This is a genomic window from Pseudomonas sp. GW822-FHT06B12, assembly GCF_058799675.1.
In genome coordinates this window covers 191901-583937 of the sequence record NZ_JBXALR010000002.1, presented here as the reverse complement: position 1 = coordinate 583937, position 392037 = coordinate 191901, and the positions used below count along the sequence as shown (strand labels likewise).

General features: G+C 59.5%; 335 protein-coding genes, 4 tRNA genes, 11 pseudogenes and 1 riboswitch. Of the genes and pseudogenes, 179 read left to right on the top strand and 171 right to left on the bottom strand.

Annotated elements, in window-relative coordinates:
• The first annotated feature begins 235 nt into the window (after nucleotides 1-235).
• The 8 genes from AC1RKH_RS07375 to AC1RKH_RS07340 all read left to right on the top strand — a co-directional run bounded on the left by AC1RKH_RS07375 (nucleotide 236) and on the right by AC1RKH_RS07340 (nucleotide 10059).
• The gene (locus AC1RKH_RS07375) at nucleotides 236-1018 is read left to right on the top strand and encodes a MetQ/NlpA family ABC transporter substrate-binding protein (protein ID WP_493061881.1); all 783 of its coding nucleotides are present in this window, start codon (nucleotides 236-238) and stop codon (nucleotides 1016-1018) included.
• A 531-nt stretch (nucleotides 1019-1549) separates the two neighbouring features.
• On the top strand, nucleotides 1550-2215 hold the full coding sequence (locus AC1RKH_RS07370; protein WP_493061882.1) for an amino acid ABC transporter permease: 666 nt from the start codon (nucleotides 1550-1552) through the stop codon (nucleotides 2213-2215).
• Nucleotides 2196-2855: an amino acid ABC transporter permease gene (locus AC1RKH_RS07365; RefSeq protein WP_493061883.1), complete on the top strand. Its 660-nt coding sequence runs from the start codon at nucleotides 2196-2198 to the stop codon at nucleotides 2853-2855. Before AC1RKH_RS07370 ends, AC1RKH_RS07365 begins: the two co-directional genes overlap by 20 nt.
• A complete protein-coding gene (locus AC1RKH_RS07360; RefSeq protein ID WP_493061884.1) occupies nucleotides 2852-3634 on the top strand; it encodes an amino acid ABC transporter ATP-binding protein in 783 nt (260 codons plus the stop codon). The genes AC1RKH_RS07365 and AC1RKH_RS07360 overlap by 4 nt, the downstream gene beginning before the upstream one ends.
• The gene (locus AC1RKH_RS07355; RefSeq protein ID WP_493061885.1) at nucleotides 3631-4515 is read left to right on the top strand and encodes a transporter substrate-binding domain-containing protein; all 885 of its coding nucleotides are present in this window, start codon (nucleotides 3631-3633) and stop codon (nucleotides 4513-4515) included. The genes AC1RKH_RS07360 and AC1RKH_RS07355 overlap by 4 nt, the downstream gene beginning before the upstream one ends.
• Before the next feature lie 317 nt (nucleotides 4516-4832).
• On the top strand, nucleotides 4833-5942 hold the full coding sequence (locus AC1RKH_RS07350) for an efflux RND transporter periplasmic adaptor subunit (protein ID WP_493061886.1): 1110 nt from the start codon (nucleotides 4833-4835) through the stop codon (nucleotides 5940-5942).
• Nucleotides 5939-7009 carry an efflux RND transporter periplasmic adaptor subunit gene (locus tag AC1RKH_RS07345; RefSeq protein WP_493061887.1) on the top strand — a complete coding sequence of 357 codons (1071 nt, stop codon included), beginning with the start codon at nucleotides 5939-5941 and terminating at the stop codon, nucleotides 7007-7009. The genes AC1RKH_RS07350 and AC1RKH_RS07345 overlap by 4 nt, the downstream gene beginning before the upstream one ends.
• A complete protein-coding gene (locus AC1RKH_RS07340) occupies nucleotides 7006-10059 on the top strand; it encodes an efflux RND transporter permease subunit (protein ID WP_493061888.1) in 3054 nt (1017 codons plus the stop codon). The genes AC1RKH_RS07345 and AC1RKH_RS07340 overlap by 4 nt, the downstream gene beginning before the upstream one ends.
• A 107-nt stretch (nucleotides 10060-10166) precedes the next feature.
• Here the strand turns inward: AC1RKH_RS07340 and AC1RKH_RS07335 are convergent, their stop codons facing one another.
• The 12 genes from AC1RKH_RS07335 to AC1RKH_RS07280 all read right to left on the bottom strand — a co-directional run bounded on the left by AC1RKH_RS07335 (nucleotide 10167) and on the right by AC1RKH_RS07280 (nucleotide 22639).
• Nucleotides 10167-10796: a class I SAM-dependent methyltransferase gene (locus AC1RKH_RS07335; RefSeq protein ID WP_493061889.1), complete on the bottom strand. Its 630-nt coding sequence runs from the start codon at nucleotides 10794-10796 to the stop codon at nucleotides 10167-10169.
• A gap of 213 nt (nucleotides 10797-11009) precedes the next feature.
• Complete coding sequence (locus AC1RKH_RS07330; RefSeq protein ID WP_493061890.1) at nucleotides 11010-11654, bottom strand: methionine ABC transporter permease; 645 nt, start codon at nucleotides 11652-11654, stop codon at nucleotides 11010-11012.
• Nucleotides 11644-12768 (bottom strand): methionine ABC transporter ATP-binding protein, encoded by a 1125-nt coding sequence (locus AC1RKH_RS07325; protein ID WP_493061891.1) that lies wholly within the window; start codon nucleotides 12766-12768, stop codon nucleotides 11644-11646. The genes AC1RKH_RS07330 and AC1RKH_RS07325 overlap by 11 nt, the downstream gene beginning before the upstream one ends.
• A gap of 2 nt (nucleotides 12769-12770) precedes the next feature.
• Entirely contained in the window at nucleotides 12771-13580 is an 810-nt protein-coding gene (locus tag AC1RKH_RS07320; protein ID WP_493061892.1) for a MetQ/NlpA family ABC transporter substrate-binding protein, read from the bottom strand.
• A gap of 129 nt (nucleotides 13581-13709) precedes the next feature.
• Nucleotides 13710-15077: an LLM class flavin-dependent oxidoreductase gene (locus AC1RKH_RS07315; protein ID WP_493061893.1), complete on the bottom strand. Its 1368-nt coding sequence runs from the start codon at nucleotides 15075-15077 to the stop codon at nucleotides 13710-13712.
• The gene (locus AC1RKH_RS07310; protein ID WP_493061894.1) at nucleotides 15077-16270 is read right to left on the bottom strand and encodes an SfnB family sulfur acquisition oxidoreductase; all 1194 of its coding nucleotides are present in this window, start codon (nucleotides 16268-16270) and stop codon (nucleotides 15077-15079) included. Before AC1RKH_RS07310 ends, AC1RKH_RS07315 begins: the two co-directional genes overlap by 1 nt.
• Nucleotides 16271-16309: 39 nt before the next feature.
• The gene (locus AC1RKH_RS07305) at nucleotides 16310-17551 is read right to left on the bottom strand and encodes an SfnB family sulfur acquisition oxidoreductase (RefSeq protein ID WP_493061895.1); all 1242 of its coding nucleotides are present in this window, start codon (nucleotides 17549-17551) and stop codon (nucleotides 16310-16312) included.
• Between the two features lie 293 nt (nucleotides 17552-17844).
• Nucleotides 17845-18609, bottom strand: coding sequence for a hypothetical protein (locus AC1RKH_RS07300; protein WP_493061896.1), 765 nt, complete (start codon nucleotides 18607-18609; stop codon nucleotides 17845-17847).
• A 509-nt stretch (nucleotides 18610-19118) separates the two neighbouring features.
• Nucleotides 19119-19865: an L-cystine ABC transporter ATP-binding protein TcyN gene (gene tcyN / locus AC1RKH_RS07295; RefSeq protein ID WP_493061897.1), complete on the bottom strand. Its 747-nt coding sequence runs from the start codon at nucleotides 19863-19865 to the stop codon at nucleotides 19119-19121.
• Between the two features lie 4 nt (nucleotides 19866-19869).
• Nucleotides 19870-20535, bottom strand: coding sequence for a cystine ABC transporter permease (gene tcyL / locus AC1RKH_RS07290; protein ID WP_493061898.1), 666 nt, complete (start codon nucleotides 20533-20535; stop codon nucleotides 19870-19872).
• The gene (tcyJ, locus tag AC1RKH_RS07285) at nucleotides 20535-21329 is read right to left on the bottom strand and encodes a cystine ABC transporter substrate-binding protein (RefSeq protein ID WP_493061899.1); all 795 of its coding nucleotides are present in this window, start codon (nucleotides 21327-21329) and stop codon (nucleotides 20535-20537) included. Before tcyJ ends, tcyL begins: the two co-directional genes overlap by 1 nt.
• Before the next feature lie 317 nt (nucleotides 21330-21646).
• Complete coding sequence (locus AC1RKH_RS07280; protein WP_493061900.1) at nucleotides 21647-22639, bottom strand: D-cysteine desulfhydrase; 993 nt, start codon at nucleotides 22637-22639, stop codon at nucleotides 21647-21649.
• Nucleotides 22640-22833: 194 nt separating this feature from the next.
• Here AC1RKH_RS07280 and epsC point away from each other — a divergent pair, with 194 nt between their 5' ends.
• The gene (gene epsC / locus AC1RKH_RS07275) at nucleotides 22834-23760 is read left to right on the top strand and encodes a serine O-acetyltransferase EpsC (RefSeq protein ID WP_493061901.1); all 927 of its coding nucleotides are present in this window, start codon (nucleotides 22834-22836) and stop codon (nucleotides 23758-23760) included.
• 425 nt (nucleotides 23761-24185) lie between these two features.
• Nucleotides 24186-26147: a choline transporter BetT gene (gene betT / locus AC1RKH_RS07270; protein ID WP_493062243.1), complete on the top strand. Its 1962-nt coding sequence runs from the start codon at nucleotides 24186-24188 to the stop codon at nucleotides 26145-26147.
• A 16-nt stretch (nucleotides 26148-26163) separates the two neighbouring features.
• On the opposite strand, the gene AC1RKH_RS07265 is transcribed toward betT, so the two are convergent.
• Both AC1RKH_RS07265 and AC1RKH_RS07260 read right to left on the bottom strand, forming a co-directional pair.
• Nucleotides 26164-26421, bottom strand: coding sequence for a hypothetical protein (locus AC1RKH_RS07265; protein WP_493061902.1), 258 nt, complete (start codon nucleotides 26419-26421; stop codon nucleotides 26164-26166).
• Nucleotides 26422-26596: 175 nt separating this feature from the next.
• Nucleotides 26597-26899 (bottom strand): annotated as a pseudogene (locus AC1RKH_RS07260) (SDR family oxidoreductase); the annotation flags it as partial.
• Between the two features lie 133 nt (nucleotides 26900-27032).
• Here AC1RKH_RS07260 and AC1RKH_RS07255 point away from each other — a divergent pair.
• The 3 genes from AC1RKH_RS07255 (at nucleotide 27033) to mgrA (ending at nucleotide 28872) form a co-directional block, all read left to right on the top strand.
• Nucleotides 27033-27215 (top strand): type II toxin-antitoxin system HicA family toxin, encoded by a 183-nt coding sequence (locus tag AC1RKH_RS07255; protein ID WP_071555753.1) that lies wholly within the window; start codon nucleotides 27033-27035, stop codon nucleotides 27213-27215.
• A gap of 92 nt (nucleotides 27216-27307) precedes the next feature.
• The gene (locus AC1RKH_RS07250) at nucleotides 27308-27709 is read left to right on the top strand and encodes a type II toxin-antitoxin system HicB family antitoxin (protein ID WP_123427394.1); all 402 of its coding nucleotides are present in this window, start codon (nucleotides 27308-27310) and stop codon (nucleotides 27707-27709) included.
• A 125-nt stretch (nucleotides 27710-27834) separates the two neighbouring features.
• Nucleotides 27835-28872, top strand: coding sequence for an L-glyceraldehyde 3-phosphate reductase (gene mgrA / locus AC1RKH_RS07245; RefSeq protein WP_493061903.1), 1038 nt, complete (start codon nucleotides 27835-27837; stop codon nucleotides 28870-28872).
• A gap of 163 nt (nucleotides 28873-29035) precedes the next feature.
• Here the strand turns inward: mgrA and tauD are convergent, their stop codons facing one another.
• The 7 genes from tauD to AC1RKH_RS07210 all read right to left on the bottom strand — a co-directional run bounded on the left by tauD (nucleotide 29036) and on the right by AC1RKH_RS07210 (nucleotide 37342).
• Entirely contained in the window at nucleotides 29036-29878 is an 843-nt protein-coding gene (gene tauD, locus AC1RKH_RS07240; RefSeq protein WP_493061904.1) for a taurine dioxygenase, read from the bottom strand.
• A 38-nt stretch (nucleotides 29879-29916) separates the two neighbouring features.
• Complete coding sequence (gene tauC, locus AC1RKH_RS07235; protein WP_493061905.1) at nucleotides 29917-30756, bottom strand: taurine ABC transporter permease TauC; 840 nt, start codon at nucleotides 30754-30756, stop codon at nucleotides 29917-29919.
• Nucleotides 30756-31535 (bottom strand): taurine ABC transporter ATP-binding subunit, encoded by a 780-nt coding sequence (tauB, locus tag AC1RKH_RS07230; protein ID WP_493061906.1) that lies wholly within the window; start codon nucleotides 31533-31535, stop codon nucleotides 30756-30758. Before tauB ends, tauC begins: the two co-directional genes overlap by 1 nt.
• A gap of 16 nt (nucleotides 31536-31551) precedes the next feature.
• Nucleotides 31552-32529, bottom strand: coding sequence for a taurine ABC transporter substrate-binding protein (gene tauA / locus AC1RKH_RS07225; RefSeq protein ID WP_493062244.1), 978 nt, complete (start codon nucleotides 32527-32529; stop codon nucleotides 31552-31554).
• Nucleotides 32530-32776: 247 nt separating this feature from the next.
• Nucleotides 32777-34360: a glutamate--cysteine ligase gene (gene gshA / locus AC1RKH_RS07220; protein ID WP_493061907.1), complete on the bottom strand. Its 1584-nt coding sequence runs from the start codon at nucleotides 34358-34360 to the stop codon at nucleotides 32777-32779.
• Nucleotides 34361-34634: 274 nt separating this feature from the next.
• Nucleotides 34635-35018 (bottom strand): PaaI family thioesterase, encoded by a 384-nt coding sequence (locus tag AC1RKH_RS07215; RefSeq protein WP_493061908.1) that lies wholly within the window; start codon nucleotides 35016-35018, stop codon nucleotides 34635-34637.
• Entirely contained in the window at nucleotides 35018-37342 is a 2325-nt protein-coding gene (locus tag AC1RKH_RS07210) for a Tex family protein (RefSeq protein ID WP_493061909.1), read from the bottom strand. The genes AC1RKH_RS07215 and AC1RKH_RS07210 overlap by 1 nt, the downstream gene beginning before the upstream one ends.
• A 359-nt stretch (nucleotides 37343-37701) precedes the next feature.
• Here AC1RKH_RS07210 and ompR point away from each other — a divergent pair, with 359 nt between their 5' ends.
• Together ompR and AC1RKH_RS07200 are read left to right on the top strand one after the other, a co-directional pair.
• Nucleotides 37702-38442: an osmolarity response regulator transcription factor OmpR gene (gene ompR / locus AC1RKH_RS07205; protein WP_123427210.1), complete on the top strand. Its 741-nt coding sequence runs from the start codon at nucleotides 37702-37704 to the stop codon at nucleotides 38440-38442.
• 108 nt (nucleotides 38443-38550) lie between these two features.
• Entirely contained in the window at nucleotides 38551-39864 is a 1314-nt protein-coding gene (locus AC1RKH_RS07200) for an ATP-binding protein (RefSeq protein ID WP_123427209.1), read from the top strand.
• Nucleotides 39865-40020: 156 nt separating this feature from the next.
• On the opposite strand, the gene rimK is transcribed toward AC1RKH_RS07200, so the two are convergent.
• Complete coding sequence (gene rimK, locus AC1RKH_RS07195; protein ID WP_123427207.1) at nucleotides 40021-40926, bottom strand: 30S ribosomal protein S6--L-glutamate ligase; 906 nt, start codon at nucleotides 40924-40926, stop codon at nucleotides 40021-40023.
• On the bottom strand, nucleotides 40923-41405 hold the full coding sequence (rimB, locus tag AC1RKH_RS07190; protein ID WP_123427205.1) for a retropepsin-like aspartic endopeptidase RimB: 483 nt from the start codon (nucleotides 41403-41405) through the stop codon (nucleotides 40923-40925). The genes rimK and rimB overlap by 4 nt, the downstream gene beginning before the upstream one ends.
• Before the next feature lie 219 nt (nucleotides 41406-41624).
• On the opposite strand from rimB, the gene AC1RKH_RS07185 reads away from it, so the two are divergent.
• The 3 genes from AC1RKH_RS07185 to AC1RKH_RS07175 all read left to right on the top strand — a co-directional run bounded on the left by AC1RKH_RS07185 (nucleotide 41625) and on the right by AC1RKH_RS07175 (nucleotide 44839).
• Nucleotides 41625-42032, top strand: coding sequence for an RNA-binding S4 domain-containing protein (locus AC1RKH_RS07185; protein WP_054595099.1), 408 nt, complete (start codon nucleotides 41625-41627; stop codon nucleotides 42030-42032).
• Nucleotides 42033-42215: 183 nt separating this feature from the next.
• A complete protein-coding gene (gene hslO / locus AC1RKH_RS07180; protein WP_123427203.1) occupies nucleotides 42216-43118 on the top strand; it encodes an Hsp33 family molecular chaperone HslO in 903 nt (300 codons plus the stop codon).
• Between the two features lie 179 nt (nucleotides 43119-43297).
• Nucleotides 43298-44839, top strand: coding sequence for a phosphoenolpyruvate carboxykinase (locus AC1RKH_RS07175; RefSeq protein WP_493061910.1), 1542 nt, complete (start codon nucleotides 43298-43300; stop codon nucleotides 44837-44839).
• A gap of 90 nt (nucleotides 44840-44929) precedes the next feature.
• On the opposite strand, the gene AC1RKH_RS07170 is transcribed toward AC1RKH_RS07175, so the two are convergent.
• The 6 genes and pseudogenes from AC1RKH_RS07170 to AC1RKH_RS07145 all read right to left on the bottom strand — a co-directional run bounded on the left by AC1RKH_RS07170 (nucleotide 44930) and on the right by AC1RKH_RS07145 (nucleotide 48518).
• A complete protein-coding gene (locus AC1RKH_RS07170; protein ID WP_493061911.1) occupies nucleotides 44930-46201 on the bottom strand; it encodes a type II toxin-antitoxin system HipA family toxin in 1272 nt (423 codons plus the stop codon).
• Entirely contained in the window at nucleotides 46198-46695 is a 498-nt protein-coding gene (locus AC1RKH_RS07165; protein ID WP_493061912.1) for a helix-turn-helix domain-containing protein, read from the bottom strand. Before AC1RKH_RS07165 ends, AC1RKH_RS07170 begins: the two co-directional genes overlap by 4 nt.
• A 202-nt stretch (nucleotides 46696-46897) precedes the next feature.
• Nucleotides 46898-47263: a DUF1493 family protein gene (locus AC1RKH_RS07160; RefSeq protein WP_493061913.1), complete on the bottom strand. Its 366-nt coding sequence runs from the start codon at nucleotides 47261-47263 to the stop codon at nucleotides 46898-46900.
• Between the two features lie 89 nt (nucleotides 47264-47352).
• Nucleotides 47353-47475 (bottom strand): annotated as a pseudogene (locus tag AC1RKH_RS07155) (transcriptional regulator); the annotation flags it as partial.
• A gap of 89 nt (nucleotides 47476-47564) precedes the next feature.
• On the bottom strand, nucleotides 47565-47861 hold the full coding sequence (locus AC1RKH_RS07150) for a hypothetical protein (protein WP_054595104.1): 297 nt from the start codon (nucleotides 47859-47861) through the stop codon (nucleotides 47565-47567).
• A gap of 375 nt (nucleotides 47862-48236) precedes the next feature.
• On the bottom strand, nucleotides 48237-48518 hold the full coding sequence (locus AC1RKH_RS07145; RefSeq protein WP_489111209.1) for a hypothetical protein: 282 nt from the start codon (nucleotides 48516-48518) through the stop codon (nucleotides 48237-48239).
• A 309-nt stretch (nucleotides 48519-48827) separates the two neighbouring features.
• Here AC1RKH_RS07145 and AC1RKH_RS07140 point away from each other — a divergent pair, with 309 nt between their 5' ends.
• From AC1RKH_RS07140 to AC1RKH_RS07125, 4 genes are all read left to right on the top strand, one after another.
• A complete protein-coding gene (locus tag AC1RKH_RS07140; protein ID WP_493061914.1) occupies nucleotides 48828-50003 on the top strand; it encodes a tetratricopeptide repeat protein in 1176 nt (391 codons plus the stop codon).
• A gap of 67 nt (nucleotides 50004-50070) precedes the next feature.
• On the top strand, nucleotides 50071-51201 hold the full coding sequence (locus tag AC1RKH_RS07135) for a polysaccharide deacetylase family protein (RefSeq protein WP_493061915.1): 1131 nt from the start codon (nucleotides 50071-50073) through the stop codon (nucleotides 51199-51201).
• Between the two features lie 171 nt (nucleotides 51202-51372).
• The gene (locus AC1RKH_RS07130) at nucleotides 51373-53307 is read left to right on the top strand and encodes a RecQ family ATP-dependent DNA helicase (protein ID WP_493061916.1); all 1935 of its coding nucleotides are present in this window, start codon (nucleotides 51373-51375) and stop codon (nucleotides 53305-53307) included.
• A 92-nt stretch (nucleotides 53308-53399) separates the two neighbouring features.
• Entirely contained in the window at nucleotides 53400-53831 is a 432-nt protein-coding gene (locus tag AC1RKH_RS07125) for an acyl-CoA thioesterase (protein WP_123424063.1), read from the top strand.
• Between the two features lie 64 nt (nucleotides 53832-53895).
• Here the strand turns inward: AC1RKH_RS07125 and AC1RKH_RS07120 are convergent, their stop codons facing one another.
• The 5 genes from AC1RKH_RS07120 to yrfG all read right to left on the bottom strand — a co-directional run bounded on the left by AC1RKH_RS07120 (nucleotide 53896) and on the right by yrfG (nucleotide 59763).
• Nucleotides 53896-54384 (bottom strand): glycine zipper domain-containing protein, encoded by a 489-nt coding sequence (locus AC1RKH_RS07120; protein WP_123424062.1) that lies wholly within the window; start codon nucleotides 54382-54384, stop codon nucleotides 53896-53898.
• A gap of 347 nt (nucleotides 54385-54731) precedes the next feature.
• Nucleotides 54732-57080, bottom strand: a complete 2349-nt coding sequence (locus AC1RKH_RS07115) for an FdhF/YdeP family oxidoreductase (protein ID WP_493061917.1) — start codon at nucleotides 57078-57080, stop codon at nucleotides 54732-54734.
• Nucleotides 57077-57916 (bottom strand): formate dehydrogenase accessory sulfurtransferase FdhD, encoded by an 840-nt coding sequence (gene fdhD / locus AC1RKH_RS07110; RefSeq protein WP_493061918.1) that lies wholly within the window; start codon nucleotides 57914-57916, stop codon nucleotides 57077-57079. Before fdhD ends, AC1RKH_RS07115 begins: the two co-directional genes overlap by 4 nt.
• Before the next feature lie 94 nt (nucleotides 57917-58010).
• A complete protein-coding gene (locus tag AC1RKH_RS07105) occupies nucleotides 58011-58898 on the bottom strand; it encodes a LysR family transcriptional regulator (protein ID WP_493061919.1) in 888 nt (295 codons plus the stop codon).
• Between the two features lie 202 nt (nucleotides 58899-59100).
• A complete protein-coding gene (gene yrfG / locus AC1RKH_RS07100) occupies nucleotides 59101-59763 on the bottom strand; it encodes a GMP/IMP nucleotidase (protein WP_123424080.1) in 663 nt (220 codons plus the stop codon).
• 88 nt (nucleotides 59764-59851) lie between these two features.
• Here yrfG and nudE point away from each other — a divergent pair, with 88 nt between their 5' ends.
• Both nudE and cysQ read left to right on the top strand, forming a co-directional pair.
• Nucleotides 59852-60418, top strand: coding sequence for an ADP compounds hydrolase NudE (nudE, locus tag AC1RKH_RS07095; protein ID WP_493061920.1), 567 nt, complete (start codon nucleotides 59852-59854; stop codon nucleotides 60416-60418).
• Entirely contained in the window at nucleotides 60415-61251 is an 837-nt protein-coding gene (gene cysQ / locus AC1RKH_RS07090) for a 3'(2'),5'-bisphosphate nucleotidase CysQ (protein ID WP_493061921.1), read from the top strand. The genes nudE and cysQ overlap by 4 nt, the downstream gene beginning before the upstream one ends.
• Before the next feature lie 46 nt (nucleotides 61252-61297).
• On the opposite strand, the gene AC1RKH_RS07085 is transcribed toward cysQ, so the two are convergent.
• From AC1RKH_RS07085 to rfbC, 4 genes are read right to left on the bottom strand one after another with little or no spacing between them, the layout of a single operon-like run.
• The gene (locus tag AC1RKH_RS07085; RefSeq protein ID WP_493061922.1) at nucleotides 61298-61753 is read right to left on the bottom strand and encodes a thioesterase domain-containing protein; all 456 of its coding nucleotides are present in this window, start codon (nucleotides 61751-61753) and stop codon (nucleotides 61298-61300) included.
• A gap of 50 nt (nucleotides 61754-61803) precedes the next feature.
• Entirely contained in the window at nucleotides 61804-63207 is a 1404-nt protein-coding gene (locus AC1RKH_RS07080) for a sigma-54-dependent transcriptional regulator (RefSeq protein WP_493061923.1), read from the bottom strand.
• Nucleotides 63204-65012, bottom strand: coding sequence for a sensor histidine kinase (locus AC1RKH_RS07075; RefSeq protein WP_493061924.1), 1809 nt, complete (start codon nucleotides 65010-65012; stop codon nucleotides 63204-63206). The genes AC1RKH_RS07080 and AC1RKH_RS07075 overlap by 4 nt, the downstream gene beginning before the upstream one ends.
• Before the next feature lie 58 nt (nucleotides 65013-65070).
• Nucleotides 65071-65616, bottom strand: coding sequence for a dTDP-4-dehydrorhamnose 3,5-epimerase (gene rfbC / locus AC1RKH_RS07070; protein ID WP_493061925.1), 546 nt, complete (start codon nucleotides 65614-65616; stop codon nucleotides 65071-65073).
• Nucleotides 65617-65767: 151 nt separating this feature from the next.
• Between rfbC and AC1RKH_RS07065 the strand changes: the two genes are divergently transcribed.
• The 11 genes from AC1RKH_RS07065 to AC1RKH_RS07015 all read left to right on the top strand — a co-directional run bounded on the left by AC1RKH_RS07065 (nucleotide 65768) and on the right by AC1RKH_RS07015 (nucleotide 76733).
• Nucleotides 65768-68680, top strand: a complete 2913-nt coding sequence (locus AC1RKH_RS07065) for an aminotransferase (RefSeq protein ID WP_493061926.1) — start codon at nucleotides 65768-65770, stop codon at nucleotides 68678-68680.
• 327 nt (nucleotides 68681-69007) lie between these two features.
• The gene (aguB, locus tag AC1RKH_RS07060; RefSeq protein WP_493061927.1) at nucleotides 69008-69886 is read left to right on the top strand and encodes an N-carbamoylputrescine amidase; all 879 of its coding nucleotides are present in this window, start codon (nucleotides 69008-69010) and stop codon (nucleotides 69884-69886) included.
• Between the two features lie 5 nt (nucleotides 69887-69891).
• Nucleotides 69892-70998, top strand: coding sequence for an agmatine deiminase (aguA, locus tag AC1RKH_RS07055; protein WP_493061928.1), 1107 nt, complete (start codon nucleotides 69892-69894; stop codon nucleotides 70996-70998).
• A gap of 246 nt (nucleotides 70999-71244) precedes the next feature.
• The gene (locus AC1RKH_RS07050; RefSeq protein WP_123424046.1) at nucleotides 71245-71445 is read left to right on the top strand and encodes a hypothetical protein; all 201 of its coding nucleotides are present in this window, start codon (nucleotides 71245-71247) and stop codon (nucleotides 71443-71445) included.
• A gap of 211 nt (nucleotides 71446-71656) precedes the next feature.
• Entirely contained in the window at nucleotides 71657-72352 is a 696-nt protein-coding gene (locus AC1RKH_RS07045; protein WP_493061929.1) for a DsbA family protein, read from the top strand.
• Nucleotides 72353-72377: 25 nt separating this feature from the next.
• Nucleotides 72378-72773 (top strand): nuclear transport factor 2 family protein, encoded by a 396-nt coding sequence (locus AC1RKH_RS07040; protein ID WP_493061930.1) that lies wholly within the window; start codon nucleotides 72378-72380, stop codon nucleotides 72771-72773.
• A 236-nt stretch (nucleotides 72774-73009) separates the two neighbouring features.
• The gene (locus tag AC1RKH_RS07035; protein WP_493061931.1) at nucleotides 73010-74296 is read left to right on the top strand and encodes an OprD family porin; all 1287 of its coding nucleotides are present in this window, start codon (nucleotides 73010-73012) and stop codon (nucleotides 74294-74296) included.
• 230 nt (nucleotides 74297-74526) lie between these two features.
• Nucleotides 74527-75273, top strand: coding sequence for a 2OG-Fe dioxygenase family protein (locus AC1RKH_RS07030; RefSeq protein WP_493061932.1), 747 nt, complete (start codon nucleotides 74527-74529; stop codon nucleotides 75271-75273).
• 13 nt (nucleotides 75274-75286) lie between these two features.
• Nucleotides 75287-75724 carry a GNAT family N-acetyltransferase gene (locus tag AC1RKH_RS07025; RefSeq protein ID WP_493061933.1) on the top strand — a complete coding sequence of 146 codons (438 nt, stop codon included), beginning with the start codon at nucleotides 75287-75289 and terminating at the stop codon, nucleotides 75722-75724.
• The gene (locus AC1RKH_RS07020) at nucleotides 75721-76437 is read left to right on the top strand and encodes an AzlC family ABC transporter permease (protein ID WP_493061934.1); all 717 of its coding nucleotides are present in this window, start codon (nucleotides 75721-75723) and stop codon (nucleotides 76435-76437) included. Before AC1RKH_RS07025 ends, AC1RKH_RS07020 begins: the two co-directional genes overlap by 4 nt.
• Nucleotides 76416-76733 (top strand): AzlD domain-containing protein, encoded by a 318-nt coding sequence (locus tag AC1RKH_RS07015; protein WP_010464672.1) that lies wholly within the window; start codon nucleotides 76416-76418, stop codon nucleotides 76731-76733. The genes AC1RKH_RS07020 and AC1RKH_RS07015 overlap by 22 nt, the downstream gene beginning before the upstream one ends.
• On the opposite strand, the gene AC1RKH_RS07010 is transcribed toward AC1RKH_RS07015, so the two are convergent.
• Entirely contained in the window at nucleotides 76650-77576 is a 927-nt protein-coding gene (locus AC1RKH_RS07010) for a LysR family transcriptional regulator (RefSeq protein ID WP_493061935.1), read from the bottom strand. The two genes, AC1RKH_RS07015 and AC1RKH_RS07010, sit on opposite strands and share 84 nt — an antisense overlap.
• A 323-nt stretch (nucleotides 77577-77899) precedes the next feature.
• On the opposite strand from AC1RKH_RS07010, the gene AC1RKH_RS07005 reads away from it, so the two are divergent.
• Together AC1RKH_RS07005 and AC1RKH_RS07000 are read left to right on the top strand one after the other, a co-directional pair.
• On the top strand, nucleotides 77900-78310 hold the full coding sequence (locus AC1RKH_RS07005) for an MbcA/ParS/Xre antitoxin family protein (protein ID WP_493061936.1): 411 nt from the start codon (nucleotides 77900-77902) through the stop codon (nucleotides 78308-78310).
• Nucleotides 78310-78987: an RES family NAD+ phosphorylase gene (locus AC1RKH_RS07000; protein WP_493061937.1), complete on the top strand. Its 678-nt coding sequence runs from the start codon at nucleotides 78310-78312 to the stop codon at nucleotides 78985-78987. The genes AC1RKH_RS07005 and AC1RKH_RS07000 overlap by 1 nt, the downstream gene beginning before the upstream one ends.
• A 71-nt stretch (nucleotides 78988-79058) precedes the next feature.
• Here AC1RKH_RS07000 and AC1RKH_RS06995 read toward each other — a convergent pair whose 3' ends face one another.
• The gene (locus tag AC1RKH_RS06995; RefSeq protein WP_123424042.1) at nucleotides 79059-79340 is read right to left on the bottom strand and encodes a DUF3077 domain-containing protein; all 282 of its coding nucleotides are present in this window, start codon (nucleotides 79338-79340) and stop codon (nucleotides 79059-79061) included.
• A 586-nt stretch (nucleotides 79341-79926) separates the two neighbouring features.
• Nucleotides 79927-80916, bottom strand: coding sequence for an Abi family protein (locus AC1RKH_RS06990; RefSeq protein WP_493061938.1), 990 nt, complete (start codon nucleotides 80914-80916; stop codon nucleotides 79927-79929).
• Between the two features lie 311 nt (nucleotides 80917-81227).
• Here AC1RKH_RS06990 and AC1RKH_RS06985 point away from each other — a divergent pair, with 311 nt between their 5' ends.
• The 5 genes from AC1RKH_RS06985 to AC1RKH_RS06965 all read left to right on the top strand — a co-directional run bounded on the left by AC1RKH_RS06985 (nucleotide 81228) and on the right by AC1RKH_RS06965 (nucleotide 83782).
• Nucleotides 81228-81443 carry a tautomerase family protein gene (locus AC1RKH_RS06985; protein ID WP_123424039.1) on the top strand — a complete coding sequence of 72 codons (216 nt, stop codon included), beginning with the start codon at nucleotides 81228-81230 and terminating at the stop codon, nucleotides 81441-81443.
• The gene (locus AC1RKH_RS06980; protein ID WP_493061939.1) at nucleotides 81440-82096 is read left to right on the top strand and encodes a DsbA family oxidoreductase; all 657 of its coding nucleotides are present in this window, start codon (nucleotides 81440-81442) and stop codon (nucleotides 82094-82096) included. Before AC1RKH_RS06985 ends, AC1RKH_RS06980 begins: the two co-directional genes overlap by 4 nt.
• A 41-nt stretch (nucleotides 82097-82137) precedes the next feature.
• Nucleotides 82138-82848: an SDR family NAD(P)-dependent oxidoreductase gene (locus AC1RKH_RS06975; protein ID WP_493061940.1), complete on the top strand. Its 711-nt coding sequence runs from the start codon at nucleotides 82138-82140 to the stop codon at nucleotides 82846-82848.
• A 246-nt stretch (nucleotides 82849-83094) separates the two neighbouring features.
• The gene (locus AC1RKH_RS06970) at nucleotides 83095-83493 is read left to right on the top strand and encodes a carboxymuconolactone decarboxylase family protein (protein WP_123424036.1); all 399 of its coding nucleotides are present in this window, start codon (nucleotides 83095-83097) and stop codon (nucleotides 83491-83493) included.
• Nucleotides 83494-83536: 43 nt separating this feature from the next.
• Complete coding sequence (locus AC1RKH_RS06965) at nucleotides 83537-83782, top strand: hypothetical protein (RefSeq protein ID WP_493061941.1); 246 nt, start codon at nucleotides 83537-83539, stop codon at nucleotides 83780-83782.
• Nucleotides 83783-83948: 166 nt separating this feature from the next.
• Here the strand turns inward: AC1RKH_RS06965 and AC1RKH_RS06960 are convergent.
• From AC1RKH_RS06960 to AC1RKH_RS06930, 7 genes are all read right to left on the bottom strand, one after another.
• A tRNA-Thr gene (locus AC1RKH_RS06960) sits at nucleotides 83949-84024 on the bottom strand.
• A 258-nt stretch (nucleotides 84025-84282) separates the two neighbouring features.
• Nucleotides 84283-85524 (bottom strand): nucleoside deaminase, encoded by a 1242-nt coding sequence (locus AC1RKH_RS06955; protein ID WP_493061942.1) that lies wholly within the window; start codon nucleotides 85522-85524, stop codon nucleotides 84283-84285.
• A 311-nt stretch (nucleotides 85525-85835) separates the two neighbouring features.
• Nucleotides 85836-87065, bottom strand: coding sequence for a methyltransferase (locus AC1RKH_RS06950; RefSeq protein ID WP_493061943.1), 1230 nt, complete (start codon nucleotides 87063-87065; stop codon nucleotides 85836-85838).
• Nucleotides 87046-87735, bottom strand: coding sequence for an ABC transporter permease (locus AC1RKH_RS06945; protein WP_493061944.1), 690 nt, complete (start codon nucleotides 87733-87735; stop codon nucleotides 87046-87048). Before AC1RKH_RS06945 ends, AC1RKH_RS06950 begins: the two co-directional genes overlap by 20 nt.
• Nucleotides 87732-88427 (bottom strand): ABC transporter permease, encoded by a 696-nt coding sequence (locus tag AC1RKH_RS06940; RefSeq protein ID WP_493061945.1) that lies wholly within the window; start codon nucleotides 88425-88427, stop codon nucleotides 87732-87734. The genes AC1RKH_RS06945 and AC1RKH_RS06940 overlap by 4 nt, the downstream gene beginning before the upstream one ends.
• Nucleotides 88428-88504: 77 nt before the next feature.
• On the bottom strand, nucleotides 88505-89260 hold the full coding sequence (locus AC1RKH_RS06935) for an ABC transporter substrate-binding protein (protein WP_493061946.1): 756 nt from the start codon (nucleotides 89258-89260) through the stop codon (nucleotides 88505-88507).
• Between the two features lie 13 nt (nucleotides 89261-89273).
• On the bottom strand, nucleotides 89274-90047 hold the full coding sequence (locus tag AC1RKH_RS06930; RefSeq protein WP_123424028.1) for an ABC transporter ATP-binding protein: 774 nt from the start codon (nucleotides 90045-90047) through the stop codon (nucleotides 89274-89276).
• A gap of 556 nt (nucleotides 90048-90603) precedes the next feature.
• Here AC1RKH_RS06930 and gabP point away from each other — a divergent pair.
• Nucleotides 90604-91995 (top strand): GABA permease, encoded by a 1392-nt coding sequence (gene gabP, locus AC1RKH_RS06925; protein WP_123424027.1) that lies wholly within the window; start codon nucleotides 90604-90606, stop codon nucleotides 91993-91995.
• Between the two features lie 70 nt (nucleotides 91996-92065).
• On the opposite strand, the gene vapC is transcribed toward gabP, so the two are convergent.
• The 5 genes from vapC to AC1RKH_RS06900 all read right to left on the bottom strand — a co-directional run bounded on the left by vapC (nucleotide 92066) and on the right by AC1RKH_RS06900 (nucleotide 94775).
• Nucleotides 92066-92473, bottom strand: a complete 408-nt coding sequence (gene vapC, locus AC1RKH_RS06920; protein WP_493061947.1) for a type II toxin-antitoxin system tRNA(fMet)-specific endonuclease VapC — start codon at nucleotides 92471-92473, stop codon at nucleotides 92066-92068.
• Nucleotides 92473-92703 carry a type II toxin-antitoxin system VapB family antitoxin gene (gene vapB / locus AC1RKH_RS06915; RefSeq protein ID WP_054595147.1) on the bottom strand — a complete coding sequence of 77 codons (231 nt, stop codon included), beginning with the start codon at nucleotides 92701-92703 and terminating at the stop codon, nucleotides 92473-92475. The genes vapC and vapB overlap by 1 nt, the downstream gene beginning before the upstream one ends.
• Nucleotides 92704-92896: 193 nt before the next feature.
• Complete coding sequence (locus AC1RKH_RS06910) at nucleotides 92897-93349, bottom strand: hypothetical protein (protein ID WP_493061948.1); 453 nt, start codon at nucleotides 93347-93349, stop codon at nucleotides 92897-92899.
• 6 nt (nucleotides 93350-93355) lie between these two features.
• On the bottom strand, nucleotides 93356-93772 hold the full coding sequence (locus AC1RKH_RS06905; RefSeq protein ID WP_123424024.1) for a hypothetical protein: 417 nt from the start codon (nucleotides 93770-93772) through the stop codon (nucleotides 93356-93358).
• Nucleotides 93773-93809: 37 nt separating this feature from the next.
• Nucleotides 93810-94775, bottom strand: coding sequence for an alpha/beta hydrolase family protein (locus AC1RKH_RS06900; protein WP_493061949.1), 966 nt, complete (start codon nucleotides 94773-94775; stop codon nucleotides 93810-93812).
• 251 nt (nucleotides 94776-95026) lie between these two features.
• Between AC1RKH_RS06900 and AC1RKH_RS06895 the strand changes: the two genes are divergently transcribed.
• Nucleotides 95027-95482, top strand: a complete 456-nt coding sequence (locus tag AC1RKH_RS06895) for a carboxypeptidase regulatory-like domain-containing protein (RefSeq protein WP_493061950.1) — start codon at nucleotides 95027-95029, stop codon at nucleotides 95480-95482.
• 80 nt (nucleotides 95483-95562) lie between these two features.
• Here AC1RKH_RS06895 and AC1RKH_RS06890 read toward each other — a convergent pair.
• The 5 genes from AC1RKH_RS06890 to AC1RKH_RS06870 all read right to left on the bottom strand — a co-directional run bounded on the left by AC1RKH_RS06890 (nucleotide 95563) and on the right by AC1RKH_RS06870 (nucleotide 99787).
• A tRNA-Phe gene (locus tag AC1RKH_RS06890) sits at nucleotides 95563-95638 on the bottom strand.
• Between the two features lie 103 nt (nucleotides 95639-95741).
• Complete coding sequence (locus tag AC1RKH_RS06885) at nucleotides 95742-96014, bottom strand: oxidative damage protection protein (RefSeq protein WP_019691289.1); 273 nt, start codon at nucleotides 96012-96014, stop codon at nucleotides 95742-95744.
• Entirely contained in the window at nucleotides 96011-97078 is a 1068-nt protein-coding gene (gene mutY / locus AC1RKH_RS06880; RefSeq protein WP_493061951.1) for an A/G-specific adenine glycosylase, read from the bottom strand. The genes AC1RKH_RS06885 and mutY overlap by 4 nt, the downstream gene beginning before the upstream one ends.
• Nucleotides 97075-99306 (bottom strand): AsmA family protein, encoded by a 2232-nt coding sequence (locus tag AC1RKH_RS06875; RefSeq protein WP_493061952.1) that lies wholly within the window; start codon nucleotides 99304-99306, stop codon nucleotides 97075-97077. The genes mutY and AC1RKH_RS06875 overlap by 4 nt, the downstream gene beginning before the upstream one ends.
• Nucleotides 99307-99388: 82 nt before the next feature.
• Nucleotides 99389-99787 carry an acetyl-CoA sensor PanZ family protein gene (locus AC1RKH_RS06870; protein WP_493061953.1) on the bottom strand — a complete coding sequence of 133 codons (399 nt, stop codon included), beginning with the start codon at nucleotides 99785-99787 and terminating at the stop codon, nucleotides 99389-99391.
• 274 nt (nucleotides 99788-100061) lie between these two features.
• Between AC1RKH_RS06870 and AC1RKH_RS06865 the strand changes: the two genes are divergently transcribed.
• From AC1RKH_RS06865 to AC1RKH_RS06835, 7 genes are all read left to right on the top strand, one after another.
• Nucleotides 100062-101723, top strand: coding sequence for an OFA family MFS transporter (locus AC1RKH_RS06865; RefSeq protein WP_493061954.1), 1662 nt, complete (start codon nucleotides 100062-100064; stop codon nucleotides 101721-101723).
• Nucleotides 101724-102037: 314 nt separating this feature from the next.
• Nucleotides 102038-102631 (top strand): imidazoleglycerol-phosphate dehydratase HisB, encoded by a 594-nt coding sequence (gene hisB, locus AC1RKH_RS06860; protein WP_019691294.1) that lies wholly within the window; start codon nucleotides 102038-102040, stop codon nucleotides 102629-102631.
• Nucleotides 102631-103269, top strand: a complete 639-nt coding sequence (gene hisH, locus AC1RKH_RS06855) for an imidazole glycerol phosphate synthase subunit HisH (protein ID WP_493061955.1) — start codon at nucleotides 102631-102633, stop codon at nucleotides 103267-103269. Before hisB ends, hisH begins: the two co-directional genes overlap by 1 nt.
• Nucleotides 103269-103523, top strand: a complete 255-nt coding sequence (locus tag AC1RKH_RS06850) for a DUF2164 domain-containing protein (RefSeq protein ID WP_493061956.1) — start codon at nucleotides 103269-103271, stop codon at nucleotides 103521-103523. The genes hisH and AC1RKH_RS06850 overlap by 1 nt, the downstream gene beginning before the upstream one ends.
• A 41-nt stretch (nucleotides 103524-103564) precedes the next feature.
• Entirely contained in the window at nucleotides 103565-104302 is a 738-nt protein-coding gene (hisA, locus tag AC1RKH_RS06845; RefSeq protein ID WP_054595157.1) for a 1-(5-phosphoribosyl)-5-[(5-phosphoribosylamino)methylideneamino]imidazole-4-carboxamide isomerase, read from the top strand.
• 9 nt (nucleotides 104303-104311) lie between these two features.
• Nucleotides 104312-105082, top strand: a complete 771-nt coding sequence (hisF, locus tag AC1RKH_RS06840) for an imidazole glycerol phosphate synthase subunit HisF (RefSeq protein ID WP_493061957.1) — start codon at nucleotides 104312-104314, stop codon at nucleotides 105080-105082.
• Nucleotides 105083-105148: 66 nt separating this feature from the next.
• Entirely contained in the window at nucleotides 105149-105904 is a 756-nt protein-coding gene (locus AC1RKH_RS06835; protein ID WP_493061958.1) for a substrate-binding periplasmic protein, read from the top strand.
• Here AC1RKH_RS06835 and AC1RKH_RS06830 read toward each other — a convergent pair.
• The 5 genes from AC1RKH_RS06830 to gpmI all read right to left on the bottom strand — a co-directional run bounded on the left by AC1RKH_RS06830 (nucleotide 105885) and on the right by gpmI (nucleotide 112489).
• Complete coding sequence (locus AC1RKH_RS06830) at nucleotides 105885-107138, bottom strand: trypsin-like serine peptidase (protein ID WP_493061959.1); 1254 nt, start codon at nucleotides 107136-107138, stop codon at nucleotides 105885-105887. The genes AC1RKH_RS06835 and AC1RKH_RS06830 overlap by 20 nt on opposite strands.
• Nucleotides 107139-107257: 119 nt before the next feature.
• Entirely contained in the window at nucleotides 107258-108058 is an 801-nt protein-coding gene (locus AC1RKH_RS06825) for a divergent polysaccharide deacetylase family protein (protein WP_493061960.1), read from the bottom strand.
• A gap of 1 nt (nucleotide 108059) precedes the next feature.
• A complete protein-coding gene (locus AC1RKH_RS06820) occupies nucleotides 108060-109367 on the bottom strand; it encodes a S41 family peptidase (RefSeq protein WP_123424008.1) in 1308 nt (435 codons plus the stop codon).
• A gap of 34 nt (nucleotides 109368-109401) precedes the next feature.
• Nucleotides 109402-110694, bottom strand: a complete 1293-nt coding sequence (locus tag AC1RKH_RS06815) for a murein hydrolase activator EnvC family protein (protein ID WP_493061961.1) — start codon at nucleotides 110692-110694, stop codon at nucleotides 109402-109404.
• 265 nt (nucleotides 110695-110959) lie between these two features.
• Nucleotides 110960-112489, bottom strand: coding sequence for a 2,3-bisphosphoglycerate-independent phosphoglycerate mutase (gene gpmI / locus AC1RKH_RS06810; RefSeq protein WP_493061962.1), 1530 nt, complete (start codon nucleotides 112487-112489; stop codon nucleotides 110960-110962).
• Between the two features lie 151 nt (nucleotides 112490-112640).
• Between gpmI and AC1RKH_RS06805 the strand changes: the two genes are divergently transcribed.
• The 3 genes from AC1RKH_RS06805 to secB are packed head-to-tail and all read left to right on the top strand — an operon-like array spanning nucleotide 112641 to nucleotide 113849.
• Nucleotides 112641-113054 carry a rhodanese-like domain-containing protein gene (locus tag AC1RKH_RS06805; RefSeq protein WP_123424005.1) on the top strand — a complete coding sequence of 138 codons (414 nt, stop codon included), beginning with the start codon at nucleotides 112641-112643 and terminating at the stop codon, nucleotides 113052-113054.
• A gap of 1 nt (nucleotide 113055) precedes the next feature.
• Nucleotides 113056-113310, top strand: a complete 255-nt coding sequence (gene grxC / locus AC1RKH_RS06800) for a glutaredoxin 3 (protein WP_493061963.1) — start codon at nucleotides 113056-113058, stop codon at nucleotides 113308-113310.
• A gap of 56 nt (nucleotides 113311-113366) precedes the next feature.
• Nucleotides 113367-113849 (top strand): protein-export chaperone SecB, encoded by a 483-nt coding sequence (secB, locus tag AC1RKH_RS06795; RefSeq protein WP_123424003.1) that lies wholly within the window; start codon nucleotides 113367-113369, stop codon nucleotides 113847-113849.
• A gap of 91 nt (nucleotides 113850-113940) precedes the next feature.
• Here the strand turns inward: secB and AC1RKH_RS06790 are convergent, their stop codons facing one another.
• Nucleotides 113941-114396 carry a tRNA (cytidine(34)-2'-O)-methyltransferase gene (locus AC1RKH_RS06790; protein WP_019691309.1) on the bottom strand — a complete coding sequence of 152 codons (456 nt, stop codon included), beginning with the start codon at nucleotides 114394-114396 and terminating at the stop codon, nucleotides 113941-113943.
• Between AC1RKH_RS06790 and AC1RKH_RS06785 the strand changes: the two genes are divergently transcribed.
• Entirely contained in the window at nucleotides 114395-114835 is a 441-nt protein-coding gene (locus AC1RKH_RS06785; RefSeq protein WP_493061964.1) for a hypothetical protein, read from the top strand. The two genes, AC1RKH_RS06790 and AC1RKH_RS06785, sit on opposite strands and share 2 nt — an antisense overlap.
• 546 nt (nucleotides 114836-115381) lie before the next feature.
• Here the strand turns inward: AC1RKH_RS06785 and ntrC are convergent.
• The 6 genes from ntrC to glnA all read right to left on the bottom strand — a co-directional run bounded on the left by ntrC (nucleotide 115382) and on the right by glnA (nucleotide 121548).
• Nucleotides 115382-116818, bottom strand: coding sequence for a nitrogen regulation protein NR(I) (gene ntrC, locus AC1RKH_RS06780; protein ID WP_493061965.1), 1437 nt, complete (start codon nucleotides 116816-116818; stop codon nucleotides 115382-115384).
• Nucleotides 116815-117900: a nitrogen regulation protein NR(II) gene (glnL, locus tag AC1RKH_RS06775; protein WP_123424000.1), complete on the bottom strand. Its 1086-nt coding sequence runs from the start codon at nucleotides 117898-117900 to the stop codon at nucleotides 116815-116817. The genes ntrC and glnL overlap by 4 nt, the downstream gene beginning before the upstream one ends.
• Nucleotides 117901-118130: 230 nt before the next feature.
• Nucleotides 118131-118745, bottom strand: a complete 615-nt coding sequence (locus tag AC1RKH_RS06770) for a DUF4124 domain-containing protein (RefSeq protein ID WP_493061966.1) — start codon at nucleotides 118743-118745, stop codon at nucleotides 118131-118133.
• Between the two features lie 8 nt (nucleotides 118746-118753).
• A complete protein-coding gene (locus tag AC1RKH_RS06765; protein ID WP_493061967.1) occupies nucleotides 118754-119260 on the bottom strand; it encodes a DUF4124 domain-containing protein in 507 nt (168 codons plus the stop codon).
• Between the two features lie 180 nt (nucleotides 119261-119440).
• Nucleotides 119441-120007: a chorismate mutase gene (locus AC1RKH_RS06760; RefSeq protein ID WP_493061968.1), complete on the bottom strand. Its 567-nt coding sequence runs from the start codon at nucleotides 120005-120007 to the stop codon at nucleotides 119441-119443.
• 134 nt (nucleotides 120008-120141) lie between these two features.
• Complete coding sequence (gene glnA / locus AC1RKH_RS06755) at nucleotides 120142-121548, bottom strand: glutamate--ammonia ligase (RefSeq protein WP_019691316.1); 1407 nt, start codon at nucleotides 121546-121548, stop codon at nucleotides 120142-120144.
• Between the two features lie 330 nt (nucleotides 121549-121878).
• Here glnA and thiI point away from each other — a divergent pair, with 330 nt between their 5' ends.
• Both thiI and typA read left to right on the top strand, forming a co-directional pair.
• On the top strand, nucleotides 121879-123333 hold the full coding sequence (gene thiI, locus AC1RKH_RS06750) for a tRNA uracil 4-sulfurtransferase ThiI (RefSeq protein ID WP_493061969.1): 1455 nt from the start codon (nucleotides 121879-121881) through the stop codon (nucleotides 123331-123333).
• A 139-nt stretch (nucleotides 123334-123472) separates the two neighbouring features.
• A complete protein-coding gene (typA, locus tag AC1RKH_RS06745) occupies nucleotides 123473-125293 on the top strand; it encodes a translational GTPase TypA (protein WP_123423994.1) in 1821 nt (606 codons plus the stop codon).
• A gap of 171 nt (nucleotides 125294-125464) precedes the next feature.
• Here the strand turns inward: typA and AC1RKH_RS06740 are convergent, their stop codons facing one another.
• The gene (locus AC1RKH_RS06740; protein WP_123423993.1) at nucleotides 125465-125902 is read right to left on the bottom strand and encodes a YkgJ family cysteine cluster protein; all 438 of its coding nucleotides are present in this window, start codon (nucleotides 125900-125902) and stop codon (nucleotides 125465-125467) included.
• Between the two features lie 252 nt (nucleotides 125903-126154).
• Here AC1RKH_RS06740 and AC1RKH_RS06735 point away from each other — a divergent pair, with 252 nt between their 5' ends.
• The 5 genes from AC1RKH_RS06735 (at nucleotide 126155) to AC1RKH_RS06715 (ending at nucleotide 135762) form a co-directional block, all read left to right on the top strand.
• Nucleotides 126155-128605: a glycogen/starch/alpha-glucan phosphorylase gene (locus tag AC1RKH_RS06735; RefSeq protein WP_493061970.1), complete on the top strand. Its 2451-nt coding sequence runs from the start codon at nucleotides 126155-126157 to the stop codon at nucleotides 128603-128605.
• Nucleotides 128606-128902: 297 nt separating this feature from the next.
• Nucleotides 128903-132496: a DUF2339 domain-containing protein gene (locus AC1RKH_RS06730; RefSeq protein WP_493061971.1), complete on the top strand. Its 3594-nt coding sequence runs from the start codon at nucleotides 128903-128905 to the stop codon at nucleotides 132494-132496.
• Nucleotides 132493-133857 (top strand): DUF3999 domain-containing protein, encoded by a 1365-nt coding sequence (locus AC1RKH_RS06725; RefSeq protein ID WP_493061972.1) that lies wholly within the window; start codon nucleotides 132493-132495, stop codon nucleotides 133855-133857. The genes AC1RKH_RS06730 and AC1RKH_RS06725 overlap by 4 nt, the downstream gene beginning before the upstream one ends.
• A 288-nt stretch (nucleotides 133858-134145) precedes the next feature.
• Nucleotides 134146-135156, top strand: coding sequence for a class 1 fructose-bisphosphatase (locus tag AC1RKH_RS06720; RefSeq protein ID WP_493061973.1), 1011 nt, complete (start codon nucleotides 134146-134148; stop codon nucleotides 135154-135156).
• A 3-nt stretch (nucleotides 135157-135159) separates the two neighbouring features.
• Nucleotides 135160-135762, top strand: a complete 603-nt coding sequence (locus AC1RKH_RS06715) for a DUF924 family protein (protein ID WP_493061974.1) — start codon at nucleotides 135160-135162, stop codon at nucleotides 135760-135762.
• A gap of 14 nt (nucleotides 135763-135776) precedes the next feature.
• On the opposite strand, the gene AC1RKH_RS06710 is transcribed toward AC1RKH_RS06715, so the two are convergent.
• The 5 genes and pseudogenes from AC1RKH_RS06710 to AC1RKH_RS06690 all read right to left on the bottom strand — a co-directional run bounded on the left by AC1RKH_RS06710 (nucleotide 135777) and on the right by AC1RKH_RS06690 (nucleotide 138621).
• Complete coding sequence (locus tag AC1RKH_RS06710) at nucleotides 135777-136109, bottom strand: type II toxin-antitoxin system RelE/ParE family toxin (RefSeq protein ID WP_123423987.1); 333 nt, start codon at nucleotides 136107-136109, stop codon at nucleotides 135777-135779.
• Nucleotides 136106-136378, bottom strand: a complete 273-nt coding sequence (locus tag AC1RKH_RS06705; protein WP_123423986.1) for a type II toxin-antitoxin system Phd/YefM family antitoxin — start codon at nucleotides 136376-136378, stop codon at nucleotides 136106-136108. Before AC1RKH_RS06705 ends, AC1RKH_RS06710 begins: the two co-directional genes overlap by 4 nt.
• A gap of 98 nt (nucleotides 136379-136476) precedes the next feature.
• Entirely contained in the window at nucleotides 136477-137241 is a 765-nt protein-coding gene (locus AC1RKH_RS06700; RefSeq protein ID WP_404942513.1) for a methyl-accepting chemotaxis protein, read from the bottom strand.
• 93 nt (nucleotides 137242-137334) lie between these two features.
• Nucleotides 137335-138357 (bottom strand): annotated as a pseudogene (locus tag AC1RKH_RS06695) (HAMP domain-containing protein); the annotation flags it as partial.
• A gap of 84 nt (nucleotides 138358-138441) precedes the next feature.
• A complete protein-coding gene (locus AC1RKH_RS06690; RefSeq protein WP_493061975.1) occupies nucleotides 138442-138621 on the bottom strand; it encodes a hypothetical protein in 180 nt (59 codons plus the stop codon).
• A 28-nt stretch (nucleotides 138622-138649) separates the two neighbouring features.
• Here AC1RKH_RS06690 and AC1RKH_RS06685 point away from each other — a divergent pair, with 28 nt between their 5' ends.
• Both AC1RKH_RS06685 and AC1RKH_RS06680 read left to right on the top strand, forming a co-directional pair.
• On the top strand, nucleotides 138650-138904 hold the full coding sequence (locus AC1RKH_RS06685) for a hypothetical protein (RefSeq protein WP_007933963.1): 255 nt from the start codon (nucleotides 138650-138652) through the stop codon (nucleotides 138902-138904).
• A 31-nt stretch (nucleotides 138905-138935) separates the two neighbouring features.
• Nucleotides 138936-139505 carry a lipocalin family protein gene (locus tag AC1RKH_RS06680; protein WP_493061976.1) on the top strand — a complete coding sequence of 190 codons (570 nt, stop codon included), beginning with the start codon at nucleotides 138936-138938 and terminating at the stop codon, nucleotides 139503-139505.
• A gap of 120 nt (nucleotides 139506-139625) precedes the next feature.
• Here the strand turns inward: AC1RKH_RS06680 and AC1RKH_RS06675 are convergent, their stop codons facing one another.
• The gene (locus AC1RKH_RS06675) at nucleotides 139626-140990 is read right to left on the bottom strand and encodes a formimidoylglutamate deiminase (protein WP_493061977.1); all 1365 of its coding nucleotides are present in this window, start codon (nucleotides 140988-140990) and stop codon (nucleotides 139626-139628) included.
• Nucleotides 140991-141177: 187 nt separating this feature from the next.
• Between AC1RKH_RS06675 and hutC the strand changes: the two genes are divergently transcribed.
• From hutC to AC1RKH_RS06580, 19 genes are all read left to right on the top strand, one after another.
• Entirely contained in the window at nucleotides 141178-141846 is a 669-nt protein-coding gene (hutC, locus tag AC1RKH_RS06670; protein WP_236721995.1) for a histidine utilization transcriptional repressor HutC, read from the top strand.
• 23 nt (nucleotides 141847-141869) lie between these two features.
• Nucleotides 141870-142442: a HutD/Ves family protein gene (locus tag AC1RKH_RS06665; RefSeq protein ID WP_493061978.1), complete on the top strand. Its 573-nt coding sequence runs from the start codon at nucleotides 141870-141872 to the stop codon at nucleotides 142440-142442.
• A gap of 480 nt (nucleotides 142443-142922) precedes the next feature.
• Nucleotides 142923-144611, top strand: a complete 1689-nt coding sequence (gene hutU, locus AC1RKH_RS06660) for a urocanate hydratase (protein ID WP_493061979.1) — start codon at nucleotides 142923-142925, stop codon at nucleotides 144609-144611.
• A 163-nt stretch (nucleotides 144612-144774) separates the two neighbouring features.
• Nucleotides 144775-146241 (top strand): purine-cytosine permease family protein, encoded by a 1467-nt coding sequence (locus AC1RKH_RS06655; RefSeq protein ID WP_123423980.1) that lies wholly within the window; start codon nucleotides 144775-144777, stop codon nucleotides 146239-146241.
• 169 nt (nucleotides 146242-146410) lie between these two features.
• On the top strand, nucleotides 146411-147262 hold the full coding sequence (locus tag AC1RKH_RS06650) for an ABC transporter permease (RefSeq protein WP_493061980.1): 852 nt from the start codon (nucleotides 146411-146413) through the stop codon (nucleotides 147260-147262).
• Entirely contained in the window at nucleotides 147259-148083 is an 825-nt protein-coding gene (locus tag AC1RKH_RS06645) for a quaternary amine ABC transporter ATP-binding protein (protein ID WP_493061981.1), read from the top strand. The genes AC1RKH_RS06650 and AC1RKH_RS06645 overlap by 4 nt, the downstream gene beginning before the upstream one ends.
• A gap of 204 nt (nucleotides 148084-148287) precedes the next feature.
• On the top strand, nucleotides 148288-149826 hold the full coding sequence (gene hutH, locus AC1RKH_RS06640) for a histidine ammonia-lyase (RefSeq protein WP_123423977.1): 1539 nt from the start codon (nucleotides 148288-148290) through the stop codon (nucleotides 149824-149826).
• A gap of 108 nt (nucleotides 149827-149934) precedes the next feature.
• Nucleotides 149935-151341, top strand: a complete 1407-nt coding sequence (locus AC1RKH_RS06635) for an amino acid permease (RefSeq protein WP_493061982.1) — start codon at nucleotides 149935-149937, stop codon at nucleotides 151339-151341.
• Between the two features lie 16 nt (nucleotides 151342-151357).
• Nucleotides 151358-152563 carry an imidazolonepropionase gene (gene hutI / locus AC1RKH_RS06630; protein ID WP_493061983.1) on the top strand — a complete coding sequence of 402 codons (1206 nt, stop codon included), beginning with the start codon at nucleotides 151358-151360 and terminating at the stop codon, nucleotides 152561-152563.
• A 10-nt stretch (nucleotides 152564-152573) separates the two neighbouring features.
• A complete protein-coding gene (gene hutG, locus AC1RKH_RS06625; RefSeq protein ID WP_493061984.1) occupies nucleotides 152574-153377 on the top strand; it encodes an N-formylglutamate deformylase in 804 nt (267 codons plus the stop codon).
• A gap of 251 nt (nucleotides 153378-153628) precedes the next feature.
• Nucleotides 153629-154576 carry a choline ABC transporter substrate-binding protein gene (locus AC1RKH_RS06620; RefSeq protein ID WP_493061985.1) on the top strand — a complete coding sequence of 316 codons (948 nt, stop codon included), beginning with the start codon at nucleotides 153629-153631 and terminating at the stop codon, nucleotides 154574-154576.
• Nucleotides 154577-154591: 15 nt separating this feature from the next.
• On the top strand, nucleotides 154592-155527 hold the full coding sequence (locus tag AC1RKH_RS06615) for an alpha/beta hydrolase (protein ID WP_493061986.1): 936 nt from the start codon (nucleotides 154592-154594) through the stop codon (nucleotides 155525-155527).
• A 104-nt stretch (nucleotides 155528-155631) separates the two neighbouring features.
• On the top strand, nucleotides 155632-156603 hold the full coding sequence (gene pip, locus AC1RKH_RS06610; RefSeq protein WP_123423972.1) for a prolyl aminopeptidase: 972 nt from the start codon (nucleotides 155632-155634) through the stop codon (nucleotides 156601-156603).
• Complete coding sequence (gene dtd / locus AC1RKH_RS06605; protein ID WP_493061987.1) at nucleotides 156600-157037, top strand: D-aminoacyl-tRNA deacylase; 438 nt, start codon at nucleotides 156600-156602, stop codon at nucleotides 157035-157037. The genes pip and dtd overlap by 4 nt, the downstream gene beginning before the upstream one ends.
• Before the next feature lie 277 nt (nucleotides 157038-157314).
• Nucleotides 157315-159075 carry a glucan biosynthesis protein G gene (locus AC1RKH_RS06600; RefSeq protein ID WP_493061988.1) on the top strand — a complete coding sequence of 587 codons (1761 nt, stop codon included), beginning with the start codon at nucleotides 157315-157317 and terminating at the stop codon, nucleotides 159073-159075.
• On the top strand, nucleotides 159068-161638 hold the full coding sequence (mdoH, locus tag AC1RKH_RS06595; protein ID WP_493061989.1) for a glucans biosynthesis glucosyltransferase MdoH: 2571 nt from the start codon (nucleotides 159068-159070) through the stop codon (nucleotides 161636-161638). Before AC1RKH_RS06600 ends, mdoH begins: the two co-directional genes overlap by 8 nt.
• A gap of 331 nt (nucleotides 161639-161969) precedes the next feature.
• Nucleotides 161970-162767 carry a transporter substrate-binding domain-containing protein gene (locus AC1RKH_RS06590; RefSeq protein WP_493061990.1) on the top strand — a complete coding sequence of 266 codons (798 nt, stop codon included), beginning with the start codon at nucleotides 161970-161972 and terminating at the stop codon, nucleotides 162765-162767.
• A 162-nt stretch (nucleotides 162768-162929) separates the two neighbouring features.
• Nucleotides 162930-163889, top strand: a complete 960-nt coding sequence (locus AC1RKH_RS06585) for an amino acid ABC transporter permease (RefSeq protein WP_493061991.1) — start codon at nucleotides 162930-162932, stop codon at nucleotides 163887-163889.
• The gene (locus AC1RKH_RS06580) at nucleotides 163882-164616 is read left to right on the top strand and encodes an amino acid ABC transporter ATP-binding protein (protein ID WP_493061992.1); all 735 of its coding nucleotides are present in this window, start codon (nucleotides 163882-163884) and stop codon (nucleotides 164614-164616) included. Before AC1RKH_RS06585 ends, AC1RKH_RS06580 begins: the two co-directional genes overlap by 8 nt.
• A gap of 158 nt (nucleotides 164617-164774) precedes the next feature.
• On the opposite strand, the gene AC1RKH_RS06575 is transcribed toward AC1RKH_RS06580, so the two are convergent.
• The 11 genes and pseudogenes from AC1RKH_RS06575 to ubiE all read right to left on the bottom strand — a co-directional run bounded on the left by AC1RKH_RS06575 (nucleotide 164775) and on the right by ubiE (nucleotide 172917).
• Nucleotides 164775-165488: a methyl-accepting chemotaxis protein gene (locus AC1RKH_RS06575; protein ID WP_493184042.1), complete on the bottom strand. Its 714-nt coding sequence runs from the start codon at nucleotides 165486-165488 to the stop codon at nucleotides 164775-164777.
• A gap of 144 nt (nucleotides 165489-165632) precedes the next feature.
• A pseudogene (locus AC1RKH_RS06570) lies at nucleotides 165633-166574 on the bottom strand (methyl-accepting chemotaxis protein); the annotation flags it as partial.
• 281 nt (nucleotides 166575-166855) lie between these two features.
• The gene (locus AC1RKH_RS06565; RefSeq protein ID WP_493061993.1) at nucleotides 166856-167563 is read right to left on the bottom strand and encodes a 16S rRNA (uracil(1498)-N(3))-methyltransferase; all 708 of its coding nucleotides are present in this window, start codon (nucleotides 167561-167563) and stop codon (nucleotides 166856-166858) included.
• Nucleotides 167560-168354 carry a twin-arginine translocase subunit TatC gene (gene tatC / locus AC1RKH_RS06560; protein WP_493061994.1) on the bottom strand — a complete coding sequence of 265 codons (795 nt, stop codon included), beginning with the start codon at nucleotides 168352-168354 and terminating at the stop codon, nucleotides 167560-167562. Before tatC ends, AC1RKH_RS06565 begins: the two co-directional genes overlap by 4 nt.
• Entirely contained in the window at nucleotides 168351-168800 is a 450-nt protein-coding gene (tatB, locus tag AC1RKH_RS06555) for a Sec-independent protein translocase protein TatB (RefSeq protein ID WP_493061995.1), read from the bottom strand. Before tatB ends, tatC begins: the two co-directional genes overlap by 4 nt.
• A 10-nt stretch (nucleotides 168801-168810) precedes the next feature.
• A complete protein-coding gene (locus AC1RKH_RS06550) occupies nucleotides 168811-169092 on the bottom strand; it encodes a twin-arginine translocase TatA/TatE family subunit (protein WP_123423961.1) in 282 nt (93 codons plus the stop codon).
• 25 nt (nucleotides 169093-169117) lie between these two features.
• Nucleotides 169118-169450, bottom strand: coding sequence for a phosphoribosyl-ATP diphosphatase (locus AC1RKH_RS06545; RefSeq protein ID WP_123423960.1), 333 nt, complete (start codon nucleotides 169448-169450; stop codon nucleotides 169118-169120).
• Nucleotides 169443-169841: a phosphoribosyl-AMP cyclohydrolase gene (gene hisI, locus AC1RKH_RS06540; protein ID WP_054595207.1), complete on the bottom strand. Its 399-nt coding sequence runs from the start codon at nucleotides 169839-169841 to the stop codon at nucleotides 169443-169445. Before hisI ends, AC1RKH_RS06545 begins: the two co-directional genes overlap by 8 nt.
• Nucleotides 169842-169922: 81 nt before the next feature.
• Entirely contained in the window at nucleotides 169923-171527 is a 1605-nt protein-coding gene (gene ubiB / locus AC1RKH_RS06535; protein WP_493061996.1) for a ubiquinone biosynthesis regulatory protein kinase UbiB, read from the bottom strand.
• The gene (locus AC1RKH_RS06530; protein WP_493061997.1) at nucleotides 171524-172147 is read right to left on the bottom strand and encodes a ubiquinone biosynthesis accessory factor UbiJ; all 624 of its coding nucleotides are present in this window, start codon (nucleotides 172145-172147) and stop codon (nucleotides 171524-171526) included. Before AC1RKH_RS06530 ends, ubiB begins: the two co-directional genes overlap by 4 nt.
• Nucleotides 172147-172917, bottom strand: a complete 771-nt coding sequence (ubiE, locus tag AC1RKH_RS06525) for a bifunctional demethylmenaquinone methyltransferase/2-methoxy-6-polyprenyl-1,4-benzoquinol methylase UbiE (RefSeq protein WP_007989286.1) — start codon at nucleotides 172915-172917, stop codon at nucleotides 172147-172149. The genes AC1RKH_RS06530 and ubiE overlap by 1 nt, the downstream gene beginning before the upstream one ends.
• Before the next feature lie 155 nt (nucleotides 172918-173072).
• Here ubiE and AC1RKH_RS06520 point away from each other — a divergent pair, with 155 nt between their 5' ends.
• The 3 genes from AC1RKH_RS06520 (at nucleotide 173073) to AC1RKH_RS06510 (ending at nucleotide 174787) form a co-directional block, all read left to right on the top strand.
• Nucleotides 173073-173348, top strand: coding sequence for a polyhydroxyalkanoic acid system family protein (locus AC1RKH_RS06520; RefSeq protein WP_493061998.1), 276 nt, complete (start codon nucleotides 173073-173075; stop codon nucleotides 173346-173348).
• A 232-nt stretch (nucleotides 173349-173580) separates the two neighbouring features.
• The gene (locus AC1RKH_RS06515) at nucleotides 173581-174003 is read left to right on the top strand and encodes a phasin family protein (protein WP_123423956.1); all 423 of its coding nucleotides are present in this window, start codon (nucleotides 173581-173583) and stop codon (nucleotides 174001-174003) included.
• 10 nt (nucleotides 174004-174013) lie between these two features.
• On the top strand, nucleotides 174014-174787 hold the full coding sequence (locus tag AC1RKH_RS06510) for a phasin family protein (RefSeq protein ID WP_493061999.1): 774 nt from the start codon (nucleotides 174014-174016) through the stop codon (nucleotides 174785-174787).
• A gap of 207 nt (nucleotides 174788-174994) precedes the next feature.
• On the opposite strand, the gene AC1RKH_RS06505 is transcribed toward AC1RKH_RS06510, so the two are convergent.
• From AC1RKH_RS06505 to AC1RKH_RS06460, 10 genes are all read right to left on the bottom strand, one after another.
• On the bottom strand, nucleotides 174995-175615 hold the full coding sequence (locus AC1RKH_RS06505; protein WP_493062000.1) for a TetR/AcrR family transcriptional regulator: 621 nt from the start codon (nucleotides 175613-175615) through the stop codon (nucleotides 174995-174997).
• Between the two features lie 62 nt (nucleotides 175616-175677).
• On the bottom strand, nucleotides 175678-177360 hold the full coding sequence (phaC, locus tag AC1RKH_RS06500; protein ID WP_493062001.1) for a class II poly(R)-hydroxyalkanoic acid synthase: 1683 nt from the start codon (nucleotides 177358-177360) through the stop codon (nucleotides 175678-175680).
• Between the two features lie 114 nt (nucleotides 177361-177474).
• A complete protein-coding gene (gene phaZ, locus AC1RKH_RS06495; RefSeq protein WP_493062002.1) occupies nucleotides 177475-178332 on the bottom strand; it encodes a poly(3-hydroxyalkanoate) depolymerase in 858 nt (285 codons plus the stop codon).
• Nucleotides 178333-178491: 159 nt separating this feature from the next.
• On the bottom strand, nucleotides 178492-180171 hold the full coding sequence (phaC, locus tag AC1RKH_RS06490; RefSeq protein ID WP_493062003.1) for a class II poly(R)-hydroxyalkanoic acid synthase: 1680 nt from the start codon (nucleotides 180169-180171) through the stop codon (nucleotides 178492-178494).
• A 256-nt stretch (nucleotides 180172-180427) separates the two neighbouring features.
• Nucleotides 180428-180808 carry a gamma-butyrobetaine hydroxylase family protein gene (locus AC1RKH_RS06485; RefSeq protein WP_493062004.1) on the bottom strand — a complete coding sequence of 127 codons (381 nt, stop codon included), beginning with the start codon at nucleotides 180806-180808 and terminating at the stop codon, nucleotides 180428-180430.
• Between the two features lie 146 nt (nucleotides 180809-180954).
• A complete protein-coding gene (gene hslU / locus AC1RKH_RS06480) occupies nucleotides 180955-182295 on the bottom strand; it encodes an ATP-dependent protease ATPase subunit HslU (protein ID WP_493062005.1) in 1341 nt (446 codons plus the stop codon).
• A gap of 57 nt (nucleotides 182296-182352) precedes the next feature.
• Nucleotides 182353-182883, bottom strand: coding sequence for an ATP-dependent protease subunit HslV (gene hslV, locus AC1RKH_RS06475; protein ID WP_123423947.1), 531 nt, complete (start codon nucleotides 182881-182883; stop codon nucleotides 182353-182355).
• A gap of 232 nt (nucleotides 182884-183115) precedes the next feature.
• Nucleotides 183116-183835 (bottom strand): SPOR domain-containing protein, encoded by a 720-nt coding sequence (locus tag AC1RKH_RS06470; protein WP_493062006.1) that lies wholly within the window; start codon nucleotides 183833-183835, stop codon nucleotides 183116-183118.
• A gap of 1 nt (nucleotide 183836) precedes the next feature.
• Complete coding sequence (gene argS, locus AC1RKH_RS06465) at nucleotides 183837-185573, bottom strand: arginine--tRNA ligase (protein ID WP_493062007.1); 1737 nt, start codon at nucleotides 185571-185573, stop codon at nucleotides 183837-183839.
• 238 nt (nucleotides 185574-185811) lie between these two features.
• Nucleotides 185812-188031 (bottom strand): primosomal protein N', encoded by a 2220-nt coding sequence (locus tag AC1RKH_RS06460; RefSeq protein ID WP_493062008.1) that lies wholly within the window; start codon nucleotides 188029-188031, stop codon nucleotides 185812-185814.
• A gap of 288 nt (nucleotides 188032-188319) precedes the next feature.
• Between AC1RKH_RS06460 and rpmE the strand changes: the two genes are divergently transcribed.
• From rpmE to AC1RKH_RS06445, 3 genes are all read left to right on the top strand, one after another.
• Nucleotides 188320-188535 carry a 50S ribosomal protein L31 gene (rpmE, locus tag AC1RKH_RS06455; protein ID WP_054595223.1) on the top strand — a complete coding sequence of 72 codons (216 nt, stop codon included), beginning with the start codon at nucleotides 188320-188322 and terminating at the stop codon, nucleotides 188533-188535.
• A gap of 74 nt (nucleotides 188536-188609) precedes the next feature.
• Complete coding sequence (locus AC1RKH_RS06450; RefSeq protein ID WP_493062009.1) at nucleotides 188610-189359, top strand: thermonuclease family protein; 750 nt, start codon at nucleotides 188610-188612, stop codon at nucleotides 189357-189359.
• A 182-nt stretch (nucleotides 189360-189541) separates the two neighbouring features.
• Nucleotides 189542-190810, top strand: coding sequence for a malic enzyme-like NAD(P)-binding protein (locus tag AC1RKH_RS06445; protein ID WP_493062010.1), 1269 nt, complete (start codon nucleotides 189542-189544; stop codon nucleotides 190808-190810).
• A 659-nt stretch (nucleotides 190811-191469) separates the two neighbouring features.
• On the opposite strand, the gene AC1RKH_RS06440 is transcribed toward AC1RKH_RS06445, so the two are convergent.
• Nucleotides 191470-193908, bottom strand: a complete 2439-nt coding sequence (locus tag AC1RKH_RS06440) for a penicillin-binding protein 1A (protein ID WP_493062246.1) — start codon at nucleotides 193906-193908, stop codon at nucleotides 191470-191472.
• Between the two features lie 216 nt (nucleotides 193909-194124).
• On the opposite strand from AC1RKH_RS06440, the gene AC1RKH_RS06435 reads away from it, so the two are divergent.
• The 12 genes from AC1RKH_RS06435 (at nucleotide 194125) to AC1RKH_RS06380 (ending at nucleotide 210866) form a co-directional block, all read left to right on the top strand.
• Nucleotides 194125-195189, top strand: coding sequence for a pilus assembly protein PilM (locus tag AC1RKH_RS06435; protein ID WP_493062011.1), 1065 nt, complete (start codon nucleotides 194125-194127; stop codon nucleotides 195187-195189).
• On the top strand, nucleotides 195189-195755 hold the full coding sequence (locus tag AC1RKH_RS06430; RefSeq protein ID WP_123423937.1) for a PilN domain-containing protein: 567 nt from the start codon (nucleotides 195189-195191) through the stop codon (nucleotides 195753-195755). The genes AC1RKH_RS06435 and AC1RKH_RS06430 overlap by 1 nt, the downstream gene beginning before the upstream one ends.
• Nucleotides 195752-196375 (top strand): type 4a pilus biogenesis protein PilO, encoded by a 624-nt coding sequence (gene pilO, locus AC1RKH_RS06425; protein ID WP_493062012.1) that lies wholly within the window; start codon nucleotides 195752-195754, stop codon nucleotides 196373-196375. The genes AC1RKH_RS06430 and pilO overlap by 4 nt, the downstream gene beginning before the upstream one ends.
• The gene (locus tag AC1RKH_RS06420; protein WP_493062013.1) at nucleotides 196372-196899 is read left to right on the top strand and encodes a pilus assembly protein PilP; all 528 of its coding nucleotides are present in this window, start codon (nucleotides 196372-196374) and stop codon (nucleotides 196897-196899) included. The genes pilO and AC1RKH_RS06420 overlap by 4 nt, the downstream gene beginning before the upstream one ends.
• Nucleotides 196900-196912: 13 nt before the next feature.
• On the top strand, nucleotides 196913-198997 hold the full coding sequence (locus AC1RKH_RS06415) for a type IV pilus secretin PilQ (protein ID WP_493062014.1): 2085 nt from the start codon (nucleotides 196913-196915) through the stop codon (nucleotides 198995-198997).
• A gap of 4 nt (nucleotides 198998-199001) precedes the next feature.
• On the top strand, nucleotides 199002-199520 hold the full coding sequence (aroK, locus tag AC1RKH_RS06410) for a shikimate kinase AroK (RefSeq protein WP_054595232.1): 519 nt from the start codon (nucleotides 199002-199004) through the stop codon (nucleotides 199518-199520).
• 147 nt (nucleotides 199521-199667) lie between these two features.
• Entirely contained in the window at nucleotides 199668-200768 is a 1101-nt protein-coding gene (gene aroB / locus AC1RKH_RS06405) for a 3-dehydroquinate synthase (RefSeq protein WP_123423933.1), read from the top strand.
• Between the two features lie 10 nt (nucleotides 200769-200778).
• Nucleotides 200779-202389, top strand: coding sequence for an AAA family ATPase (locus tag AC1RKH_RS06400; protein WP_493062015.1), 1611 nt, complete (start codon nucleotides 200779-200781; stop codon nucleotides 202387-202389).
• A 348-nt stretch (nucleotides 202390-202737) separates the two neighbouring features.
• The gene (gene gltB, locus AC1RKH_RS06395; protein WP_493062016.1) at nucleotides 202738-207183 is read left to right on the top strand and encodes a glutamate synthase large subunit; all 4446 of its coding nucleotides are present in this window, start codon (nucleotides 202738-202740) and stop codon (nucleotides 207181-207183) included.
• Between the two features lie 33 nt (nucleotides 207184-207216).
• The gene (locus AC1RKH_RS06390; protein WP_123423930.1) at nucleotides 207217-208635 is read left to right on the top strand and encodes an FAD-dependent oxidoreductase; all 1419 of its coding nucleotides are present in this window, start codon (nucleotides 207217-207219) and stop codon (nucleotides 208633-208635) included.
• Nucleotides 208636-208915: 280 nt separating this feature from the next.
• The gene (gene hemE / locus AC1RKH_RS06385; RefSeq protein ID WP_123423929.1) at nucleotides 208916-209983 is read left to right on the top strand and encodes a uroporphyrinogen decarboxylase; all 1068 of its coding nucleotides are present in this window, start codon (nucleotides 208916-208918) and stop codon (nucleotides 209981-209983) included.
• A gap of 364 nt (nucleotides 209984-210347) precedes the next feature.
• Nucleotides 210348-210866: a cytochrome b gene (locus tag AC1RKH_RS06380; RefSeq protein WP_493062017.1), complete on the top strand. Its 519-nt coding sequence runs from the start codon at nucleotides 210348-210350 to the stop codon at nucleotides 210864-210866.
• 11 nt (nucleotides 210867-210877) lie between these two features.
• Here the strand turns inward: AC1RKH_RS06380 and AC1RKH_RS06375 are convergent, their stop codons facing one another.
• The gene (locus tag AC1RKH_RS06375; protein ID WP_493184040.1) at nucleotides 210878-212155 is read right to left on the bottom strand and encodes an MFS transporter; all 1278 of its coding nucleotides are present in this window, start codon (nucleotides 212153-212155) and stop codon (nucleotides 210878-210880) included.
• A 118-nt stretch (nucleotides 212156-212273) separates the two neighbouring features.
• On the opposite strand from AC1RKH_RS06375, the gene AC1RKH_RS06370 reads away from it, so the two are divergent.
• Nucleotides 212274-213167: a LysR family transcriptional regulator gene (locus AC1RKH_RS06370; protein WP_493062018.1), complete on the top strand. Its 894-nt coding sequence runs from the start codon at nucleotides 212274-212276 to the stop codon at nucleotides 213165-213167.
• A gap of 139 nt (nucleotides 213168-213306) precedes the next feature.
• On the opposite strand, the gene AC1RKH_RS06365 is transcribed toward AC1RKH_RS06370, so the two are convergent.
• The 3 genes from AC1RKH_RS06365 to AC1RKH_RS06355 form a co-directional block, all read right to left on the bottom strand.
• Nucleotides 213307-213582: a type II toxin-antitoxin system RelE/ParE family toxin gene (locus AC1RKH_RS06365; RefSeq protein ID WP_493062019.1), complete on the bottom strand. Its 276-nt coding sequence runs from the start codon at nucleotides 213580-213582 to the stop codon at nucleotides 213307-213309.
• On the bottom strand, nucleotides 213582-213854 hold the full coding sequence (locus tag AC1RKH_RS06360) for a CopG family ribbon-helix-helix protein (RefSeq protein WP_493062020.1): 273 nt from the start codon (nucleotides 213852-213854) through the stop codon (nucleotides 213582-213584). The genes AC1RKH_RS06365 and AC1RKH_RS06360 overlap by 1 nt, the downstream gene beginning before the upstream one ends.
• 341 nt (nucleotides 213855-214195) lie before the next feature.
• A complete protein-coding gene (locus AC1RKH_RS06355; RefSeq protein WP_123423912.1) occupies nucleotides 214196-214450 on the bottom strand; it encodes a hypothetical protein in 255 nt (84 codons plus the stop codon).
• A gap of 132 nt (nucleotides 214451-214582) precedes the next feature.
• On the opposite strand from AC1RKH_RS06355, the pseudogene AC1RKH_RS06350 reads away from it, so the two are divergent.
• Nucleotides 214583-215011, top strand: a pseudogene (locus AC1RKH_RS06350) (VUT family protein); the annotation flags it as partial.
• Nucleotides 215012-215059: 48 nt separating this feature from the next.
• Here AC1RKH_RS06350 and queC read toward each other — a convergent pair.
• The 23 genes and pseudogenes from queC to AC1RKH_RS06235 form a co-directional block, all read right to left on the bottom strand.
• Complete coding sequence (gene queC, locus AC1RKH_RS06345) at nucleotides 215060-215758, bottom strand: 7-cyano-7-deazaguanine synthase QueC (protein WP_493062021.1); 699 nt, start codon at nucleotides 215756-215758, stop codon at nucleotides 215060-215062.
• Between the two features lie 375 nt (nucleotides 215759-216133).
• Nucleotides 216134-216385 carry a bacteriocin immunity protein gene (locus AC1RKH_RS06340; protein WP_493062022.1) on the bottom strand — a complete coding sequence of 84 codons (252 nt, stop codon included), beginning with the start codon at nucleotides 216383-216385 and terminating at the stop codon, nucleotides 216134-216136.
• 14 nt (nucleotides 216386-216399) lie between these two features.
• A pseudogene (locus AC1RKH_RS06335) lies at nucleotides 216400-217344 on the bottom strand (S-type pyocin domain-containing protein); the annotation flags it as partial.
• A gap of 249 nt (nucleotides 217345-217593) precedes the next feature.
• Nucleotides 217594-218820: a beta-ketoacyl-ACP synthase gene (locus AC1RKH_RS06330; RefSeq protein ID WP_493062023.1), complete on the bottom strand. Its 1227-nt coding sequence runs from the start codon at nucleotides 218818-218820 to the stop codon at nucleotides 217594-217596.
• Nucleotides 218820-219548 (bottom strand): 3-oxoacyl-ACP reductase FabG, encoded by a 729-nt coding sequence (fabG, locus tag AC1RKH_RS06325; protein WP_493062024.1) that lies wholly within the window; start codon nucleotides 219546-219548, stop codon nucleotides 218820-218822. The genes AC1RKH_RS06330 and fabG overlap by 1 nt, the downstream gene beginning before the upstream one ends.
• On the bottom strand, nucleotides 219545-220021 hold the full coding sequence (locus AC1RKH_RS06320) for a hotdog family protein (protein WP_493062025.1): 477 nt from the start codon (nucleotides 220019-220021) through the stop codon (nucleotides 219545-219547). The genes fabG and AC1RKH_RS06320 overlap by 4 nt, the downstream gene beginning before the upstream one ends.
• A complete protein-coding gene (locus AC1RKH_RS06315; RefSeq protein WP_493062026.1) occupies nucleotides 220018-221214 on the bottom strand; it encodes a beta-ketoacyl-[acyl-carrier-protein] synthase family protein in 1197 nt (398 codons plus the stop codon). The genes AC1RKH_RS06320 and AC1RKH_RS06315 overlap by 4 nt, the downstream gene beginning before the upstream one ends.
• A complete protein-coding gene (locus AC1RKH_RS06310; protein ID WP_493062027.1) occupies nucleotides 221211-221696 on the bottom strand; it encodes a hypothetical protein in 486 nt (161 codons plus the stop codon). Before AC1RKH_RS06310 ends, AC1RKH_RS06315 begins: the two co-directional genes overlap by 4 nt.
• Nucleotides 221693-222436, bottom strand: a complete 744-nt coding sequence (locus AC1RKH_RS06305; RefSeq protein ID WP_493062028.1) for a class I SAM-dependent methyltransferase — start codon at nucleotides 222434-222436, stop codon at nucleotides 221693-221695. The genes AC1RKH_RS06310 and AC1RKH_RS06305 overlap by 4 nt, the downstream gene beginning before the upstream one ends.
• Nucleotides 222433-223680: an NAD(P)/FAD-dependent oxidoreductase gene (locus AC1RKH_RS06300; RefSeq protein WP_493062029.1), complete on the bottom strand. Its 1248-nt coding sequence runs from the start codon at nucleotides 223678-223680 to the stop codon at nucleotides 222433-222435. Before AC1RKH_RS06300 ends, AC1RKH_RS06305 begins: the two co-directional genes overlap by 4 nt.
• Nucleotides 223667-224827 (bottom strand): cation:proton antiporter, encoded by a 1161-nt coding sequence (locus tag AC1RKH_RS06295; RefSeq protein WP_493062030.1) that lies wholly within the window; start codon nucleotides 224825-224827, stop codon nucleotides 223667-223669. Before AC1RKH_RS06295 ends, AC1RKH_RS06300 begins: the two co-directional genes overlap by 14 nt.
• Complete coding sequence (locus AC1RKH_RS06290; protein ID WP_493062031.1) at nucleotides 224824-227163, bottom strand: MMPL family transporter; 2340 nt, start codon at nucleotides 227161-227163, stop codon at nucleotides 224824-224826. Before AC1RKH_RS06290 ends, AC1RKH_RS06295 begins: the two co-directional genes overlap by 4 nt.
• On the bottom strand, nucleotides 227147-227725 hold the full coding sequence (locus AC1RKH_RS06285) for an outer membrane lipoprotein carrier protein LolA (protein WP_493062248.1): 579 nt from the start codon (nucleotides 227723-227725) through the stop codon (nucleotides 227147-227149). The genes AC1RKH_RS06290 and AC1RKH_RS06285 overlap by 17 nt, the downstream gene beginning before the upstream one ends.
• Nucleotides 227726-227913: 188 nt before the next feature.
• The gene (locus AC1RKH_RS06280) at nucleotides 227914-228339 is read right to left on the bottom strand and encodes an acyl-CoA thioesterase (RefSeq protein ID WP_493062032.1); all 426 of its coding nucleotides are present in this window, start codon (nucleotides 228337-228339) and stop codon (nucleotides 227914-227916) included.
• Nucleotides 228332-229876 (bottom strand): HAL/PAL/TAL family ammonia-lyase, encoded by a 1545-nt coding sequence (locus AC1RKH_RS06275; protein ID WP_493062033.1) that lies wholly within the window; start codon nucleotides 229874-229876, stop codon nucleotides 228332-228334. The genes AC1RKH_RS06280 and AC1RKH_RS06275 overlap by 8 nt, the downstream gene beginning before the upstream one ends.
• Nucleotides 229857-230804 (bottom strand): lysophospholipid acyltransferase family protein, encoded by a 948-nt coding sequence (locus tag AC1RKH_RS06270; protein ID WP_493062034.1) that lies wholly within the window; start codon nucleotides 230802-230804, stop codon nucleotides 229857-229859. The genes AC1RKH_RS06275 and AC1RKH_RS06270 overlap by 20 nt, the downstream gene beginning before the upstream one ends.
• Nucleotides 230801-231535, bottom strand: a complete 735-nt coding sequence (locus AC1RKH_RS06265) for a glycosyltransferase family 2 protein (RefSeq protein WP_493062035.1) — start codon at nucleotides 231533-231535, stop codon at nucleotides 230801-230803. Before AC1RKH_RS06265 ends, AC1RKH_RS06270 begins: the two co-directional genes overlap by 4 nt.
• Before the next feature lie 149 nt (nucleotides 231536-231684).
• A complete protein-coding gene (locus tag AC1RKH_RS06260; protein WP_493062036.1) occupies nucleotides 231685-233364 on the bottom strand; it encodes an ApeI family dehydratase in 1680 nt (559 codons plus the stop codon).
• On the bottom strand, nucleotides 233361-233906 hold the full coding sequence (locus tag AC1RKH_RS06255; protein WP_493062037.1) for a COG4648 family protein: 546 nt from the start codon (nucleotides 233904-233906) through the stop codon (nucleotides 233361-233363). The genes AC1RKH_RS06260 and AC1RKH_RS06255 overlap by 4 nt, the downstream gene beginning before the upstream one ends.
• Nucleotides 233903-234157: an acyl carrier protein gene (locus tag AC1RKH_RS06250; protein ID WP_123423883.1), complete on the bottom strand. Its 255-nt coding sequence runs from the start codon at nucleotides 234155-234157 to the stop codon at nucleotides 233903-233905. The genes AC1RKH_RS06255 and AC1RKH_RS06250 overlap by 4 nt, the downstream gene beginning before the upstream one ends.
• A gap of 9 nt (nucleotides 234158-234166) precedes the next feature.
• Nucleotides 234167-234427 carry a phosphopantetheine-binding protein gene (locus tag AC1RKH_RS06245; protein ID WP_123423882.1) on the bottom strand — a complete coding sequence of 87 codons (261 nt, stop codon included), beginning with the start codon at nucleotides 234425-234427 and terminating at the stop codon, nucleotides 234167-234169.
• The gene (locus AC1RKH_RS06240; RefSeq protein ID WP_493062038.1) at nucleotides 234408-235217 is read right to left on the bottom strand and encodes a lysophospholipid acyltransferase family protein; all 810 of its coding nucleotides are present in this window, start codon (nucleotides 235215-235217) and stop codon (nucleotides 234408-234410) included. The genes AC1RKH_RS06245 and AC1RKH_RS06240 overlap by 20 nt, the downstream gene beginning before the upstream one ends.
• On the bottom strand, nucleotides 235193-235912 hold the full coding sequence (locus tag AC1RKH_RS06235; RefSeq protein WP_493062039.1) for a beta-ketoacyl synthase chain length factor: 720 nt from the start codon (nucleotides 235910-235912) through the stop codon (nucleotides 235193-235195). The genes AC1RKH_RS06240 and AC1RKH_RS06235 overlap by 25 nt, the downstream gene beginning before the upstream one ends.
• A 360-nt stretch (nucleotides 235913-236272) precedes the next feature.
• Between AC1RKH_RS06235 and AC1RKH_RS06230 the strand changes: the two genes are divergently transcribed.
• A complete protein-coding gene (locus AC1RKH_RS06230; RefSeq protein WP_123423879.1) occupies nucleotides 236273-237043 on the top strand; it encodes a ParA family protein in 771 nt (256 codons plus the stop codon).
• A 143-nt stretch (nucleotides 237044-237186) separates the two neighbouring features.
• On the opposite strand, the gene trxC is transcribed toward AC1RKH_RS06230, so the two are convergent.
• The 16 genes and pseudogenes from trxC to AC1RKH_RS06150 form a co-directional block, all read right to left on the bottom strand.
• Nucleotides 237187-237621 (bottom strand): thioredoxin TrxC, encoded by a 435-nt coding sequence (gene trxC / locus AC1RKH_RS06225; protein WP_493062040.1) that lies wholly within the window; start codon nucleotides 237619-237621, stop codon nucleotides 237187-237189.
• Between the two features lie 112 nt (nucleotides 237622-237733).
• Nucleotides 237734-238006 (bottom strand): hypothetical protein, encoded by a 273-nt coding sequence (locus tag AC1RKH_RS06220; RefSeq protein ID WP_493062041.1) that lies wholly within the window; start codon nucleotides 238004-238006, stop codon nucleotides 237734-237736.
• A gap of 35 nt (nucleotides 238007-238041) precedes the next feature.
• Complete coding sequence (locus AC1RKH_RS06215; protein ID WP_493062042.1) at nucleotides 238042-238368, bottom strand: DUF6124 family protein; 327 nt, start codon at nucleotides 238366-238368, stop codon at nucleotides 238042-238044.
• 571 nt (nucleotides 238369-238939) lie between these two features.
• Nucleotides 238940-239914 (bottom strand): tetratricopeptide repeat protein, encoded by a 975-nt coding sequence (locus AC1RKH_RS06210; protein WP_493062043.1) that lies wholly within the window; start codon nucleotides 239912-239914, stop codon nucleotides 238940-238942.
• Nucleotides 239915-240011: 97 nt separating this feature from the next.
• The gene (locus tag AC1RKH_RS06205) at nucleotides 240012-240416 is read right to left on the bottom strand and encodes an Imm50 family immunity protein (RefSeq protein ID WP_493062044.1); all 405 of its coding nucleotides are present in this window, start codon (nucleotides 240414-240416) and stop codon (nucleotides 240012-240014) included.
• A gap of 2 nt (nucleotides 240417-240418) precedes the next feature.
• The gene (locus AC1RKH_RS06200; RefSeq protein WP_493062045.1) at nucleotides 240419-245089 is read right to left on the bottom strand and encodes an RHS repeat-associated core domain-containing protein; all 4671 of its coding nucleotides are present in this window, start codon (nucleotides 245087-245089) and stop codon (nucleotides 240419-240421) included.
• Nucleotides 245089-245826 carry a DUF4123 domain-containing protein gene (locus AC1RKH_RS06195; protein ID WP_493062046.1) on the bottom strand — a complete coding sequence of 246 codons (738 nt, stop codon included), beginning with the start codon at nucleotides 245824-245826 and terminating at the stop codon, nucleotides 245089-245091. The genes AC1RKH_RS06200 and AC1RKH_RS06195 overlap by 1 nt, the downstream gene beginning before the upstream one ends.
• Nucleotides 245816-247858 carry a type VI secretion system Vgr family protein gene (locus tag AC1RKH_RS06190; protein ID WP_493062249.1) on the bottom strand — a complete coding sequence of 681 codons (2043 nt, stop codon included), beginning with the start codon at nucleotides 247856-247858 and terminating at the stop codon, nucleotides 245816-245818. Before AC1RKH_RS06190 ends, AC1RKH_RS06195 begins: the two co-directional genes overlap by 11 nt.
• 133 nt (nucleotides 247859-247991) lie before the next feature.
• Nucleotides 247992-248510, bottom strand: a complete 519-nt coding sequence (locus AC1RKH_RS06185) for an Hcp family type VI secretion system effector (protein WP_123423869.1) — start codon at nucleotides 248508-248510, stop codon at nucleotides 247992-247994.
• Nucleotides 248511-248965: 455 nt separating this feature from the next.
• Nucleotides 248966-249484 (bottom strand): Hcp family type VI secretion system effector, encoded by a 519-nt coding sequence (locus tag AC1RKH_RS06180; protein WP_493062047.1) that lies wholly within the window; start codon nucleotides 249482-249484, stop codon nucleotides 248966-248968.
• A 124-nt stretch (nucleotides 249485-249608) separates the two neighbouring features.
• Nucleotides 249609-249824 carry a hypothetical protein gene (locus AC1RKH_RS06175; protein WP_493062048.1) on the bottom strand — a complete coding sequence of 72 codons (216 nt, stop codon included), beginning with the start codon at nucleotides 249822-249824 and terminating at the stop codon, nucleotides 249609-249611.
• Nucleotides 249825-249834: 10 nt separating this feature from the next.
• The gene (gene selO / locus AC1RKH_RS06170) at nucleotides 249835-251298 is read right to left on the bottom strand and encodes a protein adenylyltransferase SelO (RefSeq protein ID WP_493062049.1); all 1464 of its coding nucleotides are present in this window, start codon (nucleotides 251296-251298) and stop codon (nucleotides 249835-249837) included.
• Between the two features lie 58 nt (nucleotides 251299-251356).
• On the bottom strand, nucleotides 251357-254704 hold the full coding sequence (gene mscK / locus AC1RKH_RS06165; RefSeq protein ID WP_493062050.1) for a mechanosensitive channel MscK: 3348 nt from the start codon (nucleotides 254702-254704) through the stop codon (nucleotides 251357-251359).
• A 34-nt stretch (nucleotides 254705-254738) separates the two neighbouring features.
• Nucleotides 254739-256481, bottom strand: coding sequence for a potassium/proton antiporter (locus AC1RKH_RS06160; RefSeq protein WP_493062051.1), 1743 nt, complete (start codon nucleotides 256479-256481; stop codon nucleotides 254739-254741).
• Nucleotides 256482-256712: 231 nt separating this feature from the next.
• Nucleotides 256713-257312, bottom strand: a pseudogene (locus tag AC1RKH_RS06155) (methyl-accepting chemotaxis protein); the annotation flags it as partial.
• A 303-nt stretch (nucleotides 257313-257615) separates the two neighbouring features.
• Nucleotides 257616-258272, bottom strand: a pseudogene (locus tag AC1RKH_RS06150) (MCP four helix bundle domain-containing protein); the annotation flags it as partial.
• A gap of 340 nt (nucleotides 258273-258612) precedes the next feature.
• Between AC1RKH_RS06150 and AC1RKH_RS06145 the strand changes: the two are divergent.
• From AC1RKH_RS06145 to AC1RKH_RS06130, 4 genes and pseudogenes are all read left to right on the top strand, one after another.
• Nucleotides 258613-258843, top strand: coding sequence for a hypothetical protein (locus AC1RKH_RS06145; RefSeq protein ID WP_123423862.1), 231 nt, complete (start codon nucleotides 258613-258615; stop codon nucleotides 258841-258843).
• A complete protein-coding gene (locus AC1RKH_RS06140) occupies nucleotides 258840-259142 on the top strand; it encodes a cell division protein ZapA (RefSeq protein WP_477769382.1) in 303 nt (100 codons plus the stop codon). Before AC1RKH_RS06145 ends, AC1RKH_RS06140 begins: the two co-directional genes overlap by 4 nt.
• Before the next feature lie 99 nt (nucleotides 259143-259241).
• Nucleotides 259242-260312, top strand: a pseudogene (locus tag AC1RKH_RS06135) (HAMP domain-containing protein); the annotation flags it as partial.
• Between the two features lie 21 nt (nucleotides 260313-260333).
• Complete coding sequence (locus AC1RKH_RS06130; RefSeq protein ID WP_493184041.1) at nucleotides 260334-261179, top strand: methyl-accepting chemotaxis protein; 846 nt, start codon at nucleotides 260334-260336, stop codon at nucleotides 261177-261179.
• A 72-nt stretch (nucleotides 261180-261251) separates the two neighbouring features.
• Here the strand turns inward: AC1RKH_RS06130 and AC1RKH_RS06125 are convergent, their stop codons facing one another.
• The 3 genes from AC1RKH_RS06125 to putA form a co-directional block, all read right to left on the bottom strand.
• The gene (locus AC1RKH_RS06125; protein ID WP_493062052.1) at nucleotides 261252-261986 is read right to left on the bottom strand and encodes a hypothetical protein; all 735 of its coding nucleotides are present in this window, start codon (nucleotides 261984-261986) and stop codon (nucleotides 261252-261254) included.
• Between the two features lie 487 nt (nucleotides 261987-262473).
• On the bottom strand, nucleotides 262474-264276 hold the full coding sequence (locus tag AC1RKH_RS06120) for an acyl-CoA dehydrogenase (RefSeq protein ID WP_493062053.1): 1803 nt from the start codon (nucleotides 264274-264276) through the stop codon (nucleotides 262474-262476).
• Nucleotides 264277-264532: 256 nt separating this feature from the next.
• Nucleotides 264533-268486 (bottom strand): trifunctional transcriptional regulator/proline dehydrogenase/L-glutamate gamma-semialdehyde dehydrogenase, encoded by a 3954-nt coding sequence (gene putA / locus AC1RKH_RS06115; RefSeq protein ID WP_493062054.1) that lies wholly within the window; start codon nucleotides 268484-268486, stop codon nucleotides 264533-264535.
• A gap of 461 nt (nucleotides 268487-268947) precedes the next feature.
• On the opposite strand from putA, the gene putP reads away from it, so the two are divergent.
• The 8 genes from putP (at nucleotide 268948) to AC1RKH_RS06075 (ending at nucleotide 281216) form a co-directional block, all read left to right on the top strand.
• Nucleotides 268948-270432: a sodium/proline symporter PutP gene (gene putP / locus AC1RKH_RS06110; RefSeq protein WP_493062055.1), complete on the top strand. Its 1485-nt coding sequence runs from the start codon at nucleotides 268948-268950 to the stop codon at nucleotides 270430-270432.
• A gap of 325 nt (nucleotides 270433-270757) precedes the next feature.
• Entirely contained in the window at nucleotides 270758-272767 is a 2010-nt protein-coding gene (locus AC1RKH_RS06105; RefSeq protein WP_493062056.1) for a type VI secretion system Vgr family protein, read from the top strand.
• Nucleotides 272757-273494, top strand: a complete 738-nt coding sequence (locus AC1RKH_RS06100; RefSeq protein WP_493062057.1) for a DUF4123 domain-containing protein — start codon at nucleotides 272757-272759, stop codon at nucleotides 273492-273494. The genes AC1RKH_RS06105 and AC1RKH_RS06100 overlap by 11 nt, the downstream gene beginning before the upstream one ends.
• Nucleotides 273494-278161 carry an RHS repeat-associated core domain-containing protein gene (locus tag AC1RKH_RS06095; protein WP_493062058.1) on the top strand — a complete coding sequence of 1556 codons (4668 nt, stop codon included), beginning with the start codon at nucleotides 273494-273496 and terminating at the stop codon, nucleotides 278159-278161. Before AC1RKH_RS06100 ends, AC1RKH_RS06095 begins: the two co-directional genes overlap by 1 nt.
• Nucleotides 278151-278465 carry a contact-dependent growth inhibition system immunity protein gene (locus AC1RKH_RS06090; protein ID WP_493062059.1) on the top strand — a complete coding sequence of 105 codons (315 nt, stop codon included), beginning with the start codon at nucleotides 278151-278153 and terminating at the stop codon, nucleotides 278463-278465. Before AC1RKH_RS06095 ends, AC1RKH_RS06090 begins: the two co-directional genes overlap by 11 nt.
• 72 nt (nucleotides 278466-278537) lie before the next feature.
• Entirely contained in the window at nucleotides 278538-278951 is a 414-nt protein-coding gene (locus AC1RKH_RS06085; RefSeq protein ID WP_493062060.1) for a hypothetical protein, read from the top strand.
• A 799-nt stretch (nucleotides 278952-279750) separates the two neighbouring features.
• Nucleotides 279751-280167: a hypothetical protein gene (locus AC1RKH_RS06080; RefSeq protein ID WP_493062061.1), complete on the top strand. Its 417-nt coding sequence runs from the start codon at nucleotides 279751-279753 to the stop codon at nucleotides 280165-280167.
• 212 nt (nucleotides 280168-280379) lie between these two features.
• A complete protein-coding gene (locus AC1RKH_RS06075) occupies nucleotides 280380-281216 on the top strand; it encodes a 23S rRNA (adenine(2030)-N(6))-methyltransferase RlmJ (RefSeq protein WP_123423850.1) in 837 nt (278 codons plus the stop codon).
• Between the two features lie 106 nt (nucleotides 281217-281322).
• Here AC1RKH_RS06075 and msrA read toward each other — a convergent pair whose 3' ends face one another.
• From msrA to aceE, 5 genes are all read right to left on the bottom strand, one after another.
• Nucleotides 281323-281970 (bottom strand): peptide-methionine (S)-S-oxide reductase MsrA, encoded by a 648-nt coding sequence (gene msrA / locus AC1RKH_RS06070; protein WP_493062062.1) that lies wholly within the window; start codon nucleotides 281968-281970, stop codon nucleotides 281323-281325.
• A gap of 70 nt (nucleotides 281971-282040) precedes the next feature.
• A complete protein-coding gene (locus tag AC1RKH_RS06065; protein WP_493062063.1) occupies nucleotides 282041-284734 on the bottom strand; it encodes a sensor domain-containing phosphodiesterase in 2694 nt (897 codons plus the stop codon).
• 398 nt (nucleotides 284735-285132) lie between these two features.
• Nucleotides 285133-286536 (bottom strand): alkaline phosphatase D family protein, encoded by a 1404-nt coding sequence (locus AC1RKH_RS06060; RefSeq protein ID WP_493062064.1) that lies wholly within the window; start codon nucleotides 286534-286536, stop codon nucleotides 285133-285135.
• 335 nt (nucleotides 286537-286871) lie between these two features.
• Entirely contained in the window at nucleotides 286872-288515 is a 1644-nt protein-coding gene (aceF, locus tag AC1RKH_RS06055) for a dihydrolipoyllysine-residue acetyltransferase (protein WP_493062065.1), read from the bottom strand.
• A gap of 11 nt (nucleotides 288516-288526) precedes the next feature.
• A complete protein-coding gene (aceE, locus tag AC1RKH_RS06050) occupies nucleotides 288527-291172 on the bottom strand; it encodes a pyruvate dehydrogenase (acetyl-transferring), homodimeric type (RefSeq protein ID WP_493062066.1) in 2646 nt (881 codons plus the stop codon).
• 382 nt (nucleotides 291173-291554) lie between these two features.
• On the opposite strand from aceE, the gene glnE reads away from it, so the two are divergent.
• From glnE to AC1RKH_RS06020, 6 genes are all read left to right on the top strand, one after another.
• Nucleotides 291555-294494: a bifunctional [glutamate--ammonia ligase]-adenylyl-L-tyrosine phosphorylase/[glutamate--ammonia-ligase] adenylyltransferase gene (glnE, locus tag AC1RKH_RS06045; protein WP_493062067.1), complete on the top strand. Its 2940-nt coding sequence runs from the start codon at nucleotides 291555-291557 to the stop codon at nucleotides 294492-294494.
• A gap of 297 nt (nucleotides 294495-294791) precedes the next feature.
• Nucleotides 294792-295826: a lipopolysaccharide heptosyltransferase II gene (gene waaF, locus AC1RKH_RS06040; protein ID WP_493062068.1), complete on the top strand. Its 1035-nt coding sequence runs from the start codon at nucleotides 294792-294794 to the stop codon at nucleotides 295824-295826.
• A gap of 1 nt (nucleotide 295827) precedes the next feature.
• Nucleotides 295828-296901: a lipopolysaccharide heptosyltransferase I gene (gene waaC / locus AC1RKH_RS06035; protein ID WP_493062069.1), complete on the top strand. Its 1074-nt coding sequence runs from the start codon at nucleotides 295828-295830 to the stop codon at nucleotides 296899-296901.
• Nucleotides 296901-298022: a glycosyltransferase family 4 protein gene (locus AC1RKH_RS06030; protein ID WP_493062070.1), complete on the top strand. Its 1122-nt coding sequence runs from the start codon at nucleotides 296901-296903 to the stop codon at nucleotides 298020-298022. The genes waaC and AC1RKH_RS06030 overlap by 1 nt, the downstream gene beginning before the upstream one ends.
• Complete coding sequence (gene rfaP / locus AC1RKH_RS06025) at nucleotides 298022-298828, top strand: lipopolysaccharide core heptose(I) kinase RfaP (protein ID WP_493062071.1); 807 nt, start codon at nucleotides 298022-298024, stop codon at nucleotides 298826-298828. The genes AC1RKH_RS06030 and rfaP overlap by 1 nt, the downstream gene beginning before the upstream one ends.
• Nucleotide 298829: 1 nt before the next feature.
• On the top strand, nucleotides 298830-300269 hold the full coding sequence (locus AC1RKH_RS06020; RefSeq protein WP_493062072.1) for a lipopolysaccharide kinase InaA family protein: 1440 nt from the start codon (nucleotides 298830-298832) through the stop codon (nucleotides 300267-300269).
• 774 nt (nucleotides 300270-301043) lie between these two features.
• On the opposite strand, the gene AC1RKH_RS06015 is transcribed toward AC1RKH_RS06020, so the two are convergent.
• Complete coding sequence (locus AC1RKH_RS06015; RefSeq protein ID WP_493062073.1) at nucleotides 301044-301415, bottom strand: DUF6124 family protein; 372 nt, start codon at nucleotides 301413-301415, stop codon at nucleotides 301044-301046.
• 511 nt (nucleotides 301416-301926) lie between these two features.
• On the opposite strand from AC1RKH_RS06015, the gene AC1RKH_RS06010 reads away from it, so the two are divergent.
• The 9 genes from AC1RKH_RS06010 to AC1RKH_RS05970 all read left to right on the top strand — a co-directional run bounded on the left by AC1RKH_RS06010 (nucleotide 301927) and on the right by AC1RKH_RS05970 (nucleotide 311833).
• Nucleotides 301927-302262: a YceK/YidQ family lipoprotein gene (locus tag AC1RKH_RS06010; RefSeq protein ID WP_493062250.1), complete on the top strand. Its 336-nt coding sequence runs from the start codon at nucleotides 301927-301929 to the stop codon at nucleotides 302260-302262.
• A 175-nt stretch (nucleotides 302263-302437) separates the two neighbouring features.
• The gene (locus AC1RKH_RS06005; RefSeq protein ID WP_123423835.1) at nucleotides 302438-304195 is read left to right on the top strand and encodes a carbamoyltransferase family protein; all 1758 of its coding nucleotides are present in this window, start codon (nucleotides 302438-302440) and stop codon (nucleotides 304193-304195) included.
• Entirely contained in the window at nucleotides 304179-305309 is a 1131-nt protein-coding gene (locus AC1RKH_RS06000; RefSeq protein WP_493062251.1) for a glycosyltransferase, read from the top strand. The genes AC1RKH_RS06005 and AC1RKH_RS06000 overlap by 17 nt, the downstream gene beginning before the upstream one ends.
• Complete coding sequence (locus AC1RKH_RS05995; RefSeq protein WP_493062074.1) at nucleotides 305309-306205, top strand: GNAT family N-acetyltransferase; 897 nt, start codon at nucleotides 305309-305311, stop codon at nucleotides 306203-306205. The genes AC1RKH_RS06000 and AC1RKH_RS05995 overlap by 1 nt, the downstream gene beginning before the upstream one ends.
• A complete protein-coding gene (locus tag AC1RKH_RS05990; RefSeq protein WP_493062075.1) occupies nucleotides 306202-307626 on the top strand; it encodes a PIG-L deacetylase family protein in 1425 nt (474 codons plus the stop codon). Before AC1RKH_RS05995 ends, AC1RKH_RS05990 begins: the two co-directional genes overlap by 4 nt.
• 73 nt (nucleotides 307627-307699) lie before the next feature.
• Complete coding sequence (locus tag AC1RKH_RS05985) at nucleotides 307700-308854, top strand: glycosyltransferase (protein ID WP_493062076.1); 1155 nt, start codon at nucleotides 307700-307702, stop codon at nucleotides 308852-308854.
• On the top strand, nucleotides 308851-309735 hold the full coding sequence (locus tag AC1RKH_RS05980) for a glycosyltransferase (protein WP_493062077.1): 885 nt from the start codon (nucleotides 308851-308853) through the stop codon (nucleotides 309733-309735). The genes AC1RKH_RS05985 and AC1RKH_RS05980 overlap by 4 nt, the downstream gene beginning before the upstream one ends.
• 59 nt (nucleotides 309736-309794) lie before the next feature.
• Entirely contained in the window at nucleotides 309795-311051 is a 1257-nt protein-coding gene (locus AC1RKH_RS05975) for a capsule biosynthesis protein (RefSeq protein ID WP_493062078.1), read from the top strand.
• A gap of 56 nt (nucleotides 311052-311107) precedes the next feature.
• Nucleotides 311108-311833, top strand: a complete 726-nt coding sequence (locus AC1RKH_RS05970; protein WP_493062079.1) for a glycosyltransferase family 25 protein — start codon at nucleotides 311108-311110, stop codon at nucleotides 311831-311833.
• A gap of 36 nt (nucleotides 311834-311869) precedes the next feature.
• On the opposite strand, the gene AC1RKH_RS05965 is transcribed toward AC1RKH_RS05970, so the two are convergent.
• Nucleotides 311870-313723, bottom strand: coding sequence for an O-antigen ligase family protein (locus AC1RKH_RS05965; protein ID WP_493062080.1), 1854 nt, complete (start codon nucleotides 313721-313723; stop codon nucleotides 311870-311872).
• A 157-nt stretch (nucleotides 313724-313880) separates the two neighbouring features.
• On the opposite strand from AC1RKH_RS05965, the gene msbA reads away from it, so the two are divergent.
• The 4 genes from msbA to hldE all read left to right on the top strand — a co-directional run bounded on the left by msbA (nucleotide 313881) and on the right by hldE (nucleotide 318704).
• Nucleotides 313881-315686: a lipid A export permease/ATP-binding protein MsbA gene (msbA, locus tag AC1RKH_RS05960; RefSeq protein WP_493062081.1), complete on the top strand. Its 1806-nt coding sequence runs from the start codon at nucleotides 313881-313883 to the stop codon at nucleotides 315684-315686.
• 184 nt (nucleotides 315687-315870) lie between these two features.
• Nucleotides 315871-316575, top strand: coding sequence for a sulfotransferase family 2 domain-containing protein (locus tag AC1RKH_RS05955; protein WP_493062082.1), 705 nt, complete (start codon nucleotides 315871-315873; stop codon nucleotides 316573-316575).
• Nucleotides 316568-317179: an adenylyl-sulfate kinase gene (cysC, locus tag AC1RKH_RS05950; protein WP_493062083.1), complete on the top strand. Its 612-nt coding sequence runs from the start codon at nucleotides 316568-316570 to the stop codon at nucleotides 317177-317179. The genes AC1RKH_RS05955 and cysC overlap by 8 nt, the downstream gene beginning before the upstream one ends.
• A 103-nt stretch (nucleotides 317180-317282) precedes the next feature.
• Entirely contained in the window at nucleotides 317283-318704 is a 1422-nt protein-coding gene (gene hldE / locus AC1RKH_RS05945) for a bifunctional D-glycero-beta-D-manno-heptose-7-phosphate kinase/D-glycero-beta-D-manno-heptose 1-phosphate adenylyltransferase HldE (RefSeq protein WP_493062084.1), read from the top strand.
• A 95-nt stretch (nucleotides 318705-318799) separates the two neighbouring features.
• On the opposite strand, the gene AC1RKH_RS05940 is transcribed toward hldE, so the two are convergent.
• The 4 genes from AC1RKH_RS05940 to AC1RKH_RS05925 form a co-directional block, all read right to left on the bottom strand.
• The gene (locus AC1RKH_RS05940) at nucleotides 318800-319765 is read right to left on the bottom strand and encodes a metal ABC transporter ATPase (RefSeq protein WP_493062085.1); all 966 of its coding nucleotides are present in this window, start codon (nucleotides 319763-319765) and stop codon (nucleotides 318800-318802) included.
• Between the two features lie 43 nt (nucleotides 319766-319808).
• On the bottom strand, nucleotides 319809-320621 hold the full coding sequence (locus tag AC1RKH_RS05935; RefSeq protein ID WP_493062086.1) for an aldo/keto reductase: 813 nt from the start codon (nucleotides 320619-320621) through the stop codon (nucleotides 319809-319811).
• Nucleotides 320618-321793: an NAD(P)/FAD-dependent oxidoreductase gene (locus AC1RKH_RS05930; RefSeq protein ID WP_493062087.1), complete on the bottom strand. Its 1176-nt coding sequence runs from the start codon at nucleotides 321791-321793 to the stop codon at nucleotides 320618-320620. The genes AC1RKH_RS05935 and AC1RKH_RS05930 overlap by 4 nt, the downstream gene beginning before the upstream one ends.
• Nucleotides 321794-321920: 127 nt before the next feature.
• Nucleotides 321921-322253, bottom strand: coding sequence for a DMT family transporter (locus AC1RKH_RS05925; RefSeq protein WP_123423818.1), 333 nt, complete (start codon nucleotides 322251-322253; stop codon nucleotides 321921-321923).
• A gap of 103 nt (nucleotides 322254-322356) precedes the next feature.
• Between AC1RKH_RS05925 and AC1RKH_RS05920 the strand changes: the two genes are divergently transcribed.
• Together AC1RKH_RS05920 and waaA are read left to right on the top strand one after the other, a co-directional pair.
• A complete protein-coding gene (locus AC1RKH_RS05920) occupies nucleotides 322357-323247 on the top strand; it encodes a LysR family transcriptional regulator (RefSeq protein ID WP_493062088.1) in 891 nt (296 codons plus the stop codon).
• Between the two features lie 23 nt (nucleotides 323248-323270).
• On the top strand, nucleotides 323271-324548 hold the full coding sequence (waaA, locus tag AC1RKH_RS05915) for a lipid IV(A) 3-deoxy-D-manno-octulosonic acid transferase (RefSeq protein WP_493062089.1): 1278 nt from the start codon (nucleotides 323271-323273) through the stop codon (nucleotides 324546-324548).
• 90 nt (nucleotides 324549-324638) lie between these two features.
• On the opposite strand, the gene AC1RKH_RS05910 is transcribed toward waaA, so the two are convergent.
• Entirely contained in the window at nucleotides 324639-326078 is a 1440-nt protein-coding gene (locus AC1RKH_RS05910; protein WP_493062090.1) for a TolC family outer membrane protein, read from the bottom strand.
• 195 nt (nucleotides 326079-326273) lie between these two features.
• Nucleotides 326274-326379: riboswitch (TPP riboswitch) on the top strand.
• 172 nt (nucleotides 326380-326551) lie between these two features.
• On the opposite strand from AC1RKH_RS05910, the gene thiC reads away from it, so the two are divergent.
• Both thiC and cytX read left to right on the top strand, forming a co-directional pair.
• Complete coding sequence (thiC, locus tag AC1RKH_RS05905) at nucleotides 326552-328441, top strand: phosphomethylpyrimidine synthase ThiC (RefSeq protein WP_493062091.1); 1890 nt, start codon at nucleotides 326552-326554, stop codon at nucleotides 328439-328441.
• Between the two features lie 188 nt (nucleotides 328442-328629).
• Nucleotides 328630-329922, top strand: coding sequence for a putative hydroxymethylpyrimidine transporter CytX (gene cytX / locus AC1RKH_RS05900; protein ID WP_493062092.1), 1293 nt, complete (start codon nucleotides 328630-328632; stop codon nucleotides 329920-329922).
• Here cytX and AC1RKH_RS05895 read toward each other — a convergent pair.
• On the bottom strand, nucleotides 329891-330637 hold the full coding sequence (locus AC1RKH_RS05895) for an RsiV family protein (protein ID WP_493062093.1): 747 nt from the start codon (nucleotides 330635-330637) through the stop codon (nucleotides 329891-329893). The genes cytX and AC1RKH_RS05895 overlap by 32 nt on opposite strands.
• Nucleotides 330638-330861: 224 nt before the next feature.
• Between AC1RKH_RS05895 and AC1RKH_RS05890 the strand changes: the two genes are divergently transcribed.
• The 8 genes from AC1RKH_RS05890 (at nucleotide 330862) to AC1RKH_RS05855 (ending at nucleotide 339837) form a co-directional block, all read left to right on the top strand.
• A complete protein-coding gene (locus AC1RKH_RS05890; RefSeq protein ID WP_493062094.1) occupies nucleotides 330862-331479 on the top strand; it encodes an NUDIX domain-containing protein in 618 nt (205 codons plus the stop codon).
• Nucleotides 331470-331922: a DUF1249 domain-containing protein gene (locus tag AC1RKH_RS05885; RefSeq protein ID WP_123423809.1), complete on the top strand. Its 453-nt coding sequence runs from the start codon at nucleotides 331470-331472 to the stop codon at nucleotides 331920-331922. The genes AC1RKH_RS05890 and AC1RKH_RS05885 overlap by 10 nt, the downstream gene beginning before the upstream one ends.
• Nucleotides 331923-332032: 110 nt before the next feature.
• The gene (cpdA, locus tag AC1RKH_RS05880) at nucleotides 332033-332848 is read left to right on the top strand and encodes a 3',5'-cyclic-AMP phosphodiesterase (RefSeq protein ID WP_493062095.1); all 816 of its coding nucleotides are present in this window, start codon (nucleotides 332033-332035) and stop codon (nucleotides 332846-332848) included.
• Between the two features lie 222 nt (nucleotides 332849-333070).
• Complete coding sequence (locus tag AC1RKH_RS05875; RefSeq protein WP_493062096.1) at nucleotides 333071-333679, top strand: YqiA/YcfP family alpha/beta fold hydrolase; 609 nt, start codon at nucleotides 333071-333073, stop codon at nucleotides 333677-333679.
• Between the two features lie 42 nt (nucleotides 333680-333721).
• Nucleotides 333722-335626, top strand: a complete 1905-nt coding sequence (gene parE / locus AC1RKH_RS05870; protein WP_123423806.1) for a DNA topoisomerase IV subunit B — start codon at nucleotides 333722-333724, stop codon at nucleotides 335624-335626.
• Complete coding sequence (locus AC1RKH_RS05865; protein WP_493062097.1) at nucleotides 335626-336609, top strand: esterase-like activity of phytase family protein; 984 nt, start codon at nucleotides 335626-335628, stop codon at nucleotides 336607-336609. The genes parE and AC1RKH_RS05865 overlap by 1 nt, the downstream gene beginning before the upstream one ends.
• 78 nt (nucleotides 336610-336687) lie before the next feature.
• Nucleotides 336688-338952 (top strand): DNA topoisomerase IV subunit A, encoded by a 2265-nt coding sequence (gene parC / locus AC1RKH_RS05860; RefSeq protein ID WP_493062098.1) that lies wholly within the window; start codon nucleotides 336688-336690, stop codon nucleotides 338950-338952.
• A gap of 177 nt (nucleotides 338953-339129) precedes the next feature.
• A complete protein-coding gene (locus AC1RKH_RS05855; RefSeq protein WP_493062099.1) occupies nucleotides 339130-339837 on the top strand; it encodes a PqiC family protein in 708 nt (235 codons plus the stop codon).
• Between the two features lie 233 nt (nucleotides 339838-340070).
• On the opposite strand, the gene AC1RKH_RS05850 is transcribed toward AC1RKH_RS05855, so the two are convergent.
• Nucleotides 340071-341609, bottom strand: coding sequence for an AhpA/YtjB family protein (locus AC1RKH_RS05850; RefSeq protein ID WP_493062100.1), 1539 nt, complete (start codon nucleotides 341607-341609; stop codon nucleotides 340071-340073).
• Nucleotides 341610-341742: 133 nt separating this feature from the next.
• Here AC1RKH_RS05850 and serB point away from each other — a divergent pair, with 133 nt between their 5' ends.
• A complete protein-coding gene (gene serB, locus AC1RKH_RS05845) occupies nucleotides 341743-342957 on the top strand; it encodes a phosphoserine phosphatase SerB (RefSeq protein ID WP_019691491.1) in 1215 nt (404 codons plus the stop codon).
• A gap of 76 nt (nucleotides 342958-343033) precedes the next feature.
• Here serB and asd read toward each other — a convergent pair whose 3' ends face one another.
• Genes asd through AC1RKH_RS05830 form a run of 3 tightly spaced genes read right to left on the bottom strand, consistent with a single transcriptional unit; the run spans nucleotide 343034 to nucleotide 346310 of the window.
• On the bottom strand, nucleotides 343034-343894 hold the full coding sequence (asd, locus tag AC1RKH_RS05840; protein ID WP_493062101.1) for an archaetidylserine decarboxylase: 861 nt from the start codon (nucleotides 343892-343894) through the stop codon (nucleotides 343034-343036).
• Nucleotides 343895-343903: 9 nt separating this feature from the next.
• Nucleotides 343904-344728 (bottom strand): rhodanese-like domain-containing protein, encoded by an 825-nt coding sequence (locus AC1RKH_RS05835; RefSeq protein WP_123423800.1) that lies wholly within the window; start codon nucleotides 344726-344728, stop codon nucleotides 343904-343906.
• Nucleotides 344729-344771: 43 nt separating this feature from the next.
• A complete protein-coding gene (locus tag AC1RKH_RS05830; RefSeq protein WP_493062102.1) occupies nucleotides 344772-346310 on the bottom strand; it encodes an HDOD domain-containing protein in 1539 nt (512 codons plus the stop codon).
• A gap of 165 nt (nucleotides 346311-346475) precedes the next feature.
• On the opposite strand from AC1RKH_RS05830, the gene motA reads away from it, so the two are divergent.
• Together motA and motB are read left to right on the top strand one after the other, a co-directional pair.
• Entirely contained in the window at nucleotides 346476-347327 is an 852-nt protein-coding gene (gene motA / locus AC1RKH_RS05825; RefSeq protein WP_103316315.1) for a flagellar motor stator protein MotA, read from the top strand.
• Between the two features lie 3 nt (nucleotides 347328-347330).
• Nucleotides 347331-348371 (top strand): flagellar motor protein MotB, encoded by a 1041-nt coding sequence (gene motB / locus AC1RKH_RS05820; protein ID WP_123423797.1) that lies wholly within the window; start codon nucleotides 347331-347333, stop codon nucleotides 348369-348371.
• A gap of 61 nt (nucleotides 348372-348432) precedes the next feature.
• On the opposite strand, the gene AC1RKH_RS05815 is transcribed toward motB, so the two are convergent.
• The 4 genes from AC1RKH_RS05815 to rsgA all read right to left on the bottom strand — a co-directional run bounded on the left by AC1RKH_RS05815 (nucleotide 348433) and on the right by rsgA (nucleotide 351565).
• On the bottom strand, nucleotides 348433-348918 hold the full coding sequence (locus tag AC1RKH_RS05815; protein ID WP_493062103.1) for a toll/interleukin-1 receptor domain-containing protein: 486 nt from the start codon (nucleotides 348916-348918) through the stop codon (nucleotides 348433-348435).
• Nucleotides 348918-349877, bottom strand: a complete 960-nt coding sequence (locus AC1RKH_RS05810; protein ID WP_493062104.1) for a caspase family protein — start codon at nucleotides 349875-349877, stop codon at nucleotides 348918-348920. The genes AC1RKH_RS05815 and AC1RKH_RS05810 overlap by 1 nt, the downstream gene beginning before the upstream one ends.
• Before the next feature lie 3 nt (nucleotides 349878-349880).
• Nucleotides 349881-350288: a TIR domain-containing protein gene (locus AC1RKH_RS05805; RefSeq protein WP_493062105.1), complete on the bottom strand. Its 408-nt coding sequence runs from the start codon at nucleotides 350286-350288 to the stop codon at nucleotides 349881-349883.
• Nucleotides 350289-350533: 245 nt separating this feature from the next.
• The gene (rsgA, locus tag AC1RKH_RS05800; RefSeq protein ID WP_019691497.1) at nucleotides 350534-351565 is read right to left on the bottom strand and encodes a small ribosomal subunit biogenesis GTPase RsgA; all 1032 of its coding nucleotides are present in this window, start codon (nucleotides 351563-351565) and stop codon (nucleotides 350534-350536) included.
• A 107-nt stretch (nucleotides 351566-351672) separates the two neighbouring features.
• Between rsgA and orn the strand changes: the two genes are divergently transcribed.
• Complete coding sequence (gene orn / locus AC1RKH_RS05795) at nucleotides 351673-352215, top strand: oligoribonuclease (protein WP_123423793.1); 543 nt, start codon at nucleotides 351673-351675, stop codon at nucleotides 352213-352215.
• Nucleotides 352216-352413: 198 nt separating this feature from the next.
• Nucleotides 352414-353025: a trimeric intracellular cation channel family protein gene (locus tag AC1RKH_RS05790; RefSeq protein WP_123423792.1), complete on the top strand. Its 612-nt coding sequence runs from the start codon at nucleotides 352414-352416 to the stop codon at nucleotides 353023-353025.
• Between the two features lie 112 nt (nucleotides 353026-353137).
• Here AC1RKH_RS05790 and queG read toward each other — a convergent pair whose 3' ends face one another.
• Nucleotides 353138-354202 carry a tRNA epoxyqueuosine(34) reductase QueG gene (queG, locus tag AC1RKH_RS05785; protein ID WP_493062106.1) on the bottom strand — a complete coding sequence of 355 codons (1065 nt, stop codon included), beginning with the start codon at nucleotides 354200-354202 and terminating at the stop codon, nucleotides 353138-353140.
• A 63-nt stretch (nucleotides 354203-354265) separates the two neighbouring features.
• Between queG and AC1RKH_RS05780 the strand changes: the two genes are divergently transcribed.
• From AC1RKH_RS05780 to AC1RKH_RS05725, 12 genes are all read left to right on the top strand, one after another.
• Nucleotides 354266-355765, top strand: a complete 1500-nt coding sequence (locus tag AC1RKH_RS05780) for an NAD(P)H-hydrate dehydratase (protein ID WP_493062107.1) — start codon at nucleotides 354266-354268, stop codon at nucleotides 355763-355765.
• Complete coding sequence (tsaE, locus tag AC1RKH_RS05775; RefSeq protein WP_493062108.1) at nucleotides 355753-356223, top strand: tRNA (adenosine(37)-N6)-threonylcarbamoyltransferase complex ATPase subunit type 1 TsaE; 471 nt, start codon at nucleotides 355753-355755, stop codon at nucleotides 356221-356223. Before AC1RKH_RS05780 ends, tsaE begins: the two co-directional genes overlap by 13 nt.
• On the top strand, nucleotides 356224-357660 hold the full coding sequence (locus AC1RKH_RS05770) for an N-acetylmuramoyl-L-alanine amidase (RefSeq protein ID WP_493062109.1): 1437 nt from the start codon (nucleotides 356224-356226) through the stop codon (nucleotides 357658-357660).
• Nucleotides 357661-357668: 8 nt separating this feature from the next.
• Nucleotides 357669-359567 (top strand): DNA mismatch repair endonuclease MutL, encoded by a 1899-nt coding sequence (mutL, locus tag AC1RKH_RS05765; RefSeq protein ID WP_493062252.1) that lies wholly within the window; start codon nucleotides 357669-357671, stop codon nucleotides 359565-359567.
• Entirely contained in the window at nucleotides 359567-360538 is a 972-nt protein-coding gene (miaA, locus tag AC1RKH_RS05760) for a tRNA (adenosine(37)-N6)-dimethylallyltransferase MiaA (RefSeq protein ID WP_493062110.1), read from the top strand. The genes mutL and miaA overlap by 1 nt, the downstream gene beginning before the upstream one ends.
• Nucleotides 360539-360634: 96 nt before the next feature.
• Nucleotides 360635-360895: an RNA chaperone Hfq gene (gene hfq / locus AC1RKH_RS05755; protein WP_123423785.1), complete on the top strand. Its 261-nt coding sequence runs from the start codon at nucleotides 360635-360637 to the stop codon at nucleotides 360893-360895.
• A gap of 12 nt (nucleotides 360896-360907) precedes the next feature.
• Entirely contained in the window at nucleotides 360908-362209 is a 1302-nt protein-coding gene (gene hflX, locus AC1RKH_RS05750; protein WP_071552124.1) for a ribosome rescue GTPase HflX, read from the top strand.
• A gap of 96 nt (nucleotides 362210-362305) precedes the next feature.
• Nucleotides 362306-363469 carry an FtsH protease activity modulator HflK gene (hflK, locus tag AC1RKH_RS05745; protein ID WP_493062111.1) on the top strand — a complete coding sequence of 388 codons (1164 nt, stop codon included), beginning with the start codon at nucleotides 362306-362308 and terminating at the stop codon, nucleotides 363467-363469.
• Nucleotides 363469-364338, top strand: a complete 870-nt coding sequence (gene hflC / locus AC1RKH_RS05740; RefSeq protein WP_401120868.1) for a protease modulator HflC — start codon at nucleotides 363469-363471, stop codon at nucleotides 364336-364338. Before hflK ends, hflC begins: the two co-directional genes overlap by 1 nt.
• A 317-nt stretch (nucleotides 364339-364655) precedes the next feature.
• Nucleotides 364656-365843, top strand: coding sequence for an ATP phosphoribosyltransferase regulatory subunit (locus AC1RKH_RS05735; protein ID WP_493062112.1), 1188 nt, complete (start codon nucleotides 364656-364658; stop codon nucleotides 365841-365843).
• Nucleotides 365844-365897: 54 nt separating this feature from the next.
• Nucleotides 365898-367190 carry an adenylosuccinate synthase gene (locus AC1RKH_RS05730; RefSeq protein ID WP_123423781.1) on the top strand — a complete coding sequence of 431 codons (1293 nt, stop codon included), beginning with the start codon at nucleotides 365898-365900 and terminating at the stop codon, nucleotides 367188-367190.
• Between the two features lie 138 nt (nucleotides 367191-367328).
• On the top strand, nucleotides 367329-369263 hold the full coding sequence (locus tag AC1RKH_RS05725) for a methyl-accepting chemotaxis protein (protein WP_493062113.1): 1935 nt from the start codon (nucleotides 367329-367331) through the stop codon (nucleotides 369261-369263).
• A gap of 185 nt (nucleotides 369264-369448) precedes the next feature.
• Here AC1RKH_RS05725 and AC1RKH_RS05720 read toward each other — a convergent pair.
• Together AC1RKH_RS05720 and AC1RKH_RS05715 are read right to left on the bottom strand one after the other, a co-directional pair.
• Nucleotides 369449-369535 (bottom strand) — tRNA-Leu (locus AC1RKH_RS05720).
• A gap of 165 nt (nucleotides 369536-369700) precedes the next feature.
• Nucleotides 369701-369791, bottom strand: a tRNA-Leu gene (locus tag AC1RKH_RS05715).
• A 225-nt stretch (nucleotides 369792-370016) separates the two neighbouring features.
• Between AC1RKH_RS05715 and rnr the strand changes: the two genes are divergently transcribed.
• The 11 genes from rnr to AC1RKH_RS05660 all read left to right on the top strand — a co-directional run bounded on the left by rnr (nucleotide 370017) and on the right by AC1RKH_RS05660 (nucleotide 387030).
• Complete coding sequence (rnr, locus tag AC1RKH_RS05710; RefSeq protein ID WP_493062114.1) at nucleotides 370017-372647, top strand: ribonuclease R; 2631 nt, start codon at nucleotides 370017-370019, stop codon at nucleotides 372645-372647.
• Nucleotides 372644-373411 carry a 23S rRNA (guanosine(2251)-2'-O)-methyltransferase RlmB gene (gene rlmB / locus AC1RKH_RS05705; RefSeq protein WP_347903638.1) on the top strand — a complete coding sequence of 256 codons (768 nt, stop codon included), beginning with the start codon at nucleotides 372644-372646 and terminating at the stop codon, nucleotides 373409-373411. Before rnr ends, rlmB begins: the two co-directional genes overlap by 4 nt.
• Nucleotides 373412-373639: 228 nt before the next feature.
• A complete protein-coding gene (gene rpsF / locus AC1RKH_RS05700) occupies nucleotides 373640-374062 on the top strand; it encodes a 30S ribosomal protein S6 (RefSeq protein WP_007939579.1) in 423 nt (140 codons plus the stop codon).
• A gap of 28 nt (nucleotides 374063-374090) precedes the next feature.
• Nucleotides 374091-374321, top strand: a complete 231-nt coding sequence (gene rpsR, locus AC1RKH_RS05695; protein ID WP_002551829.1) for a 30S ribosomal protein S18 — start codon at nucleotides 374091-374093, stop codon at nucleotides 374319-374321.
• 36 nt (nucleotides 374322-374357) lie between these two features.
• Nucleotides 374358-375251, top strand: a complete 894-nt coding sequence (locus tag AC1RKH_RS05690; RefSeq protein WP_493062115.1) for a hypothetical protein — start codon at nucleotides 374358-374360, stop codon at nucleotides 375249-375251.
• A 19-nt stretch (nucleotides 375252-375270) separates the two neighbouring features.
• A complete protein-coding gene (gene rplI, locus AC1RKH_RS05685) occupies nucleotides 375271-375717 on the top strand; it encodes a 50S ribosomal protein L9 (RefSeq protein ID WP_003197251.1) in 447 nt (148 codons plus the stop codon).
• A 137-nt stretch (nucleotides 375718-375854) separates the two neighbouring features.
• Entirely contained in the window at nucleotides 375855-377249 is a 1395-nt protein-coding gene (dnaB, locus tag AC1RKH_RS05680) for a replicative DNA helicase (RefSeq protein ID WP_109627711.1), read from the top strand.
• 191 nt (nucleotides 377250-377440) lie between these two features.
• Entirely contained in the window at nucleotides 377441-379744 is a 2304-nt protein-coding gene (locus AC1RKH_RS05675; protein ID WP_493062116.1) for a YgiQ family radical SAM protein, read from the top strand.
• Between the two features lie 400 nt (nucleotides 379745-380144).
• A complete protein-coding gene (locus AC1RKH_RS05670) occupies nucleotides 380145-383435 on the top strand; it encodes a transglutaminase family protein (RefSeq protein ID WP_493062117.1) in 3291 nt (1096 codons plus the stop codon).
• Between the two features lie 218 nt (nucleotides 383436-383653).
• A complete protein-coding gene (locus AC1RKH_RS05665; RefSeq protein ID WP_493062118.1) occupies nucleotides 383654-386140 on the top strand; it encodes a circularly permuted type 2 ATP-grasp protein in 2487 nt (828 codons plus the stop codon).
• Nucleotides 386140-387030 carry a transglutaminase family protein gene (locus AC1RKH_RS05660; RefSeq protein WP_493062119.1) on the top strand — a complete coding sequence of 297 codons (891 nt, stop codon included), beginning with the start codon at nucleotides 386140-386142 and terminating at the stop codon, nucleotides 387028-387030. Before AC1RKH_RS05665 ends, AC1RKH_RS05660 begins: the two co-directional genes overlap by 1 nt.
• A gap of 205 nt (nucleotides 387031-387235) precedes the next feature.
• On the opposite strand, the gene AC1RKH_RS05655 is transcribed toward AC1RKH_RS05660, so the two are convergent.
• Nucleotides 387236-387427 (bottom strand): hypothetical protein, encoded by a 192-nt coding sequence (locus tag AC1RKH_RS05655; RefSeq protein WP_019691520.1) that lies wholly within the window; start codon nucleotides 387425-387427, stop codon nucleotides 387236-387238.
• Between the two features lie 225 nt (nucleotides 387428-387652).
• A complete protein-coding gene (locus tag AC1RKH_RS05650) occupies nucleotides 387653-388240 on the bottom strand; it encodes a cytokinin riboside 5'-monophosphate phosphoribohydrolase (protein WP_493062120.1) in 588 nt (195 codons plus the stop codon).
• 342 nt (nucleotides 388241-388582) lie between these two features.
• On the opposite strand from AC1RKH_RS05650, the gene azu reads away from it, so the two are divergent.
• The 4 genes and pseudogenes from azu to AC1RKH_RS05630 form a co-directional block, all read left to right on the top strand.
• A complete protein-coding gene (azu, locus tag AC1RKH_RS05645) occupies nucleotides 388583-389029 on the top strand; it encodes an azurin (protein ID WP_262112799.1) in 447 nt (148 codons plus the stop codon).
• Nucleotides 389030-389278: 249 nt separating this feature from the next.
• Nucleotides 389279-390211: a hypothetical protein gene (locus AC1RKH_RS05640; RefSeq protein WP_493062121.1), complete on the top strand. Its 933-nt coding sequence runs from the start codon at nucleotides 389279-389281 to the stop codon at nucleotides 390209-390211.
• A pseudogene (locus AC1RKH_RS05635) lies at nucleotides 390205-390312 on the top strand (azurin); the annotation flags it as partial. The gene AC1RKH_RS05640 and the pseudogene AC1RKH_RS05635, both read left to right, overlap by 7 nt.
• Before the next feature lie 536 nt (nucleotides 390313-390848).
• Nucleotides 390849-392037 (top strand): annotated as a pseudogene (locus AC1RKH_RS05630) (hypothetical protein); the annotation flags it as partial.

The following is a 392037-nucleotide window of genomic DNA, read 5'->3' as shown; positions in this document are numbered from 1 at the left end:
AGAGGATTTTGATACGGCCAAGCTTTTCAGCGAAAAGCACTTCGCGAAAGCTTGACCGGAAACAGAGTATCTACGGGCGTGGTTTTGCTGTATGAACAAAATGGAATATGAAAGTGAATAAAAGATATTGTTCGGGAATAAAAAATCTCGGTATTGTCCGCTCCACACCAGCGATAGCACTTCACTGGCACTTCATTTTTTAGCCGTTGTCGACAACGACAAATAAGGACACTGCATGAAAAAGGTTCTGTTGTTCACCGCATTGGCGGCTGCCCTGACTGCGGGCATGGCCCAGGCTGGCGAAAAACTGGTGGTTGCCGCAACGCCGGTGCCGCACGCCGAGATCCTCGAACTGATCAAACCGACTCTCGCCAAAGAAGGCGTGGATCTGGAAATCAAGGTCTTCACCGACTACGTACAACCGAACGTGCAGGTCGATCAGAAGCGTCTGGACGCCAACTACTTCCAGACCCTGCCGTACCTGAAAAGCTTCAACGAAGGCAAAGGTACTCACCTGGTAACCGTGATCGGCGTACACGTCGAACCGTTCGGCGGCTACTCGAAGAAAGTCAAAACCCTGGCTGAGCTGAAAGACGGCGCAACCATCGCTATCCCGAACGAAGGCAGCAACAGCGGCCGTGCGCTGATCCTGTTGCAGAAGGCCGGCCTGATCGAGTTGAAAGACCCGAAAAATGCCCTGGCTACCCCAAAAGACATCGCCAAGAACCCGCACAACTTCAAGTTCAAGGAACTGGAATCGGCCATGCTGCCGCGTGTGCTGGATCAGGTCGACCTGGACATGATCAACACCAACTACGCACTGGAAGCGGGTCTGAACCCGGCTAAAGACGCGCTGGTGATCGAAGGTGCGGATTCGCCATACGTGAACTTCCTGGTCGCGCGTCCAGACAACAAGGACAGCGTGGCGATCCAGAAACTGGCCAAGGCCCTGACCAGCCCTGAAGTCAAAGCGTTCATCGAGAAGAAGTACAGCGGCGCGGTACTGCCAGCGTTCTGATTGAGCGGTAAAACCCTTCAAGGTTTCAACGCCGACGGCTTTCGATAGCGTCGGCGTTTTTTATTGCTCGCGAAAGTCAAAAGATCGCAGCCTGCGGCAGCTCCTACATTATTAGATCGGCGTAGGAGCTGCCGCAGGCTGCGATCTTTTTGCTCAGGCCACTCTTGCCTTCAACGCCCGGCGCAATGCCGTCAATAACTTCACGATGTCCTGCGGATCCAGCCGCTGGGGTGTTTTCACGTCTGCCATTTTTATCGTCCTTGTGATGGTTCGGCCGGGGAGTGTGGCCGCACGCTGCTCGTCCTTGGAGGGACAATCTGAAAAAAAGATCCTTCCTACAGCGAAAAGGAAAATAGCTGTCTCCCGCTGACAGCGCCAACCCTTCAGATAGTTTTTTGCGTGATATCAATATGCTTTATCGGTATTTAAATGTTTCTTTTTATACCTTTAAAGTCAGTGCCTGCCGGGCTGTTATCCACAGCTCAATGGACTGCGCCACCGTCGCTTACCCTGCGGCGTTCAGGATCTTCAATGACGTTCGATTACGCTTTCATCCTCAACACCTTGCCGGCGTTTCTCCGCGCCGTGGGCGTGACGCTGCAGGTCGGCCTGATCGCCATCGGCACTTCGTTGCTGGTAGCTCTGATCAACGCGACCCTTCTGGTGTTCCGCACGCCGTACTTGCAGCGCCTCGTGGCGTTGTACGTGGAACTGGCGCGCAACACTCCGCTGCTGATTCAACTGTTCTTCGTCTACTTCGCGTTGCCGGCACTGGGGGTGAAGGTTTCCGGCTTTGCGGCGGCGATCATCACCATGACGTTTCTTGGCGGTGCCTACCTCACCGAGGTGTTGCGGGCCGGCGTTGAAGCGGTGCCTGCGGCGCAACTGGAATCGGGCCGCTCCATCGGTCTGTCCCACTGGCAATTGCTGCGTTACGTGATCCTGCCGCAAGCGGGGATCCTCAGCCTGCCTTCGCTGTTCGCCAACTTCATTTTCCTGCTCAAGGAGACCACCGTGGTGTCGGCGGTGGCGGTGCCAGAGATTCTCTACACCACCAAGAGCTACATCGCGCTGTATTACAAAACCTACGAAATGCTCGCTGTATTGACGCTGATTTGCGTGCTGCTGTTCTTGCCGTTGTCGCTGCTGCTCAGCCGTCTGGAAAGGAGGCTCCAGCATGGCCAGTTCGGGTCTTGAGTTGCTTTGGGTGTCCTTGCCTCAGTTGGCCAAAGGCGCCGGACAAACCTTGTCGATTTCCTTTTTGAGTATCGTCATCAGCACGGTGGGCGGGGTGCTCTACGGCGTGCTGTGCAGCCTGAACTCGAAGTGGCTGAACGCGTTGCTGCGGGTCTATCTGGAGCTGTTCCGGGCAATCCCGGTACTGGTCTGGCTGTATTTGCTGTTCTTCGGCCTGCCAATTGTTTTCGGCGTGAGCCTGCCGAGTTTCTGGTGCGCGGTGCTGGTGCTGTCGTTGTGGGGCGCCAGTGAAGTCGGCGAAGTGGTGCGCGGCGCTTTACATTCCTTACCGCGAGGCCAGCGTGAAGCGGGGCTGTCGATCGGGCTGTCCGGCCCGCAGCTCTTCGGTTACGTGCTGCTGCCCCAAGCACTGAAACGCATGACGCCGCCGACCATCAACGTCTACACGCGAATCATCAAGACCAGCTCGCTGGCGGTGTTGATCGGCGTGGTCGACGTGATCAAGGTCGGCCAGCAGATCATCGAACGTACCTACGAATCGGTGTTGATCTACGGCGCACTGTTCCTGTTTTTCTTCTTTATCTGCTACCCGCTCTCGGCCGCTTCCCGCGTGCTGGAACGGCGCTGGACGCAAGCATGAGCGCATTGATCGAGTTCAAGGGTTTCAACAAGTTTTTCGGTGAGCATCAGGTTCTCAACGGGATCGACTTGAGCGTCGAAGCCGGCGAAGTGATCGTCATCCTCGGCCCCAGCGGCTGCGGTAAAAGCACCTTGCTGCGTTGCCTCAACGGCCTGGAAGTCGCCCACAGCGGCGAGCTGCGTTTCGCTGGGCGCGAGTTGCTAAGCAAGGCCACCGACTGGCGCGAAGTACGCCAGCAGATCGGCATGGTGTTCCAGAGTTATCACCTGTTCCCGCACATGAGCGTGCTCGACAACCTCCTGCTCGGCCCGCTCAAGGTGCAAAAACGCCCAGCGCGTGAAGCTCGCGAGCAGGCCTTGGCGTTGCTGGAGCGGGTCGGTCTTGCGGACAAGCGCGACGCCTTCCCGCGTCAGCTTTCCGGTGGTCAGCAGCAACGCATCGCCATCATCCGTTCATTGTGCATGAACCCGCAGGTGATGCTGTTCGATGAAGTCACCGCAGCCCTTGATCCGGAGATGGTCAAGGAAGTGCTGGAAGTGATTCAGGGCCTGGCCCGCGATGGCATGACCCTGTTGATTGTCACCCACGAGATGGCTTTCGCTCACGCTGTGGCCGACCGCATTGTGTTCATGGATGCCGGACGCATCCTCGAACAAAACCCTCCCGAGATTTTCTTTACGAACCCGCAAACCGCACGAGCGCAGCAGTTCCTGGAGAAGTTCTCCTACGTCGAAGCACTGCCCAAAAAGACTCTTGGAAAGGAATTGGAACTGTCATGAAAACTGCCAAGTCTTCACTGCTGCTACTCCCGTTGTTCGGCCTCGCATTGCTGGCCGGTTGCAACAAATCCGAAGAGGCTACCAAGCCTGCGACCTCTACCGCCAGCGCCAGGCCTGCGGCCAGTTACCTGGAAAAAATCAAAGCCCGGGACAAACTGATCGTCGGCGTGTTCACCGACAAACCGCCGTTCGGTTTCGTCGATGAAACCGGTCGTTATGTGGGTTTTGATACCGATATCGGCCGTCAATTCGCCAAGGATCTGTTGGGCGACGAGAATAAGGTCGAGTTCGTCGCGGTCGAGCCGGCGAGCCGGATTCCGTTCCTGCAGAGCGATAAGGTCGACCTGATCCTCGCCAACATGACCGTCACCCCGGAGCGCAAGGAAGCGGTGGAATTCACCAACCCGAACCTCAAGGTTGCGGTGCAGGCGCTGGTGCCGCAGGCCAGCGTGGTCAAAAGCCTTGATGACCTGGCAACCCGCACCACTATCGTCACCACCGGCACCACCGCCGACATCTGGCTGACCAGGAACCACCCGGACTGGAAGTTGCTCAAGTTCGAGAAAAACTCCGAGTCCCTGCAAGCCCTGGCCAGTGGTCGCGGCGATGCTTATGCACAAGACAATCTGGTGTTGTTCAGCTGGGCAAAACAGAACCCGGGTTATCGTGTGTTGGCTGAAACCCTGGGTGCCGAGGCGCCAATTGCGCCGGCGGTGAAGAAAGGCAACATTGAGCTGCGTGACTGGGTCAACGCCGAGCTGGCAAAGCTGGGTGAAGACAAGTACCTGCTCAAGCTCTACGACCAGTACGTGCGTAAAGAACTGAGCGATGACACCAACCCTGAGAGCGTGATTGTCGAAGGGGGGAAGTGGCAGGGGTAATCCCCGACCTTTGCAGTGACCTTACGGTCGCCATCGTCGGAACGCCGCCCGGAGCAAGCTCGCTCCCACAGGGATCTTCAGTGAACACAAAATAAGTGCTCACCAACGATCCCCCGTGGGAGCGAGCTTGCTCGCGATTGGTTTTGTCAGTCGCCAATCAATCCGGCCAGTTCCACGCAGCTGTATCCACCCCCTCGCTATACCCCCTCAATTTTTCAGTCTCCGGGTGCAGCGACTCAACCCTGATCTAAGCTCTCAGTCGTATCGTCACGTGTCCGCCCGCATCACGCCCGCCCGTATAACGCAAAGGAGCTTGCATGGCCGGTCCCGGATTCAAGTTTGTCGTTGGCCTGAGTTTCTTTGCCCTGCTGGCCGCGTGCGGCGATAAGAAGCCGGTCGAGAAGGAACGCCCGCGGGTGTTCGTGCAAGAGGTCAAACCCACGGATTTCGCCGCCTCGGTGACCCTGACCGGGGATGTTCAGGCGCGGGTTCAGACCGAGTTGTCGTTTCGCGTTGCGGGCAAGATCATCCAGCGCATGGTGGATGTTGGCGATCGTGTTTCCGCCAGGCAGGTGTTAGCCAGACTCGACCCGAAAGACCTGCAGACCAGCGTTGACTCAGCGCAGGCCCAGGTGGTCGCCGAGCAGGCGCGGGTCAAACAGGCCGCCGCTGCCTTTGTGCGTCAGCAAAAACTCCTGCCCAAGGGCTACACCAGTCAAAGCGAATACGATTCTGCGCAGGCTGCGTTGCGCAGCAGCCAGAGCGCGTTGACCGCAGCGCAGGCGCAGTTGGCCAATGCCCGCGAGCAACTGAGTTACACCGCGCTGATTGCCGACGCCCCCGGCGTGATCACCGCGCGTCAGGCTGAAGTCGGTCAGGTGGTGCAGGCCACGGTGCCGATTTTCAGCCTGGCTCGGGATGGCGAGCGTGACGCGGTGTTCAATGTCTACGAATCGCTGTTGAGCGCGCCGCCATCGAATCGGTCGGTGGTGGTCAGCCTGCTCGACAACCCGAAGATCAACACTACTGGCACGGTGCGCGAAATCACCCCGGCGGTATCGGCGCAAACCGGTACGGTGCAGGTCAAGGTCACCCTCAGCGCATTGCCGGAAGGCATGCAGCTGGGCTCGGTGGTCAGTGCCACGGCCAAGGTGCCGGGCAAGCCTGCGGTCGAGTTGCCTTGGGCAGCGCTGACCAAGAACCTCAACGAGCCGGCCGTGTGGTTGGTGGACGCTGACGGCAAGGCTCAGTTGAAAACAGTCAAGGTTGGCCGCTACCTGACTGGCAAAGTGATCATCAGCGAAGGCCTGAATGGCGGCGAGAAAGTCGTCACTGCCGGCGGCCAGTTGTTGCACCCCGACGTGTTGGTGGAGATCGTCACACCGCCCGCCGAAGGTCCGACTAAAACGCCGGGAGCACAGCCATGAAGCGCGTGTTGCTGCTGTTGTCGGCGGGGCTGTTGCTGGCCGCCTGCTCGAAAAAGGAAGAACCCCCGGAGCCTGTGCGTCCGGTGCTGTCCATCGAAGTGCAATCCTTTGACCAGCAGGACCTCGGGCGTTTTGCCGGGAGCATTCAGGCGCGCTTCGAAAGCAACATCGGTTTCCGTGTGCCGGGACGTATCGCCAGCCGTAATGTCGACGTTGGCAGTGAGGTCAAGAAGGGCGCGTTGCTGGCAACCCTCGACCCGACCGATCAGCAGAACCAGTTACGTGTCGCCGAGGGCGATCAGGCGAAGGTCGAGGCGCAGTTGATCAATGCCCGGGCCAGTGCACGCCGTCAGCAGGAACTGTTCAACAAGGGAGTGGGCGCCCAGGCGCAGCTGGACATTGCCCAGACCGAACTGAAAACCACCCAGGCTTCACTGGATCAGGCCAGGGCGTCGGTCAGTCAGGCCAGGGACCAGCTCAATTACACCGAACTGCGTACTGATCACGCCGCCATCGTGACGGCCTGGAACGCCGAGGCCGGACAGGTGGTGACGGCGGGGCAGCAAGTGGTGACGCTGGCGCGGCCGGACATCAAGGAAGCAGTGATCGATCTGCCGGCGGGCCTCGCCGAGCAACTGCCTGCCGATGTGGTGTTTGAAGTCGCAGCGCAACTTGATCCGAGTATCCACAGCACGGCGATCATCCGCGAGATCGAGCCGCAGGCGCAAAGCGCGACCCGTACTCGCCGCGCGCGACTGACCCTGGCCGAGACCCCGCGGGGCTTTCGTCTCGGCACGGCGATCAGCGTGACCTTGAGCTCGGCCATTGAGCCGCGTATCGAATTGCCGCTGACGGCCTTGCAGGAAGTCGACGGTAAAACCCGTATCTGGGTGGTCGACAAACAGACCCTGACCGTTTCCCCGCGAGACGTCACCCTGCTCAGTCGTGGCGTTGACAGCGTGATCGTCGGGCACGGGGTCAAAAGCGGTGAGCGAGTGGTCAGCGCCGGTGTGAACAGCCTCAAGCCGGGGCAGAAAGTCAAAGTCGACGAGGACAGCCCGCGATGAAAGGGAGCTTCAACTTATCCGAGTGGGCCATCAAGCATCAGTCCTTCGTCTGGTATTTGATGTTCGTCGCCTTGCTGATGGGCGTTTTCTCGTACCTCAATCTGGGGCGCGAAGAAGACCCGTCCTTCACCATCAAAACCATGGTGATCCAGACCCGTTGGCCCGGTGCGACCCAGGAGGAAACCCTCAAGCAGGTCACTGACCGTATCGAGAAAAAACTCGAAGAGCTCGACTCGCTCGACTACGTGAAGAGCTACACCCGGCCCGGCGAATCCACGGTCTACGTCAACTTGCGTGACACCACCAGTGCCAAGGACGTCCCGGAAATCTGGTACCAGGTGCGCAAGAAGATCAACGACATTCGCGGCACCTTCCCCCAGGGCATACAGGGTCCGTCGTTCAACGACGAGTTCGGTGATGTATTCGGCTCGGTGTACGCCTTTACCTCCGACGGCCTGTCGATGCGCGAATTGCGCGATTACGTCGAGCAGGCTCGCGCCGAGATCCGCGACATACCGGGACTGGGCAAGATCGAGATGGTCGGCCAGCAGAATGAAGTGCTCTACCTGAATTTCTCCACCCGCAAACTGGCGGCGCTCGGCATCGACCAGCGTCAAGTGGTGCAGAGTCTGCAAACCCAGAACGCGGTGACCCCGGCCGGGGTGATCGAGGCCGGTCCAGAGCGAATCTCCGTGCGCACGTCCGGGCAGTTCGCCTCGGAAAAAGACCTGGCGGCGGTCAATCTGCGGCTCAATGATCGCTTCTACCGTTTGGCCGATATCGCTGAAATCACCCGTGGCTACGTCGACCCGGCATCACCGCTGTTCCGCTTCAACGGGCAGCCGGCCATCGGCCTGGCGATTGCCATGCAGAAGGGCGGCAACATTCAGGCCTTTGGTAAGGCTCTGCACCAGCGCATAGACGAACTGACAGCCGAGCTGCCGGTGGGCGTCGGTGTACACAACGTGTCGGACCAGGCTTCCGTGGTGGAAGAGGCGGTCGGTGGCTTTACCAGTGCGTTGTTCGAGGCGGTCATCATCGTGCTGGCGGTCAGCTTCATCAGCCTTGGCGTGCGTGCCGGGCTGGTGGTGGCTTGTTCGATTCCGCTGGTGCTGGCGATGGTCTTCGTGTTCATGGAATACAGTGGCATCACCATGCAACGGATTTCCCTCGGTGCGCTGATTATCTCCCTCGGGCTGTTGGTGGACGACGCGATGATCACCGTCGAGATGATGGTCACGCGTCTGGAAATGGGCGAAACCAAGGAACAGGCCGCGACCTTCGCCTACACCTCGACCGCGTTCCCGATGCTGACCGGGACCCTGGTAACCGTCGCCGGCTTCGTGCCGATTGGTCTGAACGCCAGCTCTGCCGGTGAGTACACCTTCAGCTTGTTTGCGGTCCTTGCCGTGGCCATGCTCGTGTCGTGGATCGTCGCGGTGCTGTTCGCCCCAGTGATCGGCGTGCACATCCTCAGCGCCAGCATAAAACCCCATTCCGAGGAGCCTGGGCGTATCGGCAAGGCCTTCAACAGTGGCTTGTTGTGGAGCATGCGCAATCGCTGGTGGGCTATCAGTATTACGGTGCTGTGCTTCCTGCTGGCGGTGTTTTCCATGCGTTTCGTGCAGAACCAGTTCTTCCCGTCGTCGGATCGCCCGGAAATCCTCGTCGATCTCAACCTGCCGCAAAACGCCTCGATGGATGAAACCCGCAGGGCCGTCGACCGTTTCGAAGCGACCCTCAAGGGCGATCCGGACATCGTGCGCTGGAGCAGCTACATCGGCCAGGGCGCGATTCGTTTCTACCTGCCCCTCGATCAGCAATTGCAGAACCCGTACTACGCGCAACTGGTGATCGTCAGCAAGGATTTCAAAACCCGACAGGTGCTGAGCGAGCGCTTGCGCGAACGGCTGCGCAAGGACTTCGTCGGCATTGGCAGCTTCGTGCAAGCCCTGGAAATGGGGCCGCCCGTAGGCCGGCCGATCCAGTACCGGGTCAGCGGCAAAGACATCGATCAGGTGCGCAAGCACGCCATCGACCTGGCCAGCGAACTGGACAAGAGTCCGCACATCGGCGAGATCATTTTCGACTGGAACGAACCAGGCAAAGTCCTGCGCATTGACATCGCCCAGGACAAGGCGCGGCAACTCGGGTTGTCGTCCGCAGACGTGGCGAACCTGATGAACAGCATCGTCAGCGGCTCGGCGGTGACTCAGGTCGACGATGACATCTATTTGATCAACGTGGTTGGACGCGCCGTGGACGCCGAGCGCGGTACGCCGGAAACCCTGCAAAACCTGCAAATCGTCACGCCCGGCGGAACGTCGATCCCTCTACTGGCCTTTGCCACCGTGCGTTATGAACTGGAGCAGCCGCTGGTCTGGCGTCGCGACCGCCAACCGACCGTCACCATCAAGGCGGCGGTGCGCGACGAGATTCAACCGACCGACCTGGTGATGCTGCTCAAACCTGCGATCGAGAAGTTCACTGCCGGGTTGCCGGTGGGCTATAAGGTCGCCACCGGCGGTACGGTCGAAGCAAGCGGCAAGGCCCAAGGGCCGATCGCCAAAGTCGTGCCGCTGATGCTGTTTCTGATGGCGACCTTCCTGATGATCCAGTTGCACAGCGTGCAGAAGCTGTTTCTGGTGGCGAGTGTCGCGCCGCTGGGTTTGATCGGTGTGGCGCTGGCGCTGATTCCGACGGGGACGCCGATGGGCTTTGTAGCGATTCTCGGGATCCTGGCGCTGATCGGCATCATCATCCGCAACTCGGTGATTCTGGTGACTCAGATTGATGAGTTCGAGAGCAACGGATATTCACCGTGGGACGCCGTAGTGCAAGCCACCGAGCACCGGCGCCGACCGATCCTGCTCACCGCCGCATCGGCCTGCCTGGGCATGATCCCGATTGCCCGGGAAGTGTTCTGGGGGCCGATGGCCTACGCGATGATTGGCGGGATCATCGTCGCCACCTTGCTGACGTTGCTGTTCCTGCCGGCGCTGTATGTGGCCTGGTACAAGATCAAGGAACCGAAAAAAACCGCACAGTAACGGCGAGCGCTTCGCGCTCATCGCGAGCAAGCTCGCTCCCACACTGGATCTGTTAACGACGAAGAACCCTGTGGGAGCGAGCTTGCTCGCGAAGGCGTCCGAATTGACTACGCCGCTTTACGCCAGACACTCGCCAACCAAGGCTGCTGATCACGTGGCAGCCCGGCCGGCCGGTAGTAATGCTCCAACTCGACAAACCCCGCCTCTGTCAGCAGTTTCTGCCACGCCGCCAGATCGTGATACGCGCCAAAGCGCTCACCATTCCAGCCTTCACGGTTATCCCCGCGCGGATTCGAACTGAACAACACACCGCCCGGTTTCAACGTCCCGTGCAACTGCTTCAGCACCCGAGGCAGTTCCTGAACAGGAACGTGAAACAGCACTGCATTGGCGAAAATCCCATCGAAGCGTTCGGCCGGCAGATCGAGTTTCAGAAAATCCTGCTGCCAGACCTCGCAACCGCTGTCCTCGCGGGCCATCTGGGCGAACCGTTCCGAACCATCGAGGCCGATGGCGATGTGGCCCATGCGAGTGAAGGTTTGCAGATCGCGGCCCGGGCCACAGCCGAAGTCGAGCACGGTGAACGGCGCGGTACCCTGAATGTGTCGCAACAGCGCGTCGATGTTCTGGCTGACATCGTGATCGCGTGTGCCTTCACGGAAACTCTCGGCCACCTGGTCGTAGTGCCCCAGTGTGGTCGCGGTGATCTGTTTGAGGTCGTCGGGGGTGTGTTTCATGGCGGCTGCGCTGGTAAAGGGTGAGTTCGCCGAATATACGCCATGACGAGGGCGGCGGCTTCGCCGCCAATCGCGAGCAAGCTCGCTCCCACACTGGATAGTGTCGATCCCTACAATTTTGTATTCACCGAGGATCAAATGTGGGAGCGAGCTTGCTCCGGGCGGCGTTCCGACGATAGCAATTTTATTGGCGCCGCATCACTTCAGGCAGACTCAGCGCTTATTCAAAACACCCGCCAATCGATCCCCACCCAACTGAATCACCGCCACCAGAATCACCAGCAACACAATCACCGTCAGCATGATCTGGCTATCAAACCGCTGATAGCCGTAGCGGTACGCGATATCGCCCAAGCCACCGGCACCAATCGCCCCGGCCATGGCCGACGAGTTGATCATCGTCACCAACGTGATGGTGAAACCACCGACGATTCCCGGCAGCGCCTCGGGCAACAACACGTGCCAGACGATGTGCCAGCGTCGGCAACCCATGGCCTGGGCGGCTTCGATCAGGCCGTGGTCGACCTCGCGCAGGCTGACCTCGGCGATACGGGCAAAGAATGGTGTGGCGGCGATGGTCAGCGGCACCACTGCAGCCCAGACGCCATAGGTGGTGCCGACGATCAAGCGGGTGAACGGGATCAGCGCGACCATCAGAATCAGAAACGGAATCGAGCGGAACAGGTTGACGAAGGCCCCCAGCGCACGGTTCAGCGCCGGTGCTTGGTAGATACCGCCCTTGGAACTGGTGACCAGAATCACCGCCAGCGGAATACCCGCCAACAGCGCGATCAGCGATGACACGCCGACCATCAGTAAGGTGTCGATAACGCCCTGCAGCAATCGATCAAACCACATAACCGAGCACCTCCACGTGTTGCGCCCAGTGACTGGCGCGCTGGCGCATTTCTTCGGCACCCAAGGACGAGCCGGTCACTGCCAACAACAATTGCCCGAGGGCGTGACCCTGAATCCGTTCGACGCCGCCTTGCAGCAAGCGCACTCGCCCGCCGAGCATACTGAACAGCGCCGCCAGGTCCGGTTCATCATGGCTGCTGCCGGTGAACTGCAAGCGCAGCACTACCGCGGATTCCGCCGAGTGTGGTTGGGCCTGCAAACGGCTTTGCAGTTCTTCCGGCAAGCCATGTTGCAGAGGCGCCAGCAGGGTTTTGCTGACCTCGTGCTGCGGATTGCCAAACACTTCCCAGACCGGCCCTTGCTCAACAACTCGTCCATGTTCGAGTACCACCACCCGATCACAGATATCGCGGATCACCGCCATTTCGTGGGTGATCAGAATGATCGTCAGCCCCAGACGCTGATTGATCTCGCGCAGCAGGCCGAGGATCGACTGCGTGGTCTCCGGGTCGAGGGCCGAGGTGGCTTCGTCGCAGAGCAGAATAGCCGGGTCGTGCACCAGCGCCCGGGCGATGCCGACGCGCTGTTTTTGCCCACCCGAGAGCTGCGCCGGGTAGGCCTTGTGTTTGCCTTGCAGGCCGACCAGTTCCAGCAGTTCACGGACCTTTTTTTCACGCTCGGCTTTCGGCACGCCAGCGACCTTGAGCGGCAGTTCGACGTTCTGCCACACGGTTTTGGCCGACATCAGGTTGAAGTGCTGAAAGATCATGCCGATCCGCCGACGCAGGGCCACCAGACGGTCCTCATCGAACTCGCCGATGTCTACCTGATCAATCAGCACTCGCCCCGTGCTCGGTTGTTCGAGGCGGTTGATGGTGCGGATCAGCGATGATTTGCCGGCACCGCTGCGGCCGATGATGCCGAACACTTCACCGCGCTGGATCGCCAGGTCAATGCCCTGCAGCGCATCGACAGGGCCTTGTTGGCCGTTGTAGGTTTTGCCGAGGCCGATAAACCGTACGTGGGCGCGATTGAGCTCTGGATGCAGTTCAGTCTGTTGAGCGCTGCGAGACGGCGCAATTTCCAGTCGAAGTTGGGCGTTGGCGGCATTCATGGTCAGCCTTCCCAGCCAGCTTGATAGAGCTTGCCGTGGGCTTTATCCAAAGCGGCGCGAACCACCGGCGAATGCTGGTAGATGTCGACGAATTTGATCAGGCGCGGGTCAGTTTTGCTTTTCGGCTGGATCACGAACTGAATCACGTATTCCTTGTGATCGAGGCCGTCGAACAGCAGCGCCGAGCCGGCATCGAAGGTCTTGGCCAGACGAATGTAGGCCGGGTAGCCCTGCACCAGGTCGGCGTCCTCATAAGCGCGCACCAGTTGCACGGCTTCGACCTGAAGGATTTTCAGTTTTTTCGGATTGGCGACGATGTCGTCTTCGGTGGCCTTGTAGCCCACACCCGGTTTGAGGCTGATCAACCCGGCCTTGGCCAGCAGTTGCAGCCCACGACCGCTGTTGATTGGATCGTTGGCGATAGCGACGCTGGCACCGATGGGAAGCTCGTCGAAGCTTTTGTATTTCTTCGAGTACAGGCCGACGTTGTTGATGATGCCCGGTGCGAACGGCACCAGATCAAAACCGGCGGCGGCCTTGGCGTTTTCGAGGAACGGGATGTGCTGGAAATAGTTCACGTCGATGTCGCCCGAGGCCAGGCTGACGTTCGGCGCGATCCAGTCGCTGAACTCCACCAGTTCGACCTTCAGGCCTTGTTTACCGGCTTCTTCGACCGCCGCTTCCAATGGAATGGCGAAGGCGGCGGTGGTGCCGATTTTCAAGGGCGCGTCGGTGGCGAAAGTCATGGAACTGAAGAGGCCGAAGGCCAGGGCCAGTGCTTTGACTGGGTGATTGAAGCGTTTTTTGGTCATGGTGGTTATTCCAGTCAGTGCGTGAAAGGTGCGTTGCTTAGGCGGGCCTCATCGCGAGCAAGCTCGCTCCCACAGTGGATCTCTGGTGTTCACAAAACCCATGTGGGAGCGAGCCTGCTCGCGATGCTTTTAGCGTCGGAACGCCGAGCCGGTGTGTTGCTCGGGCAGATGCGCCTCACCGTGAAACAGCTTTTCGCGCAAGGTGCCCTCGTCATAAGCAGTCTTGTACGAGCCGCGTCGTTGCAACTCGGGAATCACCAAGTCGATGAAATCGACATAGCTTTCCGGGGTGACGATGCGGGTCAGGTTGAAGCCGTCCAGGCCGGCTTCAGCGATCCAGGATTCCAGTTCATCGGCGACCTGTTCAGGCGAGCCGACCACGGTGATGTAGCGGCCGCCCAAGGCGTGTTGCTCAAGCAACTTGCGTCGGGTCCAGTCGTTGTTTTGCAGGTTCTTGGTGGCGGACTGGATGGCGTTGCTTTTCACGTACTGGATCGGCTCGTCGAGTTCGTACTCGGAAAAGTCGATCCCGGTCGACGCGGAAAAATGCGCCACCCCGGCCTCGGCACTGGCATAGCTCAGGTACTCGGCGTGCTTGGCCCAGGCCAGCGCCTCGGTTGCACCGACGATCACGTTCAGCCCCATGAACACCTTGATGTCCTCGGGGTTACGCCCGGCAGCGGCGGCGCTGGCGCGGACCTTGTCCACCTGGACCTTGGTCGAGACCTTGTTCTGGCCGCTGATGAACACGCACTCGGCGTGTTGCCCGGCGAACACCAGGCCGCGATCTGAACTGCCGGCCTGAAACAGCACCGGCGTGCGCTGTGGTGAAGGCTCGCAGAGGTGATAACCCTCGACCTGATAGAACTCGCCGTGGTGTTCGACCTTGTGGACTTTCGCAGGTGTCGCGTAGATCCGCTGCTCGCGGTCGTTGATCACCGCGTCGTTTTCCCAACTGCCTTCCCAGAGTTTGTACAGCACCTGGAGGTACTCATCGGCCTGGTCGTAACGTCGGTCGTGCTCGACTTGTTCGCGCAGGCCCATGGCCTTGGCGGCGCTGTCGAGGTAACCGGTGACGATGTTCCAGCCGACCCGGCCACGGCTCAGGTGATCGAGGGTCGACATGCGACGGGCGAACAGGTAGGGCGGCTCATACGTCAGGTTGGCGGTCAGGCCGAAGCCGAGGTTTCTGGTCACGGCCGCCATGGCCGATACCAGCAGCAACGGGTCGTTGACCGGCAACTGGATCGACTCCTTGAGCGTTACATCGACCGAGTGTTGGTACACGTCGTAAACCCCGACGATGTCGGCGATGAACAGCCCGTCGAACAGCCCGCGCTCCAGCAACTGCGCGAGCTCGGTCCAGTACTCGACCGTCTTGTACTGGGTCGAGTTGTCCCGTGGATGAGTCCACAGGCCGTGGTTGATGTGCCCGATGCAGTTCATGTTGAAGGCATTGAGCAGGATCTTTTTTTTCTTTGTCGGAGGCGAGGGCATCAAATAGTCCCCCGCAACGGCGGGTTTTCATTGTTGAGGTAGTAGTTGCCAATCGCGTGGTACTTCCAGCGCACCGGATCGTGCAGGGTGTGTACGCGGGCGTTGCGCCAGTGCCGGTCCAGGCCGTGCTCGGCCAGGGTGGCCTGGCTGCCGGAGAGTTCGAACAGTGTGCTGCCGGCCGCCAGGGATATTTCGGTGCTGATGGCGCGCACTTCGGCCACGGCAATCGAGGCCGCCGCGATGGTTTCGGCATTGGTGTCGGCCTGGGCGCGGTCGAGAAATTCTCCTGCGCGTTCCAGCAGTGCTTCCGTCGCGTGCAGGCGAATGCTCAGGTGGCCGAAGCTTTTGATTGTCAGCGGGTCTTCGGTGGCTTTGTCGTTACCGGAATCGATCCACGGACGGGTTTTGCTCCGCACAAAATGCAGCGCGTCTTCGTAGGCGGCGCGAGCGATGCCGGTGTCGATGGCCGCATGGAGAATCTGTGCCAGAGGGCCGACCGGTGTCGGACGTTCGAAGGCGCTTTGAAAGGGGATCACGTCATCAGCCGAAACGTAGACATCTTCAAACACTACCGAACCGCTGCCGGTGGTGCGCTGGCCAAAGCCGCTCCAGTCGTCGATAACCGTAAGGCCCTGGCTGTCGCGCGGGACGAAGGCCAGTTGCTGGACGCCGTGTTCATCGACCACCGTAGTCGGAATCCGTTGCGCGTAGATCGCCCCGGTGGAGTAGAACTTGCGGCCGTTGATGCGAAAACCGTCGCCATCTCTCGTCAGGCTGGTGACCCGGTCGTGAGCGGTTTTGGTCCCGAGTTCCGCCAGCGCATTGCCGAAGCGCTGACCGGCGAGGACTTCGGCGTACAGGCGCTTTTGCTGCTCGGGCGTACCGTTCACCCGCAGCACTTCGAGGGCATAAAAGTGGTTCTGCGGAATTTGCCCCAGCGAACCGTCGGCCTGGGCGATCAGCGCGATGACCTTGGCCAGGGTGACGTTGGAAACCCCCGCACCGCCGAATTCCCTGGGCACGCTGATGCCCCACAAGCCTGAGCGTGAAAAGACTTCCAGTTCGGGGTAGGGCAGGCGTCGTTCACGGTCGCGCAGGGCGCTGTCGCGTTTGAAGTCTTCGGCCAGATCGCTGGCGACGACGAGGGCTTGTTCATCGCTGGTGATGACCGCGACGGGGTGAGAAAGAGTCATGTGTTTCTCCAGAGATCTGGTCAAAAGTGTTCTGGTCGTTCAGATCCAGGAATGCCGTGCAGGCAAGGTGCCGTTCAGGTGATAAGTGCCCACGGCGTGGTACTTCCAGCGCACCGGATCGTGAAGGGTGTGCACGCGTGCGTTGCGCCAGTGGCGATCGAGGTTGAACTCGGCGAGGGTGGCGCGGCTGCCGGCCAGCTCGAAGAGTTTTTCGCTGGCCAGCAGCGAGATCTCGGTGGTCAGCACCTTGGCTTCGGCGACTGCAATCGAAGCGCGGGCGGCGGATTCGGCGGTGACCGGCGCGGCGCTGACTTGATCGAGCACTTTCCCGGCTTTGCGCAGCAGCGCTTCGGCGGCGTGCAGTTCGATTTTCAGTTTACCGATATCGGCAATCACGTAGAGGTCATCGCTGGCGCGTTCGACCTTGGCATCGATCCACGGCCGAGCCCGTTCGCGAACGAAGCTGATGGCGTCGTCGATGGCGCCGCGTGCAATACCGGCGTCGATGGCGGCTTGAATCAGCTGTGACACGGCGCCCTGGATGTTCGGGCTGTCGTTGATCCGCCAGTTGTCCACCACCAGATCAGCATCGACCCGTACGTTGTTCAGCAGCACGGTGCCGCTGGCCGTGGTGCGCTGGCCGAAACCCGACCAGTCGTCGACGATGCGCAGCCCAGGGGTGCCGCGACGGACGAAGGCGATGACTTGTTTGCCGTCGTCATTGAGTGCCTTGACCGCGACCCAGTGAGCGAACAGTGCGCCCGTGGAGTAGAACTTCTGGCCGCTGATGACGTAACCATCACCGTCGGCGGTGATTCGGGCTTTGAGTTCCAGGGTGTTTTTGGTGCCGCGTTCAGGCCCCGCATTGCCGATTCGCCAGCCGTCTAGCACGCTCTGAAACAGCTGCTTTTTCTGCCGCTCGTTGGCGGTGTGCTGGAGCAGATTGAGAATCCCGAAGTGGTTCTGCGGGATTTGTCCCAGTGCCGGGTCTGCCGCGGAAATGATCGCGAAGACTTCGGCGAGGGTGACGAATGAAACGTCGGGGCCGCCGAACGCCTTGCCAATGGCAATACTGCCCAGGCCACTGCGAGTGAATTGTTCGATTTCCGCCCAGGGCAACTTGCGCTGTTGATCGCGTCGCGCAGCTTGCAGGCGGGCGACCTGAGCGAGTTCGTGTGCTGCTTCGAGGGCTTGCGCGTCGTCGCGCAAAACCTGCGCGGGCAACAACAGCGGGGGAATGTCCAGATCACTCTGAACGTTTGCATCTGCCAGATTAGACATCAGCGCCGCTCCCTGGCTGCACGCAATGCCCTGGCGATTTGCACCGGGGTGATTTTGTTCCTGACCATACCTACCTCACATCTCATGGATAAGCCGCATCGTGCGGCGAAATCAAAATCAAGAATGTCCGGTGGTCCGGTGCATATACCCTAAGCGCGTATAAAAAATTAATAAACTAACTTTTAGGAATATGCATAGAAGGGTGTCGAGATCGTCAAGATCGCAGGCTTCGCCAGCTCCTACAGGTCAACGTCGATTGGCGTTGGAGCTGGCGAAGCCTGCGATCTCTTGTCTTAACGACGACGTTCTTCGGCAGTGCAAAGCACTTCCTTCGACAGCACTTTCAGGTAGGGATTGGTGCAACCGACTTTCAAGGTGCGCGCCGGCGCCCAGCGGGAGTTGTTACCTACGCGATCAAGAATGCAGTAGGTGACTTCCAGTCGATGGTCTTCACCTGCCTCAAGAATCACCGCCGGCGGCACCCAGACGTTGATCGATTGGCCGACTTCGCTCGGTTTGATCTTGGGCAGGTCCATGCGCACATCGCCCCAGCGCAGGGTGATTTCATCGTCAGCTGCCATGTTCAGGTAGGGCTCGATGGTCAACGGCACACCGCGTTTGATCTGGTTCGGGTTGACCCCGTGCCGACGGATCATCTCGGGAATACCCAAGGGCTCCAGGCTCTGGTTTTCATCCGCGCACAGGGTGTGGGGCTGACCGCCCGGGCAGTCGAGTTTGACCTGAACCCGTTTCGCCGCGGACAGCGCCGGGCCCTGCCCGACTTGCATGAGCCGGTAGTGGATGCGCGAGCTGCCATTGCGGATAAAACTCTCCGGCACCCGCAGGCTGAGTGGCTGCCCGACATCCGTGGTGTTGAGCACCCTGGAGGCCACATAGCAGTTGTCCCAGAACAGTTCGATCAGATCACCTTCGTCCATGCCGACGTAGGGCGGTATCTCGATCAACAGGTGAGCAGCGGAAGTGATGTTGATGGCAGATCTGACCGATTGCGCAAGGCCAGGCGCCGCCAATTCAACTTTGTTCGACAGACAGGTCATGAGTGTTCTCCTTGAAACATCGCAGCGAAATCCATTTCGGAAGTGTCGAAGGCGTAGTGTAGTAGCAGTTCAGGTTGTTCAATGTTTGGTGATGAATTTTTAAATAGGTTCAGGTGCTGTGAAGTACCGGTAGGTGCCTAGATAAGTGAGGGGGCGATAGGGTGTCAATAGACGCAAGTTGAGAACTTGGGAATACCAGGTTATTCAGATATTTCCTACTCGCAATAATAGATTGGTGGACATGCTGTCCCGCTTTTTCTTAGATGTTGTCGATTTGTGAACCCGTGTTTCCGGTGCTTCAAGGCTTTGGGTCGAACTGAGTGTGCTTGAAGCTACGCGATAGGAGCTTGTTGCAGGAGGTATCTATATATCGCTTTTAACAGAAAGGATTAAGTAACTATAAAAGTCGGATAGAGGCGGGGGAATGTCGGTTAAGTAGTGCGGTAAGTGTCACTTCCGTCCGTGGAAGTTGACAGCGGTTAATGCGCTTCTGGTGGGGCGTAGAACCTTCAGGAGTTGAGAAACTTACTGAGGAATTGCCGGGTTCGTTCTTCTTTTGGATGGGCGAACAACTCTTTCGCTTCACCCTGTTCGACAATGACGCCCTTGTCGAAAAACACTACCCGGTTCGCCACATCACGGGCGAAGCCCATTTCGTGGGTGACGATGACCATGGTGCGCTTTTCTTCGGCCAGACCGCGAATGGTCGCCAACACTTCGCCAACCAGTTCCGGATCGAGGGCCGAGGTTGGCTCATCGAAGAGAATCACTTCCGGCTCCATGGCCAGCGCCCGGGCGATCGCCACACGCTGTTGCTGCCCACCGGAAAGCCTGCGCGGGTAAGCGTCTTCCTTGCCCGCCAGACCGACTTTGGCCAGCAGTTTTCGACCCAGCGCCAGTGCTTGATCCCTTGGGATTTTCTTCACCACCAAAGGGCCTTCGATGACGTTTTCGAGTGCCGTGCGATGGGGGAACAGGTTGAAGTTCTGAAACACGAAACCGACGTGCTGGCGCAAACGGCGCACCAGGCTCTGCTGCTGGTTCAACGGGCGGCTGCCATCGATTTCGATGTCGCCGACCTTGATCCGGCCGCTGGTGGGTTCTTCGAGAAAGTTCAGGCAACGCAGGAAGGTGGTCTTGCCCGAGCCGCTGGGGCCGATGATTGCCACCACCTCGCCTTCTTCAACTTTGAGATCGATGCCATTGAGCACCACTTGACCCTTGAACTGCTTTGTCAGTTTTTCCACGACAATCATGGGGTCAGGACTCCTGGTCGTGCCGATTGACCCGCTCTTCCAACTGGTTTTGCAGGTGCGAAAGCACCGTTGCAAGCACCCAGTAGATCAGTGCGGCGGCAAGATACATGGTGAAAATTTCGAAGGTACGGGCGGTGATCAGCTGTGCCTGACGGAACAGTTCCGGCACCTGAATGGTCGCCGCCAGCGCGGTGTCCTTGACCAGCGAAATGAAGCTGTTGCCCAGTGGCGGCAGCGCCGTGCGCGCAGCTTGCGGCAGGATGGCCCGGCGCAGGGTCTGCGCACGGGTCATGCCGATACTGGCAGCGGCTTCCCACTGGCCGCGCTCAATGGAGCTGATCGCGGCACGGAGGATTTCACAGGCGTAGGCGGCCATGTTCAGCGAGAAGCCGATCAAGGCTGCCGGCAGCGGATCAAGTTCGATGCCCAATTGCGGCAAGCCGTAATAGATCACGAACAGTTGCACCAACAACGGCGTGCCGCGAAAGAACGACACGTAGACGCGGGCAATCCAGCTCACCAGCTTGAAGCGCGAAAGGCGCATCAGCGCCAGGCCGAAACCCATCACCAGGCCGAAGAACATCCCGCCCAGGCTGAGGATCACTGTGTAGTACGCGCCCTTGAGCAGAAAGGGCGCGGAATCCAGTGCGAGTTGGAAAGCTTCTTCCATTATTGAGTGACGTCAGCGCTGAAGTATTTTTCCGAAAGCTTTTTCAGCGTACCGTCGGCACGCAGCTTGTCGATGGCCTTGTTCACTGCAGCCAGCAGTTCAGGCTCGCCTTTGCGCAGGGCAATGCCGGCTTCCTGACGGGAGAACGCTTCGCCGGCGGCGGCAGTATCCTTGGCCTTTTTGGCGTATTCCAGCGCGGCGAGGCGGTCGATCAGAATGGCGTCGATACGGCCGACACGCAGGTCCTGGAACTTGGTCGGATCATCGTCATAGGTCTTGATGATGGCTTTTGGAACGTTGTCCTTGACCCATTGCTCGTAATTGGTGCCCAGGCCTACGCCGACTTTCTTGCCGGCCAGGTCGGCGGCGGTCTTGATAGTGTCTTTGTTCTTGGTCAGGGTCAGTGCCTGAATCCCGGAAACGGTATACGGCTCTGAGAAATCGTACTTTTTCTTGCGCTCTTCCGAGATGGTCACCTGGTTGATCACTGCGTCCAGACGCTTGGATTCCAGCGCCGCGAGAATGCCGTCCCATTTGGTCGGTTGCAGTTTGACCTTCACGCCCAGCTCTTTGGCCAGGGCTTCGGAGAACTCCACTTCGAAGCCGGTCAGTTTGCCGTCGGCATCGACGAAACTGAACGGTGGATAAGTGCCTTCCAGACCGACGTTGATCACGCCGGCCTCCTTGATTTTTTGCAGCTGCTCACCGGCCACCGCTTGCCCCAACAGGCCAGCACCGAGTACCAGGCCCAGCGAGCCCACCAGCAGATTTCGACGGAATGCGGAAAAATTCATGACAAGCCCCTGTGTTTTTTTATGAAGACGTTTTTTGGAGAAGCAGGCAAAACCGGGAATTGAACGGCTGCAACATCGTGCCCTAAAAGCAGCGTATGCGTCTCGCGGCAATTGCGCCTGCGGCGGGACTATATGACGAGGCTTTTAGATGTGAAAATAATATAAATTCAGCTTATTATTCTTTATTGGAATATAAATGCTTCATGTAATTTGATCGTTCCCACGCTCCCGCGTGGGAATGCCTCTTGGGACGCTCCGCGTCCAGTGACGCGGAGCGTCACGGGCTGCATTCCCACGCAGAGCGTGGGAACGATCTGTCAGAGTGAGTCTTTATAGGCAAACAACGCCGGTGCACCGCCGGTGTGCAGGAAGATGATCGGGCCGTCGTTGAAGCGCTGTCGGCCGATACCATCGAGCAAACCGGCCATGGCCTTGCCAGTGTAGACCGGGTCGAGCAACAGCCCTTCCTGGCTGGCCAGCAACTTGACTGCCGCCAGGGTGCCGGCATTTGGCTCACCGTAACGCGGGGCGAAATACTCGTCCCACAATTCAACCTTGAAACTCGCGGCCAGCGAGACGCCCAGCAGTTCCGCGGTGCGCTCCGCCAGACCCTGGACCTTCGGTCGTTGGTCTTCGTCGCTGCGCGAAACGGTGACACCGATCACCGGCAAGTTCGGCAGTACTTCGCTCAGCGCCAACGCCAGACCGCTGTGAGTCCCGGCGCTGCCCGAAGCCAACACCACCGCGGCGAACTCCAGTCCGCTGTCTTCGATCTGCCCGGCCAGCTCCAGCCCCGCACGTACATAACCCAACGCGCCCAAGGCATTGGAGCCGCCAATCGGTACCAGATAAGGTTTTTTGCCGTTACTGCGCAGACGCTCGGCCAGTGCCTGCAACTGTAGGTCGGCGTTATCGAGGTTCTCTACCAGCTCGACCTTGGCATCGAACAAGTCCAGCAGCAGGCGATTGCCGTTGCCCAGGTAATTGCTGTCATCAGTGCCGATCGGGTTCTCCAGCAGGGCAATGCAACCCAGGCCCAGTTTGGCGGCCAGGGCTGCTGTCTGGCGCACGTGGTTGGACTGGATTGCACCTGCGGTGATCAGCGTGTCGGCGCCTTGCGCAAGCGCGTCGGCGGCGAGGTATTCGAGTTTGCGCAGCTTGTTGCCGCCCATGGCCAACGGTGTCAGGTCGTCACGTTTGACGTAGACATCGCGCTCTAGCCAGGCTGACAAGCGTTCGAGCTTTTCCAAAGGGGTGGCGTTGGCCAGAAGGTCCAGACGACTGAAGCGAGCAAGCTGTTGTTTGATCATGGGGCCGCACGGGTCGAAGAATGTCACTGGACTATAGGCAGGCCGATTTACTCGGGCAACCATCAACATCGCTTATGTCAAAAAGTGCTTATAACAGCACAATTAGTTCTTAATTCCGCTTTGGGCGCATACCGTAAAGTGAACGCCGTTCAGGCGGCCAGAACGTCCGGCCGCAGCACGTGAGGAGTGTTACCGTGAGCCAGCGTTCCAGCCATTGGCAATTACAGACCATCGTCAGCCAACTGCGCACCGCCCGCGACCAGTGGCGTGCACAGAACGGTCGTATCAGCGGCGAGCAGGGCGGGCGCGAGCTGCCGTCGCGCGCGGCGATGGCCGATATTCTCGAAGCGCTCTGTGGTGCGTTGTTCCCGATGCGCCTGGGCCCGGTGGATCTGCGCGAGGAGAGTGAAGACTTCTACGTCGGGCATACGCTGGATGTGGCGCTGAATGCGTTGCTGACTCAGGCGCGTCTGGAACTGCGCTATGTCGCGCGGCAGAGCGCCCAGGTCGATACCGAGGTCGAGGCGCGGGCGATCAGCCTGATCCAGGATTTCGCCCTGGCCTTGCCGGGCCTGCGCAGCCTGCTGGATTCCGATGTGCTGGCGGCGTATCACGGCGATCCGGCAGCCCGTAGCGTCGATGAAGTGCTGCTGTGCTATCCGGGAATTCTGGCGGTGATTCACCATCGTCTGGCCCACCATTTGTACCGCGCCGGGCTGCCATTGTTGGCACGGATCAGTGCGGAAATCGCCCACTCGGCGACCGGTATCGACATTCACCCGGGCGCGCAGATCGGCCGTAGCTTCTTCATCGACCACGGGACAGGCGTGGTCATCGGCGAGACCGCGATCATCGGCGAGCGGGTGCGCATCTACCAGGCCGTGACCCTCGGCGCCAAACGCTTCCCGGCCGATGAAGACGGCCAGTTGCAGAAGGGCCATCCGCGCCATCCGATCGTTGAAGACGATGTGGTGATTTATGCCGGCGCGACCATTCTGGGACGGATCACCATCGGCAAGGGTTCGACCATCGGTGGCAACGTCTGGCTGACCCGCAGCGTGCCGGCCGGCTGCAACCTGACCCAGGCCAATCTGCAGCATGATGACGGAACGCAGAAGTAAGCCCGAGCCTTTCACTGCCTGACCGGCCGTCATCGCGAGCAAGCTCGCTCCCACAGTGGTTCATGTCGTTCACAACGTTGTGGGCTGACAAAGATTCAATGTGGGAGCGAGCTTGCTCGCGATTGATTTCAAGCCGGATCGAGATAATGGCATTCAGCCAATTTCCCACTGAACGAATTCCCCATACCCCGCGTCATACCTACCCCTGAGCCAACGTACGAAACGTTCCACCGAGCCTTGCGATTAGTCCTCACAGCCCATCCATGTTTAACTTGAACGTTCATTCAAGTTAAACCGGTGGTTCGCTGCCCGCTCACAACAGGAGGCTAGCCTTTGCTGAGTCCGTTTTTTACAGCCACGTTTTACCCCCCCGAGGTGCACGCTTCATGAGTGCATCATTCACCCCACCAAGCGGCCAGATCCGCATGAATCCGCCGGTGTTCTATTTCGCGGCGACCTTCATTTTACTGTTCGGCCTGGTGGTCATCGCCTTCCCGCAACAGTCCGGCGCCTGGCTGCTGGCGGCGCAAAACTGGGCGGCCAATACGGTCGGCTGGTACTACATGTTGGCGATGACCCTGTATCTGGTCTTCGTGGTGGTCACCGCCTTGTCTGGCTACGGCAAGATCAAGCTCGGTGCCGACCACGATGAGCCCGAATTCAGTTATCTGTCCTGGGCCGGCATGCTGTTCGCCGCGGGGATCAGCATCACGCTGTTTTTCTTCTGTGTGTCCGAACCCCTGACTCACCTGTTGCAACCGCCTCAGGGCGAGGCCGGCACAGCCGATGCGGCACGTCAGGCGATGCAGATATTGTTTCTGCATTGGGGCCTGCATGGTTGGGGTGTGTTCGCTTTTGTCGGCATGGCGCTGGCCTACTTCGCCTACCGGCATAACCTGCCGCTGGCCCTGCGCTCGGCGCTTTATCCGCTGATCGGCAAACGCATCAACGGCCCGATCGGTTACGCGGTGGATGGCTTCGGTATCATCGCCACGGTGTTCGGTCTGGGCGCCGACATGGGCTTCGGCGTGTTGCACCTCAACGCGGGCCTCGACTACTTGTTCGGCATCGCCCATACCCAGTGGATTCAGGTCGGCCTGATCACGCTGATGATGGGCGCGGCGATCATCGTTGCCGTCGCCGGCGTCGATAAAGGCGTGCGGGTGATGTCCGACATCAACATGCTGCTGGCCTGTGCACTGTTGCTGTTTGTGCTGTTCGCCGGCCCTACCCAGCACCTGCTCAATACCCTGATCCAGAACCTTGGCGATTACCTCGGCGCCTTGCCGATGAAGAGTTTCGACCTTTACGCCTACGACAAACCCAGCGACTGGCTGGGCGGTTGGACAGTGTTCTATTGGGCGTGGTGGATCGCATGGTCGCCGTTCGTGGGCCTGTTCATCGCGCGGATTTCCCGTGGCCGGACCATCCGCGAATTCGTCTTCGGCGTGCTGTTGATTCCGCTCGGTTTCACCCTGGCGTGGATGTCGATCTTCGGTAACAGCGCCATCGACCAGGTACTCAACCACGGCATGAGTGCCCTTGGCCTGTCGGCCATCGACAACCCGTCGATGACCCTCTACCTGCTGCTGGAAACCTACCCCTGGAGCAAGACGGTGATCGCCGTCACGGTGTTCATCAGCTTCGTGTTCTTCGTCACCTCGGCTGACTCCGGCACCGTGGTGCTTTCGACGCTGTCGGCCAAGGGCGGCAGCGCCGATGAAGACGGGCCGAAATGGCTGCGGGTGTTCTGGGGCGCGATGACGGCACTGGTGACCAGTGCGCTGTTGTTCGCCGGCAGCATTGATTCATTGAAGTCAGCGGTGGTGCTGACGTCGTTGCCGTTCTCGCTGATTTTGTTGCTGATGATGTGGGGTCTGCACAAGGCGTTCTACCTCGAGTCGCAGAAGCAGATCGCTCAGTTGCATTCGTTGGCGCCGGTCTCGGCATCACGACGTGGCAAGGGTGGCTGGCGTCAGCGCTTGAGCCAGGCCGTGCACTTTCCGTCGCGCGACGAGGTCTACCGTTTCCTCGACACGACGGTGCGTCCGGCGATTGAAGAAGTGACGGCGGTGTTCGCTGAAAAGGGCTTGAACGTGGTCACCCAACCGGACCCGGCCAACGACAGCGTCAGTCTGGAAATCGGTCACGGCGATCAGCATCCGTTCATTTATCAGGCGCAAATGCGCGGTTACTTCACACCGTCTTTCGCCCGTGGCGGGATGGGCTCCAAAGAGCTCAACAACCGTCGCTACTACCGGGCTGAAGTGCACCTGAGCGAAGGCAGTCAGGACTACGATCTGGTGGGCTACACCAAGGAGCAAATCATCAACGACATCCTCGATCAGTACGAGCGGCACATGCAGTTCCTGCATCTGGTGCGCTGACCGAGGCCGGTGGCGCTCAAGCGTTGTTCAGGGCCATGAACAGCACTAGAGCGGCCACCGGCACACCGAAGACCATGAAGCCCACCATCAATTCGGAGGTCAGCGGTTGCCCGGCGGTGATCATGCCGACGGCGCCGTTGATCACCGTCAGCGCCAGCCACAGGACTACAAAGCTGTAGGTCAGGGTCTGACGACTGAAGCCGAGCTTCTCACCGATGAACAGCATCAGCGCCAACAGGACCAGGCCGAAGGTGATGATGATTGTGGTGTGCATGGTGCGCTCCGCCCTTGAAATGTCTGTTGCCCGATCAGTCGCCATCGCGAGCAGGCTCGCTCCCACAGGGTTTTGTGTTGAACACAGATCCTGTGGGAGCGAGCTTGCTCGCGATGGGTTCACCCCAGTGTCAGTCCGAGCAAGTATTCATCAACTTTCTTCCTGTAGAGCATAGTCAAACCAACCCGCCATTCACTCGCAAAATCTGCCCGTTGACCCAACCCGAATCCGGGCCCGCCAGGAAGGAAATGACCTTGGCGATGTCTTCTGGCTGACCGAGGCGTTCCAGCGGCGGCATCTTGGCGAAGGTCTGGATCTGCTCTTCGCTTTTGCCATGCAGGAACAGTTCAGTGGCGACCGGCCCCGGGGCCACCGCGTTGACCGTGATGTTGCGGCCGCGCAGTTCCTTGGCGAACACCTGGGTAAGGGATTCCACCGCCGCTTTGCTGGCGATGTACACCGCGTAACCGGGCAGATTAGCCGCTGGTCTGGCAATAAAAGCCGTTTCGTTCTGATGGACTAATATTTATCAGAGTGTGTATGGTGTGTATTGAAATCACCTTTTGCCGCGTACAGTGCGTCGCGGATGCTGTCGAAAAAGGGTGAAGGTGATGCGTAGTCGGGAAATGATCAGGATGATCGAAGAGGACGGCTGGTATTTGGTGGCGGTCAAAGGTAGCCACCATCAATACAAACATTCGCGCAAATCAGGGAGGGTAACCATCAAGCATCCTGACGCGGATCTCCCCAAAGGAACAATCAACAGTATTTTGAAACAGGCGGGCCTGAAGTGAGCCCGAGAAACAGCTATCAGATCCCCGATGAGGGCAGATTGAACAGGTTCCGGTCGCACGTTCTACCGGATTTACAGGAAGGGCCCATCCCCATGAAATTCCCAGTCGTTCTGCATAAGGATGCCGATTCAGAGTACGGAGTAATTATCCCCGACGTTGCGGGTTGTTTCTCTGCAGGTGGAACGGTGGCGCAGGCGCTCGAAAACGTTAAAGAGGCGCTGTCGTTACATTACGAGGGACTGGTCGCCGATGGCGATCCGCTGCCGCAGGTGCGCGAGATCGACGAGCACCTCGAGAACCCTGATTACGCGGGTGGTGTTTGGGCAGTGGTCGAGTTTGACGTGACGCCGTATTTCGGCAAGTCGGTGCGCTTCAATGCGACACTGCCAGAGCAGTTACTGGAGCGCATTGATCAGACAGTCAGACGCGATCAACGGTACAACTCAAGATCCGGCTTTCTGGCAGCAGCGGCCCTGCGCGAACTGTCGGCCTAAGGGCCAAAATCAAAAATGATGTGAAACGTTTCAGCATTTAGTCGAACACCCCGTTTTGGATGCGTTGCCTGAGCGTATGCTGGGCAACGCTGACGACTTCGTCGTTCAAAACAAGAGAGGGTTCGATGACTTACACCGCTGCTGCTGATCGTTACGACTCCATTCCTTACCGCCGCGTCGGTCGCAGTGGGCTGGTGCTGCCGGCACTGTCGCTGGGCCTGTGGCACAACTTCGGCGACAGCACGCCGATCGATACCCAGCGTGCGCTGTTGCGTACCGCCTTCGACCTGGGCATCAACCACTTCGACCTGGCCAACAACTACGGCCCGCCGTACGGCAGTGCCGAGGTCAACTTCGGTCGTTTGCTGCGCGAAGATTTCAAGCCGTACCGCGATGAGCTGATCATCTCCAGCAAGGCCGGTTGGGACATGTGGCCGGGCCCTTACGGTCAGGGCGGCGGCTCACGCAAATACGTGCTGGCCAGCCTCGATCAGAGCTTGCAGCGCCTTGGCGTCGACTACGTGGATATCTTCTATTCCCACCGCTTCGACCCGGACACTCCACTGGAAGAAACCGCTGGTGCGCTGGCCACCGCCGTGCAGCAGGGCAAGGCGCTGTACATCGGTATCTCGTCCTATTCCGGGGCGAAAACCCGTGAAATCGCCGCATTGTTGAAAGAGTGGAAAGTTCCGCTGCTGATACACCAACCGGCTTACAACCTGCTCAATCGCTGGGTGGAAAAGGACCTGCTGGACACCACCGACGAACTCGGTGCTGGCGTGATTGCCTTCACTCCGTTGGCTCAAGGGCTGCTGACCGACAAGTACCTTAACGGCGTGCCGGCTGATGCGCGGGTCAATCGCCCAGGCGGTGGTTCATTGCAGGCATCGCACCTGTCCGAGGCCAACATTGCTCAGGTGCGTGCGCTCAACGAAATCGCCAAACGTCGTGGTCAGAGTCTGGCGCAATTAGCGCTGGCCTGGACTCTGCGCGACCCTCGGGTGACCTCTGCACTGATCGGCGCCAGCCGCCCGGAGCAGATTATCGAGAACGTCGGGGCATTGAAGAATTTGAGCTTCAGCGCTGAGGAACTGGCGGAGATTGACCGGTTTGCCCAGGAAGGCGGGATCAACCTGTGGGAGAAGCCTTCGACGGCGGAGTAAATGTCCGGCGCCGGATATTCTGGCGCCTGTCAGATTGCTTTCGCGAGCAAGCTCGCTCCCACAGGGTTTTCAGTTGGCGACAGATTTGTGGTCAACCAAAATCCAATGTGGGAGCGAGCTTGCTCGCGATGGGGCCATAAAAAGCAGTAAAGAAGTCAGTGGCTCACCGGAAAAACGGCGCATCCCCCAGCACCGTCGCCCGGTGCATCACGCGGCGCGCTGGCCGGTAATCATCCACGGCAAAATGCTGAGTCACGCGGTTGTCCCAGAACGCCACGTCGTTCTCCTGCCAACGCCAGCGAATGGTAAATTCCGGCCGGGTAGCATGGGCGAACAGCAGCTTCAGAATCGCTTCGCTTTCGGTTTCCGAGAGCTCGTTGATACGAGTAGTGAAGCCCTCGTTGACGAACAACGACCTGCGCCCACTCACCGGGTGCGTGCGGATCACCGGATGCGACAGCGGAGGGTTCTTCTTGCGGGCTGCTTCCCATTGGGCCAACGCTTCAGGCGTGGTACCAAAGCGCTCCAGAGGGAAGGATTTGACGAAGTCGTGAGTCGCAGTCAGGCCTTGCAACAGATTTTGCAGCGGTACTGAGAGAGCTTCGTACGCCGCAATGCCGCTGGCCCATAACGTGTCGCCACCAAACTCCGGCAGCAGCTTGGCGCTGAGTACCGCGCCGAGGGCCGGGGTCGGCAGGAAGGTCACGTCGGTGTGCCACACGGCGTTGTCGCGCACGTCGGTTTCGGCTGTGTCGAGGACCAGCACTTGTGGCTGTTCCGGCACGTTCGGGTAGATCGGGTGAATGTGTAATTCACCGAAATTCGCCGCAAAACGTGCTTGCTGCTGCGGATTGATCGGCTGCTCGCGGAAGAACAGCACCTGATGCTTGAGCAACGCCTGCTCGATAGCATCGCGCTGTTTGACGTTCAGCGGCTGGGAGATATCGACGCCGCTGATCTGCGCGCCGAGGGCGGTGCTGAGTGGGGTGATGGTCAGGCTGCTCATGGCTTTCTCTTCAATCCGGGGTGTCGACTAATGAATAATTAGTGAGTCTGGCCATGCCACGGCACCAGTTTGCGTTGCAGGGCGCGCAGGCCCATTTCCATGGCGAAGGCAATCAGCGCGATCAGCAGAATCCCCAGCACCACCACATCGGTGACCAGAAATTGCGCGGCTGACTGCACCATGAAGCCCAAGCCACTGGTGGCGGCGATCAACTCGGCAGCCACCAGCGTCGACCAGCCCACGCCAAGACCGATGCGCACGCCGGTCAGAATGTCCGGCAAGGCACTCGGCAAAATCACATGACGAATCAGCTGGACCCGAGTCGCGCCCAACGACTGCGCGGCGCGCAACTTGGCTGGGTCGACAGTGCGTACGCCAGTCGCGGTGGCGATGGCGATCGGGGCGAAGATCGCCAGATAGATCAACAACACCTTGGACAGCTCACCGATGCCGCACCAGATCACGATCAACGGCAGATAGGCCAACGGTGGAATCGGCCGGTAGAACTCGATCAGTGGATCGAGAACACCGCGCGCGATGCGGTTATGGCCGATGGCGATACCGACCGGCACGGCGGTCAAAACGGCGAAGCCCAGACCCAAGCCGATACGGCTGAGGCTCGCGCCCAGATGCTGCCAGAGGGTTGAGTCCATGTAGCCCGTGCTCGCCAGCAACCAACCTTTTTGCAGGACGGCGGACGGCGGCGGAAGGAACAAGGGCTCGATCAGGCCACTGGCGGTCACCGCCCACCAGAAACCAAGCAGCGCAAACAGCGTCAACAGGCTGATCCAGCGTGTGCTGAGGCTGCGACGGACTGGAATTACTGATGAAGGGCCGGACACTTTGACCGTGGCTGCCGGGATTTCATAGCTGCTCATCAGGCACGCTCCTGCCGTTGGGAGAACACACGGGCAAGGACGTGTTCGCGGGTTTCGATAAAGCGCGGGTCGGACTTGATCGCTCGCGCCGATTCACCGGCCGCGTAACGCTGACCGAAATCCAGGCTCAGACGCTCGACGATTTGCCCAGGGTTGGGTGCCAACAGAATCAGGTCCGTGGCGAGGAACACTGCCTCTTCAATGTCATGGGTGATCAGGAACACCGGTTTGGCGGTGCGTCGCCAGACTTGCAGCAACAGTTCTTGCATCTGTTCGCGGGTGAAGGCGTCGAGGGCGCCGAAGGGCTCGTCCATCAGCAACACGCGCGGGTCAGCGGCGAGCGCGCGGGCCAGGCCGACACGCTGCTTCTGGCCGCCCGAGAGCTGCCAGATACGGCGTGCATCGAAGCCTGCAAGGTCGACCAGCGCGAGCATTTCCCGGGCGCGGATTTCGCGTTTATCACGCGGCACACCGGCCAGTTCCAGGCCGAAGCCGACGTTGGCTAACACGTCCTGCCAGGGCAGCAAGGCGTCGTCCTGGAACACCACGCCACGCTCGGCGCTCGGGCCTTTGACCGGCACGCCGTCGAGGGTGATACGCCCGGCGCTGGGTTCGACGAAACCGGCAATCAGGTTCAACAGCGAGGTCTTGCCACTGCCGGACGGGCCGAGGGCGACCAGCAATTGCTGAGGCCCAAGGCTTAAGGAAATATCCGCCAGCACCGGTTCCGGGCTGCCTGGGTACTGTGCGCTGATGCGCTCCAGCTGAAGCAAGGCCATCGCGCTCAACTCCTGATCAGTTAGTGATGTACTTGGCGCTGACGTATGGGGCGTAGTCCGGCAGCACGGCTTCGACCTTGCCTTGTTCCTTGAGGAACGTCGCGGTGTCGGTGATGGCCTTGGTGGTCGGTGCACCGAGGCTGATCACCTGATCAGCCGCCAGTGGATAGACGTTGCCTTGCAGCAGTAACGGAATGTCGCTGGCCTTGGCGCCGGAGAGTTTCACCAGTTTGTCGACATTGCCCTTATCGGCCAGCCAGGCTTGTGGGTCCTTGCGGTAGTGGGCGTAGGCGTCGAGGGTGACTTTGGCGAAGGCACTGACGATTTCCGGGTGCTTCTCAGCGAAATCCTTGCGCACGATCCAGGCATCGAAGGTTGGCGCGCCGAACTTGGCCAGTTCGCCGGACGTGATCAGTACCTTGCCGTTTTCCTTGGCGACACCGAGTGCCGGGTCCCACACGTAGGTCGCGTCGATGTCACCGCGTTTCCACGCGGCAATAATCGCCGGCGGCGCGAGGTTGAGGATCTGTACTTTCGACGGGTCGATGTTCCAGTGCTTGAGCGCGGCCAGCAGGCTGTAGTGTCCGGTGGACACGAAGGGCACGGCGATTTTCTTGCCGATCAGGTCCTGCGGGGTTTTGATCCCGGAACCGTCGCGGGCCACCAGTGCTTCGGCGGCGCCGATCTGAGTGGCAATGAGGAAGGTTTCGACTGGAACCTTGCGGGTGATCGCAGCCGTCAGCGGGCTGGAACCGAGGTAGCCGATCTGCACGTCGCCCGAGGCGATAGCGGCGATGATGTCGGCACCATTGTCGAATTTGCGCCAGTCGATTTTGGCGTGGGTGGCGGTTTCGTAACTGCCATCGGCCTGGGCGACTTTCGCCGGGTCGACGGTGGTCTGGTAGGCAACAGTGAGGTCAGCCGCCTGAGCGAAAAAGCTCGCTGCGGCCAGGGACGCGGCCGCCAGGAGGCGAAGGGGGAAGTGCAGTTTCATCATGAAAGTCCTCATCAGGCGGCCGAGGCTTCGGCGTGTGATGAGACTAAATGATCTAAGAATTCTAAAATAAATAACTTTTTCGAATGAGCTTATGAGCGGAAAACGTTAACAGCGACCGCTGCGCGGTCATCGCGAGCAGGCTCGCTCCCACAGGGTTCAGTGGTGTTCACACAATTGTGGACACACCGAAAATCCACTGTGGGAGCGAGCCTGCTCGCGATAAGGTCCGAAGGACCTTCCGGGGTCAGTTACTGATCGCCAGAATACTCGCCTGATACGACCCGACAAACACGTCGAAATCGCCGACTTCGTTCTGCTCCAGCTCGGTTTGCTGAGCCAGCGACGAGCGCGCCAACTCTTCGAAGCGCGCCTGCTCTTCGGCCGCCAGCGGTTCGCTGCGGAAGAATTCGGCGTGAGCCTGGCTCTGGCGCAGGGAGAACCGGGCGAAGCTTTCCTTGTGTTCGGTCATCGCCGCCAGCACTTGGGCGGAAGGGGTCAGGGACGGGTCCTTGATCTTCGCCAGTTGCGCGTCGAGGGCTGTACTGTGGGCGTCACCACCGTGGCTTTGATCGAGCAGCGCGGCCAGCGGGGCGATTTTTTCCAGCAGCTCCAAGGCCCACTCTTTCATGTCTACCGGCTGGCCGTCCCGTTGCAGTTGCAGGCCCGGACGGCGACCTTCCTTGACCACGCTGAGGAAGTTCGAGGTGGCGTTGCCGCAGGTGGTGGCGGTCAGCAGCGGGCTTTCGTTCAGCGCGCAATACAGCAGGAACGCGTCGAGGAAGCGCGCTTCCTGCAGGTCGATGCCCATCGGCATAAACGGGTTGATGTCCAGCAGGCGCACTTCGACGTACTGAATGCCACGAGCCACCAGCGCCTGGATCGGCCGCTCGCCGGTGTAGGTCACGCGTTTCGGGCGGATGTTGGAGTAGTACTCGTTTTCGATCTGCAGGATGTTGGTGTTGAGCTGAACCCACTCACCGTCCTGGTGCGTGCCGATTTCGACGTACGGCGGGTACGGCGTGGCCACCGCTTTGCGCAGGCTGTCGGTGTAGCTGTTCAAGTCGTTGTAGCACGGCGTCAGCCCGGCTTGCGCGTTGCTCTGATAACCCAGATCGCTCATGCGCAGGCTGGTGGCGTACGGCAGGTACAGTGTTTCGGCGTCAAATTGTTCCAACTGATGGGAACGACCGCGCAGGAAGCCGGCGTCCAGCGCTGGCGAAGAACCGAACAGGTACATCAGCAGCCAGCTGTAGCGGCGGAAGTTGCGAATCAGCGCGATATAGGCCGCCGACTGATAGTCGCGGTCGGTGCCGACAAAGCCTTCAGCTTCTTTGAGCAGCGGCCAGAGTTTTTCCGGCAGGGAAAAGTTGTAGTGAATCCCGGCGATGCACTGCATGGTCTTGCCGTACCGCAGGGCCAGGCCCTTGCGGTAGACGTACTTGAGCTGACCGATGTTGGAGGTGCCGTAATAGGCGATCGGGATATCTTCCTCGGCCGGCAACGGGCACGGCATCGATGGACTCCACAGGTACTCGTTGCCGAGCTTGCTGTAGGCAAAACGATGAATCTTGTCCAGGCTGCTCAGCGTGTCCGCAGGATTGGCCAAGGCAGGCGTGATGAACTCCAGCAGCGACTCGGAATAGTCGGTGGTGATCTGTTCGTTGGTCAGCGCGGAACCCAGGCTTTCAGGGTGCGGCGTTTGCGCCAGGCGACCTTCGCCCGTCACGCGCAGGCATTCACGTTCGATGCCGTGAAGACACTGTTCGAGCAGAGAGAGGTTAGCGCGCTCGCCGAGCAGAGCCAGGCGGCGGTTGAGAAGTTCGCTCAAGTTGGATTCCTTCACGCGTCAGTCGCCCCAATATGGGGGTGGGCAGGACGGTCTACAAGGGTGAAGTTGAAACTGGCGTTTTCGCCTGGTTTTTTCGAGCCGCACAGGCCTAATGCCGGTCAGTCAAGAACTGCACAATCCCTGTGGGAGCGAGCCTGCTCGCGATGAGGGACGGTCAGTCAACATCTAGGTCGTCTGACACACCGCCATCGCGAGCAGGCTCGCTCCCACAGTTTTCGCAGCGCCGAAATTAACTCAAATTGATGACAGGGAGCTACAGGACAGCGAACGTGCCTTGTGCTTTTGCGACCAATTTGTCGCCTTGCATCACATCCGCTTCAACCACCAGCGTGCGCCGGCCCGGGTGAATGACCCGCGCCGTGCACATCACCTCGCCTTCAGCCACGGCGCGGATGTAGTTGATCTTGCACTCGATGGTCGCGCTCTGCTGGTCAAAACCATGGGAGCTGGAACAGGCCAGCCCCATGGCAATGTCCACCAGACTGAACAACGCCCCGCCGTGCAGCTTGCCACCGCGATTGCGCAGCTCAGGCTCAAGGGCCAGGGCGACTTGCGCCGCCCCGACCTCAAGGCTGTGCAAACGGCAACCCAGCAGCTTGAAAAAAGCGCTTTCGGTCAACCCCGCAGGGACCTCCATCAGCGCTTCTTCAACTGCTTGGCATTGGCGAACAGCGACGCCATGGCGTTGTTGCTCGGAGCCGCTGCCGTGGTTTCTTTGCGCGGTGCGGTGCTCGAAGACTGACGCGGCGCCGAACCTGGACGCGCGCCACGAGCGCCGTCGATCTTCTCGCCCGGGGTGTCGCTCATGCGCATCGACAGGCCAACGCGTTTACGCGGGATGTCGACTTCCATGACCTTGACCTTGACCACGTCGCCGGCCTTCACCGCTTCACGCGGATCCTTGATGAACTTCTCGGAAAGCGCGGAGATATGCACCAAACCGTCCTGATGCACGCCGATATCGACGAAAGCGCCGAAGTTGGTCACGTTGGTCACCACACCCTCGAGGATCATCCCCAGTTGCAAGTCCTTGAGGTCTTCGACGCCTTCCTGGAACTCGGCGGTCTTGAACTCCGGACGCGGGTCGCGGCCCGGCTTCTCCAGTTCCTGGAGGATGTCGGTGACCGTTGGCAGACCGAAGGTTTCATCGGTGTACTTCTTCGGATCGAGACGCTTGAGGAAAGCGGCGTCGCCGATCAGCGAGCGGATGTCGCGGTCGGTTTCAGCGGCGATGCGTTGCACCAGCGGATAGGCTTCCGGGTGAACCGCGGAGGAGTCCAGCGGGTTGTCGCCGTTCATCACACGCAGGAAGCCGGCGGCTTGTTCGAAGGTCTTTTCGCCGAGACGGGCGACTTTTTTCAACGCAGCGCGGGTTTTGAAGGCGCCGTTTTCATCGCGATGGGTCACGATGTTCTGCGCCAGGGTCGCGTTGAGGCCGGAGATGCGGGCCAGCAGTGCGACGGAGGCGGTGTTCACGTCGACGCCGACGGCGTTCACGCAGTCCTCGACCACCGCGTCCAGGCCACGCGCCAGCTTCAGTTGCGACACGTCGTGCTGGTACTGGCCGACACCGATGGATTTCGGATCGATTTTCACCAGCTCGGCCAGCGGATCCTGCAAGCGACGGGCAATCGACACTGCGCCACGGATCGACACGTCGAGGTCCGGGAATTCCTTGGAGGCCAGTTCCGAGGCCGAGTACACCGAAGCGCCGGCTTCGGAGACCATGACCTTGGTCATTTTCATCGCCGGGTATTTTTTGATCAGGTCAGCGGCGAGTTTGTCGGTTTCACGGCTGGCGGTGCCATTGCCGATAGCGATCAGGTCCACCGAGTGCTTGGCGCACAGGGCGGCGAGCACGGCGATGGTCTGGTCCCACTTGTTGTGCGGCACGTGCGGGTAAACCGTGGCGTGGTCCAGCAGCTTGCCGGTGGAGTCGACCACCGCGACCTTGCAACCGGTGCGCAGGCCCGGGTCCAGGCCCAGCGTGGCGCGTGGGCCGGCTGGAGCTGCCAGCAGCAAGTCGTGCAGGTTGTGCGCGAAGACGTTGATCGCTTCTGTCTCGGCGCCGTCACGCAGCTCACCGAGCAGGTCGGTTTCCAGGTGCGTGTAGAGCTTGACCTTCCAGGTCCAGCGCACCACTTCACCGAGCCATTTATCGGCCGGGCGGTTCTGGTTGGCGATACCGAATTGCTGACCGATCATGCCTTCGCACGGGTGCATGGTGCCCGGCAGTTCGTCACCGACCTTCAGTGCGGAGCTGAGGATGCCTTCGTTGCGGCCACGGAAAATTGCCAGGGCGCGGTGCGACGGCATGCTTTTCAGCGGTTCGTCGTGTTCGAAGTAATCGCGGAACTTGGCGCCTTCCTCTTCCTTGCCAGCGATCACGCGGGCACTGAGCGTGGCTTCCTGCTTCAGGTAGCCGCGCAGCTTGTCGAGCAGGTTGGCGTCTTCGGCGAAGCGTTCCATGAGGATGTATTTGGCGCCTTCGAGGGCCGCTTTCACGTCCGCCACGCCTTTTTCGGCGTCGACGAAGCGTGCGGCTTCGGTGTCTGGCGTCAGGCTCGGGTCGTTGAACAGGCCGTCGGCCAGTTCGCCGAGGCCGGCTTCCAGGGCGATCTGGCCCTTGGTGCGGCGCTTCTGCTTGTACGGCAGGTACAAGTCTTCGAGGCGGGTCTTGGTGTCGGCGAGCTTGATGTCGCGTTCCAATTGCGGGGTCAGCTTGCCTTGCTCTTCGATGCTGGCGAGGATGCTGATGCGCCGTTCGTCGAGTTCTCGCAGGTAGCGCAGACGCTCTTCCAGGTGCCGCAACTGGATGTCATCGAGGCTGCCGGTCACTTCTTTCCGGTAGCGGGCGATGAAGGGCACCGTGGAGCCTTCATCGAGTAGCGCGACGGCCGCTTCGACCTGTTGTGGGCGTACACCGAGTTCCTCGGCGATGCGGCTGTTGATGCTGTCCATAAAACCACCTGACAAATTGTGAAAGCAGGCTCGCGGGCGCAGGGAATAAGGCCCGGCGAGTCTGGTTGAGCGGCCTGGCCAGCGCCGCTACCTGGATCAAAAGGCATCCCATTGACCCGTGGAATCGAAAAATTACTGCCGGGCGTAAAAATAAAAAGCCGCCACTGACAGTAACGATCAGACGTTGCCCGACACAAAAGGCCGCGCATTATAACCGCCGTTCTGCCCGATGGGGGCATCGCAGGCTGTAGGCATAAAGGCCGTATCGCTGGCGGCACAGGAAAAATCTGCTAACAATGCACACGGTGCGTATAACGGCAGCTACGCCATAATGCGCACCGAGATCAAAGGAGCATCCAATGAGCAGCACTGCACAAACTGCTGAAGGCGAAAAAATTCTTATCGTTGACGACGATCCAGGGCTCAGCAGCCTGCTGGAACGTTTTTTCGTCAGCAAGGGCTACCGTGCCCGCGCCGTACCGAACACCGAACAGATGGATCGTCTGCTGGCGCGTGAAGTGTTCAACCTGGTCGTCCTCGACCTGATGTTGCCCGGCGAAGACGGCCTGACCGCCTGCCGCCGTCTGCGCGGCGCGAACAATCAGATTCCGATCATCATGCTCACCGCCAAGGGCGACGAGTTGAGCCGGATCAAAGGCCTGGAACTGGGCGCCGACGATTACCTGGCCAAGCCGTTCAACCCGGACGAGCTGATGGCGCGGGTCAAAGCGGTCCTGCGTCGTCAAGCGGCGCCGGTGCCGGGCGCGCCGGGCAGCGAAGACGAAAGCGTGACCTTCGGTGATTACGAATTGTCTTTGGCGACCCGTGAACTCAAGCGCGGCGACGAAGTACACATGCTCACCACCGGTGAGTTCGCGGTCCTCAAGGCGTTGGTGATGAACGCGCGTCAACCGCTGACTCGCGACAAGCTGATGAACCTGGCCCGTGGCCGCGAATGGGATGCCCTGGAGCGTTCCATCGACGTCCAGATTTCCCGCCTGCGCCGGATGATCGAGCCTGATCCGTCGAAACCACGCTACATTCAAACGGTCTGGGGCGTAGGTTACGTGTTCGTTCCGGACGGCACCGCGACCAAGTGATCGGTGATTTGTAGGAGCGGGTCAGCCGGTTAATGCGTCACCCGGTTGATTCGCGATCCGCAATTCTGCGAGCCTCGCTCGCTCCTGCAAAGTGTGTAGCGGTTGTCTATGAAAACCCCCGTGTGGTTCCCCCAGAGTTTTTTCGCTCGCACCCTCTGGCTGGTGCTGATCGTCGTGCTGTTTTCCAAGGCGCTGACCCTGGTTTATCTGTTGATGAACGAGGACGTGCTGGTAGATCGCCAATACAGCCACGGCGTCGCGCTGACCTTGCGTGCCTACTGGGCCGCGGACGAAGAAAACCGAGCGAAGATTGCCGATGCCGCGACACTGATCCGTGTGGTGGGCGCCGGTGTTCCCGAGGGCGAGCAGCATTGGCCCTACAGTGAAATCTACCAACGACAGATGCAGGCCGAGTTGGGCGCCGACACTGAAGTGCGATTACGCATGCATTCACCGCCGGCGCTCTGGGTCCGGGCACCAAGCCTGGGCGATGGCTGGCTGAAAGTACCGCTGTATCCGCATCCGTTGCGTGGCCAGAAGATCTGGAACGTACTCGGCTGGTTCCTCGCCATCGGTTTGTTATCCACCGCGTCGGCGTGGATTTTCGTCAGCCAGCTCAATCAGCCACTCAAGCGTCTGGTCGATGCCGCCCGGCAACTGGGTCAGGGGCGCAGCGTGCGTCTGCCGATCAGCGATACCCCGAGTGAAATGACCGAGGTCTACCGAGCGTTCAACCAGATGGCGGAAGACGTCGAACAAGCCGGTCGCGAGCGTGAATTGATGCTCGCGGGGGTATCGCATGACCTGCGCACACCGCTGACCCGCTTGCGTCTGTCGCTGGAGCTGATGGGCAACCACAGCGACCTGAGCGACGACATGGTGCGCGACATCGAAGACATGGACGCGATTCTCGACCAGTTCCTGGCGTTCATTCGCGATGGTCGGGACGAGTCGGTCGAAGAGGTCGACCTGAGTGATCTGGTGCGTGAAGTGGCGGCGCCTTACAACCAGAACGAGGAGCGGGTGCGCTTGCGTCTGGAGCCGATTCAGCCGTTCCCGTTGCGTCGGGTATCGATGAAACGCCTCTTGAACAACCTGATTGGCAACGCCTTGCATCACGCCGGTAGCGGCGTTGAGGTGGCGGCGTATGTCTCGGGAGATGTCAGCGCGCCGTATGTGGTGCTGAGCGTCATGGACCGTGGCGCCGGGATCGATCCGTCAGAACTGGAAGCGATCTTCAACCCCTTCACCCGTGGCGATCGCGCGCGGGGCGGCAAGGGCACCGGGTTGGGGCTGGCTATCGTCAAGCGGATTGCTTCGATGCATGGCGGCAATGTTGAACTGCGCAACCGCTCCGGTGGCGGGTTGGAAGCGCGGGTGCGATTGCCGCTTGGGTTGATGTTGCCGAGGGATGCTGTTTAAGAAGCCAGCATTGTTGTTGGGACTTAGGGCCTCTTCGCGAGCAAGCTCGCTCCCACAGGGATCTCGGTCGTACACAATAGTGTGTTCGCTGAAGATCAAAATGTGGGAGCGAGCTTGCTCGCGATGGCGGCGTCCCTGCCAACGAACAGCTTGAGGTCAACCCTTACCCTTGGTCCGCGTCATATTCGGCCCGCCGTTCTTCTCAAGGTGCTCAATGATGATCCCCGCCACGTCTTTGCTGGTGGTGGTTTCGATCCCTTCCAGGCCCGGCGACGAGTTCACTTCCATCACCAGCGGCCCGTGGTTGGAACGCAAGATATCCACGCCCGCGACGCTCAGCCCCATGACCTTGGCCGCACGCAGAGCAGTCATGCGTTCTTCCGGGGTGATCTTGATCAGGCTGGCGCTGCCGCCACGGTGCAGGTTGGAGCGGAACTCGCCGGGCTTGGCCTGACGCTTCATCGCGGCGATCACTTTGTCGCCCACTACGAAGCAGCGAATGTCCGCGCCACCGGCTTCCTTGATGTACTCCTGAACCATGATGTTCTGCTTGAGGCCCATGAACGCCTCGATCACCGACTCCGCCGCCGTGGCCGTTTCACACATCACCACGCCGATGCCCTGAGTGCCTTCCAGCACCTTGATCACCAGTGGCGCGCCGTTGACCATATCGATCAAGTCGGGAATGTCGTCCGGTGAGTGAGCAAAACCGGTGACCGGCAAACCGATACCGCGACGCGAAAGCAATTGCAGCGAACGCAGTTTGTCGCGCGAGCGGGCAATGGCCACCGACTCGTTGAGCGGGAACACGCCCATCATTTCGAACTGGCGCAATACCGCGCAACCATAAAACGTCACCGATGCACCGATCCGTGGGATCACTGCGTCGAAGCCTTCCAGCGGCTTGCCGCGGTAGTGGATCTGCGGCTTATGACTGGCAATGTTCATATAGGCGCGCAGAGTGTCGACTACCACCATCTCATGGCCGCGTTCGGTGCCGGCCTCAACCAAACGACGAGTGGAATACAGACGCGGGTTCCGCGACAGCACAGCGATCTTCATGCAACACCTGTGGAAGAGGTAGTGGACACCGGGAACACCGGCTTGTCTTGAACGTATTTAATGCCCGGATTGACCACCAGCTGGCCGTCGATCAGGGCTTTGGAACCGAGTAACAGGCGATAACGCATGGACTTGCGGCAGGCGAGGGTGAACTCCACTCGCCAAACCCGATCGCCGAGCGCCAGGGTGGTACTGATCACGTAACGCACCTGCGCCTGGCCGTTGGAGCTTTTAATGGTTTTCATCGTCACCAGCGGCGCTTCACAGCGGCGATGACGCAGCTGCACCACCGTGCCCAGGTGCGCGTTGAAACGCACCCACGTTTCCCCGTCGCGCTCGAACGGCTCGATTTCGGTGGCATGCAGGGTGGAGGTGCTGGCACCGGTGTCGATCTTCGCCCGCAGGCCCGCGACTCCCAAACCAGGAAGCGCCACCCACTCGCGAAGACCCACAACGGTCAAATGGTCAAATGTCTTCAAATGTGCTCAACCGGTGAGGAACCGTTCGCACCGCAAAGCGGCCGAATTTGCGGTATTCACGCAGAATAATAGGTAAAAGGCGACAGATATCTACGGCCCGGATTGCGTGCCCCTGAGCTCAGCTCAAAAGCGTCGCGCATTGTATGCTGAACCGGTGAAAATCATGGCACGACAGAAACGGTAGTACAGTTCAGAAATATTTCAGAATGAGGAAAACCCATGGCACAAAAAAACGAAGAGGACGACAAAGTCCGTCTCGATAAGTGGTTGTGGGCAGCGCGTTTTTACAAAACCCGCGCGTTGGCCAAGGCAGCCATTGAGAGCGGCAAGGTGCATTGCCGGGGTGAGCGCTGCAAACCGGGCAAAGAACCGAGGATTGGCGACGAGTTTCAGATCCGCGCCGGTTTCGATGAGCGTACCGTGGTGGTCCAGGCATTATCGATCGTCCGTCGTGGTGCCCCCGAGGCCCAGACGTTGTACGTTGAGACCGAAGCCAGCATCGCCAAACGCGAAAACGCCGCAGCCCAGCGCAAGGCCGGTGCCTTGGGCGTCAGTACCGACGGCAAGCCGAGCAAGAAGCAGCGCCGGGATCTGTTCAAGTTTCATGGAGGGAATGCTGGCGAGTAAGTTGGCGTTCTGACTGGACTACATTACACAGCGTCAATACGCCGCGGTTCGACCTTGCTTGGAACAAACCCGGATTGTTCATAAAATGCCTGTCATGGCCAACATTAACGCACCGAAACGGTGCGCAAGGCGCGATTTTCAGCCCTTGTCATCCTTTAGTTTTCACTTCAGATACCCAGACCTATGACTGATCTACCGGATACCGACTACACCCAACGCTTCATCTTCGATGACAGCGACACCCGCGGCGAACTGGTGGCGTTGGAGCGTAGCTATGCCGAAGTCCTCGCCAAACACCCCTATCCGGAGCCGGTCGCACAACTGCTCGGCGAGTTGATGGCGGCTGCGGCGCTGCTGGTCGGCACCTTGAAGTTCGATGGCTTGCTGATCCTGCAGGCGCGTTCCGAAGGTCCGGTGTCGTTGCTGATGATCGAATGCTCCAGCGAGCGTGAAATCCGTGGTCTGGCCCGTTATGACGCAGACCTGATCGCTGCCGATGCGACCCTGGCCGACATGATGCCCAACGGCGTACTGGCGCTCACCGTCGACCCGACCCAAGGCCAGCGTTACCAAGGCATCGTCGACCTTGATGGCGGGACCCTGTCGGAATGCTTCACCAACTATTTCGTCATGTCCCAGCAAGTCGGCACACGCTTCTGGCTGCACGCCGATGGCCGTCGCGCCCGTGGTCTGCTGCTGCAACAACTGCCGGCCGATCGCCTGAAAGATGAAGAAGAACGCGCCGCCAGCTGGCAGCACATCACCGCGCTGGGCAGCACCCTGACCGCCGATGAATTGCTGAGCCTGGACAACGAAACTATCTTGCATCGTCTCTACCACGAAGAGCAGGTGCGCCTGTTTGACGTGCAGAAACTACGCTTCCGTTGCAGCTGCTCGCGTGAGCGTTCGGGCAATGCCCTGGTCAGCCTGGGTCTGGAGGATGCCCAGGCACTGGTGATCGAGCACGGTGGCCGCATCGAGATCGACTGCCAGTTCTGTAACCAGCGCTACCTGTTCGATGCGGCCGATATCACCCAATTGTTCGCTGGAGCGGGTGTGGATACACCGTCAGATACTCGTCACTAAAACGCTTCAGCGCAGGTAAATTCACTGGTAAACGCCGGAATAACGCCGTCCTGACGGGAGGACCCTACTCTTTTCAGGCTTTTCTGGCATAATCCGGCCCACTTTTTTAGCGGTAGTAGTGCGCGACTTTCTACTACAAAACGTTTGGAGCACTCGGCCACTGGCCGACGGGGAACCTCATGACGCAAGCCAATAATGCTGTGTACACCGATCTGAGTGTTGACGATCTGGTTAAAGAAGCCCTGAGTCGCGGTGAGGGCGAGCTTGCCGATACCGGCGCGCTGGTCGTTCGCACCGGTCACCGTACCGGTCGCTCGCCAGTCGACCGTTTCATCGTTGAAGAGCCAACCACTCAGGCAGCCATCGCCTGGGGCCCGATCAACCGCAAGTTCCCGGCCGACAAGTTCGATGCCCTGTGGGCTCGTGTTGAGGCGTTCAACAACGCGCAAGAGCATTTCGTTTCCCACGTGCACGTAGGTTCGGCTGAAGAGCATTACCTGGCCGTAAAAATGACCACCCAGACTGCCTGGCAGAACCTGTTCGGTCGTTGCCTGTTCATCAACCCGGCCCAGTACAACCCGGCCGGTCGTGAAGAGTGGCAAGTTCTCAACGTCGCCAACTTCGAGTGCGTGCCAGAGCGTGACGGCACCAACTCCGACGGCTGCGTGATCATCAACTTCGCCCAGAAGAAAGTGCTGCTCGCCGGCATGCGTTACGCCGGTGAAATGAAGAAAGCCATGTTCTCGGTGCAGAACTTCCTGCTGCCGGCCGTCGACGTGCTGCCAATGCACTGCGCCGCCAACATCGGCGAAGAGGGCGACGTGACCCTGTTCTTCGGTCTGTCCGGCACCGGCAAGACCACCCTGTCTGCCGACGAAAGCCGTTACCTGATCGGTGACGACGAGCACGGCTGGGGCGAGGGCGTGGTGTTCAACATCGAAGGCGGTTGCTATGCCAAGTGCATCGACCTGTCCGAGAAGAACGAGCCGGTCATCTGGAAAGCCATCAAGCACGGCGCAGTCCTGGAAAACGTTGTTATCGACGACGCCAAACACGCCGACTACACCGATGTCAGCCTGACCCAGAACAGCCGCGCCGCCTACCCGCTGGAGCACGTTGCCAAGCGTTCCGAGAAGAACCTGGGCGGCGAGCCAAACGCAGTGATCTTCCTGACGTGCGACCTGACCGGCGTGCTGCCGCCAGTGTCGATCCTCAATGAAGAACAAGCGGCCTACCACTTCCTGTCCGGCTACACCGCACTGGTGGGCTCGACCGAAATGGGTTCGGGCAGCGGCATCAAGTCGACCTTCTCCACCTGCTTCGGCGCACCGTTCTTCCCGCGTCCGGCTGGCGAATACGCAGAGCTGCTGATCAAGCGCATCCGCGGCTTCGGCTCCAAGGTCTATCTGGTCAACACCGGCTGGACCGGCGGCGGCTACGGCGTCGGCAAACGCTTCAACATCCCGACCACTCGCGGCGTGATCGCAGCGATCCAGAGCGGCGCGTTGATCGGTGCAGCCACCGAACACCTCGACACCATCAACCTCGACGTGCCACTGGCTGTGCCAGGCGTTGAAACCGGCCTGTTGAACCCACGTAACACCTGGGCTGACAAGGCTGCTTACGATGAGGCTGCCAAGGCGTTGGCTGGGTTGTTCGTTGAGAACTTCAAGAAGTTTGAAGTGAGCGACGCGATCAAGGCTGCTGGGCCGAAGTTGTAATGATTCGGTAGTGGTTTGAGGTAAGAGAAAGCCGCCCTTAGGGGCGGCTTTTTTGTGAGCGCTGTCCGAACGAAGCCCATGCCAGGGACCTTAATTGACGGAAAGCCGAAACGCGGGAGCCATGTTGTCTTGTTCACGCTTGGATAGCCCTATAGCGTTAGCCACTGTCGGCCATTGGCTGACCACTTCTTGGAAGTTCTCAATAATTTCGTCTGCGTCTTTGCGGCTGACACGGAAGTACTCTGCGACCTCGCGAGCGAGTTCAAGATCCAAGGCGTTGTCGGAGTCGGTGATGTTGAGTTTCAATCCGTCAGCGTGTGCTACAGGGTTCATATCGTAGGCGTCAGACAGGCGCCATCCCCGGCCGGTATCAAGGATAAAACCATGGTTGCGCAGGTGGTCATCGGTATTGGATACTAGGATGTTGAACACGATGCGGGACCACAGCTCGCGAAGATCTGCCTTGGTTTCTGAACCGTGGTTAATGAGCACCTCAGCCAATTCCAGATAGCTGGCACCTACCGATGCGTCGTCGCCGTCAACTCGGTCGGTCATGGTCATGGCTGAGGCGAAGTGCAGCCGCCCACCATTTTCGGTTCGGTCGAAGCGCTTGACCATGAAGCAGTGATGATCGCTTGCGAAGCGGCGTGCACTTCCGTTCGCGACCCGCAATCCACAACGACTCGCCAAGGCATTCACCACCATTTCCCAACCGCCGACGTCGTACTCATCGCGGGTACTTGGGAACTTGGCAATCCACAAATGACCCTGCTCGTCAGCAACGCTGGCCTTGGGTCTGGCACCTCCCAGTGAACCACCTGGCGCAATCAGCATTCTCAGCCACTCGCGCCCATCTGGCGACGTGTTATCCGGGTCGTTTTCCAAGGCACGACTTGCTTCCTCCAGGGCGCGCAACTCGACGAAGGGTGGGGCGGCCAACCCATCGCGATCATCCAGGAAATTGCCTTCGTCGTTGAGCTTGTAGCGGATTGCCCCGACCCGATAAAGGTCATGAACGCCTAAAAGGAAGTCCGACTCGTACAGCTTGCTGCTTTTGGGAACCAACCCGTCACGGATGTCTCGTTCCAGTCGCCGTTTCATCAGCAATTGACCCCAGCGATCCGGGCTTGAGTCGGCAAAAACGCCAAAGCGTGATTGATGCTGGCCGGGGAATTGTCGGCCCTCGTAGAGCCCGATACGAGGATCGAGCGATGTGAAGTTCAACTCAGGATCGGCCAATGCAGCAGCGTCGTACTCAAACTCGAATACGTTGTTGGAGCGGACCTTGTTGGCGTGGAGGAATCCAAGACGCCTAGGGCCGTTCAAGGATTCCCAATCTGCATACACGGCGATCAGTGTCATTTTTCACCTGTCGTAGGCTTAGGCTTTTTCTTCTGGGTCAACAAACTGGATAAAGAGTGGGTGTTGATTGGGAAATCATGGGCAAGATTCAGTTTTGAGGCGGGGTCTTCAATCACTTCCGCCATCTTGTCGCTAACAAGAGACGATGTTTTTGTTGGCCTCACGCTGCGAGCTCGTTGGCGTTTGTTGGCGGCGAGGTTGGCTCCCGGTATTAATTGCGCGTCTTGCAGTTGGCGCCCCACCTCATCCACGGCTGCGAGCTTGTTCAAGTCTTTCTCCAGACCGAGCACCTGCATAACTGACAAATAGGCGCCCATCGTCACACCTGATCCGCCTGACTCCAGAGAGCGCAATGTGGTCAGTGACATGCCAGCCCTCTCGGCCACTTGCTTGGCAGTCAGTTTTCGGCGTAGTCGAGCAAGTTTCAGGCGCTCACCAAACTCGGAGAGCAGCTTGTTTGTGGAGGGCAGGAGCGGCGCCGTTTTCTTAGCCATGTGCCATTATTCCTTCATTTTCAGGCTTTAACTGCCAGAATAATAGCACTTAAGTGAAGCGCCGCCGCTTGACCAAAAATCACACAATCAGCCTGCACCTTACCGTGGTCCCACTTCTTTGCAGTTGGGCTGGGATATGACGGGCCATTGGAACTGCCATTATTCCAGCTGAAATAGCTCTAAACAGCCAGAATAATGCCACTTATGTGTTCGACTGAATGCCTTCCAATTCCTGTGTATTCCAGCGTTGGGTCTTGATGGCCCGGTAGAGCATGCCGATGGTCAGTGGCACTTTGTCGCCACGCCCCTTGGCCCTGCGTTTGAGAAACACGTCGAAGCCTTCGGGCTGAAAGTAGCGATAGGCGTCGTAGTCGACGAAGTCGATGGCGAACTGTTCTTCCAGGGCTTCCATCAGATGCCGTGCGTCCGAGCCGTCGCAGCCGAGGTCGAAATTGATCGAGGTGATGAGGCTGATGGTTTTACGTTCGGGCAGGCCGAGTTCTTCGTGCAGCAACTGCATGAGTAACTGCATGGCGTGGTCGTCGGGGAAGTTGGGGGCGAGGTTCATGGTTAACAGTCCGGTTGAGGCATGCAGGAATGTTATGGGGCGCAGGGTTTGGGTGGAAGGCCCTTGCTACGCGGTTGATCGTTCCCACGTTTACGAACTTCTTTGACTTGCAATGCGTCAATATGGAATTCGCGGGAAGGTAGGCGTTCACCCCGTACGATCTCGTCCATCTGTTGCACGCTTTCCATCAGCTCATCAAAAAACATGCTCATGGTTATCTCCAGTGTTCGATGACGGCTGTCAACGCTTTGCGTTCGATCGTTCTCACGCAGAACGTGGGAACGATCTGTTCACTCGGACTTCAGGCCGGCGCTTTCCAGTTCAACATGCGTTGCTGGGCAACCTGGAGTAGGTCGCGGCCGTCTTGAGTCAGCAGGTATAGGGCATGGGTGATGTGGGGAATGTCTTTGACGTCGCCGTGTTTGAAGCATTGGCAGTGCAAGGTTTCGAGCAGGTCGCTGGAGGCGCGGATGCGTTGCAGAGCGGCTTCGAGGATGTCTTGCGGGTCGGCCTCTGTGTCGATGATCAGGGGCGAGGTGTCAGTGAGGTTGGTTTGAAGTGGGCGGTAGCGATCTACAAACGGATTTAATGTGGTCATTGAGGAGCGCCTCTATTTAAGGGAAATGTGTGCCTCTCTTCCGGGTGACCAAGCCCGAGCCGCTGATTTGGCAGCGATAGTCACGACTATAGGTGTGGTGTGCAGGCTGGCGATAGGCGACAAGGAGCACGAGATTGTAGGACGGGGACGAAGATTGGTAAGGCCGTGTCTATCGGTCTGTCCGCCGGCGTAGGACGTCTCGTTTTTTAGCCATCAAACGCTTCCGAAGATTTTCGATGTGTGCGGGATCGCCAAGATCGCAGCCTGCGGCAGCTCCTACGGATTTGCGTATGGCTTCGATGGGGTGGCGTAGGAGCTGCCGAAGGCTGCGATCTTTTGGGGTTGCCACTGCATTACCCTTTATTGGCTACGTTTTCACCTCGTCATCCGCTGCCGAGCCACCTCAAGCAATTCACTCCCATCCTGAGTCAGCAGATAAAGCGCATTGACGATATTCGGAATGTCTTTCACATCCGCTTGCTTGAAGCACAGGCAATAAAGCGTTTCGAGCAGGTCGCTGGAGGCGCGGATGCGTTGTCGGGCGGCGTCCAGGATAGCGTGGGGGTTGGCCTCGGTGTCGATGACCAGAACCGGGGTTTCGCTGTAGCTGGTTTTGAGTGGGCGATAGCGGTTGTTAGACGGATCGTGCGGGTTCATTGAACGTGTCCTGTAGGAAGTTGCGACGTCGCTCCTGCAGGCCGACACACGGGGTTTAGCCGCGCCGCAAACTATAGAACCCGACCCGGAAGTCTCGCAAGACAGCCTGAATGGACAGGTTGTGTAGGGGGTTTACTTGTTCGCAAGGCTTAGGACTACGTGCTACCCGAGGTTCTTTTCAGCGATTCCCCTAGAGGTCGAATTTCCTACGCGATTGTCAGGCGAAACGCGGCAAATTTCTGTATGGTGCGCGCCAGAATCCGTAGGACGTTTCTAGACGTCTGTTTAAACACTTAAAGGGAATTAGGTATGCGATTGCTTCGTATGGCTTCGATTTTGTCGCTGTGGGCCGCTTTTGGCTCGGCGCAGGCTGAACAACTGCCGATTGAGGTGTTGAGTGCGGTGGTCAAGGATCAGAAGATCGCCGACGCTGAAGTGCTGTTGCAACGCAACGGCGCGCAGAATGTGGTGGGGCGCACCAATGCGCAGGGTCAGGTCAGCCTGACCGCCGATTTTGCCGATGACGCCAGCAACCTGCTGATCATCAAGAAACCGGGTTACTCCAACCTGGTGGTCAAGTGCCCATGCAAGGGCATGACCTACGCCATCAGCCCGGTGATGACCAACCTCGACGGCCTGCGTGTGGTGCTGACCTGGGGCGCGACCCCGTCCGACCTCGACTCGCACATGATCTTCCCCGGCAACAACATCTACTTCGGCAGCCAGCATGGCGACGATGCCAACCTGGATGTAGATGACACCGACAGCTACGGCCCGGAAACCATCACCCTGGAGAAGAAGCACTACGGCGAGAGCTACGTCTACGCGGTGCATGACTTCAGCAATAGCAGCAACCCGAATTCGCATGCACTCTCCAATAGCCAGGCCAAAGTGTTCGTGTACATGGGCCAGTCGCTGGTGCGCACTTATTACGTGCCGCAAAACCGCAGTGGCAACCTGTGGACCGTGTTCCGCATGACCGGCAATGGCGACTTCCAGGACATCAACAGCTTCACGGGCTCCCAGGTCGATGCCAAGAACGTTTTGAACGAAGTCTCGCCGTTGCTCGATGACAGCGTGGCCGTTACCGCCGTGGCGGTCAGTGCTTCGGCGCAGACGGATGCGAAAAACCTGAACCAGAAAGGCGAAGCGGCCTACCACGCCGGCGATCTGCCGCAGGCGATCGACTTCTATCGTCAGGCTATCGACTTGAACAACGGCTTTGGTCAGGCCTACAGCAACTTGGGTCTGGCGTATCAGAAGGCCGGCAACACCGCCGAGTCGATCTGGGCCAACCGCAAGGCTATCGCACTGGCCAGCGGCAATTCGGCTGCCACTGTTCGCGCCAGTTCCTACTACAACATCGCCCGTATCTATGAAGCGGCGAATCAGTTCCCCGACGCATTGCGTCATTACCAGTTGGCCAAGCAGGAAAAAGCCAACCCGGTGTATGACAAGGCGATCGAGCGCGTGCAAAACCGCTGATCGGTTTGCGTTGAGTTGACCCCACACCGCGCCGCTATCGGCGCGGTGTGCATTTAAGGAGCTGGGTATGCGGTTGCGGGCGTTTACTTTTTTACTGCTCGGTTGCCTGTGGGCAAACACTGCACACGCGGTGGGTGCGGCGGTGTTCGCGACTATTGATCGCGTCGGTTGGCCAGGTTCGCTGGCCACTGAGGCGGGTTTCGATACGGCCTCACGTGCCGAGATGCTGATGTTCGGCAAGGCGTTGCTGGCCAGCGAAGCACTGGACGAAAACGCCCTCAAACAGCGTTTGGGTGTGAAGCAAGTCGAGTTCAAATCCGTGGAGCAGGTGCGCCAGCGTTTCTGGGACCGGCTGTTGAGCAACTACCGCAGTGCCAGTCAGAACTGTGAGGCCGCATTGTTTTGTCCACAGGTTCGTGGCCTCGACGACTTGCGTCAGCAGGCGGCCAGCTTCACTGGTGAGGTCGGTCCGGCCTATGCCACATGGGCCTCGGTCAGTCGGGTGTTTCACGAACAGTATTTGAACGAGCAACTGCGCCTGGCCGCGTTGTTCCCGACGATCAGCAGCGAGATCGAGCGCTTTGACAGCGCCGAACTGAACGGTGATGAGCTGGCCGACCGACAGTTTTTGCTGACGTTCGACGATGGCCCGAGTGGCATCGACAAGCACACCGATACCGTGGCCAATGTGTTGCGGGCCAACGATCTGCACGGCGTGTTCTTTGTGCTCGGCGAACCCTTTCAGGCGCGTTTGCGTAAATCTTCGCCAGACAAAATGCGCGAGTTGTACCGAGGCCAGTGCGTCGCCCTGCATGGTTGGGAGCACAAATCCCACAGCGCCTGGAGCGAGTGGCAGTCGTCGATCAACCGTTCGGTGACGCTGGTACGCGGTACTGTTCCGGACGATTATCAGTCGTTGTTTCGCCCGCCTTATGGCCAGCGTCGCAGCGACAGCGCCGGGTTCTTCAAGGCTCAGGGCCTGAAAGTGATGCTCTGGGGCATCGACTCCCAGGACTGGAGCAAACAGATCAACGCAGACGCCGCGACCCAGCGCGTGCAGACCCTGATGCTGCTGTGGCGCCGCGGGATCATCCTGTTCCATGACATCCACGACAAGGCACCGAAAGCGGTCCCCGCGCTGATTGCGGCGAACCAGCGCAACGGTGTGAAGTGGGTCGACTGTCGGGCGCAGCAGTAGGCCGGACTCTTTCGTTTACGATCGTTCCACGCCCGGGGCGGAACGATCGGTGCTCTTGCGACACTCCCTCCCTGTATCATCCCGTATCTCTTTTGCGCCCGACCTTTTCTCGACTCGCTGCTTTAGCCGACTAGGCTTTCGGCATGGCAGCAGTCAACGGAGTGACAGCTTATGCACAACACCCTCGAACAGGTCTTTGGTTATCCACAGTTTCGGCCCGGCCAGGAGGCGGCGGTCAGTGCGGTGTTGGCCGGGCGCTCGGCGGCGGCGATTTTTCCGACCGGCTCCGGCAAGTCCTTGTGCTATCAGTTGCCGGCCTTGTTGCTGCCGCACCTGACACTGGTGGTGTCGCCGTTGCTGGCGCTGATGCAGGACCAATTGGCGTTCTTGCAGCGCCATGGCATTGCGGCGGCGAGTATCGATTCGGCGCAGAGCCGTGACGACGCCAACGAGGTGATGGCGCGGGCCAGGTCCGGCGAGTTGAAGATCCTGATGATTTCCGTGGAGCGTTTGAAGAACGAGCGTTTTCGCAACTTTCTGCAGCAAGTGCCGATCTCGTTGCTGGTGGTGGACGAGGCGCACTGTATCTCCGAATGGGGCCACAATTTTCGCCCCGACTACCTGAAGCTGCCGGACTATCAGCGCCAGTTCAATATCCCGCAAACCTTGCTGCTGACCGCTACTGCCACACCCAAGGTGATCGCCGACATGCAGGCGAAATTCGCCATCGCGGCGGACGATGTGGTGACCACCGGTTTCTATCGCCCCAACCTGAATTTGCTGGTTGAACCGGTGTGTGGTCAGGACAAGCGCCGCCGTCTGGTGGAGTGGATGGGCCAGCGTGCCGGACAGCCGAGCATCGTCTACGTGACCTTGCAGAAAACCGCTGAGCAGATTGCCCAGCACCTGAGTCAAAACGGTCTTCAGGCCGAGGCCTATCACGCCGGTTTACCCCATGAACAACGGGAAGCGATTCAGCGGCGGTTCATGGGCGGGCAGTCCAATTGCATCGTCGCCACCATCGCGTTCGGCATGGGCATCGACAAGAGCGATATCCGCAACGTGGTGCATTTCGACTTACCGAAATCCATCGAAAACTACAGCCAGGAAATCGGTCGCGCCGGACGCGACGGGCAACCTTCTGACTGCCTGGTGTTGGCCAACCGCGACAGCCGCAACGTGTTGGAAAACTTCGTTTACGGTGATACGCCGGAACTGGACGGCATCCGTTGTGTGCTCGACGAACTGCAAGCGGCCGCGCCGGATGGGCAATGGGAGTTTTTGCTGGGGCCGCTGGCCGACCAGAGCAATATTCGCCAACTACCACTCAAGACCTTGCTGGTGCAGCTTGAACTCAAAGGCTTGATCGCACCGCGTTACGCCTATTTCGCCGAATACCGTTTCAAGTTCCTGCTGGAGCCTGAAGCCTTGTTGGCGCGTTTCGAGGGCGAGCGACGGGAATTCGTCGAGGCGATCATCCAGACCTCCAGCCGTGCGCGAACCTGGGCCACGGTGAATTTCGATGCGCTGTACCAACAGCATCAGGCCGAGCGCAACCGGGTGGTCAAGGCGCTGGATTACTTCCAGGAGAAGGGCTGGATCGAGCTTGAAAGCAAGCAGATGACCGAGGTCTACAGCCTGCTGATGACGGACTTCGATGCCCAGGTGTTGAGCAGCCAATTGCATGGTTACTTCACACAACATGAACGCACGGAGATCGCTCGTATCCACGCGATGCTCGATCTGTTCGCCACCGAGCACTGCCTGGGTTACCGGTTGGCGCAGTACTTCGGCGACGAAAACGCGCCACAGCAGTGCGGGCATTGTTCGGTGTGCCATGGGCAGGTTGCCCGTCTGCCGGAGCCGCCTGAGTTGCCAGCGCTTGTGGATAAAAATTTCGAGGCGCTGTGTGGCGACTTTATCCACAGGCACGAAGCGTACAACGGCCATGTGCCGGGTGCGGAACGGTTGACACGGTTCTTGTGCGGTATCAGCGTGCCGCTGTTTACCAAGCTCAAGGCGCGGGCGATTCCAGGGTTTGCGGCGCTGGAGGATTATCCGTATGCCGAGGTGCGCGAGTGGGCCGGGGCGAATCTGACTGACTGAAAGGTCACTCGTGTGGGAGCGGGCTTGCTCGCGAAGAACGATAACGCGGTTTTCGCCTTAGACTGGCTGTTCAATTCAAGGAACCGACACTGATGTCCAATCCGATGCCCCAACGCTCCGACTACCGCCACTTCCAGCCGATCATCACCCGCTGGCACGACAACGATGTCTATGGCCATGTGAACAACGTGACCTACTACAGCTTCTTCGACACGGCGGTGAATACTTACCTGATCGAAGTCGGTGGCCTGGATATTCACGACGGTGAAGTGGTGGGGTTTGTGGTCAGTTCGGCGTGCGATTACTTCGCCTCAATCGCTTTTCCCGAGCGCATTGAAATCGGATTGCGGGTGGGCAAGTTGGGCAATAGCTCAGTGCAGTACGAACTGGCAGTGTTCAAGGCCGAGGAAGAGGACGCCTGCGCGGCAGGACGCTTTGTGCATGTGTTTGTGGATCGGGCCTCGAATCAACCCGTGGCGATTCCTGGCGGGTTGCGCGGGGCGTTGGAGCGGTTGGTGGTGTGAAACGAAAAATCGCAGCCCGAGGGCTGCGATTTTTTGGTATCTCTTTCGTGATGCCAATCAGCGATTAGTCGCGATCACGATAGTAGTGGTGATGCTTGCGATGGCCGTAAGCATGACCACGACCGCGGTGGTCATCATCATCGCGGTAGTAACGGCGGCCACCACGGTCACGACCGCCACGGTCTTCGTCATAGCTGCTGTTGCCCATATGGTTACCCAGCGCACCGCCCACGCCACCGCCGGCGGCTGCGCCGATCAGGCTGCCCGTAGTGCCGCCCATGCTGCGGCCGACTACGTTACCGCCGGCTGCGCCGAGCGCACCACCGATGGCGGCTTCGCCACGGCTGTGTCTGTTGGCACCTACTGCACTACCACCGGCGCCGCCCAAGGCTGCGCCAATGGTCGAACCGGTGCTGCCGCCCAGCGATTGACCAACCACCGAGCCAAGTACCCCGCCCAATGCGCCGCCAACACCTGCCTCGGCGGTGCCACCGGCAGATGCGGCGCCACTGATCAGGCCAAGGGACAACAAGAGAATCGAGGAGAACTTCATGAGAGGAGCCTCAAAGGGATGACGGCGCGATCCTGAGGCTGTGTCGTGATGGTTACAATCGAAATCCGACGAGTAACACGACTTGTGCACAATTTGCTAAGTTATTGTTTTATAGGCGGAACTTAATCGATTTTCGCTGGTCTTTAGCTACTTCGGACAGGCCGCTTTTATGCAAAAGCGGCCTTTTTTGTGGGCGTTTGAAAAGTGCGGAACAGTGTTTGCCTGCGGACGCCATCGCGAGCAAGCTCGCTCCCACACTTGATCTTCAGTGGGCACAGACTTTGTGCTTGGCCGAAAACCACTGTGGGAGCGAGCTTGCTCGCGATGAGGCCGGACCAGACGCCGCGTTACGCCGACCTGGCCATGATCAACCCGGTCTCGCTCGCTGCTTCCAAACGGATCGCAACGAATTTCGAGGTCGGCGTGTGGCTGCCGTCACCGATGCTTTCCAGTGGCACCAGCGGGTTCACTTCCGGATAGTAAGCGGCGGCTTGTCCGGCGGGAATATCGAACGCCAGCAAGGTGAAGCCTTTGACGCGGCGCTCACGGCCGTCATCCCAGATCGACACGATGTCGGCTTTTTGCCCCGGTTTGAAGCCCAGGCGAATGATGTCGGCTTCGTTGACGAACAGCACGTCACGCTGGCCCTTGACCCCACGATAACGGTCGTCGAGACCATAAATGGTGGTGTTGTACTGATCGTGAGAGCGCATTGACTGCATGATCAGGTCCGGCAACTGCCCAGTGGCGCGGGTGCGTTCGTGTACCAGATCGGCCGGAAGGATATTCGGACGGAAATTGGCACGACCGGTCGAAGTGTTCCAGCGGCGAGCACCCGCGCTGTTGCCCAGGTAGAAGCCGCCGGGGTTCTCGATCTTCTGGTTGAAGTCCTTGAAGCCTGGAATGGTGTCGGCGATCAGCTCGCGAATACGACGGTAGTCGGCCACCAGCCAGTTCCAGTCGACGGGCCTGGAGCCCAGGGTCGCCGCGGCGATACCGGCGATGATCGATGGCTCCGAGCGCATCTGTTTCGACAGCGGCTGGAGTTGGCCGTTGGAGGCGTGAACCATGCTGAACGAGTCCTCCACGGTCACCGCTTGCGCCCCTTCGGTTTGCAGATCGATGTCGGTGCGGCCCAGGCACGGCAGGATCAGCGCTTCTTTACCGTGCGCCAAATGGCTACGGTTGAGTTTGGTGCTGATTTGTACGGTGAGGTCGCAATTGCTCAGGGCCTGGAAGGTCCGTGGGCTGTCGGGTGTGGCTTGGGCGAAGTTACCGCCCAGACCGATGAAGACTTTCGAGCGGCGGTCGAGCATCGCGTGGATGGCCTCGACCACGTTGTGACCATTCGCTCGTGGCACCTTGAACTGGAAGCGGCGTTCCAATGCATCGAGGAAGAACGCCGGTGGGCGTTCGTTGATGCCCATGGTCCGGTCGCCTTGCACGTTGCTGTGCCCGCGCACCGGGCACAGGCCCGCGCCCGGCCGGCCGATGTTGCCGCGCAGCAGCATCAGGTTGGCGATTTCCTGGATGGTTGCCACCGAGTGCCGGTGCTGGGTAATGCCCATGGCCCAGCACATGATCACGTTCTTGCCTTTGGCGTACATGCGCGCGGCTTGCTCGATCTCTTCCAGGGTCAGCCCGGACTGCTCGACGATCTGCTCCCACGAGGTGTCGTCGATTTCGCCCAGGTAGTCGAGCACGCTGGCGGTGTGTTCGTTGAGGAAGTCGTGGTCGAACACCGATGGCGCGTCGGTTTGCTGCGCCTCACGCTCCCATTGCAGCAGGAACTTGGCCATACCGCGCAGCAGCGCCATGTCGCCGCCCAACGCTGGACGGAAGTACGCGGTGTTGGTCGGTTTGTCACCGTTGGTGAGCATTTCGATCGGGTGCTGCGGGTGCTGGAAGCGTTCCAGGCCACGCTCTTTGAGCGGGTTGATGCACACCACCTGAGCGCCGCGTTTCACCGCTTCGCGCAGCGGCTCGAGCATCCGTGGATGGTTGGTGCCGGGGTTCTGGCCCCAGACGAAAATTGCGTCGGCGTGTTCGAAGTCGTCGAAGGTCACGGTGCCTTTGCCGACACCGACACTTTGTGCAAGTGCAACACCGCTGGCCTCGTGGCACATGTTCGAGCAGTCAGGGAAGTTATTGGTGCCGAACGCGCGGACGAACAATTGATAGAGATACGCCGCTTCGTTGCTGGCGCGGCCCGAGGTGTAGAACTCGGCCTGATCCGGGCTCGACAAGCCCTGCAGGTGTTTGCCGATCAACGCGAAGGCCGCCTCCCAGCTGATGGGGGTGTAACGGTCGGTTTCGGCGTCGTAGCTCATCGGCTCGGTCAGCCGGCCTTGATATTCGAGCCAGTAGTCGCTTTGTTCCAGTAACGAGCTGACGCTGTGTTTGGCGAAAAACGCGGCATCGACCCGGCGCTTGGTGGCTTCCCAGTTGACCGCCTTGGCGCCGTTCTCGCAGAACATCACCATGCCCTTTTCCGGAGAATCGCCCCAAGCGCAACCGGGGCAGTCGAAGCCGCCGTTCTGGTTGGTCTTGAGCATTATGCGGAGATTTTTCAGCGCGTTATCGCTGGTCAACCAGGCTTGGGCGACGCTGATCAGCGCGCCCCAGCCACCGGCTGGGCCTTTGTAGGGCTTGTAGCGGGGGACGGGTTTCTGGTCGGCTTGACGATGTTGACTCACGCTTGGTTCTCCGTCGCAGGGCTGTAGACCCGCGGCGCACTTTTCTGCGGCAGGTGGATAAGATTGAGGTTGTGCCGGCGCGCCCATTGCAGGGCCAGGCCGGTGGGCGACGACAGGCTGACCAGGGTCTGGATGCCGGCGCGCAAAACTTTCTGGATCAGCTCAAGGCTGCAGCGGCTGGTGACAATCGCCAGGCCGCCCTCAGTGGGGATGTGCTGGCGGATCAGTGCACCGATCAGCTTGTCGAGGGCGTTGTGTCGGCCGATGTCTTCACGGCCCAGCAGCAACTCACCTTGGTTGTTCATGAACACAGCGGCATGCACCGCGCCGCAATGCTGACCCAACGGCTGAAATTCACTGATGCGCTGGCGCAGGCCTTCAAGCCATTGCGCGGGAGGCAATGGCGCGCCGGGTAATACGTTGAGTTGCGGCAAGGCTTGCTCGACCGCTTCGACGCCACACAGCCCGCAACCGCTAGTACCGGCCAGTTGCCGACGTTGCTGCTTGAGGTTCCAGAACGCGCGGCTGGAAATGCTGACCTGCGCGTACTGCGCCGAACCGGACCCGCTGAGTTGCAGGTCATAGAGGTCGGACACGTCGTTGATGATCCCGCTGCCCAGGCTGAAGCCGACGATGAAGTCTTCCAGGTCGCTCGGGGTGACCAGCATCACCGCCTGGCTGATGCCGTTGTAGGCGATCGCCAATGCCACTTCCTCAGCGAGCGCGGTGCTGGCTGATTCGCTGTGGTCGAGGTTGCAATACTGATAGTTCTGACTGGCGGCGGGCGTGGGCATTTCGAGGGCGGGCGCCCCGCAGACCGGACGCTTGGCTTTCATGGGGCAATACCGGCGGTTTATCCAGCCTTAAGCCTAGGCGCGTCAATGTGTCACGTCTAATCGCTAATACTGATCTACCGATAGATAGCGTCGATCAAGAGTTCGTCGGTGATTTCTGATAGTGCGCGAAACACGCCTCAGCCAGTGCCGAGCGCGGTGCACTGCGGCGCATGATCAGCCCCAGCCGGCTGAGGGTTTGCGCGTTTTCGATGGGTTGCAGACGCAAATGTTCGGTCAGCGTTTCGAGTCCGCCTTCCAATGGCATCACCGCGCAACACAGGCCACCGTGCACAGCTTGCAACAATTGATGGACCGCGTCGGTCTGTAACAACGGTTGCGGGCTGAGGCCACGACTGTGGAAGTTGTGGTCGATCGACTGGCGAAAGTGCATGCCACTGGTGAGCATGCCCAAGGGCAGCTCGATCAGTGCTTCCCAGCTCAAGGGTTTTTCGCCGAAGCTGAAGAAGCGCTGGTCGTAGAGCAAGCCCATGCGGGTTTCGCTGAAGGCCAGCGAGTCGAAGCGCTCGCTGTCGAGGCGATCAAGATAGGACACGCCGAGGTCCAGGCGATTGTTCGCCAAGTGTTCGAGGATTTGCTCGGAGCTCAAGGCCGAGAGTTCGAATCGCAGGTTCGGGTGTTCGCTGTGCAGCTGTTGCATCAGCGGCAGGGGATCAAAACTCGACAGCGGCACCACGCCCAGACGCAAGGTGCCGACCAGATTGCCGCGACAGGCTGCGGCCTCGGCCTGCAAGCCGTCACAGGCGGCCAGCACAGTGCGTGCCCACGCCAGCACCCGCTCGCCCGGCGCGGTGAAACCTTCGAAGCGCTGGCCGCGATTGACCAACGGCAGATCGAGTTCTTCTTCAAGGCTGCGCAAGCGCATCGACAGGGTTGGCTGAGTGATGTGGCAACGCGCAGCGGCCTGGCCGAAGTGCCGGGTTTCGTCGAGGGCGATGAGGAATTTCAGCTGTTTGATGTCCATCGTCGCTCCAGTGCGCAGGCCAGGGGGGGCGCGATTCTAGCGCTTGTGCCGAACCTGAGTCATGGGTCGGTTGAGACCGCTATCGCGAGCAATCGAGCGTCGACCGGCTGCTCCCACATTTGATCTGCAGTGAACACAGAGTTTGTGCACGAAGAAGATCCAGTGTGGGAGCGAGCTTGCTCGCGATGCTAGCGACTTGGTCTCAGAGCCCCTCGATCAACTCCCGATAATCCCCCACTGCCATAAACTCGGCCGTGTCTTTCGGTTCTTTGCGGCTGTCCGGTTGGCTCACGGCCAACAGATGCGCCACGCCAAAGTCTCGTGCGCTGCGCAGGATCGGCAAGGTGTCGTCGATAAACAGGCTGCGGCGTGGGTCGAAGTCGATGTCTGTGCGCAAGGCATCCCAGAATTGCGGGTTTTCCTTGGCGAAACCGTAATCGTGGGAGCTGATCAATCGTTCGAAATAGGGCGCAAGCTCGACTCTTTCCAGCTTCAGTGACAACGAGTCGCGGTGAGCATTGGTGATCAGGATCACGCGTTTACCGGCCTGTTTGATCGCCGCCAGAAAGGTATCGGCATCCGGGCGCAGAGCAATCAGATGGGCGGTTTCGAGTTTCAACTCGCGCACCGGCAGCTTCAGCTCGGCGCTCCAGAAGTCCAGGCAATACCACTGCAACTGACCGGCGTTACGCTCGAACAATGGCTGCAATTCCAGCTCGGCCATGGCCCGGCTGACACCGTGCAGCTCGGCATAGCGCTGAGGCAGATGCTCCATCCAGAAATGGTTATCGTAATGCAGGTCCAGTAGCGTGCCGTCCATATCCAGCAGAACGGTATCGATGTCGCGCCAGGGCAGTGATGGCATGGAAAATTTCTCGAACAGTAGAAAGATATCCGACACAAACAATCGGGAAAGCCGCGTTATAGTACCGCGTTCATGCCAAGGAGCCGCCATGCGCCAGAAACCCGAAGTATTAGCCCGCGAGATCATCGCCACCAGTCGCTTGTTCTGCGTTGAAGAGGTGCAACTGCGCTTCTCCAATGGCGTCGAGCGCACCTATGAGCGATTGGTCGGCAAGGGCGCCGGGTATGGCGCGGTGATGATCGTGGCGATGCTCGATTCCGAGCATGCGGTGCTGGTCGAAGAGTACTGCGGAGGAACCGATGCCTATGAAATGTCGCTGCCCAAGGGCTTGATCGAACCTGGCGAGGATGTGTTGGCGGCGGCCGAGCGTGAGCTCAAGGAAGAGGCCGGTTTTGGCGCACGGCAACTGGAGCATCTGACCGAGCTGTCGCTGTCGCCCGGTTACATGAGCCAGAAGATTCAGGTGGTGTTGGCGACTGACTTGTATGAAGAACGCCTTGAAGGTGACGAGCCGGAGCCGATGCGCGTGGATCGGGTCAATCTGCGAGAGCTGGCGGCACTGGCGCAGAACCCGCAATTCACCGAAGGCCGCGCCTTGGCGGCGTTGTACCTGGCCCGTGATCTACTGACTCAGCGTGGAGTGTTTCAACCGTGAGTGATTTTCCCCAGGTTCATCCTTTGCTGGCTCCCGTGGTCGAGCTGGCGCTGAAGGCCGGTGAGGTCATCCTGCCGTTCTGGCGCACCGGCACGGCAGTGACTGCCAAGGCTGACGATTCTCCGGTCACCGCCGCCGATCTGGCCGCTCATCATCTGATTCTGGCAGGGCTGACGGCGCTTGATCCGAGCATCCCGGTGCTCTCGGAAGAAGACGCTGACATTCCGCAAACCGTACGTGCCGGTTGGCAACGCTGGTGGCTGGTCGATCCGCTGGATGGCACCAAGGAGTTCATCTCCGGCAGTGAAGAATTCACCGTCAACATCGCGCTGATCGAACAGGGACGCGTGGTGTTCGGCGTAGTGTCGATGCCGACCAACGGCCGCTGCTACTTCGGTGGCGCCGGGCTCGGGGCCTGGCGTGCCGACAAGGATGCAGCACCGCTGCCGATTCAGGTCCGTGATGTGCCGCCTGCTGGTGAAGCGTTCACGGTGGTCGCAAGCCGTCGACATTCAAGCCCTGAACAGGAGCGTTTGCTCGCGGGTTTGAGCGATAGCCTGGGTGAGTTGGAGCTGGCCAATATCGGCAGTTCGCTGAAGTTTTGTCTGCTGGCGGAAGGGGCGGCGGATTGTTATCCACGCTTGGCGCCGACGTCTCAGTGGGATACTGCTGCGGCGCAAGGCGTGCTCGAAGGTGCGGGTGGCGAGGTGCTGGAGTTGAGTGGTGAGCCGTTCAGCTATCCGGCGCGAGAGTCTTTATTGAATTCGTTCTTCCTCGCACTTCCGGTAAAGGCTGCCTGGCGCGAGAAACTTCTGGAACTGGCGCGCGGTTAAGATCAAAAGATCGCAGCCTGCGGCAGCTCCTACGGGGAGTCGGCGTTTACCGGTGCAAAACGTATTGCCCGGTAAACGTCACCGCAGACTCATCGCTGTCGGCATTCACGACCCGTGTATGCAACGTCAGCCGTGCCCGGCCATAGCGCTGGTACATGGTCAAAAACTTCTTCCAGACCGCCGCACTCGGCGCAGCGCAGATTGCGATGCCGTCGCTGGTGACCGGCAGCGGATAGCTGATCTGACCTTCCTGAATCACGATGTGCCCGTCCTCGACGCCTTCTTCACGCAGGCGCAAATGCAGCCAGCCCCAACCCGCCAACACCGCACCGCAATACAGGCTGCCACCGAACATGGTGCTTTTGTGATTGAAATTGGCTGCCAGCGGTAGCTGCAAGCGCAGCTGTTGCGACTGCCAGTCGAGCACCTTGAGGCCCATGTCCCGCGTGAGGGGAATGTCGCGGTGGAGGACGGATTCCAGGTGACGACTGTCGCGATTCATGCACGGGCCTCGGGATTTTGAACGCTTATGTGAAGGTTAGTCGGCGCGACTCAATCGAGCTCGTCGGCGTTGCTGTTGGCGCCAGCACCATCGGCAAAATTCAAGCCGTGTTTGCGCAGTTTGTCATGCAGGGTTTTGCGTGGAATACCCAGCGCTTCGGCGACGCTGCGCAACGAGCTGTGAGAGCGCGCCAGTTCGGTGGCGATCAGGTTCTTTTCGAAACTCTCCACCTGCTCGCTCAGATTACCGCTGAGCACTGCGGTGAGCGGTGCAGCGCTGCCATCCGGAACGCTGTTGTCCAGCGCGAGTTCCAGGCCCAGGGCGAAACGTTCGGCGGCGTTTTGCAGTTCGCGGACGTTGCCTGGCCAGGTATGCCGCAGCAGTAGAGCCCGTTGTCCGGGTTGCAGTTCGTGGGGTGGCAGACCGTGGCGTTCACTGGCTTCGTTGGCGAAGTGCTGGAACAGCATCAGCGCGTCTTCACCGCGTTCACGTAGCGGCGGAATGCGCAGCGGCGCGACGTTCAAGCGGTAGTACAAGTCGGCACGAAAACGCCCCTGATCCGCCGATTGGCGCAGGTCTTCCTTGGTTGCGGCGATGATCCGGATGTCCAGCGGGATCAGCTGATTGCCGCCCAAACGCTCGACCACCCGCTCTTGCAGCAAACGCAGCAATTTCACCTGCACGTCCAGGCTCATGCTTTCGATTTCATCGAGGAACAGCGTGCCGCCGTTGGCGAATTCGAATTTGCCGATCCGGCGCTTTTGCGCGCCGGTGAAGGCACCGGGTTCGTGGCCGAACAATTCGCTCTCGACCACCGACTCGGCCAGCGCCCCGGCGTTGATCGCGACAAACGGGCCATTGCGGCGGTTCGACAGGTCGTGCAGGGCGCGGGCCACCACTTCCTTGCCGGCACCGGTTTCACCGAGGATCAACACATCGGCCTTGGTCGGCGCCAAGGCACCGATCTGTTCGCGCAGGCGCAGCATCGGTGCCGATTGCCCGACCAGTCGCGTGCTGAGCTGATTGCGATCGCTCAGGGCCAGCCGCAGGCTGCGGTTATCCAGCACCAATTGGCGCAAGGCCAGGGCGCGGCGCACGCTGTCGAGCAACGCATCGCTGGCGAATGGTTTTTCGAGGAAGTCATAAGCGCCGGCACGCATCGCCTGCACGGCTAAAGGCACGTCGCCGTGACCGGTGATCAGCAATACCGGCAACTCCGGGTCCTGGGCGTGCAATTCGCTCAACAGTTCGAGACCGTCCATGCCCGGCATGCGGATGTCGCTGACCACCACACCGGACCAGTCGCGCTCCAGGCGCGAGGCGAGGCCCTTGGCTTCGGCCAATGGCAGGATTTTCAGGCCGGCGAGGTCCAGCGTCTGGCTCAGGGCCTGACGTAGATGCGGATCGTCATCGATCAGCACGACCTGGATGCGGTTGTCGATCAGGTTGCTCATTCACTGCGGTCCTCGGACGGTTGCAGACTTACACCGGGTGCGCCCGCGCGCAGCCGCAGGGTGATCAGGGCGCCGCCTTCCTTGTGGTTGGCGAACGACAGTTCACCACCGAAGGCGCGCATCAGGGTGTCGCAGATGGCCAGCCCCAATCCAAGGCCCTGAGTGCGGGTCTTGGTGGTGTAAAAAGGTTCGCCGGCGCGGCCGAGGGCCTCCATGCAGAACCCCGGACCGTTATCGCGAATGTACAGGTTGACGCCGTCGGTGGTGGATTCGGCACTCAACCAGAGTCTACGTGGCGGGCCTTTTTCGGTCAGGGCGTCGAGGGCGTTGGCCAGCAGGTTGCCGAGCACCTGGCGCAGTCGGGTTTCGCCGGCCTCGACCCACAGCGTGGCGGCCGGCAGATCACGGATCAGCTCGACTTCCATTGCCCGCCTGCGCTTGGCCAGCAACGCCAGTGCATCGTCCAGTGCCGGTTGCAGCGCGACACTTTCCGGCGCGTGGCGGTCGCGACGGGCGAAGGCGCGCAGGTGGGCGATGATCGAGGCCATGCGCCCGGTCAGTTCGCTGATCAGTTTCAGGTTGCCGCGGGCATCGTCGGTGCGCTGATGGTCGAGCAGCACTTCGGCGTTTTCCGCGTAGCTGCGAATGGCCGCCAGCGGTTGATTCAGCTCGTGGCTGATGCTTGCCGACATGGTGCCCAACGCCGAGAGTTTGCCGGCCTGGACCAGATCATCCTGGGCGCGCACCAGTTCCTGTTGCGCCTGTTCGCGTTCCAGCACTTCCTGCTTGAGGCGACGGTTGAGACCTTCGAGATCGCTGGTCCTTTCGGCGACGCGCGCTTCCAGTTCGCGGCGGGTCTTGGCTTCGAAGGCGATGCGCTGCAAGTAGTGACGACGGCGTTGCATCAGCAGTCCCAGCAGCAACATCAACACCAGCAACGTGGCCCCGCCGATAGCCACCACTGTGCGCACCGGTCGGTCGATCAGGGTTCTGGGCGCAAGGATGCTGACGCTCCAGCCGGTTTCTGCGATTTGCTGAGTCTGGATCAGCCAAGCGTCCGGGTTGAGGTTCAGTGGTTGCGGATCACGAGTCGGGTAGGGCTGGATGGCGGTGATCGCCGTGCGCTCCTCATCACTCAGCGGACGGGTCGCCCTGAAGCGCCAATCCGCGCGTGAGGTGATGATGACCACCCCGTTGTGGTCGGTCAGAAGCAGTTGTTCAGGGGTTTTGCCCCAGAGGCTTTCGGTGTGGTCGAGGTCGACCTTGACCACCAGCACACCGATGATCTGCTCGCCATCGCGCACGGCTCCTGCAAAGAAGTAACCACGTTTGGCCGACGTGGTGCCCAGGCCGAAAAAGCGCCCGAGACGACCTTGCATGGCTTCGCTGAAATACGGCCGGAAGGCAAAGTTACGTCCGACAAAACTGTCGTGTTTGTCCCAGTTGGAAGCCGCCAGGGTCTTGCCGCTGGTGTCCATCAGGTACATGACTTCGGCGCCAGTCTGGGTGCGGATGTCCTTGAGCAGGCGGTTGGCGTTGTCGGTGGTCAGCGGTTGATGCGGCGCGGCGAGAACGGCACGCAGGGCCGGCAGATCACCGAGGATCTGCGGCAGTACCTCGTAACGGTGCAGGGTCCCCAGCAGGTTGGCGACGTAGAGGTCCAGCGTCTGGCGATTTTGCCCGGCCAGTTCGCTGCGGTAATAGCGCTCGGCCAAGTGCTGCAGTGGCCACAGCAACGGCGCCAGGCACAGGGCGAGCAGGCCCAGGCTGCGCCAGCGAGGTCTGCGAGGGAGTGTTGGGGTCATAAGCATCGGGCGCCTGAAGGTACAGGCGCATTATGCCTAGCCTTGTTCGGCAAGACACTCAGGCGAAGACGTCGGCGTCCTTGAGCAGTTTGCCTGCCTGGTCCTTGGCCGACAGCTGCGGCGCTTCGCCGAGTTGCCAGTCGATACCCAATGCCGGGTCATCCCAGCGAATGCAACGCTCGGCCGATGGGGTGTAGTAGTCGGTGGTTTTATAGAGGAACTCGGCGTAGTCACTCAGCACTACAAAGCCGTGGGCAAAACCTTCCGGCACCCAGATTTGACGGTTGTTCTCAGCCGAAAGGCGTACGGCGACCGACTTTCCAAAGTGAGGCGAACTGCGACGGATGTCCACTGCCACGTCGAGCACTTCACCGGCGATGACACGCACCAGTTTTCCCTGGGTATTTTCCAGTTGGTAGTGCAAACCACGCAGCACACCTTTTTGCGAGCGGGAATGGTTGTCCTGAACGAATATTGGATTCAGACCAGTCGCGGCCTCGAAAGCCTTGGCGTTGAAGCTTTCGTAAAAGAAACCACGCTCGTCACCAAATACCTTCGGTTCGATGATCAGAACACCGGGCAGATCGGTGGTGACTACATTCATGGGGGTTTCTCCAGCAATCGTGAATTTGTGGTGATGGACGACATTCTTGCTCAAAGCAGCGGCCGGCGCGAGAAGTGCCGCGTATGGGGGTTGCGTATCGCAGTCAGCAGTGGCGATATAGACGCCTTATAAAAATTCCAGGGGTCGTTGTATGTTGCTCGCCACGTTGATTCACCGCGCCAGTCTGGCTAGCCCGCAAGTCTCCGCGCAGCAAGCGCTGGAGCTGTTGCGCGAGCACTATGGCCTGAGCGGGACGCTGCAGTCGTTGGGCAGCCAGCAGGATCTCAACTACCGGCTCGACAGCGACCAGGGCCGTTTCGTTTTCAAAATCTGCCGTGGTGACTACGCAGCGCTGGAGTTGCAGGCCCAGCACGCAGCGCTCAAGCATTTGGGCACACAGCCTGGGCTGCAGGTGCCCCGGGTGATCCCGGCGAAAAACGGTGAAGACCTGCTGACCCTGGAACTTGCCGGTCAATCACTGCATGTGCGCTTGCTCGACTACATCGAAGGTCAATCGCTGACCCACCTCAAACACCTTGGCCATGAACTGGTCGCCGGCCTCGGCCAGCTCTGCGGCGAAATGGACCTGGCGCTGGCCGGATTCGAGCATCCGGGGCTTGAGCGCACCTTGCAGTGGGACGCCCGGCACGCCAGTGCGTTGATCAACCACCTGTTGCCAGTGATCAGCGACGAGCGGCAGCGAGCGTTGATCGCCGAGGCCGCGCAACAGGCCGAACGGCGTTTGCAGCCACTGGTGGCGAAGTTGCCAGTGCAAGCCATCCACATGGACATCACCGATGACAACGTGGTCTGGCAGCGGGATCAGCAGCGTCACTGGCAGTTGCAGGGCGTTATCGATTTCGGCGATCTGATTCGTACCTGGCGCATTACCGATCTGTCGGTGACCTGCGCCGCGCTGCTGCACCATGCCGATGGCGATCCGCTGTGCATTCTGCCGGCGGTGCAGGCTTACCACGCGGTCAATCCGCTGAAGCACGAAGAGTTGCAGGCGCTGTGGCCGATGATCGTCGCGCGTGCGGCGGTGCTGGTGCTCAGTGGTGAGCAACAGGTCAGCATCGATTCGCAGAATCAGTACAGCCGCGACAATCTGAACCACGAGTGGGAGATTTTCCGCGTCGCAACCTCGGTGCCGTTTGAGCTGATGGAGGCGGCCATTCTGGTGGCGGTCGGCCAGTCACTGCCGGCGATTGTGAGCCAGGGTTTTGCGCCATTGCTGCCGAGCCTGGTGGGCCGCGAGTTTGCCTTGATCGACCTCGGTGTCCTGAGTCCGCATTTCGAAGCGGGCAACTGGGAGCAGGACGGTATCGACCAACGTCTGTTGGTCGAAGCGGCGGCAGCTCATGGTTTGGCAGCCAGTCGTTACGGGCAATACCGTTTATCGCGGACGCGTCCGGACAGCCCCTTCGAGCCGGACACTTGTCCGCTGCACGTCGACTTGCGGGTGCCACAGGGCACTACGGTCGAGGCACCGTTTGCCGGCGTCGTGCACCTGGCCGCTGACGGCCGCTTGCAACTGGACAGCGCACAGTTGAGTGTGCGCCTGTGGGGTGTCCATCCCTCGCTACACACAGGTGCGGCCGTGCTCAAAGGGCAGGTGCTGGGTGAAGTCAGTGGAGCGTTGCGGGTCCAACTCAGCCGTGGTGCGGAACTGAATCCTCCACTGTTTTGCATACCATCGCGCGCATCTGCCTGGCAGGCGTTGTGCCCATCGCCGGCAGCGTTGTTGGGGCTGGCTTGCGATGCTGAAGCTGAACTCGATTCGCACACCTTGCTGGCACGCCGCGATGCGAGTTTTGCCCGCTCGCAAAAACACTATTACGTCGATCCTCCGCGCATCGAGCGTGGCTGGCGCAATCACCTGATCGACATGCAGGGGCGTTCCTACCTGGACATGCTCAACAACGTTGCGGTGCTCGGTCACGGTCATCCACGCATGGCGGCCGAGGCCAGCCGTCAGTGGTCGTTGCTCAACACCAACTCGCGTTTCCACTATGCGGCAATCGCCGAGTTCTCCGAGCGCTTGCTGGCGCTGGCGCCGGACTCGATGGATCGGGTGTTTCTGGTCAATAGCGGCACCGAGGCCAATGACCTGGCGATTCGCCTGGCGTGGGCCTACAGCGGCGGTCGCGACATGCTTAGCGTGCTTGAGGCGTATCACGGTTGGTCGGTGGCGGCCGACGCGGTGTCGACTTCAATTGCAGATAACCCCAAGGCCCTCAGCAGTCGTCCGGACTGGGTGCATCCGGTGACCGCGCCGAACACTTATCGTGGCGAGTTCCGTGGCCTCGACAGCGCACCGGATTATGTGCGCAGCGTCGAACACAACCTGGCGAAGATTGCCGAGCAGAAGCGGCAATTGGCGGGTTTCATCTGCGAGCCGGTGTACGGCAACGCGGGTGGGATCTCACTGCCTCCGGGTTACCTGAAACAGGTGTATGCGCTGGTTCGCGCCCAGGGTGGCGTGTGCATCGCCGACGAAGTGCAGGTGGGTTATGGCCGCATGGGCAAGTTCTTCTGGGGCTTCGAAGAGCAAGGCGTGGTGCCGGACATCATCACCATGGCCAAGGGTATGGGCAACGGCCAGCCATTGGGTGCGGTCATTACCCGTCGTGAAATCGCCGAAGCACTGGAGGCCGAAGGTTATTTCTTCTCGTCGGCTGGCGGCAGCCCGGTTAGTTGCCGCATCGGCATGGCGGTGCTGGATGTGATGAAGGAAGAGAAACTTTGGGAAAACGCCCAGGTCGTTGGCGGGTATTTCAAGGAACGGCTTGAGGCGTTGATCGACCGCTATCCATTGGTGGGCGCGGTGCATGGCTCCGGCTTTTATCTGGGCGTTGAGCTGATTCGCAACCGCGAGACCCTGGAACCGGCCACGGAAGAAACCACCGCACTGTGCGACCGCCTGCGCGAGTTGGGGATTTTCATGCAGCCGACCGGCGATTACCTGAACATCCTCAAGATCAAACCGCCGATGGTGACCTCGCGACAAAGCGTGGATTTCTTTGTCGATACCCTGTCGAGGGTGCTGGACGAAGGGCTCTAAACACATCCCCCCTTGTGGGAGCGAGCTTGCTCGCGATGAGGCTGGTACATCCAACATTAATGTTGACCGTCAGACCGTCAGACCGTCAGACCGTCAGACCGCCATCGCGAGCAAGCTCGCTCCCACAGGGATTGCGTTTAAATTCGATTGATATCGGCTTTAACTGAAGTATTTTCGATTGGTGGATGTTTTATAGCTTTAAAAGCCGATTTTTATCGGTTATAAAGTCGCCTAACGCCACGGCGTGGATCACCGCGCCTGTCCGTTCCCATTTCTGTCATCGGTCGATGCCACATCGACCCTCTGAACCCGCCCGGGAGATGATTCATGAGCCGTATCGTTACTGTCGCCGCTACCCAGATGGCCTGTTCCTGGGACCTTGAAGCCAACATCGAGACCGCAGAGAAGCTGGTCCGTGAGGCTGCAGCCAAAGGCGCACAGATCATCCTGATTCAGGAATTGTTCGAGACCCCGTACTTCTGCCAGAAACCGAACCCGGACTACCTGCAACTGGCCACCACGGCCTCCGAAAACGTGGCCATCAAGCACTTCCAGAAAGTCGCCAAAGAACTGCAAGTCGTGCTGCCGATCAGCTTCTTCGAACTGGCAGGTCGCGCACGTTTCAACAGCATCGCAATCATCGATGCCGATGGCAGCAACCTCGGGATTTATCGTAAAAGCCATATCCCGGACGGTCCTGGCTACCACGAGAAGTACTACTTCAACCCGGGCGATACCGGCTTCAAAGTCTGGAATACCCGTTACGCGAAAATCGGCGTGGGCATCTGCTGGGATCAGTGGTTCCCGGAGTGCGCCCGCAGCATGGCGTTGCAAGGAGCGGAAATCCTGTTCTACCCAACCGCCATCGGCAGCGAACCGCACGACAAGACCATTTCGTCCCGCGATCACTGGCAGCGCGTTCAGCAAGGCCATGCCGGCGCCAACCTGATGCCGCTGATCGCCAGCAACCGCATTGGCAATGAAGAACAAGACGGCTACGACATCACCTTCTACGGCTCCTCGTTCATCGCCAACCCGTTCGGCGAGAAAGTCCAGGAGCTCAACGAAACTGAAGAAGGCGTACTGGTTCAGAGCTTCGACCTTGACGAACTGGAGCACATCCGCAGCGCCTGGGGTTCGTTCCGTGATCGTCGCCCGAACCTGTACGGCGCAATCAAAACCCTCGACGGTTCCCTGGAGTCCTGATCACTATGACTACTTTGCACAGCACGCCTCGCGCTGACGGTTTTTACATGCCCGCCGAGTGGGCGACCCAGACCCAGACCTGGATGGTCTGGCCGGAGCGCCCGGACAACTGGCGCCTGGGTGGCAAGCCAGCGCAGGCCGCTCACGTTGCGGTGGCCAAAGCCATCGCGCGTTTTGAACCGGTGACTGTTGCCGTCTCGGCGGCCCAGTACGAAAACGCCCGAGCGCGTCTGGACGTACCGAATATTCGCCTTGTCGAGATGTCCAGCGACGACGCCTGGGTCCGTGATACCGGCCCGACATTTGTCATCAACAACAGCGGCGAAGTCCGTGGTATCGACTGGGATTTCAACGCCTGGGGCGGCTTCGATGGCGGTCTGTATTCACCATGGAATCGTGATTCGCAAGTGGCCGGAAAGATCCTTGAGATCGAGCGCAGCCCGCGTTACCGCACCGAGGGCTTCGTGCTCGAAGGCGGTTCGATTCATGTCGATGGCGAAGGTACGCTGATCACTACCGAAGAGTGCCTGTTGAACCGCAATCGCAATCCGCACATGAACCGTGCCGACATCGAAGCGGTGCTCAGCGCACAGCTGGCTGTGGATAAAATCATCTGGCTGCCGGACGGTCTGTTCAACGACGAGACCGACGGTCATGTGGATAACTTCTGCTGCTACGTGCGTCCCGGTGAAGTGCTGTTGGCCTGGACCGACGACCCGCAGGATCCGAACTACCCGCGTTGCCAGGCCGCGATGAAGGTGCTGCAAAGCAGCAAGGACGCCAAAGGCCGCCCATTTACGGTGCACAAAATGCCGATTCCGGGGCCGCTTTACGCGACCGAGGAAGAGTGCGCAGGTGTCGACCCGGTGGACGGTACCCAGGAACGTAACCCTTCGGTGCGCCTGGCCGGTTCCTACGTGAACTTCCTGATCGTCAACGGCGGCATCATTGCGCCGAGTTTTGACGATCCGCTGGACGCGCAAGCCAAGGAAATCCTCCAGAACCTGTTCCCGCAGCACGAAGTGGTGATGGTGTCGGGGCGTGAACTGTTACTGGGTGGCGGTAATATCCATTGCCTTACCCAACAACAGCCAGCACCGCACAAAGGTTGAGTGAAGTTGTAACAACCGGCGGCACTGGATTGATGGGGGCTATGCCCGGTTTATTCGAGTGACCCCTATCTAGCCCGCAGCTCTTATGGACTGCGGGTTTTTTTACGTCCACATGCCGGCCTGGCGGGCACTTTGGCATAGCTCTTGTATCTGTTTGAGAGCAATTCTCGGGAATGTAGAACCGCGTTGTTCTGTCATAAACCTTGGATAAGTTAGCCGCTCACAAACCAGGAGAGAGCGCCGGAAATGAATATGGTCAGCGAGCGGACATCGCATCCCTTGGCAATGAATGGCGAATCGCTTCAGGTGCTGGCGCAATGGTTGAAATCCAACGGAACGCGACAGGTCAGAGAACCTGACCCGCGCAGGATGATGATCGAGCGTTATCCCGCTGGTTTGTTCAGTGAGGCAGAGCTTGAAGCCTTGTGGGCTGTGATTGAAGGATAGAAAGCAAAGGATTGGTAAAGCGCTGCCCGGATGGCAGCGCTTTTTTTTGCCTTAAGAAACTGTAAGTCCCGGTTTCGCCCCGCCTGCAGTGGCCCAAACACCCATTCGACCGATCTGCGAAACAGACTAAAAGCCAATCCGGCGTTTTTCGTTCATCGACAGAGGAATAGTCTGCCGACATCGAATTCCTACGACTTTGCTGGAGCTTTCCATGTCTACCACAACCCTTCATTACATCTACGATCCACTGTGCGGCTGGTGCTACGGTGCCAAGCCTTTGGTGCAAGCGGCACAGGCCGTTTTGCCGGTGATCGCCCATGGCGGCGGCATGATGACCGGTGCTAACCGGCAGACGGTTTCGCCTCAACTGCGCGATTACGTGATGCCTCACGACCGACGCATCGCCGAATACACCGGGCAGCCGTTTGGTGAGGCGTATTTCGAAGGCTTGCTGCGTGATCACACTGCGGTGTTCGATTCGGCACCACCGATTGCTGCCGTGCTGGCTGCTGAGCAACTCGCCGGACGTGGGTTGGAACTGCTGGGGCGTTTGCAGAGCGCGCACTACGTGGAAGGTCGGCGGATTGCCGATGAAGCGGTGTTGCTGGAACTCGCCGTGTCGATTGGCCTGGAAGCAGAGTCCTTCAAGCGCGAGTTCAAGGACGCACTGGCGAACGAAACCCAAGACCACATCAAGCAAAGCCGCGCGTTGTTGGCGCAGGTTGGTGGCCAGGGTTTTCCGACACTGGCGCTGGAACAGGACGGTCAATTTACCTTGGTCGACATCGGCCCATGGCTCGGTAAGCCTGAAGCTTTTGCCGCCTGGTTGAGCCAATCGGTCGTCACTCAGCCGAGCGAATCCACTTCCCCGGTTCAGGCTTGTGGCCTGGACGGTTGTGCTCACTGATTTCATACCTTACGCGGAGCAACCCATGGATAACCTGAGCTTGATCAAAAGCACTTACGAAGGTGCCAACTCCCAGGAAAACGCACGCAACACTGCTGCGGCGTTGGCTGCCGATGCACAATGGACCGAAGCCGCGGGGTTTCCCTACGCTGGAACCTACGTTGGTTTCGACGCCATCGTCGAGAATGTCTTCAAGCGTCTGGGCACTGAATGGGAAAGTTTTCAGTTCAAGGTCGAGAGCTATGTCGCGCAGGATGACAAGGTATTTGCCTACGGAAATTACAGCGGAATCTACAAAGCCACGGGCCGCCCGATGAACGCTCGAGTCGCGCATTTGTGGACTCTGGCGAATGGCAAAGTCACCCATTTCGAGCAGTTTGTAGACAGCCACACCGTGCAGTTAGCGATCGCTGACCAGTAAGTTCTTAGACGATTTTCGCCTAATCACAGACGATTCACGAAATTGACACATGCTGAGGGGCGCGGCTAGGATTCGCCCCCACGCCTGTGGCCAACCGCCACGACTCCAAAAAATAATAAGGGCCTGCCTCGCTTTTGCGTGGGCGGGCCTTTTGTTTTGGAATGAAAAAAGAGCGCCATAGCAGCCATTTCAGCCACCGGTCACAGCGCGTATCAACCCGTAATAAGGAAAATAACATGTTGAACATGCGGATCGGTCTGATCGCACTGGGGATTTTTAGCGCTACTCAAGCCATGGCAAATGACCAAGCTGAGTCCAAAGGTTTTGTTGAAGGCAGCAGCCTGAAAGTGCTGTTGCGCAACGCCTACATCAATCGCGATTACAAGGACGGTAACCCAGACAAGGCCGAGTGGGGCCAGGCTGCCATCGGCACCTTCTCCTCGGGTTTCACTCAAGGCACCGTGGGTGTCGGCGTCGATGCCTTCGGTCTGTACGCCCTGCGTCTCGATGGCGGCAAGGGCCGTAGCGGCGCGGGAGGTATCGACTTCTTCAAACAAGGCGACAGTGGCGAAGCCGCCGATGACCTGGCCAAGGCTGGCGCGGCGGTAAAATTCCGTCTGTCCAACACCGTGCTGACCTACGGTGACCAGATGCCGGCACTGCCGGTACTGAACTACGACAACGCCCGTCTGCTACCTGAAAGCTATACCGGCACCTTGATCACCTCCAAGGAGATCAAAGGCCTGGAGCTGAATGCCGGCCGTTTCACCGCCGAATCGCGCAAGAGCGCTGAAGGCCGTGACAGCGGTGGTCTGAAGTCGATCAACGTGTTGGGCGGTAGCTACCAGTTCACCGAACAGTTCAAAGGTGCGTTCTACGCGTCCAACGTTGAAGACGTTCTGAAGAAACAGTACGTGAACCTGAACTACGTGTTCCCGCTGGCCACCGATCAGTCCCTGACCCTGGACTTCAACGGTTACCAGACCAAGCTGGACAAGTCTTACGCTCTGGAACATGACACCGAAGGCCAGGACAACAAAATCTGGAGCCTGGCAGCGACCTACGTCACTGGCCCGCACTCGTTCACCCTTGCGCACCAGCGCAGCACCGGTGACAGCAACCTCGGCTACCCGTACGGCGGCTATCAGAAAGAACAGGGTCGTGTCGGTGACGGTGGCAACACCATCTACCTCGCCAACTCCTACTGGTCCGACTTCAACGCCGAAGACGAGCGCAGCTGGCAGCTGGGCTACGGCCTCGACTTCGGCGCTTTCGGCGTTCCAGGCCTGACCTACAACGTGGCTTACGTGCGTGGCGACAACATCACCACCGCCACCAGCACCGGTGGCACCGAGCGCGAAATTTTCAACCAGTTCAAGTACGTGGTCCAAAGTGGCCCGGCCAAAGACCTGAGCGTGAAAGTTCGCAGTTCGGTCCTGCGCGTGTCGCAGAAATCCAGCGACTACAACGTCAGCGGCAACGAAGTCCGTGTGTTTGTGGATTACCCGATCAATATCTTCTGATGATCGGCTGAGTGGATAAAACTCAATAGAAAACCCCGACTGGCTCGGGGTTTTTTATTGCTTCATTTTGGTAAAAGCGTTCTAAAGTTGTCTTTTTTTGCATCAAAAAGTCGACTCAAGGACTCTTTTCGCAGCATTTCAAACAACGCTTGATATGCCTGAAATTCTTTCTCATGGACGGAAATTCTGCACCTAATAGATTAGGCCGCTCACTGCAGCGGAGACTAGTAATGATCGTTTTAAACAGAGAAGTTGGCGAATCGCTAAGGCGCGACAAATTTGTCAACGTCCAGGGTGGTGACTTCAATCTCTACGGTCATTTCGCCGACTTCGTCAGACTGACCAAAAGTTGGGAAAACATGGAGCCGGACAGCTACTACGGCCAGGCCGATTCCGGTATGCGCTTCCGTCGTTACAGCGACTTCGAATACAACCCGGTGACCCGCGACCTCAAGCAGCTGGAACACCGCGCCTATGTGCAATCCAAGGCTAACAACAGCTACGTGGGCGGGCTGGAACGACACTTCCAGGACTTCTCCAATGAAGTGATCAATTCGCCGGTGATGCGCAGCCTCATCGACATTGACTTTGAAGTGTACAAAAACGTTCTGCCACCGGAGTTGCACGATGAAATCTGGCAATGCCAGATCCATCAGATCCGCATCGAGATCAAGCCGGGCAAACAACTGGAAATCACCCCTGAAGGCATCCATTGCGACGGTTATCCGTTCAGCGGTGTGCACTTCTGGGGACGCAACAATGTTGACGGTGCCGAGAGCCGTCTCTACAGCGCCCAAGAAGAGCAGTTGGCGTCGACGACTTACCAGGAAATCCTCGACACCACCTTCTTCCTCGACCGCGACATGCGTCACTACGTGACCCCTGCCCGCAATACCCATTCTCACGACATGGCGTACCGGCAGATCCTGGCGATTTCCTTCTCGCGGCCCGGGACCGCTTTCGACATTGTTCGCTGAACAGCTCGCCCCCATGGACAGCCCCTCGGCATCGGTGATGCTGTGGCGCGCCAATGCCAAAGATGCGCTGCGCCTTGAGCGTTTCTTCCGGCAGTTCGATGAAGTGTCGTTCTGCGAATGGCAGGACGCCCAATGCCTGCGCAGTGTGTTGGTGCAGAAGACCACCACTGCGTACCTGGCGCTCGACGTCAATGGCGAAGTGGTCGGCGCGGTGCTGGGTGGCATGCTCGGCAGCCGTGGCACCATCAACCACTTGGCGGTGAGCCCGGAGTATCGCGCACAAGGCGTGGGCCAGCGCCTGGTGGAAGCGGCATCGGCGGATATGAAACGGGTCGGTGTACTGCGGATGTTCCTGTTTGTCGACGATGCTAACCTTGCCGGCAAACGCTTTTGGACTGCCCAGGGTTTTTGCGAGCCGCGTGGCGAAACGACATTTGAGAGGGATCTATGAATGAGACGTCCAGCAGCCAGCCGCTGATGGTCGAGCCGCAGCCTTCGCGCACCTTTGCCGAAGCCAGCCCGGTGGTGGCCGGCTACTTCACGGTGTCGTTCGTGTTTGGTTTGATGACCGTCAATGCCGGGTTGCCCGTGTGGTTGCCGGTTGCGATGTGCCTGTTTGTCTACGCCGGCGCTTCGCAGTTCGCCGCGTTGGCGCTGATCTCCAGCGGCGCTTCGCTGACCACGATCATCCTCACCACGTTCCTGATCAATGCGCGGCATATGCTGATGTCGGTCTACATGGCCAAGGCGTTGCGGGTGTTAGGGCTCAGTCGTTTTGAACGGTGGTGCTATGCCGGCGGGCTGACGGATGAATCGTTCGCCTTCCACAGTGTGAAACTGGGCAGCGGCGCGTCGGTCAATGTGCGTTACCTGATCGGCTTCAACCTGTTTTGTCACACCTCGTGGGTGCTCGGCGGTTTGCTCGGGGCGATCTGCGCGCAGTACGCAGCGCACCTGATCAAGTATCAACTCGACTATGCCCTGACCGCGATGATGCTCTACGTGCTGGTGTCGCTGTGCAACACCCGCAACAAACTGATCGCAGCACTGGCCGCGGTCGCCTGCATGGGCGCCCTGAGCCTGGTCGGCAGCTCGCCTTTCAACGTATTTATCGCCACATTCGTCGGCTGCGGGGTGGGTGTATGCCTGACCAAACGTTCCTGATTCTGGTCGTCGTGCTGATGATGGCTGTGACCTTCCTGCCACGCGCGTTGCCGCTGCAAGTGAACACCGACCATTGGCCGCCCTTTGTCGCCCGGGCGCTGGAATACCTGCCAGTGGCGATCGTCGCTGCGATCAGCCTCACGCCCTTGTTGATCAAGGACCAGCATGTGCAGCTCGATCGCCCGGAATTTTACGCAGCGATTCCGACGTTGTTATGTGCGTATTTCAGCAAAAACCTCTTTCTCAGTGTGGCGGTTGGAACGGCTGCGTACATTGCGCTCGGCTCGTTCATGTAGGCCCAGGTCGACTACATCGCTTAATGCCTGGCCCGACAACTCCGGGTTATTGACCGCCAGCCGCACTTCGAGGAAATCCTCAAAGCCAGGGAAAATGGTCAAGCCGTTACGCTGGGCCGCCTCGCGGGACACCATGCCGAGGCCGTCCATCTGTGTGATCAGCGACAGGGTCAGGGTTTCGCTGCAGGAATAAATCATCCGCTGACCGGATTCATAGTTGCCGAGTCCCGCGTCGAGAAAGCGCAAGAAACTGTGGGAATACGGACAATCGTCCGCCGGACGAACCTGAAACTTATCGCCCAGCAACACCAGCGGATCGTTCTCCTGACCGCAGTGAGCGCCCACCACCTGAACGTGCACATCTGGCAGCACAATGCTCGGCAATCCGGGCTTTTGCGGGCCGATCAACACGGCGAGGTCGAAGTCTTCATTCTTGAGTTTGCTGAGGTTTTCCATCGACTCGGCGTAGCTGAATTCCAGCTGGTGGTCAGGAAACACCTCAATCAGACGTCCGATCATTCTCCGATTGAAGTCCTCCGACAGCGTGGTATTCAACGCAACCTTAAGTGTGCGTTGTCCAGGCACCTTCAGCGCGGCGACTTTTTCTTCCATCTGCCGTGTGGCGACCAACACCTTGTCCATGTAGGGCGTGAGCTCCGTGCCCTGCGAGGTCAGGGTCAAACCCTTGTTGGAGCGTCGAAACAGGCGAAAACCAAACTGCTCTTCGACCTTGTTCAACTGCGCGGCCAACGCCTGCACTGTCAAACAGGAGTGCTCCGCCGCCGACGACAACGAGCCGGTCTGCACGATGCGCATCAGGTTGCGTAAGGTTCTGCTATCCATGGGGTAATGCCCTCTAAAGTGGGCTGGCAATTGTTGTGTACCTTGCGGCCTATCCGGCGCCAGATGCTGGCTATATTCCTGCACCTGAGCATAGTTGTCGCGGGTTTAGTAGCGAATTGATTCCACAGCCGATGGCTGGAGGCTTACACAGGATCGGGGTTTTTGCGGTGGTGGGGGATTGGGGCAAAAAAAGCGAGGGTTGCGCGGTTTTTCAGTTTGGGCAATTTAGATGGCGAATATTCGTTTACGGATTAAATTCACCTGTTTATTCGTATTTGTACTAGTCTGAATTCAAGACATCGCATACCCAGGAGGCCAACCTCATGCCTACCTCATCCCCAGCCCAAACCCCACAGCAACAACTCGATTCCCCCGAAGCCGGCCGAGTCGCGCTCAAGTTTTTCTTCAACCTCATGGAACGCTGGGGCTGCACCGCCGAACAGCAACGCACGCTACTGGGCAAAGTCGGCAACACAACCTTCTACAAGTACAAACACCTACCGCCCAACGTGCGATTGCCCCACGACACCCTGGAGCGCATCTCGTACCTGATGGGTATCCACAAAGCGCTGAGCATCATCTTCAGCAACAGTCGCGAGCGTGCCTATAAATGGGTCAGCAGCCCCAACACCGCCGCGCCGTTCAACGGTCAGTCGGCCCTTGCCTATATGTTGGCCGGTCGGGTTGTGGATATCGCTGACGTGCGGCGCTATCTCGACGGAGTGCGTGGTTGATGGCGCCGGAACTGACCGATCCGCAGTGGCCGCGGGCCTACCGGATCGTCAACAGCAGCTTCCCGCCGATCTCGTTGTTTGAAGACGTGCTCGACCCCGAAGACCTGCCCATCGCCTACGCGCTGGAAGCCCTGACCAATGATCGGCTGATGGAAGAGGCCGGTGTGCTCTCCCGAGTGCGCCCCGAAGACCGAGTCTCCGGGCCCGGATCGACGCCGGTCATGGCCGCATTTACCCATATCGGCAAAACCAGCCGCTTCACCGACGGCACCTTCGGCGTCTACTACGCCGCCAGCAGCCAAGCGGCGGCCATCGCCGAGACGAGTTATCACCAGGAACGCTTCCTGGCCGCGACGAACGAGCCGGACCTCGAGTTGACCATGCGCACCTACGTCAACCAGGTCGTGAAGCCGATGCACGACATCCGCCACAACTACGCCCACCTCCACGACCCGGACCCCACTGCCTACGGCTCCGCACAAGCGTTCGCCCGAGAACTGCGCGAAACCTTGTCCTGGGGACTGCTCTACAACAGCGTCCGCCTGACCGGCCACGAATGCATCGCCGCCTTCCGCCCACCGGCGGTCTCCATCCCGCTGCAAGGCAAGCACATCCGATATGTCTGGAGCGCCAGCAGCCGCAAGATCTCGTTTGTGTTTGAAGTCAGCGAAGTCTGAGATGCACGTATGAAAAACCCCGAATGATTCGGGGCTTTTTCTTGCATGCGGCTCAGGTTCAGGTCACGACGTTACTGGCTGCGGTTGTTACCTGGCGCGCCAAGCACCTTCACCACGTCATCGATCACCGCCTTACTCATCTCCTGCAAATAGTGCGACGCCCACGCATAGCGGTCCTTACCGCGCTCCATCGCCGCGTCTTCGGCCAACAGTTTGGAAAGGTGGAGCAAGTCGGAAACGTGGGACAGGGCTTCGAGGATCGGGACGCCACTGCTGACGCGAAATAGAGCTTGGTCGGAATGGATGGAGAAGGGCGTGAGGCCGATGGTTTTCAGGTCTTGGGGGTTAGTCATTGGGCACCTCCGAGATGTGAGAGGTCGCTGGTGACGATAAGTGCTTGAAAAGCGTTCGAGAGATTAGCGCGGTGATTACAGATGCAGTTTTTGGACGGATTTATGGTGTGCATTGTCTAGCTCCTTGACTGTCGGGAGCCGCAACCGTCCTTCCTACGGGATTGGGTGGCGGCCGTACGCGGGGTAGGAATACCGGGAATCAAGGCACCCGGCACACCCGAAGGTGTCCCGCGCACAGCCACCATTGCACGATATCGCGGACACAAAAAAAGCGCCTGCAATAGCTGATGGGGCGCTGTTGCGCCTTGATTAACTCGGGTTCCTACGCCCGTTCGCTGATTTGGCAGCGACGACTGAAGGTTAGCGTGCGAGTGGAGGGTCCGCAAGCGTGGCGAAGTGCTGGCCGTAGCTGGGGAGTTTTAGTGATTTTTATGAATGGGCAATAATTATTGGCCATCCATAATTTTCATAATTTCGAAAGGGCCGGTCGACAGCCTTGTCAGAGCGGGTGGAGGGGTATCCGGTATGGACCGTGAACTGGATCAGAGAGTGGGTCCGCATCTGCGCGGCACAATTGCCTGATTTGTTACTCCAGGCGCCATTGCTGTTGGCGTTTCCAATTACTTTGAAAACCCATGAGTCTCAAGTTTGCCGGCTCCTGCTGATCCATTATTTCGGCAAGACGAGGCTTCCACTGGCTGTCGGGGCTGATCAAGTCGGTTAGATAGGCCAGTATCGTCAAAACGATATATAGCCGTTGCTTGGGTTGAGGCTGGTTGGCAGGCGCATTGGGGATGACCCATTCTTTGGGCAGGGAGGGCCGAATCGAGAGCTCTCGGTTCCATAACCGTGAGTGGTGGGCGCAACAGTTTCGAATGAAAGTCAGGGTGTGCAACCAGGAGGCCAATACATCGAAGTGCAGATCAAATCTGGCGGCGATAGCTTTCTTATCGGCACTTCTGCCTATTGCACTGAAGAGGGTAGAGACCGTCCCAAGGCTGAGTTCTTCCAGAACCGCCCAAGCGGGCGGTAGCTCAGGATGAGCATAAGTCGCCCCGTAGTATCGGAAATAGTTATCACGCTTGCGGTTTTCGATCCGCTGCTGTTGGAGCCCATCAATCTGTCGACCTTTTGTGATGCGATCAATCTCACGTCCGAGTTTGTTGCGTTCCTTATTCAGTTGCTCCCGCAGGGGGCGTAATAGCTCGAAATGCGAGTATGACGAGGAGAAGACTGATGCGTCGGCTATCCAGTCAGGCCCATATTTGGGGCACATGTGATTGCTGATAGTTGCTCGTATGGCGACTTCGATACGCTCAATGGCATCCATGGTTATGCGTCGCAATAGACCATCGAAGCGGTAGATGTTGACGACGGCTTTCAGGGTGCTGCCGGGCTTGAAGGTGTGTTCAGGGCTTGGTTCTTGGAAGGGACGCATATAGGGACTCAGGCGAAACAGCGTGACCACTTCTAGGAAAAGCATGGCCCGGTCGTCGTTGGCGACGTGCAGGCCTCGTTGCTTTAGCAGTTCCAATTGCTGTTCTACGCTGAGGGCCGGCTTGTCAAAGGGCCTCATGTAGTTTTCTCCAGGCAAAAAAAACCCGCACGATTTGAGCTTGCTGACTGGGTCAACCTAGGCTTGGCGGGTGTGTTGGGGTGCATTATAGGTTGGCGGGGAAGGCCGTCAACGTTGTGCTGATGTGGAATTGTAACGGTTGGGTGTAGTGGTCAATTAATCCCAGGGATACATCAAAGTCTTGCCTATATTAATTACATTGCGTCACTAATGAAGTTCTCGTACCCATCTTTATCCCTCCCAAGTAACGCCATACATTCATATCCACCACCTACCCATCATCCCGAAGGGCAGGTCACTGGAGAGTTGTCATGCCTTTCGTCAGCGTACGCATCACCCGCGATGGCGTTACCTCAGAGCAGAAAGCTCAGGTGATCGCCGAAATCACTGAAACCCTGGAACGGGTCCTCAACAAACGCCCGGACCTGACCCACATCGTGATCGAAGAAGTCGACACCGATAACTGGGGCTATGCCGGGATCACCACCACCCAATACCGAAAACAACTGGCGCAGGGGCAGTCATGACTCAGTCCGTCACCATTGATTTCGTCTCTGATGTGGTGTGCCCGTGGTGCGCTTTGGGCGCGACGGCACTGGAGCAGGCCATCGAGAATCTGGCCGGTGAAGTTTCGGTCGAGCTGACTTTCAAGCCCTTCGAGTTGAACCCGGACATGCCGGTCGAAGGCGAGAACGCGGTCCAGCACATGATGCGTAAATACGGACGCAGCGCCGAGGAAGTTGCCGCTGGTAAAGAGATGCTGATGGCCCGTGGTCAGGCCATCGGGTTCCGGTTCGATCTGGAAAAACGCAGCCACTTCTACAACACCTTCGATGCTCATCGTCTGTTGTTCTGGGCATTACAGGGGGGGCGGCAGATCGAACTGAAGAAAGGCTTGCTGCGTGCTTTTTTCAGTGAAGGCCAGAACCCGAGCGATCGCGAAACGCTGGTACGTCTGGCCGCTGAAGCGGGGTTGGATACCGCGCGTGCGCGTGAGGTGTTGGCGTCTGGAGCGTTTGCCAAGGAGGTCCGTGAGCTCGAAGCGTTTTACCGCGAGCACGGTATCAATTCGGTACCGGCCATGATCCTCAACGGCCGTCACCTGGTGTCCGGTTCGCAATCGGTCGAGTACTACGAAGACATGCTGAGGCAAATGGCGCGGGCACCCGCCGAAGCCTGATTGATCACGTTTCAAGCCCCACTATTTTGTAGAGGTTCATCATGAGCAATTCGAAAAAAGTCATCGTTATTACTGGCGCATCCCAAGGTCTTGGCGCGGGTATGGTCAAGGCTTTCCGTGATCTCGATTACCGGGTGGTTGCCACCTCGCGTTCGATCAAACTGTCCACCGACCCGGACATCCTCACTGTGGCGGGTGACATCGGCGACCCGGCGATCGCCGAGCGCGTGATTCGTGAAGCGATCGCACGTTTTGGCCGTATCGACACCTTGGTCAACAACGCCGGGATCTTCGTCGCCAAGCCGTTCACCCACTACACCCACGAAGACTACGCCGCTGTGCTGTCGGTGAACCTGAATGGTTTCTTCTACATCACCCAACTCGCCATCGCCGAGATGGAAAAACAAGGCAGCGGCCACGTCGTCAGCATCACCACCAGCCTGACGGACCACGCCATCGACGGCGTGCCTTCGGTACTGGCGTCGTTGACCAAAGGGGGCCTCAACGCGGCGACCAAATCCCTGGCCATCGAATACGCCAAGCGTGGCATCCGTGTGAACGCGGTCAGCCCCGGCATCATCAAAACGCCGATGCACGGCGAAGAAACCCATGAAGCGCTGGGCAATTTGCACCCGGTCGGGCACATGGGGGAGATCAGCGACATCGCCCAGGCCGTTGTGTATCTGGACTCCGCCGGATTCGTCACCGGCGAGATCCTGCACGTCGATGGCGGTCAGAGCGCCGGTCACTAAGACCTGCTTTTCCACACATGGGAAACAACCAAGCCCTCGCATTTTTGCGAGGGCTAAGTTTGATAACTCCAGGTACTGAGTGGTTCGTCATTACGCCAAAAAAGTCTAAATCCATCCTGTTGTTTCTACGATATTTAAGAATTCATTGCTGGCGTCGTCCTGCTGCCGGCTCTGGTATGGCCACGAGCGAACTAAACTAGTTGTACCTCTGAAGCAGATGTCTCCAGAGAGGTAAGGAGGTGCCAAATGGCCATTCGTGATACCTATCGGGAAATTGAACAGACCCTGGGTCAGGTACCGGAGTGGATTAAGCAGATGCCGGAAGGTGGAGCGAGCGGATTCTGGGCCGTAGCCCGGGACTTCTGGCTGGCGGATACCAAGATTCCTAATAAGTACAAGGAGTTGATAGGTCTGGCAGTGTCTGGGGCGACCCGTTGTAAGTATTGCGCCCTGTTCCATACCGAAGCCGCGCGCTTGTTTGGCGCGAGCGACGAGGAAATTTCCGAAGCCAGCTTTATGGGGTCGCTGACCATGATGGGCAGCACCTTTATTAACGCCCAGCAGATCGACTACGAGCAGTTCCGGCAGGAAACGCTGAGTATCATCCGGTATGTCAAAGATCACTCGCAACCCAAAGCCGCTTAAGCCGTTGCGGGAACCAGCCCTTCGCCAGCTGACGAAGGATAAATTGATTGCAATCACCGGCGATGGTCCCAGGACCACCGCTCGGTGGCAAGCGGCTGTACTGCGAGCCATCAGCGAACTCATGCAATACAGCGATACCGCCCGCGAAGAAAACCAGGACCTGCGTATTCCCTTCGCCAAAGCACTCCACGACCTCTATGGGGGACAGAAGTCCGACGCCGAGTTGACGGAAATGGTGCTGCTGATGCTGGAAGTGGAAACCGCCCCCTTTCTCGGCAAAGGGCCCTAGGCGGCAGCGGCATCGGGGAGCAATGATTTCTGAGAAGTGCGACCGGATCTGCGTTGAAGATCAAAAGATCGCAGCCTTCAGCGGCTCCTACAGGGGGGTAGCAGTTGGATTTCTGGATGCCAGAAACAACAAAGCCCTCGCATTGCTGCGAGGGCTTTGTTTTGTATGGTGCCGGCACCAGGAGTCGAACCCGGGACCTACTGATTACAAGTCAGTTGCTCTACCAACTGAGCTATACCGGCGTGTTGGGCGACGATTATAGCGATTGGCAGGGTTCTGTAAACCCCTGATTACTGACTATTTTTCAGTATGCCTTTGGCAAGGTTCTCGCCCTTGTGTGTGCTTGAGCGTTCCAGGGCTGGTCTTGATCAGTCCACGGTTGTCGCGCGGTGTAAAACGTGTCGCCCGCAGGGAGGCTTTTGTTGACGAATGACAGGGTTCCAATCGGGCAGGCCCGCCGATGGTTCGGCGGGCCTGGTCTTACGGATGGCGTCAGTCGGTTACACGCCGCTTTTGACGGCGTTGATCAAGGCCTGGCTCAGGACTTGGGCGGGCGCTACCTGCACGCTTTGGGTATAGAACGGCGGCAGGTTCTGGGCCAGTTGCGACAGCGCTTGGGCCGTGGTGTTTCCTGGCAACAACACGTATTGCAGGTTCGACGGGTAGCTTTGCGGCACCGGGCCTTCCATGGTCGAACCGTACGCGCCGAAGGTCATCACCGCTTGGGGTGTGAGTGGGTCCGGTGCGTAGAGGAACACGAAGGTGCCGTATTTCGGGTGCGTCAGGTACTGCTCGGCCTGGGCACGTACCGCCGGGTCCGGGTCGTTCATCAGGGTCCAGCGCATGACTGCATAGCTGCGGGTGGTTTCCATGAATGCGGTGCGAATCGGCGACTGGTTTTCCACGCCACCCAGGCACACCAGCAGGTTGCCGAAGGGATCAAGCAAGGCCACAGAATTGAACACATTGGCTTGCTGGGCGGTTTTCAGCAGAGGCGGCGCCAGTTCCGCACCAGGGTCACGCGGGTTGCTCGAGGTGACCGTCAAGGCGAATGGACTCAATTTGGTCAACGCTTGGCGTACCGGACTGTTCGCCGGCAGCGTGGCCGGGTTTTTCAGCTTGGAAGGCTCAAGACCGCTGTTGTTACTTGCTTTGCGCACAGTGTCGACGCTGGCGGAGAAGATCGAGCTGGTGAGGTAGTACGCCGCCGAGTCGATGGTCTGGCCGCCAAACACCGGGCTCATTGAGCCTTGATAGGCACGGCTGACAGGAGCGGCGACCGCGTAATAGGCCCAGGTTTTTTGTGCTTGCTGACGAATCTGCGGTGGCAACGACGGGAAGGTGAACTGGCTGTTGTAGTTGACCCCCGCGTAGTCATCGATCGCGCTTACGGCGACGTTGAATCCGGCCGTGAGCAGAGCGCCGGCGCACATGGCGCACGGGTCCAGTGTGGTCACGATGGTCAATTTGTCGGGCGGTGGAAGCTTCAGCGATGCGGCTTTTTCGTAGTACCAGTCCACCAATTGCCGCTCGCCATGGGCGGTCGGGTCGTGGGGTAGGAAGTAGGTGGTGCCTTTCCCCGGAAAAGGCATTAACACGTTGTTGTGAAGTGCTGCGATAACTTCGCCGGTGGCGTTGTTGATGATGGCCCCGCCGACGGCGAAAGTTTTTTGAATGGCCGCGAGAATGGCCTGGTTGGCGACGGTATCGTCTGCTTCCTGTGCACTGTTCAATGTGGTCATTGTGTACCAGCTCCTTGCTGTCCTGAGTGCCAGAGATTTCTGACGCCTGGCAACCATAGTTCAAGCTACGGAGGTTGGTTATGACCATTCGGCTTAATGCTTATGCACAACGGGAGGTGGCTTCGCTGCGTTTACGGCTTATTTTGTGGAGCAGTTCTCAATAAATCGCAACTGGCTGTTTTTTCGCTCGTTTTTTAATGTGAACAAAAAATGACCAGCCGCTTTTATGGCCTAAAAGCCATGGATCCAAAGGCTTTCGGCAAGTTTCATCAACAGACTTATCCACAGGCTGTTGATCGAAATGGAGGGCGTTATCGACGCTCGGCGAGCAGCATCAAATTGCGCGGTGTCAGTGGGGTTTCGCAGAATAATCCCAAGCGAACCGAATAACCCTGTTCTTCGAGAAACAGCGCCTGATCGAGTACCAGCCACAGTTCCAGCGGGCGCCGGAACAGGCCGCGCAGCAGCTCCAGATTGCGCACCTGCGCCAGGCGTTCCCAACCAGCGGCTTCCAGCGCCGTCCAATCCTGCGCCGGGACTGTGGATAAGTCTTTCAGCGTGGCCAGGTCGCGGCAGTAATCGGCGAAGGGTTTATCCAGCCAGGCGCTGGGCAGCGATGGCGTTGGCAGGTAATCGTCACAGCCACACAGTTGCCGTTGCAGCAGGTCGAAGGCCAGGCGGCGGGCCATGGATGTATCGCGCTGACGTCGGACGCGGGCACCGGCGGTGACGGTTTCGCTCAGCGGCAGGGCCAGATCGTCGAGGGAAAGTTGTAGGTTGGAGCCTTTAGCCGCGCCGGACAGCGGTTGGTACTGGCGGGCGCTGATGCGGTTATAACAGCAGGGTGCAACGGCCAATTGTTTGCAGCCGGCCGCGCTGGCCAGTTGCATCAGCCGTACATGCAAATCGCCGCAGGCGTGCAGGGCGACCGGGGTGTGTTCGGCGCTCAGGTGAGCAGCCGCATCGCTTGCCATCACATCCTGCTGGAAGTGATTGACCATGAGGTGATGGTGCTGGCTCAGCGCCTGACCGCTGGCGATCAGCGCCGGGTCGTACTCCAGGCATGTTAGTTGTTGGCCGGCTTGCAGCAGGCGTCGTCCCAAATGACCTTTGCCCGAGCACCAGTCCAGCCAGTGCCGGGGTTTTGCGGCAAATTGCAGGCAACCGGCGAAGGCTTCGATCTGCTGCCATTTGCGGCCCGGCACGTCGACGTTCAGCCGTCGGGTCGAAGGCTCCGTCATATGAGCCGGAAGCTCGCCTACAGCGCCGAGGGTGATGGCCTGCGCTGCCAGTCCTGGAAAAGGCGTGGGTGCCAGAAGCTGTTCAGGATGATTGTGGCTGTTTTCCGCGTCTTCCAGTGAACGCTGGCGTAGCCAATCCGCCAGTTCTGGATAGTCTGCTTCCCACGGCAGTTGCCGATGGGTAAACGGCCGCGGTCGCCAGAGCGCCTGATGTTCGGTCAGGAACCCGTCCAGCGCCTTGAAGCGGGCGAGCAGTTGCTCGCCCGTCAGCACTGGCGGATCAACGTCCCTGGCAGGCATCGACGCGCAACCAGCGCTCCAGCAGCTTGAATCCACGCACCAGGATGTAGGCCATCAACAGGTAGAACATACCCGCCGCGAAGAAGATCTCCACGGGCAGGTAGGTTCGGGCAATGATGGTGCGGGCCATGCCGGTCAGCTCCAGCAAGGTCACGGTGCTGGCCAGGGCGCTGGCCTTGAGCATCAGGATCACTTCGTTGCTGTAGGCCGGCAGGCCGATGCGCGCGGCACGCGGCAGGATGATGTAGAACAGCGCCGTGGGGCGCGACATGCCCAACGCCCGTGCGGCTTCGATCTCGCCTTTTGGGATGGCCTGGATCGCTCCACGCAGGATCTCGGCGATGTAGGCGGCGGTGTGCAGGGTCATGGTGGCGGTGGCGCACCAGAACGGATCGCGCAGGTACGGCCACATCGCGCTTTCACGTACGGCATCGAACTGCGCCAGACCGTAGTAGACCAGGAACAGCTGCACCAGCAACGGCGTGCCACGGAAGAAGAAAATGTACGCGTAAGGCAGTGCGCGCACGTACCACAGACGCGACGAGCGGGCGATGCCCAGCGGAATCGCCAGCAGTAAACCGAGGACGACGGCGATCGCCACCAACTCAAGGGTCAGGGTCGCGCCCTGAGCCAGTTTCGGCAGCCATTTGATGATGACTTCCCAGTTCATTGCGTGCTCCTCGCGAAGCCGCGAGCGGCGCGTTTTTCCAGCAGGTGCATGCCGGTCATGGCCAGAATCGTCAGGCCCAGGTACATGAAGGCGGCGACCATGTAGAAGGTGAACGGCTGCTTGCTCATGGTCACGCCGTTTTGCGCGTGACGCATGATTTCTTCCAGGCCGATTACCGACACCAGTGCGGTGTCCTTCATCAGGATCATGAACAGGTTGCCCAGCCCTGGCAGGGCGATGCGCCACATCTGCGGCATGATCAGCTTGGTGAAGATCCTGAATTTCGACATGCCCAAGGCTACGCCGGCTTCACGGTGGCCTTTGGGAATCGCCAGGATCGCGCCACGGAAAACTTCCGTGGCATAGGCGCCGAAGCATAAGCCCAAGGCGATCACACCAGCGGCGAAGGCATTGAGCGCGAGGTCGGGATTGCCGAAAAACTCGCCCAAGGCACGCATCAGGTTGACCGTGCCGAAGTAGATCAACAGCACCCAGAGCAATTCCGGGATACCACGAACCAGTGTCGAGTAAGTGCCGCCAAGCCATTGCAGCTGCTTGTACGGGGAAGTCTTGGCCAAGGCGCCGAGCAGACCGAGCACCAGCCCCAGGCACAGTGCCGTGAGCGCCAGTTTGACGGTCATCAGCGCGCCAGCGGCGAGCGCCGGGCCGAATCCGTAGAGATCGATAATCATGAATTTCTATTCAAGTTGCCGCAGACATTGCTGACGACCGGCACCGCTTCAGGCAGCACCGGTCAGGCCAGTCAGAATCAATAGATGCTGAATGGGAAGTACTTGTCGTTGATCTTTTTGTAGGTGCCGTCAGAGACGATTTCTTTCAGCGCGGCATTCAGCTTGTTACGCAGTTCGTCCTGACCCTTGCGTACGGCAATGCCGATTTTGTCGCTGGATACAACCGGTTCGCCTTTGAACTCGTAGTTTTTGCCAGCGTCGCTTTTCAGCCAGTCGTAGTTGGCGTACTTGTCAGCGAGGATCGCATCGACACGACCGGAGGTCAGGTCCAGGTAGGCATTTTCCTGAGTGTCATAGAGTTTGATGGTGACGTCGTCGCCATAGTTATCCTCAAGCCAGGTGCCGGCCAGAGTGGCGCGCTGGGTGCCGATGATCTTGCCTTTGAGCGAGGCCTTGTCGGTTTTCAGGTCGACGTTTTTCGGCGCGATGAACTGCAGCTTGTTCGAGTAGTACGGGTCGGTGAAATCAACGGCTTGCTTGCGCTCCTCGGTGATCGATAGCGAGGAGACCAGGAAGTCGAATTTCTTGGCGTTCAGTGCCGGGATGATGCCGTCCCAATCAGAGGTGACGACTTCGCACTCGACCCGCATCTTGGCGCACAGGGCGTCGCCGATATCTTTGTCGAAGCCGACAACCTGGCCACTGGCATCTTTGTTGTTGAACGGTGGGTAAGCCGCTTCGATGCCCATTTTGAGTTTTTCGGCAGCCATCGCGTTGGCCGAAAACACCAGTGTGGCGGCCGCAGCCAGGAGGAGTTTTTTGTAAGTCTGCATGTAGGTGGCTCCGTTAGCGGTTGCTGGACATGAATTGTTTGCAGCGCGCCGAAAGCGGGTTTTCGAACACCTGCTGGGGCGATCCTTGCTCTTCCACCAGGCCTTGGTGAAGGAACACCACTTCGCTGGACACCTGACGGGCAAAGCCCATTTCGTGGGTGACCAGCAGCATGGTGCGGCCTTCTTCGGCCAAGGCGCGGATCACGTTTAGTACTTCCTGAACCATTTCCGGGTCAAGCGCGGAAGTTGGCTCATCAAACAGAATGACTTTGGGTTGCATCGCCAAAGTGCGGGCGATTGCAGCGCGTTGTTGCTGACCACCGGAGAGCTCGGCAGGGTAGGCGTGACGTTTGTCGGCGATGCCGACCTTGGCCAGCAAGGCTTCCGCCACTTCGATGGCATCGCGCTTGCTTTGCCCGAGCACGCGGCGAGGGGCTTCGATGATGTTGTCGAGCACGCTCATGTGCGGCCACAGGTTAAAGTTTTGAAATACAAAACCGATTTCGCTGCGCAGGCGATTGATCTGCTTGCCGTCGGCGGCGACCAGTTCGCCGTTTTTCGCAGGCTTGAGTTTGAGCTCTTCACCGGCCACCAGGATCTGGCCCTGATTCGGGTTTTCCAACAGATTGATGCAACGAAGAAAAGTCGACTTGCCGGAACCGGAGGAGCCCAGGATCGAGATCACATCGCCGTCGCGGGCGGTCAGCGAGATGCCTTTGAGCACCTCCAACTGGCCGTAGCGTTTGTGCAAGTTGCGGATTTCAAGCGCGGGCGTGGCCTCAGCCATGTGCGGTCCTCATTGTGTTCTGTTGTGCTTGTGCTGTTGGTCGGCGTTCCTGGCGAGGCGCCACGCTAGCATAGCGTTCGAATGGCGACCAACAGCCCCACGGGGCTTGGACGGGCAGTGTGTGACTGGTTGTTGCATCAGCGCAGCAGACTGGCGCGCCATCAACCACCAATCCCCCGTTTCAAGCCATGTCTGCGCGGGTGTCGCGTAAAAAAAGGCGCGATGGTGCCAGCTTTGGCCGGGTGTTGGAAGCGTTAACCGGACAAACGTTCCGGATCTGCACTTTTATTGTGCGTGATCGGTTTTTTATGTGTGTATCTGGTGCGCTAATTCGTTCATGGAAGTGTGTGCCAGGGTAACGTTCTGGCGAAGTGCCATTAATTTCAATGAGTTGCGATGACTGTCCGGTCAAGGCGAGATCGCCGGGGTAGAGGGATTTGAAACATTTTGGCGCAATTATTGCGTGCAGAATCCAGAACGCCCCGTTGGCTTCTTTTTACGAGAAGGACGCCAAGCGGGATGGAGGCAATCGCTTTTCCTTACAAAGGTAGTTTCAATGAGCAGTACCCAAAGCTCTAATGGCCTCGAACAGGGGCTCAAACCGCGCCATGTGACCATGTTGTCGATTGCCGGTGTTATCGGCGCCGGCCTGTTCGTTGGCTCGGGTCACGCTATCGCCGCCGCAGGCCCGGCCGTGCTGTTGGCCTACGCTGCCGCCGGTATGCTGGTAGTGCTGGTCATGCGCATGCTTGGCGAAATGGCCGTTGCTTCTCCGGACACAGGCTCCTTCTCGACCTACGCCGATCGCGCTATCGGTCACTGGGCCGGTTTCACCATCGGCTGGCTTTACTGGTGGTTCTGGGTTCTGGTAATCCCGCTGGAGGCCAACGCCGCCGCGACTATTCTGCATGCCTGGTTCCCTAACGTGGCCATCTGGGCATTTACCCTGATCATCACTTTGCTGCTGACAGTGACCAACCTGTTCAGCGTGAAGAACTACGGTGAGTTCGAATTCTGGTTCGCTCTGATCAAGGTCCTGGCGATCATCGGTTTCATTGTCCTCGGTGTCATGGCGATCTTCGGCTACCTGCCAAGCAGCCAGGTCAGCGGCGTTTCGCACCTGTTCGACACCCAGGGCTTCCTGCCAAATGGCATGGGCGCCGTACTGGGCGCCATCCTGACCACCATGTTTTCCTTCATGGGCACTGAGATCGTGACCATCGCGGCCGCGGAGTCGAAGAACCCGGGCCAGCAAATCTCCAAGGCCACCAACTCGGTGATCTGGCGGATTGGCTTGTTCTACCTCGTGTCGATCTTCATCGTTGTGGCCCTGGTGCCATGGAACGACCCGGTTCTGGCCAGCGTCGGTTCCTATCAGACCGTGCTCGAGCGCATGGGCATCCCGAATGCCAAGCTGATCGTCGACATCGTGGTGCTGGTTGCGGTGACCAGCTGCCTGAACTCGGCGTTGTACACCGCATCCCGCATGATGTTCTCCCTGGGCAAGCGCGGCGATGCACCGGCCGTTTCCCAGCGCACCAACAGCGCTGGCACGCCGTACTGGGCAGTAATCCTGTCCACCGCCGCAGCTTTCCTGGCAGTGTTCGCCAACTACGTGGCCCCGGCTGCGGTGTTCGATTTCCTGCTGGCCAGCTCCGGCGCTATTGCGCTGTTGGTGTACCTGGTGATCGCGATTTCGCAACTGCGCATGCGCAAACAGCGCATGGCACGCGGCGAAAAAATCGCCTTCAGCATGTGGCTGTTCCCGGGCCTGACCTACGCGGTGATCGTATTCATCGTGGCGGCCCTGACCATCATGCTGTTTCAGGATGCCCATCGTGTGGAAATCCTTGCCACGGGGCTGTTGAGCCTTTTGGTGGTGGCTGCCGGTTTGTTTGTGGCTCGCCGTCGCAAACTGGAACAACGTGGCGCGGTGGTGCTGAGCTGATTCGCCCCGCGTAATGCAAAACGGCCGCTGTCAGGGATGACAGCGGCCGTTTTTGTTTCTGCTGCCGAGTTCAATCGAGGTGTACCCAATCCTCTACGCGTAACCCGGGAACACGCTCGAATTCCCGAAGATTATTTGTCACCACAATGAACCCTTGTGAGCGCGCGTGACCCGCAATCATGTGGTCGTAAGGGCCTATCGGTGTGCCGGCTTTTGCAAGTTCCGAGCGAATCATTCCGGTGTGGGCAGCCGCTTCGTAATCGAAGGGCAAGACCTCAAGACGAGCTGCAAAACCTTCGATGACGGCCAGGTTCTTTTCCGGTGCCGCAGACTTTTCAGCACCGTAAATCAATTCCATCAATGTGACTGCGCTGATACACAGCTGGCCGTAATGGCGATTGAAAGCGTCGCGCACGACCTGTGGTTTGTTCTTGATGGTAAAAATGCAAATGTTGGTATCGAGCATGTATTTGATCATCAGAACGACTCGCGCTCCTGATCTGCCGGTTGCTCACGGTCGGCCATAAAATCGGCAGTGACGTTATCGCCATCAAACCAGCTATCCCAGGCTTCATCTGCCGGAGTGATGATACGAGCGCGACCAATGGCTACAACATTGACGCGTTTCACGTCTTCAGGCATTGCCACTGCTTTGGGCAAGCGGACGGCCTGGCTGCGATTGCTCATGAAAAGGGTGGTCTGTTCCATTGGGGTGTCCTCCGCTTTTGCTGCGCTTAGAGCCCAAAGAATAGGTTGTGGTAGGGATATGTCAATGGGATATACGCTGAGACTGATGAAGGGTAGCGCCAGCGCTTCGACAGGGTGATGACCTTTAAAAAGAAACGGCCGCTGTCAGGGATGACAAGCGGCCGTTTTTGTTTCTGCAGACTTTAGGGATGTGTTACTCGGCTTTCGCCTCAGGCTCTTCCAGCGACTCGCGATAACTGTCCAGCGCAATCCCGAAGTCGGTGATGAACTGCGGCTCGGTGAGCCAGAGTTGCGCGGTCTCACGGTCTACGCCGTCGGTCCACATGCGGTAGTCAATCAGCATGTCGGCGGCCAGGTGAGTGGCGGCCATGGCTTCGTTCTCGGCGTTTTCCATGTCCAGCAGCTCTGGATGATCGTTGATGATCTCGCTGAGGTTGGACAGCAGGGTCAGCAGCATGTCGTTGCGGCTGATGGCCTGCGCATCACGCATTTTGCTGAACATCGCCAGGGTGTATTCCGGGATCGGCTCGCCGATTTCGCCCAGTTCATCGTCCAGTGCGGCGGGTTTTCTGCCGTGAATATTGATTTGCCTGGCTTTGAGCTTGGCGCGTTTGGCGCGTTTCTGTTGCTTGTTTAGGGATGCCATGGGAACTCAGTTCGGTTTCTGTTGGGTTTGGGCTGCGATGGCGTCGGACGCCGCCACGTAGTCAGCCTGGAAGGCTGACGATTCGATCCACGCCAGGGCGCCGGCTTCGTCCGCCTCGGTGGACCATTGGCGATACTCGATCAGCGCGGCGAGGATGAAGTCCATCGCGCCTTCTTCGCCTTCCTGTTCGTACACCAGCTCCAGCAGCGGGTCTTCCAGGAAGGCCGTGCACATCGCTTGCTGACTGGTTTTTTCGGCGTCGATCATTTTTTTGAACAGTTCGGTCAGGTCCACCGATTCGAAGTCGATGCGATCGTCGTTCGGGTCCAGCTCGACCGGCGCGGCGGCCCGTTGAGTGCGGTTCTGCTTGGCTTTCGCTTTAGCGCGGGTAGCGCGTTTGTGCTGTTTGTTCGCGGATGCCATGGGCGTCGTTCCGTATTTCGTTGAGAGGGCAGGCCACTCAGCTGCGTGGCACTCGCCGCCCGGGGGTGTCGGGTGTCAGCTCGCCGTTTTGCAGCCATGACAATGCAATGGGCCATAGTGTGGCTTGGTATGGGCTGCGAAAAAAGGCGAAATGTCCGACTTCTTCTTCACCGATGTCTTGCGGGGTGATTCGTAGGTGGGTGTTTGTACTGCCGGTGAAGTAGCCGAGCAGGCGTTCGATGGCTGCAATTGTGCCGTAGGGATCATCGCTGAGGCTGATAGCCAGGGTTTGTGCGGTGACGCTGGCAAAGGGCAGACGGCCGTTTCTGGCGTGGATGGCGCGACCGCTGGGACGTTTCTCATAGCGGGCGGTGGGCGTGCTCCAGTCGCGAACCACACCGGCGGGCGTGTCTTCCAGCCAGCCGAGGCGTTTGCCGGGGAAGTAGCCGCACACCAGCGTCATCAACGGCATCAGCAGGTGCCACTTGCCGAACATCCGCCAGCGATGGGCAGGCGCATAGTCGCGCCAGTAGGCGAACTGCGCGCCGACGGTCACCAGGCGCCGGATCACGTGCCCTGAAGCGCCCAACCCCGCCGCACAGCCGCCGAAGCTGTGGCCGACCACGTCGATGGGTTGGCCGGGAAACTCCCGCTGAGCGCGTTTGAGTATGGCTTCGAAATCCAGCGCGCCCCAGTCGGACCATGAAGCCTGAAGCCCTTTGAGCGATGTCGGCCGAGACTCGCCAATACCGCGGTAGTCATAGGTGATGACGTCGAAACCATTGGCGAACAGGTAATCGGCGAAGCGCGAGTAGTGTCGGCAGCGGACTGAGGTGGCGGCGTTGATGATGACTACCGGTCGCATCGCGTCCGCGAGGGCGTGTCGCCAGGTGAAGCCGCCAAGGATAAAGCCGTCGGCGGCAGGTTCCTTGAAGGGCACGCTTTGCGTTTGTGTGGCTGGCGATTCTGGCCTGAATGTGGAGGGTACGCTTTGTAGATTCATGGGGCTGAGCCCTGGCGATGGCGAGCCCAAGAATGAACTTCAACGCTGGCGTTGTGCAACGGTTTGGAGCCCGTAGTCGCGCGTGACGCGAAGCAGTGCGTCACGTACCGGAGGATCTGATTCGGGTGTACTGAGTGCTTGGTCCGTTTCGTACTGAACTCAAGTCCGAATCGATCTAAAACCCTACTCCTCGGTCAGCAATCAAAAATGGTGTAACGGATAGGGTTCTGTGGAACCCGGGAGTCGTCATCATGAGGTACGTCCATTCATTCATACTGCCCCTCGCCGCTGTCGGCTTACTGGTGTTTCCAGCCATGTCGCGGGCCGCCAGCGCTGAGCCGATCGACAGTTCAGCCGTACAAGTCCAGGAGCAACAGCAAAACGGGATCAACTACCTGTCTGGCGGTATCGGCGAGGATGAGTCAAAGGCCATTCAGCAAACCAAGGGCTACAACCTGCACATGACCTTCTCCACCGGGACGGAGAATAAATATGTTCCCGACGTAGATGTGGTCATTCAGAAAGCCCAGGGGCAAACCGTGCTGACCCTGACCCAGGCGGGTCCTCTGGTTTACGTTCAGCTACCCGCTGGCAAGTACACCGTAGTCGCGACGCGTAATGGTGAAGTGCTGCGTGATACCGCTGAAGTCGGCAAAGGTGCCGCACGCAATCTGGTCTTCCACTGGAAGGGCAATAGTAATAGTTAGGGATGACGGCTTTTGCGCGGCGTCATCAAATCGCAGGCATAAAAAAACCCTGAATCTTGCGATTCAGGGTTTTCGGTATTTGGTGCCCAGAGACGGAATCGAACCGCCGACACGGGGATTTTCAATCCCCTGCTCTACCGACTGAGCTATCTGGGCAACGGGGCGCATTAAACGGGTTTTTCAGGGGGTCGTCAAGCAAGTTTTCAAAAAATATTTAATTATTACCGTCGCTTACGATCCAACCCCCATTTTCACGGGATTATTCAGCAGGCGGAACGTAGCCTTCGGCCTTGGCGTATTCCTCGCCGGAGAAGTACTTGTCCATCTCGCCCTGAAGATATTTACGGTCTTCGGCGTTCATCATGTTCAGGCGTTTTTCGTTGATCAGCAGGGTCTGGTGTTTTTGCCAGTCGGCCCAGGCCTTGGCCGAGACGTGGTCAAAAATGTCCTGACCTTTGGCGCCCGGGAATGGAGCGCGCTCCAGGCCTGGTAATTGTTCTTTGTACTTGCGGCACATGATGGTGCGGGTCATGACGACTCTCCTGCGTTCAATACGTCGGCCGCGCGCTTCAGCAGTTTTTTCACCGGGGCGGCAAGGCCCAGGCGCGGCGGGGTGGCGAGGTTATACCAGAGCCAGTCGGCCTCGGCCACGTGATGGCCGGCCTCCTGGACCTGAACCAGCCAGGGTTCGATAGCCAGTTGGAAATGGCTGAAGGTGTGCACCAGGCTCGGCAGCTCAATGTGCTTGCCCAGTTCCAGCGAGTGTTGCAGTGCCAGATGTTCCAGGTCGCCAAGGTCATCGAGTTCCGGCAGGCTCCACAAACCGCCCCACAAGCCCGTGGAAGGCCGGCGGTAAAGCAGAATGGCGCCGTCGCGGTTGGCGAGCAGCGGCATCAACGTACGCTTCTGTGGCACGGTTTTGCGCGGTTTGGGGATCGGGTAGCGCGTCTCCAGACCGAGCATGTGCGCTTCGCAGCCCTTTTCCAGCGGACACAGCAGGCAACTCGGCTTGCTGCGGGTGCAGAGCGTAGCGCCCAGGTCCATCATCGCCTGGGTGTAGGCGTTGACCCGATCGTAAGGCGTGAAGCGCTCAGCGTTGGCCCACAGCTGTTTGGCAACCTTCGGTTCGCCGGGGTAGCCCTCTTGCGCTGTGAAACGTGCCAGTACCCGTTTGACGTTGCCATCGAGGATCGGTGCGCGCAGGCCCATGCTGAGGCTGGCAATGGCGCCCGCGGTGGACAGGCCGATGCCTGGCAAGTCGGTGAGCTTTTCCACATCCCGAGGAAACACTCCGCCGTACTCGGCGACGACAATCTTCGCGGTCTTTTGCAGATTGCGCGCGCGGGTGTAGTAACCCAGCCCGGTCCACAGGTGCAGCACTTCATCTTCCGGCGCCGCAGCCAGGGCTTCGACCGTTGGCAACGAGGCCATGAACCGGTCGAAGTAGTTCAGCACGGTGCTGACCTGGGTCTGCTGCAACATGATTTCCGAGACCCACACCCGATACGGGGTGATGCCCTGTTGCCAAGGCAGGTCGTGGCGGCCGTGGCGGTCGTACCAATCCAGCACCGCGGTTGAAAATTGCTCGGCTTTCATCGTTTGAACAGCCCCTTGAGGGCGTTTTTCAGTTCTGGACTGACTTTGTCGCCGAGCTTTTCTTCGAGTTTGTCACCAAGCTTGTCGCCTGCCAGTTTGCTCGCCATCTGACCGAGCCGCTCGTTGTCCAGGCGGCAAGCCTTGGCACCGAGTTCCAGCGGCCCACGGCAGCGCAATGGCCACTCGATACCGGCATAGCGCTCGTTGACCTGGCAGGCCGGGTCCGGCATATCGCTCTTGTCACCTTCGACGATGATGCCAACGCGGTAATCCATGCCCAGCACGCGCAGGTCGACGTCGCCGTTACCGTTGACCATCATGCCCGGGATGCGCACTTTCAGGTCCGGATTGCTGGCCACACCATTACGGAACGTCAGGTTGCCCTTGAACTCCTGGAAGGGTGTGTCCTTGCCGCGCGGTTCGCTGCTGAGGGTTTTGTGGTTCAGCGTGGCGATGCCTTTGCACAGTTGTTGCTCAAGGTTGGCGTTGAGCAGCACGCCATTATTGATCGCGAAACTGGTTGTGCCGTTGAGGCTGTCGATCAGCGTTTTCTGGCTGTTGCCGCTGGCGGTCAGGTTGCTGTTGAGCGTGACCAGACCTTTGACCGGCGGGGTTTTTCCCTGGCTTTCGAGAATCTTTTCCACCGGGACTTTGCTGATCTGCGTTTGCAGGCTCAGCAGCGGTACGGGCTGACGAACATCGAGCGTGCCCTTGGCGTCGAAGTTGCCGTTGTAGAGATCGCCATGCAGGTTTTCCAGGGTCAGCAGGCCGCCCTGACCGGTGGCTTTCAGCGCGGCGTTCTGGATCGGCAGTTTGTCGAGGGTCAGTTGGCCGAAGGCCAGGTCGGCGCCCAGATCCAGTTTGCTCAAGCGCTCTGCCGGAATCAGTTTGTCGCTGCTCCAGGCGCCTTTGGTGGGGGCGTTCGGCAACGGTGTGCTACCGACGCCGGCCAGTGCGTCGGCCTCGGTGCTTTTGACTTCCGACTGGCGGGCCACCGCGGCGCTGTTGGCTTCGGCGGATGTGGGCGGCAGGTAGCGATCAGCGTCGAAGGTGTCGCCCTTGAGCTGTACGCGCAGCGATTGCCTGGCGAAATCCTCGACGGCGATATGCCCGCTGAAGCTGCTGTCGTCGACTTTCAGGTTGATATCGTCCAGCGCCACGCTGGTCGGGGTGCCTGTCAGACGGCTGACCAGTTCGACTTTGCTCAGGCTGCCCTCGGCCATGGCCGGGAGTTTCTGGCCGATGCTCTCGACAAACTTCGCCAGGTCGAATTGGGCAATCGACACACCGCCGCTGATCTGCGGGGTTTTATCCAGGTTGTTGACCTTCAGTTCGCCTAGGGCGCGCAGCTGGTTGGCGGAGATCTTGATGCCGGTCCATTCGGCGACATTCGCCGCTTTATCCAGCAGCAGTTGGCCTTGAGCGGCAAAGGTGACGATTTTGCCTTGCAGCGGTTCACCGGATATTTCGCCGGAAAGCTTCATGTCTTCGAATGTGTAGCGCTGCAGGGCGCGTTCGAAACGCAGCTCGCCGTTGAGCTCGGTGCGCACTCGCACGTCCGGCTGGTTGCTGGCCAGGAACGCAGTCAGCTTGACCTGAATGTTGGTCGCGTCGTGTACCGGGCCGGTACTCAGCTGGATGCTTTCGGCGCTGTACTGCTTGCCGGTCCGCTCATCGTTGTATTCAACCCGAGCGTTGTTCACGGTCAGGCTGTCGATGTCGAGACGAATCGGTTGGGCCGGTTTTTCCGGGGTGGCGGGTGTTTCGGCGGTCGGTTCGCTGGCGCGGCTGGTCGCCGGCGCATCAGCCTTGGCGGCGACGGGCGGGACCTTGCCGATGTCTTCCCAATTACCGTGGCCATCCTTGTCGCGGTTCAGGCGCAGGTTCAGGCCTTCGACGCGGACATCGCTCATCTGCACTTCACGGCGCAGCAACGGCAGCACCCGCACGGACAGGCCAAGCATTTGCAGGTCGGCAAACGGCTGGGTTGGATTGGCCAGGGTTGCAACGCTGGCTTCGTGCAGTTCAAGGCCGAGCCAGGGGAACAGGCTCCAACCGATATCGCCGTTGAGCGTCAGCTCAATGTGGGCCTTGTCGCGGGCAATTTGGCGAATCTCGTCTTTGTAGTCGTTGGGATCGAAGAGGTGGGTAAGGGCAAAGCCCAGCGCCACAATGATCAGCAACAGCCCGAGAAGTACCAGACCCAGGATTTTGCCGAACGCTTTCATGGGCGAGTCCTTGTAGTTAGTCGAATTCAAATTTAGCCCGGGAGTATAGCCTCCCGAAACTGACGACTGGTCAGTGATCGCTCTAGAGCAGCTCCAGTGGCAGTTTGAGCTTGGCGGCCAGCGCCTGGGCTTCGAGGTGCCCGGCCGGGGCCAGCAGGTGCAACTGTGCTCCTGCGAGTTCAGCCATTTTTTGCGCTTCGCTGACCAGTCGCTCAGCGACGCCACGGCGGCGGGTGATTTTTCGCACGCACAAATGGGACAACTGCCAGATGTCCTGCTGCCGGTGCAGGCGTGCCGCGCCAAGCAGTCGATCATTGAAGCGTCCGGCGATCAGCGAGCCGTCGCGCAGGCCGTTTTCAATCAGTTGCAGCTCATCGCTGAATGGAGCAAGCAGCCAATGCGGGGCGTCGTGGTAGATCTTCTGCAGATCCTGCTGATCCTGATAGCTGGGTTCGTTCAGCGACTCGACAACGATGGGCATAAGGTTTCCTGTGAAAGGGTTGTCCGGGCATTACCCGCCAACGGGTGAAACGGTTTTTTAGTGCGTGATCGGAACAGATGTCACATAAAAGGTGATATCAGTTTGGTTTTTATGTCACGTGCAAATGGTAATCTTTGCCCGTTCGTCGGTCCTTCTGCGACCTGTTGTCGCGTCCGAACGGAGCTCTACTCAATAAAACGGTCATGCCTGCGTGCAACAAGGCCGAGGGTAACGAGTGTCTGGCGAACCATACTAATAATTGGGGGAAACACAAATGAGCACGAGTACCGAGGCGGGCATTGTTCCCGCCCAGTCAGCGTTCCTGTCCAAGGAGCGGATCATCGCCAAGCCCGGTTTCAACCGCTGGCTGGTTCCACCGGCCGCGTTGGCCATCCACCTCTGCATCGGCATGGCCTACGGCTTTTCGGTGTTTTGGTTGCCGCTGTCCAAAGCCCTGGGTGTGACCGCGCCGGTGGCTTGCGGGGCGGACATGAGCTTCATCGCACAGATTTTCTCGTCCCAGTGTGACTGGCCGATCTCCATGCTCGGCTGGATTTACACCCTGTTCTTTATCTTCCTCGGCTGCTCGGCAGCGATCTGGGGCGGCTGGCTGGAACACGCAGGTCCTCGCAAGGCCGGTGTCGTCTCGGCGCTGTGCTGGTGCGGCGGTTTGCTGATTTCCGCGTTGGGGATTTATACCCACCAGATCTGGCTGATGTGGATTGGTTCCGGTGTCATCGGGGGGATTGGCCTGGGGCTGGGTTATATCTCGCCGGTATCGACCCTGATCAAGTGGTTCCCGGACAAGCGCGGTATGGCGACCGGCATGGCGATCATGGGCTTCGGCGGTGGTGCGATGGTCGGTGCTCCGCTGGCCGCTGCATTGATGGGCCATTTCGCTTCGCCGACCGGCGTGGGCGTGTGGCAGAGCTTCCTGGTGATGGCGGCGATCTACTTCGTGTTCATGATCGGTGGTGCGCTGTCGTACCGCGTTCCGCCGACTGGCTGGAAGCCTGAAGGCTGGACCGCTCCGGCGAAAAAAGCTGCGAACGCGATGATCACCCACCGTCACGTGCACGTTAACGTCGCGTGGAAAACCCCGCAATTCCGTCTGGTGTGGCTGGTGCTGTGCCTGAACGTATCGGCGGGTATCGGCATCCTCGGCATGGCGTCGCCGCTGTTGCAGGAAGTGTTCGCCGGTAAATTGCTCGGCAATGACCTGACCTTCGGTCAACTGGACGCTTCGCAATTGGCGTCGATTGCGGCAATCGCTGCCGGTTTCACCGGTTTGCTGAGCCTGTTCAACATCGGTGGGCGGTTCTTCTGGGCGTCGTTCTCCGACTACCTGGGGCGTAAAAACACCTACTTCGTGTTCTTCGCCCTGGGTTTTGCCCTGTACGCGTTGATCCCGAACCTCGGCCATCTGGGCAACATCGCGCTGTTCGTGGCGGCGTTCTGCATCATCCTGTCGATGTACGGTGGTGGTTTTGCAACGGTGCCGGCGTATCTGGCGGACCTGTTCGGCACGCAAATGGTCGGCGCGATCCACGGTCGTCTGCTGACGGCTTGGGCGGCTGCGGGTGTGCTCGGTCCGGTGTTGGTGAACTACTTGCGTGAGTATCAGTTGAGCATCGGCGTCGAGCGCGCTGCTGCGTATGACATCACGCTGTACATCCTCGCCGGCCTGCTGGTGCTGGGTTTCCTCTGCAACCTGCTGGTGCGTCCGGTGGCAGACAAATACTTCATGACCGACGCTGAACTGGCCGCCGAACAGGCGCTGGGTCACGACAAAGGCGCGAACAGCACCACCGTGCTGGAGTGGAAAGCTTCCTCGGGTAGCGTGCCATTGGCCGTTGCTGCATGGCTGGTGGTGGGTATTCCGCTGGCGTGGGGCGTTTGGGTGACGCTGCAGAAGACAGCCGTCCTCTTCCACTAACGCCAAACCCTGTGGGAGCGGGCTTGCTCGCGATGAGGCCATCACAGTCGATGCATGTGTTGACTGTCAGGCCGCTATCGCGAGCAAGCTCGCTCCCACATTTGATCCTCATGGACACAGTTTTTTGTGTTCGGCGCAGATTCTGTTTCGATCACAAGCCATATATTCACAACGAATGTTGGCTTGTACTGACATGTATACCCCCGGCGGCATTGGGTCCAGCCCGTCAGGGATATCACTTCGCGTGTTTCTGTTTGGCGTCCGCGCCCCTATAATGGCTGCCTTTTTCGCCCAATGATTTTGCGGAGCTGGTGATGGCCGAACGTAAGGCGTCTGTCGAGCGCGACACTCTGGAAACCCAGATCAAAGCCTCGATCAACCTGGATGGCACCGGAAAGGCCCGATTCAATATCGGTGTTCCCTTCCTTGAGCACATGCTGGACCAGATCGCCCGTCACGGGCTGATCGACCTGGATATCGAGTGCAAGGGTGACCTGCATATCGACGACCACCACACGGTGGAAGACGTCGGTATTACGCTGGGTCAAGCCTTCACCAAAGCTATCGGCGACAAAAAAGGCATCCGTCGTTACGGCCACGCCTATGTGCCGCTCGATGAAGCGCTGTCGCGCGTGGTGATCGACTTCTCCGGCCGCCCAGGCCTGCAGATGCACGTGCCGTATACCCGCGCGACCGTCGGCGGCTTCGATGTCGACCTGTTCCAGGAGTTCTTCCAGGGCTTCGTCAACCACGCCAACGTCAGCTTGCACATCGACAATCTGCGTGGGCACAACACCCACCACCAGATCGAAACGGTGTTCAAGGCTTTCGGTCGCGCCTTGCGCATGGCTGTCGAGCTGGATGAGCGCATGGCCGGGCAAATGCCTTCGACCAAGGGCGTTCTGTAATGCAGACGGTCGCGGTTATCGATTACGGCATGGGCAACCTGCACTCGGTGGCCAAGGCCCTCGAGCACGTCGGTGCCGGCAAGGTGCTGATCACCAGCGATGCCGATGTGATTCGCGAAGCCGACCGGGTGGTTTTTCCCGGTGTGGGCGCGATTCGCGATTGCATGGCGGAGATCCGTCGCCTCGGTTTCGACTCGCTGGTGCGTGAAGTCAGCCAGGACCGTCCGTTCCTCGGCATCTGCGTGGGCATGCAAGCCTTGCTCGATCGCAGTGAAGAGAACGACGGCGTCGACTGCATCGGCCTGTTCCCAGGTCAGGTGAAGTTCTTCGGCAAAGGTCTGGTTGAGGACGGCGAACACCTGAAAGTCCCGCACATGGGCTGGAACGAAGTGAAGCAAACAGTGGATCACCCGCTGTGGCACAACATTCCGGACCTGGCGCGTTTCTACTTCGTGCACAGCTACTACATTGCCGCCGGTAACCCGCGGCAGGTGGTGGGCAGCGGTCACTACGGCGTCGACTTCGCCGCAGCGCTGGCCGAAGGCTCGCGTTTCGCCGTGCAGTTCCACCCGGAGAAGAGCCATACCCATGGCCTGCAATTGCTGCAGAACTTCGCTGCGTGGGACGGTCGCTGGTAATGGCCAAGAAGAAGCCGCCAATCTTGACGCTCACACCCGAGCAAGATAACGAGGCCAACAGCAAGATCAAGCGCTTCATGGAAGACCGCTTCGAACTCGACCTCGGCTCGTTCGAGGCGGCTGAAATTCTTGAGCTGTTTACCCGCGAAATTGCTCCGCACTATTACAACAGGGCGATTTTCGATGTGCAGACACACCTCAAAGAGAGGTTCGAAAGCATCGAAAGCGACTTGTGGGCGCTCGAGAAAAACTGATTTCCGAGCCAAGCTAACATTCGAATTTGAAGGTTTGCCAGATGCTGATTATTCCCGCTATCGATCTTAAAGACGGTGCCTGCGTTCGTCTGCGCCAGGGCCGCATGGAAGATTCCACAGTGTTCTCCGATGACCCGGTGAGCATGGCTGCCAAGTGGGTGGAGGGCGGTTGCCGTCGTCTGCATCTGGTCGACCTGAACGGCGCCTTCGAAGGCCAGCCAGTCAACGGCGAAGTGGTCACTGCGATCGCCAAGCGTTACCCGAACCTGCCGATTCAGATCGGTGGCGGTATCCGTTCTCTGGAAACCATTGAACACTACGTGAAAGCGGGCGTGAGCTACGTGATCATCGGCACCAAAGCGGTCAAGGATCCGGCGTTCGTAGCCGAGGCTTGCCGCGCCTTCCCGGGCAAAGTGATCGTCGGTCTGGACGCCAAAGACGGTTTTGTCGCCACCGACGGCTGGGCGGAAATCAGCACTGTGCAGGTCATCGATCTGGCCAAGCAGTTTGAGGCCGACGGCGTATCTGCGATCGTTTATACCGACATCGCCAAAGACGGCATGATGCAGGGCTGCAACGTGTCGTACACCGCAGCATTGGCCGCCGCTACGCGGATTCCGGTGATTGCGTCCGGCGGTATTCACAACCTCGGTGACATCAAGTCGCTGCTCGACGCCAAGGCGCCAGGCATCATCGGCGCGATCACAGGCCGGGCGATTTACGAAGGCACCCTCGACGTCGCTGAAGCGCAAGCTTTCTGCGATTCGTACAAAGGCTGAGGACTCACCATGGCGCTGGCCAAACGCATCATTCCTTGCCTGGACGTGGATAACGGCCGGGTCGTCAAGGGCGTGAAGTTCGAGAACATCCGTGACGCCGGCGACCCGGTGGAAATCGCCCGTCTTTACGACGAGCAAGGTGCCGACGAGATTACCTTTCTCGACATCACCGCCAGTGTCGATGGCCGCGATACCACGCTGCATACCGTCGAGCGCATGGCCAGCCAGGTGTTCATCCCGCTGACCGTCGGTGGTGGCGTGCGTACCGTGCAAGATATCCGCAACCTGCTCAATGCCGGTGCGGACAAGGTCTCGATCAACACCGCGGCGGTGTTCAACCCTGAGTTTGTCGGCGAAGCGGCGCAGCATTTCGGCTCGCAATGCATCGTCGTCGCCATCGACGCCAAGAAGGTTTCACTGTCGGGCGAAACCCCGCGCTGGGAGATCTTCACCCACGGCGGTCGCAAACCTACCGGGCTGGATGCGGTGGAGTGGGCGAAGAAGATGGAAGGTCTGGGGGCCGGCGAAATCCTGCTGACCAGCATGGACCAGGACGGCATGAAAAACGGCTTCGACCTGGGTGTCACCCGGGCCATTAGCGATGCATTGGGGATTCCGGTGATCGCCTCTGGTGGCGTTGGCAATTTGCAGCATCTGGCTGACGGTATCCTCGAAGGTCACGCCAGCGCAGTGCTGGCGGCGAGTATTTTCCACTTCGGCGAATACACCGTGCCGGAAGCCAAGGCCTATATGGCGCAACGCGGTATCTGCGTTCGCTAAAGGCCAGTGGACAGCATGGCGGGCTCAGGGCAAGCTTGGGCACGCCATGGATTCCGGTAAACCTTCATGTTCAAACGTCTTCTTCTGGTACTCGCCAGCGCCTCGTTATTACTGGCTGGCGCTGCGCGTGCTGCAGAAAAAACCGACACCGATCTGGTGTTGCTGACGGAAAACTTCCCGCCGTACAACATGGCGAAAAACGGCAAGAATTTCGCTCAGGAAGACAATATCAATGGCATCGCCGTGGACATCGTCCGCGAGATGTTCAAGCGTGCCCAAATCACCTACAGCCTGACGCTACGTTTCCCTTGGGAGCGAATCTACAAGCTCGCCCTGGAAAAACCCGGTTACGGCGTGTTCGTCATGGCGCGCCTGCCGGACCGCGAAAAGCTCTTCAAATGGGTCGGCCCCATCGGCCCGGATGACTGGATCATGCTGGCCAAGGCTGACAGCAAGATCACCCTGGAGTCGTTGCAGCAGGCGCGCAAATACAGGATCGGCGCCTACAAAGGTGATGCGATTGCCGAGACACTGGCCAAACAGGGGCTCAAGCCCATCGTGGTGCTGCGCGATCAGGACAACGCGAAGAAACTGGTCAATGGCCAGATCGACCTTTGGGCGACGGGTGATCCTGCCGGCCGTTACCTGGCCCGTCAGGACGGCGTGACCGGCCTCAAGACCGTACTGCGTTTCAACAGTGCCCAACTTTATCTGGCGCTGAACAAAGACGTGTCCGACGAAATCGTCGTCAAGCTTCAGGCCGCGCTGGATCAGTTGCGCAAGGAAGGCGTGGTGGACGACATCATGGCGCGGTATCTGTGATGGCGTTCAGTGCATTTCGAGCGGTTGGTCTGCGATCAATAAGGTAAACCGCCCACGTGAATGCATTTCGTAAAAATGCTCTGGTAATGGACTGTTCTGCGCTGTTGACGCCAATGATACACAGCACGTGGACGCCGGTTTGAGGCCCTATGGTCCGGTTGATATAAGGCGAGGCGGAGTCAAAGGTCGCACTGTAATGATCCGGTACATGGCAATCTTTTGCGTTGCGTGTGGTTTTGTATCGATAGAACGGTGCGCTGATTGAAAACCTGTAATTCCAGGTTGGCAAAATACTTTCCTGAACAGTGCTCCGCTCCACGTAGACGTGGCTTCGTATGTTCCAGGGCTCTTCGATAGCGATGTCCACAGGCTGCAACAAACAGTTTGTCGAGTTGCCGTCGAACACACCATTGATAAAACAGTGGTGCAGAAAGTTGGCAGAGTAACTGTAGTTGTAGGTGCTTGCCTCACAGGAGCCACTGTAACTGCACTCCGACCGGTCTGCTCCATCGGCAGCCAATGCGTACTTGCTGACGATGCTGGTGATATCACTGTTGCTACGATCCAGCATCGGACTTCCGGAGCTGCCGCCGCGGATTGCGTCGCATCGATTTCTGAGTGCCTGGGGAAACACACCCGGATGCCCGATAAAGCTACCGGCCGATTGTTCCGAGCAAGCGCTCATGCGCAGGCCTTGTTCGGTGAACCCTGGTGGGGCCCCAATGTTCAGCACGTCGCGACTCTCGTCGCTCTGCTGGGCGGTAAGTTTGAGTGGTTTGACACCTGCCTTGATGAGGCTTGCGAGTGAGCGCTCAACCTTGATTATTGCGAGATCGGTGCCGACAGTGCTGCTCCAAAGGGCGGTGCGTACCGGGTAGGTGATCTGCCGCTCAGGCTCGTCATAAAAGTAGTTGAAGGTGATGTTCGCGACGATGGGCACGTTGGTGCGTGCGGTACCGTATTCGTAGAGCACGCAATGACCGCTGGTGATCAGATACGCAGGCCCTACGGCTTTGCCTTGGCTGTTTCGGGTGTCGAGCAGGGAGGCGTTGCATGAAGCGCCGGAACTGAAGGTCAGGCGTCCGATACCGCTCCAGAGTGAGTAGCGCTTATCGCTGTTTTGCAGGGCTTTTGAGGGTGATCCGTTGACGGCGCCTTCTCCCAGGTCCCGCGCTTGCAGGCAGGTACTGGCGATCAGCAGGCAGTAAAGGGCTAGCGGGTTTATGTAATTCATGGCCATTCCTTGGTGATGAAATTCAAAGCGAGCCCTATCCTGGCACGCGCTTGAGTACCTGGAGGCATAGATAGTTATGGTGTTGCAGAAAGCTGAAGGTCGAGGCTCAGCGGCTCGTTTCAGCGGCTCTTCTCTGGGGAGGGGCGGTAGTTTCCATCGGTGCCATGCGCCGCAGTCGCTCGATTGCCACGCAAGCCGATCATAGACTTGATATCGATCCACTCAATTCCCTGAGCCTTGAGCTTGGGCAGCTCGCGCTCCAGCACCGCCAGGGTTTGCGGGTAAGGGTGGCCGATCATTACTGCCGAGCCTTGTTTGCGTGCCAGGCTGATGGCGGTCTGTAGCTGAGTTAAGATCGCGGCTTCGGTGCGCTCATCATCGAGAAACACATCCCGCGAGACGCTGGCCAAACCAATCTTCTGCGCCTCGGCGGCGGCGACTGTCTGAGCGCTGGTACGGCTGTCGACAAAGAACTTGTGCCGGCGCTGCAGCTCGGCCATCAGCCAGGCCATGGCCGGTTGCTGGGCGGTCATGCGGCTGCCCATGTGGTTGTTGATGCCACTGGTATAGGGCACGGCGTTGAACGCCGCATTCAGGCGTTTTTCCAGCTCTTCAATGGGAAGCTCGGGGTGCCAGGCGAACGGGCCGGTGGCCGGGTCCATGGGCATGTGCAGCATGACAATCTTGCCGGCGCGGTGAGCTTCGCGGGCAAATTCGGCAGCGTGGGGAGTGTCGGGCATGATCGCCGTGGTCACCGGCCCGGGCAGCGCCAGCACGCGGCGGTCGCGTGGCAGGTTTTGCCCGAGGTCATCGATGATCAGGCTCAGGTAAGCCTTGTGTGGCGCCGCCGTCTCGGCAGGCGCCGCGTGGGCAGCGCCCGCCAGACAGCACAGCAGACTGAGGATGACCCGCAAACGCATCTCAGTGGCCGCGGGTGATGCTCAGGCCTTTGAGCAGGCTCAGGGCCTGGGCCAGCTGGTAATCGTCGTCCTGTGGCATCGGTTTGGCTTTGCTGCCGGACTTGGTTGGCTTGTCGGCGCCACCGTTGCCATTGCCCAGGTGACCTTGCAGGTCGGCTTCCTTGAAGTATTCGCCGTCCTGCTCGTTGGTGATCTTGGCCTTGCGCACTTCAATGTCCGGAACGATGCCCTGGGCCTGGATCGAGCGCCCGTTCGGCGTGAAGTACAGCGCGGTGGTGATCTTCAGCGCACGGTCGTTGTTCAGTGGCAGCACGGTTTGCACCGAGCCTTTACCGAAACTGGTGGTGCCCATGACGACTGCACGTTTTTGATCCTGCAGGGCGCCGGCGACAATTTCCGAAGCCGAGGCGCTACCGCCGTTGATCAGCACGACCATTGGCACCGCTTCGCTCTGGTCCTTGCCAGTGGCAGAGAAGCGCAGTTCGGAGTTGGCGATGCGGCCCTTGGTGTACACGATCAGGCCTTTGGTGATGAAGTGGTCGACCACTTCCACCGCTGCTTGCAGCACGCCGCCAGGGTTGTTACGCAGATCGAGCACGATGCCGCTGAGCTTCTTGCCGTTGTCCTTGCGCAACTTGGCCAGGGCCTTGGAGACCTCTTCGCCGGTCTTGACCTGGAACTGGGTGATGCGGATGTAAGCGTAGCCTGAATCCAGTAACTGGCTCTTCACGCTCTTGACCTGGATGGTCGCGCGGGCCAGCGTCACGTCGAACGGTGCACCGCCGTCGCGCACCAGGGTCAGGGTGATCTTCTCGCCGATCTTGCCGCGCATCTTGTCCACGGCTTCGGTCATGCTCTGGCCGCGGGTTGGCTGGCCGTTGATCTTGACGATGAAATCGCCCGCCTGGATGCCGGCCTTGGAGGCAGGCGTGTCATCGATCGGCGAAACGACTTTGATGAAGCCGTCTTCGGCGCCGACTTCGATGCCCAGACCGCCGAATTCGCCGCTGGTGCTTTCCTGCAATTCGGCAAAGTCTTCCGGCCCCAGGTAGGCGGAGTGCGGGTCAAGGTTGCTGAGCATGCCCTTGATGGCATTTTCCAGCAGGGTCTTGTCGTCTACCGGTTCGACATAGGCAGCCTTGATCCGGTCCATGACCTCGGCAAAGGTGCGCAGCTCTTCCAGCGGCAATGGCGCCTTGGTGGTCGCGGCCGGGGCCAACGGGGCCGTTTCAGCGGCAAACGCCAGCGGCGCGCCGATCACCAGGGCGATCGTCAGGGCCAGCGAATTGAGGCGGGACAAATGCAGCATGTCGAACGAACTCCTAATGTAGGTGACTCAACGCCTATCCTTGCGCGCGGCACCATTGTGCGGGGTCACTCGGGTGACCCTGCTGACGAATAGCGAAATACAGCGCAGGTGTGTCCTGACCACCACTGTTACCGACAGTGGAGATGGACTCACCGGCCTTGACCACGTCACCGGCTGCTTTAAGCAGTGTCTGGTTGTGGCCGTACAAACTCAAAAAACCATTGCCGTGGTCGAGAATCACCAACAAGCCGGCGCCGCGCAACCAGTCGGCGAACACCACGCGACCGCCGTGTACAGCATGCACCTGGCTGCCAGCGGAGGCACTGATCATCACGCCGTCCCACTTGGTTCGGGCATCGTCACCACGGGTTTCACCAAAGCGCGCAAGCAATCGACCATCAACCGGCCAGGGAAGTTTTCCGCGGGCTGAAGCAAAAGGTCCGCCGAAGGACTCGCCTGCGCTTGAAACCAGTGCGCCGGGTGTCGACTTGGCGGGTTTGCGTGGGGCATCAGTGGCTTCAGCCTGGGCCTGAGCCTCACGTAAACGCTTTTTTTCGGCTTCCTGCTGGGCGATCAGCGCTTTTTGTCGCGCTTCTTCCGCCTCACGGGCCTGGCGGGCCAGGGTTTCTTCGATGGTTTTGAGTACTTTAGACAGGTCGGCCTGATCCTGCTCGCGGGCTTGCAGCTTCTGGTCGCGGACTTTCACGTCGTCGTTGAGCTTGGCCAGGACCTGCGAACGCTCCTTGCGGACTTTGTCGAGTTCGTCGCGCTGACTGTCGAGGCTGCTTTTCTGTACCAGCAATTGGGCTTGTTGCAGGGCAATGTCCTGCTCGACGTTGGCCAGTTGGCGTAGGGTCTCGTTGAAATTCTTCAGCTGCTCCAGGCGTGCCTGACTCAGGTAGTCGTAATAGGTGAGGGTGCGGGCGAATTTTTCCGGGTTCTGCTGGTTGAGTAGCAGCTTCAGGTACTCCTGACGGCCGTTCTGATAGGCCGCGCGGGCCTGAATGGCGATCAGTCGTTGCTGTTCAATGCGCGCGCTCTGGAGTTTTTTTTTCTCACCATCGAGTCGCTGTATCTCGGATTCGCTTTTCTTCAGCTCTTTTTGCAGGGCCTCGACCTGCTTCTCGAGCTTGCCCATCTCGGTCTCGGTGCCTTTGAGCTCCTTTTGCACGCCGGACTTTTCTTCCTGCAACTTGCCCAGCAGCTTTTTCAGCTCGGCAATATCCTGACGCGTGGCGTCCAACTGTTGTTGGGTTTGCGCGCGCTCGTCGGCAAACGCCGGGTGGAGCAGGCAGGTCAGGGCAAGGGCAATCAGGGCGCGGAGCATAGAGGCGGGCGACACCAGGGGAAAAAAGACAGCCTAGTATGCCCGCCAAGCGTTGCAAAAAAAACGTCCATTTCTGGCTGCTTGATAACTGGAGTAGAGGGCGAGGATTTGAAGGCAGGTTTTGTTTCTTGAAAACACTACAAACCACTGTGGGAGCGAGCTTGCTCGCGATGGCGTCTAAACATTCAACATTGATGTTGGGTGTCAGATTGCTATCGCGAGCAGGCCCGCTCCCACAGGGTTTAGTGGTGTTTGAGGGATGTAATCAGACCAGGATCGACGTACCCGTCATCTCGGCTGGCTTCGCAAGCCCCAGCAACTTGAGCATGGTCGGCGCCACGTCTGCCAGTACGCCGCCTTCGCGGACCTTGAGGTCGCGTTTGCCGAAGTAGATGAACGGTACCGGTTCAGTGGTGTGGGCGGTGTGCGCTTGGCCGGTGGATTCGTCGGACATTTGCTCGACGTTGCCGTGGTCGGCGGTGATCAGTGCTTCGCCACCGACTTTTTCCAGGGCGTCGACAATACGGCCGACGCACAGGTCCAGGCACTCAACGGCCTTCACTGCTGCCTCGAATATGCCGCTGTGGCCGACCATGTCGCCGTTGGCGTAGTTGACCACGATCACGTCGTAGCGCTGGTTTTCGATAGCGTCGACGATCTTGTCGGTGACTTCCGGTGCGCTCATTTCTGGCTGCAAGTCATAGGTCGCGACTTTCGGCGACGGGATCAGGATGCGCTCTTCGCCCGGGAACGGTTCTTCGCGACCACCCGAGAAGAAGAAGGTCACGTGGGCGTATTTTTCGGTTTCGGCGATGCGCAGCTGGGTTTTGCCGTTTTTCGCCAAATAGTCGCCCAGCACGTTTTCCAGGCTGCCCGGCGCAAAGGCCGACGGCGCAGGAATGCTGCCCGCGTATTGGGTCAGCATGACAAAACCGGCCAGTTTCGGCTGGCGAGCGCGCTCGAAGTCCTTGAAATCGTCTTCGACGAATACCCGGGTCAGCTCGCGGGCGCGGTCTGCGCGAAAGTTCATGAACACTACAGCGTCGCCGTCTTCGACCTTGACTGGCTCGCCAATGGTGGTGGCTTTGACGAATTCGTCGCTCTCGCCACGCTCGTAAGCCGCTTGCAGGCCTTGCTGGGCGGTGGCGGCGTTGAATTCGCCGTTACCGTCGACGATCAGGTTGTAGGCCTGGGACACGCGATCCCAGCGGTTGTCGCGGTCCATGGCGAAGTAGCGGCCAATGATGCTGGCGATCCGGCCTTTGCCCAGCGTCTTGAACGCTTCATCCAACAGCTCGATCGACGACTGTGCGCTTTTTGGCGGCGTGTCGCGGCCGTCGAGGAAGGCGTGCAGGTAGATCTTCTCGGCGCCGCGCTTGAAGGCCAGTTCGGCCATGGCGATCAGGTGATCCTGGTGGCTGTGCACGCCGCCTTCGGACAGCAGGCCCATGAAGTGCACGGCTTTACCGGCAGCAACGGCTTTATCCACCGCGGCGCAGATGGTCGGGTTCTCGAAGAACTCGCCATCGCGGATCGCTTTGGTCACGCGGGTGAAGTCTTGATACACCACGCGGCCTGCGCCGAGGTTCATGTGGCCGACTTCCGAGTTGCCCATTTGCCCGTCCGGCAGGCCGACGTCCATGCCCGAGCCCGAGATCAGGCCGTTCGGTACGGTGGCGTACAAACGGTCGAGGACCGGCTTTTTGGCCGCGAACACGGCGTTGGATTCCTGGCTTTCACTGTGACCGAAGCCGTCGAGAATAATCAGGACCAAAGGTTTAGGCGTGGTAGTCATGGATTCCACTCTGGCTTAAGTTAAAAGAGGCGATGGAAAAGGGAGTGGCAGTTTAAAGCGAAGTTCCGACCGCGTCACCGCCGGACGGGGTTTGGCCCACCATAGTGGCTGTGTATACTGGCCGACATTTTAACGCCCTGGAACCTCCTTGATGGTTGCTCACCTGATTGAATTTGCCACTAACCACTATCTGCTCGTCGGTATCTTCGTCGTACTGCTGGCGTTGTTGATCGCCCGCGAGATGAGCCGCGGCGGCCGCAGCCTCAGCACTGCCGAGCTGACCGCGCTGGTCAACAAGGACGAGGGCGTTGTGGTCGATATCCGTACCACCAAGGATTTCGCCGCCGGTCACATCGTTGGCGCGCTGAACATTCCACAGGACAAACTGACCGCTCGCGTTGGCGAACTGGAAAAGCACAAGGCCAAGACCATCATTCTGGTCGACGCTCTGGGCCAGCACTCCGGCACCCACGCTCGCGAGCTGTTGAAGTCCGGTTTTACTGCAGCCAAGCTGTCCGGCGGGATCTCCAGCTGGAAAGCCGACAATTTGCCGCTGGTGAAGTGATATGAAAAACGTCGTCGTCTACTCCAGCGATTACTGCCCCTACTGCTCGCGAGCCAAGTACCTGCTCGAGAACAAGGGCGTAGCCTTCGAAGAGATCAAGGTCGATGGCAAGCCGCAGGTGCGTGCCGAAATGGCCAGCAAGGCCGGGCGTACGTCCGTGCCGCAGATCTGGATCGGCAGCACCCACGTCGGTGGTTGTGATGATTTGTTTGCCCTGGACCGCGCCGGCAAGCTCGACGCGCTGCTCACGGCCTGACTAAACCCTTAAGATCGGCAAACCCTACAAGACCCCAAGATCAGAAAGGATCTGAGATGACTGACGAACAGAACACTGCTGCGAACGAAGAAGAAACTGCACCGCAATTCTCCTTGCAGCGCATTTACGTGCGTGACCTGTCCTTCGAAGCCCCGAAAAGCCCGGCGATCTTCCGCCAGCAGTGGGAGCCGAGCGTTGGTCTGGATCTGAACACCCGTCAGAAAGCGCTGGAAGCTGACTTCCACGAAGTCGTACTGACCCTGTCGGTTACCGTGAAGAACGGCGACGAAGTGGCGTTCATCGCTGAAGTTCAGCAGGCCGGTATCTTCCTGATCAAGAACCTCGACGAAGCCTCGATGAGCCACACCCTCGGTGCTTTCTGCCCGAACATCCTGTTCCCGTATGCTCGCGAAGCCCTGGACAGCCTGGTGACCCGTGGTTCGTTCCCGGCGCTGATGCTGGCACCGGTGAACTTCGACGCCCTGTACGCGCAAGAACTGCAACGCATGCAGCAAGACGGCGTACAGACCGTTCAGTAAGCGTTCGATGCAGCAACGAAAAAAGCGCCTTCAACGGCGCTTTTTTCATGGGGCTGGAAACCTACCCCCGTTGGATATCGGTATCGCTGTGTTATTTGAAGCCGAGCTGGCGCCAGCCTTCGTACACGGCCACCGCCACGGTGTTGGACAGGTTCAGGCTGCGGCAGCCTTCGCGCATCGGCAGGCGCAGCCGTTGTTCGGCAGGCAGTGCGTCCAGCACCTCGGCGGGCAGGCCACGGCTTTCCGGACCGAACAGGAAGGCATCACCCTCAGCGAAGCTGGCGTCGTGGAACGGCCGCGAGCCCTTGGTGGTGAAGGCGAACAGCCGCGGATGGCCAAGGCTTTCCAGACAGCTGGCAAGGTCTGCATGGCGCTGCAGGGTGGCATACTCGTGGTAGTCGAGGCCGGCCCGGCGCAGGCGCTTGTCGTCCATCTCGAAACCCAGCGGCTCGATCAAATGCAGGTGGCAGCCACTGTTGGCGCACAGCCTGATAACGTTGCCGGTATTCGGCGGAATTTCTGGTTGAAAAAGGATGACGTGAAACATGCACGGCTCCGAAGGTAAAGATGGGCGGCATTCTACGCCTGAAGTGGACCCGCGACCGAAGCTATTCCCTCGGGTGATGGCCTCATTGGCGATCGTCGGTGTCATGGTCGGGATGATGATCGGTCGTCTGACCGCGCCCGACCCCACCGAGTTACAACAGGTAGAGGTCGAACCGGATGGTTTGGTGGTGTGGTTCAACAACGAACCGAAGACCCACGGCGAATTCATCGACGGCAGCGTCGCATTGCTGTTCGAGGCTGAAGGCAAGGCGCAGAACGGCCAGTTGAAGCTCAACGACAAGGACGTGAACTGGCGGGTGCGTTTGAGTGATAAGGGCTTGTTGCTGACGCTGGTGGCGGCCCGTCCCCTGAAGGGTGAATGGGCCGGTAGCGAGGTCAATGACCGCTGGCGGTTGGAGATCCATCTCCAGGAGCAATAAAAGAGGGAATCCCCGGCCTGCCTGTACCAAGGTTCCCAAAACGGGAGGGGGTTGCGCGTTGCGTCGCAAGCCCCGGTGTAAAGAGGGAATCCCCGGCCTGCCTGTACCAGGGTCCCCAAAACGGGAAGGGGTTCGTCGCGGTCTGCGTGATGAACCCCGGATGTAAAGAGGGGAATCCCCGGCCTGCCTGTACCAAGGTCCCCGAAACTGGGTAGTGATTGGACTATTGCAGGGGGCGTGCCAGGTTTTAATCAGTTGAAACAAAAAGCCCGCGTACAGCGCTGAAAGCCCCGTGATTCGGGGCTTTGGCTTTTTTGTGATATGGGTTTTCGTGTTGCTGGAGGCGGGATTTTGTTTCCCGTGGGATGCGCGATTGCGGTTCACGGTGCATTGAGGCGGTGCACGCAGCCCCCAAAAGCATCGCGAGCAGGCTCGCTCCCACAAGGGTTCAATGGTGTTCACACGATAGTGAAACACTGAAAATCCACTGTGGGAGCGAGCTTGCTCGCGATTGGATCTGGAGATCAGCGAAGAGCTAAAGGCTGGTTAACCCTCATCCCCTTCATCATCATCCCCGCCATCGACCTTCATCCCCAACTCCTTGATCTTGCGGGTCAAGGTGTTGCGGCCCCAGCCCAGCAGCACGGCAGCGTCGCGGCGGCGGCCGGCGGTGTGTTTGAGGGCGGTTTCGATCATGATCCGCTCGAAGCTCGGCACCGCGCTGTCGAGCAGGCTCGACTGACCGCGTGCGAGCGCCTGATCGGCCCACTGACGCAGCGCTTGCTCCCAGTTGGTCACCGGTGCCGAGTCTTGTGGCAGGCTCAGCAGTTCGGGTGGCAGGTCGCTGATGTGCACTTCGCGACCCGAAGCCATCACCGTGATCCAGCGGCAGGTGTTTTCCAGCTGACGCACGTTGCCTGGCCACGGCAGGTTTTTCAGGTATTCCTCGGTTTCGTTTTTCAGCAGCTTCGGCTCCACCGCCAGTTCTTGCGCGGCGCGGGCGAGGAAGTGCTTGGCCAGGGTCGGAATGTCTTCGCGACGGTCCGACAAGCGCGGAATGTGGATGCGGATCACGTTCAGACGATGGAACAGGTCTTCACGGAATTTCCCGGCGTGCACCAGGGTTTCCAGGTTCTGGTGAGTCGCGGCGATGATGCGCACGTCAACCTTGACCGGCACATGACCGCCAACGCGATAGAACTCGCCATCGGCCAATACCCGCAGCAAGCGAGTCTGAGTGTCGGCTGGCATGTCGCCGATTTCATCGAGAAACAGTGTGCCGCCATCCGCCTGTTCAAACCGCCCGCGCCGCAGGTTGGCCGCGCCGGTGAACGCGCCTTTTTCGTGGCCGAACAGCTCGGACTCCATCAGGTCCTTGGGGATCGCCGCCATGTTCAACGCGATGAACGGCGAGGCCGCCCGCGGGCTGTGACGGTGCAGGGCGTGGGCCACCAGTTCTTTACCGGTACCCGATTCACCGTTGATCAGCACGGTGATGTTGGAGTGGCTCAAGCGCCCGATGGCGCGAAACACTTCCTGCATCGCCGGAGCTTCACCGATGATTTCCGGGGTGCGGGTCAGGGTGGGTACAACCTCCAGACCTTGCTGTTCCTGGGCGTGCTGGTTGGCGCGCTTGACCAGCGACACCGCTTCATCGACGTCGAACGGCTTGGGCAGGTACTCGAAAGCGCCGCCCTGATAGGACGCGACAGCGCTGTCCAGGTCGGAGTGCGCGGTCATGATGATCACGGGTAGCCGAGGGTGTTGCTCGCGAATCCGTGCCAGCAGGTCCAGACCGCTGGCGCCGGGCATGCGGATGTCGGAGATGATCACGTCCGGCTGCTGGCGCGCCAGGCGGCTCATCACGCCATCGGCGCTGTCGAAGCTTTGCGTGGTCATGCCTTCCTGTTGCAAGGCTTTTTCCAGGACCCAACGGATAGAACGGTCGTCATCGACGATCCACACGGTTTCACTACGGCTCATGTCGATGTGGCTCCTTGTTCCAGTGGCAGAAAGATCGAGAATGTGGTGTGGCCTGGATGGCTGTCACATTCGATCAGGCCCTGGTGCTGGCTGATGATGTTCTGGGTAATGGCCAGGCCGAGCCCGGTACCGTCCGGGCGGCCGCTGACCATGGGAAAGAAGATGGTTTCTTGCAGGTCCGCAGGAATCCCCGGGCCGTTGTCGATGATTTCGAGTTTGGTCACCAGACGATGACGCACGTGGCCGATGGTGAACTGGCGCATGGCGCGCGAACGCAAGGTAATGCGGCCCAGGCGCAACTCGTTCTGGCTGCTGATGGCCTGCATCGCGTTGCGCACGATGTTCAGGACGGCCTGAATCATTTGTTCGCGGTCGATCAATACATCGGGAATGCTCGGGTCGTAGTCGCGCACCAAAGTGATGCAGCCCTGGCTTTCGGCTTCCACCAGATGACAGACGCGCTCCAGCACTTCGTGGACGTTGCACAGGGCAAGCGACGGAAGCTTGTTTGAGCCGAGCATGCGATCGACCAGGTTACGCAGGCGATCGGCTTCCTCGATGATGACGTTGGTGTAGTCCTTGAGGCTTTCTTCCGGCAGCTCGCGGGCCAGCAACTGAGCGGCGCCGCGAATCCCGCCAAGCGGGTTCTTGATCTCGTGAGCGAGGCCGCGCACCAGCATCTTGCTGGTTTCCTGTTTGGAGAGCTGCGCTTCTTCTTTGGTGATGCGCAACAAGCGGTCGCGTGGGTGCACTTCGAGCAGCAGCAGCGTGTCGCCATTGCTGAGGATCGGCGTCACTGCGTAGTCGACGGTCAGGGTTTGACCGGTCAGGGCGGTGAGCATCGCTTCGCGCTTGGTAAACGGGTGCGCTTGTTCGACCGCCTGGCGCAAGGAGTTCAGGGCTTCGGTCGATTCGGTGAACAGCTCGCTGATGAATTGCCCATGGCTGCGCTGGCCGCTGATGGCCAGGAGCATTTCAGCCGCGGGATTCATGTACTCAAGGCGCAGTTCGGCGTCGAGCAGAATGGTGGCGGTGGTCAGGTTGTCGAGTAACAAGCGGTGCAGTGCGTCGCTGATGGTCATTAGGACCTCTTTTGGAGCAGGCGCGCGCGAGAAGAAGGCGCTGATGCAAGGAAAATGCAAAAACCAAACCAAGGCTCCGAAAAGAAGCGTTCAGGCCCTGAAACAGGCGTTTGACGCTCGTTTGCGCGGCGTTCTGCCAGCGTTTGCGGGTACTTTCGAACCAAAATGGGTTGGAATATGGGTACGGTGCAGTTCATTGCACCAATATAGTGCGCAAACCTGAACGACGTTTAGAAGAAAGAAAAAATGCCGACTTTTTCTTCTTCAGGCTTGTCTGCGAGTGGGCATTCCGGGCGCTGACCGTAATCGGTGGGGGTGCAGGGTTTGACCTGACGCTTCTGCGCCAGAGAGATGCGCAGCATGTGGAATGGCTGATTCGCCGTGCGTTCGACGATCCGCCCGTGTTCGTCGAGGATTTCCACTGCGAGGTGATGCGTACCGCGATCAATGTTGCTCAGTGCGAACACCGGGCTGGGGCCAGGATCGGCGGTCGGTTGGCCGTCCAGTAACAGCCGATAGCGATGACCGTGTTGCAGGGTGGGTTCGTTGGTGACACTGACGATCACCTCGCCCGCGCTGCTGCGCACCGAAGCGTCCGGCTCCGGTACGAGTACGCGAAGCATGTCGTAGTGAAACAGTGGTTTTTCCTCGGGTTTCTTTGTAGCCGCTGGCAATGTGGCGCCGGTGGGATTGGCGGACATGCGATTACCCGGTGCCAGTGTTACTCGCTTGGCGTTGCCGGGGCGCGGCTGATCGGTGAATACCCGATTGCCTTGGGCGTCGACGTAGGTATAGACCTCGGCCAGCGCCGGCAGGGCGATCAGCCACAGGCAGGTGGCGATCATCCAGCACCTCACGGGGTGTGTACCCGCTGCACGGTGAAGGTGATGGTCGGGCTCTGCTGCACGAGGCTTTCTCCGGCGAGCACCTGCACCGCGAGGTGGTGTTCGCCGCGATCGATGTTCACCAGTTGCAGGCGCGGAACGTTGCTCGGCTGGCCATACGGTTGACCGTCCAGCAGCAATCGAAACAGATGCGGCCCTTGCAGGCGTGGCTGAATCTGTACGCCAACGGTGAAGGTGCCGTTGTTGGCGCGCAGGGCTTCATCGCTGGGCAGGCCGGTCAGCTCCAGCACTGAATAGACAGCGTTTTTGTCAGCGCGTTGGGGCGGTTGTTCGGGGGCTATCGGTGGTTGGCGTTCGACACTGTTGAGTGGCGGCAACTCGACGGCCTGGCTCTTCACGCCATCGGGCGGCTGATTGCTGTAGGCGGTATTGCCGCTGGCGTCGGTGTACCGGTAGATCTGCGCGGTGGCGGGCAGGGCGATCAGCAGCAAGATGAATAGAAAACCACGACCCATAAAAAACGACCAATAAACGAAAACGTTGGGTTGCAGCATAGGTCAGGGTTACGTGTTGGCCCAATTCACTAACACCCTGACACGAAAGAGCGATCAATCTTGCGTAGGAGTTGCCGCAGGCTGCGATCTTTTGATCTTCAGAGGCGATAAAACCGCAAAGATCGCAGGCTTCGCCAGCTCCTACGGATGGGCGCTGCACAACTCTGCGGTGGCGCGTATCAGCGCAAGCTCACGCAGCGGCACTTGTTGGCCCACGGTTTTATTGGCCTTGGCCAGCCATAACGGGCAGTGTGGGTCTTTACGATACGGGGTGAAATCGGCCAATTGTTGCAGCAGGCGTTTTTGTAACAGGTCAAGTTGCGGGCGGATCAGGCCATCGAGGTCAGGGCGAGGGTCGTTGGGGGCTTTGCCTTGTGCGTGCCAGTCGGACAAGTGTGCGTACTGCACCAGTTTGTTGGCTTCGATCTGCGCCGAGAAGAACTGCTCGACGGTTTCATTGCTCAATTTGTAGTAGGGCGCCTCGGCGATGGCTCCGGCAATGACGTCGCGTTCCCGCTGGCGATCCTCGACAGGCTTGCCACTGTCCCACTTGCTCAGTGCGACCTTGTCGGCAAGCGCCAGGCGCTCCTGGATGGTGCTGAGCAGCGGGGCGAGAGCAGCGGGTGCCGGGGCAGGGGGCGGGGTGGCAGCGCAGGCGATGTTGGCAAACAGGGCGGTGAGCAGTGCAAGGCACAAAGGTAGGCGCATGGGGTGTCTCGTCTTCATTCCGTGGAGGAGCATGATGCCTATAACAGTAGGCCCGATGACAAGTGTTCGCCCACAAAAAAGGCCTCCCGCAGGAGACCTTTTCACGTTACGCCGCTTACGCGAGCGCTACTGGATCAGCAGCTGTAGTACAGCTCGTATTCCAGTGGGTGTACGAAGGTACGTACTTTGATTTCTTCTTCGCTTTTCAGGGCGATGTAAGCGTCGATGAAGTCGTCGCTGAAAACGCCGCCTTTGGTCAGGAACGCACGACCTTTGTCCAGCTCTTCCAGGGCTTCTTTCAGGCTGCCGCAAACTTGTGGGATCTCTTTCGCCTCTTCAGGCGGCAGGTCGTACAGGTTTTTGTCAGCAGCGTCGCCAGGGTGGATCTTGTTCTGGATGCCGTCCAGGCCAGCCATCAACAGTGCAGCGAAGCCCAGGTATGGGTTGGCTGCCGGATCCGGGAAGCGTGCTTCGATACGGCGAGCGCGAGGGCTCGATACATAAGGAATACGGATCGAAGCGGAACGGTTGCGAGCCGAGTAGGCCAGCATTACCGGCGCTTCGAAACCTGGGACCAGACGCTTGTAGGAGTTGGTCGACGGGTTGGTGAAGCCGTTCAGGGCCTTACCGTGCTTGATGATGCCGCCGATGAAGTACAGGGCGGTGTCGGACAGGCCGGCATAACCTTCGCCAGCGAAGGTGTTCTTGCCATCTTTGGCGATGGACAGGTGAACGTGCATACCCGAACCGTTGTCGCCGTACAGTGGCTTAGGCATGAAGGTCGCGGTGCGGCCGTAAGCGTCAGCCACGTTGTGTACGCAGTACTTCAGGGTCTGAACTTCGTCAGCCTTGGCGACCAGGGTGTTGAACTTGACGCCGATTTCGTTCTGGCCAGCAGTCGCCACTTCGTGGTGGTGAACTTCGATGACCAGGCCCATTTCTTCCATGGCGTTGCACATGGAGGTACGGATTTCGTGGTCGTGGTCGAACGGAGGTACCGGGAAGTAGCCGCCTTTGACGCCTGGACGGTGGCCTTTGTTGCCGCCTTCCACGTCCTGGTCGGACATCCACGAACCTTGTTCGGAGTAGATTTTGAACATCGAACCGGAGATGTCGGACTTGAACTTCACTTCGTCGAAGATGAAGAACTCAGGCTCTGGACCGACGAAAACGGTGTCGCCGATACCCGTGGACTTCAGGTATTCCTCGGCGCGCTTGGCGATGGCACGTGGGTCACGGTCATAGCCTTGCATGGTCGAAGGCTCGATCACGTCGCAAACCAGGATCAGGGTCGGCTCTTCGGTGAACGGGTCGAGGACGGCAGTGGTGTCGTCCGGCATCAGGATCATGTCGGAGGCTTCGATGCCCTTCCAGCCAGCGATGGAGGAGCCGTCGAACATTTTGCCTTCTTCGAAGAAGGCTTCATCCAGCGCATCACGGGCCGGCATGGTCACGTGGTGCTGAGTGCCTTTGGTATCAGTGAAGCGCAGATCAATCCATTTGACGTCATGATCTTTGATGAGTTGAACCGACTTCGACATAGTGTCCTCCGGGTGGCTTCGGGCGGGTAGTGGAGTGCCCTTAGAATGTGGGTGATGCCGGCGCGAATACTCTGCCATGGCAACCTGCCTCACAAGGGAGCAAATTGCATGCCAGTGCCCCGACTTGGGTTTTTTGCCCCAATATCACGCTTATAAAGGTGCAAAGTACTTTAAAGCGGAAAATCTCGCCCTTTAATGTAGCGCTCAATTTCATAAATGACCTGTTTTGGTGCACTGAAAACCTTCTGCACATTAACTGGTTAAACCTTGAGCAATTTCCGCTATAATCCGCGCCCCCCTTTTTCGGCTGGCCCCTCGCGCGCTGTTTTCATGAAACTAATCGTAAAAGTCTTCCCCGAGATCACCATCAAGAGCCGCCCGGTACGGATGCGTTTCATCCGTCAATTGGCCAAAAACATCCGTACCGTGCTCCGCGATCTGGACCCGGCCGTGGTGGTGAACGGCGTGTGGGACAACCTCGAGCTGGAAACGCACGTCAGTGACCCCAAAGCCTTGAAGGACATGACCGAGCGCCTGAGCTGCATGCCGGGCATCGCGCATTTCCTGCAGGTCGATGAGTACCCGTTGGGCGACTTCGACGACATCGTCGCCAAGTGCAGGCAGCACTTCGGTGAGTCGCTGGCCGGGAAGATTTTTTCGGTGCGCTGCAAGCGTGCCGGCAAGCACGAATTCAGCTCGATGGACGTCGAGAAATACGTCGGCAGCCAGCTGCGTCGTCAGTGCGGCGCCGCCGGGATTTCGCTTAAAGAGCCAGAAATCGAAGTTCGCATCGAAATTCGCGACAAACGGTTGTTTGTGATCCACAGCCAGCACAACAGCATCGGCGGTTACCCGCTGGGCGCACTGGAACAGACCCTGGTGCTGATGTCCGGCGGTTTCGATTCCACCGTCGCGGCTTACCAGATCATGCGCCGCGGGCTGATGAGCCATTTCTGCTTCTTCAACCTCGGCGGGCGTGCCCACGAATTGGGCGTGATGGAAGTCGCGCACTTCATCTGGAAGAAGTACGGCAGCTCCCAGCGCGTGTTATTTGTCAGTGTGCCGTTTGAGGAAGTGCTGGGAGAAATTCTCGGCAAAGTCGATAACAGTCATATGGGCGTAGTATTGAAGCGTATGATGTTGCGCGCTGCGTCCCGAATCGCTGATCGACTGGACATCGAGGCGCTGGTCACCGGCGAAGCGATTTCCCAGGTTTCCAGCCAGACGCTGCCGAACCTGTCCGTGATCGACTGCGTGACCGACAAGCTGGTATTGCGCCCGCTGATCGCCAGTCACAAGCAGGACATCATCGACCTGGCCAACGAAATCGGCACCGCCGACTTCGCCAAGCACATGCCAGAGTACTGCGGGGTCATTTCGGTGAACCCCAAGACCCACGCCAAGCGTCCGCGCGTGGAGCATGAAGAGAAAGAATTCGATATGGCAGTACTTGAGCGTGCGCTCGAGAACGCCAAACTGGTGCCGATCGATCGCGTAATCGATGAATTGGGCCAGGACTTGCAGATTGAAGAAGTCAGCGAAGCGCTGGCCGGTCAGATCGTCATCGACATCCGTCACCCGGATGCCGTTGAAGACGACCCGCTGACACTGGCTGGCGTCGAGGTACAAGCGATGCCGTTTTATGCTCTGAACGCTCGTTTCAAGGAACTGGACCCTACTCGCCAGTACCTGCTGTATTGCGACAAAGGCGTGATGAGTCGCCTGCATGCCCACCATTTGCTCAGTGAGGGGCATGCCAATGTGCGCGTTTATCGACCGAGCTAAGAGCCCGGGGCTGTTTGCCTGTGGCCTGCGTCACCGGCCCCCCGACGCCGCCGTCAAGCTGTAACGGCAAGGCCTGACTCTACTGTAAATCGCTGCCAAGACTTGTCAGCACACCGAATCCTCTGATCGAGATACACAAGTGATCGAAAATCTACGCAACATCGCCATCATTGCTCACGTTGACCATGGTAAGACCACCCTGGTAGACAAGCTCTTGCGTCAATCCGGCACCCTGGAGCGCAACGAGCTCAACGACGAGCGCGTGATGGACTCCAACGACCAGGAGAAAGAGCGCGGTATTACCATTCTGGCGAAAAACACCGCCATCAACTGGAACGGCTACCACATCAACATCGTGGACACCCCGGGCCACGCCGACTTCGGCGGCGAAGTTGAACGCGTAATGTCGATGGTTGACTCCGTTCTGCTGCTGGTTGACGCTCAAGACGGCCCTATGCCGCAAACCCGTTTCGTGACCAAGAAGGCTTTCGAAGCCGGCCTGCGTCCAATCGTGGTAATCAACAAGGTTGACCGTCCAGGCGCGCGTCCGGACTGGGTTCTGGACCAGATCTTCGACCTGTTCGACAACCTCGGTGCTACCGAAGAACAGCTGGACTTCAAAGTCGTCTACGCCTCGGCCCTGAACGGTATTGCCGGTCTGGACCACACCGAAATGGCTGACGACATGACCCCGCTGTACCAGTCGATCGTCGACAACGTACCAGCGCCGAAAGTCGACCGTGACGGTCCGTTCCAGATGCAGATCTCCGCTCTGGACTACAACAGCTTCCTGGGTGTTATCGGTGTTGGCCGTATCGCTCGTGGTCGCATCAAGCCGAACACTCCGGTTGTGGCTATCGACGCTGACGGCAAGAAGCGTAACGGTCGTATCCTGAAGCTGATGGGTCACCACGGTCTGCACCGCATCGACGTTGAAGAAGCAGCTGCCGGCGACATCGTCTGCATCAGCGGCTTCGACCAGCTGTTCATCTCCGACACTCTGTGCGACCCACTGAACGTCGAAGCGATGAAGCCGCTGACCGTTGACGAACCAACCGTTTCCATGACCTTCCAGGTAAACGACTCGCCTTTCTGCGGTAAAGAAGGCAAGTTCGTGACCAGCCGTAACATCAAGGAACGTCTGGACAAAGAGCTGCTGTACAACGTTGCACTGCGCGTTGAAGAAGGCGACTCGGCTGACAAGTTCAAGGTTTCCGGCCGTGGTGAGCTGCACCTCTCGGTACTGATCGAAACCATGCGTCGCGAAGGCTTCGAAATGGGTGTTGGTCGTCCGGAAGTGATCATCCGCATGGTTGACGGCGTCAAGCACGAACCGTACGAAAACGTGACCATCGACCTGCCGGAAGAATCGCAAGGTTCGATCATGGAACAGATCGGTATCCGTAAAGGCGACCTGACCAACATGGTTCCGGATGGCAAGGGCCGTGTGCGCCTTGAGTACAACATCCCGGCTCGTGGCTTGATCGGTTTCCGTAACGAGTTCCTGACCCTGACCTCCGGTGCAGGCATCCTGACCTCGATCTTCGACCGTTACGACGTGATGAAGTCCGGCGACATGTCCGGCCGTCAGAACGGCGTGCTGGTTTCGGTGGCTACCGGTAAGGCTTTGACTTACTCGCTGGAAACCCTGCAAGCTCGCGGCAAACTGTTCCTGGGTCACGGTGAAGACGTGTACGAAGGTCAAATCGTCGGCATCAACAGCCGCGACAACGACCTGGGCGTCAACCCAACCAAAGGCAAGAAGCTCGACAACATGCGTGCTTCGGGTAAAGACGAAACCATCGCACTGGTTCCGCCTATCCGTTTCACCCTGGAGCAGGCTCTGGAGTTCGTACAAGAAGACGAACTGTGTGAAGTCACTCCTAAGTCCATCCGTCTTCGCAAGAAGATCCTGGGCGAAAGCGAGCGTACCCGCGCTGCCAAGAAGTCCGGTAACTAAGTCATTTAGTTAGCTGACAAAAAAACGCCCCCGACCGCAAGGTCGGGGGCGTTTTTGTTTGTCTGGGTTTTGGTGTTGCCTGGGCTGACGCCATCGCGAGCAAGCTCGCTCCCACACCTGTGGGAGCGAGCTTGCTCGCGATAGGGCCCTGTCAGGCAGCGAGATTCTTGATTAAAACTTGTCGAGGGTCCGCGGATTGCTCTCGCGCACGACTTCTTTTGGCTTGTACGCGCAATACCCAGGCCGTGGGCCGATTTTCGGGTGATTGCGGCAAGTATCCGGGCGCTTTTCATAAATAGTGCACAAACGGCTCTTACGATCCAGATACAGGCAATCGTTGTTGCTCATGCGCTGGAGCGTGAAAATCTCGGACTTCTGATTGTAGCGCTCGACGATCCCTTCCTTTTGCAGGCGCTTGGCGATGTTCTTCGGTGGTTCGCCAAGTTCGAATTCGTCGACGATGCCGATGCGGATCAGATCCTTGATCTTGACCTCGACCGGCAGCGTGCAGCAGCTGGACACGCACGAGCCGCACATCGGGGCAGAGTACTTGGCCCAGGTATCGAGACGGTCGATCTCCGCGGCGGCGATCAGGTTCGGCTTCATCATGTGGAATTACCAGCGTGCATCAGGGCGCGCGATCATACCGGGACTGGTGATTTTTTGAACGACCATTTGCCGGTTTTTTATGGCTATGCTGAATTTTCCGAACGATCGGCATGGCATCTGCATCTTTTCAACGTGTACCGGCAAGGACAGAGGCTTGATTCAGGCGATTGCAAAAATCGCCGAACCAGTGCATTTGTCTCGTGTCAGACCGACTAGGCTCAGTCAATTCCATGCTCGCCCGAGGTCCTATCGATGACTCAAGAACCGCTTGTTCGCGAAGCTGAGGTGGCCGCGTTTCGCGACGCCGTATTAGCCAAACTTACCTATGCAGTGGGCAAGGACCCGGATCACGCCTTTGACCATGATTGGTTTGAAGCGATTGCCCTGGCGGCACGTGATCACATGGTCGAACACTGGATGGACCACACCCGGCAGATCTACCGCAAGGGCCAGAAGCGCGTTTACTACCTCTCGCTGGAATTTCTCATCGGTCGCCTGCTCTACGACAGCCTGAGCAACCTCGGCCTGCTCGATGTGGCCCGCGAAGCGCTGACCGAGTTGGGTGTAGACCTCGAACGCATCCGCTTGCTGGAGCCGGACGCCGCGCTTGGCAACGGTGGCCTCGGTCGCCTGGCGGCGTGCTTCATGGAAAGCATGTCGACGCTCGGCATCGCCGGCCATGGCTACGGTATTCGTTATGAACACGGTTTGTTCCGCCAGGCGGTTGTCGATGGCTGGCAGCAGGAGCAGACCGAAAACTGGCTGGATTTCGGCAACCCCTGGGAGTTCGAGCGCCCGGAAGTAATCTACCCGATTGGCTTCGGCGGTAGCGTCGAGACCGTGGTCGATGCCAGCGGCAAGTCCAAACAGGTCTGGTCGCCTTCGGAAACCGTGCGGGGGGTGGCCTATGACACGCCGGTGGTCGGCTGGCGCGGCGCTAGCGTCAACACCTTGCGCCTGTGGCGTGCGCGGGCGATGGAAGATTTGCACCTGGAGCGTTTCAACGCCGGTGACCATTTGGGCGCGGTGGCCGAAGTGGCCCGCGCTGAAAGTATCTCCCGCGTGCTCTATCCGGCCGACAGCACCGAGGCCGGTCAGGAACTGCGGCTGCGCCAGGAATATTTCTTCGTTGCCGCATCCTTGCAGGATTTGTTGCGCCGGCACCGCAATATGCACACCTCGGTGCTGACCCTGGGCGATCACGCGGCGATCCAGCTCAACGACACTCACCCCTCGATCGCCGTGGCCGAGTTGATGCGTCAATTGGTCGATGTGTACGACGTGGCGTGGGACGCTGCGTGGCAGATCACCGTCGATACGCTTTCCTACACCAACCACACGCTGTTGCCGGAGGCGCTGGAAACCTGGCCGGTGGGGCTGATGGAGCGGATGTTGCCACGGCACATGCAGATCATTTATTTGATCAATGCTCAGCACATCGATTCGTTGCGGGCCAAGGGTATCCACGACTTCGACGTGCTGCGCGCGGTGTCGCTGATCGAGGAAGACAACGGTCGCCGGGTGCGCATGGGGAATCTGGCGTTTCTGGGTTCTCACAGTGTTAACGGCGTGTCCGGCCTGCACACTCAGCTGATGCGCAGCACGGTGTTTTCCGAGCTGCACAAGCTGTACCCGGAGCGGATCAACAACAAGACCAACGGCATTACGTTCCGCCGCTGGCTCTACCAGGCCAACCCGGAACTGACCTCGATGATGGTCGATGCGCTGGGCCCGGATCTGTTGGATAACCCGGAGCAACGACTGATCGGCCTGGAGCCGTTTGCCGAGAAAGCGGCATTCCGCAACAAGTTCGCCGAGCAGCGCCTGCACAGTAAAAAGGCCCTGGCTTATCTGATTCATGAACGCTTGGGGATCGCGGTCAACCCGGCAGCGATGTTCGACGTGCAGGTCAAACGGATTCACGAATACAAACGCCAGTTGCTCAACCTGATGCACACCGTGGCGCTGTATCAGGCGATCCGTGCCGAGCCGGAAATCGATTGGGTACCGCGCGTGAAGATCTTCGCCGGCAAGGCGGCGGCCAGTTATCACCAGGCCAAGCTAATCATCAAGCTGACCAACGACATCGCCCGAGTGGTCAACAACGACCCGACGGTGCGCGGTTTGCTGAAAGTGGTGTTCTTGCCCAACTACAACGTCAGCCTGGCAGAGAGCATCATTCCGGCGGCCGACCTGTCGGAGCAGATATCCACCGCCGGCTTTGAGGCGTCGGGCACCAGCAACATGAAATTCGGCCTCAACGGCGCGCTGACCATCGGCACCCTGGACGGTGCCAACGTGGAAATGAGTGAGCGCATTGGCGTCGAGCACATGTTCATCTTCGGTCTGACCGCGCAGCAGGTTGAGGCGCGTAAGCAGAATCACGAGTTCTATGCCGCGCCGGACATCGCCGCCTCCCGTCGACTGGGGGACGTGCTGCAAGCGATCCGCGGCGGTGTGTTCTCACCGGATGAGCCGTCGCGTTACACCGGGTTGATCGACTCGTTGATCGAATATGACCGCTTCCTGGTCTGCGCCGACTTCGATTCCTACTGGAATGCCCAGGTGCGGGTTGAAGAGCACTGGCACGACTCGAAGGAGTGGTGGCGCTCGGCGGTGCTCAACAGCGCGCGCATGGGCTGGTTCTCGTCCGACCGGACCATTCGCGAGTACGCCACGGATATCTGGAAAGCGCTGGAGTAACTTTTAGCAATAATTGCGAGCAAGGCCCAACGGTTGTTGGGCTGGATCGATATACTAAGCAGCAGTTTTACCGGGCCACAGTGTCAAAGGGCTCAGTCAAAGTGAACGCACCGGCAATCCAATGTGGGAGCGAGCTTGCTCGCGATGGGGACATTCCATTCACCATTGATGTTGAATGTAAGTCCGCTATCGCGAGCAAGCTCGCTCCCACAGGGTTTGTGCTGTTTCACACTAGACTGAGCCAGACGCTGTTGTGCCCGGATTCGCCCGGCAATGGGCCGCTTAGGGATATTGACCATGCAATGGATTTTCATGCTGATAGGGCTGGTGCTGGGCTGGGTGCTCGATGAGTCTCTCAGCGATGCGCTGATTGGCGCATTGATCGGCCTGGGTGCGGGGCAGGCGATTGTGCTGCGGCGCCTGAATTCACAAGCGGACGAGCAGCGTCTTCAGCTGGAACGCTCGCAGGTTGCCCTCGATGCAGTCGAACAGCGGCTGGCGTTGCTGGAAACTCATGGCATCAATGCCGCCCCGGCCGCCGAACCGCCCACGGCCAGTGAGCCAACGCCCTCTCCTGAATTCGTTTTTGACCAAGCCCCTGAAACGGGTCCGGTACCATTGCCGGCCGCGCAAGAGTTGGTCTGGGAGTTACCGCCCGAATTCGAGCCGGTGCAGGCAAACATCACGCCCGAGCCCGCCGATCTCTGGACCCCGCAACCCAGCGAACCGCAACAACCTGCAGAACCCCGGGGCCCGAATCTGTTCGAGCGCGGCATTGCCGCCGCGCGCAATTGGCTGTTTGGCGGCAACACCGTGCTGCGGGTCGGTGTGGTGCTGCTGTTCTTCGGTCTGGCGTTCCTGCTGCGTTACGCCACCGAAGGCATGGTGGTGCCGATTGAATTGCGTTACGCCGGGGTCGCCGCGGCAGCATTGGCATTGCTTGGGCTCGGTTGGTGGTTGCGGCTGCGTAACACCAACTATGCGTTGATCCTGCAGGGCACTGGCATCGCCGTGTTGTACCTGACGGTGTTCGCCGCCATGCGCCTGCACCCGTTGCTCGACCCGACGGCGGCGTTGGGCTTGCTGGTAGCGGTGACGGTGTTCTCGGCGATTCTGGCGGTCACCCAGGACTCGCTGGCCCTGGCCTGCGCTGCGGCGCTGGGCGGGTTTGCCGCGCCGATCCTGACCTCCACCGGCGCCGGCAACCATGTCGCGCTGTTCAGCTATTTCGCCTTGCTCAACGCCGGCATCCTCGCCATCGCCTGGTTCAAGGCCTGGCGGCCGCTGAACCTGATCGGCTTTGCCGGCACTTTCGGCATCGGTTTCGCCTGGGGCCTGCGCTCCTACACGCCGGAACTGCTGTGGAGTACCGAGCCGTTTCTGATTGTGTTTTTCCTGATGTACCTGGCGATTGGTTTGTTGTTCGCCCGGCGCAAATTGCTCGAAATGAGTGACGCGCCGGAGGATGACAGCCGTGAGGCGTTGCTGCGCTGGTCGGCGCGCAAGGGTGACTACGTCGACGGCACGATGCTGTTCGGACCGCCGCTGGTGGGCTTCGGCTTGCAGTTCGCGCTGATTCATCATTTTGAGTTCGCCGCCGCGTTCAGCGCGCTGGCGTTGGGCATCGTTTATATGGGGCTGGCGCGTATTCTCAGCGGCGGTCGAGCCCTGCTGCTGGCGGAAACCTGCCTGGCGCTGGGGGTGATTTTCGCCAGCCTGGCGATTCCGTTGGGCCTGGATGCGCGCTGGACTGCCGCCGCCTGGGCGGTGGAGGGCGCGGGGATCTTCTGGCTCGGCCTGCGTCAGCATCGGCCGTTGGCGCGGGCCTTTGCCTTGCTGCTGCAACTGGGTTCGGCGCTGGCGTTCCTCAGCAAACTGAGCCTGGGCGACAGCAGCCTGCTGGCTGGCTCGCCGCTCGGTGCGCTGATGCTCGGCGTGGCGTTACTGTTCAGTTTCTATCACTTGCGCAACGCTTCTCCTGAGCAAACCTCGGTCTGGGAACGCAAGGGCTTGCCCGTGTTGGCCTGCGCCGGGCTGACCTTTCTCTATCTGCTGGCGCCGTTGTTCTTCTTCACCCACGGCACTGCAATCAGCTGGGCCTTGGCCGGTTTGGTGACATTGTTCGTGGGCTTGCGCCTGCAATCGCGGACCTTCCTGTTTACTGCGTTCGCGGTGCAACTGCTCGGTGGGGTGTTGTTCCTGCTGCGGCTGCAAGGCGCCAGCGGTGAGGCGACGGCGGTGTTCAGCGCTGGCTGGAGTGGTTTGCTCACTGCGTCCTTGATAGGTCTGGCATTGATCGGCGGGATGCTGTTCGCCGCCCGCGACGACATGGTGCGCAGTGACGTGCGGTTGCTGCGTGGGTTGTCGGTGGTATTGCTGGCCGGGTTGGTGCTGATCAATCTCGCGGTGCTGTTCGTCTTGCCGTGGCAAACGGCGAGCGCGGTATGGGCCGCCAGCGGTCTGTTGATCATCTGGCTGAGCCTGTACTTGCAGCAGCGGGTGAGTTTTGTCTTCGGCTTGTTGTTGCAGGTGATCGGCGGCGCGGCATTCCTGATCGCCGGTCCCGAACTGCTCGGGCCGCTCGGCAGCGAAGGATTGCGGCCATTGGGCCACAGCGGTTTCTGGACGCCAATGGTGCTCGGGCTGGCGGCGATGGTCGGCGCCTGGCGTTTGCAGCTCGGCAATCATGCGAGCGCGTTCGATGCCTTGAGCTTGCGGCGTTTGTCCGAGTTGTTGCTGGTGTGGGGCGCGGCCTGGTGGGCACTGGCGTTGATCAGCGAAGTGCTGCGGTTTGCGCCGCTGAACCTGCAAGCCACGTTGCTGCTGGGTATTGCGGCGCTGAGTGTCGCGTTGTGGACGTTGCTGTCCCGGCGATTGCAATGGCCGGCCCTGGGCGTGCTCTGCACCTTGTTGATTCCGGCAGCGGCGCTGGTGTTGGTCGCGGCCTGGCATTCGCGTTATCACCCGGCGGCGAATCTCGGCTGGCTGGCGTGGGCGGCGGTGTTTGTGGTGCATTTCATCTCGCTGCGACGCTTGGCGCCGATGCTCCCCGCGCGAGCGTTGAGCGCTGCTCACGTGCTGGGTTGCTGGCTGTTGATCGGCGTGTTGGCGCTGGAGTTGCGTTACGGCTTGCTGGTGTTGTCCGAGCAGTACAACGCCTGGCGCTGGCTGGGTTGGGCTATTCTGCCGAGTCTGTACCTGGTGCTGATGGCTGCGCCCCGCGCCTGGCCGTGGCCGATCTCGGCGTATGCCCGCGAGTATCGCGTGTACGCCGCGCTGCCGCTGGCGTTGTTGATGCTCGGCTGGTTCTGGCTGGCGAACATCGCCAGCGACGGCACCGCCGAACCGTTGCCTTACTTGCCGCTGATCAACCCGTTGGAAATCGGCCTGCTGTTTGCCTTGTTCGGCGTTTATGTCTGGTCGCGCAGTGCGGTCAGCCAACTGGCGATTCGCACGGATTACGCCGAGCACGCCACGCAAGTGGTGGCCGGGATTTCGCTGTTCGCCTTCTTCACCGCGCTGGTGATGCGCAGCGCTCACCATTGGGGCGGCGTGCCGTATGAGCTGGACGCCTTGCTGGAGTCGATGCTGGTGCAGGCCGGTCTGTCGATCGTCTGGACCTTGATCGCCCTGAGCCTGATGATCGGCGGCCATTTGCGTCATCGTCGGGAAGTCTGGCTGGTCGGTGCGGCGCTGATCGCGCTGGTGGTCGCCAAACTGGTCTTTGTCGAATTGAGTAACCGTGGCGGGCTGGCGCGGATCGTGTCGTTTATCGGCGTGGGCGTGTTGCTGCTGGTGGTCGGTTATTTCGCACCGCTACCGCCCAAACGTGGCGAAGCAACGCCTGAGCCTGAAAAGCCGGCCAATGAATCTGAAGGAGTGTCATCTTGAATCTGAAGTTGTCGCTGGCCGCTGTTGGACTCTGCGTGGCGCTGTCGGCCCATGCTCAGGAAACACCGGCGGACTTCACCACGCAGGTGCCCCTGAGCCTGAGTGGCGAGGGGCCGTGGTATCGCCTCGAATTGCCGCTGGCGGTGCAGTTGAATGCGCGCCAGACCGATCTCAGCGACGTGCGGGTGTTCAACGCTGCCGGCGAGGTGCAGGCCTATTCGCTGGCGCGGGAGCAGGCGCAGAGCCGCGAAAATCTTCTGGTGAGTGACGTCAAGTGGTTTCCGCTTTACGACTCGAGCTCTGCCCGCGACGCGGTGCCGAGTGTGCGCGTGCAGTTGAACGCCAATGGCACGCTGGTGGAAGTCCAGCCGTCGAGTCAGCCCGAAGCCGGCGAAGAAGTGCTGCGCGGCTGGTTGCTGGACGCCAGCGCGATCAAGGCGCCGTTGCAGCAGTTGATCCTCGACTGGAACAGCGAGCACGATGGCTTCCAACGTTTCAGTATCGAGGCCAGCGACGACTTGCAGCATTGGCAGCCGTGGGGCGAAGGCCAGGTGGCGCGACTGTCGTTTGCCGATCAGCGGGTCGAGCAGCACGAGGTGAGCTTGCCTGGGCAGAGCGCGCGTTATTTGCGTTTACTGTGGAAAACTCCGCAGACGGCGCCGGCGCTGACCTCGGCGCAACTGCGAAGCGCCAGTTCCAGCTACCTGCCGCAACCGTTGGTCTGGTCCGAGCCGTTGGCCGGCAGCAGCACCAGGGCCGGCGAATACACCTGGCAGTTGCCGATGGGCTTGAGCGTCGAGCGGTTGCAGGTTGACTTGAACCAGACCAATAGCCTGGCGCCGGTGACCCTGTCGGGTCGGCGCGAAAGCAGTCTGCCGTGGCAGACCTTGAGCAGCGGTTTGCTGTACCGGCTGACGCAGAATGGTCAGGACGTACTGCAGGACGAATTACAGGTACCGGCTCAAGTGGTGCAACAGTTGAAACTGACCGTCGACGAGCGCGGCGGTGGTTTGGGCGCACAAGCCCCGACAGTGCGCTATGCCGTGCGCTCGACACGGCTGGTGTTCCTCGCGCGCGGAGCGGGGCCGTACACATTGGCGCTGGGCAGCGCGACGGTTAAAGCGGCGAGCTTGCCGCTGTCGACGCTGATTCCCGATTACAGTCCCAAGCGGCTGGCGGCCTTGGGGCAGGCCAAGGTTGATGGCGGGGCGGTGGTGACTTCGCCGCTGACGGCGGTGACACCGATTGCGACCGGCACGAACTGGAAGAAGATCGGTTTGTGGGCGGTGCTCTTGCTCGGAGTGGCGGGATTGGCGGGTATGGCGTTCAGTTTGCTGCGCAAGCCACCTGCTGAAAATTGAGCGTGGGTGCTTTGCACCCAATCGCGAGCAGGCTCGCTCCCACAGTTGATCGCGTTCAGACAGGTGACACCGATCCCTGTGGGAGCGAGCTTGCTCGCGATGGCGGCCTGTTTGCCGCCAAAAACTCTTAATCTGCCACTGTCCCTCACGCCACAGCCCTCCCGATTCCGACTACGCTAAACCCCGCGCATGAACTCTATTGAGTGAATCTCGTCTGATAAGAGGAATTGCGCACCGACTCGCGTTAAACTGCGCGGGTTTTTAGCCCCCATTCATCCGGAGCCTTCCATGTCCCGCGTTACCCTGAGTCGCTATTTGATTGAGCAGACCCGTAGCAACAACACGCCTGCCGATCTGCGCTTTCTGATCGAAGTCGTGGCGCGTGCCTGCAAGGAAATCAGCCACGCTGTCTCCAAAGGCGCCCTGGGTGGTGTTCTGGGCAGCATGGGCACTGAAAACGTGCAAGGCGAAGTCCAGAAGAAACTCGACGTGCTCTCCAACGAGATCCTGCTCGAAGCCAACGAATGGGGCGGTCACCTGGCCGGCATGGCGTCCGAAGAAATGGACAATGCCTACCAGATCCCGGGCAAATACCCGAAAGGCGCCTACCTGCTGGTATTCGACCCACTGGACGGTTCGTCGAACATCGATATCAACGCGCCGGTCGGTACTATCTTCTCGGTGCTGCGTTGCCCGAACGAATACCTGAGCCAGAACGAACCCTTGAACGAAAAGGCTTTCCTGCAGCCAGGCACCGAACAGGTAGCTGCCGGTTATGCCATCTACGGCCCGCAAACCATGCTGGTGCTGACTCTGGGTGATGGCGTGAAAGGCTTTACCCTGGACCGTGAAATGGGCAGCTTCGTGCTGACCCATGAAGACATCAAGATTCCGGAGTCCACTCAGGAATTCGCGATCAACATGTCCAACCAGCGTCACTGGGAAGCGCCGGTACAACGCTACGTCGGCGAATTGCTGGCTGGCGAAGAAGGCCCGCTGAAGAAGAACTACAACATGCGCTGGGTCGCCGCGATGGTGGCCGACGTGCACCGCATCCTGACCCGCGGTGGCCTGTTCATGTACCCACGTGACAGCCGCGAGCCCTCCAAGCCGGGCAAATTGCGTTTGATGTACGAAGCCAACCCGATGTCGTTCCTGGTTGAACAGGCCGGCGGCGCGTCCACCGACGGTCACCAGCGTATTCTCGACATCAAGCCGGAAGGCCTGCACCAGCGTGTTGCGGTGTTCCTGGGCTCGAAAGAAGAAGTTGAACGCGTCACGGCTTACCACAAGGAATAAACCATGACTGCGCCCTGGCAGCCGTTGCTCGAATGGTGGTTCGGTTTAGCCGAAGCGCCTGATGATGTAGCGGCTGACAAGGGCAAGTTGTGGTTCGGTAAGCGTGACAGCCAGGACCTCGAAGCGCGCACGCGTTTCGGGGATCTGGTGGAACAGGCACTGGCCGGCGGATTGACCGAGTGGACGCAACGTCCCGAAGGTTGGCTGGCCCTGGTGCTGTTGCTCGACCAGTTACCGCGAATGATCTTTCGCGAAACCCCCAAATCCTTCGCAGGCGACTTGAGAGCTCAGGCTCTGGTGGCGCAAGGCATTGCCGCGGATTTCGATCGGCAACTGCTGCCCATCCAGCGGGTATTCATCTACCTGGTGTTCGAGCATTGCGAAAATCTGGCGGTGCAGAGCGAAGCCGTCTCACGTTTTACCGACTTGCTGGATCAGCAGCCGGAGGGGGATCGGGCGGTGTTTGCCGATAACCTTGATTACGCTGAACGGCATCAGAAGATCATCGCTCGGTTTGGACGGTTTCCCCATCGCAACGAGATTCTTGGGCGGGAGAGTACGCCTGAAGAGTTGGCGTTTTTGAGCGGGCCGGGGGCGCGGTTTTAACTACTGTGCCGAGCTCACGAATTCATTTGAAGAAGTCGTTTCATCAACAGGGTTGGCAGGTTTTTTCGCGTGTCGGCAATGATGTGGATGTAAACAGTCTTGTCCCGTACTTCATAAATGACCCGGTTCTTCCCTGACAGGATCTGTCGATACTGGCTGATGTTGAGCCTTTCGATTTCTTCTGGGATTGAGCCTGCATAAGGCTGTGTCGCCAAATGGCGAATGGCGGCCCTCAGAGCGGTATAGGTGACTTGCCACGTTTGGGAAGAGAAGTGTTTGGTGAGGTAGCTACGGAGTTCTTTGAGGTCTGTTTCTGCGGACTGAAGAATGACGACATCGAAGCTCATTGATGATCAGCCCTGTCCAGCTCCGCGAAAACGTCCTCCGCATTTCGAAATTTACCTTCTTCGATTTCACGGTTGCCCATTGCCAGTAGCTTCAGCAGGGCCATTGTGTCTTCTTGCTCTTCGAAGCTTTTCACATCCATGACAACCAGTTTTGCTTCACCATTTTGGGTGATGACCAAGGGTTCACGGCTCTCGGTGATGGTCTTGACGATTTCGGCGGTGTGGCTTTTCAGGTAGCTGATGGGTTTTATTTGAGAGGAAAGCTTCATGAAATCGATCTCCTTCTGGTAGATAGGACTGAGTTTAGTCTTAATTCAGTCCTTCGTCAGTTTCACCTGACAGGCGCACGTAATGTGCGCCACTTGGATTAAATTCTGAAACTACCCACCAACTGCTTCAACCGCGCCGCCTGCTGCTCAAGATCGGCGCACGCGCGCAAGGTCGATTGCAGGTTCTCCACGCCTTCCTGGTTCAGTGTGTTGATCTCGGTGATGTCGACGTTGATCGATTCGACCACGGCCGTCTGTTCTTCGGTAGCGGTGGCTACCGACTGGTTCATGCCGTCGATTTCGCCGATGCGCTGGGTCACGCTACCCAAGCGCTCACCGGCCTGGTTGGCGATGCCGACGCTGGTTTCGCTCTGGCGCTGACTGTCGGTCATGATGGCGACGGCTTCACGGGCGCCGACTTGCAGCTCTTCAATCATCTTCTGCACTTGCTGCGCCGAATCCTGGGTGCGGTGGGCGAGGTTGCGCACTTCGTCGGCCACCACCGCGAAACCACGTCCGGCCTCGCCGGCACGCGCCGCTTCGATGGCGGCGTTGAGGGCCAGCAGGTTGGTTTGCTGCGAGATGCTGGTGATCACTTCGAGAATCTGCCCGATGTTCACCGTGTTGCTGTTCAGCGTTTCGATGTTGCCGCACGAGTCACTGATTTTTGCCGACAGCTGCTGCATCGCTGCGATGGTTTTATCCACCACTTGCTGGCCGTCTTCGGCCAGGCTGCGGGCGTCGCTGGAGTGTTGTGAGGCGAGGGCCGCGTTCTGGGCGATTTCCTGGGCGGCGGCGCCGAGTTGGTTGATCGCCGCCGCCACGCTGCTGGTGCGCGAGGCTTGCTGATCGGAATTGAACATCGACGAGTTGGAGGCGCTGACGACACGCAGGGCGACTTCGTTGACTTGGCCAGTGGCCGACGAGACTTCGCGGATCGAGGTGTGAATACGCTCGACGAAACGGTTGAACGAGGTACCCAGCGCCCCGAACTCGTCCTGGCCATGAATGGTCAGGCGTCTGGTCAGGTCGCCTTCACCTTCGGCGATGTCATGCATGGCGCGGCCCATGGTCAGCAACGGCTGCATCAAGACGCGGATCAGCATGCCGAGCAGCGTGATGATGATCACCACGGCAATTACCATGGCGATGATCGCCGAGGTGCGGAATTCGCTGAGCATCGAGAATGCGGTGTCCTGGTCAAGCACCAGTGCCACGTACCAGTCAGCCGACGGTACGCCGTTAACGTGGGTGAACGAGATGAACTGGGCCTTGCCGTCCACCTCGACTTCCTTCATGCCGGGGCTGACCTTTGGCGCGCCAGCGGGATAGGCCTCGGCGAGGTTTTTAAGCACCAGTTTGCTGTCCGGGTGAATCAGGATCTTGCCGTCGCTGCTGACGATGAACGCGTGGCCGTGGCCGCCGAAGTTCAGCGAGTTGATGATCGCACTGACGCTGCTCAGGTCGATGTCTGCGCCGGCCACGCCAATCATCTGGTTCTGATGCTGCACGGGCGTGGCAACAGTGATCACCAGCTTGCCCGAGGACGCAGCGATGTAGGGTTCGGTGACGATGGTCTGCTGTGCGCTGTTGGCGGCTTTGTACCAGCCACGGGCGCGTGGGTCATAGTCCGCCGCGCGATTGCCGGCCGGTACCGAGAACATTACGCCGTCGGCACCGCCGAAGTAGCTCAACTGAAAGTTGCTGGTGTAGGCCGGCAGGCCGACGGCGCGTTTCAGGCTGTCCAGCGCCGGGCCGTCGACGGCCACTTGCTGGGCCAGCGATTGCAGCAACTGAATGCGGCTTTCCAGCCAGGTCTGGATGTTGCTGGTGGTCAGGCTGCCGAGTTCCTGCATCGAGGACTCGGTGCTGCTGCGCAGGGTTTGGCGCTGACGGTAGTCGTTGAACAGAATAAAACAGGCGAACGCTACGGCAACCACAAGGGCAGCAGCGAGCAGGATCTTGTGGCTGAACTTCATGTTTCTGGTCATTAAAGGCGCTACCGCGGGAGGACTGATCAACAGGAGCGTCAAATTGCCGCAGGAGAGGGCTTGGCGCTGCTTCTATGTCGACAGGGCAGCGCCAAAGATTAGGCGGGTTTTACAAAAACCGACGAAATGTCGGGCAATGGGAAAAAATGCCTGATTTTGGGGCGAAATGCCGATTTTACCATTCAAGAAATACCCGCTGCCGGTGGGAACCAGACGGGGGTTTTCTCTTCTAAGCTTCTGGTTGGCAGCCATGCCTTCCCCTCTTTCCAGGAGTTACACCATGTCGCTGCGATCTATCGCCTTGCTGTCGTTTTGCGTGCTGTTGGCCGCGTGCAGCAAGATCAACCAGGAAAACTATTCGAAACTGTCGACGGGCATGCCCAAGGCCGAGGTCGAAACCTTGCTGGGAAAACCTGCTGATTGTTCAGGCGCGTTGGGCATGTCCAGCTGCACCTGGGGCGACAAGAACAGCTTTATCAGCGTGCAGTATGCCGGTGACAAAGTGCTGATGTTTTCCGGGCAAGGCCTGAAGTAAACCGGGGCCGAACGCCCACGGGAGAAAAATAATGATGCGGTTAGTAATAGTTCTTTTGGCCGGTCTGTTGTTGGCCGGCTGCGCCACTTCTGGCGATGATTCGCTGGCGCCGAAAACGGTCCATAGCGTCAACCTCAAGCGTTACCAGGGTAAATGGTACGAGTTGGCGCGCATGCCCATGTACTTCCAGCGTAACTGCGCGCAATCCGAAGCCCATTACACCCTCAAGACCGATGGTGACATGGACGTGTTGAACCGTTGCCTGACTCCCGAGTGGAAATGGGAAGAGGCCAAGGGCACGGCAACGCCGCAGATTCCCGGCAAGAACGACAAGCTGTGGGTGAACTTCGATAACTGGTTTACCCGGTTGTTGCCAGGCATGAGCAAGGGTAATTACTGGGTGCTGTATGTCAGCGATGACTACCAGACCGCGATTGTCGGTAGCCCCAATCGGCGCAACCTGTGGCTGCTGTCACGCAAGCCGGAAGTCAACGCGGATACCCGCGAGGAACTGCTGAGCAGGGCGCGTCAGCAGGGTTACGACACCACACGTCTGATCTGGCGGGTGTCGGACACCAAAATGGCCCAGACCTCGAAGTAAGCACGAGCGAATACCAAATGTGGGAGCGAGCTTGCTCGCGATAGCGGTCTGTCAGTCAACATCATTGTTGAACCTGATGGCCCTATCGCGAGCAAGCTCGCTCCCACAGGTTTTTTGGTGTTATCCGAGTAAGTCGCGCAAGACTTGGGTGAACGCACGGTTACTTTCTTCTTCGCCCGCGTGATGCCCATCGCGCACTACCCACTTGCCGTTCACCAGCACGTCGCGCACCTGGCGGTCACCACCGGCAAACAGCCAACGGTTCAGAATCCCGTCGCCACTGGCGGTTGCCAGGTAAGGGTCGTTGCCGTCGAGCACCAGCCAGTCGGCGCGTTTGCCGACTTCCAGTGCGCCAATTGGCTGGCCCAGCGCTTGTGTGCCACCGTCGAGCGCGGCGTCGTACAGGGTGCGCCCGACCATCGGTTGATCGGCGCCATACAAGCGGTTACGTCGCTGATCGCGCAGGCGCTGGCCGTATTCCAGCCAACGCAATTCTTCCACCACGCTCAGCGACACATGGCTGTCGGAGCCAATGCCCATGCGTCCGCCTTGAGCGAGGAAGTCCACAGCCGGGAAAATTCCGTCACCCAGGTTGGCCTCGGTGGTCAGGCACAGGCCAGCGATGGCGCGACTCTTGGCCATCAAACTGACTTCTTCCGGGTTGGCGTGGGTTGCGTGGACCAGGCACCAGCGCTGATCGACGTCGGTATTTTCATACAGCCATTGCAACGGACGGCGACCGCTCCAGCTCAGGCAGTCGTCGACTTCCTTTTGCTGTTCGGCGATGTGGATGTGCACCGGGCATTGCTTGTCGCTGGCCGCCAGCACTTCGCTGATTTGCTGCGGCGTGACCGCACGCAACGAGTGGAAGCACAGGCCCAGTTGTTGCGCCGGTTGCTGCGCCAGCAGTGGCTGCAAGCGTGCTTGTAGTTTCAGGTAGTTTTCAGTGCTGTTGATAAAACGCCGCTGACCTTCATTCGGCGCCAGACCACCGAAGCCTGCGTGGCTGTAGAGCACGGGCAGCAAAGTCAGGCCGATGCCGGAGGCGCTGGCCGCCTGGCTGATCTGCAACGACAGCTCGGCCGGGTCCGCATACGGATGGCCGTTGTTGTCGTGGTGCACGTAATGGAATTCGGCGACCGAGGTGTAACCGGCCTTGAGCATTTCGATGTACAGCTGGCGGGCGATGATCCCGAGTTGTTCCGGACTGATTTTTCCGACGAGGCGATACATCAGATCGCGCCAGGTCCAGAAACTATCGTTCGGATTACCCGCTACTTCGGCCAAGCCAGCCATCGCCCGCTGGAAAGCGTGGGAGTGCAGATTCGGCATGCCCGGCAGCAACGGACCGCTCAACCGTTCGGCGCCTTCAGCGCTGGCATCGGCCTGGATGTGGGTCAGCAGGCCATCGGCGCTGACCTCAAGACGTACATTGTTGGCCCATCCACTAGGCAGTAGCGCGCGTTCGGCAAAGAAGGCGGACATGGTTCAGTACCCCATCGTGTGTTATTTGTATATACATATACAGACGTTTGCCTGCTCGGTAAACTCCGGCAAGCTAGTGACTTTCATCAACGAACAAGGATTTCCTGTGCCGACTCCGCCTGTAGTCTCTCCGCTGAGTGCCAATCTGGGCGACAGTCCGGCGCCCTTGTACGCTCGCGTCAAACAGATGATCACCCAGCAAATCGACAGTGGTAACTGGCCGCCGCACTACCGCGTGCCGTCGGAAAGCGAACTGGTCAGCCAGTTGGGTTTCAGCCGCATGACCATCAACCGCGCTCTGCGCGAGATGACGACTGACGGTCTGTTGGTGCGCATGCAGGGCGTCGGCACCTTTGTCGCCGAACCCAAAAGCCAGTCCGCATTGTTCGAAGTGCATAACATTGCCGACGAAATCGCCTCCCGAGGTCATCGCCACACCTGCAAGGTGATCACCCTGGAAGAAGAGGCCGCCGGTTCCGAACGTGCTTTGGCGCTGGACATGCGTGAAGGCCAGAAGGTTTTTCATTCGCTGATCGTGCATTTCGAGAACGATATTCCCGTGCAAATCGAGGACCGTTTCGTCAATGCGCTGGTCGCGCCGGAATACCTCAAGCAGGATTTCACCCTGCAAACGCCTTACGCCTATCTGAATCAGGTTGCACCATTGACCGAAGGCGAGCACGTGGTCGAAGCGATTCTTGCCGAGCCTTCCGAATGCAAATTGCTGCAGATCGAAAAAGGCGAGCCGTGCCTGCTGATCCGCCGTCGGACCTGGTCCGGGCGCCAGCCGGTGACGGCCGCTCGTCTGATTCATCCAGGTTCCCGCCATCGTCTGGAAGGGCGGTTTCACAAATAAAGAGCCATCAACAAGAGGCGAAAATGGGTCAGTTGAGCGTTTTACGTGCGGCGAATTATCCGCGCATGCCGTGGAAAAACGGCGGCGGCAGCACCGAAGAAATCACCCGCGATGCAGGGACAGGCCTGGATGGCTTTGGCTGGCGCCTGTCGATTGCCGATATCGGTGAGTCGGGCGGCTTCTCCACCTTTGCCGGCTACGAGCGGGTCATCACCGTGCTGCAGGGCGAAGGCATGACCTTGACGGTCGACGGACGGAGTACGCGGCCACTGTTACCGCTGGACCCGTTTGCGTTCAGCGGCGAAAGCCAGGTTTCCTGCACGCTGCTTGGCGGTGCGATTCGCGACTTCAACCTGATTTATGCGCCGAATCGTTACCATGCGCGGTTGCAGTGGCTGAAGGGCGAGCAACGGTTTTTCAGTTCAACCGGAACGTTGCTGGTTTTCAGCGCGGCTGACGCACTTGAGGTTCGGATTGATGGGAGCCCAGCCCATGCTCTGGGTCGACATGATTGCCTGCAACTGAGCGGTAACACCGGGCTGCTGGACGTTTCTGTCAGCGGCCAGTGCTGCGTGATTGAACTGACAGCGCTCTGATCCCGTCTCCTTAAAAAGATCGCAGCCTGCCAGCTCCTACATTGATCGTGTTCACCGTAACAATTGCGGATGGACGCCAATTCTGTAGGAGCTGCCGGAGGCTGCGATCTTTTGCTTTCCGTCCCCCCGAAATTCGTTTCCCTGTGCGCACCAATTTGTTACCGAACGCCCCAGCGTGGCGCAAAACCGCGCTCAGGTAACAACTGTCACTCCTCGAAAAAATCCTTCCCCAAAAAATATCGACACCCGGAAACCCCTTGTCCCAAGGGCTTTTCAGCCAGATTCAGCACTTTGTTGAACCGCCATCCAGAAAGTTGGCCGCTTGATTGCATATGCTTGTATGTACAAGTAAAGACGTATGCGTATGAGTCACGAAGACTCGACCATCGTCCACTGATTCGCCGGTGTGCACATTTCGCCCATTGGCTTGCTCGCCCACTGTCTGGGCTGGTTTGGATTGATTGCTGAGGAGTTTTTTTCGTGACTGACAATACCCAGAAACCAACGAAATACCGTGACGTAGAAATCCGTGCTGCCCGCGGCAACAAGCTGACCGCCAAGAGCTGGCTGACCGAAGCGCCGCTGCGCATGTTGATGAACAACCTCGACCCGGAAGTTGCCGAGAACCCTAAAGAACTGGTGGTTTACGGCGGTATCGGTCGCGCGGCACGTAACTGGGAATGCTACGACAAGATCGTCGAGAGCCTGACCAACCTGAATGACGACGAAACCCTGCTGGTGCAATCCGGTAAGCCGGTCGGCGTATTCAAGACTCACAGCAACGCCCCGCGCGTGCTGATCGCCAACTCCAACCTGGTGCCACACTGGGCGAGCTGGGAACACTTCAACGAACTCGACGCCAAAGGCCTGGCCATGTACGGCCAGATGACTGCCGGCAGCTGGATCTACATCGGCAGCCAGGGCATCGTTCAGGGTACCTACGAAACTTTCGTTGAAGCCGGTCGCCAACACTACAACGACAACCTCACCGGTCGTTGGGTCCTGACCGCAGGTCTGGGCGGCATGGGCGGCGCTCAACCACTGGCCGCTACCCTGGCTGGCGCGTGCTCGCTGAACATCGAATGCCAACAAGTGAGCATCGATTTCCGTCTGAAAAGCCGTTACGTCGACGAGCAGGCCAAAGACCTCGACGACGCGCTGGCGCGCATCGCCAAATACACCAAAGAAGGCAAAGCGATTTCCATCGCTCTGCTGGGTAACGCGGCAGAAATCCTGCCGGAATTGGTCCGTCGCGGTGTGCGTCCGGACATGGTCACCGACCAGACCAGCGCCCACGATCCGCTGAACGGTTACCTGCCAGCCGGTTGGACCTGGGAAGAGTACCGCGCTCGCGCCAAGACCGAGCCGGCTGCTGTGATCAAAGCCGCCAAGCAATCGATGGCCGTGCACGTCAAAGCGATGCTCGACTTCCAGAAAATGGGCATTCCGACCTTCGACTACGGCAACAACATCCGTCAGATGGCGCAAGAAGAAGGCGTCGAGAACGCATTCGACTTCCCAGGCTTCGTACCAGCCTACATCCGTCCGCTGTTCTGCCGTGGTATCGGTCCATTCCGTTGGGCTGCACTGTCGGGCAACGCTGAAGATATCTACAAAACCGACGCCAAGGTCAAAGAACTGATCCCGGACGACGCCCACCTGCACAACTGGCTGGACATGGCGCGCGAGCGCATCAGCTTCCAGGGTCTGCCGGCACGTATCTGCTGGGTGGGTCTGGGTCTGCGCGCCAAGCTCGGTCTGGCGTTCAACGAAATGGTCCGCAGCGGCGAGCTGTCGGCACCGATCGTGATCGGCCGCGACCACCTGGACTCCGGTTCGGTGTCGAGCCCTAACCGCGAAACCGAATCCATGCAGGATGGCTCCGACGCCGTGTCCGACTGGCCACTGCTCAATGCCTTGCTCAACACCGCGAGCGGCGCGACCTGGGTTTCCCTGCACCACGGTGGCGGCGTCGGCATGGGCTTCTCCCAGCACTCGGGCATGGTAATTGTCTGCGACGGTACTGACGAAGCGGCCGAGCGTATCGCTCGCGTGCTGCACAACGACCCGGCTACCGGCGTTATGCGTCACGCCGATGCCGGTTATCAGATCGCTATCGACTGTGCCAAGGAGCAGGGCCTGAACCTGCCGATGATCACCGGTAAATAACGCAGTACTTGTGGGAGCGAGCTTGCTCGCGATGAGGCCAGCACATTCAACACCTGTGTTGGCTGACACATCGCTATCGCGAGCAAGCTCGCTCCCACAAAAGCAGGGCCCCTATACAGCGGTTTCACAGTGATTTCCCTGAACAATCCACAGAGGTTGAACCATGGCTAACGATGATCGTGCACGCAGTAAACCGTTGATCGAGAAACGTTCGATCGACTACATCCCGGAAGCGGAAAGACACGGTCGTCTATTGAGTCAGTTCACCCTGTGGTTGGGTGCCAACCTGCAAATCACCGCGATTGTGACGGGTGCATTGGCGGTGGTACTGGGCGGGGATGTGTTCTGGTCGTTGATCGGTTTGCTGATCGGCCAATTGCTCGGCGGTGGCGTCATGGCGCTGCACGCAGCCCAGGGCCCGCAACTTGGCTTGCCACAAATGATCTCCAGCCGCGTGCAGTTTGGCGTGTATGGGGCGGTGATTCCGCTGGTGCTGGTATGCCTGATGTACATCGGCTTCTCGGCCAGCGGCTCCTTGCTGGCGGGGCAGGCGGTAGCACAGTTGCTGCACGTCGAAGACTGGGTCGGTATCACGCTGTTCGCAGGCTCGATCATGGTCTTCACCATCTTCGGCTACCGGGTGATCCACGGCATTGGCCGGGTCGCCAGTGTGCTGGGCGTGGTGGCGTTCATCTACCTGTTCTACAAACTGCTGGCCGGTAACGACATCGGCGCGCTGCTGGGTAACAAGCACTTCTCGGTGGCGAGTTTCCTGTTGGCGGTGTCGCTGTCGGCGTCCTGGCAGATCGCGTTCGGCCCTTATGTGGCGGACTACTCGCGTTACCTGCCGCGCAGCACCTCTGCGTCGAAAACCTTCTGGGCCGTTGGCCTGGGTTCGGTGATCGGTGCACAGGCGTCGATGGTTTTCGGCGTGTTCGCCGCAGCCCTGGCCGGTTCGCAGTTCGCTCACCACGAGGTGTCGTTCATCGTCAGCCTGGGCGGTACCGGGATTGTCGCGGCACTGCTGTACTTCGCCGTGGCTTTCGGCAAAGTCACCGTGACCACGTTGAACGCCTACGGCAGCTTCATGTCGATCGCGACGATCATCAGTGGCTTCCGTGGCAGCCGCCACATTGGAAGCGGTGTACGCCTGTTGTACATCTTCATCATGGTGTCGCTCGCCGCTGCTCTGGCATTGCTCGGCAAGGACTCGTTCCTCAAGGAATTCTCCGCGTTCATCCTGTTCCTGCTGGCGTTCTTCACGCCGTGGAGCGCGATCAACCTGGTGGACTTCTACTGCATCACCAAAGAACGCTATGACATTCCGGCACTGTCCAACCCAGAGGGTCGCTACGGTCGCTGGAACATCATGGGCATCAGCATTTACGTGTTCGGCGTGTTGATTCAAATGCCGTTCATTTCCACCCACTTCTACACCGGCCCTCTGGTCGCGAGCCTCGGTGATACCGATATCTCGTGGATCATCGGTCTGGTGGTCCCGGCAGCGATGTACTACTTCGCCGCCAAGAAGTGGCACAGCAAAGTACCCGAGCGCCTGATCCTGCCGGTAGAGCAGGGCGACGCTTCAGAAGCGAAAACAAGTGGGGCTGGCCGCGTTGCAGCAATCTGATTGGACGGAACTGGCGAAGATCTTCATGAAGGAACATCCTGAGATCTGGCAGGTGTGGGTCACCACCGACACTGCCAGGAAAATCAACGCGGAACTGTAGGTCGAACCTCCCGGCTAACCGAGAGGCTGGCCGGGACGTTCGCTACATCCACTTGATTGAGAGTCTCTTATGTTTCCCGAAAGCTTCACCTTTTCCATCGCCGACTGGGTCAACACTTGGGTTGATTCGCTGGTCGTCAACTACGGAGATGTGTTCCGCCACATCTCCGACACCTTGCTGTGGGCCATCGTCAACCTCGAAGGCCTGCTGCGTGCGGCGCCGTGGTGGTTGATGCTGGCGATCGTTGCCGGTATCGCCTGGCATGCCACTCGTAAGCTGGTGACCACGGTGGTGATCGTTGGTTTGTTGTTCCTGGTGGGCGCTGTCGGCCTCTGGGACAAGCTAATGCAAACGTTGGCGCTGATGCTGGTGGCGACGGTTATTTCGGTGCTGATCGGCATTCCGCTGGGCATCCTGGCGGCGCGCAGCAATCGTCTGCGTTCGGTGCTGATGCCGCTGCTCGACATCATGCAAACCATGCCCAGCTTCGTGTACCTGATCCCGGTGCTGATGCTGTTCGGTCTGGGCAAGGTCCCGGCGATTTTCGCCACGGTGATCTACGCCGTACCGCCGCTGATTCGCCTGACCGATCTGGGCATTCGCCAGGTCGATCGTGAAGTGATGGAAGCGATCAATGCCTTCGGTGCCAACCGCTGGCAGCAACTGTTTGGCGTGCAACTGCCGCTGGCCCTGCCGAGCATCATGGCCGGGATTAACCAGACGACCATGATGGCCCTGTCGATGGTGGTGATCGCCTCGATGATCGGTGCCCGTGGTCTGGGTGAGGACGTGCTGGTGGGGATTCAGACCCTCAATGTCGGACGTGGTCTTGAAGCCGGTCTGGCGATCGTGATTCTGGCGGTGGTCATCGACCGCATTACCCAGGCCTACGGTCGTCCACGGCATGAGGTGAGCCAATGAACAACGCCGCCAAGATCGAAGTCAAAAACGTTTTCAAGATTTTCGGTGACCGTTCGGCCGAAGCGCTGAACATGATCCGACAGAACATGAGCAAGGATCAGGTATTGGCCGAGACTGGCTGCGTGATCGGTGTGAACGATCTATCGTTGAGCATCGCTACCGGCGAAATCTTCGTGATCATGGGCTTGTCGGGTTCCGGCAAGTCGACACTGGTGCGTCACATCAACCGCCTGATCGACCCGACCAGTGGCGCGATCCTGGTGGACGGCGTGGACATCCTGCAATACGACATGGAAGCCCTGCGCGAATTTCGTCGGCACAAGATCAGCATGGTGTTCCAGAGCTTCGGTCTATTGCCGCACAAAAGCGTGCTGGATAACGTTGCCTACGGCCTGAAAGTGCGCGGTGAAACCAGGCAAGTGTGCACCGAGCGCGCGCAGCACTGGATCAACACCGTGGGCCTTCAAGGCTACGAAAACAAATACCCGCATCAGCTGTCCGGCGGTATGCGTCAGCGTGTGGGCCTGGCCCGCGCTCTGGCAGCGGACACTGACATTATCCTGATGGATGAAGCGTTCAGCGCCCTCGACCCATTGATCCGTGCCGAGATGCAGGACCAGTTGCTCGAACTGCAAAAGACTTTGCACAAGACCATCGTGTTCATCACCCATGACCTCGATGAAGCCGTGCGCATCGGCAACCGCATTGCGATCCTCAAGGATGGGCGGTTGATCCAGGTCGGCACGCCGAAGGAGATCCTGCATTCGCCGGCCGATGAATACGTCGACCGATTTGTCCAGCGTCGCGCGGCGACGGTTTAAGAGAGCTGCCATGTCCCAAACCGAATTTATTTTGAAAGACCCGCTATTGCTGCAAACCGCGTTACCGAAGCTGTACTGATTTCTACAAAAGCCAGCGTGCCAAGGCGCCTCCCTCCAAAAAGCGGGAAGCGACGGACAACGGAATCATCCGGAGCGTCTGGTCAGTGCGTGTAAATAAATAGACAACAAACTCTCAAAAGGAGAATGAATGTGACTGCTCTGAATCTTATCCCTGGCCAACTGAGCCTTGCCCAACTGCGTGCTGTTTATCAGCAACCCGTCAAAGTCAGCCTCGACGACAGTGCGTCGGCCCAGATCGAAGCCAGCGTCGCCTGCGTGGAACAGATCCTTGCGGAAAACCGTACCGCGTACGGCATCAACACCGGTTTCGGCCTGCTGGCTTCGACCCGCATTGCCAGCGAAGACCTGGAAAACCTCCAGCGCTCGCTGGTGTTGTCTCACGCTGCCGGCGTGGGCGAGCCGATCAGCGACGCCCTGGTGCGTCTGATCATGGTGCTCAAGGTCAACAGCCTGAGCCGTGGTTTCTCCGGCATTCGCCGGGTGGTGATCGACGCGCTGATCGCCCTGATCAACGCTGAGGTGTACCCACATATTCCGTTGAAAGGTTCGGTCGGTGCTTCCGGCGACCTGGCGCCGCTGGCCCACATGTCGCTGGTGCTGCTGGGCGAAGGCAAGGCGCGCTACAAAGGCGAATGGATGGAAGCCACTGAAGCGCTGAAAGTCGCCGGTCTGACTCCGCTGACCCTGGCTGCGAAAGAAGGTCTGGCGCTGCTCAACGGTACTCAGGTGTCCACCGCTTACGCACTGCGTGGCCTGTTCGAAGGCGAAGATCTGTTCGCCGGTGCTCTGGCCCTTGGCGGTCTGACCGTTGAAGCCGTGCTGGGCTCGCGCTCGCCATTCGACGCTCGCATTCATGCTGCTCGTGGTCAAAAAGGCCAGATCGATGCCGCAGCCGCTTACCGCGACCTGTTGGGTGAGCGCAGCCAGGTTTCCGATTCGCACCAGAACTGCGAAAAGGTTCAAGACCCGTACTCGCTGCGCTGCCAGCCACAAGTCATGGGCGCCTGCCTGACTCAGTTCCGTCAGGCCGCTGAAGTGCTGGCGATCGAAGCCAACGCCGTGTCGGATAACCCATTGGTATTCGCGGCTGAAGGTGACGTGATCTCTGGCGGTAACTTCCACGCTGAACCGGTCGCCATGGCTGCCGACAACATGGCCTTGGCCATCGCTGAAATCGGCTCGCTGAGCGAACGCCGCATCTCGCTGATGATGGATAAGCACATGTCGCAACTGCCGCCATTCCTGGTGGCCAACGGTGGTGTGAACTCCGGCTTCATGATCGCCCAGGTGACCGCGGCTGCTCTGGCCAGCGAAAACAAGGCACTGTCGCACCCGCACTCGGTGGACAGCCTGCCGACTTCCGCCAACCAGGAAGACCACGTTTCCATGGCGCCTGCCGCTGGCAAGCGTCTGTGGGAAATGGCCGAAAACACTCGCGGCGTTCTGGCTGTCGAGTGGCTGGCTGCCTGCCAGGGTCTGGACCTGCGTGATGGTCTGAAGACTTCGTCGAAACTGGAAAAAGCTCGCAGCACCCTGCGCGCCAAAGTACCGTTCTACGAGAAGGACCGTTTCTTTGCTCCGGACATCAACGCCGCGAGCGAGCTGCTGGCTTCGCGCTGCTTGAATGAACTGGTGATGGCGAAGTTGCTGCCTAGCCTGTAACGGCCCCATCGCGAGCAGGCTCGCTCCCACAGGTTCAGCGTGATCCTTGTAGGCGCGGGCTTGCTCGCGATTCGATTTTGCGTCGATAAGAACAACTAAGGACGAGAAATGCAAAAGCCAGCAAACGGCTTGAAACGCGGGCTATCTGCCCGACATATTCGCTTCATGGCACTGGGGTCGGCGATCGGCACCGGGCTGTTTTACGGTTCTGCCTCGGCCATCCAGATGGCCGGTCCTGCGGTGCTGCTTGCGTACCTGATTGGTGGCGCAGCGGTGTTCATGGTCATGCGCGCCCTCGGCGAGATGGCTGTGCACAACCCGGTCGCAGGTTCTTTCGGTCAATACGCCAGCACTTACCTGGGACCGATGGCAGGTTTCATCCTCGGATGGACGTACGCATTCGAAATGGTCATCGTCGGCATGGCCGACGTCACTGCGTTCGGTATTTACATGGGCTTCTGGTTCCCGGAAGTCTCTCGCTGGATTTGGGTATTGGGCGTCGTTTCCATCGTCGGCGGCTTGAACCTGTGCAACGTCAAAGTCTTCGGTGAAATGGAGTTCTGGCTGTCGCTGCTCAAGGTCGCCGCCATCGTTGCGATGATCCTCGGGGGCTTCGGCATCATGCTGTTCGGTATCAGCACGGCCCCTGGCCAAGTGACCGACATCAGCAACCTCTGGACCCAAGGCGGCTTCATGCCTAATGGCATGGGCGGTCTGATCGCTTCGTTCGCGGTGGTGATGTTTGCGTTTGGCGGTATTGAAATCATCGGCGTCACCGCCGGTGAGGCCAAAGACCCGCAGCACGTGCTGCCTCGTGCAATCAACGCCGTACCGTTGCGGATTCTGCTGTTCTACGTGCTGACGATGCTGGTGCTGATGTCGATCTTTCCTTGGCAGCAGATCGGTAGCCAGGGCAGCCCGTTCGTGCAGATCTTCGATAAGCTGGGGATCAGCTCGGCGGCCACCATCCTTAATATTGTGGTGATTACGGCGGCGATTTCGGCGATCAACAGTGACATCTTCGGCGCTGGCCGCATGATGTTCGGTCTGGCCCAGCAAGGGCACGCACCGAAGGGCTTCGCCCACCTGTCGCGCAATGGCGTGCCATGGATGACCGTGGTGGTGATGAGCGTCGCGCTGCTGCTGGGCGTGTTGTTGAACTACCTGATTCCGGAAAACGTGTTCCTGCTGATCGCGTCCATTGCGACCTTCGCAACGGTCTGGGTCTGGCTGATGATCCTGTTCACTCAGGTGGCGATGCGTCGCTCCATGACGCCTGAGCAAGTCGCGCAACTGAAATTCCCGGTACCGTTCTGGCCTTATGCGCCGATGGCGGCGATTGCGTTCATGCTGTTTGTCTTTGGCGTGCTGGGCTACTTCCCGGATACCCAAGCGGCGCTGATCGTCGGCGTGGTCTGGATCGCGTTGCTGGTGCTGGCCTACCTGATGTGGGTCAAGCCGGCGGCAGGGCAGGCGGCTTTGGTCGCGCGTGATCCTTCTTTTTCTCATCGATAACTAACGGAGGCCTCGGATGAAAACTCTCTGGCAACACTGTCACGTTGCAAGCATGGCGCAGGGCACTTACTCGATCATCGAGGATGCCGCCATCGTGACGTCAGGAGCGCACATTGAGTGGATCGGCCCACGTAGCGAGCTGCCGTCCGGCGAATACCCCGAGGTCCATGACCTCGCGGGGGCCTGGGTCACGCCGGGCCTGATCGACTGCCACACCCACACGGTGTTCGGTGGCAACCGCAGCGGCGAGTTCGAGCAGCGTCTGCAAGGCGTGAGCTATGCAGAAATCGCGGCGGCCGGTGGCGGCATCGCCAGCACCGTGCGTGCCACGCGTGCGGCGACCGAGGACGAGCTGTTCGCCAGTGCGAAGAAACGCCTGAAAAGCCTGATGCGTGATGGTGTGACCAGCATCGAGATGAAATCCGGTTATGGCCTCGACCTGGCCAGCGAGCGGAAAATCCTGCGGGTGATCCGCCGCCTCGGCGCCGAACTGCCGGTCAGCGTGCGCAGCACCTGCCTGGCCGCTCACGCCTTGCCGCCAGAATACGCCGACCGTGCCGACGACTACATCGACCACATCTGTGCCGAAATGCTGCCGGCGCTGGCTGCCGAAGGTCTGGTGGATGCGGTGGATGCGTTCTGCGAATACCTGGCATTTTCGCCAGCGCAGGTCGAGCGGGTGTTCGTCGCCGCGCAGAAACTCGGTTTGCCGGTGAAGTTGCATGCCGAGCAGCTGTCGTCCCTGCACGGCTCCAGTCTGGCGGCGCGTTATCACGCGCTGTCGGCTGACCATCTGGAGTTCATGACCGAAGACGATGCCATCGCCATGGCCGCCTCCGGCACTGTTGCCGTGCTGCTGCCGGGAGCGTTCTACTTCCTGCGTGAAACCCAATTGCCGCCGATGGATGCCTTGCGCAAGCACGGGGTGAAAATAGCTATCGCCAGCGACCTCAACCCCGGCACCTCGCCGGCGCTGTCGGTTCGGTTGATGTTGAACATGGCCTGCACCTGTTTCCGCATGACCCCGGAAGAGGCCCTGGCCGGCGCGACCATTCACGCCGCCACGGCATTGGGCATGGGGCACACTCACGGCTCGCTCGAAGTCGGAAAAGTCGCCGACTTCGTGGCCTGGCAGATCGATCGCCCAGCCGACCTGTCGTACTGGTTGGGTGGTGATCTGGAAAAACGCGTCGTGCGTCACGGCGTTGAAGTCGAGTTATAGGAGAACAGTTGTGGATAAGGTTCTGAGCTTCAAACAAGGCCGGGTGCCGCTGCTGATCAGCATGCCTCACGCTGGCGTGCGTCTGACGCCGGCGGTTGAAGCCGGTTTGATCCCTGAGGCGCAAAGCCTGCCGGACACTGACTGGCACATTCCCACGCTCTACGAATTTGCCGCTGAGCTGGGTGCCAGCACCCTGGCTGCCGAGTATTCGCGGTTCGTCATCGACCTCAACCGGCCGTCCGACGACAAGCCGTTGTATGTCGGTGCGACGACCGGCCTGTACCCGGCGACATTGTTCGACGGCGTGCCGTTGTTCCGCGAAGGGCTGGAGCCGTCGGTCGAGGAGCGTGCGACCTATCTGGAGAAAGTCTGGACGCCGTACCACAGCACCTTGCAGCAAGAACTGGCGCGGCTGAAGGCCGAGTTCGGTTATGCACTGCTGTTCGATGCGCACTCGATTCGTTCGGTAATCCCGCACCTGTTCGATGGCAAGCTGCCGGACTTCAACCTTGGCACCTTCAACGGCGCCAGTTGCGATCCACAGTTGGCCAGCCAGCTGGAAGCCATCTGCGCCCGGCACCCGGACTACAGCCACGTGCTCAACGGGCGCTTCAAGGGCGGCCACATCACCCGTCATTACGGCAACCCGGCCGAAAATATCCACGCGGTGCAGCTGGAACTGGGGCAGTGCACCTACATGGAAGAGGTCGAGCCGTTCCGCTATCGGCCTGATCTGGCGGCACCGACGCAAGTGGTGCTCAAAGAGCTGCTGCAAGGGTTGTTGGCGTGGGCGCAGAAGCACTACTGCGCATAATTCTGTGGGAGCGAGCTTGCTCGCGATGAGGCCATCGCATTCAACATTGCTGTTGCCTGTCAGTCCGCCATCGCGAGCAAGCTCGCTCCCACAGGTTTGCGGTCGTCTCGATACCTGCTATGAACAGTCGCCACCGTGCAAGACACGGTCGCCTCAGGGCGCTTTTGTCGTTCAGACGCTGAGTAACGTTGTGGGCACGGTGCATGAAGACACCGGGCCCACAATAACCAGCTGCCGAGCGAGCCCTCCCGATGAAACGACTGTTCAACCGCTGTCTGTTAATCCTTACCGGCACCGCACTTCTGAGCGCCAACACCTTTGCCAGCGAACCGGCGTCCTGCCAGTCCGTGCGCATGGGCGTGGTCAACTGGACCGATGTGATCGCCACCAGTGGCATGGCCGATGTCTTGCTCAATGGGCTTGGCTACGAAAGCAAGCAAACCAGCGCCGTGCAGCAAATCATTTTCGCCGGTATCCGCGACAAACGCCTGGATATCTTCCTCGGCTACTGGAAGCCGGCGATGGACAAGAACATCGCGCCGTTCATCGCCGCCAATCAACTCAAAGTCATGGACAAACCCAGCCTGTCTGACGCCCAGGCGACCCTCGCGGTGCCTGACTATGTTGCGGCGGCGGGTCTGAAAACCTTCGGCGATATCGCCAAATTCAAAGACCAGTTGGGCGCCAAAATCTACGGCATCGAACCGGGCAGCGGCGCCAACACCACCATCAAAACCATGATCGAGACCAATCACTTTGGCCTCAAGGACTTCAAACTGATCGAATCCGGCGAGGCCGGCATGCTTGCCGCCGTGCAGCGTGCGGTCAATCGCAAGGAGTTCGTGGTGTTCGTCGGCTGGACCCCGCATCCGATGAACATCAACATGAAGATCAACTACCTGACCGGCAGCGAAGATGTCTACGGCCCGAACGAAGGTGCAGCGACTGTCTCGACCGTGACCGCGCCGGATTACGCCCAGCGTTGCCCCAACGTGAACCGTTTGCTGGAAAACCTGACGTTCACCGCCGCCCAGGAAAGCCAGTTGATGGTGCCGATCATGGAGCGCAAGACCGCTCAGGATGTCGCCCGGCAGTGGCTGCGTGATCACCCTGAGGATCTTCAGCGTTGGTTGGCAGGTGTCAGCAGTTTCGATGGCAAGGACGGTGTGAAGGCGGTACAGGCCAGCCTGAAACTCTGAGTGGCCGAGAACCTTATGCCTGACTATCCGATCTCTGCGCAGCTCTCGGCATTTGTCGAGAGGACCCTCAGCTTCAACAGCACCGACAGCAGCCTGGAGGGGCTGCGTCATGCTTACAGTCAAATGTGCCGGGCGTTCACCAAGGCTCGCCCGCAAGGGCTGGAGGTCGCCGACTTCGCGCTGGAAGGTGTTTCGGTACGCGCCTACCAGCCAGCGGTTTCAGCGCCGGATTCGGGCTGGCCGTGCATTTTGTATCTGCACGGCGGTGGCTGGGTGGTAGGGGATCTGGATTCGCACGACTTCATCTGCGCCGAACTGGCGATGGTTCTGGGCGTGTTGGTGATTGCTGTTGATTACCGACTGGCGCCGGAGCATCCATTCCCGGCGGCGTTCGATGATTGCCTGAGTGTATGGCGAGCCCTTTGCGTAGGGGCGAGCCCGTTTGTGCTGGATGCGACGCGGATGCTGGTGGCCGGTGACAGCGCCGGCGGCAATCTGGCCGCCGCGTTGTGTCTGGCGTTGCGCGACCGGGGCGAGCGCTTGCCCTGCGCGCAAGTCTTGATCTATCCAGGACTGGGCGGTGACGCCAGGCTCCCATCGCGCAGCGAATGTGCCGACGCGCCGCTGCTCAGCAGCAGCGACCTGGACTGCTATCACGCGTTGTACTTGCGCGGCACACGGCAACCGTCGGCCTACGCCATGCCATTGCTCGCCGATGATTTCAGCGGTTTGCCACCGACGATGATCGCCGTCGCGCAGTTCGACCCGCTGCGCGACGACGGTGTCACTTATGCCCGGCGACTTGAAGCCGCAGGGGGCGAGGTCAGTCTGTATTCAGGCAAAGGGCTGGTTCACGGCTGTTTGCGGGGGCGCGGCCAGGTTGCGGAAGTGGATCTGCTGTATGAAAACCTGCTGGCGTATTTGCATCGGTTTCTTGTAAGCGAAGTCTGATTTTTCGCGGGCATGCTCATTGACGTAATTCGGGTTTATGATGCCGGACGGCAGAATAATAGAAGTCCCCCCAGGGATGACCTCGACCCCTTACGGAGCGCGCAATGCAGACTTTGTACCCACAGATCAAACCTCACGCCCGGCACGATCTGGCTGTCGATGAAACACACACGCTATACGTCGACGAAAGCGGTTCGCCGGAAGGTTTGCCGGTGGTGTTCATTCACGGCGGCCCGGGGGCTGGTTGTGATGCACAGAGTCGGTGCTACTTCGATCCGAACCTGTACCGCATTGTTACCTTCGATCAGCGCGGTTGCGGTCGTTCTACCCCGCATGCCAGCCTGGAAAACAACACCACCTGGGATCTGGTCGCCGACCTTGAGCGAATTCGCCAGCACTTGGGCATCGAAAAATGGGTGCTGTTCGGCGGCTCCTGGGGTTCGACCCTGGCGTTGGCCTACGCGCAAACCCACCCTGAGCGTGTGCACGGTCTGATTCTGCGCGGGATTTTTCTCTGCCGTCCGCAGGAAATCGAATGGTTCTACCAGGCTGGCGCCAGCCGTCTGTTCCCGGATTACTGGCAGGACTACATCGCGCCGATCCCTGCGGATGAGCGCGACGACCTGCTCAATGCTTTCCACAAGCGCCTGACCGGCAACGACCAGATTGCCCAGATGCACGCGGCCAAGGCCTGGTCGACCTGGGAAGGCCGCACGGCCACCCTGCGTCCGAACCCGATGGTGGTCGAGCGCTTCTCCGAGCCGCAGCGCGCGTTGTCGATCGCCCGGATCGAATGCCACTACTTCACCAACAACGCTTTCCTTGAGCCGAACCAGTTGATTCGCGACATGGGCAAGATCGCCCATTTGCCGGGCGTCATCGTCCACGGCCGTTACGACGTGATCTGCCCGCTGGATAACGCCTGGGAACTGCATCAAGCCTGGCCGAACAGCGAACTGCAGGTGATCCGCGATGCCGGGCATGCGGCCTCCGAACCGGGCATCACCGATGCATTGGTGCGTGCGGCCAGCCGGATGGCCCGACGTTTGCTTGATTTGCCGCCTGAAGAAGCATGAAGGGCCTGTTACAGCGCGTGCGAGGCGCGCGCGTCGAAGTGGCGGGAGAAATTGTTGGCGCGGTAGACCAGGGTTTGCTGGTATTGGTGGCGGTTGAACCGGAAGACACTCGGGCCAGCGCCGACAAACTTTTGCATAAGCTGCTTAACTATCGGGTATTCAGTGATGCCGAGGGCAAGATGAATCTGTCCTTGGCCGATGTCGGCGGTGGTTTGCTGTTGGTCTCGCAGTTCACCCTGGCCGCCGATACCAAAAATGGTTTGCGTCCGAGCTTTTCTACCGCTGCCCCACCGGCACTGGGAGAAGAGCTTTTTGACTATATATTAGCCAAGGCGCAGCAGTTACATGGCAAAGTGGCATCAGGTAAATTTGGCGCGGACATGCAGGTGCATCTGGTCAATGATGGCCCGGTAACCTTCCTGTTACAGACCTGAAAGCCCCTGAAACATCTTTTCAGGCGTGTTTCGGTCAAAAACAGAGGTTTTTCGCGATAAATACTTTGTTACCCCTGATGCGTTGTAACGCGGCCTACTAGATAATCCCGCGCTACGGGGATCAGCGTTCGTTGGCCCATTTTTGACTTAGGTAGAGACTTGTCCGGAACCGTTTGGGGAATCATTTAGGCCCATCGGAGTCGGAACAATGCTCGCCAACCTGGCACATAGATAGCTAGCCGTTGGTTTTTTGATCTGTTTTCGGCGAGGGTTGCTCGTGATTGTTAGTCCCTGTAATGCACCAAAATTGTCTGCCAAACGGTTACGAAACGCACTGGTGACGGGCTCTGCCTTGCTTTGCCTGCTCAGCGCTGGCCAGCTTTGGGCATTCAATCTGGATGATGTGTCGGCTAAGGCAAAAGAAAAGGCCGGGCAAAAATACGAAGCCCCGCGCAGCAATCTGCCGAACGAATTCCGTGACATGAAATTCGCGGACTATCAGAAAATTCGTTTCCTGACCGAAAAAGCCGAATGGGCCGATCAGAAAACCCCGTTCAAGCTGTCGTTCTATCACCAGGGCATGCACTTCGACACGCCGGTGAAGATCAACGAAATCACTGCCAACAGCGTTGAAGAGATCAAGTACGACCCGAGTCGTTTCGATTTCGGCGACGTGAAGTTCGATCCTAAAGCCACCGAACAGCTGGGTTATGCGGGCTTTCGTGTGCTGTACCCGATCAACAAGGCCGACAAGCAAGACGAAATCATGACCATGCTCGGCGCGAGCTACTTCCGCGTCGTCGGTAAAGGCCACACCTATGGCCTGTCCGCGCGTGGCCTGGCGATCGACACTGCGCTGCCGTCCGGTGAAGAGTTTCCGCGTTTCACCGAGTTCTGGATTGCGCAACCCAAGCCGACCGACAAGCACCTGGTGATCTACGCCCTGCTGGACTCGCCGCGTGCCACCGGTGCCTATCGCCTGACCCTGCGTCCGGGCAGCGACACCATTGTCGACGTCAAGGCGCAGGTGTTCCTGCGCGACAAGGTCAGCAAACTGGGTATCGCTCCGCTGACCAGCATGTTCCTGTTCGGCGCCAACCAGCCGTCGAAAGTCCTCAACTACCGTCGTGAACTGCACGACTCCAGTGGTCTGTCGATCCATGCCGGCAACGGCGAGTGGATCTGGCGCCCGCTGAACAATCCGAAACATCTGGCCGTGAGCAATTTCTCGGTCGAGAACCCGCGTGGTTTCGGCCTGCTGCAACGTGGTCGTGATTTCAGCCACTACGAAGACCTCGATGACCGCTACGACAAGCGCCCAAGCGCCTGGATCGAGCCAAAAGGCGACTGGGGCAAAGGCACGGTCGACCTCGTAGAGATCCCGACTGCCGACGAAACCAACGACAACATCGTTGCGTTCTGGAGCCCGGAAAAACTGCCTGAGCCAGGTCAGCCGCTGGACTTCGCCTACCGTCTGCACTGGACCATCGACGAAGCAGCCCTGCATTCGCCGGACAGCGCCTGGGTTCAACAGACCCTGCGTTCCACCGGCGACGTGAAGCAGTCCAACCTGATCCGTCAGCCGGACGGTAGCGTTGCTTACCTGGTGGACTTCACTGGCCCGTCCCTCAAGGCCTTGCCAGAAGATGCGCCGGTTCGCAGCCAGGTGAGTGTGGGTGACAACGCCGAAGTGGTTGAAAACAGCGTGCGCTACAACCCTGAAACCCAGGGCTGGCGCCTGACGCTGCGCATGAAGATCAAGGATCCGGGCAAGTCCACCGAGATGCGTGCTGCGCTGGTCAAGGACATCGTAGTCCCTGAGCCGGTCAAGGTTCTGGTGGTGAACGCCAATTCTTCCGTTGCCAAGGCCGATAAAATCGCCGCCAGGCAGCAAGAGAAGCTCGACAAGAAAGACAAAGACGCCAAGCAGCCAGCCGCTGCCGAAGCAGCCCCTGCCATACCTCCTGCCTCGGATGCAGCCAAGACTGAACAAGTGCTGACCGAGACCTGGAGCTACCAGTTGCCAGCCGATGAGTAATTCCCAAGTACAGCCAGAGACTCTCAGCGAGTATCTGGCGCACCTGCCGATGACCGATGAGCAGCGCGCTACACTGGCGGGCTGCACATCCTTCAGCGAGCTGCATGAACGCCTGTCGTCGCAGGCTTTCGACGCGCCGAGCGAGGCTGCGCAAGCCTCGGTCGGCCGTCGGCTGACCCTCAACTCCGCCGAGGAGCTTGAAGAGGCCGAGATGCTGGCGCTCGACGCCAGCGGTCGTGTGTGCCTGAAGGCGACCCCACCGATTCGTCGGACCAAGGTCGTGCCCGAGCCATGGCGTACCAATATCCTGGTACGTGGCTGGCGTCGGCTGACCGGCCGCACCAATCCTCCGGCACCGCCGAAGGATGAGCGCGTGCTGCCGGCGGCTCGCTGGCGCACCGTCGGCTCGATCCGCCGCTACATTCTGCTGGTGTTGATGCTGGGCCAGACCATCGTCGCGGGCTGGTACATGAAAGGCATCATGCCGTACCAGGGTTGGTCGTTCGTCGATCTCAACGAAGTTTTACACCAGCCGCTGATCCAGACGGCGACGCAAGTGCTGCCGTATGCCTTGCAAACCAGCATCCTGATTCTGTTCGGGATTTTGTTCTGCTGGGTCTCGGCCGGTTTCTGGACTGCGCTGATGGGCTTCCTCGAGTTGCTCACCGGGCACGACAAGTACCGCATTTCCGGCGCGAGCGCCGGCAATGAGCCGATTGCCAAAGACGCGCGTACCGCATTGGTGATGCCGATCTGCAACGAAGACGTGCCGCGGGTGTTCGCCGGTTTGCGCGCGACCTTCGAGTCGGTCGCCGCCACCGGTGATCTGGACCGTTTCGACTTCTTCGTCCTCAGTGACAGTAACGACAGCGATATCTGCGTGGCCGAGCAGCAGGCCTGGCTGGACGTCTGCCGCGAAGCCAAGGGTTTTGGCAAGATCTTCTATCGCCGTCGCCGCCGTCGCGTAAAACGCAAAAGCGGTAACCTCGACGACTTCTGCCGTCGTTGGGGCGGTGATTACAAGTACATGGTCGTGCTCGACGCCGACAGCGTGATGAGTGGCGAATGCCTGACCAGTCTGGTGCGCTTGATGGAAGCCACGCCGGACGCCGGGATCATTCAGACCGCGCCACGTGCCTCGGGCATGGACACGCTGTATGCGCGCATGCAGCAGTTCGCCACCCGGGTATACGGCCCGCTGTTTACCGCCGGCCTGCACTTCTGGCAGTTGGGCGAATCCCACTACTGGGGCCACAACGCGATCATCCGCATGAAGCCGTTCATCGAGCACTGCGCCCTGGCGCCGTTGCCCGGTAAAGGTGCATTTGCAGGGGCGATCCTTTCCCACGACTTCGTTGAAGCCGCGCTGATGCGCCGTGCCGGCTGGGGCGTGTGGATTGCTTACGATCTGCCTGGCAGCTATGAAGAATTGCCGCCGAACCTGCTCGACGAACTCAAGCGTGACCGTCGCTGGTGCCACGGCAACCTGATGAACTTCCGGCTGTTCCTGGTCAAGGGCATGCACCCGGTACACCGTGCGGTGTTCCTGACCGGCGTGATGTCTTACCTGTCGGCACCCTTGTGGTTCTTCTTCCTGGTGCTGTCGACTGCGCTACTGGCGGTCAATACGCTGATGGAGCCGCAGTACTTCATGGAGCCGCGACAGCTTTATCCGCTGTGGCCACAATGGCATCCGGACAAGGCCGTTGCGTTGTTCTCGACGACCATCGTGCTGTTGTTCCTGCCGAAGTTGCTGAGCATCATCCTGATCTGGGCCAAGGGCGCGAAAGAGTTCGGTGGCAAGTTCAAGGTGACCCTGTCGATGCTGCTGGAGATGTTGTTCTCGATGCTGCTCGCGCCGGTGCGAATGATCTTCCACACCCGTTTCGTACTCGCCGCGTTCCTCGGCTGGGCTGCGACCTGGAACTCACCACAACGTGACGACGACTCCACGCCGTGGAGCGAAGCGGTGCGCCGCCATGGTCCGCAAACCTTGCTGGGCTTCTTCTGGGCTTTGCTGGTGATCTGGCTGAACCCGAGCTTCCTCTGGTGGCTGGTACCGATCGTCGGATCGCTGATGCTGTCGATCCCGGTGTCGGTGATCTCCAGCCGTGTGAAGCTGGGCCTCAAATCCCGTGACGAAAGCCTGTTCCTGATTCCCGAGGAATACGCGCCGCCACAGGCCTTGCTGGCGACCGATCAATACACCCACGAAAACCGTTGGCATGCGCTGAACGACGGCTTCATCCGTGCGGTGGTCGATCCGCAGCAGAATGCCCTGGCTTGTGCGCTGGCAACTTCGCGTCACGGTCAGGCCGAGCCGATCGAGTGGCTGCGTATCGAGCGGGTTCGCCACGCACTGAAAGCCGGCCCTGCCGGGTTGAACAACCATGAGCGCCTGCAGTTGCTGAGCGATCCTGTGGCACTGGGTCGCCTGCATGAGCAGGTTTGGAGCGAAAGCCACGCGCAGTGGCTGGATGCCTGGCGAGCGTCGGTGAAAGCCGATCCTCACGCACCGTTGTTGCCGCTCAAACCGCTGAGCGCACAGGCACAACCGGCCTGATGAAAAAGCCCCGCTTCTGAAAAGATGCGGGGCTTTTTCTTGGCGCATTGATCGTTCCAACGCTCTGCGTGGGAATGCATCCTGTGACGCTCTGCGTCACGCTTACGAAGGGACGCGGAGCGTCCCGGGCGGCATTCCCACGCTGGAGCATGGGAACGATCATCGGTAAAACAACAAATCCCCTACCACCCCCTTGTGCAAACGGACGAGTGCGTTAGCATCGCTCCCCTCTTTGGTGCGCCCGGACAACTTTCTGTCCGTAACTGTCGGTTTTCAAAAGGAAATCGGCTTTTTGCGCGCCTCACAACACTATGGGTTAGGGGAGTTGATGATGAAGAAGTATCTCTCGATGCTGCTGCTCGGCGTCACGGCACTGGTTGCCGTCAACGCGGCGCACGCCGGCGCCATCGACGACGCAGTCAAGCGCGGGACGCTAAAAGTCGGCATGGATCCGACCTACATGCCGTTCGAAATGACCAACAAGCGCGGCGAGATCATCGGTTTCGAAGTCGACATCCTCAAAGCCATGGCCAAGGCCATGGGGGTCAAGCTGGAGATGGTGTCCACCGGTTACGACGGGATCATCCCGGCGCTGATGACCGACAAGTTCGACATGATCGGCAGCGGCATGACCCTGACCCAGGAGCGCAATCTGCGTCTGAACTTCAGCGAACCGTTCATCGTGGTCGGCCAGACATTGCTGATCCGCAAAGACCTGGAAGGCACCATCACCTCCTATAAAGACCTGAACACCGCCGACTACCGCATCACCTCCAAGCTCGGTACCACCGGCGAAATGGTCGCGAAGAAGCTGATCTCCAAAGCCAAATACCACGGCTACGACAACGAGCAGGAAGCCGTGCTCGACGTGGTCAACGGCAAGGCTGACGCCTTCATCTACGACGCGCCTTACAACGTCGTGGCGGTGAACAAGGTCGGCAACGGCAAACTGGTGTTCCTCGACAAGCCGTTCACCTACGAGCCGCTGGCCTTCGGTCTGAAGAAGGGTGACTACGACAGCATCAACTTCATCAACAACTTCCTGCACCAGATCCACGAAGACGGCACCTACGATCGCATCCATGACAAGTGGTTCAAAGACACTGCTTGGCTCAAGGACATGGAATAAGGCTCGGTTGGATAGACCGCGTCGCCTCAATCGCGAGCAAGCTCGCTCCCACAGGATCTGCGCCGGACACAGATGTTGTGTTCACACCGATCCACTGTGGGAGCGAGCTTGCTCGCGATGACGGCCTCCCTGGCGACACAAACTTCGGAATTTTCAGACTCAATGAAACAGAAAAAAGCCCAATGGCCCTGGCACGTGTTGACCGTGCTGGTGCTGATCGGCATGGCTGGCGCGTTGTATTACGCCACCTCGCTGATGTCTTACGAATGGCGCTGGAACCGCGTGCCGCAGTACTTTGCCTATCACGCCGAAGAAACCCAGCGAGCCGCTGACATTTCCACCGTCAGCGAGCTGGTGCGCACAGGCGATAAGGCCGAAGTGACCCTGCGCAACGACGCCGGAGTCGAGCAGTACCTGAGCGTCGATGACAACAGCCTGCAAGTTACCCATGGCGACGATGTGGCGGAAGGCGATGTGGTCGGCGTAACCCGGCATTGGGCAGCAGGACCGCTGTTGTGGGGCCTGTGGACAACGTTGTGGCTGTCGCTGGTGTCGGGTGTGCTCGGGCTGCTGATTGGGCTGGCAACCGGCCTGTGCCGGCTGTCGAACAACCCGACCCTGCGCGACCTGTCGACCGTCTACATCGAACTGGTGCGTGGTACGCCACTGCTGGTGCAGATCTTCATTTTCTACTTCTTCATCGGCACGGTGCTCAACCTGTCCCGCGAATTTGCCGGGATCGCCGCACTGTCGCTGTTCACCGGTGCCTATGTGGCCGAGATCATTCGTTCTGGCGTGCAGTCGATTGCCCGTGGGCAGAACGAAGCCGCGCGCTCGCTGGGTTTGAGTGCCGGACAGTCGATGCGCCACGTGGTGTTGCCGCAAGCGTTCAAACGCGTGCTGCCGCCGTTGGCCGGGCAATTCATCAGTCTGGTCAAGGACACTTCGCTGGTGTCGGTGATCGCCATCACCGAGCTGCTCAAAAGCGGCCGTGAAGTCATCACCACCTCGTTCTCGCCGTTCGAAATCCTGTTCTGCGTGGCGGGTCTGTACCTGTTGATCAACCTGCCGCTGTCGAAAATCGCCAGCCGGCTTGAGCGGAGGCTCGCGCAAAGTGATTGAAGTCCGCGATCTGGTAAAAGTCTTCGACACCCGCGGCCAAGTGGTCCGTGCGGTGGACAACGTCACGACCCAAGTGGCCAAGGGCGAAGTGCTGGTGGTGATCGGCCCGTCGGGTTCCGGCAAATCGACCTTTCTGCGTTGCCTGAATGGGCTGGAAGCGTTCGACTCGGGCTCGGTAAGCATCGACGGTTTGCAACTGGCCGACCCGAAAACCGATGTGAATGCTTATCGCCGTGAAGTAGGGATGGTGTTCCAGCACTTCAATCTGTTCCCGCACATGACCGTGCTGGAGAACCTCTGCCTGGCGCAGAAAGTCGTGCGCAAGCGCGGCAAGCAGGAGCGTGAGGCCAAGGCCCTGGCGTTACTGGAAAAGGTTGGCATCGCGCAGAAGGCCAACGAGTTCCCTTCACGTCTCTCCGGTGGTCAACAGCAGCGAGTGGCGATTGCCCGGGCGCTGGCCATGGAACCGAAGGTCATGTTGTTCGATGAGCCGACTTCGGCGCTGGACCCGGAAATGGTCGGCGAAGTACTGGACGTGATGAAGACCCTGGCCGTGGAAGGCATGACCATGGTCTGCGTCACCCACGAAATGGGCTTTGCGCGGGAGGTGGCGGATCGGGTGTTGTTCTTCGATCACGGCAAACTGCTGGAAGACGCGGCGCCGGCCGAGTTCTTCGATGCCCCGAAGGACCCGCGAGCACAGGCGTTTTTGCGGCAGGTTCTGTAACTTCAGTGCCCGTCAGACCGCTATCGCGAGCAAGCTCGCTCCCACATTGTTCCTGTGTGAAGCACAAATAGTGCACACACCGAAAATCCACTGTGGGAGCGAGCTTGCTCGCGATGGCATCGCCTCGGTCCCGAGCGGACCGAGGCCTGTTTATCCCCTCAAACCTTGAACTTGCCCACCAGCATCTGCAGATGGGTGCCCAGCCGCGCCAGCTCGACGCTGGAGGCTGCGGTTTCCTCACTGGCGGCCGAGGTCTGGTCGGAGACGTCGCGCACGTTCAGCACGCTGCGGTTGATCTCTTCGGCTACGGCGCTTTGCTGTTCGGCGGCTGCGGCGATCTGCTGGTTCATTGCCTGAATCGCCGAGACGGTGCGGGTGATGTTTGACAGCGAGCCGCCGGCACGACGGGTCAGTTCGACGCTGCTTTCGCTCAGGCTGCGGCTGTTGTCCAGGGTGGTGGCAACCTGCTGAGTACCGCTTTGCAGGCCGACAATCAGTTCTTCGATCTCTTCGGTGGACTTCTGGGTGCGTTGCGCCAGGCTGCGCACTTCGTCGGCAACCACGGCGAAACCACGTCCGGCTTCACCGGCCCGTGCCGCCTCGATAGCGGCGTTGAGAGCCAGCAGGTTGGTTTGTTGGGCCACGGACTTGATCACATCCAGCACGCTGCCGATCTTGTCGCTCTCGCGCTTGAGATGGCCCATGGCGTCAGTGGAATTGCCCACTTCGGTCGCCAGACGTTCGATTTGAGCGATGGCTTCGCCGACCACCTTGTCGCCTTCGCGGGCCTGTTGGTCGGCGGCGACGGCGGCTTCCGAGGCTTCTTCGGCGTTGCGTGCAACTTCCTGAACCGTGGCGGCCATTTCATTCATGGCAGTGGCCACTTGATCGGTTTCAACCTTCTGGCTGTTGACCCCGGCGCTGGTCTGCTCGGTCACGGCGGAGAGCTCTTCGGCGGCGCTGGCGATCTGTGTCACGCCTTCGCTGATACCGCCGATCAGCTCGCGCAGGCCGACGGTCATGTTCTGCATGGCGCGTTGCAGCTGGCCGAGTTCGTCGCGACGCTGGGAAATGAGGTTGTGAGTCAGGTCGCCGGCGGCTATGCGCTCGGCGACTTTCAGGGTCTGGCTCAGCGGGATGACGATCTGTCGGGTGATGGCCCAGGCAGCAAGCAGGCCGAACGCCAGGGCCAGCGCGGTCACCAGCAGCAGGGTGTTTTTGGCGTGGGCGGCTTCGGTGTCACGCGTGGCAGTTTGCGTGGCGGTGAGTTTCTTGCTCAGGTCGAACAGCAGGTCGCCTTGCTGGGCCATGTCTTTGAGGGCGGTGGCGCTGGCCACTTGGGAGTCGCGATATTGGCTGACGGCCGCGCGGTAAGCAATCAGTGAGTCGGTGGCTTGTTGCAGGTTGGCGGTGTGTTGTTCCGGCAATTTTTCCGGCAGGGTCTTGAGGTACTTCAGGGCGTTGTCGATGGCATCCAGCGCCGGTTGTTCAGCCTCGACCTTGCCGCTGTAGGTGTAGCCGCGCACCTGGAAGCGTGCTTGCTGGATCAACTTGCTCAGCTCGATGACGCTGTTGAACTGGGCAATGTTGTCGCCTTGCAGCAGGGCTTTTTCGACTTCTGCCACGCGGGCTACGGCGTTGTCGGCAGTGGCGCCGAGTTTCGCGCGGGCGGCTTCGCGGTTGGCGGTGGCCTGGGTCATGTCGGCAAAGGCGTGTTTGTACTCGTTGACGGCTTCAATCTGCTGCTTGAGCATCGCCACATTAGCCGGTTGCACGATCATCTTGAGGGCGTTTTTCAGGCCCTCGTCAAGCTTGCCCAACAGGTCGCTGACCGCCGCCGGGCCTTGCTCGCCGCGGCGCATTTCGTAATCCAGGCGCGCAATGCGCAGGTCTTTGGTCAACTCATTGAGGCTGGAAATATAACCGAGCTTGTCACCGCGACTGATGATGCTGCTCATGCCCGTCCAGCCGTTCACGGTGGTCAGCAGGGTCAGGAGCAATACCAGGCCGAAGCCGATGCCAAGCTTGCGATTGACGCTCACATTTCCAAGGTGTTCGGCTAACCATCGGTACATGCTGCGGACTCCCTATGACCACTTTGATTGGATTTATAGAGAGAATATCGGCCGGTATGCGATTTTCTGTAGGAGCTGCCGAAGGCTGCGATCTTTTGATCTTGATCTGCGGATCATTTGAAAAGATCGCAGCCTACGCGCGCGTGGGGGCGGCGGGGGAGGTCTTAGAACAGGCGCGAAAGCAGGGCCGTGACGGCGGTTTCGACCCGCAGGATGCGGTCGCCGAGCTGTACCGGTTGCAGGCCGGCCTTGGTCAGCAGGTCGATTTCGTAGGGGATCCAGCCGCCTTCCGGGCCGATGGCCAGGGTCACCGGTTCGTCCAGCCCACGGGGGCAGGGCGGATAGTTGCCGGGGTGGCCGATCAGCCCGAGGGTGCCGTCGGCGATGGCTGGCAGGCGGTCTTCGACGAAGGGCTTGAAGCGTTTCTCGATGACGATCTCTGGCAGTACGCTGTCGCGGGCCTGTTCCAGACCGAGGATCAGTTGCTCGCGAATCGCCTCGGGCTCCAGGAACGGTGTCTGCCAGAAGCTCTTCTCGACCCGATAACTGTTCACCAGCACGATTCGCGGCACGCCCATGGCGGCCACTGTCTGGAACACTCTGCGCAGCATCTTCGGGCGCGGCAGGGCCAGCACCAGAGTCAGTGGCAGCTTGGCCGGTGGTGGCTGGTCGAGGGTGACGCGCAGTTCGGCTTCGGTGGCTTCCAGGCGCAGCACTTCGGCTGAGCCCATCAATCCGCCAATCCGCCCGACCCGCATGCTGTCGCCGACTTCACAGCGGTGGACTTCCTGCATATGGGTCAAGCGCCGATCGCGCAGGATCACCCGGTCAGCCGCAATGAAGTCAGCCTCTTCGAGGAGCAGCAGGTTCACGGTTGAGTCGCTGGCGGCTGGTCGTTGTGATCGTCTGCCGGTTGCTCATCCGCCGGTTTTTCGCGTTTGCTGACCAGGCTGCCAAACAGGATGCCGATCTCGAACAACAGCCACATCGGCACGGCCAGCAGGGTCTGCGAGAAGATGTCCGGCGGGGTCAGAATCATACCGACCACGAAGCAGCCGATGACCACGTATGGACGGATTTTCTTCAGGTATTTGACGTCGACCACGCCGATCCATACCAGCAGCACCACGGCCACCGGGATTTCGAACGCCACGCCGAAGGCGAAGAACAGCGTCATGACGAAATCCAGGTAACTGGTGATGTCGGTCATCATTTCCACGCCCGCCGGAGTGGCCGAGGCGAAGAACTTGAAGATCAGCGGGAACACCAGAAAGTAGGCGAACGCCATGCCGGTATAGAACAGCAGAATGCTGGAGACCAGCAGCGGCACCGCGATGCGCTTCTCATGCTTGTAAAGGCCCGGCGCGATGAAGCCCCAGATCTGATGCAGGATCACCGGGATCGCCAGGAACAGCGAGACCATCATGGTCAGCTTCAACGGCGTCAGGAACGGCGAGGACACGTCGGTGGCGATCATCGTCGCGCCGGCCGGCAAGTACTGGCGCAGCGGTATCGAGACGAAGGTGTAGATCTGCTGGGTGAAAGCAAACAGCCCGGCGAAGATCAGGAAGATCGCCGCGACGCAGCGCAGCAGGCGAGTGCGCAACTCGGTGAGGTGCGAAACCAGCGGCATATGCTGGTCGTTCTCTGGAATATCGCTCATGGGGCTCGCGGCGGCAGTGTTGGATCGTGGGGGGCTGGCGCAGTGGTTGCCGCCGCAGGAGTAACAGGTGCTGCCGGTGGGGCGGCAACGACCGCTGGAGGCGGTTCAACCGGTGTTACAACAGGCGCAGTTTCAGCAACAGGTGCAGGCGCGGGAATCGTCTGCTCAGCCACCGTTTCGACCGGCGTCGGCTGTTGCTGGGTTGGCGAGAGGATTTTGCGCGCCTCTTGCTCCAGCGACAGAATGTGCTCGTTGTGCAGTTGTCGACGAATCTCGTCGGCACCGATTTCACGTTCAACTTCCGTTTTGATCGCATTGAAGCTGCGCTTCAGGCGTCCGATCCACAGACCGGCAGTGCGCGCAGCACCCGGCAGACGCTCGGGGCCCAGCACCAGCAGGGCAACGAGGCCGACGAGCAGCAGTTCAGAGAAGCTGATACCGAACATTAGTCTGTGCTCACGAGTCTTTGCGGGTCGGCTCTTCGACTTTATGGGCCTGCACGTCGATGGTGTGCGGCTCGTTCAGTGTCGTGGCCTGTGGCTGCACCGGCGACGCTGGCTGCGCGGCGGTCGGCGGAACTGTCGGCTCGGCAGGCTTTTCTTCGTCGTTCATGGCTTTGCGAAAGCCCTTGATCGTTTCGCCGACGTCAGTGCCGAGGTTTTTCAGTTTCTTGGTGCCGAAAACCAGTACCACAACAATCAGGATGACGATCCAGTGTTTCCAGTCAAAAATGCCCATGTTGCTGTTCCTCTCTAATAGTTATTCAAGCGGTCGGGCGCGAGGCTTTCTCGACGTGTCCGGACAGGCCGAAGCGGCGGTCCAGTTCATCGAGCACTGCCTGCGGATGCTGCCCCAGTTGGGCGAGCATGACCATACTATGGAACCACAAGTCAGCGGTTTCGTAGATTACATCACTGCAATCTCCGCTGATGGCGGCGTCTTTGGCGGCAATGATGGTCTCGACCGACTCTTCGCCGACCTTTTCCAGAATCTTGTTCAAGCCCTTGTGGTAAAGGCTGGCGACATAGGAGCTGTCGGCGGCAGCGCCTTTACGCTCTTCCAGCACTTGGGCCAGACGGGTCAGGGTGTCAGTCATGTTTGTGGTCCGAATAAATGGCGTGCGGGTCTTTCAAGACCGGGTCGACGGTTTTCCAGTCGCCGTTCTCATAGACGCGGTAGAAGCAGCTTTGACGGCCGGTATGACAGGCGATGTCGCCGATTTGCTCGACCATCAGAATGATGACGTCGGCGTCACAGTCCAGGCGCATCTCATGCAGGGTTTGCACGTGCCCGGACTCTTCGCCCTTGCGCCACAGTTTGCCGCGCGAACGTGACCAGTAAATGGCGCGGTTCTCGGCGGCGGTCAGTTCCAGCGCTTCGCGGTTCATCCAGGCCATCATCAGCACGCGCCCGGTTTTGTGATCCTGGGCGATCGCCGGCACCAGGCCGTCGCTGTCCCATTTGATCTCGTCCAGCCAATCTTTCATCTTCGACTCCGACAGTGGGCTCGACACTTCAGTAGTGGAGCCCTGGCGTTGAAACAGTGTGCCAGTCTGCGGGGGCTCTGGCTATCGGCGAACGATCAGATACAAGCCTACGGCCACCATGATTGCGCCGGGCCAATGGCCGAGTCCGTCCAGGGGACCGCCGGCCAGCAGGATCGCGCCGCCCGCCAGATGTGCGGTGCCGAGCAGGCGCAGGAACCAGTCGTCCGAGCGACGGTGCCAGGCCGGTGGCGGGTTTATGACGTGGGGCTGTGACATGCGCTCGAGCAGGTCGCGGGTCATGTTGGCCAGGTGCGGCAGTTGTTCGACCTGATTGTGCAGGTTGCCCAGCAAGGTTTTCGGGCTGACGCGGTCGCGCATCCAGCGTTCGAGGAACGGTTGCGCGGTGTTCCACAGGTCGAGGTCCGGGTACAGCTGACGACCCAGGCCTTCGATGTTGAGCAGGGTTTTTTGCAGCAGCACCAGCTGCGGCTGCACTTCCATGTTGAAGCGTCGGGCGGTCTGGAACAGGCGCATCAGCACTTGACCGAAGGAAATATCTTTTAACGGTTTTTCGAAGATCGGCTCGCACACCGTACGGATTGCCGCTTCGAATTCGTTGAGCTTGGTCTCCGCTGGCACCCAGCCCGAATCGATGTGCAACTGGGCCACGCGACGGTAGTCACGCTTGAAAAACGCGAACAGGTTGCGCGCCAGATAGTCCTGGTCCTCAGGTGTCAGGCTGCCGACGATCCCGCAGTCGATCGCAATGTATTGCGGGCTCCACGGCTGCACGGTGCTGACGAAGATGTTGCCGGGGTGCATGTCGGCGTGGAAGAAACTGTCGCGGAACACCTGGGTGAAGAAGATCTCCACGCCACGTTCAGCGAGCATTTTCATGTCGGTGCGCTGGTCGGCGAGGGTCGCCAGGTCCGTGACCTGAATCCCGTAGATACGCTCCATCACCAACACTTTTGGCCGGCACCAGTCCCAGTAGACTTGTGGCACGTACAGCAGCGGCGAGCCGTCGAAGTTGCGTCTCAGCTGGCTGGCGTTAGCCGCTTCGCGTAGCAGGTCGAGTTCGTCGAAGATGGTCTTTTCGTAGTCGCTGACCACGTCCACCGGGTGCAGCAGGCGCGCATCGGCAGAAAGTTTTTCCGCCGCGCGGGCGAGGATGAACAGCCAGGCCAGGTCTTGCGCGATGACCGGCTTGAGGCCCGGGCGGATGACCTTGACCACCACTTCTTCGCCGCTTTTGAGCTGCGCCGCATGGACCTGCGCCACTGAAGCCGAGGCCAGCGGCTCGATGTCGAATCGGCTGAACACATCGCTGATCTTCTTGCCCAGCTGTTCTTCGATCAGCTTGACCGCTACTTGCGAGTCAAACGGCGGCACACGGTCCTGCAACAGCATCAGCTCATCGGCGATGTCTTCGGGCAGCAAGTCGCGGCGGGTGGAAAGAATCTGCCCGAACTTGATGAAAATCGGCCCCAGGTCCTGCAAGGCCAGCCGCAAACGCGCGCCCCGGCTCAGGTCCAGGGTTTTGCGTGGGAACCAGCGCCACGGCAGCGCATAACGCAGTGCCAGCAGGAACCACGGCAGTGGCAGGGCGAACAGCAGGTCATCGAGGCGGTAGCGGATCACGACGCGCTGGATGCGCAACAAACGGCGGACGGCAAGCAGCTTCATGCGTTATCGCTTGAATCAAGGGATCGGGAAAGACGCTCGAAGCGCGCCTCAAGACGTTCCAGATCGAGTTTGATCTGGTCCAGTTCATTAAACCGCGCTTCGGCTTCGTGCTGGCCGACGAGGGCGCGCGATTCTTCGGCGAGGTATTCGGCAAGATTCTGGTTCAGGCTGGCGAAACCTTGTTGATACCAGCGTGCGCGGCTACGCAAGTGACCGCCAAGCAATTGCGTGGCGACCGGGCCGAGCCAGCGCGAGAGTTCGTATTCCCAGTCCAGCTCCAGGTCCTGGAGGACTGACGCCAGCGCCAGCAGCACGCCGCTGTCGCCGTCGAGTTCAACTTCAGGGCCATGCAGGACCGACGGTTTGTCCTTGCTTACGGCAAGCGCAAGCAGGCTCGATGCCGGCGCACGCAAGGTGCAATCGGCATCCGCGGCCCAGTGCGCCGCCAGCATCAGGCCTTCATCGCTGGGCAGAATGAACATCTGCAATGCCGGACTGCGGCAATCGACGGCAATCACCTTGCCGTTCAAATGCGCCAGGCGCGGCAGCGCCGTGCTGTCGAGTCGCAGTACCCGGTTGAGGCCGAGTTCGACACTGGCGAGCAGGCCTGCGAGCAACATCAGGGCTTGATGCCACGGTGCAGGGCGACGATGCCTGCGGTCATGTTGTGGTAGGTCACGCGGTCGAAACCGGCTTCAACCATCATCGACTTCAGGGTTTCCTGGTTCGGGTGCATGCGGATCGATTCGGCCAGGTAGCGATAGCTTTCCGAGTCATTGGTGATCAACTTGCCCATCAACGGCATGAAGGCGAACGAGTAGGCATCGTAGGCCTTGGACATCAGCGCGTTGGTCGGCTTGGAGAACTCCAGCACCAGCAAACGACCGCCCGGCTTGAGCACCCGCAGCATGGAGCGCAGGGCGTCTTCCTTGTGGGTGACGTTGCGCAGGCCGAACGCGATGGTCACGCAGTCGAAGTGGTTGTCCGGGAACGGCAGCTTTTCAGCGTCGGCCTGAACGAACTCGACATTGCCTGCCACGCCCAGATCCAGCAGGCGGTCACGACCGACCTTGAGCATGGATTCGTTGATGTCGGCGAGCACCACCTGGCCGGTCGGGCCTACCAGGTGCGAGAACTTTCTGGTCAGGTCGCCAGTGCCGCCGGCGATGTCCAGCACTCGGTTACCGGTGCGAACGCCGGACAGTTCGATCGCGAAACGTTTCCACAGGCGGTGCATGCCGCCCGACAGGAGGTCGTTCATCAGGTCGTATTTGGCGGCTACCGAGTGGAAAACCTCAGCGACTTTTTCCGCTTTCTGGCTTTCCGGAACGTTTTTGAAGCCGAAGTGAGTGGTGGGTTCGGCATCGCTGCCTTTGCGCTGATCAGTCATATCGCTGTCACCAAAAGAGAATGCGCGACATTCTAATCCCGCAGGCATGCTTTGTCTTGGCAAGGCTGAAGGTAAGATAGGCAACCGCCCGGACGTTTTGACGCAGCAGGGGTCAGAATGTTGGAGGCAAGTCCCGATAAAACAGGAGTCATTCAGTGGCCCATATCAGTGTTGAACGTACCCATGGCCTGGGTAAGGAAGCAGCCCGTGAGAAGGCTGACAAACTGGCAGAAAAACTGGCCGCGCAATATGGTCTGGTACCTCAATGGTCGGGCGACACCCTGAATCTCAAGCGTTCCGGGGTCAAAGGTGCGGTGTATGTGGGCGACACCTCGATCAAGATTGATGTCGAACTCGGTCTGTTGATGTCGGCAATGAGTGGCACCATCAAGTCGGAAATCGAAAGAGCCCTCGATAAGGCATTGGTCTGATTTGCGCTTTTCATGTGGGAGCGAGCTTGCTCGCGATGGCGGAGTGTCAGTCAGCATCAATGTCGAATGATGAACAGCTATCGCGAGCAAGCTCGCTCCCACAGTAGTACTGCGTCATCCGCGTTTTTTGTGTCAGTTGTTAGGGTGCCGTTTCTAATTTTTCTCACTACTTTGTGCCTGAGCCCGACGCTTGACGGGCAGTTCCTCAAACCTTCTGCGCGTGAGGTGCACCATGGCCAAAGTTACTTTGAAGAAAAAAACTGACGTTCAGCCGACTGCGGTGAGCGAAGTGAAATCCTATGCCCGCAAGATCTGGCTGGCAGGCCTGGGTGCCTACACCAAGGTCGGTCAGGAAGGCAGCGAGTACTTTCAGGAGTTGATCAAGGCTGGTCAAACTGTTGAAAAGAAAGGCAAAAAGGTAGTTGTCGAGAAGCTTGAAGCGGCCAATGCCGAGATTGATGAAGCCAAGAGCGAAGTCAGTACTTTCAAAGACAAAGTCGAGGCTCAACTCGACAAGGTCGAGAAAGCTTTCGACACGCGTGTCGCAAGTGCCTTGAATCGTATCGGCATTCCGTCTAAACATGACGTTGAGACACTCTCTGCTAAGCTCGATGAGCTGACGGCATTGCTCGAACGCGTCGCGCGTAAATCTTAAGGAGAACGGGATGGCTGGTAAAAAGAACACCGAGAAAGAAGGCAGCTCGTGGATTGGGAAAGTCGAAGACTACTCCCGCAAAATCTGGCTTGCTGGTTTAGGCGTGTACTCGAAGATCGACACTGACGGCAGCAAACTCTTCGAGTCATTGGTTAAGGATGGCGAGAAAGCCGAGAAGCTCACCAAGAGCGCTGTCGGCAAAACAGTCGATGCTGCCAAAGACTCCGCTCAATCGGCCAGGTCGCGTATCAGCGGTGTCAAAGATCGCGCGCTGGGCAAGTGGGACGAACTGGAAGGGGCTTTCGACAAGCGCCTGAACAGCGCCATTTCGCGTCTTGGCGTGCCAAGCCGCAATGAAGTCAAAGCGCTGCACAGCAAGGTCGATACCCTGACCAAGCAAATCGAAAAACTCACCGGTGCCAAGGTTGCGCCTGTTGCGGCTAAAACCGCAGCAGCCAAACCTGCTGCTAAAACTGCCGCCAAACCACTGGTCAAAGCTGCCGCTAAACCGGCTGCCAAACCAGCGGCTAAAGCGCCAGCCAAGCCAGCAGCGAAAACCGCGGCAGCCAAACCGGCTGCTGCAAAAGCCGCCGCCAAGCCTGCTGCCGCGAAGAAGCCGGCAGTCAAGAAGCCTGCAGTTGCGAAAGCCGCCGCACCGAAACCCGCAGTGGCCGCCGCCAAACCGGCAGCACCGGTCAGCCCGGCGAACTCCGCCGCGGCGCCAACCCCTGCCGTGACCCCGACTGTAACGCCAGCACCATCGGCGCCATCCAGTCAGTCCTGATTAACCCAGGACACGCAAAAACGCCCGGCCTGCGAAGGTCGGGCGTTTTTGTTTGTACTGAATGCATTCTCGAAAACACCAAAGAACCAATGTGGGAGCGAGCCTGCTCGCGATGGGGTCATCACATTCAACACTGATGTTGACTGTTGGATCGCTATCGCGAGCAGGCTCGCTCCCACACTGGATTTTCGTCGTATGGAGGCTGTGCTAGTCGTGCTCTTCCAGATACTGCAACGCCAACTGCTCGGTCGCGAGTTTCGCCGGTGGCAGCAGGTGCGGCGCCACCAGCATCATGATCTGGTAGACCACCACTCGCACTTCGCCTTCGCGATCGAGAATCCGCTGATAGTCCAGGGAAAACAGCAAGGTCATGGTGATCTGTTCCACCAGTTGCCCGAGTGCCTGGGTATCGCTGACCAGCTGCCCCTGAGCCTTCAACTGGGCCAGTAACGAGGCCAGTGTGCGCTTGAGGGAATTGAGCAGATTACGGATGCCCTTGGCCAGTTTCGGCAAGCGTCCGGCCAGGTTCGACAGGTCCTGGAACAGGAAGCGGTAGTGCGCCAGGCGTTCGACGATCAGGTGCAGGAACAGCCAGTAATCTTCCGGTGCCAGTCGCACGTCCGACGGTGGGTCGAGCAGCGGCGTCAATTCGCTTTGAAAACGCTCGAACAGTCCGAGAATCAGCGGCTCCTTACCGTGAAAATGGTAGTAGAGGTTGCCGGGGCTGATCCCCAACTCATTGGCAACTTCCATGGTGGAAACATTCGGCTCGCCCTTTTGATTGAACAGCAGCAAGGCGCATTCAAGAATCCGGTCGCGGGTTTTCATCCAGTCTTCTTAGTGATTCGTCAGGCCACGGCCGACACTTGCGGCCGTGGCACGGGGAGAGTTCAGCGTACGCGCACGTAAGTGCCTGGCGCCGCCTCCATCGGTGGATAGTTCTGGTTGCCGAGGGCCATCAGGGTTTCGCGCTGAGTGCCGGAACGTTCCTGAATCCAGCCCAGCCATTGGGTCCACCAACTACCGTCGACATGTTTGGCGTCGTAGTACCAGGCCCGTGGATCGCTGCTCAGTTTCGGGTTGTCGACATAGTTGGCCTTGGGGTTGCTCGGTGGATTGAGAATGCTCTGCACGTGACCACTGTTGGACAGCACGAAGCGTCGTTCACCCCCCAGCAGCAGTGTCGAGCGGTACACCGCGTCCCAAGGCGTGATGTGATCGTTGATCCCGGCGACGCTAAAGCTGTCGACGTTGACCTTCTGCAAGTCGATCGGCGTGCCGCAGACCTCCAGTCCGCCAGGATGGGTCAACGGGTTGTGCTTGAAGAAATCCAGCAGGTCGCCGTGAAAGGCTGCAGGCAGGCGAGTGTTGTCGTTGTTCCAGTAGAGAATGTCGAACGCTGGCGGCTCTTTGCCCAACAGGTAGTTGTTGACCCAGTAGTTCCAGATCAGGTCGTTGGGGCGCATCCAGGCAAAGACCTTGGCCATGTCGCGGCCTTCGAGCACGCCTTTTTGATAGGAGCGACGCTTGGCCGCCTCCAGGGTCTGCTCGTCGGCGAACAGGGTCGCCGGGCTTTCCAGTTGACTGTCGAGCAGGCTGACCAGATAGGTCGCGCTGGCGACCCGCCGCAGTTGTCGTTTGGCTTGCAGATGTCCTTGCAAGGCGGCGATGGTCAGGCCCCCGGCGCAGGCGCCCATCAGGTTGACCTCGCGGCTGCCGGTGATCGCCCGGCAGACATTCAGCGCCTCTTCCACCGCTTCGACATAACTCGACAGGCCCCATTCGCGATGGCGCACATCCGGGTTGCGCCAGCTGACCATGAATACTTGCAGGCCGTGCTTCAGCGCAAACTGGACGAAGCTGTTGTGCGGGCTCAAGTCGAAAATGTAGTACTTGTTGATCTGCGGCGGCACCACGAGCAGCGGTTTGGCGTACTGCTTTTCGCTCATCGGCTTGTACTGGATCAACTCCAGCAATTCGTTGCGAAACACCACCGCGCCGGTGGTGGTGGCAACCGTTTTGCCGACCTCGAAAGCATGCTTGGTGACCTGGCTGGGCAGGCCGTTGTTGTGCATCAGGTCGTCGAACAGATGGCTGAGACCACGCACCAGACTCTGGCCGCCAGAGTTGAACAGCTCCTTGACCGCCAGCGGGTTGAGCAAGGTATTGGAAGGCGAGACTGCATCGTTGAGCAGGGTAAAGACAAATTGCGCGCGTGCACGGTCATCCGCGGACATGCCGCTTTCATCGATCCATTTTTTGACCTGTTTCTGCCAGCTCAAGTAGGCCTGAAGACCGCGCCGGTAAAACGGATTGAGGGTCCAGCTCGGGTCGGCGAAGCGGCTGTCCGAAGGGTTGGGCTGGTGCAGGGTTTCGCCCAGTAGCACCCGGCCCAGTTGCCCGCCCAATGCCAGCGCGTGTTTGGCACTCTGTACCGGGTGGCGCAAGCCATGGGCGGCGACGCTGCGCAGAGTCGAGAGCAGGTCCTGGCCGCGCAGACCGGTGATCGCACTCTGAGCATTGATGAATGCGGCGGGTGGGGGAAAGGCGCCCGGCGCTTTTTTGTCTCGCATGAGTCAACACTCCTTCGTCAAGCCATCAACAAGTACATCAATTCCGAATAGACACCATAGTCGCTCCGGACCTCCCTTGCGGCTCTCGACACTCCTGTCGACGTACGTAGTACTTTATGTGCCGCCGAACGACGCCGGGTGCGGATGCATCACTGCCCGTTGGCGTTCTTCCTGGAGAAATTTCATGATGATCGGTGCGACGGCCTCGGCCCGGGTGATCAGGAATAAATGACCGTCGTCGATTATGTGTAGCTGGGCATTGGGAATACGCCAGGCGAGTATGCGCATATTGATCAGCGGAATGAGCGGGTCATCATCGCCGGCCAGTACCAGGGTCGGCTGATTGATTTTGTGCAGCCAGTGAATACTGGTCCAGCCCAGGCCCGCGAACAACTGCCAGTAGTAGCCGAGCTTGCCCGCCGAACGCACTTTGCTCGCGTGCTCCGCCGCCAGGTTGGGATCCCGGCGGAACGAACCACCGTAGATCAGCGGCGCAATGCGAATCACGTGGGATGGCTGAATGTAGCGTCTTGGGCTTGCCATCATCCACAGCACTTTCGGTTTGCCCGGCACCATCACCATGCCCGCCGCCGTCGCTGCCAAAACGAGCTTCTTGCAGCGCTCGGGGTAGTCGAAGGCGAACTGCTGGGCGAGCGCCCCGCCCCAGGAAACACCCACCACGTTGACTTGCCCGTAATCGAGGTAGTCGAGCATCCGTGCGGTCAGCTTGGCCAGGCCGGGAAAGCGATAAGGATGGTTAGGCGTTGATGAGCCACCGACACCGGGGACGTCGAAGGCGATCACTTCCAGATCCGGGTCCAGCGCCTGGACGAACGGAAACACCAGCTCCAGGTTGGCGCCGATGCCATTGAAAATCAGCAAGGGCGTCAAGTGAGGCTTGCCGGGGCGTACCGCGGTGCGGATGGTTTGACCATCCAGGTCGACGGTACGAAATATGAACGGTTGCGGCATGCTTCAGGCCCTGTGGGTTGGGTCGTTGTCGCTAATGCTTGCTCGTCCCCTGTGGGAGCGAGCTTGCTCGCGATAGCGGTGTGTCAGTCAGCAAATTGGCCGAAGGTGACGCCGTCATCGCGAGCAAGCTCGCTCCCACATGAGGTCGCGGTGTGTCAGTTAGCGTTCATGCACGTATGTTCCCGGCGATGCCTCACCTGCCGCATAGGTCTTGTTGCCGAGTACGGTCGGGGCTTTTTTCAGTTTGCCCGAACGCTCGGCCTGCCAGGCCTGCCAGTGCAGCCACCAGGAGTCAGTGTGCTTGGTTGAGTTCTCTAGCCAGTCGTTGGCATGGGTCGGCATGTCGGTGCTGGTCATGTAACGGGATTTCGGGTTGCCCGGCGGGTTCAGAATGCTCTGGATATGGCCGCTGCTGGACAGCACGAATTCGACCTTGCCGCCGAACAGTTGTGCCGACTTGTAGCACGACTTCCACGGTGTGATGTGGTCGTTGGTACCCGCCAGGGAGTAGACGTCGGCCGTGACCTGCTTGAGGTCGATGGGCGTGCCGCACACTTCCAGTGCATCGGGCCGGATCAGTGGATTGTTTTTGAACAATTCGATCAGGTCGCCGTGGAACGCCGCAGGCAACCGGGTGGTGTCGTTGTTCCAGAACAGAATGTCGAAGACTGGCGGCTCGTTGCCTAACAGGTAGTTGTTGACCCAGTAGTTCCAGATCAGGTCGTTGGGGCGCATCCAGGCGAAGACCTTGGCCATGTCCCGACCTTCGAGCACACCGGCCTGATAGGAATGGCGCTTGGCGGCTTCGAGGGTTTGTTCGTCGACGAACAGCGCGACCTGGGAATCAAGGGTGGTGTCGAGCACGCTGACCAGCAGGGTCAGGGCGTTGACCTTCTTCTCGCCGATCGCTGCGTAGTGACCCAACAGTGCGGTGCAGGTGATGCCGCCGGAGCAGGCGCCGAGCATGTTCACGTCTTTGCTGCCGGTGATCGCGGTGACCACGTCGACCGCTTCCTTGAGCGCTTCGATGTAGGTCGACAGGCCCCATTCACGTTGAGCCTTGGTCGGGTTGCGCCAGCTGACGATGAAAGTCTGCACGTTGTTGCGCAGGCAGAAGCGCGCCAGGCTTTTGTCCGGGCTCAGGTCGAAAACGTAGAACTTGTTGATCTGTGGTGGCACCACCAGCAGTGGGCGTTCGAGTACTTGTTCAGTGATTGGCCGGTACTGGATCAGCTCCAGTACATCGTTGCGGAAAACCACCGCGCCTTCGGTGGTGCCCAGGCTCTTGCCTACCTCGAAGGCGCCCATGTTGACCTGGCTTGGCATGCCGCCGTTGTGCACCAGATCCTTGGCCAGGTGAGAGAGGCCGTCGAGCAGGCTTTTACCGCCGGTTTCGAAGAAGCGTTTGACGGCAGCAGGGTTGGCCGCGCTGTTGGTCGGGGCCATGGCTTCGGTCATCAGGGTGATCACGAAGTGCGCGCGGGCGATGTCCTGCTCGGACAGTTTGCTGTCGCCGATCCAGTCGTGGAGTTCCTTGCGCCACGCCAGGTAAGTTTGCAGATAACGTTTGTAGAGCGGGTTCTGACTCCACGCCGGATCGTTGAAGCGACGGTCATCGCTTTCCGGTTGCAACTCGGATCTACCGAGCATCACGTTCTTGAGCTCAATGCCAAAGTGCGCGACATGCTTGACGCTATGGATGGGTTGTTTGATGGCCTGGGTCAGCACCATGCGGGCAGAGGTAAGCAGATCCTTTCGACGCAAGCCGATGACCGGATTTAGCCCCAGGGTATTTTCCGAGGCTTGATATTTCAGGTCATCGTTATTCTTGTTACTCATCTACGACGCTCCATTGTCCTGAGACGAGTACCTGAGGCCTGCTGTGCAGTCACACAGCAAATGCCAGGTACGCGCTCGGGTGACCGTTAATTGCGTATCGCTGCTTTTTAATTCAGAGAGCACTGCACGGAACTTGCCAGCTCCATTGGTTACCCGAGTTTAATTTTTTTCGCAAGCGGGCCGATCCTCGGCGTCGCGGCCCAGCATTCAATCAGATGAAATTAGAAAATGCCCTCTAAAGAGCGAAAGCCCTGATCTAGAGCATCAGCTTGACGACAGACTCGTTTGGGTCGCGGGTTTTTCCGGCGGCTTTGAGCTCGGCAAGATAGTCGTCCCAGAGTGCGTCATATCGTCGCGCCAGCTCGTATAGATATTCCCAGGTGAACAGGCCGCTGTCGTGGCCGTCATCGAAGGTCAATTTCAGTGCGTACTGACCGGCCGGTTCGACCTTGTTCAGGCCTACGCCGATCTTGCCAAATTGCAGGATAGGTTTGCCGTGGCCCTGGACCTCGGCGGAAGGAGAGTGCACGCGCAAAAATTCTGCGCTCAGGTGATAGACCTCATCGGGCGCGTATTTCAGCTCCAGGGTTTTCGAGGCTTTGTGCAGTTTGATATCGGTGGGGAGTTTGGTCGTCATGGGGCCGGTAGTCCGTCTTTATGGAGGCCCTTGTGGGAGCGAGCTTGCTCGCGATGGCGGTGTGACATTCAACATCAATGTTGAACGTTATGGCCTCATCGCGAGCAAGCTCGCTCCCACAGGTCCCGTACCACAGTAGAAATGACCTACAGGATATAACGGGATAGGTCTTCGTTCTGCGCCAATTCACCGAGGTGGCTGTTGACGTAGTCAGCGTCGATGCGGATCGGCTCTTCACTGTGGGTGCTGGCCAGATCAGAGGCACTGAACGACACCTCTTCGAGCAGACGCTCGAGCAGGGTGTGCAGGCGACGGGCACCGATGTTCTCGGTCTTCTCGTTCACCTGCCAGGCGATCTCTGCCACGCGCTTGATACCGTCCGGCAGGAACTCGATGGTCACGCCTTCGGTTTTCAGCAGCTCACGGTATTGCTCGGTCAACGACGCGTGCGGCTCGCTGAGGATGCGCTCGAAGTCTTCCGGGGTCAGGGCCTTGAGTTCGACGCGGATCGGCAGACGACCTTGCAGCTCGGGCACCAGATCACTCGGCTTGCTCAGGTGGAACGCACCGGAGGCGATGAACAGGATGTGGTCGGTTTTGACCATGCCCAGTTTAGTGTTGACCGTGCAGCCTTCGATCAGCGGCAGCAAGTCGCGCTGTACGCCTTCGCGGGATACGTCGATACCGCCGGAATTGCCACGCTTGGCGACCTTGTCGATCTCGTCGATGAACACAATGCCGTGTTGCTCGACCGCTTCCAGGGCCTTGGCCTTGAGCTCTTCGTCATTGACCAGGCGGCTGGCTTCTTCGTCGCGCACCAGCCGCAGCGCTTCCTTGACCTTGAGCTTGCGACTCTTGCGCTTGCCCTTGCCCATGTTGGCGAACAGGCTCTGCAACTGGTTGGTCATTTCTTCCATGCCCGGTGGCGCGGAGATATCGACGCCGGACACTTCGGCCACTTCGATTTCGATCTCCTTGTCATCCAGCTGACCTTCGCGCAGACGCTTGCGGAACAGTTGGCGGGTGTTGGAATCCTGGGCCGGCGCGGCGTCTTCGTTGCTGAAGCCCATGCGTGCCGGCGGCAGCAGTGCGTCGAGAATGCGCTCTTCGGCGGCGTCTTCGGCGCGATGGCGAACCTTGACCATTTCCTGTTCGCGCAGCAGCTTGATCGCTGCATCGGCGAGGTCGCGAATGATCGATTCGACGTCACGGCCAACATAGCCGACTTCGGTGAATTTGGTCGCTTCGACCTTGATGAACGGCGCGTTGGCGAGTTTGGCCAGGCGACGGGCGATTTCGGTTTTGCCGACACCGGTCGGGCCGATCATCAGGATGTTCTTGGGCGTTACTTCAACGCGCAGCTCTTCAGGCAACTGCATCCGGCGCCAGCGGTTACGCAGGGCGATGGCGACGGCGCGCTTGGCATCGTCCTGGCCGATGATATGGCGACTGAGTTCATGGACGATTTCGCGGGGAGTCATTGGCATGGTAATGGGTGGTCCTCAAGCAAGAATGAATGCCGTGGCGTAATGGCCGAAACAGGCTTATTCGCTGAGGTCCTGCTCCTCAATGGTGATGTTGTGGTTGGTGAAGACACAAATGTCGCCGGCGATGCCCAAGGCGGTTTCGACGATTTCGCGGGCCGACAGATCGGTTTTCTTCAGCAGGGCGCTGGCTGCGGCCTGAGCGTAACCACCGCCGGAACCCATGGCGATCAGGCCTTCTTCGGGTTCGACCACATCGCCGTTGCCGGTGATGATCAGGGAAGCGTCTTTGTTGGCGACCGCAAGCATCGCTTCAAGGCGACTGAGGGAGCGGTCGGTGCGCCATTCTTTGGCGAGTTCGACAGCGGCGCGAACCAGGTGGCCCTGGTGCTTCTCAAGCTGGCCTTCGAAACGTTCGAAGAGGGTAAAGGCGTCAGCGGTGGCGCCAGCAAAACCGGCGATGACCTGACCGTGGTACAGGCGGCGAACTTTCTTCGCGTTGCCTTTCATCACGGTATTGCCGAGAGAAACCTGGCCGTCGCCGCCCATGACGACTTTGCCGTGGCGGCGAACTGAAACGATGGTGGTCAAGGGAAGAGTCTCCACGCAGCGGGGCGAAAATGCCTTATGCAAACTCATATGGGGGTGGTGGAGCGTTTTTCAACTGCAGGGGACAAGCGGCGTAGGAGCTGCCGAAGGCTGCGATCTGTTGATCTTGCTGTTGGCCCGTTGCCCAGACGCACCCTGTGACTCTGAAAAGATCGCAGCCTGCGGCAGCTCCTACAGGGATTTGTGTCTCCTGCGGAGCTGCGGTGGCAGCTGATCAGCGGCTTTGGCGTTGTTGTAACAACAGGTTGCTGAAACCGCTGCCGGCCAGTTGTTTCTGTGCGGTGGTCAGCTGTTCGCGGTTGCTGAACGGGCCGACCAGTACGCGGAACCAGGTTTCGTCCTTCACCGTGCCGGACTCTACCGAAACTGCCTGGCCGAGCAGAATGATCTGCGCGCGGACCTTGTCGGCATCAGCTTGCTTGCGGAACGAGCCCGCTTGCAGGAAGAACTTGGTCACAGGCGCGGCTTTCGCCACCGGTGGTGCTGGCGGCGGAGTGACGCCGCTCAGGGCTGCCTGGGCGCGTGCGGTGTCGATCTTCGCCGCTTCTGCCGGCGTTACCGGCGCAACAGGCGCAACAGGCGCAACAGGTGCGGTCTGCGGCGTCGGCAGGGTTTTCTCCGGCACCGCATCCGGCGGCACGATGACCTCCGATTCCGGCAGCAACGTGTAGAAGTCGTATTTCGGCTTCACTGGTTGCGTCGGGCTCGGCGGGGTCTTGTTGGCCTCGGCGATCTTGGTGGCTTTCTGTTGCTCCACTTTCTCGCGTTTGACGCTTTCGCTGCTTTTACCCGGCTCCAGCTTCATCAGGAATACGATGAATGCACCCACGGTCAGGCCGATGGCCATCCACAGCCATCCCGGAATCGGCTTTTTTGCAGGAGCTTGGTAACGGCTGGCGCCACGCTTTGGTGCTGGTTTTTTCTTGGCAGCCAACTTACATACGCTCCAGAGTTTCCAGGCCCAAGAGTTCCAGGCCTTGCTTGAGAGTGCGACCGGTCAATGCGGCGAGGCGCAAGCGGCTCTGCATCTGTGCCGGTGTTTCGGCGCTGAGGATCGGGCAGTTCTCGTAGAAGCTGGAGAACAGACCGGCAACGTCGTACAGGTAGGTGCAAAGAATGTGCGGCGTGCCCTTGTCGCAGACGTTATTCAGCACTTCACCAAACTGCGCCAGCTTGGCGGCCAGTTCGTGTTCGTGAGCAGCCTCGAGAACGATCTGCCCTTCGACTTCGCTGAAGTCCTTGCCGAGTTTGCGGAATACGCCAGCCACACGGGTGTAGGCGTACAGCAGGTACGGCGCGGTGTTGCCTTCGAAGTTCAGCATCAGGTCGAAGTTGAAGCTGTAGTCGCTGGTGCGGTGCTTGGACAGGTCGGCGTATTTCACCGCGCCAATGCCCACCACCTTGGCGATGTTGCGCAGGTCGGCTTCAGCCAATTCAGGGTTCTTTTCCTTCACCAGCGTGTAGGCACGTTCCTTGGCTTCGTTCAGCAGGTCGATCAGCTTCACGGTGCCGCCGTCACGGGTCTTGAACGGACGGCCATCGGCGCCGTTCATGGTGCCGAAGCCCATGTGCTCCATTTCCATCGGATGGGTCACGAAGCCGGCCAGGCGCGCCACTTCGAACACTTGCTGGAAGTGCAGGGCCTGACGCTGGTCGACGAAGTACAGCGCGCGATCGGCTTTCAGCACGCCGCTGCGATAACGCACGGCCGCCAGGTCAGTGGTGGCGTAGAGGTAGCCGCCGTCGGCCTTGACGATGATCACCGGCAGCGGGTCGCCGTCAGCGTTCTTGAACTCGTCGAGGAACACGCACTGGGCGCCGTTGCTCTCGACCAGCATGCCTTTGGCCTTGAGGTCGTTGACCACGTTGATCAGGTCGTCGTTGTAGGCACTTTCGCCCATCACGTCGGCCATGGTCAGTTTGACGTTCAGCTGTTCGTAGATTTTCTGGCAGTGGGACAGCGAGATGTCCTTGAACTTGGTCCACAGCGCCAGGCATTCGGCGTCGCCGGCTTGCAACTTGACCACAAGGCCACGGGCACGGTCGGCGAACTCTGCGGATTCGTCGAAACGCTGCTTGGCGGCGCGGTAGAAATTTTCGAGGTCCGACAGCTCGTCGCTGGTAATCGGGTTTTCCTGCAGGTACGCCATCAGCATGCCGAACTGGGTGCCCCAGTCGCCCACGTGGTTCTGGCGGATCACCGTGTCGCCGAGGAACTCCAGCACGCGCGCCACGCCGTCGCCGATGATGGTCGAACGCAAATGACCGACGTGCATCTCTTTGGCCAGGTTCGGCGCCGACAAGTCGACCACGGTGCGCTGCACGGAACCTGCCTTGCGCACGCCGACTTGAGCGTCGGCCAGAGCGGCGTCCAGACGCGAGGCCAGGGCCTGGGTGTTCTGGAAGAAGTTGAGGAAGCCCGGGCCGGCGATTTCGGTTTTGCTGACGTTTTCGTCAACCGGCAGCGCGGCGATGATTTTTTCCGCCAGATCGCGCGGTTTCATGCCGGCAGGTTTAGCCAGCATCATGGCGATGTTGCTGGCGAAGTCGCCGTGAGTCTTGTCACGGGAGTTCTCCACCTGAATCGCCGGCGTCAGGCCTTCAGGCAACACACCGTCGGTAACGAGTTGGGTGAGGGCTTGCTGGATCAACTGGCGAATGGTGTCTTTCATGGTCTTCTCTTTCAACCGCAGAGCGGCGGCGCATCAATGCGCAGGTGGAAAAACTGGGCATTATCCGTTGCGAAGTCGGGCTTGCCAACCATAGCAGGCAGGTTATGGATATGTGGTGACTATTCGGCCGTCATCGCGAGCAGGCTCGCTCCCACAGTGGATCTTGGGTGGTCTTACATTTTGTGCTCACCACAAACCCCCTGTGGGAGCGAGCCTGCTCGCGATGGCGATCTCGCTATCAATACAAATCGACCGGATCGACATCCAAAGACCAGCGCACCGCCCGCCCGCCCGGCATCTGCTCTAGCACCAGCAACCAGGCGCTCAGCAATCGATGCAGCGGTGCCCGTGCCGTGGCTTGCAACAATAATTGCGCACGATAACGCCCGGCCCGACGCTCCATCGGTGCCGGTACCGGGCCGAGCAGTTCGATGCCGCTCAGGTTTTGCTCAGCCAGCAATCGTTCCGCCTCGCTGCACGCTTCATCAAGGAAGCTTTCGGCTTGCCCCGGTTTGTGGGCTTCAGCCCGCAGCAGCGCCAGGTGCGCGAACGGCGGCAGCCCGGCGGACCGGCGCTCGCTCAAGGCCTGCTCGGCAAAGGCGAAATAACCTTGCTCGGTCAGCTGTACCAACAGTGGGTGGTCAGCCAGGTGGGTCTGGATGATCACTTTGCCCGGCTCTTCGGCGCGACCGGCACGCCCCGCCACCTGCACGATCAACTGCGCCATGCGTTCGCTGGCGCGGAAGTCGCCGGAGAACAGTCCGCCGTCGGCATCGAGAATCGACACCAGCGTTACCCGTGGGAAGTGATGCCCTTTGGCGAGCATCTGCGTGCCCACCAGAATGCACGGCTGACCTTTCTGGATAGTCGCGAACAGCTGATTCATCGCGTCCTTGCGCGAAGTGCTGTCGCGGTCGACCCGCAACACCGGGTAGTCCGGGAACAGAATCCCCAGACGCTCCTCGGCGCGCTCGGTGCCAGCACCCACGGGGCGCAAATCGACCTTGCCGCATTTCGGGCAATGCCGAGGGACACGCTCGACATAACCGCAATGGTGGCAGCGCAGTTCGCCGGAGCGTTGGTGCACGGTCATGCGCGCATCGCAGCGCTGGCATTCGGACATCCAGCCGCAGTCGTGACAAAGCAGGGTGGGTGCAAAGCCACGACGGTTGAGGAACACCAATACTTGCTGGCCGGCGGCGAGTGTCTGACCGATGGCCTGTTGCATCGGTCCGGAAATGCCACTGTCCAGCGGGCGACTTTTGACGTCCAGTCGCAGGAAGCGGGGTTGTTTCGCCCCGCCGGCGCGCTCGTTCAGACGTAAGAGCCCATAACGGCCGGTGTAGGCGTTGTGCAGGCTTTCCAGTGACGGAGTCGCCGAGCCGAGGACAATCGGGATGTTTTCCTGCCGCGCTCGCACCAATGCCAGGTCGCGGGCGTGATAGCGCAAACCTTCTTGCTGTTTATAAGAGCCGTCGTGCTCTTCATCAATGATGATCAGCCCGGGGTTCTTCATTGGTGTGAACAGCGCCGAGCGGGTACCGATAATAATGTCGGCCTCGCCGTCCCGGGCAGCGAGCCAGGATTCCAGCCGCTCGCGGTCGTTGACGGCCGAATGCACCAGGGCAATACGCGCATTGAAGCGCTGCTCGAAGCGCGCCAGGGTCTGCGGCCCGAGGTTGATTTCGGGGATCAGCACCAGTGCTTGTTTGCCGGCCTCAAGGGTTTCACGGATCAGTTGTAAATAGACTTCGGTCTTGCCGCTGCCGGTGACACCGGCCAGCAGGAACGCATGGAAACTGTCGAAACCTGCGCGGATCGCTTCATACGCGGCGCGCTGTTCCGGGTTCAGCGGCAACTCCGGTTGCGCCAGCCAGTGTTCGTGACGCTCGCCGGGCGCGTGTTTGCGGATCTCCACCTGCACCAGTTCTTTGGCCAGCAGCAGGTCGAGGCTGTCTTTGCTCAACATCAACTTGCTCAGCAGTTGATGGGCAACGCCATGAGGATGCTGGGCCAGCGTCGCCAGCGCCTCGCGTTGACGCGGAGCGCGGGCGATACGCGGATCATCCAGTTTCGCGCCCGGGGTGATCGACCAGAAACGTTCCTGGCGCGCCTCGGCCATTTCACCCTGACGCAACAATACCGGCAACGCCCAGCTCAAGGTGTCGCCGAGGCTGTGCTGGTAATACTGGGATGTCCACAGGCACAGCTTGAACAGCGCCGCCGGTAATGGTGGAGTGGCGTCGAGCAGGGCCAGTGCCGGTTTGAGTTTGTCGGCCGGGACTTCGCTGTGGCTGGTGACTTCCACCAGTATCCCGATCATCTCGCGGCGGCCGAACGGCACCCGCAACCGCATGCCCGGATGCAAATGCGCGCGCAGGACTCCCGCCGGGGCACGGTAGTCGAACAGGCGGCGCAGGGGCGAAGGCAGGGCGAGGCGCAAAATGGCGTCGGGCACGCGGGGGGATCTCGATAAACAGGCAATAAGTGAAGGGCCGGGCGCGACTTGTGGGAGCGGGCTTGCTCGCGAAAGCGGTGTAACAGTCAGCTGAGGCATTGAATGTTACGCCCTCTTCGCGAGCAAGCCCGCTCCCACAGGGATTGCGCTTGAGGCCGGGAGCCTAGCAGACGACTGGATTGAGGGACAGCTTGCGTGATTGCAAAGGTCTGGTAGAATCCGCGGCCTAATTACGTGCGGTATTCAACAATAGTGTTGAGTGGCGGCACGCTACCCGAGGAAGACACCATGAAAGCCGATATCCATCCAACATACGAAATCACCGCAGTTACCTGCAGCTGTGGCAACAAGTTCGAAACTCGTTCGAACCTGGCCAAGCCTCTGGCGATCGACGTATGCAACGAGTGCCACCCGTTCTACACCGGTAAGCAGAAGACTCTGGATACTGGCGGCCGTGTACAGAAGTTCGCCGATCGTTTCGGTGCTTTCGGCAAAAAAGCCTAAGGCTGATCATTTTGGAGAGTCGTTTCGGCTTCTCCAGACTGATAAAAAAGGCGTCCCTCGCGGGCGCCTTTTTTATGTCTGCGATTTGGCTTTCCGGTGCTCAGGCTTTCTGCCTGGCGCCCAATGGCCTGGAAGCCGTCCACGTGCAGCGCGTGGTGGATGGCGACACGGTGCGCCTGAACGACGGCCGCAGCGTGCGCATGATCGGTTTGAATACCCCGGAACTGGGCAAAAAAGGTCGCTCCGACGAGCCTTTCGCCGTGGCTGCGCGTAAGCGTCTGGAAGCCTTGGTGGCGGCGAGCGACGGACGGTTGGGTTTGCTGGCGGGTCAAGAGGGCAAGGATCGCTATGGGCGGACCCTGGGTCATCTTTTCAGCGCCAGCGGTGCGAATCTCGAAGCGCAGATGCTTGCCGAGGGCCTCGGCTACCTGGTGGCGGTGGTGCCGAACGTCGATTTTGTCAGTTGCCAGCAGGCCGCCGAACGCAGTGCTCGGCAGGCCGGACTGGGGCTTTGGCGGCAGTCGCCTGTACTGAAAACGGAGCAGATCAATACGTCGGGTTTTGCTCTGCTCAGTGGTCGTGTGAGCAAGGTTCAGCGCAATCGTGGCGGTATTTGGATCGAGTTGCAGGGTTCGGTTGTATTGCACGTTGCACCCAATCTGCTCGGCCAATTTGATCCGGTGGCACTGGAGCGGCTCAACGGTAAGCGGATCGAGGCGCGTGGCTGGGTGCTCGATCGCTCAAAGCGCGGTGGTTTGGAAACCGGTCAGGCGCGCTGGCTGTTGCCGTTGACCCATCCGGCCATGCTGCAAGCCGTGCCGTAAAAAGAAATTGTAGACATTTCTAAAGTTGATTGTGAACAGTTGAGCCCTTGTGTTCTGTGGCTCTTGGCCCAAAGTCGTAGGGTAGGGCCCTTGACAGGGGTGACTGGTCAGTCTTGTGGGGACTTTACGACACGAGTATCCTCGGCGGTCCGTCTGTCCAACAGTAAAAGCGGAATGCCCACATGTCTGATTTGAAAACTGCCGCTCTCGAATATCACGCCCATCCTCGTCCAGGGAAGCTGAGTGTCGAGCTCACCAAGGCCACCGCTACCGCTCGCGACCTGTCGCTGGCCTACAGCCCCGGCGTAGCCGAACCAGTACGCGAAATCGCCCGCGATCCTGAACTGGCCTACAAATACACCGGCAAAGGCAACCTGGTTGCAGTCATTTCCGATGGCACCGCGATTCTCGGCCTGGGTAACCTCGGCCCATTGGCTTCCAAGCCGGTAATGGAAGGTAAAGGCGTGCTGTTCAAGCGCTTTGCCGGTATCGACGTGTTCGACATCGAAGTCGACTCCGAAAGCCCGCAAGCCTTCATCGACACCGTCAAGCGTATCTCCATCACCTTCGGTGGCATCAACCTGGAAGACATCAAGGCGCCTGAGTGCTTTGAGATCGAACGTGCTCTGATCGAGCAGTGCGACATTCCGGTGTTCCACGATGACCAGCATGGCACCGCGATCGTTACCGCTGCCGGCATGATCAATGCCCTGGAAATCGCTGGTAAAACCCTGCCGGAAGCGAAGATCGTTTGCCTCGGCGCTGGTGCTGCCGCTATCTCCTGCATGAAGTTGCTGGTGAGCATGGGCGCCAAGATCGAAAATATCTTCATGGTTGACCGTACCGGTGTGATCCACTCCGAGCGTGACGACCTGAACCAGTACAAGGCGGTCTTCGCTCACGCGACCGACAAGCGCACTCTGACTGACGCTCTGAAGGGCGCGGACGTGTTCGTTGGTCTGTCCGGCCCGAACCTGCTGAGCGCTGAAAACCTGCTGCTGATGGCGGCCAACCCGATCGTGTTCGCGTGCTCGAACCCTGATCCGGAAATCGCTCCGGAACTGGCTCACGCGACCCGTAACGACGTGATCATGGCTACCGGCCGTTCGGACTATCCGAACCAGGTGAACAACGTTTTGGGCTTCCCGTTCATCTTCCGTGGTGCTCTGGACGTTCGCGCCAAGCGCATCAACGAAGAGATGAAAGTGGCTGCGGCCAACGCCCTGCGTGAACTGGCCAAGCTGCCAGTGCCTCAGGAAGTGTGCGACGCCTATGGCGGTATCAAGCTGGAATTCGGTCGTGAGTACATCATTCCGAAGCCAATGGATGCGCGTCTGATCACTGTGATCTCGGATGCTGTGGCCAAGGCTGCGATCGAGACGGGTGTTGCGACTCTGCCGTATCCGAAGAACTACCCGCTGAAAAGCGTGGATGACGTGTTCAACGGCTAAGCCTTTGTAGCGTCCCCAAAAGGCCCCGGCTTTCGCGAGTCGGGGTTTTTTTATGCCTGTCTTTTGCCGATGCACACCGCTCAAAACTGTGGGAGCGAGCTTGCTCGCGAAGACGGCCTGACAGCAGCCCAATCTCCGGCAGATGTACCTCAATCAAAACTGTGGGAGCGAGCTTGCTCGCGATGGCGGCCTGATAGCCGACCAATCTCTTGCAGGTGTATATATCCATTCCTGCGGTAACGGCTACTGGCGGTTTCGCCCTTACGGCGCCTCACTTTTCCAGACGCCGAAAAGTAAGCAAAAGGCTTCGCCCCAAGCGTCCGGCACCTCGCCTAGGCTCGGCGTACCCTCGCTCCGGCGTCCATCAGGGGGCGCCGCATTGCGGCGGAGTCAGCTTCGCTGACGGCGCTGCGCGCCACCCCCCTGATGAACACCTCCACTCGGCCTCCCGAAGGGGCGGGCAGATCAAAAGCAAAGCACGGCGGCCTGACAGCCGGCCTGAGTGGTAAAGGCGCGCCGCTGGTGATGATCTTCGTAGGAGCTGCCGCAGGCTGCGATCTTTTGATCTTCGCGGCCTGAGTGGTTGGGGGTACGAACTCCAGACGCTAAAAAGCCCCGCCTTCAAACGAAGAGCGGGGCTTTTTGGTGGGGCTGTGTGATCAGAACAGGTCGATCGGTGCCGCTTCATCCGCTGGCAGTGGGCTGCCCGGGGCATTGCCGTTGCCCAGCTCGTTGACCGATGGTGGCGTGTCTTCGGCCTTGAACAGTTCGAAGTAGGCGCCTGGCGTGCTTGGGGTGGCTGCACGGCCGCTGACCGGATCAACCCGCAGGCTGAGGATGCCTTCCGGCTCGGCCTGGGTGTGCGGTGGCCTGCCCTTGAGTGCGGCGCTCATGTAGTTCATCCAGATAGGCAGTGCGACGGTGCCACCGAACTCGCGTTTGCCAAGGCTTTCCGGTTGGTCGAAACCGGTCCAGACCGTGGTCACGTAATCGGCGTTGTAGCCCGAGAACCACGCGTCCTTGGATTCGTTGGTGGTCCCGGTCTTGCCCGCGATGTCGCTGCGGCCCATGGCCAGGGCGCGACGCCCGGTACCGAGCTTGATCACGTCTTCAAGCATGCTGTTGAGGATGAAGGTGGTGCGCCCGTCGATGATCCGTTCCGCGACGGCCGGTGCTTGTACGGTGGTTTGCGCCACCGGGGCTTCGCCTGGCGTCGGGTTGACCGTAAACGTGTTACTCACTGGCGCTGCGATCCCGCTGCTGGCGATATCGCCCTTCGGCACGCTTGGCGGATTGGCGACGAACAGCGTGTCGCCGTTACGGCTTTCGATCTTGTCGATGATGTACGGGGTGATCTTGTAGCCGCCGTTGGCAAACGTGCTCCAGCCGGTGGCGATTTCCATCGGCGTCAGCGTCGCGGTGCCCAGGGCCAGCGACAGGTTGCGCGGCAGGTCCTGCTTGTTGAAACCGAACTTGCTGATGTAGTCGATGGTGCGATCGACACCCATCGCCTGGAGCAGGCGGATCGACACCAGGTTGCGCGACTTGTAGAGCGCTTCACGCATGCGGATCGGGCCGAGGAAGGTGTTGGTGTCGTTCTTCGGGCGCCAGACCTTGTCCAGATACTCGTCGACGAACACGATTGGCGCGTCGTTCACCAGGCTTGCCGGGGTGTAGCCGTTGTCCAGTGCAGCGCTGTAGACGAATGGCTTGAAGCTCGAACCCGGTTGGCGCTTGGCCTGCATCGCGCGGTTGTAGTTGCTCTGCTCGAAAGCGAAGCCGCCGACCAGTGCGCGGATGGCGCCATTCTGTGGATCAAGAGAAACCAGCGCGCTCTGGGCGACCGGGATCTGGCTGAACTTCAGGGCATTGTCCGGCTGGCGCTGTACGCGGATCAGATCGCCGACCTGCGCAACGTCCGATGGCTGCTTCGGTGCCGGGCCCATGCTGTTGGTATTCAGGAAAGGGCGCGCCCATTTCATGCTGTCCCAGCTGACATGTTCTTCGCCGCTGCGGGTCAGGACCTGCACGCCGTTTTTCTCGACCAGGGTGACAATGGCCGGTTCCAGGCCGCTGATGGTGCGCTGCTTGGTCAGCTCTGTGGCCCAGGCGGCGGGCGTCTTGCCCGGCAGGCGGGATTCAGGGCCGCGGTAGCCGTGACGCTGGTCGTAGGTGATCAAGCCTTCATGAACGGCGGTGTTGGCCATTTCCTGAAGATTGCTCGGTACGGTAGTGGTAACGCGGAAACCTTCGGTGTAGGCATCGGCGCCATAACGGCCGACCATTTCGGCGCGGGCCATTTCAGCGATGTACGGCGCGTTCACTTCCGGCGTCGGCACGTGATAGCTGGCGTTCAGCGGCTCGTTGATCGCGGTCTGATACGCCGCCTCGTCGATTTTCCCGAGCTTGTACATGCGGCCCAGAATCCAGTCGCGACGTTCCTTGCTGCGCGCAGGGTTGGCCAGCGGGTTGAAGCGCGAAGGGGCTTTCGGCAGGCCGGCGATCATCGCCATCTGCGCCAGGCTGACGTCACGAATCGATTTGCCGTAATACACCTGCGCCGCTGCCTCGATGCCGTAGGCGCGGTTGCCCAGATAGATCTTGTTCACGTAGAGCTCAAGGATCTCGTCCTTGGTCAGCTGACGCTCGATTTGCAGGGCCAGGAGGATTTCTGTGGTCTTGCGCGAAAAGCTGCGTTCGCTGGTGAGGAAGAAGTTCTTCGCCACCTGCATGGTGATGGTGCTGCCGCCGGATTGAATGTGTCCGCTTTTGACCAATTGGGTCGCGGCACGCATCAGGCTGCTGGGATCGACGCCATAGTGATTGGCGAAGTTGTCGTCCTCAGCACTTAGTAACGCATTGATGAAATTGGGGGGAATGTCGGCGAAACGGATTGGCGTGCGGCGCATTTCGCCAAATTCTGCGATCAACTTGCCGTCGCTGCTGTAGACCCGCAAAGGAATCTGCAACTGAATGCTTCTCAGCGCCTCCACGGACGGCAATCCCGGACTAAGGTAAAGAAACGCGCCGCTCAGACCGAGGAGCAGTCCGCAGAAAACGGCGACGATGGACCACCCGAAAAATTTCAGCAGACGAATCAAGGCTTTTGGACATCCAGGGTAAAGAATGAATTAGGCGTCAGGGCATTCAAGGTAAGCAAGGGGCGACCCGCGCTTGAGAAAGCGGAAAAAACGCTCGGCATTATAAGCATTTTTCCACCGAAAGCGCATTTGGCGCCTCTGTCAAGGCGCAGCTATTGAACGCAATGAATCATAAAGAGTCCGTAACTCACGGATAGTCATAGGGAATTGCTAGTGCTGGGACTCTTCAATAAAAAAAGCCGCACGCTTTTGGGGATCGATATCAGCTCCACCTCGGTGAAGCTTCTCGAGCTCAGTCGCTCAGGTACTCGATACCGGGTCGAAGCCTACGCGGTAGAGCCGCTGCCGACCAACGCGGTGGTCGAGAAAAATATCGCCGAACTCGACGGTGTGGGGCAGGCGTTGTCCCGGGTGTTGCTCAAGGCCAAAACCAGCGTCAAGAGTGTTGCGGTAGCGGTTGCCGGATCGGCGGTCATCACCAAGACCATCGAAATGGACGCCGGGCTTTCAGCCGATGACATGGAAAATCAGCTGAAAATCGAAGCAGACCAATACATTCCCTATCCCCTCGAAGAAGTCGCCATCGATTTTGAAGTGCTGGGCGCTTCCCGTCGTAATCCCGAGCGGGTCGATGTATTGCTGGCGGCGTGTCGCAAGGAAAACGTCGAGGTCCGCGAAGCCGCACTGGCCCTTGCCGGCCTGACGGCGCGGGTGGTCGATGTCGAGGCTTACGCACTGGAGCGTTCATTCGGCTTGTTGTCGGCACAGCTGGCTGGCGTACACGAGCGCTCGACGGTGGCCGTGGTCGACATCGGCGCCACCATGACCACGTTAAGCGTGTTGTCCAACGGCCGGATCATCTACACCCGTGAACAGTTGTTCGGCGGTCGTCAGTTGACGGAGGAAATCCAGCGTCGCTACGGCATGACCGTCGAACAGGCCGGGCTGGCGAAAAAGCAGGGTGGATTGCCCGATGACTACGTCAGCGAAGTCCTGCAACCGTTCCGCGAGGCGCTGGTGCAACAGGTTTCGCGATCGTTGCAGTTCTTTTTCGCCTCGGGTCAGTACCACGCGGTCGACCAGATCCTGCTGGCCGGTGGTACTGCCTCGATCGCCGGGCTGGAGCAACTGATCGAGCTGCGTCTTGGCACGCCGACGCAGGTGGCCAATCCGTTTGCGGATATGACGCTGAGCAGCAAGGTCAACGCTAGCGCCCTGGCCAGTGACGCGCCGGCGTTGATGATTGCCTGCGGCCTGGCGCTAAGGAGTTTCGACTGATGGCGCGGATCAATCTGCTTCCTTGGCGCGAAGAGCTACGCGAGGAACGTCGCAAGCGTTTCCTGTTGGTGTTGGCCGGCGTGTTGGTAGCGGCAGTCGGCGTGATTCTGCTGGGTGACCAATACATCAGCAGTGCCATCGATCGACAAGTTGCACGCAACGATTACGTCGCTAAACAAATTGCTGTACTCGATGACCGGATCAAGCAGATCAGCGATCTGAAAGCCCGACGGCAGCAGCTCGTGGAGCGGATGCGGATCATCCAGGACTTGCAAGGCAATCGGTCGGTCAACGCACGGATCTTTGATCAGCTGGCGCGAACGCTGCCGGACGGGGTGTATTTCACCGACGTCAAACTGGTCGATAAAACGCTGTCTATCAGCGGGGCGGCAGAGTCGAACAATCGCGTCTCGGAGTTGTTGCGCAACCTTGGTGCCTCCGACCGGTTCGATTCGCCGAGCCTGACCGAGGTGAAGGCGACCACCGCCGGTGCGCTGGATCAGGCCAACGTGTTCCAGTTGACCGTTCGTCAGGCCCCACCGGCCGCAGCGGAGGGCGCGAAATGAGTCCATCCCGATGGTTCGAAAGTTTGCGCAGTATCGATATCAACGACCTGGACCTGAACAACATAGGTTCCTGGCCTGCGGCGGTCAAAGGCCTGGTCGGCGGGCTGGTGGTGGTTCTGGTGCTGACGCTGGGTTACAGCTTTTACCTCAAGGATCTTGAGGATCAACTCGAACAGGCCCGTGCCGGGGAAATCACTCTCAAGGAACAGTTCGCGAGCAAGGCGCACCTGGCGGCCAATCTGGAGCGCTACACCGAGCAGATGAAGGCAATGGAAACTTCCTTTGGCGTGCTGTTGCGGCAATTGCCCAGTGATACCGAAGTGCCCGGTCTGCTGGAAGACATCACCCGCACCGGATTGGGCAGCGGGCTGGAGTTCGAAGAGATCAAGCTGCTGTCGGAAGTCACCCAGCAGTTCTACATCGAACTGCCGATTCAGATCACTGTCACCGGTGCCTACCATGACCTGGCGACCTTCGTCAGTGGCGTCGCCAGCCTCCCGCGGATCGTCACCCTGCACGACTTCAACATCGAGCCGGTCGTTCCAGGCAGTGGCGCGAAACTGCGCATGAATATCCTGGCAAAAACCTACCGTTACAACGACAAGGGGTTGCTGAAATGAATGCGGCCCGATGGTTTTCGCTGGTTGTGTTGTTGGGGAGTCTCCTCGGTTGTGGCCACGGTAACGACGTCAGCGATCTGGACGCCTACATGAACGAGGTGCGCTTGCGCCCGCCTGGCAAGATTGAACCTGTGCCGACGCTCAGGTCATACGCAACCTTCACCTACAACGCTGCGTCATTGCGTAGCCCCTTTTCACCACAGATCAGGCTCGACCTGGCAGGTCGAAAACCGGGCTCGCGCAACGTCAAACCCGATCCGAACCGGATCAAGCAATACCTCGAAGGTTTCAACATCGAGCAGTTTGAAATGGTCGGCACAATCTCCAATGCCTCGGGCGCTTTCGCGTTGTTGCGCGGTGCCGGTGGGGTGCACCGGCTGAAGGTCGGTGACTACCTGGGCCGCAACGATGGCCGGATTGTGGCCATCAGTGACTCGCAAGTCGATGTGGTTGAAATCGTTCCCGATGGCGAGGGTGCCTGGCTGGAACGACCGCGGACTATTCCTTTGAAAGAGCACTCATAGTGGAACTTGAATCATGAACAGGATCCTTTCAGCCCTCGGTATTTCACTATGGATGGCGCTGCTTTCACCGATGGTACAGGCGGTCAATCTCAAAGCGCTGGATGTCGCCGCGCTGCCGGGTGATCGCATCGAGTTGAAGCTGACTTTCGATGGCCCACCGCCCGCGCCCCATGGCTACACCACCGATCAACCGGCACGAATCGCCCTCGATTTACCGGGTGTGAGCAGTCAACTGGCAAGCAAGACGCGTGACCTGGGGGGTGGCAACGCCCGCAGTGCGACGGTGGTCGAGGCCAAGGATCGGACGCGTTTGATTATCAACCTGACGCAGTTGACGCCTTACAGCTCACGAGTCGAAGGCAACACGTTGTACGTGGTGGTGGGGCAGGCCGCCGCCGGCGCTCGGAAATCCCGGCCCGCCGCATCGCGAGTGGCCAGCGCCATACCGCTGCCCGCCAAGACTTACGCCCCCGTAAGCAAGGCTATTCGCGGGGTGGACTTTCAGCGCGGTGAGCAGGGTGAAGGCAATGTGGTCATTGATTTGTCGGACCCAGGCATCAGCCCTGATATTCAGGAGCATGACGGAAAAATCATCCTCAGCTTCGCCAAAACCCAGCTGCCTGAACGCTTGCGGGTGCGTCTGGACGTCAAGGATTTCGCCACGCCGGTGCAGTTCGTCAATGCTAGTGCGTCCTCCGATAAGGCCAGCATCAGCATCGAACCCAGCGGCGCATTTGACTACTCGACTTACCAGACCGATAACAAGCTGACTGTCAGCGTCCGCCCGATGACCGTCGATGATCTGCAGAAGCGCAACGCAGAGCGCTTTGCCTACAGCGGCGAAAAGCTGTCGTTGAATTTTCAGGACATCGACGTGCGTTCGGTACTGCAACTGATCGCCGATTTCACCAACCTCAATCTGGTGGCCAGCGACACGGTGCAGGGCGGCATCACCTTGCGCCTGCAAAACGTGCCATGGGATCAGGCGCTGGACCTGGTGCTCAAGACCAAAGGGTTGGACAAGCGCAAGATCGGCAACGTCCTGTTGGTAGCACCGGCAGATGAGATCGCTGCTCGTGAGCGCCAGGAACTGGAGTCACGTAAACAGATTGCCGAACTGGCGCCACTGCGCCGTGAGCTGTTGCAGGTCAACTACGCCAAGGCGGCGGATATCGCCAAGCTGTTCCAGTCGGTGACCAGCGCCGAGGCGAAAATCGATGAGCGCGGTTCGATCACTGTCGACGAGCGAACCAACAACATCATTGCCTACCAGACCCAGGATCGCCTGGATGAGCTGCGGCGGATCGTCGCTCAGCTGGATATTCCGGTGCGTCAGGTGATGATCGAGGCGCGGATCGTCGAAGCCAACGTCGACTACGACAAAAGCCTCGGCGTGCGCTGGGGCGGTTCGGTCCGCAATAAGGGTAACTGGAATGCCTCCGGGGTCAGCAACGGGGCCAACGCCTCATCGACCATTGGTACGCCGGGCAGCACCAGCACCAACTCGCCGTTCGTCGACATGGGCACGGCGGGAAATACATCGGGGATCGGCATCGCCTTCATCACCGATAACGTGTTGCTGGACCTTGAGCTGACCGCCATGGAGAAGACCGGAAACGGGGAAATCGTCTCTCAACCCAAGGTGGTCACCTCCGACAAGGAAACCGCGAAGATCCTCAAAGGCACGGAAATTCCCTATCAGGAAGCCAGCTCCAGCGGCGCGACATCGGTGGCGTTCAAGGAGGCCTCGCTGTCTCTGGAAGTGACACCACAGATCACCCCGGACAATCGCATCATCATGGAGGTCAAGGTCACCAAGGATGAGCCGGACTACCTGAACAAAGTGCAGGATGTACCGCCGATCAAGAAGAACGAGGTCAACGCCAAGGTACTGGTCAACGACGGCGAAACCATCGTCATCGGCGGGGTTTTCTCAAATACTCAAAGCAAGGTTGTAGATAAGGTGCCATTTCTCGGTGATGTGCCGTATCTTGGCCGCCTTTTCCGGCGTGACGTGGTGTCGGAGAAAAAATCCGAGCTGCTGGTATTTCTCACTCCGCGTATCATGAATAACCAGGCGATTGCTGTGAGTCATTGATTCTGTGCGAAATTTGATTCTTGTTGGGCCGATGGGTGCTGGAAAAAGCACCATCGGTCGCTTGTTGGCCAAAGAGCTGCGCCTGCCGTTCAAGGATTCCGATAAGGAAATTGAATTGCGCACGGGCGCCAATATCCCGTGGATCTTCGATAAAGAAGGCGAACCCGGCTTTCGTGATCGCGAGCAGGCGATGATCGCCGAACTGTGCGCGCTCGATGGCGTGGTGCTGGCGACGGGCGGTGGCGCAGTGATGCGCGAAGCCAATCGTCGGGCGCTGCACGCTGGTGGGCGAGTGGTGTATCTGCATGCGTCCGTCGAACAGCAGGTCGGGCGCACCGCGCGTGATCGCAATCGTCCGCTGCTGCGCACCGCCGACCCGGCAAAAACCCTCAGGGATTTGCTGGCGTTGCGCGATCCGCTGTATCGGGAAATCGCCGACCTGGTGGTGGAAACCGATGAGCGGCCGCCGCGGATGGTAGTGCTGGACATCCTGGAACGCTTGCAGCAGCTACCTCCCCGTTAATGCGCAGAGCGAAATGCGCTATCCTCGGCTCCGGTCATGACGGCTCGAAGGTGTGGCGCATGACGAACGGGCAGCGTCACACACGCAGATGTTGCCAGTCGATAATGTAAGGCAGGACGCCTGATTCCAACTTCACTGTGGGGACACATGCAGACACTTAAGGTCGATTTAGGCGAGCGTAGCTACCCGATCCATATTGGCGAAGGGTTGCTGGATCAGCCCGAACTGCTGGCGCCGCATATCGCCGGGCGGCAAGTCGCGATCATCTCCAACGAGACCGTTGCGCCGCTGTATCTAGAGCGTCTGACCCGCAGCCTTGCTCAGTTTTCGGTTATTTCCGTGGTTTTGCCCGACGGCGAAGCCTTCAAGAACTGGGAAACCCTGCAAACCATCTTTGACGGCCTGCTCACTGCACGCCATGACCGCCGCACCACCGTGATCGCCTTGGGCGGCGGCGTGATTGGCGACATGGCCGGTTTTGCCGCCGCCTGTTACCAGCGGGGTGTCGATTTCATCCAGGTCCCGACCACCTTGCTGTCGCAAGTCGACTCCTCGGTTGGCGGCAAGACCGGCATCAACCACCCCCTGGGCAAAAACATGATCGGCGCTTTCTATCAGCCGAACGTCGTGTTGATCGATACTGCCACGCTCAATACCCTGCCGGCCCGCGAGCTCTCTGCCGGCCTGGCGGAAGTCATCAAGTACGGGCTGATCTGCGACGAGCCGTTCCTCACCTGGCTCGAAGACAACGTCGATCGCCTGCGGGCACTGGATCAAACGGCCCTGACTTACGCTATCGAACGCTCCTGCGCGGCCAAGGCTGCTGTGGTCGGTGCTGACGAGCGGGAGTCTGGTGTACGCGCCACGTTGAACCTGGGCCATACCTTCGGCCACGCCATCGAAACCCACATGGGCTATGGTGTCTGGCTACATGGTGAAGCGGTGGCTGCCGGCACCGTAATGGCCCTGGAAATGTCTTCGCGTCTGGGCTGGATCAGTGCCCAGGAGCGTGATCGTGGCATTCGCCTGTTCCAGCGTGCCGGGTTGCCGGTCATTCCGCCTTCAGTGATGACTGAAGCCGATTTTCTCGAACACATGGCAATTGACAAGAAAGTAATCGACGGTCGTTTGCGACTGGTGTTGTTGCGCCGCATGGGCGAAGCCGTAGTGACCGACGATTATCCGAAAGAGGTTTTACAGGCCACGCTGGGAGCGGATTACCGCGCCCTGGCTCAGCTTAAAGGTTAATAAGATCCCGATGACTAGTTTGCATGCCGACGAGGCGTTCCTCGGCCACTACCAGTTGAGTCACGACCCTTTCGCTCCACGGGTGCCTGGCTTCAAATTCTTCCCTGCCCAGCGCAAACCCGTGCTGGGGCAACTGCATCACCTGGCCCGTTACAGCCAGTTGTTGCTGGTGGTCACCGGCCCACAAGGCAGCGGCAAGACCCTGTTGCGTCAGGCGCTGGTAGCCAGTACCAACAAGCAGTCGGTACAGAGCGTGGTGGTTTCCGCTCGTGGTGCCGGCGATGCGGCGGGTGTGTTGCGTCAGGTGGCTCAGGCGCTGAACGTCGCCCAGGCTGAAGTCGGTGCGATCCTCAAGCAGGTGGTACAGCTCGCGCTGACTGGCCAGGAAGTCTACTTGCTGGTCGACGACGCCGAACAACTTGACGAGTCCGCCCTCGAAGCGCTGCTGGCGCTGGCGGCTGGCGCGCCGGAAGGTCGTCCGCATGTATTCCTGTTTGGTGAGTCGTCGCTGATCGCCGAACTTGAGCAGCTGAGCACCGAGGAAGAGCGCTTCCACGTCATCGAGCTGCAACCTTACGCCGAAGAAGAAACCCGCGAATACCTGGCACAGCGACTCGAAGGCGCCGGTCAGGGAATCGAACTTTTCTCCGCGAATCAGATCTCTGAGATACACGAAAGCTCCGATGGATGGCCTGGCAACATCAATCAGGTCGCCCGCGATGCGATGATCGAAGCCATGATTGCTAGCCGCTCAGCGGTCAAGCGTCCAAGTATGGGGTTCAACATGCCGAAGAAACACGTATTGGCGATATCCGCCGTAGTCGTGGTCGCGGTGGCCGCTGCCTGGTTGATGCCAGGTCGCAGCAAGGCACCAACCACCGGTGCGCCCGCCAATGAGCAGGCGCAACTGCCACTGGGTACACCGAAACCGAACAGCGGCGGCGCTCCGGCGGTCGAGTTCGCCGGCAATACCCAGCCGATGCCATTGCCGCTGGTCGGGCAGTCGCAGCCAGTGATGCGTGGTCCATTGGCAGAAGCTGCGGGCGGTATCACTGAGGGCGACGACGGCGTGCCGGTCGAAGGCTCCAGTGCCACACCGCCTACCGTGACCACCACCGCGCCTCCAGCAGGTATTCCGGCTGGTCCGACGCCAGCGCCTGCGGCCAAGCCAACTCCTGCGGCCAAGCCAGCACCTGCGCCGACTCAGGTCGCTACCGCCAAGCCTGCACCTGCACCTGCGGCCAAACCGGCTCCAGTGGCCAAACCAGCCCCGATCGCCAAGCCTGTCGAGAAACCGGTCGAGAAGCCGGCGAACGTCGCCAAAACCGCGACCGGTGGCACTTGGTACGCAGGTCAGGCACCGGGTAACTACGTGGTGCAAATCCTCGGCACCAGCTCTGAAACCACGGCGCAAAATTTCGTCAAGGAACAGGGCGGCGAGTACCGCTATTTCAAGAAAGTCCTTAACGGCAAGCCGCTTTACGTCATCACCTACGGTAACTTCGCCAACCGCGATGCAGCCGTTACCGCCATCAAGGCCTTGCCAGCGAAGGTTCAGGCTGGTAAACCTTGGCCTCGCTCTGTCGCCAGCGTCCAACAGGAACTGGCAACAGCTCGCTGAAGATTCGGCGGCCTTACCCAGGCCGCCTCTCCCGGCACCTCAAAATTTCTGCAAGCGCATGCTGCCTCCAGGCCGCGTGCCTTGTGGTGTCTGCGTCACAGTAGTCTTTGAGTCGTTGCGGTCAGCATTAAAAATGTTTTGACTAGCACAGCATATCGCTTTAAACCTTTCACAAATGCGACATAGATTTGCGACATTTCGTCGTCAAATTTGTGAGCCTCTGTGTCGGTGTGTACAATGACCTCCCTTTTGCCCCCGCAAAGCTGGCGTACGTTCGGCGTGGAAGGTAACTGGCTGAATTGAAAAGAAATTTGTCTCGATAAGAGGCAGCCTGGTGAGAAAGTGTCTATGAAAGCAGGTCTGTACCAACCAGATGAGTTCAAGGATAACTGCGGTTTCGGCCTGATAGCCCATATGCAGGGCGAACCCAGTCATACCCTGTTGCAAACGGCCATTGAGGCCCTGACCTGCATGACCCACCGCGGTGGGATCAACGCTGACGGCAAAACCGGCGACGGTTGCGGTCTGCTGATGCAAAAGCCCGACGTGTTCCTGCGCGCCATCGCCCAGGAAACGTTTGGTATTGAATTGCCCAAGCAATACGCCGTGGGCATGGTGTTCTTCAACCAGGACCCGGTAAAAGCCGAAGCGGCTCGCGAGAACATGAATCGCGAGATCCTGGCTGCCGGCCTGCAACTGGTTGGTTGGCGCAAAGTGCCGATCGATACCAGCGTTCTCGGCCGTCTGGCACTCGAGCGCCTGCCGCAGATCGAACAAGTGTTCATCGGTGGAGCTGGCCTGAGTGATCAGGACATGGCCGTCAAGCTGTTCACTTCCCGTCGTCGCTCGTCCGTGGCCAACGCCGCCGACCTCGACCACTACGTCTGCAGCTTTTCCCACAAGACCATCATTTACAAAGGCCTGATGATGCCGGCGGACCTGACCGCCTTCTATCCAGACCTCAGCGACCAGCGCCTGCAAACCGCGATCTGCGTGTTCCACCAGCGCTTCTCCACCAACACCCTGCCGAAATGGCCGCTGGCTCAACCGTTCCGCTTCCTGGCGCACAACGGCGAGATCAACACCATCACCGGCAACCGCAACTGGGCCGTGGCCCGTCGCACCAAGTTCAGCAACGATTTGATGGACCTGGAAGAACTCGGTCCGCTGGTCAACCGTGTGGGTTCCGACTCCTCGAGCATGGACAACATGCTCGAGCTGATGGTCACCGGCGGCATCGACCTGTTCCGTGGCGTGCGAATGATCATTCCGCCTGCGTGGCAGAACGTCGAAACCATGGACCCGGATCTGCGTGCGTTCTACGAGTACAACTCGATGCACATGGAACCGTGGGACGGTCCGGCCGGCGTGGTAATGACCGACGGTCGTTACGCGGTGTGCCTGCTCGACCGTAACGGTCTGCGCCCGGCGCGTTGGGTCACCACCAAAAACGGCTTCATCACCCTGGCCTCGGAAATCGGTGTCTGGAACTACCAGCCTGAAGACGTGATCGCCAAGGGCCGTGTCGGGCCTGGCCAGATCTTCGCCGTGGACACCGAAACCGGACAGATCCTCGACACCGATGCCATCGACAACCGCTTGAAGTCCCGTCATCCGTACAAGCAATGGCTGCGCAAGAATGCCCTGCGCATCCAGGCGACCATGGAAGACAACGACCACGGTTCGGCGTTCTACGACGTCGACCAGCTCAAGCAATACATGAAGATGTATCAGGTCACTTTCGAAGAACGTGATCAGGTGCTGCGTCCGCTTGGCGAACAAGGCTACGAAGCCGTTGGCTCCATGGGCGACGACACACCAATGGCCGTGTTGTCCCAGCGTGTGCGCACGCCGTACGACTACTTCCGTCAGCAGTTCGCGCAGGTCACCAACCCGCCGATCGACCCGCTGCGTGAAGCCATCGTCATGTCGCTGGAAGTCTGCCTCGGAGCCGAGCGCAATATCTTCCAGGAGTCGCCGGAACACGCCTCGCGCGTGATCCTCAGCTCGCCGGTCGTTTCCCCGGCCAAATGGCGCTCGTTGATGAACCTCGATCGCCCGGGCTTCGAACGCCAGGTCATCGACCTCAACTACGACGAGGCGCTGGGTCTTGAAGCCGCGGTGCGCAACATCGCCGATCAGGCCGAAGAAGCCGTGCGTTCCGGGCGTACCCAGATCGTGCTGAGCGACCGTCACATTGCTCCGGGCAAACTGCCGGTTCACGCTTCCCTGGCCACTGGCGCGGTGCACCACCGTCTGACCGAAAAAGGCCTGCGTTGCGACAGCAACATCCTGGTCGAGACCGCTACCGCGCGCGACCCGCACCACTTCGCAGTGTTGATCGGTTTCGGCGCCTCGGCGGTCTATCCGTTCCTGGCTTACGAAGTGCTGGGCGACCTGATCCGTACCGGTGAAGTGTTGGGCGACCTCTACGAGGTGTTCAAGAACTACCGCAAAGGCATCACCAAAGGCCTGCTCAAGATCCTCTCGAAGATGGGCATCTCGACCGTCACGTCCTACCGTGGTGCGCAGTTGTTCGAAGCCATCGGCCTGTCTCAGGAAGTCTGCGATCTGAGCTTCCGTGGCGTGCCGAGCCGCATCAAGGGTGCGCGTTTCGTCGACATCGAAGCCGAGCAGAAAGCCTTGGCTGCTGAAGCCTGGAGCCCGCGCAAGCCAATCCAGCAGGGCGGTTTGCTGAAGTTCGTCCACGGTGGCGAATATCACGCGTACAACCCGGACGTGGTCAGCACCCTGCAAGCCGCTGTGCAGCAGGGCGACTACAGCAAGTTCAAGGAATACACGGCGCTGGTGGACAACCGTCCGGTGTCGATGATTCGCGACCTGTTCAAGGTCAAAACCCTTGAGACGCCGCTGGACATCAGCGAGATCGAACCGCTGGAATCGGTGCTCAAACGCTTCGACTCCGCTGGCATCTCCCTTGGTGCCCTGTCGCCGGAAGCTCACGAAGCCCTGGCCGAAGCCATGAACCGCCTCGGTGCGCGTTCCAACTCCGGCGAAGGCGGCGAAGATCCGGCACGTTACGGCACCATCAAGAGCTCAAAAATCAAGCAAGTGGCGACTGGCCGTTTCGGTGTAACCCCGGAATACCTGGTCAACGCTGAAGTGCTGCAGATCAAGGTCGCGCAGGGCGCCAAGCCCGGCGAAGGTGGTCAGCTGCCAGGCGGCAAGGTCAACGGTCTGATCGCCAAACTGCGTTATGCAGTGCCGGGTGTGACGCTGATTTCGCCACCGCCGCACCACGATATCTATTCGATCGAAGACTTGTCGCAGCTGATTTTCGACCTGAAACAAGTCAACCCGAAGGCTCTGGTCTCGGTGAAGCTGGTTGCAGAAGCGGGCGTTGGCACCATCGCCGCTGGCGTGGCCAAGGCTTATGCCGACCTGATCACCATTTCCGGCTATGACGGCGGCACTGGTGCATCGCCGCTGACCTCGATCAAGTATGCGGGCGCCCCGTGGGAACTCGGCCTGGCCGAAACTCACCAGACCCTGCGCGGCAACGACCTGCGCGGCAAAGTCCGGGTGCAGACCGACGGCGGCCTGAAAACCGGCCTCGACGTGATCAAAGCCGCAATCCTCGGCGCTGAAAGCTTCGGCTTCGGCACCGCGCCAATGATCGCCTTGGGCTGCAAATACCTGCGCATCTGCCACCTGAACAACTGCGCTACCGGCGTGGCGACTCAGAACGAAAAACTGCGCAAGGACCACTACATCGGTACGGTCGACATGGTGGTGAACTTCTTCACCTACGTCGCTGAAGAAACCCGTGAGTGGCTGGCGAAGCTGGGCGTGCGCTCCCTCGAAGAGCTGATCGGTCGTACCGATCTGCTGGAAATCCTCGAAGGTCAGACCGCCAAGCAAAACCACCTGGACCTGACCCCGCTGCTGGGCAGCGATCACATCCCGGCGGACAAGCCACAGTTCTGCCAGGTTGAGCGCAACCCGCCGTTCGATAAAGGCCTGTTGGCCGAGAAGATGGTCGAGATGGCCACTTCGGCGATCAACGACCTGAGCGGCGCCGATTTCGCTCTGGACATCTGCAACTGCGACCGTTCGATCGGCGCGCGGATCTCTGGCGAAATCGCGCGCAAGCACGGCAACCAGGGCATGGCCAATGCGCCGATCACCTTCCGCTTCAAAGGGACGGCCGGTCAGAGCTTTGGTGTGTGGAACGCCGGCGGTCTGAACATGTACCTCGAAGGCGATGCCAACGACTACGTCGGCAAAGGCATGACCGGCGGGAAACTGGTCATCGTTCCGCCAAAAGGCAGCGTCTACAAAACTCAGGACAGCGCCATTATCGGCAACACCTGCCTATACGGCGCCACGGGCGGCAAGCTGTTCGCCGCCGGTACTGCGGGCGAACGTTTCGCCGTGCGTAACTCCGGTGCTCACACCGTGGTTGAAGGCACTGGCGATCACTGCTGCGAGTACATGACTGGCGGTTTCGTCTGCGTACTGGGCAAGACCGGTTACAACTTCGGCTCAGGCATGACCGGCGGTTTCGCCTACGTGCTCGACCAGGACAACACCTTCGTTGACCGGGTCAACCACGAACTGGTGGAAATCCAGCGGATCAGCGGTGAGGCAATGGAAGCCTATCGCAGCCACTTGCAACGCGTGCTGAACGAATACGTCGAGGAAACCGACAGCGAGTGGGGTCGTAACCTCGCTGAGAACCTCGATGACTACTTGCGTCGGTTCTGGTTGGTCAAGCCTAAGGCTGCCAACTTGAAATCGTTGCTTTCCAGCACCCGTGCCAACCCGCAGTGATATGCGCCTGAAGAGTTTGATGAGGTTTTAACAATGGCTGAACGTCTGAATAATGACTTCCAGTTCATCGAGGTCGGGCGCAAGGATCCGAAGAAGAAACTGTTGCGTCAACGCAAGAAAGAGTTCGTGGAAATCTACGAGCCCTTCAAACCCCAGCAGTCGGCCGACCAGGCCCACCGCTGCCTGGGTTGCGGTAACCCGTACTGCGAATGGAAGTGCCCGGTGCACAACTTCATTCCCAACTGGCTGAAACTGGTGGCCGAGGGCAACATCCTCGCCGCCGCCGAGCTGTCGCACCAGACCAACACCCTGCCGGAAGTCTGCGGCCGCGTGTGCCCGCAGGATCGTCTGTGCGAGGGTGCGTGCACCCTTAACGACGGCTTCGGCGCGGTGACTATCGGTTCGGTCGAGAAGTACATCACCGACACTGCGTTCGCCATGGGCTGGCGCCCGGACATGTCCAAGGTCAAGCCGACCGGTAAACGTGTCGCGGTGATCGGCGCAGGCCCTGCTGGCCTGGGTTGTGCCGACGTGCTGGTACGCGGTGGCGTGACCCCGGTGGTGTTCGACAAGAACCCGGAAATCGGTGGTCTGCTGACCTTCGGCATCCCCGAGTTCAAGCTGGAAAAGACCGTGCTGAGCAATCGCCGCGAAGTCTTCACCGGCATGGGCATCGAGTTCCGCCTGAACACCGAAATCGGCAAGGACGTGACCATCGAGCAACTGCTCGAAGAATACGATGCCGTGTTCATGGGCATGGGCACCTACACCTACATGAAGGGCGGCTTTGCCGGTGAGGACCTGCCGGGCGTCTACGACGCGCTGGACTTCCTGATTGCCAACGTCAACCGCAACCTGGGCTTTGAAAAGTCGCCGGAAGATTTCGTCGACATGAAAGGCAAGAAGGTCGTGGTACTGGGTGGCGGCGACACGGCGATGGACTGCAACCGCACCTCGATCCGCCAGGGCGCCAAGTCGGTGACCTGTGCCTATCGTCGTGACGAAGCGAACATGCCGGGCTCGCGCAAAGAGGTGAAGAACGCCAAGGAAGAAGGCGTGAAATTCCTCTACAACCGCCAGCCAATCGCGATCGTCGGTGAAGACAAGGTCGAAGGTGTGAAGGTGGTCGAGACCCGTCTCGGCGAGCCGGACGCCCGTGGCCGTCGCAGCCCCGAGCCGATCCCGGGCTCCGAAGAGATCATCCCGGCCGACGCCGTGGTCATCGCCTTCGGTTTCCGTCCGAGCCCGGCGTCGTGGTTCGAGCAGTTCAGCATCCAGACCGACAGCCAGGGCCGCGTCGTGGCCCCGGAACAAGGTACGTACAAGCACCAGACCAGCAACCCGAAAATCTTCGCCGGTGGCGACATGGTGCGTGGTTCTGACCTGGTGGTGACGGCGATCTTCGAAGGCCGTAACGCCGCCGAAGGGATCCTGGATTACCTGGGCGTCTGACCATAATCCGGATCTGAGTTGAGGGCACATTGGCCCTTGATCTGAAATGGGATCAAATGTGGGAGCGAGCTTGCTCGCGATGGCGGCAGATCAGTCGACAGAGATGTTGAATGTGAGACCCTCATCGCGAGCAAGCCCGCTCCCACAGTTGTTTCGCGGTGTTGCAGAAGGCCGCATTCCAGCGCGACAAATTGACCCGATAGACAAAAGGTGCGGCGCTTGCCGTGCCTTTTGCGTCGCGCTCTGAGAAAATGCCCGCACTTTTTTTCCGGATGCCGACATGACTGCCCTGAAGAACGACCGTTTCCTTCGCGCCCTGCTCAAGCAACCCGTAGACGTCACGCCCGTGTGGATGATGCGTCAGGCCGGTCGCTACCTGCCTGAATACCGCGCCAGCCGTGCCAAGGCCGGTGATTTCATGAGCCTGTGCATGAATCCGGAGTTCGCTTGCGAAGTCACGATGCAGCCGCTCGACCGTTATCCACAACTGGATGCGGCGATCCTTTTCTCCGACATCCTGACCATTCCCGATGCCATGGGCCAAGGCCTGTATTTCGAAACCGGCGAAGGTCCGCGCTTCAAAAAAGTCGTCAGCACCCTGGCCGACGTCGAGGCCCTGCCGATTCCTGACCCACACAAAGACCTTGGCTACGTGATGGACGCGGTCAGCACCATCCGCCGCGAGCTGAACGGCCGCGTGCCGCTGATCGGCTTCTCCGGCAGCCCATGGACCCTGGCCACCTACATGGTCGAAGGCGGTTCGTCGAAAGACTTCCGCAAGACCAAGGCCATGCTCTACGACAACCCGCAGGCCATGCACCTGCTGCTGGATAAACTCGCGCAGTCGGTCACTTCTTACCTCAACGGCCAGATCATGGCCGGCGCGCAAGCGGTGCAGATCTTCGACACCTGGGGCGGCAACCTCTCGGCAGCGGCCTACCAGGAGTTCTCCCTGGCCTACATGCGCAAAATCGTCAGCGGCCTGATCCGTGAGCACGAAGGCCGCAAAGTGCCGGTCATCCTCTTCACCAAAAACGGCGGCCTGTGGCTGGAAAGTATCGCCGACGCCGGTGCAGATGCCTTGGGTCTGGACTGGACCTGCGACATCGGCGAAGCCCGCCAGCGTGTTGGAAGCAAAGTCGCCTTGCAAGGCAACATGGACCCTACCGTGCTGTACGCCAAGCCAGAAGCCATTCGCGCCGAAGTCGGCCGGATCCTCGCCAGCTACGGCAAAGGCAGCGGCCACGTGTTCAACCTCGGCCACGGCATCACCCCGGAAGTCGACCCAGAACACGCTGGCGCCTTCTTGCGCGCGGTGCATGAGTTGTCGGCGCAATACCACCAGTAATCCTTTTCTGGATAGCTGCAAAAGCCCGTCTGACCTTTGCGTCAGACGGGCTTTTTTATTTTTCTCGTTCTTACAGCGTGCGTCAGAAGTTATTCCATTCTTTACAAGTTAGTAGTGTTTGTAATGTCTGACTAATTATTCTGTTGGGATTTCCCTCCTCAGTGGGGGATTCTTCCTGCATAGAGTTTTTGTTCGTGTCTGTAGAGTGTCTTCTCGGCTACTTGGTTATTAAGTGCTGAGGCGGACTTTTTATTTATGAATAATTTGGAACTGACAATATGATCAACAACATTACGAAGTCATCAATACGTGACCGGAACTTTCGTGTCATGGCCCCTGATCCTCATAGGGTAGTTAAACTAAGATGAGGAATCCATTATATTCGGCTTGGCAGAAGTTTTTACATTGGCTATCTGCGGCCATCATTGTTTGGGCGTTGGGCAGCGGTTTCTATGTTTCTTTGTTTGAAGTTTCATTGACGGTCAAGGAATGGGTGGCGTTTTTCAATGTATCGCTGACGACAGTGTTTTTACCATTTTTTGCTTTGCGGGTTTATCTCCACTGGCGCCATAGCCGTCATGAAAATACAAAACACTATTCGCCCGTTGAACTGTTTGTATTGTTTATGCATCGACTGATTTATTGGGTGACCAGTGTTGTCATGGTGACGGGCTTCCTGATGATGGACAGAGCAATCAATGTGTTTGATGTTGTATCAATCCCTCAGCCATTGACGAACGCTTATTTGATTGCGTTGTTTTTTAAAATACACATAGGCGCCTGTTTACTGCTCGCACTTCTGGTTGCATTGCATGTCGCGGCGGTTATCAAGCACGAAGCCTCGGGGCGTCGAGTACTGAAACTCATGTCCTTTCGACGCTGAGTCCCGACGCTTCAAACCGATTGATTGTTGGGCAGCAATGGCAACCGGGCCAGTTTCAACGCCACCAACAGTGCGATCACCAGCAACCCGCCGATGAACAGGCCGATCCCGTTCCAGCCACCCAAGTGCCAGAACACCCCGCCCACTGTGCCGGCGATACTCGACCCGGCGTAGTAGCTGAACAGGTACAGCGACGAGGCCTGGCCCTTGGCCTTGGTGGCGCGGCGGCCGATCCAGCTGCTGGCCACCGAGTGCGCGCCGAAGAAACCAAAGGTGAAGATCAGCATGCCGATGATCACCAGCGGCAACGGTGTGAGCAGGGTCAGCGCAAGCCCCGCAAGCATCAGCACGATGGTCGCCCACAGCACTTTGCGGCGGCCGAGTTTGTCGGCCAATGCACCGATCTTCGCCGAACTGTAGATCCCCGACAGGTAAACCACCGAGAGCAAGCCTACGAAGGCCTGATCCATGTGATACGGTTCGGCCAGCAGGCGATAGCCGATGTAATTGAACAGCGTGACGAACGCGCCCATCAGCACGAACGCTTCAAGGAACAACCACGGCAGGCCGGCGTCGCGAAAGTGCATGGTGAAGCCGTCGAGCAAGCTGCGCGGATGCATCGAGCGGGAGCGGAAGTTGCGCGATTCGGGGAGGATTTTCCAGAACACCGTCGCGGCAATCAGCGCCAGACCACCGATCACCAGCATGGCCGTGTGCCAATTGACGAAGTCGATCAACACGCCGACGATCAGCCGGCCGCACATCCCGCCAATCGCGTTACCACCGATGTACAGCCCCATCGCCAGGCCGATGTGCTGTGGATGAATCTCTTCGCTCAGGTAAGTCATGGCCACCGCCGCCAGCCCGCTGAGGGATAGCCCGACCAGTGCACGCATCACCAGCACCCCCTGCCAGCTCGGCATCATCGCACTGGCAAGGGTGCACAGTGCCGCCGCGAACAGTGCCGCGACCATCACCGGTTTACGGCCGATGCGGTCGGAGATCGGGCCGGTGATCAGCAGGCCGATGGCGAGCATCCCGGTGGCCACCGACAGGATCAGGCTACTCTGCGCCGCGTTGATCGAAAACTCACGGGAGAACAGCGGCATCATCGGCTGCACGCAGTAGAGCAGGGCGAAGGTCGCGAAACCGCCGGAGAACAGCGCCAGCACCGTGCGCATGAACATCGGCGTGCCTTTTTCGATGTACACGTCGTTCAGTTGGGCGACCACATCGCCCAGCGCAGTCGGCGGAAATTCATGGGCGAGCGGGGCGACAGCAGTTTTCACGGGGACCTCGGGAGAGCACGGCCAGGAAGGCAATGGAAAAATCATATAGCTGGCTAATGTTTCTATCCAATATATTGTTCGACCTGTTTGATAGGTTTAACGACCTAATGGAGTTTTCATGGAATTGCGCCATTTGCGCTACTTCATCGCCGTCGCCGAAGAACTGCACTTCGGCCGCGCCGCACAAGTGCTGGGCATCTCTCAGCCACCGTTGAGCCAGCAGATTCAGGTGCTGGAACAGGAAGTCGGCGCACGTTTATTCGAGCGTACCAATCGTCGGGTCGAGCTCAGTGAGGCCGGTCGGCTGTTCCTCGAAGAGGCTCGGCTAGTGCTGGCCCAAGTCGACAAAGCCGCCGACGTCGCCCGCCGAGCCCAACTTGGCGAACTGGGGGAACTGAAGATCGGCTTCACCTCATCGGCACCGTTCAACTCGACGATTCCGCAGGCGATCTTCTCGTTCCGTCAGCGCTTCCCGGCCGTGCATTTGAACCTGCGGGAGATGAGCAGCACCCAGGTCGCCGAGGCGCTGGTGGATGAGTCGATTCAGGTCGGGATCATGCGACCCTTGCCGCTGCCGGATTCGCTCGAGGTGGTCGAGTTGACGCGTGAGCCCTTGGTGGCCGTGCTCAGCTCCAAGGATCCGCTGGTGGTTGGCAGCGAGGACGGGCTGTTTCTATCGGCGTTGGCCCACGAGCCTTTCGTGTTCTTCCCACGCAGCTACGGCAGTGGTCTATACGCGCAACTGCTGAGTCTGGCGCGTGACGCGGGCTTCAGCCCGCACTTCACCCAGGAAGCCGGCGAGGCCATGACCATCATTGGTCTGGTAGCGGCAGGGCTTGGAGTGTCGGTGTTGCCGGCGTCCTATCAGCGGATGCGCATCGACGGCGTGGTCTATCGCCCCTTGCTTGATCCGCTGGCGATGTCGGCGGTGTGGCTGGTGCAGCGCAAGGATCAGAAATCACCGATGGCCAAGGCGTTTGTCGAGTTGCTGACGCGTAAGACGGCACCTTGATGCCGCCTCGCGACTTTCGCCGTAGACTTGGACGGGGAAGTCCCTTTCATTCGCTAAGGTTTTTCGACCTGTCGCAGACCTGCCAGGTTGATGTGTTCCTGGTCCAGCCCAGCCGTCAATCGCGACGGCTATCACCATGCTACCTGTCCTCGCGGGTGTGCCACAGGCGCAGCAGGTAGACAGTGGAGTCCACTATCTCGTAACGCATCTCGTAATGGCCGATCTGAATTCGGCGCACATCCCGTGGCTCGAACTCTTCCAGACGTTCGCCAATGCGCGGGTTGGTCAGCAGAGTGATCGGTGCGGCCGTGAGTTGCTGCACTGTTCGTGCGGCGGCAGGCTGATTCACCGATGCCAGAAACTCGTACAGTCGGGTAATGTCGGAAAGTGCCTTGCTTGTCCACTTCAACTCCATCAGCGCGGCACTGGCAATGGAGTGTCGGTGCTGAGGCTATCAGCCCAGGCCTGGACAGCCTGGTGGTCAATCACGCGGCCAGCGTCAACATCAGCCAAGGCTTCGCGGGTCAGGCGACTACGCTCTTCTTCCTGGTCGATCCAAGCGGACAGAGCCTGTTTGACGATCCAGTTCCTGGAGCGTTCCAGGCGTTCAGCCATCAAGTCGACCTTTTCGGCCAGTTGCACAGGGACATGAGCCGTGACGGATCGGGTTTTCGCGGCGGTTGCCATGATGGGGTTACTCCTGATCGTTACATCTTCTTGAATTTGATGTCGCCGGAGCCTGCCGCCGACAGTTTGGCGGACGTAGCTACCAGCTGTTTTGCGTAGCTCTGCGTCAATTCGATTTACAGTTAATCATAGTGAATAAACATACACCATCAAGCATACCGTCAGGTTGAGCTATACACAGCCCAGAGGAAGCCATCGCAGGGAAATGGAGCGTTCATGGGTGTCGCCCTCAGGGGTCGGAGCTTCGAGCAGCAACGCTACCGGGCCAGCGGATTGAACCTGGTGACCGCCGCTTTGTCGTATAAAAAAACAGGCGATCTCATTGAGATCGCCTGTTTTTTTTACGCCGAAATCTGCGCCTGTAATCGTCGCCCGACGACATCCAGCAAATCGCAGCCATCGCGCAATGACGTCACCAACACCCGCGCCAATTCACTATGAATGCCCTCGCTGAACGCAAAATACTCCAGCAGTTGGGTTGCGGTGCGGATGCGGTAGGCCGCGGTGTCGTGCAACACGTCCAGTGGTGCTTCGGTGTCGATCAGCAATGATGGGATGGTGCAGTCGATGCCGGTGATAGGCATATATCGATCCATGAAAACCTCCACTCGGTAAAAGAGCGCGACCACTCAGTGAGCGCTATTGGACGGAACCTCAGGTAGCCCCTCGGGCGGGTCCAGGTTATCCAGCGCCCGGTTTACCAACAGTTCGCCATTATTTGTTTTTAAAGTAATGCGCTTATTGTTGTTTTGCTTGGTACCTCGACCTACCTTCCAGGATTGCCTGGCTGGAAACTTGATATGCCCTATAGCGAGGTTATTAATCATGTTTCGTCTGTATTAGTAGCAACTTCTGTTTCGTTTCTTTTTTCTGAATATGTCAATTCGTATCCGCTGTGTAAAATAAAAGAGCTCACAAGCTCCAGATTTTTATTTCTGCGAATATTTTTTAGTGCTTGCTTTGCAGTGGTGATAGATAGCTTTATTTTTTGCTGTATTGCGTTTTATGGCGCTATGCAAAGTGGCGATATACTTAATATGGTTTATCTCCAAATAGCTATAAAAATGTGTTTCGCTGTTTTTAACGTTTTGCCTGCCTGCGGAGCGAGGTCATTATTTAAAAAATATATAACTGGAGCCCAGGCCGCATCAAGATAGGGGGCAGATTGGCTGTTAACAACTCATTCCCCCCCAGCAGCAGACTAGCTATTTTAATTTTAGCTTGTCTTTTAGGCTGTTCATGATCTCTGTTTTGCTCTCCAGAAACTCATTCAGTCCTTTTGCACGAAGATTACAGGCATCACAGTTGGTGCACCCACTTCCCTGTAGTCCGTTGTAGCAAGTCAGTGTGTGGTAGCGAATGAAATCCAGCTTGTTGTGGTAATCGGCCAAAGCCCAGGTCTCCGCCTTGCTCAAGCACATGAGCGGCGTTTCAATACGCAACTTATAGTCCATACCCAATTCGATGGCGTAATTCAATACTTTAGCAAACTCATCGCCGCAATCAGGGTAACCGGAGCTCTCTGTTTCACAAATGCCTGTGATGACAGTGTCAGCACCCACTTGATAGGCATAAATAGAGGCCAGGGTTAAAAACAGAATATTCCTCCCGGGTACGAACGTGTTTGGCACACCTTCTCCGGAACTATTTGCACTTGGGACTGGAATGTTGTCGCGGGTCAAACTGCTGATGGCCAGCTCATTCAATAACGAAGTATCCAGTACTTTATGCACCGTCACGCCAAGCTTTTGAGAGAGGTGTTGCGCCACTTCAATTTCCGCACGATGGCGCTGGCCATAATCAAACGTAATGCAGTGGATTTCATCGTAGAGCGGCAATGCATGGATCAAGCAGGTTGTGGAGTCCTGCCCGCCGCTGAAAACGATAACGGCCTTTTTAGTCATGGTTCGTTCTTCCTTTGGATGCCCCCGACGTGTCACGGGGGCATTGACCCTAGCGCGAAGCTCAAACTCTGGCTGTGGGACGATTCCGAAATGACGTGCTCCGTTTTCCGTTTGTGTCATTTCTTTGCTGGGGGTACATGAAAAGATCGCAGCCTGCGGCAGCTCCTACAGGGGTCGCGTCGTACACACGATCTTTTGATCTTGATGTGGCGCTTACGACCAGCGCCGAAAGATCAGCGACGTGTTTGACGCCACCGAAAGCGCAGTTGCTGTTCATCACGTACTGGCAGCTCATCTGGCGGAACTCGCCGCGCAGATAAATCCGGCGGGTTGTCGTGATTGATTGCGCCGTCAGGGAGGTTGCAGCTCTTGGGATCACTCGTCTTTGAATCCTGGCAGCCCCTGAGCAGCACGCCATTTCTTCACTGTCTGTGTTATTCCTTCAGCTGATTCATCAGCACCGTCTTCGGGGTAGAAGATTAGGTCTGACCCAGCTGGATGTTCACTCATTTTTTCAAAATGGAACACGAGCGCATCTACTTCCTTCTCCGTTCCATCGTGGCTGATGATGCTCTGAAGCAAAGCCACGAATTCGCTTTCCGTGTAGTCACTGAATTCGTTTTTCATGGTTTTTGCCGATCTTCCTTCCGGGCGCTAAGCACGATGTAAATCGGCGCAAGCCCTGCATCCGCAGGAAACCAGATGATTGCATCCTGATACTCAGGCGGATGCTGCGGGTTCACCAATACTTTGTTGGCCTGCTCAGTCGGCGGATACACCCACACAGTCGGCAATTTCGGGGCGCCTTCGAGCGGGGGAATGCCGAGTACATCATCAGGATTCGCCGCTGGGGTCCAGGTCAGGCCAATCCCGTTGCCGATATCGGCAACAAACTTCTCGCCTTCTTGAGTGGCCTTGATGACCGGGACAAATTCCCAGTCTTTTTTCCCGCCCGTGTAGAAGCCGTAAGCGCTGACGGAACCGTCCGGCAATGTCTTCACGTTGATGCGGACACGGGTTCGGCCCGTATCCAGCATTGCGTACTGCTCTTTTTTGTAGAAGGCGCTGTCGGGCGAAAGGCTGGTGTTCGGCATCAGTAGTGCAACGGTGCCAGCCGCTGCAGCAGCTGCCACAACCGTTGAGCCTGACAGCAGAACGAGTGCAAGAGAACCGCCGAGACGTTGGGCAATGGCGCCGCCCGTTGCCGAACCACCGACCAGTTTCAGGGGTATCCCTTCGGCGGTGATGGCTGCCCCGGTGCCAAGCACCGCCCACAAGCCGTAGCTAGCCAGTTTCTCGAGGGGGACAAACCCGGAGGGGTTGTTGTGATTGATGACGCCGTCTGGGAGGTTGCAGCTTTTGGCGAATACGCAGCCCTTGAGTTGCGAATCGGGCCTTGTTTCGAGCGCACCCTGCTGTTTTTTTAAATGCGTCTCCGAGCGGGTGTTGGCGCCCAGCTCGTTTTTTTCGTTTTTGGCGAATGCCGCTGCACCGGCCTCCTGGAAGGCCTGGGGCTCTTCCTTGGTGGGGAGTCGCCTTGGGGCGGGCAGAAAGTCCGGGGTTTCCGGGAAACCGAGCTTTTTCATTAGCGCTTCTTGTTCGTCCTTGGGCAATCCCGGCCTCAGGCTGGGGCAGCATTGACCCTACCGAGAAGCTCAAGCTGTGGCTGTGGGACGATTCCGAAATGCGGTGCTCCGTTTTCCGTTTGTGTCATTTTTTTGCAGGGGGAAATGAAAAGATCGCAGCCTTCGGCAGCTCCTACGGGGGATCGCGTTGTACACACGATCGTTGTAGGAGCTGCCGCAGGCTGCGATCTTTTGATCTTGATGGGGTGCTTACGACCAGCGCCGAAAGATCAGCGAAGTATTAACCCCACCAAAAGCGAAGTTGTTATTCATCACGTACTGGCAGCTCATCTGGCGGAACTCGCCGCGCAGGTAGTCCAGTTCGCCGCAGCGTGGGTCGACGTTGTCGAGGTTGAAGGTGTGGGCGTACTCGTCTCTGTTCATCATTTCGATGCTAAACCAGGACTCCAGTGCTCCGCAGGCACCCAGGGTGTGACCGAGAAAGCTCTTCTGCGAGCTGATCGGCATGCGGCTGCCGAACAGGCTGTGGGTGGCCAGGGTTTCGGCGATGTCGCCTTGCTCGGTGGCGGTGCCATGACCGTTCACATAGCCGATGGCCGAGGGCTCCAGACCTGCGTCTTCCAGCGCCAGCTCCATGGCCCGACGCATGGTGGTCTGCTCTGGACGGGTGGCGTGCTGGCCGTCGGCGTTACTGCCAAAACCAACGATTTCAGCGTGAATGTGCGCACCACGGGCCAGAGCGTGTTCGAGTTCTTCGAGCACCAGCATGCCGCCGCCTTCACCGATCACCAAACCATCGCGATCACTGTCGTAAGGCCGTGGGCTGGTGTGCGGGGCGTCGTTTTTCAGGCTGGTGGCGTAGAGCGCGTCGAACACCATGGCTTCGGTCGGGCACAGCTCTTCGGCGCCGCCGGCGAGCATCAACGGCAGGCGGCCGAACTTGATCGCCTCGTAGGCATAACCGACGCCCTGGCTGCCACTGGTGCAGGCGCTGGAAGTCGGGATCAGGCGCCCGGTGAGGCCAAAGAAAATACTGATATTGGCCGCTGTGGTGTGCGGCATCATTCGCACGTAGGAGTTGGCGTTCAGGCCTTCAGCCACTGAATTGAGCAGCATCTTGCCGAAGGCTTTGATTTCGTCGGTGCTGCCGGTGGACGAGCCGCAGGACACGCCCATGCGGCCGTCCTTGATCGACTCGTTACCGAGCAGTCCGGCATCAGCCAGCGCCCGTTCTGCCGCGCCAACCGCCAGCCGGGAAACCCGGCCCATGCTGCGCAACTGCTTGCGGGTCCAGTGGCTCGGGACGACGAAGTCATCGATGGGGCCGGCCAGGCGCGTGTTCAGCTCGGTGAAGCGATCCCACTCATCCATGCGCCGGATGCCACTGCGGTTGGCCTTGAAGTTAGCGCAGATGGTCTCCCAGTCGCTGCCCAGCGAGGTGATGCCGGCCATGCCGGTGACGACGACGCGCTTCATCAACACAGGCCTCCGTTGACGGCCAGAACCTGTCGAGTGATGTAGCCTGCTTCGGCGGACATCAGGAAATTCACGGCGCTGGCCACTTCTTCAGGGGTGCCCATGCGTTGTGCGGGGATCATTTTCAGCAGTTCTTCCACGGGTACGTTTTCGTCGAGCATCGCGGTGTCGATCAGACCCGGAGCAACGCAGTTGACGGTGATTTTGCGTTTGCCCAGTTCGATCGCCAGGGCCTTGGCGGCGCCGATCAACCCGGCCTTGGAGGCGCTGTAGTTGACCTGTCCACGGTTGCCGATCAACCCGGAAACCGAAGTGATGCACACGATCCGTCCGGCGGCGCGCCGACGAATCATCGGCATCATGACCGGGTGCAACACGTTATAGAAACCGTCGAGGTTGGTGCGCATCACCACGTCCCAGTCGTCCTCGCTCAGGGCCGGAAAAGCACCGTCGCGCGTCAGACCGGCGTTGAGCACCACACCGTAATAGGCGCCGTGGGTTTCCACGTCGGCTTCGAGATGTACCTTGCAGCTGGCGCGATCCGATACGTCGAATTGCAGGATACGCGCACGGCGTCCCAAGGCTTCGACTTCGGCCTGCACAGCCTCGGCGTCGCTGCGGCCGCTGCGGCAATGCAGCACCAGATCGAAGCCGGCCTGGGCCAGACGCAGGGCGATGGCGCGGCCGATACCGCGGCTGGAACCGGTGACCAGTACGGATTCAGTCATGACTGGGCTCCATTAGCTTTTGAAGAAGGGGATTCGTGTAGATATTGAGCTGCCTTAGGCGGGCAGAACACATTCAGCCGGGCCATGGCATGAATGCCGGGGGCTGTCAGGTGACACTCGAAGACACCCATGCCGTTGTCGTCTTCGAGCGAACGCAGGGCGTGAATCGTCAGCTCGCAGCCGACTGGAAAGTGTTCCACATTGCATTCGAAATTACGCGTACCGAGCAGGAAGCCCAGCTCAACTGCATTGCCTTGCGTGCGTGCGCGACAGCCGGCATACGCGGCCACGCTTTGCGCCATCAGTTCGATACCGACCCAGGCCGGCAAACTGCCGTCGGGCCGGTTGAACAGGCCACCGGGCTTGACGGTGAGGCGGGTGTGAATCTGTTCTTCGTCGAACGACAGCACTTGATCGATAAGGATCATGTCGCCCGCGTGGGGCAGCAGTTCGGCGAGAGGCCAATCAATCATTCGGCGTCTCCGATAATCAGGCTGACGTTGTTGCCACCAAAGGCAAAGGAGTTGCTCATCAGGCAGCGTGCAGCGCTTTGTTCCAGGCGATTTGCGGTGGTCACAAAATTCAGCGCTGGCAGTTGCGGGTCGGGCTGGCCGTCCCAGACGTGGGGCGGCAGCGCGTGTCGGGTATTTTCGTTGCTCAGGCTCAACCAGCAGAACGCCGCTTCCAGTGCCCCGGCCGCGCCGAGGGTGTGGCCGGTCATGGGTTTGGTCGACGAGCAGGGCACGCCCGCCGGGAACAGCGTGTTGACTGCCAGGCTTTCCATGGCGTCGTTGTGTTGGGTGGCGGTGCCGTGCAGGTTCAGGTAGTTGATCCGCTCAGGCGCCAAGCCGGCGCTGCTCAGGGCTTTGTTCATCGCTTGCAGGGCGCCGCGGCCGCTGGGTTCCGGGGCGGAAATATGGTGCGCATCGGAGCTGGCGCCGCTGCCCAGCAGGGCAATCGGTTGGCTGGCGCCGAGGTTTTTGCTCATCAAGAAAAGTACCGCCGCTTCGCCTATGTTGATCCCGTTGCGATTGACCGAAAACGGATTGCAGCGCTGTTCGGATACTGCATCCAGCGCTGAGAAACCGTTGAGGGTCAGTTTGCACAAACTGTCGACGCCGCCGCACAGCACGACATCACACATGTCCAGATCGAGCAATCGCCGGGCACTCAGCAAGGCGCGGGCGCTGGAGGTGCAGGCCGTGGAAATCACATAGGCCGGACCGCTCAGCTGCAGCCAGTCGGCAAGGAAGTTCGCCGGCGCGCTGAGTTCCTGTTGCTGATAGTCGTAGTCAGGCGGGAACTGATTCTCGCGGATGTAATGAGCAATCCCGCGACTGCCTTCGTCGATCCCCGAGGTGCTGGTGCCCAGGACGATGCCGATGCGTCCACGGCCACAGGTTTGAATCGCTTGATCGATGTCTTCGCGAATTTGCAGCGCGGCTTCCAGCAATAGTTGATTGTTGCGGGTGCGGTGCTGGCTCAGCTCGGCCGGGATCGTGGCCAACTCACCGTGTACCGCCGCGACTGGCAGTGAACGCTCAGGCACCCAGTGGGCCTCGACGCGTATCCCCGAACAGTCGCCGGCAAACAGCTTGCGGGCGACTTCGTGTTTGTTGCGCCCCAGGCTGCAGATCAGCCCGAGGGCGTTCAGGTAGGCCGTCATGGTGCAGTCTCGGCGGTTAGCGGGGTGACGTGATAGTTCAGCTGTTCGGGCAGTGTCAGGACGAAGTCCGACGGGGTTCGATACAGCACCTGCCAGTGCGGCGCCAGCGAGCGTAAAGCGGCGTGACGTCGGGCGGCGGGATAATTATCGAGCAATTGCGCCTCTGGTGTCAGGGCGAACAATAACGCCGCAAATAACTGACGCGCTTCCGGATTGGGCGGTAGCAAGCCGTCGGCCTGCCATTGGTTGTCGACCAGACGCTGGCGAGCCACGGGAATGCCCAGTGGGTCCATCAGCGACCAGCGAATGCCGGCACCTTCGCGCTGGATCACCAGCAACCAGTCCTGGCGCTGATCGACCCGTTGCCGTTCGACATGCAATTGCAGCGGCAAGGCCAGCGTCGGGTTGCGCTCGGGCAGCGGCGGCTGGCTGGCGCAAGCGCTCAGCAGCAGGGCACAGCACACGAGCAGGAGGCGAATCATCGGCACTGACCTTCGAGCGGTTTACGGGCAACCACGTTGACCAGGGTTTCTTCCCGTTGGCCAACCGGTTTCGGGCGGCGCAGTCCAAAGCGTTCGAGCAGACCGAAATCCTTCGCGCGACTCCACCATAGATAAGGGTAGGACACGTTTTGCGGGCTGAATTCAAAACCCTGCTGACGAATCATCTGCAAATATCCGTCGGCACTCTTTTGCACGTGCATCGGGTGGCGGAACAACCAGCGAATCACCCACGTGTCGATGTAGGCCTCGGTGGATTCGGCAAACATCAGATAGCCGCCTGGCTTAAGCACCCGATAGAACTCGGCGAGGGCTTGCTCCTGCTCCACCAGGTGGTGGAAGGTCTGATGGCAGAACAGCAGGTCGACGCTCGCGTCCGGTACCTTGAGGGTCGCGCAGTCGCTGCCGATCAGTTCGACGTTGATGTTCTGGCGCTGAGCCTCTTCGCCGCTGAGCGTCAGGCTGTGCGGGTCGGCGTCCAGACCGATCAGGCGTTGCGGGGCAAACACCTGATGCAAGTACTGGAACGACTTGCCCTGACCGCAGCCGGCGTCCAGCAGCACGGGATGGCTGGGCAGCCCTTCACTGAACAGCGTGCGCAGGTCGTTGATTGCCACCCGCAGTACGTGGTGCTGCCAGGTGAAGCTGCGCAGAAACCAGAAACCGAAGCGGGTTTCTTCGACGTAACTGTCGCTGAGGTATTGTTGTTCGGTGCCGCTCACGTTGCATCACTCGCGCAAATATCCGACAGCATGCGCAACCGGCGCTTGGGCTCGCTGACGAACGGATTGCGTTCGTCCCAGGCGTAACCGGCGAGGATCGCGCTGATCATCCGACGGATTTCCGGTGCGCCACCCTGGTGGTAGATCACATCCTGGAAGGTCCCGGCGTACCAGCCTTCGACGTAGCAGCGGAAAGTGTCGACGCCACGCTTCAGCGGCTCGGCAAACTCGCGCTGCCAGTCCACGCTTTCGCCTTGCAGCTGTCGATGCAGAACGCCGGCGGCCATGCTCGCCGAACGCATGGCGATGGTCACGCCGGAGGAAAATACCGGGTCGAGGAATTCTGCGGCGTTGCCGAGTAAGGCGAAGCCTGGGCCGTGCAAGGTTTTGACGTTGGCCGAGTAGCCGCCGATGGTCCGCGCCGGTGTGTCCCAATGGGCGTTTTTCAGCACCTTGGCCAAGCTCGGGGTTTCGGCGATGAAACCGCGCAGGCAGGCGTCAAGATCGTCGCCGCGGCCTTCGAAGTGTTCGGCCGCGGCAACCACGCCCACCGAGCAGCGACCCTGGCTGAACGGGATGGTCCAGAACCAGATGTCGCGGTGGGTCGGGTGGGTGGTGATGAGGATCTTTTCACGGTCGAAGTGCGGGCCGTCGATGTGGTCTTCGATGTGGGTGAACACTGCCTGGCGCAGCGGAAAGTTCGACGGTGCTTCAAGGTCGAGCAGGCGCGGCAAGACGCGGCCGTAGCCGCTGGCATCGAGCACGAAGTCGGCTTCGAGACGGTATTCGCTGCCGTCTTCGCGGCGAGCGCCGAGCTGGGGTTTGGCCAATTCGAAGTTGGCACTGGTGATCGTCTCGCCGTAACGGATCTCCACGCCTTGCAGCGCCGCCTGATCGGCCAGCAGTTTGTCGAAGTCAGCGCGCTGAACCTGAAAGGTGGTCGGCTTGCCGTTGCTGAAGGTATCGCCGAAATCGAAGGTGCTGTAACGCTCGCCCCAGGCAAATGCCGCGCCGTTTTTCAGCTGAAAACCGGCGGCTTGCACCGCTTCGAGCATGCCGGCTTCTTCGACGAAATCCAGGCAGTGCGAGAGCAGGCTTTCGCCGATGGAAAACCGTGGAAAATGCTGGCGCTCGATGATCAGCACATCATGGCCGTTACGCTTGAGCAAGGCGGCAGCGATGGCACCCGATGGGCCGGCACCGATAACGATGACCTGGCGACGTTCCGTATCAACTGTTGGCACTGGAGCTCCTGGCCGGGGCGGCGACCTGTGAGGGAATTCGGCGCATACCGGCGAGTGCCGGCAGCAGCGTTGCGATCAAACCCATCAGCATCAGCGCAAAATACAGCGCCGGGCTGATCAGCTGTTGTTGCAGCAGCAGGTTGAGAAAGACGATCTCGCTTAAGCCGCGAATGTTCAGCAGCAGGCTTTCGCGCCAGCGGCTGGCGCCGGCAAACGACGCGCCGGCCCAACCGAGGCCCAGCCAGTTACCCAGCAGTTTGCTGACGATGGGGAACACCAGCAGCGCACCGAGTTGTGCCCAGCTGAGGCTGTCCATGGCGCTGTGCACGTTGATCTGCACAATGCCGAAGGTCAGGATCAGCGGAATCGCGATGCCGTTCTGCAGGCGGCTCATCCAGGCTGCCGATAACGGTAGCACCAGCGGTAGCTTGAAAGCAGCCATGCACAACAGATAACCGATGCCGAAAATCAGCGCATTGAGTTTGAAGTGTTCCGCCACCACCAGCAGCGCGAAGAAGCCCAGGCTGTGCAGCAGCGGCTGACGCAACCCGAACGCACGCAGCAGCAACGGCAGGCAGGCGCCGGTCAGCGGCAGCAACAGGCTGCTCAGGTGCAGGCTGCCTTGGGCGAAGGCGAACAGGCTCCAGCAGGTCAAGTCGATGAGGATCGCGGTCTGCACCAGTCGGCGGGTAGCGGCCGGTGGATAGTTGATGTGCCGCAGGTACAGATACAGCACCGGAATCGCCGTGATCGCGAACAACAGGCCGACCGCCAGCGAACTCAACCATGGCTGATCCGGCAGCAACCAAATGGCCGTCGCCAGACCGCAGATGAACGGAATGCTGAAACTCGGCAGAGCGATTTTCAGGCTCTGGCGATCCAGTTTCAGGTCGATCACGTCGCTGAGGATATGCCCCAGCAGCAGTGCGAAACTCAGGCTGTAGAGGTTTTTCAGCCAGCCCGGCGAGACAAGCTCGGCGCCGCTCAACTGCCAGTACGGCTCAATCCAGAAATACATCAGCAGCGGCAGGCCGAAGGTCGCCAGCAGTAACTGGCTGACAATCGGGATCAAACCGAAATGACGCCCGACGCGAGTCGCCACCGCGAACAGCGCCAGGGCCAGCAGCCAGAACAGCGCGATCATCATGCTGCCGGCTCCGCAATTGGCGCGGCGTGCGCCGAAGGTTTGGCCCACGGCGCGAGGATGAAACTGAAGGCCAGCCCGAGGCTCACCGAAAGACCGAAGTTGCTCACCGCTGGTGTGCTGGAAATCGCCAGCAGACCAAACGACAGCCACGTGGTCGCTGCCGCCAGCAGCGTGCCGAGCAGGCTCACGGCGGCACCGCCGATCTGCTCGCGCATGAGGATCGCGTAATCGACACTGATTGCCGTCACCAGCAGCAGCCCGAACACGCTGAACAGTGTCAGCGGTTGCCCCAGCCAACCGAGGCTGGCGAGGCTGCACAATGCCGCCAGTAATGGCAGCGCGACGAGCCGCAGGGCGCCGCCAAAACCGAAGGGCAGAATCAGCAGCAGCACAATCAACGCGCAGGACATCAGTTTCAATTCAGCGGCGCTGATCTGGGTGGCGGCGAAGACTTTATTCAGGTCGTCCAGACGATCCACCAACTGCACACCCGGCAAGTCCAGCGCCTGTACCCGCAGCAACGCGGCATCGTTCAAGCCTTGCAGGCTGACCATCGCCGCCACGCCGTCATCCGAGGCGCCCAGCCATAGCGGGCGCCATGGCTCGGCCAAGGGGCCGACCAGCGCTGCGTCGATGTCTTCGACCGGCAATGCCTGCAACTGCGCCAATTCGGCTTGCAGTGCGGTGACCGGGATACCGAGATCAAGCAACGGTTGCCAGAATGCCGGGAGTTTATTCAGGGCGTCGCGGACCTGTTGCTGCTCGGAAGGCAGGCTGACCAGTTGACTCAGCGCCAGGTAGCCTTTGAGTTTGTCCAGGTTGACCAACTGATCCAGCCGTTCGCTGAGGGCTTTCTGGCGTTCGAACAGTTGCTGCTGATTGGCCGCGCGCACCAGGAAAAACTGGCTGGTGGGTTGATAGCCAGTGATCCGCGCAATGGTCTGCGCTTCGTCCATCAACTGCGGCGGTGCACTGACCCACTGACGGATGTCGTTTTTGCTGGTCAGGTGCCACAGGCCGCCGGCACAAAAGGCCAGGACCAACACCAGCAGGACCGAACTGCGTACGCGCTTGAGCAGCGCTTCACGCACGCTCACTAAAAACTCGGCAACCCGCAAGGGCCACTGAGCTGGCCGTAGATCCGTACCCTTGAGCAGCGCCGGCAACAAGCAAACCGCCGACAGGTACGCGCCGAGCAAACCGGCGGCAGAGAACACGGCAATCTGGGTCAGCGCCGGGAACGGAGTCCAGGCCAGTGCCAGATAACCGATGCAACTGGTGGCCAGGCTCAGGGTCAATCCCGGTAAGGTCAGGCGCAGAGCGGGCCAGCTGTGCCAGGGTTTCAGGCTCCAGCTCTTGGACAGGTAATGCAGCGGGTAATCGACTGCGACGCCGATCAGGCTTGACCCCAGCACCAGGGTCATCACGTGCATATGGCCAAACAGCGCGACGCAGGCCACCGAGCCAAACAGCATGCCGACCAGAACGGGAACGAAGGCCAGCAACACCCGAAGCCTGCGGAACGCCAACAACAGCAGCAACAGGATGCCGGCGGTTGCACCACCGCCGACCCAGGTGATCTCGCGGCTCGCTTGCTGTTGACCGTTGGCGGCATACAGCAGGCCGCTGGCGGCGAGTAATTGCACATCGGCCTGCGCCGCTTCTTCGCGGCTGTGCTTGAGCAGCTCGGCGACTTTCAGTGGCAGGCGCATGTCGAATGCGTTGCCGCTGGTGCGGGCTCGCAGCAATACCCAGCTTTTGCCGTCGGCATCGGCGACCAATGCGCCGCTGCCAATGTCCAGTTGCACTGAGCCATGCTGCGGCTGGCTGTTTTGAATACGTCCGGTCAGACCCAGCCAGTCATCCTGGCTCGGCACCAGGCTGAAACCGGTAAAGGGATCGAACAGCGCTTGTACGCGTTGCTGGATGAAGGCTTGCGGCTGCTCGATCAGCTGTTGCCGATCGGCTGCCGAGAGCATCGCCAGCCGACCTTGCAGCAGTTGCGTGCGCAGCGCCGGCAGGTCGGCTTGCAGGTTCCATTGGACCTTTTCGAAGACGCCGCTGGCCAGCCACTGTTCGCCGAGTTTTTGCGTCATGGCGATGGCTTGCTGGCGATCGGCGTGGCCGACCAGCACCAGCATTTCGCGGTTCAGCGGCTCCTGCATGCGCTGTTCGGCCTTGAGCTCCAGCGCATCCGGCGCGGTGCCCGGCACCAGATCCATCAGGTTGGCCGACAGCGGTGCGCCGTCGTGCCACTGCCAGCCGGCGAGTGCGAGCACCGCCACCAGCAGGGTCAAGAATAGCCGTGGGAGCATCCGTTCACTCGGCAAAGTCATGTTGCTCCGCATCGCTCAGTGGGTTGGCGCTGGTGGTGTCCTGCATGCGCAAAACGGTGCTGTCGCCCTGGGTTTCCAGTAACTCGATGCGCTGCACCAGTTCGCCGCCGTCGATGTTGATCTGATTGAACACTTGCTTGAGCAGCATCGAACGCGGGGTCAGCGTGAGCTTCCAGTGCTGCGCTTCACCGCTCAGCGAAAGCTCGAAATCCCGTTGCAGGCCGCTGCTGTCACCTTGCAGTACCGCGAGGAAGATGCGGTTCTGCTCGGCACCGGCGCTTTTGCCCGGCAGCATTTGCCAGCCGCTGCTGTCACGCCGTGCAATGCCCTTGGCGCTGATCCGATAATCCTGTTGTAGCGGCGTCTTGAGCAACCACAGCAAACCGTGATCCCTGGCCAGCACGAACGTGCCCTTGCTGGTCAGCGGTTGCGGCAGGGCACGCAGGTGTTTTTCCTGAATGAAGTTGCCGTGGATCACGCTAGGCTTGGCCAGTTGATCGCTCAGTTGTTGCAGGTCGAAGGCGTTTGCCAGCGATGAAAAGCCGAGCAGCGCTACCAGCATCACCACAACTTTGTAGCAACTACGTGTGGCGAGGGAGCTTGCTCCCGCTGGAGTGCGCAGCGCTCCCCAACCCAGGCGACGGCATTCCACCGGGGGGATCGAGTCGTCAGATTTACGGGTGCTGCGCGCCCGAGCGGGAGCAAGCTCCCTCGCCACAGTGCCGCCATCAAGTCGATTGCTGCTGGAGGTCATGGCAACATCCTCTCGACCGCATCGACGAACACCTTCGGCGACGCCAGCTGCATCTCGCGGTTGGCGACGTGTACGGCGACTTGCACCGAGCTTGCGCGGGTCAGGCGTTCACCGGTGGCGAGATCGCTGATCAGGTAGCTGATCTTCAGGCGGTTTTCCCATTCCACCAGGCTGGCGCGGACGTTGAGTGTCTGGCCGAAAACCGCGCCGCGCACGTAACGCAGTTGCAAGTCGATCACCGGCCACGCGTAGCCGGACTCCAGCATGGCGGTGTAGTTGTGGCCGAGCATGTCGAGCAAGGCACAGCGGGCGACTTCCAGGTACTTCACGTAATGGCCGTGCCAGACCACGTTCATGGAGTCGACGTCAAAGAACGGCACGAGGATTTGCGTATCGGCGTGAAGCACTCCCTTGCTACGCATGCAGCCTCCAGTGTTGTTCGGCAATGCGTTGCAGACACAGACGCAGTTCACCTTCCAGGGCGCGGTCCTCGATGACCGGCGCGAAATCCTTGGCTAGCTCTTCGTGCATCGCTGCCAGCGCTGGCGGCAATGGTCGGGCGTCTTCTGCCTGGTTGCGCAACCAGACCCCTTGATTGGCCGCCAGCAGGGTCGCGGCGGCAACTTGTTCGGTCAGCTCCAGCACGCGGATCGCATCGCGGGCGGCGATGGTGCCCATGCTGACTTTGTCCTGGTTGTGGCATTCGGTGGAGCGCGAGAACACGCTGGCCGGCATGGTGTTTTTCAGCGCTTCGGCGGTCCAGGCGCTGGTGCCGATCTGCACCGCCTTGAAGCCGTGGTTGAGCATCGCGCGCTCGGCGCTGGCGCCCGACAGGTTGCTTGGCAAACCATGGTTGTAGCGTTCGTCCACCAGCAGCGCGAGCTGACGGTCGAGCAGGTCGGCAACGTTGGCCACGAGGTTTTTCAGGCTGTCCATGGCGAAGGCGATATGCCCGCCGTAGAAATGCCCGCCGTGCAGCACGCGCTCGGCTTCGGCGTCGATGATCGGGTTGTCGTTGGCGCTGTTGAGTTCGATCTCGATGAACGAACGCAGCCAGTTCAGGCTGTCGGCCAACACGCCGAGCACATGCGGTGCGCAACGCAGCGAATAGCGGTCTTGCAGGCGATGCAGCGGTGCGGTCGGCGCGTCGATCGCCAGATCCTTGCGCAACCACGCGGCCACCTGCATCTGGCCCGGATGCGGCTTGGTGGCGAACAGGCGCTCGTCGAAGTGCTCAGGGTTGCCTTGCAGGGCGACCACGTTCAGCGCGGTGATGCGCGTGGCCAGTTGCAGCAGGTAGTCGGCCCGGGCGAAGGCCAGGCAGGCGAGACCGGTCATTACCGCGGTGCCGTTCATCAGCGCCAGGGCTTCCTTGGGCCGCAGCACCAGTGGCTCCCAGCCGAGTTCGCGGTGCACATCGGCGGCCTGCCGGCGTTCGCCCTTGAACAGCACTTCGCGTTCGCCGGACAAGGTCGCGGCCACGTAGGACAGCGGCGTCAGATCACCGCTGGCGCCCACCGAACCCTCTTCCGGGATTAGCGGCAGAATGTCGTGTTCGAGGAACGCGTGCAGGCGTTCCAGCAGTTCCACGCGAACCCCGGACACGCCGTGGCACAGCGACTGCAAACGCGCTGCGAGGACCGCGCGGGTGGCCTGGGCGTCGAGCAGTTTGCCCAAGCCGCAACCGTGAAAGGTATACAGATGACGCGGCAGCGCTTCGACGTGATGCAACGGCACCGCGACCACGCAGGAATCGCCGTAACCGGTGGTCACGCCGTAGATCACGCCTTCCTTGTCCAGCAACGAATCGAGAAACCGCGCGCCCTTGGCGATGCGCTCACGGTATTCGCTGTCGTTTTGCAGTTGCACGGGCGCCTGACGGTTGGCCAGGGCCAGCACGTCTTCGATGCGCAAAGGGAGTTCGCCGAAGGTTACCGGCTCAAGCAGATGCGTCGTCATCGGTCTTCCAGAATGGGTAAAAGTTGAACCATTGTTGGGGCGCCTCAAGGCAGCACTGGCCGAGGCGTTCGGCGTAGCGCGTGGCCCAGTGGTGAATCACTTGCTCGCGGTCGCTGCGCTTCCACACTACCGCGTCGGTGAAGGGCTCGATGATCAGCCGATAGTCGCCGGTTTGTTTCTTCAGGCACAGCAGAAAATTGACCGGACACTTCAACAATCCGGCCAGCAGCCACGGACCTTGGGGAAACGCGGCCGGATGACCGAGGAAGTCCACCGTCACGCTACGCCCGCCATGCAGCGGTACGCGGTCGCCGGCAATCGCCAGCCACTCGCCACGCTCCAGACGCTGGCTCAGTTGCAGCATGATCACCGGGTCCAGTTCGCTGACCTGGATCAGCCGTAGATTGGTCGCGCCGGCTTCACCCAACAGTCGATTGAAACGCTCGGCGTGCTTGGTGTGCACCAGCACGTTCATGGTGACCCTTTCACCGAGTTCGGCGAGGGCCCGGCAGACTTCGAGGTTGCCCAGGTGGGCGCCGACCAGCATCTGCCCGCGTTCGCCGCGCAACTGATTGCGCAACAGTGCCGGGTCGATGATTTCGATCTGTTCGATGCTCAGCTTGCCGTTCCACACGTCGAGCTTGTCGAGCATGGAATCGGCGAAGGCCATGAACTGGCCGAATACTCGCCAATGGGTCGGGCGCAGTTCGTTGCGACCGCTCCAGTCGGCGAGGCGCTGCTGGTAGTGCCAGGCGCTGTGGCGGGCGCTGCGACCAAACAGGAAAAAGTATAAAACGATGCCGTACAGCAGCGGGCTCAACAGCCGACGCCCCAGCACTTTTGCGCAGAACGCGGTGAATTTCATCAGCCAAAAGCTGCCGCGTTCCTTGTGATCGGCCCAGTGTTCGTTGTCTGCGTGGATGCTCATGCTCGCCACCGTCGCCAGAGGATTGCTGGCGCCCGTAGCAACATGCCGAAGAACTGGCGGGTGTGCATGCTCGTAATCAGCGCATTGTCGCGCAGCAGACGAAAATGCGAGACGCCATCCAGGGGGTAGTGAACCTTTGTGTGCACCCAGTGCATCGGCTGATTGCGCCAGGCCAGGCGCACAATGATGTCGGTGTCGAAGTCCATGCGTTGGCCGATCTTCACCGAGTTGATGAGCGCCAGCGTCGGCGGCAATGGATAGAGGCGAAAACCGCACATGGAATCACGGATCTGCAACGAAAGAGTGTTGATCCAGACCATGACGTGAGTCAGGTAGCGGGCGTACAAACGGCCCTTCGGCACGCTGGCGTCGTAGAGCGGATAGCCGCAGATCAATGCGCCGGGATGGGCGCGCGACTGCTCGATAAAGGTCTCGACATCACTCAGATCATGCTGACCATCGGCGTCCACCTGCAAGGCGTGGCTGAAGCCCAGGCGCGAGGCTTCGCGAAACCCGGTCATGACCGCACCGCCCTTGCCCTGATTGACGGCGAGCTTGATCAGGAAAACCTGATCGCGCTGGGCCAGTTGCTCAAGCACCGCCGCACAGGCCGGGCTGCTGGCGTCATCCACCAGAATGCACGGCAGGTGGCAGGCGAGCAGCGCGTCGACCACGTTGGTGACGGCGGTTTCGTGGTTGTAGACCGGAATCACGGCGCAGGGGTTATGCATGTTGGCGTACACCTGAAGGACCTGGGTGCCTGCATCGCGAGCAAGCTCGCTCCCACATTGAATCGTAGTCAGCCCCCCATTTTATAGCCGGCACAACTCTAGTGTGGGAGCGAGCTTGCTCGCGATCGAGTGCAAAGCACTCGCCAAGATTAAACATGCGCAGTCTCCAGCAATATCCGCCCACTGGAACACGTGGCCGTCTCATTGCGGTAGGTGAAATACAACTTGCTACGTTGCGGGTCGAAGCGCAAGTGCAGTTGGACTTCATCGCCGGGGCGTACCAGTTGCTGAAATTTCAGCACTTCCATACCGGCGAATTTTGTCGGCAGATGCATCAGTCGCTGGCCCAGATCCAGTGCCCACTCGACTTGAACTACCCCCGGTAATACGGGGGTTTGCGGGAAGTGGCCGCTGAAGTAAGCGAGGTCCGGCGGCACCGCCAGTTGCAGGTTCCACTCACCGTCCACTTCGACCTGTTCCAGCAGCTGTGGCGCCTTTGGGCGGGGCGCCAGCAGCAAGGCTTCAACCTCGGCTTGCGGCAGTTTGCCTTGGGCGTTCAGCGGCAGTTGCCGCAGCAACCGCCAGCGGCGCGGCAGGGCCAGGGTTTCACAATGTTGGCTCAAGTGCTGGCGCAGTTCCTGGGTCAGCGTGCGCCGCCCCTGGTTGCGTAGCGCATGCAGACCTTGTTCGCTCAGCACCAGCAAGGCGCCCAGCGACGCACGGTTTTCCTGAACCACGCCCAGGCGCGCTTCGGCGACCCAGTCGTGGGTCATCAGCGCCTGTTCCAGCATGGGCAACGAGATGCGTTTTTCTTCCAGCTTGACGATCCGGTCCAGTCGTCCGAGCAGCTCGAAACGGCCGTCGGCGGCGATTCGCGCGGCGTCGGCGGTGTGTTCAATGTGGTCGGCCGGCAAGTACGGTGAGGCGATGAGCAGGGCGCCGTCGCTGTCCTGGCTCAGCACCACATCGGCGAAGGGTTGCCAGAGATCGTGGCCCTGACGCCAGGCAATGCCGCCGGTTTCCGAGCTGCCGAGAATCTCCGTCGGCCATTGTTGCAGGCGTTCGTGCAAGCTTTGCGCAGCCTCGGCCGGCAAGGCGCCGCCGGAGGAAAACACCCGGCGGACCGCGCTCAAGGCCGGCCAGTCGAGGTTATCGCCCATGCGCTTGAGCAACGCCGGGCTGGCGACCCAGGCGAAGGTCGGATGTTCGCGGCTGGCGCGCTGCAAGTCTTCCGGGAAAGCCAACTGCCTGCGTACGAACGGACGACCGGCACACAGCGGCCACAGCACCCGGAACAGCAATCCGTAGATGTGCTGGGTGCCGACGCTGCCGATGATGCAAGCGTTGGCCAGGTCCGCGCCCCATAACTGCTCCAGCGCCTGAACTTCATTCGCCAGTTGCCGCAGGGTTTTCTCGATGCGCTTGGGTTCGCCGCTGGAGCCGGAGGTGCACAGGCTCAGGTGACAGTGATCGAGGTCCAGTTCGGCTGCGGCCAGCGGCGCCTGTTGGAAGTCTGCCAGGTGCGCGTCGTCAGCCAGATCGGTCAGCCACAGGTCGACTGCCGTCGACCAGCGCAGGCGAGTCTGGGGTTGCAGGTCGGCGGGCAGCAGTACGCTGACCCCGGCACGCCAGGCGCCGAGCAGGGCAATGGCCAGTTCAGCGGCGTCTTCCAGGTGCACGGCGATGCGCGTTACACCTTGCGCTTGCAGACCGGCGGCGAGGCGCAGGGCCTGCTCACGCAGGTCGGCGTGATTGAGCGCCGGACCGGCCGTGACGGCGCGCTCAGGTAGTGCCTTGAGCAACAGTTGCTCAAGTTTTATCCAATTCATGGGTGGCCTCGTACCCGTTGTCGTATGAGCCATTCAATGGCAAACAGCAAACCCATTAACCCGTAGGAGATCAGGCCGGTGTACAACATCCACCAACTCAGCGGCGCCCAGAGGGTCAGGGCGGCCGCGAGCAAACCGTTACAGAGGAAAAACACACTCCAGGCGATCGTCACCTGGCGGGTATAAACAATTGCCTTGTCCGGCAGATGCGGTTCGCGCAAACGCGCCAGCCGCTCGATCATCGGTTGCCCGAACTTGAGGCTCAGGCCAAACAGCGCCAGCATGAAACCGCTCATCAACACCGGGTACCAGCGCAGCAACAATGGGCTATCGAACAACGCCAGCAGCAGGCAAAAAGCAATGGCAACCACCGCCATCCAGACGCTGCCCGGACGCCGCTCGCCCAGCAGTGCACGGGCCAGCCACAATCCGCCCAGCAGCAGACCAAACTGCCATGGGGCGAAATGTTCCATGCCGAAATACACCGCAAAGGGGTACAGCAGGCCCGCGAGCAGCAGGCCGAGGCCGATCACTCGGCTCATGCGGCCGGTTGAACCAGACGGTAGACCGCCTCGACCACGTCGCCGACAGTACGCACCGATTTGAATTCCTCGGCGGCGATTTTCTTGCCGGTCTGGCGTTTGATGTGATCGATCAGATCGACCGCGTCGATGCTGTCGATTTCCAGGTCCTGATACAGGTTGGAGTCCAGGTTCACGCGTTCGGGTTCCAGCTCAAAGAGTTCGACCAAGGCATCGCGCAGGGTGTTGAAGATGTCGTCACGAGTTTGCATGGTCCGGTCTCAAGCTGCCTGTTTTGCAGTGACGAACGCCGCAAGGCTCGTCACGTTGGTGAAGTGACCGCGGGTGTCATTGGCTTCGGCATCAATCTTGATACCGTACTTTTTCTGAATCGCCAGGCCGAGCTCCAGAGCGTCGACCGAGTCCAGACCCAGGCCTTCGCCGAACAAAGTCTGCTCGTCGCCGATGTCTTGCACACCGATGTCTTCGAGGCCCAGGGCTTCGATGATCAGCAGTTTTATTTCACGCTTCAGATCGCTCATCTTCGGCGAGCTCCTTAATAAAGTAATGGTGAAAATAATCGTTGAGTTTGCGCGAGGCCTGAGGGGGTGAGCCGAGCGCTGCGAAGGCTTGTGGATCTATATCGGCCCCTACACGGAAACTGAAGTGCACACGACGTTTTGGGATCCGATACCAAGGCTCGGCCTTGGTCAGGGTTGTCGGGCTGACCTTGATGATCACCGGGGTGACGATTCTCGCACCGCGAAGGGCGATTGCCGCAGCGCCCCGATGAAAGGCCGGCGGTTGGCCGGGTTGGGTGCGGGTGCCTTCGGGAAAGATGATCAGGGTCTGGTCGCTTTTCAGTGCATCGGCGGCTGCATCGAGCATGTCCATGCTGCCGTCGTTGCTGATGTACCCGGTGCGGCGTAGCGGACCGCGAGTGAAGGGGTTCTCCCAGAGGCTCTTCTTGACCACGCAGTTGGCGTGGGGCACCAGACCGATCAGGAACACGACATCGATCAACGAGGGATGATTGGCGATGATCATCTGCCCCGGGCGACCGAGTTTGTCCGCGCCCTGGATGTCGTAGGTCAGCACACCCGAGCGGGCCATGAACCGGACAAAAAACCAGAATATCCGGCTGACGATATGTCGCACACGTTGCCGATGGGTCTGGGCATCGCCCGGCAGGCAACTCAATAGCGGTAAAACTACCAATCGCAGGCACAGCGCGCCCAACCCGAAGAGGGTAAAGCTCACGGCGGTAGCCAGCAGACGCCAGTAGTAAGCGTCGCGGTTTTTAGCGGTTACAGGTTGCGTTGCCAGGTCCATACACGATTTTTCCAGGCATGTTGGCAGGTGGTCTGCTGGCCGAGCAGCATGCGCAACAGATTCAGCGCATGGGGCCAATGGGGTTTGGACAACGCATCCGAGGTGCTGTTCAAGGACAGCTGCCACTGATTTCCGGGTGTGATCAACAGGCCGACCGCGTACGGAAACGGCACATCGTCGATCCAGGCTGAGTAGGCTTGCGGCGGTTGCTCTTCGGTGATCACCAGCAATACCGCAGGCGCGCCTTCCTCAAGCAGCGCCGCAGCCTCCAGCATGCCGTGTTCAAAGCCATCGCCGGCTGCGGCGAGAGCGGTCATTTCGCTGGTTTCGCCACGCATGATCGACCACAGTCCGATGACAGCGTTGTGCACCGACAGGCTGAACTGGGTCGGCGACAGCGGCTGATCGGCTGCCAGATCGTTGAGAATCTCGAAGGTACGCGGGGTTTCGCCGTGACGAGAAATAAAGACCAACGGTAGCTGTTCGCGACCCTCGGCCAATGGCCAGCCGACACTAAAGGCCATCCGCGCCAGACGGCTGAGTCGCCGGCGCTGCATGGCCGGCAGAAACGATACGTCGGGGGCGGCATCGCTGCTCTCAAGCACGACCGGTTGTCGGCTCCAGGCTTGCCAATCGTCCACGCTCTCGAGCCCAGGGGCCCAAGCGCGCCATTGGGCGATATTGAATTTGATCACTGAAAATTCATCCCGCCCCTGCGGGCTTCCTTGACGCGGTGAGTCGATTGACTGGCGACTGACCCGGCATGACGCTACGGCCGAGCGGCGCGCATTATCCCGGTGCAGCAGGCTTGTAGCAAATACTGGCTCCATTTTGTTCGGCGCGCCATGTCGTTTATCGACTAAAAAAGCTGTCGTTTGGCCATTATTCAGTTTTTTGCAGACGTGTCTGCCAGATGATTCATCGATAGAGGAGCGAAGCAGGTTGGTTTTTTGCCGAGATTGCAGCTGACTGTGTAGTCCGATTGCCAACGAGGTAGCTAAGCAGCGGTGTCGGCTACTACACTCGGTCATTCTTTGATACACGGAGGTTTTGACATGCGGCGCGTGGTGTTCAATCAGAAAGGTGGCGTGGGCAAATCCAGTATTGCCTGCAATCTGGCGGCGGTCAGCGCCAGCGAGGGCTATCGCACGCTGCTGGTGGATCTCGATGCCCAGGCCAACTCCACTCAGTATCTGACGGGGCTGACGGGCAACGACATCCCGATGGGCATCGCCGACTTCTTCAAGCAGACCCTGTCGTCCGGGCCGTTCTCGAAGAAAAATCAGGTCGACATCTACGAAACCCCGTTCGACAACCTGCACGTGGTTACCGCCACCGCAGAGCTTGCCGACCTGCAGCCCAAGCTTGAGGCCAAACACAAGATCAACAAGCTGCGCAAACTGCTCGACGAACTGGCCGAAGACTACGACCGGATCTACCTCGACACCCCGCCAGCATTGAACTTCTACGCGGTTTCAGCGTTGATTGCCGCCGATCGCGTGCTGATTCCCTTCGACTGCGACAGCTTCTCCCGTCAGGCGTTGTACGGTCTGCTGGCAGAAATCGAAGAGTTGAAGGAAGACCACAACGAAGACCTGCAAGTCGAAGGCATCGTGGTCAACCAGTTCCAGGCCCGCGCGAGCCTGCCGCAGCAGATGCTCGACGAACTGATCGCCGAAGGCCTGCCGGTGCTACCGGTGTACCTGGGCAGCTCGGTGCGCATGCGCGAATCCCACCAGGCCAACATGCCGCTGATCCACCTCGACCCCCGGCACAAACTGACCCAGCAATTTGTAGAACTGCACAACCTGCTGGAAAACACCTGACTCCTACAGACAACACAACACCCATGTGGGAGCGAGCCTGCTCGCGATGAGGCCATCACATTCAACAATGATGTTGGCTATCAGGCCGCTATCGCGAGCAGGCTCGCTCCCACATTAGGTTCAGGGTGGTTTTGAGATCGTCGTCAGATCCCCTGACTACGCAACCAACTCATCAACTGCGGCAACGGAAACGCCCCGCTCTGACGCGCCACTTCCCGGCCGTTCTTGAACAGAATCAAACTCGGAATCGAGCGAATCCCCAACTGTGCCGACAACTGCTGATTCGCCTCGCTGTCCAGCTTGGCCAACCGACACTTGCCCGCCAACTGCCCCGCCGCCTGCTCGAACACCGGCGCAAACGACTTGCACGGCCCACACCAGTCCGCCCACACATCCACCAGCAACGGCAGATCACCCTTGATCTGACTGGCGTAATCGGCTTGCTTCAATTCAAAGGGTTTGTTCAGCAGGACTTCGGATTTGCAGCGACCGCACTTGGGGTTATCGCCCAGACGTTCGGCGGGGATGCGGTTGAGGCCGTTGCAGTGGGGGCAGGGGATGAGCAGGGGTTCAGACATGAAGGGGCTCCGGAAATTGGGCAATGAAACCAATCTGGAGCCGAGGCCTTGGATTATCAAGGTGTAAGGGCGAGAGCAAAAAAATGGGCGGCCCCAAGGTCGCCCATATTCATTACGCCAAAACCTGCGCCCGCAAGCGTCGCCCGATGACGTCCAGCAAGTCGCAGCCGTCGCGCAGCGAAATGACCAGCGCCTGCGCAACCTCGTGCAGAACGCTGGCGTCACCCTGGATGTCGTCGCGCAGGGCGAAGGTTTCCAGCAGTTGGGTGGCGCTGCGGATGCGGAAGGCCGCTGTTTCGTGCAGCACGTCGAGCGGGGCTTCGGTGTCGATCAGCAGGGAAGGGACGTTGCAGTCCAGGCCGGTGATGGGCATGTATCGAGACATGGGGAACACTCCATTCGATAAAACAGCGCGGCCCATCAATGGACGGCGGACGGATTGAGCCGGCTGCCCGCCGAGTCGGGCCGGTCGAGGTTCTCCAGTGCTCTGTTCACCAGCAGCTCGCCCAGTACGATCATCTGCTGAATACCCAGCGCCACACTGCGGTGCGCGCCTTCGAGTTCAAAGGCCAGGTCGGTGGTCATCGCGTTGAGCGAGGCCAGGGTTTCGCTGGCGTGGACCAGCAGGGTTTCAGTGTCGATGTTGGGGGTAACGGTGAAGATGGGGCTGGGACGTTGGGTCGGGTTTGGGGTGTCGAGGGGATCGGTGGCGGTGAGGCTGAGTGGTTTGAGGGTGATCTTTTTCATGGTGAAGCTCCCTGAGCTATGGAGCCGCATAGCGGCATTTACATGCCTTGATACTGTTCAGTCTGTCAAAACTGGTCGCTGATTATGTGGCGACTTGTGAAGACTATCTGCGTGGTCGATTTGGGACAAGTTCACCTAAGGCGCTACAGCGTGCGGGAAATGTCCTAGGACTTGGACTAGGACGGTTTATGCAATGGTGACAACCATATCTCGCATTGATCAACTTTTTCATCGTCAGTCATTGCATGAGAGCTCTTCTTGTCGATTTCTTCGAATTTGTTTGGCGCCATTTCACGATAAAATATTAACCAGCTGTCTCTTCCTTCGTGTTCGATCATGTAGGTGTTTTCATTTCTTTTGACAGTAATCGACCAAGAGGAGAAAAAATTTGGGTGGTCGGTGAATAATATTACGGTAAAGCCACAGCGTGTGGATGCCTCATACAGCTCGCTTTGTTTCATTTGTGCGAAACTCTAGTCTTTAGGGGAGACCATGTTTTGGCCATTAAGGGACAGTCCACGTTTGTGGTTGAGTATCACGCTTAAGGTAACGTCCTCTGTCCCTTTCTGATTCAAAGCTTCTGAAGCTCCTCTTCAGCCTGGGGGGCTCCTCGATCAATGGCCTTGATCATCCAGTATTTCGCCTTGGCTTTGCTCTTTGGTAGACCGCCTCGTCCTGTCGCGTACATTTTCCCCAGTGCAAGCTGTGCTTTACCTAATTGAGCTTCGGCGGCTTGTTGGTAGAGCTGGGCGGCCTTGTGTTCGTTGCGAGTGGTGCCAATTCCATGCTCCAGCATCCGTCCCATTCTGTATTGGGAAAACTCATTGCCTTGCGCTGCTGATTTGCTGTACCAGGCAAAAGCCTCCTTGTCATCACGGCTGACACCTCGTCCCTCGGCGATCATATCGGCGAGGTTGAGCTGCCCATAGGAATCGCCAGCTTCCGCAGCCTTTCGGTACCACTGAACAGCTACAGCATTATCTTCGGGTACCTCTTTACCTTCTTCGTAGATACCACCTAACAGCATGTATGCCGACACATCGCCCTGCGCCGCTGCCTGGTTGTAATACTGCAACGCCTTGTTCATGTCCTTGAGATTATGTATCGATCGACCGCCCCGATGGTAAATCTGGGCCAGGCTGAACTGGGCTGCAGCGTTCCCTTGTTCAATGGCTTTCAGGTACCAGTAAACGCCCTCATCTTCGCCCTCAACCGTCCGATTACCTACCAGTTCGTTTCCTAGCTCGGCTTGCGCTTCGGCATTGCCTTGCTCGGCGGCTTTGCGGAACCATTCTTCAGGCATGCCCGGAGACCAGCTTTCAACCACACCGCAAAGGTTCTGGTTGATAGCGCGACCGAACTCCAGTTGAGCCTCTACCACGCCATTGACGGCTTGTTCATGCAACCGTTCGGAGTTGGGCGTGCACGCCCCTGTTTTCATCGCCGCATACATCTCGCGGGGCTCTAGAGCCCAGGCGTTGCAGGTGACAAAAAAAGCAGCAACCATCGCACCGACGGATTTGCACAGTGGTGTATTGAGATTCAAACAATGACTTCCTTGTGTTTTGAATTTGGTTGTTTACTGCGCAAAAAAATAGAAAGGTGGTGTGGGGAATGTTTTATTATGAACTCTATGGAGGTGCTTATACGAGTTTGTGATCTAAAGTGTTTATATATGCTGAAGGTCCGCATAGTAGTGGGAATTTGGTTGTGAACTCGATCAGCGAATCATTATTTGACGCGTGAATTTTGAAGAGGTTTTCTTTTTGTGTGATTTTTATATTTAGTTTTTCCTTTGTTGGTACGTTCTTTATTATTAGTTCGCTAATGTCACCACAGTTTAGGCCAATGCGACACGTGTTGAAGCCGGATTTTTTCCATTTTTCTGGAGGTGTGTCCGGATATTCTGGAATGTCAAACTCCAGTATTATAGTTGGTCTGCTGTTGTCGATGTTTATTGTGAATAGCTCAATGCTTCCAATGGCTACAGGGGCCGTGAAAATCTTGTTAAAGAATGTGCTTCCATCGAGCTCGTTCCAAGAATTCATTTTTATTCCTTGAAATAGAAGTGGTCTTTTGCACCGGGAACTTTACCAGTTCTAGTGTTTTCAATCGGCCTTAAATTCAAATGCGCGGTCTGGTCGCCTACGTTTCCGGGCTCATGATATTGGTGGCCGGCGGTGTGGTCTTGAATGATCACTTTTGAACCATCAGCGCGCGTGTATTGGTACTCTTTGGTGAGTATCGGTTTCCCCTCACTGTTCAAAATACTTTCACCAGCTTTGTCTGTCATTCTTACATACTTATATTGGCTCGTTTTCCCTGTTGTGGGGTCGTACACAGGGTCTGGGTGTTGCGTTCTTGGAATCCCGGCTGCGGATTTCGCCTGCTTGAAAGCGCCATTTCGAGAAACCTCGGGAGGTGTCGGCTCGCCCGGTTTACCGCATAGAGGATTATTTTCACTTCCAGGGCAATTGCTATTCAACCCCAACGGATCCACCCACCCCGTAGGGTTAGGCACGTACTGGTAGTTGTTCAACCCCCCAGCCAGCTTGATCGGATCCGGCGTCAAAAACCGTCCGGTGCCCGGATTGTAGTAGCGATGCCGGTTGTAGTGTAAGCCCGTCTCAGCATCGAAATACTGACCCTGAAAGCGCAGCGGGTTGTCAATTTCGGCGACGTCCAGCGTGGCCAGGTTGCCATAGGCGCGGTACTTGGCGGACCACATGATCTCGCCGCTGTAGTCGGTGAGTTCCTGCGGGGTGCCGAGGTGGTCGAGTTGGTAGTAGAACGGTTCGGCCTTAAGCGGGCCTTCGCCGTCGAGCATGGCCAAGGGGCGGAAGGTGCCGGGTTCGTAGATGTAGCTGCGGTAGCGGTTGTTGGCGCTTTCGGCGATCAGCCGTTCGCCTTGCCAGAGGAACTCGGTGGTGTGGCCATCGACGGTCTTGGCGATACGGCGGCCGAAGGCGTCGTACTTGTAGGTGGCGTTGCTGCCACCGGGCAGGCTGACGCCGATCAGGCGGTGCTGGCAGTCGTAGCGGTACACGGTGACGAGTTTCTGCCCGGTGCCGCGGCGTTCGCGGGTCAGGTTGCCGTAGGCGTCGTAGTCGTAATGGCGGTCGCCCTGCATCAGCAGGCGGTTGCCTTTGACGTTGGCCAGGTTGGCGGCGGGCTGGTCGCCTTGGCCCAGCAGGTTACCGGCCGGGTCGTGGGCGAAGGTTTCCGGGGTACTGCCGCGTACGTTGATCAGCCGGTCGAGCGGGTCGTAGTGGTAGCTGCGATTGCCCTTGCGGCTGTCATCGATGCCCGCGAGATTGCCGTTGGCGTCGTAGGCGTAGCGGCGCTGGAACAGGTTGCGTTCCTGCTGGCTGACGCTGTGCGCCTGCAACCGGCCTTGTTCGTCGTACTGGTATTGGCTGAGCAGCAGGCCTTGCTGGCGCTGCTGTTCGCGGCCGGCGCTGAACTGGTGGGTGGTCAGGCGCGCGCCGTTGAGGTCGATGCTGCTCAGGCGGCCGCCGGTTTGGTGGCGATAGTCGAGCTTGCTGCCGTCGGGCAGGCGGCAATGGCTCAACTGGCCGAGCGTGTCGTACTCATAACGCAGGGTGCCCCAGCCCTGATGCTCGGTGATCAGGCGGTCTTGCAGGTCGTACTCGTAGGCGAGCGGCCAGTGACCGTCGTCGACGTTCACCAACCGACCGAGGGCGTCGTAGCTGTAGTGAATGGCTTCACCATCGGCCAGGGTTTTTACCAGCAAGCGGCCGGCTGCATCGCGTTGATATTCGGTGACCAGTTCGCTGCCGTCGTCGCCGAATTCGGTTTTCTTCAGCAGTTGGCCATTCAGGTCATATTCGTAAGCGGTACGCCGCCCGTCGAAGCCGGTTTCCTGCTGGATCAGGCCGTTGGCGTAGTAATCGAGGTGGTAGTGCTCGCCACGTTCGTTTTCGATCTCGCTGAGTAGTAGCCGCGAGTTGTCATAGCGATAACGCAGCTGGCTGCCGTCCGGGTTGATACGGCGGCTGACCAGATGCAAACCGTCGGCGTATTCGTAGCGGGTGACGCGACCCAGTTCATCGCGTTCGGCGGTAACGCGGCCATAAGGGTTGTAGCTGAAGGCACGGGTGGCGCCGCCGGGCAGGGTGATTTGCGCGAGGCGGTTGGCGTTGTCCCATTGGTAGTGGGTGATGGCGCCGCTTTCTTCCTGACGGGTGATCTGCCGCCCGAGGGCGTCGTAGCGGTATTTGCGTTGGCCGCCGTCCGGCAGGCGTTCTTCCAGTAGTTGGCCGAGGTTGTTCCAGCCCAGTTGATGGCGGCTACCGTCCGGGTGGCGGATCTCCAGTAGACGGCCTTGGCGGTCGTAGCTGTAGGACGTTGCGTTGCCATCTGGATCGATCTGTTGGGTAATGTCGCCCTGGTTGTTGCGCTGGTATTTCCAGGTCGCCTTGCCACGATGGACTTCACTGACGAAACCGTCACTGTACTCGTAGGAGGTCGGCTCATCCTCTGGCGGAACAACGGCAGTCATGCGACCGGCTTCGTTGTAGTGGTACTCGGTCACCGCCCCCAGCGGGTCTTTTTCGGCGATCAAGCGACCCTTGTCGTCATAGGCCTTGAGGTGTTCGGCACCATCCGGGTCGACTTTGCTGACCAACCGCGCCTGATCGTCGTGGGTGTAGATCTCTTCGCTGCCGTCCGCGTTGGTAACGGTGACGCTGCCCTTGTCATCCCAGACGTAGTGCGCATCCATCTGCGAGAAGCTCGCCCAGTGATGGATGCAGCGCGCCGACTTGCCTTCTTTTTCCCATTCCCAGAAGAAGCTCGCGCCACCGGCCAGTTGCCGTTCAAGGATCACGTTCTGATCGTTGTAGGCATAGCGCTCGGCTTCACCGGCAGCGTTCTTCGCCTCGATCAGGCGCCACTGTGCGTCGTAGCTATAAGTGATCAGTGTCTGGATCGTGCTCCAGGCATCTTCCAGGTTGTCGGCTGGGCTGAACTGCTGATAGTCGACGGCGATGATGTGTTTGCGGTCGTAACGCAGGAGCAAGGCACGACCGGCGCCGTTGTCGACCCGTTTGATGCGCCCGTGAATGTCACGAGTGATGTGCAGACGGTTGCCGTAATCGTCGCTGATGGCGATCAGCGTCGCGCCTTTGCTGTTGTAGCGGAAGTGGTAGAACCGGGCGCGTTCGCCGGCCTGAGTGAGGATCAGCTCGGACGGATCGTCACCGAGGAAAATCGCCGCTTCCGACAGGCTGTTGGTGATCGCCGGGCGTTGCACGCTTGGCAGCGGGAACGTCGTGACACGGTTTTCGTGGTCGGTCCAGACCACGTCGTCGCCTTCGATGTCGACGCGTTGCGCCAGTGCGTGGCTCCATCCGTAGCCGAGGCCGCAATCGATTTCAGCGGCGCTGGTGCGGTAGAGGCGAGTCCACTCGAAGGGCAGCAGGCCGTTGAGTTGGCCATCGGTCAGGGTCAGCAGTTCTTCACCGGTGACCATGGAGACCGGGCAGCCGTTGGTGCAGGTCTTCTTGGCGCACGTCGCGCTTTTTTCGTCGGGGTTTTTTGACTGTTTGGACGCGTCGTGGTGGGGCTTTTCAGCTTTCTCCAGTTTCGAGTTGCGCTTGCCATCGAAGCGCAACTGCGCCAAACCTTTCTTCATCTGAGCCGTCACACCACGCGCTGCAACAGCGGTGTATTTCTCGACGTACTCCATGAAGCCTTTGATGATCTTGAACACGGACTCGACAAAACCGGTCACGGCCTTGATAACGATTTCGCCGTAATTTTTCAGCCGCGCTGCGAGGTAAATGACGCCGGTACCTTCCGCTGCAATGGTCAGCACTATCGAAATCACGATGTCGATCGCGATCCCGACGACGGCTGCTGTCGCCACTTTCGCGGCTTTGCCAGCCATCTGTGTCGGTGGTAAGCCGGCCAACCAGATGAGGGCGCTGCGCACCATCAGGAACAGGGCGGCCTCGTCACTGGCAAGCAGCATGGCCTTTTTCATGACGTCGGGTGCTTGCAGGGCCAGGTCTTTCAGTTTCTGGGCGCCAGCCCCGAGGTCTTTAGCGAACTTTCCTGGATCTTGCAGGATATCGAGCACCATGCTGATCCCGTCCCACACCCCCTTGATCGCTTCCCAACCGCCTTCCAGGATGCCGTTGCCGACGGCCATGGCGGCAGACGAAGCGGACTGGGTCGCCCATTGAGGTTTGAACCCTGCCCATTCCTTGCGCAGGAAACCTTCCAGCTGACCGGTCAGGCCGTCATAGGATTTGAACAAGGTATCGATCTGAGCCGGTGTCACTTCATTGTGAACCCGGATCTTGTAGAACTTGCCCGGCACACCACCGGTCCAGCTGGCTTTGCCCTTGGCGTCCAGTTTGACTTTGCTGACCGCACCACCTTCCACCGCAACGATTTCGACTTCGATGTCGCCGATCGGGATGTCATAGACCGATTCGAATTTGCTTTCGATCAGCAGCGGCCCCTTGAGCGGGCACTGGGCCACGCTCGAGAAGTCACCGTCGGTCATGGTGACCGATTTGCTGGTGTTTCCGACCTTGAGCACCCGCTCCATGCCCAGCAGCGAGGGCATATCGGTCGCCCGACTGACCTTGTCGGCCGCTTTGGCGTACCAGGTTTGGGTTTGCTCGCGGTACAGCGTCAGGCTGTCCTTGAAGGTACTCAGTTGGTTGTCGACGTAGGCAACGCGATCCATCAGCCTTGCTCCAGAATCAGGTGGTTTAGCAGTGTTTCATTAAGGGGGTTCGGAGCATCGGGGCGGCGCACGAAATGGGCGACTTTGAGCCTCAGGTTGCTCTCGGGATAAGCGGCGTAGATGTCTGGGCGTTCCTCGCTCAGCCATTGCATCAGGTTGTCGATCAGGGTCGATGGGTCTTTGGCCGCGAGCCGATCAAGCAACCCCTGCGGCACTTCCCACCACGGCCACACCTTGGCCGGTGGCACGCCGCGGGCGCCGACTTCCAGGGGTTGACCATTGATCAGGTAGCGCTCGAACACCGGCAGAATTTCACCGGCCCCGGCGCCGAGACCGTCGAGGATCGGGTAGATATGTCGGCCGTCCCAGAAGCGGAAAAAAACCTCGCTGCCGTCCGGCATGCGCACCTGGGTCAGGCTGCGCAAGTGTTCGAACACCACGTCCGGCGCACTGCTGGAAACCGCCAGCCAACCCCAGTCTTCGGCGTCGGTTTCGGCAACCCATTCGAGGAATGCCGAGCCGGGTTTCAGCTCGGCGAGGTACGGCATCACCGGCTGCCAGTCGGCATAAGGTGTGCCGCCCCAGATCGGGATCAGTTCGGTGGTCGCTTCTTGCTGGTAAAAGGCGTTGAGTGGCGCCGCATCGCTGGCGTTGCTGATGATCAGGTACAGGCGCTCGCCGGCTTGCAGTGGGCGGCTGGCGAGCCAGCTCCGGGGTGTCAGGCGATCAGATTGCACAGGCACCTGCCTTGCACTTTTCGCACTCTTCACAGAACGGCGCGTTGCGCTTGAGGGTGTTGATCTGCGCCGGGGTCAGTACGGCGCCGGCCTGGTCGGCATCGGCTTGTTTGAGTACGCCGGGCATCAACGGCGCCGCTGCGGTTCCGCTGCCGGGGCTGCCGCCGCTGTTCATGTTGATCGCCGGGCCACTGAGGGTCACGCCGCCGGCGTCGATCTTGATGAAGCTGCCGCCGCCCTTGAGGGTCAGTTCGCTGCCGGCTTCAAGCACCACTTTCAGGCCGCTGCTGAGGTGGATTTCCTGACCGGCTTCGATGAACTGGCCGGTGCCGATCTTGATGTGCTGGTTCACGCCGACGGTCAGGTGGTCGTTGGCGCGGGTTTCGACTTTGCGGTCGGCGTAGACGGTGTGGTGTTCTTCGGCCTTGAACTCGCTGTAGCTGTTGGCCTCGACGGTGTCGTGGCGTTCGTTGCCGACGCGGATCTTCTGGTCGTGTTCGATGTTTTCATCCCAGTCACGCTGGGCGTGCAGGAATATCTGCTCCTGGCCTTTCTTGTCTTCGATGCGCAGCTCGTTGTAGCCACCGCCACCGGGCGAGCTGAGGGTTTTGAAGGTGCTGCGGGTCTTGTTCGCCGGCAGGTCGTACGGAACGACGTTTTCCTTGTGGTACAGGCAGCCGCTGATCAGCGGCTGGTCGGGGTCGCCTTCGAGGAAGGTCACCAGCACTTCCATGCCGATGCGCGGGATGGCGATACCGCCGTAGTGGGCGCCGGCCCAGGCGGACGAGACGCGCAGCCAGCAGCTGGTCTTGTCGTCGGCCTGGCCTTCGCGGTCCCAGTGAAATTGCACCTTCACCCGACCGTACTGGTCGCAGTGGATCTCTTCACCTTTGGGGCCGGTGACCACCGCGCTCTGGCTGCCGAGAATGCGCGGTTTCGGGTGCACCAGCGGCGGACGGTTGGGCACGTCCCAGGGCGTGGCCTGAAAGCGGTTGCGGTAGCCCTGGTGGAAGTCATCCTTGAGGTCGGTGGTGTCGCTGGTCACCGACTCTTCGAGCACCTGCGGCTGCTTGCCTTCGTGAAGGATTTCAGTGAGCAGCCAGAGATCGTTCCACTTGGCTTTGGGGTGTTGGCTCAGGGCCAGGAAATGCCCGCTGACCAGCAGCGGCTGATCGCTTTTGCCTTCTGCCAATTGGTAGTCGCTGCGATGCCGTTCAAGGTTTCGCTTGGCCAGGTGCTTGCCGCGTTCGCGGTCGATGAAGCGCCCTGGGTAGTCGTAGTCTTCAAGGTCAGGTTTGGTGTCGCCGCGGGACTCGCTTTCGAGGGTGATGCGCGGTTTTTCGAAGTCGTAGTCACGGCGCGTGGTGCGGCTGGTGCGGGTTTCCAGGCGCAGGTCGAAGCGTTTGATCACCGGGTCGTTGGCGACCATGCCGGAGTCTTGCTGGTAGGCCACGGGCGCGAGTTTCGGGAACACCGTCTGGTCATCGCCGAACACCAGCTTGTGGGCGGTGGCGCTGTGCTGAAAGTGGTAATGAATACCTTCTTCCTCGCACAGGCGCTGGATGAAATGCAGGTCCGACTCATCGTACTGAACGCAGTACACGCGCTCGGGATAAATCGCCCCGACTTTGAATTCGTAGGCGTTGCTCTGGATGCCGTGCTCTTCGAGGACCTGGCCGATGATTTTCGGCACGCTGAGGTTCTGGAAGATGCGTTGGTTGATGCGGTGCGCCAGGTAAGACAACTGCGGGCGCAGGGTCACCGAGTAGCGGGTCAGGCGTTTACCGGCATCGCCTTGGGCCACGCGATAGATCTGCCCGTGAATGCCCGTGCCGTTTTGCGCGAGCTGCAAAAACGCCGGTTTGTGCAACAGGCTTTCGAGGTCCAGAGACGGGTTTTCGCTGACCAGTTCGACGTCGAACTGAAATGGCTGACTGATGGCTTCTCGACCGGTGAGGGCAAGTACCTGGAGATCGTTCGCCAGACCTTCTACGGTCAGGGCGAAGTGAGTCTGGTTGGCCGGCGCGAACATCCGTTGTTCCTCGTGCAGTGCTGCGGCATCCATCGATAGCCGTTTGGGCGATCAACGAAGGCAAGAATTCTTGGGTGGCGCAAACAACATCGACCAGCAGAGCTGGCCGATGTTTTGAAACGGTCGGCCAGACTTAGCCAGCGACCGGGGAACGCCAGTCATCGGAACCCGAAGTACCGGATACTTCGTGGGTCCAGGTGATTTTGCGGTAGGTGAACTCTACGTCTTCCAGGTGAGTGAAGTGCGAGTTCGACGGGTCTTGGCAGTTGTGCATGTAGTCTTTGATGTCGACGATGATCGCGTCTTCAAGCTTGGTGGTGAAGTAGTGTTCCTGGGTGCCGGCAGCCGAAGTGCGGTACCACTGGATGGTGATTTCGGTCAGGCGCTCGCCGGAAGTCAGCGCAGCCAGCAGCAGTGGCGAGGACTTGTCGAACACCTTGGTGATTTTTACTGGCTTGTGAACGCGCTGGCCGGTTGGTTGGCCGGACTGCGGGTCACGCGGGATGATCACTTCGTGGCTGAAACCCTGAACCATGACCTGGTCTTCGTGACCTTCCTGGTAGGTGTTGCCAACCGAATCAGCGGTGAATGCACCGGCGGTGATCAGGCCTTGTTTGGTGCCAGTGATGGACATATACGCTGGTGTAGCCATGGATGCTCTCCTTGCTAAATAAATGAGGGTGCCCGGGAGGCGAGATCGCCCGGTGGGTACTCCTACATATCAAGCTTCGTGCCATGTAGTACATTTCGTATATAAATCAATGATGTATGCGATATCAGTGTCGGGCTTGTCCGGTTTGCCTGTAGGAAAAGTCGCTAATGTGCGCAAGAAGTTGCACAGTACTGCGCAACTTCTTGCGCACTTGGCTGCAGGCCTTGTGTGGCGTGGCCTGGAGCAGGAATGGTCGATGTTTTTCAGAAGGTGAGTGCGCAAGAAGTTGCGCACTTGGTTTTTTTGCTTTGTTCGTGGGGCACATTGAAGCGAATCGAGCGAGGCGGTGCGATGATTTGTAGTTCTTATGACGTGTCGCCTTGCGAGTGCCCCTGACGCGAAAGTTTTGCACCGGTCAGTAGGGCTGGCCGATGCAAGCACTTGAGCAATCTGACTTAGCTGTGGATTGGGGCGCGCCAATCGTCAGAACCGGAAGTGCCCGATACTTCGTGGGTCCAAATGATTTTGCGGTAGGTGAAGTACACGTCTTCCAGATGAGTAAAGTGCGACATGTTCGGATCCTGGCAGTTTGGCATACGTGACTGGACCTCAACGATCAGTGCATCGACCAACTCAATGCTGAAATAGTGCTCCTGAGTGCCTGCATTGGATGTGCGATACCACGCCAAGTGGCAGTTCTCCAGCCTTTCACCGGAGGTCAGTGCGCTAAAGATCAACGGCGAAGACTTGTCGAAAACTTTGGTGATCATCAGGGGCTGATGTACGCGCTGGCCAGTCGGTTGGCCAGATTGTGGGTCTCTGGGAATGGTGACCTGATGCTGAAAAGCCTGAACCAGAATCTGATCTTCGTGACCTTCCTGGTAGATGTTGCCGACAGAGTCCTGGGTAAATGTGCCAGCTGTAATCAGACCTTGTTTTTCGCCAGTGATGCATAGATACGCGGGTGTTGGCATGTGTGTTTTCCTAGCCTGATAAACCAAAGGTGCCCGAGGGATGAAATTGCCCAGGGAGTACAGAGTGGTGATCAAGCTTCATGCCATTTAAATTTAATCTATAAAAATCAACAAGTTATGTTTTTTATCTGGCGAATATCGGTGTTTCGTCAAGAAAATTGCGCAACTTCTTGCGCACCACAGCGCAAGAAGTTGCGCAGTGCCTTGAAAGCCATACAGGCGATGCTGCAAGCTTGATTAAAACCAAGTTATCCACAGGCGCGTTGCGCAAGTTGTTGCGCATCATGGCCATGTGACTGTTTGCAGTGCGTGGCTTCAGAGTGGCCGTGGAAACCTTCATCTGACCGTCCTCACGACGAGCAACTGATCTCCAGGTGCTTACCCCACTCAGGCGGGCGCTCGGCGTAGCTGTCCATGCCTGGCTGTTCTTCGAACGGTTTGCTCAGTACCGTGTGCAGGCGGCGAACCTCTGCGTAGTCGCCACTTTCTGCCGCGTCGATGGCTTTCTGTGCCAGGTAGTTGCGCAGGATGTAGAGCGGGTTGACCGCGTGCATGCGGGTGCGGCGCTGTGCTTGATCGCTGTTGCCGTCGCGGGCGACGCGCGCGCAGTAGAGCTCGGCCCAGGCATCGAAACCCTTGATGTCGACGAAGTCGTCGCGCAAGCGGGCGACGGCAAGCTCCGCGGCTTGATCGCCCAGACGGCGGAAAAACAGGTTGTAGTCGACGCCACTGTTTTGCATCAGTTGCAGCAGTTTTTCGACCAGTTTCTGGTCGTCTTCTTCGCCAGTGGTCAAGCCGAGGCGACGGCGCATCAAGTCCAGGTAGTGAGCCTGATACAGCGGGAAGTACAAGCCGAGGGTTTCGCGTAGAGCGTCGACGCTGATGAACGTTGTCAGGGCCTGGGCCAGCGCGCTGAGGTTCCATTGGCCGATCGGCACCTGATTGCTGAACGAGTAGCGACCCTGATCATCGGAATGGTTGCAGATGAAATTCGCGTCAAAGTCGTCCAGGAAGGCAAACGGGCCGAAGTCGAAAGTGACGCCCAGGATCGACATGTTGTCGGTGTTCATCACCCCGTGGCAGAAACCATAAGCCTGCCATTTGGCGATCAGCTCGGCGTTGCGCTCGACGACTTCGCGGAACATCGCCAGGTAGGGTTCCGGTTGTTCCAGGCACTCGGGGAAGTGCATCGCCAATACGTGCTCGCCGAGTGCTTTCTGCTGTTCGGGCCGTTTGGTGTAGTAGAAGTACTCGAAGTGCCCAAAGCGCACATGGCTCTGCGCCAGGCGCAGGACCATTGCCGCCCGTTCCTGTTTCTCACGCCAGACCGGGGTGTTCGAACCGATCACGCACAGTGCGCGGGTGGTCGGGATGCCCAGGGCGTGCAACGCTTCAGACGCCAGGAACTCGCGAATCGACGAACGCAGCACCGCGCGACCATCGCCCATGCGCGAGTACGGCGTTTGCCCGGCACCCTTGAGGTGCAAGTCCCAGTGTTCGCCGGCCTCGTTGTAGACCTCGCCCAGCAGCAGCCCGCGACCGTCGCCCAATTGCGGGTTATAGGAGCCGAACTGGTGCCCGGAATAGACCATCGCCCGCGGCTCGGCTTCTGCCCATAGCTTGTGACCGCCGAACAGTTCGGCGAACACCGGCGTCTCGGCAACGCCCGGGTCCAGGTCCAGCAGGGCCATGGCCGCAGGGCTGGCAACCACCAGTCGTGGTTCGCCGATGGGCTCAGGCAGTACGTGGGTTGAGAGCGCATCGCCCAGGCGGGCGAAGCGGTTGTCGAAGGTCAGTTCGTCGAGGGCTTTCAACGGCCATCTCCAGCAAAATGTCCGAGCATTCTGCTGGGGAATGGCACGTGGCGTCCAGTCAGTCGAGATGCACCGACGGTGGCTCGGGTGGGGTCTTGCCTTTATCGGGAGACGTGGCGGGTTTGGCCGCATCGCTGGTCAGCAACAGCTGTTCCTGGCCTGTCAGGTTTTTCAGGTGGATATCCACCTGACGGAAAGCGATGTTGATGTTGTGCTTCTTGAACTCGCTGTTGATGAACCGGTTGATTTCATCGAGTGCCGGGTTACGGTCGCCGAGGTCTCGGACATGAATACGCAGCTCGTGATCGAGGGTGCTTTCACCGAAGTTCAGGAAAAATACCGAGGGCGTAGGGTCCTTCAGCACGCGCGGGTTTTCCATGGCGGCTCTGAGCAGCAGGGTTCGCACCAGCTCCAGGTCCGAATCGTAGCCGACGCCCAGCTTGAGGGTTACCCGGGTCACGGTGTCGGTCAGCGACCAGTTGATCAGTTGCCCGGTGATGAACGTCTTGTTCGGGACAATGATGTCCTTGCGGTCGAAGTCGGTGATGGTGGTAGCGCGGATGCGGATTTTGCTCACCGTGCCCGACAGGTTGCCGATGGTGATGGTGTCACCGATTCGTACCGGACGTTCGAACAGGATCATGATCCCGGAGATGAAGTTGGCGAAGATCTCCTGCATGCCGAAACCCAGACCCACCGAGAGTGCTGCGACCAGCCATTGCAGTTTGTCCCAGCTCACGCCGAGGGTCGACAGGGTGGAGACAAAACCCACACCGGCAATCGCATAGGTCAGCAGGGTGGTTGTGGCGTAGGCGCTGCCCTGGGCCAGATCGAGCTTGGACAGCACCAGCACCTCGAGCAACCCCGGCAGGTTCCGCGCCAGGGCCACGGTAATACCGATGATGATCAGCGCACCGAGCATGTCGCCGATGCTGATCGGCACCATGCTCATGTTGGCACCGACGCCGCTGGTGTATTCGTACAACGTGATGTTGTCCAGGTACGAGAACACCGTGATCAGGTCTTTCCAGACCCAATACAGCGCAGCGATGAAACCACCGAGCAGGGCCAGACGAATCAGGCGCAGGGACTGTTCGTTGACCTTCTCGATGTCCAGTGTCGGTTCTTCGACAACCGCTTCACCGTCGCCGGCTTCCTTGGCGGCCTGGCGTTTGGTCAGGGCGCGCTGGTAGGCCAGACGCCGTGCCGCGACGGCCAGCCCGCGGACAAAGGTGGCTTCGATGATCAGCCAGAACATCAGCAGGTACAGGGTGTTGATCAACCTGTCGCTGAGTTTCAGTGCGGTGTAGAAATAGCCAAAGCACACGGCGATAAACAAGGCGATCGGTAGCACAGTGAATAGAATGCCGACCGCTTTGCGAAACAGTGAGGCGCTGTTATGTGTCGGGCTGTTGATCAGCAGGCGGCTGAGCAACCAGGCCATCAAGGCATAGCAGGTCAGCACCACGGCAATACCGATTACGTCGTCCGCCAGGGTCGCCGGTTGCAATTCGGCAACCGCCACGACCGCCACCAGCGCCAGCACCACCAGGCCAAGACGGCGGATCCAGCCGCGCAGGAATTCCACCTGAGGTTTGTCCCAGCGAAAGTGCAGTTCCGCCACGCCACCCGGCGCAAGGATCCGGTACGCGGTGTAGAACACCAGCCAGGCCTGGGCAATTTGCAGCAGCGCGGCGCCGAGGTTGGCGTTTTGCCCGCGGGCGTCGATCTGCAAGGCGAAACCGCACAGGGCCAGGGCCAGTGACACCGGCATTGCCAGCAACACGTTGATCAGGATCGCCTGCGGTGTGTGCCATTGACTGTCACGTTTGAAGTGACCGATGTCCTGGTGCACCTTGTTCAGTCGCGCATAGAGGTATTTGCGTCGCCAGACCAGGAAGCCGATCAGCAGCACCAACGGCAGAAACAACAGCGGCCGCTGGGTCAGGCCGTCGCCAAGCTCGCTCAGGCTCGAAGCCCATGGCAAAGTGATGACCTGTTTCTCCAGGCGGTCCGGCACACCGCGCATCCATTCGAAATCCAGCGGCTTGTTGCTGGGAATCCAGAACATCTGTTCGTCGAGGGTCGCTCGCAGGCTCTGGGCGGTGGTGAGCAATTGCTTCTGATTCAATTGCAGGGTGATGGATTCGTTGAGCAGCGCACTCAGTTCGCGGCTCAGGCGCTCCAGCAGGTCGGCGCGAGTGACGGCCAGATCGAGCAGGGTTTTGCGCAGTTGCGGGGTGACCTGATCGGCTGGCTGGCTCGCCAGCAAGTTATCCACATAAGCGCCGGGAGTACTGATCAGTTCGCGCTGTTGATTGACCTCGAACTGGTACAGGCGAATGTCGGCGATGTCGTTGGCCAGGTTCCGATCAAGCGTGAGCCGTGGCAAGGCCTGCTTTTGTTTATAGAGAATCTTGGACAGCAACAGACTGCCCTTGAGTACGCTGATCTGCTCGTCCAGCGCGGCGTCGCTTTGGGTCACGCTGTCGAGTTGCTGCTTGGTTTGCAGGTTCTGCTGGGTCAGTTCGTTGAGGCGGTCGGTGCTTTTGAGCAGGTAGTCGGAGAGCTTCAGGTTGGCAGCGCTTTCCGTGGCCAGCAGATTGCTGCCGCCGGCTTTTTGCGCTTCGATCGATTGCTGAGTCACCGTCTGTTGAGACTGGGCCAGGCGCTTCTGGTTGATCAGGGTTTGCAGGTCCTGGATCTCCCGCTCCATCCGTGCGGTTTTTTCCAGCAGCAAGTCGTGTTGGCTGTTGCCCAGGTCCTGCAGTTGACTGTTGCCAGCCAGTTCCTGACGACGCAGCGGGATCAGCGCATTCAACGCTGCCAGCTCGGCGTTGAGTGTGTCGCGTTGTTCGTTCGTAAGGGCTTTGCCGTTGTCTCTGCCCAGCTTGAGGATGCCGTTGATTTGCAGGATGCGCGTCTGGCTGGCGCTGATCTCGCCCTGGGCGCGCTCGGGGCGGGTCTGGGCGGTGATGATCAGGCTGTTGGCATCGGCCAGGGCTTTTTGCAGATCGCTTTGCTGGGTGCTGCGATCAGTGAGCATCTGCTCGAGTTGTGGTACCGACAGGTTGGCGTAACGTTGCTCGACCGGTACGGCTTTGCTGGCCTTGAGGCGTTCCAGCTCGCGCTGGTTTTCGATGTTCTGCTTGGGCGCAGTGCTCAATTGCTGCTTGAGGTCGTTCAGGCGCTTTTCGTAATCGTCTCTGTTGGACAGTTGAGTCAGCGTCTGTTGAAGCACCAGTTGCAGGGCTTTTTGATCGGCCTCGGGCAGTTTGCGCTCGGCAATCTTGTCCAGGCTCTTCTGCACGGTCTCGGCGGACGGCGGTTCGGCCGCTTGCAGGGAGCCGACGGAGAGACTGAGCCCGAGCAGGGCAATAGCAAAAAATGAGCGCAGAGTTGGCATAGAGACCGATCGAAAACGTAACGAAAAAAGGAGTTTAGAGGAACAACCCGGGGCCCGGGCGACTTCCTTCGGGAAATCTGACGCCCACTTTGGCGATCTTGTTCCCGTCCATGACCGCGACCGTCCAGATGGTGTTGTTCCATTCCACCTGGTCACCGACTACCGGAGCACCACCGACTTTCTGGGTAATGAAGCGACCGAGCGGCATGTCTGGATCGACCCCTTCGAGTTGCAGCCCATACAGCGCTGAAACCGCACCCAGCTGGGCGTCGCCTTCCAGAACGAAGTCACCGAAGAAACGCAAATCGAGGCCGCGTTGCGGCGCCTGACTGAAGAGTTTTCCGAGCGCCGGCAGGTTGTGTTCATGGCCGATAACGCAGAGCAAGTCGCCGACTTCAAGCACCGTACTACCCGACGGATGGAGCAGTTGCTGACGGCGAAACAGTGCCGCGATACGTGTGCCTTCGGGCATTTTCAGCTCGCGAAGGGCGGCGCCGATGCACCATTTCTCTGCGCCAAGACGGTACACGAACAGTTCCCACTCACTGGTGACGTGCACTTCAAGGGCGGCCCGAGAGATCGGCGCGGGTTCTGGTGGAACCGTCACCTTCAGCAGTTTGGCAACCCACGGCAGGCTGGTGCCTTGCACCAGCAGCGATACCAGCACGATGAAGAACGCGAGGTTGAAGTACAGCTGGGCGTTTGGCAGGCCGGCCATCAACGGGAACACCGCCAGAATGATCGGGACCGCGCCGCGCAGGCCAACCCAGGAGATAAAGGCCTTCTCGCGCCCATGGAAAGCCTTGAACGGCAGCAGGCCGACCATCACCGACAGCGGCCGTGCAAACAGAATCATCCACAGCGCCAGACCGAGAGCGGGCAGGGCAATGGGTAGCAAGTCGTGGGGTGTCACCAGCAGCCCCAGCACCAGGAACATACCGATCTGCGCCAGCCAGGCCATGCCGTCGAGCATGTGCAGAATGCCGTGGCGGCTGCGCACCGGACGGTTGCCGATCACCAGGCCACACAGGTACACCGCGAGAAAACCGCTGCCGTGCAAGGCGTTGGTCAGGGCGAACACCACCAGACCGCCAGCGATCACCAGAATCGGGTACAGGCCGGTGGCCAGGTGGATTCGATTGACCATTTGCAGCATCAGCCAGCCACCGCCCAGACCGACGATGGCGCCGATGCCGAACTCACGAAACAGGTGAGTGAGCAGGCTCCAGTGCAGGCCGGTCTGGCCGCTGGCGAGCATGTCGATCAAGGTGACGGTGAGAAACACCGCCATCGGGTCGTTGCTGCCGGATTCGATTTCCAGGCTGGCGGTCACCCGTTCGTTGAGACCTTTGCCACCCAGCAGCGAGAACACCGCTGCGGCGTCGGTGGAGCCGACGATGGCGCCAATCAGCAGACCCTGGATCAGGTTCAGGTTGAACAGCCAGGCCGCGGCCAGGCCGGTCAGCCCGGTGGTGATCAGTACCCCGACGGTGGCCAGCGACAGCGCCGGCCATAACGCCACGCGGAAACTCGCGACCCGGGTGCGTAATCCGCCGTCGAGCAGGATCACGGCCAGCGCGAGGTTGCCGACCAGATAGGCGGTTGGGTAGTTATCGAAGATGATGCCGCCGCCGTCGACGCCGGCAGCCATGCCCACGGCCAGGATGATCACCAGAATCGGGATCCCGAGGCGGGACGAAAGTGAGCTCACCAGAATGCTCGCACCTACCAGCAACGCGCCGATCAAGAACAGGCTGTTGATGGTCGTCGCATTCAATGGCAGTACTCCGGGAAGCTGAAAGACAGGCGCAGACTGACCATGCAGTCTGCGTGCCAGCGATTCTAACCTGTTGAAATGTGATGCTGTCAAAAAGCTTTTGACGGGGGAACTGATCGTTCCCACGCTCCCGCGTGGGAATGCCTCAGTGGACGCTCCGCGTCCGCTCTTGATGTGACGCGGAGCGTCACGGGCTGCGTTCCCACGCAGAGCGTGGGAACGATCGTCGGATCAGAGGCTAAACCGCCCAACCATATTGTTCAGGTCCAGCGCCAAACGCGACAGTTCGTTGCTCGCAGCGCTGGTCTGGTTGGCGCCGGTGGCGGATTGCACCGACAGGTCGCGGATGTTCACCAGGTTACGGTCGACTTCACGGGCTACTTGGGCCTGTTCTTCGGCAGCGCTGGCGATCACCAGGTTGCGCTCGTTGATTTCGACAATGGCGCTGTTGATGGTGTCCAGCGACATGCCGGCGCCACGAGCGATGTTCAGGGTCGACTCTGCGCGCTCGGTGCTGTTGCGCATCGAGTCAACAGCGTGTTCGGTGCCGCTCTGGATGCTGCCGATCATGCGTTCGATTTCGCTGGTCGATTGCTGCGTGCGATGCGCCAGGGCGCGAACTTCGTCGGCCACCACGGCAAAACCGCGACCGGCTTCACCGGCACGCGCTGCTTCGATGGCGGCGTTCAGGGCCAACAGGTTGGTCTGGTCAGCCAGGCCGCGAATCACGTCCAGCACCTTGCCGATGTCTCGTGACTCGTTGGCCAGATCGCCGATCAGGGTGGCAGTGCTCTGCACATCAGCGCTCATGCGTTCGATGGCGCTGACGGTTTCCTGCACCAGATCACGGCCGTCACCGGCAGAGGTGGTGGCGTTTTTCGAGGCTTCGGACGTGCTGACCGCGTTGCGTGCGACTTCTTCCACGGCACTGGTCATTTCGTTGACGGCCGTTGCGGCTTGCTCGATTTCGTTGTTCTGCTGAGTCAGGCCTCGGGCGCTTTCGTCGGTGACGCTGTTCAGCTCTTCGGCGGCGGAAGCCAACTGAGTCGCCGAACCCGAGATCCGTTGCAGGGTATCGCGCAGTTTCTCCTGCATCTTCGACATGGCCAGCAACAGGCGACCGGCTTCGTCGGTGCCGTCGACGGTGATCGGCCGGGTCAGGTTGCCCTCGGCGATTTCTTCGGCGGCGCTCAGTGCCTTGGCGATGGGCTGAGTGATGCTGTTAGTCAGCAGCCAGGCAAACAACAGGGTCAAACCCGTAGCGATCACCAGCAAGGTCACCACCAGGTTGAAGGCAGAGGAATATTGGTCGACGGCTTTCTGGTTGAAGTCGGCGGCTTGATCGTTGTTGATCTGCATCAGCCGGTTGAGCACGGTATTGACCGCCTCGGAGTTGGTCAGCAGTTCGGTGTTGAGCAATGTGCGCAATTCATCGACCTGGTTATTGCGCGACAGGCTCTTCATGCGATCTTCAAGCTGGCGGTACTGACCCAGCAGTTGCACGTACTCATCGTAGGCCGCACGTTCCTGCGGGCTGCTGATGACTTTTTCGTAATCGGACTGGGCTGTGCGAATCTGCTGGCTGCGTTGATCGAACAGCGCGAGAGTCTTTTGCTGTACGTCCGGCTCGCGGTTGGTCAGCAAGCGGTAAGACAACACCCGCTGGCGCAAGGCGAGCTGGGTGAATTCGTCCAGGGCCTTGATGCTCGGCACGCTGTTCTGAACGATGTCTTCACCGGCAGCGCGAATCTTGCTCATCTGGTTCAAGGCGAACACACCCAGAATCAACATCAGTGCGCCAATCAGGGTGAAACCTGCGAACGCCCTGGGGGCGATATTCATATTGCGAAGGGACATGGAGTTCACCGTAAAGCGCGCATTGGCACGAGTCTGAGACGAGGTATGTATGACTTATCGGTCATACGACTAAAGTCTTGAGCCGCTGCGCGCTTTTGCCGCAGATCGGTCGTACTGACGAGCTGTCAGGAACCAGAGCGGACAAACGCAGTCTTTAAAACTCGCAAGTAAGGTTGCCGCCAGGAAAATCAAGGCTTTACGCCTGAATAACCCTGGCGCCAGTGGTGACTTTTCTTTATCGTACGCGCCCTTTGAAAATGCTCGGAAAATCAAAATGTTGGAAGCATCCCTAAGCCAATTGGAACAGCTGGTCAGCGACCTGGTGCAACACAACCAGGAACTGCTCGGCACGAACGCAACACTGAGTGCAGAACTGGCCCAGGCCAAGGATGAAAACGAAAGCCTGCAGCTGAGCCTGATGGAGCAGGAAGAGAAGCAGGGCGCCACTGTCGCGCGCATTCAAGCGCTGGTTGAGCGTGTGAGCGCAGGTCCTGTGAACGCATGAGACACGGTGCCGACGGGATAAAAGTCGTCTCGATTCTCGGGGAAGACTATTCGATCAAGGCGCCGGCCGGGGAAGAGCAGACCCTGCTGGACGCCGCATTGATGTTGAAAGCGGTGCTGGCTGAGACCAAAAAGAAATACCCGACCCTGATCGGGGACAAACTGTTGGTGCTGACGGCAATGAACCTGTGTTCGCAGCAGCTTGCAATGCAAAAACGTCACCAGCAGGAACTCGACCGTTACCAAGAGCAAGTCAGCGCCACGGTTGAAGTGATTTCGAAGACGATCAATCAGGCCTGATCAGCTTGCGCACAACCAAAGAGTAGATTGTCGATTGAGTTGTATACAATCGGCACGGCTGTTGCAGTAGATTTGCCTCTTACTCTTTGGGGGTGCTTCATGCAGTTCTGGCGACGCAGTATTCAATGGCAGTTGATCCTGAGTATGGGCACCGCCCTGCTGGTCAGTATTCTGATCGTGGTCGGCATTTATACCCTGGTGGTCAACCGCCTCGCCCAGAGCTATCTGGTCGAGCAAGCACTGCCTTCGAGCATCGAAGCGATGCGCAACGACATCGAACGGATTCTGGTCCAGCCGCTTACCGCGGCCAAGGATATCGCCAGCAACAGGATGGTGCGCCAGTGGTTGGCCGAGGGTGAAAACACTGCTCGGGCCAACGACTTCGTCAGCTATCTGGAAGGCATTCGCGCCGAGCACAAAGCCTTTACCGCGCTGATCGCAGGCACGGAGTCGGGCCACTACTACACCGAAAAAGGTCTTGATCGGACCCTCAGCCGATCCAATCCGAGCGATGCCTGGTTCTACGCCTTCCTCGACAGCAACCAGCCGCGCACCCTCAATATCGACAAAGACACAGCGACCGGTGAGTTGGCCTTGTTCATCGACCTCAAGGTCTCGCAGGGCGGCAAGGTCGTGGGTGTTGCCGGGTTGGGCCTGAGTATGAAAGAACTGTCGGAGCTGATTCACAACTTCAGCTTTGGCGAGCGCGGGAAGGTCTATCTGGTGCGTTCCGACGGTTTGATCCAGGTGCATCCCGAGGCCGGATTCAGCAACAAACGTCAGTTGGCCGAGCAGATCGGTGGCCCGGCGGCGCAAGCGGTGATGGGCCATCAAGGCCCGACCAGCAGCGGTTTTGTACGTGATGGCGAAGACTATCTGGCCCTGAGTCTGCCATTGCGCGACCTGGGCTGGACTCTGGTGGCGGAAGTGCCGCAATCGCAGATCTACGCCGAGGCCCGACACGCAATGTGGCTGACCAGCGCCATAGGTTTGGGCGTTGCACTGGTGTGCCTGTTATTGGTGGTGTTGCTGGCTCGTGGACTGGTCCGGCCGATCCGTCAGGTAACAGCGGCACTGGTAGCGATTGGTAGCGGTGGTGGCGATTTGACCCACAGGTTAGATTCCAGCCGCGCCGATGAGCTGGGCGACCTGGCCCGGGGTTTCAATCGTTTCCTTGAAAATCAACGCAACATGATCGGCGAAGTTCTAGCCACCAGCGAGCGTTTGCGCACCGCCGTCGGGCAAGTCGCGCGGGTGGTGGAAAACACCGCCGAGCGTTCCGGACGACAGCAGGAAATGACCGACATGGTCGCCACTGCCGTGCACGAAATGGGCCTCACCGTACAGGAAATCGCGCAGAACGCCGGCAACGCGGCGGTCGCCTCGCAAACAGCCCGCGATGAAGCGTTGCAGGCGCGTGAAGTGGTCGGCGGCTCGATCCGGCATATCGAAAGCATGTCCGATGAAATCGGTATCGCTGCCAGCGCCGTCGGCGAGTTGGCGACTCAGGTCGCGTCCATCGATCAGGTGCTGGCGGTGATTCGCGGGATCTCCGAACAGACCAACTTGCTGGCGCTGAACGCGGCGATTGAAGCAGCGCGGGCCGGAGACATGGGCCGGGGCTTTGCAGTGGTGGCGGATGAAGTGCGGACATTGGCACGGCGTACGCAATCGTCCACCGATGAAATCCAGCAGATGATCGGCAGCCTCAAGCAGGGCGCAGAGAATGCTGTGTCGTCGATGCACTCAGGGCAAGCGGCGACCGGCACAGGCGTTGAGTCGAGCCAACGCACCGGAGCATCGTTGACCGCGATTACCGGGCAGGTCGAACGCATCAGCGACATGAACCATCAAGTGGCGACGGCCACCGAAGAGCAGTCGGCGGTGACCGAAGAGATCAACCGGAATGTGCAGGGGATTTCTGATCTGGCTCGGGCGACGGCGGGTGAGGTGAGGGCGTGTCGTGAGGATTGCCAGACGTTGCAGCAATTGGCCGATGACCTGGCGCGGCAGATGGGTGGGTTTCGGTTGAGCTGAGTCTGTTCGGTGCGGGCCAAGGCACGACACACTAACAGTGTGCGTTGGGTCCACAGATCATCAGTCTGCCGCTTAGGTCGTGACCAAAATCTCTCTTCCATAAAAGTTGATGCCGCCGATGGTCTCCATATAAAAGACTCGTTTCTCCCGGACGCTCCATGTCCCTTGGCTATCGATATAGGTATCGCCGATGGCCAAGGTTCTGAACATGTCGTCGCGGTTGAACGATCGGTTACCGGTCTGGATATCGGCCTGGCTGCGGACGGTGACGCGATACAGGTTGACGCTTTCCAGGCGGTATTCCTTATCGAGCGGACGGTGGGTGTTGCCGTCTTTTTTGATGGTGTCACCCACCGTTACTGACAGAATGAATTCGTCTTGTGTGAGGTTCACGTTGGGATCAATGTCCGCCTGTGCGTTTGGCGTACCGTAAACGACGGCTCGCCACAGGTTGGGACTGATGAGTAGAAAGTCTTTGGAGGTGATGCGGTACGTCGTTTCATACCGATCATCGACCGAAGCGATTCCAAACATGCCGGCAGCTGTTGTTTCAGCTGAGTCCTCAGCGAGTGCGGTTAATGATTCAGTCGTATTCGCTGAACTTTTGACAATGCTGATCACTGACCTTTCGTTATCAAGCCTGTGGTGATTCTTGCTGCTGACGACGTAGTCGAGCCCGTCGGTATCGGTCCACAACGTCCCGTTTCTTTTTTGTGATGCCGAGACGGATGCCAGGACACAATAAGTCTGGGGGACAAGTCCAGGTAACTTGATGATTCGGTCTGCATTAACAGTTGAGTTGTTCATGACATTCACTCATTCAAGGATATGACGCGGACAAATCAGGTCCGTGGTGGCCGAGCAACGGTTGCGTCGGAACCATCAGCCTATCGAAGCGATCCTGAATGCACATCTGTCAGAAGTAACAGGTATGTACGAGTGCGGCGAGGGGGGGCCGAGAATATTGCTGACGAAGCGGCAAGCTTTTCTCTGCTCGGTGCAATCATCCACCGATGAAATCCAGCAGATGATCGGTAGCCTCAAGCAGGGCGCGGAGAATGCCGTGTCATCCATGCACTTGGGACAGGCGGCGACTGGTACGGGTGTCCGGACGATTTGGCACGGCAGATGGGTGGGTTCAAGCTGAAGTGAGCGTTGACGATGCGTAAGCCATCGCGAGCAAGCTCGCTCCCACACGGGTTCTGTTGTGAGCACAATATTTGTGAACACTAGAAATCAACTGTGGGAGCGAGCTTGCTCGCGATTGGTTTTCAGCAGCGACGCAAGGCTTTGGTCAGAACCACTCATCCCGCATGCTCAGGCATGTATCGTCCCGCGCCTCAAGAATCGCCAGTTCGTGATGGCAGCCCGGCACTTCCCAGGTCAGGAAATACCGCGCGGCTTGCAGCTTGCCTTTATAGAAGCTCACATCCTGCGCATTGCCCTTGGCCAACCCTTCCTCTGCACGGATCGCCTGTTCCAGCCAGCGCCAGCCGATCACCGTGTGACCGAATGCCTTGAGGTACAGCGCCGAGTTGGCAAGGCTGCTGTTGACCTTACCTTGGCCCAGATCCGTCAGCAGGCCGATGGTTACGGTTTGCAGGCGCGCCACCAGTTTTTCCAGCGGCTCACGTAGTGGCGTTAACGATTCGTAGGCATGGGCGCGTTCGGCGGTGTCGGCGATCAGTCGAATCAACTGTTTGAGCCCGGCGCCGCCGTTCTGCGCCAGTTTGCGCCCCAGCAGGTCCAGCGACTGGATACCGTGAGTACCTTCATGAATCGGGTTCAGGCGGTTGTCGCGGTAATACTGTTCCACTGGGTATTCGCGGGTATAGCCGTGGCCGCCGAGGATCTGGATCGCCAGTTCGTTGGCCTTCAGGCAGAACTCCGACGGCCAGGATTTGACGATCGGCGTCAGCAAATCGAGCAGCTCGTGGGCCTGTTTGCGCTCGGCTTCGGTCGCCAGCGTGGTGGTGTCATCGAACAGTCGTGCGGCGTACAGAGCGAGGTCGAACGCGCCTTCGACGTAAGCCTTCTGGGTCAGCAGCATGCGTTTGACGTCGGCGTGCTGGATGATCGAAACGGGTGCAGTGTTCGGGTCCTTGCTGTCCGGCAGGCGACCTTGCGGACGCTCGCGGGCGTACTCCAGCGAGTACAGGTAACCGGCGTAACCGAGCATCACCGCGCCCATGCCGACGCCGATCCGCGCTTCGTTCATCATCTGGAACATGCAGCTCAGGCCGTGGTGTGGTTTGCCCACCAGGTAGCCGACACACTCGCCGTTGTCGCCGAAGTTCAGCGCGGTAGAAGTGGTGCCGCGCCAGCCCATCTTGTGGAACAGCCCGGCCAGCAGCACGTCGTTGCGCTTGCCCAGGCTGCCGTCATCATTGACCAGGAATTTAGGCACGATAAACAGCGAAATGCCTTTCACGCCCGCAGGTGCATCCGGCAGTTTGGCCAGCACCATGTGCACGATGTTTTCCGACAGCGGATGGTCGCCGCCGGAGATGAAGATCTTGTTGCCCTTGAGTCGATACGTGCCGTCTGCGACCGGTTTGGCACGGGTGCGGATGTCCGATAGCGAGGAGCCGGCGTGGGGCTCGGTCAGGGCCATGGTGCCGAAGAAGCGGCCGTCGATCATCGGTTGCAGGAAGCGTCGTTTCTGCTCATCGGTGCCGAAGCTTTCGATCAGGTTGGCCGCACCCATGGTCAGGAACGGGTAGGACGTCGTCGCGGCGTTGGCTGACTGAAAGTGCGCAAAACAGGCTTGCGACAGCAGGGTCGGCAATTGCATGCCGCCGGCTTCGAAACTGCGTGCGGCGTTGAGAAAGCCCGCTTCCAGGAACGCGTCCACCGCAGGTTTCACTTCCGGAATCAGGATCGCCTTGCCGTCTTCGTAGCGCGGTTCGTTCTCGTCGCCCTTGCGGTTATGCGGGGCAAAGAACTTCTCGGCAATGCTGCGTGCAGTACCAATGGCGGCGTCGAACGTCTCGCGATTGTGCTCGGCGAAACGCTCGCGCTGGGTCAGGCCCTCGGCATCAAGGACTTCATACAGCTCGAAAGCCAGATTGCGGGAACTGAGCAGCGTCTCGGACATGGCGGCCTACCTTTATTGGAATGGACCGAGTCTAGGCGCGGGAATAGAAGCTGAACAGGATGATTGATGAGCGTGATGGTGGGGCAGAGCAGCGGCTTAGCAGGCGCCACAAAGCAAATGTGGGAGCGAGCCTGCTCGCGATGGCGGCTGCACATCCAAAGAATATGTGACTGACAGACCGCTATCGCGAGCAGGCTCGCTCCCACAGGGGGCAGTGAACCGGGCAGCTATTGCAGGCGCCCGGTCGTATTGCGGTTTAACCGATAGTCATCAGACTGGCATTACCACCCGCCGCCGCAGTGTTAACGCTCAACGCGCGTTCAATCACCAGACGTTCCAGCGCAATGCCGGTTTCGCCTTGCGACAGACCGTGAACCCCGACGATGGCGCCGGCACGCTTGGCCACTTGCTGGCAGACCGCACGCAACTGGTCGGAATGGCCGTGATGCAGAACCGCATCAAACAGCACTTCGTCCTTGTTCCAGTCGGCCACCAGTTTGATCCGTGCTTGCACTTCTTTCGGCAGACGAGCCAACAGCGCTTTGCTCAGTTCACCTTCCGGCAACACTGCCGAACCTCCCACGGCCAGTACCGCCGCCAGTTGGTTCAGCAGATCGCTTTCGACTTCCGCCAGGCACAGCACGTGTTCACGCGGCAGGATGGCGTAGCTGTTGCGCTCGCCCGTCGGGCCGTTCAGCGTACGGGTGATCCCGCTTTGCGATTGCGCCGCGAATTGCGCGCACAGTGCGCTCAGCTCGGCCAGCTTGTGGTTGTCGGCCCAGGTTTGCAGGGCGGTCAACGGTTTGCTCATGGCGTCACGCAGACGAACATCCGGCGCGCTCAGGGCATCGCCGCGAGCGAAAGATTGTTCGATTGCATCGGTAGGACGAGTCGACAGCAAGCGGTACAAGTACAACGGACCACCGGCTTTCGGGCCAGTCCCCGACAGGCCTTCGCCACCGAACGGCTGCACACCGACCACAGCACCGACGATGTTGCGGTTGACGTAGACGTTACCGGCGTTGACGTTGTCGATCACCTTGGCGATGGTCTCGTCGATGCGCGTGTGCACACCCAGCGTCAGACCGTAGCCGGAAGCGTTGATCTGCCCGATCAGTTGATCGATGTCTTTGCGCTTGTAGCGCACCACGTGCAGCACCGGGCCGAAGATCTCCCGTTGCAGTTCGTCGAAGCTTTCCAGCTCGATCAGGGTCGGCATCACGAAGGTGCCGCGCTTGCATTCTTCCATGTCCGCGATGGCAACCTGGTAGACGTTGCGACCTTTTTCACGCATGCCCTGAATGTGCTTCTCGATGCCAGCCTTGGCTTCGGCGTCGATCACCGGGCCGATGTCCACGGACAGGCGCTCAGGGTTGCCGAGGCGGCATTCAGCCATGGCACCTTTGAGCATTTCGATCACCCGGTCGGCGGAATCTTCCTGCAAGCACAGTACGCGCAGGGCCGAGCAGCGTTGGCCGGCGCTGTCGAAGGCCGAGGACACCACGTCAATGACCACTTGTTCGGTCAGCGCCGAGGAGTCGACGATCATCGCGTTCTGGCCGCCGGTTTCGGCAATCAGCGGGATCGGCCGGCCCTGGCTATCCAGACGCCCGGCGACGTTGCGTTGCAGCAATCGCGCGACTTCGGTGGAGCCAGTGAACATCACGCCTTTGACCCGATCATCGCCAACCAGACGGGCACCGACCGTTTCGCCACGGCCCGGCAGCAGTTGCAGTACGCCTTCCGGAATCCCGGCTTCGAGCAGTATGCGTACGGCTTGAGCAGCCACCAGCGGTGTTTGCTCGGCCGGTTTGGCCAATACCGGGTTACCGGCGGCCAGTGCGGCGGCGACTTGACCGCTGAAGATCGCCAGCGGGAAGTTCCACGGGCTGATGCACACCACCGGACCCAATGGACGGTGGGCGTCGTTGGTGAAATCGTTGCGTGCCTGCACCGCGTAGTAACGCAGGAAGTCCACGGCTTCACGCACTTCGGCGATGGCGTTGGCGAAGGTCTTGCCGGCTTCGCGAGCCAGCAGGCCCATCAGCGGCTGGATTTCGCCTTCCATCAAATCGGCGGCACGTTCGAGGATCGCGGCGCGTTCGGCGGGCGGGGTGGCCTGCCAGATCGGAGCGGCGTTGAGTGCGCACTGGATGGCGTTGTCGACATCGGCGACAGTGGCTTCTTGCACATGGCCGACCACGTCCCGCAGGTCCGCCGGGTTGAGCACCGGCGCCGGAGCTTCAGTACTGGACGCGCAACCGAGCATCGGAGCGGCTTTCCATTGGTTGTGAGCAGTGGCCAACAGTGCACAGGACAGCGATGCCAGACGATGTTCGTTGGCCAGGTCGATGCCACTGGAGTTGGCGCGCTCGCTACCGTACAGGTCACGCGGCAGCGGGATCCGCGGGTGCGGCAGACCGAAGCCGCCTTCCAGCGTCGCCATCTGCTCGATGCTGCTCACCGGATCGGCTACCAGTTCCTGGATTGAAATCGACTGGTCAGCAATGCGGTTAACGAATGAAGTGTTCGCACCGTTTTCCAGCAGTCGACGCACCAGGTACGCCAGCAGGGTTTCGTGAGTGCCAACCGGTGCGTACACGCGGCACGGACGGTTCAGCTTGCCTTCGGATACCTTGCCTACAACCTGTTCGTACAGCGGTTCGCCCATGCCGTGCAGGCACTGGAACTCGTACTGGCCGGGGTAATAGTTCTGACCAGCAATGTGATAAATCGCCGACAGGGTGTGGGCGTTATGCGTGGCGAACTGTGGGTAGATGACTTCCGGTACCGAGAGCAGTTTGCGCGCGCAGGCAATGTAGGAAACGTCGGTGTACACCTTGCGGGTGTAGACCGGGTAGCCTTCCAGGCCTTCGACCTGGGCGCGCTTGATTTCGCTGTCCCAGTAAGCGCCTTTCACCAGGCGGATCATCAGGCGATGACGGCTGCGGCGAGCCAGGTCGATCACGTAGTCGATCACGTATGGGCAACGCTTCTGGTACGCCTGGATCACGAAACCGATACCGTTCCAGCCAGTCAGTTGCGGCTCGAAGCACAGGCGCTCGAGCAGATCCAGCGACAGCTCGAGGCGGTCGGCTTCTTCGGCGTCGATGTTCAGGCCGATGTCGTATTGCTTGGCCAGCAGGGTCAGCGACAGCAGGCGCGGGTACAGCTCGTCCATCACGCGCTCGTACTGGGCACGGCTGTAACGCGGGTGCAGGGCCGAGAGTTTGATCGAGATGCCCGGACCTTCATAAATGCCACGACCGTGGGAGGCCTTGCCGATCGAATGGATGGCTTGTTCGTAGGACGCGAGGTATTTCTGGGCGTCATGTTCGGTGAGTGCGGCTTCGCCGAGCATGTCGTAGGAATAGCGGAAACCCTTGGCTTCAAACTTGCTGGCGTTGGCCAGGGCTTCAGCGATGGTTTCGCCGGTGACGAACTGCTCGCCCATCAAGCGCATGGCCATGTCGACGCCCTTGCGGATCATCGGCTCGCCGCTCTTGCCAATGATGCGGCTCAGGGATGAGGTCAGGCCTGTTTCGTTGTGGGTGGCGACCAGTTTTCCGGTCAGCAACAGACCCCAGGTAGCGGCGTTGACGAACAGCGACGGGCTGTTGCCCAAGTGCGGTTGCCAGTTACCGGTGCTGATCTTGTCGCGGATCAGCGCATCGCGAGTGCCCTTGTCCGGAATGCGCAGCAGCGCTTCGGCCAGGCACATCAGCGCCACGCCTTCCTGGGACGACAGGGAAAACTCCTGCAACAGGCCCTGAACAATCCCTGCGCGGCCGCCAGAGCTTTTCTGATTGCGCAGCTTCTCGGCAATCGACGCCGCCAGCTTGTTGGTGGCCTCGGCCATCGGGGCTGGCAGGCGAGCCTGCTCCAGCAGCATCGGTACGACTTCCGGCTCCGGACGGCGGTAGGCGGCAGTGATCGAGGCGCGTAGCACTGATTGCGGGAGGATGCTTTCAGCGAATTCGAGGAAGCACTGATGGGCGTGATCGACGTGGGCGTCAGCGCCGTCATCGGCTTCGGAACGGGTCAAGCCGCTCAGCTCGGTCAGGGTTGCACCACCCTCGAGTTTTTCCAGGTAATTGAAAATCGCCTGTTTGATCAGCCAATGCGGCGTGCGATCAATCGAGGTCGCGGCGGCTTTGAGGCGCTCGCGGGTCGGGTCATCGAGTTTGACCCCAAGGGTGGTGGTAGCCATATTTTTATCCTCATGTTTGCCACGACTGCGTGGCATCAGCTGGCGGCAAGATTAGCCGTGCGCCGAAAGAGGTGCAACCGGGTGCAACCCTTTTTTTGTCGGAATAATCGGCAGCTTGTCAGGAAATAAATTCTGGTTCGCGGCCTCTGCTCTTGCTTGGTGCTTTTTGCAGTAGTTAACAAGGGTTCTTGCTCCGAAAAGGAGCAAAAACCGGGTTTTAAAAGAAAATTCGTATCAGGTGCAACTTATTCCCAAAAACTGGTTGCACCTTATTTGCTTTGTTGAATAGCATTCGTGCACCAAGGTGCAACCGTCCACGCAGACGGTTCATCGGCTGATGGCTTTCCTGGGGAAACATCAGTCATAAATGCGCGGATTACCCGATCGTCTCTCAAACGCAAGCGTTTGGCGGCGATTCGACAGACCGCCGCTACATAAAAACAAAGCCAGGGCGTAACTCAATGAGTGCAAGCAATCCAACCTTGATCACGTTCGTGATCTACATCGCAGCCATGGTGCTGATCGGCTTCATGGCCTATCGCTCCACCAATAACCTTTCCGACTACATTCTGGGTGGCCGTAGCCTGGGCAGCGTCGTGACCGCGCTTTCCGCTGGCGCTTCCGATATGAGCGGCTGGTTGTTGATGGGCCTGCCGGGCGCCATCTACATGTCTGGCCTGTCGGAAAGCTGGATCGCCATCGGCCTGATTGTCGGTGCGTACCTGAACTGGCTGTTCGTGGCCGGTCGTCTGCGCGTGCAGACCGAACACAACGGTGACGCGCTGACGCTGCCGGATTACTTCTCCAGCCGTTTTGAAGACAAGAGCGGCTTGCTGCGGATTATCTCTGCGGTTGTGATTCTGGTGTTCTTCACCATTTATTGCGCTTCCGGCATCGTGGCCGGTGCCCGTCTGTTTGAAAGCACTTTCGGCATGTCCTACGAGACTGCGCTGTGGGCCGGTGCTGCGGCGACTATTGCCTACACCTTCGTCGGTGGTTTCCTGGCCGTCAGCTGGACTGACACCGTACAAGCCACGCTGATGATCTTCGCCCTGTTGCTGACGCCGATCATCGTGCTGTTGGCCACCGGCGGTATCGACACCACGTTCCTGGCCATCGAAGCACAGGATCCAGGCAACTTCGACATGCTGAAAAACACCAGCTTCATCGGCATCATTTCGCTGATGGGCTGGGGCCTTGGTTACTTTGGTCAGCCGCACATCCTGGCGCGCTTCATGGCGGCGGATTCGGTCAAGTCGATTGCCAACGCCCGTCGCATCTCCATGACCTGGATGATCCTCTGCCTGGGCGGCACCGTGGCGGTGGGCTTCTTCGGCATCGCTTACTTCTCGGCGAACCCGGCCGTGGCGATGCCGGTGAGTGAAAACCACGAGCGTGTGTTCATTGAACTGGCCAAGATCCTCTTCAATCCATGGATCGCAGGCGTGTTGCTGTCGGCCATTCTGGCTGCGGTGATGAGCACTCTGAGCTGCCAGTTGCTGGTGTGCTCGAGCGCTCTGACCGAAGACTTCTACAAATCCTTCCTGCGTAAAAACGCTTCCCAGGTTGAACTGGTCTGGGTCGGTCGCGCGATGGTCCTGGCCGTTGCATTGATTGCCATCGCCATGGCCGCCAATCCGGAAAACCGCGTACTGGGTCTGGTCAGCTACGCCTGGGCCGGCTTCGGTGCTGCGTTCGGTCCGGTGGTCCTGATCTCGGTACTGTGGAAAGGCATGACCCGTAACGGCGCACTGGCCGGTATCGTGGTCGGCGCACTCACCGTGATCGTCTGGAAGCATTTCAACCTGCTGGGTCTGTACGAAATCATCCCGGGCTTCATCTTCGCCAGCCTCGCCATTGTGCTGATCAGCAAAATGGGTAAGCCGTCGGCCGGTATGCTGCAGCGTTTCGCCGCGGCGGAAAAAGATTTCCACCTGAACAAGTGATGTGAAGCGCTGAAGCGCTGATCCTTCGCTGATTAAAAAAACGGCCCGCAGCCTTATGGATGCGGGCCGTTTTTTTTGGCACAGATTCAGGTCACAACACGATCCCCGTAGCAGCTGGCTGCGCCAGCTGCTACGGGGATCGTGTTGTGGCTCAAGAAGGCGTCAACGCAGCCCGTCCGACAGGAATGTCTGTAGTCGTTCATCCCATTATTTGAAGGAAAACTCTCTAAAAAATCAGGGTAAATCTGATTTTTCTGACCCTTGATCAACCCCCCTTGTCGCTCATGCAGAATCGCCCGCCTTCATTCTGCTTCAGAGGCATCGGATGCTCACGTCTGCCAATCAACCGCGTTTCACGTTGACCCTCGACGGCGTCCAGAATGAGCTCAAAGTGCTTGAGTTCACGGGCAAGGAAGCCATCAGCCAACCTTATCGTTTCGACCTGGAACTGGTCAGTGAATGCCCGGAGCTCGACCTCGAAAGCCTCCTGCATCGTCAGGCCTTTCTCGGTTTCGATGCACAAGGTTCCGGTATTCATGGTCAGGTGTATCGCGTCGCCCAAGGTGACTCCGGCAAGCGACTGACCCGCTACCAGGTCAGTCTGGTACCGCGGCTGGCCTATCTCGATCAACGTATCAACCAGCGAATCTTCCAGCGTAAAAGCGTTCCCGACATCATCTCTCTGGTGCTCGAGGAGCATGGCATTCTGCGTGATGCGTTCGACTTTCGGCTCGATAGCGAATACACCGACCGCGAGTATTGCGTGCAATACGCCGAAAGTGATCTGGCGTTCATTCAGCGTCTCTGCGCCGAGATCGGCATTCACTTCCACTTCCAGCACAATCCGAACGGTCACCTGTTGGTGTTCGGTGACGATCAGACGTTTTTCCCCAAGCTGGCGCTGCCAACTCTTTACTTGCCAGGCAGTGGAATGGTCACCGACCAGCCTGCGATCAAGCGCTTCAACGTCCGCCTGGAAACCCGCACTACCGCAGTCACCCGTCGCGATTATGACTTCCACAAGCCCGGTCTGTTGCTGCATAGCTCTATCGACAGCGAGCAGCGTCCGGTGCTGGAGGATTACCACTACCCCGGTCATTTCACTGATCGCGAACACGGCAAGCACCTGGCGCAACGGGCGCTGGAACGTCATGGCGCGGATTTTCGTCAGGCTGAAGGTCGCAGTGATCAATCGGCGTTGCTCACTGGCCATTTTCTGAAGATCGCCGAACACCCGCGCACGGAGTGGAATGACCTGTGGCTACTGACTGAAATCGAGCACCACGGCCGGCAGCCGCAAGTGCTGGAAGAGTCTGCTGACAGCGGTGAGTTTCAGGGCTATCGCAATACCTTTCTGGCGACGCCGTGGGACGTACCGTTTCGTCCGCCATTGGCCGAAAACAAGCCGCGAGTACCGGGCTATCAGAACGCGATCGTCACTGGACCGAAAGACAGTGAAATCCATTGCGACGAGTTCGGGCGGGTCAAGGTGCAATTTGCCTGGGACCGAGAGGGGCAGCTCAACGAGCACTCCAGTTGTTGGCTGCGAGTGGCCAGTGGTTGGGCGCATGACCGCTATGGCAGTGTGCTGATTCCTCGGGTGGGAATGGAAGTGCTGGTAGGGTTTGTCGATGCCGACCCGGACAAACCCTTGGTCATGGCCTGTCTGCCGAATAGGGCTAATTCGGTGCCACTCGACCTGCCGGCGGACAAAACCCGCAGCATTTTTCGCAGCCAGAGCAGTCCCGGTGGCGGCGGCTACAACGAGCTGCGCATCGAGGATCGCAAGGGCGCCGAAGAAATCTATCTGCGTGCCCAACGCAATTGGACCCAGCACGTTCTGAACGATCAACGCGTGCAAGTGGACAACCAGCGCAGCGTGGTAGTGACCGGCGCCTCCCGCCATGAACTGAAGGCTGACGAACAGCGCATCACCCACGGTCAGCGCCAAACCGAGGTGAAGCTGGACGATCACCTGGTGGTGGTCGGTGACCGGCACATTCGGGTGACCAGTCAGGCGCTCAATGCCAGTCAGCAATTCCATGTCAGCGCCGGCCAGCAAGTGGTCATCGACGGCGGTGCCAGCGCGACCATTCAGGCGGGTGGGCAGTGGATCAACATCAGCGCTGCCGGGATCTTCAGCAGCGTGCCGATTCAGCTTGGTGGTGCGCCGATACCGGCCATGGCTGCTGCGCCGGCCTTGCCCGATACACCGTTGAAACTCGTAGCAGCCACGGCAGCGCTGTTGAGTGCCGCACAGATTCTGAGCCTGAAAAGCGACGCGCCGTTCTGTGAAGAATGCGAGCGCTGCAAGGAGGGTGTCTGTGCAGCCTGATGCCTTGTCACCTCGTGCCTGGCTGGAGCGCCATCCGCTGAAACCTTCCGAGCAGTTGTTCGCGGTGTTCTGCAATGCCAGCTCCGCTGAACCCCTTAAAGCCTGGCAGCGCTCGATCACTGCGCAAGCACCGAGCCCAATCTGGGCCGACACCGCTTACGCCGAGTGGGGGGCGGTGATGCCCTATGTCGGAATCGTCGCTGCTGGCAGTGAGTTTCTGGAGTGGGTCGCTACCACTGAATCTCGCGACTGGGGATGGCTAGCGGCTTCTTCTGCCCCGCAAGAGGTGCTCGTCGACCATCTGCGCAGCCTCACGCAAGCTCTGTTACCTAATGGCAATACGGTGTTTTTCCGTTTCTGGGACGGACGTTATTTGTTGCCGATTGTTCAGTCTGCACAGGTTGATGTCGCTCAACTGATGCCGCTGATCGGGCGCTGCCTTATCAATGGTCAGGCCCTGGAAATCGGTGGCCGCGCGCTGGAAACATCGAGGGTTTTTCCATGGTGGGAGATTCCCGGCGCGCTATTGGAACAACTCGCGGCCCAGTCTGCCGCCACTCGAATCAACAACCTGCTGAAGTGGCTGAGCGAGGATCGCCCTGATCTGTACGAGGCATTTTCAGAAAGCGTTTTGCGGCACAAAGTCGCGATCTTTCTTGAAGCGCCCGACCTGCCTCAAGCACCGAAAACCGCCTTGGTGGATTACCTGATGGCAGAGCTGAACTGATGGAGCAGATCGTACGTATCGAGCAGGAGCTCGACAGCTTCAAAGACACCCTCAGCCTCTACCGCCAACAACTCGACCATTGGTTCCTCCGGGCCGCCGACAAGGTCAGCCACGCTGCCGACTTGCCGTCGCTGATGGGCATGGATCGGCGGATCAAACTGGGGAACACCAGCACGACGGTCGGTACCGGCGATGACGATTTCATCTCCAGCGTGGCGCAGTGTCCGGCCAGCGGCATTCTGGAAATCGAGAGCAAGTTCGAATCGGTCTATGACATTCCGCTGGGGAATATTCAGGTCGATGTGATTGCCTTGGCGGGCGGTAAAAAGACGCCGGTCACGCTTGATGAAAACGGCAAAGGGAAGTTTAAGGGCGTCGCCGGGAAGTTCTATCGCGTTCATGTCCACAGTGAAGTGACCCCGACGCAAGTCGATGAGCTTTTCGACTCTTACGACGGCTTGACCAAGGAACTGGAAGGCTGGCTGCGCAGCGAGTGGAAAGGGTTCAAACCGCAGTGGTCGCAGCAGTCGGCGTCTGCGTCGCTGCTGGCGGTAGGCAACGGTTTGCTCGCCGGCAGTTGGGCGGCTATCGAAGGGGTGTGGGACAGCATTGGCCTGATTGGCGAGATCCTCAAAGACCCGACGAAGTTTTCCGAAAGGCTCGGCAGCAGCGCCGATGCTCTGGCTGATCTGGCGCAAAAATCGCCGGCAATGATGGCGAAAGCCCAACTGCTGGCCAGTGACGAAGCGGCGCTGTGTTTGCTGTTGCGTACCGCGAGTCTGTGGCTGGAGGCGCTGCCGCCGAGTCAGATCGCCGGGTCTACGGCGCAGACGGTTTCGAAGCTGGTGGTCGAGCTGGTGATCGATCTGCTGATCGGCATCGTGCTGAGCTTTTTCGGGGTGGGCATCGCCTATCTCTCGGTGCGGCTGCTGCGGTATGGCAAACACATCGTCGATGCCGGCCTGCGCTTCGTTGCGGCGATCTTCAAGATCATCGACAGCTTCATGGGCTACGTCGATCGCTACAAAAAAGTCGCCGCACGGGGTGTCGCGGCGGGTCTGAAAAAAGGTCGGATGCAGCTGCGTTGGAATGGTCGCAAGAACACCACGCTGAGAAAAGACGAGCCTCACGTCGACGCTCCGACTCAGGCGAAAAATCCCAATGGCGACAGCGCCGATTCGGCAGATAAAACCGCTACCAACAAATGCCCGGTGTCGATGGTTACCGGCGAAGAACTGCTGACCCTTATTGATGGTTCGCTGGACGGGATTCTGCCGTTCGACTTCACCCGGCTCTATCGCACCAGCGCGGCGGAGATTGATTGCGGCCTCGGTTTCGGTTGGAGTCATAGTCTCGCCCATCGGCTGGAAATCGACGGCGACAACGTCATCTGGATCGACCACGAAAACCGTCGCAGCACTTTCCCATTACCGAACGTCGAGCGCCCGGCGATCCACAACAGCCTCTCGCGGGCGGCGATTTATCTGGGCGATGAACCCGAGGAGCTGATCCTCGCCCAGGCCGGCGAAGATGCGCGTTTCTATCACTTTCGCGGCGGTCGCCTCACGGCCATCAGTGACGGTTACGACAACCGCCTGCGCATCAGCCGCGACCGCTTCGACCGGATCAAGCGGCTGGACAACGGCGCGGGTCGCGCCTTGCTGTTGCGTTATGACCGCAGTCATCTGATCGCCGTCGACTATCAGCGTTTTGTTCCGGCCCAGAGCCTCGACGAGGCGTGGCGCACCGAGCAGACGCTGGTGAGTTATCGCTACGATGAACGCGATCAACTGATCGAAGCGACCAACGCCGCCGCCGAGAGCGAGCGCTACGACTACGACGATCAGCACGTGATTTTGCAGCGGCAACTGGCCGGTGGGGCGAGCTTCTTCTGGGAGTGGGAAAGGTCCGGCAAGGCTGCCAGATGCATTCGGCACTGGGCGTCGTTTTCGCAGATGGACGCGCGGTATGTCTGGGATGACCAGGGCAGTGTCACCGTCCTGAATATCGATGGCAGCGAAGAGGTTTACGCCCATGACGATCGGGCGCGGCTGGTGCGCAAGGTCGAGCTGGATGGAGGCGAACATCTCAAGGCTTACGATGATAACGGTCGGCTGATTGCCGAGCAGGATCCACTTGGGGCTGTCACTGAATACCGCTACGACGAGGTCGGACGGCTTGTCGCGCTGATTCCGCCGGAAGACGAACCGACGGCCTACGAGTACCGCAACGGTTTCCTGCATGCGCGGTATCGCGGCAAGGCCGTGTGGAAATATCAGCGCAATGCTCAGGGTGACATCACCGAAGCGACCGATCCCGACGGGCATGTCACTCATTACCACTACGACGCTCAGGGGCGGCTGCTGTCGATCCGTTTTCCGGACACCAGTCGGCATGTGTTCGTCTGGAACGGCTTGGGACAACTGATCGAGGAAACGCTGCCCGACGGTGGTCAGCGTCGGTTTACCTACGATGTTTTGGGTCGGCAGATTACTCGTCGGGACGAACACGCTGCCGTCACCCACTACCAATGGGATGCCGTCGGACGACTGATTCAGACAACGCTTCCCACCGGTGCCAGTCGCGCCTTCAGCTACAACGCTTACGGAAAAATCACCGCCGAACGCGATGAACTGGGCCGCGTCACGCGCTACGAATACGCCGATGACCTGCACCTGGTCAGCCGCCGGATCAATGCCGACGGCACGCAACTGCGTTATCGCTACGACAATCCGCAGCTGTTGCTGACAGAAATCGAGAACGAGTCCGGCGAACAGTATCAGCTGGACTACACACCCAGCGGGCTGATCCGACAGGAAACCGGTTTCGATGGCCGCCGCACCGCCTACGTCTACGACCTCAACGGCCATCTGCTGGAGAAAACCGAATTCGGTGACGACGGCTCAACGTTGATCACCGCTTACCAGCGCGATGCGGCAGGGCGGTTGCTGGTCAAGACCCTGCCCGATGGCGTCAACGTCGAGTATTGCTACGACAGCCTCGGCCGACTGGTCAGCGTCGATGACGGCCACGACCACCCGCTGGAGTTCGAGTATGACCAGCAGGACCGGCTGATCACCGAACACCAGGGCTGGGGCACCTTGCGCTATGGCTACGACGCCTGCGGCCAGCTCAATCGCCTGCGCCTGCCCGACAACAGCACACTCGACTATCACCACGCCAAGGGCGGCGCGCTGACCGCCATCGACCTCAACGGCGCACGACTCACCACCCACCAGTTCGAATTCGGTCGTGAGCGACAGCGCCAGCAAGGCTTGCTGCTCAGCGAATACGCCTACGACGATCAGGGGCGTCTGCAAGCTCACGCCGTCAGCCAACAGCAAAAAAACCTGTACCGCCGCGACTATGCCTACAGCGCCAATGGCAATCTCGAGCACATCACCGACACCCGGCGCGGCCAACGCAGCTACCAATACGACCCGCTGAACCGCCTGACCCGCGTCCGCCACACCCGCGACAACCCCCCGGAAACCTTCGCCCACGACCCGGCGGGCAACCTGATCATGCAGGACCGCCCCGGCCCGACGAAAATCCAGGGCAACCGCCTGCTACTGCAAGGCGACCGCCATTACGACTACGACGCCTTCGGCAACCTGATCCGCGAACGTCGTGGCACCGCGCAGAAGCTCGTCACCGAATACCGCTACGACTGCCAGCACCGGTTGATCGGTATCACGCTGCCGGATGGCAGAACCGCCAGCTACCGCTATGACGCCTTTGGCCGTCGCATCGCCAAAACCATTGATGGCCACACCATCGAGTTCTTCTGGCAAGGCGACAACCTCGTCGCCGAAAGCAGCAAAGAACACTACCGCAGCTACCTCTACGAACCCGGCAGCTTCCGCCCATTGGCAATGCTCGACGGCAAAGGCCCCCGCAAGGCCTGCCCGTTCTACTACCAACTCGACCACCTCGGTACACCGCAGGAACTGACGGATTACGGTGGCGAGATCGTCTGGTCCGCCACCTACAAGGCCTATGGAAAACTCGCGAGCCTGAAGCACTTCGGTGAAGAACAACTTGAGCAGCCGTTGCGCTTTCAGGGACAGTACTTCGATGCTGAAAGCGGCCTGCACTACAACCGGCATCGCTACTACAATCCAGACATCGGCCGCTACCTGACGCCCGACCCGATCAAGTTGGCGGGCGGGTTAAACGGGTACCAGTACACCCCGAATCCGACGGGGTGGGTTGATCCGCTGGGGTTGGCTTGTAAACCGTGCCCTGGCGATATAGATGCTGATGGGCCGTTCAGCGAAATTGTTCCTGGTGGTGGTTTGGCTGCACATGAGGCTCAAGGGGGGCATCTTATTGCGAAGCATATTGGTCGGACCGAAGCGCAGTTGCGAGACAGGCTCAAGGCAGAGCCCAATATACCAATCGCATCGACGTTTCCAAATCGGACTGCTGCAGAGTCAGCAGCTTCAAGTGCTATGGCTAAAAATAAGAAAATAATTGATGACTTTCTGAACGGCAAGGCGAAAAAACTTGTTATTACGCAACAAATGCCAGTACCTATAGGAGTTGGAGTTGTTCGTCATAGTGGAAAACTCGAGCCTTTATCTATCATCAAATTGATACTTCAGAGAGCGCCAGGCTCGCCGACGGGGTACAACATATTAACGGGGTATGCAAGTGATCGATGATTCGTTTTTGCAGCTTTATCAGTTCTTGGGAGCCTATTTTAATGAGGATTGGATGTGTGAGTATGAGGCGGCTGATGATGTTGTAAGGTCTTTTCTATCCGACTCTACAGTGGAGGCCATTTCAGGAGTTAAAAATGAAATTGCTACTCTGTTAGAAATGCATATGGGTGAGCCTGAGTTGAGAGAGTTTCTGCTGAGAAAGATGAGCTGCTATTACTGCTACTGGCATGAGTGGGAGTCGGGGGAAATATGGTTGAATCATATTGTTAGTATTTTTGACGACCGAGCGATCCTTGATATATAGTTCTGTCGCCTATCTTGGGTACAGCAAAAAAGGAATTCCATTTGCGTTGTATCCAATTAAGTAGGAGGAGAGATGATAGATCCTGGTTCCGGTCAGCCTTATATTCCAACACCGTCATATTTTTTAGGAGGTTTTGATACATATGACAGAGAGGAAACTTTGGGTGAAGCGCTGGAGGCTTTTGATCCAAATGATCAGATAGATCGAAAGAGTCTGGTGCTTGCATATTGTTTGACTGAACTATGCGAGATTCCATATAGGCAGAAATATTTGCTTGTAAAGTGTCTAGAGAGCGCTTTGTTTGACAGAGATTATGACTTCCAAGCTTTGTTAGAAAACGACCCTGAGGAGTGTTCATCGTTACCTTCGGGGTGGGACAAAATGGAGAATCCTCGTGTTTTTTTTGAGGACATATACAGACTGGCAAGCGAGGAGTGGAAAGATGATCTGCATAAAGCCAGCTTCGAAGATCAGTCCACCTGGTAAATGAACAACCCTGAGACGGAGGCGAAATTTCTGGGCAAAGTCGTCGGAAGTTCCCTTCAAAACCTAACAGTTTCCGTGAACTGGTGCGAAATGAAATTTGATCCCGAGACTGGTGTGCCGTTTACGCTATATCCAATAAAGTAGAAAAAAATTCTTATTGATCCTGGAACTGGGAAACCTTACATCCCAACACCATCGTATTTTCTAGGGTGTTTTGATATCTATGATCGCGAAGAAACATTTGATGAGGAGTTGGAAAAATTCGACCATAATAATCCTGCGGACAGGGAGGAGTTGATACTCAAATATTCTTTGCCTAGAACGCGAACGTATCGACAAAGGTTCCTACTTTATAAATGTTTGGAGGAGGCTCTGCAGAACGGAGGTTATGATTTTGAGTCCTTGCTGGCACACGACCCTGAATCGTATTCGTCATTTCCTGATGGATGGGATGAAATGGAGAATACTCGTGCTTTTTTTGAGGACATCTATCGACTGGCAAGCGAAGAGTGGAAAGACGACCTCCATAAGGCCAGCCTCGAAGATCAGTCAACCTGGTAGCCGGCGGCGATAGATTTACGACCGCTTCGCGCTCGACCACAACAGCCTTGCTCCTACAGACTCGCATCAATGATCGTTCCCACGCTCTGCGAGGGGACGCGGAGCGTCCCTTGAGGCATTCCCACGCAGAGCGTGGGAACGATCATCAATTGAATGAGGATTTGAATTGGTTTGAAGTGAAATTTGATAAGGATAATGTGACACAGCCCTATACAGGTTTTCCAACGGAGAGAAAGTGATGTTGCGGGATCCATTCGTAAATGAAAAATTCGAACCTGGTCTGATGTGGTTTATCGGGGTTTTTAATGTTTATGATCGAGAAGAAACTCGTGGTGCAGAGCTTGAGGTTTATGATCCAAATAACAAGGTTGATAGGGTAGAGCTAATTAAAAAGTACAGCTTGAATTTAGGTTGTTTGTCCTATAGGCATAAGTTTGTATTGGTGGAGTTTCTGGCGGATAAGCTGAGTGATAAAAACTACGATTTCCAAAGCTTGTTCGAAATTGAGGAGGAAGATGCATCGAGTTGGCCTCGTGGCGAGTGGTACGAACTGGAGAACCCTCGGGAATTTCTTCAGCATGTCTACATATTGGCGCAAGAAGTTTGGAAAGATGATATTCATAAAGCCAGCCTCGAAGACCAGTCCACCTGGTAACAGGTGGCGGCAGATTTACGACCGCTTCGCACTCGATCGCGGGCAAGCCTGTACACGATCGGCGTAGGAGCTGGCGCAGCCTGCGATCTTTGGCGGTGCCGGAAAATGCTGAGGAGCAAGATCAAAAGATCGCAGCCTGCGGCAGCTCCTACAGGCGGTCCTGACGTTGGGCGCGGTACAAGGTAAACTTCGCCTCCTTCGCAGGAGCAGCCATGAATTATCGTCACGCCTTCCACGCCGGCAATCACGCCGATGTGTTCAAACACCTGACCTTGACCCGCCTCATTGCCTTGATGTCGCGCAAGGAGCAGCCGTTTGCCTATCTCGACACCCACGCCGGTATTGGTCTGTATGACCTGCAGGGCGATCAGGCGAGCCGTACCGGTGAATACCTGGAAGGCATCGCACGCTTGTGGGGCGAGCAGGATCTGCCGCCGCTGACCGCCGACTACATGCGCGTCTTGCATGAGATGAATCCGGATGGCGAGTTGCGCTACTACCCAGGTTCGCCGGAGCTGGCGCGGCGCTTGACCCGTCCGCAGGACCGGGTGTTGCTCAACGAGAAACACCCGGAAGACGGGTTGTTGCTCAAGGACAACATGAAGGGTGATCGCCGGGTCAAAGTGCACCTGGGCGAAGGCTGGCATGTGCCGCGGGCATTGTTGCCGGTGCCGGAGAAGCGTGGGTTGATGCTGATTGATCCGCCGTTCGAGCAGCTCGATGAGATGCAGCGTTGTGCTGCGTCGCTGAAAGAAGCGATTGGCCGGATGCGCCAGACCGTGGCAGCGATCTGGTACCCGGTGAAGGATCAGCGGATGTTGCGTCGTTTCTACCAGGACCTAGCTGGCACCGGCGCGCCGAAGTTGTTGCGCGTGGAGTTGCTGGTGCATCCGCTGGATACGCCGAACAGCCTGAACGGCTCTGGACTGGCGATTGCCAATCCGCCGTGGGGGCTGGAGGAAGAGTTGCGCGAGTTGCTGCCGTGGCTGTCGAAAAAACTCGGCCAGACCCAGGGCGGGTGGCAGATGGATTGGTTGATCGCCGAGTAGCAGCTACAAGCTACAAGATCAAAAGATCGCAGCCTGCGGCAGCTCCTACGAGGTATTGAGATTCCCGTAGCTGCCGCAGGCTGCGATCTTTTGCTTTAAGAAGCGATCAGATCGGGCAGGTCACGCCTGTGCCGCCAATCCCGCAATACCCCTCCGGGTTCTTTGCCAGGTATTGCTGGTGATAGGCCTCGGCAAAGTAGAACGTCGGGGCTTCTTCGATTTCGGTAGTGATGGTGCCTTTGCCAGCCTTGGTCAGTTCGGCCTGGAACACCTGCTCGCTGTGCTTGGCGGCTGCCAACTGAGTCGGGTTGGTGGCGTAGATCACCGAACGGTACTGAGTGCCGATGTCGTTGCCCTGGCGCATGCCCTGGGTCGGGTTGTGCAGTTCCCAGAACATCTTCAGCAGCGCTTCGTAGCTGACTTTTGCCGGCTCGTAGACCACCAGTACGACTTCGGTGTGGCCAGTCAGGCCCGAGCAGACTTCTTCATACGTCGGGTTCGGGGTGAAGCCGCCGGCGTAACCCACGGAGGTGCTGACTACGCCTTCACGCTGCCAGAACTTGCGTTCCGCGCCCCAGAAGCAGCCCAGGCCGAAGATTGCGAATTCCACGTCGGTCACGAACGGGCCCAGTAGCGGGGCGTCGTGGACGAAGTGTTTTTCGGGCACGGTCATTGGGGTTTCGCGGCCAGGCAGAGCTTGTTCTTTAGTAGGGAGCACGTTTTTGTTCACCAGAATTTCCGAGCGCAAGACCATGATCAGTCCTCTCAGTCAGATTGAAATGTAAATAGTCAGACTAGCAGTGTGCCCGAGTGTTACAGCGCTGTCAGGCGATTGGGCCACGCGGGTAGCGTTTGAGCTTCTCGATCAGCTCGGCGCCCGGGATCGGCCGGTCGAACAGGTAGCCCTGGCCGACATCGCAACGGTGGCGACGCAGGAACGCCAGCTGTTCGGAGGTTTCGATGCCTTCAGCGACCACTTTGAGCTTGAGGTTGTGGGCCATGGCGATCACGGCCGAGGTGATTTCCATGTCGTCCTGGTTGTCCGGGATTTCATGGATGAAGCTACGATCGATCTTGATGATGTCGATCGGGAATTTCTTCAGGTAGCTGAGCGACGAATAACCGGTGCCGAAGTCGTCCATGGCCAGGGTCAGGCCCAGGCGCTTGAGTTGATCGAGCTGCAAGTGCGTATCTTCGGTGGCTTCCAGCAGCAGGCCTTCGGTCAGCTCCAGCTCCAGCAAGTGCGCAGGCAGCTGTTCTTCCTTGAGGATGTTGGCAATCGATGACACCAGGTCCGGGTCGGAGAACTGTTTGGGTGACAGGTTGATCGCCACCTGCAAATTGCCCAGCCCGGCGGCGGTCAGCTCTTTGCTCATGCGACACGCCTGACGGGCGATCCATTTGCCGATGGGAATGATCAGGCCGGTTTCTTCGGCGACGCTGATGAATTGATCCGGGCGGATCATGCCCTTTTCCGGATGGTTCCAGCGCAGCAGAGCTTCCATCCCCAGCAAGCGCCCGGAGCGCAGGCACAGCTTGGGCTGGTAGAACACATCCAGCTCGTTCTGGGTCAGGGCGCGGCGCAGGTTGTTTTCCACGAACAGCTTGTAGCTGGCCTCGGCGTTCAGCGCTTCGGTGAACACCTGAACCTGATGTTTGCCGTTGGCCTTGGCCTTGTGCAGCGCCAGCCCTGCGTTGCGCATCAGCGTTTGCGGGTCGCGGCCGTGCAACGGCGCGCAGGCCAGGCCCACGGAACCGGTGACGCTGATCAGTTGGTTGTCGACGAACATCGGCTTATCCAGCGTCATCAGCAACTGGCTGGCGATGTGTTGGCCGACTTCAAGATTGGTGTCGTCCAGCAGCACCGCGAACTCGTTACTGGCGAAACGCGCCAGACTGCCGCTCGGGCTCAGGCTGTTGCGCAGTCGCCGGGCCAGGCTGATCAGCAGTTTGTCGCCGGTCTGGTGGCCGAGGCTGTCATTGATCCGCTTGAAGTTGTCGATGTCCACCAGCAGCAGACAGATCGGGCTGTCGCTGTCGCGGGCGAAACGCTCATCGAGGTTGCGGATGAACGCTGGACGGTTGCCCAGGTTGGTCAGGTTGTCGGTGTAGGCCAGGCGCTCGATGCGTTGCTGGGCGAGCTTGGTCTGGGTGATGTCTTCGTAGATGCCGATGTAGTGGGTCAGTTCACGGTTGTCGCCGTAGACCTTGGAAATCGACAGCTGGCCCCAGTACGGTTCGAGGTTTTTCCGTCGGCTCTTGAATTCGCCCTGCCAGCTGTTGCTCTTGGCCAGGCTTGAGGGCGCGTCGAACAGCAGCTCGCTGAGGTTCTCCAGCGCCGGCAGTTCCGACAGCCGATGGCCGTGGACTTCTTCGGTGCTGTACTGGGTGATCGCGGTGAAGCTCGGGTTGACGTACTCGACCACACCGTCGCAGTTGACCAGCAAAAAGGCGTTGGCACTTTGTTCGACCGCGCGTTGGAACAGGTGCAGGGCGCTGGTGGCCGTGCGGCGGTTGTGGTTGTTGATGACCTGGGCGAACTGGTCGGCCAGCTCGCCGGCGAAGGCGATTTCGTCTGATTGCCAGGCGCGGGTCATGCCGGTTTGTTCGAGGCACAACACGCCCACTACCTGGCCGTCGACGCGGATGCTGGCGTCGAGCATGGCGTTGACGTCGCGCGGGCGCAGGCTCTCGGCCATGTGCCGGGTGCGTGGGTCGCGCATGGCGTTGTGCGCGTCGATCGCGCGGCTGGTGTGCAAGGCTTCCAGATAATCCGGGAAGCTGCTGGCATCGATCACGTCCGGCATCCGGTACTCTTGAGAGGCACGGTGGTACGCGGAAATCGGCACCAACTGCTGACCTTCGAGATTCCACAGGCTCGCGGAGTCGATTTCGTAGATGTCGCAGGCGCTGCGGGTAATCAGTTCGGCGGCTTCTTGCAGGGAGTTGCCGGTGCTGTAGCGCTGTCGGGCGAGCAGCAGGATCAGGTCTTGCTGGGCGCGAACGCGTTCCAGATGCAGCAGTTGTTCCTGCTGGGCGCGCTGGTTCAGTTCCAGGGCAATTTGCAGGCGCGAGTTTTGGGTTTCCAGGTCCAGCGCCGGCAGCAGCGGATCATCCGCAAACAAACCGTCGACCACCAGCAGATAGCCGCGTAGCAGGTGGCGATTGTGTTGTTTGTAGGCTTCGCCCAATTCGAGCAGGCTGAGGGAGCCTTGGGCGGTGTGCAGCGTGTAGCGGATCAGGTAATGCGGGCTTGCAGTCAATTGCTGCTGGATCGCATCGTGCAGTTGATAGCGTGCTTCGGGTTCCATCAGGCTCGCGTAGGGTGAGCCGACCAGCGCGCAAAGCTCGACGGCGGGCAAGCCGAACTGGCGTTCGCAATTAGGGTCAAGGAACAGCAGCGCCCAGCTTGGTTCATTCAGCCGTTCGAAACGCAGCATGCCGAGCCGCGAGGGCACAGGCAACTGCGTCACTACCTCGGCCACCATACGGCTGGCGGCATCGGGATGGCTTTTCATGGAAGAAACTCGCTTCGAAAATGCTGATCGCGCCGGGCTCACGCCCTCTTTACTGTTGCCTGCGGCAAGGTTGCATCATGCGGCACAGGCTGACAAGTGAGGATGAAGGCTAAGTGCTATAAGAATGTATCGGCAGGCGGCGGTATTTCTGCAATAAGCTGCTGAAACGATTGCGGAGCGGGTATTTGGCGCCAGGTTTTCAGCTTTCGGTAGCTCTTGTAGCAGCTGCCGAGCCCGCGAGGCTGCGTTCGAGGACGAAGTCCTCGCAAACCCTGAGTCCACGGTATTCCAGCAAGAACGCATTGCCTGATTCAACGACTGCTTCGCAGCCGAACGCAGCCTCGCGGGCTCGGCAGCTGCTACGGAGCGGTGCTGCATCGTATTTCAAGGTTGCTGCGTTACAGATCGCTGCGCAGCGCGATGCTTGCTGATTGCAGTGCATTGCCCTGCGCGTCGTGAAAAGTCACCTGAATGTGCTGCGCGCCGACCACCAGGTGGGCGAAGTTGTCCTGGCTGACCACTTCGCTGGTCAGTTGGTGGTGATAGTCGCCCGCAGCGGTCCGCACCAGCGGTTGGTCGAGTATGAAGGTCGAGGCTTTGGCGTAGGGCAGCAGTGCGCTGTTGCACAGGGGCGATGAGACGATGGTGTGAACCTCGAAGTCCGGGTCTTCGCTGTGGCTCAGGCGGCTGGTGAGTGAGCCATGAACGTCACCGGAAACGATGATGACGTTCTTGAGCTTGTGGGTCCGGATGGTTTCCAGCAGGCGCAGACGCTGCTTGGGGAAGGCTTTCCAGGCGTCGTCGCCATGGTGCTTGCGGTCGGGGTAGAACATCACGCTGGTAACCACGAACTTGACCCGCGCCGGGCTGTTGATCAGCCATTTGAGCAGTGCCTGCTCCTGTTCTGCATCGAGGATGCGTCGATCATCGGCCGAGAGATTGCGCCGGGTTCGACTGTCGGTGACGAACCATTCGATATCCCCCTCGGCAAACTGATACCAGTAATGCCTTAGTTCGCGGCTGGGTTGCCCGTCGGGCAGTAGTTCGTGAACGGGGCTATGACTGGCCTGATATAACTCATAAGCCGCCATTGCATTTTTATAGAGGTAGTGGTCGGCTTTACTTTCGTTGGCGGGCCAGTTGTCTTCTATTTCGTGGTCGTCGAGGATCATGTAAGTAGGGAGCGCGGACATCAACTTCTGAATATGCGGCTGAGAAAAGGCGTTGCGATACTTGCTGAGGATGTCCTGGTACTCCCGATCGGGGCTAATAATATTCAGGTCATCGACATAAATCTGATCGCCCGTCATCAACAGGGCACTGATCGGGGGTGATGCTTTTTCAGCCAGTGAGTGAATAGCCGCAAAAATTCTGTCGCCCTTGGCGGGGGCCGACGGCACGCCCAGCGTCATGCGCAGGTAGCGGCATGAGCCGACGATATAGCTGCGTGTTGCGGTGGTTTTGCTCGACGCGGTGCGAAAGCGGTAGAGCTCTTTCGGCCATTGCAATGGCAGCTCTTGTACCGTTTCCACGGTGTGCACCGGGCTCATGGTGCTGAACCAGCCGGCCTGGTATTCGAAGGTGGTATCGGGGGCGAGGTTGTTGAGCGCGATGACGTCGGACATGTCGCGTAATGGCGTCAAGGCAACAAACTGACCTTTGGACCAGTGAGCATCACCGGCGCGGCGATAGCGTATTCCGGCAAATACCGGAGAGTGCTTATTGACATCGCCGCGTAAAAAGATGCGTGCATGGTTAGTTGTTGTATGGCCAATAATCGGGCCGACAGTAGGTTTAAACATTTTCGAATCCGTTCGAAGTGTCACTATTAAAGTTAGAGTGTTTTGTAAAAGCAGTTAGTGTGCTTTGTTGGCGCTATCCTATTGTTCGTTGGGCGATAAATATTGATGGGTAAGTGGACTTTGGCTGTGGTCTGAATAAGCCACGGAAGTAGTCTCGACTGTTAGCGGCAGTAGGAATACATACAGCATTTAAATCATCGCTGACGGTATCGAGACGTGGCGCGTGGTTTTCAGGCAAAAAAAGCCCCGCCAAATTGGCGGGGTTGAGGTACGAGCGTGGCGCTCGGAAAACGTGGAGCGCGAGTGGCCCTCCGGTGAAGGAGGGCCGCTCGGTCTTACAGCAGGATGGTACGGATGTCGCCCAACAGGTCGCTCAGGCGCTTGGTGAAGCGTGCAGCAGCGGCGCCGTTGATCACACGGTGATCGTAGGACAGCGACAGTGGCAGCATCAGTTTCGGCTGGAAGGCTTTACCGTCCCAGACTGGCTGGATGGTTGCCTTGGAAACACCGAGGATTGCCACTTCCGGCGCGTTGACGATCGGCGTGAAGCCGGTGCCGCCAATGTGCCCGAGGCTGGAAATCGTGAAGCAGGCGCCTTGCATGTCGTCTGCCGTGAGCTTTTTGTCGCGGGCTTTGGCAGCCAGCGCAGCGGCTTCGGCAGCCAGTTGCAGCAGGCTCTTCTGGTCGACGTTCTTGATGACCGGTACCAGCAGGCCTTCAGGGGTGTCGACGGCGAAGCCGATGTTCACGTACTTCTTGCGGATGATCGCCTTGCCGCTTGGTGCCAGCGAACTGTTGAAGTCCGGCAGTTCCTTGAGCAGGTGCGCGCAGGACTTGAGCAGCAATGGCAGGATGGTCAGCTTGACGCCAGCCTTCTCTGCAACGGCTTTCTGAGCGATGCGGAACGCTTCCAACTCGGTGATATCAGCCGAATCGAACTGAGTCACGTGTGGAATGTTCAACCAGCTGCGGTGCAGGCTCGACGCGCCGATTTGCATCAGGCGGGTCATCGGCACTTCTTCGATTTCGCCGAAGCGGCTGAAGTCCACGACCGGAATTGGCGGGATACCGGCACCGCCGGTTGCGCCTGCGGCTGGAGCTTCTTTGGCCTTCTGCATCATGGCTTTGACGTAAACCTGCACGTCTTCCTTGAGCACGCGACCGTGTGGGCCACTTGGGCTCACCGCGTTCAGCTCGACGCCGAATTCACGGGCCAGCTGACGAACCGCCGGGCCTGCGTGAACCTTGGCACCGCTTGGTGCTGGAGCAGATACCTGCGCCGGAGCGGCCTCGACTTTTGCAGCAGGTGCAGCAGGTGCAGCAGCGGCAGGCGCAGCAGCTTGAGCGGGTGCTGGAGCAGCAGCTTGTGCCGGTGCAGCAGGTGCCGCAGCACCCACCACTTTCAGCTTGAGGATAAAGTCGCCAGTGCCGACTTCGTCTTCGAGTTTGACCGCGATGCTTTCCACTACGCCGGCAGCCGGCGAAGGGATTTCCATGCTGGCCTTGTCGGACTCCAGGGTGATCAGCGATTGATCAGCCTCAACGGTGTCGCCAACCTTGACCAGTATTTCGATGATCTTGGCCTTGCCCGACGAGCCGATGTCCGGGACGTGAATGTCCTGAACGGTGGCAGCAGCAGGCGCAGCGGCTAGCGCTGGAGCAGCTTGCGGTGCCGGTGCGGCGGCAGGTGCTGCAGCGGCCGCTGGAGCAGGAGCAGCGGCTGGAGCCTCAGGTGCCGCAGCGGCACCCTCGACTTCCAGTTCCATCAGCTCGTCGCCTTCTTTCAGGCGATCGCCCAGCTTGACTTTCAGGCTCTTGATGACGCCGGCCTTGGGGGCCGGAATCTCCATGCTCGCCTTGTCCGACTCAAGTGTCAGCAGGCTCTGGTCAGCTTCGATGCGATCACCGACCTTGACCAGCAATTCAATTACTTCACCTTCACCGCTGCCGATGTCAGGTACGCGAATGAGTTCGCTCACAGAGTGTCTCCTCAGCAGTCCAGTGGGTTGCGTTTTTCCGGGTTGATGCCGAACTTGGCGATGGCTTCAGCCACCACCTTAGGTTCGATGTCACCACGGTCAGCCAGTGCTTCAAGGGCTGCCAACACCACGAAATGACGGTCGACTTCGAAGAAATGACGCAGTTTCTTGCGGCTGTCGCTGCGGCCGAAACCGTCGGTGCCCAGCACTTTGAATTCCTTGGACGGAACCCACTGACGGATCTGCTCGGCGAACAGCTTCATGTAGTCGGTAGAGGCGATGACCGGACCTTGACGGCCGTTCAGGCACTCTTCGACGTAGCTCAGCTTAGGCTTCTGGCCAGGGTGCAGACGGTTGCTGCGCTCTACGGCCAGGCCATCGCGACGCAGTTCGTTGAAGCTGGTAACGCTCCACACGTCAGCGCCGACGTTGAACTCTTCACGCAGAATCTTCGCCGCTTCACGGACTTCACGCAGGATGGTGCCGGAGCCCATCAGCTGAACGTGGTGCGCCGCTTCGCGGGTGTCTTCTTCGAGCAGGTACATGCCCTTGATGATGCCTTCTTCCACACCGGCCGGCATGGCTGGCTGCTGGTAGGACTCGTTCATCACGGTGATGTAGTAGAAAACGTCCTGCTGCTCTTCGGTCATCTTCTTCATGCCGTCCTGGATGATCACCGCCAGCTCGTAGCCGTAGGTTGGATCAAAGGTGCGGCAGTTCGGGATGGTAGCGGCCAGGATGTGGCTGTGACCGTCTTCGTGTTGCAGGCCTTCGCCGTTCAGCGTAGTCCGGCCGGCGGTGCCGCCGATCAGGAAGCCACGGGTACGGCTGTCGCCAGCGGCCCAGGCCAGGTCGCCGATACGCTGGAAGCCGAACATCGAGTAGAAGATGTAGAACGGCAGCATTGGCTGGTTGTGGCTGGAGTACGAAGTACCGGCCGCGATGAAGGAGCTCATGGCGCCTGCTTCGTTGATGCCTTCTTCGAGGATCTGGCCCTTCTTGTCTTCTTTGTAGAACATCACCTGGTCTTTATCGACTGGCTCGTAGAGCTGGCCGACGGACGAGTAGATGCCCAACTGACGGAACATGCCTTCCATACCGAAGGTACGGGCTTCGTCCGGGATGATCGGAACGATGCGCGGGCCGATGTCCTTGTCCTTGACCAGTTGCGCGAGGATCCGCACGAAGGCCATGGTGGTAGAAATTTCTCGGTCGCCCGAGCCGTCGAGGATAGCTTTGAGGGTGTCCAGCGATGGAGTCGGCACGCTGAAGCTCTGCGCGCGGCGCTGTGGCACGAAACCGCCCAGGGCAGTGCGGCGCTCGCTCAGGTAACGGGCTTCGGCGCTGTTTGGCTCTGGTTTGAAGAACGGCAGGTTTTCCAGCTCTGCGTCTTTGACCGGAATGTCGAAGCGGTCGCGGAACAACTTCAGGCTCTCGACATCGACCTTCTTGGTGTTGTGCGCGGTGTTCTTCGCTTCGCCGGCACCGGTGCCATAACCCTTGATGGTCTTGGCCAGGATGACGGTCGGTTGTTCTTTGTGGTTGACCGCTTCGTGGTACGCCGCATAGACCTTGTACGGGTCGTGACCACCACGGTTGAGCTTCCAGATTTCGTCGTCGGACAGATCGGCAACCATCGCCTTGAGTTCTGGCGAGTTGAAGAAGTGTTCACGCACGAACGCGCCGTCTTTGGCTTTGTAGTTCTGGTACTCGCCGTCGATGACTTCGTCCATCCGGCGTTGCAGGATACCGTCGACGTCTTTGGCCAACAGTGGGTCCCAGAAACGGCCCCAGATGACTTTGGTCACGTTCCACTGAGCACCGCGGAACACACCTTCGAGTTCCTGGATGATCTTGCCGTTGCCGCGAACCGGGCCGTCGAGGCGCTGCAGGTTGCAGTTGATGACGAAGATCAGGTTGTCCAGCTTCTCGCGGCCGGCCAACGAGATCGCGCCCAGGGATTCCGGCTCGTCGCACTCGCCGTCGCCCAGGAAGCACCAGACTTTTTGCTTGCCTTCGGGGATAAAGCCACGGGCTTCCAGGTACTTCATGAAGCGAGCCTGGTAGATCGCCTGGATCGGGCCAAGGCCCATCGATACCGTCGGGAACTGCCAGAAATCAGGCATCAGCCAAGGGTGCGGGTAGGACGACAAGCCCTGGCCGTCGACTTCCTGGCGGAAGTTGTTCATTTGCTCTTCGGTGATGCGGCCTTCCATGAACGCACGGGCGTAAACGCCTGGCGAGGTGTGACCCTGGAAGTAGATCAGGTCGCCGCCGTGTTCGTCGGTCGGGGCCTGGAAGAAATAGTTGAAGCCGATGTCGTACAGGGTTGCGCTGGAGGCGAAGCTGGAGATGTGACCGCCCAGGTCAGAATCTTTCAGGTTCGTACGCATCACCATGGCCATCGCGTTCCAGCGTACCAGCGAGCGAATGCGGCGTTCCATGAACAGGTCGCCAGGCATGCGTGCTTCGTGGGTAACAGGGATCGTGTTGCGGTATGGCGTGGTGATGGCGTAGGGCAGTTGCGAGCCGCTGCGGGTCGCGAGTTCGCCCATACGGGTCATCAGGTAGTGAGCACGGTCTTCGCCTTCTTTGTCGAGAACCGATTCCAGGGCGTCCAGCCATTCCTGGGTTTCGACGGGATCGAGGTCTTGCATGGCTTGCTCCAGGGCGGAAAGGCTTCCAGAATCGGTTGCCTGAGTTAGCGACTGGCCTTGTGGGCAGACGTTATAAATTCTTGGAATGCCGGAGGTTGATTCGGCGGCGTGTAGTTTTACTACAAATCGTCGACCATTTCAGCCTTTCGGATGTATATACGAGTAGTAAAACTACAGAAGACTGGCTTGTGGCCTCCTGCTACGTTGTGAGAATAATCGTTACTGTTGGTCTTTAGCTAACCGAGACAGGTGGAAGTTTGATGCTGGCTGCCAAAAAAAACGAAATTTCAGCTATTTCTAACTTTTGTTCGACAGTCCTTTGCGTAGTGCATTTCATGCAATCACTACAAACTGCCCTTTCTACGCCGATCAAGGATAGACCATGAGCCTCCCTACGCTTGCCGAACTGCCGGCCATTCTCCAGCCGTTTGTCAGCCGCGCCGAGCAGTCGTTCCGTGGCGCCGTCGCCACGCTGCCCGATGATCATGGCCTGTCGACCTGGTCGCCAGAGCGCTGGGCCGAATTTGCCAGAGTGACCGCCGCCAGCGACTTTGTCATTGAACAGTGCGTGCGTGACCCGCTGATGCTGCTGGAACTGGCGCAGTCCGGCGAACTCGACCGCAGCTTCGCCGCCGGTGAGTTGTGCGCGCAGATCGCGGCCGCTGTGCAGGCGGCCGCCACCGACGATGAGCTGGGCCGAGTACTGCGCCGTCAACGCAACCGTCAGCAGGTGCGAATCATCTGGCGTGACCTGACCCGTCAGGCCGATCTGATCCAGACTTGCCGCGACCTCTCGGACATGGCCGATGCGAGCATCGATCAGGCTTATCAATGGTTGTATCAGCGCCATTGCCAACAGTTCGGTACGCCCACCGGCCGGCGCAGTGGTGAGCCGCAGCAAATGGTCATCCTCGGCATGGGCAAACTCGGCGCGGTCGAGCTCAACTTGTCGTCGGACATCGATCTGATCTTCGCCTACCCCGAAGGTGGCGAGACGGTCGGTGTAAAACGTCCGTTGGATAACCAGGAATTCTTCATTCGTCTGGGGCAGCGGCTGATCAAGGCGCTGGACCCGATGACTGTCGACGGTTTTGTATTCCGTGTCGACATGCGCTTGCGGCCGTATGGTTCGTCCGGTGCGCTGGTGCTCAGTTTCAATGCGCTGGAGCAGTACTACCAGGACCAGGGTCGCGACTGGGAGCGTTACGCAATGATCAAGGCGCGGGTGGTGGCCGGCGATCAAGTGGCGGGCGCGCAGTTGCTCGACATGCTGCGGCCGTTCGTTTATCGGCGTTATCTGGATTTCTCGGCAATCGAAGCGCTGCGCACCATGAAGCAGCTGATTCAGCAGGAAGTCCGGCGCAAAGGCATGGCCGACAACATCAAGCTCGGCTCCGGCGGTATCCGCGAAGTTGAATTTATCGCCCAGGCCTTCCAGCTGATTCACGGCGGTCGTGACCTGAGTTTGCAGCAGCGTCCGCTATTGAAAGTCCTCAGCACGCTTGAAGGGCAGGGTTACCTGCCGCCGGCGGTGATCAGCGAGCTGCGCGAAGGGTATGAATTCCTGCGCTACACCGAACACGCGATTCAGGCGATTGCCGACCGTCAGACGCAAATGCTCCCGCATGGCGAGCAGGATCAGGCGCGCATTGCCTACATGTTGGGTTTCGCCAACTGGACGGCGTTCCATGAGCAACTGATGTATTGGCGCGGCCGGGTCGACTGGCACTTCCGTCAAGTGATTGCTGATCCGGATGAAGAGGACGGCGAGGAGAGCGAAGTGGTGGTCGGCGGTGAATGGCTGCCGCTCTGGGAAGAAGCCCAGGATGAAGAGGCCGCCTGCCGTCAGTTGGAAGAGGGCGGTTTTGTCGACGCGCCCAAGGCCCTGAAAACGCTCGCCAGCCTGCGCAGCAGTCCGCAATTGCGGGCGATGCAACGTCTGGGGCGCGAGCGGCTCGATGCCTTTATTCCGCGTTTGCTGGCGCAAGCGGTGGAGCACGCCAGCCCGGACCTGGTGCTGGAACGCGTGTTGCCGCTGGTTGAGGCGGTGGCGCGGCGCTCGGCTTATCTGGTGTTGCTCACCGAAAACCCCGGGGCGCTGCGACGCCTGTTGACCTTGTGCGCAGCCAGCCCGTGGATTGCCGAGCAGATCACTCGCTTCCCGCTGTTGCTCGACGAATTGCTCAACGAAGGGCGACTGTTCAAGCCGCCGTTGGCGCCGGAGTTGGCCGCCGAATTGCGTGAGCGGCTGACGCGCATTCCCGAGGATGACCTCGAACAACAGATGGAAGCCTTGCGGCATTTCAAACTGGCGCACCGCCTGCGAGTGGCGGCCTCGGAAATTGCCGGCAGCCTGCCGCTGATGAAAGTCAGCGACTACCTGACCTGGCTCGCCGAAGCCATTCTGGAGCAAGTGCTGACCCTGGCCTGGCGGCAGACGGTCGCCAAGTACGGCTCGCCGCAGCGTACCGACGGCACCTTGTGCGACCCGGGTTTCGTCATTGTCGGTTACGGCAAGGTTGGCGGGCTGGAGCTGGGGCATGGTTCGGACCTGGACCTGGTGTTCATCCACGACGGTGATCCGCAGGCGGAAACCGACGGTGCGAAACCGATCGACGGCGCACAGTTCTTCACCCGTCTGGGCCAGCGGATCATCCATTTGCTGACCACCCAGACCAACTCCGGCCAGTTGTACGAAGTCGATATGCGCCTGCGCCCTTCTGGCGCATCGGGGTTATTGGTCAGTTCGTTGGGGGCGTTCGAGCGTTATCAGGAAAACGAAGCTTGGACCTGGGAACATCAGGCGCTGGTGCGGGCGCGGGTGCTGGTGGGCAGTCAGGATGTCGGTCAATCCTTCGAGAAGGTCCGAGCGAAAGTCCTTGGGCGCGCACGCGATTTGCCCAAGCTGCGCCAGGAAGTCAGTGAGATGCGCGCCAAGATGCGCGACAATCTGGGGAGCAAGGGCACCGCGGCCGGCACCGCGCCAAATGCCTTCGAAGCCACGGCGCCGTTCGACCTGAAGCAGGACGCCGGAGGTATCGTCGATATTGAATTTATGGTGCAATACGCCGCTTTGGCGTGGTCCGACGCCTACCCTTCGCTGCTCCGCTATACGGATAACATCCGCATTCTGGAAGGCCTGGAGGAGGTCGGGTTGATGCCCGCCGAAGACGCCAGCCTGCTGCGTGAGGTGTATAAAGCCTACCGCTCCGCTGCTCACCGCCAGGCCCTGCAGAATGAGGCGGGGGTGATTCCGGGTGACCAGTTTGTGGCCGAGCGTCGCGAAGTGTTGCGGATCTGGCGCGAGCTGGGGTTAAGCTGAAACCGGATGGTTGAAGCGCAGAGTACCGAATGTGGGAGCGAGCTTGCTCGCGATAGCGATCTGACAGTCACTATTGATGTTGAGTGTGACGGCCCCATCGCGAGCAAGCTCGCTCCCACAGTAGATCTGCGATGTTTTGCAGATTGAAGGTAACTTGGTTGCATCGCATGGATGTGCACAAAATTGATCCGGCGAGCCCCTGCGGGCTCGTCCAAATGACCTGGCAGCCAAGGCGGCAGGTGCTGGATTCTCGAGGCGGGGAGGCGTATGCCTCCCCGGTTTGTTTTTGGAAAACACATGAAAATTCTGATCGTTGGGCCCAGTTGGGTCGGTGACATGGTGATGGCGCAGACACTCTTTCAGTGTCTGAAACAGCGTCATCCTCAGTGCGAAATCGACGTGCTGGCCCCCGAGTGGAGTCGGCCGATCCTTGAGCGTATGCCCGAAGTCCGCCAGGCCTTGAGCTTTCCGCTCGGCCACGGCGTGCTGGAGCTGGCAACGCGGCGGCGGATCGGCAAGTCCCTGGCCGGCCAGTACGATCAAGCGATTCTGCTGCCCAACTCGCTGAAATCGGCGCTGGTGCCGTTCTTCGCCGGCATCCCGAAACGCACCGGCTGGCGTGGCGAGTTCCGTTACGGCCTGCTCAACGACGTGCGCACCCTCGATAAAGAGCGTTACCCGCTGATGATCGAGCGCTTCATGGCGCTCGCCTATGAGCCTGGCGCCGAGTTGCCCAAGCCGTATCCGCGCCCGAGCCTGCAAATCGACCCGACCAGCCGCGACGCTGCGCTGGCCAAGTTCGATCTGGCGCTTGATCGTCCGGTGCTGGCGCTGTGTCCGGGTGCCGAGTTCGGCGAGTCCAAGCGCTGGCCCTCCGAGCACTACGCCAAAGTCGCCGAAGCGAAAATCCGCGAAGGTTGGCAAGTCTGGCTGTTCGGTTCGAAGAACGATCACGCAGTCGGCGAAGACATTCGCTCGCGGCTGATTCCAGGCCTGCGTGAAGAGTCGGTCAACCTCAGTGGCGGCACTTCGCTGGCCGAGGCCATCGACTTGCTGTCGTGCGCCGACTCGGTGGTGTCCAACGACTCCGGCCTGATGCACGTCGCGGCGGCGCTGAACCGTCCGTTGGTGGCGGTCTATGGCTCGACATCGCCGGGCTTTACGCCGCCGCTGGCCGAGAGGGTCGAGATCGTTCGTCTGGGCATCGAGTGCAGCCCTTGCTTTGATCGCACTTGCCGTTTCGGTCATTACAACTGTTTGCGCCAGCTTACGCCGCAACCGGTGAACGAAGCCTTGGATCGCCTGCAAGGCGCACCGGTCGAGGTCCGTTAAGTTGCGGGTATTGTTGATCAAGACTTCTTCGTTGGGCGACGTGATTCATGCGTTGCCGGCGTTGACCGACGCGGCACGGGCGATCCCGGGCATCAAGTTCGACTGGGTGGTGGAAGAAGGTTTTGCCGAGATCCCGACCTGGCACCCGGCTGTCGGCAAGGTGATTCCGGTGGCGATCCGGCGCTGGCGCAAGAATATCTGGCAGACCATCAAAAGCGGCGAGTGGAAACGCTTCAAGCAGAGTGTTCGCGCCACGAAATACGATCTGGTGATCGACGCTCAGGGCCTGCTCAAAAGTGCCTGGCTGACCCGTTACGTCCGTGCCCCGGTGGCCGGTCTGGACAAGAACTCAGCCCGTGAGCCAATCGCCGCGCGCTTTTATTCGCGCCGTCTGGCGGTGGCCCGTGGTCAACATGCGGTGGAGCGAGTGCGTCAGTTGTTCGCCGTGGCGCTGGGCTACGACCTGCCGCAAGGGCTAGGCGATTACGGCCTGAACGTCGAGCGGCTGGTCGAGTTGCCACGCAAGAATCCTTATGTGTTGTTCCTGCACGGCACCACGTGGGACACCAAGCACTGGCCGGAAGCTTATTGGCGTGAGCTGGCCGAACGCGTGGGGCACCTCGGCGTGGCGGTGAAGCTGCCATGGGGCAACCCGGCCGAGAAGGCCCGCGCCGAGCGTATCGCCAAGGGCCTGCGTAATGCCGAAGTATTGCCCAAGTTGAACCTGGCCGGCGTCGCCAAGGTCTTGGCCGGCGCACAAGCCTGCGTGGCGGTGGACACCGGTCTCGGTCATTTGGCCGCCGCGCTGGACGTGCCGACTCTGTCACTGTTCGGTCCGACCAATCCGGGCCTGACCGGTGCCTATGGCAAAAGCCAGGTGCACCTGGCGAGCAACTTCCCGTGCGCGCCATGCCTGCAGAAGAAATGTTCTTACCAACCGACGGCTGAAGATCAGCGTCGGTTTGATCTCAAGCGCGAGTGGCCGCTGTGCTTCACTCGCCTGAACCCCGAGCGTGTCGCGAGCCGTTTAAGCACGCTTTTGCAGCCGCCATTACTGGCTGAGGAGCTGCGCTGATGCAACTGGCATTTGTCCTATACAAATATTTCCCGTTTGGCGGTTTGCAGCGCGATTTCATGCGCATCGCTTTGGAATGTCAGCAGCGCGGGCATCAGATCCGCGTGTATACGCTGATCTGGGAAGGTGATGTGCCGCCGGGTTTCGAAGTGCTGGTGGCGCCGGTCAAAGCCATCTTCAACCATCGCCGCAACGAGAAACTCAGCGCCTGGATGGAAGCCGATCTGGCCAAGCGTCCGGTGGACCGGCTGATCGGTTTCAACAAAATGCCGGGGCTCGACGTCTACTACGCCGCCGATGGCTGCTTCGAGGACAAGGCGCAGACTCTGCGCAATGCTCTCTACCGTCGCTGGGGCCGCTACCGGCACTTCGCCGAGTACGAGCGCGCAGTGTTCGCCAAAGATGCGAAAACCGATGTGTTGATGATTTCCGAAGTCCAGCAGCCGCTGTTCATCAAGCATTACGACACACCGCTTGAGCGCTTCCATCTGCTGCCACCGGGCATTGCCCTGGACCGTCGTGCGCCGGCCAATGCGGCCGACATCCGCGCCGAGTTCCGTCGTGAATTCTCCCTGGCCGACGACGAATTGTTGTTGGTGCAGATCGGTTCCGGGTTCAAGACCAAAGGTCTCGATCGCAGCCTCAAGGCCCTGGCGGCGCTGCCATCGGAGCTGCGTAAACGTACCCGGCTGTTTGTCATTGGCCAGGACGACCCCAAAGTATTTCAGTTACAGAGTGCCGCGTTGGGGCTCGGCGATAACGTGAAGTTCCTCAAGGGGCGCAGCGATATTCCGCGTTTCCTGCTCGGTGCCGATCTGCTGATCCACCCGGCGTACAACGAAAACACCGGGACGGTATTGCTTGAAGCACTGGTTGCCGGTTTGCCGGTGCTGGTCAGTGCGGTGTGCGGTTATGCGCATTACATCGCCGAAGCCGACAGCGGTCTGGTGCTGGATGAACCGTTTGAGCAGGCGCAACTCACGCAGTACCTGACGACCATGTTGAGCGACGACGCAGCGCGTGCGGCCTGGGGCCGTAATGGTCTGGCCTTTGCCGACACGGCCGATCTCTACAGCATGCCGCAGCACGCGGCGGATGTGATTCTGGCGGAGCAACACTGATGAAGTTGATTCTTGCCGAACCGTTCAAGAGCCTTTGGGCCGGGCGCGATGCGTTCACCGAAGTCGAAGGCCTGAAGGGCGAGGTTTACCGCGAGCTCGAAGCGCGCCGTACCCTGCGCACCGAAGTCGCCGGGAGCGGCTTCTTTGTGAAAATTCACCGCGGCATTGGCTGGGGCGAAATCTTCAAGAATCTGCTCACCGCCAAGCTGCCGGTACTCGGTGCTGGCCAGGAATGGCGGGCTATCCAGCGTTTGCAGGAAGCCGGTGTGCCGACCATGACCGCCGTTGCTTACGGCGAGCGCGGCAGCAACCCGGCGGACCAGCACTCGTTCATCGTCACGCAAGAACTGGCGCCGACTGTCAGCCTGGAAGACTTCAGCATCGATTGGGTCAAGCAGCCGCCTACACCTGCGCTCAAGCGTGCGCTGATCGCCGAGGTGGCGCGCATGACCGGCATGATGCACCGCGCCGGGGTTAACCACCGCGACTGCTACATCTGCCATTTTCTGCTGCACACCGACAAACCGGTGACGGCCGACGACTTCAAGCTTTCGGTCATCGATTTACACCGTGCCCAGACCCGCCGGGCAATCACCAAACGCTGGCGTAACAAGGACCTGGCGGCGTTGTATTTCTCGGCGCTGGATATCGGCCTGACGCGTCGCGACAAGTTGCGTTTCCTCAAAGGTTACTTCCAGCAGCCCTTGCGCCAGATTCTGCGCGAAGAGGCATCGTTGCTGGCGTGGCTCGAAGGCAAGGCCAACAAGCTTTATGCGCGTAAACAGCGCTATGGAGATGCGCTCTGATATGCGTTTGTCTGAACTGAAGGGGGTCGGTCGCACGCCAGGCTTGCCATTGAGTATCGAGCTGGCTGACGCCGCAGGTCCGGGGCAGTTGCAATTGCTCAGCTTGCTGCGGGTTCTTCCGGGCCAGCGTTATGTGGGCGCCGCTGTTTGGCGCGGACGTCCGGTGCTGGCCAAACTGCTGGTGGGCAGCAAGGCTGCCAAGCATTTTCAGCGTGAGTTGGACGGTGTACGCCTGCTCGCGGCTCAAGGGTTGATCACGCCGTTGTTGCTGGCCGATGGCTTGAAAGACAGCGAGGGTGGCTGGCTGCTGTTCGATTTCCTCGAAGGCGCCGAAAGTCTTGGCGACGCCTGGAAGCAGGTCGAAGCACTGCCGGTGCTGGCGGACGAGCAAACGGCAGTGTTGGCCGAGGCGCTGGCGGCCATTGGTCAATTGCACAGCAAGGGCCTGTGGCAGGAAGACCTGCACCTGGACAATCTGCTGCGTCACGACGGCCAGCTGTACTTGATCGATGGTGCGGGTATTCGTGTCGAACAGGCTGGTCAGCCGTTGTCCCGACAAAAAGTCCTGGAAAACCTCGGGGTGTTTTTCGCCCAATTACCCAAGTCGCTTGAGCCGTTCACCGAAGAGTTGCTGGTGTATTACCTGCTGAGCAACGGCGAGCACGCGTTGCCATTGGAAGCGCTGCAAAAACAGGTGAGCAAGGTCCGCAGCTGGCGCTTGAAAGACTTCCTGATCAAGGTCGGCCGCGAATGCACGCTGTTCAGCGTGCAGCGCGGGGCATTCGGATTGCGCGCGATTCGTCGTGAAGAAGAAGCGGCCATGCTGCCGGTATTGGCGCAGGCCGATGTGTTGCTCGATCAGGGGCATCTGTACAAGACCGGTGGTGCGGCGAGTGTTGGCAAGGTCGAGGTGGCGGGGCGCACGCTGCTGGTCAAGCGCTACAACATCAAGGGCTTTGCCCATTGGCTCAAACGCTTCTGGCGCCCGAGCCGCGCCTGGCACTCATGGCGCGAGGGCAATCGTCTGGCGTTCCTGGGTATCGCCACCCCGAAACCGTTGGCGGTGTTGGAAAAGCGTTTTTTCTGGTTGCGCAGTCGGGCCTATCTGATCACCGAATACCTGTCGGGACCGGACATCATCGAACGCTTCGCGCCGTTCGTTGAGAGTGGTGATGCGCCTGAAGCTGAGTTGCTGGCGCTGGATCACTTGTTTGCCGAGCTGATTCGCGAGCGCATCAGCCATGGGGATTTCAAGGGGCATAATCTGTTTTGGGACGTGGATCGCTGGTCGTTGATTGACCTGGATTCGATGTGTCAGCACGGTTCGCTGAGTGGTTTTGCTCCGGCGTATGCGCGGGATCGGGCGCGGTTTATGCGTAACTGGCCTGAGAGCAGTGCCCTGCATCAGGTTATCGATCAGCGTTTGCCCAAGGATGTGTAGGCGCTGCCGCAGTCTACGATCTTTTGATCCTGGCGGCCTGACAGCCGACCCATCTCCCACAGATGTACACCAATCAAACCTGTGGGAGCGAGCCTGCTCGCGATGGCGACCTGACAGCCGACCAATCTCTTGCGGATGTACCCCAATCAAAATTGTGGGAGCTGGCTTGCCTGCGAAGGCGACCTGACAGTCGACCAATCTCCCGCAGATGTACATCAATCAAACCTGTGGGAGCGAGCCTGCTCGCGATGGCGGCCGGACAGCCGGCCAATCTCTTGCAGGTGTACATATCCATTCCTGCGGTAACGGCCACTTAGGGTTTCGCCCTTACGGCGCCTCACTTTTCCAGACGCCGAAAAGTAAGCAAAAGGCTTCGCCCCAAGCGTACGGCACCTCGCCTAGGCTCGGCGTTCCCTCGCTCCGGCATTCATCAGGGGGCATCGCCTACGGTCTGCTTCGCGACGACCTCCTCTCGATGTGTCCGGCTGCGCCGTACGGCGCTGCGCGCCCACCCCCTGATGAACACCTCCACTCGGCCTGCCGAAGGGGCGGGTGGATCAAGATCAACGGCTGCAGGCGAGCTAACGCTCGGCCTGTTGAGTGGTGAAGGAGCGCCGCTGGTGATGATCTTCGTAGGAGCTGCCGAAGGCTGCGATCTTTTGACCCTGGCGGCCTGACAGCCGACCTAAGTGGTTGGGGTGTGTACGGCTTTGGAGGCTGATGCACACCAATCAAAACTGTGGGACGGGCCGGCGGCCCTCCCACAGTCCAGTGTTACGGCGCCTCTGGCTGATCGAAACTATCCAGCGCTCGGTTCACCAACAGCTCCCCCAACGAGATCATTTGCTGAATCGCCAGCGCCACATGCCGGCGCGTGCCTTCGAGCTCGAACGCCAGGTCGCTGGCCAGCACATTGACCGAGGCGAGGGTTTCCGAAGCGTGGGCCAGCAGGGTTTCGTTATCCAGATCGGGGATGACCGCGAAGATGTTGGAGGGACGTTTGTCAGGCAGGTTGGCTTGGGCGAACGGCGGTTTCAGATGGTGATCCAGCGCGCGCTCGGCGGCGTCGTGGAGTTTTCTGGAGTCGGTGGAGGCGTACGGGGAAGTGCTTGGGGTTTCAGGGGGATTTGGAGTGACTTTGTGCATGATGAAGCTCCCAGAGTAGTGGAGCTGCCACAAGGTCTTCTCACGGACTTGGGGTGGCAGCCGTACGCGGGGTGAGAAACCGGGACTCTAGGAACCCGGCCACGCCGAAGCGTGCCCGCGCACAGCCGCCATAATTTGAGCGACAGACGAAAAAACGTCTGCACTGTATAGGGTGGTCAGCTGTGCGCCTAGAGGAGTCCGGATTCTCACGTCCGGTCGCTGAATTGGCAGCGACCACCAAAGACTAGTCATGCGGCTTCCCACCGACAACCTGAAAACCATGTCAGAAGCTTCTCTGAATCCTACTCATGGGATAAACACGCAACCTGTGGCGAGGGAGCTTGCTCGCGATGGCGGCCTGACAGCCGACCTGAGTGGCGGGAGCCGGTAGCCGCTTTGTATTGTTGGTGACAACTCTTTATGAATCATCCTACGTGATCTACAGAGGTCGTGATCTGTGGGGGCAACGATCGCGGTGCTAGCGTTGCCTGATGTTCTCGGAGGGCAAACATTGACTATAAAAACGGTTATTTCGCTGGGCGCTTTTTCTCTTGTTTTAGGCGGTTGCGGGACCGTTAGTACGGTGTTACAAGATGATGCGGAGGCGGCCCGTGGTCTCAGGAAGCAGAAAACCTATTGTCAGGCCATTCCCCGTATCTACAGTGGTCTGGCTTATGATTTTTGTATCTTGAATGCACCCCCTGATCCCACGGGGATCCTGGTGCCACTGGTGCTGCTGGATTTGACGGTGTCGGGTATCCTGGACACGGTGTGCTTGCCGTACACGGTTTACCGGCAGGCTACCGACGGCAATATCAGGATTTACTGGCGCCCGGGCCGTGGTTGAGTGCGCTCGTACAACGGCGTCCAAGGTGATCTCCCCCGCGTCAAACAACCTCTGGGTCATTCCCGCCATCTTTACGCTATAATCCCGCCCTTTAGCTGTTTCTCGCCCTTTTGCGAGGACACATTATTTCCAGGCGCATGTCGCCTGCATGCAGACTTAAAGAGGCTAGACCCCTGTGGCATTGACGATTCTTGGCCTGTCCGGCGCCCTTAGCCATGATCCTTCCGCAGCCTTGTACATCGACGGCAAGTTGGTCGCGGCCGCTGAAGAAGAACGCTTCGTACGCGATAAACATGCAAAGAACCGCATGCCTTACGAATCGGCGAAGTTCTGTCTGGAACAGGCTGGTATCAAACCTTCCGACGTTGACGTAGTGGCGATCCCGTTCGCCCCGATCAGCCTGTTCGGCAAGGCCCGCTGGCACTACGCCAAGCGTTACTGGTACGCCCCGGATCGCGCGCTTGACGCGATCCTGATGGGCAACCGTCGCTACAAACGCTACCGCAACAAGATTGTCTGGTGCCTCGAGCAACTGGGCTTCGATCCGAAGAAAATCAAGATCGAGCCGGTCGAGCATCACCTGGCTCACGCCTCCAGCGCCTACCACTGCTCCGGTTTCAAAGAGAAAACCGCGATCCTCGGGATCGACGGCAAAGGCGAGTACGCCACGACCTTCTTCGGTTATGGCGAGAACGGCAAGATCCACAAGATCAAAGAATTCTTCGACCCGGATTCCCTTGGTGGCCTGTACGGCGCGATCACCGAGTTTCTCGGTTTTGAAATGCTCGACGGTGAGTTCAAGGTCATGGGTATGGCGCCGTACGGCGACGCCAGCAAATACGATTTCTCCCGACTGGCCTCGTTCGAAAACGGCGAGCTGGTCATCAACACCGATTACGCCAACGTCATCGGCCTGCGTCGCTACAAAGAGAAGCGCAAAGGTTTCTACTTCTCGCCGAAGCTGATCGAGTGGCTGGGACCGAAGCGCGAAGGTGACATCGCCGACGAACCGTACATCCACTACGCCGCGAGCATGCAAGCGCTGTTCGAGAAACTGGCGTTGCAGATGATCGACCACTACCTGGGCGACGTGCTCAAGGAAACCGGCAAGCTGGCTTTCGCTGGCGGTTGTGCGTTGAACGTCAAGCTGAACCAGAAAATCATCGCCCGCGATGACATCAAAGAACTGTTCGTACAACCTGCGTCCGGCGATGCCGGCACCGCGGTGGGTGCTGCTGCTTACGTGTCTCATGCCCGTGGTGTGCCGGTCGAGAAGATGGAACACGTCTACCTCGGCCCGTCGTACAGCAACGAAGACGTGATCGCGGCCTGCGCCCGTCACCCGAGCAAGCCTGTGTGGCGCAAGCTCGTCGACATGCCGGAGAAGATCGCCAAAATCATGGTCGACGGCAATCCGGTGGCCTGGTTCCAGGGGCGCATGGAGTTCGGTCCACGTGCGTTGGGCGGTCGTTCGATCATCGGTTGCCCGAGCGCCACCGGGGTGGCTGACCGGATCAACCATCAGATCAAGTTCCGCGAGCGCTGGAGGCCTTTCTGCCCGTCGATGCTCGACACCGTGGCGCCGCAGATGATCAAGATCGATCATCCGGCCCCCTTCATGACCTTCACTTTCGAAGTGGCTGAAGAGTGGAAAACCCGCGTGCCGGAAGTCGTTCACGAGGACGGTACTTCCCGTGCCCAGGTGCTCAAGCGCGAATACAATCCGCGCTACTACGACATGATGAAAGCGCTGGAAGTGCTGACCGGTAACGGCGTGTCGCTGAACACCTCGCTGAACCGCCGCGGTGAGCCGATGATCTGCTCGCCGACCGACGCCCTGAACATGTTCTTCGGTTCCGATCTACAGTATCTGATCATGGAAGATATTCTGGTGGTAAAAGACGGCGCGGATGCTTATGACTCGCTCGGCTGAACGCCATGTGCTGCAGTTCTGTCACGGCTATGACGGGCCGTTCCTCGACTGCGCGCGACAGTACGCCAGCCTGTTCGCAGGGTCCGGCTATCGAGTGACCACGGTGTTTCTCACCGGGGTCGCCGATGCCGACGTTGCGGCGGGCTGTGCGTCTGATGAAGTGTTGTTCATGGAGTACAGCTCCAAGGCCATTCGTGGCTTGAAGCTGGGGGCGATTGCCGATCTGCGCAAAATCGCCCAGTCGCGCAATTTCAGTTTTTGTATCGCCCACCGCTTCAAGCCGATCTACATTGCCTTGCTTGGCACGTCGCTGCCGGTAATCGGCGTGCATCACGGCTTTGGTGATTACCAGCGGCGCACGCGCAAGCTGTTCGCGCGTGTTTTCCGCAAGCGTCTGAGCCTGCTCGGGGTTTCCGATGCGGTGCGCGACGACATGCGTCGCTGCCTGCCGAAATGGCCGGCAGCGCGGATTCAAACTCTTTACAACCGCATTGATGTCGACGCGTTGCAGGCCTCTCAGGTGTCCTTCGATGAGGCGCGTGATGCCTTGGGCCTTTCGCCGGATGCGTGGGTGATCGGTAACGTCGGCCGCCTGCACCCGGACAAGGATCAGGCCACCTTGCTGCACGGTTTTGCCCAGGCCTTGCCGCGTTTGCCGGTCGACAGTCAGCTGGCGATTCTTGGCGCCGGACGTCTGGAGCAGCGGCTCAAGGATCTGGCCCGCGAACTTGGTATTGGTGACCGCGTGCTGTTTCTCGGTCAGGTACCGGAGGCGCGTCGCTACTTCCGGGCCTTCGATGTATTTGCCCTGAGCTCCGACCACGAACCGTTCGGCATGGTGCTGCTCGAAGCCATGGCCGCCGGTGTGCCGTTGCTGGCCACCGCGTGCGGCGGGGCTGCGGAGGTGGTCGAAGGTGTCGGTATTTTGTTCCCGCTGGGGGACGCCGAGCATCTGGCGCAAGGGCTGCAACACCTTGCCGTCATGAATCAGCACGAGCGTCAGGTCTGCGCCGAGATGATGCTTGATCGCCTGCGTGAACGCTTCTCGGATCGGGCCGTACACGACGCGTTCTGGCGTCTGCCGCACGTCATTGAACTGACGGCGAGGGCCTGATGCTCAACCGATTTCAAGGCTGGCGTGAGCGTGGCTGGTCCGTTGTCGACGCGTCGACCTATAGCGATGCCTGGCAGCGTTTTGGCGGTAGCGTCGCGACGCATCCACTGGTGGTCGAGCGTCTGGCGCAGTTGGCCGATATCCCGGTGCGTTACCTGGCCTGGGAGCAGGGTGGCGAACTGAAAGCCGCGATCCCGACCTGGGGCCGCGATCTCGCATTGTCCAAGGACGTGCTCAAGCGTAACGGCAAGAAAGGCCTGTTCGATCTCGGCAACGCTGAGTTTATCCTGCCGGCTGCGGCCGATGCGCAGGCGCTGTTGCGTCACCGCGGGCGTTACCTGTCGGCGCTGAATGAAGGCCGCTTTGCCGGCCTCAAGCCGCAAGCCGAACAACTGGCTATGGCCCGCACACCTGAAGAACTGTCGAAGAAGTTTCGCTACAACCAGCGTCGTGAGTTGCGCTTGCTTGAAGAGGCCGGTGGCGTGGTACGGCCGGTCAGCGAGTTTTCCAGTCAGGAGCTGGCGGTGATCTACTGCGATCTGTTCCAGCGCCGCTGGGGTTTTCCAGCGACCGGTGCGCCGCGCATGAGCGAGGTGCTCGAGTTGCTGCGCGAGTTGCTGATCGGCTCGGTGATTTTCCTCAACGATGCGCCGATTGCGATTCAGTTGGTCTACCGGGTTGAAGCGCCGGAGTGGATCAGCGTCGAGTACATCAATGGCGGTGTCGATCCTGAAACCCGCGAATTCAGCCCCGGCAGCGTATTGAGTTTCCTCAATACCCAAAGCGCCTGGGAGCAGGCGCGAGCGATCGACAAGCCGCTGCGCTTTTCCTTCGGGCGCGCTGATCGCGAATACAAGGACCGCTGGTGCAACTCTGTGCCGGTGTTCACCGTATGAGCCAGACCAGCAGCCGCAAGCAGCAATTGCTCAAGCGTCATCGACGCAACAAACGCATCGGTCTGTTGATCGCACTGTTGCTGTTGATCGCTGTGGGTGTGCTGGTGGCCTGGTGGCTGCCACTGGTACTTGCGGTCCTGGCCTGGATCGCCCACGAGGCGTGGTTTGCTGACCACCTGTTTTACTCGCCCAAGGATGATTACCAGTACAGCTTTGCGCCGTACACCCAGCAGCCCAAGGTTCGCCTGGACGGTGGACGTCTGTTGCTGGACGACGGTGTGATCCTGGCCGACAACACCACATTGGTGCTGGCGCTACGGATAAAAAGCACCTGGCTGGGACGCTTTATCGACCCGGTGGTCGAGTTGTCGGGTGGCGATGATCCGGACCGGCAAACCTTCGAGCGCGGTGTAAGCGGCCTGCGTTACCTCAATCTCAGCGGCCAGGCAGACGCTTTGTCGCAGGGCCATTTGCGTTTGCGCGGGCACTTCTGCCGGGTGCTCGGTGAGCCAGTGCTCTGGTCGTTCGAACAAGCTGATTACCGTCGTCAGCGAGTGATGGTTATTGCGCCTCATGCCGACGATGCCGAGCTGGCTGCTTTCGGTTTGTACAGCCAGGCCAATGAGGCCTGGATCGTCACGTTGACCGCCGGTGAAATCGAAGCCGAGCACTATCAACAGATGGGGCTGAACACCGTCGAAGCTTCGCGGATCAAGGGCCGCTTGCGCGCCTGGGACAGTATTGCAGTGCCGCGCTGGGCTGGTGTGCCTGAATCGCGGTGCGTGCAACTGGGGTATTTTTGCCTGCAGCTGGCCGCGATGCAGGCTGCGCCGGATCAGCCAATCGCCTCCCGGGAAGCGGACTTGAGCGATACCCGGCTGTTCCGCCAATTGAACCCGTTCTCCCTGCCCGGTGACCGCGATGGCGCACCGACCTGGAATAATCTGCTGGCCGATTTGCGTGAGTTGCTGCTCAAGGCTCGCCCTGAAGTGATCGTCCTGCCACACCCTGTGCTGGATCCGCATCCTGATCACATCTGCGCACAGCAAGCCGTGCTTGAAGCCTTGCAGGGCCTTGAGTGGCAGCCGACTACACTGCTGGGCTACGCCAACCACCTGCATGACAATGATCGTTGGCCAATGGGCGATTCAGGGGCCGGGATTGCATTGCCGCCGGTGTTCGATTCGGCGCACGTGCTGCAGCCGTATTGCCTGGCATTGTCGATTGAGCAACAGCGTGACAAGGCCATGGCGCTGGGGATGATGCATGATTTGCAACCGCGGATGCCGTTCAAGCGTCGATTGCGCCGCTCGATACAGTGGCTCCTGGCCGGCAGAGCGCCGTCGCCTCTCGGAGAGAACGAGTTTTTTCGCAAGGCTGTCAGGCGTCATGAGCTGTTCTGGCTGCTGAGGCTTAAATGAAGCAACACAGGTAACGCTTGGCTGCCGAGTCGATCTCGGTCATTGATGCAACAGGTTTCATCGGGGATGAGTCATGAATCAGCGTTCCAAGGTCTTGCAGCTGCAACCTGACTACAACGTTAAAGCGCACGATTTTGCCGACCTTGCGGAGCAGATCGTCAAAGCCCTGCCGGTAGAGCGTTATGAAATAACCGCGGCGTTCTTGCGCGGCCGACCGGGGCCGGGTGAGGCCGTGAGCCGTGCCGCTCGCTCGGTCTATTTCGAGTTCTCCGACAAGTCCCTCAAGGGGATGCGCCTGCGAGCCATGTGGCGGCTGTATCAGTTTTGCCGAAAAGAAAAGTTTGATGTGGTCATCTGCAACCGCTTCAAACCGGTGAATATGCTGTTGCAACTCAACCGCTGGCTGAAAATACCGTTGTGTATCGGTATCTCTCATGGCTTCGGCGAGTACGATCGTTATTATCGGCGACGTCAGGCCCAGAGCCTGGTCGACGGTCACTGGCGTTTTGTCGGTGTGTCACCAGCGGTCAAGCAGTACTTGCTCGATTGTGATTGTGGCTTCACTGACCTCAATACCTATGCCATTACCAATGCCATTGATATCGAGCAGGCTGAAGGCTTGCAGCACTCCCGTGAGCGTTCGCGCGAACTGTTGGGGCTTGATTCGTCAGTACGCTTGATCGGCGCGCTTGGGCGTCTGGTACCCGTTAAAGGTCATATTTATTTATTGCAGGCCTTTGCCGAGCTCAAAGATAAATATCCCCAGACTCAACTGGCGATCATCGGTGCCGGTCGCGAAGAAGCACGTTTGACCAGTGAAATTGAGCGATTGGGTCTGAGTGGCCGTGCGCATCTCCTGGGGTTCAAGGAAAACGCCCTGCAGTATGTTCGCGCGTTTGATATCTGGACCATGCCCTCGTTGGCCGAGGGGTTGGGCCTGGCGTTACTCGAAGGCATGAGCGGCCATTTGCCGGTGATTGCCTCGGACGTGCCTGCCATGCTTCCGCTTGTTCAGGGTGCGGGTGGTCTTGCGGTCGAGCCTGCGAATGTCCCGTCTCTTGTCAGGGCGCTGGATACGTATCTGGGGCTTTCGGATGAGGACCTCAAGGCCAAAGGTGAGCTGGCTTACCGTTATCTGCAGGAACAGCACGATATCGACGTGTTCCGTCAGGAGTATCTGCAATTGATCGACTCAGGCTTGAGTCAGGCGCGTAAGGGGGAAGTATGAAAGATGATCAACCTGTGGTGACGGTGATCATCGCTTCTTATAACCACGGCCCGTATATAGAGCAGAGTATTCTCAGCGTCCTGAATCAGACCTATCCGAATATCGAGCTGCTGGTCATCGATGATGGCTCCACGGATGACAGCGTCGAGCGTATCCATCGGTTGCAAGAGCAACACTCGTTCGATTTTCGGGTTCAGCAGAATCAGGGGCTGACCAATACGCTCAATGGTGCGATTGCTCGGGCCAAAGGCAGCTTGATTGTCCCATTCGGTTCTGACGACATCATGTTGCCGGAGCGGATAGCGATTCAAGTCGCCTACTTGGACGGTAAGCCCGAGGTCGGTATTTGCGCCGGCAACATCGAACTGATCGACGCCGATGGCAATCTCTTTCCCGAGAAACGTCAACGTCGGGATGTGCCGTTCCGACGCCTGGACTTTGATGACATGTTCCTCGAGCGAAAACCTTATCCGCCGGCCCCGACATTGATGATTCGGCGTGAGGCGCTGGACAAGGTGGGTGGCTTCGACCCGAATATTCGTCTGGAGGACCTGCTGATCGAGTTGAAGGTGACTCACGCCGGTTACTTCATCGATGGTCTGAATGTACTGATGGCGCGCTATCGCAAGCACGCGACCAACTCGTACAAGAATCATCGCTTCATGATCGACAACATTCTGCGGTCCTACGCGCTGTTCAGCGATCATCCGTCGTATGACGAGGTGCGTTACAAATTCCTCAACTCGATGTTCCTCAAAACCTCCAATCGCGATCGGGCGCTGGCTCGCGAACTGCTGACACAGATCCCTTTCAAAGCCTGGACTGGCAAGACCTGGCGCGGATTGGCGCGGTTGTGTTTTTCCCGGCTGGAAAAGAGCTGAGGCGGCAATCAAATGGGCTGGATTCAACGCTTTCTGGAAAAATGTCTATTGAGGTCGGCATGATCCTGGATGTTTCCGGCAACAGCTGGGCCGACAAGGCTCACGCCCTGGACCGCTATCGTTGGCGGCGGTTGCGCGAGCGTCATTCCTGGCTGGGCAGCCTCTTGCGCTTTGGCCGGGATGCTTGCGTAGACTGGTTGTTCGGTTGGAGGGCACAGGCGCGTCTGGCGGCCGAGGTCGTGGCCGAGCCCTGCGATTTCCTGTTGTTGCAGTCGGCGTCCAAAGTCATTCCCTTGCGGCGCAAGAAGCTGCTGATTGCGGCGCTGCGCGCCAGCGGTCACTCACTGGTGGAAACCGCGCTGCAGGTGCCCGCGACCATTCTTGCCCGGCGTCTGCTCAAGCATCCGCAGCAGTCGGTGCCGCTGCGCTATTTTGGCTATGCCGCGCATGCCGAGTGGCTGGTGGCTCACCACCAGCCGAAGATTCTGCTCAACGACCGTAACGGCAGCCTGTATGCGCCTTTCCTGCGCCTGGCACAGAACCGGCGCCAGCACCTGCTGGTGCACCTGGCGCACGCGACGACGGTCGAGTCGTCGAGTCGTCTGGGCATGAACGACTATGACTATTACTTCATGTTCGGTCGCAGTTCGCTGGAGGCCTTGCAGTCGCGCCCGTTGCGCTTCGGCAGTTCGAATGCGGTACTGTCCGGTTCGCACATGATTGACGTCGCTTACGACTTGCCGCCACCCGACCCCGAGCGACAGGTGCTGCTGGTCCTGGGTGTCGGTCCGGACAAAGAGAAGGAGCGCAGCTACCGGCGAACCTACGCCTTGCTGCGCGACTGGGCGGCGCAGCACCCTGAGTACCAGATACTGATCAAGGCGCATCCACGTAGCCAGGTGTCGTTTTGGCACGGAGCGGCCGCGACACTGCCCAACGTGCAGGTTCTGGACCCTGGAGTCGGTCTGGCCGCAGCGCTGGAGCAGGCTTCGATCGTGGTGAGCATCATGTCTAACGCGGTTATCGAGGCGGCGCTGGCGCGGCGCCCGGTCATTTATGTCAATGTCGGTGAGCATCACGACATTTTTTCTCAGGAGCGCTTCCTGGGCGAGCGTGTCACCACGGCTGCAGAGCTGGCCGAGCGGGTAGTCTGGATTCAGGGCAACTATCAGCAGTGCCTGGAGCGGGCCCGGAATTTCGCAGAGTTTCACCTCGCACACGGGGTAGAAGGGCTGGATACCACCATCGGGTTGTTGGTCGACCTGTTGCAGGCAGAGCCTGTGCCTTCTCAGGTACTTGACGGCACCGTTCAGTAGGGGCTGCGAGTCAGGCCTGGCACATTAATAATCACGGTTGCGGTGGTGAGTGGAAAATGATTTGGCCTTTTGCACATGCCTGCGTCATCAATCTCGACAGCAGGAAGGATCGCTGGGCCCGCATACAGGCACACTTGCACAGTCTGGGACTGCAGGCCGAACGCTTCAGCGCAGTGTCGATGCATCAGTTGGACGATGACCCGCCTTCGCCGGAACTGCGCGAGTTTTTACTGCGCGTCGATGGCGACAGCGACAGGTTCGAACACAAATTGCGCGCCACTTGGGCGTGCATGCGCAGCCATCTTGCGGTGATTGCCCTGGCCAAGGCTCGCGGCTGGCCGCAGGTGCTGGTGCTGGAGGACGATTGCGAGTTTGAGGCCTATGCGCCTGCGGTCCTGCGTCGAGTGCCGGCACAGTTGTCATCGCGGGATTGGACCCTGCTGTATCTGGGGGGCACGCTGAAGAAGGGTGGGCAGGCGCGCAAGGTTTCAGCCAACCTGGTAGCGGTCAACCGGGTGCGTCTGGCGCATGCCTACGTGGTCAGGGCAGAACTCTATGATCGGATCCTGCAGGAGGCCCCAATCAGCGGGCTGCCGCTCGATTGGTATTACTCGGAAAGTCTCCTGCCCACGACTCGCGCGTTCCTTGTGCGCCCCCTGCTGGCCCGGCAGAGCCTGATGGTCATGAGTGATATCGAGCAGGTGGTACGCAAGCCCAAGCTCAAGACCCGGCAACTCCTGGGTCGGATGGCCGCGCGTCTTCGCTACGGCCTGTTCGGATAGTTTGCCGGCAGTAGCCAGGAGGCACCTCCGGTTCAATCAGCCCGCCAGGCCAAGGGAGTGCACTTGCTTGTGCACGCATTTGACCGCGTTGTCTGGTGCCAGGATGGCGTAGCCTTGAAGCAGATCGGCAAAATGCGCGTCAAACAGCCAGCGTCGGTCTTCCATGTAACGCTGCATATGGCACAGATTGCGTCGACGAAGCTCCAGGCTCAGAGGCGAGGGCAGGATGCGCAAGTCGGCCAGATCGATCAGGCCGAACTCGCCGTCGTCCAGCAAAAGAACGTTGCCAAGGTGCAATGAGCGGAAATAGACCCCGCGCTCGTGCAGTTCTGCCAGAAAGCGCCCGAAACGTTGCACCAGTGCCTGACGCATGCTCAAGCTGGGCATGGCTTGCAGCACCTGACGCAGTGTTCTGCCTGACAGGGGCTGGTAGCGTACGGCACTGCTGCCATCAGGCATGCTGTACAGCTCGATGATCGGCGGGGTGTTCAGGCCTGTACGGCCCAGGCGTTGGCTGTTTTCGGCGAAGCGCTTGGAATAGGGATAGAAGCTGCCATAGGTATACCAACTGCGGGCACGGAACAGCTTCAGAAAACTGCCATCCTCGAGTTTGAGGACTTTGGGCCCAAGACCGTCTTCTTCGACCACCGATGCGTTGGCTGTCATGCGTTGAGCGTCGTCGGCTGCGAGGCTGCGAGCCGAAAGTTTCGACATGCGATTCGTGCGCTGGGCAATGCTCAGCGCGGCCATCAGTGCCAGCGGGATCCACAGCAGGAACCAATGCTCCCTGGGGGTGTACAGGATATCGCCACCCTCCGCCAGGCTGGCCCCTATACCGAATACCATCAGGGTCGAGGCCAGGATAAACAGCGGTTGCGAACGCTGGCGCCAGCAGTTGAACAGCCCGAGAAGCTGCATGGCCAGCCAGGGCAGGAACCCGATGATGCCGACATAGAAGAGTACGCCCAAGGCAAAGCTATGAGGTTCGCGAAAGGGATACCCAACTCCCGGATCGATGGCCAGGACCGCGTCATAGCCATGACCAATCCAGGGCGCATCAGCGATCAGATGCAACGCCTGTTTCCAGATTTCGAAGCGGTAGGAGTCGCCGCGCGCCAGGAGCATTTCCGGGAAAGCGGCCAACATGCTTGCGGCAATGACGCCCACGATAGCCAGCAGCAACAATGAGCGACGGTTCCAGCAAATGAATGCCAGCCATAGGCCTGCCATGGCGATAGCAACCAGAGGCGTTCTGGAGCTGGTTGCCAGGGCGGCCGCGAACATGACCAGGAAGGCCGGGACAATACCGAGCAGCAGCTTCGGATTGCGCACGGTCATGCCCAGAAAAAACCAATAGATGCAGAAAAAGCCGAACAGGTGGGAACTGAGCAAGGGGTTGTCGAAGACACCCCCGCCGACCATCCGATCACCCGGCGCATAGTGCGACAGGAAAATATAAAGATTGAACACGCTGGCGACCAACGCAACCAGGGCCGCGGCCAGCAGGATGGGCTTGAAGCTTTCGGCGCGGTAGCGCAGCAGGAGGCTGGCGCCAGCAAAGAGCATGAAAATATACAGCGGTGGTTTTGTCAGGCTAAACAGGCTGTCTGGCGTAGGGCTCCAGTTCAGCGACAGCAGCGCCCAGGCGGAATAAAACAGGAATACCTGAACCAGCGGCTCTCGCAGGACGATCTTCAGTTCGCTGGGGCGTATGCACAGGGCGATCAGGGCGGGGGTGCTCACGAGGCCGTAAAACAGCTTTTGATAGACACCGCGCGTAGGCAGGAAAAACATTCCGCAAAGCAAAAGAAAAAAGCCGAGCGGCAGCACCCACAGGCAAATGAAATCGAAAACCCGGGTCCCGCTGGTGTTGATCCTGCTGAATGGCATGCTGATCTGTGTTCCGATTAAGGGGCGGTAATACTAACGTATCTGTTTACCCTGGTCCTGAGGAATATTGCCACCGGGCCAGCGGTTCGAACGATCCCGCTGAGACCGGAAGAAGCTGTGATAAAGTCAGCATCCTTTTTTTGAAAACTCGCGTGATATGACCGACTCCAGTCTCTCCGCAAGCCCTTCGAGCTTGAAAATCTACTTCCGACTCCTCAGTTATGTGCGGCCTTATATCGGCCTGTTCACGCTGAGTATTATCGGCTTCCTGATTTTCGCGTCGACTCAGCCGATGCTTGGCTACGTGCTCAAGTATTTCGTCGATGGCCTGTCCAATCCCGAGGCCGTGCTGTTCCCCTCGATACCCTATTTGCGCGATCTGTCATTGATGCATGCCGTCCCTTTGCTGATCATTCTGATCGCCGCGTGGCAAGGCGCGGGTTCATACCTGGGCAACTTCTTCCTGGCCAAGGTTTCGTTGGGCCTGGTTCATGATTTGCGCGTGCAGCTGTTCAACAACCTGCTGGTGCTGCCGAATCGTTACTTCGATCAGCACAACTCCGGGCACCTGATTTCACGCATCACGTTCAACGTGACCATGGTCACGGGAGCGGCGACAGATGCGATCAAGGTCGTGTTCCGGGAGGGCATGACGGTTGTGTTCCTGTTTGTCTCGCTGCTGATCATGAACTGGCGCCTGACGCTGGTGATGGTTGCCATTTTGCCGCTGATTGCGTTCATGGTGAGTCGCGCCAGCTCCAAGTTCCGCAAGCAGAGCAAGAAGATCCAGGTGGCGATGGGCGACGTGACCCATGTGGCCTCCGAGACTATTCAGGGGTATCGCGTGGTCCGCAGCTTCGGCGGTGAAATCTACGAGCGCGACCGTTTCAAGCGCGCGAGCCAGAGCAACACCGACAAGCAGCTGCGCATGACCCGCACCAGCGCCATTTATACGCCGATGCTGCAGCTGGTGATCTACACCGCCATGGCGGTGCTGATGTTCCTGGTGTTGGCCCTGCGCGGTGATGCGTCGGCAGGCGACATGGTCGCGTACATCACCCTTGCCGGCTTGCTGCCTAAACCGATCCGGCAGCTTTCGGAAGTCAGTTCGACGATCCAGAAGGGTGTTGCCGGTGCCGAGAGCATTTTCGAGCAATTGGATGTGGAGCCGGAAGTCGACAGAGGCAGTATTGAGCGTGACTCCGTTACGGGTCGACTCGACGTGCGTCACCTCAGCTTCACCTATCCGGGTACCGATCGTCAGGTGCTCGATGACATCAGCTTTTCTGTCGAGCCCGGGCAAATGGTTGCCCTGGTTGGCCGTTCAGGGAGTGGCAAGTCGACCCTGGCCAATCTGATTCCGCGTTTCTATCACCACGATAAAGGCGAGATTCTTCTCGATGGGATTGAAGTCGAGGAGTACAAACTGCTGAACCTGCGTCGGCATATCGCTCAAGTGACCCAGCATGTCACCTTGTTCAGTGACACGGTGACCAACAACATTGCCTATGGCGACCTCGCTGGTGCTCCCCGTGAAGATGTCGAGAAAGCAGCGAAGGACGCTTATGCCATGGACTTCATTGCGCAGTTGCCTCAAGGCCTGGACACCCAGGTTGGCGAGAACGGTGTGCTGTTGTCCGGTGGCCAGCGTCAGCGTCTTGCGATTGCCCGGGCGCTGTTGAAAAACGCCCCGCTGTTGATTCTCGACGAAGCGACGTCGGCGCTTGATACCGAGTCCGAGCGGCATATTCAGGCTGCCCTGGATCAGGTGATGAAAGGCCGTACGACACTGGTGATCGCCCACCGCTTGTCGACCATTGAGAAGGCTGACCTGATCCTGGTCATGGATCAGGGGCAGATAGTCGAGCGCGGTACTCATTCCGAGCTCCTGGCAAAGAATGGCTATTACGCTCGATTGAATGCCATGGGCCTCGATGAGCCCGTACCGCAAGGTATCGTCTGATATCCACTTCAGGGTGAGCATGGCTCACCCTGAAACCGCCTCGGCGTGCAATGCGCTCAAGGCGTTTGTGTCCAGATCCTGACATTCTTGACTATGTCTAAATAAATTCCCGCATCTCACTTGTTATGGTTCGAGCAAGAATCATTGACTTCGAGGTGGCTATCCGCCTCGCGTGGGGATCGGAATGCTGCAACGCTTTTTATGGAAGTTGTTACCCAAACAGCAGCGAGCGTTCCTGTTGGGACGTTTGTCGATCAGGGATCGGCAAGTCGTGAACAAGGCGCTGTCGGGCAATGTGCACTTCCCTCAGGCTTTCCAGCAGCGCTCCTGCGTGTTCATTCACATCCCCAAGTGTGCCGGGAGCAGCGTTTGCTCTGCACTATTCGACGGCTGGATGCCTGGGCATTTGCCGTTGTACTGGTACGAACAGCAATTTCCCGAGCAGTTTTCCCGCAGTTTCAAATTCACCTTCGTTCGTGACCCTTTGGAGCGGGCCTATTCGGCCTATGCTTTCCTGCGTGGCAACGAACTGGGAGCGCGCGACCGCCAGGCTCAGGCGCTGGTCCGTCATTACCGTGACTTCGATGACTTCATCGGCCGCTGGCTGCATCCGGAGAATGTCCAGAAACAGCTGCATTTCGCTCCCCAGACCGACTTTATAGTCGACTCCTTGGGGCATATGGCGATGGATTTCGTGGGGTATCAGGAACACCTGGATCGTGACTTTCAAGTGCTTTGCGAGCAATTAGGGGTTGTCTCGTCATTACCCCATCTGAATGGCTCTCAGCATCGCCAATCGGCGCCCGCCCGTGACTTTTGTTCGGTACGCACTCGCCGTTTGGTGCGACGGGTCTACCAACGTGACTATGAGATGCTCGGCTATGAGTAAAGTGTCGTTTATCTGCGAACAACCTCCACAGATCCGCCCCTACACATTGTCGCTGTCGATAACCGCCCGGGCCGCGCTCAAGAATCAACAGCCGTGCTGTGTCTGGCTGACAGGGCTCTCCGGTGCCGGCAAGTCGACCCTGGCCAATGCCCTTGAGTTGCAACTCAATGAACAGGGGCGTCACACCTTTGTGCTCGATGGTGACAACCTGCGTAATGGTTTGTGTAATGACCTGGGCATGGGGGCTGCGGCGCGCAAGGAAAACATCCGACGCATTGCCGAGGTGGCACGGTTGATGGTCGATGCGGGGCTAATTGTGATTGTCTCGGCAATCTCGCCGTTTCAAGCAGATCGTGCCTCGGCCAGAGCCTTGTTCCGTGCGGACGAGTTTCTTGAGGTGTATGTCAGCACACCGTTCGACATCTGCGCCCGGCGCGACCCCAAGGGCTTGTATCAAGCCGCGCTGCAAGGGCGAATCAAGGACTTCACCGGTCTTGACAGCCCTTATGAAGCACCGCAGCAGGCAGACTGCGAAATCAACACCGACGAGGTCGAACTGGCCGATGCCGTGCAGCATCTTCTGGCCGCTTTGGTTAAAAAATGAACAATGTGGCCGTGTGATACACGCCCGGTGAAGCTGGCGGACTAGGCAGCGCCCACCCTGTGCTAATATCGCGCCCCTGTTCATTTTGTATGTGGGTTGCTCCATGAAGTTGTCCATGCCGCGATTCGATCAAGCCCCTGTCTTGGTGGTCGGCGATGTCATGCTCGACCGTTACTGGCATGGTGGTACCTCACGGATTTCTCCTGAGGCACCGGTACCGGTGGTCAAGGTCGAGCAAATCGAAGACCGCCCGGGCGGTGCTGCCAACGTTGCCTTGAACATTGCCGCGCTCGGCGCGCCGGCGTCCCTGGTCGGTGTGACCGGTGATGACGAGGCCGCCGACAGCCTGACCAATAGCCTTAAAGGCGCCGGCGTGCGTGCGTTGTTTCAGCGCATCGCGCATCAGCCGACCATCGTCAAGCTGCGGGTCATGAGTCGTCACCAGCAATTGCTGCGTATCGACTTCGAAGAACCTTTTGCCACAGACGCGCTAGCGCTCGGTGCTGAAGTCGACGGTCTGCTCGAAGGCATCAAGGTGCTGGTGTTGTCTGACTACGGCAAAGGCGCGTTGAAGAACCACCAGGTGCTGATCCAGGCCGCACGTGCCCGTGGCATTCCGGTGCTGGCCGATCCCAAAGGCAAGGATTTCTCGATTTATCGCGGTGCCAGCCTGATCACCCCGAACCTCAGCGAATTTGAAACCATCGTTGGCGGTTGCGTCGATGAGCACGATTTGGTGAACAAGGGCGCGCAATTGATGCACGACCTTGATCTCGGTGCCTTGCTGGTGACTCGTGGCGAGCACGGGATGACTTTGCTGCGTCCCGATCATCCGGCGTTGCATTTACCAGCACGGGCCCGTGAAGTGTTCGACGTGACCGGTGCCGGTGACACGGTGATTTCTACCCTGGCGGCGGCGATCGCTGCTGGCGAAGAACTGCCGCACGCGGTGGCCCTGGCCAACCTGGCCGCCGGCATCGTGGTCGGCAAACTGGGTACGGCGGCCATCAGCGCTCCGGAACTGCGTCGCGCGATTCAGCGTGAAGAGGGCTCCGAACGTGGTGTCCTGGGACTTGAACAACTGTTGCTGGCAGTCGATGACGCGCGTGCGCACAAAGAGAAAATCGTCTTCACCAACGGCTGCTTCGACATCCTTCACGCGGGGCACGTGACCTACCTCGAGCAGGCGCGGGCCCAGGGCGATCGTTTGATCGTCGCGGTAAACGACGATGCGTCGGTGAGCCGCTTGAAAGGTCCAGGGCGGCCGATCAACAGCGTTGACCGGCGCATGGCGGTACTGGCGGGTCTGGGCGCGGTGGACTGGGTGATCAGTTTCCCTGAAGGCACTCCGGAAAACCTTCTGACGCAGGTCAAACCGGACGTGTTGGTCAAGGGTGGCGATTACGGGATCGACCAGGTGGTCGGCGCCGACATCGTGAGCGCTTATGGCGGAACAGTGAAAGTGCTGGGGCTGGTGGAAAACAGCTCGACCACCGCCATCGTCGAGAAGATTCGCAAGACCTGAGTGATTGGGTAATGCCAAAGATCAAAAGATCGCAGCCTGCGGCAGCTCCTACGAGGTAATGGGTAGGAGTTGGCGTAGCCTGCGATCTTTTGCGTTTAGCTGCGGGCCTTGGCCGGAACCATCTTGCGCAGAATCTGTTTGGCCTTGCCGGTCAATCGGCTGAAACCCGATGCCTTGCCCGGTTGGCTCAAGCCCTGCTGTCTGAGCCAGTCCTTCCAGCGAATTCGCTCGTCACGCACCAGCCAGCCTTCCTGCCGGGCAAAACTTTCTGCCAGGTACAGTCCGCGAGTGCTCGCCGGGTAGAGCTGATCTTTTTTCAGGGTGTAGAGCTCGGGTAGCGGCTGGCCATCCTCAAGAGGCATCAGGTACAGGTCGGGGCGCTTGCGATCCAGTCGTGCGACCAGTTGATCTCCCTCCAGACGTTCATCGACATGGAACAGACTCAGGGATTTGGCTTCCTTGGGCACGTCCAGGCGCAAATCGTAGATCAACTGCAGCGAAGCCGTGGGCAAATGCACGTAGGCCCGTGGTCGCTCGATCAACTGCAGGTTGGCGCAACGCACCGGGCGTGCAGCGCCAGACAGCGGCGTCAGGCGAAACGGCAGGGCTTCGCGGTAATGCAGCGCGGTGGCGTAAGGCGCGGGCAGCCAGGTGTCATTGAAGCGTCCGCCGAGCCAGCCTTCCGGAGTTTCCAGCAGGCATTCTTCGGCAATCTCCTGAATGGCCGTGTGTAACGGCAGGTTCAGTTCATGGGCCGGCACATAACCCGAGATCAGTTTGAGCACCACGTCGCCACGGTCCTGACGGCGCTGGCGGACCAGCACCCAGTAATCGCGATTCTGCCAGTGCAGAGTCAGGCGGACCGAGACGCCGAGGTTGGCCAGCTCCAGCGAGAAATGCTCTGGATTGGCCACCGTGACCGGGCGCCGACGTTGCAGGGTCTGGGAGAAATTCAGCGGCCTGCCGACACTCTGATAACTCAGGCCTTCGGGAGTCGCTTCGACGTATAACGGCAGGGTCTTGAAGTTGCTGGGGTTCTTTCTTATGAGCGTTCGCGGCATGTCGGCTCCTTCTTGCGTCGGGGTCGGCCGCCTTGGCGGCTGTTCAACGACTACGTAGGACTTGAGCAACAGTCGCCACATTGTGGGCGAGGTGCAGCGGATTAATGGTCCCGACAATAGCACTGGCGACACCGGGTTGCGCGAACAACAACTCGAAGCTGGCGCGTACCGGGTCTACACCCGGGCTTAGGCAGACGTGACCGCTGGCCAGAGCCTTCTTCACCAGGATCGCTTTGCCGTGGGCAGCAGCGTAGTCGATGACTGGCCGCTCGGCCTGCTCGTTGAGATTGTAGGTGACCATGGCGCAATCGCCTTGTTCCAGAGCCTTCAAACCACCATCGACAGTTTTGCCGGAAAACCCGAAGCCGCGAATCTTGCCTTCGCGCTTAAGCTCGGCGAGCGTCTGGTAGACCTCGCACTCGTTGAGGATCGCCAGATCGTTGCCGTCCGAATGCACCAGCACCAGATCAATAAAGTCGGTTTCCAGACGTTGCAGGCTGCGTTCGACGGAAAAGCGCGTGTGTGCAGCGCTGAAGTCGTGGCGGGACTGGCCATCGGCGAATTCCTCACCGACCTTGCTGACAATCACCCAATCCTGACGCTGACCGCGCAGCAGCGGGCCGAGGCGTTCTTCGCTGCGGCCATAGGCGGGGGCGGTATCGATCAGGTTGATGCCCAGGTCGCGGGTCAGCTTGAGCAGCCTGCGCGCTTCATCATCGTCCGGGATCTGGAAGCCGTTGGGGTATTTCACCCCTTGGTCGCGACCGAGTTTCACCGTGCCCAGGCCCAGCGGCGAAACCAGCAGGCCAGTACTGCCCAGCGGGCGATGCAGGTTGTGCAGGGTGGCTTGGCTCATGGCAGCAGTTGCTCCCAGGCCGGCACGCCCATCGGTGGTTTTGGCAGCGTCGGCAACGGGGCCGGGTGGCTTGGCTGGATGCCGTCGCGTTGCAGCGACGCCATTACCCGGTCAGCGAAGTCCGGTGCCAGTGCCAGTTTGGTCGGCCAGCCCACCAGCAGACGGTCCTGCTCGGCGAGGAAGGCGTTGTCCGGGCGGCTCAGGCCTGATTGCAGTGGCTCGGCGCGCTCGACCCGCAAGGTCGCCCATTGCGCCTGACTGAGGTCGACCCACGGCAACAGGTTGCCGAGTTCTTTCTGCGCGGCGGCGATTTGTGCGGCGGGTTCGCGAGCCACGCCTTCGGCTTCGGCGATATCTCCGCCCACGTACCAGATCCATTGACCATCGGCGGCCGGGTGAGTGGTGACGGTGATGCGTGGCTTTGGTCCGCCGCCCAGGCAGTGGGCATACAGCGGTTTGAGGCTCGGGCCTTTGACGATGATCATGTGCAGCGGTCGACGCTGCATGGCCGGCTGGCTCAGGCCAAGGGCGCTGAGCAAGTCGGCATTGCCGGCACCGGCGCTAAGGACGATGCGCTGTGCACGGATCTCACGCTCGTCGACTCGCAGGCCGACCAGTTCAGCGTTTTCCAGCAGTGGCTCGATCTTCTGTCCCGCCAGCAAGCCGTCACCGGCCAGCTCGGCCAGACGCCCGATCAGGCTCGGCACATCGACCACCAGTTCTGCCAGGCGATAGACCTTGCCCTTGAAGCGTTTGTCTTGCAGGGCCGGCGGCAGTTGCTCGCCTTTGACCTGATCGACCCGGCCGCGCACCGCTTTACTGGCGAAGAAGCTGGTGAGGTTGCCAGCGAGAGTGCCGGGGGACCACAGGTAGTGGGATTCAGACAGCAGGCGCACACCGGACAGGTCCAGTTCGCCGTCACCGGCCAACGCAGCACGCCAACGTCGCGGCATGTCGGCAATCGCTTCCGAGGCGCCGGTCAGCGCGCCGTGCAGCGCGTATTTAGCGCCGCCGTGGATGATCCCCTGGGACTTCACGCTCTGTCCGCCGCCGAGGCTGGCGCTTTCCACCAGTACGGTTGAAAAACCCTGGCGACGCAGGCGTGCGTTCAGCCAGAGGCCGGCGACACCAGCGCCGACAATCAGCACGTCGGTGGAAATAACAGATGGCATGCAGCGACCTCAGAGTTCAGGACTAGAGGCGCAGTATACAGCCTAGCGGCAAGCTTCAAGCCTCAAGCTGCAAGAGGACTGGTGTTGCTCTTTCTTGCCGCTTGTAGCTTGAGGCTTGAAGCTGCTCTTAGTGCCCCGCGGTTTTCGAGAACAACTGGATGACCACCACACCCAGCACGATCAGCGCCATGCCAAGCATGGCCGGGATGTCGAGTTTCTGGTCGTAGAGGAACAGCGCCGCGATGCTGACCATCACGATGCCCATGCCGGCCCAGACCGCGTAGGTAACGCCAACCGGAATGGTGCGTACTACCAGGGTCAGCATCCAGAACGCGATGCCATAACCGACAGTGATCAACAGCAGCGGAATTGGCGTGCTCAGGCCCTTGACCGCTTTCATCGATACGGTGGCGATCACTTCGGCGCAGATGGCGATAGCCAGGTAGTAGTAAGCGTTCATGGGGCGTTCCTCGTGTTTGGACCTACTTGATAAGGTCGGCATTCTAGAGACTCTGGAGATGGGGTAAAGTCATTACCTATCTGATTTGAAGATGGGTTGAGCCATGAGTGTGCAATGGAGTCTGGAGCAGATGCGTTTGTTCGTCAGTGTCGCCGAGCAACGTTCGTTTTCGGCGGTAGCGCGGGACCAACGTAAGGCACAGTCGGCGGTCAGTAGTTCAATTGCGCTGCTTGAAGCCGACCTTGGCGTGAACCTGTTTGATCGCAGTAGCGGTCGCCAGCCACGCCTGACCGAAGCCGGCAGCGCATTGCTCGAAGAGGCGCGGGAAGTGTTGCGCCAGTGCGAGCGACTCAATGGTCGAGCGCTGGCGTTGATGCGCGGTCAGGAGGCGCGGTTGCGTCTGGCGCAGGATGAGGCCATGCCGTATCAGCCAGTGCTCGACAGCCTCGAAGCATTGGCCGAGCAATTTCCCAGTCTGGAAGTGCAACTGGCCAGTGCCGCCCAAGGCGATGTGGCGCGCAAATTGGTGGAGCGCCAGGCGGATCTGGGCTTGCTGTTTTATCACGAACAGATCCCCGAAGCCCTGGAGCGTCGGGTGTTGGGCAGTGTCGAGATGGTCACGGTATGCGGCGTGGGGCATCCGCTGGCGGTGGGAGGCCAGGTGGATTGCCAGCAATTGGCACAGTTTCGGCAACTGCTGATGGCTACCCAGTCCAGCGTCTACCCCGGCAGTGAACAAGCCAGCCCGCAAGTTTGGCGGGCCGACAGTTTTTATGTCCTGGCTGAGTGGCTGATGCGCGGACTGGGCTGGGCCTGGCTGCCACGGCATGTGGTGCAGTACCCGGCGTATCACGGGCAGATGGTCGAGCTGGTCAGCGAATGGACCCCGCCAGCCCTGGTGGTGGAGCTGGTCTGGCGACGTGATGAACCGCTGGGGCCGGCCGCGCGTTGGTTGGCGGAACGTTTTGCCGTGCACTTGCAGGCGATCGGCTAAAAAAGCCGATAAACTCCGCCGCCATGAATAGAACTCTCTACACCGCGCTGTTTTACCTGGGGCTGCCACTGGTAGCGATTCGGCTGTGGTTGCGCTCGCGCAAGGCGCCGGCGTATGCCAAGCGTATTGGTGAGCGCTTCTCCATCGGCTTACCGGTGATGAAGCCCGGTGGCATCTGGGTGCACGCGGTGTCGGTTGGCGAAAGCATTGCCGCTGCACCGATGATTCGGGCGTTGCTCGAACGTTATCCACAGCTGCCGATCACTGTGACCTGCATGACCCCGACCGGCTCCGAGCGGATTCACGCGATGTTCGCCCATGAGCCGCGCATCCAGCACTGCTATCTGCCTTACGATTTGCCCTGTGCGGCAGCGCGCTTCCTCGACAGGGTCCAGCCGAAACTGGCGGTGATCATGGAAACCGAGTTGTGGCCCAACCACATCCATCAGTGCGCCAAACGCGGGATTCCGGTAGCGCTGGCCAATGCCCGGCTCTCGGAGCGTTCGGCCAAAGGCTACGGCCGATTCGGTAAATTGACCCAGCCGATGCTCGCCGAGATGAGTTTGTTCGCGGTGCAGACCGAGGCCGAAGCCGAGCGTTTTCGGCAGTTGGGGGCGCGTGCGGAAACGGTCGAAGTGACCGGCTCGATCAAGTTCGATTTGAGCATCGACCCAAAACTGCTACAGCGCGCCGCCGAGTTGCGTCGGCAATGGCAAGCGGTCGAGCGCCCGGTGTGGATCGCCGCGAGCACCCATGAAGGCGAAGACGAAGTGGTGCTGGCGGCCCATCGACAATTGCTCGCCAGCCATCCGGATGCGCTGCTGATTCTGGTGCCGCGTCACCCCGAGCGCTTCAACCCGGTGTTCGAGCTCTGCCAGCAGCAGGGTTTCAACACGATCCGCCGTTCGACTGGCGAAGCGGTCAGCGCCAACACCTCAGTGTTGCTTGGCGACACCATGGGCGAGTTGCTGTTTCTCTACGCCTTGGCTGACAGCGCGTTTGTCGGCGGCAGCCTGGTGCCTAACGGCGGGCATAACCTGCTGGAGCCGGCGGCGCTGGCCAAACCGGTGTTGAGCGGGCCGCACCTGTTCAACTTCCTTGAGATCGCCACGCTGATGCGCGATGCCAAGGCATTGCAGGAAGTGGATGACGCCCAAGGGTTGGCGCTGGCGGTGCAGCGGTTGTTCGAGTTGCCACGCGATGCGCAGCGAATGGCAGAGGCGGGGCTTACGGTGATGCGCGCCAATCAGGGCGCCTTGCAGCGATTGCTGGATGGGTTGGGGCGGTTGATCAACCGTTAAACCGAGTCGTCTTCATTCGCGAGCAAGCCCGCTCCCACAGGTCCGCATAAACCCTGTGGGAGCGGGCTTGCTCGCGAATGCCGTTTGATTTTACTGACCCGGATTAGCCTTCAGCTGTTCCGCTGCAGCCTTGGCCAGGTCCGGCGGCAGGAAGTCCTTGTCCGGGTTGTAGTCGGCCTTGAGATAACGCTTCAGGTCCTGCAAGTCGCCCGGGCTGAGGGTGCCGGCAGCCTGCTTCAGGCGCAGGTTGTCGAGAATGTAGTCGTAGCGGCTGTTGTTGTAGTTGCGCACCGAGGTGTACAGCTGACGCTGGGCGTCGAGCACGTCGACGATATTGCGCGTACCCACCTGATAACCGATTTCCGTGGCGTCCACCGCGCTCTGGTTCGAGATGATCGACTGGCGGCGCGCCTGCACCTGCTCGACATCGCTGTTCACTGCACGGTGCAGGTTGCGGGTGTTTTCCACCACTTGCCGACGCAGCGCTTCGCGTTGCTGTTCGCTTTGGTCCAGGCGCGAGTACGACTCGCGAACCTGCGAGCTGGTCAGCCCGCCGCTGTAGATCGGAATGTTCAGTTGCAGGCCGACCGTGCTCTGCGAGACGGTGCCGCCGTACGGTTGACCAAAGGCACTTGGATTGCTGAAACCCAGCGCATCGTTGTCACCGGTCTTGTACTGCGCCACGGCGTCGAGGGTCGGTGCGTGACCGGCCTTGCGCTGCTTGAGCGTTTCTTCGGCGGCGCTGACCGCGTAGTTGCTGGCCAGCAGGTTGAGGTTCTGTTTGGCGGCGGTGTCGACCCAGGCCTTGGCGTCGTTCGGCGCTGGCGGCAGGACCGGTAAGGTGTGGACGATGCCCTGGATCGAGTTGTACTGACGGTTGGTCAGGGTGATCAGCGCTTCGAACGCATCATCCACCTGGCGCTGGGCGAGGATCCGGTTGGCGCGCGCGGTGTCATAACTGGCTTGCGATTGCAGCACGTCGGTCTTGTCCGAGAGGCCCACATCGAAACGCTCATTGGACTGATCGAGCTGGCGCTTGAACGCCGCTTCCTCGGCCTTGGTCGAGGCGAGGTTGTCCTGACTGCGCAGCACGTTGAAGTAGGTTTCGGCGCTTTGCAGGATCAGGTTCTGCTCGGTCGCCGAGAGTTGCAGCGCCGCTTGCTCGTTGACATCCTTCGCCGCCTGGAACTGGAACCAGCGATCGGCGCGGAACAACGGCTGGGCCAGTGTCGCTTGATAGAAGTGGGCACTGCGGTTGGCAATGGCTGACGGCTGATCGATTTTCGTCCGCACATCGGCGACTTCGGCACCCCCCGAGAGGTTCGGCAGCAGGCCGGCGCGGGCCTGGGGCACGACTTCCTTTTGCGCGCCATATTGAGCGCGGGCGGCGGCCAGGTCGGCGTTGTTGTCGACGGCTTCCTGGTAGACGCTGACCAGATCGGTCTTGGTCGATAAGGGCGCTTCTGCTGCCCAGGCCATTCCATTGGACGCACAAGACACGGCGAGAGCCAGTGAGAGTTTGCGCAGCATGAGCGATCCCTAAAATTTATATTACGATAATAATCTGAGCGCCAAGGCTACGGCGCGCGCTTTACAGCGTCAAGGCGCAGCATGGCGTAGCGAGTGTAGATGCGCCGGCTTGCGGCAACAATCCTGTAATTACGCCATTCATCACGCTGTTTGCACCGGTGTTGGCGTTCTTTACCAGTTGTGTCTAGACTGGCCGGGTTCTTGTCGGGGTGCCTTGCTATGAGGCTGAGATCGAATAATTTCGGATCCCGTTGAACCTGATCAGGTTTATGCCTGCGTAGGGAACAAGATTTCTCGTCACCCGGCGAGTCCTCTTGTGCTTCGTCCGGGATGTTGTTCGACAATCGAACAGCTCTCGTGCACTCAGCACAGCACTCATCCAGTTGGAGTTTTCACTGGTGGGCTGCGTCCATTCGTTACAGGTTCGCTCCGACAAAAAATCCACTGCCTGGATGAAGTCTGGAGAGCCCGTGATGACTACAAAATCAAAAAATGCAATCAATCTGAGTGACTCGGCCAAGGTCGATCAGCAATCGGTTCAGCCGTTTACCCGCTCGCAGAAAATTTATGTCCAGGGCACTCGCCCGGACATCCTCGTGCCGATGCGCGAAATCAGCCTCGACGTGACGCCAACCGACTTCGGCGGTGAGATCAACGCGCCGGTCGTGGTCTACGATACTTCGGGTCCGTACACCGACCCTAACGTGATCATCGATGTGCGCAAAGGCCTGGGCGATGTGCGTTCGCCGTGGATCGAAGCCCGTGGTGACACCGAGCGTCTGGCCGGCTTGAGCTCGAACTTCGGCCAGGAACGCCTGGCCGATGCGGAGCTGACCAAGCTGCGTTTCGCTCACGTGAACAACCCGCGCCGCGCCAAGCCGGGCGCCAACGTCAGCCAGATGCACTATGCCCGCAAAGGCATCATCACCGCCGAGATGGAATACGTCGCCATCCGCGAAAACATGAAGCTCGAAGTGGCCCGTGCCGCAGGTCTTCTGGATCAGCAACACGCCGGCCACAGCTTTGGCGCCAGCGTGCCGAAAATCATCACCCCGGAGTTCGTTCGTGAGGAGATCGCTCGCGGTCGCGCGATCATTCCGGCGAACATCAACCACACCGAACTGGAACCGATGATCATCGGCCGTAACTTCCTGGTGAAGATCAACGGCAACATCGGCAACAGCGCGCTGGGTTCGTCCATCGAAGAAGAAGTGGCGAAACTGACCTGGGGCATTCGCTGGGGTTCGGACACGGTCATGGACCTGTCTACCGGCAAGCACATTCATGAAACCCGCGAGTGGATCATCCGCAACTCGCCGGTGCCGATCGGTACGGTGCCGATCTATCAGGCTCTGGAAAAAGTCGGCGGCGCTGCCGAAGACCTGACTTGGGAGCTGTTCCGCGACACGTTGATCGAGCAGGCGGAGCAGGGCGTCGACTACTTCACCATCCACGCCGGTGTGTTGCTGCGCTACGTGCCGCTGACCGCCAAACGCGTGACCGGTATCGTGTCCCGTGGCGGCTCGATCATGGCCAAGTGGTGTCTGGCGCACCACAAAGAGAACTTCCTCTACACTCATTTCGAAGACATCTGCGAAATCATGAAGGCCTACGACGTCAGCTTCTCGCTGGGCGATGGCCTGCGTCCGGGCTCGATTGCCGACGCCAACGACGAAGCGCAATTCGGTGAGCTGGAAACCCTCGGCGAGCTGACCAAAATTGCCTGGAAGCACGATGTGCAGTGCATGATCGAAGGCCCCGGCCACGTGCCGATGCAGTTGATCAAAGAGAACATGGACAAGCAGCTCGAGTGCTGCGACGAGGCGCCGTTCTACACCCTCGGCCCGCTGACCACCGACATTGCACCGGGTTACGACCACATCACCTCGGGCATCGGTGCGGCGATGATCGGCTGGTTCGGTTGCGCCATGCTGTGCTACGTCACGCCGAAGGAACACTTGGGCCTGCCGAACAAGGATGACGTGAAGACCGGGATCATCACCTACAAGATCGCCGCCCACGCGGCTGACCTGGCCAAGGGGCATCCGGGCGCGCAGATCCGCGACAACGCCTTGAGCAAGGCGCGTTTTGAGTTCCGCTGGGAAGACCAGTTCAACCTCGGTCTGGATCCGGACACCGCGCGTTCGTACCACGATGAAACGCTGCCAAAGGACTCGGCCAAGGTCGCGCATTTCTGCTCGATGTGCGGACCGAAATTCTGCTCGATGAAAATCACCCAGGAAGTCCGTGAGTATGCGGCCAACCAGCGGATCGAAACCGTCGATGCCGAAGTCGCCCAAGGCCTGGCCGAACAGGCCGCGCGCTTCAAGCAGGAAGGCAGTCAGCTGTACAAGAAGGTTTGATCTGACCCGGGATTGACGGCGTCTGTGCTGCCGTCTTCGCGAGCAAGCCCGCTCCCACATTAGGTCTCAGTCGTACACAAATTTTGTGTTCACATGAGATCAAGTGTGGGAGCGGGCTTGCTCGCGAAGGGGCCAGACTAAGCACGGAAAATACCAATGACACACTTTATCCCTCTGAGATAACACCCTTGAGCATTCAACCCAGTACCTATTCCCCCGACCACGCCGTGCCTCTGGCCCAGCGTGTCTTCGGTGCCCGCGATCTGTTCTCCCTGTGGTTCTCCCTCGGCATCGGTCTGATGGTCTTGCAGACGGGCGCCTTGCTTGCGCCGGGGCTGGGTCTGTCGGGCTCGTTGCTGGCGATTTTCCTTGGCACCCTGGTCGGCGTTCTGCTGCTGGCGTGTGTCGGGGTGATCGGCAGCGATACCGGCCTGTCAGCCATGGCCGCGCTGAAACTCAGCCTCGGCAGTCGCGGCGCGAGCCTGCCGGCGCTGCTGAACCTGCTGCAACTGATCGGTTGGGGCTCGTTCGAAATCATCGTCATGCGCGACGCGGCCAGCCTGCTTGGCACCCGTGCGTTCAGCGACGGCAGCCTGATGGCCAGCCCATTGTTCTGGACGCTGGTGTTTGGCGCCCTGGCGACCTTGCTCGCTGTCAGCGGTCCGCTGACTTTTGTCCGTAAGATCCTGCGCAAGTGGGGCATCTGGTTGCTGTTGGCGGCGTGCCTCTGGCTGACCTGGAACCTCTTCGCCAAAGCCGATCTGGCTGCGCTGTGGGCGCAGGCCGGTGACGGTTCGATGCCGTTCGCCGTGGGGTTTGATATCGCCATCGCGATGCCACTGTCGTGGCTGCCACTGATTGCCGACTACTCGCGTTTCGGCAAGCGTGCGAAAAGCGTATTCGGCGGCACGGCGCTGGGCTTCTTCATTGGTAACTTCTGGCTGATGAGCCTGGGCGTTGCCTACACCCTGGCGTTCGCCCCGAGTGGTGAAGTCAATGCCTTGCTGTTGGCGCTGGCCGGTGCCGGTTTGGGCATTCCGCTGTTGCTGATTCTGCTCGATGAGTCGGAAAACGCTTTCGCCGACATTCACTCGGCGGCGGTGTCCAGCGGGATTCTGTTGCGCATGAAAGTCGAACACCTGGCTTTGGCCATCGGTGTGGTCTGCACCTTGATCGCGTGCCTGGCGCCACTGGCCCAGTACCAGAACTTCCTGCTGTTGATCGGCTCGGTGTTCGCGCCGCTGTTTGGCGTGGTGCTGGTGGATCACTTCATCCTGCGCAAGCGCAGCGCTCAGGTTGCGTCAGCCGCTTTGCGCTGGCCGGCATTGCTTGCCTGGTTGGGCGGAGTGAGCACCTATCACTTGCTGGCGAATCTGTATCCGGAGGTCGGCGCAACCCTGCCATCGCTGGTGTTGGCAGGGCTGCTGCAACTGCTGCTGGGTCGGGTCTTCAGCTACGCTCAGGCACCAGCTCGGGCTTGATCTGACCCTTGAGGCGGGCGTAGGGGATGGTCATCTCGATGAGGCCACTCGAATACGGCGCGATGGTCGCCACGTTGTACTTGAGAACCACCCCGGCGCTGGTCAACGCCACGTTCGGGGTTTTCAGGAAGGGCCAGCTTTTGACGAAGTCCGGATCCCGATCCATCTGCGAATTGATCAGCCAGCTATTGTGCGCGACTTGCGCGGTCTTCCAGAACGCCACTTCCTGCCCCGGCAAGAGCATGTCACTCAGGCTCAGCTCTTTTTGCAGCTGGCGCGAGTAGTTGATGAAACCCCGTCCCGGTGTGCCATTGGCCGCGCCCGTGTCCAGATAGCTGGACACTTCAATGATCACCAGTCCGTCATGCTGCTCACGTACCTTGGCTTGCAGGTAGACGCTGTTGCGCTCGCCCGACTCATGCAGGAACTGTTCGCGGTAGGCGTTGAGCGAGGGCGGCAGCGCTGCGCCTGCTGAGGTGCGGGTCATTTGCAGCAGGCGCTGTTCGACGATCCGGTCCAGTTGCGGGTCGGTCGGAAAATGCACTGTATCGATATTCACCAGCGGGCAGTCGGGGCCGTCGCAACCCGGCTTGACCTGCTCGGACGCATCGCGAGTGGATGTCACCTGTGCCCGATAGCTGGGTTGGAACAGGCTTTGGCAGGCGCCGAGCGTGAGGGCAATGCAGGCCACGGAGGCGATTTTCAACAGCGACATGGGCGTCCTTCATGAATCAGTGAAAGGCAAAAGTTACCGGCTTCGACTGCCAGCGTGGCGGTCGGTTCGCCACTAAGCTCAATAGTATCAATTAGAGTAGGTTTGCCCCCCTGCCGTCCATCCCGGCAACTGCAAAGAGGCTGCATCAACCGCAGTGAGCACGTTAGGATGGCGCGAAGCCTGAGGGGGAACCTCGGACGGATTGACAGTAAACGAGGATTGTTATGACTGATTTTGCCAATGCCACCCCGACCATCGTAGACATCGTGCGCAGCGAAAACTGCTACAGGGGTTTCTACAAGCTTGATCGCGTGCACCTGCGCCATGAGCTGTTTGCCGGTGGTATGAGTCGCGAGATCAGTCGCGAGTTGTTCGTGCGGCATGATGCTGTATGCGTGTTGCCTTACGATCCGCAGCGCGACGAAGTGGTATTGATCGAGCAATTTCGCGTCGGTGCATTGGGCAAGACTGAGAACCCGTGGCTGATCGAACTGGTCGCTGGTCTGATCGATAAAGACGAAATACCGGAAGAAGTTGCTCACCGCGAAGCGCAGGAGGAAGCTGGACTGGTATTCACTGCTCTGTGGCCGATGCTCAATTATTTTCCATCGCCCGGTGGCAGTACCGAATATGTGCACTTGTATCTGGGGCGGTGTAACAGTGCCGGGGCCGGCGGCCTGCATGGGCTGGTGGAGGAAGCAGAAGATATTCGCGTCACGGTTTGGGACTTTGAAGATGCCCTGCAAGCCGTACGTGATGGACGGATTTCCAACGCGGCAAGCATTATTGCCTTGCAATGGCTGGCTTTGAACCGCGTTGAAGTGAGGGGGCTATGGTCGTAAACAAACAGCGCGATCGTTATCGGGTCGACCTCGTGGGTCTGCAAAGCTCGTGCGAGGCCAACTACGCCCGTCTGATGCGCCTGTTGCCGGAGATGCGCAACCAGCCAACTGCCCGGCGCATAGCAATGACCCAGGGCGAGCAAATGCTGGGTGTGCTGATGCTGGAAGTGCTGCAAGCGTGTCCGTACACCACGACCCTGCGAGTGCGCCAGGAGCACAGCCTGCCGTGGCTGCCGGTGCCGCAGCTGGAAGTCCAGGTCTACCACGACGCGCGCATGGCCGAAGTCATCAGTGCCGAACATGCGCGGCGCTTTCGCGGTATCTATCCTTACCCGAATGCGTTGATGCACCAGCCAGACGAAAAAGCCCAGCTCAATGTATTCCTTGGCGAATGGCTGAGTCATTGCCTGGCCTGCGGGCATGAGTTCGAGGTCGTGCGCTAGCGATGCATTAGTTGTGAACTGCGTCCGGTTCACGGGTTTCCTCTTTTCAATTTCCCCCAGCATAATTGCGCCATTCATCCATATTCGTGATCACGCCTTGGGAGAACGCCTTGCCGAGCGTATCCACTCTGACCGCCAACGACCCCGTTCTGCTGGTGCAGCTGACTGACAGTCATCTGTTCGCCGAGGCGGATGGGACGTTGCTGGGCATGAAAACCCGCGACAGCCTGCAAAAGGTTATCGAGTTGGTGCTGGCGCAGCAGCCGCATATCGACCTGATGATCGCCAGCGGTGACCTGTCCCAGGACGGCACACTCGAGTCGTATCAGCAGTTTCGTGAAATGACCCGGCAGATCGATGCGCCCGCGCGCTGGATTCCGGGTAACCACGATGAGCCGCAGATCATGGCCCAGGCGGCGGTCCAGAGTCAGCTGCTTACGCCTGTGGTGGACATTGGTAACTGGCGGGTCACATTGCTGGATTCGGCGGTGCCCGGCTCGGTGCCGGGGTATTTGCAGGATGATCAGTTGCAATTGCTCGCCCGCGCCCTGAGCGAAGCGCCGGAGCGCCATCATCTGGTGTGCTTCCACCATCATCCGGTGTCCATTGGTTGTGCCTGGATGGAACCGATTGGCCTGCGCAACCCGGAAGCCTTGTTTGCCGTGCTCGATCGTTTTCCACAGGTTCGGGCGGTGCTCTGGGGCCACGTGCATCAGGAAATCGATCAATTACGCAACGGCGTGCGGCTGCTTGCTTCGCCGTCGACCTGCATCCAGTTCGAGCCTGGCAGCGTGGATTTCAAGGTCGATACCCTGGCGCCAGGCTATCGCTGGCTGCGGTTACTGCCGGACGGACGGCTGGAAACCGGGGTCGAGCGTGTGACCGGGTTCGAGTTTCAGGTCGATTACGGTTCCAACGGCTACTGAAAATTTTGTGGCTCAGGAAAACCGAGTCGCGGCCATCGCGAGCAGGCTCGCTCCCACATTGATCTCGGGTGTTCACAAATGGTGTGCTCACCGCAGATCCACTGTGGGAGCGAGCCTGCTCGCGATGGCGTCCTTAAAGAGGAGCTGATTTCTGTGGATGTCCCCGATCCGCTCTACTCCCTGTAAACTGCGGCATCTTTGCCCGTCGCACAGGGAGCTCGCATGTCTGGTTCGATCCTCTATATCCACGGTTTCAACAGCGCACCGTCGTCGAAAAAGGCCTGTCAGCTGGTCGGCGTGATGGATCGTCTGGGCCTGAGTGACCAGTTGCTGGTGCCGGCCTTGCATCACCATCCGCGCGAGGCCATCGGTCAGCTGGAACAGGCGATTGCCACACTGGGACGGCCACTGCTGGTCGGCAGCTCCCTCGGCGGCTACTATGCCACTCACCTTGCCGAGCGCCATGGCCTCAAGGCCCTGTTGATCAACCCTGCCGTCAGCCCGCATCGGATGTTCGACGGATACCTGGGCACACAGAAAAACCTGTATACCGAAGAGACCTGGGAATTGACCCGCGACCATGTGACGGCCCTGGCCGAGCTGGAAGTGTCGGCGCCCCAGGACCCGCAGCGGTATCAGGTGTGGTTGCAAACCGGGGACGAAACGCTGGACTATCGCCTCGCCCAGCAGTATTACCGAGCCTGTGCCTTGCGCATCCAGGCCGGTGGCGACCATAGTTTCCAGGGGTTCGCCGAGCAATTGCCGGCCCTGTTGAGTTTTGCCGGCTATGGCTGCGATGTGTACCAGGCGATCGATTTCACTGCACTGTGAACCCTCGCCCCTATTTTCATGAACGACTGACGATGAGACCCCATGGCCACTCCCAGCGCTAGCTCTTATAACGCAGACGCCATCGAAGTCCTCTCGGGCCTCGACCCGGTGCGCAAACGCCCCGGCATGTACACCGACACCAGTCGGCCGAACCACCTCGCCCAGGAAGTCATCGACAACAGTGTCGACGAAGCCTTGGCCGGGCATGCGACATCGGTGCAGGTCATCCTCCACGCCGACCACTCTCTGGAAGTCAGCGATGACGGCCGTGGCATGCCGGTGGATATTCACCCCGAAGAGGGCGTCTCGGGCGTCGAGCTGATCCTCACCAAGCTGCACGCCGGCGGCAAGTTCTCCAACAAGAACTACCAGTTCTCCGGCGGTTTGCACGGGGTGGGTATTTCGGTGGTCAACGCCCTGTCGACTCAGGTCCGGGTGCGCGTCAAACGCGATGGCAACGAGTACCAGATGACCTTCGCCGATGGCTACAAGGCCACCGATCTGGAAGTGGTCGGCACCGTTGGCAAGCGCAACACCGGGACCAGCGTGTACTTCGCGCCGGACCCGAAATACTTCGATTCACCGAAATTCTCCATCAGCCGCCTCAAACACGTACTCAAGGCCAAGGCCGTATTGTGCCCGGGGCTGCTGGTCAGTTTTGAAGACAAGGCCACCGGCGAAAAAGTCGAATGGCATTACGAAGACGGTCTGCGTTCTTACCTGGTAGACGCGGTCAGCGAATTCGAACGCCTGCCCGACGAACCCTTCTGCGGCAGCCTGGCCGGTAATAAAGAAGCGGTCGACTGGGCGCTGCTGTGGCTGCCCGAAGGTGGCGACAGCGTGCAGGAAAGCTACGTCAACCTGATCCCGACGGCCCAGGGCGGTACTCATGTCAACGGTCTGCGTCAGGGCTTGCTCGACGCGATGCGCGAGTTCTGCGAGTTCCGCAGCCTGCTGCCGCGTGGCGTGAAGCTGGCGCCGGAAGACGTCTGGGAACGTATTGCTTTCGTCCTGTCGATGAAAATGCAGGAACCACAATTCTCCGGCCAGACCAAAGAGCGTTTGTCGTCTCGCGAGGCGGCGGCGTTTGTTTCCGGTGTGGTCAAGGACGCCTTCAGCCTGTGGCTCAACGCCAATCCCGAAACGGGCATGCTGCTGGCAGAGTTGGCGATCAACAACGCCGGCCGTCGTTTGAAGGCCAGCAAAAAGGTCGAGCGTAAACGCATCACCCAGGGTCCGGCCTTGCCGGGCAAACTCGCCGATTGCGCCGGGCAGGACCCGATGCGTTCCGAGCTGTTCCTGGTGGAAGGTGATTCCGCTGGCGGTTCGGCCAAGCAAGCGCGGGACAAAGAGTTCCAGGCGATCCTGCCGTTACGCGGGAAGATTCTGAACACCTGGGAAGTCGACGGCAGCGAAGTGCTGGCCAGCCAGGAAGTGCACAACATTGCCGTGGCCATTGGTGTCGACCCGGGCGCTGCGGACATGAGCCAGCTGCGTTACGGCAAGATCTGCATCCTCGCCGACGCCGACTCCGACGGTCTGCACATCGCGACTTTGCTGTGCGCGTTGTTCGTCCAGCATTTCCGCCCCTTGGTGGACGCCGGTCACGTCTACGTGGCGATGCCACCGTTGTACCGTATCGACCTCGGCAAAGAGATTTACTACGCCCTCGACGAAGCCGAGCGCGATGGCATTCTCGATCGTCTGGTGGCCGAGAAGAAACGCGGCAAGCCGCAGGTCACCCGATTCAAGGGCCTGGGTGAAATGAATCCGCCGCAACTGCGTGAAACCACCATGGACCCGAACACTCGGCGTCTGGTGCAACTGACGCTGGATGATTTCGAAGCCACGTCGGAAATGATGGACATGTTGCTGGCGAAAAAACGTGCTGGCGACCGCAAGTCCTGGCTGGAATCCAAAGGTAACCTGGCCGAGGTTCTGGCCTGATGCGGAGCGGTTTCGCCCTCGCGTTGCTGCTGTTGGCGTCCACCGTTGCGGCAGAACCAGCGCCTGAACTGACGCTGGTTTCCGAGCACGCGGTGGACGGCATGCGCGGCGGCAATCTGTCGGGGTTGGCGCTGTGCGGTAAAGACCTGTGGACGGTTTCCGATCGTGACGATGACCAGATCTATCGGCTCGACACCAGCGAGAACGTCTGGCAGGCCGAAACCGTGCGCATCGATGTGCCGCCGGTGCCTGACAGCGGGTTGCCCTGGGGGCTGAAATCGCGCACGTGGGCGGCATCGTTCGTGCGCGGTGGAAGTCTGGATTTCGAGGGGATCACCTGCGACAAGGCCGGTAACCGCTACATCGTCAGTGAGGCCCATGCTGCGGTACTGCAAGTGCCGTTACAGGGGCCTGCCTCGTGGCTGAAAATTTCACCGATCATGGTCCGCGAGGCGCGAGCCAGTGGCATGTTGCTGCACTTCAATGCGCTGTTCGAAGGGCTGGCAATCAATCCGGAAGGTGATCGGTTATGGTTGGCGGCCGAGCGCGAGCGACGCGGACTGCTGCTGCTCAAGCGTCAGCAGACCGTCTGGGATTGTGACGGCAGCTGCGTGCTGTTGAGCGAAGCCGGCCGGGAAATGCAGCCCGCGCAGTTTCCCAAGGCCAAGCCGGTGTCCAGAGACTTTGCCGACCTGGCACTGTTCAACGGCAAACTCTTCACTCTGGAGCGCAATGCTTTTCAACTCTGCCGTCGCGATGCGCTGAGTGCCAAGGTCGAGCGTTGCTGGTCATTCGCTGCTGAAGCGTTGCAGGAACATCGACGTTATTCACAACCTTACGGTCTGGCCGAAGCACTGGTGGTCGATGCCGATGGCGCCTGGATCGGCATCGACAACAACAACGGTGCTCGTGCGGACGGCGAAGCCCGGCCGATTGTCTGGCGCTTTGCTGCGCCGCAAGGTGGCTGGAGCGCCAAGCCATGAACGTCCTGAAACAACTTGAATTTACCCAGCGCGGTGGCACCTTGCTGCTGCGCCAGACAACGAAATGATGAGGCCCGCATGAGCGACTCCCTGGATCTCAGCCTAGACGGCGTAGAACGCCGCTCACTGGCCGACTTCACCGAAAATGCCTACCTCAACTACTCCATGTACGTGATCATGGACCGTGCCTTGCCGCACATCGGCGACGGCCTGAAGCCTGTACAGCGGCGTATCATCTACGCCATGAGCGAGTTGGGGCTGGACGCTGACTCCAAGCACAAGAAATCCGCGCGTACGGTCGGTGACGTGCTCGGCAAGTTCCACCCTCACGGCGATTCGGCGTGCTATGAAGCCATGGTGCTGATGGCCCAGCCGTTCAGCTACCGCTACACGCTGGTAGACGGGCAGGGTAACTGGGGTGCGCCGGATGATCCGAAATCCTTCGCCGCCATGCGTTACACCGAAGCGCGCCTGTCGCGTTATTCCGAAGTGCTGCTCAGCGAGCTGGGCCAGGGCACGGCGGATTGGGGGCCGAACTTCGACGGCACCCTCGACGAACCGCTGGTTTTGCCGGCACGTTTGCCGAATATCCTGCTCAACGGCACCACCGGCATCGCCGTGGGCATGGCCACCGACGTTCCGCCGCACAACCTGCGGGAAGTCGCCACGGCCTGCGTGCGTTTGCTCGATGAGCCCAAAGCCACGGTCGAGCAGCTCTGTGAACACATCCAGGGCCCGGATTATCCGACCGAAGCGGAAATCATCACGCCGCGCGCCGACCTGCTGAAAATCTACGAAACCGGGCGCGGTTCGGTGCGCATGCGCGCCGTGTACCACATTGAAGACGGCGACATTATCGTCACTTCGCTGCCGCATCAGGTCTCCGGCGCCAAAGTGCTGGAACAGATTGCCGCAATGATGCAGGCCAAGCCGTCCAAGGCCCCGCAAGTGGCGGACCTGCGCGACGAGTCGGACCACGAGAACCCATGCCGTATCGTGATCATTCCGGTCAACAGCCGGGTCGATCATGAAGCGTTGATGCAGCACCTGTTCGCCAGCACCGAGCTGGAGTCTAGCTATCGGGTCAACATCAACATCATTGGCCTGGATGGCAAGCCGCAGCTGAAAAACCTGCGAGCGTTGCTGGTGGAATGGCTGGAGTTCCGGGTTAATACCGTGCGTCGCCGCCTGCAATTCCGCCTGGACAAGGTCGAGCGTCGCCTGCACCTGTTGGACGGTTTGCTGATCGCCTACCTCAACCTGGATGAGGTGATCCACATCATCCGCACCGAGGAGCACCCGAAAGCCAAGCTGATCGAGCGCTTCGCCCTGAGCGAAATCCAGGCCGACTACATTCTCGACACCCGCCTGCGTCAGTTGGCGCGACTCGAAGAAATGAAGCTGCGCGACGAGCAGGATGAACTGCTCAAGGAACAAGCCAAGCTGCAAGCCTTGCTGGGCAGCGAAACCAAGCTGAAGAAGCTGGTGCGCAGCGAGCTGATCAAGGACGCCGAAACCTATGGCGACGACCGTCGCTCGCCGATTGTCGAGCGTGCCGAAGCCAAGGCTTTGACCGAACACGATCTGCTGCCGAACGAAAAAGTCACCGTGGTGCTGTCCGAAAAAGGCTGGGTACGTTCGGCCAAGGGCCACGACATCGACGCCACCGGGCTTTCCTACAAGGCCGGGGACGGCTTCAAAACGGCGGCCGCCGGTCGTTCCAACCAGTTTGCGGTGTTTATCGATTCTACCGGCCGCAGTTATTCGGTGCCGGCGCATACGTTGCCGTCGGCCCGTGGCCAGGGCGAACCGTTGACTGGTCGCCTGACACCGCCGCCAGGCGCGACCTTCGAATGCGTATTGATGCCTGAGGACGATGGGCTGTACGTCATCGCCTCGGACGCCGGTTACGGTTTTGTGGTCAAGGGTGAAGACCTGCAAGCCAAGAACAAGGCCGGCAAGGCACTGTTGAGCCTGCCGAACAACGCCAAGGTGATCCTGCCGCGTCCGGTGAGCGACCGTGAGCAGAACTGGTTGGCTTCGGTGACCACCGAAGGTCGCCTGCTGATCTTCAAAATCAGCGACCTGCCGCAGCTGGGCAAGGGCAAAGGCAACAAGATCATCGGTATCTCCGGCGAACGTGTAGCCAGTCGCGAGGAATATGTCACCGACATCGCGGTATTGCCGGAAGGCGCGACTCTGGTCCTGCAGGCCGGTAAGCGCACGCTGTCGCTGAAAGCCGACGACCTCGAACACTACAAAGGTGAGCGCGGACGCCGTGGCAACAAGCTGCCGCGGGGCTTTCAGCGTGTCGACGCACTATTGGTAGAAACTCTCAATTAAGCGGTCTAGAGCGCTCGATCTACGATTTAACCCGTAGATCGATGCATTCGCGCTGGAGTCGGAAGCCATATTCACGGATGATATGGCCTTTCAAACGCTGGCACGGTTTAGCGTTCTTCATATTGATTGAGTATTTTTCACTGTGGCCGGCCACGAGGCCGTCACTTGGATGGGATGATGACTGTTCTGCGCCTTCCTCTAATTTTGTTGCTCGCTGGCGTTTTTGGCCTGGCGGGTTGCAGCGTTCACCAGCCGGTGTCGCTGTATCAGCTGGACAGTGGAAGTCCGGCTCAGCCTGCGCAAAGCGCGGGCATGGCAGTTTTGTTGGGCCCGGTATCGATCGCCGACTACCTGCAACGTGAAACCCTGTTGCAGCGCCAGCCGGATGGCAGCCTGCAAGCGTCCATCGACGGTCGTTGGGCGGGCAGCCTGTCTTCGGACATCAATCAGCTTTTATTGCGTCAGGTGGCCGGTCATCTGGACAGCCAGCGCGTAGTTCTGGCACCGGCGACGCTAGGTTTCACCCCGGATGTACAGGTTTTGCTGTCGATCACCCGTCTGGATTCGGGTGAGTCGCAACCGGCGATCCTCGATGCCCAGTGGCGCTTGATTGACCGGCGCGGCCAGGTGCGTGACAACCGCATCGTTCATCTGCAAGAGCAACATGCGAGTGGTACGGCGGCGCAGGTACAGGCCCAAGGTGTGTTGCTGCAACGTTTGGCCGAGCAACTGTCGGCCGCGCTCAAGCCGCTGGCCAATCAGCCACCGGTTGTCGACGTACCGCATAAACCGGCACCTAAGCCTGTGGCGCCGGCCGGGCCGGAAAAGCCGAAGATGCCGATGGCTTCACCGATTCGCACGGACATGGAAGTGTTCAGGTTCTAAGGTGATTGCTGTAAAGACAAAGCCCGCGTTGATGCGGGCTTTGTTGTTTCTGCAGGTTGGAGAGCTCTAGCGCTGCCCTTGGCCTCATCGCGAGCAAGCTCGCTCCCACATTTGATCTAGGGCGCTCACAAATCCACTGTGGGAGCGAGCTTGCTCGCGATGGCGTAAGTGAAGGCAACAAAAAGCCCGCAGACAATCACTCGTCTGCGGGCTTTTTGGTTCATGGGCCAGGTTCAGCTTTTGGCGCGAGTCTCATGCATGCGTGCCAGTTGCCGCTCCAGCATCGATGGATAAGGCTCCATCAGTCGCTCGACGCAGCAAGCACCTTCCGGGCTGGCAATCGGGCGGATCCGCGCACGTTGGCGGATCAGTACGTCGTCGCTGATCTTGCGTTCGACCAGCAGCAGATTGCGGCTGTGCTGGGACAGGGCCAAGGCGTCCTGAGCGGTTTCGGTCAGCAGCAGATCAATCTGGCTGAGGCCGAAGAGCCCATCGCCCAAGGTCAGACCCAACTGCAATTGCAGGGTGATGCCGCTGTCGGCGACTTCGATCTGCAACTGGTGGCCGAGCGCACGCAGCAACTCACCGCAGCAAATGGCGTTGGTCAGGTAGTCGTCACCGCTGTCTTCATTGTGGAACAGCATCAGCGTGCTGCCGTCGTTCAGGGTGTGCAGTTCGCTTTGATACAGCGATGCAGCCTGGTCCAGGCAATCGCGATAACGCTCCAGCAGTTCGGTCAGGCGCGCACGCGGCAGGCGACGCAGTTGATCCTGAGCACCCAGTTGCACCGCCAATACCGCGCTGTGCTGTGGTTGCGCCGGGGCTGTCGGCTTGAGTTGCGGTTTGGCAGCCGGCGCAGCTTCAGCGGTGTCGCGAAGGTCGGCAAACGGATCTTCTTCGTCCAGGTCGTCTTCTTCAGCGCTGACCACGTGCCGTGGCGCCGGTTTCAGGCCTGCCACCGGAGCGCTCTCATCGAAGCTCGGGTCGCGCAGGTTACGCACTTCGAAGCCTGGCTCGGCCTCTTCGGTGTCGTCGAAATCGTCGAATTCAGGCTCCGGCTCGGGTTCAGGCTCGACCTTTTCAGGCGCGAAACTGCTGTGGAGCTGGCGGGCCAGGTCACCGATTTCGTCCTGGCGCTGAGTCGCCGGGGTGTGTTCGTCAATGTCGCGCAGCCACACCCGCAATTGCAGCAGTGGTGTGGAGATGTGCCGACCCAGGCGCAGGCTCAGGGCCAGGGACAAGGCCAGCAGGATAGCGCTGAGAATGCCCATGCTTTGCAGGCTGATGGTCATCGGCTGCTGGAACTGTGCCATGTCCAGGCTGATCCGCAGTTGACCGGCGGTCACGTCCTGAAAGGTGATCTTGCTCTCGTACATGCCTTCGGCTTCGCCGAGCAAACCGTGCTTGGGGCGCTGCCCGGACTCGGCGAGAATCCGGTTGTCCACGCTATAAATAGCCGCGTGAGCCACCAACGGGTTCTTGGTCAGGTTATTCAGCAGCACGTTAAGGCTGAGGATGTCGTTGGACACCAACAGTTCGGTCGCTGACATCGCCGTCTGGGTGGTCAGGCTCTGGCCGAGGGCATCCGCTTGCTCGTGCATCGCCTGTTTGAACTGCAGACCCATCACGCAGGCGTAGATCACCAGGGCCAATGCGACCAGGATCACGTTATGGCTGGCAATGCGCAATGCAATCGGTACACGGCGATGGCGCAGTGCCCGGAAGATCAGCAGAAAGAAGTTATCGGTTTTGACTGGCGTAGGCCGGTTCACTGAGCTCGGCTCTTTTGTCCGTGAAGTTGAGGCGCAGTATAGCGACAGGCCCCAGACCGGCAAAGCGTTGGCTGTGCCCGATGGTCACTGAAAGTGGGTAGAATGCGGTTTTTTCCACTTGCGGGGGTGCGCCTTGCGCGAAATCGTCCTGATAAACATCACGGGAGTCGACCGTCCGGGTCTGACTGCGGCCATTACCGGTGTACTGGCCCAGGGTGGTGTGAACATTCTCGACATCGGTCAGGCGGTGATCCACGACACCTTGTCGTTCGGCATCCTGGTTGAAATTCCCGACACCGAACAAGGTTCGTCGGTACTCAAGGACATCCTGTTCAAGGCCTATGAGCTGGGGCAACAGGTGCGTTTCACGCCGGTCTCCGAAGAGGATTACCAGCAGTGGGTGGGTGCTCAGGGCAAAAAACGCCACATCGTGACCTTGCTGACCCGCAAAGTGACGGCCGAGCAGTTGCAACGCGTGAGTTCGATCACCGCCAAGTACGGGTTGAACATCGATCACATCGACCGTTTGTCCGGGCGTATGCCGCTGGACACTCCGGCGGACAAGGGCAAGGGTTGCATCGAGTTCTCCGTGCGCGGCGAAGCGGCTGATCCGCAGGCGCTGCGTGCCGAGTTCCTCAGCGTGGCCCAGGAACTGAACGTCGACATCGCTTTCCAGGAAGACTCGCTGTTCCGTCGCAACCGTCGTCTGGCGGTGTTCGACATGGACTCGACACTGATCGAAGCCGAAGTCATCGACGAACTGGCCAAGGCCGCCGGGGTGGGCGAGAAGGTTTCGGAAATTACCGAGCGGGCGATGGCCGGCGAACTGGATTTCCGTGCCAGCTTCAAGGAGCGCCTGGCGTTGCTCAAAGGGCTGGATGTCAGCGTGCTGGACTCGATCGGGGCGTCCCTGCGCCTGACCGAAGGCGCTGAAACCCTGTTCGCCGAACTCAAGCGACTGGGCTACAAGACGGCGATTCTGTCGGGTGGTTTCACCTACTTCGCCAAACAGCTGCAAGCCAAGCTGGGCATCGACTATGTGTTCGCCAATGAACTGGAAGTGGTCGACGGCAAAGTGACCGGCGTGGCTGTCGAGCCGATCGTCGATGCACAGCGCAAAGCCGATTTGCTGCGTGAGCTGGCGCACAAGGAAGGCTTGCGTCTGGAACAGACCATCGCTGTCGGTGACGGTGCCAACGACTTGCCGATGCTGGCGATTGCAGGTCTGGGTGTGGCGTTCCGTGCCAAGCCGCTGGTCAAACAGTCGGCCAAGCAGGCGATTTCGACCCTGGGTCTGGATGGCGTGCTGTATCTGTTGGGCTTCAGAGACCGCGACGGTCAGTTGTAACACCGCATGGCCTGAGTGAATGCAGGCCTTTGTGGGAGCAGCCGGGCGGCGTTCCCACATTGGATCTCCGTACAGGTCAGGCTTTTGGTGAGCCCATGCCTTGACCCATTTGCACTGGCGAACCAGCCGCCAGCTCTTCAGCCCACTTCACTTGATCCGGGCCAAACAGTACGACCGCCGTCGAGCCCAGCTTGAAGCGACCCAGCTCGGCACCTTTCTCCAGGTGGATCGGCGCACGGGCAGCTTCGTCGTAGCGGAAGGTTTTCAGTTCGCGCTTGGGTGGCGTCACCAGCCCGGCCCAGACGGTTTCGATCGAAGCAACGATCATCGCACCGACAAGAACCACAGCCATTGGCCCGCGCTCGGTGTCGAAGATGCACGCGACGCGTTCGTTACGAGCAAACAGTTCCGGAACGTTTTCCGCGGTGGTCTGGTTGACCGAGAAGATCCGGCCCGGGATGTAGACCATTTCGCGCAGGGTGCCGGCCAGCGGCATGTGTACGCGGTGGTAGTCTTTCGGCGACAGGTAAATAGTGGCGAAATCGCCGCCCATGAACGGCGCAGCATTCGCCGCCTCACCGCCGAGCAATTCCAGCACGCTGAAACTGTGGCCCTTGGCCTGGAACACGCGGCCGTGTTCGATCGGGCCGAGCTGGCTGACGGCGCCGTCGGCCGGGCTGAGGATCGCGCCTGGGGTCTGGTCCAGCGGGCGCGCGCCGTCTTTCAAGGCGCGGGTGAAGAACGCGTTGAAGTGTTCGTAAGCGGTCAGGTCTTCGACCAGCGCTTGCGACATGTCGACCTGATAGCGTTTGGCGAACCAGGCGGTGAAGGCGTTCTTGAACCAGCGCACGCGGCATTCGGCAATGCAGCCGGCCAGACGCGACAGCAGGTGATGGGGCAGCAGGTATTGGCTGAGGATGAACAAACGCTTTTTCATTAACTGTCCTTAAGAACCTTGAATCTCAACAGGCGTGTCGGGGTGGTTGCCCCATTCGCCCCAGGAGCCGGCGTAGCCTTTGACCCGCGGATAACCGAGCGCCTTGGCCACCAGATAGGTGAAGCCAGAGCGGTGGTGGGTCTGGCAGTGGGTAATCACTTCTTTGTCTTTGCTGATCCCGAGTTGTTCGAGGATCTGCGGCATGTCGCTGCGGATGCGCAGGTTGCGCGTCTTGTCCATGCCCGCGGTCCATTCGAAATTGACTGCACCGGGGATGTGTCCGCCCTTGGCGGCGAGGACTTTCTCGCCGGAATATTCCAGCGGCCCGCGCGCGTCCCAGATCGCCAGATCGGCAGCACCGAGACGGCTTTGCAGGTATTCGCGGGTGGCCGTAGGCTCGTCGTGCAGGGTTAGCGCAACCGGGCCGCCGACGGCCGCTGGCACTTCGGTAGACACCGGCAGACCTTCCGCCAGCCAGGCCAGCAGTCCGCCGTCCACGTAGTGATATTTATTGTGGCCGATGACATCCAGCAACCAGATGAAACGTCCGGCCCAACCACCGCCTTCGTCGTCGTAGACCACGTAGACCGCGTCCGGGTTATGCCCCAGTTCGCCGAACAGGGCTTCAAGCGCAGCCTGTGGCGGCAGCAGGCCCGGCGCCGGCGCATGACCCAGTTGAGTACGTTTGGGGTCGACGAAGCGTGCGCCGGGAATGTGGCCTTCGGCGTAGCGGGCGCTGCTGGTCAGGTCGACCAGAATCAGTTCGCGAGCATCGAGACGGGCGAGCAGGTCGCTCGGTTCGATCACCAGCGACAAGCCAGAGAAGTCAGACATGTGAGGTCTCCAGAGCACAAAGGGGAGGATTGTAGCGCAACGGTTACTGGCCGCGGTTGCTAAAGCTGTGCAGGGCTTTTTCGATGCACTGTGCGGTTTTGCCGAAGGCTTGCACGGTGATTTCTGAAAAGGGGCCGCCGCCCTGGTCCGCCACGACCAGCATGATGACCCGGCCATTATTGACCAGTGAACGCAGCAACAGGTGCTCGCCGCCGAACAGTGCGCGCAGGCTGGCGGGCAGCAAGGCCGAAAATTGCGCGTTGTTGGCCGGGGTCAGACGCACCTGGGCCTGTTGTGAGAGCAAGCGTTGCAGCACGGTGCTTTGACTGACCAGCAGGTTCAGCGTGGCCGCCTCTTTAGGCAGGCCGTGAATCTGGTGCACGCGCAGTTGGCTGTGCGTGCGGTCGGCCATCAACAGCATCACCCGACGCATGCCACAAGCCACCAGTGCATCGCGGGCGGAAGTGGTCAGGTGCATGGCGTTGGTGAAACGGCTCGGTTCCACCAGCAGTTCCGCGCATTGTTTGCGCCACTTCTGCAGATCCTCGGCGGTGGGTGCGGGCGTCGGAAGCTGGCCGCGATGAAGGCGCCGCTCGTCCCACGGCCAGAGCAATGCTCCGGCCGGATGCCAGAGGTCTGGCATGGCATGGTTGCGAGCGCTGAGCGCGGCTTGCTGGTGCAGTTGCTGCTGGACCTCGTCCATCGGCATTTGCAGGTAGAGACTGGTCAGAAGCTGCCAGCGCAGGCAGTGAGGACTGCTCCAGGCTTGCTGTGACGATAACGCCAGACCATTGGCCAGCAACACTGTGTTGGCCGGTTGGTTGAGCCAGCGGCGCAGGGTCGGATCGTCATCGAGGCGGTTTTGCTGGCGCAGCGGGTGATCGGCGTCGCGGGCGATATGCAGGACTTTCGCCAGCTCGTGTTGTTCATCCTGTAGCAATCGATAGCCTTGCCCGACCCAAATTGGCAGGCGCCAGACTTCCACCAGTGCCTGGCCGAGATCCAGCAGGCGCACGCCGAACAATTCTTTTTCGACCTTGCTCGCGGGTTCGCCCTTGTGCAGAACCCGCAGCTCCCAGTCTTCCAGCAGTTGCGGGAAGGTTAATGCCAGTGGCCAGAACGGCGAGAGAAACAGCAGGCTGCCCCAATGGATGTCCTGCCAGAGCCGCGCCAGGCGACTGGCAAAAAAGCCGTTGGCCTGTTGGGTCGCGTGCTGGCTGATCAAATGCAGCTGGCGCAGGGCCGGCGGGATTTCGTTCTGAGGCAGGGCAGGCAGACGTGCGAGCAGTTCTTCGGTGCGTTTGAGGCCGAGGCGATTGATCGCCACCTCCAGGTTCTCGCTGGGCTCGCTCATGCTGCCGTGGGTGTGGCGATTGGCTTCGCGGATGACGCTGAGGGCCAGGGCCGGGCTGCCCTGCATCAACTCGGCAATATCGCGCAACGAGCTGCGATTGTCGGCGATAGCCTTGCAAACGCGGTCATGACTGGCTTGCGGCACGGGCAAAACCACGCGATCGAGCAGCTTGACCCAGCCTTCGAGTGTGGTCGGTTTAGCAGTTGGAACGGTCGTTTCGTTAGCCATGATTGGGCGCGATCATCGTCTGCATTAAACACGCCCGGAGCGGGCCAAATTGGCTTTTCGCCTTAACTGGCTATAGTCTGGCGCAGTTTTGCCGATAAGTAGAAGAAGAGATTTTTTAACTTCCGAATATGACCTTGAACCCGACTCAGTAAGTACCTTCTACCTATGGCTAAAATTATCGGCATCATCGTCGTATTCGCGAGCGTGCTCGGCGGATACGTGCTTTCCCACGGCAAGATTGCCGCCCTGATTCAGCCTTTCGAGGTGATGATCATCGGCGGTGCGGCGCTGGGTGCGTTCCTTCAGGCCAACCCCGGTCACATGACGATGCACGTGCTCAAGAAGTCCTTGGGCATGTTCAGTTCGCGTTTCAATCACACCTTCTACCTTGAGGTGCTGGGCCTGATCTACGAGATCCTCAACAAGAGCCGTCGCGAAGGCATGATGGCGATTGAGGGCGATATCGAAGACGCCGCTGCCAGCCCGATTTTTGCCAAGTACCCGGCGGTCCTCAAGGATGACCGCATGACCGCGTTCATCTGCGATTACTTGCGCATCATGTCGTCCGGCAACATGGCCCCGCATGAACTTGAAGGCCTGTTCGACATGGAGTTGTACAGCCTCAAGGAAGACCTGGAACACCCATCCCACGCGGTCAACGGTATCGCCGATGCCATGCCTGGCTTCGGTATCGTCGCGGCGGTATTGGGTATCGTGGTGACCATGGCCTCGCTGGGTGAAGGCGATCAGAAATCGATCGGTCTGCACGTAGGTGCCGCACTGGTCGGTACCTTCTTCGGTATTCTCGCGGCTTACGGTTTCTTTGGTCCGCTGGCGCACTCCCTGGCTCACGATGCCAAGGAAGAGCTGAACATTTACGAAGCCATCAAGGCGTCGTTGGTGGCTTCGGCTTCCGGCATGCCGCCATCGCTGGCCGTGGAGTTCGGGCGCAAGGTTCTGTATCCGGCGCACCGTCCGAGTTTTGCTGAGCTGGAACAAGCGGTTCGCGGTCGTTAAGTCATGGAAAATAATCAGCCGATAATCATCAAGCGCGTCAAGCGCATTGCTGGCGGGCATCACGGGGGCGCGTGGAAAATCGCCTTCGCTGACTTCGCGACGGCGATGATGGCGTTCTTCCTGGTGTTGTGGCTGTTATCCACCGCCACGCCGGAACAGAAGATCGCCATTGCCGGTTACTTCAAGGACCCGATCGGCTTCTCTGAAAGCGGTACGCCGTACATCATCGATCTCGGCGGCTCACCGGAGCTGGCACCGGACAAAACCCTCAACCCCGAGGTCAAGTCCCAGCCGCAACCGGACAAGGTGACGGTCGATACCGAGCAGGTCGAAGGCATGGCCGAGCAGGTCGAGCAGGAGCGGCTTGAGTTGTTGCTGCAAGAGCTGGAGAAAAAGGTCGACGAGAACCCGCAGTTGCAGAAGTTCAAGGACCAGATTCTTTTCGACATAACCCCGGAAGGCTTGCGCATCCAGATCATCGATTCCGAAAAACGTCCGATGTTCGACTCCGGCAGTGCGCGCTTGAAGCCGTACTTCGAAGACATCCTGCTGGCCATGGCTGACACCATCAAAGCGGTGCCGAACAAAATCAGTATCAGCGGTCACACCGATGCCAAACCGTATGCGGGCACCGGTGATTTCGGCAACTGGGAGCTGTCGGCCAACCGTGCCAACGCGGCTCGCCGTGCGCTGGTGGCGGGCAGCTATCCGGATCAGCAAGTGGCGCGGGTGGTGGGCTACGCTTCGTCGGTGTTGTTCGACCGCAAGAATCCGTTGAACCCGGTCAACCGCCGAATCGACATCGTCGTGCTGACCAAGAAGGCCCAGCGTGCCATCGAGGGTGAACAAGGGGCCGAGCCTGCGCCGACACCGGGGCAGGGCGCTCCGGGTGAGGTGCCTACCGTACCCGCCGATCCGAACGCCTTGCCGGCGGACAAGGAACCGCTGCCGGCGCATGAGCTTCGGGAACGCCTTAACCTGTTCGACGCTCCGGCGCCGAAAGCAGGTGATCCGGCCCAGCCGGCTGAACCACCCAAGCAGTGACCCACAATAAGGCCGCGATGATCGCGGCCTTATTGTGTCCGGGCGGTCTATCGCCAGCGGGTCAGAAGCCGCGGCGAATTCTGTTTTTCAGTTTGTCGTGGAAGTGTTCGGCTTTCGTCCTGTAAGTACCGCGAAACGATTCGTTGGCCGAATCCAGTGTCATTGAGCGTAGGGACGCCAACTCATCCTTGTATTCATCGATGAAAAATTCGATGTCGTCGTCGTTACTCAGTTTTGGCCATTTGTCGAGGTACATTGGCAGCGTGGTGTTGCCGGTCTTGAAGGAGCAGATCCGGCGATCGCTGATGGTTGCTTCGCCAATTTCGAAAGGGACCCACCAGGACTGCGCCGTTTTTTCGGAGACCACAGCGAGCAGGTGCGTGCACTCGGTAATGTTGCGGGTAATAACGTTGGTAATATCGTCAGTGGTCTGAGATTCGGCATCCAGTACGTCGAGGTAAGTCTTGATGCCGGCCAGTTTCAAGCGAGCGTTGATGAGCATGGCGCGCTCACGGTCGGTATGGCGGTAGCTGATAAACACAGGCATCAGAAATGTCCCTTGATCGCGAGTTCACGGTAATAGGCGCCGAGGGCGGTGAGGCGGCAACCGGTGGAGTGGATGGCGGCGTAGTACATGTGCTCGGCATCGACCGGTTCGATCAGGCTGTGGCGGTTGCACTTTTGCAGTTGGGCGAAGATGTCGCCATTGTCGGCATCGAATGCGGCCTCTGTGGGTTCGAAACTGGGGTCGAGAGGGAAGACAAAGCTCGCGTCGGGGAACCAGTCGGGTAGCTTGCGCAGTGTTTCCTCGGCGATCAGCGGTGCGACTTCGCGCAAGGCCACGAACTGCGACACATTGGTCTTGAACACGGGACGCTGCTCCCACGGGCCGAGGGCGTTGTCGACAAACGAGTAGACGCTGCCGGGCGTGACCTTGCCCAGAACGTTGGCGGCTCCTCCGTGCAGCGCCTGCAAGAGCAGACCGGTGAAGACGCCGTGGCCAGCGTTTTCCAATGCGGGCTCGTTTTTCTTGCAGGCCGTGAGGATGGTGACTCCCTCGCTCAGCATGCTGGACCCGCCCTTTAAGCCGCGAATTTGTCCGGCCGCGCCGGCCTCGCAACAGTCGAGGATGATGATCTTGTTTTCGATCTGCGTGGCGTTGTGGGCCCACTCCAGAATGTCGCTGATGCGCAGGCCTTCACCTGAGGGTTGATAGTCCTGTGGGATGAGTAGGCCTTCATCAATGTCCGTATTGAATTGGCCGTGCCCGGCGAAGTACAACAGTGCGACATCGCATTTGCCGGAAAACAGGCTTCGAATGTTGTCTTTCAGCGCCCCAAGGCTCAGGCGTTCTTCCGCTGAGGTCAGAATTTTGTTGCTGAAGTTGGGGCGGCCACTGGCATGGCGCTCGAGTAACGAAGCCATTGCCATTGCGTCATTGTTGCAACCGGACAACGACGAAACGTGGTCGTAATGGTTGATCCCGATAAACAATCCCTTGCGCATCACTCACCCCGCCGCGTGCGTGCGAATGGCACTGACAATGCTGTTGGTGTTCCACGCGCATTCGGCGTGGGCAGCCTCGCGCACCACAGCGCTAATCCGTTCGGCTCCGAAGGGCTTGATCGCAATGATCACTTTGCCCATGCGTTTGGCGATCTCGATTTCCTTGTTGATCCACTTGCTGTACGTGGAATACATGCCCGCCATGATCAGTACCGCCGAACAGGGCCGGATCTGGTTTTCAATGGCTTCTACCAGTTGCTTATCGGTTCGCGCGCCGATGATCGGGTCTTCCTGCGGGACGGAAAAGTTCTTGAAGGCGAAGCTCGGATGAGCCTTCAGAAGCTTGACGAGGTTGTCGTGGGCATCTGAGTAGTTCCACGAATGGCTGATGAACAAATGAAAGGTTTGCATGGGGTGTCCCTCGGTTCGCACGCAGCGAACGGGTGCCCGCGCAGCCAGATTGGCGACACGAAGAGGGAGTGAATGTAGGGGAATAAATCAGGGCAACAAGGTGCCCGAAAACAAAGAGAAGAGTCCTTCTTTGGCGAGGCAAAAAGCCCTACAGAAGGTTCTTTTGTTTATTGCTCGGGGTGCGGGTGTAAGGCGTGCAGAGCAGCCCGCACCCCTGCTGGACGGCAGGGGCGCAGACAGTCTGTTTAATAACTGGTTTCGGGCAAACTGGCGATGATCGAGCGGTAGCTGTTCATGCGCTGCTGTTGCACGCGGCCATCTTCCAGCGCCTTGAGCAGGGCGCAACCGGGTTCACGGTCGTGCTTGCAGTCGCGGAAACGGCAGGTGCCGATCAGGTCGTTGAACTCGATGAAACCGGCTTCGACGTCGGCACGGCTGACGTGGCCCAGGCCGAATTCCCGAATGCCCGGGGAGTCGATCAACTCACCGCCGCCGGGGAAGTGGAACAACCGCGCGGTGGTGGTGGTGTGGGTGCCCTGGCCGGACAACTCGGACAACGGGCCGACGCGGGTTTCGACTTCCGGCAACAGGCTGTTGACCAGCGATGACTTGCCGACGCCGGACTGACCGACGAACACGCTGATGCGCCCGTCCAGTTGTTCCTGCAACTGCTCCATGCCATTGCCGTGATGCGCCGAGACTTCCAGTACCGGGTAACCCAGCGTGCGGTAAACCGCCAGCAAGGCATTCAGCGCCGGCGCATTCTGCTCGTCGATCAGGTCGAATTTGTTGAGCAGCAGCAACGGACGAATGCCGGCGTGTTCGGCGGCGACCAGGTAACGGTCGATCAGGTTGGCGTGAGGCTCGGGCAGTGGAGCGAAGACAATCACGATCATGTCGACGTTGGCCGCTACCGGCTTGAGCTGACCACGGCTGTCGGGACGGCACAGTTCGGTGTTGCGCGGCAGTTGCGCGACGATTACGCCGATGCCCTGGTTGCCGGCGCGCCAGACCACTTGGTCGCCGGTCACCAGCGCAGGCAGGTTGGCTCGCAAGTGGCAGCGGAATACCTGACCGGCGAGTTCGCCGTCGCGGGCCTCGACCTCGACCTGCACACCGAAGTGCGCGATCACCAGGCCCGTTTGCTCGGGGCCAAGGTCACCGCCCTCCAGCGCTTCTACGGCAGAGGATTCGCGTTTGGCGGCGCGGGCAGCGCGCTCGCCTTGAATCTTTTCGATGCGCCAGTTTTGACGACGATTGAGTTGGCGTTTGGCCATGGGTGTTCCGTGTCGATAATGCAGCGATTAGGTAAAACGGCCGCGAGTTTAGCACGCCCCGAGAGTCCTCTAGGCTAAACTGCATGCCTACGCCGAGGAGCCGACACATGCAAAACCCGCAGAATCTGATTTGGATCGATCTGGAAATGACCGGTCTGAACCCTGACACCGACGTCATCATCGAGATGGCCACCATTGTCACCGACAGCAATCTCAACACCTTGGCCGAAGGCCCGGTGATCGCCATTCACCACAGCGATGAGATCCTGGCGGGCATGGACGAGTGGAACACCCGTCAACACGGCGGTTCCGGCCTGACCCAGCGGGTACGCGACAGCCGCATCAGTATGGCTGAAGCCGAAGCCGAGACCATCGCCTTCCTGGAGAAGTGGGTGCCGAAGGGCAAGTCGCCGATCTGCGGCAACAGCATTTGCCAGGACCGCCGCTTCCTTTATACGCACATGAAGTCGCTGGAAAGCTACTTCCACTACCGCAACCTCGACGTCTCGACCTTGAAGGAACTGGCCGCACGCTGGGCTCCGGACGTACGCGACAGCTTCAAGAAGGGTAGCACCCACCTGGCGCTGGACGACATCCGCGAGTCGATCGCCGAGCTGCAGCATTACCGCACGCATTTCATCAAGTTCTGATCCTGCAGCGCCAGTTCCGGCCCCATCGCGAGCAAGCTCGCTCCCACAGGAACAACACAATCCAGGGTGGGAGCGAGCTTGCTCGCGATGGCGTCTGTCCAGCCACTGGGGATGGTACGGAAGTAGATTCTCCAGCGCCCTCTTTTGGTGCCCCAACGATCTGAGTAGACTGCGCGCCTTCTCGTAAGGACCGCCACCATGTTGCTGATGCTCTACCTGATTGCCATTACCGCTGAAGCCATGACCGGCGCGTTGTCTGCCGGTCGGCGTGGCATGGACTGGTTTGGTGTGGTGCTGATCGCCTGCGTGACGGCCCTGGGCGGTGGCTCGGTGCGTGACGTGTTGCTCGGACACTACCCGCTGACCTGGGTCAAACACCCGGAATACCTGGTGCTGACCTCCGTCGCGGCGATGTTCACGGTCTTTACGGCACGCTGGATGCGCCATCTGCGCTCGCTGTTCCTGGTGCTCGACGCCGTGGGGCTGGTGGCATTTACCCTGATTGGCTGCATGACCGCGCTGGAAATGGGCCACGGCATGCTGGTGGCGTCGGTCAGCGGGGTGATCACCGGGGTGTTCGGCGGCATCCTGCGTGACATCTTCTGCAACGACATCCCGCTGATCTTCCGTCGCGAGCTCTACGCCAGCGTCTCGTTCGCTGCCGCGTGGTGCTACATGCTTTGCCTATACCTGCAATTACCCGGCGAACAGGCGATCCTGATCACCTTGTTTGGCGGCTTCCTGCTGCGCTTGCTGGCGATTCGTTTCCACTGGGAAATGCCCAAGTTCGTTTACAACGACGAAGCCTGACACCGCGATCTCCCGATCTCCCGATCTTGCGATCTTGCGTAGGAGCTGCCGCAGGCTGCGATCTTTTGATCTTGAAAAATCAACGTCAAAAGATCGCAGCCTGCGGCAGCTCCTACGGGAGTCCGTGTTGTTTCAGGGCCCACGCCACGTGTTCGCGTACCAACTCCGATGGGTAATCGACCCGTGCTTTCAGGGCTTCCAGCACCGGAATCGTTGAAGGCGCATTACCCAGTCCCACGGCCAAATTGCGCAGCCAGCGCTCATAGCCGGCTCGGCGCAACGGCGAGCCTTCGGTGCTGCTCAGGAATTTCTCTTCATCCCACATGAACAGCTCGGCCAGCTCGGCGTTGTCGAGGTTGTGTCGCGGTTTGAAGTCGCTTTCACCGGACGGGCGGGCGAAGCGGTTCCACGGGCAAACGATCTGGCAATCATCGCAACCGAACACCCGATTGCCGATCAGCGGCCGCAAGTCTTCGGGGATTGCACTTTTCAGCTCGATGGTCAGGTACGAAATGCAGCGTCGCGCGTCCAGCACATAGGGGCCGACGAAGGCCTTGGTCGGGCAGATGTCCAGGCACGCCGTGCAGCGTCCGCAGTGTTCGCTGCTATGGGGTGGGTCCACTGGCAGCGGCAGGTCGACGAACAGCTCGCTCAAAAAGAAGTAACTGCCGGCCTTGCGGTTCAGTACCAGAGTGTTTTTGCCGATCCAGCCGAGACCTGCCTGTTCAGCGATGGCTTTTTCCAGCACCGGGGCGCTGTCGACGAAGGCCCTGTAGCCGAAGGGGCCGATGACCTGCTGAATCTTCTCTGCCAGTTGCTGCACGCGTTTGCGGATCAGCTTGTGGTAGTCGCGGCCCAGGGCATAGCGCGAGACGTAGGCTTTTTCCGGTTGGCCCAGGCGTTTGGCCATTTCAGTGTCGCCCGGCAGGTAGTCCATGCGCAGCGAAACCACCCGCAACGTGCCCGGTACCAGCTCTTCCGGGTGCGAGCGTTTGCTGCCGTGGGCGCCCATGTAGTCCATTTCGCCGTGGTAGCCGGCTTCGAGCCAGCGTTCCAGGTGTTGTTCATGCTCAGCCAGGTCCAGACCACTGATGCCAACTTGTTGAAAGCCCAACTCGCGGCCCCAGTCTTTGATCGATTGGGCGAGAGCAGGAAGATCTGTGGTAATTGCAGGCATGAGACAGGGGAAACCGGAGCTGAGGTGCGTATAATTCTGCCAGACATCGGAGCCTGAAGACGCATGCCGCAGACAAAACACCATTTACCCGACGCGCTGTACAGCGCCGCACAGGTCCGGGCGCTCGATGCGCGGCTGATTGCGGCCGGGACAACGGGCTTCGAATTGATGCATCGGGCTGCCCGGGCGACGTGGCGAGCGTTGGTCCGGCACTGGCCGACGGCTACTGAACTCAGCGTGTTGGCGGGCCACGGCAATAACGCCGGAGACGGTTATCTGGTGGCGGTGCTGGCTCTGCGAGCCGGCTGGCAGGTGCGAGTGCTGGCGGTGACTGAACCGTCGCGCTTGCAGGGTGATGCAGCGCTGGCGCATGCCGAGTCGCTGGCCGCCGGGGTTGTCGTCGAGGCCTGGACACCTTCGAGCGAGCTGCGTGGCGTGGTGCTGGATGCGCTGCTGGGCACCGGTCTGAGCGGTGAGGTGCGCGAGCCCTATGTCGCTGCGATCAAGGCGATCAATACCTGTGGCTTGCCCGTTGCAGCGGTGGATATCCCATCCGGTCTGTGCGCCGACACCGGGCGAGTCCTCGGGGTTGCGGTTCGGGCCGACCTCACCGTGACCTACATCGGCCTCAAGCTTGGGCTGTTCACCGGCGATGCGGCGGATCAGGTGGGGGAGCTGCAGTTCAACGATCTGCAAGCCGATCCGCAGATCGTCGCCGAAAGCGCCGTCAGCGCTCATCGCCTGAATCCCGGCAACCTGCCGCGCCTGGCTGCTCGGGCACCGAGCGCTCATAAAGGCCGGTTCGGTCACGTCCTGCTGATCGGTGGCGATCGTGGTTTTGGCGGCGCCATCCTCTTGAGCGCCCAAAGTGCCCTGCGCAGCGGCGCGGGCATGGTGTCTCTGGCCACTCGCAGCGAGCATGTTGCGGCCGCATTGGCGCGGTTGCCCGAGGTCATGGTTCTGGGCACTCACTCGGCCAATCAGCTGATGGGCCCGCTTGAGCAAGTCAGTGTGGTGGTGGTCGGGCCGGGTCTCGGTAAGGGCGCGTGGGGTCGCAGCTTGTTGTCGGCAGCAGCAAACGCCCCGTTGCCGCAGGTCTGGGACGCCGATGCGCTGAATCTGCTGAGCCTGGGTGATGTGCGTCTGCCGAAGGATTGCGTGATCACTCCGCATCCGGGGGAGGCGGCGCGGTTGTTGGGGATTTCCACGGTCGAGGTTCAAGCCGATCGCCCTGCCGCGGCCCATGCATTGAGCAAAAAATATTCAACTACCGTCATTCTCAAAGGGGCTGGCAGCCTGATTGCCAGTCCCGATGGTCGTTTGGCGCTGTGCCATCAAGGTCATCCGGCCATGGCTAGCGCGGGGCTGGGGGATGTACTGGCCGGATTGGTCGGTGCCTTGCTGGCTCAGGGCCTGAACCCATTCGATGCGGCTTGCCTGGCGGTCTGGCTGCACGCCAACGCTGGCGAACGTGAAGGTAAATATGGCCGGGGGCTGGCGGCCAGTGATCTGATTCCCGCCATTCGTCAGTTGCTGGAGGAGCAAGCACCGTGTCTGAAGTAACCCTGTATCTGGCCAATGAAGACGCCATGGTGATGTTGGGCAACCGTATCGCTCAAGTGACCCAAGGGCACGGCATCATCTTTCTGGACGGTGACCTGGGGGCGGGTAAAACCACCCTGTCGCGGGGTATTATTCGTGGTTTGGGGCATGTTGGGGCGGTAAAAAGTCCGACCTTCACCTTGGTCGAACCCTACGAGATCGGCCACATTCGCGCCTTCCACTTCGACCTTTATCGACTGGTCGATCCGGAGGAGCTGGAGTTTCTCGGCATCCGCGACTATCTCGAAGACGATGCACTGTGTCTGATCGAGTGGCCCCAGAAGGGTGCAGGCTTTTTGCCAAAGCCCGACCTGACCATTACCATTAGCCCGCATGACAGCGGGCGTTCGCTGAATCTGTCGCCCCAGGGTTTGCGTGGCGAGTCTTGGTGTGCCGCTTTGGCATTGGAATTCAAATAAATGATGGGGTTAGGTATGCGCTTTCGCGCGTTGGTTGCTGTCGTAGGAATGCTGCTTACGGCACTGGCCGTCGACGCTGTGGCCGCGACAAAGGTCAACAGTGTTCGCCTGTGGCGGGCACCGGATAACACGCGACTGGTGTTCGACCTGTCTGGCCCGGTCCAGCACAGCGTCTTTACCCTGACGTCCCCGGATCGTCTGGTGATTGACATCAATGGCGCAGTCCTCGGCGCACCGCTGAAGGTCTCCACCGCCAATACCCCGATTACCGACATGCGTTCGGCTCAGCGCACGCCGACCGATCTGCGGGTGGTCATCGACCTGAAAAAAGCCGTTACCCCGAAAAGTTTCGTACTGGCGCCGAATGCGCAGTACGGCAACCGACTGGTGGTCGACCTGTTCGACAACGCCGCCGATGCCGCGCCGCCGCCTGCACCGACCCCGACCCCAACCGTCGCCACCGTGCCGGCAGTGCCGGTGACCCCGGTTGAGCCGGCAATCAAGCTGCCGCCTGCTCCGGCCGGCAAGCGCGACATCATCGTGGTCATCGATGCCGGTCACGGCGGCGAAGATCCGGGCGCCTCCGGTTCCCGTGGCCAACACGAGAAAGACGTGGTGCTGGCCATCGCCCGCGAGCTGCAGCGCCAGGTCAACGGCATGAAAGGCTTCCGTGCCGAGCTGACCCGTACCGGCGACTACTTCATTCCGTTGCGCGGCCGTACCGAGATCGCCCGCAAGAAGGGCGCCGACCTGTTCGTCTCGATCCACGCCGACGCGGCGCCATCGGCTGCAGCGTTTGGTGCCTCGGTATTCGCCTTGTCTGAGCGCGGCGCGACGTCCGAGACCGCGCGTTGGCTGGCCGACAGCGAAAACCGTTCCGACTTGATCGGCGGTGCCGGCAACGTCAGCCTCGACGACAAGGACAAGATGCTCGCCGGCGTGCTGCTCGATTTGTCGATGACCGCCTCGCTGACTTCCAGCCTGAACGTCGGCCAGAAGGTGCTGAGCAACATCGGCCGTGTCACGCCGTTGCACAAGCAGCGCGTCGAGCAGGCCGGGTTCATGGTGTTGAAGTCGCCGGACATCCCGTCGATCCTGGTGGAAACCGGGTTTATCTCCAACTCCAACGAGGCCTCGAAACTGGCTGCGTCTGGTCACCAGCAAGCGCTGGCCCGTTCGATCAGCGCGGGCGTGCGCCAGTTCTTCCAGCAGAACCCGCCACCGGGCACCTACATCGCCTGGCTCCGCGATTCCGGCAAGATTGCCCAAGGGCCGCGTGACCACACGGTGCGCCCGGGTGAAACCCTGGCGATGATCGCGGTGCGTTATCAGGTCTCGCCGGCGACCCTGCGCAGCGCCAACGGCCTGCAATCCGACGAACTGAAAATCGGCCAGCACCTGAACATCCCGGGCACCGAACTGGCGGCCAAGGAATGAACGAGGCCGTGAACAGCGCAGCGCGTATCGAGCTGCTCAGCCCACGCCTGGCGAACCAGATTGCCGCCGGTGAGGTGGTTGAGCGCCCGGCTTCGGTGATCAAGGAACTGCTGGAAAACAGCCTCGACTCCGGCGCCAAACGAATCGACGTCGATGTCGAGCAGGGTGGCGTCAAGCTGCTGCGGGTTCGCGACGATGGCAGCGGCATCTCCTCCGATGATTTGCCGCTGGCGCTGGCGCGACATGCCACCAGCAAGATTCGCAATCTCGAAGATCTCGAGCAGGTCATGAGCCTCGGGTTTCGCGGTGAAGCACTCGCGTCGATCAGCTCCGTGGCGCGTCTGACCCTGACCTCCCGCACCCGGGATGCCGATCAGGCCTGGCAGGTCGAGACCGAAGGCCGGGACATGGCGCCTCGCGTTCAGCCAGCGGCCCATCCGGTGGGCACCTCGGTTGAAGTTCGCGACCTGTTTTTCAACACCCCGGCGCGGCGCAAGTTTCTCAAGACCGAAAAGACCGAATTCGATCACCTGCAAGAAGTGATCAAGCGCCTGGCGCTGGCGCGTTTCGACGTGGCGTTCCATCTACGCCATAACGGCAAGACCATCCTCAGCCTGCACGAAGCCCATGACGACGCGGCGCGCGCCCGGCGTGTGGCGGCGATCTGCGGCGCGGGTTTCCTGGAGCAGGCGCTGCCGATCGAGATCGAGCGCAATGGCCTGCATTTGTGGGGTTGGGTCGGGTTGCCGACTTTTAACCGCAGCCAGGCGGACTTGCAGTATTTCTTTGTGAACGGCCGTGCCGTGCGCGACAAACTGGTGGCCCACGCGGTGCGCCAGGCGTATCGCGATGTGCTGTTCAACGGCCGGCATCCGACGTTCGTACTGTTTTTCGAAGTCGATCCGGCGGGGGTCGACGTCAACGTGCACCCGACCAAACACGAAGTGCGCTTCCGTGACGGGCGTATGATTCACGATTTTCTCTATGGCACCTTGCACCGTGCTCTGGGTGATGTGCGGCCGGAAGATCATCTGGCCGCGCCTGTTGCGACGGCCGTGGTCAGACCGACTGGCATCGAAGCCGGCGAGTTCGGCCCGCAAGGCGAAATGCGTCTGGCGGCCAATGCGCTGCTGGAGCAGCCGCAGGCACAACCGTCCTTTAATACGCCGGCGGGTTCGGGCGCCGGCGCCGGTTACCAATACCAATACACGCCGCGTCCGCAGTCGGGCGTGCCAGTGGCCGAAGCGCAGGCTGCCTATCGCGAGTTTTTTGCGCCATTGCCTGAAGCGAATGCCACGGCACTGCCTGACGGTCAGGGCGATATCCCGCCGCTGGGGTATGCACTGGCGCAACTCAAAGGCATCTACATCCTTTCGGAAAACGCCCAAGGGCTGGTGCTGGTGGACATGCACGCCGCTCACGAGCGGATCATGTACGAGCGCCTGAAAATCGCGATGGCCAGCGAAGGCCTGAGCGGCCAGCCGTTGCTGGTGCCGGAGTCGATTGCGGTCAGTCAGCGTGAAGCCGATTGCGCCGAAGAGCACGTCAGCTGGTTCCAGCGCCTCGGCTTCGAGCTTCAGCGTCTGGGCCCGGAAACCCTGGCGATCCGGCAGATCCCGGCGTTGCTCAAGCAGGCTGAAGCCAATCGTCTGGTTCACGACGTTTTGGCGGACCTGATGGAGTACGGCACCAGCGACCGGATTCAGGCGCACCTGAACGAACTGCTCGGGACCATGGCCTGCCACGGCGCGATCCGCGCCAACCGGCGCCTGGCCTTGCCGGAAATGAACGGTCTGCTGCGGGACATGGAAAACACCGAGCGCAGCGGTCAATGCAACCATGGCCGACCGACCTGGACCCAATTGGGCCTGGACGATCTGGACAAACTGTTTTTGCGCGGTCGTTGATGAGCCAGCTCCCTCCAGCGATATTCCTGATGGGCCCGACCGCTGCGGGCAAGACCGATCTGGCCATCGAGCTGACCAAGGTCCTGCCCTGCGAGCTGATCAGCGTCGACTCGGCGCTGGTGTATCGCGGCATGGACATTGGCACCGCCAAGCCTTCGAAAGAGCTGTTGGCCGAGTTTCCTCATCGGTTGATCGACATTCTCGATCCGGCCGAGGCCTATTCGGCGGCGGACTTTCGCCGGGATGCCCTGGAGGCCATGGCCGAAATCACTGCACGCGGCAATATTCCGCTGCTGGTCGGCGGCACCATGCTCTATTACAAGGCTTTGCTCGAAGGTTTGGCCGATATGCCAGCGGCTGATCCGCAGATTCGCGCTGAAATCGAGGAAGAGGCTGCACGCCTTGGCTGGCAAGCCCTGCACGATCAGTTGGCGTTGATCGATCCGGTGTCGGCGGCGCGAATCCACCCCAACGACCCGCAGCGACTCAGTCGGGCGCTGGAAGTTTATCGGGTCAGTGGTCAGAGCATGACAACCCTGCGCGCGATACAATCTGCGCAAAGTACTGACGCAGGCGCTTCGGGTCGTCGACAATTGCCCTATACTGTCGCGAACTTGGCTATCGCTCCGGCGAACCGTCAGGTATTGCATGAGCGTATTAAACAAAGATTCACACAAATGTTGGAACAGGGATTCATTGACGAGGTCGTAGCCCTGCGTAATAGAAGCGACCTGCATGCCGGGTTGCCGTCAATACGCGCTGTAGGTTACCGACAAGTCTGGGATTACCTGGATGGCAAGCTGACGTCAGCCGAGATGCAGGAGCGTGGGATCATTGCCACGCGCCAATTGGCGAAGCGCCAGTTCACCTGGCTGCGCAGTTGGGCTGATTTACATTGGTTGGACAGCCTCGATTGCGACAATCTGCCGCGCGCCTTGAAATACCTGGGGACCATCTCCATATTGAGCTGAGTCCTTGCAATTGCCGTCTATTATCCTTGGGGGTGTGACGGCTTAAGCCATTTTTTTACCTATTTTTATTATTGAATCCTTAAAGGAGTGCGACACATGTCAAAAGGGCATTCGCTACAAGACCCTTACTTGAATACATTGCGTAAAGAGAAAGTTGGGGTATCCATCTATCTGGTCAACGGGATCAAACTGCAAGGCACGATCGAGTCGTTCGACCAGTTCGTCATCCTGCTGAAAAACACCGTCAGCCAGATGGTTTACAAACACGCTATCTCTACAGTGGTGCCGGTTCGTCCAATTCGTCTGCCTAGCGCAACCGAAACCGAACAAGCAGACGCTGAGCCAGGTAACGCCTGATAGGAGTCTCCTTTGTTCTTTGAGCGCCACGGTGGTGGTGAACGAACCATTCTCGTTCACTTGGATGGTCAGGACCCTGAGGCGCGCGAAGATCCGCAGGAGTTTCAGGAGTTGGCCATTTCGGCAGGCGCCGAGACCGTCGCGTTTGTTAACGTGCCGCGTCATCGGCCAACCGCCAAATACCTGATTGGCAGCGGCAAGGTCGAGGAATTACGCGACCAGGTCAAAGCCGAGAAGGTCGATCTGGTGATTTTCAATTCCGTTCTCACGCCCAGTCAGGAACGTAACCTCGAACGTGTTTTCGAGTGTCGCGTGATTGACCGTACGGGCCTGATTCTCGATATCTTCGCCCAACGCGCCCGCACCCATGAAGGCAAGCTCCAGGTCGAACTGGCCCAGCTTGATTACATGAGTACGCGACTGGTTCGCGGCTGGACTCACCTTGAACGGCAGAAAGGCGGTATCGGTCTGCGCGGTCCGGGTGAAACCCAACTGGAAACCGACCGGCGTCTTCTGCGGGTTCGCCTGCGGCAGATCAAGGGTCGTCTGGAAAAGGTCCGCAGCCAGCGTGATCAGGCTCGTCGTGGTCGTCAGCGAGCGGATATCCCTTCGGTTTCTCTGGTGGGTTATACCAACGCCGGCAAGTCGACGCTGTTCAACTCGGTCACCGATTCCGACGTGTTCGCGGCAGACCAGTTGTTCGCCACCCTCGACCCGACCTTGCGCCGGCTTGAGCTCGCCGACCTCGGTCCGATCGTACTGGCCGACACTGTGGGCTTCATCCGTCACTTGCCGCACAAGCTGGTCGAGGCATTTCGGGCTACGCTCGAAGAGTCGAGCAACTCTGACCTGCTGCTGCATGTGATCGACGCTCACGAGCCAGAACGTATGGCCCAGATCGAACAGGTCATGGCGGTACTCGGCGAGATCGGTGCACAAGACTTGCCGATCCTTGAGGTCTATAACAAACTCGATTTGCTCGAGGGCGTAGAGCCGCAGATCCAGCGTGATGCCGATGGCAAACCGCAGCGGGTCTGGTTGTCGGCGCGTGACGGTCAGGGGCTGGATCTGCTCAAACAGGCTATTGCGGAGTTGCTGGGCGACGATTTGTTCGTCGGCACCTTGCGCTTGCCGCAGCGTTTTGCTCGACTGCGTGCGCAGTTCTTTGCGCTCGGTGCCGTACAGAAAGAAGAACACGACGAAGAAGGCATCTGTTTACTGGCCGTTCGTTTGCCGCGAGTCGAGCTCAATCGACTGGTGAGCCGCGAAGGAATGCAGCCGCTGGAATTCATCGAGCAACACACTTTGCAATAAAAGCCTGAAAAAGCGGTTGTGCCGCTGTAGCAGGCATTCTGTAGCATTGGTCGGCGCGCCGTGGGTGCGTCTTTGCTTTATCAGATGGAGAGCGCTATGGCTTGGAATGAGCCGGGTGGCAACTCGAATAATCAGGATCCTTGGGGTGGTAAACGCCGCAATAATGGCGACCGCAAGGGGCCACCAGATCTCGACGAGGCCTTCCGAAAGCTGCAGGAAAGCCTGAATGGGTTGTTCGGTGGTGGTAAGAAACGTGGTGACGATGGCGGTGGTTCGGGCAAGGGCGGCGGTTACGGCCTGCTCGGCATCGGCCTTGTCGTGCTGGCGGCCGTCTGGCTGTACAGCGCGGTTTATGTAGTCGACGAGCAGGAGCAAGCCGTGGTGCTGCGCTTCGGCAAGTACTACGAAACCGTCGGCCCGGGTCTGAACATCTACTTCCCGCCGATCGATCGCAAGTACATGGAAAACGTCACGCGTGAGCGTGCCTACACCAAGCAGGGTCAAATGCTCACTGAAGACGAGAACATCGTCGAAGTGCCGCTGACCGTGCAGTACAAGATCACCAATCTGCAGGACTTCGTGCTGAACGTCGATCAGCCGGAAATCAGCCTGCAACACGCGACCGAGAGCGCCTTGCGCCATGTGGTGGGTTCCACCGCCATGGATCAGGTGCTGACCGAAGGTCGTGAATTGATGGCCAGCGAAATCAAGGAGCGTCTGCAACGCTTCCTCGATACTTATCGCACCGGTATCACCGTCACTCAGGTCAACGTTCAGAGCGCAGCGGCACCGCGTGAAGTCCAGGAAGCCTTCGATGACGTGATCCGCGCTCGTGAAGATGAGCAGCGTTCGCGCAACCAGGCTGAAACCTACGCCAACGGCGTCGTGCCGGAAGCCCGTGGTCAGGCCCAGCGCATCATTGAAGATGCCAACGGTTATCGCGACGAAACGGTATCTCGCGCCAAGGGTGAGGCAGATCGCTTTACCAAACTGGTCGCCGAGTATCGCAAGGCGCCGGAGGTCACTCGTCAGCGTCTGTACCTGGACACGATGCAGGAAGTCTTCAGCAATACCAGCAAGGTTCTCGTGACCGGCAACAAGAATGGCCAGAACAATCTGCTGTACTTGCCGTTGGACAAGATGATCGACAGTGGTCGTAGTGGTGCAGCGCCGGTAACCAGCGCGGCCGCGGCCAGCAATGACGGACATGCGCGTGCGGCAGTTGATTCGCAGCCGGCACGTACCAGGGAGAGTCGCTGATGAGCAATAAATCGCTGATCGCCCTTATTGTCGGCGTCGTCGTGGCGATCGCTGCCTGGAACTGCTTCTACATCGTGGCTCAGACCGAGCGCGCGGTGTTGCTGCAGTTCGGTCGCGTGGTTCAGGCCGATGTTCAGCCAGGCCTGCATGTGAAAGTGCCTTACGTTAACCAGGTGCGCAAATTCGACGCACGCCTGATGACGCTGGACGCACCGACACAGCGTTTCCTGACGCTGGAAAAGAAAGCCGTCATGGTTGATGCCTACGCCAAGTGGCGGGTCAAGGATGCCGAGCGTTTCTACACCGCGACTTCCGGCCTCAAGCAGATTGCTGACGAACGCCTCTCGCGTCGTCTGGAATCGGGTCTGCGTGACCAGTTTGGCAAGCGCACCCTGCACGAGGTGGTTTCCGGTGAGCGTGACGCGCTGATGGCGGACATCACTGCTTCGCTGAACAAGATGGCGGAAAAAGAGCTGGGCATCGAAGTTGTCGATGTTCGGGTCAAGGCCATCGATCTGCCGAAGGAAGTGAACCGCAGCGTGTTCGAGCGCATGAGCACCGAGCGTGAGCGTGAAGCGCGCGAGCACCGTGCCAAGGGTAACGAGCTGGCCGAAGGCATCCGTGCCGACGCCGATCGTCAGCGCCGCGTACTGCTGGCTGAAGCCTATCGTGAATCTGAAGAGGTTCGCGGTGACGGTGATGCCCAGGCCGCAGCGATCTACTCCAAGGCCTACGGCCAGGATCAGGAGTTCTACGGTTTCTACCGTAGCCTGCGTGCCTACCGTGAAAGCTTCGCGAACAAAACCGACGTCATGGTTCTGGACCCAAGCAGCGACTTCTTCCGTTACCTGGAAAAAGCCAAACCTTGATCCAACACTGATCTTGAAGGACCCCGCCGGGCGGCTAAAGCCTCTCGCGGGGTGATCCTTTGGGAAAACGTGTGTATGATGCGGCAGCCGGGAAATTCCCGGCTTTTTTGCGTCTGCACGTTTGATTGCGGTTTTTTATTGCAAGACTCGGGTTGAACGACTCGACAGGTTTTTCGAGGAAAGTGTTTGGCGAGGCCGATTTCAGGCCGATCGCCGCGTCGTTCATGCGCGCGACTTATGCGTATGGGCCGGACATTTTCTGCTTCACTCAAGGTCAGCCCGAGGGCTGGCCGCCCGGATCATAGGGGAATGGCGTAATGGCAACGGTAGACCGCTGGCTGCTGCCAGATGGCATCGAAGAAGTACTGCCACCAGAGGCGGCGCGCATTGAAGTCGCGCGTCGTCAGGTGTTGGATCTGTTCCAGAGCTGGGGTTACGAGTTCGTCGTGACCCCGCATATCGAGTACCTGGAATCCCTGCTGACTGGCGCGGGCCAGGACCTCGATCTGCGGACCTTCAAGGTCATCGATCCGCAGTCGGGTCGGCAGATGGGTTTCCGGGCCGACATTACGCCGCAAGTGGCGCGCATCGATGCGCACACCTTGCGTCACGAAGGTCCAAGCCGTCTGTGCTATGCCGGTAGCGTGCTGCATGCGCAGCCGCGGGCGTTGTCGACCTCGCGCAGCCCGATTCAGCTGGGCGCCGAACTGTACGGCGATGCCAGCCCGAGCAGCGACGTGGAAGTCATCAGCCTGATGCTGGCCATGCTGCAACTGGCCGATGTGCCGGATGTGCACATGGACCTCGGTCATGTCGGTATCTACCGTGGCCTGGCACGTGCAGCCGGTTTGTCCGGTGAAGTCGAGCAACAGTTGTTCGATGCCCTGCAGCGTAAGGCCATCGATGAGGTCATTACCTTGACCGAAGGCCTGCCTGCCGATTTGTCGGGCATGCTGCGGGCACTGGTTGATCTGTGCGGCGGCCGTGAAGTGCTGGTTGCTGCTCGCGAGCGTCTGGCCAATGCGCCGGCGCCTGTTTTGGCGGCGCTGGACGACTTGCTGGCGATTGCCGAGCGTTTGTCCGTGCGATTCCCGGAACTTGCGCTGTACTTCGATCTGGGCGAGTTGCGCGGTTACCACTACCACACCGGTGTGGTGTTCGCGGTATTCGTACCGGGTGTTGGCCAGTCCATCGCTCAGGGCGGTCGTTACGACGACATCGGCGCCGACTTCGGTCGCGCCCGTCCGGCTACTGGCTTCTCTACCGATTTGAAAACCCTGGTGACCCTGGGGCGTGCTGAAATCGAGCTACCGTCTGGCGGTATCTGGATGCCTGACAGTACGGATGCAGCACTCTGGCAGCAGGTTTGCCAGTTGCGCAGTGAGGGTCAGCGTGTCGTTCAGGCATTGCCTGGGCAACCATTGGCCGCCGCCCGTGATGCGGACTGCGACCGGCAATTGATTCAGCAGAACGGGCTTTGGCAAGTATTGCCGCTGGCTTCTTGAGTTTTCCTGCCGGCGGCTGCCGGCACCAAGTTTGCGCGAATGAGGACAAGTGTTATGGGTAAGAATGTCGTAGTCCTGGGCACCCAATGGGGTGATGAGGGCAAAGGCAAGATCGTTGATCTGCTGACCGAACATGCTGCCGCCGTAGTGCGCTACCAAGGTGGTCACAACGCTGGCCACACGCTGGTGATCGACGGCGAAAAAACCGTCTTGCACCTGATCCCGTCGGGCGTGCTGCGCGATGGCGTGCAGTGCCTGATCGGCAACGGCGTGGTGGTTGCACCTGACGCCCTGCTGCGCGAGATCATCAAGCTGGAAGAGAAAGGCGTACCGGTGCGCGAGCGCCTGCGTATCAGCCCGTCCTGCCCGCTGATCCTGTCTTACCACGTAGCGCTGGACCAGGCTCGTGAAAAGGCCCGTGGCGAACTGAAGATCGGCACCACCGGTCGCGGCATCGGCCCGGCCTACGAAGACAAGGTTGCACGTCGTGGCCTGCGCATCGGTGACCTGTTCCACCGCGAGCGTTTCGCCGCCAAGCTGGGCGAGTTGCTGGACTACCACAACTTCGTACTGGTCAATTACTACAAAGAGCCGGCCATCGACTTCCAGAAGACTCTGGACGAGTGCATGGAATACGCCGAGCTGCTCAAGCCGATGATGCTCGACGTCACCGCCGAACTGCATAACCTGCGTCGCGACGGCAAAGACATCATGTTCGAAGGCGCCCAAGGCTCCCTGCTGGACATCGACCACGGTACCTACCCGTACGTCACCAGCTCCAACACCACCGCTGGCGGCATCGCAACCGGTTCGGGTTTTGGCCCGATGTACCTGGATTACATCCTCGGCATCACCAAGGCTTACACCACTCGCGTCGGTTCGGGTCCGTTTCCGACCGAGCTGTTCGACGACGTTGGTGCGTTCCTGGCCAAGCGTGGTCACGAGTTCGGTGCTACCACCGGCCGTGCCCGTCGTTGCGGCTGGTTCGACGCCGTCATCCTGCGTCGCGCCATCGACGTCAACAGCATCTCGGGCCTGTGCCTGACCAAGCTGGACGTGCTGGACGGTCTTGAGACCATCAACATCTGCGTGGGCTACAAGAACCAGGAGGGTGCCGTGATCGACGCACCGACCGACGCCGACAGCTACATCGGCCTTGAGCCGGTGTACGAACAAATGCCGGGCTGGACCGAGTCGACCCTGGGTGCCAAGACCCTGGAAGAGCTGCCTCAGGCTGCTCGCAACTACATCAAACGCGTCGAAGAGTTGGTCGGCGCGCCGATCGACATTATTTCGACGGGCCCGGACCGCAACGAAACCATCGTTCTGCGTCACCCGTTCGCTTAATAAGTCGTTGATGTAAAACACAAAGGGCCCTTAATCGGGCCCTTTGTCGTTTATGCCTGTTGGGCGGCATGACCTTTGCTGTGGATAATGCTTCTAGAGTGCCATCAATTTAATGGCGTGCAAGTAGAGGGATTTCCTGTGTCGGCCGTTCTCTCACTGTTACAAAGCCGTTTGTTGCGGCCCGTGTTCGTTACCCTTGGTATCGCCTTGTTGGTGCAGGTGTTGGTGGCTGTCGCACTGACCCGGGGCACCGTGACTGCATTGGAAGCAGATTTGGGCAATCGTCTTGGCGTCGATAGTCAGAAACTCTCTGGCGAACTCGAGCAGGCCGGGCGTGAGGTCACTTCGAGTCTCGATAGCCTCTCCGCCAATACTCGTCAGCGCTTGACCGCCGGGTTGTCCTCGCGACTGAAGGAAGAGCAGGCGCAACTGCGTGCGACCCTGGAAAAGGATCTGAAGGACTCTGCCAATGACATGGCTCAGCTCCTGGCCTCGGTCGCACCGCGCGCCATGTGGGACAGCGACGTTCCAACCCTGTCCGAGTTCGCCCGGCGTGCACAACGCAATCCGAACGTGCTGTTCGTGGTGTATGACGACGCCACCGGTCAGCACCTGACCCGCTACCTGAACCGGGACAACCCGATCAACGCTGCCCTTTTGGAAAAAGGCCAGGGTGAGCGGGCGCTGGATAAAGTGCTGAGTGCGGCGAAGAACGATCCTTCTGTCTACTACCTCGAAGCCTCGATCAATCCCAATGGCGTGGAAATCGGCAAGGTGCTGATGGGCGTCTCCACGGCGTCGGTGGAAACCGACCTGGCGGCCCTCGACAAGCGCTTCTCGGCGCTGATCGCCAGCAGCGATCAACTGGTCGGTGATAGCCTCAAGGGCGCTGCGGCCGATAGCGCCACAGCCATGCGCTCGCGCTTGCAGTCGGCGCAGTCCACGGCCACTGAAATGAAAGCCAATACCGCCAGCACCGTTCAGGAGGCGGCGGCGACTTTGCGCTGGCGGATCGGCATGGCGCTGGCGTTGGTCGGCTGTGGTGTCTTGCTGCTACTGGCGGTAGTGCTCGGGCGGCGGGTGGTCAATCGCCTGAAGCTGCTGATCGTGGCAATGGAGGATCTGGCGGCGGGTGATGGTGACCTGACCAAGCGGGTGCAGATCAATAGCAAAGATGAAATTGGCGACATGGCGTCGGCGGTCAATCGCTTTGTGGATAAGTTGCAGCCGATCGTTCGCGAAGCGGGTGATGTGGCTCAGCGCACTGGTGTGGAAATCGGTGCGATGACCAAGCGCAATGCCGGCGCCGATGCGGCGGCGAAATCCCAGCGCGATGAGGTGGCGGAGAGCTTGCGCGCCTTGTCGCAAATGGCTGACGAGGCGCAGGCCGAAAGCCACGCGATGCAGGCGGCGTTGCAGCAGGTGGTGGATATTCGTCAGGCTACCGACGAAAACACCCGCACCTCGGCGCAGGTCGGCAGTTTGATCGAGGCATTGGCCGGGCAGGTCGATACCGGGGCTAAAGTCATCGAGCGCCTGGCGCAACAGAGCGAGCAGATTGAAGTGGTGCTCGAGGTGATTCACGGGATTGCCGAGCAGACCAACTTGCTCGCACTGAACGCGGCGATCGAGGCGGCGCGCGCCGGTGAGACCGGGCGTGGTTTTGCGGTAGTCGCCGATGAAGTGCGAGCGCTGGCCAGCAAGACTCAAAGCTCGACGGGCGACATTCAGGCGCACATCGGGGCCTTGCAGCAAGGCGCTCGTGAGGCTGTGGCGGCGATTGGGCAGGCGGGGCGTCAGGCCAGCGAAGGTTTACTCGTATTACGCGACAGCGCGCGCTTGCAGCAGTCGGTGCAGACTTCCGTTGAGCAGGTGCATGCGGCTATCGGTCTGGCGACTCAAGCAGCGGCGCATCAGGCCAAAGGCGCACACGCGGTGCGCGGGCGGGTCGAGACGATTCATGCCCAGGCTGAGCGTGCGGCGCAGGCGGTTGTGGAAACTACGGCCAGCGGCAAGGTGCTGGACAGTTTGGCGGCGCAGCTGAAGGCGAGCCTGGGGCAGTTCAGGGCCTGATCTTTTGTCTGGGTAACCGCTATCGAGAGCAGGTTCGCTCCCACATTGGAATGCATTCTCCTGTGGGAGCGAGCCTGCTCGCGATGACGATGTCAGCGGCTGGAAATTATCGAACGCCAGAAACGCAAAAACCCGCTTTCGCGGGTTTTTGTGAGATTCAAGATCGTTGACCTTGAGCTTTGAATTGGTGCCCAGAAGAAGACTCGAACTTCCACGACCTTGCGGTCACCAGCACCTGAAGCTGGCGTGTCTACCAATTTCACCATCTGGGCAATATCTTCAGCGTTGCCGCTGTTGATGTGGCGCACTATACGGAGAGCGTTTTGATCTGTAAACCCCTGAATTGGTTTTAATAAATCAAATGCTTAGAATGCAAAAACCCGCTTTCGCGGGTTTTTGTGTGAGCCTTGAAATTGTTCTAATCTCAAGCTCGAAATTGGTGCCCAGAAGAAGACTCGAACTTCCACGACCTTGCGGTCACCAGCACCTGAAGCTGGCGTGTCTACCAATTTCTTTCACCATCTGGGCAGTATCGGCAACGTCTCCGTCGTCGATGGCGCGCACTATACGGAGCGTCTTTTTAACTGTAAACCCCTGATATCAAAAAAACCTGGAAAATTTTACGAGCGGTGCTCAATGCTGTCTTTCCAGGAGGAGGAAGGGGCTTTTTAGAGCCTCCAAGAGCCTGAAATTTCCCGTTTCATTACGCCTATGCCAAACTAACCCGCATATAGACAAGGTGAAAACTCTCTAATGGCCGATTGGCAGTCCCTCGATCCCGAGGCCGCTCGTGAAGCGGAAAAATATGAAAACCCTATTCCTAGCCGCGAACTGATCCTTCAGCACCTTGCTGATCGGGGTTCGCCTGCTAACCGCGAGCAGTTGGTCGAAGAGTTTGGTCTGACCACAGAAGACCAGATCGAAGCCCTGCGCCGCCGCCTGCGCGCCATGGAGCGCGACGCTCAACTGATCTATACCCGTCGCGGCACTTACGCGCCGGTAGACAAGCTCGACCTGATCCTGGGCCGCATCAGCGGTCACCGTGACGGCTTCGGCTTCCTGATCCCGGATGACGGCAGTGACGACCTGTTCATGAGCCCGGCGCAAATGCGTCTGGTGTTCGACGGTGACCGTGCGCTGGCACGGGTTTCCGGTCTGGACCGTCGTGGTCGCCGTGAAGGCGTGATCGTCGAAGTGGTGACCCGTGCTCACGAAAGCATCGTCGGTCGTTACTTCGAGGAAGGCGGCATCGGCTTTGTGGTGGCCGACAACCCGAAGATCCAGCAGGAAGTGCTGGTGACTCCGGGTCGTAATGCCAACGCCAATATCGGCCAATTCGTTGAAGTGAAGATCACGCACTGGCCGACTCCACGCTTCCAGCCGCAAGGCGATGTGGTGGAAGTGGTCGGTAACTACATGGCGCCGGGCATGGAGATCGATATTGCCCTGCGGACCTACGACATTCCTCACGTCTGGCCTGAAGCGGTGCTCAAGGAAGCCGCCAAGCTCAAGCCGGAAGTCGAAGAGAAAGACAAAGAGAAACGCATCGACCTACGCCATCTGCCGTTCGTCACCATCGACGGCGAAGATGCTCGCGACTTCGATGACGCGGTCTATTGCGAAGCGAAACCGGGCAAGCTGCGGCTGTTCTCCGGTGGCTGGAAGTTGTACGTGGCCATTGCCGACGTTTCCAGCTACGTGAAGATCGGTTCGGCGCTGGACAACGAATCCCAGGTTCGCGGCAACTCGGTGTACTTCCCCGAGCGCGTGGTGCCGATGCTGCCTGAGCAGTTGTCCAATGGTCTGTGCTCGCTGAACCCGCATGTCGATCGCCTGGCCATGGTTTGCGAGATGACCATCTCCAAATCCGGTGAGATGACCGATTACTGCTTCTACGAAGCGGTGATTCACTCCCACGCCCGCCTGACCTACAACAAGGTCAGCGCGATGCTGGAGCAGCCGAAAACCACCGAAGCCCGTCAGTTGCGCGGCGAGTACACCGACGTCGTGCCGCACCTCAAGCAGCTCTACTCGCTGTACAAGGTGTTGCTGGCGGCCCGTCACGTCCGCGGCGCGATCGATTTCGAAACGCAGGAAACCCGAATCATCTTCGGTTCCGAGCGCAAGATTGCCGAAATCCGTCCGACCGTGCGCAACGACGCGCACAAGCTGATCGAGGAATGCATGCTGGCGGCCAACGTGGCCACCGCCGAGTTCCTGAAGAAACATGAAATTCCTGCGCTGTACCGGGTTCACGATGGTCCGCCACCGGAGCGCCTGGAAAAACTCCGTGCCTTCCTCGGCGAGCTCGGCCTGTCCCTGCACAAAGGCAAGGACGGTCCGTCGCCGAAGGACTATCAGGCGCTGCTGGCCGGGATCAAGGATCGTCCGGATTTCCATCTGATCCAGACCGTCATGCTGCGTTCGTTGAGTCAGGCGGTGTACAGCGCTGATAACCAGGGCCACTTCGGCCTGAATTACGAAGCCTATACCCACTTCACCTCGCCGATTCGCCGTTACCCGGACTTGCTCACGCACCGGGCGATTCGCAGCGTCATCCACTCCAGGCAAGACACGCCACACGTGCGTCGTGCCGGGGCGATGACCATTCCGAAAGCGCGTATCTATCCGTACGACGAAGCGGCGCTGGAGCAACTCGGCGAGCAGTGCTCGATGAGCGAGCGCCGTGCCGACGAAGCGACCCGCGACGTGGTGAACTGGCTCAAGTGCGAGTTCATGAAAGACCGTGTGGGCGAGTCGTTCCCAGGTGTGATCACTGCCGTAACCGGTTTTGGTCTGTTCGTCGAACTGACGGATATCTACGTCGAAGGTCTGGTCCACGTGACCGCTTTGCCGGGCGACTACTACCACTTCGACCCTGTGCATCATCGCCTGGCCGGTGAGCGTACCGGTCGCAGCTTCCGCCTCGGCGATACCGTCGAAGTGCGCGTGATGCGGGTTGACCTGGACGAGCGCAAGATCGACTTCGAGATGGCTGAAAAAACCATCAGCGCGCCGATTGGCCGCAAGAAGCGTGGTGCAGAAACCTCGGCTCCTGCCGCCAGGACTGCTGCTGAACCGGCGCCGGCGAAAACCGGTCGTCGTGGTCCAGCGAAGGAAAAAGCGGTCGAAGCCTATCGCCCGAGCGATGCCGCGGCGAAAAACGCCGAAGTACGCAAAAGTCGTGAAATGAAACAGGCGTTGCTCGCCGAAGCGAAGAGCGGCGGTAAAGCGGCGTCTGGGGGAAAGACCGGACGGTCGGCGCCTGAAAAGGCCTCCGGCGGCAAGCCAGCCAAACCGAGTAAACACCGTAAAGGCCCGCCAAAAGCGGGCTCGGCTCCAGCCAAAAGCGGCGGGGCGCGTAAACCTAAGGCCAAGTCATGAGTCAGTTGGAAAAAATCTACGGCGTGCATGCCGTAGAAGCGTTGCTGCGACACCACCCGAAACGCGTCAAGCAGATCTGGCTGGCCGAAGGCCGCAGTGATCCGCGCGTTCAGACGCTGATCGAGCTGGCCAACGAAAACCGCGTTGCGGTCGGCCAGGCCGAGCGCCGTGAGCTGGATGCCTGGGTTGAAGGCGTGCACCAGGGCGTGGTGGCGGACGTCAGTCCGAGCCAGGTTTGGGGCGAGGCAATGCTCGACGAGCTGCTTGACCGTACCGAAGGCGCGCCGCTGCTGCTGGTGCTCGACGGCGTGACCGATCCGCACAACCTCGGTGCCTGCCTGCGTTCTGCCGACGCGGCCGGTGCATTGGCGGTGATCGTTCCGAAGGACAAGTCAGCCACCCTGACTCCGACTGTACGAAAAGTCGCCTGTGGTGCCGCTGAAGTGATTCCGTTGGTGGCCGTAACCAACCTGGCGCGCACCCTGGAAAAACTCAAGCAGCGTGGCTTGTGGGTTGTCGGTACGGCGGGCGAGGCTGAGCAGGATCTGTATCAGCAGGACCTGACTGGCCCGACCATCCTGATCATGGGCGCGGAGGGTAGCGGGATGCGCCGCCTGACTCGCGATCTTTGCGACTACCTGGTGCGTTTGCCGATGGCCGGTAGCGTCAGCAGTCTCAACGTATCCGTGGCTACTGGGGTGTGCCTGTTCGAGGCCTTGCGCCAGCGCGGCGTCAAAGCCGCCGGAACCGCCAAGAAGTCCTAAGCCAGGCGCGCTCCCACAGTGTTTTGCGGCGAAGCAAAAATGGTTGGTGTGAACGAACTGTTCAAATAATCACCAATTGCCTTGCGCCTCTTCTGTCCCTTCTCTACAATTGCGCCCCTTGCTGTGACGGCAGGCACGCATGTGTCTATCGCCGGCAAGTCCATAAGTGTCATTCACTCCTTGTCTGACCGCTTTTGAGCGGCAGGCTACAACCCGTAAGGAGCATTCATGCGTCATTACGAAATCATCTTTTTGGTCCACCCGGATCAAAGCGAGCAAGTCGGCGGCATGGTTGAGCGTTACACCAAGCTGATCGAAGAAGACGGCGGCAAAATCCACCGTCTGGAAGATTGGGGCCGTCGTCAACTGGCCTACGCAATCAACAATGTTCACAAGGCTCACTACGTGATGCTGAACGTTGAGTGCACTGGCAAGGCCCTGGCCGAGCTGGAAGACAACTTCCGCTACAACGATGCAGTGATCCGTAACCTGGTCATCCGTCGCGAAGAAGCCGTTACCGGCCAATCCGAGATGCTCAAGGCTGAAGAAAACCGCAGTGAGCGCCGTGAGCGTCGCGACCGTCCTGAGCACTCCGACGCTGAAGGCGTTGACAGTGATGACAGCGACAACAGCGATAACGCTGACGAGTAATCCACGGACCTTTTGAGGAGCCTATTACATGGCACGTTTCTTCCGTCGTCGTAAATTCTGCCGCTTCACCGCTGAAGACGTGAAAGAGATCGATTACAAAGATCTCAACACTCTGAAAGCTTACGTATCCGAGACCGGCAAAATCGTTCCAAGCCGCATCACCGGTACCAAAGCTCGTTATCAGCGTCAGCTGGCCACCGCTATCAAGCGCGCCCGCTTCCTGGCCCTGCTGGCCTACACCGACAGCCACGGCCGCTGAGACCGGGCAGTCGACACGTAGCAAAGGATTGAATGCATGCGCGCCATAGCTGAGTTCATCATGCGCGGTCGTATGCAGGCCACTCTCGTAGTGGCTGGATGCGCGGCATTGCCGTTGTTGTACTGGTTGGGTGCTGCCGCCGGGAGCCTTGTGCTGCTGCGGCGCGGATTGAAGGACGCCCTTGGCGTTCTTGCTCTGGGGATACTGCCGGCATTGATCTGGTGGCTGTATTCCGATGATCCACGCGCACTCATGGTGTTGCTGGGGTCTTCGGGCCTTGCGTTGGTTTTGCGCGCAAGTGAGTCCTGGAACCGCGTGCTGCTGGTCAGCATAGCGATGGGATTGGTGTTTTCAGTGGTGCTGGGTGCGGCTTACCGCCCTCAGATCGAGATGCTGGCGCAGGAACTGGTAAAGATCCTGCCGCTGGCCCTCGGTGACCTCTACCAGCAATTGTCGGTAGAGGAGCGAGCGCGTCTCGCCGCCCTGATTGCCCCGGTCCTGACTGGCCTGATTGCGGCCTTGTTGCAAATCGTCAGTGTGCTGAGCCTGATTGTCGGGCGCTACTGGCAGGCGTTGTTGTACAACCCCGGTGGTTTTGGTCGCGAGTTTCGCGCCATCCGAATCCCGCTGGGGCCGGCGATGTTGCTGCTGGCGTGCATGCTTCTGGGGCCGAATTTCGGTTCCCAGATGGCGATGTTGACGCCGTTGTGCAGCGTACCGCTGGTGTTCGCCGGGCTGGCCCTGATTCATGGGCTGGTGGCTGAAAAGCGACTGGCCAAATTTTGGCTGGTGGGGTTGTACGTAACGCTGTTGCTGTTTATGCAGCTGATCTATCCGTTGCTGGTGGTCCTGGCCATTGTCGACAGCCTGATTGATTTTCGCGGTCGTTTGACGCCGAAAGACGTCGATAGCGCGAACGGTGAAGGTTAAAAGTTAAGAGGATTTTCACATGCAACTGATCCTTCTGGAAAAAGTCACCAACCTGGGCAACCTGGGTGACAAAGTGAACGTTAAGGCTGGTTACGGTCGTAACTACCTGCTGCCTTACGGCAAAGCCACCGCTGCGACCGCTGCCAACCTGGCTGCGTTCGAAGAGCGTCGCGCTGAGCTGGAAAAAGCCGCAGCAGACCGTAAAACTTCGGCTGAAAGCCGCGCTGCCCAACTGGCTGAGCTGGAAGTGACTATCACTGCCACCGCCGGTGACGAAGGCAAGCTGTTCGGTTCGATCGGCACCCACGACATCGCTGATGCACTGACCGCCTCTGGCGTTGAAGTTGCAAAAAGCGAAGTTCGTCTGCCGAACGGCACCATCCGCAACGTAGGTGAATTCGACGTAGCCGTGCACCTGCACGCTGAAGTTGAAGCCACCGTACGCGTTGTCGTGGTAGCAGCTTAAGAAGTACTTGTCGGCTGGCACCCTCGGGTGCTTGCCGGTAACATCGGGCACGATCCTGTTTACAGGTCGTGCCCTTTGTCTTTCTGCGGTTCCTGATTTACTACAACCCCTGCTTTTCCTAAAAAAACCAAGTGGCCATGAACGATATCTCCGCTCCTGAGCAATACGATCTGCAAACCGCCGCGCTGAAGGTGCCGCCGCATTCCATCGAGGCCGAACAGGCTGTACTCGGTGGTCTGATGCTGGACAACAATGCCTGGGAGCGCGTGCTCGATCAGGTCTCGGACGGTGATTTCTATCGACATGACCACCGCCTGATCTTCCGTGCGATCGCCAAGCTGGCCGATCAGAACTCGCCGATCGACGTCGTGACCCTTGCCGAGCAATTGGACAAGGAAGGTCAGACCTCGCAAGTCGGTGGTCTCGGATACCTGGGTGAGCTGGCGAAAAACACGCCGTCGGTCGCCAACATCAAGGCCTATGCGCAGATCGTTCGCGCGCGGGCGACCTTGCGGCAACTGATTGGCATTGCCACCGAGATTGCAGACAGCGCTTTCAATCCAGAAGGTCGCACGGCTGAAGAGATCCTCGACGAAGCTGAACGGCAGATATTCCAGATCGCCGAGGCCCGGCCAAAAACCGGCGGCCCGGTGAGCGTGAATGACCTGCTGACCAAGGCCATCGACCGCATCGACACCTTGTTCAACACCGACAACGCCATTACCGGCCTGTCCACCGGCTACACCGACCTCGACGAGAAGACCAGCGGCCTGCAGCCGTCTGACTTGATCATCGTCGCCGGTCGTCCATCGATGGGTAAAACCACTTTTGCGATGAACCTGGTGGAAAACGCCGTGCTGCGCAGCGATAAATGCGTTCTGGTCTACTCGCTGGAGATGCCAGGCGAATCGCTGATCATGCGTATGCTGTCTTCCCTCGGCCGTATCGATCAGACCAAAGTCCGTGCCGGTCGCCTGGACGACGACGATTGGCCGCGCCTGACTTCGGCGGTCAACCTGCTCAATGATCGTAAGCTGTTCATCGACGATACGGCGGGTATCAGCCCGTCGGAAATGCGTGCGCGGACCCGGCGTCTGGTGCGTGAGCACGGTGATGTCGCCCTGATCATGATCGACTACCTGCAACTCATGCAGATCCCGGGCTCGGGTGGCGATAACCGGACCAACGAGATTTCCGAAATCTCCCGCTCGTTGAAAGCCCTGGCCAAGGAATTCAACTGCCCGGTGGTGGCGCTGTCGCAGCTCAACCGCTCCCTGGAGCAACGTCCCAACAAGCGCCCGATCAACTCCGACTTGCGGGAATCCGGAGCGATCGAGCAGGATGCCGACGTCATCATGTTCGTGTACCGGGACGAGGTGTATCACCCGGAAACCGAGCACAAGGGCATCGCCGAGATCATCATCGGCAAGCAGCGGAACGGCCCGATCGGTACGTCACGCCTGGCGTTCATCGGCAAATACACCCGCTTCGAAAACCTCGCGCCGGGCAGCTATAACTTCGACGACGAATAAGTTATTCGGCGTCTGATATGGCCTCATCGCGAGCAAGCTCGCTCCCACAAGAGCGACGCTATCCCTGTGGGAGCGAGCTTGCTCGCGATAGGGGCGACACCAATTTCCGACCATAGCCGTCGGAATTGGTCAAAATTTGTGCTATATTCCGCGCCCGCGAAATTCAATGAAAGCCAACACCGGTTATCGACATGCAAGCAGCCAAGCCGTTATTTGACTATCCAAAGTACTGGGCCGAATGTTTCGGGCCAGCGCCATTCCTGCCAATGAGCAGGGAGGAGATGGATCAGCTCGGCTGGGATTCCTGTGACATCATCATCGTCACCGGTGATGCCTACGTCGATCACCCGTCGTTTGGCATGGCAATCATCGGCCGGCTGCTGGAGTCCCAGGGCTTTCGCGTCGGGATCATTGCCCAGCCAAACTGGCAGTCCAAAGACGACTTCATGAAGCTCGGCGAGCCGAACCTGTTCTTCGGTGTCGCGGCCGGCAACATGGACTCGATGATCAACCGCTACACCGCCGACAAGAAAATCCGTTCCGATGACGCCTACACCCCTGGTGGCATGGCTGGCAAACGTCCGGATCGCGCCAGCCTGGTTTACAGCCAGCGCTGCAAGGAAGCCTACAAGAACGTGCCGATTGTTCTCGGCGGCATCGAAGCTTCCCTGCGCCGCATCGCGCACTACGATTACTGGCAGGACCGGGTGCGCAACTCGATCCTGATCGACGCCTGCGCCGACATTCTGCTGTACGGCAACGCCGAGCGAGCGATCGTCGAAGTCGCCCAGCGTCTGTCCTACGGTCACAAGATCGAAGACATCACCGACGTGCGCGGCACCGCGTTCATTCGGCGTGACACGCCGCAAGGCTGGTACGAAGTCGACTCCACGCGCATCGACCGTCCGGGCAAGATCGACAAGATCATCAACCCGTACGTCAACACCCAGGACACCCAGGCCTGCGCCATCGAGCAGGAGAAGGGACCGGTCGACGATCCGGAAGAAGCCAAGGTCGTGCAGATCCTGGCGAGCCCTCGGATGACCCGCGACAAGACCGTGATCCGTCTGCCATCGGTAGAAAAGGTCCGTGGCGATGCCGTTCTGTACGCCCACGCCAACCGCGTGCTGCACCTGGAAACCAACCCGGGCAACGCCCGTGCACTGGTCCAGAAGCACGGCGAAGTCGACGTCTGGTTCAACCCGCCGCCGATTCCGATGACCACCGAAGAGATGGACTACGTGTTTGGCATGCCTTACGCCCGTGTTCCGCACCCGGCGTACGGCAAGGAGAAGATCCCGGCCTACGACATGATCCGTTTCTCGGTGAACATCATGCGCGGCTGCTTCGGCGGCTGTACCTTCTGCTCGATCACCGAGCACGAAGGCCGGATCATCCAGAACCGTTCCGAAGAGTCGATCATTCGCGAAATCGAAGAGATCCGCGACAAGGTCCCAGGCTTCACCGGCGTCATTTCCGACCTCGGCGGCCCGACCGCGAACATGTACCGCATCGCCTGCAAGACCCCGGAAATCGAATCCGCGTGCCGCAAGCCGTCGTGCGTGTTCCCGGGCATTTGCCCGAACCTCAACACCGACCACTCGTCGCTGATCCAGTTGTATCGCAGCGCCCGTGCCTTGCCGGGTGTGAAGAAGATCCTGATTGCTTCCGGCCTGCGTTACGACCTCGCGGTCGAGTCGCCGGAATACGTCAAAGAGCTGGTGACCCACCACGTCGGCGGTTACCTGAAGATCGCCCCGGAACACACCGAGGAAGGTCCGCTCAATCAGATGATGAAGCCGGGCATCGGCAGTTATGACAAGTTCAAGCGGATGTTCGAGAAGTACTCCAAGGAAGCCGGGAAAGAGCAGTACCTGATTCCGTACTTCATCGCCGCCCACCCGGGCACTACCGACGAAGACATGATGAACCTGGCCCTGTGGCTCAAGGGCAACGGTTTCCGTGCGGACCAGGTGCAGGCGTTCTACCCGTCGCCGATGGCCACCGCCACCGCCATGTACCACTCGGGCAAGAACCCGCTGCGCAAGGTCACGTACAAGAGCGACGCCGTGACCATCGTCAAGAGCGAAGAGCAGCGCCGTCTGCACAAGGCGTTCTTGCGTTACCACGACCCTAAAGGCTGGCCGATGCTGCGTGAAGCGCTGACCCGCATGGGCCGCGCCGACCTGATCGGGCCGGGCAAGAACCAGCTGATCCCGCTGCACCAACCGGCTACCGACAGCTACCAGAGCGCCCGTCGCAAGAACTCGACGCCAGCCGGTAGCCATAAAGTGGCCGGGGAAAAGACCACCAAAATCCTTACGCAACACACCGGCTTGCCACCGCGTGCCAGCGATGGCGGTAACCCTTGGGACAAGCGTGAACAGGCCAAGGCTGCGGCGTTCGCCCGCAACCAACAAGCCGCCAAGGAGCGCAAGGACGCTGCCAAAGGCAAAGGGCCCAAGCCTGCGCGTAAGCCGGTAGTGCCGCGTTAAGCGCTGCTTGCTCCAATCAAAACGCCAACCTTCGGGTTGGCGTTTTTGCGTTTCTGGCAGAGTAAAAGCCTGTATCAAAGTCAGAAGGTGGGTTGTGGCAACTGGCCTCATCGCGAGCAAGCTCGCTCCCACAGGGGATAGTTGTCGGTTATAAAATTTGCGGGCGACTCGGACAAAGTGTGGGAGCGAGCTTGCTCGCGATGAGGCCGGAACAGTCGATGCAAATCCGGCTGACGGCCCACGGTCGCCACATTTCTGTGCAACCTTCATCACAGCAAATCCCGCATTGCGCGGTTTTGGTGCTGTACTGCGCTAAGCAAACGGAGAAAGCGCCGGGTATGCCGGCTGGCATAAGTCTTGCGCGCTTTCAGTTACGCTTAAGGCTCGCAGGAGGCACGCCGTGTCGATCCATGTCGCATTGCACCATGTCACGCATTACCGCTACGACCGCGCCATCGAGCTCGGTCCGCAGATTGTTCGCCTGCGCCCGGCAGCCCACAGCCGCACGCGGATTCTTTCCTATGCGTTGAAAGTCTCGCCTGATCAGCACTTCATCAACTGGCAACAAGACCCCCAGGGCAATTACCTGGCGCGGTTGGTGTTCCCTGAGAAAACCACGGAGCTGCGGATCGAAGTCGATCTGCTGGCCGAGATGGCGGTGTTCAACCCGTTCGACTTTTTCCTTGAGCCCTACGCGGAAAAAATCCCCTTCGCCTATGCCGCAGACGAACAGCGTGAGCTGGCGCCGTACCTGGAAACCCTGCCGCTGACGCCAAAGTTCAAGGCCTACCTTGACGGCATCGAGCGTACGCCGCTGCCCGCCGTGGATTTTCTGGTGGCCCTCAACCAGCGCCTGAGCGAAGACATCGGCTACCTGATTCGCATGGAACCGGGTGTTCAAACCCCGGAATACACCCTGGAACACGCGTCTGGCTCCTGCCGTGACTCGGCCTGGCTGCTGGTGCAACTGCTGCGTAACCTCGGGCTGGCGGCGCGATTTGTCTCCGGTTACCTGATTCAACTCACCGCCGATGTGAAAAGCCTCGACGGTCCTTCCGGCACAGAAGTGGACTTCACCGACCTGCACGCCTGGTGCGAGGTTTACCTGCCCGGTGCGGGCTGGATTGGTCTGGACGCCACCTCCGGGCTGTTTGCCGGTGAAGGGCATATTCCGTTGGCCTGTAGCCCCGATCCGTCCTCTGCGGCGCCGATCAGCGGGCTGGTTGAACCGTGCGAATGCGAATTCAGCCACGAAATGTCGGTGGAGCGGATTTGGGAGGCCCCACGGGTCACCAAGCCCTACACCGAAGACCAGTGGCTGGCGATCCAGGCGTTGGGCCGGCAGATCGACGCCGATCTGCAAGAAGGCGATGTGCGGCTGACCATGGGCGGTGAGCCGACCTTCGTCTCCATCGACGACCCGGACGCTGCCGAATGGAACACCGCGGCACTCGGACCGGACAAGCGGCGGCTGTCCGCCGAGCTGTTCCAGCGCATGCGCAAACATTACGCGCCCAAGGGCCTGGTGCATTTTGGCCAGGGCAAGTGGTACCCCGGCGAGCAACTGCCGCGCTGGTCGCTGAACTGCTACTGGCGTCGAGATGGCGTGCCGATCTGGCACAACAACGCGTTGATTGCCGATGAACAGCAAGACTACGGCGCCGATGGCAAATTGGCCGGGCGTTTTCTGGCGAGCGTCGCCGAGCGTTTGAAGCTGCCTGCACGCTTTGTATTTCCAGCCTACGAAGACAACCTTTACTACCTCTGGCGTGAAGGCGCATTGCCGGTCAACGTCAGCGCTGAAGACTCACGACTGAGCGATGAACTTGAGCGCGCCCGTCTGCATAAGGTCTTCAGCCAGGGGCTGGATAAAGTGATTGGTCAGGTATTGCCGCTGGCGCGCACCGCCAAGGGCGATCAATGGCAGAGCGGCCGCTGGTATCTGCGTGACAGCCATTGCCGACTGGTGCCGGGAGATTCACCACTGGGCTATCGCTTGCCACTGGCTTCGCAACCCTGGGTGACGGCGGCGGAGTACCCGTTCGTGCACCCGCTCGATCCGAATCAGGACTTGCCGCAGTTGCCCGACGCAGCCCAATTGCAGGCGCATGGCGAGCCGGCCACCGCCGATGATCGTGTGCCGACAATCGACCAGTCCGCTGATTGGCTGACCCGCACGGCGTTCTGCGCCGAGGCCCGGGAAGGGCGGTTGTACCTGTTCATGCCGCCGTTGGAACGGGTTGAGGATTACCTCGAACTGGTCAGCGCCATCGAAGCCACCGCCGAGGAACTGCATTACCCGGTATTGCTGGAAGGTTACGAGCCACCGAGCGACCCGCGCCTGAGTAACTTCCGTATTACCCCGGACCCCGGCGTCATCGAGGTCAATGTGCAGCCGTCCGCGAGTTGGGGCGAGTTGGTCGAACGCACCGAATTCCTCTACGAAGAGGCGCGGCAAACCCGGCTGACCACCGAGAAGTTCATGATCGATGGTCGGCACACCGGTACTGGTGGCGGTAACCATTTCGTACTCGGTGGCGCGACTCCGGCTGACTCACCGTTTCTGCGTCGGCCAGATCTGCTGCGCAGTCTGATCAGCTACTGGCATAACCATCCATCGCTGTCTTACCTGTTTTCCGGTCTGTTCATCGGCCCGACTTCCCAGGCGCCGCGCGTGGACGAAGCGCGCAACGATGCGTTGTACGAGCTGGAAATCGCCTTTGCGCAGATGCCCGAACCGGGTGAAGAGTGCGCGCCGTGGTTGGTGGATCGCTTGCTGCGTAACTTGCTGATCGACGTCACGGGCAACACCCACCGCGCCGAGTTCTGCATCGACAAGCTCTATTCTCCGGACGGCGCCACCGGTCGTCTTGGTCTGCTGGAGCTGCGTGCCTTTGAAATGCCACCCCATGCGCGCATGAGCCTGGCCCAGCAATTGTTGCTGCGGGCACTGGTGGCGCGGTTCTGGCGTGAGCCTTATGCGCCGGCCAAGCTGGCCCGTTGGGGCACCGAGTTACATGACCGTTTCCTGTTGCCGCACTTTATCGAGCAGGACTTCGCCGACGTGATCGTTGATCTCAACGCCGCCGGCTATGCGCTGCGTGCCGAGTGGTTTGCGGCGCATCTGGAGTTCCGTTTTCCCAAGGTCGGCGATTACGCGGTCAGTGGCATCGAACTGGAACTGCGTCAGGCGTTGGAGCCCTGGCATGTGTTGGGTGAGGAAGGTTCGGCCGGCGGCACGGTGCGTTATGTCGACTCGTCGCTGGAGCGTTTGCAGGTCAAGCTCACAGGATTGGCGCCGCAACGTTATGTGCTGACCTGCAACGGCATCCCGGTGCCGCTGCAACCGACCGGGCGGGTCGGTGAATTTGTCGCCGGCGTACGTTTTCGCGCCTGGCAACCGGCCAACTGCCTGCAACCGACCATCCCGGTGCATGCGCCGCTGGTGTTCGACCTGCTCGATACCTGGATGCAACGCTCGCTGGGCGGTTGTCAGTACCACGTCGCCCATCCGGGCGGGCGCAACTACGACAGCCTGCCGGTGAACGCCAACGAGGCGGAGAGCCGGCGGATGGCGCGGTTCTTCCGTCACGGTCACAGCCCGGGAACCTTGCCGGTGCCGACGCTGATTATCAACGACGAACTGCCGATGACCCTGGATTTACGACGGTTTTCGAAAAAAAATGAGTGAACGCGGTACTTGCAGCATCGATTACCTCCCTGTGGGAGCGAGCCTGCTCGCGATAGCGGTGGGTCAGTCAACGATGATGTTGAATGTGCTGCCGTCATAGCGAGCAGGCTCGCTCCCACAGGGATCTCCACGGTTGTTCGCTTCGGGCAAGCCCGTGCCCACTGGATTTGTAGTGTCTGTGCGTTAATCTGACTTCCCTTGCCCTTGCCGAGCTTTCCATGCCTGACCTGCTTGACCGTTACCCGCGCACAACGGGCACCTATCACGAACTGCTCGACGACAGCGGCGCTGTGCGCCCGCACTGGCGCCGGCTGTTCGATCAGTTGCAACGCAGCACGCCGGCGCAACTGGTGCAGCGACAAGCCTTGCTGGCACGGCAGATTCAGGAAAACGGCGTCACCTACAACGTCTACGCCGACCCAAAAGGCGCTGATCGTCCGTGGGAACTGGACCTGTTACCCCATGTGATTGCGGCCGATGAGTGGAAGCAGTTGTCGGCCGGGATCGCTCAGCGCGCGCGTTTGCTCAACGCGGTACTGGCGGATCTGTATGGCCCGCAGCGTCTGATTGCCGAAGGCCTGTTACCGGCAGAACTGGTATTTGGCCACAACAACTTCCTCTGGCCCTGTCAGGGCATTCAACCGCCGGACGGGGCGTTCCTGCATCTGTACGCGGTGGATCTGGCGCGCACCCCCGATGGGCGTTGGTGGGTGACGGCGGATCGGACTCAGGCGCCGTCCGGCGCCGGTTATGCACTGGAAAACCGCACCATCGTGTCGCGGGCCTTTCCGGAGCTGTACCGCGATTTGCAGGTGCAGCACCTGGCCGGGTTCTTCCGCACCTTGCAGGAAACCCTCGCGCGTCAGGCGCCCAGTGCCGATGAAGTGCCGCTGGTGGTGTTGCTGACGCCGGGGCGGTTCAACGAGAGTTACTTCGAGCACCTGTATCTGGCCCGCCAACTGGGTTATCCGCTGGTTGAGGGCGGCGATCTGACGGTACGCGATGCCACGGTTTACTTGAAAACCCTCAGCGGTTTGCGTCGGGTCCACGCGATCATGCGGCGGCTCGATGATGATTTCTGCGATCCGCTGGAGTTGCGCACCGACTCGGCGCTCGGCGTACCGGGTCTGCTTGAAGCGGTGCGACAGGGGCGGGTGCTGGTGGCCAATGCCTTGGGCAGCGGTGTGCTGGAGTCGCCGGGTCTGTTGGGCTTTCTGCCGAAGATCAATCAATTCCTGTTCGGCGAAGAACTGATCCTGCCGTCCATTGCCACCTGGTGGTGCGGCGAACCTCCAGTGCTGGCGCAGGCTCTGGAAAAATTGCCTGAGTTGCTGATCAAACCGGCGTTTCCTTCGCAAAGTTTTGCCCCGGTGTTCGGGCGTGACTTGAGTGAAAAGCAGCGCCAAAGCCTCGCCGAGCGTATGCAGGCACGGCCTTATGCCTATGTGGCGCAAGAACTGGCGCAGCTGTCGCAGGCACCGATCTGGCAAGCCGAAGACGGCCAGTTGCAGCCCCGGGCCATCGGCATGCGCGTCTACGCGGTGGCCAGTAACGATGGCTATCGGGTGCTGCCAGGCGGTTTGACCCGGGTGGCGGCCGAGGCCGACGCCGAAGTGGTGTCGATGCAGCGCGGCGGCGCGAGCAAGGACACCTGGGTGTTGGGCGAACGAGCACCGATTGGCGAACAATGGAAAACCCAGCGGACCATCGGTGTGCACGATCTGGTGCGGCGCGATCCGTACCTGCCGTCGCGGGTGGTCGAGAACCTGTTCTGGTTCGGTCGTTATTGCGAGCGCTGCGACGACAGCGCGCGGTTGCTGCGGATCATACTCACGCGCTATGTCGATGGCGACGATCCGCAAGCCTTGCAGGCTGCGGTCGATCTCGGCGAAAGCCTGATGCTGCTGCCCGACGAAGGCGAATTGCCCGAGCGTTTGCTGGCGGCATTGCTTGGCGATGACTGGCCGTTCAGCCTGCGCGCCAACCTGCAACGCTTGCAGTGGGCGGCGTCCCAGGTGCGCGGCAAGCTTTCACGGGAGAACTGGCAGGCGCTGGTGGAATTGCAGCGAGAAGCCGCAGAGCTGGAAACCGAAGCGCCGGATTTTGGCGAGCTGCTGGATTTCCTCAACCGCTTGGTGATGTCACTTGCGGCGCTATCGGGTTTTGCACTGGACGACATGACCCGCGACGAAGGCTGGCGCTTCTTGATGATCGGTCGGCGGATCGAGCGCCTGCAGTTTCTGAGTAGCAGCCTGGCGGCGTTCCTGCGCGGTGCCGGGGCGTTTGATCAAGCGGGCCTGGAATGGCTGCTGGAGCTGGGCAACAGCAGCATCACCTACCGTTCCCGTTACCTGGCGGTGGCGCAATTGATTCCGGTGCTCGACTTGTTGCTGCTCGATGAGCAGAACCCGCATGCGGTGCTGTTCCAGCTGAAACTGGTGACCCGTACCCTCAAGCGCTTGAACGACGACTTTGGTGTGCCGCGCGATCTGGCGTTGCCTTCGTTGGTAGAGCGTCTGGCGCGATTCGATCTCGGTTGTCTGGAGAACGCTTTGTTCGGTGAAAGCAGCGTCCGCGCGGCTCTCGATGGTCTGGCGGATCTGCTGCAAGAAATCGCCGAAGTCAGTAATCAGGTGTCTGATCGTCTCGCGTTGCGGCATTTCGCCCATGTCGATGATGTCAGCCAGCGCACGGTGTCCGTCTGATGAGTGCCCATTACCAGATTCTCCACGACACCCATTATCACTACGACAGCCCGGTGTCCCTGGCCCAGCAGCTCGCCCATTTGTGGCCACGGCCCTGCGCGTGGCAGCGCTGCACCGAGCAGCAATTGCAGATCAGCCCGGATCCGACCTCGCGCCGCGATGAGCTGGATGTGTTCGGCAATCCGCTGACCCGGCTGGCCTTCGAAAGACCTCACGATGAATTGCTGGTCAATGCCCGGCTGACGGTCGAAGTGCTGGCCCGGCCACTGCGTGATTTCAATCTATCGCCGGCCTGGGACATGACCCGCAGCGCATTGACCTACAGCAGTCAGCCGATTTCTCCGCCACTGCTGGAGGCGTGTCGTTATCGGTTTGAGTCACCGTATGTGCATTTGAAGAGCAGCTTCGTCGAGTTCTCCGAAAGCTGTTTTCCGCTGGGCCGCCCCTTGATGCTGGGTGTTCAGGCGTTGATGGAGAAGATCTTCAGCGAGTTCACTTTCGATGCCGAGGCGACCCAGGTCGCGACGCCGCTGGTAGAAGTGCTGGAGCGTCGACGTGGGGTCTGCCAGGACTTTGCGCACCTGATGCTTGCTTGCGTGCGCTCCCGGGGATTGGCGGCGCGTTATGTCAGCGGTTACCTGCTGACCCAGCCACCACCGGGGCAGCCACGCTTGATCGGCGCCGATGCGTCCCACGCCTGGGTTTCGGTGTTCTGTCCGGTGCTGGGCTGGGTCGACTTTGATCCGACCAACAACATTCAGCCGGCGCTGGAGCACATCACCCTGGCCTGGGGCCGGGACTTTTCCGATGTGTCGCCGTTGCGTGGGGTGATTCTGGGCGGCGGCAGCCATGACCCGGAAGTGCGGGTGACCGTGATGCCACTGGAGTAATGGAGATCTACTGTGGGAGCGAGCTTGCTCGCGATGACGGAGGCACATTCAGCACCGAAGCGACTGGGAAATCGCTATCGCGAGCAAGCTCGCTCCCACAAGGATTGTGGGGTACTTCAGACTGGCCTGTGAGGGTCGGCAGCATGACTGCCGACCCTGGACACAGATCCGGTGGGTTTGATCAGAACATCAAACCCTGTGGGTCTCAGGCGTCGGGCGCCTGATCTTTCGGTGCTTCAACAGCGTCATCAGCAACCACTTCACCTTCTGCATCCGGGTTCAGTGCGCCGGCTTCTTCATCGGCGGCAGCTTTCTTGCGTTGCAACTTTTCCTCTTTCTTCTGCTCTTTGGCCAAGTCTCTTTGACGTTTGGCGAAGGAGTAATTAGGTTTAGCCATGGGCGATCCTCTGGGGTCGAAGGTGAGGTTGAGCGGCGCCTATTCTGCCTTTAAACCGGGGGCAAGGGTTAGGCTCTGTACGAAAACTGCCTGCACGTCGACCAGGCTGCGTTAAAAACAGGCTCGGAATGCTCATTTAGGGGCCTAAAGTCGCGTGCGACCCCAGCCGTTCCTCGCCTGTTTTTGCCTTGCCTGATCGCCGTTCGGCGAGTTTTCGTACAGACCCTAGCTGGGTTTTTGCCCGGCCCATTTTGGCTGCACCACGGGTTTCCAGGCATCGAGTGCATCCAGCAGATCTTGCGGCGATTCGCTCATTTGCAGCATGTCACGGTGATGCTCGCGAACGAAGCCTTCGCCGACGACATGATCAAGAAATGCACTGAGTTTGCTGTAGAAACCGTTCACTTCCAGCAACCCCAGCGGTTTGCCGTGGTAACCGAGCTGGCCCCAGGTCCAGACTTCGAACAGCTCTTCAAACGTACCGAGGCCGCCCGGTAGAGCGATGAACGCGTCGCTCAGTTCTGCCATACGCGCCTTGCGTGCGTGCATGCCATCGACCACTTCCAGGCGTGTCAGACCGATGTGGCCGATTTCCTTGTTCTTCAGGCTTTCGGGAATGATCCCGATCACTTCGCCACCCGCCGCCAGCGCCGCATCGGCAACAATGCCCATCAAACCGACGGCACCGCCGCCATACACCAGCGTCAGCTTACGCCGGGCCAGCTCCTGGCCGAGGGCGATTGCTGCTTCCCGGTACGCCGGGTTGGTGCCTGTGCTGGCGCCGCAAAACACACAAACAGACGCTAAAGACATGCCTTACTCCATGGTCAGTGATGCCCCCAGAATAATGGCTGACCTTGGGCGTTCCAAGGGTTAATCCTCGTAGCGAGAGGCTTCATAGGTACCGCTGGCGCCACAGGCATAGGCGGCGAGCAAACTGCACAACAGGCTATTGAAGAACATGACGGGCGCTCCAGAGTGGGATGACAAACCGATCATAGGTGCGCACCAGACGTCTGGCCGGTTAATTGTTTCGATCAATGTCATAGCCTGAAAGTTGTATACAATTCTTGATGCAAGTCATAGGAACTTCCGAAAAATTCAGGCAGTCTTTACGCCATTCGGATTTTGTTAACCCTGCCTTGGAGATTCACCATGTTTGCCAAACTCGTTGCGGTATCCCTGCTGACACTGGCCAGCAGCCAATTGATGGCTGCCGAGTGCAAGGTCGATGTCGACTCCACCGATCAGATGTCCTTCACCACGAAGGAGATCACCATCGACAAGAGCTGCAAAACCTTCACCGTCAACCTGACCCACTCCGGCAGCTTGCCGAAGAACGTCATGGGCCATAACTGGGTACTCAGCAAGACCGCAGACATGGCTGGCATTGCTGGCGACGGCATGGCCGCCGGCATTGACAAGAACTACCTGAAAGAAGGCGACGCGCGCATTATCGCCCACACCAAAATCATCGGTGCCGGCGAGAAAGACTCGGTGACCTTCGACGTGTCGAAGCTGACCGCTGGCGAAAGCTATCAGTTCTTCTGCTCGTTCCCGGGCCACAACTCGATGATGAAAGGCGCTGTTGTCCTGAAGTAATCAGCCTCAAGTACCCCCCTAACGCCGCTGCGAGGCTCTCGCAGCGGCGTTTTTTTTGTCTGGGGCAAATCACCGCTCTCTTGCTGACGGCAAATTCCTTCGCTCAACGAGGTATGAACCGCTGGTCGGATAATAAGGTCTACCTGTTATTTCTGACAGTAGACGAAAAATCTGACCGGGTATCAGATGCGCAGGGACGTCGTAGCCTTTCGCTGCGGCGATGCTATCGAATGCACAGGGAGTATGTTCATGACCAGCGACGCATCAGTACTTCGTAAACAGGTTTCGGTTATTGAGTCGGTTGTCGAGACGGCGGTGAACCAGAGTGTCGGGATTTCCAGGGTGACGAATTCTAAAGGCGAACCCATTGAAAACGGTGGTGATACCGCCGATAGCACCATCAAGCTTATTGGATACTCGGTTCCCGGACAGCCCGTGGTGATTCGTGACCACTATTCACGCATCACCGAAGTCAATCCCGATAAGAATGGCGCTTGGTCTGCGGAGGTCAATGATCTGCGGCCTCACATTTATGAGTTCAGGGCCGTTGCGGGCGCCGACGCCTCCAATCCATGGTTGGTCAAAGTGCTTGAGAGCAGCTCGGTCGTGCAGATTAACTCAGTGACGGACAGCCAGGGCAATCCAGTCCCCCCAGGCAGCACCACCTCCGAAACGATTCTGGTTATAGCCGGCAGCGTCGGCGTAGCAGGTGCGGAGCTGGAAGTTCTGGACGGTTTCCTCAGCCTGGGTTGGGTTGTACCAGCGGCTGATGGTTCATGGCGTTTCAAAACCTCTACTCTGTCGCCCGGTCATCATGTCTTCCGGGTGCTTTCGCCTCAGGGGGAACCATCAAAGCCTTGGGAGGTTGGAATCACTGAGGCGCAGGACACCGTCATCCAGTACGTAACTGAAAATGACCAGACCGGTCCTGAGGTGGCTGATGGCGGAATCACGTTCGCCACCACGTTGAGTTTTGTCGGGGCGGCCGAGCCTGACCAGTCGCTACATGTCTATGTCAATTCGGTTCTGGTAGACGAGGTTCGTGTCGACTCAAACACTCACTGGAGCGCAGTGGTGAAGGATCTGGAGCCGGGGTTCCATGAGTTCATCGTGAAAGCGGCAAATGGCAGGTTTTCGACATGGAGTGTGACGGTGAAGGATCTGGTCAGTAAGTCTCGATGATCTTCGATGTATCGAAGTTGACCACTGGCGAAAGCTACCCGTTCTTCCACTCGCTCCCGGGCCACAACTCGATGATGAAAGGCGCTGTTGTCCTGAAGTGATCAGGCAGGTCCGGCCGTAATGAAAAACGCCCCTCCGGGGCGTTTTTTTGGTGCGCCCAGCATGGGCGCAATCTTGCGGGTGAAAGTCCCGCCGTAAGCTGACCACAGCGAACGAAGTGAAGCGCAACTGCATGAGGGCGACCGAGTGTGGGGAGGAAGTGTGGATCGAAGCCGTGAGCCGATGAACAAGAACCGGATACAAGGCGATGCCGATCAGGGTGAGCGGGCCAAAATTCGCGAAACTCTTGTGGTCAAAGAGCGGCAGCGTAGATTCGGCGGTTGCGCGAATGCACTCGACGCTTGGGTGGTCGCAGCATGCAGCAAGTGGTGGCAGGGGTACGACCTATGAAGGCCGTCCCCTATGCCGATCGCGTGCAAAATCCGCTCAGGGCTCTGGTTATGTAATCCCTACCGCTGGTCGGAAACCACTGCCTACCTGTTATTTCTGACAGTGGTCAGCGCCTCGGGACTGGGTGTTAGATGAGCGTCAACGCTGCCGATCCGATGCGGCGACACCTCCGAGAAGGAACTTGCCCATGACCGTTCAAGAAACCGCTCCCAAAACACGCGCTGCCGATCCTCTTCCGACGCGTCTTGATAAACCGAGCATCAGGCAGGCGCCGGATGGCCGCGAGCTGGACCCGAAAGCTGTCTACACCGCCAACCCCAACCGGCTGACTGCAGAAATAAAACGGACGCTGCAGGGGTTGTTGGAGACCGACGAGTTCTTCGTCAAAGTCACGGGTGAAAGTGCCGATCCGCGCGGTTCGTACGAGAGTCCTGTGTTGCAGTTCGGGCCGCCAAACCTCAGGACCTTGAATCTGGAACCATCGGTCGTCGCGTTCAATCTGGGTAAAAAGATCACGGTGCAATACACCGTCAACCGCGTTGGTGAACCGTCGGTACCTTCCGACGAGCTCGAGTTGAATGTACTCGACCTGTCCGCGGACGCGCTGGAGAAAGGCCGGATACTTGAAGCTCAGGACGACGGCAATGGGGCCGAGCTGGATCTGACCACCAACACCGAAGACCGGACGTTGCGCATTGAGAACTGGCCGCTGATGGCCATAGGGCAATGGTGCTGGATCGTGCTGAAGGGCGAGAAGGCGGATGGCTCTGACTACGATAAAACCCTGTACAAGGGGAAAGTCGATCAGGACTGGATCACCCTGGGCTACATCGAGATGCCAGTTCCTTACAGTGAGCTGAAGGAACTGGCCAATGGCTCGGCCCTGACGCTTGAGTACAAGGTTGCGTTTGGTCAGGTTGATGATGAGGCCAAGGCGCACGGCTCAATGGTACGAAGCTATACCGTTAAGGCTGCTGCTGCGGTGGTGAGACCGACGATCGGTGAAGTGACGGACGCCGCAGGTGCGTCGATTGAAAATCCCGGCACGACCAGCAAAACGCCGTTGAAGCTCAAAGGCACGGTAGCTGCGGGTCAAAAAGTCGATATTTACGATGGCACCAATAAGCTGGGCGAGGCCACGGTGACGGGAACCGCGTGGGAGTTTGAAACGGAGACCTTGCTTCCAGAAGTGTATGTGCTCAAGGCCAAGGAGCAGGGTGTCGGTGGGCCGGAATCAGATACCTGGACCGTTACCGTGGCGGCGGTGGTGAGACCGACGATCGGCGAAGTGAAGGACTTCGCAGGTGCGTCGATTGAAAATCCCGGCACGACCAGCAAAACGCCGTTGAAGCTCAAAGGCACGGTAGCTGCGGGTC

Coding starts and splice junctions, on each gene's coding strand:
- trxC (WP_493062040.1), bottom strand. CDS start 237,621: ATGTCTGAACCCCTGCTCATCCCCTGCCCCCACTGCAACGGCCTCAAC.
- phaC (WP_493062003.1), bottom strand. CDS start 180,171: ATGAGTAACAAGAATAACGATGACCTGAAATATCAAGCCTCGGAAAAT.
- AC1RKH_RS06030 (WP_493062070.1), top strand. CDS start 296,901: ATGCAACTGGCATTTGTCCTATACAAATATTTCCCGTTTGGCGGTTTG.
- AC1RKH_RS06505 (WP_493062000.1), bottom strand. CDS start 175,615: ATGAAAACCCGCGACCGGATTCTTGAATGCGCCTTGCTGCTGTTCAAT.
- phaC (WP_493062001.1), bottom strand. CDS start 177,360: ATGCGAGACAAAAAAGCGCCGGGCGCCTTTCCCCCACCCGCCGCATTC.
- AC1RKH_RS06635 (WP_493061982.1), top strand. CDS start 149,935: ATGCAAAAGCCAGCAAACGGCTTGAAACGCGGGCTATCTGCCCGACAT.
- AC1RKH_RS06380 (WP_493062017.1), top strand. CDS start 210,348: ATGAGGAATCCATTATATTCGGCTTGGCAGAAGTTTTTACATTGGCTA.
- AC1RKH_RS06075 (WP_123423850.1), top strand. CDS start 280,380: ATGAATTATCGTCACGCCTTCCACGCCGGCAATCACGCCGATGTGTTC.
- glnE (WP_493062067.1), top strand. CDS start 291,555: ATGAGCCTCCCTACGCTTGCCGAACTGCCGGCCATTCTCCAGCCGTTT.
- AC1RKH_RS07300 (WP_493061896.1), bottom strand. CDS start 18,609: ATGACCTGTCTGTCGAACAAAGTTGAATTGGCGGCGCCTGGCCTTGCG.
- AC1RKH_RS06955 (WP_493061942.1), bottom strand. CDS start 85,524: ATGACCACATTGAACAGTGCACAGGAAGCAGACGATACCGTCGCCAAC.
- AC1RKH_RS06530 (WP_493061997.1), bottom strand. CDS start 172,147: ATGTTGCTCGCAGGCCTGCTCGCCAGTGTCGAACTCGGCCTCAACCGG.
- rnr (WP_493062114.1), top strand. CDS start 370,017: ATGGCCGATTGGCAGTCCCTCGATCCCGAGGCCGCTCGTGAAGCGGAA.
- miaA (WP_493062110.1), top strand. CDS start 359,567: ATGAGCCAGCTCCCTCCAGCGATATTCCTGATGGGCCCGACCGCTGCG.
- rplI (WP_003197251.1), top strand. CDS start 375,271: ATGCAACTGATCCTTCTGGAAAAAGTCACCAACCTGGGCAACCTGGGT.
- AC1RKH_RS07165 (WP_493061912.1), bottom strand. CDS start 46,695: ATGGCTAAGAAAACGGCGCCGCTCCTGCCCTCCACAAACAAGCTGCTC.
- AC1RKH_RS07025 (WP_493061933.1), top strand. CDS start 75,287: ATGGACAGCCCCTCGGCATCGGTGATGCTGTGGCGCGCCAATGCCAAA.
- msbA (WP_493062081.1), top strand. CDS start 313,881: ATGACCGACTCCAGTCTCTCCGCAAGCCCTTCGAGCTTGAAAATCTAC.
- AC1RKH_RS06830 (WP_493061959.1), bottom strand. CDS start 107,138: ATGAATTACATAAACCCGCTAGCCCTTTACTGCCTGCTGATCGCCAGT.
- AC1RKH_RS06400 (WP_493062015.1), top strand. CDS start 200,779: ATGACTAGTTTGCATGCCGACGAGGCGTTCCTCGGCCACTACCAGTTG.
- rlmB (WP_347903638.1), top strand. CDS start 372,644: ATGAGTCAGTTGGAAAAAATCTACGGCGTGCATGCCGTAGAAGCGTTG.
- AC1RKH_RS07140 (WP_493061914.1), top strand. CDS start 48,828: ATGCGATTGCTTCGTATGGCTTCGATTTTGTCGCTGTGGGCCGCTTTT.
- AC1RKH_RS05970 (WP_493062079.1), top strand. CDS start 311,108: ATGATTTGGCCTTTTGCACATGCCTGCGTCATCAATCTCGACAGCAGG.
- queG (WP_493062106.1), bottom strand. CDS start 354,202: ATGCCTGCAATTACCACAGATCTTCCTGCTCTCGCCCAATCGATCAAA.
- hemE (WP_123423929.1), top strand. CDS start 208,916: ATGACTGCCCTGAAGAACGACCGTTTCCTTCGCGCCCTGCTCAAGCAA.
- AC1RKH_RS06685 (WP_007933963.1), top strand. CDS start 138,650: ATGTCGCTGCGATCTATCGCCTTGCTGTCGTTTTGCGTGCTGTTGGCC.
- AC1RKH_RS06105 (WP_493062056.1), top strand. CDS start 270,758: ATGCTCACGTCTGCCAATCAACCGCGTTTCACGTTGACCCTCGACGGC.
- AC1RKH_RS06705 (WP_123423986.1), bottom strand. CDS start 136,378: ATGAAGCTTTCCTCTCAAATAAAACCCATCAGCTACCTGAAAAGCCAC.
- AC1RKH_RS07200 (WP_123427209.1), top strand. CDS start 38,551: ATGAAAACCCCCGTGTGGTTCCCCCAGAGTTTTTTCGCTCGCACCCTC.
- hutI (WP_493061983.1), top strand. CDS start 151,358: ATGAAAACTCTCTGGCAACACTGTCACGTTGCAAGCATGGCGCAGGGC.
- AC1RKH_RS06650 (WP_493061980.1), top strand. CDS start 146,411: ATGTTTCCCGAAAGCTTCACCTTTTCCATCGCCGACTGGGTCAACACT.
- AC1RKH_RS07335 (WP_493061889.1), bottom strand. CDS start 10,796: ATGAAACACACCCCCGACGACCTCAAACAGATCACCGCGACCACACTG.
- gabP (WP_123424027.1), top strand. CDS start 90,604: ATGAGCAGTACCCAAAGCTCTAATGGCCTCGAACAGGGGCTCAAACCG.
- AC1RKH_RS07325 (WP_493061891.1), bottom strand. CDS start 12,768: ATGAATGCCGCCAACGCCCAACTTCGACTGGAAATTGCGCCGTCTCGC.
- AC1RKH_RS07080 (WP_493061923.1), bottom strand. CDS start 63,207: ATGAGCAACCTGATCGACAACCGCATCCAGGTCGTGCTGATCGATGAC.
- nudE (WP_493061920.1), top strand. CDS start 59,852: ATGCGCCAGAAACCCGAAGTATTAGCCCGCGAGATCATCGCCACCAGT.
- AC1RKH_RS06590 (WP_493061990.1), top strand. CDS start 161,970: ATGAAGAAGTATCTCTCGATGCTGCTGCTCGGCGTCACGGCACTGGTT.
- hslU (WP_493062005.1), bottom strand. CDS start 182,295: ATGCCAATGACTCCCCGCGAAATCGTCCATGAACTCAGTCGCCATATC.
- AC1RKH_RS05650 (WP_493062120.1), bottom strand. CDS start 388,240: ATGTCTTTAGCGTCTGTTTGTGTGTTTTGCGGCGCCAGCACAGGCACC.
- fdhD (WP_493061918.1), bottom strand. CDS start 57,916: ATGAAAGCCAAGCGTCCGGTCTGCGGGGCGCCCGCCCTCGAAATGCCC.
- hfq (WP_123423785.1), top strand. CDS start 360,635: ATGTCAAAAGGGCATTCGCTACAAGACCCTTACTTGAATACATTGCGT.
- AC1RKH_RS05975 (WP_493062078.1), top strand. CDS start 309,795: ATGATCCTGGATGTTTCCGGCAACAGCTGGGCCGACAAGGCTCACGCC.
- AC1RKH_RS07015 (WP_010464672.1), top strand. CDS start 76,416: ATGCCTGACCAAACGTTCCTGATTCTGGTCGTCGTGCTGATGATGGCT.
- AC1RKH_RS06710 (WP_123423987.1), bottom strand. CDS start 136,109: ATGAGCTTCGATGTCGTCATTCTTCAGTCCGCAGAAACAGACCTCAAA.
- AC1RKH_RS06485 (WP_493062004.1), bottom strand. CDS start 180,808: ATGACGACCAAACTCCCCACCGATATCAAACTGCACAAAGCCTCGAAA.
- cysC (WP_493062083.1), top strand. CDS start 316,568: ATGAGTAAAGTGTCGTTTATCTGCGAACAACCTCCACAGATCCGCCCC.
- AC1RKH_RS06430 (WP_123423937.1), top strand. CDS start 195,189: ATGGCGCGGATCAATCTGCTTCCTTGGCGCGAAGAGCTACGCGAGGAA.
- AC1RKH_RS06835 (WP_493061958.1), top strand. CDS start 105,149: ATGTTCAAACGTCTTCTTCTGGTACTCGCCAGCGCCTCGTTATTACTG.
- AC1RKH_RS05640 (WP_493062121.1), top strand. CDS start 389,279: ATGACCAGCGACGCATCAGTACTTCGTAAACAGGTTTCGGTTATTGAG.
- AC1RKH_RS07105 (WP_493061919.1), bottom strand. CDS start 58,898: ATGGACATCAAACAGCTGAAATTCCTCATCGCCCTCGACGAAACCCGG.
- AC1RKH_RS07370 (WP_493061882.1), top strand. CDS start 1,550: ATGACGTTCGATTACGCTTTCATCCTCAACACCTTGCCGGCGTTTCTC.
- AC1RKH_RS06575 (WP_493184042.1), bottom strand. CDS start 165,488: ATGAATGAAATGGCCGCCACGGTTCAGGAAGTTGCACGCAACGCCGAA.
- AC1RKH_RS05815 (WP_493062103.1), bottom strand. CDS start 348,918: ATGCCTGTGTTTATCAGCTACCGCCATACCGACCGTGAGCGCGCCATG.
- AC1RKH_RS06220 (WP_493062041.1), bottom strand. CDS start 238,006: ATGTCTCGATACATGCCCATCACCGGCCTGGACTGCAACGTCCCTTCC.
- AC1RKH_RS07005 (WP_493061936.1), top strand. CDS start 77,900: ATGCCTACCTCATCCCCAGCCCAAACCCCACAGCAACAACTCGATTCC.
- AC1RKH_RS06615 (WP_493061986.1), top strand. CDS start 154,592: ATGCCTGACTATCCGATCTCTGCGCAGCTCTCGGCATTTGTCGAGAGG.
- AC1RKH_RS06815 (WP_493061961.1), bottom strand. CDS start 110,694: ATGCTCCGCGCCCTGATTGCCCTTGCCCTGACCTGCCTGCTCCACCCG.
- AC1RKH_RS07145 (WP_489111209.1), bottom strand. CDS start 48,518: ATGAACCCGCACGATCCGTCTAACAACCGCTATCGCCCACTCAAAACC.
- waaF (WP_493062068.1), top strand. CDS start 294,792: ATGAAAATTCTGATCGTTGGGCCCAGTTGGGTCGGTGACATGGTGATG.
- AC1RKH_RS05835 (WP_123423800.1), bottom strand. CDS start 344,728: ATGTCTGACTTCTCTGGCTTGTCGCTGGTGATCGAACCGAGCGACCTG.
- AC1RKH_RS06790 (WP_019691309.1), bottom strand. CDS start 114,396: ATGTTTCACGTCATCCTTTTTCAACCAGAAATTCCGCCGAATACCGGC.
- AC1RKH_RS06370 (WP_493062018.1), top strand. CDS start 212,274: ATGGAATTGCGCCATTTGCGCTACTTCATCGCCGTCGCCGAAGAACTG.
- AC1RKH_RS06850 (WP_493061956.1), top strand. CDS start 103,269: ATGGCCAAGAAGAAGCCGCCAATCTTGACGCTCACACCCGAGCAAGAT.
- AC1RKH_RS06675 (WP_493061977.1), bottom strand. CDS start 140,990: ATGTCCGCCTTCTTTGCCGAACGCGCGCTACTGCCTAGTGGATGGGCC.
- AC1RKH_RS05810 (WP_493062104.1), bottom strand. CDS start 349,877: ATGCGCAAGGGATTGTTTATCGGGATCAACCATTACGACCACGTTTCG.
- tcyJ (WP_493061899.1), bottom strand. CDS start 21,329: ATGAATTTTTCCGCATTCCGTCGAAATCTGCTGGTGGGCTCGCTGGGC.
- AC1RKH_RS06875 (WP_493061952.1), bottom strand. CDS start 99,306: ATGAAAGCGTTCGGCAAAATCCTGGGTCTGGTACTTCTCGGGCTGTTG.
- AC1RKH_RS06865 (WP_493061954.1), top strand. CDS start 100,062: ATGAGCACGAGTACCGAGGCGGGCATTGTTCCCGCCCAGTCAGCGTTC.
- AC1RKH_RS07215 (WP_493061908.1), bottom strand. CDS start 35,018: ATGGAGGTCCCTGCGGGGTTGACCGAAAGCGCTTTTTTCAAGCTGCTG.
- AC1RKH_RS06970 (WP_123424036.1), top strand. CDS start 83,095: ATGGCCATTCGTGATACCTATCGGGAAATTGAACAGACCCTGGGTCAG.
- hflC (WP_401120868.1), top strand. CDS start 363,469: ATGAGCAATAAATCGCTGATCGCCCTTATTGTCGGCGTCGTCGTGGCG.
- AC1RKH_RS06760 (WP_493061968.1), bottom strand. CDS start 120,007: ATGCGCCTACCTTTGTGCCTTGCACTGCTCACCGCCCTGTTTGCCAAC.
- mscK (WP_493062050.1), bottom strand. CDS start 254,704: ATGCCAACTCTGCGCTCATTTTTTGCTATTGCCCTGCTCGGGCTCAGT.
- rpsR (WP_002551829.1), top strand. CDS start 374,091: ATGGCACGTTTCTTCCGTCGTCGTAAATTCTGCCGCTTCACCGCTGAA.
- AC1RKH_RS06120 (WP_493062053.1), bottom strand. CDS start 264,276: ATGTCCGAGACGCTGCTCAGTTCCCGCAATCTGGCTTTCGAGCTGTAT.
- azu (WP_262112799.1), top strand. CDS start 388,583: ATGTTTGCCAAACTCGTTGCGGTATCCCTGCTGACACTGGCCAGCAGC.
- AC1RKH_RS05985 (WP_493062076.1), top strand. CDS start 307,700: ATGAATCAGCGTTCCAAGGTCTTGCAGCTGCAACCTGACTACAACGTT.
- AC1RKH_RS05990 (WP_493062075.1), top strand. CDS start 306,202: ATGAGCCAGACCAGCAGCCGCAAGCAGCAATTGCTCAAGCGTCATCGA.
- AC1RKH_RS06545 (WP_123423960.1), bottom strand. CDS start 169,450: ATGACTGACACCCTGACCCGTCTGGCCCAAGTGCTGGAAGAGCGTAAA.
- mgrA (WP_493061903.1), top strand. CDS start 27,835: ATGACTTACACCGCTGCTGCTGATCGTTACGACTCCATTCCTTACCGC.
- AC1RKH_RS06330 (WP_493062023.1), bottom strand. CDS start 218,820: ATGAAGCGCGTCGTCGTCACCGGCATGGCCGGCATCACCTCGCTGGGC.
- putP (WP_493062055.1), top strand. CDS start 268,948: ATGAGTGCAAGCAATCCAACCTTGATCACGTTCGTGATCTACATCGCA.
- AC1RKH_RS07355 (WP_493061885.1), top strand. CDS start 3,631: ATGAAAACTGCCAAGTCTTCACTGCTGCTACTCCCGTTGTTCGGCCTC.
- AC1RKH_RS07150 (WP_054595104.1), bottom strand. CDS start 47,861: ATGACCACATTAAATCCGTTTGTAGATCGCTACCGCCCACTTCAAACC.
- AC1RKH_RS07250 (WP_123427394.1), top strand. CDS start 27,308: ATGAAATTCCCAGTCGTTCTGCATAAGGATGCCGATTCAGAGTACGGA.
- betT (WP_493062243.1), top strand. CDS start 24,186: ATGAATCCGCCGGTGTTCTATTTCGCGGCGACCTTCATTTTACTGTTC.
- AC1RKH_RS07255 (WP_071555753.1), top strand. CDS start 27,033: ATGCGTAGTCGGGAAATGATCAGGATGATCGAAGAGGACGGCTGGTAT.
- AC1RKH_RS07065 (WP_493061926.1), top strand. CDS start 65,768: ATGTTGCTCGCCACGTTGATTCACCGCGCCAGTCTGGCTAGCCCGCAA.
- tauB (WP_493061906.1), bottom strand. CDS start 31,535: ATGGCCTTGCTTCAGCTGGAGCGCATCAGCGCACAGTACCCAGGCAGC.
- vapC (WP_493061947.1), bottom strand. CDS start 92,473: ATGATCAAATACATGCTCGATACCAACATTTGCATTTTTACCATCAAG.
- AC1RKH_RS07345 (WP_493061887.1), top strand. CDS start 5,939: ATGAAGCGCGTGTTGCTGCTGTTGTCGGCGGGGCTGTTGCTGGCCGCC.
- rimK (WP_123427207.1), bottom strand. CDS start 40,926: ATGAAGATCGCTGTGCTGTCGCGGAACCCGCGTCTGTATTCCACTCGT.
- AC1RKH_RS05935 (WP_493062086.1), bottom strand. CDS start 320,621: ATGAGCCAAGCCACCCTGCACAACCTGCATCGCCCGCTGGGCAGTACT.
- pip (WP_123423972.1), top strand. CDS start 155,632: ATGCAGACTTTGTACCCACAGATCAAACCTCACGCCCGGCACGATCTG.
- vapB (WP_054595147.1), bottom strand. CDS start 92,703: ATGGAACAGACCACCCTTTTCATGAGCAATCGCAGCCAGGCCGTCCGC.
- AC1RKH_RS07030 (WP_493061932.1), top strand. CDS start 74,527: ATGATCGTTTTAAACAGAGAAGTTGGCGAATCGCTAAGGCGCGACAAA.
- dnaB (WP_109627711.1), top strand. CDS start 375,855: ATGAACGATATCTCCGCTCCTGAGCAATACGATCTGCAAACCGCCGCG.
- AC1RKH_RS07375 (WP_493061881.1), top strand. CDS start 236: ATGAAAAAGGTTCTGTTGTTCACCGCATTGGCGGCTGCCCTGACTGCG.
- AC1RKH_RS06140 (WP_477769382.1), top strand. CDS start 258,840: ATGAGACACGGTGCCGACGGGATAAAAGTCGTCTCGATTCTCGGGGAA.
- AC1RKH_RS06320 (WP_493062025.1), bottom strand. CDS start 220,021: ATGATTGATTGGCCTCTCGCCGAACTGCTGCCCCACGCGGGCGACATG.
- AC1RKH_RS06255 (WP_493062037.1), bottom strand. CDS start 233,906: ATGAGCCGAGTGATCGGCCTCGGCCTGCTGCTCGCGGGCCTGCTGTAC.
- AC1RKH_RS05730 (WP_123423781.1), top strand. CDS start 365,898: ATGGGTAAGAATGTCGTAGTCCTGGGCACCCAATGGGGTGATGAGGGC.
- AC1RKH_RS07045 (WP_493061929.1), top strand. CDS start 71,657: ATGTCTACCACAACCCTTCATTACATCTACGATCCACTGTGCGGCTGG.
- AC1RKH_RS06910 (WP_493061948.1), bottom strand. CDS start 93,349: ATGGCATCCCTAAACAAGCAACAGAAACGCGCCAAACGCGCCAAGCTC.
- AC1RKH_RS06240 (WP_493062038.1), bottom strand. CDS start 235,217: ATGGACCTGGCAACGCAACCTGTAACCGCTAAAAACCGCGACGCTTAC.
- AC1RKH_RS06295 (WP_493062030.1), bottom strand. CDS start 224,827: ATGATGATCGCGCTGTTCTGGCTGCTGGCCCTGGCGCTGTTCGCGGTG.
- mdoH (WP_493061989.1), top strand. CDS start 159,068: ATGAGTAATTCCCAAGTACAGCCAGAGACTCTCAGCGAGTATCTGGCG.
- AC1RKH_RS07185 (WP_054595099.1), top strand. CDS start 41,625: ATGGCACAAAAAAACGAAGAGGACGACAAAGTCCGTCTCGATAAGTGG.
- rpmE (WP_054595223.1), top strand. CDS start 188,320: ATGAAAGCCGATATCCATCCAACATACGAAATCACCGCAGTTACCTGC.
- AC1RKH_RS05805 (WP_493062105.1), bottom strand. CDS start 350,288: ATGCAAACCTTTCATTTGTTCATCAGCCATTCGTGGAACTACTCAGAT.
- AC1RKH_RS05660 (WP_493062119.1), top strand. CDS start 386,140: ATGAGTGCCCATTACCAGATTCTCCACGACACCCATTATCACTACGAC.
- AC1RKH_RS06740 (WP_123423993.1), bottom strand. CDS start 125,902: ATGATGAAGCCGAACCTGATCGCCGCCGCGGAGATCGACCGTCTCGAT.
- msrA (WP_493062062.1), bottom strand. CDS start 281,970: ATGGTCTTGCGCTCGGAAATTCTGGTGAACAAAAACGTGCTCCCTACT.
- tcyL (WP_493061898.1), bottom strand. CDS start 20,535: ATGGAAGAAGCTTTCCAACTCGCACTGGATTCCGCGCCCTTTCTGCTC.
- AC1RKH_RS06585 (WP_493061991.1), top strand. CDS start 162,930: ATGAAACAGAAAAAAGCCCAATGGCCCTGGCACGTGTTGACCGTGCTG.
- AC1RKH_RS06180 (WP_493062047.1), bottom strand. CDS start 249,484: ATGCCAACACCCGCGTATCTATGCATCACTGGCGAAAAACAAGGTCTG.
- AC1RKH_RS07210 (WP_493061909.1), bottom strand. CDS start 37,342: ATGGACAGCATCAACAGCCGCATCGCCGAGGAACTCGGTGTACGCCCA.
- fabG (WP_493062024.1), bottom strand. CDS start 219,548: ATGACTGAATCCGTACTGGTCACCGGTTCCAGCCGCGGTATCGGCCGC.
- AC1RKH_RS06785 (WP_493061964.1), top strand. CDS start 114,395: ATGCACGGCTCCGAAGGTAAAGATGGGCGGCATTCTACGCCTGAAGTG.
- AC1RKH_RS05940 (WP_493062085.1), bottom strand. CDS start 319,765: ATGCCGCGAACGCTCATAAGAAAGAACCCCAGCAACTTCAAGACCCTG.
- AC1RKH_RS06445 (WP_493062010.1), top strand. CDS start 189,542: ATGTCTGATTTGAAAACTGCCGCTCTCGAATATCACGCCCATCCTCGT.
- hisF (WP_493061957.1), top strand. CDS start 104,312: ATGGCGCTGGCCAAACGCATCATTCCTTGCCTGGACGTGGATAACGGC.
- AC1RKH_RS06285 (WP_493062248.1), bottom strand. CDS start 227,725: ATGCTGGTAGCGCTGCTCGGCTTTTCATCGCTGGCAAACGCCTTCGAC.
- hisA (WP_054595157.1), top strand. CDS start 103,565: ATGCTGATTATTCCCGCTATCGATCTTAAAGACGGTGCCTGCGTTCGT.
- AC1RKH_RS07085 (WP_493061922.1), bottom strand. CDS start 61,753: ATGAATCGCGACAGTCGTCACCTGGAATCCGTCCTCCACCGCGACATT.
- AC1RKH_RS07265 (WP_493061902.1), bottom strand. CDS start 26,421: ATGCACACCACAATCATCATCACCTTCGGCCTGGTCCTGTTGGCGCTG.
- AC1RKH_RS06900 (WP_493061949.1), bottom strand. CDS start 94,775: ATGAATCTACAAAGCGTACCCTCCACATTCAGGCCAGAATCGCCAGCC.
- pilO (WP_493062012.1), top strand. CDS start 195,752: ATGAGTCCATCCCGATGGTTCGAAAGTTTGCGCAGTATCGATATCAAC.
- AC1RKH_RS06415 (WP_493062014.1), top strand. CDS start 196,913: ATGAACAGGATCCTTTCAGCCCTCGGTATTTCACTATGGATGGCGCTG.
- AC1RKH_RS05920 (WP_493062088.1), top strand. CDS start 322,357: ATGAGTGTGCAATGGAGTCTGGAGCAGATGCGTTTGTTCGTCAGTGTC.
- AC1RKH_RS05855 (WP_493062099.1), top strand. CDS start 339,130: ATGACTGTTCTGCGCCTTCCTCTAATTTTGTTGCTCGCTGGCGTTTTT.
- aceE (WP_493062066.1), bottom strand. CDS start 291,172: ATGCAAGACCTCGATCCCGTCGAAACCCAGGAATGGCTGGACGCCCTG.
- AC1RKH_RS07050 (WP_123424046.1), top strand. CDS start 71,245: ATGAATATGGTCAGCGAGCGGACATCGCATCCCTTGGCAATGAATGGC.
- AC1RKH_RS07340 (WP_493061888.1), top strand. CDS start 7,006: ATGAAAGGGAGCTTCAACTTATCCGAGTGGGCCATCAAGCATCAGTCC.
- AC1RKH_RS06360 (WP_493062020.1), bottom strand. CDS start 213,854: ATGGCAACCGCCGCGAAAACCCGATCCGTCACGGCTCATGTCCCTGTG.
- tcyN (WP_493061897.1), bottom strand. CDS start 19,865: ATGATTGTCGTGGAAAAACTGACAAAGCAGTTCAAGGGTCAAGTGGTG.
- AC1RKH_RS06990 (WP_493061938.1), bottom strand. CDS start 80,916: ATGAGGCCCTTTGACAAGCCGGCCCTCAGCGTAGAACAGCAATTGGAA.
- AC1RKH_RS07000 (WP_493061937.1), top strand. CDS start 78,310: ATGGCGCCGGAACTGACCGATCCGCAGTGGCCGCGGGCCTACCGGATC.
- AC1RKH_RS06015 (WP_493062073.1), bottom strand. CDS start 301,415: ATGCACAAAGTCACTCCAAATCCCCCTGAAACCCCAAGCACTTCCCCG.
- rsgA (WP_019691497.1), bottom strand. CDS start 351,565: ATGGCCAAACGCCAACTCAATCGTCGTCAAAACTGGCGCATCGAAAAG.
- hutH (WP_123423977.1), top strand. CDS start 148,288: ATGAATGTGACTGCTCTGAATCTTATCCCTGGCCAACTGAGCCTTGCC.
- AC1RKH_RS06510 (WP_493061999.1), top strand. CDS start 174,014: ATGGCTGGTAAAAAGAACACCGAGAAAGAAGGCAGCTCGTGGATTGGG.
- AC1RKH_RS06895 (WP_493061950.1), top strand. CDS start 95,027: ATGAGGTACGTCCATTCATTCATACTGCCCCTCGCCGCTGTCGGCTTA.
- rfaP (WP_493062071.1), top strand. CDS start 298,022: ATGAAGTTGATTCTTGCCGAACCGTTCAAGAGCCTTTGGGCCGGGCGC.
- AC1RKH_RS05895 (WP_493062093.1), bottom strand. CDS start 330,637: ATGTCGCTGTTGAAAATCGCCTCCGTGGCCTGCATTGCCCTCACGCTC.
- parE (WP_123423806.1), top strand. CDS start 333,722: ATGGCCACTCCCAGCGCTAGCTCTTATAACGCAGACGCCATCGAAGTC.
- rpsF (WP_007939579.1), top strand. CDS start 373,640: ATGCGTCATTACGAAATCATCTTTTTGGTCCACCCGGATCAAAGCGAG.
- AC1RKH_RS07035 (WP_493061931.1), top strand. CDS start 73,010: ATGTTGAACATGCGGATCGGTCTGATCGCACTGGGGATTTTTAGCGCT.
- AC1RKH_RS06620 (WP_493061985.1), top strand. CDS start 153,629: ATGAAACGACTGTTCAACCGCTGTCTGTTAATCCTTACCGGCACCGCA.
- aguB (WP_493061927.1), top strand. CDS start 69,008: ATGAGCCGTATCGTTACTGTCGCCGCTACCCAGATGGCCTGTTCCTGG.
- gltB (WP_493062016.1), top strand. CDS start 202,738: ATGAAAGCAGGTCTGTACCAACCAGATGAGTTCAAGGATAACTGCGGT.
- motB (WP_123423797.1), top strand. CDS start 347,331: ATGGAAAATAATCAGCCGATAATCATCAAGCGCGTCAAGCGCATTGCT.
- AC1RKH_RS07330 (WP_493061890.1), bottom strand. CDS start 11,654: ATGTGGTTTGATCGATTGCTGCAGGGCGTTATCGACACCTTACTGATG.
- AC1RKH_RS06205 (WP_493062044.1), bottom strand. CDS start 240,416: ATGAATTCTTGGAACGAGCTCGATGGAAGCACATTCTTTAACAAGATT.
- AC1RKH_RS06095 (WP_493062058.1), top strand. CDS start 273,494: ATGGAGCAGATCGTACGTATCGAGCAGGAGCTCGACAGCTTCAAAGAC.
- AC1RKH_RS06945 (WP_493061944.1), bottom strand. CDS start 87,735: ATGAACTGGGAAGTCATCATCAAATGGCTGCCGAAACTGGCTCAGGGC.
- AC1RKH_RS06690 (WP_493061975.1), bottom strand. CDS start 138,621: ATGGCTGCCAACCAGAAGCTTAGAAGAGAAAACCCCCGTCTGGTTCCC.
- AC1RKH_RS05665 (WP_493062118.1), top strand. CDS start 383,654: ATGCCTGACCTGCTTGACCGTTACCCGCGCACAACGGGCACCTATCAC.
- AC1RKH_RS06340 (WP_493062022.1), bottom strand. CDS start 216,385: ATGAAAAACGAATTCAGTGACTACACGGAAAGCGAATTCGTGGCTTTG.
- AC1RKH_RS06000 (WP_493062251.1), top strand. CDS start 304,179: ATGACTCGCTCGGCTGAACGCCATGTGCTGCAGTTCTGTCACGGCTAT.
- tauD (WP_493061904.1), bottom strand. CDS start 29,878: ATGAGCAGCCTGACCATCACCCCACTCAGCACCGCCCTCGGCGCGCAG.
- AC1RKH_RS07170 (WP_493061911.1), bottom strand. CDS start 46,201: ATGACACTGATCGCCGTGTATGCAGATTGGGAATCCTTGAACGGCCCT.
- hldE (WP_493062084.1), top strand. CDS start 317,283: ATGAAGTTGTCCATGCCGCGATTCGATCAAGCCCCTGTCTTGGTGGTC.
- AC1RKH_RS05910 (WP_493062090.1), bottom strand. CDS start 326,078: ATGCTGCGCAAACTCTCACTGGCTCTCGCCGTGTCTTGTGCGTCCAAT.
- rfbC (WP_493061925.1), bottom strand. CDS start 65,616: ATGAATGTAGTCACCACCGATCTGCCCGGTGTTCTGATCATCGAACCG.
- AC1RKH_RS05875 (WP_493062096.1), top strand. CDS start 333,071: ATGTCTGGTTCGATCCTCTATATCCACGGTTTCAACAGCGCACCGTCG.
- AC1RKH_RS05925 (WP_123423818.1), bottom strand. CDS start 322,253: ATGAACGCTTACTACTACCTGGCTATCGCCATCTGCGCCGAAGTGATC.
- AC1RKH_RS05995 (WP_493062074.1), top strand. CDS start 305,309: ATGCTCAACCGATTTCAAGGCTGGCGTGAGCGTGGCTGGTCCGTTGTC.
- mutY (WP_493061951.1), bottom strand. CDS start 97,078: ATGAAAGCCGAGCAATTTTCAACCGCGGTGCTGGATTGGTACGACCGC.
- AC1RKH_RS06680 (WP_493061976.1), top strand. CDS start 138,936: ATGATGCGGTTAGTAATAGTTCTTTTGGCCGGTCTGTTGTTGGCCGGC.
- orn (WP_123423793.1), top strand. CDS start 351,673: ATGCAAAACCCGCAGAATCTGATTTGGATCGATCTGGAAATGACCGGT.
- grxC (WP_493061963.1), top strand. CDS start 113,056: ATGAAAAACGTCGTCGTCTACTCCAGCGATTACTGCCCCTACTGCTCG.
- ompR (WP_123427210.1), top strand. CDS start 37,702: ATGAGCAGCACTGCACAAACTGCTGAAGGCGAAAAAATTCTTATCGTT.
- AC1RKH_RS06820 (WP_123424008.1), bottom strand. CDS start 109,367: ATGCTGCATTTGTCCCGCCTCAATTCGCTGGCCCTGACGATCGCCCTG.
- AC1RKH_RS07280 (WP_493061900.1), bottom strand. CDS start 22,639: ATGATCAAACAACAGCTTGCTCGCTTCAGTCGTCTGGACCTTCTGGCC.
- AC1RKH_RS06805 (WP_123424005.1), top strand. CDS start 112,641: ATGGTTGCTCACCTGATTGAATTTGCCACTAACCACTATCTGCTCGTC.
- AC1RKH_RS07020 (WP_493061934.1), top strand. CDS start 75,721: ATGAATGAGACGTCCAGCAGCCAGCCGCTGATGGTCGAGCCGCAGCCT.
- AC1RKH_RS06735 (WP_493061970.1), top strand. CDS start 126,155: ATGACTCAAGAACCGCTTGTTCGCGAAGCTGAGGTGGCCGCGTTTCGC.
- AC1RKH_RS07320 (WP_493061892.1), bottom strand. CDS start 13,580: ATGACCAAAAAACGCTTCAATCACCCAGTCAAAGCACTGGCCCTGGCC.
- glnA (WP_019691316.1), bottom strand. CDS start 121,548: ATGTCGAAGTCGGTTCAACTCATCAAAGATCATGACGTCAAATGGATT.
- AC1RKH_RS05865 (WP_493062097.1), top strand. CDS start 335,626: ATGCGGAGCGGTTTCGCCCTCGCGTTGCTGCTGTTGGCGTCCACCGTT.
- AC1RKH_RS07365 (WP_493061883.1), top strand. CDS start 2,196: ATGGCCAGTTCGGGTCTTGAGTTGCTTTGGGTGTCCTTGCCTCAGTTG.
- AC1RKH_RS05930 (WP_493062087.1), bottom strand. CDS start 321,793: ATGCCATCTGTTATTTCCACCGACGTGCTGATTGTCGGCGCTGGTGTC.
- AC1RKH_RS07305 (WP_493061895.1), bottom strand. CDS start 17,551: ATGTCTAATCTGGCAGATGCAAACGTTCAGAGTGATCTGGACATTCCC.
- aguA (WP_493061928.1), top strand. CDS start 69,892: ATGACTACTTTGCACAGCACGCCTCGCGCTGACGGTTTTTACATGCCC.
- AC1RKH_RS05980 (WP_493062077.1), top strand. CDS start 308,851: ATGAAAGATGATCAACCTGTGGTGACGGTGATCATCGCTTCTTATAAC.
- ubiB (WP_493061996.1), bottom strand. CDS start 171,527: ATGAAGCTGCTTGCCGTCCGCCGTTTGTTGCGCATCCAGCGCGTCGTG.
- AC1RKH_RS06365 (WP_493062019.1), bottom strand. CDS start 213,582: ATGGAGTTGAAGTGGACAAGCAAGGCACTTTCCGACATTACCCGACTG.
- AC1RKH_RS06355 (WP_123423912.1), bottom strand. CDS start 214,450: ATGGATCGATATATGCCTATCACCGGCATCGACTGCACCATCCCATCA.
- AC1RKH_RS06175 (WP_493062048.1), bottom strand. CDS start 249,824: ATGAAGGTTTCCACGGCCACTCTGAAGCCACGCACTGCAAACAGTCAC.
- AC1RKH_RS06450 (WP_493062009.1), top strand. CDS start 188,610: ATGTCTGCGATTTGGCTTTCCGGTGCTCAGGCTTTCTGCCTGGCGCCC.
- AC1RKH_RS06550 (WP_123423961.1), bottom strand. CDS start 169,092: ATGGGCATTTTTGACTGGAAACACTGGATCGTCATCCTGATTGTTGTG.
- AC1RKH_RS06940 (WP_493061945.1), bottom strand. CDS start 88,427: ATGATTATCGATCTCTACGGATTCGGCCCGGCGCTCGCCGCTGGCGCG.
- parC (WP_493062098.1), top strand. CDS start 336,688: ATGAGCGACTCCCTGGATCTCAGCCTAGACGGCGTAGAACGCCGCTCA.
- AC1RKH_RS06250 (WP_123423883.1), bottom strand. CDS start 234,157: ATGCAAACTCGTGACGACATCTTCAACACCCTGCGCGATGCCTTGGTC.
- thiI (WP_493061969.1), top strand. CDS start 121,879: ATGAAACTAATCGTAAAAGTCTTCCCCGAGATCACCATCAAGAGCCGC.
- AC1RKH_RS05735 (WP_493062112.1), top strand. CDS start 364,656: ATGGCAACGGTAGACCGCTGGCTGCTGCCAGATGGCATCGAAGAAGTA.
- AC1RKH_RS06085 (WP_493062060.1), top strand. CDS start 278,538: ATGATAGATCCTGGTTCCGGTCAGCCTTATATTCCAACACCGTCATAT.
- AC1RKH_RS06985 (WP_123424039.1), top strand. CDS start 81,228: ATGCCTTTCGTCAGCGTACGCATCACCCGCGATGGCGTTACCTCAGAG.
- hisI (WP_054595207.1), bottom strand. CDS start 169,841: ATGAAAGATTGGCTGGACGAGATCAAATGGGACAGCGACGGCCTGGTG.
- hutC (WP_236721995.1), top strand. CDS start 141,178: ATGATCACCCAGCAAATCGACAGTGGTAACTGGCCGCCGCACTACCGC.
- AC1RKH_RS06245 (WP_123423882.1), bottom strand. CDS start 234,427: ATGAGCGATCTGAAGCGTGAAATAAAACTGCTGATCATCGAAGCCCTG.
- phaZ (WP_493062002.1), bottom strand. CDS start 178,332: ATGCCGCAACCGTTCATATTTCGTACCGTCGACCTGGATGGTCAAACC.
- AC1RKH_RS06290 (WP_493062031.1), bottom strand. CDS start 227,163: ATGACTTTGCCGAGTGAACGGATGCTCCCACGGCTATTCTTGACCCTG.
- AC1RKH_RS06130 (WP_493184041.1), top strand. CDS start 260,334: ATGATCGGCGAAGTTCTAGCCACCAGCGAGCGTTTGCGCACCGCCGTC.
- AC1RKH_RS06905 (WP_123424024.1), bottom strand. CDS start 93,772: ATGGCATCCGCGAACAAACAGCACAAACGCGCTACCCGCGCTAAAGCG.
- AC1RKH_RS06950 (WP_493061943.1), bottom strand. CDS start 87,065: ATGCCTGCCAGGGACGTTGATCCGCCAGTGCTGACGGGCGAGCAACTG.
- AC1RKH_RS07360 (WP_493061884.1), top strand. CDS start 2,852: ATGAGCGCATTGATCGAGTTCAAGGGTTTCAACAAGTTTTTCGGTGAG.
- AC1RKH_RS05955 (WP_493062082.1), top strand. CDS start 315,871: ATGCTGCAACGCTTTTTATGGAAGTTGTTACCCAAACAGCAGCGAGCG.
- AC1RKH_RS06260 (WP_493062036.1), bottom strand. CDS start 233,364: ATGAATTGGATAAAACTTGAGCAACTGTTGCTCAAGGCACTACCTGAG.
- AC1RKH_RS06770 (WP_493061966.1), bottom strand. CDS start 118,745: ATGATCGCCACCTGCCTGTGGCTGATCGCCCTGCCGGCGCTGGCCGAG.
- AC1RKH_RS06935 (WP_493061946.1), bottom strand. CDS start 89,260: ATGCAGACTTACAAAAAACTCCTCCTGGCTGCGGCCGCCACACTGGTG.
- thiC (WP_493062091.1), top strand. CDS start 326,552: ATGACTACAAAATCAAAAAATGCAATCAATCTGAGTGACTCGGCCAAG.
- AC1RKH_RS06065 (WP_493062063.1), bottom strand. CDS start 284,734: ATGAAAAGCCATCCCGATGCCGCCAGCCGTATGGTGGCCGAGGTAGTG.
- AC1RKH_RS07160 (WP_493061913.1), bottom strand. CDS start 47,263: ATGAACCTCGCCCCCAACTTCCCCGACGACCACGCCATGCAGTTACTC.
- queC (WP_493062021.1), bottom strand. CDS start 215,758: ATGACTAAAAAGGCCGTTATCGTTTTCAGCGGCGGGCAGGACTCCACA.
- AC1RKH_RS06265 (WP_493062035.1), bottom strand. CDS start 231,535: ATGCATAACCCCTGCGCCGTGATTCCGGTCTACAACCACGAAACCGCC.
- AC1RKH_RS05655 (WP_019691520.1), bottom strand. CDS start 387,427: ATGGCTAAACCTAATTACTCCTTCGCCAAACGTCAAAGAGACTTGGCC.
- AC1RKH_RS06310 (WP_493062027.1), bottom strand. CDS start 221,696: ATGATTCGCCTCCTGCTCGTGTGCTGTGCCCTGCTGCTGAGCGCTTGC.
- hisH (WP_493061955.1), top strand. CDS start 102,631: ATGCAGACGGTCGCGGTTATCGATTACGGCATGGGCAACCTGCACTCG.
- AC1RKH_RS07310 (WP_493061894.1), bottom strand. CDS start 16,270: ATGACTCTTTCTCACCCCGTCGCGGTCATCACCAGCGATGAACAAGCC.
- AC1RKH_RS06975 (WP_493061940.1), top strand. CDS start 82,138: ATGAGCAATTCGAAAAAAGTCATCGTTATTACTGGCGCATCCCAAGGT.
- AC1RKH_RS06280 (WP_493062032.1), bottom strand. CDS start 228,339: ATGCGTAGCAAGGGAGTGCTTCACGCCGATACGCAAATCCTCGTGCCG.
- AC1RKH_RS06125 (WP_493062052.1), bottom strand. CDS start 261,986: ATGAACAACTCAACTGTTAATGCAGACCGAATCATCAAGTTACCTGGA.
- AC1RKH_RS06190 (WP_493062249.1), bottom strand. CDS start 247,858: ATGTTCGCGCCGGCCAACCAGACTCACTTCGCCCTGACCGTAGAAGGT.
- putA (WP_493062054.1), bottom strand. CDS start 268,486: ATGGCTACCACCACCCTTGGGGTCAAACTCGATGACCCGACCCGCGAG.
- AC1RKH_RS06420 (WP_493062013.1), top strand. CDS start 196,372: ATGAATGCGGCCCGATGGTTTTCGCTGGTTGTGTTGTTGGGGAGTCTC.
- tatB (WP_493061995.1), bottom strand. CDS start 168,800: ATGTTCGGTATCAGCTTCTCTGAACTGCTGCTCGTCGGCCTCGTTGCC.
- AC1RKH_RS06020 (WP_493062072.1), top strand. CDS start 298,830: ATGCGTTTGTCTGAACTGAAGGGGGTCGGTCGCACGCCAGGCTTGCCA.
- AC1RKH_RS05675 (WP_493062116.1), top strand. CDS start 377,441: ATGCAAGCAGCCAAGCCGTTATTTGACTATCCAAAGTACTGGGCCGAA.
- AC1RKH_RS07075 (WP_493061924.1), bottom strand. CDS start 65,012: ATGACCCCAACACTCCCTCGCAGACCTCGCTGGCGCAGCCTGGGCCTG.
- AC1RKH_RS06215 (WP_493062042.1), bottom strand. CDS start 238,368: ATGAAAAAGATCACCCTCAAACCACTCAGCCTCACCGCCACCGATCCC.
- secB (WP_123424003.1), top strand. CDS start 113,367: ATGACTGACGAACAGAACACTGCTGCGAACGAAGAAGAAACTGCACCG.
- AC1RKH_RS06515 (WP_123423956.1), top strand. CDS start 173,581: ATGGCCAAAGTTACTTTGAAGAAAAAAACTGACGTTCAGCCGACTGCG.
- AC1RKH_RS06060 (WP_493062064.1), bottom strand. CDS start 286,536: ATGTTTAAACCTACTGTCGGCCCGATTATTGGCCATACAACAACTAAC.
- AC1RKH_RS06315 (WP_493062026.1), bottom strand. CDS start 221,214: ATGACGGCCTACCTGAACGCCCTCGGGCTGATCTGCAGCCTGGGGCGC.
- AC1RKH_RS06700 (WP_404942513.1), bottom strand. CDS start 137,241: ATGTTCAATTCCGATCAGCAAGCCTCGCGCACCAGCAGCGTGGCGGCG.
- AC1RKH_RS07125 (WP_123424063.1), top strand. CDS start 53,400: ATGTCCAATCCGATGCCCCAACGCTCCGACTACCGCCACTTCCAGCCG.
- AC1RKH_RS06080 (WP_493062061.1), top strand. CDS start 279,751: ATGTTGCGGGATCCATTCGTAAATGAAAAATTCGAACCTGGTCTGATG.
- AC1RKH_RS05890 (WP_493062094.1), top strand. CDS start 330,862: ATGACTGATTTTGCCAATGCCACCCCGACCATCGTAGACATCGTGCGC.
- ntrC (WP_493061965.1), bottom strand. CDS start 116,818: ATGAGCCGTAGTGAAACCGTGTGGATCGTCGATGACGACCGTTCTATC.
- hflK (WP_493062111.1), top strand. CDS start 362,306: ATGGCTTGGAATGAGCCGGGTGGCAACTCGAATAATCAGGATCCTTGG.
- asd (WP_493062101.1), bottom strand. CDS start 343,894: ATGAAAAAGCGTTTGTTCATCCTCAGCCAATACCTGCTGCCCCATCAC.
- AC1RKH_RS06765 (WP_493061967.1), bottom strand. CDS start 119,260: ATGGGTCGTGGTTTTCTATTCATCTTGCTGCTGATCGCCCTGCCCGCC.
- AC1RKH_RS06655 (WP_123423980.1), top strand. CDS start 144,775: ATGGCTAACGATGATCGTGCACGCAGTAAACCGTTGATCGAGAAACGT.
- AC1RKH_RS06665 (WP_493061978.1), top strand. CDS start 141,870: ATGGGTCAGTTGAGCGTTTTACGTGCGGCGAATTATCCGCGCATGCCG.
- AC1RKH_RS06730 (WP_493061971.1), top strand. CDS start 128,903: ATGCAATGGATTTTCATGCTGATAGGGCTGGTGCTGGGCTGGGTGCTC.
- AC1RKH_RS06720 (WP_493061973.1), top strand. CDS start 134,146: ATGTCCCGCGTTACCCTGAGTCGCTATTTGATTGAGCAGACCCGTAGC.
- AC1RKH_RS07175 (WP_493061910.1), top strand. CDS start 43,298: ATGACGCAAGCCAATAATGCTGTGTACACCGATCTGAGTGTTGACGAT.
- AC1RKH_RS05770 (WP_493062109.1), top strand. CDS start 356,224: ATGATGGGGTTAGGTATGCGCTTTCGCGCGTTGGTTGCTGTCGTAGGA.
- AC1RKH_RS05780 (WP_493062107.1), top strand. CDS start 354,266: ATGCCGCAGACAAAACACCATTTACCCGACGCGCTGTACAGCGCCGCA.
- AC1RKH_RS06390 (WP_123423930.1), top strand. CDS start 207,217: ATGGCTGAACGTCTGAATAATGACTTCCAGTTCATCGAGGTCGGGCGC.
- waaA (WP_493062089.1), top strand. CDS start 323,271: ATGAATAGAACTCTCTACACCGCGCTGTTTTACCTGGGGCTGCCACTG.
- AC1RKH_RS07130 (WP_493061916.1), top strand. CDS start 51,373: ATGCACAACACCCTCGAACAGGTCTTTGGTTATCCACAGTTTCGGCCC.
- AC1RKH_RS06825 (WP_493061960.1), bottom strand. CDS start 108,058: ATGCGTTTGCGGGTCATCCTCAGTCTGCTGTGCTGTCTGGCGGGCGCT.
- tatC (WP_493061994.1), bottom strand. CDS start 168,354: ATGAGCGATATTCCAGAGAACGACCAGCATATGCCGCTGGTTTCGCAC.
- AC1RKH_RS05885 (WP_123423809.1), top strand. CDS start 331,470: ATGGTCGTAAACAAACAGCGCGATCGTTATCGGGTCGACCTCGTGGGT.
- gpmI (WP_493061962.1), bottom strand. CDS start 112,489: ATGACTACCACGCCTAAACCTTTGGTCCTGATTATTCTCGACGGCTTC.
- AC1RKH_RS06275 (WP_493062033.1), bottom strand. CDS start 229,876: ATGACGACGCATCTGCTTGAGCCGGTAACCTTCGGCGAACTCCCTTTG.
- motA (WP_103316315.1), top strand. CDS start 346,476: ATGGCTAAAATTATCGGCATCATCGTCGTATTCGCGAGCGTGCTCGGC.
- AC1RKH_RS06200 (WP_493062045.1), bottom strand. CDS start 245,089: ATGGATCGCGTTGCCTACGTCGACAACCAACTGAGTACCTTCAAGGAC.
- tauC (WP_493061905.1), bottom strand. CDS start 30,756: ATGAGCAGCTATGAAATCCCGGCAGCCACGGTCAAAGTGTCCGGCCCT.
- AC1RKH_RS06930 (WP_123424028.1), bottom strand. CDS start 90,047: ATGGCTGAGGCCACGCCCGCGCTTGAAATCCGCAACTTGCACAAACGC.
- AC1RKH_RS06185 (WP_123423869.1), bottom strand. CDS start 248,510: ATGGCTACACCAGCGTATATGTCCATCACTGGCACCAAACAAGGCCTG.
- AC1RKH_RS07350 (WP_493061886.1), top strand. CDS start 4,833: ATGGCCGGTCCCGGATTCAAGTTTGTCGTTGGCCTGAGTTTCTTTGCC.
- yrfG (WP_123424080.1), bottom strand. CDS start 59,763: ATGCCATCACTGCCCTGGCGCGACATCGATACCGTTCTGCTGGATATG.
- hslO (WP_123427203.1), top strand. CDS start 42,216: ATGACTGATCTACCGGATACCGACTACACCCAACGCTTCATCTTCGAT.
- argS (WP_493062007.1), bottom strand. CDS start 185,573: ATGAAAGACACCATTCGCCAGTTGATCCAGCAAGCCCTCACCCAACTC.
- hisB (WP_019691294.1), top strand. CDS start 102,038: ATGGCCGAACGTAAGGCGTCTGTCGAGCGCGACACTCTGGAAACCCAG.
- AC1RKH_RS05830 (WP_493062102.1), bottom strand. CDS start 346,310: ATGGCTAACGAAACGACCGTTCCAACTGCTAAACCGACCACACTCGAA.
- ubiE (WP_007989286.1), bottom strand. CDS start 172,917: ATGACTGATCAGCGCAAAGGCAGCGATGCCGAACCCACCACTCACTTC.
- glnL (WP_123424000.1), bottom strand. CDS start 117,900: ATGACCATCAGCGACGCACTGCACCGCTTGTTACTCGACAACCTGACC.
- AC1RKH_RS05690 (WP_493062115.1), top strand. CDS start 374,358: ATGCGCGCCATAGCTGAGTTCATCATGCGCGGTCGTATGCAGGCCACT.
- AC1RKH_RS06645 (WP_493061981.1), top strand. CDS start 147,259: ATGAACAACGCCGCCAAGATCGAAGTCAAAAACGTTTTCAAGATTTTC.
- AC1RKH_RS06715 (WP_493061974.1), top strand. CDS start 135,160: ATGACTGCGCCCTGGCAGCCGTTGCTCGAATGGTGGTTCGGTTTAGCC.
- AC1RKH_RS06980 (WP_493061939.1), top strand. CDS start 81,440: ATGACTCAGTCCGTCACCATTGATTTCGTCTCTGATGTGGTGTGCCCG.
- AC1RKH_RS07120 (WP_123424062.1), bottom strand. CDS start 54,384: ATGAAGTTCTCCTCGATTCTCTTGTTGTCCCTTGGCCTGATCAGTGGC.
- tauA (WP_493062244.1), bottom strand. CDS start 32,529: ATGAAACTGCACTTCCCCCTTCGCCTCCTGGCGGCCGCGTCCCTGGCC.
- AC1RKH_RS06145 (WP_123423862.1), top strand. CDS start 258,613: ATGTTGGAAGCATCCCTAAGCCAATTGGAACAGCTGGTCAGCGACCTG.
- AC1RKH_RS06995 (WP_123424042.1), bottom strand. CDS start 79,340: ATGACTAACCCCCAAGACCTGAAAACCATCGGCCTCACGCCCTTCTCC.
- aroB (WP_123423933.1), top strand. CDS start 199,668: ATGCAGACACTTAAGGTCGATTTAGGCGAGCGTAGCTACCCGATCCAT.
- dtd (WP_493061987.1), top strand. CDS start 156,600: ATGAAGGGCCTGTTACAGCGCGTGCGAGGCGCGCGCGTCGAAGTGGCG.
- AC1RKH_RS07010 (WP_493061935.1), bottom strand. CDS start 77,576: ATGGATAGCAGAACCTTACGCAACCTGATGCGCATCGTGCAGACCGGC.
- AC1RKH_RS07135 (WP_493061915.1), top strand. CDS start 50,071: ATGCGGTTGCGGGCGTTTACTTTTTTACTGCTCGGTTGCCTGTGGGCA.
- AC1RKH_RS06885 (WP_019691289.1), bottom strand. CDS start 96,014: ATGACCCGCACCATCATGTGCCGCAAGTACAAAGAACAATTACCAGGC.
- AC1RKH_RS06270 (WP_493062034.1), bottom strand. CDS start 230,804: ATGAGCATCCACGCAGACAACGAACACTGGGCCGATCACAAGGAACGC.
- AC1RKH_RS06870 (WP_493061953.1), bottom strand. CDS start 99,787: ATGCCCATCGTTGTCGAGTCGCTGAACGAACCCAGCTATCAGGATCAG.
- AC1RKH_RS07315 (WP_493061893.1), bottom strand. CDS start 15,077: ATGCCCTCGCCTCCGACAAAGAAAAAAAAGATCCTGCTCAATGCCTTC.
- AC1RKH_RS05965 (WP_493062080.1), bottom strand. CDS start 313,723: ATGCCATTCAGCAGGATCAACACCAGCGGGACCCGGGTTTTCGATTTC.
- AC1RKH_RS05790 (WP_123423792.1), top strand. CDS start 352,414: ATGTTGCTGATGCTCTACCTGATTGCCATTACCGCTGAAGCCATGACC.
- AC1RKH_RS06230 (WP_123423879.1), top strand. CDS start 236,273: ATGCGGCGCGTGGTGTTCAATCAGAAAGGTGGCGTGGGCAAATCCAGT.
- AC1RKH_RS07040 (WP_493061930.1), top strand. CDS start 72,378: ATGGATAACCTGAGCTTGATCAAAAGCACTTACGAAGGTGCCAACTCC.